399 protein-coding genes, 2 tRNA genes, 1 other RNA gene and 4 pseudogenes (2 of these 406 cut by a window edge) are annotated in these 461,373 nt (G+C 50.2%); 232 read left to right on the top strand and 174 right to left on the bottom strand.

The genetic code is table 11. The features are described 5' to 3' along the window. Together ACJJIF_RS10970 and ACJJIF_RS10965 are read left to right on the top strand one after the other, a co-directional pair. A protein-coding gene (locus ACJJIF_RS10970) for a TonB-dependent receptor plug domain-containing protein (protein WP_444932251.1) crosses the window boundary here: on the top strand, positions 1-1,953 show its 3' portion. Its footprint begins 882 nt before the window's first position; 1,953 of the gene's 2,835 nt are visible here — the last part of the coding sequence; its start codon lies beyond the left edge, outside the window; the stop codon is at positions 1,951-1,953. Positions 1,954-2,703: 750 nt separating this feature from the next. After that, positions 2,704-3,840, top strand: coding sequence for a tetratricopeptide repeat protein (locus ACJJIF_RS10965; protein ID WP_444932250.1), 1,137 nt, complete (start codon positions 2,704-2,706; stop codon positions 3,838-3,840). Positions 3,841-3,929: 89 nt separating this feature from the next. Here the strand turns inward: ACJJIF_RS10965 and ACJJIF_RS10960 are convergent, their stop codons facing one another. Next, complete coding sequence (locus ACJJIF_RS10960) at positions 3,930-6,620, bottom strand: TonB-dependent receptor plug domain-containing protein (protein ID WP_444932249.1); 2,691 nt, start codon at positions 6,618-6,620, stop codon at positions 3,930-3,932. 974 nt (positions 6,621-7,594) lie between these two features. Here ACJJIF_RS10960 and ACJJIF_RS10955 point away from each other — a divergent pair. Both ACJJIF_RS10955 and ACJJIF_RS10950 read left to right on the top strand, forming a co-directional pair. After that, positions 7,595-7,891 (top strand): hypothetical protein, encoded by a 297-nt coding sequence (locus ACJJIF_RS10955; RefSeq protein WP_444932248.1) that lies wholly within the window; start codon positions 7,595-7,597, stop codon positions 7,889-7,891. A gap of 119 nt (positions 7,892-8,010) precedes the next feature. Next, entirely contained in the window at positions 8,011-9,648 is a 1,638-nt protein-coding gene (locus ACJJIF_RS10950) for a tetratricopeptide repeat-containing sulfotransferase family protein (RefSeq protein ID WP_444932247.1), read from the top strand. 307 nt (positions 9,649-9,955) lie between these two features. On the opposite strand, the gene ACJJIF_RS10945 is transcribed toward ACJJIF_RS10950, so the two are convergent. The 4 genes from ACJJIF_RS10945 to ACJJIF_RS10930 all read right to left on the bottom strand — a co-directional run bounded on the left by ACJJIF_RS10945 (position 9,956) and on the right by ACJJIF_RS10930 (position 18,541). After that, a complete protein-coding gene (locus ACJJIF_RS10945) occupies positions 9,956-12,931 on the bottom strand; it encodes a TonB-dependent receptor plug domain-containing protein (RefSeq protein WP_444932246.1) in 2,976 nt (991 codons plus the stop codon). 258 nt (positions 12,932-13,189) lie between these two features. Then, on the bottom strand, positions 13,190-15,934 hold the full coding sequence (locus ACJJIF_RS10940) for a TonB-dependent receptor (RefSeq protein ID WP_444932245.1): 2,745 nt from the start codon (positions 15,932-15,934) through the stop codon (positions 13,190-13,192). A gap of 280 nt (positions 15,935-16,214) precedes the next feature. Then, complete coding sequence (locus ACJJIF_RS10935) at positions 16,215-17,237, bottom strand: FecR family protein (RefSeq protein ID WP_444932244.1); 1,023 nt, start codon at positions 17,235-17,237, stop codon at positions 16,215-16,217. Between the two features lie 776 nt (positions 17,238-18,013). Then, entirely contained in the window at positions 18,014-18,541 is a 528-nt protein-coding gene (locus tag ACJJIF_RS10930; RefSeq protein ID WP_444932243.1) for an RNA polymerase sigma factor, read from the bottom strand. 235 nt (positions 18,542-18,776) lie between these two features. Here ACJJIF_RS10930 and dnaX point away from each other — a divergent pair, with 235 nt between their 5' ends. The 14 genes from dnaX (at position 18,777) to ACJJIF_RS10860 (ending at position 32,389) form a co-directional block, all read left to right on the top strand. Further along, a complete protein-coding gene (gene dnaX / locus ACJJIF_RS10925; RefSeq protein WP_444932242.1) occupies positions 18,777-20,717 on the top strand; it encodes a DNA polymerase III subunit gamma/tau in 1,941 nt (646 codons plus the stop codon). A gap of 57 nt (positions 20,718-20,774) precedes the next feature. After that, on the top strand, positions 20,775-21,119 hold the full coding sequence (locus ACJJIF_RS10920) for a YbaB/EbfC family nucleoid-associated protein (RefSeq protein ID WP_444932241.1): 345 nt from the start codon (positions 20,775-20,777) through the stop codon (positions 21,117-21,119). Positions 21,120-21,149: 30 nt separating this feature from the next. Next, positions 21,150-21,755, top strand: a complete 606-nt coding sequence (gene recR, locus ACJJIF_RS10915) for a recombination mediator RecR (RefSeq protein WP_444932240.1) — start codon at positions 21,150-21,152, stop codon at positions 21,753-21,755. A 9-nt stretch (positions 21,756-21,764) separates the two neighbouring features. Beyond that, positions 21,765-22,895 carry a ribonuclease D gene (gene rnd / locus ACJJIF_RS10910; protein ID WP_444932239.1) on the top strand — a complete coding sequence of 377 codons (1,131 nt, stop codon included), beginning with the start codon at positions 21,765-21,767 and terminating at the stop codon, positions 22,893-22,895. Continuing rightward, a complete protein-coding gene (locus ACJJIF_RS10905; RefSeq protein ID WP_444932238.1) occupies positions 22,892-23,179 on the top strand; it encodes a YcgL domain-containing protein in 288 nt (95 codons plus the stop codon). The genes rnd and ACJJIF_RS10905 overlap by 4 nt, the downstream gene beginning before the upstream one ends. Before the next feature lie 10 nt (positions 23,180-23,189). Beyond that, positions 23,190-23,639 (top strand): YcgN family cysteine cluster protein, encoded by a 450-nt coding sequence (locus ACJJIF_RS10900; RefSeq protein WP_444932237.1) that lies wholly within the window; start codon positions 23,190-23,192, stop codon positions 23,637-23,639. 199 nt (positions 23,640-23,838) lie between these two features. Further along, positions 23,839-24,219 carry a hypothetical protein gene (locus ACJJIF_RS10895; RefSeq protein ID WP_444932236.1) on the top strand — a complete coding sequence of 127 codons (381 nt, stop codon included), beginning with the start codon at positions 23,839-23,841 and terminating at the stop codon, positions 24,217-24,219. A 294-nt stretch (positions 24,220-24,513) separates the two neighbouring features. Beyond that, positions 24,514-24,669: a hypothetical protein gene (locus tag ACJJIF_RS10890; protein WP_444932235.1), complete on the top strand. Its 156-nt coding sequence runs from the start codon at positions 24,514-24,516 to the stop codon at positions 24,667-24,669. Between the two features lie 236 nt (positions 24,670-24,905). Next, complete coding sequence (locus ACJJIF_RS10885) at positions 24,906-25,790, top strand: hypothetical protein (RefSeq protein WP_444932234.1); 885 nt, start codon at positions 24,906-24,908, stop codon at positions 25,788-25,790. 187 nt (positions 25,791-25,977) lie between these two features. Next, positions 25,978-26,862: a hypothetical protein gene (locus tag ACJJIF_RS10880; RefSeq protein WP_444932233.1), complete on the top strand. Its 885-nt coding sequence runs from the start codon at positions 25,978-25,980 to the stop codon at positions 26,860-26,862. A 64-nt stretch (positions 26,863-26,926) separates the two neighbouring features. Then, complete coding sequence (locus tag ACJJIF_RS10875; protein WP_444932232.1) at positions 26,927-28,075, top strand: hypothetical protein; 1,149 nt, start codon at positions 26,927-26,929, stop codon at positions 28,073-28,075. A 1,401-nt stretch (positions 28,076-29,476) separates the two neighbouring features. Continuing rightward, positions 29,477-30,157 carry a YEATS-associated helix-containing protein gene (locus tag ACJJIF_RS10870; protein ID WP_444932231.1) on the top strand — a complete coding sequence of 227 codons (681 nt, stop codon included), beginning with the start codon at positions 29,477-29,479 and terminating at the stop codon, positions 30,155-30,157. 108 nt (positions 30,158-30,265) lie between these two features. After that, a complete protein-coding gene (locus tag ACJJIF_RS10865) occupies positions 30,266-31,111 on the top strand; it encodes an AAA family ATPase (protein WP_444932230.1) in 846 nt (281 codons plus the stop codon). 96 nt (positions 31,112-31,207) lie between these two features. Then, positions 31,208-32,389, top strand: coding sequence for a vWA domain-containing protein (locus tag ACJJIF_RS10860; protein ID WP_444932229.1), 1,182 nt, complete (start codon positions 31,208-31,210; stop codon positions 32,387-32,389). Between the two features lie 24 nt (positions 32,390-32,413). Here the strand turns inward: ACJJIF_RS10860 and ACJJIF_RS10855 are convergent, their stop codons facing one another. Both ACJJIF_RS10855 and ACJJIF_RS10850 read right to left on the bottom strand, forming a co-directional pair. Further along, complete coding sequence (locus ACJJIF_RS10855; RefSeq protein WP_444932343.1) at positions 32,414-33,649, bottom strand: amidase family protein; 1,236 nt, start codon at positions 33,647-33,649, stop codon at positions 32,414-32,416. Positions 33,650-33,670: 21 nt separating this feature from the next. After that, positions 33,671-35,164 (bottom strand): peptide MFS transporter, encoded by a 1,494-nt coding sequence (locus tag ACJJIF_RS10850; RefSeq protein WP_444932228.1) that lies wholly within the window; start codon positions 35,162-35,164, stop codon positions 33,671-33,673. Positions 35,165-35,331: 167 nt separating this feature from the next. Here ACJJIF_RS10850 and hrpA point away from each other — a divergent pair, with 167 nt between their 5' ends. The 7 genes from hrpA to ACJJIF_RS10815 all read left to right on the top strand — a co-directional run bounded on the left by hrpA (position 35,332) and on the right by ACJJIF_RS10815 (position 44,450). Beyond that, complete coding sequence (gene hrpA / locus ACJJIF_RS10845; protein WP_444932227.1) at positions 35,332-39,246, top strand: ATP-dependent RNA helicase HrpA; 3,915 nt, start codon at positions 35,332-35,334, stop codon at positions 39,244-39,246. A gap of 238 nt (positions 39,247-39,484) precedes the next feature. Continuing rightward, positions 39,485-39,784, top strand: coding sequence for an HvfA family oxazolone/thioamide-modified RiPP metallophore (locus ACJJIF_RS10840; RefSeq protein WP_444932226.1), 300 nt, complete (start codon positions 39,485-39,487; stop codon positions 39,782-39,784). An 85-nt stretch (positions 39,785-39,869) separates the two neighbouring features. Continuing rightward, the gene (locus ACJJIF_RS10835; protein WP_444932342.1) at positions 39,870-40,715 is read left to right on the top strand and encodes an HvfB family MNIO-type RiPP peptide maturase; all 846 of its coding nucleotides are present in this window, start codon (positions 39,870-39,872) and stop codon (positions 40,713-40,715) included. Next, positions 40,696-41,466 (top strand): HvfC family RiPP maturation protein, encoded by a 771-nt coding sequence (locus tag ACJJIF_RS10830; protein WP_444932225.1) that lies wholly within the window; start codon positions 40,696-40,698, stop codon positions 41,464-41,466. Before ACJJIF_RS10835 ends, ACJJIF_RS10830 begins: the two co-directional genes overlap by 20 nt. 127 nt (positions 41,467-41,593) lie before the next feature. Next, positions 41,594-42,496 carry an MlaA family lipoprotein gene (locus tag ACJJIF_RS10825; RefSeq protein WP_444932224.1) on the top strand — a complete coding sequence of 301 codons (903 nt, stop codon included), beginning with the start codon at positions 41,594-41,596 and terminating at the stop codon, positions 42,494-42,496. 36 nt (positions 42,497-42,532) lie between these two features. Next, positions 42,533-43,711 (top strand): PP2C family protein-serine/threonine phosphatase, encoded by a 1,179-nt coding sequence (locus ACJJIF_RS10820; RefSeq protein WP_444932223.1) that lies wholly within the window; start codon positions 42,533-42,535, stop codon positions 43,709-43,711. Between the two features lie 220 nt (positions 43,712-43,931). Then, positions 43,932-44,450, top strand: a complete 519-nt coding sequence (locus tag ACJJIF_RS10815) for an STAS domain-containing protein (protein ID WP_444932222.1) — start codon at positions 43,932-43,934, stop codon at positions 44,448-44,450. Positions 44,451-44,486: 36 nt separating this feature from the next. Here the strand turns inward: ACJJIF_RS10815 and ACJJIF_RS10810 are convergent, their stop codons facing one another. Genes ACJJIF_RS10810 through dusA form a run of 3 tightly spaced genes read right to left on the bottom strand, consistent with a single transcriptional unit; the run spans position 44,487 to position 46,945 of the window. Next, positions 44,487-44,945, bottom strand: a complete 459-nt coding sequence (locus ACJJIF_RS10810) for a tellurite resistance TerB family protein (RefSeq protein ID WP_444932221.1) — start codon at positions 44,943-44,945, stop codon at positions 44,487-44,489. Then, the gene (gene tal / locus ACJJIF_RS10805) at positions 44,917-45,921 is read right to left on the bottom strand and encodes a transaldolase (protein ID WP_444932220.1); all 1,005 of its coding nucleotides are present in this window, start codon (positions 45,919-45,921) and stop codon (positions 44,917-44,919) included. Before tal ends, ACJJIF_RS10810 begins: the two co-directional genes overlap by 29 nt. A gap of 46 nt (positions 45,922-45,967) precedes the next feature. After that, entirely contained in the window at positions 45,968-46,945 is a 978-nt protein-coding gene (dusA, locus tag ACJJIF_RS10800) for a tRNA dihydrouridine(20/20a) synthase DusA (RefSeq protein ID WP_444932219.1), read from the bottom strand. Between the two features lie 574 nt (positions 46,946-47,519). Here dusA and ACJJIF_RS10795 point away from each other — a divergent pair. The 12 genes from ACJJIF_RS10795 (at position 47,520) to ACJJIF_RS10740 (ending at position 59,339) form a co-directional block, all read left to right on the top strand. Then, complete coding sequence (locus ACJJIF_RS10795; RefSeq protein WP_444932218.1) at positions 47,520-47,852, top strand: hypothetical protein; 333 nt, start codon at positions 47,520-47,522, stop codon at positions 47,850-47,852. 32 nt (positions 47,853-47,884) lie between these two features. Then, a complete protein-coding gene (locus tag ACJJIF_RS10790; RefSeq protein ID WP_444932217.1) occupies positions 47,885-48,037 on the top strand; it encodes a hypothetical protein in 153 nt (50 codons plus the stop codon). 982 nt (positions 48,038-49,019) lie between these two features. Then, a complete protein-coding gene (locus ACJJIF_RS10785) occupies positions 49,020-49,289 on the top strand; it encodes a hypothetical protein (RefSeq protein ID WP_444932216.1) in 270 nt (89 codons plus the stop codon). A 2,029-nt stretch (positions 49,290-51,318) separates the two neighbouring features. Further along, on the top strand, positions 51,319-52,458 hold the full coding sequence (locus tag ACJJIF_RS10780; RefSeq protein WP_444932215.1) for a hypothetical protein: 1,140 nt from the start codon (positions 51,319-51,321) through the stop codon (positions 52,456-52,458). Between the two features lie 592 nt (positions 52,459-53,050). After that, positions 53,051-54,229 (top strand): group II intron reverse transcriptase/maturase, encoded by a 1,179-nt coding sequence (gene ltrA / locus ACJJIF_RS10775; protein WP_444932214.1) that lies wholly within the window; start codon positions 53,051-53,053, stop codon positions 54,227-54,229. Between the two features lie 238 nt (positions 54,230-54,467). Further along, positions 54,468-54,773, top strand: a complete 306-nt coding sequence (locus tag ACJJIF_RS10770) for a hypothetical protein (RefSeq protein WP_444928834.1) — start codon at positions 54,468-54,470, stop codon at positions 54,771-54,773. 167 nt (positions 54,774-54,940) lie between these two features. Then, positions 54,941-56,305, top strand: a complete 1,365-nt coding sequence (locus ACJJIF_RS10765; RefSeq protein WP_507021839.1) for an IS4 family transposase — start codon at positions 54,941-54,943, stop codon at positions 56,303-56,305. Between the two features lie 126 nt (positions 56,306-56,431). Further along, positions 56,432-57,040 carry a helix-turn-helix transcriptional regulator gene (locus tag ACJJIF_RS10760; protein WP_444932213.1) on the top strand — a complete coding sequence of 203 codons (609 nt, stop codon included), beginning with the start codon at positions 56,432-56,434 and terminating at the stop codon, positions 57,038-57,040. A gap of 429 nt (positions 57,041-57,469) precedes the next feature. Continuing rightward, positions 57,470-57,799 carry a hypothetical protein gene (locus ACJJIF_RS10755; protein WP_444932212.1) on the top strand — a complete coding sequence of 110 codons (330 nt, stop codon included), beginning with the start codon at positions 57,470-57,472 and terminating at the stop codon, positions 57,797-57,799. 113 nt (positions 57,800-57,912) lie between these two features. Continuing rightward, on the top strand, positions 57,913-58,158 hold the full coding sequence (locus tag ACJJIF_RS10750) for a hypothetical protein (RefSeq protein ID WP_444932211.1): 246 nt from the start codon (positions 57,913-57,915) through the stop codon (positions 58,156-58,158). Between the two features lie 311 nt (positions 58,159-58,469). Further along, on the top strand, positions 58,470-58,814 hold the full coding sequence (locus tag ACJJIF_RS10745) for a hypothetical protein (RefSeq protein WP_444932210.1): 345 nt from the start codon (positions 58,470-58,472) through the stop codon (positions 58,812-58,814). Positions 58,815-58,904: 90 nt separating this feature from the next. Next, positions 58,905-59,339, top strand: a complete 435-nt coding sequence (locus ACJJIF_RS10740) for a DUF4274 domain-containing protein (protein WP_444932209.1) — start codon at positions 58,905-58,907, stop codon at positions 59,337-59,339. Between the two features lie 329 nt (positions 59,340-59,668). On the opposite strand, the gene ACJJIF_RS10735 is transcribed toward ACJJIF_RS10740, so the two are convergent. Then, complete coding sequence (locus ACJJIF_RS10735; RefSeq protein WP_444932208.1) at positions 59,669-59,764, bottom strand: hypothetical protein; 96 nt, start codon at positions 59,762-59,764, stop codon at positions 59,669-59,671. A 1,107-nt stretch (positions 59,765-60,871) separates the two neighbouring features. Here ACJJIF_RS10735 and ACJJIF_RS10730 point away from each other — a divergent pair. After that, complete coding sequence (locus tag ACJJIF_RS10730; RefSeq protein WP_444932207.1) at positions 60,872-61,129, top strand: hypothetical protein; 258 nt, start codon at positions 60,872-60,874, stop codon at positions 61,127-61,129. 60 nt (positions 61,130-61,189) lie between these two features. Here ACJJIF_RS10730 and ACJJIF_RS10725 read toward each other — a convergent pair whose 3' ends face one another. Together ACJJIF_RS10725 and ACJJIF_RS10720 are read right to left on the bottom strand one after the other, a co-directional pair. After that, positions 61,190-62,398 (bottom strand): FAD-dependent oxidoreductase, encoded by a 1,209-nt coding sequence (locus ACJJIF_RS10725; RefSeq protein ID WP_444932206.1) that lies wholly within the window; start codon positions 62,396-62,398, stop codon positions 61,190-61,192. Continuing rightward, entirely contained in the window at positions 62,382-63,074 is a 693-nt protein-coding gene (locus ACJJIF_RS10720) for a glycerophosphodiester phosphodiesterase family protein (RefSeq protein WP_444932205.1), read from the bottom strand. Before ACJJIF_RS10720 ends, ACJJIF_RS10725 begins: the two co-directional genes overlap by 17 nt. A gap of 661 nt (positions 63,075-63,735) precedes the next feature. Here ACJJIF_RS10720 and ACJJIF_RS10715 point away from each other — a divergent pair. After that, complete coding sequence (locus ACJJIF_RS10715) at positions 63,736-64,419, top strand: fimbrial biogenesis chaperone (protein WP_444932204.1); 684 nt, start codon at positions 63,736-63,738, stop codon at positions 64,417-64,419. 110 nt (positions 64,420-64,529) lie between these two features. Here the strand turns inward: ACJJIF_RS10715 and ACJJIF_RS10710 are convergent, their stop codons facing one another. The 7 genes from ACJJIF_RS10710 to ACJJIF_RS10680 all read right to left on the bottom strand — a co-directional run bounded on the left by ACJJIF_RS10710 (position 64,530) and on the right by ACJJIF_RS10680 (position 73,774). Next, positions 64,530-65,489, bottom strand: coding sequence for a hypothetical protein (locus ACJJIF_RS10710; RefSeq protein ID WP_444932203.1), 960 nt, complete (start codon positions 65,487-65,489; stop codon positions 64,530-64,532). Continuing rightward, entirely contained in the window at positions 65,482-67,983 is a 2,502-nt protein-coding gene (locus ACJJIF_RS10705; protein ID WP_444932202.1) for a TcfC E-set like domain-containing protein, read from the bottom strand. The genes ACJJIF_RS10710 and ACJJIF_RS10705 overlap by 8 nt, the downstream gene beginning before the upstream one ends. A 43-nt stretch (positions 67,984-68,026) precedes the next feature. Then, on the bottom strand, positions 68,027-68,563 hold the full coding sequence (locus ACJJIF_RS10700) for a hypothetical protein (protein ID WP_444932201.1): 537 nt from the start codon (positions 68,561-68,563) through the stop codon (positions 68,027-68,029). Positions 68,564-68,904: 341 nt separating this feature from the next. Next, the gene (locus ACJJIF_RS10695; RefSeq protein WP_444932200.1) at positions 68,905-69,426 is read right to left on the bottom strand and encodes a hypothetical protein; all 522 of its coding nucleotides are present in this window, start codon (positions 69,424-69,426) and stop codon (positions 68,905-68,907) included. Between the two features lie 352 nt (positions 69,427-69,778). Then, positions 69,779-70,708, bottom strand: a complete 930-nt coding sequence (locus ACJJIF_RS10690; RefSeq protein ID WP_444932199.1) for a hypothetical protein — start codon at positions 70,706-70,708, stop codon at positions 69,779-69,781. Beyond that, positions 70,701-73,217, bottom strand: coding sequence for a TcfC E-set like domain-containing protein (locus ACJJIF_RS10685; RefSeq protein ID WP_444932198.1), 2,517 nt, complete (start codon positions 73,215-73,217; stop codon positions 70,701-70,703). Before ACJJIF_RS10685 ends, ACJJIF_RS10690 begins: the two co-directional genes overlap by 8 nt. Before the next feature lie 35 nt (positions 73,218-73,252). Continuing rightward, complete coding sequence (locus ACJJIF_RS10680; RefSeq protein ID WP_444932197.1) at positions 73,253-73,774, bottom strand: hypothetical protein; 522 nt, start codon at positions 73,772-73,774, stop codon at positions 73,253-73,255. Positions 73,775-74,174: 400 nt separating this feature from the next. Between ACJJIF_RS10680 and ACJJIF_RS10675 the strand changes: the two genes are divergently transcribed. Beyond that, positions 74,175-74,855 (top strand): fimbrial biogenesis chaperone, encoded by a 681-nt coding sequence (locus tag ACJJIF_RS10675; RefSeq protein WP_444932196.1) that lies wholly within the window; start codon positions 74,175-74,177, stop codon positions 74,853-74,855. Positions 74,856-74,911: 56 nt separating this feature from the next. Here the strand turns inward: ACJJIF_RS10675 and ACJJIF_RS10670 are convergent, their stop codons facing one another. Genes ACJJIF_RS10670 through ACJJIF_RS10660 form a run of 3 tightly spaced genes read right to left on the bottom strand, consistent with a single transcriptional unit; the run spans position 74,912 to position 78,952 of the window. Further along, entirely contained in the window at positions 74,912-75,865 is a 954-nt protein-coding gene (locus ACJJIF_RS10670; RefSeq protein WP_444932195.1) for a hypothetical protein, read from the bottom strand. Next, entirely contained in the window at positions 75,852-78,377 is a 2,526-nt protein-coding gene (locus ACJJIF_RS10665) for a TcfC E-set like domain-containing protein (protein ID WP_444932194.1), read from the bottom strand. Before ACJJIF_RS10665 ends, ACJJIF_RS10670 begins: the two co-directional genes overlap by 14 nt. A 38-nt stretch (positions 78,378-78,415) precedes the next feature. Next, positions 78,416-78,952 (bottom strand): hypothetical protein, encoded by a 537-nt coding sequence (locus tag ACJJIF_RS10660; protein WP_444932193.1) that lies wholly within the window; start codon positions 78,950-78,952, stop codon positions 78,416-78,418. Between the two features lie 277 nt (positions 78,953-79,229). On the opposite strand from ACJJIF_RS10660, the gene gltX reads away from it, so the two are divergent. From gltX to ACJJIF_RS10635, 5 genes are all read left to right on the top strand, one after another. Then, the gene (gltX, locus tag ACJJIF_RS10655) at positions 79,230-80,705 is read left to right on the top strand and encodes a glutamate--tRNA ligase (RefSeq protein ID WP_444932192.1); all 1,476 of its coding nucleotides are present in this window, start codon (positions 79,230-79,232) and stop codon (positions 80,703-80,705) included. 162 nt (positions 80,706-80,867) lie between these two features. Then, positions 80,868-80,943 (top strand) — tRNA-Ala (locus ACJJIF_RS10650). A 443-nt stretch (positions 80,944-81,386) separates the two neighbouring features. Then, complete coding sequence (locus ACJJIF_RS10645; RefSeq protein WP_444932191.1) at positions 81,387-81,584, top strand: hypothetical protein; 198 nt, start codon at positions 81,387-81,389, stop codon at positions 81,582-81,584. Positions 81,585-81,622: 38 nt separating this feature from the next. After that, a complete protein-coding gene (locus tag ACJJIF_RS10640) occupies positions 81,623-81,784 on the top strand; it encodes a hypothetical protein (RefSeq protein WP_444932190.1) in 162 nt (53 codons plus the stop codon). Next, positions 81,778-82,074 carry a hypothetical protein gene (locus ACJJIF_RS10635; RefSeq protein WP_444932189.1) on the top strand — a complete coding sequence of 99 codons (297 nt, stop codon included), beginning with the start codon at positions 81,778-81,780 and terminating at the stop codon, positions 82,072-82,074. Before ACJJIF_RS10640 ends, ACJJIF_RS10635 begins: the two co-directional genes overlap by 7 nt. A 79-nt stretch (positions 82,075-82,153) precedes the next feature. Here the strand turns inward: ACJJIF_RS10635 and ACJJIF_RS10630 are convergent. From ACJJIF_RS10630 to ACJJIF_RS10620, 3 genes and pseudogenes are all read right to left on the bottom strand, one after another. Next, a pseudogene (locus tag ACJJIF_RS10630) lies at positions 82,154-82,348 on the bottom strand (IS256 family transposase); the annotation flags it as partial. 51 nt (positions 82,349-82,399) lie between these two features. After that, the gene (locus ACJJIF_RS10625; RefSeq protein WP_444932188.1) at positions 82,400-82,639 is read right to left on the bottom strand and encodes a hypothetical protein; all 240 of its coding nucleotides are present in this window, start codon (positions 82,637-82,639) and stop codon (positions 82,400-82,402) included. Continuing rightward, complete coding sequence (locus tag ACJJIF_RS10620; protein ID WP_444932187.1) at positions 82,632-83,087, bottom strand: hypothetical protein; 456 nt, start codon at positions 83,085-83,087, stop codon at positions 82,632-82,634. Before ACJJIF_RS10620 ends, ACJJIF_RS10625 begins: the two co-directional genes overlap by 8 nt. A 407-nt stretch (positions 83,088-83,494) precedes the next feature. Between ACJJIF_RS10620 and ACJJIF_RS10615 the strand changes: the two genes are divergently transcribed. The 21 genes from ACJJIF_RS10615 (at position 83,495) to ACJJIF_RS10515 (ending at position 115,475) form a co-directional block, all read left to right on the top strand. Then, positions 83,495-84,115 (top strand): Type 1 glutamine amidotransferase-like domain-containing protein, encoded by a 621-nt coding sequence (locus tag ACJJIF_RS10615; RefSeq protein WP_444932186.1) that lies wholly within the window; start codon positions 83,495-83,497, stop codon positions 84,113-84,115. A 1,727-nt stretch (positions 84,116-85,842) separates the two neighbouring features. After that, the gene (locus ACJJIF_RS10610; RefSeq protein ID WP_444932185.1) at positions 85,843-86,634 is read left to right on the top strand and encodes an ABC transporter permease; all 792 of its coding nucleotides are present in this window, start codon (positions 85,843-85,845) and stop codon (positions 86,632-86,634) included. Continuing rightward, complete coding sequence (locus tag ACJJIF_RS10605) at positions 86,631-87,338, top strand: ABC transporter ATP-binding protein (protein ID WP_444932184.1); 708 nt, start codon at positions 86,631-86,633, stop codon at positions 87,336-87,338. Before ACJJIF_RS10610 ends, ACJJIF_RS10605 begins: the two co-directional genes overlap by 4 nt. Before the next feature lie 27 nt (positions 87,339-87,365). After that, a complete protein-coding gene (locus ACJJIF_RS10600) occupies positions 87,366-88,532 on the top strand; it encodes a KpsE/RkpR family capsule polysaccharide export protein (RefSeq protein ID WP_444932183.1) in 1,167 nt (388 codons plus the stop codon). 52 nt (positions 88,533-88,584) lie between these two features. Then, entirely contained in the window at positions 88,585-90,231 is a 1,647-nt protein-coding gene (locus ACJJIF_RS10595) for a polysaccharide biosynthesis/export family protein (protein ID WP_444932182.1), read from the top strand. Positions 90,232-90,532: 301 nt separating this feature from the next. Continuing rightward, complete coding sequence (rfbA, locus tag ACJJIF_RS10590; RefSeq protein WP_444932181.1) at positions 90,533-91,504, top strand: glucose-1-phosphate thymidylyltransferase RfbA; 972 nt, start codon at positions 90,533-90,535, stop codon at positions 91,502-91,504. Between the two features lie 92 nt (positions 91,505-91,596). Continuing rightward, complete coding sequence (gene rfbC / locus ACJJIF_RS10585) at positions 91,597-92,145, top strand: dTDP-4-dehydrorhamnose 3,5-epimerase (RefSeq protein ID WP_444932180.1); 549 nt, start codon at positions 91,597-91,599, stop codon at positions 92,143-92,145. A 128-nt stretch (positions 92,146-92,273) separates the two neighbouring features. After that, positions 92,274-93,149, top strand: coding sequence for a dTDP-4-dehydrorhamnose reductase (gene rfbD, locus ACJJIF_RS10580; protein WP_444932179.1), 876 nt, complete (start codon positions 92,274-92,276; stop codon positions 93,147-93,149). 36 nt (positions 93,150-93,185) lie between these two features. After that, complete coding sequence (gene rfbB / locus ACJJIF_RS10575; RefSeq protein ID WP_444932341.1) at positions 93,186-94,325, top strand: dTDP-glucose 4,6-dehydratase; 1,140 nt, start codon at positions 93,186-93,188, stop codon at positions 94,323-94,325. 117 nt (positions 94,326-94,442) lie between these two features. After that, complete coding sequence (locus ACJJIF_RS10570; RefSeq protein ID WP_444932178.1) at positions 94,443-98,747, top strand: glycosyltransferase; 4,305 nt, start codon at positions 94,443-94,445, stop codon at positions 98,745-98,747. 31 nt (positions 98,748-98,778) lie between these two features. Continuing rightward, positions 98,779-99,780, top strand: coding sequence for a hypothetical protein (locus ACJJIF_RS10565; protein WP_444932177.1), 1,002 nt, complete (start codon positions 98,779-98,781; stop codon positions 99,778-99,780). Between the two features lie 2 nt (positions 99,781-99,782). After that, on the top strand, positions 99,783-100,472 hold the full coding sequence (locus ACJJIF_RS10560; RefSeq protein ID WP_444932176.1) for a sulfotransferase family protein: 690 nt from the start codon (positions 99,783-99,785) through the stop codon (positions 100,470-100,472). Between the two features lie 174 nt (positions 100,473-100,646). Continuing rightward, positions 100,647-101,210: a sulfotransferase gene (locus ACJJIF_RS10555; RefSeq protein WP_444932175.1), complete on the top strand. Its 564-nt coding sequence runs from the start codon at positions 100,647-100,649 to the stop codon at positions 101,208-101,210. 133 nt (positions 101,211-101,343) lie between these two features. Continuing rightward, positions 101,344-102,474 (top strand): glycosyltransferase family 2 protein, encoded by a 1,131-nt coding sequence (locus tag ACJJIF_RS10550; RefSeq protein WP_444932174.1) that lies wholly within the window; start codon positions 101,344-101,346, stop codon positions 102,472-102,474. Positions 102,475-102,573: 99 nt separating this feature from the next. Continuing rightward, positions 102,574-104,832, top strand: coding sequence for a glycosyltransferase family 2 protein (locus ACJJIF_RS10545; RefSeq protein WP_444932173.1), 2,259 nt, complete (start codon positions 102,574-102,576; stop codon positions 104,830-104,832). Positions 104,833-105,049: 217 nt separating this feature from the next. Further along, positions 105,050-106,783, top strand: coding sequence for an SLC13 family permease (locus ACJJIF_RS10540; protein WP_444932172.1), 1,734 nt, complete (start codon positions 105,050-105,052; stop codon positions 106,781-106,783). Positions 106,784-106,788: 5 nt separating this feature from the next. Next, a complete protein-coding gene (locus ACJJIF_RS10535; protein ID WP_444932171.1) occupies positions 106,789-107,709 on the top strand; it encodes a glycosyltransferase family protein in 921 nt (306 codons plus the stop codon). After that, positions 107,700-109,742, top strand: coding sequence for a capsule polysaccharide biogenesis protein (locus ACJJIF_RS10530; RefSeq protein WP_444932170.1), 2,043 nt, complete (start codon positions 107,700-107,702; stop codon positions 109,740-109,742). Before ACJJIF_RS10535 ends, ACJJIF_RS10530 begins: the two co-directional genes overlap by 10 nt. Positions 109,743-109,983: 241 nt before the next feature. Continuing rightward, a complete protein-coding gene (locus ACJJIF_RS10525) occupies positions 109,984-111,042 on the top strand; it encodes a phytanoyl-CoA dioxygenase family protein (protein WP_444932169.1) in 1,059 nt (352 codons plus the stop codon). A gap of 1,223 nt (positions 111,043-112,265) precedes the next feature. Then, complete coding sequence (locus ACJJIF_RS10520) at positions 112,266-113,507, top strand: capsule polysaccharide biogenesis protein (RefSeq protein WP_444932168.1); 1,242 nt, start codon at positions 112,266-112,268, stop codon at positions 113,505-113,507. Between the two features lie 201 nt (positions 113,508-113,708). After that, a complete protein-coding gene (locus ACJJIF_RS10515) occupies positions 113,709-115,475 on the top strand; it encodes a DEAD/DEAH box helicase (protein WP_444932167.1) in 1,767 nt (588 codons plus the stop codon). Positions 115,476-115,567: 92 nt separating this feature from the next. Here ACJJIF_RS10515 and ACJJIF_RS10510 read toward each other — a convergent pair whose 3' ends face one another. Together ACJJIF_RS10510 and ACJJIF_RS10505 are read right to left on the bottom strand one after the other, a co-directional pair. Then, on the bottom strand, positions 115,568-116,107 hold the full coding sequence (locus tag ACJJIF_RS10510; protein ID WP_444932166.1) for a cytochrome b: 540 nt from the start codon (positions 116,105-116,107) through the stop codon (positions 115,568-115,570). Between the two features lie 184 nt (positions 116,108-116,291). After that, positions 116,292-117,239 (bottom strand): LysR family transcriptional regulator, encoded by a 948-nt coding sequence (locus ACJJIF_RS10505; RefSeq protein ID WP_444932165.1) that lies wholly within the window; start codon positions 117,237-117,239, stop codon positions 116,292-116,294. A 172-nt stretch (positions 117,240-117,411) separates the two neighbouring features. Here ACJJIF_RS10505 and metE point away from each other — a divergent pair, with 172 nt between their 5' ends. Beyond that, positions 117,412-119,646: a 5-methyltetrahydropteroyltriglutamate--homocysteine S-methyltransferase gene (metE, locus tag ACJJIF_RS10500; RefSeq protein ID WP_444932164.1), complete on the top strand. Its 2,235-nt coding sequence runs from the start codon at positions 117,412-117,414 to the stop codon at positions 119,644-119,646. 67 nt (positions 119,647-119,713) lie between these two features. Here metE and ACJJIF_RS10495 read toward each other — a convergent pair whose 3' ends face one another. Both ACJJIF_RS10495 and pepQ read right to left on the bottom strand, forming a co-directional pair. Then, positions 119,714-121,765 carry an amidohydrolase family protein gene (locus ACJJIF_RS10495; RefSeq protein ID WP_444932163.1) on the bottom strand — a complete coding sequence of 684 codons (2,052 nt, stop codon included), beginning with the start codon at positions 121,763-121,765 and terminating at the stop codon, positions 119,714-119,716. Between the two features lie 205 nt (positions 121,766-121,970). Beyond that, positions 121,971-123,272 carry a Xaa-Pro dipeptidase gene (gene pepQ / locus ACJJIF_RS10490; protein WP_444932162.1) on the bottom strand — a complete coding sequence of 434 codons (1,302 nt, stop codon included), beginning with the start codon at positions 123,270-123,272 and terminating at the stop codon, positions 121,971-121,973. 83 nt (positions 123,273-123,355) lie between these two features. Here pepQ and purU point away from each other — a divergent pair, with 83 nt between their 5' ends. Both purU and ACJJIF_RS10480 read left to right on the top strand, forming a co-directional pair. Next, positions 123,356-124,195, top strand: a complete 840-nt coding sequence (purU, locus tag ACJJIF_RS10485; RefSeq protein WP_444932161.1) for a formyltetrahydrofolate deformylase — start codon at positions 123,356-123,358, stop codon at positions 124,193-124,195. Between the two features lie 152 nt (positions 124,196-124,347). Then, positions 124,348-124,659, top strand: coding sequence for a hypothetical protein (locus tag ACJJIF_RS10480; protein WP_444932160.1), 312 nt, complete (start codon positions 124,348-124,350; stop codon positions 124,657-124,659). Positions 124,660-124,817: 158 nt separating this feature from the next. Here ACJJIF_RS10480 and ACJJIF_RS10475 read toward each other — a convergent pair whose 3' ends face one another. The 5 genes from ACJJIF_RS10475 to ACJJIF_RS10455 form a co-directional block, all read right to left on the bottom strand. Continuing rightward, positions 124,818-125,231 (bottom strand): hypothetical protein, encoded by a 414-nt coding sequence (locus tag ACJJIF_RS10475; RefSeq protein ID WP_444932159.1) that lies wholly within the window; start codon positions 125,229-125,231, stop codon positions 124,818-124,820. A 20-nt stretch (positions 125,232-125,251) separates the two neighbouring features. Then, positions 125,252-127,420, bottom strand: a complete 2,169-nt coding sequence (locus ACJJIF_RS10470; protein ID WP_444932158.1) for a DUF4303 domain-containing protein — start codon at positions 127,418-127,420, stop codon at positions 125,252-125,254. 60 nt (positions 127,421-127,480) lie between these two features. Continuing rightward, on the bottom strand, positions 127,481-128,575 hold the full coding sequence (locus tag ACJJIF_RS10465; protein ID WP_444932157.1) for a hypothetical protein: 1,095 nt from the start codon (positions 128,573-128,575) through the stop codon (positions 127,481-127,483). Then, positions 128,572-129,297, bottom strand: a complete 726-nt coding sequence (locus ACJJIF_RS10460; RefSeq protein ID WP_444932156.1) for an SIR2 family NAD-dependent protein deacylase — start codon at positions 129,295-129,297, stop codon at positions 128,572-128,574. The genes ACJJIF_RS10465 and ACJJIF_RS10460 overlap by 4 nt, the downstream gene beginning before the upstream one ends. Positions 129,298-129,597: 300 nt before the next feature. Further along, a complete protein-coding gene (locus ACJJIF_RS10455; protein WP_444932340.1) occupies positions 129,598-130,842 on the bottom strand; it encodes an aminomethyl-transferring glycine dehydrogenase in 1,245 nt (414 codons plus the stop codon). Positions 130,843-131,108: 266 nt separating this feature from the next. Here ACJJIF_RS10455 and ACJJIF_RS10450 point away from each other — a divergent pair. After that, positions 131,109-131,273, top strand: a pseudogene (locus ACJJIF_RS10450) (IS30-like element ISVsa7 family transposase); the annotation flags it as partial. 220 nt (positions 131,274-131,493) lie between these two features. Here ACJJIF_RS10450 and ACJJIF_RS10445 read toward each other — a convergent pair. Then, positions 131,494-131,805, bottom strand: coding sequence for a hypothetical protein (locus ACJJIF_RS10445; protein ID WP_444932155.1), 312 nt, complete (start codon positions 131,803-131,805; stop codon positions 131,494-131,496). A gap of 258 nt (positions 131,806-132,063) precedes the next feature. Here ACJJIF_RS10445 and tnpB (ACJJIF_RS10440) point away from each other — a divergent pair, with 258 nt between their 5' ends. Together tnpB (ACJJIF_RS10440) and tnpC (ACJJIF_RS10435) are read left to right on the top strand one after the other, a co-directional pair. Beyond that, complete coding sequence (gene tnpB, locus ACJJIF_RS10440; protein ID WP_444932154.1) at positions 132,064-132,318, top strand: IS66 family insertion sequence element accessory protein TnpB; 255 nt, start codon at positions 132,064-132,066, stop codon at positions 132,316-132,318. Between the two features lie 25 nt (positions 132,319-132,343). Then, the gene (tnpC, locus tag ACJJIF_RS10435; protein WP_444932153.1) at positions 132,344-133,915 is read left to right on the top strand and encodes an IS66 family transposase; all 1,572 of its coding nucleotides are present in this window, start codon (positions 132,344-132,346) and stop codon (positions 133,913-133,915) included. Between the two features lie 362 nt (positions 133,916-134,277). Here the strand turns inward: tnpC (ACJJIF_RS10435) and gcvP are convergent, their stop codons facing one another. Next, positions 134,278-137,169 (bottom strand): aminomethyl-transferring glycine dehydrogenase, encoded by a 2,892-nt coding sequence (gene gcvP, locus ACJJIF_RS10430; RefSeq protein WP_444932152.1) that lies wholly within the window; start codon positions 137,167-137,169, stop codon positions 134,278-134,280. A gap of 1,308 nt (positions 137,170-138,477) precedes the next feature. Here gcvP and ACJJIF_RS10425 point away from each other — a divergent pair. Beyond that, positions 138,478-139,371, top strand: a complete 894-nt coding sequence (locus ACJJIF_RS10425; protein WP_444932151.1) for a WcbI family polysaccharide biosynthesis putative acetyltransferase — start codon at positions 138,478-138,480, stop codon at positions 139,369-139,371. A gap of 682 nt (positions 139,372-140,053) precedes the next feature. On the opposite strand, the gene ACJJIF_RS10420 is transcribed toward ACJJIF_RS10425, so the two are convergent. From ACJJIF_RS10420 to argS, 7 genes are all read right to left on the bottom strand, one after another. Further along, a complete protein-coding gene (locus tag ACJJIF_RS10420; RefSeq protein WP_444932150.1) occupies positions 140,054-140,746 on the bottom strand; it encodes a DUF1266 domain-containing protein in 693 nt (230 codons plus the stop codon). Beyond that, complete coding sequence (locus tag ACJJIF_RS10415; protein ID WP_444932149.1) at positions 140,733-142,691, bottom strand: J domain-containing protein; 1,959 nt, start codon at positions 142,689-142,691, stop codon at positions 140,733-140,735. Before ACJJIF_RS10415 ends, ACJJIF_RS10420 begins: the two co-directional genes overlap by 14 nt. Before the next feature lie 445 nt (positions 142,692-143,136). Continuing rightward, entirely contained in the window at positions 143,137-144,615 is a 1,479-nt protein-coding gene (locus tag ACJJIF_RS10410; protein ID WP_444932148.1) for a nucleoside hydrolase, read from the bottom strand. Positions 144,616-144,794: 179 nt separating this feature from the next. Continuing rightward, complete coding sequence (locus tag ACJJIF_RS10405) at positions 144,795-145,682, bottom strand: dTDP-4-dehydrorhamnose reductase family protein (protein ID WP_444932147.1); 888 nt, start codon at positions 145,680-145,682, stop codon at positions 144,795-144,797. A gap of 168 nt (positions 145,683-145,850) precedes the next feature. Beyond that, positions 145,851-146,555, bottom strand: coding sequence for a DUF1266 domain-containing protein (locus ACJJIF_RS10400; protein WP_444932146.1), 705 nt, complete (start codon positions 146,553-146,555; stop codon positions 145,851-145,853). Next, positions 146,527-148,485 (bottom strand): tetratricopeptide repeat protein, encoded by a 1,959-nt coding sequence (locus ACJJIF_RS10395; RefSeq protein ID WP_444932145.1) that lies wholly within the window; start codon positions 148,483-148,485, stop codon positions 146,527-146,529. Before ACJJIF_RS10395 ends, ACJJIF_RS10400 begins: the two co-directional genes overlap by 29 nt. Before the next feature lie 786 nt (positions 148,486-149,271). Beyond that, entirely contained in the window at positions 149,272-151,008 is a 1,737-nt protein-coding gene (gene argS / locus ACJJIF_RS10390) for an arginine--tRNA ligase (protein WP_444932144.1), read from the bottom strand. 145 nt (positions 151,009-151,153) lie between these two features. Between argS and sbcB the strand changes: the two genes are divergently transcribed. From sbcB to ACJJIF_RS10370, 4 genes are all read left to right on the top strand, one after another. Beyond that, complete coding sequence (gene sbcB, locus ACJJIF_RS10385) at positions 151,154-152,605, top strand: exodeoxyribonuclease I (protein ID WP_444932143.1); 1,452 nt, start codon at positions 151,154-151,156, stop codon at positions 152,603-152,605. A 110-nt stretch (positions 152,606-152,715) separates the two neighbouring features. Continuing rightward, complete coding sequence (locus tag ACJJIF_RS10380) at positions 152,716-153,732, top strand: aspartate carbamoyltransferase (protein ID WP_444932142.1); 1,017 nt, start codon at positions 152,716-152,718, stop codon at positions 153,730-153,732. Positions 153,733-153,924: 192 nt separating this feature from the next. Continuing rightward, entirely contained in the window at positions 153,925-155,328 is a 1,404-nt protein-coding gene (locus tag ACJJIF_RS10375; protein ID WP_444932141.1) for an NfeD family protein, read from the top strand. A 63-nt stretch (positions 155,329-155,391) separates the two neighbouring features. Beyond that, positions 155,392-156,156, top strand: a complete 765-nt coding sequence (locus tag ACJJIF_RS10370; protein WP_444932140.1) for a slipin family protein — start codon at positions 155,392-155,394, stop codon at positions 156,154-156,156. A gap of 61 nt (positions 156,157-156,217) precedes the next feature. On the opposite strand, the gene pgi is transcribed toward ACJJIF_RS10370, so the two are convergent. The 4 genes from pgi to nhaC form a co-directional block, all read right to left on the bottom strand. After that, on the bottom strand, positions 156,218-157,843 hold the full coding sequence (gene pgi / locus ACJJIF_RS10365) for a glucose-6-phosphate isomerase (RefSeq protein ID WP_444932139.1): 1,626 nt from the start codon (positions 157,841-157,843) through the stop codon (positions 156,218-156,220). Positions 157,844-158,170: 327 nt separating this feature from the next. Further along, a complete protein-coding gene (locus tag ACJJIF_RS10360; RefSeq protein ID WP_444932138.1) occupies positions 158,171-158,365 on the bottom strand; it encodes a hypothetical protein in 195 nt (64 codons plus the stop codon). 532 nt (positions 158,366-158,897) lie between these two features. Beyond that, a complete protein-coding gene (locus tag ACJJIF_RS10355; protein ID WP_444932137.1) occupies positions 158,898-159,944 on the bottom strand; it encodes a DUF3549 family protein in 1,047 nt (348 codons plus the stop codon). Between the two features lie 19 nt (positions 159,945-159,963). Beyond that, complete coding sequence (nhaC, locus tag ACJJIF_RS10350; RefSeq protein WP_444932339.1) at positions 159,964-161,430, bottom strand: Na+/H+ antiporter NhaC; 1,467 nt, start codon at positions 161,428-161,430, stop codon at positions 159,964-159,966. Between the two features lie 313 nt (positions 161,431-161,743). Here nhaC and ACJJIF_RS10345 point away from each other — a divergent pair, with 313 nt between their 5' ends. The 7 genes from ACJJIF_RS10345 to ACJJIF_RS10315 all read left to right on the top strand — a co-directional run bounded on the left by ACJJIF_RS10345 (position 161,744) and on the right by ACJJIF_RS10315 (position 171,558). Then, entirely contained in the window at positions 161,744-162,913 is a 1,170-nt protein-coding gene (locus tag ACJJIF_RS10345; RefSeq protein ID WP_444932136.1) for a 1-acyl-sn-glycerol-3-phosphate acyltransferase, read from the top strand. Positions 162,914-163,005: 92 nt separating this feature from the next. Continuing rightward, the gene (gene dinG, locus ACJJIF_RS10340; RefSeq protein WP_444932135.1) at positions 163,006-165,141 is read left to right on the top strand and encodes an ATP-dependent DNA helicase DinG; all 2,136 of its coding nucleotides are present in this window, start codon (positions 163,006-163,008) and stop codon (positions 165,139-165,141) included. Positions 165,142-165,232: 91 nt separating this feature from the next. Further along, on the top strand, positions 165,233-165,556 hold the full coding sequence (locus tag ACJJIF_RS10335; protein WP_444932134.1) for a YqcC family protein: 324 nt from the start codon (positions 165,233-165,235) through the stop codon (positions 165,554-165,556). A gap of 232 nt (positions 165,557-165,788) precedes the next feature. After that, positions 165,789-166,472, top strand: a complete 684-nt coding sequence (locus ACJJIF_RS10330) for an ATP-dependent zinc protease family protein (protein ID WP_444932133.1) — start codon at positions 165,789-165,791, stop codon at positions 166,470-166,472. Between the two features lie 54 nt (positions 166,473-166,526). Then, positions 166,527-168,059, top strand: a complete 1,533-nt coding sequence (locus ACJJIF_RS10325; protein WP_444932132.1) for an inactive transglutaminase family protein — start codon at positions 166,527-166,529, stop codon at positions 168,057-168,059. Positions 168,060-168,067: 8 nt separating this feature from the next. Next, positions 168,068-169,063, top strand: a complete 996-nt coding sequence (locus ACJJIF_RS10320; RefSeq protein WP_444932131.1) for an alpha-L-glutamate ligase-like protein — start codon at positions 168,068-168,070, stop codon at positions 169,061-169,063. Positions 169,064-169,569: 506 nt separating this feature from the next. Next, positions 169,570-171,558, top strand: coding sequence for an ATP-binding protein (locus ACJJIF_RS10315; protein ID WP_444932130.1), 1,989 nt, complete (start codon positions 169,570-169,572; stop codon positions 171,556-171,558). A gap of 53 nt (positions 171,559-171,611) precedes the next feature. Here ACJJIF_RS10315 and ACJJIF_RS10310 read toward each other — a convergent pair whose 3' ends face one another. Beyond that, positions 171,612-172,415: an inositol monophosphatase family protein gene (locus ACJJIF_RS10310; RefSeq protein WP_444932129.1), complete on the bottom strand. Its 804-nt coding sequence runs from the start codon at positions 172,413-172,415 to the stop codon at positions 171,612-171,614. A 135-nt stretch (positions 172,416-172,550) separates the two neighbouring features. Between ACJJIF_RS10310 and trmJ the strand changes: the two genes are divergently transcribed. The 25 genes from trmJ to ACJJIF_RS10185 all read left to right on the top strand — a co-directional run bounded on the left by trmJ (position 172,551) and on the right by ACJJIF_RS10185 (position 199,223). Continuing rightward, positions 172,551-173,342, top strand: a complete 792-nt coding sequence (gene trmJ, locus ACJJIF_RS10305) for a tRNA (cytosine(32)/uridine(32)-2'-O)-methyltransferase TrmJ (protein WP_444932128.1) — start codon at positions 172,551-172,553, stop codon at positions 173,340-173,342. Between the two features lie 105 nt (positions 173,343-173,447). Further along, a complete protein-coding gene (gene iscR / locus ACJJIF_RS10300) occupies positions 173,448-173,924 on the top strand; it encodes a Fe-S cluster assembly transcriptional regulator IscR (RefSeq protein ID WP_444932127.1) in 477 nt (158 codons plus the stop codon). A gap of 66 nt (positions 173,925-173,990) precedes the next feature. Then, a complete protein-coding gene (locus ACJJIF_RS10295) occupies positions 173,991-175,205 on the top strand; it encodes an IscS subfamily cysteine desulfurase (RefSeq protein ID WP_444932338.1) in 1,215 nt (404 codons plus the stop codon). 27 nt (positions 175,206-175,232) lie between these two features. Continuing rightward, positions 175,233-175,655 (top strand): Fe-S cluster assembly scaffold IscU, encoded by a 423-nt coding sequence (gene iscU, locus ACJJIF_RS10290; RefSeq protein ID WP_444932126.1) that lies wholly within the window; start codon positions 175,233-175,235, stop codon positions 175,653-175,655. A 32-nt stretch (positions 175,656-175,687) separates the two neighbouring features. Next, positions 175,688-176,011, top strand: a complete 324-nt coding sequence (gene iscA, locus ACJJIF_RS10285; protein ID WP_444932125.1) for an iron-sulfur cluster assembly protein IscA — start codon at positions 175,688-175,690, stop codon at positions 176,009-176,011. A gap of 143 nt (positions 176,012-176,154) precedes the next feature. Further along, positions 176,155-176,682, top strand: a complete 528-nt coding sequence (gene hscB, locus ACJJIF_RS10280) for a co-chaperone HscB (RefSeq protein WP_444932124.1) — start codon at positions 176,155-176,157, stop codon at positions 176,680-176,682. Between the two features lie 35 nt (positions 176,683-176,717). Further along, on the top strand, positions 176,718-178,589 hold the full coding sequence (gene hscA, locus ACJJIF_RS10275) for a Fe-S protein assembly chaperone HscA (protein ID WP_444932123.1): 1,872 nt from the start codon (positions 176,718-176,720) through the stop codon (positions 178,587-178,589). Between the two features lie 90 nt (positions 178,590-178,679). Beyond that, positions 178,680-179,018, top strand: coding sequence for an ISC system 2Fe-2S type ferredoxin (gene fdx / locus ACJJIF_RS10270; protein WP_108731989.1), 339 nt, complete (start codon positions 178,680-178,682; stop codon positions 179,016-179,018). 24 nt (positions 179,019-179,042) lie between these two features. Then, on the top strand, positions 179,043-179,237 hold the full coding sequence (gene iscX / locus ACJJIF_RS10265; protein ID WP_444932122.1) for a Fe-S cluster assembly protein IscX: 195 nt from the start codon (positions 179,043-179,045) through the stop codon (positions 179,235-179,237). Between the two features lie 291 nt (positions 179,238-179,528). Next, a complete protein-coding gene (gene ndk / locus ACJJIF_RS10260; protein ID WP_108731991.1) occupies positions 179,529-179,957 on the top strand; it encodes a nucleoside-diphosphate kinase in 429 nt (142 codons plus the stop codon). Between the two features lie 63 nt (positions 179,958-180,020). Then, the gene (gene rlmN, locus ACJJIF_RS10255) at positions 180,021-181,139 is read left to right on the top strand and encodes a dual-specificity RNA methyltransferase RlmN (protein ID WP_444932121.1); all 1,119 of its coding nucleotides are present in this window, start codon (positions 180,021-180,023) and stop codon (positions 181,137-181,139) included. Between the two features lie 491 nt (positions 181,140-181,630). Then, the gene (locus tag ACJJIF_RS10250; RefSeq protein WP_444932120.1) at positions 181,631-183,565 is read left to right on the top strand and encodes a cytochrome-c peroxidase; all 1,935 of its coding nucleotides are present in this window, start codon (positions 181,631-181,633) and stop codon (positions 183,563-183,565) included. 616 nt (positions 183,566-184,181) lie between these two features. Next, positions 184,182-184,958, top strand: coding sequence for a type IV pilus biogenesis/stability protein PilW (gene pilW / locus ACJJIF_RS10245; RefSeq protein ID WP_444932119.1), 777 nt, complete (start codon positions 184,182-184,184; stop codon positions 184,956-184,958). Next, positions 184,948-185,919 carry a RodZ domain-containing protein gene (locus ACJJIF_RS10240; RefSeq protein WP_444932118.1) on the top strand — a complete coding sequence of 324 codons (972 nt, stop codon included), beginning with the start codon at positions 184,948-184,950 and terminating at the stop codon, positions 185,917-185,919. Before pilW ends, ACJJIF_RS10240 begins: the two co-directional genes overlap by 11 nt. 99 nt (positions 185,920-186,018) lie before the next feature. Continuing rightward, a complete protein-coding gene (ispG, locus tag ACJJIF_RS10235) occupies positions 186,019-187,131 on the top strand; it encodes a flavodoxin-dependent (E)-4-hydroxy-3-methylbut-2-enyl-diphosphate synthase (RefSeq protein WP_444932117.1) in 1,113 nt (370 codons plus the stop codon). Between the two features lie 57 nt (positions 187,132-187,188). Then, entirely contained in the window at positions 187,189-188,451 is a 1,263-nt protein-coding gene (gene hisS, locus ACJJIF_RS10230; protein ID WP_444932116.1) for a histidine--tRNA ligase, read from the top strand. Positions 188,452-188,521: 70 nt separating this feature from the next. Next, the gene (locus ACJJIF_RS10225; RefSeq protein WP_444932115.1) at positions 188,522-189,229 is read left to right on the top strand and encodes a YfgM family protein; all 708 of its coding nucleotides are present in this window, start codon (positions 188,522-188,524) and stop codon (positions 189,227-189,229) included. Beyond that, entirely contained in the window at positions 189,229-190,392 is a 1,164-nt protein-coding gene (gene bamB / locus ACJJIF_RS10220; RefSeq protein WP_444932114.1) for an outer membrane protein assembly factor BamB, read from the top strand. Before ACJJIF_RS10225 ends, bamB begins: the two co-directional genes overlap by 1 nt. A gap of 144 nt (positions 190,393-190,536) precedes the next feature. Next, a complete protein-coding gene (der, locus tag ACJJIF_RS10215) occupies positions 190,537-191,934 on the top strand; it encodes a ribosome biogenesis GTPase Der (protein ID WP_444932113.1) in 1,398 nt (465 codons plus the stop codon). A 167-nt stretch (positions 191,935-192,101) separates the two neighbouring features. Beyond that, complete coding sequence (locus ACJJIF_RS10210; protein WP_444932112.1) at positions 192,102-193,565, top strand: NAD-dependent succinate-semialdehyde dehydrogenase; 1,464 nt, start codon at positions 192,102-192,104, stop codon at positions 193,563-193,565. A 25-nt stretch (positions 193,566-193,590) separates the two neighbouring features. Next, positions 193,591-194,274, top strand: coding sequence for a tRNA (N6-threonylcarbamoyladenosine(37)-N6)-methyltransferase TrmO (gene tsaA, locus ACJJIF_RS10205; RefSeq protein WP_444932111.1), 684 nt, complete (start codon positions 193,591-193,593; stop codon positions 194,272-194,274). 334 nt (positions 194,275-194,608) lie between these two features. Further along, positions 194,609-195,868 carry a hypothetical protein gene (locus tag ACJJIF_RS10200; protein WP_444932110.1) on the top strand — a complete coding sequence of 420 codons (1,260 nt, stop codon included), beginning with the start codon at positions 194,609-194,611 and terminating at the stop codon, positions 195,866-195,868. A gap of 11 nt (positions 195,869-195,879) precedes the next feature. Beyond that, positions 195,880-196,950: a hypothetical protein gene (locus tag ACJJIF_RS10195; RefSeq protein WP_444932109.1), complete on the top strand. Its 1,071-nt coding sequence runs from the start codon at positions 195,880-195,882 to the stop codon at positions 196,948-196,950. A gap of 92 nt (positions 196,951-197,042) precedes the next feature. After that, a complete protein-coding gene (locus ACJJIF_RS10190) occupies positions 197,043-198,113 on the top strand; it encodes a hypothetical protein (protein WP_444932108.1) in 1,071 nt (356 codons plus the stop codon). A 288-nt stretch (positions 198,114-198,401) separates the two neighbouring features. Then, complete coding sequence (locus tag ACJJIF_RS10185) at positions 198,402-199,223, top strand: MBL fold metallo-hydrolase (RefSeq protein WP_444932107.1); 822 nt, start codon at positions 198,402-198,404, stop codon at positions 199,221-199,223. Between the two features lie 59 nt (positions 199,224-199,282). Here ACJJIF_RS10185 and ACJJIF_RS10180 read toward each other — a convergent pair whose 3' ends face one another. After that, entirely contained in the window at positions 199,283-200,071 is a 789-nt protein-coding gene (locus tag ACJJIF_RS10180) for a class I SAM-dependent methyltransferase (protein WP_444932106.1), read from the bottom strand. Positions 200,072-200,233: 162 nt separating this feature from the next. Here ACJJIF_RS10180 and ACJJIF_RS10175 point away from each other — a divergent pair, with 162 nt between their 5' ends. Beyond that, positions 200,234-200,722, top strand: a complete 489-nt coding sequence (locus ACJJIF_RS10175; RefSeq protein ID WP_444932105.1) for a GFA family protein — start codon at positions 200,234-200,236, stop codon at positions 200,720-200,722. Positions 200,723-200,802: 80 nt separating this feature from the next. Here ACJJIF_RS10175 and ACJJIF_RS10170 read toward each other — a convergent pair whose 3' ends face one another. Both ACJJIF_RS10170 and ACJJIF_RS10165 read right to left on the bottom strand, forming a co-directional pair. Continuing rightward, positions 200,803-202,431, bottom strand: a complete 1,629-nt coding sequence (locus ACJJIF_RS10170) for a di-heme oxidoredictase family protein (RefSeq protein ID WP_444932104.1) — start codon at positions 202,429-202,431, stop codon at positions 200,803-200,805. Positions 202,432-202,630: 199 nt separating this feature from the next. Further along, entirely contained in the window at positions 202,631-203,011 is a 381-nt protein-coding gene (locus tag ACJJIF_RS10165; protein ID WP_444932103.1) for a hypothetical protein, read from the bottom strand. Positions 203,012-203,802: 791 nt separating this feature from the next. Here ACJJIF_RS10165 and ACJJIF_RS10160 point away from each other — a divergent pair. The 11 genes from ACJJIF_RS10160 (at position 203,803) to ACJJIF_RS10110 (ending at position 218,410) form a co-directional block, all read left to right on the top strand. Beyond that, on the top strand, positions 203,803-204,960 hold the full coding sequence (locus tag ACJJIF_RS10160) for an NAD-dependent epimerase/dehydratase family protein (RefSeq protein WP_444932102.1): 1,158 nt from the start codon (positions 203,803-203,805) through the stop codon (positions 204,958-204,960). 90 nt (positions 204,961-205,050) lie between these two features. Beyond that, a complete protein-coding gene (locus ACJJIF_RS10155) occupies positions 205,051-206,079 on the top strand; it encodes a glycosyltransferase family 4 protein (RefSeq protein WP_444932101.1) in 1,029 nt (342 codons plus the stop codon). Positions 206,080-206,177: 98 nt separating this feature from the next. After that, positions 206,178-208,196, top strand: coding sequence for a protein-disulfide reductase DsbD family protein (locus ACJJIF_RS10150; protein WP_444932100.1), 2,019 nt, complete (start codon positions 206,178-206,180; stop codon positions 208,194-208,196). 88 nt (positions 208,197-208,284) lie between these two features. Beyond that, complete coding sequence (locus tag ACJJIF_RS10145) at positions 208,285-208,911, top strand: thioredoxin family protein (RefSeq protein ID WP_444932099.1); 627 nt, start codon at positions 208,285-208,287, stop codon at positions 208,909-208,911. 15 nt (positions 208,912-208,926) lie between these two features. Then, entirely contained in the window at positions 208,927-209,430 is a 504-nt protein-coding gene (locus ACJJIF_RS10140) for a protein disulfide oxidoreductase (protein ID WP_444932098.1), read from the top strand. Between the two features lie 140 nt (positions 209,431-209,570). Continuing rightward, positions 209,571-210,392: an MBL fold metallo-hydrolase gene (locus ACJJIF_RS10135; protein WP_444932097.1), complete on the top strand. Its 822-nt coding sequence runs from the start codon at positions 209,571-209,573 to the stop codon at positions 210,390-210,392. A 107-nt stretch (positions 210,393-210,499) separates the two neighbouring features. Continuing rightward, positions 210,500-210,799, top strand: coding sequence for a hypothetical protein (locus ACJJIF_RS10130; protein ID WP_444932096.1), 300 nt, complete (start codon positions 210,500-210,502; stop codon positions 210,797-210,799). Between the two features lie 264 nt (positions 210,800-211,063). Further along, positions 211,064-211,759: an aspartate/glutamate racemase family protein gene (locus ACJJIF_RS10125; RefSeq protein WP_444932095.1), complete on the top strand. Its 696-nt coding sequence runs from the start codon at positions 211,064-211,066 to the stop codon at positions 211,757-211,759. Positions 211,760-212,272: 513 nt separating this feature from the next. Continuing rightward, a complete protein-coding gene (locus tag ACJJIF_RS10120) occupies positions 212,273-212,533 on the top strand; it encodes a hypothetical protein (RefSeq protein ID WP_444932094.1) in 261 nt (86 codons plus the stop codon). A 21-nt stretch (positions 212,534-212,554) separates the two neighbouring features. Then, the gene (locus tag ACJJIF_RS10115; RefSeq protein WP_444932093.1) at positions 212,555-215,032 is read left to right on the top strand and encodes a TonB-dependent receptor plug domain-containing protein; all 2,478 of its coding nucleotides are present in this window, start codon (positions 212,555-212,557) and stop codon (positions 215,030-215,032) included. A gap of 900 nt (positions 215,033-215,932) precedes the next feature. Then, a complete protein-coding gene (locus tag ACJJIF_RS10110; RefSeq protein ID WP_444932092.1) occupies positions 215,933-218,410 on the top strand; it encodes a TonB-dependent receptor plug domain-containing protein in 2,478 nt (825 codons plus the stop codon). A gap of 113 nt (positions 218,411-218,523) precedes the next feature. Here the strand turns inward: ACJJIF_RS10110 and ACJJIF_RS10105 are convergent, their stop codons facing one another. The 25 genes from ACJJIF_RS10105 to ACJJIF_RS09985 all read right to left on the bottom strand — a co-directional run bounded on the left by ACJJIF_RS10105 (position 218,524) and on the right by ACJJIF_RS09985 (position 242,141). Next, positions 218,524-218,982: a hypothetical protein gene (locus ACJJIF_RS10105; RefSeq protein ID WP_444932091.1), complete on the bottom strand. Its 459-nt coding sequence runs from the start codon at positions 218,980-218,982 to the stop codon at positions 218,524-218,526. Positions 218,983-219,055: 73 nt separating this feature from the next. Continuing rightward, positions 219,056-220,585, bottom strand: a complete 1,530-nt coding sequence (locus ACJJIF_RS10100; protein WP_444932090.1) for an NADH-quinone oxidoreductase subunit N — start codon at positions 220,583-220,585, stop codon at positions 219,056-219,058. Then, positions 220,582-222,180: an NADH-quinone oxidoreductase subunit M gene (gene nuoM, locus ACJJIF_RS10095; RefSeq protein ID WP_444932089.1), complete on the bottom strand. Its 1,599-nt coding sequence runs from the start codon at positions 222,178-222,180 to the stop codon at positions 220,582-220,584. Before nuoM ends, ACJJIF_RS10100 begins: the two co-directional genes overlap by 4 nt. Next, positions 222,177-224,015: an NADH-quinone oxidoreductase subunit L gene (gene nuoL / locus ACJJIF_RS10090; protein WP_444932088.1), complete on the bottom strand. Its 1,839-nt coding sequence runs from the start codon at positions 224,013-224,015 to the stop codon at positions 222,177-222,179. The genes nuoM and nuoL overlap by 4 nt, the downstream gene beginning before the upstream one ends. 1 nt (position 224,016) lies before the next feature. Next, positions 224,017-224,334, bottom strand: coding sequence for an NADH-quinone oxidoreductase subunit NuoK (gene nuoK, locus ACJJIF_RS10085; RefSeq protein ID WP_444932087.1), 318 nt, complete (start codon positions 224,332-224,334; stop codon positions 224,017-224,019). Between the two features lie 4 nt (positions 224,335-224,338). Beyond that, positions 224,339-224,848 (bottom strand): NADH-quinone oxidoreductase subunit J, encoded by a 510-nt coding sequence (gene nuoJ, locus ACJJIF_RS10080; protein WP_444932086.1) that lies wholly within the window; start codon positions 224,846-224,848, stop codon positions 224,339-224,341. A gap of 48 nt (positions 224,849-224,896) precedes the next feature. Next, the gene (nuoI, locus tag ACJJIF_RS10075) at positions 224,897-225,415 is read right to left on the bottom strand and encodes an NADH-quinone oxidoreductase subunit NuoI (protein ID WP_444932085.1); all 519 of its coding nucleotides are present in this window, start codon (positions 225,413-225,415) and stop codon (positions 224,897-224,899) included. Between the two features lie 31 nt (positions 225,416-225,446). Beyond that, positions 225,447-226,403 carry an NADH-quinone oxidoreductase subunit NuoH gene (nuoH, locus tag ACJJIF_RS10070; RefSeq protein WP_444932084.1) on the bottom strand — a complete coding sequence of 319 codons (957 nt, stop codon included), beginning with the start codon at positions 226,401-226,403 and terminating at the stop codon, positions 225,447-225,449. Between the two features lie 2 nt (positions 226,404-226,405). Continuing rightward, complete coding sequence (gene nuoG / locus ACJJIF_RS10065; RefSeq protein ID WP_444932083.1) at positions 226,406-229,249, bottom strand: NADH-quinone oxidoreductase subunit NuoG; 2,844 nt, start codon at positions 229,247-229,249, stop codon at positions 226,406-226,408. A 55-nt stretch (positions 229,250-229,304) separates the two neighbouring features. Continuing rightward, complete coding sequence (gene nuoF, locus ACJJIF_RS10060) at positions 229,305-230,579, bottom strand: NADH-quinone oxidoreductase subunit NuoF (protein ID WP_444932082.1); 1,275 nt, start codon at positions 230,577-230,579, stop codon at positions 229,305-229,307. Then, positions 230,557-231,123, bottom strand: coding sequence for an NADH-quinone oxidoreductase subunit NuoE (gene nuoE / locus ACJJIF_RS10055; RefSeq protein ID WP_444932081.1), 567 nt, complete (start codon positions 231,121-231,123; stop codon positions 230,557-230,559). Before nuoE ends, nuoF begins: the two co-directional genes overlap by 23 nt. Before the next feature lie 147 nt (positions 231,124-231,270). Then, positions 231,271-233,076, bottom strand: coding sequence for an NADH-quinone oxidoreductase subunit C/D (gene nuoC / locus ACJJIF_RS10050; RefSeq protein ID WP_444932080.1), 1,806 nt, complete (start codon positions 233,074-233,076; stop codon positions 231,271-231,273). Between the two features lie 44 nt (positions 233,077-233,120). Beyond that, complete coding sequence (locus ACJJIF_RS10045) at positions 233,121-233,768, bottom strand: NADH-quinone oxidoreductase subunit B (RefSeq protein WP_444932079.1); 648 nt, start codon at positions 233,766-233,768, stop codon at positions 233,121-233,123. 12 nt (positions 233,769-233,780) lie between these two features. Then, positions 233,781-234,200, bottom strand: a complete 420-nt coding sequence (ndhC, locus tag ACJJIF_RS10040; RefSeq protein ID WP_444932078.1) for an NADH-quinone oxidoreductase subunit A — start codon at positions 234,198-234,200, stop codon at positions 233,781-233,783. 278 nt (positions 234,201-234,478) lie between these two features. Beyond that, a complete protein-coding gene (locus tag ACJJIF_RS10035) occupies positions 234,479-234,649 on the bottom strand; it encodes a hypothetical protein (protein ID WP_444932077.1) in 171 nt (56 codons plus the stop codon). A gap of 248 nt (positions 234,650-234,897) precedes the next feature. Continuing rightward, positions 234,898-235,236 (bottom strand): hypothetical protein, encoded by a 339-nt coding sequence (locus tag ACJJIF_RS10030; RefSeq protein ID WP_444932076.1) that lies wholly within the window; start codon positions 235,234-235,236, stop codon positions 234,898-234,900. A 253-nt stretch (positions 235,237-235,489) separates the two neighbouring features. Beyond that, entirely contained in the window at positions 235,490-236,077 is a 588-nt protein-coding gene (locus ACJJIF_RS10025; RefSeq protein ID WP_444932075.1) for a GNAT family N-acetyltransferase, read from the bottom strand. Positions 236,078-236,519: 442 nt separating this feature from the next. After that, entirely contained in the window at positions 236,520-237,044 is a 525-nt protein-coding gene (locus ACJJIF_RS10020) for a DUF6985 domain-containing protein (protein ID WP_444932074.1), read from the bottom strand. Between the two features lie 92 nt (positions 237,045-237,136). Continuing rightward, positions 237,137-237,439, bottom strand: a complete 303-nt coding sequence (locus ACJJIF_RS10015) for a hypothetical protein (protein ID WP_444932073.1) — start codon at positions 237,437-237,439, stop codon at positions 237,137-237,139. 146 nt (positions 237,440-237,585) lie between these two features. After that, entirely contained in the window at positions 237,586-238,374 is a 789-nt protein-coding gene (locus ACJJIF_RS10010; protein WP_444932072.1) for a hypothetical protein, read from the bottom strand. A gap of 42 nt (positions 238,375-238,416) precedes the next feature. Beyond that, positions 238,417-238,860, bottom strand: a complete 444-nt coding sequence (locus tag ACJJIF_RS10005) for a hypothetical protein (RefSeq protein ID WP_444932071.1) — start codon at positions 238,858-238,860, stop codon at positions 238,417-238,419. A 122-nt stretch (positions 238,861-238,982) separates the two neighbouring features. Then, positions 238,983-239,567, bottom strand: coding sequence for an HD domain-containing protein (locus ACJJIF_RS10000; RefSeq protein ID WP_444932070.1), 585 nt, complete (start codon positions 239,565-239,567; stop codon positions 238,983-238,985). A gap of 400 nt (positions 239,568-239,967) precedes the next feature. Next, complete coding sequence (locus ACJJIF_RS09995; RefSeq protein WP_444932069.1) at positions 239,968-240,597, bottom strand: DUF1294 domain-containing protein; 630 nt, start codon at positions 240,595-240,597, stop codon at positions 239,968-239,970. Between the two features lie 194 nt (positions 240,598-240,791). Next, positions 240,792-241,502, bottom strand: coding sequence for a DUF4386 domain-containing protein (locus tag ACJJIF_RS09990; protein WP_444932068.1), 711 nt, complete (start codon positions 241,500-241,502; stop codon positions 240,792-240,794). Positions 241,503-241,844: 342 nt separating this feature from the next. Further along, positions 241,845-242,141, bottom strand: coding sequence for a DUF1889 family protein (locus ACJJIF_RS09985; RefSeq protein WP_444932067.1), 297 nt, complete (start codon positions 242,139-242,141; stop codon positions 241,845-241,847). Between the two features lie 899 nt (positions 242,142-243,040). Between ACJJIF_RS09985 and ACJJIF_RS09980 the strand changes: the two genes are divergently transcribed. Further along, the gene (locus ACJJIF_RS09980; RefSeq protein WP_444932066.1) at positions 243,041-246,115 is read left to right on the top strand and encodes an autotransporter domain-containing protein; all 3,075 of its coding nucleotides are present in this window, start codon (positions 243,041-243,043) and stop codon (positions 246,113-246,115) included. A gap of 340 nt (positions 246,116-246,455) precedes the next feature. Next, positions 246,456-246,620, top strand: coding sequence for a helix-turn-helix domain-containing protein (locus ACJJIF_RS09975; RefSeq protein WP_444932065.1), 165 nt, complete (start codon positions 246,456-246,458; stop codon positions 246,618-246,620). Between the two features lie 98 nt (positions 246,621-246,718). Here the strand turns inward: ACJJIF_RS09975 and ACJJIF_RS09970 are convergent, their stop codons facing one another. Both ACJJIF_RS09970 and ACJJIF_RS09965 read right to left on the bottom strand, forming a co-directional pair. Then, on the bottom strand, positions 246,719-247,363 hold the full coding sequence (locus ACJJIF_RS09970; protein ID WP_444932064.1) for a hypothetical protein: 645 nt from the start codon (positions 247,361-247,363) through the stop codon (positions 246,719-246,721). A 621-nt stretch (positions 247,364-247,984) separates the two neighbouring features. Beyond that, complete coding sequence (locus tag ACJJIF_RS09965) at positions 247,985-248,467, bottom strand: YcxB family protein (RefSeq protein ID WP_444932063.1); 483 nt, start codon at positions 248,465-248,467, stop codon at positions 247,985-247,987. Positions 248,468-249,065: 598 nt separating this feature from the next. On the opposite strand from ACJJIF_RS09965, the gene ACJJIF_RS09960 reads away from it, so the two are divergent. Then, a complete protein-coding gene (locus ACJJIF_RS09960) occupies positions 249,066-249,896 on the top strand; it encodes a transposase (protein WP_444932062.1) in 831 nt (276 codons plus the stop codon). A gap of 215 nt (positions 249,897-250,111) precedes the next feature. Next, positions 250,112-250,285 (top strand): annotated as a pseudogene (locus tag ACJJIF_RS09955) (IS30 family transposase); the annotation flags it as partial. A gap of 48 nt (positions 250,286-250,333) precedes the next feature. Here ACJJIF_RS09955 and ACJJIF_RS09950 read toward each other — a convergent pair. Both ACJJIF_RS09950 and ACJJIF_RS09945 read right to left on the bottom strand, forming a co-directional pair. Further along, a complete protein-coding gene (locus tag ACJJIF_RS09950) occupies positions 250,334-250,882 on the bottom strand; it encodes a hypothetical protein (RefSeq protein WP_444932061.1) in 549 nt (182 codons plus the stop codon). Further along, positions 250,869-251,207, bottom strand: a complete 339-nt coding sequence (locus ACJJIF_RS09945) for a hypothetical protein (RefSeq protein ID WP_444932060.1) — start codon at positions 251,205-251,207, stop codon at positions 250,869-250,871. The genes ACJJIF_RS09950 and ACJJIF_RS09945 overlap by 14 nt, the downstream gene beginning before the upstream one ends. Before the next feature lie 1,273 nt (positions 251,208-252,480). Here ACJJIF_RS09945 and ACJJIF_RS09940 point away from each other — a divergent pair. Then, entirely contained in the window at positions 252,481-253,467 is a 987-nt protein-coding gene (locus ACJJIF_RS09940; RefSeq protein ID WP_444932059.1) for a transposase, read from the top strand. A gap of 289 nt (positions 253,468-253,756) precedes the next feature. On the opposite strand, the gene ACJJIF_RS09935 is transcribed toward ACJJIF_RS09940, so the two are convergent. The 3 genes from ACJJIF_RS09935 to ACJJIF_RS09925 all read right to left on the bottom strand — a co-directional run bounded on the left by ACJJIF_RS09935 (position 253,757) and on the right by ACJJIF_RS09925 (position 255,195). Continuing rightward, complete coding sequence (locus ACJJIF_RS09935; protein WP_444932058.1) at positions 253,757-254,158, bottom strand: hypothetical protein; 402 nt, start codon at positions 254,156-254,158, stop codon at positions 253,757-253,759. A gap of 86 nt (positions 254,159-254,244) precedes the next feature. Further along, positions 254,245-254,646, bottom strand: coding sequence for a hypothetical protein (locus tag ACJJIF_RS09930; protein ID WP_444932057.1), 402 nt, complete (start codon positions 254,644-254,646; stop codon positions 254,245-254,247). A 111-nt stretch (positions 254,647-254,757) separates the two neighbouring features. After that, entirely contained in the window at positions 254,758-255,195 is a 438-nt protein-coding gene (locus ACJJIF_RS09925; RefSeq protein ID WP_444932056.1) for a 5' nucleotidase, NT5C type, read from the bottom strand. An 862-nt stretch (positions 255,196-256,057) separates the two neighbouring features. On the opposite strand from ACJJIF_RS09925, the gene csrA (ACJJIF_RS09920) reads away from it, so the two are divergent. Continuing rightward, on the top strand, positions 256,058-256,246 hold the full coding sequence (gene csrA / locus ACJJIF_RS09920; protein ID WP_444932055.1) for a carbon storage regulator CsrA: 189 nt from the start codon (positions 256,058-256,060) through the stop codon (positions 256,244-256,246). A gap of 93 nt (positions 256,247-256,339) precedes the next feature. Here csrA (ACJJIF_RS09920) and ACJJIF_RS09915 read toward each other — a convergent pair whose 3' ends face one another. The 5 genes from ACJJIF_RS09915 to ACJJIF_RS09895 all read right to left on the bottom strand — a co-directional run bounded on the left by ACJJIF_RS09915 (position 256,340) and on the right by ACJJIF_RS09895 (position 263,856). Next, positions 256,340-256,966 carry a LysE family translocator gene (locus tag ACJJIF_RS09915; protein WP_444932054.1) on the bottom strand — a complete coding sequence of 209 codons (627 nt, stop codon included), beginning with the start codon at positions 256,964-256,966 and terminating at the stop codon, positions 256,340-256,342. Positions 256,967-257,541: 575 nt separating this feature from the next. Continuing rightward, on the bottom strand, positions 257,542-260,316 hold the full coding sequence (locus ACJJIF_RS09910; RefSeq protein ID WP_444932053.1) for a valine--tRNA ligase: 2,775 nt from the start codon (positions 260,314-260,316) through the stop codon (positions 257,542-257,544). A gap of 405 nt (positions 260,317-260,721) precedes the next feature. Further along, complete coding sequence (locus ACJJIF_RS09905) at positions 260,722-261,816, bottom strand: hypothetical protein (RefSeq protein WP_444932052.1); 1,095 nt, start codon at positions 261,814-261,816, stop codon at positions 260,722-260,724. Positions 261,817-261,831: 15 nt separating this feature from the next. After that, positions 261,832-262,263: a DNA polymerase III subunit chi gene (locus tag ACJJIF_RS09900; RefSeq protein WP_444932051.1), complete on the bottom strand. Its 432-nt coding sequence runs from the start codon at positions 262,261-262,263 to the stop codon at positions 261,832-261,834. A 126-nt stretch (positions 262,264-262,389) separates the two neighbouring features. Further along, the gene (locus ACJJIF_RS09895; RefSeq protein WP_444932050.1) at positions 262,390-263,856 is read right to left on the bottom strand and encodes a leucyl aminopeptidase; all 1,467 of its coding nucleotides are present in this window, start codon (positions 263,854-263,856) and stop codon (positions 262,390-262,392) included. A 189-nt stretch (positions 263,857-264,045) separates the two neighbouring features. On the opposite strand from ACJJIF_RS09895, the gene lptF reads away from it, so the two are divergent. Both lptF and lptG read left to right on the top strand, forming a co-directional pair. Continuing rightward, positions 264,046-265,179 (top strand): LPS export ABC transporter permease LptF, encoded by a 1,134-nt coding sequence (gene lptF / locus ACJJIF_RS09890; RefSeq protein ID WP_444932049.1) that lies wholly within the window; start codon positions 264,046-264,048, stop codon positions 265,177-265,179. Continuing rightward, complete coding sequence (lptG, locus tag ACJJIF_RS09885; RefSeq protein ID WP_444932048.1) at positions 265,172-266,233, top strand: LPS export ABC transporter permease LptG; 1,062 nt, start codon at positions 265,172-265,174, stop codon at positions 266,231-266,233. Before lptF ends, lptG begins: the two co-directional genes overlap by 8 nt. Positions 266,234-266,246: 13 nt before the next feature. On the opposite strand, the gene ACJJIF_RS09880 is transcribed toward lptG, so the two are convergent. From ACJJIF_RS09880 to ACJJIF_RS09870, 3 genes are all read right to left on the bottom strand, one after another. Continuing rightward, positions 266,247-266,738, bottom strand: coding sequence for an RDD family protein (locus ACJJIF_RS09880; RefSeq protein WP_444932047.1), 492 nt, complete (start codon positions 266,736-266,738; stop codon positions 266,247-266,249). Between the two features lie 87 nt (positions 266,739-266,825). Continuing rightward, entirely contained in the window at positions 266,826-267,314 is a 489-nt protein-coding gene (locus tag ACJJIF_RS09875; protein ID WP_444932046.1) for a hypothetical protein, read from the bottom strand. Between the two features lie 344 nt (positions 267,315-267,658). After that, complete coding sequence (locus tag ACJJIF_RS09870) at positions 267,659-268,348, bottom strand: class I SAM-dependent methyltransferase (protein WP_444932045.1); 690 nt, start codon at positions 268,346-268,348, stop codon at positions 267,659-267,661. A gap of 83 nt (positions 268,349-268,431) precedes the next feature. Here ACJJIF_RS09870 and ACJJIF_RS09865 point away from each other — a divergent pair, with 83 nt between their 5' ends. From ACJJIF_RS09865 to ACJJIF_RS09845, 5 genes are all read left to right on the top strand, one after another. Continuing rightward, positions 268,432-270,069, top strand: coding sequence for a GMC family oxidoreductase (locus ACJJIF_RS09865; protein WP_444932044.1), 1,638 nt, complete (start codon positions 268,432-268,434; stop codon positions 270,067-270,069). Next, the gene (locus tag ACJJIF_RS09860) at positions 270,066-270,869 is read left to right on the top strand and encodes a putative RNA methyltransferase (RefSeq protein WP_444932043.1); all 804 of its coding nucleotides are present in this window, start codon (positions 270,066-270,068) and stop codon (positions 270,867-270,869) included. The genes ACJJIF_RS09865 and ACJJIF_RS09860 overlap by 4 nt, the downstream gene beginning before the upstream one ends. A 76-nt stretch (positions 270,870-270,945) precedes the next feature. Beyond that, entirely contained in the window at positions 270,946-271,401 is a 456-nt protein-coding gene (tadA, locus tag ACJJIF_RS09855; RefSeq protein ID WP_444932042.1) for a tRNA adenosine(34) deaminase TadA, read from the top strand. Further along, positions 271,388-271,825 (top strand): ion channel, encoded by a 438-nt coding sequence (locus ACJJIF_RS09850; RefSeq protein WP_444932041.1) that lies wholly within the window; start codon positions 271,388-271,390, stop codon positions 271,823-271,825. Before tadA ends, ACJJIF_RS09850 begins: the two co-directional genes overlap by 14 nt. A 44-nt stretch (positions 271,826-271,869) precedes the next feature. Then, positions 271,870-273,066 carry a multidrug effflux MFS transporter gene (locus tag ACJJIF_RS09845; RefSeq protein ID WP_444932040.1) on the top strand — a complete coding sequence of 399 codons (1,197 nt, stop codon included), beginning with the start codon at positions 271,870-271,872 and terminating at the stop codon, positions 273,064-273,066. A gap of 86 nt (positions 273,067-273,152) precedes the next feature. Here the strand turns inward: ACJJIF_RS09845 and ACJJIF_RS09840 are convergent, their stop codons facing one another. Continuing rightward, positions 273,153-273,653: a lactoylglutathione lyase family protein gene (locus tag ACJJIF_RS09840; protein WP_444932039.1), complete on the bottom strand. Its 501-nt coding sequence runs from the start codon at positions 273,651-273,653 to the stop codon at positions 273,153-273,155. Between the two features lie 90 nt (positions 273,654-273,743). Between ACJJIF_RS09840 and ACJJIF_RS09835 the strand changes: the two genes are divergently transcribed. After that, the gene (locus tag ACJJIF_RS09835) at positions 273,744-274,613 is read left to right on the top strand and encodes a LysR family transcriptional regulator (protein WP_444932038.1); all 870 of its coding nucleotides are present in this window, start codon (positions 273,744-273,746) and stop codon (positions 274,611-274,613) included. 53 nt (positions 274,614-274,666) lie between these two features. Here the strand turns inward: ACJJIF_RS09835 and ACJJIF_RS09830 are convergent, their stop codons facing one another. Beyond that, positions 274,667-275,569, bottom strand: coding sequence for a LysR family transcriptional regulator ArgP (locus ACJJIF_RS09830; protein ID WP_444932037.1), 903 nt, complete (start codon positions 275,567-275,569; stop codon positions 274,667-274,669). 130 nt (positions 275,570-275,699) lie between these two features. On the opposite strand from ACJJIF_RS09830, the gene ACJJIF_RS09825 reads away from it, so the two are divergent. After that, complete coding sequence (locus ACJJIF_RS09825; RefSeq protein WP_444932036.1) at positions 275,700-276,320, top strand: LysE/ArgO family amino acid transporter; 621 nt, start codon at positions 275,700-275,702, stop codon at positions 276,318-276,320. A gap of 84 nt (positions 276,321-276,404) precedes the next feature. Here the strand turns inward: ACJJIF_RS09825 and ACJJIF_RS09820 are convergent, their stop codons facing one another. The 4 genes from ACJJIF_RS09820 to ACJJIF_RS09805 all read right to left on the bottom strand — a co-directional run bounded on the left by ACJJIF_RS09820 (position 276,405) and on the right by ACJJIF_RS09805 (position 280,636). Next, the gene (locus ACJJIF_RS09820) at positions 276,405-277,511 is read right to left on the bottom strand and encodes an acyltransferase family protein (RefSeq protein WP_444932035.1); all 1,107 of its coding nucleotides are present in this window, start codon (positions 277,509-277,511) and stop codon (positions 276,405-276,407) included. 170 nt (positions 277,512-277,681) lie between these two features. Beyond that, positions 277,682-278,704, bottom strand: coding sequence for a cytochrome-c peroxidase (locus tag ACJJIF_RS09815; protein WP_444932034.1), 1,023 nt, complete (start codon positions 278,702-278,704; stop codon positions 277,682-277,684). Positions 278,705-279,222: 518 nt separating this feature from the next. Beyond that, entirely contained in the window at positions 279,223-279,825 is a 603-nt protein-coding gene (locus ACJJIF_RS09810; protein ID WP_444932033.1) for a hypothetical protein, read from the bottom strand. Positions 279,826-280,159: 334 nt separating this feature from the next. Next, the gene (locus ACJJIF_RS09805; protein WP_444932032.1) at positions 280,160-280,636 is read right to left on the bottom strand and encodes a LabA-like NYN domain-containing protein; all 477 of its coding nucleotides are present in this window, start codon (positions 280,634-280,636) and stop codon (positions 280,160-280,162) included. Positions 280,637-281,041: 405 nt separating this feature from the next. Here ACJJIF_RS09805 and ACJJIF_RS09800 point away from each other — a divergent pair, with 405 nt between their 5' ends. From ACJJIF_RS09800 to ACJJIF_RS09790, 3 genes are all read left to right on the top strand, one after another. After that, a complete protein-coding gene (locus ACJJIF_RS09800; protein WP_444932031.1) occupies positions 281,042-281,263 on the top strand; it encodes a hypothetical protein in 222 nt (73 codons plus the stop codon). A gap of 79 nt (positions 281,264-281,342) precedes the next feature. Continuing rightward, positions 281,343-281,585 (top strand): hypothetical protein, encoded by a 243-nt coding sequence (locus ACJJIF_RS09795; protein WP_444932030.1) that lies wholly within the window; start codon positions 281,343-281,345, stop codon positions 281,583-281,585. Positions 281,586-282,253: 668 nt separating this feature from the next. Next, positions 282,254-283,444 carry a transposase gene (locus tag ACJJIF_RS09790; protein ID WP_444932029.1) on the top strand — a complete coding sequence of 397 codons (1,191 nt, stop codon included), beginning with the start codon at positions 282,254-282,256 and terminating at the stop codon, positions 283,442-283,444. A 169-nt stretch (positions 283,445-283,613) separates the two neighbouring features. On the opposite strand, the gene ACJJIF_RS09785 is transcribed toward ACJJIF_RS09790, so the two are convergent. Together ACJJIF_RS09785 and ACJJIF_RS09780 are read right to left on the bottom strand one after the other, a co-directional pair. Next, positions 283,614-283,736: a hypothetical protein gene (locus ACJJIF_RS09785; protein WP_444932028.1), complete on the bottom strand. Its 123-nt coding sequence runs from the start codon at positions 283,734-283,736 to the stop codon at positions 283,614-283,616. Between the two features lie 56 nt (positions 283,737-283,792). Next, positions 283,793-284,029 (bottom strand): hypothetical protein, encoded by a 237-nt coding sequence (locus ACJJIF_RS09780; RefSeq protein WP_444932027.1) that lies wholly within the window; start codon positions 284,027-284,029, stop codon positions 283,793-283,795. Positions 284,030-284,769: 740 nt separating this feature from the next. On the opposite strand from ACJJIF_RS09780, the gene ACJJIF_RS09775 reads away from it, so the two are divergent. Then, on the top strand, positions 284,770-286,185 hold the full coding sequence (locus tag ACJJIF_RS09775; RefSeq protein WP_444932026.1) for a sialidase family protein: 1,416 nt from the start codon (positions 284,770-284,772) through the stop codon (positions 286,183-286,185). A 141-nt stretch (positions 286,186-286,326) separates the two neighbouring features. Here the strand turns inward: ACJJIF_RS09775 and ACJJIF_RS09770 are convergent, their stop codons facing one another. The 5 genes from ACJJIF_RS09770 to ACJJIF_RS09750 all read right to left on the bottom strand — a co-directional run bounded on the left by ACJJIF_RS09770 (position 286,327) and on the right by ACJJIF_RS09750 (position 291,456). Continuing rightward, positions 286,327-286,608, bottom strand: a complete 282-nt coding sequence (locus tag ACJJIF_RS09770; RefSeq protein ID WP_444932025.1) for a DUF2442 domain-containing protein — start codon at positions 286,606-286,608, stop codon at positions 286,327-286,329. A gap of 526 nt (positions 286,609-287,134) precedes the next feature. Then, entirely contained in the window at positions 287,135-288,085 is a 951-nt protein-coding gene (locus ACJJIF_RS09765; protein ID WP_444932024.1) for a histone deacetylase family protein, read from the bottom strand. Between the two features lie 78 nt (positions 288,086-288,163). Then, positions 288,164-288,901, bottom strand: a complete 738-nt coding sequence (locus ACJJIF_RS09760; protein ID WP_444932023.1) for a LytR/AlgR family response regulator transcription factor — start codon at positions 288,899-288,901, stop codon at positions 288,164-288,166. Next, positions 288,898-289,644 (bottom strand): sensor histidine kinase, encoded by a 747-nt coding sequence (locus ACJJIF_RS09755; RefSeq protein ID WP_444932022.1) that lies wholly within the window; start codon positions 289,642-289,644, stop codon positions 288,898-288,900. The genes ACJJIF_RS09760 and ACJJIF_RS09755 overlap by 4 nt, the downstream gene beginning before the upstream one ends. 435 nt (positions 289,645-290,079) lie before the next feature. Then, entirely contained in the window at positions 290,080-291,456 is a 1,377-nt protein-coding gene (locus ACJJIF_RS09750; RefSeq protein ID WP_444932021.1) for an amidohydrolase family protein, read from the bottom strand. 551 nt (positions 291,457-292,007) lie between these two features. On the opposite strand from ACJJIF_RS09750, the gene ACJJIF_RS09745 reads away from it, so the two are divergent. Beyond that, positions 292,008-292,688, top strand: a complete 681-nt coding sequence (locus ACJJIF_RS09745) for a DUF7822 domain-containing protein (protein WP_444932020.1) — start codon at positions 292,008-292,010, stop codon at positions 292,686-292,688. Positions 292,689-292,813: 125 nt separating this feature from the next. Here ACJJIF_RS09745 and ACJJIF_RS09740 read toward each other — a convergent pair whose 3' ends face one another. Next, positions 292,814-293,005, bottom strand: a complete 192-nt coding sequence (locus tag ACJJIF_RS09740) for a YhfG family protein (protein WP_444932337.1) — start codon at positions 293,003-293,005, stop codon at positions 292,814-292,816. A 562-nt stretch (positions 293,006-293,567) separates the two neighbouring features. Here ACJJIF_RS09740 and ACJJIF_RS09735 point away from each other — a divergent pair. After that, positions 293,568-294,506, top strand: coding sequence for a hypothetical protein (locus ACJJIF_RS09735; protein ID WP_444932019.1), 939 nt, complete (start codon positions 293,568-293,570; stop codon positions 294,504-294,506). A 345-nt stretch (positions 294,507-294,851) separates the two neighbouring features. Here ACJJIF_RS09735 and ACJJIF_RS09730 read toward each other — a convergent pair whose 3' ends face one another. Both ACJJIF_RS09730 and ACJJIF_RS09725 read right to left on the bottom strand, forming a co-directional pair. Next, a complete protein-coding gene (locus ACJJIF_RS09730; RefSeq protein ID WP_444932018.1) occupies positions 294,852-295,283 on the bottom strand; it encodes a GFA family protein in 432 nt (143 codons plus the stop codon). A gap of 29 nt (positions 295,284-295,312) precedes the next feature. Further along, positions 295,313-295,642, bottom strand: a complete 330-nt coding sequence (locus ACJJIF_RS09725; RefSeq protein WP_444932017.1) for a hypothetical protein — start codon at positions 295,640-295,642, stop codon at positions 295,313-295,315. Between the two features lie 513 nt (positions 295,643-296,155). Here ACJJIF_RS09725 and ACJJIF_RS09720 point away from each other — a divergent pair. From ACJJIF_RS09720 to ACJJIF_RS09695, 6 genes are all read left to right on the top strand, one after another. After that, on the top strand, positions 296,156-296,599 hold the full coding sequence (locus tag ACJJIF_RS09720) for a hypothetical protein (RefSeq protein WP_444932016.1): 444 nt from the start codon (positions 296,156-296,158) through the stop codon (positions 296,597-296,599). Between the two features lie 169 nt (positions 296,600-296,768). Further along, entirely contained in the window at positions 296,769-297,140 is a 372-nt protein-coding gene (locus ACJJIF_RS09715) for a hypothetical protein (protein WP_444932015.1), read from the top strand. Between the two features lie 442 nt (positions 297,141-297,582). Further along, positions 297,583-298,500: an ISAs1 family transposase gene (locus ACJJIF_RS09710; protein WP_444932014.1), complete on the top strand. Its 918-nt coding sequence runs from the start codon at positions 297,583-297,585 to the stop codon at positions 298,498-298,500. A 59-nt stretch (positions 298,501-298,559) separates the two neighbouring features. Further along, positions 298,560-299,129: a hypothetical protein gene (locus tag ACJJIF_RS09705; protein WP_444932013.1), complete on the top strand. Its 570-nt coding sequence runs from the start codon at positions 298,560-298,562 to the stop codon at positions 299,127-299,129. A 550-nt stretch (positions 299,130-299,679) separates the two neighbouring features. Beyond that, the gene (locus ACJJIF_RS09700; protein ID WP_444932012.1) at positions 299,680-299,931 is read left to right on the top strand and encodes a hypothetical protein; all 252 of its coding nucleotides are present in this window, start codon (positions 299,680-299,682) and stop codon (positions 299,929-299,931) included. 114 nt (positions 299,932-300,045) lie between these two features. Beyond that, on the top strand, positions 300,046-300,288 hold the full coding sequence (locus tag ACJJIF_RS09695) for a hypothetical protein (protein ID WP_444932011.1): 243 nt from the start codon (positions 300,046-300,048) through the stop codon (positions 300,286-300,288). Between the two features lie 55 nt (positions 300,289-300,343). Here ACJJIF_RS09695 and ACJJIF_RS09690 read toward each other — a convergent pair whose 3' ends face one another. The 5 genes from ACJJIF_RS09690 to ACJJIF_RS09670 all read right to left on the bottom strand — a co-directional run bounded on the left by ACJJIF_RS09690 (position 300,344) and on the right by ACJJIF_RS09670 (position 302,990). After that, positions 300,344-300,724: a hypothetical protein gene (locus ACJJIF_RS09690; RefSeq protein ID WP_444932010.1), complete on the bottom strand. Its 381-nt coding sequence runs from the start codon at positions 300,722-300,724 to the stop codon at positions 300,344-300,346. Positions 300,725-300,817: 93 nt separating this feature from the next. Continuing rightward, positions 300,818-301,684 (bottom strand): DUF2971 domain-containing protein, encoded by an 867-nt coding sequence (locus tag ACJJIF_RS09685; RefSeq protein ID WP_444932009.1) that lies wholly within the window; start codon positions 301,682-301,684, stop codon positions 300,818-300,820. A 45-nt stretch (positions 301,685-301,729) separates the two neighbouring features. Beyond that, positions 301,730-302,059, bottom strand: coding sequence for a hypothetical protein (locus ACJJIF_RS09680; protein WP_444932008.1), 330 nt, complete (start codon positions 302,057-302,059; stop codon positions 301,730-301,732). Positions 302,060-302,098: 39 nt separating this feature from the next. After that, complete coding sequence (locus ACJJIF_RS09675; RefSeq protein ID WP_444932007.1) at positions 302,099-302,572, bottom strand: hypothetical protein; 474 nt, start codon at positions 302,570-302,572, stop codon at positions 302,099-302,101. 331 nt (positions 302,573-302,903) lie between these two features. Continuing rightward, a tRNA-Leu gene (locus ACJJIF_RS09670) sits at positions 302,904-302,990 on the bottom strand. A gap of 444 nt (positions 302,991-303,434) precedes the next feature. Here ACJJIF_RS09670 and queA point away from each other — a divergent pair. The 4 genes from queA (at position 303,435) to secF (ending at position 308,740) form a co-directional block, all read left to right on the top strand. After that, entirely contained in the window at positions 303,435-304,508 is a 1,074-nt protein-coding gene (gene queA / locus ACJJIF_RS09665) for a tRNA preQ1(34) S-adenosylmethionine ribosyltransferase-isomerase QueA (protein ID WP_444932006.1), read from the top strand. Positions 304,509-304,522: 14 nt separating this feature from the next. Further along, positions 304,523-305,641 (top strand): tRNA guanosine(34) transglycosylase Tgt, encoded by a 1,119-nt coding sequence (tgt, locus tag ACJJIF_RS09660; RefSeq protein ID WP_444932336.1) that lies wholly within the window; start codon positions 304,523-304,525, stop codon positions 305,639-305,641. Positions 305,642-305,858: 217 nt separating this feature from the next. Further along, positions 305,859-307,727, top strand: a complete 1,869-nt coding sequence (gene secD, locus ACJJIF_RS09655; RefSeq protein ID WP_444932005.1) for a protein translocase subunit SecD — start codon at positions 305,859-305,861, stop codon at positions 307,725-307,727. An 11-nt stretch (positions 307,728-307,738) separates the two neighbouring features. After that, positions 307,739-308,740, top strand: a complete 1,002-nt coding sequence (secF, locus tag ACJJIF_RS09650) for a protein translocase subunit SecF (protein WP_444932004.1) — start codon at positions 307,739-307,741, stop codon at positions 308,738-308,740. Positions 308,741-308,859: 119 nt separating this feature from the next. Here the strand turns inward: secF and ACJJIF_RS09645 are convergent, their stop codons facing one another. The 3 genes from ACJJIF_RS09645 to pyrC all read right to left on the bottom strand — a co-directional run bounded on the left by ACJJIF_RS09645 (position 308,860) and on the right by pyrC (position 311,052). Further along, positions 308,860-309,051, bottom strand: coding sequence for a PFL_1563 family small protein (locus tag ACJJIF_RS09645; protein ID WP_444932003.1), 192 nt, complete (start codon positions 309,049-309,051; stop codon positions 308,860-308,862). A gap of 170 nt (positions 309,052-309,221) precedes the next feature. Next, complete coding sequence (rnt, locus tag ACJJIF_RS09640) at positions 309,222-309,893, bottom strand: ribonuclease T (protein WP_444932002.1); 672 nt, start codon at positions 309,891-309,893, stop codon at positions 309,222-309,224. A 127-nt stretch (positions 309,894-310,020) separates the two neighbouring features. Continuing rightward, positions 310,021-311,052 (bottom strand): dihydroorotase, encoded by a 1,032-nt coding sequence (gene pyrC, locus ACJJIF_RS09635; protein ID WP_444932001.1) that lies wholly within the window; start codon positions 311,050-311,052, stop codon positions 310,021-310,023. A gap of 318 nt (positions 311,053-311,370) precedes the next feature. Between pyrC and ACJJIF_RS09630 the strand changes: the two genes are divergently transcribed. The 10 genes from ACJJIF_RS09630 to ACJJIF_RS09585 all read left to right on the top strand — a co-directional run bounded on the left by ACJJIF_RS09630 (position 311,371) and on the right by ACJJIF_RS09585 (position 321,552). Next, the gene (locus tag ACJJIF_RS09630) at positions 311,371-312,591 is read left to right on the top strand and encodes an argininosuccinate synthase (protein WP_444932000.1); all 1,221 of its coding nucleotides are present in this window, start codon (positions 311,371-311,373) and stop codon (positions 312,589-312,591) included. 155 nt (positions 312,592-312,746) lie between these two features. Continuing rightward, positions 312,747-314,201 (top strand): cytochrome-c oxidase, cbb3-type subunit I, encoded by a 1,455-nt coding sequence (gene ccoN / locus ACJJIF_RS09625; protein ID WP_444931999.1) that lies wholly within the window; start codon positions 312,747-312,749, stop codon positions 314,199-314,201. Between the two features lie 11 nt (positions 314,202-314,212). Further along, positions 314,213-314,830 carry a cytochrome-c oxidase, cbb3-type subunit II gene (gene ccoO, locus ACJJIF_RS09620; RefSeq protein ID WP_444931998.1) on the top strand — a complete coding sequence of 206 codons (618 nt, stop codon included), beginning with the start codon at positions 314,213-314,215 and terminating at the stop codon, positions 314,828-314,830. 18 nt (positions 314,831-314,848) lie between these two features. Beyond that, positions 314,849-315,082: a cbb3-type cytochrome oxidase subunit 3 gene (locus ACJJIF_RS09615; RefSeq protein WP_444931997.1), complete on the top strand. Its 234-nt coding sequence runs from the start codon at positions 314,849-314,851 to the stop codon at positions 315,080-315,082. Beyond that, positions 315,082-315,990, top strand: coding sequence for a cytochrome-c oxidase, cbb3-type subunit III (gene ccoP, locus ACJJIF_RS09610; RefSeq protein WP_444931996.1), 909 nt, complete (start codon positions 315,082-315,084; stop codon positions 315,988-315,990). Before ACJJIF_RS09615 ends, ccoP begins: the two co-directional genes overlap by 1 nt. A gap of 139 nt (positions 315,991-316,129) precedes the next feature. Beyond that, on the top strand, positions 316,130-317,548 hold the full coding sequence (gene ccoG / locus ACJJIF_RS09605; RefSeq protein ID WP_444931995.1) for a cytochrome c oxidase accessory protein CcoG: 1,419 nt from the start codon (positions 316,130-316,132) through the stop codon (positions 317,546-317,548). Positions 317,549-317,633: 85 nt separating this feature from the next. After that, on the top strand, positions 317,634-318,158 hold the full coding sequence (locus tag ACJJIF_RS09600) for a FixH family protein (protein WP_444931994.1): 525 nt from the start codon (positions 317,634-317,636) through the stop codon (positions 318,156-318,158). After that, positions 318,155-320,587 (top strand): heavy metal translocating P-type ATPase, encoded by a 2,433-nt coding sequence (locus tag ACJJIF_RS09595; RefSeq protein ID WP_444931993.1) that lies wholly within the window; start codon positions 318,155-318,157, stop codon positions 320,585-320,587. The genes ACJJIF_RS09600 and ACJJIF_RS09595 overlap by 4 nt, the downstream gene beginning before the upstream one ends. Before the next feature lie 32 nt (positions 320,588-320,619). Continuing rightward, the gene (ccoS, locus tag ACJJIF_RS09590) at positions 320,620-320,802 is read left to right on the top strand and encodes a cbb3-type cytochrome oxidase assembly protein CcoS (RefSeq protein WP_444931992.1); all 183 of its coding nucleotides are present in this window, start codon (positions 320,620-320,622) and stop codon (positions 320,800-320,802) included. Further along, the gene (locus ACJJIF_RS09585) at positions 320,803-321,552 is read left to right on the top strand and encodes a sulfite exporter TauE/SafE family protein (RefSeq protein WP_444931991.1); all 750 of its coding nucleotides are present in this window, start codon (positions 320,803-320,805) and stop codon (positions 321,550-321,552) included. Positions 321,553-321,582: 30 nt separating this feature from the next. Here ACJJIF_RS09585 and nadC read toward each other — a convergent pair whose 3' ends face one another. Continuing rightward, a complete protein-coding gene (gene nadC / locus ACJJIF_RS09580) occupies positions 321,583-322,437 on the bottom strand; it encodes a carboxylating nicotinate-nucleotide diphosphorylase (RefSeq protein ID WP_444931990.1) in 855 nt (284 codons plus the stop codon). 429 nt (positions 322,438-322,866) lie between these two features. Here nadC and ACJJIF_RS09575 point away from each other — a divergent pair, with 429 nt between their 5' ends. The 8 genes from ACJJIF_RS09575 (at position 322,867) to ACJJIF_RS09540 (ending at position 333,200) form a co-directional block, all read left to right on the top strand. Continuing rightward, the gene (locus tag ACJJIF_RS09575) at positions 322,867-325,260 is read left to right on the top strand and encodes a DUF1631 family protein (protein WP_444931989.1); all 2,394 of its coding nucleotides are present in this window, start codon (positions 322,867-322,869) and stop codon (positions 325,258-325,260) included. A gap of 186 nt (positions 325,261-325,446) precedes the next feature. Continuing rightward, on the top strand, positions 325,447-326,004 hold the full coding sequence (ampD, locus tag ACJJIF_RS09570; RefSeq protein WP_444931988.1) for a 1,6-anhydro-N-acetylmuramyl-L-alanine amidase AmpD: 558 nt from the start codon (positions 325,447-325,449) through the stop codon (positions 326,002-326,004). Between the two features lie 59 nt (positions 326,005-326,063). Beyond that, positions 326,064-326,939 (top strand): regulatory signaling modulator protein AmpE, encoded by an 876-nt coding sequence (gene ampE, locus ACJJIF_RS09565; RefSeq protein ID WP_444931987.1) that lies wholly within the window; start codon positions 326,064-326,066, stop codon positions 326,937-326,939. A 248-nt stretch (positions 326,940-327,187) separates the two neighbouring features. Beyond that, positions 327,188-328,588: an aldehyde dehydrogenase family protein gene (locus tag ACJJIF_RS09560; RefSeq protein WP_444931986.1), complete on the top strand. Its 1,401-nt coding sequence runs from the start codon at positions 327,188-327,190 to the stop codon at positions 328,586-328,588. A 102-nt stretch (positions 328,589-328,690) separates the two neighbouring features. After that, the gene (locus tag ACJJIF_RS09555) at positions 328,691-329,680 is read left to right on the top strand and encodes a threonine ammonia-lyase (RefSeq protein ID WP_444931985.1); all 990 of its coding nucleotides are present in this window, start codon (positions 328,691-328,693) and stop codon (positions 329,678-329,680) included. A gap of 17 nt (positions 329,681-329,697) precedes the next feature. Beyond that, complete coding sequence (locus ACJJIF_RS09550; protein WP_444931984.1) at positions 329,698-330,270, top strand: YbhB/YbcL family Raf kinase inhibitor-like protein; 573 nt, start codon at positions 329,698-329,700, stop codon at positions 330,268-330,270. Between the two features lie 70 nt (positions 330,271-330,340). Continuing rightward, positions 330,341-331,714 carry an AmpG family muropeptide MFS transporter gene (locus ACJJIF_RS09545; RefSeq protein ID WP_444931983.1) on the top strand — a complete coding sequence of 458 codons (1,374 nt, stop codon included), beginning with the start codon at positions 330,341-330,343 and terminating at the stop codon, positions 331,712-331,714. A 214-nt stretch (positions 331,715-331,928) separates the two neighbouring features. After that, positions 331,929-333,200, top strand: coding sequence for an AmpG family muropeptide MFS transporter (locus tag ACJJIF_RS09540; RefSeq protein WP_444931982.1), 1,272 nt, complete (start codon positions 331,929-331,931; stop codon positions 333,198-333,200). 14 nt (positions 333,201-333,214) lie between these two features. Here ACJJIF_RS09540 and ACJJIF_RS09535 read toward each other — a convergent pair whose 3' ends face one another. Continuing rightward, entirely contained in the window at positions 333,215-333,520 is a 306-nt protein-coding gene (locus ACJJIF_RS09535) for an MGMT family protein (protein WP_444931981.1), read from the bottom strand. A 226-nt stretch (positions 333,521-333,746) separates the two neighbouring features. On the opposite strand from ACJJIF_RS09535, the gene ACJJIF_RS09530 reads away from it, so the two are divergent. Beyond that, positions 333,747-334,778, top strand: coding sequence for a DUF481 domain-containing protein (locus tag ACJJIF_RS09530; protein ID WP_444931980.1), 1,032 nt, complete (start codon positions 333,747-333,749; stop codon positions 334,776-334,778). A gap of 82 nt (positions 334,779-334,860) precedes the next feature. Then, positions 334,861-335,622, top strand: a complete 762-nt coding sequence (locus ACJJIF_RS09525; RefSeq protein WP_444931979.1) for an SDR family oxidoreductase — start codon at positions 334,861-334,863, stop codon at positions 335,620-335,622. 83 nt (positions 335,623-335,705) lie between these two features. On the opposite strand, the gene cfa is transcribed toward ACJJIF_RS09525, so the two are convergent. Further along, complete coding sequence (gene cfa, locus ACJJIF_RS09520) at positions 335,706-336,854, bottom strand: cyclopropane fatty acyl phospholipid synthase (RefSeq protein WP_444931978.1); 1,149 nt, start codon at positions 336,852-336,854, stop codon at positions 335,706-335,708. A 143-nt stretch (positions 336,855-336,997) separates the two neighbouring features. Between cfa and ACJJIF_RS09515 the strand changes: the two genes are divergently transcribed. The 4 genes from ACJJIF_RS09515 to ACJJIF_RS09500 all read left to right on the top strand — a co-directional run bounded on the left by ACJJIF_RS09515 (position 336,998) and on the right by ACJJIF_RS09500 (position 340,337). Continuing rightward, positions 336,998-337,483, top strand: a complete 486-nt coding sequence (locus tag ACJJIF_RS09515) for an FxsA family protein (RefSeq protein ID WP_444931977.1) — start codon at positions 336,998-337,000, stop codon at positions 337,481-337,483. Between the two features lie 215 nt (positions 337,484-337,698). Beyond that, the gene (locus ACJJIF_RS09510; RefSeq protein ID WP_020412315.1) at positions 337,699-337,992 is read left to right on the top strand and encodes a co-chaperone GroES; all 294 of its coding nucleotides are present in this window, start codon (positions 337,699-337,701) and stop codon (positions 337,990-337,992) included. A gap of 48 nt (positions 337,993-338,040) precedes the next feature. Further along, on the top strand, positions 338,041-339,681 hold the full coding sequence (gene groL, locus ACJJIF_RS09505) for a chaperonin GroEL (RefSeq protein WP_444931976.1): 1,641 nt from the start codon (positions 338,041-338,043) through the stop codon (positions 339,679-339,681). Positions 339,682-339,920: 239 nt separating this feature from the next. Continuing rightward, positions 339,921-340,337 (top strand): PaaI family thioesterase, encoded by a 417-nt coding sequence (locus ACJJIF_RS09500; RefSeq protein WP_444931975.1) that lies wholly within the window; start codon positions 339,921-339,923, stop codon positions 340,335-340,337. Positions 340,338-340,478: 141 nt separating this feature from the next. Here the strand turns inward: ACJJIF_RS09500 and ACJJIF_RS09495 are convergent, their stop codons facing one another. After that, positions 340,479-342,041, bottom strand: a complete 1,563-nt coding sequence (locus ACJJIF_RS09495; RefSeq protein ID WP_444931974.1) for a hypothetical protein — start codon at positions 342,039-342,041, stop codon at positions 340,479-340,481. Between the two features lie 777 nt (positions 342,042-342,818). Between ACJJIF_RS09495 and ACJJIF_RS09490 the strand changes: the two genes are divergently transcribed. From ACJJIF_RS09490 to ACJJIF_RS09470, 5 genes are all read left to right on the top strand, one after another. After that, positions 342,819-343,019, top strand: a complete 201-nt coding sequence (locus ACJJIF_RS09490) for a phospholipase A (RefSeq protein WP_444932335.1) — start codon at positions 342,819-342,821, stop codon at positions 343,017-343,019. Positions 343,020-343,236: 217 nt separating this feature from the next. Further along, the gene (locus tag ACJJIF_RS09485; protein WP_444931973.1) at positions 343,237-343,539 is read left to right on the top strand and encodes a PaaI family thioesterase; all 303 of its coding nucleotides are present in this window, start codon (positions 343,237-343,239) and stop codon (positions 343,537-343,539) included. Between the two features lie 122 nt (positions 343,540-343,661). Further along, positions 343,662-344,774 (top strand): serine hydrolase domain-containing protein, encoded by a 1,113-nt coding sequence (locus tag ACJJIF_RS09480; protein WP_444931972.1) that lies wholly within the window; start codon positions 343,662-343,664, stop codon positions 344,772-344,774. 200 nt (positions 344,775-344,974) lie between these two features. Next, on the top strand, positions 344,975-345,748 hold the full coding sequence (locus tag ACJJIF_RS09475) for an SDR family NAD(P)-dependent oxidoreductase (protein WP_444931971.1): 774 nt from the start codon (positions 344,975-344,977) through the stop codon (positions 345,746-345,748). Positions 345,749-345,766: 18 nt separating this feature from the next. Further along, positions 345,767-346,765 carry an AraC family transcriptional regulator gene (locus ACJJIF_RS09470; protein WP_444931970.1) on the top strand — a complete coding sequence of 333 codons (999 nt, stop codon included), beginning with the start codon at positions 345,767-345,769 and terminating at the stop codon, positions 346,763-346,765. A gap of 116 nt (positions 346,766-346,881) precedes the next feature. Here ACJJIF_RS09470 and ACJJIF_RS09465 read toward each other — a convergent pair whose 3' ends face one another. From ACJJIF_RS09465 to ACJJIF_RS09450, 4 genes are all read right to left on the bottom strand, one after another. Next, positions 346,882-347,187 (bottom strand): hypothetical protein, encoded by a 306-nt coding sequence (locus ACJJIF_RS09465; RefSeq protein WP_444931969.1) that lies wholly within the window; start codon positions 347,185-347,187, stop codon positions 346,882-346,884. A gap of 163 nt (positions 347,188-347,350) precedes the next feature. After that, positions 347,351-348,796: a coniferyl aldehyde dehydrogenase gene (locus ACJJIF_RS09460; RefSeq protein WP_444931968.1), complete on the bottom strand. Its 1,446-nt coding sequence runs from the start codon at positions 348,794-348,796 to the stop codon at positions 347,351-347,353. Positions 348,797-349,044: 248 nt separating this feature from the next. Further along, positions 349,045-349,311: a PepSY domain-containing protein gene (locus ACJJIF_RS09455; protein WP_444931967.1), complete on the bottom strand. Its 267-nt coding sequence runs from the start codon at positions 349,309-349,311 to the stop codon at positions 349,045-349,047. A gap of 101 nt (positions 349,312-349,412) precedes the next feature. After that, entirely contained in the window at positions 349,413-349,811 is a 399-nt protein-coding gene (locus tag ACJJIF_RS09450; RefSeq protein ID WP_444931966.1) for a hypothetical protein, read from the bottom strand. 149 nt (positions 349,812-349,960) lie between these two features. On the opposite strand from ACJJIF_RS09450, the gene ACJJIF_RS09445 reads away from it, so the two are divergent. Both ACJJIF_RS09445 and ACJJIF_RS09440 read left to right on the top strand, forming a co-directional pair. Then, entirely contained in the window at positions 349,961-350,992 is a 1,032-nt protein-coding gene (locus ACJJIF_RS09445; protein ID WP_444931965.1) for a Fe(3+) ABC transporter substrate-binding protein, read from the top strand. A 124-nt stretch (positions 350,993-351,116) separates the two neighbouring features. Further along, entirely contained in the window at positions 351,117-352,799 is a 1,683-nt protein-coding gene (locus ACJJIF_RS09440) for an ABC transporter permease (protein ID WP_444931964.1), read from the top strand. Here the strand turns inward: ACJJIF_RS09440 and ACJJIF_RS09435 are convergent. The 8 genes from ACJJIF_RS09435 to ACJJIF_RS09400 all read right to left on the bottom strand — a co-directional run bounded on the left by ACJJIF_RS09435 (position 352,794) and on the right by ACJJIF_RS09400 (position 359,529). Beyond that, positions 352,794-353,840, bottom strand: a complete 1,047-nt coding sequence (locus ACJJIF_RS09435) for an ABC transporter ATP-binding protein (protein WP_444931963.1) — start codon at positions 353,838-353,840, stop codon at positions 352,794-352,796. The genes ACJJIF_RS09440 and ACJJIF_RS09435 overlap by 6 nt on opposite strands. Before the next feature lie 230 nt (positions 353,841-354,070). Further along, positions 354,071-354,568: a DUF5071 domain-containing protein gene (locus ACJJIF_RS09430; RefSeq protein ID WP_444931962.1), complete on the bottom strand. Its 498-nt coding sequence runs from the start codon at positions 354,566-354,568 to the stop codon at positions 354,071-354,073. 180 nt (positions 354,569-354,748) lie between these two features. Further along, on the bottom strand, positions 354,749-355,117 hold the full coding sequence (locus ACJJIF_RS09425; protein WP_444931961.1) for a VOC family protein: 369 nt from the start codon (positions 355,115-355,117) through the stop codon (positions 354,749-354,751). Positions 355,118-355,408: 291 nt separating this feature from the next. Continuing rightward, on the bottom strand, positions 355,409-355,903 hold the full coding sequence (locus ACJJIF_RS09420; RefSeq protein ID WP_444931960.1) for a P-loop nucleotide/nucleoside kinase family protein: 495 nt from the start codon (positions 355,901-355,903) through the stop codon (positions 355,409-355,411). A gap of 95 nt (positions 355,904-355,998) precedes the next feature. After that, a complete protein-coding gene (locus tag ACJJIF_RS09415; RefSeq protein ID WP_444931959.1) occupies positions 355,999-356,592 on the bottom strand; it encodes an HAD family hydrolase in 594 nt (197 codons plus the stop codon). Positions 356,593-357,204: 612 nt separating this feature from the next. After that, positions 357,205-357,696, bottom strand: coding sequence for a hypothetical protein (locus tag ACJJIF_RS09410; RefSeq protein ID WP_444931958.1), 492 nt, complete (start codon positions 357,694-357,696; stop codon positions 357,205-357,207). Positions 357,697-358,030: 334 nt separating this feature from the next. Next, the gene (locus ACJJIF_RS09405; RefSeq protein ID WP_444931957.1) at positions 358,031-358,624 is read right to left on the bottom strand and encodes a DUF6940 family protein; all 594 of its coding nucleotides are present in this window, start codon (positions 358,622-358,624) and stop codon (positions 358,031-358,033) included. A 431-nt stretch (positions 358,625-359,055) separates the two neighbouring features. Next, positions 359,056-359,529 carry a GNAT family N-acetyltransferase gene (locus ACJJIF_RS09400; protein ID WP_444931956.1) on the bottom strand — a complete coding sequence of 158 codons (474 nt, stop codon included), beginning with the start codon at positions 359,527-359,529 and terminating at the stop codon, positions 359,056-359,058. 607 nt (positions 359,530-360,136) lie between these two features. On the opposite strand from ACJJIF_RS09400, the gene ltrA (ACJJIF_RS09395) reads away from it, so the two are divergent. Then, the gene (gene ltrA, locus ACJJIF_RS09395; RefSeq protein WP_444931955.1) at positions 360,137-361,042 is read left to right on the top strand and encodes a group II intron reverse transcriptase/maturase; all 906 of its coding nucleotides are present in this window, start codon (positions 360,137-360,139) and stop codon (positions 361,040-361,042) included. 207 nt (positions 361,043-361,249) lie between these two features. Here the strand turns inward: ltrA (ACJJIF_RS09395) and ACJJIF_RS09390 are convergent, their stop codons facing one another. The 5 genes from ACJJIF_RS09390 to ACJJIF_RS09370 form a co-directional block, all read right to left on the bottom strand. Then, the gene (locus ACJJIF_RS09390) at positions 361,250-361,639 is read right to left on the bottom strand and encodes a hypothetical protein (RefSeq protein WP_444931954.1); all 390 of its coding nucleotides are present in this window, start codon (positions 361,637-361,639) and stop codon (positions 361,250-361,252) included. A gap of 100 nt (positions 361,640-361,739) precedes the next feature. Beyond that, positions 361,740-361,988 (bottom strand): hypothetical protein, encoded by a 249-nt coding sequence (locus ACJJIF_RS09385; RefSeq protein ID WP_444931953.1) that lies wholly within the window; start codon positions 361,986-361,988, stop codon positions 361,740-361,742. A 252-nt stretch (positions 361,989-362,240) separates the two neighbouring features. Then, the gene (locus tag ACJJIF_RS09380; RefSeq protein ID WP_444931952.1) at positions 362,241-362,561 is read right to left on the bottom strand and encodes a hypothetical protein; all 321 of its coding nucleotides are present in this window, start codon (positions 362,559-362,561) and stop codon (positions 362,241-362,243) included. Positions 362,562-362,584: 23 nt separating this feature from the next. Continuing rightward, positions 362,585-364,018, bottom strand: coding sequence for an IS66 family transposase (gene tnpC, locus ACJJIF_RS09375; RefSeq protein WP_444930267.1), 1,434 nt, complete (start codon positions 364,016-364,018; stop codon positions 362,585-362,587). A gap of 350 nt (positions 364,019-364,368) precedes the next feature. Then, positions 364,369-364,737, bottom strand: coding sequence for a hypothetical protein (locus ACJJIF_RS09370; protein ID WP_444931951.1), 369 nt, complete (start codon positions 364,735-364,737; stop codon positions 364,369-364,371). A gap of 672 nt (positions 364,738-365,409) precedes the next feature. Here ACJJIF_RS09370 and ACJJIF_RS09365 point away from each other — a divergent pair. Next, positions 365,410-365,925, top strand: coding sequence for a reverse transcriptase domain-containing protein (locus ACJJIF_RS09365; protein ID WP_444931950.1), 516 nt, complete (start codon positions 365,410-365,412; stop codon positions 365,923-365,925). 190 nt (positions 365,926-366,115) lie between these two features. On the opposite strand, the gene ACJJIF_RS09360 is transcribed toward ACJJIF_RS09365, so the two are convergent. From ACJJIF_RS09360 to ACJJIF_RS09350, 3 genes are all read right to left on the bottom strand, one after another. Next, the gene (locus tag ACJJIF_RS09360) at positions 366,116-366,643 is read right to left on the bottom strand and encodes a hypothetical protein (protein ID WP_444931949.1); all 528 of its coding nucleotides are present in this window, start codon (positions 366,641-366,643) and stop codon (positions 366,116-366,118) included. A gap of 90 nt (positions 366,644-366,733) precedes the next feature. Beyond that, positions 366,734-367,108 carry a hypothetical protein gene (locus tag ACJJIF_RS09355; protein WP_444931948.1) on the bottom strand — a complete coding sequence of 125 codons (375 nt, stop codon included), beginning with the start codon at positions 367,106-367,108 and terminating at the stop codon, positions 366,734-366,736. 20 nt (positions 367,109-367,128) lie between these two features. Further along, complete coding sequence (locus ACJJIF_RS09350; protein ID WP_444931947.1) at positions 367,129-367,569, bottom strand: hypothetical protein; 441 nt, start codon at positions 367,567-367,569, stop codon at positions 367,129-367,131. Positions 367,570-368,204: 635 nt separating this feature from the next. On the opposite strand from ACJJIF_RS09350, the gene ltrA (ACJJIF_RS09345) reads away from it, so the two are divergent. Beyond that, entirely contained in the window at positions 368,205-369,476 is a 1,272-nt protein-coding gene (ltrA, locus tag ACJJIF_RS09345; RefSeq protein ID WP_444931946.1) for a group II intron reverse transcriptase/maturase, read from the top strand. A 72-nt stretch (positions 369,477-369,548) separates the two neighbouring features. On the opposite strand, the gene ACJJIF_RS09340 is transcribed toward ltrA (ACJJIF_RS09345), so the two are convergent. From ACJJIF_RS09340 to ACJJIF_RS09325, 4 genes are all read right to left on the bottom strand, one after another. Then, positions 369,549-369,899, bottom strand: a complete 351-nt coding sequence (locus ACJJIF_RS09340; RefSeq protein WP_444931945.1) for a hypothetical protein — start codon at positions 369,897-369,899, stop codon at positions 369,549-369,551. 108 nt (positions 369,900-370,007) lie between these two features. After that, entirely contained in the window at positions 370,008-370,451 is a 444-nt protein-coding gene (locus tag ACJJIF_RS09335; protein WP_444931944.1) for a hypothetical protein, read from the bottom strand. Positions 370,452-371,170: 719 nt separating this feature from the next. Continuing rightward, the gene (locus ACJJIF_RS09330; RefSeq protein WP_413662489.1) at positions 371,171-371,560 is read right to left on the bottom strand and encodes a DUF6678 family protein; all 390 of its coding nucleotides are present in this window, start codon (positions 371,558-371,560) and stop codon (positions 371,171-371,173) included. Between the two features lie 533 nt (positions 371,561-372,093). Further along, positions 372,094-372,531 carry an energy transducer TonB gene (locus tag ACJJIF_RS09325; protein WP_444931943.1) on the bottom strand — a complete coding sequence of 146 codons (438 nt, stop codon included), beginning with the start codon at positions 372,529-372,531 and terminating at the stop codon, positions 372,094-372,096. 575 nt (positions 372,532-373,106) lie between these two features. Between ACJJIF_RS09325 and ltrA (ACJJIF_RS09320) the strand changes: the two genes are divergently transcribed. After that, entirely contained in the window at positions 373,107-374,378 is a 1,272-nt protein-coding gene (ltrA, locus tag ACJJIF_RS09320; protein ID WP_444931942.1) for a group II intron reverse transcriptase/maturase, read from the top strand. Positions 374,379-374,458: 80 nt separating this feature from the next. On the opposite strand, the gene ACJJIF_RS09315 is transcribed toward ltrA (ACJJIF_RS09320), so the two are convergent. After that, entirely contained in the window at positions 374,459-375,292 is an 834-nt protein-coding gene (locus ACJJIF_RS09315) for a DUF4393 domain-containing protein (protein WP_444931941.1), read from the bottom strand. Positions 375,293-376,377: 1,085 nt separating this feature from the next. Between ACJJIF_RS09315 and ltrA (ACJJIF_RS09310) the strand changes: the two genes are divergently transcribed. Next, positions 376,378-377,649 (top strand): group II intron reverse transcriptase/maturase, encoded by a 1,272-nt coding sequence (gene ltrA, locus ACJJIF_RS09310; RefSeq protein WP_444931380.1) that lies wholly within the window; start codon positions 376,378-376,380, stop codon positions 377,647-377,649. A gap of 80 nt (positions 377,650-377,729) precedes the next feature. Here the strand turns inward: ltrA (ACJJIF_RS09310) and ACJJIF_RS09305 are convergent, their stop codons facing one another. Continuing rightward, complete coding sequence (locus ACJJIF_RS09305; protein ID WP_444931940.1) at positions 377,730-378,185, bottom strand: DMT family transporter; 456 nt, start codon at positions 378,183-378,185, stop codon at positions 377,730-377,732. A 1,025-nt stretch (positions 378,186-379,210) separates the two neighbouring features. On the opposite strand from ACJJIF_RS09305, the gene csrA (ACJJIF_RS09300) reads away from it, so the two are divergent. Further along, a complete protein-coding gene (gene csrA / locus ACJJIF_RS09300) occupies positions 379,211-379,399 on the top strand; it encodes a carbon storage regulator CsrA (protein ID WP_299583554.1) in 189 nt (62 codons plus the stop codon). 137 nt (positions 379,400-379,536) lie between these two features. Here csrA (ACJJIF_RS09300) and ACJJIF_RS09295 read toward each other — a convergent pair whose 3' ends face one another. From ACJJIF_RS09295 to ACJJIF_RS09280, 4 genes are all read right to left on the bottom strand, one after another. Continuing rightward, positions 379,537-379,947 (bottom strand): DUF6746 family protein, encoded by a 411-nt coding sequence (locus ACJJIF_RS09295; RefSeq protein WP_444931939.1) that lies wholly within the window; start codon positions 379,945-379,947, stop codon positions 379,537-379,539. 397 nt (positions 379,948-380,344) lie between these two features. After that, a complete protein-coding gene (gene bioA / locus ACJJIF_RS09290) occupies positions 380,345-381,616 on the bottom strand; it encodes an adenosylmethionine--8-amino-7-oxononanoate transaminase (RefSeq protein WP_444931938.1) in 1,272 nt (423 codons plus the stop codon). Between the two features lie 40 nt (positions 381,617-381,656). Further along, positions 381,657-384,107, bottom strand: a complete 2,451-nt coding sequence (locus ACJJIF_RS09285; RefSeq protein WP_444931937.1) for an ABC transporter permease — start codon at positions 384,105-384,107, stop codon at positions 381,657-381,659. Further along, on the bottom strand, positions 384,107-384,829 hold the full coding sequence (locus ACJJIF_RS09280) for an ABC transporter ATP-binding protein (RefSeq protein WP_444931936.1): 723 nt from the start codon (positions 384,827-384,829) through the stop codon (positions 384,107-384,109). The genes ACJJIF_RS09285 and ACJJIF_RS09280 overlap by 1 nt, the downstream gene beginning before the upstream one ends. Before the next feature lie 46 nt (positions 384,830-384,875). Here ACJJIF_RS09280 and ACJJIF_RS09275 point away from each other — a divergent pair, with 46 nt between their 5' ends. Then, positions 384,876-385,544: an arylesterase gene (locus tag ACJJIF_RS09275; RefSeq protein ID WP_444931935.1), complete on the top strand. Its 669-nt coding sequence runs from the start codon at positions 384,876-384,878 to the stop codon at positions 385,542-385,544. A 106-nt stretch (positions 385,545-385,650) separates the two neighbouring features. Continuing rightward, on the top strand, positions 385,651-386,568 hold the full coding sequence (ttcA, locus tag ACJJIF_RS09270) for a tRNA 2-thiocytidine(32) synthetase TtcA (RefSeq protein WP_444931934.1): 918 nt from the start codon (positions 385,651-385,653) through the stop codon (positions 386,566-386,568). Here the strand turns inward: ttcA and ACJJIF_RS09265 are convergent. After that, positions 386,453-386,980, bottom strand: coding sequence for a hypothetical protein (locus tag ACJJIF_RS09265; RefSeq protein ID WP_444931933.1), 528 nt, complete (start codon positions 386,978-386,980; stop codon positions 386,453-386,455). The genes ttcA and ACJJIF_RS09265 overlap by 116 nt on opposite strands. Before the next feature lie 287 nt (positions 386,981-387,267). Between ACJJIF_RS09265 and putP the strand changes: the two genes are divergently transcribed. The 3 genes from putP to ACJJIF_RS09250 all read left to right on the top strand — a co-directional run bounded on the left by putP (position 387,268) and on the right by ACJJIF_RS09250 (position 389,972). After that, on the top strand, positions 387,268-388,734 hold the full coding sequence (gene putP / locus ACJJIF_RS09260) for a sodium/proline symporter PutP (protein WP_444931932.1): 1,467 nt from the start codon (positions 387,268-387,270) through the stop codon (positions 388,732-388,734). Positions 388,735-388,886: 152 nt separating this feature from the next. Next, positions 388,887-389,399: a macro domain-containing protein gene (locus ACJJIF_RS09255; RefSeq protein ID WP_444931931.1), complete on the top strand. Its 513-nt coding sequence runs from the start codon at positions 388,887-388,889 to the stop codon at positions 389,397-389,399. Positions 389,400-389,507: 108 nt separating this feature from the next. Then, on the top strand, positions 389,508-389,972 hold the full coding sequence (locus ACJJIF_RS09250) for an Mpo1 family 2-hydroxy fatty acid dioxygenase (protein ID WP_444931930.1): 465 nt from the start codon (positions 389,508-389,510) through the stop codon (positions 389,970-389,972). A 49-nt stretch (positions 389,973-390,021) separates the two neighbouring features. Here the strand turns inward: ACJJIF_RS09250 and ACJJIF_RS09245 are convergent, their stop codons facing one another. Beyond that, positions 390,022-390,507 (bottom strand): Lrp/AsnC ligand binding domain-containing protein, encoded by a 486-nt coding sequence (locus ACJJIF_RS09245; RefSeq protein ID WP_444931929.1) that lies wholly within the window; start codon positions 390,505-390,507, stop codon positions 390,022-390,024. 193 nt (positions 390,508-390,700) lie between these two features. On the opposite strand from ACJJIF_RS09245, the gene ald reads away from it, so the two are divergent. After that, complete coding sequence (gene ald, locus ACJJIF_RS09240; RefSeq protein WP_444931928.1) at positions 390,701-391,846, top strand: alanine dehydrogenase; 1,146 nt, start codon at positions 390,701-390,703, stop codon at positions 391,844-391,846. Between the two features lie 329 nt (positions 391,847-392,175). Here the strand turns inward: ald and ACJJIF_RS09235 are convergent, their stop codons facing one another. From ACJJIF_RS09235 to ACJJIF_RS09225, 3 genes are all read right to left on the bottom strand, one after another. Then, positions 392,176-393,528 (bottom strand): substrate-binding domain-containing protein, encoded by a 1,353-nt coding sequence (locus ACJJIF_RS09235; protein WP_444931927.1) that lies wholly within the window; start codon positions 393,526-393,528, stop codon positions 392,176-392,178. Positions 393,529-393,704: 176 nt separating this feature from the next. Beyond that, complete coding sequence (locus ACJJIF_RS09230) at positions 393,705-394,421, bottom strand: 16S rRNA (uracil(1498)-N(3))-methyltransferase (RefSeq protein ID WP_444931926.1); 717 nt, start codon at positions 394,419-394,421, stop codon at positions 393,705-393,707. A 54-nt stretch (positions 394,422-394,475) separates the two neighbouring features. Next, entirely contained in the window at positions 394,476-395,336 is an 861-nt protein-coding gene (locus ACJJIF_RS09225) for a 6-carboxytetrahydropterin synthase (RefSeq protein WP_444931925.1), read from the bottom strand. Positions 395,337-395,470: 134 nt separating this feature from the next. On the opposite strand from ACJJIF_RS09225, the gene ffs reads away from it, so the two are divergent. Together ffs and ACJJIF_RS09215 are read left to right on the top strand one after the other, a co-directional pair. Continuing rightward, an RNA gene (ffs, locus tag ACJJIF_RS09220) (signal recognition particle sRNA small type) lies at positions 395,471-395,568 on the top strand. Between the two features lie 250 nt (positions 395,569-395,818). Further along, complete coding sequence (locus tag ACJJIF_RS09215) at positions 395,819-397,675, top strand: M2 family metallopeptidase (protein WP_444931924.1); 1,857 nt, start codon at positions 395,819-395,821, stop codon at positions 397,673-397,675. A 64-nt stretch (positions 397,676-397,739) separates the two neighbouring features. On the opposite strand, the gene ACJJIF_RS09210 is transcribed toward ACJJIF_RS09215, so the two are convergent. From ACJJIF_RS09210 to purM, 5 genes are all read right to left on the bottom strand, one after another. Beyond that, entirely contained in the window at positions 397,740-398,519 is a 780-nt protein-coding gene (locus ACJJIF_RS09210; RefSeq protein WP_444931923.1) for a type IV pili methyl-accepting chemotaxis transducer N-terminal domain-containing protein, read from the bottom strand. 500 nt (positions 398,520-399,019) lie between these two features. After that, entirely contained in the window at positions 399,020-400,420 is a 1,401-nt protein-coding gene (locus tag ACJJIF_RS09205) for an OmpP1/FadL family transporter (RefSeq protein WP_444931922.1), read from the bottom strand. 244 nt (positions 400,421-400,664) lie between these two features. Beyond that, positions 400,665-401,369: a DUF3108 domain-containing protein gene (locus tag ACJJIF_RS09200; RefSeq protein WP_444931921.1), complete on the bottom strand. Its 705-nt coding sequence runs from the start codon at positions 401,367-401,369 to the stop codon at positions 400,665-400,667. A 101-nt stretch (positions 401,370-401,470) separates the two neighbouring features. Beyond that, on the bottom strand, positions 401,471-402,115 hold the full coding sequence (gene purN / locus ACJJIF_RS09195; protein ID WP_444931920.1) for a phosphoribosylglycinamide formyltransferase: 645 nt from the start codon (positions 402,113-402,115) through the stop codon (positions 401,471-401,473). Beyond that, positions 402,115-403,176: a phosphoribosylformylglycinamidine cyclo-ligase gene (gene purM / locus ACJJIF_RS09190; RefSeq protein ID WP_444931919.1), complete on the bottom strand. Its 1,062-nt coding sequence runs from the start codon at positions 403,174-403,176 to the stop codon at positions 402,115-402,117. The genes purN and purM overlap by 1 nt, the downstream gene beginning before the upstream one ends. Before the next feature lie 278 nt (positions 403,177-403,454). On the opposite strand from purM, the gene ACJJIF_RS09185 reads away from it, so the two are divergent. The 4 genes from ACJJIF_RS09185 to ACJJIF_RS09170 all read left to right on the top strand — a co-directional run bounded on the left by ACJJIF_RS09185 (position 403,455) and on the right by ACJJIF_RS09170 (position 408,430). Next, the gene (locus ACJJIF_RS09185) at positions 403,455-404,552 is read left to right on the top strand and encodes a DUF2066 domain-containing protein (RefSeq protein WP_444931918.1); all 1,098 of its coding nucleotides are present in this window, start codon (positions 403,455-403,457) and stop codon (positions 404,550-404,552) included. Position 404,553: 1 nt separating this feature from the next. Continuing rightward, on the top strand, positions 404,554-405,267 hold the full coding sequence (gene hda / locus ACJJIF_RS09180; protein WP_108732222.1) for a DnaA regulatory inactivator Hda: 714 nt from the start codon (positions 404,554-404,556) through the stop codon (positions 405,265-405,267). Positions 405,268-405,553: 286 nt separating this feature from the next. Next, positions 405,554-406,486: a universal stress protein gene (locus ACJJIF_RS09175; RefSeq protein WP_444931917.1), complete on the top strand. Its 933-nt coding sequence runs from the start codon at positions 405,554-405,556 to the stop codon at positions 406,484-406,486. A gap of 126 nt (positions 406,487-406,612) precedes the next feature. Continuing rightward, on the top strand, positions 406,613-408,430 hold the full coding sequence (locus tag ACJJIF_RS09170; RefSeq protein WP_444931916.1) for a DUF885 domain-containing protein: 1,818 nt from the start codon (positions 406,613-406,615) through the stop codon (positions 408,428-408,430). A 566-nt stretch (positions 408,431-408,996) separates the two neighbouring features. Here ACJJIF_RS09170 and ACJJIF_RS09165 read toward each other — a convergent pair. The 3 genes from ACJJIF_RS09165 to ACJJIF_RS09155 all read right to left on the bottom strand — a co-directional run bounded on the left by ACJJIF_RS09165 (position 408,997) and on the right by ACJJIF_RS09155 (position 414,024). After that, positions 408,997-410,883, bottom strand: a complete 1,887-nt coding sequence (locus ACJJIF_RS09165) for a DUF885 domain-containing protein (protein WP_444931915.1) — start codon at positions 410,881-410,883, stop codon at positions 408,997-408,999. Between the two features lie 447 nt (positions 410,884-411,330). Beyond that, positions 411,331-413,208 (bottom strand): DUF885 domain-containing protein, encoded by a 1,878-nt coding sequence (locus tag ACJJIF_RS09160; RefSeq protein ID WP_444931914.1) that lies wholly within the window; start codon positions 413,206-413,208, stop codon positions 411,331-411,333. 234 nt (positions 413,209-413,442) lie between these two features. After that, positions 413,443-414,024: a superoxide dismutase gene (locus tag ACJJIF_RS09155; protein WP_444931913.1), complete on the bottom strand. Its 582-nt coding sequence runs from the start codon at positions 414,022-414,024 to the stop codon at positions 413,443-413,445. 334 nt (positions 414,025-414,358) lie between these two features. Here ACJJIF_RS09155 and ACJJIF_RS09150 point away from each other — a divergent pair, with 334 nt between their 5' ends. Both ACJJIF_RS09150 and ACJJIF_RS09145 read left to right on the top strand, forming a co-directional pair. After that, positions 414,359-415,117, top strand: coding sequence for a hypothetical protein (locus ACJJIF_RS09150; protein WP_444931912.1), 759 nt, complete (start codon positions 414,359-414,361; stop codon positions 415,115-415,117). A 152-nt stretch (positions 415,118-415,269) separates the two neighbouring features. Beyond that, on the top strand, positions 415,270-416,778 hold the full coding sequence (locus ACJJIF_RS09145) for a fumarate hydratase (RefSeq protein ID WP_444931911.1): 1,509 nt from the start codon (positions 415,270-415,272) through the stop codon (positions 416,776-416,778). Positions 416,779-416,819: 41 nt separating this feature from the next. Here ACJJIF_RS09145 and ACJJIF_RS09140 read toward each other — a convergent pair whose 3' ends face one another. Beyond that, positions 416,820-418,643 carry a DUF885 domain-containing protein gene (locus tag ACJJIF_RS09140; RefSeq protein ID WP_444931910.1) on the bottom strand — a complete coding sequence of 608 codons (1,824 nt, stop codon included), beginning with the start codon at positions 418,641-418,643 and terminating at the stop codon, positions 416,820-416,822. A 208-nt stretch (positions 418,644-418,851) separates the two neighbouring features. Here ACJJIF_RS09140 and ACJJIF_RS09135 point away from each other — a divergent pair, with 208 nt between their 5' ends. The 5 genes from ACJJIF_RS09135 to ACJJIF_RS09115 all read left to right on the top strand — a co-directional run bounded on the left by ACJJIF_RS09135 (position 418,852) and on the right by ACJJIF_RS09115 (position 422,535). Next, a complete protein-coding gene (locus ACJJIF_RS09135) occupies positions 418,852-419,196 on the top strand; it encodes a 4a-hydroxytetrahydrobiopterin dehydratase (protein ID WP_444931909.1) in 345 nt (114 codons plus the stop codon). A 134-nt stretch (positions 419,197-419,330) separates the two neighbouring features. Then, positions 419,331-419,804, top strand: coding sequence for an OsmC family protein (locus ACJJIF_RS09130; protein ID WP_444931908.1), 474 nt, complete (start codon positions 419,331-419,333; stop codon positions 419,802-419,804). Between the two features lie 196 nt (positions 419,805-420,000). Further along, positions 420,001-420,282 carry a GNAT family N-acetyltransferase gene (locus tag ACJJIF_RS09125; RefSeq protein ID WP_444931907.1) on the top strand — a complete coding sequence of 94 codons (282 nt, stop codon included), beginning with the start codon at positions 420,001-420,003 and terminating at the stop codon, positions 420,280-420,282. 102 nt (positions 420,283-420,384) lie between these two features. Then, the gene (locus ACJJIF_RS09120) at positions 420,385-421,143 is read left to right on the top strand and encodes an NUDIX hydrolase (RefSeq protein ID WP_444931906.1); all 759 of its coding nucleotides are present in this window, start codon (positions 420,385-420,387) and stop codon (positions 421,141-421,143) included. Between the two features lie 204 nt (positions 421,144-421,347). After that, the gene (locus tag ACJJIF_RS09115; RefSeq protein WP_444931905.1) at positions 421,348-422,535 is read left to right on the top strand and encodes an alpha/beta hydrolase-fold protein; all 1,188 of its coding nucleotides are present in this window, start codon (positions 421,348-421,350) and stop codon (positions 422,533-422,535) included. A gap of 131 nt (positions 422,536-422,666) precedes the next feature. Here ACJJIF_RS09115 and tnpC (ACJJIF_RS09110) read toward each other — a convergent pair. Further along, positions 422,667-424,111, bottom strand: a pseudogene (gene tnpC, locus ACJJIF_RS09110) (IS66 family transposase). 1,506 nt (positions 424,112-425,617) lie between these two features. On the opposite strand from tnpC (ACJJIF_RS09110), the gene ACJJIF_RS09105 reads away from it, so the two are divergent. Continuing rightward, positions 425,618-427,309 (top strand): DUF885 domain-containing protein, encoded by a 1,692-nt coding sequence (locus ACJJIF_RS09105; RefSeq protein WP_444931904.1) that lies wholly within the window; start codon positions 425,618-425,620, stop codon positions 427,307-427,309. Positions 427,310-427,373: 64 nt separating this feature from the next. Here the strand turns inward: ACJJIF_RS09105 and ACJJIF_RS09100 are convergent, their stop codons facing one another. Next, entirely contained in the window at positions 427,374-428,153 is a 780-nt protein-coding gene (locus ACJJIF_RS09100; protein WP_444931903.1) for a TlyA family RNA methyltransferase, read from the bottom strand. Between the two features lie 278 nt (positions 428,154-428,431). Between ACJJIF_RS09100 and nhaA the strand changes: the two genes are divergently transcribed. The 5 genes from nhaA (at position 428,432) to ACJJIF_RS09075 (ending at position 433,042) form a co-directional block, all read left to right on the top strand. After that, positions 428,432-429,883 (top strand): Na+/H+ antiporter NhaA, encoded by a 1,452-nt coding sequence (nhaA, locus tag ACJJIF_RS09095; RefSeq protein WP_444931902.1) that lies wholly within the window; start codon positions 428,432-428,434, stop codon positions 429,881-429,883. 107 nt (positions 429,884-429,990) lie between these two features. Further along, a complete protein-coding gene (locus ACJJIF_RS09090; protein ID WP_444931901.1) occupies positions 429,991-431,367 on the top strand; it encodes a hypothetical protein in 1,377 nt (458 codons plus the stop codon). A gap of 2 nt (positions 431,368-431,369) precedes the next feature. Then, positions 431,370-431,750: an MmcQ/YjbR family DNA-binding protein gene (locus ACJJIF_RS09085; RefSeq protein ID WP_444931900.1), complete on the top strand. Its 381-nt coding sequence runs from the start codon at positions 431,370-431,372 to the stop codon at positions 431,748-431,750. Between the two features lie 45 nt (positions 431,751-431,795). Then, positions 431,796-432,650, top strand: a complete 855-nt coding sequence (trxA, locus tag ACJJIF_RS09080; protein ID WP_444931899.1) for a thioredoxin — start codon at positions 431,796-431,798, stop codon at positions 432,648-432,650. 68 nt (positions 432,651-432,718) lie between these two features. Continuing rightward, positions 432,719-433,042, top strand: a complete 324-nt coding sequence (locus ACJJIF_RS09075) for a YqfO family protein (protein ID WP_444931898.1) — start codon at positions 432,719-432,721, stop codon at positions 433,040-433,042. A 21-nt stretch (positions 433,043-433,063) separates the two neighbouring features. Here the strand turns inward: ACJJIF_RS09075 and ACJJIF_RS09070 are convergent, their stop codons facing one another. Further along, positions 433,064-433,603 carry a DUF4124 domain-containing protein gene (locus tag ACJJIF_RS09070; protein WP_444931897.1) on the bottom strand — a complete coding sequence of 180 codons (540 nt, stop codon included), beginning with the start codon at positions 433,601-433,603 and terminating at the stop codon, positions 433,064-433,066. A gap of 45 nt (positions 433,604-433,648) precedes the next feature. Further along, on the bottom strand, positions 433,649-434,188 hold the full coding sequence (locus ACJJIF_RS09065) for an NUDIX hydrolase (protein ID WP_444931896.1): 540 nt from the start codon (positions 434,186-434,188) through the stop codon (positions 433,649-433,651). Between the two features lie 69 nt (positions 434,189-434,257). Here ACJJIF_RS09065 and ACJJIF_RS09060 point away from each other — a divergent pair, with 69 nt between their 5' ends. The 4 genes from ACJJIF_RS09060 (at position 434,258) to ACJJIF_RS09045 (ending at position 440,224) form a co-directional block, all read left to right on the top strand. Beyond that, entirely contained in the window at positions 434,258-435,571 is a 1,314-nt protein-coding gene (locus ACJJIF_RS09060) for an efflux RND transporter periplasmic adaptor subunit (RefSeq protein ID WP_444931895.1), read from the top strand. Between the two features lie 12 nt (positions 435,572-435,583). Continuing rightward, positions 435,584-438,757, top strand: a complete 3,174-nt coding sequence (locus tag ACJJIF_RS09055) for an efflux RND transporter permease subunit (RefSeq protein ID WP_444931894.1) — start codon at positions 435,584-435,586, stop codon at positions 438,755-438,757. A gap of 134 nt (positions 438,758-438,891) precedes the next feature. Continuing rightward, complete coding sequence (locus tag ACJJIF_RS09050) at positions 438,892-439,503, top strand: CoA pyrophosphatase (protein WP_444931893.1); 612 nt, start codon at positions 438,892-438,894, stop codon at positions 439,501-439,503. Positions 439,504-439,870: 367 nt separating this feature from the next. Next, complete coding sequence (locus tag ACJJIF_RS09045) at positions 439,871-440,224, top strand: hypothetical protein (protein WP_444931892.1); 354 nt, start codon at positions 439,871-439,873, stop codon at positions 440,222-440,224. Between the two features lie 366 nt (positions 440,225-440,590). Here the strand turns inward: ACJJIF_RS09045 and ACJJIF_RS09040 are convergent, their stop codons facing one another. Next, positions 440,591-441,478 carry a LysR family transcriptional regulator gene (locus ACJJIF_RS09040; protein ID WP_444931891.1) on the bottom strand — a complete coding sequence of 296 codons (888 nt, stop codon included), beginning with the start codon at positions 441,476-441,478 and terminating at the stop codon, positions 440,591-440,593. Between the two features lie 111 nt (positions 441,479-441,589). Here ACJJIF_RS09040 and ACJJIF_RS09035 point away from each other — a divergent pair, with 111 nt between their 5' ends. The 7 genes from ACJJIF_RS09035 to ACJJIF_RS09005 all read left to right on the top strand — a co-directional run bounded on the left by ACJJIF_RS09035 (position 441,590) and on the right by ACJJIF_RS09005 (position 449,268). After that, a complete protein-coding gene (locus tag ACJJIF_RS09035) occupies positions 441,590-441,967 on the top strand; it encodes a Cif family virulence factor (RefSeq protein ID WP_444931890.1) in 378 nt (125 codons plus the stop codon). 11 nt (positions 441,968-441,978) lie between these two features. Continuing rightward, positions 441,979-442,890: an alpha/beta hydrolase gene (locus ACJJIF_RS09030; RefSeq protein WP_444931889.1), complete on the top strand. Its 912-nt coding sequence runs from the start codon at positions 441,979-441,981 to the stop codon at positions 442,888-442,890. 209 nt (positions 442,891-443,099) lie between these two features. Beyond that, a complete protein-coding gene (locus tag ACJJIF_RS09025) occupies positions 443,100-444,917 on the top strand; it encodes an ABCB family ABC transporter ATP-binding protein/permease (RefSeq protein ID WP_444931888.1) in 1,818 nt (605 codons plus the stop codon). Between the two features lie 66 nt (positions 444,918-444,983). Next, positions 444,984-446,705 carry a DUF8614 domain-containing protein gene (locus ACJJIF_RS09020; RefSeq protein WP_444931887.1) on the top strand — a complete coding sequence of 574 codons (1,722 nt, stop codon included), beginning with the start codon at positions 444,984-444,986 and terminating at the stop codon, positions 446,703-446,705. A gap of 732 nt (positions 446,706-447,437) precedes the next feature. Further along, complete coding sequence (locus tag ACJJIF_RS09015; protein WP_444931886.1) at positions 447,438-448,094, top strand: glutathione S-transferase family protein; 657 nt, start codon at positions 447,438-447,440, stop codon at positions 448,092-448,094. A 260-nt stretch (positions 448,095-448,354) separates the two neighbouring features. After that, complete coding sequence (locus ACJJIF_RS09010; protein ID WP_444931885.1) at positions 448,355-448,909, top strand: hypothetical protein; 555 nt, start codon at positions 448,355-448,357, stop codon at positions 448,907-448,909. A gap of 14 nt (positions 448,910-448,923) precedes the next feature. After that, positions 448,924-449,268: a YnfA family protein gene (locus ACJJIF_RS09005; protein ID WP_444931884.1), complete on the top strand. Its 345-nt coding sequence runs from the start codon at positions 448,924-448,926 to the stop codon at positions 449,266-449,268. A gap of 69 nt (positions 449,269-449,337) precedes the next feature. Here the strand turns inward: ACJJIF_RS09005 and ACJJIF_RS09000 are convergent, their stop codons facing one another. Further along, complete coding sequence (locus ACJJIF_RS09000; protein WP_444931883.1) at positions 449,338-450,150, bottom strand: right-handed parallel beta-helix repeat-containing protein; 813 nt, start codon at positions 450,148-450,150, stop codon at positions 449,338-449,340. Between the two features lie 399 nt (positions 450,151-450,549). Here ACJJIF_RS09000 and ACJJIF_RS08995 point away from each other — a divergent pair, with 399 nt between their 5' ends. Beyond that, positions 450,550-451,413: a hypothetical protein gene (locus ACJJIF_RS08995; RefSeq protein WP_444931882.1), complete on the top strand. Its 864-nt coding sequence runs from the start codon at positions 450,550-450,552 to the stop codon at positions 451,411-451,413. Between the two features lie 84 nt (positions 451,414-451,497). Here ACJJIF_RS08995 and ACJJIF_RS08990 read toward each other — a convergent pair whose 3' ends face one another. Further along, positions 451,498-453,552, bottom strand: coding sequence for a TonB-dependent receptor (locus tag ACJJIF_RS08990; RefSeq protein ID WP_444931881.1), 2,055 nt, complete (start codon positions 453,550-453,552; stop codon positions 451,498-451,500). Between the two features lie 199 nt (positions 453,553-453,751). On the opposite strand from ACJJIF_RS08990, the gene ACJJIF_RS08985 reads away from it, so the two are divergent. The 5 genes from ACJJIF_RS08985 (at position 453,752) to tnpC (ACJJIF_RS08965) (ending at position 458,690) form a co-directional block, all read left to right on the top strand. Further along, positions 453,752-454,342 carry a hypothetical protein gene (locus ACJJIF_RS08985; RefSeq protein ID WP_444931880.1) on the top strand — a complete coding sequence of 197 codons (591 nt, stop codon included), beginning with the start codon at positions 453,752-453,754 and terminating at the stop codon, positions 454,340-454,342. A gap of 4 nt (positions 454,343-454,346) precedes the next feature. Further along, positions 454,347-455,981, top strand: a complete 1,635-nt coding sequence (locus tag ACJJIF_RS08980; protein ID WP_444931879.1) for a PepSY-associated TM helix domain-containing protein — start codon at positions 454,347-454,349, stop codon at positions 455,979-455,981. 431 nt (positions 455,982-456,412) lie between these two features. Then, the gene (tnpA, locus tag ACJJIF_RS08975; RefSeq protein WP_444931878.1) at positions 456,413-456,715 is read left to right on the top strand and encodes an IS66 family insertion sequence element accessory protein TnpA; all 303 of its coding nucleotides are present in this window, start codon (positions 456,413-456,415) and stop codon (positions 456,713-456,715) included. Beyond that, positions 456,709-457,065: an IS66 family insertion sequence element accessory protein TnpB gene (gene tnpB / locus ACJJIF_RS08970; RefSeq protein ID WP_444928607.1), complete on the top strand. Its 357-nt coding sequence runs from the start codon at positions 456,709-456,711 to the stop codon at positions 457,063-457,065. The genes tnpA and tnpB (ACJJIF_RS08970) overlap by 7 nt, the downstream gene beginning before the upstream one ends. A gap of 35 nt (positions 457,066-457,100) precedes the next feature. Continuing rightward, entirely contained in the window at positions 457,101-458,690 is a 1,590-nt protein-coding gene (tnpC, locus tag ACJJIF_RS08965; RefSeq protein ID WP_444932334.1) for an IS66 family transposase, read from the top strand. A gap of 52 nt (positions 458,691-458,742) precedes the next feature. Here tnpC (ACJJIF_RS08965) and ACJJIF_RS08960 read toward each other — a convergent pair whose 3' ends face one another. Further along, the gene (locus ACJJIF_RS08960; RefSeq protein ID WP_444931877.1) at positions 458,743-458,958 is read right to left on the bottom strand and encodes a hypothetical protein; all 216 of its coding nucleotides are present in this window, start codon (positions 458,956-458,958) and stop codon (positions 458,743-458,745) included. Positions 458,959-459,018: 60 nt separating this feature from the next. Next, on the bottom strand, positions 459,019-459,402 hold the full coding sequence (locus ACJJIF_RS08955) for a hypothetical protein (protein ID WP_444931876.1): 384 nt from the start codon (positions 459,400-459,402) through the stop codon (positions 459,019-459,021). Positions 459,403-459,761: 359 nt separating this feature from the next. Between ACJJIF_RS08955 and ACJJIF_RS08950 the strand changes: the two genes are divergently transcribed. After that, positions 459,762-460,394, top strand: coding sequence for a hypothetical protein (locus ACJJIF_RS08950; protein WP_444931875.1), 633 nt, complete (start codon positions 459,762-459,764; stop codon positions 460,392-460,394). A gap of 344 nt (positions 460,395-460,738) precedes the next feature. On the opposite strand, the gene ACJJIF_RS08945 is transcribed toward ACJJIF_RS08950, so the two are convergent. Beyond that, a protein-coding gene (locus tag ACJJIF_RS08945) for a hypothetical protein (RefSeq protein ID WP_444931874.1) crosses the window boundary here: on the bottom strand, positions 460,739-461,373 show its 3' portion. 31 nt of this gene lie beyond the right edge of the window; 635 of the gene's 666 nt are visible here — the last part of the coding sequence; its start codon lies off the right edge, out of view; it ends in the stop codon at positions 460,739-460,741.

Here is a 461,373-nt window from a genome sequence, read left to right as displayed (position 1 = left end):
TATGGGTTTAACCGTCAAAACTTCCGACGTTACACTGTGCCAACTGAACGCTATCTGATTAGTTCTAACTTAAACTATCAGATTACTGACTCTTTGGAAGGCTACATCGAGACCACTTTTGCTCGCACCGAAACACAGAGTGAAATTGAGCCATATCCACACAGTAACGAAGACTTATACATTGACGGGATACATATTGATAATCCCTATGTACCTGATGACCTAAGAGCGGCTGCAATTGCAGCAGGTGATGAGTACCTCGAATATTTCCGCCGTACAACTGAGCTGGAGCAGCGCGGCTCTTTTGCTGAGCGTCAAACTTTCCGCGGATTGATTGGCCTGCGTGGTGAGATCAACGATTGGAATTGGGATGCTCACTTTGGTCAGGGGCAAATGCAGGATAGCCAGCGCGGTACAGGTCAGATAAACATTTCTAACTTCCGCAATGCGTTGAATGCAGTAGAAGATAGTGACGGCAATATTGTATGTGCAGATGCAGCAGCGGCAGCAGAAGGTTGTGTACCAATCAACTTGTTTGGTTATGGTTCCATTTCTGAGGATGCTGCAGAGTATGTAACTGCACCTTCAATTCGTGATCAGCGTACCAAGCAAACCTTTGGTGGCATTAATATTAGCGGTGAGCTGCTTGAATTGCCCTCTGGTCCCTTAAGTTTGGCTGCAGGTGTTGAGTATCGTGATGAATACGCAGCAGACTTCCCTGATGCTTTAACCCGTACCGGCCAGAATGCAGGAAATAAGGAAGAGCCTACTGAAGGTAGCTTCAATGCAACTGAGTTGTATGTTGAGATGGAAGCGCCAATACTTTCGGGCCTTACTGGCATTCAAGAGTTGAGTGTTGGTGCTGCATATCGTTATGCAGATTACAATACTGTTGGTGCTACCGATGCTTACACAGCTCGTTTCTCATGGGTTGTTAATGATGATCTGCGGGTTCGTGGTCAGTACGCGCGAGCTGTACGTGCCCCGAATATCAATGAACTTTTTGCGCCAGGTGGTGAGTCCTTTGGTGCAGTAAGTGATCCCTGTAATGGAGTAACCGCAGAGACTACCGGTACTGTTGCAGAAAACTGCCGTGCTATTCCTGCTGTAGCGGCACGAATTGAAGATCAGGGCGTATTTACATTGTCACAGACTGAAATCCAGGGAACCGGTGGTTTCGTTGGTAAAGGTAATGGCAACTTGGAGCCTGAGACTTCTGACAGTTACACTTTAGGTGCGGTGTTTGACCGTGATTTGGGTGTTGGTACCCTGTCGGTTTCTGTCGATTGGTACAATATTGAAATTGAAAATCTAATCGATACTGTTGGCCGCCAGACCTCCGTAGATTACTGTTACAACACTAGCAGCTACCCAAATAATTTCTGTGATTTCGTTGTTCGCGATACTACAGGATCTGCCTACCAACTGGGTGAAATTACAGAAGTAAATTCTGGCTATATCAATGAAGGCTCCCTTGAGACCGAAGGTGTAGATGTTCAGGTTCAGTGGGGTATGGGACTGGGTAGTGGCCAGCTGGACCTCTCTTTGATCTACGGTCATATAATTGATTACACTCAAACTAAATTTGGTGAGCGTGATGAGCTCGTAGGAGAGGTTGGCCTTTCTGAGAACGAGTGGGTTGCGACAATTAACTACTCTATGGATCGACTGATGGTACAGTGGGAAACCTCTTTCATTGGCGATGCAGTACCTGACTTGAGTTATGATCTGTACAATTTTGAAGTTGGCACTTATGTCACACATGACCTGTACGCATCTTATCAGTTCACTGACAGCATCAGTGCAAACCTTGGCATTAATAACGTTCTGGATGAAGAAGCTCCGGTTATTTTGACTGGTATTCCAGGTAATACAACTGGGCATGATACTGCTGCAGCTGTGTATAACGATATTGGCCGTAGTGCATTTGTAGGCGTTCGTATGGAGTTCTAATTCTCCTTACAGAAATCGCTAAAGCGGGCCTTATGGCCCGCTTTTTTATCCCTTAATTTTTAAGGTTGCTCTTACTGGTTTTGACCTTGAGTTTTAGTTTTTCCCTTCGGTTTTAAAGTGTTATCACACTTGTTCTCTCGGTCATATACTATTTGAACCTTGACTCCACTTATAAATATATTTGTAAGTTTAAACTTGTCCGTTGTGGCCAAGCTTAATCAGGAGCCTCTTTAAGCCCGTTGACTGGTGGCTGTCGAGGTTCTGCAGATAAGGCCTACAAGCAATGGCACGTTTACCATGTTCGCCTATCTATTAAGCTATCACTACGGCACACCACTTGTGAAAGCTACTCTTATTTGCCTGTATTACCTGATAGAGCCTCTTAACTGGAAAGTTGCTTTGCTGCTCTTTGATAAAGTTGTACTTTACTTCATTTCTTTCGTAAGAATGTAGTGATCAAGTATTTTTCCCTATATACAACTGTTTGTTTTCACGTCGCAGATAGTTTGTAATGGTCCCTTGCAGTTTCTATGGCCTTAGATATCGAACACCCTAGCTCAGACTAGGGCTGCGCGCCTTTATTGAATTCTGATTTAAAATACTGGCGTATCCCTTTTGTTGTCATACTTCACCTCGCTTGGTAGTTCTATTATCTTAGCGAAGTATCCGGAAGTATTAGGCCGCTACAGTTGAGCTTGATTAGAGGCTCTCTAAATACCATAAGGCTAAAATATTGAGGGGAAAATGACGATGAAGGCCCCACTGGCCCTTGTTCTGGCCCTTTTTGTTGCTAGTTGTGCTCAAATTCCCCTCGAAAAGCCAGAGGTTATCGATGTCAACACCGCCCTCAGTGGACGGGCGATTCTCGATCGGCCGGTTTTACCGGGGGAGCTTCCCGATGAGGATCTGCTGGGGCTTGATGCCGATATTTTGGCCTACCTGGGCAGCACCGCCCCAGGCGAGTCCCCCTCCAAGCGGCTCCAATCTCTGGTGAATGCCTATGGGCGGGGTGATTTCCATATCGAGTACGATCCCAACAGCACCCTGCCGGCAAGTAAGACCTACCAGTTGCAGCGGGGCAACTGCCTGGCATTTACCTTAATGATGGTGGCTATGGCCAGAGAGCTGGGTGTGGAGGCTTATTTCAATGAGGTGGATGTGCCTCCGGTTTGGGGGCAGGATGACCCCGAGACCTTTACGGTCTATCGCCATGTCAATATGGTTGCCGAGTATAAAAACAGGCGGCGAGTGATCGACTTTAATCTGGAGGCCTACGATCCGGCGTATCGGCAGTATGCACTGGATGACACTACTGCTTTTGCGCTCTACTACAGTAATCGCGGTATAGAGTTGATGCGCAGCGGCGAGGAAAAGTTCGCTTTTTTGTATCTGCGCAAAGCGCTACAGCTGCGTCCACAGAGAAGTGATATCTGGTCAAATCTCGGCGCTGTGTACAGTCGTTTTAACCACCTCTATGCCGCCGAGCAAAGTTACCTCAAGGCCTTGCAAATTGAGCGGGACAATCTGGTTGCCATCAGCAATTTAGAGAGGCTTTACCGCGTTTCCGGCAGGGAAGAACTGGCTGATTGGTATGCCGAGCGTGTGCGCTTCCATCGTGCGCGCAACCCCTATTATCTACATCACCAGGCTCTAGAGGCATACAGTGCGGGGGATTACAAAAAAGCAGAGAAGCTCTTGCGTCGCGCACTGAGAGCTAATGACAGCGATCACCGCTTTCACTTTTTACTGGGGCTTACAAGGTACAGGCTTGGCGATCTGATCGCTTCCAAAGCGAGTTTTAAGCAGGCATTTTCACAGGTCAGCAGCTCACAGACCCGTGGGGTTTATAAGCAGAAGCTCGATTTGTTAATTAATGGCCCAGAATAATTGGGGTGTATGGCGTTAAGCAGAAGCTTGTTCCCACAAAAAAGGGGTGCCCATGGGCACCCCTTTTAGGTTGACTGTAAAAGTCAGACTTAGAACTGGTAGCTTACACCAGCCCAAGCGTAGCGGCCTTGGGAGTCATAGCTGCTGTTCACGTCATACCAGCTAGAGGTGTACGACGGTTCGCGATTAGCAATATTGTCGATACCCGCAGTCAGGCGCATATTGTCGTTCACATCCCAACCGGCCTTCAGGTTCAGGTAGGTGTGTGAGGGAACGTGAGCGTAAGGGCTGTCGCCTTCGCTCAAGTATTGTGCGTCTACACCAAAGTCCCAGTTGTCAGCGTACCAGGTAGCGCTGGCCAGGCCGCGCCACTTCACGTACAGGCTGCTATTGGTTCCAACGTAATCCAGGTAGTCTGAGGTGGCGTCGGTTTCGGTATTGTAGATTTCGTACTCAAGCAGGCGGGTAGCCTGTGCAGTCAGGGCCAGTTTACCTGCGTCGAAGTAGAGGTTCTGGGTCAGGTCGATGTCGATACCTTTAGTGCTGATCTCACCGATATTCAGCAGGGAGCCTTCCAGGTAAGAGATCTGACCACTGTCACCACGGTCAACCAGCGAGCAGGCATCATCAATACCTTCACGGTAGCAGTCGTCCAGGATCTGCTGTAGATCGGCGCTATCGATTGCATTGGTGATTTCTACATCGTAGTAATCCACAGTAACGGACAGGTCTTCAACGAAAGACGGGGTCCATACGATGCCAGCAGTAAATGTACGCGCCTCTTCGGCCTCCAGGTCTTCGTTACCACCGATATTGGTAGCGATCTGGGAGCCCGCCTGGGTAAAGGTTGAGCTCACTTCGCTACAGTAAGCACCTTGGCCGTCAGTGTTGGCGCTGCTGGTATCACAGGGGTCCAGCAGGTACTCGTAGCTCTGCGAGGTGCCGCTGTAGAGTTCGTAGATACCCGGTGCGCGGAAAGAGGTTGAGTAGCTGCTACGGAAACGGAAGTTCTCAGTAGGAGCATAAACAATGCCCAGCTTACCTGTGCTTTGGCCACCGAAGGTGTCGAAGTCTGAATAGCGCAGAGCGAGGTCCATAGACAGCTCTTCTGCGTATTTTTCACCGGCAAGAATCGGCAGGTTAAACTCGGTGAACAGCTCAGTTACGGAGTAGTCGCCGGCGGTGGCGTCTTGTTGGTTACCGAAAGTGGCACCGCTCTGGGTTTCTTCACTGGGGTTGAATTCGCCAGATTCTTTGCGATATTCAATGCCAGCAGCAAAGCCTAAGGTGCCGCCTGGAAGTTGAATGGCTTCAATATCGCCAGTTAAGCTTGCGCCAAAGTTAATCAGCTCGTACTCATTGTCTTCGCGATCGGTATAGCTGATGTAGTCGATAACTTCATCGCTCATACCGCCAATGAAGGAAATGTCTTCATCTGCGATGCTGCTGTCACCATCGATAACTTCCTGCAACAAAGTTTTGTTGTAGGAGTTGCCGGTGGAGTTTTCACCTTCGTTACGGCCGTAGCTCAGGAAAGTGTCCCAGCCCCAACCGTTTACTAAGTCACCACGAGCGCCACCCAGTAGGCGGAAGGTTTCTGTCTTCTGCTCGTAGTCACGGGTGCCACCGGAAACCGGGCGCAGGCGGATATCGCTGATACCGTCTAACCACGGAACAATAGGTGCATCGCCTTCACCAGTTGATTCCCACTCCGCGTAAGCGGCTTCATAGGCTTCCAGCTCAGCTTCGTAATCTTCTACAGACTCTTGCCAGGCCTCTTCCAGCTGGTCGGCGATATCATCTGGCACATTATCAGAGGTCAGGTTTAAGCCGTTGCCACTGTACATGGGCTGGGCTGCCAGCTGCTGGTTGGTAGTTTTCAGTGTGTAGGAGCCCTCACCGTAGAGCTCGACTGCATCAGTGACCGAGTAGCTACCGCTAGCCATCAGGCTGGTGCGCTCCATAGCGCCGGAGAGCCACATGTACTGACCAATATCGTATGCAGAGTAGTCAGTTAGGCTTAGGGATTCACCATCGTCAGCAACGCTAAAAGTGCCGTAATCGGTGAGAATAGTGCCGGTGGGGGACATGGAGCTGTACAGCTGTGCCCAGTCGCGGTCGTTATAGGTGATTTCATCACGCTTGCTGTGGCTAATATTGGCAATAAATTTACCGCGATCACTTTCGCCGCCGAAAGTAATGGAGATTTCGCCATTCTCGCCGCCACCCTCTTCGGTAGCGCCAGCGCGCGCATTGATGCGAACCCCTTCAAAGGAGTCTTTCATCACGATGTTGATAACGCCGGCAACCGCATCAGAACCGTATACGGCAGACGCGCCGTCGGTCAGAACTTCAATACGGTCAATCATATCTACAGGGATATTGTTCATATCCACCGCAGAGCTTACGCCGGAGCTTGAGGAAACAAAGCGACGACCATTAACCAAAACCAGGGTACGAGCGGAACCCAGGTTACGCAACTCAACAAAAGACAAGCCGGCGCCGCCGTTGTTGTCGTTGGAGTTGATGCCTGTGGTGCCCATAGATGGCAGCTGGTTAAGCAGTTCGTCAATGGTGCCAACACCGGAGCGTGTAATAGCCTCTGAGTCAACCAGGGTAATTGGGCCGGTAGTGGACAGTGGGTCACGAGCAATACGTGAACCGGTAACAATTACTTCTTCTACCTCTGCGCCTACTTCCGTGGACTCCTGGGCAAAAATGCCGGTGCTGGCGAGGGTGCCAAGAGCAGCGATGGCAATGCTCAGTTTGGTCTTGATCATAGTGGAACCTTCTTATACTTAAGGTGCTTATAGTGCTTTATATGCTATGAGTTAAAAGCTGTCGAAGCTGACTTTAATGCATTAAGTGGAAATATGGAACTATTCTGGTGTTTTTATGACCTATTTACCTATCTACGCCAAGTGAGATTGGGTGAAGTTTTTGGGTCTTATTCGATTTTTTTAGGCTAAATGAACCAAAAAACAATTAAAATAAGCTATATTTTTCAGTTTTCTTGGTTGAATTTAGTGGATAATGTTTTTCGCTGGATTGGGCGTCATAAGTTGGGGTTAAGCTAAATGCAGCTAGATTTAGCGGGTAACCCTCCTGTGAGCTGTAGAAAAGTCTGATTTGGCAGGATTTGACTTGGGGCATTAAAGGGGATCTGCTTTTTATTTCGGCAGTCTTGCGGAGTGGGGGCTGAGTATCTCTATTATCTTCTCCTTATCCGTTGTCATTTAAATTCGTCAATTTCTTGTGGTGAAAATTAACCTCGGACTATTTGGAAGTTTTGCTGTTATTAATTAACTATTTCTAACAGGTTGAGCTGGCAAATAGTTTTTTTTGATGGTTGTGCCTTGACGCTTACCATGATTCCTCCTGTTTCTAGGTTGTCGCGATAGTTTGGGTGTTGTAGTGCTCTGGGGGGCGGTGTGTACCACAGGGTGGTCACATCTAGAGATCTTGGTTGAGTACAATTTATTACAGAGTTTTATTTGTGTAAGTGTTATATGCAGTAGCTTGTAGCCCCCCGGAAAGGGCGTGTTTTAGTTCGTGAAGCTGGTTTAACAACCGCCTTTAGAGGGGACTTATAACGATAGATTTAAAATTGAATAGCGGTGTACTTCTTGAGCTTCTTATTTGACCACTTTGTCATCGATTTATATTGAAGACTGTACATGCACTGAAGGCTATATCGGTATAGAATCGAAGTTCGAGTCGATACCGTAATGGTTTTTAAACAAGGAGAGAAATAATGGGCTTGAAGGCAGCTTTAGTGGGTATTTGTACGGTTATGCTTATTAGCGCCTGCGCTACTAAACCGGCAGTTGATGAAGCGGATGCGAAAAATGATCTAGCCGCCACTTCAAATGGCAGTACGGACTCATCTGAGAGTCGGTTAGTTTGCAAAGTTCGCTCTATTACAGGTTCTCGTTTTAAAGAGAAGACATGTATGACTGTGGAAGAGTGGAAAGGTGTCGCAGAGGCCTCAAAAAATGTCGTGGATTCCGCTCGCCGCAAGGGCGCGCAGGGAAATCCTGGCGAATATTAACGGTGTTTGCGCGGCCCTTCTTTTGATAGAGGGGTCTACTTTCCTTAATTCTTTTCTTTATTTCTTTCTTTCCAATATTCTATATTTCACTTCACCTAAATATAATATTAGTTGTAAAAATGACAAATCGATCAGACCTCCTAAAGGAATTAAGGCGTGCGCATAAAGCATTTGCGTCATCAAATTTATCTGAGGCAGAAAGTATACTGCTGGCAATGCTTGATTTAGGGGTTGAGCGTGAGTTGATCCTTGTGGAAATTTGTCAGTTTTATATTTCCAGTAAACAGGTAGAAAAGACGGCTCGCTACCTGGAGGAGCTTCTGTCAATTAAGCCATCTAATATGGCATGTGTTCTTAATTTGGCTTCTGGGTGCGTGTCTGCGGGGATGAGTGAGAGCGCGGTGGATATGTACCGATATGCCTTGTCTCTCAATGAAAATCAGCCGAATTGCTTGTTTAACCTAGCTTTGCAATTAAGGAAAATTGGTGAATTTGAGGCATCTGCTGAAGCATATAGAAAAGCAATTGAACTTGAAATTGATGGGCAGGAAGAAGTGTACAATAACCTTGCGTTAGTGTACGTGGATATGAATCGTCCGGATTTGGCTGGCAAGTTTTTTGAGAAATCTCTATCTATAGAACCCAATTATATTCCAGCCCTGTTTAATCTTGCGGGGCTTGCTGAGGAGCGAGGAGATAGAGCTTGCTCAAGAAGATTGTATAGAAAGATACTTTCACTGGATTCAAACTATTACCCCGCCCTCAGCAGGTTAGTATACCAAAGTGATATTGAAAGTGAGGATGATCCAATTATAGGTGAGCTAAAAACTGCTTTGTCATCCGGTATAGATTCCCGATTGGAGCGTGAAGAGCTATTATTTTCTCTCGGGAAGGCTCTCGACGACTGCGCTGAGTATGATGCTGCCTTTGAAGCTTATCATAAGGCTAATGAGGTTGGTCGCTTACGGTTTCGTGCATATCGAAAGGATTTGCAGGAAAAGTATACACAGAATCTTATCTCAATTTTTGACCAGGCGTGGGCTGACAATTTGCCGCAAAGAAGCGGGTTTTCTCCTATATTTATTTGTGGAATGCTGCGTTCTGGCTCGACCTTATTGGAGAGGGTGTTGAGTGGTCACTCCCAGGTGACTGCTGGAGGAGAGCTTGATTTTATTCCGCAACAAGTAAAAAAGTTAGGTGGTGCATATTTCTCGCAATTTAAAAGTGGGGAGTCTGGTTTTTTTGAAGCTACAGCTTTAGCTTATGAAAATCATGTTGCTAAGAAATTTGATGTGAAGGGATTTTTTACCGATAAGCGGCCTGATAATTTCTTACATATAGGTTTTATTAAGAGCCTTTTCCCTCAGGCGAAGATTGTGTGGACGAAAAGAAATTTAATGGATAACTGCCTGTCAGTTTACTTTCAGCAGTTGGGGGCGGGGATGAATTATTCTGTTGATCTTGAATGGATAGGGCATTACTACCGGCAGCAAGAATTGTTGATGGAACACTGGAGGCGCCTGCTCCCCGGGTCTGTGTATTGTGTGGATTACGATAAGTTTGTTTGCTCGCCAAAAGATGAGCTTGAGGAGCTATTGAAGTTTATTGGGCTCGACTGGGAAGATTCTTGTCTTAACTTTTCGGCTAAAAAGGGTGTGGTTAAAACTGCGAGTATTTGGCAGGTTAGGAAGCCTCTTTATAAAGCCTCTTCTGGACGTTATAGAAATTATAAGGACCATCTTTTAGGGCTTCAGTAGGTTGGCTTGGCGAAGGTTTTTCTAATTTCCTGCGCCTTCTTTGTCTTTTTGTTGCTCAAGTTTTTAATTGCTTGCCGATATTTTGGGCAAGGTCGTAGTATCAAGTATTTGTGCTTAAGTAGATTGCCTCAATGGGATATTGATTTTCTATACTCACGTGGTCTGCCTAAGCAATAGGGGGAGGATCGTTGCCCCTTAGCGTTCAGGTGTTCACGGTCTTTCACTTGAGGTGATTGGCTAGATATATAAAAAAGGCGCGACATTTTGTCGCGCCTTTTTAGACTTTCAACTTATAAACAAACAGTGTTTAGAAATCGACAGTCAGGCCCAGGAAGGCGTAGCGACCCAGAGCATCATAGATACCAGGGAATGTATTGCCGTTGCCGTAGATACCAGCGCCGGCATCTGAAGTCAGAGGCGGCTCTTTGTCAAAGACATTGTTGATACCACTGCGGATCGTTACGTTATCAGAGGCCACCCAGGCAGCAGACAGATCAAAATAGTTGATTGCATCAAAGTCTGCATTATTTGAGCCCAGGTCAGTGACGCTACCAATGTGGCGCCAGCTACCATTGATATCCACGTTCCAGGGAGTGGACCAGGTTGCGCGCAAGGTGCTGACAAACTCAGGTGTTGGGGTACCACAGGAGCTGTTCCAGTAACCCGCACACTCTTCGGTCGGCTCACCTTCAAATTCCTGCTGGTCCCACTTGGTGAGGTAGGTGGCGATGAAGTTCATATCTACAGCGCCGTAGCTGCCTACATCAAAGCCGTAGTTGGCATTGATATCAAAGCCTTCGGTTTCGAAGTAGCCGATATTTACGTCAGTAGCGGTAATGGATGCATCGCCAATCCACAGGTTGCCGTTGCTGCCACGGCTGATTGCGCCACAGAACAGCTCTTCACCGGTTTCGATACACTTATCGAGGATAGTTTCTGGCTGGATAGAGGCAATTGCGTCTTCAACAGTAATATTGAAGTAGTCAATGCTGAGGGTCAGTCCGTCAACAAACTCTGGAGAATAAACAAAGCCAAATGAGAGAGTGTCAGAATTTTCTGGGGACAATTCAGGGTTGCCGCCACCAATAAAATTGTACTGGCCGGCAGGTGAATCGATCTCATCGCCGTAAGTTAGCGCAGTAATACCGCTATTCATACACTGTTCTAGGGTGTACTCAGGGCCAATTACAGAGCCATCAGCTGCTGTGCGGGAGCCACATGGGTCGAAGTCCATATCGAACAACTGGATGGATTGTGCGCGATATAGTTCACGGATGTTGGCGTGGCGTACAGCAGACTGGAAGCTGGCACGGACTTTGAGGTCGTCAATGGGCTGCCAGTCAGCGGCAACTTTGTAAGTATTGGTCTGCTCATCAGTTGAGTAGTCGGAGTAGCGATAAGCCAACTCCAGGCCCAGGTATTCAGCACCAGGCATACCGCTGAGAATAGGGACATTCATCTCAGCAAAAATGTCTTTAACGTTGAGAGAGCCATCTACAGGTAGGGTTGGGCCGCCCTGGCCGGCACCTTCACCATTCTGGTAGCCCATGTCCGGTGAATAGTTTAGCTTTTCACGGCGGCTCTCAAGACCCATTACAACGGCAATGCCATTTTCGGCAGTTGGAAGCTTCCAGCCGTAGTCAGTCAGGTCACCAGTTACATAACCAGAAAGAATTTCCTGATCGGTAGTACCACGGGCATACAGAGGAAGAACCAGGTAGTCAATAGCTTCTTGGGTTACGCCATCTGCGGAGAAAATATCCCAAGGCACGCAGTTGGGATCGGATCCATCGATCACAGACTGACAAACAGCGTTGCCATCTTCATCTTCTCGAACATCCAGGGCGCGGCGGATATTGGTTACAGACATATCGTTGTAATAGGTCTGTTCGAGGCTTACCTCGGAGTACTGGTAGTAAACGTCGTAGTTCCAGTTGTCGTTGATATCTCCGCGCAAACCAAATACACCACGGAATGTGGTGTGGCGCATATCATCTTGACGAGGGCCGCCTTCAACATTGCGTCGGCCAATGTAAAGGGCACCTTCGTTTTCGGTGATTGCTCCAGTATCGGTATCGGTATTTACGACGTTTAGGTCACTGATATAGTTATCTTCGGTCAGGCCGTAAACGCCACAGAAAGCTTCAAACTGTTCGTCAGAGAGCAGGGGGTTACCACAGTAAAGATCGCTGGTAACAAAGAAGGCACCGGAGGGGGCAATCTGGGCAACGGTACGGTCATCAGCGTACATCAGCTGGGCATAAGCTTCTGCGTGCTCATTGATTTCATAGTGACCAAAAGCACCCATGGTCCAGCGCTCATCCGGGCGCTGGAAGTAATTCAGCGGGCCGTAGTTATAGGGGCGTGAGTAGTCGACCAGCTCGCCGTTATCCCCGAGGCTGTAATCAAAGCCTTCAGTTGTGTCCCCAGAGTTTGCACCAAAGTCAGTAAAGCGACCCCAGGGCACAGTGGAGGAGCCACCGCAGGAGAAATTGTCAGAGCTGCCGGACAGGCTACAGCCACTGTAATCGCGATCGGACTGAAGAACGGCATCGATTTTACGGTAGTTGGCATAGGCTGTAACGTTACCACGGCCATTGTCCAGGTTTGCACCCATGATCAATGAGAAGTCATTGGTGTCACCGTCGGTTACGCTGCCGTCAGCAACATCGTAGCCGCTGTCTTCTACCAGACGCTGCATGCTGCTATTGTCGTTGTTGTGCTGGTAGACGCTCGTCTGAGTTTCAAAGCGTACACCTTCAAAATCATCCTTCATGATGAAGTTGACAACGCCTGCGATTGCGTCGGAACCGTAGGTCGCAGAAGAGCCGCCAGTCAGTACTTCAACTCGCTCAACGAGTGCACCGGGAATTTGGTTCAGGTCAGCACCGGAGCCGCCAGCAAGGGGAGAGCCAGCAGGCATCCTGCGGCCGTCAATAAGTACCAGGGTGCGCTGAGATCCGAGACCGCGAAGGGAAACAGTTGCGGTACCAGTGGAGCCATTGGCTTGCCCGGCGGTTTGGGTCGCGGCAACTTGTGGCAGGTCGTTGATCAGGTCTTCAACACGAACAACACCGGTTGCTTTAAGGTCTTCAGCGCTAACGGAAGTAACAGGGCTTACACTTATGTCATTAGCGCGCTCGATTCTGGAACCGGTTACTACAACTTCTTCAACCATTTCCGCATCTTGTTGTGCAAAAACAGGAGCAGCAGGAACCATAATTGCGGCAGCGGTGAAGCCTAAGGCCCCTTTTACGGCTGCGGACAGGAGGTTCTTTTTCATTGTCAATCCTCTCTTGATCGTTGGATTTATAGTCTTTTGTCACGTGTGACGATTGCTGAAAGTAGCTACCCCCAAGTGGCTACTTTCCTCCCAACACACTTATTAACGATTGGCGGACAGAACCCCTCAAAAGAATCGTGTTTTTTCTGATACTGCGTAATGACAGGTTTGGTCGATTTGTGCGAATTTACTTTTTGCCCCGATAGCTTTTGTGGTGGATACCCGTGAGGGGGCTGTAGGGTGCAGATTGGAGAGGGGTCAGAGCTTTAGAGAAAAGCTTCCGTAAAAGAATCGGCCGGTGAGGTCGTAGGTCTGATAGTCGTAGTTGTTGCTATCCGCCGTTGAAGCGAAGGGCGGCGAGTGGTTTAGCAGGTTGTTTATGCCAAGTGCGAGGCGAAGTCGACTGCTTGGGGTGAAGGCGAGCCGGACATCATGGGATGACCAGCTGCTGATTTTGCGGTATTGATCGGTACCGTTTTGGTTGATAAAAGTCTCTTTGAGGTCGTCAACGTAATGCACGGTATATGCGGCATTCCATAGCCCCCCTTTTAGGTAGGCCCCGGCATTGGCCTTCCACTTAGGGAGCGAGCCCAGTCCACCGCTGGAAGTGTCGGTAAAGGTTCCAATAAGATCTTCTTCGCTTGATTTGGGTGAGCTCTGGTTGAAATAGCGCAGCATTCTGCTGATATTCAGGGCGAATTGGATCTGCTTATTTTCGTTTATCTGGTAGTTGTAGCGGAAAGCGGTATCGTATCCGCGAATTTTTCTACTGCCCTGATTGGTGCGGGAAGCATAAATTTTAATGATATCCCCGTTTTCATCGCGCACGACCAAGTCAGTATACAGATTGTAGTATGCATTTTGGTCCAGTAAGAATTGGGGGTTGGTGCCGATCACCTGGTCTTCATCGATATCGTAAAGATCAAATTTAGCGGTAAAGTTAGGGGCCTCAATGGGCTCCCATGTTGCTCCGAGCGAGACTGTGCGGGATGTTTCCGGCACTAGGTCCGGATTGCCGCTAAACTCGGTTAAATATTGTATCCGTGAACTATCGGATTGACGCTGGCAGCCGGGAAGGCCGCTGGCATTTGAGCTGGTGCAGGGATCGAATAGGAATTCCTGGGTTTGGTAGCCCTGTTGATTCATATCTGTCAGGGTTGGGGCTCTGAATCCCGTGGTATAGCTGCTTCGCACGAGTAGTGAGGGGGTTGGCTTCCACCTCAGGGCTAGCTTTGGATTGTTAGTATCTCCGAAGTCATCGTAGTGGGAGCTTCTAATCGCGCCATCCAGCCACAGTTTATCTGCAATCAGTGGGATGGATACCTCTGCGAAGGCTTCTTTAATCAGTCGAGCCCCCTCTGTAGAGCCAGGTGCGTGCCCGCCAATAAAGGACAGCCCAGCACAGTCGTTGGAGTGAAGGCTCACTTTCTCCCGTCTGAACTCCATGCCCGCTGCCGCCAGAATATCTCCCGCCGCTATTCTTTTGATGATGCCGTCGGTGATAAATGTGAAAGAGTTCATGCGCGAGTCGCTGGTGGTGATACTTTGACCGCGAATAAACTCCAATTGTTCGGCACTGATAGTGCCACTGGGGCCGAGAAGGTTAATTGCTACGCAGGACGTTTCCTTATTGCAGATATCTGGCCCTTTTAGACCTATAGATAGCGCAAGGGGGTCTATAACATTGTTGAGAGTTTCCTTCTTGTGGGTTTTGTGGAGTGAAGCTCCCAACTCCCATTGCCATTCATCCCAAAAGCCTTTTATACCGGTATTGAATCGCCAGGTATTTGTGCGGTTGTCTTGTGTCCTTGGGCCAAGCTCAATGATACGCCTGCGCACATCGTAAATTTCCTGGTCAAAGGGATTGTAAATATTGTCGGCTGAGATTGTCAGGTTCCCGTTGTCAAAGCGAGTGAACACGGGGGTGGGGGCGGAAGTTGATTTCCCGCTGGATCGCACTCCCATAAGCTCAGAGTAAGCTTGAGTGCTTTCGCCGATATCCAGATTGCCGGCTATATATATCGAGTCGCTTTGAGTGGGGGTTACTGCCGAGGTGTAGTGGCTGTAATCAAATTTTTCTTCTGGTGACCAGCTTTGGTACATCCCAGGTGAGAGATTAGTTAATACCTTGCTCCCTTCAAGGGCGATAAACCCATCGGGGATGGCTGATGATCGCTGGTCTGTGCCGCCCAGCGCACGACTATCTGCCGACTGCGAGAGATCGCGGTCTCGACTCATCACTTCCCCTTGGCGGTTTTGAGCCAAGTTGAGCATTATATGGGCTCGATCTCCTCTCCAGCCCCAGGTCAAATGGTGGGACTCACTCTGCCGGTCACCTTGCGAGGCCTGTCCGTAGAAACTTTTTAGCGAGAGCCCCTCAAAGTCGGTTTGTAGGATTATGTTTACAACCCCGGCGATAGCATCGGAGCCGTAAACGGCCGAAGCGCCATCCTTTAGTATCTCCACTCTTTCAACCAGGGCTAAGGGAATGGTGTTTAGGTCTGTTGCCTCCCCATTAAACCCATCGCTAATAATTCGTCTCCCGTTGAGGAGAACAAGGGTGCTGTTGGCCGGGAGGCCGCGCAGTGAGACGGTCGCGGTACCATCGCTCTCCTGGCTAACGGAAGTACTGGTGGAGTTGCCTGAGATGGCGGGTAGGAACTTGAGTAAATCGGCGATGGTTTGTGCGCCGGTCATCTCCAGCTGTTCTCGGGAAAGGCGATCAACTGGCAGATACCCACCGGATTGAAAGTGGCGCAAGTGGCTTCCCGTTAGGCTTTGCCCTGTAACGGTTACCTCTTCAGTCTGTGTGATGCCCGCTGTTTCTTGGGGTGGGGTGTCAGATTGAGCTGTTTCAATAACGGCTACAGAGGATGGCCCCACTTTTTTGAAGGATAGCGGTGTGCCTTTGAGTAGCTGCTCCAGCGCGGGCTCAAATTGCCCCTGAGAGGTGCGCAGTCGTTGTTTATCGACTCGAAATCTCGCAGCTGATGAGGCTCTCACTAGCAGTGAGATTTTGCATTGCTGCCCCAAGGATATCAGTGCTTGAGAGAGATTTCCCTTGGGTATTTCGACTCCTGATTCTGGGCACAGGGCAAAGGTAGCGCCAGGGTAGCTGAGCGCTAGCGCAAGGGATAGGGTTATCCAGTGCCTAAGTATCAATGAGGTGCCCATTGTTAGATATGCCGCATATTAAAATGCGGCAACTTAATAGCTTTTCTTAGTTTTGGGGCGGGCTGATTTTGCTTGGCTAGTATGCAACCGCCGTATCGACGGTTATAACCTAGTTGTGTGCGGGAGACAAGATAGTCAGGTTGGAGTCGCTGTGATCCTCGTGTAAATCGAGAGCGGTAGCGATCGCTTTCAGGGTGTTATCTGGGTCGGAGACCTCAAAGGTTCCAGAGACTAATCTGTTCTCGACTTTAGGTGAGGCGGCAGCGGGAACGCTCAAGTAGCGATTTAGCTCGTTTAAAGCATCCTTAAGCGGGGTCTTCTCAAAGACTAGAAGCCCTCGGGTCCAATCGGTAGCTTCCTCTACTGAGGTTTGGCCGATTGGGCTCAGACCCCGGTCGGATACGCTGACTTTTTCATTCTTAACCAGTTGCACTGACTCTGGCTGTAGACCGGGGGCGCTATCGGCCTCACTAACCGAAACTGTACCTTCGGTCACGGACACCTTTGTGCTCTTGGGGTTGAGTTCAACGTTAAACTCGGTACCCAGAACGCGGATGTTGGCGCTGCCTGCCGCAACAGTAAAGGGGCGAGAGGTCTGTCTTGCCACTTCGAAGAAAGCTTCTCCTCGCACTAACTCTGTGCGGCGCTCATTGCGGTTGTAGATTATCCGCAGCTCGCTATTTGAGTTCAGTTTTACTTCTGAGCCGTCGGGTAGGTTTATAGTTTGTACCTGCCCGCGCTCGGTGGCGTACAGCTGAGGATTAAACTTATCGCCAGTGCCCTGATAACCAACCCAGAGGGCAACTATTGCTCCGCAGGCTGCCAGCCCTCCACCCATAAGCCACTGTGGCAGGGCCCATTGCTTTGGGCTCTTCTCCTCTGTGGGGCGGTTTTGTTGGGCCGGGATGCTCTCTGGGAATAAGGTGTCAACCGGTAGGTGGGATAGAGCGCCCAGGTCACCCCAGAGTTCAGTTATCTCAGCAAAGGCTTGCTGGTTTTCCTCTTGGGCAACCCACTGGCTGAACTGGCGGCGGTCACTAGAGCTGATTGAGTCGGAGCGTAAACGAGCAACCCAGGCGCAAGCCTGATCCAGGCTATCTTCGCTTATTGCTTGCTTGGGGTTGGTCTTCATGGTTGCTCTAGCACCTAGGGTTATAAAAATCTTACTTAGTACTGTGACACTAAAAGTGGCATATTACTCAAAACTTCTCGATTTGTGCGACCTTTACTGCATACGTGGCTAAGTAAAAAAATAATTCCAACGCGTTTTTGCTGTATTGCAGTAAAAAGTTCTGTCACTTGTAGAGTATTTAGGTTTACTCAACGCGACTCTTGAAAGCTGAGACGGCTGAATAGCTGGCCCCCTCAATTAATTTTCCTGAGAGGTGGGTATGAAAACTGGACTTCCTCTTTATTCTTATTGTTCATTCCCTATCCTGTTTCAGGTTATACCAGCCTGCTGTGGGCTACAGTGGTCTAGTTAGCAGAAATTTATACCTGCTTTTTCTTTTTGGTGGGAATATTGTTGCGAAAAGCCGAGTCTGCAGGTATCCGTTTATGGATCGGTACGATTTATTGGTGGGGGCAGTATTACCCTTGGCTTAGGCTCCACCACCCTAAATTCCCCTTAACTGCGCACTGCTCCGTTCTGCCTGGGAGCTTTTGGGTTATTGCGGTGCGGCCTCGCAACCGGCGTCCGAGGATTCCCGATGGACCTCTGGTTCGACTCTGCGGGTGATATCTGCGATCTCGGCTGTCGAGACTTCACTAAAGTCTCTGAGTTTAAACTTGCCCTTTTTTATGGCGTTCCCAGCCGTAGCGGGCCCAGCGGATAGCATCTGCAACCCGAGTTGTTACTACTCCAGAGATTGTGGCTTCAATGAGCGGCTCGTTTTTTAAGTTTGTGGATCAGGGGTCTGGATTGACCTTCTTACGGCAGGCTTTCAAAGCCTGCAAAATATATTTTTCCACACTGCTCACCGAAATATTCATCTCCCGGGCAATCTCGCTATAGGAGAGACCCCGGGTCCTGTGCAGTAGAAAGGCTTGGCGGCACTTGATCGGCAGTTTGTCCATGGTGTCATAGATGGACTGTAGCTGCTGGCGGGCCGCTAGCAGCCTTTCTGGTGACTGGTGGTCTGCGTGATCATCGGTGTAGGGTTCGCCCTCCATGGGAACCTGCTGGCTTACGTACTCTACATGGAGCTTGCCCCGGCGCAGTTGGTCCACGGCCAGGTTATTGGCAATTTGGTAGAGGTAGGCCCGGGGGTTCTCTAGTTCCTTTTCATCGCTGAGCTTTTGCAGGCGCAAATAGGCGTGTTGGGCAATATCCTCGGCATCGTCAGGGCTTTTGACAATGCGGGAGACAAAGCGTACCAAGGCCTGTCCGTGCTCGGTAAACAGCCGTTCGAGAAGCGTCTTCCTGGCCTTATTCATTACTGATCGTGATCCCCATACCCTGCTCGCCGTAGTTATGGACTGATTGTTCTTAGTGCGAGCTGGCGCACAGTTATATCACAAGCACCGGTTTGGCTACGAGAGGGACGATAGAACTTGACTGGTCACGAGCTTCTATTCCCTATGCCTCGCGGTCGATGCCGGTATAATGGCGACCGCGCCACAGGCGCAGCCGATAAGACTTTGTAGAGGTGTGTCGAGCACCGGAGATTGAATGAGTTATCAAGTACTGGCACGGAAGTGGCGACCGAAGCTGTTTCGCGAGATGGTGGGACAGGAGCATGTTCTCCAGGCGTTGATCAACGCGCTGGATAATGGCCGCCTGCATCACGCCTACCTCTTTGCCGGTACCCGTGGCGTGGGCAAGACCACGATCGCGCGAATCCTGGCCAAGTGCTTAAACTGTGAGGAGGGGGTCAGTTCTGAGCCCTGCGGCCAGTGCCATACCTGCAATGAGATTGCCGATGGCCGTTTTGTCGACTTGATCGAAGTGGATGCCGCCTCGCGCACCAAGGTCGAAGACACGCGAGAGCTACTTGAAAATGTGCAGTACGCGCCGACCCGGGGCCGCTTTAAGGTCTACCTGATCGACGAAGTTCATATGCTGTCGAACAGCTCGTTTAACGCGCTGCTAAAAACCCTCGAAGAGCCGCCCCCCCATGTGAAGTTCCTCCTGGCAACCACTGATCCGCAGAAACTGCCGGTAACGGTGTTGTCCCGCTGTCTTCAGTTCAAACTGAAGAATATGAGCCCCGAGCGGGTTGTGGGGCACTTGAAATTTGTATTGGAGCAGGAGCAGGTCCCATTCGAAGAGGGGGCCCTGTGGCATCTCGGCCGCGCCGCAGACGGCAGTATGCGCGATGGGATGAGCCTTACCGACCAGGCTATCGCCTTTGGCGGGGGGCAAATTACTGAAGCGGAAGTGCGCGGCATGCTGGGCAGTATCGACACCGGGCTGGTGTGGAAGTTGCTGCAAGCTCTATCTGAAGAGGATGCCCAGGCTCTATTTGCCACAGTGGCCGAATTGTCCCAGCAGGCTCCAGATTACAGTGCAGCGCTGGCGGAGCTCGCCGATAGCCTGCACCGTATCGCAGTGGCCCAGGTATTGCCGCAGTCTATCGATAACTCCCTCGGTGACGGCGAGCGTTTGAGAGGTTTAGCCGGGCGTATCGCTCCGGAAAACGTGCAGCTGTATTACCAGATGGCTCTGTTGGCCCGCCGCGATTTACCCCTGGCCCCGGACCAGCGCAGTGGCTTTGAAATGGCTCTGCTGCGCATGTTGGCTTTCCGTCCCCAGGGGGTTGCCGATATTCCCCGCTCGCCACTGCCAGCGACGCCCGAATCTGCTCCAGCAGAAGCGGTTCGCGCAGCAGTGCCGCCGCAGGCTCCGGTAGCACCCGCAGTGCCGGAGGCCCGCCCGGTAAAAAAGCCTGAAGCGGCGCAGCCGCCGGTTGTTACAGCGGTTGATGTGGTGCCCCCACAAGTAGAGCGGGGCCTGGGATCACCACAGGATCGGGCTGAGCCGCGCGAGCCGGCGCTGGAGGCCCAGCCAGAGCAAGTGATAAGTTCGCCCCCCGCACAAAAAGTGGTAGAAGCGCCCTCCGAGCGCAAGGACGTTCTGGCCGAGCTGCGCCAGCGAGTTGCACAAGTGGAGTCGGCACCGCCACCACAGCACCCAGTGCAACAAAATGGGGCGACGGCCTCGCGAGAGGCGCCGGTAGAAAACCACCGTCGAGAAGTACCGAAAGCGCGCCTGGAAGCTTTAACCCCCGGCAGCTGGCCGGTGATGTATGGGCAGCTGGGTATCACCGGTATTTTGCACTCCATTGCCCAGCACTTGGAGATGGTGGGAAGGCAGGACAATATCCTCTCGTTCACTCTGGACGAATCCTACAGCAGCCTCTATGACGAAGTTCACCAGCGGCGCCTGGGCGACTCCCTGGCTGATCTTTTCCAGCAGCCGGTGGTAGCGCAGATACAAATAGGGCAGGTGCACGGCAGTACTCCCGCCCGCTTGGTCGCCGCTACCCGCCAGGCGCGACTGCAAGCGGCTGAGGATGCGTTGACCAGCGACCCATTGGTTCAAGAATTACAGGCAGAATTGAGTGCGGAATTGGTGCCGGGCTCCGTAGAATCACTAGTAGTTGAAGATTAATGACAAATAGGGCCCGGGCCACTCCCGGGACCACAGGCACAAGATAAGAGGTTACCTATGAAAGGTTTGGGCGATTTAATGCAGCAGGCCCAGAAGATGCAGGCTGATATGCAGGAAAAAATGCAGAAGATGCAGCAGGATCTGACGGAGCTGCGCATCTGCGGTGAGTCCGGTGCGGGCATGGTCAAGGTGACCATGAACGGTCGCCACGATGTCACCTCTGTGGAAATTGACCCCTCCCTGATGAGCGAAGAGAAGGAAATGCTGGAAGATCTGCTGGCCGCCGCAGTCAATGACGCCGTGCGCCGGGTCGAGGAGAAAACACAGGAACTGCAAAAGCAGGGGATGGGAGACCTGACCTCAGGTATCAATTTACCTGAAGGCTTTAAGTTCCCCTTTTAAGAAGTGGCCATCCACTGGTTTTGAGTTTGTATGTTTAGTCCCCTGATTGAAGAGCTGATCCGCGCGCTTCGCTGCCTGCCCAGTGTGGGCCCCAAGTCCGCGCAGCGCATGGCAATGTACCTGTTGGAGAAAGACCGCGAGGCGGCCGCCCTGCTGGCCCAGAGCCTGGCGCAGGCGGTGGAGCAGGTGGGCCGCTGTGGCCAGTGCCGCACCCTGACCGAAGAGGCCGTGTGTGCGCTGTGCAGCAATAGCCGGCGCGAGCAGGACTCGCTCTGCGTGGTGGAGACACCGGCGGATGTACTGGCTATCGAGCAGGCCGGCAATTACCACGGTCGCTACTTTGTCCTGCATGGACACCTCTCGCCCATCGATGGCATTGGCCCGGGGGACCTGGGAATCGATCTGCTGGAGCGGAGGCTTGCCAGCGAGCCGCTGCGAGAGCTTATTGTCGCCACCAATCCGACGGTAGAGGGCGAGGCCACGGCGCAGTACATTGCCGAGCGAGCCCGCGCCCAGGGCGTGGCAGTGAGCCGGATCGCCCACGGTGTGCCTATCGGCGGAGAGCTGGAATATATCGATGGCGGTACTCTCGCCCACGCCTTTAATAGTCGAACCGCATTTTTCTCCGGCAGTTGAGTGATATCGATGACAGAAATAGATACCACTCCACGCTGGGTCGACAGCTGTGAGCAGCTGGCAGAATTGTGTGCACAGTGGCGCAAGCAAAGTGCGGTGGCCCTGGACACCGAGTTTATGCGTAGCCGTACTTTTTATCCGCAACCGGCCCTGGTTCAAATCGGTGATGGAAGGCACTGCTACCTGATCGACAATTTGGCGATCGAGGATTTACAGCCGCTGCGCGACCTTTTGCTCGATACCGCTGTTACCAAAATTATGCACAGCTGTAGCGAGGACCTGGAAACCCTGGAGCGCTTACTGGGGGTGATTCCCGAGCCCATTTTCGATACTCAAATTGCCGCAGCGCTCTGTGGTATGGGCGCGGGTTTGGGCTATGCGGCGACCGTAAACCAGCTGCTGCATATTGAATTGCCCAAGGGTGAAACCCGCTCGGACTGGCTACAGAGGCCCCTCAGTGATGCGCAGAAAACCTATGCCGCTCTAGATGTGGCCTGGTTGCCGGTGCTCTACGACGTATTGGTGCAAGACCTCAACGGGAAGGGGCGCCTGGCGTGGTTGCAGGAAGACTGCGAATCACTGGTTGTCTCGGCGCGCAACCCGAATCCGCCCGAGGTTTACTATCAAAAAGTGAAAGGCGCCTGGCGCCTGCGCAGTAAACAGCTGGCGGTGTTGCAGGATGTGTGCGCCTGGCGCGAGAAGCAGGCCAGGGTACTGAATATGCCGCGCAACCACTTGTTGAAAGAAAATATCTGTATGGGCATGGCTCAACAGTTGCCCCGGCATAAGGGTGCACTGAGCCAGCTGGGTATGGAGGGCCGGGCCCTGCGCGAGCACGGTGAGGCACTGCTGAAAATTGTTGCCCAGGCCTGCGACAGAGAGGACCCGCCCGCGCGAATGCAGCAGCCGCTCAACCGGCAGCAGGGGGAGATCCTTAAGCAACTGCGGCTTGAAATGGTGTCTATCGCCGAGCGGGCCGGCTTGCCCGCCGAAATTTTAATCCGCAAGAAAGAGCTGGAAGCCTTGGTCCAGGCCCGCCAACCAGAATTGCAGGGCCGGCTCAGAGGGTGGCGGTCCGATGTGGTTGGTCGCCCCTTGCTCGAGGCCTTGAAACAATTGCGTAAAGAGGAAATGAAGTGAAAGTTTTATGCGATATTTATCGCAGTCCGAATAAAGACGAAATGTATCTGTATGTGGATAAGCGCGAGGGTACAGCGCGGGTCCCGGATAATCTACTGGCGCTGTTCGGCAAGCCACAGCATGTCACTACGATGTTGATGACCCCGGATAAAAAGTTGGCCCGGGCAGAGGCGGACAAATTGCTCAAAGAGGTGCGCACCCGTGGCTATTATTTGCAGATGCCGCCGGTAGCCGACTCAGAAATGAGTGAAATCGCACTAAAAAATAGCAAATTACAGCGCTGAGTTGAGCTAAATGGCACACAGGCCTTTTTGGCGGCGAAAAACGCTGGAACAAATGAACCTGTCCGAGTGGGAGCAGCTGTGTGACGGTTGCGGTCGCTGCTGCCTGCACAGCCTGGAGGATGACGATACGGGCGAGGTCTACCTCACTAATGTCGCCTGCCGGCTGTTGGATACCCACTCCTGCCAGTGCAGTCAGTACAGCCAGCGCAAAGCCCATGTCCCCGGATGTATTCAGTTGCGTATAGAGGATATTCCCGAGTTCGATTGGTTGCCGCTCACCTGCGCATATCGCAGTCTCGCGGAGGGGCGCCCCCTTGCGGATTGGCACCCACTGGTATCGGGAGATCCGGAGTCAGTACACCGGGCGGGGATATCGGTGCGTGGACGCGTGGTTAGCGAAGACTCGGTCCACCCGGATGATATGGAAGAGCATATTATTTCGTGGGTTGACCCCGGCTGATCGGAAATGGGAACTGCGGTCTGTGAACGCTTTTGAATATTGCGCATAATCAATAGGATCACTCTTTGTATTGATGGGTAGCTGGTCGTGTTTATTCCCGCAAGGGTATGGGTACGCCAGTGCCGAGGGAGTGATGCGGTAAAAAGCCCAGGTGTATATCCGATTTTGATATCGGAGTGCCAGAAAGTAGAGTGAGAGAATGTCAGAAGATTTCCAATTTGCCTGGATGGTATACGCCGTTTCAACACTGATTATGTTGTTGGCGGGCTGGTGGTTTATGCGCAATTGGCGCTGGAGCTGGGTGCGCCAGACATTGCTGTTAGTGGTTGCGGCAGTGCTGTTGATACCGGCAAAGACCTCTGTGGCGGAGTCGGTAGCGGTGCCGGTATTGCCGCTGTTTGTTTATCAAACTCTGTTTGAAGACGAGGGCGCAGCGCCAGAAGTAATTACCCATCTGATTTTTGCTTCAGGTGGAGCCCTGGCAATTATGCTGGTTTGGGGGTTTATCAGCTTATTGTTAAAGTTCCGCCGGAAAAGACAGCGCCGTTTTAACGAAGATCCCTATTTCGACGAGCAGTAACTCAAGGTATGGCTGGCGTGCCAGAGAGTAGGGTAGCCTAATTTTATTGGTATTCTCATTTGATGAGTAACTTTTCCAAGGCCGCCTAGCTCTCGGACTCTTAACCCTTCTCTATTGAGGCCTCTGGTTTTATCAATACCCGTGGCTTCACTCCACTTATTTTACCTTGTGCTATGGATAGGAGTGGGGGTGCTTCACTGTCATATCCGCTCTCTCTTAATCTCACTGCGCGCTCAAAGTTCAGAGATTAATATTTTGTGAGCCGCCGCCCAAATTTAACCCAAAGGGCTATCCATGGATACTGTTGCCCAAATAAATATTCAAGCCGCAATAGGTAATCTGGCGCTGTTTGCCTTTTACAAATTCGTATATCGTTCTTTTGATCACTGGTGGAGTCTGGTCTTTGCAGTCAATTTTGGGGCCTTAATTCCAGCACTTGATGAGTGTTGAACGAAGCATATGCCCTTCCTGCCTCTGGACTACTCAGTAGGCCCGGAGCCGTTATGGGTATGCCTCAGGAGCCTTACCGATAGTTATTATTGGTCGCTATCCCCCATCATTAAATGGATCAATGGCAGTATAGGTGGTGGCTACTGATAATCCGCTGAAATTGATAATCCATAGTCCTCGATATATTCTTTTGCGCGATCGATAAGGATTTCGGTTGTGCAAGGATGGATTTTCCCATGTTATCTCGCTTATTTGCCTCGCATCAGCGGCCCTTTATCCCTCGTCGTCACGAGCGTGAGACTATTGCTATCGATCTCTCCGGTAGCTGCCTGACTTTTAGTTTGCCGCCCAACTTTTGCCATGACAGCTTTGGCGATTCCAGTCAGGAGCCGCCGCAGCGGGTCAATATTTTTGCTAATCGTAATTACGTTGATGACAGTGGCTATGAAGAGTGGAGACGCGAGGGCGTAGCCAGCCAGACACTAATGAAACGCAGCTGGGAGTTGTTCGGCCCTATTTGGCACGTTCGCCCTATTGGCACTATTGATTTTGTGCTGACTCTGAATCGACATGACGCCTTGCCCAAAGATATGAGCTGTTTTAATCCGCAGCACTTTGAGCGGATTATCATGCGCAACTTGTATTACTGGGGCCCCTGTCGCCCTAACTTTCAGGTACAGAAAGCTCCCCTTAATTGGCAGCTGCGTGAACTGGATGGGGCAACAGCTATCTTTTTTGAAAAGCATCGTATCAATCCGCCAGAAGTATTGGCAGAGAATCCGCATCACGATACCTATTTCTCCAGCCGCTTGTTTATTCCCCTCGGTCAGCATCATTATATAAAACTCAACTTTCGTTATCTGGGCTATGCGCCGGTAAAGCCTTGTCTAGCCGCAATGAATAGCATTCGCGATACGGTATGCGATAGCGTCTCATTGCAGTTTGGTGTTGATGCTCGGTCACAACTATTAAAAGCACGGCAGCAGTGGCCAGAGGCTAGAGCTAGTTATAAGCGCGGAGTTGAAGTCTGGACCTATCCCGAGTGGCAGCGGGGGGGAGAGTTTGGTGGCGACATTATTATCACTAAGCCCGGTAGCTCGCCACCGGCTTGGCAGGAGTAAGCTTTTAAAGGGTACTCAAGTCTAACTTTAATATTGATGCTAGCGAGGAGTTGCTATAGGTGCAGGTAGTATTGCCGATAGGGCTATTTTAGGGGAGGGTGAAAACCTCAATATCAATCACAATGGCTACGTGATACTCTTCTGCATGATCGACAAGGATTTCGATTGAGTAAGGATGGATTTCCCCATGTTATCTCGCTTATTTGCCTCGCGTCAGCGGCCCTTTATCCCTCGTCGTCACGAGCGTGAGACTATTGCTATCGATCTCTCCGGTAGCCGCCTGACTTTTAGTTTGCCGCCCAACTTTTGCCATGACAGCTTTGGCGATTCCAGTCAGGAGCCGCCGCAGCGGGTCAATATTTTTGCTAATCGTAATTACGTTGATGACAGTGGCTATGAAGAGTGGAGACGTGAGGACGTAGCCAGCCAGACACTAATGAAGCGCAGCTGGGAGTTGTTTGGCCCTATTTGGCACGTTCGCCCTATTGGTACTATTGATTTTGTGCTGACTCTGAATCGACATGACGCCTTGCCCAAAAATATGAGTTGTTTTAATCCGCAGCACTTTGAGCAGGTCATTATGCGTTACCTATATTACTGGGGGCCCTGCCATCCCGACGACTATGTGCAGAAAGCTCCCCTTAATTGGCAGCTGCGTGAGCTGGGTGGGGCAACAGCTATCTTTTTTGAAAAGCATGATGATCACCCTTCCCAACGTCTGGAAGAAAACCCATACTACGGTACCTACTTTTCCAGCCGCTTGTTTATTCCCCTCGGTCAGCATCATTATATAAGACTCAACTTTCGTTATCTGGGCTATGCACCGGTAAAGCCTTGTCTAGCCGCAATGAATAGCATTCGCGATACGGTATGCGATAGCGTCTCATTGCAGTTTGGTGTTGATGCTCGGTCACAACTATTAAAGGCGCGGCAGCAGTGGCCAGAGGCTAGAGCTAGTTATAAGCGTGGAGTTGAAGTCTGGACCTATCCCGAGTGGCATCGGGGGGGAGAGTTCGGTAGCGACATTATTATTACTAAGCCCGGTAGTCCGCCGCCGGATTGGCAGGAGTAAAATTTCAAAGGGCACTCAATATTTAACAAACACCATTCAATATTGATATTAGCAAGGAGCAGCTATGAGAGCAGGTAGTACCGCCTGGAAAGCCATTGTGGAGCAGGGCGAAAACCTCAATATCAATCGCAGCGTCTATGTGTTTAAGCAGCACTACCCTATCTGGGATTTACTTAAGCGTGAACACATTGGCAACTACTACAAAACCAGTCTGGTACGAGCTGTTTATAGCTTGGCCGTTACCCCCGGTGGTCGTGACAATAGTGTCCGCGCCCTGAATTTGGATGGCGCGCAGATAAATTACCAGATAGATGGCGATGGTGATGTACTGATTTACGGTTTGAATATCGATAGTACCATTTCAGCGCCTGTCGAAGATCAAGCTACAGGCTTGTACCGTGTGAATCGAAAGGACGACGAATGGAAAACTGATTCATATTGGCAAACCAGCATGGATCATGGCCATCGCTGGAACAGTGCACACTACGCAGCTGTCAGTGGTAAGTTTGGCAGTAAAGAGGAGGCAGGTAGACTGTTAATTACGCATATTGCCAATGCTTACAATGGAGCGCTAAATCCTCACGATTTAACCAGTGATGAAAAACACTATTCACTTTTTTGGCAAAACGGCCAATATCAAACAAAGCATAACGCTAGGGCTCTCACTGCACTGATCCAGCAGGCCCAAGCCAACAATGCCCGTATTCACTGGTTAGTGCATGGCGAGGGTGCAGGTACTTTCGTGCAGGCTCTACAAAACCTGGCTAAGCGGCCCGCTATCAGTGCCTTGGTGGCTGAGGGAAATGAGCTTTCGCATCAGAGTGTATTTTTTTCTAATCCTCGGGGAGGAAATACTCGGGAGGAAGATCTGAAAAAATACTGTGAAGCTGCTGGGATACACTTGGTTGGAGTTAGGACTAATATGTTCGATTTAAGAAATCCCGATGCGTTACAGAATGTGCGAACAGAGGCGATTCTGTTGCTCGGTAAATATGGCGTTGGTGGTGGTGCTACCGCTGCTGGTTGGGACGATTTTCAGCAGGCTCTAGGGCATTGGGAAGCTGCACGAACCACATTGGCAATTATTGGTTTTAGTCTGGCTGGTTATGTTTTGGGGAAAGACGCGCTATCAAAAAATGGTGGTTACGCGCGCAATTTACCAAAAGCAATCAGTAATACTGTGGGCAATGGCAATAAATACTGGGCAGCGTAAGGGTAATTTCCAGAGGAAGACGGAATCCTATAAATAGGAATAACGTGGGTGAAACTATTGGTTCCGATTTAAAAATTCCCACTAGTCCTAATTTTTATCTGCCTGGATGGACAAGTGGCTACTCAGCACAGCAGTGTCATAGCTGTAACAGTAAGGCTATGGGAAACCCTGGATATAAGTGAAACTAAATGGATTGCTTTTGCACGGACTTTCTGCCGTCGTTAATCCGGGGTGTCTCATGTATTGGCCGCTAGGCTATAAAACCTCAAGATAAGAGTTTATAGCCCCATTATATGTGCCCTCATCCTCGATAAGCCGCAACGCCTCCTTACAGGCCGGGCACTCAAACTCGTCGTTGGCTTCAATGCAGCTGCTTTGCAGCCAATCTCGACTAATAAATCCATCGCAGACAGGACATTTCATGCTCCTTTAGTCTCCTATTCCCTTAAGTGTTACTACGCAAATGTGCCAGGAAACTCGCGTTTCCCCACCTCAACCAAACTGCCTCTAATCAATCACAGTGCGCAACGGCCAGCAGCTTGGTCGGCTAGACGCCTGGCACGATAGTTATCGCGGTAAATCTCAATAGGCTGTACTGAGAGGTCTTGCCGTTATACAGCCTAATCTTCCTTATTTCTAGCTATGTCGATTGGTAGCTGCTGGGTAACAGCCTTGAGGATAAGAATTGATAACAAGCCAAGGTATTAACCTGATTCCTGGATTTTTTGCCCTGTTTAAATAAGCCCGGTCCACTCAAACCAAGCAATTGCTGACGCTATTCTGTGATCGACCTATCTGGCAACGAGCTAAGGACTCAGCCACTGCTGCTGCAGTGCTGCCTGTCGCCGCCGATCGTATAGTTTGTTAGTAGCCATCGGTGCCACAGCGGCGCATAACATAGCCTGCCTAGCTTTACTTTCTTGTATTGGCCTGCTAAGCAGGACCTCCCCCCAATTGAGACCTTGAAGCGCAGCGGGCAGGCTAGGCTCTCCGGTTGCTGGGTGATAGTATCTGGCCCGTTTATTTGTCGTATAAGGCGTTGGAGCTCAGCCTGGTTGGGATTCTATTGACTGCGCCTTAAGCCTCTGACAAGGCCATCACTGGCTCTTCGACGCTTATATCCAGGCCAGCTGGTATCAAAGGCGCCAAACTCCTTAACACAGCCAACCTCAACCAATGACAGCTGCTATATCTATTAAACTAGTTCCCGCTGTGGCGCGATGTAAAACAATGTAAAAGCCGTGTCACTTTCCTGTTAGGTGTCCAGCAAAAAAAGCGACGGCTGCCGATAAATAGACACAATCTCGCACCTATAGGACCTTGCTGGAAAGAGTGAAATATTCAGTTCAACACCCACCTGCACGGATTGGTAGTGAGAGCCGAAATGGCTGAGGAATACTGATGCTCGATCACCTGCTTATATTGACCGCAGTAATGCTGGTTTCGGGCATTTTGGGTGGGTTGGTCAATTACTATCAAATGTTGTTTACCGAAGAGGACCCGGCAGGGTTGGCCCGCTGCCTGATTATGGGCTTGTGTGGCGCACTGATGGTGCCGATTTTCCTCAAATTCACCCAGAGTGACCTGCTGATAGAGATCCAGGGTGATCCGTCGAGGCTGTTGATTTTTACCGGTTACTGCCTGCTGGCCGCGATTGCCTCTCGTATGTTCGTATTTAATGCCGCGCGGCGCCAGTTGCGCGATGCCAGTATTGCCCGCGCCCGTGTCGAAAATATGGAGCAGGAACTGCGCACTATGCAGTTGGAAATGATGCCCCTGCTGGAGCATGAAATCGAAGGCGATCCAGAGCAGGGGCCGATGATCGATTTTAACCAGATCCGCAAACTGGATGACAATGCCTTGCAGGTGCTGCACCTGTTAAATACCGGCGAGTGCGTATTTCGCTCTCTGGTCGGCATGGTGCAGGACAGCGGTATGGAAACCAACTCCATCGCCCGCGCTTTAAACGGCTTACTGGTACTGGAAATGGTCGGTAAAATTCACAGCCACCTGGGTATTCGCTGGTATATCACCGGCAAAGGGCGCCAGGTTGTACACCGCCGCAGCACTCAGACAGCCTAGCTCAGGCTGGTCATCTAATTTGAGCGTTCCCGCCTCGCTCCCCGCCGGTTGATCAATTATCATTCGCTAAAAGAGATAGATAGCCTCGACGACAGGATTGGAGCAGTTATGAAGTTTACCGGTACCGAAAGCTATGTAGCGACCGAAGACTTGCAGATGGCGGTGAATGCGGCCGCTACCTTGCAGCGTCCACTATTGATCAAGGGTGAGCCTGGCACCGGTAAAACACTGCTCGCCGAGCAGGTGGCGGAGAGCCTCGGCTTAAAGTTGATCCAGTGGCATATTAAATCCACCACCAAAGCCCAGCAGGGCCTGTATGAGTACGATGCGGTATCTCGCCTGCGGGACTCCCAGCTGGGGGTGGATAAGGTCCACGATATCGGCAACTACATTAAGCGCGGCAAGTTGTGGGAGGCTTTTGCCGCAGAAGAGCGTGTGGTGCTGCTGATCGATGAAATCGATAAGGCGGATATCGAATTCCCCAACGACCTGCTGGTTGAGCTGGATCGTATGGAGTTCTTTGTGTATGAGACCGGCGAAACCATCAAGGCTAAGCAGCGCCCCATCGTTATTATCACCTCCAATAATGAAAAAGAGTTGCCGGATGCCTTTTTGCGCCGCTGCTTTTTCCACTACATCAGCTTCCCCGACCGCGACACCATGCGCAAAATTGTCGATGTGCACTACCCGGAGATCAAAGGGCAGCTGGTGGCTGAGGCAATGGATATCTTCTTCCAGCTGCGCGAGGTTCCGGGCCTGAAGAAAAAGCCCTCCACCTCCGAGCTGATCGATTGGCTCAAATTGTTGATGGCTGATGATATTCCCGAAGAAGTGCTGAAAAACCGTGACAGCAGCAGCGCCATCCCGCCACTCTACGGCGCCCTGCTGAAAAACGAACAGGATGTCCATATGCTGGAGCGCCTGGCGTTTATGGCCCGTCGCGACAATCGCTAAACGGTATTTGCTTATATCACCGGGGCTTGAGGGCCCCGGTAACCCCGGCCCGCTCGATGCGGGTGTTATTTTTCCCTGTGCTGACTGCGAATTATTATGCTGATTGGCTTTTTCCTGAATTTACGCCGCTACAAATTACCGGTAACTATCACCGAGCTGCTGGCCCTGATCGAGGCACTGCAGCAGCGCCTGGTATTTGCCGATCTGGAGGAATTTTACTTCCTCGCCCGTGTCTGCCTGGTCAAGGACGAGAAGCACTTCGATAAATTCGACCGCGCTTTTGCCGCCTATTTTAAGGACTTGGAGACCCTCGACGATATTGTTGAGCAAATGATCCCCGAGGACTGGCTGCGGGCGGAGTTTATGAAGCAACTGAGCGAAGAGGAAAAGGCCCAGGTGCAAAGCCTCGGTGGCTTGGAAAAGCTGCTGGAGGAATTCAAGAAGCGCCTTGAGGAGCAGAAGAAGCGCCACAGCGGTGGCAATCGCTGGATTGGCACCGGCGGCACCAGCCCGTTTGGCAACAGCGGTTATCACCCCGGCGGTATTCGGGTGGGCGGCAAAGGTCGCAATCGCTCGGCGTCGAAAGTGTGGGAGAAGCGCCAGTTTAAAAATCTGGATGACAGCATCGGCCTGGGCACTCGCAATATTCAGGTGGCTCTGCGCAAACTGCGTAAATTTGCCCGCAGCGGCGCCGCCGAAGAGCTGGACCTGGATAACACCATTTCCTCCACCGCGCGCAATGCGGGATTACTGGATATTCAAATGGTGCCGGAGCGGCACAACGCGATTAAGGTGCTGATCTTCTTTGATGTGGGGGGCTCTATGGACCCCTATGTGCGCGTGTGTGAAGAGTTGTTCTCCGCTTGCCGCTCCGAGTTCAAGCACCTCGAATACTTCTATTTTCACAACTTTGTCTACGAACATGTGTGGAAAGACAATCAGCGGCGCTACAGCGAAAATACCCCATTGCTGGAAATACTGCGCACTTACGGCAAGGACTACAAAGTAATTTTTGTCGGCGATGCATCTATGGCACCCTTTGAAATTACCAGTCGCTTCGGCAGTGTCGAGCATATGAATGAAGAGCCCGGCGCGGCCTGGATGGAGCGTGTCACCGATACCTACAGTAACCTGGTCTGGTTAAACCCGGTAGGGGAGGAGTACTGGCAGTATACCCCCAGTATTGGTATGACCCAGCGCTTGGTGGATGGGCATATGTATCCGATGACCCTGGAGGGATTGGATCGGGCCATCGCCTATTTGGTCAAAGGGCGTTAAGCGGCCCTTTGCGCGATGATTTGCTCAGGCTGTACCTCGGGTACTGCCTGTGATGTCTTGCAGATATTGGGTTAATTGTTTTATCAGTGTCAGCAGGGAAAGGTCCCTGTTCGGCGCCATGATCAGAGAGAAGCCCGAGGGTTTCTGCACCTCAGTATCCCTGTCACTGTGACTTTCTCGAATAGAGAACAGTGGCAGGTGGCACTGGGGCGCGCCCCACAGTCCTGCAATAGCGGTTAAGCCCAATAGGCGCTGGCGATGTTTTTGTAGCTTGTCAGCTTCGATAGCGCCGCCTTTCTTCGGTGCGGTCGTAGGCGTCGTTGGTATTAATAGAACGCTGTTATTATCCGGCAGTAAGCGCTCCATCCATTGGCACCAGCGCCGCCGCCTGTTAGCGGCCCACAACACTTCATCATCGCCAATGGAGAGCGCCATAGTAATCCTTGCGGCGATATCCTGTGCAAATACCGGTTGGTATTTTCGCAGCCAGACCCTGTGAGTATTGGTAATGGCGCGGCCCTGTAAAATCCGGAATATATCGGCCAATTCACCCAGTAACTCAGTATCGGGCAAGTGTATGGTTTCGCAGAGAGAAAATTGATCGCTGAGTGTAGGTATCAACTCTTGGATTGCCACTCGAATGGATGGATCTGCCAACTGGTGGATTTCGGGGCAAATAACCAGGCGGGTTACTTTATTTGTGGATAAGTGCTGTGCTGGAATCAGGATTTTTCCGACATCCAACAGAAGTGATGGTGTTTGGCTGAACCAACCGACAGTATCAAAGCAGGGGGCCAAACCGATAACACCGTCGGTTGGGATAAGTGAGTGGCTGGTTCGAATACCGAATAAGCCACAATAGCTCGCGGGGACTCGCACCGATCCGCCGGTGTCGGTACCCAGGGCAATATCGGCCATTCCCGCAGCCACGGCGGCGGCTGAACCCATGGAGGAACCGCCGCAAAAATAACCGGGCAGTCTGGGGTTGTCGGCGCAACCGTAGTGCAAATTACTCCCCTGCATGCTGTAGGCCAGTTCATCGAGGTGAGTAAAGCCTACAAAAGTAGCCCCCGCCTCGAGTAGCTGGCGCAAGCTGGTTGCGGTTTTAGTGGCGGCGGGGTGCGTGTTATACCACTCGGGGTTACCCGCCGTATTTTTCTCGCCTTTTAACTGAAAAAGGTCTTTTACCGCCAGGCGTTTTCCCTTTAGCGGTCCGCTATTGGTTAACTCTAGAAAGTGCGGTCCGTGTTCGCAAAATATGCCCTTTATGGATAGCCCCCTCTATTTGTCATTGCCACTAAAATGTTTGGGCGGGACACCGTCGTGATCGGCGGTGATGCTCAGCTCCTCCTGGGTGGTTTCGCCCACTTTTACGTGAACCTCCTCCGCTCCGTGCATCCAGTCCACCAGTTTCTCGCGAATAAAGTACAGAATAATCCCGGCAATAATTGCCGCCAGGGCGACTCCGCCGAAGGTGGCGAAGGGGCCGGAGACCCCCACCAGTTTTCCTATTTCAGCGGCGCCTTTATTCGCAATACCAATAAAGGCAAACCACAATCCCATCATCAGGGATAAATAGCGCAGGGGGGACAGTTTGGTCACTACCGAGAGCCCGATCGGCGACAGGCAGAGTTCGCCAATGGTATGGAAAATATAGGCGAATACCAGCCACCAAATACTCGCTTTAACCGTCTCGGAATCGCCGATCTGTAGGGCGGCACCGCACATGGATAAAAAACCCACGCCGAGAAAAATCAGCCCCAAACTGAATTTTGCCGGTGAGCTGGGTTCCCGATCTCCCATACCGACCCAGATACTGGCCATAATCGGTGCGAGAATAATAATAAATAGGGGGTTCACCATCTGTAGCCAACTGGCGGGCACCTCCCACCCCAGTACATTCAGGTCGGTTCGATATTTGGCAAATAAGTTCATCGAGCCGGCGGCCTGCTCAAAGCCGGCCCAGAAAATGACAATAAATACCCCCAGTACCAGAATGACCTTGATGCGGTCCCGCTCTTCCAGAGTGAGCGGGCGGTGCTTATCGATTGCCTCGTCTTTCTTGTCTTTTTGTTCCAGGTGCGCGGAAGGCTCTACACCGATTTCCCCCAGGTAGCGCTTGGCCTGGGTCATTTGCAGCAGCAGTCCGGCCAGCATACCGAGACCGGCGACGATAAAGGCCAGCTGATAATCGACCTTTTCCCCAATCCAGCCCACCACCAGGTAGCCGAGGATGGAGCCCAGGTTGATGCCCATATAAAAAATGGTGAAGGCGGTATCCCGGCGGTGGTCGCCCTCTTCATAGAGGTCCCCGACCATGGTGGAGATATTCGGTTTAAAGAAACCGTTGCCGATAATCAGTAGGGCCAGGCCGAGCCATAGCATATAAAGCTGGCTGCCATTGGGCAGCCAGCTGTGGGGAAAGCCCAGGGCGAACTGTCCCAGCATCATCAGGGTGCCGCCAAACATGATACAGCGGCGCTGGCCCCAGCGGTTGTCCGCCATCCAGCCGCCGATAATCGGTGTCAGGTACACCAGCATTGCGTACCAGCCCAGATAGCTGAGGGCCTTGGACTGCAATTCGGTATCGGTGAGCTGCTCCCAGCCGAAGACTGCGGCGGTGGCGGTGGAGGTCAGATAGAAGACAAAAATACCGCGCATGCCGTAGTAGCTGAGGCGCTCCCACATCTCGGTGCCAAACAGCAGGAAGAGTCCCTTGGGGTGGCCAAACAGTTGTCCGGCACTGGCGGGGGGCTTGGGCTTGATCTCTTGCATAGTACCGCTCGCAAGGTATATCCCTGAGATTGTCGCGCCAGCAGTAAAGGCTGCGCTGCTCAGGGGAAGTGCTATTCGCTCCAGTATAGATGAACGCCACAATAAGGTTTGATAGCCCTGCGATGCTCAGGGGGTATAATCCCGCGTTTGCCATTGCTGTACGAATTATGAGTCACACCGAAGCAGAAAAAGTTCTGGGTGCCCTGCAAGCCCGAATCTCCACGGCCATGGGGCGCGATCGCTATGGATTGCGCAGGACGGTCAAAAATGTGCGCCGGCGCCAGAAAGAGGGCAAGCCGGTAGACCGTATGCTGGTTCAGCTGGAGCAGCAGCTCCAAGCGTCTGAGTCCCTGGCGCAAGAGCGCCGGCGCAAATTACCCGAAGTACAGTGGCCGGAGGCGCTGCCGGTGGTGGCGCGGCGGGAGGAAATTGCCGCACAGATCGAGAAAAACCAGGTGGTGGTGATTGCCGGTGAGACCGGTTCGGGTAAAACCACCCAGTTGCCAAAAATCTGTCTGTCCCTGGGGCGGGGTATTTACGGTCAGATCGGCCACACCCAGCCGCGCAGAATTGCCGCGCGCACGGTGGCCAGCCGCATCGCCGAGGAGTTGCAGCAACCCCTGGGGGAATCGGTCGGTTACCAGGTGCGCTTTACCGACCACAGTACCGAGCATACCCATGTCAAACTGATGACAGACGGTATTCTGCTGGCTGAAATTCAGCGCGACCCGCTGTTAAATAAATACGACACGCTGATTATCGATGAGGCCCATGAGCGCAGCCTCAATATTGATTTCCTGCTGGGCTATTTGAAAACCCTCCTGCCCAAGCGCCCAGATCTGAAACTGATTATTACCTCGGCCACTATCGACCTGGAAAAATTTTCCCGGCACTTTGACGATGCGCCGATTATCGAGGTTTCCGGTCGTACCTACCCGGTGGAAGTACACTACCGCCCTGCAGCGGATACGGATGCAGATCTCAACGAGCAGGTTGTCGCCGCCGTGGAGGAGTTGCTGCACGAGGAGAAATCCAGCAGTCGGCGCGGTGGGGATATCCTGGTATTTATGAGCGGCGAGCGGGAGATCCGCGAGTGCGCCAAGGCCCTGCGCGATGCACAGATAGCGCAATTGGAGGTGCTGCCTTTGTATGCGCGCCTGAGCCTGGCGGAGCAGGCCAAAGTTTTTCACGGCCATAAAGGCCGCCGTATTGTCCTCGCCACTAATGTGGCGGAGACCTCTATTACGGTGCCGGGCATTCGCTATGTGATCGACCCGGGCACCGCCCGTGTCAGCCGCTACAGCTACCGCAGCAAAATTCAGCGCCTGCCTATCGAGCCGGTTTCCCAGGCCAGCGCCAACCAGCGCGCCGGCCGCTGCGGTCGTGTCAGCGCCGGTGTCTGCGTGCGCTTGTATGAAGAGCGGGATTTTGCCCAGCGCGCGGAATTTACCGATGCGGAAATCCTGCGCACCAATCTGGCCGCAGTCATTCTGCAAATGTTGCAGCTGCGCATTGGCGATATTCGTGAATTTCCTTTTGTCGATCCACCGGACCCGCGCCTGATCAACGACGGCTATAAGCTGTTGCAGGAGTTACAGGCGGTGGATGGGCAGGGCAGAGTCACCCCATTGGGGCGGGCTCTGTCGAGGCTGCCCCTGGACCCGCGCCTGAGCCGTATGTTGCTGGCGGGGGCGGAGAATGGCAGTGCGCGCGAACTGTTAATTATTGTCGCCGCCCTGGCGGTGCAGGACCCGCGCGAGCGCCCGGCGGAAAAACGCCAGGCCGCCGATGAAAAGCATCGCCAGTGGCAGCATGAGCAATCGGACTTTCTATCCTTTGTTCAGTTGTGGGATGCCTTTGAGGCCCAGCGCCAGGAGCTGAGTCAAAACCAGCTGCGCAAGTGGTGCCAGAAAAACTTCCTGTCCTGGCTGCGTATGCGCGAGTGGCGAGATATCCACCACCAGCTGCGCGTGGCTTGTCGCGATCTCGATGTGAAGGAAAATAAAGAGCCGGCGGAATACCAGGCGATACACCAGGCCATAGTGGTCGGTTTGCTGGGCAATATTGGCGCGCGCGATGAAAACAAAGAGTTTAACGGTTGCCGCAATCGTCGTTTCCATATTTTCCCCGGTTCCGGGCAATTTAAAAAACCTCCCCGCTGGGTGGTGTCCGCCCAGTTGCTGGAGACCAGCCGCCTGTTTGCCCACACGGTCGCCAAGGTGGAGCCCGAGTGGATATTGGCCGCCGCGCAACACCTGGTTAAACGCAATTATTTTGAGCCCCATTTTGATACCCGCTCCGGGCAGGTGATGGCCTTTGAGAAGGTCTCCCTTTACGGCTTGGTGCTGGTGGAAAAACGCCGAATCCCCTACGGCAAACTGGACCCGCAAACTTCGCGGGAAGTGTTTATTCGCCAGGCACTGGTGGAGCAGCGCTATCGCGGCAAGGGGCGCTTTTATAAGCACTACCTCGACCTTTTAAAGTCCCTGGAAGAGCTGGAAGCCAAATCCCGCCGCCGGGATATTCTGGTGGATGACGAAGTGGTATACCGCTTCTTCGATGAGCGTATCCCTGCGGATATCGTCAATCTGGCAGGGTTTGAGCACTGGCGCAAGAAAGCGGAAGCCGGCGATACCCAGCTGCTGTTTATCCCCCGCGATCTATTGATGCAGCAGAGTGCCGATCACGTGGGTGAAGCTCAATTCCCCGATGAGTTGGCAGCGGGCGGTATCGTCTATCCGCTCAGCTACCACTTCGAGCCGGGCAGTGTGGATGATGGCGTCAGCATTCAGGTACCGGTGGCGGCATTGCACCAGGTGCCGGCAGCCCGCCTCTCCTGGTTGGTGCCGGGGATTCTGCGGGATAAATGCATTGCCCTGGTAAAAGCCCTGCCGAAACAGTGGCGCAAGTACTTTGTGCCGGTGCCGGCTGCGGTAGATAAGGCTTTGCCGCGACTGCGCGCGGACAACACACCGCTGTGGCAGTCGCTGGCGCTGGAGTTGAAGCGCCAGACGGCACAACAGTTACCCGATGACATGTGGGAGTCCGCCGAGCGGGCTCTGGAAGATTATTACCGCTTCAATATCCAGGTGATGGATGAGGCCGGCAAACTGCTGGACCAGGACCGCGATCTGGCCCTGTTGCAGGCGCGCTATCGCGACCGGGTGCAGCAGGGACTGGCCAGTGCCGGCGACAGCTTTGAGCGGCAGGGGATCACCCGCTGGGATTTCGGTGATCTTCCGGAAACCCACACCCTCAACCAGGGTGGCCTCAAGGTGCGGGCTTACCCGGCCCTGGTTGAGGAGAAAGACAGTGTCTCTCTGAAGCTACTGGATAACCCCAGCGAGGCCCGCAGGCTCAGTCGAGCCGGTATTTGCCGTTTGGCCCTGTTGCACCTGCCGGAGAAGGTGAAGTACCTGCGCAAAGAGCTGCTGCGCGGCAAGGAGTTGGGGCTTTCCGCCGCCGATCTGGGGCGCCGTGAAGAGGTGGCCGACGATATCCTGATGGCGGCGGTGCGCGAGGTATTCTGGGCTGAAGAGACGTGGCCGCGCACTGAAGCGGAGTTTCTCTCCGCGCTGGAAAATGACGGCGATCTGGTGGGGGTGGCCCAGGAGATTGGCGATCTGCTGGTCAAGGCTCTGGCCCAGCTGGTGCCCCTGCGTAAACAAATCAAGCAGCAGAAAAACCTGGCAGTCGCGATGGCGGTGGGGGATATCCAGCAGCAGCTGGCGGGCCTCTTCTATCGCGGTTGCCTGTTTGACACCCCGCTGGCGTGGTTGCGCCAGTACGGCCGCTACCTGAAGGCGGTTGCACTGCGTTTGGAAAAGGCCGCTCTCGACCCTAACCGCGACCGCAAGTTGCAGGTTGAGTATCAGAAAGCAGCGGAGCCCTATCAGACGCAAGTGGAGAAATATTCGTTCAGAGAAGTCTCCGCAGAGGCTGAATTGCGCGAATTTCGCTGGATGTTGGAGGAATTCCGTGTTTCCTTATTTGCGCAGACCCTAAAAACCCTGATGCCGGTATCGTCCAAGCGTCTGAGTAAGGCGTGGACAGAAATTGATGGGAAGGGTTTGCTCGGCTGATGCTCGCTATGGAGGCGGGGTCACAAAAAAAATTTGATCGACTGTAAGATTTTAAAGGATAAGCCGACAGAAGTACTGAAAGTAGGCCTGGAGCCCAGAATGACCGCTTGATAGCGGTTATTTTGTGGCGGGCTTTATTTGATGAGGGGTTCTTGCTTCGCAGCATTATACTTCTGCGAAGTCGAAAAGAGTCTCTTGTACTTTTTATTGCTAAGGATACCTAATTAGGAGATTACCCATGAGCAACAAGCACCTTTCCCCTGTGGCCGCTGCGGTTGGCGCGGCATTTATTGCATCGGCGGCGATGAATGTCTCTGCCGCCAACAGTGATGCCAACCCCTTTGCGGCAGAGGACCTGAGTTCTGGCTACAACGTGGCATTGGCCAGTCATGATGGCGATGATAAAGAGAAAGAGGGTAAGTGCGGCGAAGGTAAGTGCGGCGAGGGCAAGGAAAAAGAAGGTAAATGCGGCGAAGGTAAGTGCGGCGAAGGCAAGAAAAAAGAAGGTAAGTGCGGCGAAGGTAAGTGCGGCGGGTAATTTTTACCAGAGCCCAAAAGGGAGGGGCGCATTCGTGTTCCTCCCGGTTATTTATTGACTACTGAGAAAAGTGAGACCTAAAGTGTTGCGCAACTTTTCCGTAGACGGTGCAGGATTTGGGCTGCGCCGTTCAATGATGGGGGAGAATCTCGAAACCGGTGCAGTGGATTTCCTCGAAGTCGCGCCGGAAAACTGGATTGGTGTCGGCGGCCGCTATGGGCGCTGGTTTAGGGAATATACCGAGCGTTTTCCCTTTCTGCTGCACGGTTTATCGCTGTCTATCGGCGCACCGGAACCACTCGATATGGAGCTGGTGGGCGCTATTAAAAAATTTATCCAGCAGCACAATATTCGCGGCTACAGTGAGCATTTGAGTTACTGCTCCGATCACGGCCACCTGTACGATTTGTTGCCAATTCCCTTTACCCAGGAAGCGGTGATGTATGTGTCCGAGCGAATTCGCATGGTGCAGGACGCACTGGGGGAGCGCATCGCGATGGAAAATGTGTCCTACTACGCGGCACCGGGCCAGGAAATGAGTGAGTTGGCCTTTTTGACTGCGGTGCTGCAAGAAGCGGACTGTGATTTGCTGCTGGATGTAAACAATATTTATGTCAATTCCATTAATCACCGCTACGCCCCCCTCGAATTTCTCTCCGCACTGCCCACAGAGAGAATCCGCTACGCGCATATTGCCGGGCACTATGATGAGGCGGAGGATTTAAAAGTGGACACGCACGGTGCTGCGGTGATCGATCCGGTGTGGGAGCTACTTGAGCGCGCCTATGAAATTCACGGTGTAGTGCCGACGCTCCTGGAGCGGGATTTTAATATTCCCCCTATTGCCACATTACTCGAAGAAGTCGGGCGTATTAAGACGATTCAGGCCAGCCAGCAGGTGGAAGGAAACTATGCCCTCAATCGCCGATAAGCCGGAAACTTTTAAGCGTGTGCAGCGGGATTTTGCCGCCCACTTGCGCGCGCCCGAGCGGGTTTTGCCACCTGCCGAAATTGAAGATCGGCGTGTCGCTATTTATCGGGATTTGATTTACAACAATATTGAATCCTTTATTGCCAGCGGCTTTCCGGTGTTGCGCAGCCTTTACAGCGATGAAAACTGGCAGCAAATGGTGCGGGATTTTGTCTGCGAGCACACATCCGTCAGCCCCTATTTTTTGCAGATCAGTGAAGAGTTCCTCGCCTATTTGCAAAATGAGCGGGGTGAGCAACCCCAAGACCCGCCGTTTCTGTTGGAGCTTGCGCACTATGAATGGGTGGAACTGGCCCTCGATGTCAGCGATGTGCCGCAGCCGCAGGGACTGCTCACTGAGGGTGATGTTCTGCGGCAGGTTCCCGTTGTCTCCCCGCTGGTATGGAGCCTCAGCTACCGCTACCCGGTGCACCGCTTAGGGCCTGATTTTCAGCCCCAAGAGCCACCGGAGACGGCGACGTTTCTGTTTGTCTACCGGGATCGTGCAGACAGGGTGAATTTTATGGAGGTCAATGCGGTCACTGCCCGCTTGCTGCAGTTGGCTTCGGTGGGCAATTACACCGGCTTACAAATTTTGGAACAAATGGCTCAGGAATTGCCTAATATTAGTCGTGACTCTTTGTTTGGTTTTGGTTCTGATTTGTTAGAAAAGCTGCTAAATAAAGGGATTATTGCCGGTTTTCAGGCCTGATCTGTGCTTGCCTGAAACTCCTTTATCTTTGGCAAATCCCAGCTGCTATGCTGCCGAGGGTAGCTTACGAATTACGAGGGCGTTAGAATCCTTGGTCTCACTAGTTTGATAAAAGAGGAGCAGGGTTGTGCTTGGAAGCAAAACTTTATCGCCCTGGTTAATGGCAACTCTGATCGCTGTTACGCCAGTAGGAGCGTTAGCGCAACAAGATCCGTTTGCGGGCGCAGCTCAAGCCCCGGCAGCGGTAGATAGCAGCGCAGCGGAGAGTGCCAATAGCGATAGTGGGGGCCTGTCTCTCGAAGATGAGTACGGCTTTGATCCCGCCGATGAATTTGGTGGTGCCGAGGGGGAGGATTTATCACTTCGCGACCCCTGGGAAGGTTTTAACCGCGCCATATTCTCCTTTAACGATGGCGCCGATCGCTACGTATTGAAGCCCGCCGCTGTCAGCTATCGCCAAATTACCCCGATTTTCATTCAGCACGGTGTCAGTAATTTTTTCGACAACCTGCGTGAAGTCAGCAATACCTTTAACGATGTATTGCAAGGTAAGTGGGGCCAGGCGGGCAATGACGCCGGCCGCTTCCTGGTAAATTCCACCGTGGGCATTGCCGGTGTTCTGGATGTCGCCCAGCATATAGGCCTGGAGCAGGGGGATGGCGAGGACTTCGGTCAGACCCTGGCCGTTTGGGGAGTGCCGTCCGGCCCCTACCTGGTGCTGCCGTTACTCGGGCCATCCACGGTGCGGGATACCCCGGCCAAAGTCGTGGATTACTACACCAACCCCTTGACCTATGTGGATCACGACGCGACCAAGTATGTTTTTAAGGGGACGGACATTATCCAGAGCCGTGCTAGCCTCCTGCAAGCGGAGTCTCTGCTGCACGGAGATCGCTATGTGCTTTTGCGGGATGCTTACCTACAGCGCCGCGACTATTTGATTGTCGATGGTGAAATGGATGTGCATACCGAGGAAGAGGCCGCAGAGGCCATTGATCAGGGAGCGGTGGAAGAGGCTTCCGATTACTGAGTTGTCACCTAAGGCAGATAAAGTTTAGAGCCTTCTATGGCCGGCCTCAGTAGCCTGGTGCTAACTGACGATGAGCGCTCCCGCAATTTTTTGCGAGGAGCGCTTTCGCGTTTTGGCTTTCAGGTAAGTGTCGCCAGCAACGGCGAAGACGCTATCAGTCAGTTCGCCCCCGGCGCATACCACATTGTATTAATTGATCGCTACCTGCCGGATATGAGCGGACTGGAGGTGCTGCGCCGTATCAAGCGCATAGCGCCAGAGGTGGCTGCGGTGATTATTGCTCCGGAGGCCGCAGCTAATGACGTACTTCAGGCGATGCGCCTCGGCGCCAAGGATTACCTGGTAAAGCCCCTGCGAGAAGCGGCAGCGATTGACCGCATGATCTGCCGAATCAGCGGTGAGGAAAATCTCGCCAAACAGAATCGCGAATATAAAGAGGCGCTTGAGCGTCGCAACAGCGAGCTGCGAGATCATGTGGAATTGTTGCGCCGGGACCAGGAAGCCGGCCGTTTACTGCAGCAACATCTGTTGCCGCGCACGCCCTACCAATACCCCAGCGGTGTAAAAGCGGCCTACCGGCTGGTTCCCTCCCTGTATTTGAGCGGCGACTTTGTCGATTACGGCCTGTTCGGTGAGCGCTTTGTCGCTTTTTATCTGGTCGATGTATCGGGTCACGGCGTATCTTCGGCCCTGGTAACGGCACTGATAAAGCACAGCATTATGCATCGCTTGCGGGAGCGCCCGCTGTTCGCGCAGCTGGACTCCCTCAGTGATGACCTGCTCGATATTCTCAGCCTGGTGAATAACGAGCTGTTATCCACCAAGCTGGGCAAGCACGCCAGCATGTTTGTAGGCGTTGTGGACAGCGGTGCCAGGCAGTTGCACTATGCGGTTGCCGGGCAGATCCCCATGCCGGCCCTGGTGACTGCTGGCGCAACGGACTGGTTGCCGGGTAAAGGGCGCCCCCTGGGCATTTTTGAGCGGGGCAACTGGCAGGTAATGCGCGCCGAACTCCCCCCCAGCTGGCGTCTGGTTGCCTGTTCCGATGGTGTACTCGAATTACTGCAAGGGGATCTTCTCGATAAAGAGGCCCAGCTTTTGCAGGCTATTTCAGAGAGCGGAGGGGCGCTCGAACCGCTCTGTCAGACTCTAAAAATAGATACTTTTGGTGCTCTGCCGGACGATATTACGATTCTGACTTTAGGCTGCGAGTAAAGGTTAAAATTGCAGTCGAAAAAACTCGACTGACAAGTCGAATTTTATGCTTTATCGCACTTGTCAGTCTGCATGGTCAGGAGTAAGCTCCGCCCACTTTATGCACAAAATTGCACGAGGCGCCAAAAACGCTAAACGCGATTGTGTTCTCTACCAGTGAACTTTTGCCATCCGCCTGCACTGATATCAAAAGGTGTACTCGGGTGAGCCAGGGGTTTTTATGCAGTCCGGGCAAATTATGGTTGGGGCCCATCGGGGCATTTATGTCATCAAGTTAGTAGGTGATGTCCGTCTCAACCTCTGTACCTCATTTGATAGCTTTATCGACAATATGTTTGCGCGAGGTGATTTTGCCGGTGTGGCATTTGATCTCGGTGGCGCAGAAGGTGTCGATAGCACGACCCTGGGTCTGATGGCGAAAATCGCTATGCGCGCCCTGGAGCGGGGCTGTGACAAGCCGCTGATCTTCTCGGCGGGCAAAGGTATCCGCCACCTGCTGGATGCGATGGGCTTTGATTCACTGGTTGAAATCAGCGATGCGATTCACGACCTGAGTGTACCCACAACACCGCTGGTGTGTAATAGCCCCGATGAGTGCGCCGCGCGGGAAAAAGTGCTGGAAGCCCACCGGGTGCTGATGAGTATGAACGAGCAAAACGCCGAGACTTTTCGCGATCTGGTGCATACCCTGGAGCGCGAGTGCTCCCCGCTCGCCGAGCCTTCAGTGCAGTATCACTAGCGCCTATTCACTCCCAGTGCCCAGTTCTGACAACCGCTAGCGGCACTGCATATCCCTCGCCTCGGCGCGGGCTTTGGTAAAGAGCCCGTGTGGCAGGTAAATTAACTCTGCCACCCTGCGAATCAGGTGCTCTTCAAACGCCTCGATAACACTATCCGAAAAGGCCACCTGCCACATCTGTAGAATCAGCAGGTACTTGTCTCTCTCACTGAATTGCTCGTTTACCGTCTGGGTAAACTCGAAGAGGGAGGTGGCTTGGTCCCGCTGGGCAATGGCTTCGGCAACGATCTTGCTCGCGCTGGGGAGATCCAGCGCGTAGTGCTGGCACAGGAGTTGTGTGAGCGTATCCCGCTCACACTTATCGAGTTTTTGATCGACGGTGGCAACCTCGACCAAAAGCGCTGCGCTGATCATCCGCACGTCTTTTTCATCCCGTGCCTCTACATCAGCGCTATTGCCGATTTGTTCAAACAGCTTGCGGATTTGTTGCAGCATGGATGTTCTGCTGTCCCTTTACCCGATCCTGTAACAATAGCTCTAAGCGCTCCTGATCCTTCACAAAATTGCGGATGCCATCGGCGAGCTTTTCCGTGGCCATAGCATCGCTATTTAGCTGGAAGCGGAACTCGGCTTCCGCCAGGTCCTGTGCCGGACGGGACAGGGATGCGGAGACCGGGGGCAGGCCGGCGGCGAGAGGCGCTTCACTGTCCTCCAGGGCCTGGAGCAGCTGGGGGCTGATAGTCAGCCGATCGCAGCCCGCCAAAGCCTCGATCTCGCCGGTATTGCGGAAGCTGGCGCCCATCACAATGGTCTTGTAATCCCGCGATTTGTAGTACTCGTAGATATTGCGCACCGAGATTACGCCGGGATCCTCTTGTGCCGAAAACGCCTCGCGATCGCTGTTGGCAATATGCCAATCGAGGATTCGACCGACGAAGGGCGAGATCAGGGTCACTCCGGCCTCGGCACAGGCAATTGCCTGGGCCTGGTTGAACAGCAGGGTCAGATTGCAGTGAATTCCCTCGCGCTCCAGTACCGAGGCGGCGGCAATGCCCTCCCATGTCGAGGCGATCTTGATCAGCACCCGCTCCTTGGCAATACCGGCGCGCTCGTAAAGGGCGATCAGATGGCGCGCGTAGTCGATAGTGGCGCGGGTATCAAATGAGAGGCGCGCGTCAACTTCAGTGGAGACTACCCCGGGCACCAGTTGTAAGATCTCAGTGCCAATATTGACGGCCAGCTTGATGGCGGCCAGGCGCGCAATGTCTTCCGGGTTTGAACCGTTCTGGCGGTCCTCGGCCCACACCAGGGCCTCGGCGATATGATCGTTGTACTGGGGAAGCTGAGCGGCTTTAAATAGCAGGGAGGGGTTGGTCGTTGCATCCTGGGGGCGATAGCGGCGAATCGCTTCAATATCGCCCGTATCGGCCACAACCTGGCTGCGCTGTTTGAGTTGCTCCAACTTATTCATTACTCCTCCCTTAAATACTTTTATCGGTTTGTATAGCCATCGTGTTCTAAGCGGCCCGGGTGATCAGGGCCAGCGCCTGCTCCAGTACTTCGGGACCGGCGCCCGGTTTGTGGGCATTCTCACTCAAGTGGCGGCGAAAGCGCCGTGCCCCGGGCAATCCCTGGAATAAGCCGAGCATATGCCGGGTGATATGGTTCAAGCGCTGTCCGCGCTGCATCTCCCCCTCGATATAGGGCAGCATCTGCTCTACTACCTGGATGGCGTCCGGGCCGGCCTCGCCGTCAAATAACTGGCTGTCTACCTGGGCCAGAATCGTCGGGGTTTGGTAGGCCGCGCGCCCCAGCATAACACCATCCACATGGCTTAAATGTTGCTGGCACTCCTCAATTGAGTTGATACCACCATTAATGACAATTTGCAGCTGGGGGTAGTCTTTTTTCAGCTGGTAGACCATATCGTAATTGAGAGGCGGGATCTCACGGTTTTCCTTGGGGCTCAGTCCCTTCAGCCAGGCTTTGCGCGCGTGCACGATAAAGGTGTCCACACCGGCACTGGCCTGGGTCTCTACAAAGCGGGTCAGGCCGGGATAGTCCTCCATATCGTCGATACCGATACGGTGCTTGACCGTAACCGGGATAGATACCGCTTCGCGCATGGCACTGAGCCCTGCGGCAACCACATCCGGCTCCGCCATCAGGCAGGCGCCGAAACGCCCGGACTGGACCCGGTCACTGGGGCAGCCACAGTTGAGGTTGATTTCGGCGTAGCCCCACTCCTCGGCGATGCGGGCGCATTCCGCCAGTTCGCGGGGGTCACTGCCTCCCAGTTGCAGGGCGACAGGTTGCTCTGCGGCATCGAACTGTAAATGGCGCTGGCGGTCCCCGTGGAGTATTGCTCCGGTCGTCACCATTTCTGAATACAGGCGCGCACGCTTACTCAGCAGGCGCCACAAATAGCGGCAGTGCCGGTCACTCCAATCCAGTAGTGGTGCGGTACAGAAACGGTGGGTACTAAATTCGGACATAAATGGTGGCGCAAAATACTAATAAAAACAGAGTAGCCTGCCATTATATGGGATGCCTGTGTCGATGTGCGGCTTTATTGTGAAACTTAGGCCCCTACTCGGTATAGGTGCTGGAGAAGCCGCTGTATGGACTTGGGTAGCGGAGGTTGAGTCTATTCGGTTGCGTCTGTAACGACTGCTTGTAATGCGGATAGATATTCAGGAGCTATAAGCTGGAGCGGGGTGGTATTGATATCGGCAAGCGCTGGCTTGTGCTTATCGGTTGAAAAGTTGTCGTGATGGAATATCGAATGACTTCGCCTTTATACTCTGGGATAGGCCGATTATCCGGTGGCAGCAGCTTCTTAAGCACTGAGGCTTTGCGTTCTATTGAGTAACGGGGCATTTGCTCCTCTTACCGCCCCCTGTCTTACTTTTTCATTTTAAAGAGGCGACAACTATCCTGACACAGGGGGGGAAGAAGATGGCGTATTGGCGTAAATTTGCATTAGAAATAGTAGTCAAGATAATAGTGGTCATGATGACCACTATATAAATGTTATGTGTTCAGTCGCTCCAATCTAAGAGATTAGTTATGATTCCGTATTTATTTAGGAAAATTGTTTGGAATGGAGGTGGGTATGATTATTACTATTTTTACTTCTCGTCAAGTGGTCATGTATTTTGGGATGTAAGCGACTTGATTGATGAATGTCCACCAATAAATAAAATTGCAAATAACAGAAATCTTCAAGGTGAATATAAATTAGTAAATAATCAAATTGATTTTTCGATAGACTTTTACGGTGAAGAGTCTCGTGTAAAACTATGTCTCTCTTTATACGAGGGAGGCGGCATGGTTGCTGAGGATGAGGTATTAGATGCTGGTGGTTTATTAGCTGGCGAATGGGAGCGATGCGTTAACTGATAAAATATTTATTTTTTGAGGAGGATGATCGTTTGCGGGTGGCGCGCATTGAGTTGAGCCTGCTGGTGAGTGAAGTGGGTACTTACAACTCAGAGGCAGTGATTACGTTGGGTGGTGTCGCCTATACGGTGCGCAAGCGGCTGGCGGATGATGGGGTGGTTTGGCGGGTGTTGGTGGATGGGTAGTCTGAGTGGGGAGGTCAGCACAGGATTTATGGTCACTGTGATTGTTATTTTTTTGAGTTATTCAAACTTACGGGAAAGTGCTTCAAAATCAGTGGGTTGAAAGGGTGGCTGAAATTGGGGATAGTGGTCATGATGATCATTTTTCTAGATGGGTCGGTAGTACTAAGTGATTGCAATCTATTGATTTAGTGGAAGAAGATGGCGTGTTGGCATAAATTTGCATTAGAAATAGTAGTCAAGATAATAGTGGTCATGATGACCATTATATAAATGTTAGGTGGCAATAGGTCATGAGGCGAATAAGTTTTTTATTCTTACTAGGTCTGGCCCTAGCATTGCTATTCGCAGCAATAAGTTTTGTCACGGATGGAGCTGGAGGGATTTGGCACAATGTCAGAGATATTTTTATTGGTCCACCGTTATGGTTGCTACAAAGTGGCTTTCCAGCGTTATCGCCAAAACTAGCGATTAGTCCTGGTAGCCCTTACAGTGGTGCATCGTTTTTTCTGGTATTCTTCGTAGTATTCTGGTGGTTGGTGTGCGTGACAGGCCTATATGCACTCCGGCAACAACCACCTAACAAGCGGTTGTAATCGCCGCGAAAGGCGCGGCTGGGACGGCCTACGCTGTGCTCCGGCCGCCCCTAAACCGAGCGCTGTGTTTTATACACATATTTGAATCCTATTCAAAGTCTCATACAGAGAAATAGCCTAATTTCCCGACTGGAATGAATGAAATTTAACCGTCTATAAGACCAAAAGCGCTTGAGTTTTACGCTAAATCTAGCGCTTTCCCTGGAGTAGAACGCATATTGATTAAACAATCACCAGTATCCCTCTCTACTTAGGTATCTGATCTTGCCTGTAGTAGATAGAGTTGAAGCTCTCAATACTCTTGTAGAGCTTATCAGAGTAGTAATTTTCACTGGTTCACTTGTGTATAAAACTTAGACCGAGCGTTATGCATCAATAAAAACAAAAGTATGAATCAAGTAGAAAAGCAGATTCTTGAAAATATATTCGATGCACTAGATCGGCTATTTGATCGTGAATGCAAGGTGATCGATGTCTCTGTACTACTTTATGCCTCGGAAAAGGCTCTAGCTGATTCAGAGATCGTGCCACTAGTTAGCTACGTGGCTGAATTAGAAAAATTAGTTCGTAGGGGTGAGTCAGAGGATATTCAACGAGAGCACGCTCTAGAAATCACCAACGAATTACGTGTGACACTAAATGAAATGCTACCCATATAGCGTCATGCATAACAAGCCAATTAACTACGCGCCTTCGGCGCCGGACAGCTTGCACTACGCTTCGCTGCGTTCCAGCTGCCGGTTATTGGGGCGTTATTGTGGCGGTCGGCTTCATTGATTTTTCGTGGTAACTGAAGCTTTAGTGCCACTAAATTGCAGCCGGTATTGAGCCCTTTTTACTGGTTGCTATTCAAGCAGTTTCGTTCCTAGGGTATTTGCTCAAGTGTGGTAGAGGTGGGCAGTCTGCTGCAATTTCGTGGAGTGCCAGTAAAATAGGAATTGGTTGGGGAAAGTGCGGTATTCTTTCCTCGTAAATATTGGGCAGCGGCCAGCCAAACTATGGCTGGCAAAGTGCTGGTAGTCGGTCCCGAGCGCGCCAACCATAACCAGGCTAGGCAAGCTCGCCCAACCCCTTCGGGGCTGGGCTGGACAGCCTACGCGTTGCTTCGGCTGCCCTTGCTAGCGGCGTTATTGTGGCGGTCGGTTTTATTGATTTTTCGTGGTAACTGAAGGTTTAGTGCCACTAAATAGCATCCGGTGTTGAGCAATTTTAATGATTGCTATTCAAGCAGTTTCGCTCCTAGAGTGTTCGCTCGGGTGTTGTAAAAAGAGGTAGTTCGGTGCAATTTCGTGGAGTGCCAGTAAGATAGGAATTGGTTGGGGAAAGTGCGGTATTCTTTCCTCGTAAATGTTGGGCAGCGGCCAGCCAAACTATGGCTGGCAAAGTGCTAGTAGTCGGTCCCGAGCGCGCCAACCATAACCAGGCTAGGCAAGCTCGCCCAACCCCTACGGGGCTGGGCTGGACAGCCTACGCGTTGCTTCGGCTGCCCTTGCTAGCGGCGTTATAGGACCAAGGAATTACAGTGCTAAAGCCACTTAATTTACTCTCAGTTCTTATTACCACATCCTTGCTAGTCGCATGTGATGGTGGCTACGAAACAACAGAAGTTAGAACTCCAGAAATGGCTGCTCAAGCAAAAAGCAGTGTAATTACATACCTCGCCAGAAAGAATCTACCTCCAGAAGGGCTAGCTATTTTAAAATCATCAGTGAAACCAGAGCCAAGCTTTAGTTACTTGTATACCGGTAACGATCGCTGCATCGAAATCATAGTTTTATGTTATGGCCAAAACTGTAGTGAAGTTCGATCATACCCGTATGATAGGCATAATGAACAATGTCCCCAATAACAAGCCGCAGCAATCGCTCCCGTTGGTCGCTGGGACAGCCAAAACGCTACGCTAATTTGTCTGCCCTTGTGCGGGGCGTTATGTGTCAGACCTGTTATGACTGATAAGTACGAGAAATATATCAAGGGAATAGATTTTTCCAACATGCCTGATGTAGCGAGACCTACAATGATCGCGCTTGGGCAGTCTCAATATGGAGATAATATTGATCAAGTTTGTCCTCGATGTGAGTCGCCAATCAATGTAGAGCCAAAAAGCACAACGCCTGATGGCAGGCCCTCTGCTTGGTTCATTTCGTGTAAGTGTGGAGCATGTGATGGCGCATTCAGAGGCCTCTGAAGTAAGAGTACATAACGAAGCCAAGCACGATCGCCAGCAAAGCTGGCTGGACCTCCATTTCGGGGCTTCGCCCCTACATTACGGCCCGTGTTGGCGGCGTTATTGTGGCGGTCGATTTTTAGATGTTCTGTAGCTGCTGCAAGCATCAATCTCTATCTGAGCACTTTTTTCTGAGATTTTTCCTGAAATTTGGTACCGCAGTTTCGCTCCAGTGCCATCGTTTTAAGTCAGCAAGCCCTGCAAGCCAGCTACGCCATCATGGAGTGCCAATCAGATAGTTAACCGGTTGGGAAAGTATGGTATTTTTCCCTTTAAATTTATCGGGCAGTGGCCAGCCAAAGTTGGCTGGTAGAGAGCAAATAGGTGGTTCAGTGCGCGCCAGCCATAACCAGGCTAGTCAAGCTCGCCCAACCCCTTCGGGACTGGGCTGGACAGCCTACGCGTTGCTTCGGCTGCCCTTGCTAGCGGCGTTAGCTTCTTCTCAAACAATGGAGTAAAACTTGTCAGGAAATACTGGTGGTGTTTTGTCTTACTGGAACATGAAAGAATTTTCACCAGATGCAAAACCAAACTCTATATCTGAATCCCCTTTATATTCTGATGCACACATCACTGGCGAGCTTAATGATGAGAAAGGGCCATATAAATTTCTAAATATGATCTCAGGAACTAATGGTCCTGGTTCAATAAATGATGCAATTACACTAAGAATGTTCTGGTATATAGATGACCAGAGTTCATACGGTGTAAAAACAGACACATCGAAATATCATGGAGGGTGGGTCACAGACGAGATTGCAGCTCTTGCTTCATTGAAGCTTGGCATACGTGTCAAAGCGGGAGCTGTAACAAGAAGCTATGATGCGTACTCTGATGATGAGTTTGGAAGACCTAGATCGACGAGAGAAAAGAAACCAGAGATCAATATTGGTATTAGAGGTGCTGTATTACCTAGTGTTGTAAAAACAGTGAATATCTCTGAACTCGGAGACTTATATTCTCTTCACTACCTAGATGAAGAGCAATATATTGCTTTGGTAAGAGCATCAAGAATGTATCAAGATGCATTATGGATTGCTGAAAGCGAGCCTGAGTTAGCATGGTTAATGCTTATTTCATCTTTGGAAACGGCAGCTAATCAATGGTCATCTGAACAAGATACACCAGTAGAAAGGCTGAAGGCATCAAAACCCGCCCTAGCAGAAATGCTTTTCGATAGTGGTGGTGATGTGTTGGTAGAGAAAGTAGCTAATGAGATTATTCACTCTTTGGGTGCTACAACTAAATTCATTAAATTTTGCTTGGAGTTCATGCCTGACGAACCAGAGAAGAGGCCGCCAGAGTGGATGAGAGTGAAATGGACAAAAACTGGTTACAGAGAAATTTTAGGTAAGCTATACGGGTATCGCTCATCAGCTTTACACGGTGGTACGCCATTTCCAGCTCCTCTCTGTTCTCCACCAGACTCCATATCAAAAGAAGAATACCCAACTGAAAAAGGAAGTTTAGGACTTGCAGCACATACACTAGGTGCAAGCTGGAAAGCAGAAGACTTACCAATTTCAATGGATACTTTTCATTACTTTGCCAACGGTGTTCTGAATAAATGGTGGTCAAGCCTTCTGAGTTCCAGAAGCTAACAAGAAAATCAAAGGGACGCCTACGGCGCCCCTTATTTAGGCGTTAGTGCGTCAAGCTAAGCTTGATGCTTCTTGCAGGGTGGAAGTCCCTGTCGGGTAAGGCCTAACCAGCCACCCGTATCGAGTGTTGCGCGTAGGGCGGAGCAGAAGGAAAAAAATATACTCATTTTTTTCTCACTGTGAACAAACTATGTGAAGCGTACACAGAGAATTCTATAGGCCATAGGGGTTATCGTGACCCTGAAATGCTGGTATCGCTCCGATAATAAAATGAGCTCCGATTGACGAGATGTGTAACGCCATCGAAGTCCAGGCAAAGCAACCGCATTGGTGAGGTTGTGGCGGATCGGCGGGGTTATCAAGCCGTGGCATGTAGAAAGAGAGGTATTGAGAACTTGAGAGATCCGAGCAGGTTCCTGAAGGAACAGGTAGGGAAGTTAAGCCTAATGGTGAAACCAACGAAGACCACTCGGAAGTCGGATCAGCTCATAGTAGTCCGAGAGCGGGAAAGCCGCTTACATGGCGAAGGGGCTGACAGTAATATCGGTGTGCAACAGAAATATAGTCCGGACAAAGTAGGGCTGGAGACACTATGACAACCGCCTTGCACGCCATCGCATTTAAAGCACAGAGCCACCCCACGCACAGGTTTCAGAATTTATACGGACTGCTAAATTCCAACCTGCTGTATCAAAGCTGGGGCCAGCTCAACAAGCAGGCCCGCCCCGGTATCGATGGAGTAACAACCGAAGTTTACCGGCAAGGTCTGCCGCAAAATATCCAATGCCTACATCAACGGCTGTGTGACAAACGCTACCGCACCCAGGCGATTAAGCGGGTATTGATTCCCAAAGGCAATGGCAAGCAGCGCCCACTGGGGCTGCCTACGGTGGAAGACAAACTGGTGCAGCAGAGCGTAGCGCAGCTACTGCAAAGTATCTGGGAGCAGGATTTTCTGCCCTTTAGCTACGGCTACCGCCCCAGGAAAAGCGCCCACCAAGCCGTACATAGCCTTGGCTTAAACCTGCAATTCAAAGGCTACGGCTACATCGTTGAAGCCGATATTAAAGGCTTCTTCGATCAGCTGGATCACGACTGGTTACTGCGCATGCTAGCCCTTCGTATCGACGACAAAGCCCTGCTGACACTGATTAAACAGTGGCTTAAGGTGCGCGTGCAAACTCCAGATGGTAAGTTTAGTAAAGCGGCAGCAGGCACCCCGCAAGGTGGCGTGATCAGTCCGGTACTGGCGAACATCTATCTGCACTACGTCCTGGATTTGTGGTTCGAGAAGAAGGTTAAGCCGCGTATGCGTGGCAGAGCCATGCTAATCCGGTACGCCGATGATTATGTAGCGGCTTTCCAATTGAAAACGGATGCAGAGCGATTTTACCGGGTACTACCGCAACGGCTGAACAAGTTTGGCCTGCAGTTAGCCCCCGAGAAAACGCACCTGAAGCGCTTTAGCCGCTTCCATCCGGGCCGAAAACGGCAGTTCCAGTTTCTGGGTTTTGAGTTCTACTGGAGCTTGGACGTCAACAAACGTCCCAGGCTCAGGCGCCGGACTGCCGCAAAGAAACAGAAGGGCACAATGGAAGCGCTCTACCACTGGATCAAAGCCAAGCGCAGTGAGCGTCTGAGAGAATGGCTGCCCACACTGAAGCGCAAGCTACAAGGCTTCCAGAACTACTTCGGTCTGCCAGACAACAGTCGAAGCTTGTCCCGTTTGTACAGCTATGTTCTACACAGCATACACAAATGGCTCAATTGACGGAGTCAGCGCAAGAGTTATAACTGGAATAGTCTAAAGGAAATGCTGGGATATTTTGGGCTAAAGCCACCGCGAGTATACAAACGCAGTATACTTGTGGACTGGTATTAGGGTTCGTGCTTTACACGAGCGAATATATTACTGAAGAGCCGGATGCGGTAGTTCCGCACGTCCGGATCTGCGTGGGGGCAGTTAGGGTAACCGGCTGTCCTACCACTACTGCATCTTCTGGTGACTCATGAGCTGGTTTCGAAGACAGGACAGTAAAAAGAACAGTGACTATCTTCTCGAGGGTTTGTTAGCAGGGATGGCAGCCTCTCTTGGAAGTTCATTATTAGTCATAGGAGCTTTGGGTGGCTGGTTAGGGTTTATATCCTTTGTCGCTCTTTGTACTGCTACCTACTGGTGCGCAAAGATATTTATATACAAAAAGAAGCTTTTATCGGGTATAGGAAGAAGCGAATTTTGGTGGCTAGGTTTTTTCGCTGGCGGCATTATCTTCATGGGCTACGGTTTTGCCGCATTGGGAGTGGTAAATGCATAACAAGGCGCTGTTGTCGCAGCCTATGGCTGCTAGGACGGCCCACTGCGTGGTCCGCCCCAAAGCTTGGCGCTAAGTTTTATACACAAGTTTTTCCAGTTTTATTATGTAAATCAATAAGTTACAGTTTGTCCTGGTAAGAATTACAGATTTGATTTGATTGGATTATTATGCAGGACTGGGTCATGGACGAAGTAAAAAATCAGGTTATGGGTGATACACGCTTGAATAAGCGCTTGTCCAATATTCTTAGTAGTTTAAGTTCAGATCCAAAGAGTAGCATTCCCTGTGCAAACAAAACTTGGGCAGAAACGTTTGCGGCTTATCGTTTTATCGAAAATGATAAAGTCAACTTTGACTCTATTATGAGCGGCCATAAATCAGCAACTCTTGAGAGAATCAAGGCGCAGCCCGTTGTTCTTATCCCTCAAGATACCACCTTTCTAAATTTTGCCACTGACTTAGAAAGTAAAGAGATGGGAACACTTAGGCGGAAAGAGACCAATCAGCAACTGTTGCACACCTCCATCGCTATAACGCCATCAAGAGTTAACTTGGGTGTCGTTGAGGGCAGTATGTGGCAGAGAGATAAGGAGTCAAGCGCCAATTCCCGCTATACCAAGTCGATAAAGGATAAGGAGAGTCGACGCTGGCTAGACCATTACGAATCTGCTTGTCAGATACAGGAGCGCTGTCCTGAAAGCACAATTGTGAGTATTGCTGATAGAGAGGGTGATATTCATGAGTGGTTTCAACTGGCTGAAGATCAAAGCGAACAGAGGCGGGCGAGCTATATCGTTCGAGCTAAGGCCAATCGCACTTTAGAGATCGATGGAGAAGAAACGGTTTTGCTTTGGGATCATATGAATGAGCAGAAATCTATTGGTCAATACACGGTAGATATTCCCAAGCGGAATGGAGAACCTGGAAGAAAAGCCAAAGTTAGCGTATCCACTACTGAAATACGATTACTAGGAAAAGGAAAATCTAAAAGACCACTTTCTCTCTATGCTGTACTGGCTAAAGAATTAACCCCACCAGAGGGTGAGAAAGGGATTGAGTGGATGCTGTTGACGGATCTTTCAGTTGAAGACTTTAAGCAGGCGAGGGTTATCATTGAGTGGTATCGAAGCCGGTGGGAAATTGAAACCTATTTTCGAGTGTTAAAAGGTGGATGTCAGATAGAAAGTAATCGTTTTAGAACAGAGCAGCGAATGCTGAACTGCATTGCGATCTATATGATTATTGGATGGCGACTACATTCGATAACTACACGAGCACGAAGACTTCCTGAAGCACCGTGTACGAGTGCCTACTCTGAAAAAGAATGGCGTATGATATGGATGATGCGAGATAAAACTACTCCACCAAATGAACCCCCAAGCATGAGGGATATAACCCGCATGCTGGCAGGTTTAGGAGGTTTTTTGGGGCGTAAAGGGGATGGTGAGCCAGGGGTGAAAACCGTTTGGCAGGGATACACCAAGCTACTTCATTATATTGAGGCAGCAGAAGCTCTAAATGGACTTAAATAATGTGTATAAAACACAGGCTTGGCGTTATGCCTGTCGCATGAATTTCGTACTAATGTCGTAAGAATGACGTAACTAATTAAGGCTGATCCGGTGAAAATTTAAGTTCAATTTTCAGAGGACAGAGAAATGGAAGTGCAAGTAGATACAAACAAGATCATCAGCCTGCGAAAGTCGCGAGCCTGGAGTCAGCAGCAGCTGGCTGAAGTGGCATCGGTTAGCTTAAGAACCATACAGCGAATCGAGAAAAGCGGTAAGGCGTCCCAAGAGTCGGTTAAATCAATTTCTTCTGCATTTTCAATTATCCCAGAAGATATTCTTGTAAATGAATCAGAAAAGTTTGCGGTCGTAAAACGAGTCAAGAATTATATTACTGCAATATTGGCACTTGGGGGCGCATCTCTTCTATACGCCTCTTTCTCCACGGCGTCTCCAATTATGCTCAAAGTAGATGCCAGCTCAAATAATGAACAGCTGGCATCTATTCAGCTTCTTAATGAGGAAGGCGCTGAAAGTGAAATGCGTATAGATAACATGCTAAAAATTGAGCTAAACGCCGAACAAACCCCGGAGAACCAAATCCGGTTAAAAACGAAAGTGTACGAATTCAATGAGTCTACTGGATTTGTGCTTGTGGCTAGCCCGGTTTTACTCACAGAATTTCATCAATCTGCGGATATTAAGTTTACAGCTTCAAGCGGGGTTCCATTTGAGGTCCAGGTAACCCCCCAGAATTAGGTATAACGAAGCGCTGCAGGCCGACCCCTTACTTTGTGCGCCTTTTGTGCGGTTGCTGCGCTCCAAATTTTCGCGCAAAAGGCGCACAAAGTAAGCTGCGGCTGAGTGCGGCGCTAAGTTTTATACACAAGTGAACCAGTGAAAATTACTACTCTGATAAGCTCTACAAGAGTATTGAGAGCTTCAACTCTATCTACTACAGGCAAGATCAGATACCTAAGTAGAGAGGGATACTGGTGATTGTTTAATCAATATGCGCTCTACTCCAGGGAAAGCGCTAGATTTAGCGTAAAACTCAAGCGCTTTTGGTCTTATAGACGGTTAAATTTCATTCATTCCAGTCGGGAAATTAGGCTATTTCTCTGTATGAGACTTTGAATAGGATTCAAATATGTGTATAAAACACAGGTGCGGCGTTATGAGTCATAAATGAAGCAACTAAAACTACTATCTATTAGCGGCTCGGCATGTGCATTATTTTGCGCAGTCGCTTCACTAGTTTTCTACTTCGGTGATTGGAATCGCTTATTGGTCGTTAGTGCTCTCGGGTTGTTCATTGGTTTTCTGGCAGCTCCTGAAATTGACCCCAAAGCTTTTAAAAAGGCGTGGCTAGTTCAGTTGGTTTGTGACGCCATTGCAGGTGTGTTAGCTGGCTTAGCTTTTAGCTTAGCGGCCAATGTTCTCATTTATACTGCAATTATCGGTGGCTTTATCGGCTGGTCAGCTAATCTGTGGGTGAAACATGTTACATTGCCATAAAATAACTCATAACAAACTGCTCAATTATCAGCCAAGGAAACCTTGGCTTGGACAGCCACTGCTGCGCAGCGTCTGTCCATTAGCAGGGCGTTAGCGTTTAAGGTCTCAAAGAAATGGCAAAGTCAAAGAATAGGCTCACAGCTGAACAAAAGCGCGAAAAAGCTAATAGAAAAAAGAGATATAATTGGATTTTCATCAATGGAAAACAAGTCAGGGTCAAACGACCGCCTGTTATAGATGGAATGGATGTGAATGAGTATATCGAGAGAAATGCCGACGAGATTTGGCTACATCAGGAAGGTATGTGGGAAGTTCTCCACGGGCGAAAGAATGATGAAGACTATGAGGATATATTCTAAGAGTTAGATGTCTCGTTAGATTTTGAATTTATTCGCATCGGAGTAGCGATTCACGATGTCGGAAAGATAATTCATACGAATGAGATGACTGGGCCTGGTTCAGAGCATGAGCCCGAAGGCGAGCGCATCCTTCTTGAAAAGGGGGGCAGATGCGGAGCTAGTATGCAACGCAAGCAGAACGATTCTGCACTACTTGGACAGTAAACTTCAGTGAAAAGGGCTAACAATCGCAGGCACGGCGACGCCTTTTCCATTGTAGCTTCGCCTCCATTCCAAAGCCGCGCGTTCTGCGGGAGTTATATTTACTAGTCATGCGCATATTTCTAATAATTACTGTTTTATTGCTCGTAGGTTGTATTGATCATCACAGTGAATCAAGTATTCAGGCTGATAACTTACGAATTGCAGTGCAATCGCTTTATTCTGAAAACGGTGCAATAGGCAAAGAAAAGTGGCCAACTGAAATTTCGGAGTTAAATCCAGCTTCAGTTAGGGCTTCAGATCAGGGCCTCTATGTAGTCTTACAAGAATTTTTTTCATCTGAGAGTGGTATATTTTTGCCGTTGGATGGCATTGAAGTATCTACGGAAGAAGGTAGAGATCCAAGTTATAAACAAATAGGGAAGGGTATCTATAGCTATGTCATTAAAGGGTAAATATAGCGAGTCACTCAAAGCGGGCTGTCGTCCGCGCGGGCCAGCAAAGCTGCGCTTTTCTGGCCCGTTAGCTCAACGTTATATACAATTATGATTAGCGATATCGAGCAAAAATTAATAGATCAGATTCAAGGCGAAGAGAACCTTCAAGAGCTAGTGCGTGTTGTAAAAGCTTCTAGAAATCCATGCTTTCTACAAAGCTACGCAATCAGTTACAACTGGGGTGATGGATTTGATGTTCCAAATGCGATTGTAATTAACGAAGCCTGCGATCTGGGTACAGCACTAACTCTATTTTGGCTGGCAGAAGGAATGTGTTATTTCACCGGCGAAGTGAAAAGAAACGAATATAATAATGATTGGGCAGACTTTTGCGATTTGCTCATAGAAAAATTAACAAGCAATTATTTTGTAATTGGCCCGGTCAGCTTTAAACCCAGTATAAATAGAGTTACTGCGCACAAATACCAAAAATCTGGTGTTCCATCGGTACTTTTTAATGAGGTTCAAGGTGCAGGCATATAACTAGGCGCAGCATGTCGCACCTTCAGTGCTGGACCTCCAAACCGCTACGCGGTTTTCCAGCTCATGTGCGCGGGGTTAGCTCTAAGGACCCCGGACTGTGTTGAGAGGCTAACCCTCCGCCGTAGGGTCTTGCGTTTTCTTCTGTGCTCGGTAGGTACTTTCAATGGCCCGCTGAATATGTAGCTGCCACTCCTTGGGTAGCTGTGTGTAAAGGCGAGCGCTTAAAGGTGGGAAGGGAATCTGCGCAAAGTGGTGCTGGTTCTCGGCCCCATACACCTCCGCCAGGGTGATCCCAATCGCTTCACACCAGGCTGGCAGCAGCTCTGCGGCTATCTTCTGGTTTCCTGTTTCCTGTTTCCTGTTTCCATTTTCGAAATTTGAGATGAAACAAGCCCCAGCTGTCTTGCTAGCTGTGCAACCGTCATCCTCTCCCGTTTCCGTGCGTTGCGCAGGCGCTCGCCTAGTGTTCCGGCCTCAAACATCGAGCCGCGTTATCAGCCCTCCCAAATGAAAATTCGACAATAGAAACTTTGCCGCATTTTACATTGCGAAAATCGAAATATTTCAGCATGAATGTTCACACACTATGAATTCGGTAGTAGCTTTTACTGGGTTGTCGCCAAATGCCAGTGCAGATAACTGGGCTTAGGTGGCATGGGTGCTACTTTAAAGTTTAGAGCGCCATAAGGGATTAGTAGTTTCAAGGAGTTGACGAGCATGCCTGTAAGAATGCAAATGGAGCAATTACAACGAGTCACACGCCTGTGTGCAGCCCTGGAGTGGGTCACGACTTGCCCAGACCTGGACACAAAAGACGCAGTATTGTAGCTGATAGGCGAGGAAGTGAGCGCCACTATCCAGGGGGTGATCTATGCGGTTGAGTCAAAAGGAGGTGGCGGCGCCGAGATGGCTTGAGCACATAAGTGCCTGTGAGGCCCAGGACTCACGCAGGCACTCATCTCTCATGGAGGATCACTAATACGCTGTAAAATATCAGATTTGTGGTCGAGACTGGTACACAAAAAAAATAGAACGAGCTAACCCATTGATTTTAGTTGATTTTTTTTAGTATAGGTCTAATCCAGTAGTGGTGCGGTACAGAAACGGTGGGTACTAAATTCGGACATAAATGGTGGCGCAAAATACTAATAAAAACAGAGTAGCTGCCATTATATGGGATGCCTGTGTCGATGTGCGGCTTTATTGTGAAACTTACGCCCCTACTCGGTATAGGTACCGGAGAAGCCGCTGTATGGACTTGGGTAGCGGAGGCTGAGTCTATTCGGTTGCGCCTGTAACGACTGCTGTAATGCGGATAGATATTCAGGGGCTATAAGCTGGAGCGGGGTGGTATTGATATCGGCAGGCGCTGGCTTGTGCTTATCGGTTGAAAAGTTGTCGTGATGGAATATCGAATGACTTCGCCTTTATACTGAGCCTCTGAGTTTAAAAGTTTCCAGCGTTTTAATTAGCTGCTTATTTTGGGTTTGCAGAGGTGCCTTAACAATACAGACGGATAAAAGGAATTTAGCATGATTAAGTTAATCGGTATGGGTGCTGTGGTATTAGTTTTGGGGGGCTGTACTTCATTGATGGAAGAAACTGTTTCCAAGAGGGCTCCCTTTGATTTGAATTGTGATGCGGACTCAATCACCATTCAGCAACTGGGGGGCAGAACCTATGGGGTTTCTGGCTGTGATAAGCGTGCTACCTACGTGTTGCAAGGGCCCTGTACCGCTCCGGGCAGCCGCTGTTTAGCCGTAATGAATTCCAGTGTGGATGATGATTAATCGCGATCTCTGGGGGGCAGTTTTTCTCACCCTCAGCCTTTCTAGCTTCGGAATAATAATTTAGATATTGCGCTCGCGTTCAGAGGAGCTACTTGCGGTTTTTGAAGCTTGCGTATTGGGTAAAATAGGCGGTTGCGCACACAGGGTGGGTTCAAGTTTGCTGAGTAATTTGCGCGCAGTGGCGCGATAGCTTGTTAACTTTCCACCAGCCACCGCCAGAATTCTCGGTTGTTTATTATTGTCGCTGCAAATAATCGTTTCCCGGGAGCGTGCAAAAGGACTTTTGGCCATCTCGGGAAGTACCCGCAGCCCGGAATAACTCTCACAAATATCTTCCTCGCTGAGTCGCCGTGCCTGAGAAAAATACTTCTGCACTGTCTGTAGGAGGTAGCTCTCCTCCTCTGGGGTAGGGGTGACATCCCGGGGATCAGCAAAATAGGGGCGCTCAGTAGTGCCAACCAGTGTTTTATCTCGCCATGGCATAATAAAAACGGCGCGGCCGTCATCGGCCTCCACATAATAGATTTTATCGCCGAGAGACAGGGGCAATAAAATATGGGTGCCGGCGACTAAATCGAACGGAGGCAGGGCGAGCGGCGGTGTACAGCGAGCATTGGTGTTGGCCACCCAGGGGCCGCTGCAATTGATCAGCGCCCGGGTGCGCAATGTATTGAGCTTGCCGTTAGCGACATAGTCTACGCGGACCCCATCGCCGGTCACCTCTGCGCCGACCAAGCTACCGGGGCAGATAAGCTGCGCCCCGTGGGTAATCGCTGAGGCAACGACATTCCGGGTTAAGGCGGCATCATCGGTCTGTGCATCGTTATAGCGGAAAATCTCCAGCAGGCCCTCCCTCTGCAAACCTGGCAGGCTATCCCACTGGGATGGGGGCACTTTGCGAAAGTAAGAGTCGGTATTGCTCAGCCCAGACAGCAGGCTGTACAGGCTCAGCCCCAGGCGGACTACCCAGGCCGACCTTTTACTGTGCTGGTAGACAGGGATATAAAAGGGGACCATGCGCACAAGTTCAGGCTTGTTCTCCAGCAGCCACTTTCTCTCCCGCAAACACTCGTAGACCAGGCGGAACTGGCCGCTCTCCAGGTAGCGCAAGCCGCCGTGAATAAGTTTGGACGAGCGGGAGGAGGTGGCGGCGGCGATACCCAGCTGTTCGAGTATGACCACTGAATAGTGATTTGAGGCCAGGGCTTCGGCGGCACCGGCTCCCTGTATACCGGCGCCGACCACTAAGACATCAAAATCCGTAGACATCGCTTGCTTCCCGGGAGCGCATCAGCAGCGGTAAATTTCCGGTGAGAATGTGGTGGGCGCCGCGCTTGCGCCAGAGAACCGCCTCTTCTGTGGTGTTAATCTCATAGACAACCCACTGCCAGGGCCCCGGAGGTAGTTCGTCACACTCGACATGGCTGTCGCGAATCAATAGATACTCCGGTGCCGAAGTGACGATATCGGCAGACAGGCAGCGGGAGACACTGTTGATCTCCAGGGCAATCCGGTGCCAGCCTATATTGCGTGCAGCCCGGAGGCTGCGGCAGTCCGTGGAGAGCAGTGCGAAAGACTCATTCTCATTGCGCATCAATTCCATCAGCTTTTTTACCGCCGGTATAAAACCCAGCGGGGCAATATTGGCCGGGGAGATGCCGACAAACCAATCCAGGTGGCGGTGACAGCTGGCCCAGTCTACCAGTTCGATAAAGCGGTTGAGTGACTGGTGGTGCAGCTGCGAGTCCAGTAGAGAGTGGAAGACCTGGGGCTGGTCGCTGTCGGAGATAGGCAGACTGTCCTCGTGAAAGCACCAGGGAGTGCCGTCAGCGCTGAAGCGGATGTCGCACTGAATGGCGCAAGCCCCCAGATTATGGGCCGCCTCAAAAGCGGCAATCGTATTCTCCGGTTGGCGGGTCTTATCGCCGCGATGTGCAATTAGCATGAGAGTCTGGTCCGAAAAACGGGTGTTATTGTCGTCTGGGATTTGGCGCAATTTGGCCTTTGCTCCAGAGATGAGCCGGACTTAAGCGGGAGCCGGGTCATACAGGAAAAATAGACGGTGCCGCCGCTGTTGCAAGGTCTGCGGGGGCGAAATATGCCCCCCCTGTTAGGTTATCGAACTAAAATTAAATCGGATGACCCATTTGTAGTCTGTGCAGAAGTTGTCTCTCTGCGCTGTAAGAGGTAGGGCCCGTCTGTGTGTAGATTAAAGCTGGCTGTAGTATCGCTTGCCTTGATTTGTGCCTCTCTGCTGGTAGAGCCCGTCTCTGCCGCAGGTAGCTCTCAATCTGCAACCGCGCAGATCATGTTAATTTTTCCGCCCAATATCGCCTGGCAGCAGAGAGAGGTAGATAATTCACGGGCACTTTGTTTGCGGAATATGCCGGCTGAACATATTAGTATTTCGCTAACGGCGCCGGGGGTACAGCGCACGATTTCTCTGGACAATAGCCGGTGTCTGTCAGAGCGGCAGCTAAAGGGGTACTCGCGCTTGATAATTAGGGCAGAATAACTATCTTGCTCATGACTACCGGTATCAGATCCCGGTAAAATAGCCCGGCACAGAACCCATGATAAGAACATTTAAGGTCAGCTAGTTTCCAATGAAAAAGCCATTTTTATTACTCGTACTACTACTTGCCCAACCGGTTATGGCTTCGATGTCTGTAGATAAGATTCTCCTGTATTTACAGGATGGTCCCAGCGCGAGGGACGATGTGGTTGTCAGCAACCCAGATGAAGAAACCCTATATGTGCAGACAGAAATATTTCGCGTTGATAACCCCGGGCGGGATAATGAAAAGAGAGTAAGGGTGATTAACCCCGAAGAGTTTAAACTCCTGGTCAGCCCCGCCAAGGCAGTTTTAGCTCCCGGTGAAAGAAAGCGCTTTCGCGTGATGGCGCTGGATCGTGATCTGGAGGAGGAAAAAGTTTACCGGGTCACTTTTAAGCCGGTCGTTGGCGATATACAGACGGAGCAGACTGCGCTAAAAATCCTCGTGGCCTATCAGGCACTGGTGTTTGTACAGCCTGAAGGCGGGGCCTACCAAGTGGATTTGATTGCAGAGGGGGACTCTTACCGCCTCTCAAATAGCGGCAATATTAATGTAGAAGTTGTTGAAGTACGCCACTGTATTAGCGAGGACGAGTGTGAAAAACTCGACACTGCAGGTCGACTCTATGCGGGTACCAGTATCGATGTTGCAGGTAAGCCGCACAGTGGTGAGCTGGAGGTGCTATTGCGCGGCAAGCGGAGCCAGCGGGTTCGCTTTCCGCTCGATGGATAACTTTACTTAGCTCGGGAAGCCTCCGCATAACTCCCTGATGCCTCTGTTGCACAGAGTATCTAAGCATGTGTAGCTAGTTGCGACGGGTTGTTAATCTCTATTGGCGGGGGCTACTGCCCGGTCACGGTGACGGTGAGCACATCTGTATAGTAGGAACTCTTAGCTCCCTCCCAAACCCCTCCGGGAATAGTAACCATAATCCTGGCGTTGTCTATTGCACAGTGGCCAGACAGGCTTTCTGTGAGAGTACCTAGGGCAATCCCATTACTTAATGTTTTTGCCCCGCTTGTTTGGCTCATATCATCGGTAAATGATACGGCATAGGGGAGGTTTTCAACGGGGCTGCTCAACAGGAACATAGAGGCTCTCTGCGCCGTTCGCGCCAGGCTATTGCGGCTAGATAAACTTACCTGATAGCTGCTAAAGCCAATACCTTGAACGCAGAAATCTTCATACCCAGTTATATCCTGCCCGGGGGGAAAGTTAGAGCCATTGATATAAATATTGCCCAGATTGTTAATGGAAATACTGGGCTCCACCTCCAGCGCAATGGTAAAGTCGACGGTGTGTGAGTCTATTGGCGTTGCATTCATATACTGCACAAGCTCCATTTGAAAGCTGCCACGGTAATTTGTCGATAAAATCTCTGTCGAGGAATTGACGCTAATATTAAGTTTGCTGTTTAGGTCACTGAGGCTGCCCGAGAGTTGATCGCTTGTTTTATTGGGGAGCAACGGCGTTGAATAATGGTTCCGATAAGAGAGTGACAGGTCTATATCAAGCGGCTCTCCGCTATCGGAATACAGGCGAAAGTGGCTGCCGGTTGCTGGAGTCACCTTAAGAGTAAAGGGCTGGGCCTGGTTGGCGTTGTTGCTGAGCAAAGTAAAGCTGATATATTTTCTTACGGTTTCATAGCGAATGCTGTGTTCGCCATAGAGATTGCAGGTGCGCAGGTTGCTATCACCGGTGCAGCTGGCGTGGGCAAGAGAGGCTGGTAGTATAACTGGTATTGCAATCTGTACTGTCCAAAATAAAAGGTGTAATAGAGAGGCTTTGTTAGGGTTATTCATCGTGTTTGCTCAGGCTAAAGGCGGGTAGGCAGTAGTCGTCGGATTGTTGAAGTGTGCCCAAGTTGATCCAGTTTGCCCCGGAATCCTCCACTTGTAGATTGATAGTGCAAGTGAGCCATTTAACTTCCAGTTGGGTAGAATCCTGAATATCTATCGGGACCTCCAGTTGAAAAACGCCATATTGATCCGTGCTTACCTGGTAATTGTTAATACTGACTAAAGTGTCTGGCAGCCCATTTCCGTAGGAGGTTAATCGGCCCATAATCACGTATAACGGCTGGATATTGTATGAAGCTTCAGCAATATTGCCGGGGTATAGGGTTATAGCGTGGCTTTTTTCCCGGTACTGAAAAAAGCCGTCATCCAGTGGTCGCAGAGAGACATCATAGCTGTTAAAGGCCGGTAGATTGACCACCGATAGGCCGCCACCCTTCGCGTAACCGTGGCGTGAACCGTTGACAAGTACTTCGAAGGTTTTATTGTCGCTGCCATCGATATCGACAATAATGGCACTTTCCAGTGCTCGCTCCCCACCCCATGCAAATTGTTTCCCCGTAGTCATAAGACTGGTGTTAAAACTGCCCAGATAGTTGCTGACGCGCTGGTTATTCTCATCGCTCAGGCTGATAGCGGTATCAATAAATCCCTGGCGGCCGGACAGGCGAGAGTGGCTCTCCAGGCGATAACCGTGTTTATGGGTTTCCGCACCGAAGGATTGCTCCACTTCCATGGCCCATATATCGCGGTCATGCCAGCGGCTATCAAAAGTAATTCTGTGGGGGTCCCCGTCTGGGGTGTTGCCGTATTCAGACTGGAGGCTGGCGGTGTGTTGCCAGTGATTGCTGCGGTGTCTAAATTGAAACTCAATACTTGAGTAGTCTTCGTGATCGGAGCGGTTATAGGAGAAGGTCAGGTTCCCCAGCCAGTTATCCCCCTTGAGAATTGCGCGTTGAAAGGAAAGAGTGCTGAGCTTATTTCTGCTGTCGTCGAAGCTGCTCGCGCCTGGCAAGGTAAATCTATCTCTCTCACTATATCTGAGCGCAAGGCTTCCGCCCCAGAGTTGCGTTTGCAGGCTAAAGTTCCGCTGTGAAAAGCCGTTGTTTAATATTGAGTAATTTTCATCACTGTAGACAGGGTCGCTGTTATCCAGTTGGACACTAGAGGCGCTTACAGTGAACCAGGAGGTTTCGAGCAGCGCTTCCAGCCGATAGCCTTTGCGCCCCTTGCCGTCGAGCATAAGGTTGGGGGATAGCTCCAACAGTGAGCTAACCCAGCGCCCGCCAAGTTCAAATACCTGCTCGCTCTCAGAGGCAGACACAGACGAGAATAGAGCGATATTATCGGAAATTCTGCGGCCTAAATAGGCCTGCAGGAAACCTTCGTTATGGTAGTCGGGTAAGCCTCGATAGGGCGTTACCTTGGTGGGCATACCCGCTAAAAAGCCCCAGTGCCACTCCCCGGGTGCGGGCAGGTAATAATCCTTAGCGAAGAATTCGATAAATGTGCCGAGAGGTCTGCCGGACTCATCGAATGTGCGAATCTCGATTTCATAGGCCCCGCTGGGCAGGTTTGAGGTATTAAGGACACGGTTTCCGGCATCCAGTAAATCAGTATAGATCAAGCGATTTTCACGATAGACCTCAATGCGCCCCCGCACCGGCATATTCACCTCAATAAGCGCCCCCTGCCGGTGGGACAGGTCGGTGCGGGTTCTGTGGGAGTTGCGAAATTCGAAGCCAAAGAGGGATTTTGCCGGGGTGAAGTAGCCAAAATTACCGCTGGGTTGAAAGAGACCGGCGGAGTAGGTTTTACCGCGAAAATCCCTGGACCAGTGCAGGTTGCTGACTTGATAGCCCTGTTCATCCAGGTAGTGCCACTGGCTGCGCAGGGCGTGCTCGCCGAAACCGATAATCGTATTTCCGTTTAAGGTGGCACTGTAGTTACTGCCATGAGTTTGCGAGTCGACGCCAGACCAGGTGGCGCTGAGATTTTGTATTAGGGAGGCCCCGCTGCTGGAAGCGGGCAAAAAAGGGCTGGCAATGGCCTGCTGCTGCGGCAGTAGCTCAGGGGCAAAGAAGATATCCAGGCGATACAGATCGCTATCGTAGATAACGGCGAAATCTTCAGGCACTAGATAGCCGCAATCTATTTGCGTTAAGTTTTGGCAGACTCGATGTGCATTTTTATCCTGAGGTTTTTGCAGCAGTTGTGCAATCAGTGTGGGGTTTGTTGATTGGGGCAGTAAATCAAATACTGCTGTGGGGCTGTTAAAGGTAATATAGGTTGGGTGTACGGTAATTGGCGTCGTACCAATTTTCTGACCGCCATAGTATAGATCCGCCAAAATGAATTGCGGTTTGCTGAGATCTTCGAAACCCTTGGGGATTCCCGTTTCAATTATCGGGTTGGCTTTTGATTCTGCAATACCCCCTAAAGAAATCACTAACATTGCGCAGAAGGCAAAAACAACCCGGTTGGTTATTTTTGTTGTCATAGGGCGCCTGGTAGGCGACTGGTTTCCAGCCGCCAAATTGAGGTTATTCAGAAGTTACCGTAATTAACAGTGTGTCGGCATAGCCGCTACCGCTCTGAGTGGTCGAATTCTCCCAGTCTGCATTGGCAATAGTAATTTCGAAGCGGGCATTGTCGGAAGAGCAGTCTGAGGCTACCCCATTTAGAGTTTGTCCTGTCATAGCGATGCCCTCGGAAGCTGTGGTAAAGGAGCCGACGAGACTGTTATCAAAACCTACAGTATAGTCTACCGTATTAGTGCCGTTGGTAAGTTCAAATACGGTGTCATTGTTAGTGTCATTACTTTCGAAAGTGATCTCGAAAGTGGAAAAGCCGACCCCGGAAATACAAAAAGGTTCAATTGAGGTGGCGTTTGTTCCCGTTGAGGGGTCGGTAATAGTGACATTGCCCACATTCATCACACTAACGGATTCTGTAAAGTTTAGGGTTATATCCGAGCTGCCTGTGTCGGTGACCTGGGCAAGTATTTCCGGGGATATAATAAAGGCGAAACAGCTTATTGCGCCGCCGAGGAGGGCTCGACGGAAACTCTTAGTGCTCATACAAACTTGTCCTTACTTTGAAAAGGCATCGTTATTTTGGCTGCCTTTTGTGAGTCCATTAAACTTATTTGTTGCCGAATTGCTGCTTGGCCACGCAAGGGTAGTTGTTAAATTTTGCTTGCTTGAGGGTTTAAATGCATAGGTTTTTCCGAAGATATCTTGGGTGTCTTTTTATGGGATTATTTGGAGAGTGTATATGCCAGGAGCAAGACTTATAAGAAGTATAAGTATAGGTGAATTTGTGCTGTTTTCTTCTGTGTGCGATACCTGGAGTGCGATTGAGCGACTGATGGCGATAATTTTTACAGTAGATTAATTACAGCAGATAATGCGGTTGATTTTTATTCTGAGGCCACCGTGATTAACAGCGTGTCATAGTAGGGGCCGGCATTGGTGATAGTTGGGTTGTTCCAGACTAGGTTTGGTATTGTGATCGAAAAGCGCGCATTATTGTTGGTGCAGTCTTGTGCATTAATGGAGTTACCACTTAAGGTGACGGTTGATATTACGGGGGTAAAGCTGCCGGTTAAGCTGTTGGCAAAGGCTACATCGTAGGGAATGCTGATATTGCCGTCTGTTAACATAAATATAGGGTCAGAATTCCCGTCATTGCTTTCGAAAGTAATGCTAAATGTATTGAATCCATCCCCGGAAATACAAAAGGGATCTATGCCCACGGCATCCTGCCCGGGGGTGGGATCCGCTATAACTAGATTGTCAACCTCACTGAGGTTGATGTTGACGATGGTGCTAAATGTCAGTGTAATCTGGCTATTGGCGCTATCAGTCTCGGCTGTGGCGCTGTTGGCGGCGAGAAGTGTGCTGATAAAGAGGAGCGAGGCGCGAAAAATACAACTATCCATAGTACTTCTTCCATATGCCGCACAATACTAAAACATTGGCTTAGAAACTAAGAGGGCATCACTTCCTGGTGTGGAGCCATTTCTGATCGCTTAAATAAATATTAGAGGTTTGCGCGGTTAATAAAATAGGTATTTTGTTTTGGTTTTTTATGTTGAGATATTTTTCTCAGACAATCCCGGTGAGTATTCCCGCTTGCAGGGGGCAAGGGTGGGGCAAAGGTAGGTTAAATGGGGCTTTAAAACCCTGGGCGATTACCCGTGTATTTATCTCTAAGAATCCCGCGCTATTGTACTGAGGGTATCGCAAGGCAGAGAAGCCTGCCTTGCGATAATTGATTACTTGATCGTCGGGTTATTGTGCCGCAACGGTAATCGTCAAAATATCGGTATATTTTGCCTCGCTCGCCGTTCGCCACTCACTGGAAGGCACATTGATGGTGAGGTGCGCGTTATCACTGCCACACTCGGGAGGGGAGGTTAGCTCAAAGTTGGCTGAAATTTTTCCTGAGGCATCTGGAGAACTGCCAGAATAACTTAAAAGATTATCGCTAAATACCACTGAGTAAGCGAGGCTGTCTTCGCTGCCTTTTAAGCGAAAGTCACCACTGCCGCCATTGCTGCTGGATAGACTTATTTGATATTGGCTAAATCCTTTCCCACCGATACAGAAATCTTCACTGGCAGATAGCGCCTGCTCAGCGGTAGTTCCATCTTTAATAAGCGCTATATCACCGAGATTTTGGATGGTGATTTCCGGCTCGACCGAGAGAACAATCGAAAACTCAGTGGTGTAAGAAATTCCTGGGCTGGTGCTGGGTTGAATAACGGTTAAACTAAAATTCCCGGTATAGAGACTGGAACTAAAGACCCGATTTGCATCCAGCTCAATAATAAGGTCTGCATCGGTAACATTTCTGGAGCGACTAAATTCGCCAAGGTACTGGTCTGGCTGCAAGCGGTGAATTTCTTCCCCTATTTTAAGCGAGACCTTTATCTCGATCCTCTCTCCCTCACTGGACTGGAGCTGGAAACTCCCCCCTGCATCCGTAGCGAGTCTCACACCAAATGGGCGCGGGCTGCCGCCATAAGTACTTTGAATGGAGAAAGGGATGTTTTGGCTGCTGGCCACAGGGGCAATTGTGTGGCTGCCCTGGAGGTCACAGACATCAATGGCATTCAGATTGATCAAGCAGGCCGCTTTGCTCGCGGCTGAGCATAAACTGAAGACTAGCGCGATCAGTACCAGGGACAAAGTCTGACCGTGATTGAGAGATTTAAGCATCGAGTTCCCCGCTAGATACACGGGTTTGGCAGTGGGCTTGCTCTTGCTCAATAGTGCCGAGATTGAGCCAATCTTCGCTGGAGGGTTTGAGAGCTAATGTCATTAAGCAGTTACCCCATTTGATCTCCAGGTTGCTTTGCGAATTTCGCTCCAGACTGATATCCAGCTGAAAAATGCCATATTCATCCGTTTTGGTTTTGTTGCCAGCAACAGAGAGTGGTGTGTCTTTGATACCGTGGCCATTGTGGATAAGTCTCCCGGTGGTAACGATAACCGGGGTGATGGCGTAATCTGCAATAACAACATTGCCCGGATACAGCGTGTATTGCTGATTCTTCTCGCGAAAATCGTAGAAGCCGGCTCCCAGGGGCTTTAGCGCAATATCGTAGGTGTTGAAAGCGGGCAGGTTGATCAGTGAACTTTCACCGCCGATAGCGTATCCCTGCCGATTACCATTGACCAGAACTGCAAATTTTTCCTCTTCACTGCCTTCGATATCTATAATCACAGCGCTATTGCGCGAGGTTTCCCCGCCCCATGAAAATTGATTCTGTGTAAATACAAAGCTGGAGCCAAAGCTGGCGAGATAGTTGAGAGAATTACCCGTCTCTCGATCGCTATAGCTTACCGCGCTATTGAGCTGCCCACTGCTTGCAGAGAAGCGGGTACGACTTTCAAGGTATTGCTCATCAGTACTGGATTCGGCACTGAACTGCTGCTCAAATACCGGTGCCCAGAGGTCCAAGTCATTCCACTTGGTTTGTAGCGCTAGTTGGTGGTTGCGACTGTTCGTTGCGCTGTAGTCGCTGCGCAATGAGGCGTTGCTCTGCCAGCGGTGGTTGCGCAGGTAAAAGCGAAAGCCGAGGCTGGTAAAGCCGACACCGTCAGCCTCACTATGACTGAGGGTGGCGTTGCCCAGCCAGCGCCCGCTGGAAAGAAAAGTGCGCTGATACTCTATGGTTGTAAGGTTGTTGGCGCTCCAGTAGTCATACTCTTCCGCAACCTCACTGTCGCTATCGAGGCTGCTCCAGCGCTTATTACTGTGTCGTACAGAAAACTGTCCGCCGAGTAACTGGGTTTGTAAATTGATCGTGCGCTGTTGAAATCCCGATCGCAGAAGCTGTAACTCGTCGGTAGTGTAGGCGTCAGATAGCGCATCATCCATATGTGCCTGGGAGGCACTAATCGTAAAGCGCTTGGCTTTTATAAGCGCCTGCCAGCGATAGCCCCGGCGCCCATCGGAGGAGGCGATATAGCTAGGAGTGAATTCCCAATAGCGGCCTACCCAGCGCCCAGCCAGCTCAGTGACCTGTTGATTATTGCTTAACGCAATAGAAGACGTTATGCCAAGGTTTGGGGATATTCTGCGGGTGACACTGCCCTGCGCCATGGGCTCAGAATAGTACTCTGGTATACTGCTATCACTGTAGAGCTCTACAGGCATACCGATTTGCATATCCCACTGCCATTCCTCTGGGGCCGTTAACTGGGAGTCTTTTACAAAGAACTCCACCGATCGGGAAATTTGCCGACCACTTTGGTCTAGTGTCCGTATTTCGATTTCGTAGGCACCGGACGGCAATGTCGTCGTGTTAACGAGTTTATTGCCCGCTTCCATTAATTCGCTGTGCAGTAACCTGCCGGCACGGTAGATTTCAACTCTGCCGCGCAGAGGCATATTGACTTCAACTGGAGAGGCCTGCTGGTAGTCGATATCTGTGCGGGTGCGCTGTGAGCTGCGGTATTCAAAACCGTAGAAACTATTTTGTGGCCGAAAGTAGCTAAAGCCGGTCTGCGGCTGTATAAGACCGGCAGAGACGGCTCTCCCGCGAAAATCCCTGCTCCAGTATAGGGATGAGAGTTTATTGTCGCTGTTATTGGTTAAGTACCAACTTGAATAAATACCATTTTCCCCTGCACTGACTATCGTATTTCCACTTAAAGCCGCGTTATAGCCATTAAGCGCATCACTGTTTTGGCTGCCGGAAAGGGTTCCACTGAAGTTTTGTACAACCGAGAAGCGACTGCTGGATTGGGGCAGGAATTTTTCTACAGATGCCGCTTCAACAGAAAGTAAATCTGGGGAAAAGAATACATCTACCCGGTAATTCTCTTCATCGTAAATAACAGAGATATCTTTGGGGGTTAGAAATCCACAGCCTTCCTGTGAGTTCATACGGCAAATGGAACCTGCATGCCGCACAAAGGGACGCTTTATTCGCTCTGTTACCAGGGCGTCATCCTTTGTGGCCGGTAAAATAGCGAGCACTTCCTCTAAATTGGCAAACTGGATAGTGTTGATATCAGCGTTAATGGTTACGGCACCTATACGGCGGCTGCCATAATACAGGTCTACCAGTACCGCATGGGGTGCGGCGATATCAGCAAACCCGGCGGGTTCTGCGGTTTCAAGAAAAAGGGCGGCAGCACTGGCCTTGGTTTGCGTAATTAACAGGCAGAGAATAAGTGCCAAGGCTGGCGAGGTGGTTGTACGGGATAACTTTGTCATAGGAAGTGTGGCCGGGAAGCCCGGCCACTATTGAATTACTCGCTGGCAACGGTAATAAGCAGGGTGTCGGTATAGTGGGTGCCGTTGGTTACGGCTTGGTTTTCCCAATCCACATTCGCGATATTGATTTCAAAGCGCGCGTTGTCGTGGTTGTCAGCACAGGTAATAGCGTTGCGGGTATTGCCTGTCAGAGGGGTACCCTCTTCAGCGCCGGTAAAGCTACCCAGCAGGCTGTTATCGAAACCTACGCTGTAAGGTACTTCAACACCCTGGCCATCGTGCAAGGTGAATTTATCGTCGTTGTTACCGTCGTTACTTTCAAAAGTGACACTGTAGGTAGAAAAACCCATGCCGGCGACACAGAAGTTTTCGATACCGCGAAGATCCGCACCCAGTTCTTGATTTTTGATAGCCACATCTTCAACGGATTCAATCTCGATTACAGGCGTGAACTCCAGGCTGATTTTGCTGCTGGCGCTGTCAGTGGCAGCAAAAGAAGTCGCGGATGCTGAAATAATTGCAGCAGAGAGAACCGCTTTGCACAAAACGTTTTTCATTATTTGGTCTCCAATATTGATAGTGACTACGGAGTGCGGAATTGTTTTTTAGGATTGTTGGTCAGTTCCGTAGTGGTGTGGATATTACAAGACGATTTATTTTTTTCACGATGTTTTTTTGCGTATTTGTGCTATTGGCATCTAATGCTAAGCAACTTTTATCTTTCTGACCAAAATATATTTTTTATCTTTTTTATTGTTGGCTTTTGATCCCATTGGTTGCTTTTGTATTAAATATATTGCTTATGCTTATATTTTGGCTGTGAATGTTTTTATATGTTTGGTCTCGTTGTTTGCCTGTGTTTTGTCTTGTGGTGACGGGCAGCTTAATCGTAAGAAAATTTTAGTTAAGCTATTTCTATCGCCCCTGTGGCATGCGTTTTCGAATTGAGATTTTGTAATGAAAAGACTGCTTCTAGGCTTGTTATTTCTCGTGGAGCCGGCATTTGCAGCGATGAGCCTGGATAAAGTTATTGTCTATCTTGATGATAAGCCCAGCTCGCGAGACGATATTGTGGTCGTGAACCCGGATCAACAGAATCTCTATCTCAAGACTGAAGTTTTCCGGGTTGACAACCCGGGTAGAGTGAATGAAAGCCGGGTTCGGGTTCTCAACCCGGATGAGTTCAAGCTTTTGGTCAGCCCAGCAAAAGCCGTGCTTGCGCCGGGGGAAAAGCGTCGTTTCCGTTTGGTTGCCCTGGATAGGGATCTCAAGCAGGAACAAGTTTACCGGGTGACCTTTAAGCCTGTTGTCGGTGAGGTCAAGTCAGACCAGACTGCGTTAAAGATTCTAATTGCCTATCAAGCGCTGGTATTTGTACAGCCGCTCGATGGGCACTACCAGGTAGAACTTATCGAGAAAGAAGGGGTTCACCAGCTGATAAATAGCGGCAATATCAATGTAGAGCTGGTCGAGGTTCAATACTGCCCCACTGAGGGGGAGTGCCAGGCGTTATCACAGGTGGGGCGTCTGTATGCCGGCACCAGTATAAAACTCCCCAAGCGCTACCCCGGGGGCGAACTTAAAGTCTTACTGCGCGGTCAGCAGAGTGAGAGAATACGCCTGCCTATTGACGGCTGATATGGGTATGACTGTCCGCGCGGTGCTATAAAGGCCGTTTATTACGCTTGCCAAAATTATTGGCTGCTGACGGTCACTGTCAGTATATCGGTATAAAAAGGCTCCCCGGCATTCTCCCAGTCAGAGGGGGCAATAGAAATATAAATCCGGGCGTTATCAGAAAGGCAGCTTTCATCTGCGCCCCGACTGAAACTGGCGGGGATATCCCCTAGGCTGTCCGGTGATAGGCCCGACGTCGCGGCCAGGTTGTCAGAGAAGGCAACACTGTAGGGGATTTGCTCGCTGTTTCCCCCCAGGGTATAGGCACTGCTGCCAGCGCCGCCGGTACTGCCATTGGCACTGGATAGGTTGACGGTATAGCCACTAAATCCGATACCGCCAATGCAAAAATCTTCACGGCCCTCAATAGCCTGGCCAAACACTATGCCGCTGTTGCTGAGGTCAATATCGCCGAGGTTGCGGATTGCGATACTGGGCTCCACTTCCAGTACGATATCAAATTGAACCGTTTCGCTGCTGGCGCCCCAGACAAGAAAATAATTATTCAGTGTCATCTCAAAGCTGGCGGAGTAGCGGCTGGAGGAGGGGACCTGGCTGCTGTCGAGCTCGATGATTAAATAGGTATCGGCGTCGTCACTGGTTCCGGCAAAGGTGGTGGACTGAGTGGCTGGGCTGAGTGTTGCGGTACTGCCATTGTTTGCCTGGAAGGCAATATCAATAGCCAGCTGCTCGCCACTGTCTGCAAAAAGAGAAAAAGTAGAACCGGCGAGCGGTGTCACTTCTACATCGTAGCGCAGGCTCCAGCTGCCAAGGCGGCTGCGGGTAGTAAACTGAATTTCTTTCGGCTCTGATTCATAATCTAACGTGTGGGAGGCCTCCAGGCCGCAAACCCGCAAATCGTCATTGCTTGAGCAGTTAACCTGGGCCTGTAACGGCATATTAGTCAGAAGGAGCAGCAGCCCGGCGCCGAGGCCAAAACCGTTGCAGGGGAAATTCTTAATGCTGGACACTGGTTACCTCCGCGCCCTGTTCGACTTGGCAGTTTGCCTCGGACTCTTCTATGGTGCCCAGGTTGAGCCAGCTATCGCCAGAGGACGAGATTTTGGCGGAAGCGGTGCAATTGCCCCAACGGACTTGGGTATGCGCGAAAGCACTTTGCTCACTGCGAAATTCCAACTGGAAAACACCGTAGCGATCGGTTTTGACCGATTGCCCTGCGATCGTAATTTCTGTATCTGCCAGCCCCTGGCCAAAGCTGGTCAGCCGCCCCAGCAGCAGAATTTGCGGCAATATCTGGTAGCTGGCGGAGCCCACATTGCCGGGATACAAGGTGATGGTTTCCGAGGTTTCGCGGTAATCGAAAAAGCCCTGCTCCAGCGGTCTTAGGGACAGGTCGTAACTGTGGAAGGCCGGCAGATTAATCACCGATGCGCTGCCGCCCTTGGCGTAACCTCGGCGGCCGCCATTCACCAAAACCTCGAAGTCTTTCCCCTCACTGCCTTCGATATCCACAATTACGGCGCTCTGTAAGCTCTGCTCGCCGCCCCAGGCGAAGCTATTTGGGGTCGCAATCAAGTTGCTGCTGAAACCACCGAGATAGTTGAGCGCACGCCCCTCGCCACTATCGTAAAGCCCCACCGCTGCATTGACATACCCGTAATGCCCGGCCAGGTGTGTGCGGCTTTCCAGGTAGTGGGCTTCTGAGGATTTCTCTATAGACAGTTGCTGTTCAAATTCTGCGGCCCACAGATCGCGATCGTACCAGTGGCTTTGCAGGGCGAATCGCTCGCCGCCATCGCTAGCGTTTTGCTCACCGCTATCGCTGTAGAGGTGGGCGGTGTGCTGCCAGTGTTTGGAGCGCATGCGGAATTGAATTTCCAGGCGAGTGTATTGTTCGCCATCGGCATCGCTGTGGGATAGCGTAGCGCTGCCGAGCCAGTGCGCACTCTTAAAAATAGGGTGTTGGAACTCCAGGGTTTTTAACCGCTGGGCCCCGTTCAGGGAGCTGCTGCTGTCAATAGCGCCGGGAATCAGGCTCTGGAGTTGGTCCCGCTCGCTGAACCTCAGCGACAGCTGCCCGCCCAACACCGTGGTGCGCAAACTCAAACTGGTTTGCGCGTAGCTGCCAGGTAGCAATGAATAGGCATCACTGTTGAAGGGGCTTGTGTCGGCATCCAGCTGGGTTTTAATCCCGCTGAGGGTGGCGTAGGGCATTTTTAGCAGTGCCTGTAATCGGTAGCCGCTGCGCCCATCATCGGAGGTCACCAAGCTTGGGGATATCTCCAGGTGCTCTCCAATCCAGCGCCCACCCACTTCAAACCACTGTTGCTTTTCGGCGGCGGTAGCGGCAGCAAAAAGGCCGAGTCCCGTGCTTAAGCGGCGCGCGACAGAGGCGCTCACAATCCCTTCGCGATAGTGCTCCGGTAGTGCGCTATCGCTAAAGTTGTGGGTGGGTAGACCCGCCTGGAAGCTCCAGAACCACTCTCCGGGGGCGGGTAGTAACGAATCCTTGGCAAAGAACTCGATATGCCGGCTCAGTATCCGCCCCGCCTCATCGTAAGTGCGCACCTCGATATCGTAGGCGCCATGGGGCAGGGTGGAGGTGTTTAACAGGCGGTTACCGGCCTCCAGCAGTTCGGTGTGGACAAGTCGCTCGTCCCGGTATATTTCAACCCTGCCGCGCACGGGCATATTAATTTCAACCGGCGCGCCCTGTTGGTGGCGGATATCGGTGCGCGTGCGCTGGGAGGTGTGCAGTTCCAGCCCGTAAAAGGCTTCCTGTGGGCGGAAATAGCCAAAGCCTCCCTGGGGCTGCAAGAGTCCAACTGAGTAGGCGCGCCCGCGAAAATCCCGGCTCCAGTACAGATTGTTGATCTGGCTGCGCTGCTCTGTGGCTAGCGACCACTGTGAGTGCAGAGCGCTCTCAGCAAAACTGACAATGGTGTTACCGCTTAGTGCGGCGGTATAGCTATCGGGGCCCCAATCACTTTCAACACCGCTCCAGGAGCCGTTCAGGTTTTGCACCACGGAAAACTGGGAACTCGCTTCGGGTAAATAGGGATCATCGATGGCCGCCTGCTGCGGCAACAGGGTTTGCGAGAAAAAAAGATCGAGCCGGTAGTGCTGCTCATCGTAAATAACAGCAAACTCAGAGGGCATTAAATAGCCACAGCCAATTTGCCGGTTCGAGCGGCATACATAGCGACTGTTTTTTTCCAGGGGCCGTTTGAGCGCGGTGAGAATTCGCTCTCTATCCTGAATATCGGGTAGCAGCTGCAATACTGTAGACGGGGAGTTAAAGCGAATAAAACGCGGATCTACGGTGACTTGCGCAGCGCCGATTTCCCGGCCGCCGTAGTAGAGATCCACTACGAGCTGCTGGGGTTTGGTGAGATCGTCAAACCCTTCAGGAGCAGCGGTTTCCAGTAGGAAAGTGGCTGCGGTTGCGGCAGAGGCATCAATACTGTGGCCCTGCACTAGACACAAGGCCAGTGCAAGGCGCTTCAGGTAACGTCCTGTCATTGTAAATTATAGTTGGCAGGGACGGTTGCCCTTCCCCCTTATTCGGAGGCGACAGTGATCGTCAGGATATCGGAGTAGCTGGTGCCATTTAGCACGCTTGAGGTTTCCCAGTCGCTGTTGGCCACTGTAATTTGGAAGCGGGCATTATCGCTGGAACCGCAGGAGGCAATATTTCGAGATTGGCCCGCCAGCGCATCCCCTGCCACAACCGTGGTAAAAGTGCCTGAGGTGCTGTTATCAAAACCAACGCTGTAGGGGATATGGTTGGTGCCGTCATCGGTCAGGCTAAACTCAGAATCATTATTAGTGTCGTTACTTTCAAAAGTAATGCTGTAGGTGGAGAAGCCCAGACCGCCCACACAGAAGTCTTCAATGCCGACGGCATCAGTACCCAGAGCGGGATCAGCAATGGCGACGTTGTCGACACGGGTGATTTCGATCGAGGGTGTGAAGGACAGAGTGATCTCACTGCTTTCAGAAGCGGTGACACTTTCGGCGATTGAGCCTGCGGAAATGCTGAAAAGCGTGCCCGCTGCAATAGCGGAAAACAGCGTGCGAACTGCGTTTTTTTGCATGGTATTGCCATCCTGAGCGATCAATTTATCGTTCTTGGGAGAGAGCTGCTGGCAGAAACCCCGACAAAATTCCGGGTAATGCGTTAGTCGAGCTATCTCTTGTTTATGGCGGCAATAATACTTTTTTCGTGACATATGTCACGTAATTAAACGGTAAGAAACCGGTTGTGGCGCGCAAATGTTCTTATTGGAGGGAAAACCCCGCCTGTGCCCGGGGCCCGGCCAGCGCTATAATCCTGCGGTTTAACCAGTCCTTCATTTATCAATCAGGTTTATCATGACCGTAAGAACCCGAATAGCACCGTCTCCAACCGGTGATCCCCACGTTGGTACTGCCTATATTGCCCTCTTCAACCAGTGCTTTGCCCGCGCGCAAGGCGGCCAGTTTGTATTGCGCATTGAAGATACCGACCAGCAGCGCAGTACCCCGGAGTCGGAAAAGGCCATTCTCGACAGCCTGCGCTGGCTCGGACTGGACTGGCAGGAAGGGCCGGATGTCGGAGGCCCCCACGGCCCCTACCGCCAGAGTGAGCGCGGCGATATCTACAAAGCGCACTGCGATGAACTGGTACAAAAAGGGCACGCCTTCCACTGCTACCGCACTGCCGAAGAGCTGGACCAGTTGCGTGAAGAGCTGCGCGAAGCCGGGCGCACTTCACTGAAGCCCAGTGACCTGGCGCTGCCGGAAGAGGAAGTCGAGAAGCGCCGCGCTGCCGGAGCGCCCTATGTAGTGCGTATGAACGTGCCCGAGACCGGTACCTGTGTGGTGGAAGACCTGCTGCGCGGCACCATCGAGATTGACTGGGCCCAGGTAGACGCGCAAATTCTGCTCAAGTCTGACGGTATGCCCACCTACCACCTGGCGAATGTGGTGGATGATCACCTGATGGAGATCACCCATGTACTGCGCGGTGAGGAGTGGATCAACTCTGCACCCAAGCACCAGTTGCTGTACGAATACTTCGGCTGGGATATGCCGGTGCTCTGCCACCTGCCGCTGCTGCGCAACCCGGATAAGACCAAGCTGTCCAAGCGCAAAAACCCCACCTCTATCCTCTATTACCAGCGCGCCGGTTTTATGTCGGAAGCCCTGCTGAATTACCTGGGGCGCATGGGTTGGTCTATGCCTGACGAGCGCGAGAAGTTCTCCCTGGAAGAAATGCTGGCGCACTTCGATATCCAGCGCGTTTCTCTCGGCGGCCCGGTATTCGATGTGGAGAAGTTGTCCTGGCTGAACGGCCTGTGGATTCGCGAGCTGGAAAACGAGCAGCTGGCCGACCGTCTCACCGAGTGGATGTTTAATCGCGACAATCTACTCAAGGTTCTTCCCCAGGCGAAAGAGCGCATGGAGACCTTTGGTGACTTTGCCCCGCTGGTCAGTTTCCTCGCCTCCGGCAAGCTGCCCCTGAGCGAAGAGAGCTTCAGCGGCAACAAGCTGCCCCTGGATGACCAGAAGAAGTTGCTCCAGTTTGCCCTGTGGCGCCTGGAAGCCCTGCGCAGCTGGGATAAGGACAGCATCTTCCAAGCGGTGAAGGCCCTGGCCACAGCGATGGAGATCAAGCTGAAAGACTTCAACGCCCCGCTGTTTGTCGCCATCAGTGGCACCACCGCCTCCTTCTCGGTAATGGAAGCTATGGTACTGCTGGGCCCCGATCTCAGCCGCGCGCGCCTGCGTCAGGCAATCGAGGTACTTGGCGGCGCCGGGAAGAAGGTGCTGAAGCGCTGGGAGAAAGAGTACGCCGGACTCGAATAGGTCCGATTCGCGCATAGAGATTCCCCCGGAAGTGACGGCTTCCGGGAGCTGTAGCCAAAGCAGCTAACTAATTGATTAAAAAGTTATTTTTTCTGTTGACAGGCGTCTGAATCTTGCTAAAATGCGCCCCGCTTTCGACGAAAACGTCAAGCAACAAAGTTTGGGGCTATAGCTCAGCTGGGAGAGCGCAACACTGGCAGTGTTGAGGTCAGCGGTTCGATCCCGCTTAGCTCCACCAAATTTCCCTTGTTTTTCAAGGGGTTGTGAAAGAAGAGCAATCGACTTTCACAAGGTGCACATAAACTGCACACAAACCCGTACACAAACTTACGGGTGAAAAAAAGGGCCTTTAAGGCCCTTTTTTTTCGCCTGAAATTTCTCTTCCCCTCTTCTTAGATTCTTCTATTGTTCGCCCCCTATGATTTGTCGGTTTTGCCTCGATGTAATGCTGGTGTGTCGATGAGCTTAGGTGGCGGTGGTGAGTAGGGGTAGCAAGCGCATCATTAACAAACTCCAAGCGCCCTCGATAGAATGATGTGGCAAAATACGTGTCATCAATAAGCCATAAATTGAAGGATCACTTTATGGCTGGACACCCCGACTTGCCCCAGACAGATGCGCGTACTGCTTTACGGCGGTAGAAAATACAACATAAAACTCAGCTTTCACCAAGTCAAAAGTATGAAAGGACATGCTGTTGGACTGAAGTTTGAAGATTCCACTGGCAGCATGGATTCAGCCAAAACCGGCGTTTCGGTCTCTGGTCGAGGGCTTGCAAGAGCAATAGGCCTTAGAGCGGTAGAGATGCTGGGCGATTTACGCGGTGTTGATTTTTTGGCTTTTATCTTCTCACGGACGGGCTTGATGAGAGACAAATAAGGCTAAAGGATGCTCTTTATAGCATTTAAGCAAAGGAGATGCACAAAGCCGTTAAAGATATCTTGCCACACGGCATCAAGGTTGATGTCGAGGGCGGTATAGGTTGGGGAATGAGCCGCTATGAACCTCAAACACTGCCGCAGATGCAGCTCTTTCTCAAAGAGTTGGGCAAAACGATTAGGGAGTCAGCACTATGTTAGTACGATTTTATGAAGACAGAATAGATGAACTTCCCGATGATGTTGCCAAATTTTATCTGTCTCGAATGGGCGTAGAGTTTCTCGCTGAAATGACGGTGCAAGAGATTAACACGCTTATAAGCGGCTCAATGACAGGGAATACGTTAGAGGAGGCCATAGAAGAAGCTAGGCGTGAGATGGTCGAGTTGAGCGAGGAAGAAGACCGTTTAACGGATGAGGCTTTAAAGCGTTATGCAAAAGAAATGACGATTGAGAATATCGGCATGGTTAAGTTCAAAGACATGTTTTGAGCGGATATACCGAATTTGTCGCCAGGTAGGGCGGAGAAAATAATATATTTTGACCGCTTCCATCACTGGTCACCGTGGTTAGGCTGATGTATTTCTCTAGGCGATCTGGAAAGTGGATCGCTAGCTGTGACAGTGTCAGATTCTAATTTTGAGTCGGGTGTATCCAACGTTCAGAGGCTTTTAGTATACCGGCGTAAAGCAGCTTCAGTAAGCTATTCTCATTGCCGAAGCTACCCCTGGTCTTGGTCAGCTTGCGGAACTGTCCGTGTATCGCCCCACATGTGTATCTTTCTAGGCTTGGCCTCGCCTACTGATTAATCTGTTTTCAGCCTGCCAACAGGTCTAGCCCGCTTCTGGGCTGGCCGCCGTTGGCGGAGGTGTTTTGTGCGGGGGCGGTGTGCTCGCGTATGGTGAACCGGTCGGCATCCACGTAGGGCTCCCCGGCGATGATCTGGCCGGGGATATACTCGGCCTCTATCCACTCCAAGATTTTCTCTTTGCCAGGGCGAGAGCCTTTTTCGAATTGCTTTTTAGCCCAGGTGACCCCTTTAACCAGCTTACCCATTGGGCAGCCCTCTCTGACTCGCGAGGAAGTATCTCCGGCCATTTTTATTGAGTGTGCCTGCCTGTTGCAGGGCATCGAAAACGGGTTTAACGGTTCCGTGTCGAAGGTGCATATCGTTGATGATGTTGCGCATTACGGGCTTGTGGCCGAACTCTCCGGCGCTGATACGCTGGGCGAGCTGCTGCTGCTCTTCGCTTAAGTGGGTGGTGTGTTTCAGCTGTTTCTCCACTGTTTCAGGCTGTTGCAACGGTGTTGTGGCGTGTTTCGTAACTGTTGCAGCGGCGTTAAACGCGAGCAGTGCGACCAGCCCCACGATGTCGGTGATGACTGCCTGCGCTAGAAAGCCGATATGCTGAACCTTTTCCGGGTCTGCGTTGAGGGCGCCGGCCAAGCTGCTGAAGGCGCTGTTTGTGCTGGGTGCCTGTTCGATAAATATTTTTGTAATCAATGCCGTAGCAATATAGCTAAGGAAGGGCGCTGACCTTGCAGGGTTGAGGTACCCTCACTATCCGAGAGGTGGCTCTGGCCTGTGGTACATACCAGTCGCCTACGTGCTTAGCTAAGCTCTATATCTACAGTACTGTCCCGAGTCTTATAAGCTTGTAAAGACAGATGAAGCTTTGTATTGATTTTGCGTTAGTTCCATACGCCCCAATCTATCGAAAACTGAGCTATGCACGGTAGGCTTGGCTTTTTTATGGCACGATTTAAGAGTGAGACCAGATGCCAGTAAATGCTGGATGGTTTGAGATACTCTGGTTTGTACAGTGGTATCGAATAAAGCCTAACGGCTTTGAATAAATTATTTCGATATTGAGCTATCAGTCAGGTTGATACTTTAAAGGATTAGAATGTATGAGCAAACTGTTTCTAACCTCATATTTTGCTGAGGTTGCCGAGTTAATCGGGGATTGTGGGGTCGAGCTTAAAGGTAGGAGGGTGGCATTTATTCCCACTGCAAGCCTTCATGAAGAAGTTAATTTCTATGTGGAGGATGCAAAACAGGCATTTGAGCGGTTGGGCGTTGTTGTTGATGAACTGGAGATTTCTACTGCTTCAGCAAATGAAATTAAGGATAAATTGCAAGCTAGTGATTATATTTATGTAACTGGCGGAAATACGTTTTTCCTACTTCAGGAGCTGAAGCGCAGTGGGGCAGATAAATTCCTGCTGGAGCAAATTAAGCAGGGAAAAACTTATATTGGTGAGTCGGCGGGCTCAATAATTCTGTCCGCAGATATTGCCTATATTCAGGAGATGGATACTACGGATTTGGCCAAAGACCTGAAGTCCTATAAGGGATTAAATCTTGTGGACATCTACCCTTTGCCTCACTACGGTAATCAGCCCTTTAAAGAGACTGCCGAACGCACTATTTCCAGGTTTGCAAATGAGATAAACCTCCGCCCCTTCAGTAATAACCAGGTTATCTGTGTAACCGATGGAAGAGTGAAAATTTTGACCTTGGAAGCTTAGCGCTTTGCTGTAATCCATTCTGCCCCCTTTGGGACTCCTATGTGGCCACCCGACTTTATGGGGCTGGCCTTTCATGGAGGGGGTATAAATTGAGAAATCTCTGATTATGAGTATATGGATGACGCTATCTAGATAAAGCCATTGAGCGATTCCTCCCTTCTCTCTTTGGTGATCCACTCAACTTTGTAGACATTTCCGCTCCATCCTTGCTCAGTTATTGATATTTTCTGTTAGGGTTTTACTCAGAGTTAACCTCTCTCTTAAAAGCCTGTTCCAGGAGGTGTCAACTGAGTTACTTCAGGGGGATGAGTTCTATAAATTGTAGCCACTTTCATTTATACAGGTCCTGAACTCTTATGTTTCCTCCTGTTTTTAAAATAGTCTTCTTACTTTAATGATGTTTGTTATTGCGGTGTGCTTTTATATTTATCAGTGAAAATAATTGTCAAACTTCTGTCTGTGCATTCGATGAATTGTTGGGCTGGTCAAGTAAATATTCCTCTAAAGCAGGCAAGTATGAGGGTGTTGGTGTCAATCAAAAGTTGAGTGTCGACAGGATGAGTGTGCGATATCTTCAGGTGTGCAGCCCCTTGCTGGAAAATCTTGAATAAATATAGAAGCTTGGACCTATTTATATATCAGCACAAATTAGTTCATCGGCACCAGATTTGCTGAGATAAAGGTCAAATAATATCCATTAAATAACTGTGGACGCTATTTTTTCTTTCACAGTTTTTCAATAACTTTAGATTATTGATTCTGGAGGCGTATTATGACTCTTTCAAAGTTAGACCGTGCCGTAGTAATTTTAAAAGGAACGTTCGAGACCGGGTGGAGATAGCTGTCAGGTTTGATGGTGCGCCAAACTTATTTGGTTGGGTCAAGAGTAATCTATCATCACATATTGACTCACTAGAAGGTAGATTCGTAAGTCTACAGGGGGGGAGAAGAGAGTGGGGCCTAGAACCCATTGACGTTGATCACTGAGAGTGTGCAATTCGAAGACTTAACTGTATGTAAGTGGTTGAAAAAAATATCTTTTTATAAGGGGCGTCAGGTGGGTGGCATTTTATTGTCGGGCAAAAGAGATGCCGGGAAAATAAAGTTTGGCAGAAAATGACGTTATTGCAGTTGTTGCTATTAAGTCTAGCCAAGAGGTACTCTGGCGTATATAAAGCTTGCTTGTGGGATGAACTACTGCTTAGAATTCAACAGGTTGTACTTTTGTTCTAGGACTTCGGATTCGTTGTGATGGGTCTGTAATTTTTAATGACCCGTACCAATTGTATGGTTGGGGTTTGTTGGGGTGAAAACTTTTACTCTAATCAATAAGTTTTGTTTTTAAATGTGAATGTAAGGCATGGAATGCTAACGGTACTTTTAGGGGAGTATATCTATCAATTTAAAATTATTGGACAATTTTAAATTGTTTAGTGTGATTTCCAAGTCTACTTTGAAGCGATAAGGAGTTTAATTATCTTCAGATTGATGTAATGGCACGTGATTGATTTGACTGAAGAGTTCGATAGGATGCCGTGCTTATTGTTGCAATAGGCGCCACATGGAATCATCTGGGAGAGCGGTGAGCGAAACTTGGTCTAACAAAGTGGGTGTGTTAGATGTCGTTATTTTTTGTGAATAATTTAAGAATTTCCTAGTTTAAATCCCCCAAATTCATCTCTGGTCTAAAATTGATTATTTTATATGTTATAGAAGAGTAGATTGTTATGGAGTCCTCTACCCAAAGGTCTGTCTGGAAAATTCAGCGAGATGTGATTCACGCGTTATTGATGCGTGAAATGAAAACTCGGTTTGGCAAGTGGCGGCTCGGCTATGCCTGGATGCTACTGGAACCAGCGCTCCATATTATTGTGCTTGTAACAATTTTTAGCTTTATAAGAGATGAGGTCTACCCGGGCGTGCCTACCGCCTTGTTTATGCTTGGTGGAATTGCACCTTTTCTTTTCTTTAGCCATTGTGCACAAAAAGGATTAGCGGCGGTGGCCTCAAACCGAGGGCTATTCAACTATCGTCAATTAAGGCCATTTGATGCAGTTCTGTGCCGGGTATTGTTGGAGTTTTTTATTTATCTGACAACAGTTGTTGTTTTGCTGGTGCTGTTTGCATGGTTTGGTATTAGAACCCCATTTAATAATTTTTTACTTTTTGTCATGGTTAATCTAATTTTCTTCTTTTTTTGTTTAGGGCTTAGCCTGGCCCTGTGTGTTTTGGGTGAACGTTTCCCAGAAATAGCCAAATTAGTACCATCTCTTATTCGGCCTTTGTACTTTATGTCAGGTGTATTCTTTTCACTTGAGCAAATTCCTAAGGACTACCACGCCTACCTGGTATGGAACCCGTTATTACATGTGATTGAGTTGAATCGAGAGGCGCTGTTTAGCAATTTTAATGGATATTTCGGCAGTTTGAGTTACCTTGGATTTGCATCTTTGTCAATGCTTTCTTTCGGTTTGCTCTGCTACCGATCCAATTGGCGTGATTTGGTGAGAACCCAGTGATTAGATTAGAGAAGCTAACCAAATCATACCGAACTCCCCATGGTCGAAAAGTACTTTTTCAGAATGTCACTGAAAGTTTTCCAGAAGAAAAAAATATAGGAATTCTAGGGAGGAATGGAGTAGGTAAATCGACACTCCTCCGTATTATGGGGGGAATTGACTATCCTGACTCAGGAAGAGTAGTTACTAATCAGAAGATTTCCTGGCCGCTGGGGTTGGCTGGAGGCTTCCAGGGAAGTATGACTGGGCGAGAAAATGTTGCCTTTGTTTGTGGTATTCATGGAGTTTGGGGGGAGGCACGGCGTAAGATAATTAATAACGTGCAGGACTTTGCTGAGATAGGTGACTATTTTGATGTGCCTGTAAATAGTTACTCTTCAGGCATGCGCTCACGCCTTGGGTTCGGTTTAAGTATTTCCTTTGATTTTGATATTTATTTAGTTGATGAGGTAATGTCAGTCGGTGACGCTCAGTTTAAAAGGAAGTGTGGGGAAGTTATTAACGAAAAGAGAAAGAATTCTTCTTTTATTATAGTGGCGCACTCGATGGCACTTCTTAGGAAAAACTGTGATGTGGGTATCTATTTAGATGCGGGTGAATTGAGAGTGTTTGCTACTGTTGATGAAGCTATTGACCTGTATCAGGGTAAGGAGCCAAATACACAGTCGCAAAAGATAGCCGCTTCTACTGTAATAAATACATAAGAGTTAACTAGGGGTGTTAGTGATAAAATGATTGAAGAGAAATCTCAAAGCCAGCCAAATAAAATCGACCTTATTCAAAAAGGACGTTTGTTTTTTACTCGTATAGTAAGATTTAAAGATGGAGCTCTGTTCGTAATTTTGCCGCTACTGTTTTTGATTGCCTACTATCTGTTTTGGGTTTCTGAGCGCTATGTGAGTACAACGCAACTTATTGTAAAGGATAGTGGATCTTCTCAAGCAGCTTCTCCGGCTTTGGGTTTGTTAATTCCTGGTATTGGGGCAGATAATCAGGACGCCTTTTTGGTAGTAAATTATATACAATCATTAGATATGGCCTTGTATTTGAATGAAAAGTTAAATCTTGCAGAATACTATAAGAGTACTCAGCACGATTATTTTTCACGCTTGGGCCAGGATGCCACTCAAGAAAGTTACTTAAAATATTACCGGAATCATATCAGTGTTGTACATGATGAAGCAACAGGGATTATTACTATAGAAATGCAGGCTTTTGATCCGGCTTTTGCCAAGCTGCTTAGTGAAACCGTGGTTCAAAAATCTGAAGATTTTGTCAATGCAATCAGTAATCAGTTGGCAGACAAGCAGGTGTCGTTTGTAAACGGTGCTGTTGATGTGGCGCAAGTCAATTTGCGAACTACCAAGCAAGAAATTCTTGATTTTCAGAATAGCTATAAGGTTGTGAGCCCTGAAGAATTAACTAAGGGGATTAGTACAATTATTCAAGGGTTGGAGTCTCGCTTGGCAGAGCAGAGGGCTCAGCTTACCGCAGCAAAAACTTACCTTAATGCTAAATCTTCACAAATTGTTTCTATGCAAGCAGACATAGGCGCTCTTGAAAATCAAATTGAGATGGAAAGGATTCGCTTAGTGGGAATCGGAGATAATGAAGGAGAGAAAAAGCTTAACTCTCTAGGAGCAGATTTCCAAAATTTAGAACTTGACTTGCAATTTGCAACCGATGCATATGCAGCATCCCTAAAGGCCTTGGAAGCCGCTCGTATGGAAGCTTCTGGCAGGCTTAAACATTTACTGGTGGTAACAGAGCCATCACTAGCAGAAGAAGCTGAGTATCCACACAAGCTTTACAATCTGGTAAGCCTAGCTATTATTTTACTGATGTTGTACGGGATAGGGAAGATGCTGGTTATGACTATTCGTGATCATCGGATATAAAGCATAAAGTGACTATTTTGGAATCCCACCTATTTCATCGAGGATTTTATTCGTGAGAAGATTGGCACAAATGATCACAAGAAAAATGAAAAATATTGGGCTTGGGCTAGTTGTCTCATTGTCCTGTGTACAAGCTCTAGCTTTAGAAACTCAAATAATTAATGAGACTGAATCTGCGGAGATAAGTCAAAGCAAAATACCAGTTTTTGGCGAGGCTTTATTTCGAGGCGCTTTTAAAGATCAGCCATTTAGTGGGTTTAATCCGGACTACCGAATTACCATCGGGGATCAAATCAATCTACAGCTTTGGGGAGCCTATAGCTTTAGTGCCTCTATACCGGTAGACCCTAAAGGAAATATCTTTGTTCCAGAGGTTGGCCCCGTTCATGTGGCCGGCGTGAAGAATGGCGAGCTCAATGACTTTGTGTTGCGCCATGTAAAGCGTGTTTTTAAAAATAATGTGCAAGCTTACGCCAATCTTGAGGCAAGTCAGCCAGTTAAAGTTTTTGTCACTGGTTATGTGAAAAAACCAGGGCTTTATAACGGATTTAGTTCAGATTCAATTTTGTACTATCTGGATAGTGCTGGTGGTATCGATGAAGAAAGTGGCAGCTTTGTTGATATTAAAGTCATGCGTCAGGGGGATAAATTACAGTCAGTAAATTTATATCACTTTTTGGTTGAAGGAGTTATGCCGGCTCTTCAGTTACGGAATGGCGATGTTGTTGTAGTAGGCGCCAGAAAGGGCTCGGTAACTGTAGAGGGGGATGTACAACAAGCAGCGCAAATGGAATTTCTTGGGCCCTATACACAGCTTGCAGAAATATTACTGATAAGCAAGCCAGACCCACAAGCGAATTTTGCCCGCATAACGCAGGCTATAAATGGTATTCAAGAAGCTAATTATTTACCTCTTGATAAAGCTTTAAAAGAGCGATTATATCCCGGTGCTCAGATCGAATTGGTTAGAGATAATGACGTAAAATCAATTTCTGTCAAAGTTTCAGGCGAACTTAACGGCCCGGCAACCTATATTTTACCCTATGGTTCAACCTTAGATGAGTTATTAGTCCAATTGAGCTTTCGAGATAATGCAGATCAGGAGTCTATCCAGCTGTACAGAAAGAGTGTTGCGGACAAGCAGCGTGCAGCGCTGGAGCGATCACTCGATGCTTTACAAATGGAGGTTTTGACTAGGCAGCCCAATACTGATCTAGAGAAAGCTGCGCAAAAAGATAATGCGATGATGATACAGAATTTTATTGCGCAGGCGCGTAAAGCTGAGCCAAGAGGGCAGGTGGTAATCGCTAATAATTCAAATGCGCCATCAATGTTATTAGAAGATGGCGATGAATTGGTTGTGCCATTGAAATCTTCTACGGTATCTATAGTGGGGGAGGTTATTTTTCCTACATCATTGGTTTACAGCAAGAGGCGTACTCTTGAAGAGTATATTGAATTGGCTGGCGGTTTTGCCAACAACGCCAATCAGAAAGAATTAGTTATCTTACATCTCGATGGAACTATTAATCGTATTGATGGTAGTGATTTTGACAATCATTTGGGTGAGCGTCTAAGGCCCGGTGATGAAATTATGGTAATGCCAAAAATTAGCTCTAGTGAGCTTCAAGTAACAAAAGATATTACAGAAATACTGTATCGCATCGCTGTTGGAACGGCAGCTGTGTTGTCATTCTGAATTCATAGGAGGAGGGATCACACCAGATTGGCTTTCTTTTTGCAGAGTTTTAAAGTAGATGTTTATAGCATTTGATACTTGAAGGTAGTTTTTAGTCGTGAAGTGCTGTAAGGCGTGCGTAATATCAATTTTTAAATATGTATGTAATTATTCGCGCCGAAAATTACGTAATGGATGTGTTGAGGGTTCTATTAGTAGAGTAGAGTGAGCGTCTACAGATAACTCAGGTATCAATAAAGTTCAGACGAAATTGTGAAATGAAGCTAGTCAATCAAGGATTATAGAGTAGGGGGAAGGAACGATGGTTATAAAAGGATCTTCTAATCGAAAAGGGATTGTATTGGCTGGTGGGTCTGGCACGCGTTTGTACCCCTTAACTCGAGGGGTGAGCAAGCAGTTAATGGCTGTGTATGATAAGCCGATGATTTACTACCCCCTAACAACTTTAATGCTGGCTGGAATTAGAGACATTTTAATTATAACAACACCTGAGGAGCAGTCTTTGTATCAGCGGCTGCTTGAAGATGGGGCACAATGGGGGATTAATATCTCCTATGCGGTGCAACCTTCTCCAGATGGTTTAGCGCAAGCTTTTTTGATTGGTCGGGAGCATGTGGGAAATAATAATAGCGCCCTTGTGTTAGGCGATAATATTTTTTATTCACATAATTTTAGTCAAATTTTACAGCAAGCTAATACGAGAGAGAATGGTGCCACTGTATTTGGTTACCATATAGCGGATCCTAGAGCATATGGTGTTGTAGAATTTGATGCTGCTGGCAAAGCAATTAGTTTAGAGGAGAAACCGGAAAATCCTAAATCTAATTATGCTGTGACAGGACTTTATTTTTATGATAAACAGGTCTGTGATATTGCCCGAGGAGTCAAGCCTAGCCCACGGGGTGAGTTAGAAATTACGGATATTAATAAAGTATATTTGGCTCAAGAGCAATTGGATGTTGAACATCTTGGGCGTGGAAGTGCCTGGCTGGATACAGGAACACACGACAACCTTCTTGATGCTGCACATTTTGTCCAAACTATTGAGCGCCGCCAAGGATTAAAAATAGCTTGTCCCGAAGAAGTGGCTTATAGGAAGGGATTTATTAGCGCAGAAGAGCTAGAAGCTCAAATACAGCCGCTTATGAAAAGTGGCTATGGTAAATATCTGATGCAATTACTGGTCGAGAATGGCGAGCTCTCATCACTAGTTGAGCGTAGGTTTGGAACTTTAAAAAATTCTAAGTATGCTTCTGATGCTCTAGCTCTTTAAATTTTAAGTAGAGTGTCGTTTGAGGGTAGATGGCCTACTCTATTCCGAGCAATAGCTATTTATCTTGATAGCTGTAGGGGGGACAAATCCGCATGAAAGTTATTGAAACAGAAATTTCTGATGTGAAAATCATCGAACCCAGAGTCTTTGGCGATGAGCGAGGATTTTTCTTTGAGTCATTCCGGGATGATGTTTTTGTAGATAAATGTATGAATAAAGTCTTTGTGCAGGATAATCACAGCAGGTCGTCCCAGGGTATTTTACGGGGGCTGCACTATCAAACAGAACAAACGCAAGGAAAGCTTGTAAGAGTTATACAAGGAGAGGTTTTTGATGTTGCCGTAGATCTCAGAAAGAGTTCACCAAGTTTTGGGAAGTGGGTCGGTGCTTATCTATCAGCAGAAAATAAACGGCAATTATGGGTTCCTGAGGGATTTGCACACGGATTTTATGTAACTAGCGAGTCGGCTGAGTTTGTATACAAATGCACAGATTATTATGCGCCGAACTATGAACAGTCTATTTTGTGGAATGATCCGGACTTGAATATCACATGGCCAATCGGTGAGGGACAAGAGCCTCAACTTTCACCAAAGGATTGTGATGGTAGGCGTTTTCGGGATGCAATATTTTTCACCTAAACATAAAGTTATAGTAAGAATTTAAAATTATATATTAGCCTTTGTTAGGGTTTTCTAAACTATTATCGAATAATAATATTATTTATACGCTGTGAATCATTATCTATGGGCAGCTGCCTGGGGAATCTATGAAAATTTTGGTTACAGGTAAGAATGGACAGCTTGGTCGAGAACTTCAAAATCTGTGTCCTGTAGAGCATGAACTAATTAGTCTATCTCGTGAGGAATTAGATATCTCAGATAGGCAGATGGTTGAGACAGTAATACAACAATATTGTCCTGAAGTGATCATTAATGCAGCGGCCTATACCGCCGTAGATAAAGCAGAAAAAGAACAAAATTTAGCCTTTTCTGTCAATTTAGATGGGGCATTAAATCTTGCTAAAGTCTGTAAGCAATTTGGTATACGCTTTATTCATATATCCACTGATTTTGTTTTTGATGGACAAAAATCATCACCGTATAGTGAGTTAGACGAAATAGCTCCATTAGGAGTTTATGGAGCTAGTAAAGCTGAAGCGGAAATTGCTATTCAAAAAATATTCCCAGAATCAGTAATTATTCGCACAGCTTGGGTTTATTCAGCTTATGGAAATAATTTTGTTAATACTATGCTTAGACTAATGTCTGATAAAGAGCAGTTAGGTGTAGTTGCTGATCAAGTTGGTACGCCAACCTGGACAGGTACTCTTGCTAAAGTATTATTTGCTTTAGTGAAGAAAGAGGGCGCAAAAGGCATATATCATTGTACCGATCTCGGAGTTGCTAGTTGGTATGATTTTGCAGTAGCTATTTTTGAAGAAGGGAAAATATATGGCCTTATTCCCAGAGATAAAAAATTAACTATTAATGCAATATCTACGGAGGATTATCCAACACCGGCCAAGAGGCCATCATACAGTGTGTTGGATAAAAGTCGATTAACAAAAGAGCTAAATATTGAATTGCAAAATTGGCGCAACATTTTACAGCAAGCATTATCTATTAAAGCTCAGAATCTTTAAGATTATTTGAATAACTTAACTGTGATTGATATTGGCATGAAGATAAAACACTTGCTGGTAACCGGTGGTGCAGGCTTTATTGGAGCTAACTTTGTTCACTACTGGATGAAAAATTATCCGCAAGATACTGTGGTGGTTCTGGATGCACTGACTTATGCTGGAAATCTTACAAATTTGAAGCCAGTGAATGATTTGCAAAATTTTATATTTTGTCAGGGGGATATTTGTGATACGGCACTGGTTGAAAATCTACTAAGAGAGCATAGAGTTGATACGATTGTACATTTTGCAGCTGAAAGCCATGTGGATCGTTCAATCACTGGCCCAGATGCATTTATTCAGACAAATATTGTAGGTACCCATAGTTTGCTTAAAGCGGCAAAAAAAATATGGCTAGACGAAGGTTTGAATAGGGGTAAGCATCGCTTTCACCATGTATCTACCGATGAAGTATATGGCTCCCTTGGAGCAGAAGACCCAGCTTTTTCTGAGACTACACCCTATGCACCTAATAGTCCATATTCTGCAAGTAAAGCAGCGTCTGATCACTTAGTACGAGCTTACCATCACACCTACGGCTTGAAAGTAACAACCAGTAATTGTTCTAACAATTATGGTCCATATCACTTTCCTGAGAAGTTAATCCCTCTTGTAATCATAAATATCTTAAAGAACCAGCCACTGCCCGTATATGGAGATGGAAAACAGATACGCGATTGGCTCTATGTGGAAGATCATGCGCGAGGTATTGATTTAGTGATACGTAAAGGGCAGTTAGGAGAGTGTTATAACATAGGGGGGAGCAATGAGTGGGCCAATATTGATATTGTTAAACTTATTTGTGAACTGGTTGATAAGTCCTTTGTCAATAAACCTGAATTAGCAGCAATGTTTCCCGATGCAGCCAGTGCAATAAATGGTTCTTCTCATAGACTTATAACTTATGTTAATGATCGACCAGGTCATGATCGTAGATATTCAATTGATCCTAGTAAATCATTTTCTGAACTTGGTTATAAACCCTCAGAAAGCTTTAAAACTGGAATTAAAAGAACACTTGATTGGTATCTTAATAATGAAAGTTGGTGGAAGATGGTGTTAGATGGTAGTTATCGAGAGTGGATTGACTCCCAATATGGCCGGGCAGATAAAAATAAAATAGTAGAACATACTTAAATAGTTTGGCAGATTTGTCTTGTGTGATCCTGGATCACATTGACTTTTATTTCTGTGCTAAGTTTTACTTTTTATCGGCTGTTAATTTTAAACATAAGGATTTGTGAGGGATTTCACGTGTTGGCGAGTGTTTTGAAACGTAGCTCTTCTTTAAAGGTTGAAAAAATATTAAATGAAGATTTCTATCGCTCAGCCTATGGCGGAGAGGTAGGTCGTGGAGACCCAAAAAAACATTTCTTAAAAAATTTTAATAGTCTTGATTACGACCCCTGTGCAGAAATTTCTCTAAGCCGGCTAAGTAAAAAACACAAAAAGCTTTCAGTAGAAGAAATATTAAATAGGCTCTGTTCGGATGAGAAGTTTTTTAAGAGCAGCAGAAGTATTAGTTGTGCTGTCTTTAGGCATTTTAAGATTGAAGAGAGTAAATATATAGTTCGCTCATGCGAATTAATATTGGAGGCCTTTGATGAAGAGTATTACTTAGACGTCAATCAGGATGTTGCTAAATCATGGCTCCCTGCACACATCCACTATGTTTTATTTGGGGCTTATGAGGGGCGGGCACCCGTTAGCTGGTTTGATTCTAAGTTTTATCTGGATGAAAACGATGATGTTTTAAATCTAAGCCTTAATCCGTTAGCACATTATCTCGAATTTGGTCAAAACGAAGGGCGCTTCACGAATGCAGAGGAAAAAAGGACTGAGCTTGTCAAGCAAAATAAAAATAGAGTTGTGGACGAGCGAACTTCTGTCGATAAAGACTTCTATCTTGAAGTAAATAAAGATGTAAGGGATCTTAATTTAGACCCCGTTGCTCACTATTACGAGTTTGGTGAGCGTGAAGGCCGTATGCCAAATCAATATTTTGACCCTCATTTTTATCTGTCTGAATATAGTGATGTAAAAAGTTCTGGCATGCCTGCGCTTGATCACTACAGAGAAATTGGGAGGGCGCAAAATCGTAAAACCCTGTGTGAAAATAGAGATTACAGTGAAATACTAAATAATTTTACCTCTAAAAAGCGCACTGAAAAAACAGAAGAAAAGTCTCTGCCGATTTCTTTCGATAAAGATTTTTACTTAGAAAATAACCCAGATGTTAAGGCTGCCGGGGTTGAGCCATATAGTCACTATGTTTCTAATGGTGAGTCTGAAGGGCGAGCTCCTAATGAGTATTTTGATCCTGATTTTTATAAGGCTATTAATGCAGATGTAAGAGCGCATAAAATTTCACCATTTGAGCACTTTTGTAAGTTTGGATATAGTGAAGGAAGATTGGGCTGTGTTCCTGATAGGTCAAAACGCTCTGCTAGAAGTAGTCCACTATTATTTGTAGGTCATGATGGTATTCAAGCGGGATCTGAAATTGTTCTTCTTGAGGTGATTAAATGGTTTTATCTGCATACTGACCGAAAGATAAAAGTATTATTGTTAAGTCCAGGCCCCGTAGCAAATCAATATGCGATGTATGCCGACATATTCGTTCTTCCCAACTATGAGGTTGATAGCAAAGAGGATTTTGAGAGTTTCTTAAAAGAAGAGTTTGAGTTTATATACGCCAATACGGTTGTTACTGGATGTTTTTTCAAGTTGCTTAAGGAGTGCAATATTTCAGTTTCAGGGGATGTTGTTGCACACATCCATGAAATGGAAAAAGTTATCGAGGAAAATATTGACAACTTCTATCAGCTTAAGCCCCGGGTGAAACACTGGATATCGGCATCACCGGCTACAACATCGACTCTAAATAAAAAGTATGAAGTTGATCGCAAATCAATTACCACTGTACCTGCATTTATTAATCCTATATCTGACAATAAACTTTCTAGTAAGAATATAAAAAAACGCATTCGATCTGAGTTAAAAATGTCCCCAACAGCGGTTGTGGTGGCAGGGTGCGGCACTGTTTACTGGAGAAAAGGACCTGATATTTTTTTAAATGTTGCTAGGAAATTGCTTAATATTTCAGGGTTGGAGTGTCAATTTCTTTGGGTGGGTGATGGGCCTGACTTTGAAGAGATTAATAGCTCGCTGTCAGAAGATGAGCGTAAAAATATTAGATTTATTGGCTCTAGAGAAGATGCCAGTCAGGTTCTTGCCGCAGCGGATATATTTTTTCTTTCTTCTAGAGAGGACCCATTCCCTCTTGTTGTAATGGAGGCTGCTCAGCACTCAATACCTACAGTCTGTTTTGCAGAGGCCACAGGTATTGTTGAATTCGTAAAGAGTGACGCGGGTATTTGCGTAAGTAAAGTTGATATTAATAAAGCTAGCTCTGCAATTAAAGTTTTAATAAATGATAGTGATTTGCGAAAAAAATTAGGTTCGAAAGCTAAAGAAAGGGTGTTTAGTGAATATACAGCAGAGAAGCAGTGTCTAAATATATATTCTGCGATTAGAAATAATACTACCTATCTACCTTCAGTTAGTGTAGTGGTGCCATTCTATAATCATGAAAAATTTGTAGTTGAACGAGTTGAGTCAATTATCAATCAATCCGTAAAGGATATTGATATAATTTTTATGGATGATTGCTCAAGCGATAACACAATAAAAGTAGTTGAGAGCTATGCTTCTGATCCGAGAGTTAAAGTACATCAAAATAATATAAATTCAGGATCACCTTTTAAGCAGTGGAAAAAGGGCATGTCATTAGCTTGTAGTGAGCTAATATGGATTGCTGAAGGGGATGACTCTTCTAGTAATAATTTTCTTGAGGTGTTGCTTCCATACTTTGATGATCCAATGATGTGTATTGCTAGTGCGAAGACACAAATAATTAATGAAGCTGGTGATGTTGTCGAAGGAGCTTTAGATCCATATTTAAATAGTGCATACCCTGAAAAGTTTAATCAAAGCTATATTAGTGATGGGTTTAAAGAGGTAAATGAGTCTCTGGGGGCCATGTGTACTTTGGTAAATGCCAGTGGTCTACTTATACGTAAAGCTTCAATTACTGAGCCTATGCTTAATGAAGCTGGTCAGTTTAAAATGTGTGGTGATTGGTATGTTTACCTAAGCACCTTAAAAGAGGGGAAGATATCTTATGATGTTCGCGCTGAAAATTATTTTAGAAGACATTCTTCCTCGGCTGTCCATAAGATTGAGGGCTCAAAGATATACTTTGATGAGCGAATAAAAATAGCGAAATATGTTTTTGAAAACTATAACGTTAGTGTAAATCTCGCAAGAAAGGCTATAAAAACAATTGATGGCGAGTGGGATAGGTTTAAGGGGCGGCATAAAGGAAAAAATAAATCTGATATTTTTGATGTAAATGATCTGCTTAAATATTTCAGGTCGCCTAGTAAAAGTCTACACGTGGCATTTTACGTTCACGGGATGTTGTTCTCAAAGGGGGGGATTGAGAAACTTGCTGCTGATATTTCTAATAGGCTTGTGCAGGATGGTTACAAGGTAACTATTTATTGCAGAACTTGGGATAATGCTAAGCCAGTGTATCCCCTCTTTGAGTCTGTAGAGGTTAAGGGTATTTTTGATGAAACTCAGCAGGGCGATACTATACCCCTAATGAGGAAAGATTTATTGAGCTCCGGGGTTGATGTTTTTATCCCTATGCTGTCAGAGTGGATTTTTGAGCCCGTCATTGCTGCCGCAGAAAGCACAGGAATTCCTGTTATCGCATCAGAGCATAATGATCCGGATAAAATTGTGGAGTTGTGGTGGGATAAAAATAAAAGGATTGAAACTTTTTCTAAGGTTGAACGTATACATTTGATATTGGATCAGTTTTCTAGCTCTATCCCTGATTCGTTAAAACATAAAGTGGAGATTATCCCTAATTTTGTTAAGCCCTTAGGGGATAACTTGGAAAAACCTCAGCGAGAGAAGATTATTATTGCAGTTGGCCGGTTGACGAAACAAAAAAGAATTGATCGGTTAGTAGATGCATTTTCGCTTATAGGGAGTAAGTATCCAGACTGGCAGGTTCATGTTTATGGTGAAGGTGAATTGAGAGGGGAGCTTCAAACTAGAATTTTAAATAAAAAAATTGAGGATCAATTCTTTCTGAAGGGGAGTACTGACAAGATAGATGAAAAATATCTATCAGCCTCAATTTTTGTAATCCCTTCAGAGTTTGAGGCTTTTGGTATTGTTGTAGCTGAAGCTCAGCAGTGCGGCTTGCCATGTATTGGCTACGCAAGCTGCAATGGCCCTAATATGTTAATAGAGCACGGAGTAAACGGATTTATTTCTAATGATAGTTATAAATTAACACAAGTAAAAAATCTATCTCAAGATATAGAACGTTTAATTATTGACTCATCACTAAGGGATGTTTTTGGGCAGAAGGCGAGAGAAAGTGTTGTTAAATATGAGATTGAGAATGTGATAGTGCGATGGAAAGATATTATTAACTCAGTTTCGAGTTCTAAATCATTGGGTCATTCTAGTAATTAATAGTAACGATAAGTTATCGGCGGAATTATATATGAAAGAGTTAATTGTTCATGCAGGCATGCCTAAAAACGGCTCTAGTGCTATACAAGTGATGTTTGCCAAGAATCGTGACAGGTTACTGGAGCTGTCCCTTGATTACTTTGATATAGGTGAGTTCGAGTCAGGAAAATCCGGAGCAATAACTTCGGGTAATGGCGCACTTATTTCTCGATCGCTTTTAGGTGCTAATCATGAAGCCTATTATTCCGATCCCGATAATAAAATTTTTTCGGAGTTAAAGCAGAAAATAATTAATAGCCCCGCTGAAATTGGTATTCTGTCATCTGAATTTTTCACAAATATTTCAGAAAAATCACTCGCCATCCTGAAGAAGTTTTGTGATGAGTTAGGGGTAAGGTTAAAGTACTTTTATTACGTAAGACGGCAGGATCAATTTCTAATGTCTGGCTATATGCAGAGAGTTAAGCGTCATGGGAGTGTGGATTTCCCGGAAGATTTTATCAGGTCAACTTATAAAGGGGTAGGTTTCTTAAATTATTTTTCCTTCACAGCAAGAATTGAGGATGTTTTGGGGGAGGGTAATGTGATAGTTAGAAACTTTAATGTTGGTAGAAAACATGCTAAAGGGCTTGCTGGTGATTTTATTGAGGCGGTTATAGGTAAGGGTGATCATATTGAATTTCGCAATGAAGTTATAAATGTAAGTCCAAGCCCTAAAGAAATTAAGACATTAATTTTACTTAATAAGTTTTCGCCCTCCCATAGGTTTACAGATGAATTGGTGCGCAATAGCGCAAAATATAGTCGGGCCTCGGTTGGGGGGGTTCATACTATTTTAAATCCAGATACATGCAAAGAAGTTTTGGATTATTTTTCAGATCAAAATGATCTTTTCATAGATAAATATTTCCCTAATGGTCATGAGTTTGATCAAGAAATAGTAGGAGATTATGTTGATTTGCGAGATATAAAAATAGAGGTAGAGGATGTACTAGAGATACTGGGCGCACTACTGGTGAAACTGTATAAATAATTATGAATCCAATCCTATTCCTTCATATAAGTAAGACTGCTGGCTCTGCATTAAAGAGTGCTATCTTTAATGCTTTTCCAGAAAGAAAATGCTCCCACTTGATCTTTGAAGATGAAGTTCGGCGAGAAATTTCAGGTGGGCTGCGTAGTAATATTTATGCAGCTCATGTTGGCTTCGATACGGCTAAGCGAATGAACGCTGATGTGGTGACTGTTTTAAGGGAGCCCGTTTCTCGACTTAATTCTCTTTTTAATTTTTGGCACAATCGGGTGCCGAAGAAAGATCCTGCTGGGGTTTTTGAATTGGTTGGATCAATGGAGCCAAGACAATTTTTTCAATCAAAAGATGGAAGAATATTGGTTGGAAGAAATAATTGCCAAACATTTCAACTTGCCCTGTCTCACAATAAATTTGGGCGTGAAAAACTTTCTAGTTTTTCTGATGAAGATATCCTTGACTTGGCGCTAGAAAACTTAAGGAAATGTAAGGTGGTTGGCTTTGTCGAAAGGATGGGTGATTTTGAGAAAAGATTTTTTCAGCATTTTGGTCGGGAAATTAGTGTACCCAAGGAAAATGTATCAAAAAAAACATATAAGAGCTTTGCTTTTGATCATGAGGTAAGGCCACTGTTGTATGAGTCAGTGTACCTTGATATGCAGTTGTACTCATCTGCAGCAAAAGAATTCATTTGATTTTTATTTATAGTTGAGTTGTACCAAGTTCTCGCGTTAGTCTTTAGGTTTTTGTGTCGACCAGTGAGGTGTGACACATTTCGATATTGTGATGTTTGAGCTGAGTTTTTAAGAGTCTCAATAATATTTTTTTATTTCAATGCTCTGCTTGAGCTGGTAATAATTTTAAGCGGTATGAAAGTATTTCAAATTGGATTTAATAAATGTGGTACAACGAGCTTGAGCCACTTCTTCTTAAGGAATGGATATAAGTCAGTTCATTGGGATTATGGCAATCTAGCCCTTAAAATCGAAGAGAATTTTAAGTCTGGGCGACTATTGTTGGAGGGTTACGAGCAGTATAATTTTTATGGTGATATGGAGATGGTTTCCAGCAGGTATATCTATGCATTTGAGAAATATTATAAGCAGCTTGACCATCAATACCCTGGTTCATTTTTCATATTGAACAATCGTCCTATTGAGAGGTGGGTAGAGAGCCGTAAACGGCACGGTAATGGAACGTATCTTGAGCGCTTCAAAAAAATTTATCGATGTAATGAAGAGGAAGTTATTCGGCGCTGGGAGTACGAATGGTACCGGCATCACTCGAACGTTTTAAAATATTTTTATGGTCGAGATAATTTCCTATTATTTAACATTGAGACTGATAGTGGGGAGAAATTAATAGATTTTATTGGTGAGCCTGACCTAAAGGCTTCATATTACCGTCATACAAATAAAACTGAAGATCAATGATGGTAGCATGGAATTTTGTGTTTTTGTTTTTAGGGGGTTTAAGGTGCATGTTGGATTTTAAGTTATAGGTATTTGGGATTTTTCGCTCTTATAATTTTTTGCACCTTTTGTTCCGTGTTTTTGTGGGGGCTGAATGAAGCTTGGTATTGCCGCTATATTTAAAAATGAGCTGGACTATGTCCTTGAGTGGATTGCTTACCATAGATTAATCGGGGTAAATGATTTTTTTGTTGCTGATAATGTTAGTGATGATGGAACTTCCGAACTGTTAGAATCCTTGGATCAGCTTAAGGTGATTAAGAGGGTGTACTTCCCCCGGTGTGGGGATGATGGTCCCCAGATGCCAGCCTATAACCATATCTTAAAAAGATATGGTGGGTCTGTTGATTTGCTATGCTATATCGATGCCGATGAATTTATTGTAAATACAAATGGACTTACTTTGAAGGATAATCTGTCTGAGTTTAAAAAAAATAAAGATGCGGGCGCCATGGCATTAAACTGGAGGAATTTCGGTTCTTCAGGAAATAAGTTTAAGGAAGAGGGTTTGGTGATAGAGAGATTTACACAGGCTTCTTTACTGGATCATGACTTCAATCGTCATATAAAAACAATCTTGAAGCCATCTATGGTTGAGAGGATGCATGTTCATGAGTGTATACTTCGAAGTGGAAATTACTATTCTTCGAATATGAAACCTTCGATTTTCGAGAATGGTTTGGCGTTTGAGCCAAAGACTAAAAATGTTTTATTTGACCGGATTCGAATTAATCACTATGTAGTTAAGTCGCGCCAGGAACATATGGCGAACAAGGAGCGAAAAGGGTCTGGAGCTGGGAGTTTAAAGCGGAGCAAAGGGGCTTCGTATTTTAAAGCTCATGACTTAAATGATGAATTTGATGGGTTATTGATCCCATTTGTGGATGATGTAAAAAGGGGGGTGGATGTCTTAAAAGCTAGCTTGGTTTCTGAAACCCCATATCTAAGCTATGGGCGCTCTCATGTAGATGTCTCATCTGGAAATATTTCTGGGTGGGCCGTTTCTGAGTTTGATGGTCCATTAAAAATACGACTATTAATTAATGATAAGGAGTTTCTTGTGGATGTAAATCGAAGGCGAGAAGATGTTGTACGCAAAGGCATTTCCCGCCATTTAAAATGTGGTTTTAGTTTTGCACCACCGAGCCCTTTATCAGAGCAAGATAAAGTGGAGGTTTTTATCTATGGTACCAACGTGAAAGCGAGTCTTAATTTTAAGTGGTGAGTTGGTTTATATTTGTTAATTGATTGTTCGCGGTAAAGAATATTTTTTGATGTTTTTGGTTCGTGCCAAAGGGGCGGCAATTTTAGTGGGTTATTTACATTGAAATTTATTAAAGGCTTTTTCCAAAATGATATTTTGCCAAAGCTTAAGCCTGAATTCGAATCTGACTCGATAAGGTTGTCAGAGGGTGTTTTCGAATGGTGTTCTAAAGGTGGGAATTCTGGATTTTCAATTATTAATCCGGCTGTTAGTGCTGGTTGGTACATGTTGGAAGTAGACTTGCTTCATGATCAGTCTTGTGTGGATGCAAAGATTGATTTTGATTTTGGTCACGGTTTCAAAGATTATGAAAGTATCTTTATCCCTATAAAGGCGGGCCGGATCTCTAAAAGGTTAATTTGTGTTCCTAGTCGTGTATCTTTAATGCGCTTTAGACTTATTAATTCTAATGGAAATTTTTCTATTCGCAGATTTTTTTTGATTAGGCTTCTTCCTCAATTTGCTTACGATCGGCTAGCCCAGCGTTTGGCCAATATGCACTTCAAATTTCGCAATAAAAGAAAAGCAAGTGTACTCCGGGAGATTCGAGATGAAGCTCGAGAGAAAGGTTGTTCTTGGCGGGAGCTGGCATTAGAGTATTATGCCAATACCTTTATAAAGAAAAGACAGTCGCGTGATTATTTGTCCTGGATTCACATAGTAGAAGCGAAGAAAAAAGATTGTAAGTTTGTTCAGTTAGAAAAATCTGTGAACAAGCCTTTTATCTCTATTGTTGTTCCAACGTATAATACTGATGTTAAATTGCTACGCTCTTGTATTGATTCTGTACTTGCACAGAATTATATTAATTGGGAGTTATGTATAGCGGATGATTTTTCTTCTAACCTAGAGGTTAGGGCCTGCTTACAAGAATACCGAGATAAGGATTCTCGTATTCAAGTGGTGTTTCGGGAGGAGAACGGTCATATATCAGCTGCAAGTAATTCGGCTCTGTTATTGGCTAAAGGCGAATATATAGCATTTCTGGATCATGATGATACTCTGGCGTCACATGCACTTCAACGAATAGCCCTTGCTATTTTAGAAAACCCACAAGCGCAGCTTCTCTATAGCGATGAAGACAAAATCAATGAGCAGGGTGAGCGCTTCGATCCACACTTTAAGCCTGATTGGAATCCAGATCTTCTGTTATCGCAAAATTACATCTGTCATTTAACGGTGTTAAGTAATTCTCTTATTAAAAAAGTTGGAGGTTTTCGCCTTGGGTTAGAGGGAAGCCAGGATCACGATCTATTGTTACGCTGCTTACCGTATTTAGATGCAACTAAAGTGGTGCATATTCCCGAGATACTTTATCATTGGCGGGCCATTGATGGTTCGACAGCGCAAGAAAGCGCAGCCAAAAATTATGCCGCTGTAGCAGGTCTTAGGGCTGTAGGTGATTATATCCAAAGTGAGGAATTGAAAGCTAAAATCTTACCTGGAATAGCTCCAAATAGCTATCGGGTATGTTGGGATGTACCTGAGCCGGCACCTTTGGTGAGTTTACTAATTCCTACCCGCGACGGTTTCGATGTTCTTAAACCCTGTGTAGAAGCTATTCTCGCTAGAACAAGTTATCCAAATTTTGAATTGTTGATTTTGGATAATCAAAGTCGCTGTGAAGAGACATTACGTTTTCTAGACGAAGTGAAAGCCTCTGATTCTCGTGTCTCCGTACATCGTTGGGATCACTCTTTTAACTATTCTGCAATCAATAACTTTGGAGCTGGGTTAGCTAGGGGTGACATAATTGGTTTGATTAACAATGATATCGAGCCTATTAATGAAGATTGGCTGACGGAGATGGTTGGTCAGGTTCAACGGCCGCAAATTGGTTGCGTTGGAGCAAAGCTTTATTATCCAAACGATACTATTCAGCACGGTGGCGTGATTTTGGGAATTGGTGGTGTTGCAGGCCATTCACATAAGTATTTTAGCCGTCATGAATATGGGTATTTTTCACGTTTGCACCTGATACAGAATCTCTCAGCAGTAACAGCAGCCTGCCTGCTAATAAGAAAGGAGGTTTTTGAAGAGGTTGCAGGTCTCGATGCGGAAAATCTTGCCATTGCCTTCAACGATGTTGATTTATGTCTTAGAGTGCGTGAAGCGGGTTATCGTAACATTTGGACCCCGTATGCGGAGCTTTATCATCATGAGTCTGTGTCCCGGGGAGCTGATGATACACTGGCCAAGCGTCGACGAGCGCAGCGGGAAGCCGAGTATATGCGAAGTCGTTGGGGGGAGTTGTTAGACTCTGATCCAGCTTATAATCCCAACTTGACCTTGATTCATGAGGATTTCTCGCTGGCATAGGGAGGGGGCTAGGTAGCTCAAGAGCTACCGGTATAGCTTGTCTACATCAGGTTTTCAGGGCGGCGATCCACTTGGCAAGGTAACCATCCAGTAGTCGCAGTAGTTTGTGCGAGTTTTACGGCATAATTATGTCATATTTGGCATAATCTAGACTTATTACAGGTGCGTATACAAAGATTAGCACCAGGATCGGTAACTTAAGCGGCCCCTCAACCTTATGATTTTTCCCCAACTACTTATTTCCGGTATCTTTGCACTGGTTATCGGATGCCTGATTTTTACTCGCTTCCGCCCATCTCTGGTGTTCGCTTCAGCAGCAGGAGTTTGTTTCCTGGCGGGGCTTGTACCGATGGAATTGGCTTTACAAAAGGGTACCAATCCGGGCTTGGTTACTTTGGTGGTACTTATGCTGGTGTCAGTGGGGTTAGAGAAGGCGCGTTGGCTGCGCTCCATTTCAGAGGGGTTAATTAAAGGCTCCTTGAAAGGTAGCCTTCTGCGTCTAACTTCAGCAACCGCGCTGAGCTCGGCTTTCCTCAATAATACCGCAGTGGTAGCAGCTCTATCATCAAGTATCAAAGGACAGAGACGTTTACCCGCAGCTAAGTTGCTGATGCCTCTTTCCTATGCGGCTATCCTCGGTGGTACTTTAACCTTGATTGGTACCTCTACAAATCTGATTGTCAATAGCTTTGTTTTAGATCGGGGGCTGCCCGGGTTGGAGTTTTTTGCGTTTGTTCCAGTGGGATTAGCTGTGACTTTGGTCGGGTTAGTTGTACTACTTCTGTGTAATCGCCTACTGCCGGAGGGAGAAGTCGCTGAAGAGCCGGTAGCTGAGTATTTGCTTGAGGCAGAAGTGGTGGCAGGCTCGCCTTTACATGGCAATACTGTTGAGCAGAATAGCCTGCGTCAATTGGAGACTTTCTACCTTATTGAGATCGTGCGGGATAATCAAGTGATCAGCCCAGTAGGGCCCTCGGAGGTTATTCGCTGTGGGGATAAACTGATATTTAGTGGTGATGTACGTGATCTTGGGCGTTTACAGGATATTGAAGGGCTGCGTTTATTTGCGCTGGAAGATGAGGAACTGGATCTTAATCTTACCGAAGTGGTGATCACACCTAGCTCTAGTATCCTTGGTCAAACTTTGAAAGGCTGTAGCTTCCGAACGCGCTTTGATGCAGCGGTAGTTGCCATGCGCCGAGGTGGCGATAGACTTTCGGGAAAGCTGGGAGAAATTGAATTGCGTGCGGGAGATGCTTTGCTGCTGGCGGTAGGGCCGGATTTCCGACACCATTTGAATATCGATAAGAATTTCTATGTAATCAGCGGAACAGAAGTTCGGCGTGATCTTTCCCGGCGCGACAACTGGCTACTAGGTTTAGGCTTCTCTGTCGTCGTAGCTGGAGCTGCACTGGGTGCCTTCTCTTTACTGAAAGGCCTGGTGGTATTGCTCGGTGGCATGATTGCTCTGGGGATTGTATCAACTACTGAATTACAGCGACGCTTCCCCTTCCAGATATGGCTAATTATTACCAGTGCATTAATACTAGCAGAAGCTTTTGCTGGTACTGGCTTAGCAGACCTAGTGGCTCAGGGGCTTAGGGGGCTACTGGCCGATTGGGGACCTCTGGCTGGCTTAGTTGGTATCTTTTTACTCACTTTGGCGTTAACAGAACTGATGACCAACAATGCCGCAGCAGCCTTGACCTTTCCTCTTGCCTGGAGCCTGGCTGAGAGTTTTGGGGTAAGCTGGATGCCGTTTGTGATGGCGGTTGCCTATGGCGCTAGTGCAAGCTTTTTAACTCCTTTCGGGTATCAGACTAACCTTATCGTACAAAACCTTGGGGGGTATCATCTGAGAGACTTCCTGAGAGCTGGGTTGCCATTGACTATAGCCTATTCGCTTACTGTCATAGCATTACTGCCTATTGTATTCCCCTTTGAGGCTTGATAGCTTTGGGTCCCGTTGATCGTTGGCTAATCATTGAGGAGGGAAGGAACCCTTCTACAGATTATTTTATTTTACCATTTCTTCAAAAGCTAGGAGTAAGTTGGGAGCGGGCGGGGTTTAATGATTATCCACTGTACGAAAATATAAAGAATACTAAATTTATATTTGTACGTTATATCCCCAGGAAATGGCAGTCGCTTATTGATAAAAATGGTGCGAAAATTCCCGAGGTCTATTTTTTTATAGATGATGACTTGTTTGATTGGCAGGCTTTTTTAACTATGCCAATTAGATATCAAACGAAGATTATAAGGTATAGCTGGTCAAAACAGAGTTGGTTGAAATCAATTGGCGCAAAACTTTTAGTATCAACCCCTTATTTGCAGGGAAAATATACTGATTGGAATCCTGAGTTATTACATGCAAAATCATTAAAAATAGAGCGGGATAATAGTCTCAGTATTTTTTACCATGGCTCGGCCTCACACCTTGATGATATTCGTTGGCTTAAACCTATTGTATCGGAAGTTCTAAAGCAGAATTCAAGGTTAACCTTTGAAGTGATAGGCGGATCGGGCGTAAATCGCCTTTTTAATGATATTCCCAGGGTGCAGGTATTACACCCTATGAAATGGCCTACCTATATATCTCTATTAAAGAAACCCGGTCGTTCAATAGGTTTGGCACCATTGTTGGACAAACCATTTAATCGAGCAAGATCTCATACTAAATTCTTTGATATAACACAGAGTGGCGCTGTAGGTATTTACGCTGCCGGTGATATATATGGGCGAATAGTTCGTCACCTTGAGAATGGTTTGTTGCTGCCGATGAAACCCTCTTTATGGATCGATGGAATTTTGCAACTGGCTGAAGATGAAGCGTTACGGGAGAATTTATTGGTCGAGGCGAAAAAATGTCTGTAGCTGGACACTGTTCTTTAGGGTTGCGTCAATTTAACTTTCTTGAGGTTTTTCTTGGAAGTCGTTGTCAGTATGTGATGTTTCGCCCCTCTAGGCAGATAAAATTTATGTTCGGCTGGGGGCTCAAGCCGACAGCGATAAAAGCAAAAAAAATAGCGGCTAAAGCCGGTGTGCCCTTTGTTTGTATAGAAGATGGTTTTTTGCGATCTTTGGGGTTGGGGGTCAATGGAGCCGTTTCTCACAGTTTGGTGATTGATCGGACAGGAATCTATTATGATGCCTCCAAGTCTAGCGATCTGGAGAATTTAATCATAAAGTCTGATTTTGTCGCAGAGGAATTAGATAGAGCGGAAAAAGGGATTGAGTTGTTGCGGAGTAACCAACTTTGCAAGTATAACCAATCTTTAAAGCGACCTTTAAATTGGTCGAAAAAATCCCTTAAGGTATTAGTTGTTGATCAGACCTTTGGCGATGTTTCTATACGGGCGGGATTAGCTTCGCCAGCACACTTTCAGGATATGCTAGAAAGCGCTATTAAGGAAAATCCAGAAGCTGAAATTTATGTCAAAATTCACCCAGATGTTATAGCTGGCAAGAAATTAGGGTATTTACACGAGCTGGCTTTAAAGCTTAGGTGTAATATTGTCTCTGAAGATATTTCGCCCTGGTCAATTTTTGAAAGTGTAGATAAAGTTTATGTTGTAACTAGCCAGCTGGGGTTTGATGCTTTAATTGCAGGTAAAGAGGTGCACTGTTTTGGCTTGCCATTTTATGCGGGTTGGGGGTTGACCCGAGATAGGCAGAGCTTGGCGCGTAGAAATGTGAGTCGCTCCCTTGCTCAGGTATTTTGCGCAGCCTATTTGCGCTATTGTCAGTATATAAATCCTTATACCGGTCAAAAATGTAAGTTCGAAGATACGGTTGACTTAATTGTAGAGCAAAGGAGGCAGTGGCTTAGGTTTCAGGGGGCGTGGCTTGGAATCGGTTTTTCTCTTTGGAAGAAAAAGTTTATTCCTAATTTTTTAGGTGGGTCAGCAGGGTTAACCTTTGCCGGTAGTGAAGATGCTATTGCTCGCTATCCCCGGGAAACTAATGTTTTTGTCTGGGCAAGTAGAGTTACTGAGAGCTTGTGTAGAACGGTTGAACAGGGGCGAAAAAGACTTTGGAAGGTTGAGGATGGATTCTTGCGCTCCGCTGGTTTGGGGGTAGATCTGGTTGCTCCCAGCTCATTGGTTTTTGATTCTAGAGGTATTTATTTTGATGCCAGCTCTCCGAGTGACCTGGAATATATTTTAAGGGAAACACAATTTAGTAGTGCAATACTAAGGAGGGCTGAAAAATTACATTCAATTTTACTTAAAAAGAGAGTAACTAAATACAATATAGCGGGTCCTATTACTTTGGATATACCTTCTAATAAAAAGGTAATACTGGTTCCGGGACAAGTTGAAAGCGATGCATCAATTAAATTTGGCTCCCCCGTTATAAAAAGTAACTTGTCCCTTTTGCAGCAGGTTCGGGCTGAGAATCCTAATGCGTATATCATCTATAAACCTCATCCAGATGTAGTGGCTGGAGCGCGCTTAGGGAAATTGCCTATTCACGCGCAGCTGACTTATGATTCGCTGCTCCAAGAGGGCGATATCTCATCTGTCTTGGAGCAGGTTGACGAGGTGCACACTATAAGCTCACTTGCCGGTTTTGAGGCTTTGTTGAGAGGCGTGAGAGTCGTGACTTATGGTCTACCTTTTTATGCTGGTTGGGGGTTGACCCACGATATATTGATTGCCAATAGAAAATTGGCAATCAATGATTTCAGTGACTTCAAGAGGCGTAGGACTCGCACCTTGACTTTGCCTCAATTGATAGCGGGTACCTTATTGCTCTATCCGAATTACTCTGACTGTAAAACGGGCGATTTTATTGATGCAGAAACTACGGTTGAATTGTTGGAGCGAAGGCGTGCTGAGCAGGAGAAGAAAGGGGTTTTATTTTCGGTGTTTTGTTGGTATCGAAGAGCATTTCTCCGCTATTAGATTTTAGATTGGCTTTATTGATGTTAAGGGAGGTTGAGATTTTTCTGGCGGTCTTTAATGTTAAGTATACTTTTCAATCCGTATTTGAAGTGTGGTTTGCCGAAGTTTTAAAAGAACTGAAGTATAGAGTATAAAGGCTCTGTGACTCGGTATAGGGTTTGAGGAATTATTCGGAGGTTTTTGTTTGTTTACGTTGCCAATGTGGGTGATGTAAGCATTTTTATTTGTTAAGGAGGCGTTAATGCTTCGCTCTATCTTAAGCTTGACCTGGAAAACCCCCAAGTGGATATTTGAGCTGCTTAGCTGGGGAAAAAGCTTTAAAAATAATCCGATTATAGGTAATTACTGGCTTAATCTTTGTGGGTTACATGTGATTCGTGTGATTGTGGCGCATGCGCTATTCCGGTTTCGCTTGTTCCTGCTTTCGCCCCTGGTGTCTCAGAGATATCGAAGAGAGTTTATTGAGAAAGGTTATATCCTTAAAGAAAATTTTTTGCCAAAAGAGCAGTTTGTTCGCTTACTTAATGAATTAAATCAATTTGAAGGGGCGGTTAGGGAGGTGATAGAGGGGACAACTATCACACAAAGAATTTTCATGGATCATCGCGAAAGAAGAAGGGCTCCAGAATTCGATGATTTAGTTAAAAATAATTTGTTAGACCGCTTAATGCGATTTTGCTCCTCAAAGAATAGACCGCCATTATTTTATATAGAAAACCTATGCAACCACGAGAATGTAGATCCCCGGCCAGATCCGCAGCGAGATCTTCATATGGATACCTTTCATCCATGTGTTAAAGGCTGGCTGTACATGGATGAGACCAGTGATGTTAATGGCGCTTATGTCTATGTTCCTCATTCTCATAGGTTAACGGTGCAGCGATTGAAGTGGGAATACAGGGAGAGTCTGGAGGCTTGTAAAAGAGGCGAGCTTAGATCCCCGGGACGCTATTGGGATGGTTCTTTTCGTGTGCGTGAAGAGGACCTAAAAAAAATGGGGTACCAGCTTAAGAAGTTATCCGTGCCGGCTAATACCCTGGTGATTGGCAACGTATATGGCTTTCATTGTCGTGGAGAAGCTCAGAAAAAGTCTAATCGTATGACGGTATGGATGCAGGCTCGCGACAACCCTTTTAACCCGTTGTTTACCCCCTTTCCAAGAATGACGGCTAGAATATTTGAAAAGGTATGGAGGCAGGCATTAATGCGACTTGATGCTCGAAAATTGAAAAGTGGAGAGCAGAGAGGTTACTACGGCCGCCTGTCGAGGGGTAATCAAGGAAATGGTGTAGATTATTAAAAAATACTTAGGGGCTAAAAAGCGGGGAGGTGGGTTGGCAGTGTATCTCCAGGGTTTCGTTTAGCCTCTTTGTTGATATATCTTTGCTACGAGCTTTTGGTGCTGTCAGTCAAATTGGATCAGTATTTGCTAGAGATATGATATTGATACTATTGTTCCAAAGCTGTGGGGTTTCCATCTTCATAATGCCCACTCATTTTCACTTAAAAATCGATTAGCTCAGATGTTGGCCTTTGCTGGCAGGCTTTATATTTTCTACGGTGAAATCTCTGAGAAAGAATTTCTCGCCTTCTTTTGACCTGAAGGCTTGAGAATCGTACCTGAGGGAGCCCCTGAATCGCTCTGAAGCCTCTGCAAGACGAGGGTTGTTAAGGATTGTAGCTGCTCACGGCGGACTGCGCCTAATTTTATAACGTTCAAGGTCTGCAGATATATTACAGAATTATTCAGAAATATTCTGGTTTATAGTGATTTTCTAATTGGCTTATTGTTGGGGGTAGACCAATCAAATATTTCCTCTTTGGGCGTGAGTAGTAGATTTTGCTATAACCTCTAAGGTTGTAAGGACTAAACGTATATTTTATATTGGGATATTTTTTGATTGTTAACTTGAATTAGTGGGGAGCTTGAGTTTATTTGGAATGCTCACTTGATACGTTCGCCTTATTATTTTAACGCTTCTTGATAAAGGGAACCTCCAAAGTGTGACGGACTCTATAGATATAGATTAGCTTTCCTGAAGTCTCAAAGAATATTTGATGCAGCTTTAGGTGCAATAATGGCTGAATATGATGGCGATCTTTCTAGTTGGCGGTGCTGACATGGTTTTTCTCTTCCTATAAGATAGCGGGCCTAATTTATTGGCGGAGTTTAGAGCCGTAGTAAGACTGAAAAGATCTTATACTCTCCACCATGTCGGTAAAAGTTTAGATAAAAATTACCACTTAAGCCTTGCTCGAAAGTTGTTGTGGTTTGTGTGGATAAAATAAATGGCCGCTAAAGCTGGCTATAGTAGCTGAGGTTTATTCTTGCTGGCACATTTGTATCGTTTAATTGCGATGATTATTTTAGGTGTTTCTGAGAGGTGGGAAATGATATGTGGCACTATATCAGTGGGTCTGGGACACTATAGTGTATTGGAATAGTTGTCATTTGTTGTCCAAATTGTATGCATCTGTAATAGCTGAGCACCAAATAACTGATACTCAGGAGCAGGGCAGATAATGTCTGTGGCTGTCTTTTTACAGGGCCCTCATGGTCCATTCTTTGCAAAACTAGCGAGGAGGCTCTCACAGCAGGGCATAGTTACGCATAAAATTAATTTTAATGGCGGTGATCGTCACTTTTCCTGGGCTAATTTTCAGGTTGATTTTTCTGAAAGTGAAAATGATTGGGCGGATTTTTTCAAAGCGTACCTTGTTGAGCATGCAGTCAAGGTGGTATTTGTTTATGGTGATTGTCGCAGTTATCACTCAAAGGCTCGGGATGTTTGTAAATCTTTAGGAGTTGCCTTTGGTGTTTTTGAAGAGGGGTATTTACGGCCAGACTTTATAACCCTTGAGTGGGGAGGCGTTAATGCTTATTCGAATGTGGACTGGTCTAGGGAAGCAATTGATGAATATCAATCCTGTCGTCGCAAGCTGGCCCCCCCGGTAGGGCAAACTTTTTGGCATCGTGCCATTTACGCTACGCGCTATTACGTGGCTATGCGTTTATGTCGCTCACGGTTTCCATCGTACCATCATCATAGAAATCGGGATTGGAAAGCGGAGACGGGGTGTTGGTTGCTAAGCTTTGTCCGCAAAGGCCTCTATCGGCTAACCGAATGTCACCTTATGCAAAAACTGACAAGTCAATATAGGCGCCGTTTTTTCTTATTTCCTTTGCAGACTCGCGATGACTTTCAGCTGCGCGAGCATTCAGACTTGCTATCAATTGAGAATTCAATTGATAGGGTGCTGAAGTCTTTTGCCAAGAATGCTCCGGCTGACACGGTGATGGTAATAAAACACCACCCAATGGATCGTGGGTTTTGTCACTATCAGCAACTGATTGATAGTTTAGAGGCCCGCTATGGTATTCAAGGTAGAGTTATCTACTGTCACGATCTGCATTTGCCAACCTTGCTTCAGCATGCACTTGGGGTGGTGACTATTAATAGCACCGTCGGTATTTCCGCGCTGTTGCACGAGGTGCCCACGAAATTACTTGGCCGCGCGCTGTATGATATGCCAGGTCTAACCCACCAGGGGCCTCTGGCAAGCTTTTGGTCTAATCCTGAAAAAGTCGACATTTCACTATTTACGCGCTTCCACACTTATCTATATGAACAGACCCAGCTGGATGGAAGTTTCGCTCGGGCGACAAAATCAATGATTGAGGCTGTGGTAAGTCGCATGACAGAAGTTTCCGCTGACACCCCTAGCCCCGGGCTACCCTGGGTAGAGAGAAGGGGCGCTATCTAGCGGTCTTTTGGTGCCACCTTTGAGCATATTCCTGCTTATTGCCCTACTTTGGAGAAGGGCAATTCTTTCATATTGCATCGGGTGGCCACTCTTTGTTTAAAAAATAGGCTGATCTGGATCGTCTAACCTGTTAGACTGCGCGGCCTTTTACCCACCGCTCCGGTCCCGAGATAGGGACTTTGGCTTCAAGTGAATTCCGAAATGACCGATACCCCTAAAGCGGCCGGCTTCGACCAGTTGGGTCTGCCGTCTGAAATCCTCAGTGCCATCGAAAAGCTCGGCTACGAGACTCCCTCCCCGATCCAGGCACAAACTATTCCGTCCCTGCTGGAGGGACGGGATGTGCTAGGCCAGGCCCAAACCGGCACTGGCAAGACTGCGGCCTTTGCGCTGCCACTACTCTCCCAGTTGGACTTGAACGATCGCCGTCCCCAGGCACTGGTGTTGGCACCGACCCGCGAGCTGGCTATTCAGGTGGCTGAAGCCTGCCAGTCTTACGCAGCCAAGTTGAAAGGTTTCCACGTTGCACCTATCTACGGTGGCGCCGATTACCGTGGTCAAATACAGCAGTTAAAGCGCGGTGTACAGCTGGTGGTAGGCACCCCCGGGCGGGTGATGGACCATATGCGTCGCGGCTCCCTGGACCTGTCCAATCTGCGCACCCTAGTGCTGGATGAGGCGGATGAAATGCTGCGCATGGGCTTTATCGATGATGTGCAGTGGGTACTGGAGCAGATTCCTGAAGAGCGCCAGATCGCGCTGTTCTCCGCCACTATGCCGAAAGAGATTGCCCGCATTGCCCGCGAGCATCTGCACGAGCCGGTTGAAGTCAAAATCCGGGTTAAGACCGAGACTGCGGAAACCATTCGCCAGCGCTACTGGCCGGTTGGCGGCCTGCACAAGATGGATGCTCTGACCCGTATTCTGGAAGCAGAGCCGGTAGATGCCACTATTATCTTCGTGCGCACCAAAAACAGCACCGTGGAACTGGCGGATAAGTTGGCTGCCAGAGGCTTTGCCAGCGCGGCCCTGAATGGCGATATGGCACAGAATCTGCGTGAAGCGGTTATCGATAAGCTGAAGAAAGGTAAGCTGGATATCGTTGTGGCCACCGATGTGGCAGCTCGTGGACTGGACGTGAAGCGTATCAGTCACGTGATCAACTACGATATTCCCTACGATACCGAAGCTTATATCCACCGTATTGGCCGTACCGGCCGCGCCGGTCGCGAAGGCGATGCGATTTTGTTTGTGGCGCCCCGTGAGCGCCGTATGCTGCGGGTCATCGAAAAAGCGACTAAGAAGCCGATCGAGAAGCTGGAATTGCCCAGCGCAGATGCGGTCAATAGTGCCCGTATGCAGCGTTTCCGCGAGCGCATCACCGCGACGCTGGAAGGCCAAACCGACCTGGCCCCCTACCGCCAACTGGTTGAAGAATTCCTGGACCAAAATGAGGTAGACCCTCTGGATGTTGCCGCCGCACTGGCTGCAATGGCCCAGGGTGATCAGCCACTGCTGATTCAGGAGAAAGAGCAGAAGCCACGCAAAGAGCGCCGTGAGCGCGACGATGACTTTGACGGCGGTCGCCGCCGCAAAAAGGAGAGCTTCGAGAAAGATCGCAAGCTGCCGCCGCCCGATGAGGGGCTGGATCGTTTCCGTATCGAGATCGGCCGCGAGCAGGGTGTGCGCCCCGGTAGCATTGTTGGCGCTATTGCCAATGAAGTGGATCTGGACAGCTCCTATATCGGCCGCATTGAAATCTACAATGATTTCACCACGGTAGATCTGCCTCAAGGAATGCCGAAAGAGGTGTTCCAACACCTGAAGAAGGTGCGTGTTGCCGGTAAGCCGATGAAGATCACCCGCTTCGATGAAGCGGCGGTCAAGTCGAAAGGGAAGCCCAAGGGTAAGCCTAAGTTCAAGCCCAAAGGCAAGCCCAAAGCCAAACGCGGCAATAACGACGAGTAAGCCGCAGCTGTTGTAGCGGGTTTATTCCGGGAGAGCGCAGCCCTGCGCTCTCCCATTCAATTTCTCTTCTTTTATTTCTTCCCAGTCTTAAATTAGCGTTGTGGCAGCATACGAGTGAGTGTGTTATCGCGAGCGATAAAGTGGTGCCACAGGGCCGCAGCAATATGCAGTCCAACCAGTACGAGTAGGGCGGGCCACAGTACGTCTTTGTGCAAGAAGGCGATCTGCTTACCCAGGTCTGGATTTTTAGCGAACAGATTGGGTACGGCAAACAGACCAAAGAACTCGGTATCGCGCCCAAACAGCTGGCGCATCACAATACCCGATACCGGCATAGCCAGAATCAGCAGATACAGACCGCCATGGGTCAGGCCGGATAGTGCTTTTTGCCACTTATTGCCCTCAAGTTGCGGGCGCTTGTGACGCGCGCGCCAGTAGAGGCGCAGGGCCAGAAGCATCAGGACACCGACACCTAGAGAGAAGTGCAGTTGCATAAACCAACCGCGCATGGGATCGCCGCGCTCGTAAAACTCGTGCAGCTCAACCGCCCCCCATACAGAGAGCAGTAGGATTACAAAAAGCCAGTGCAGTCCTTTACTCACTGAGTTCCAACGTTCAACCGGGTTTGACATAGAGGGTCTCCTACAAAGTCCGGGCTTTTGACCGGGTACAGGCCAATGCCGTATCTATTTATGGGGGCGCGATTTTACCGGTGTCTCCGGCCAGTCCAAACTATTGATTGCTTCACCGTTTACCTGTTCGGATTGATCAATAAATGCACGGGTTATTATTTCCATGCAGGCCTTATCTGCCCAGTTAACTTTTGTAAGGGGCTGTCGCCGCTCTTAGCCCCTGTAAATTGGCAAAGCTGGTCTCTTTCGCGGTTTTAAGGAAGTCTGTGAGATAGGCTTGTTCGAGCATATCTTCCCTGACTGCTGCGTATAGAGTGCTCCAAAGTCCCTCTTTACCCAGCTTGAGCTGGGAGACAAATCCCTTTTGCTGGTACTCGTGCAGCGCCCAGTTGGGCAGGGCGCAAACTCCGCGACCACTGGCTACTAGCTGAACCATCATCATGGTGAGTTCTGCGGTTCGAATACCCGCAGGCTCTATACCGGCGGGGTCGAGGAAGTGCTGGAAGATATCCAGCCGTGCGCGTTCAACCGGATAGGTGATCTGGACCTCGCCGGCCAGTTCTTGCGCTTCCACCCAGCGCCGTTTGCTCTCCTGCAGCAGTGGGTGCTTGCGGCTGATGGCGAGACACACCTCAAAGCTGAACAGAGGTTCGTAGTGCAGACCTTTGAGATCCGGGTCTGGATTGGAGGTGACAACCAAGTCCAGATCCCCGCGCACCAGTGCGGGCAGGGGGGCGAAGTGGAAGCCGCTGCACAGGTCCAGTTCCACTTCGGGCCAGTCGTCCCGGTAGGTATTTAGTGCGGGCATCAGCCACTGATAACAGCTGTGGCACTCGATAGCGATATTGAGCCTACCCGCTTGCCCCGATGCCAGTCGGGACAGGTCCCGCTGCGCTATAGCTACCTGGGGCAGTATGTCGTCGCCCAATTGCAGCAGTCTCAAGCCGGCACTGGTAAATCGCAGCGGCCGGGATTTGCGCACAAAAAGTTCCTGCCCGAGCCGGTCCTCCATCTCGCGAAATAAGTGCGATAGAGCTGACTGGGTCAGGTGAAGGCGCTCCGCAGCGCGTACCAGGCTGCCGGTCTCTCGCAAAAGGCTCAGCGCACGCAAATGGCGCAATTCAATCAACATTAAAATTATTCATGTTGCTTGCAAAAAATATGAAATTGATTGGATAACAGTGTAGGCACACAATCAAGTCAGGACTCTCGCCAATGCGACCGTTACCGAAATCGCAGCTGCGGGATATTTCTCAATGGGGCAACTTTGTTCCCCTCATAGGAAAGAGCTTGGGAAGGCGGCCATGGTGCAAACACATATCCTCGGCTATCCGCGTATCGGAGCCAATCGTGAACTAAAGAAAGCGCAGGAAGCCTATTGGCGCGGTGATATATCCCAGCAACACTTGCTGCAAGTGGGCGCAGAGATACGCTGTGGTAATTGGCAGCTCCAGAGTGAGGCCGGGTTGAATTGTGTGACTGTGGGGGATTTCGCCTGGTACGACCAGGTATTGAACCACTCCCTGCTGTTTGGTGTGGTCGGTCAACGCTTTAAAGAAAGAGCGGCGGACAACAAGCTAGACCAGTATTTCCGCTTGGCCCGTGGCCGCGCGCCATCGGGACAGCCGGTGGCGGCCAGTGCCATGACCAAGTGGTTTGATACCAACTATCACTATCTGGTGCCTGAGTTTTCCAAAGATCAGGCCTTTCCCCTGGATAGTGAGTGGTTACTTGCCGAGGTGCGGGAAGCCCAATCCCTGGGCTACAAAGCCAAACCGGTCGTTATCGGGCCGCTCACTTACTTGTGGCTGGGGCGAGGCGTGGATCGCCCTCTGGAGTTACTGCCAAAACTCCTGCCCTGCTATGGGGAGTTGCTGTCTCAGCTCGCCGGCCTCGGGGTTGATTGGGTACAGTTGGATGAGCCCATACTGGGCCTCGATCTGTCGGGCGAGTGGCGCAGAGCCTTTGATAGCGCCTACCAGCAGATTGCGGCGGCAGCCCCTGAGCTGAATACCCTGTTGGCCACCTACTTCTCCCCTCTGCGCGAGAATCTGGAGCTGGCATTCTCCCTGCCTGTATCCGGTGTTCATATCGACTGTGTGCGCGCACCGGAGGAACTTGAAGCTGCGGCTCAATTGGCCGGTGAAAATAAGGTCTTGTCTGCAGGGGTGATTAATGGGCGCAATGTGTGGCGGGCGGACCTGGATCGCTGGCAGGTTACTTTACAGCCTCTGGCGAAGCGGTTGCGGCAGCGCTTGTGGCTGTCTGCCAGTTGCTCCCTGTTACACAGCCCTGTGGACCTGGAAACAGAGGTTGAGCTGCCCAGCGAGCAAAAACAGAGACTCGCTTACAGTCGCCAGAAACTTCGTGAGTTGGCCCAATTGCAGCAGCGACTCAATACGGATATGCAAATCTCTGCCGCTGGCAGAGAAAGTTGCGAGATTGGGGGCTCCATTGCCGATCAATTGCAGGATACCTGGCGCCAGCAGCGCTTTCGGGATCGCGCTTTGGTACAGGCTGAGCGCTGGCAATTGCCGCTACTACCCACCACTACAATAGGCTCATTCCCACAGACGGACCTTCTGCGCAGTGTGCGCCGCCAGTATCGCAGCAGTGAGATTTCCGCAGTGGATTATTTAGCGCACCTGCGCGCTGAAATTGCCGAAGCCATCCGTCGCCAGGAAATTCTCGGCTTAGATGTACTGGTACACGGTGAGGCCGAGCGCAACGATATGGTGGAGTATTTTGGGGAGCAATTGGATGGCTTTGTACACACCGGCAACGGTTGGGTGCAGAGTTATGGCTCCCGCTGTGTGAAGCCGCCCATTATTTTTGCCGATATTTCCCGCCCTAACGCTATGACGGTAGAGTGGAGCCGCTATGCCCAGAGCCTTACCTGCAAGCCGGTAAAAGGCATGCTCACAGGCCCAGTCACCATTCTCAACTGGTCCTTCCCGAGGGAAGATATCCACCGCAGTGAGAGCTGCCTGCAAATTGCCAAGGCGCTGCGGGAGGAGGTACTGGATCTTGAGGCGGCAGGTATCGGCATTATCCAGATTGATGAGCCGGCCCTGCGCGAGGGGGTTCCCCTGCGGGAGTCTGAGCGCGGGGATTATTTTGCCTGGGCCGTGGGATGTTTCCGCTACACCTGTAGCACTGTGAAAGCGGAAACTCAGATCCACACCCATATGTGTTACAGCAATTTTAATGCAATTATGGATGCCATTGTCTCTCTCGATGCAGATGTGATTACTATTGAATCGGCCCGTTCCGACTTGCGCCTACTCAGTGCATTTGCCGATAAGAGCGGTGGTTACCCCAATGAAATTGGACCGGGTGTTTACGATATTCACTCACCCAATGTGCCAGAGAAGGGCGAATTGGTGGCGCGACTGAAGAAGATTGCCGAGGTGGTGCCGGTTGAGCGACTCTGGGTAAACCCGGACTGCGGCCTTAAAACCCGTAGCTGGGCCGAAGTGGGTTCATCCTTGCTGAATATGGTGGAAGCGGCGCGCACTGTGCGCACTGAATTGCGCTAATTGCTTAACCAATAAAAAGCCGGCAATCATTTTGTTTGCCGGCTTTTTTTGTGTCGGTTATACGGATTTATTCGGATTTGGCCGCTATCGTGCTAGTGCCGTTTAATTCAAATGGCGCCGAAGGGTGGAAAGGTTTGATTCCCAGAGCTGTGTACAGCTCATCCGGGCGATACATATTTTGCCCTTCGAGCACCAGCGCGGTGCGACGCAGTGCGCTGATATCCTCTAGAGGATTTCCCTCCAGTAAAACCAGGTCTGCATTTTTGCCTACCGCGATACTGCCGGTGTACTCGTCGACCCCCATAACCTGTGCCGGTACCAGAGTGGCGGTGCGCAGCACATCAATATTGGGAATACCGGCTTTGACATAGAGCTCCAGCTCGCGCAATAGAGTGAATCCGGGGATACCATCGGAGCCCGCCACCATAGTGACCTTGTGCTCGTGCAGTTTGCGCATCATCGCCAGCAGGGCATCCGCCGAAAGGTCGTAGTCATCCCGATGCTCCGGTTTTACATCCAGCTCGGCGCCGACAAAAGTGCGCTGGATATTGACTGGAAGGTGGTCGGTAATATCGGCAAATTCAGGATCTACCTTGCCTGGCTGGCGCAGTAACATGGAGCTGAATACGGTGGTAGTTGCGTCTACGACGGTGCCTTTTTCGGCCAGTTTATCCAGGAAAGCGGCGACTTCTTTGCTCTCCAGGTCCAGTTCATGGGCGTGTTCCCCGATTTCTGTAAAGCGCAGTTTTTTACGGGTATCTAGCTTGCCCATAAAATTCAGAAATAGCATATTAATATGCTGAATTTCATCAAAGCCCGCATCTACCGCTTCTTCGGCGGTCATAAATGCAGGAATATGGCCGGATAAACGCATACCATTATCGTGGATATGTTTGGCTAAGGGCGCGATCCACTCGGGTTCCATCGAGCTGTAGGTTTTAATTTGCTGGTAGCCGCGCTCCGCATACCACTCGACAATTTCCTTGGCTTCCTCCAGGCTATCTGCGGTCTTGCCCATGCGCATGGCATTTTCACTTTCCCGGTCCATAAACCCTGCACGGAAAAGGTCGCCGCCGATAATTTGCTCGGACTCATACATCCCGGCAATGCGTGAGATGTTTTCATGCGTGTTGCCGATATCGCGCACATTGATAATACCTGCGGCCATATTCAGCACACCATCGGTAGGGGACAGGTGGGCGTGCATATCCCAGAGGCCGGGAATCAGTGTATGGTTGTGGGCATCGATAGTAGTTGCCCCTGTGGTTTTGATCGGCGTTTTACTGATTTTAGCGATCTTCCCCTGTTTAATCAGAACATGCTGTTTTTTCACGAGTTTGCCCGACACCATATCAACCAGATTGACGTTACTGATCAGGATGGGTTGGGTTGATGTGTGGGTATATTTCTTGGCAATGTTTTGCAGGTACTGGTCTGCGGCTGCGACTTGTCGAGTTTTGAGTAGCTCCAAGTGCGATTTATCCCAACCTTTGCGCAGGATGGCGAACCAGCTGCCCTCATCGGAGGCAAATAAATCCCCGTTGTCATCATACCAGGCGAGATCTGGGGTAAAGCCCAGGCCGCTTACGCCGTAAAGGTGGACGGTTTTCTTTTGCTCGCCTTGTTGCAGGGTCACTTTATCAAGCTTATGCAGGCGTGCTTGTCCTTGCGGCAGTAAATCAATATTTTGATCTGCATCGGCAATCAGTGCTTTTACCAATTGCGCCTGTACTGCAAGGGTGCTGTTCTTGGGAATATAAAATTGGACTGCGGAAGTTTTTGCGCTGCCATGTTCATCGGAACCTTTCCAGCGAGCGACACCCTTTTCCAGGGAAAACTCTTCACTGACTGGAGCACCAAACGGGCTGATCCCTTCAATGGATAGTTGCTCGGGCATTGCCGCCTCACCGATAGTGAAGCTCTCCTTGAGGTTCAGGCGGCGGTTATTCCAGCCGAGCTTTAATTCACCAGATACCTTTGTTCCATCCTGGTGAATAATTTCAGAGCCGGCAATGCCCTCTTTATCGTAAAAAATATACTCGATTGATTTTGCATAAGCGCTATTGGCTGCGGCTAGAACTGTGGCTGCGATAAGCGTTGCCAGTGTTTTTTTTCTCATGAATTGTCCCTTTTATTGTTGTAATACCGGTGATGGACTTTGGCTTCTTTTCGGTGAGGGGGCAAGCAGCTTAGGGGCGCAAGCGGCGAGAGGAAAAGCGGGAGCGGTAGGGCGTTCTTTAATGTTTTAACTTTCGGAGTAAGGTAAAGGTATTGCGAGAGCGCTTACTTGTAAGCACTCTCACAATATTGCTTTAGTCTATGAACTAAGGAGTGCGAGAAAGGTTTTCGTTGCCGGTTGCGTGTACGACAATATTGTCTTCAATACGCACGCCGCCGTAGGGGCGGAAGCTGTCGACCTTATCCCAGTTAACCTCGGCAGCGAGTTTTGAGTCTTTCAGCTCTCCCAGTAGGCTATCGATAAAGTAGAGCCCCGGCTCGATGGTAAATACCTGGTTCTCCTCGATAGTTCGGCTGGTACGCAGGAATGGGTACTCGGCCGGTGGGGGTGTGGTGCCGCCATCGGGGCCGCTCTGGTGACCGCCGACATCGTGTACCTGGAGGCCGAGGAAGTGACCGAGGCCGTGGGGCAGGAATGGGCGGGTTAAGCCGGATTCCACGGCGTTCTCGGCTGAGGTTTTGATAATGCCAAATTGGGCCAGCAGCTCTCCCACGTTTAAGTGGCACTGGCGATGTAGTTCCGGGTAAGGCAGGCCAGGTTTGAGGCTGTCTACCAGCTGCAACTGCTTTTCATCCATAGCCGTTACCAGCTCTGCGAACTCGTTATCGGCATAGGCGTAGGTGCGAGTGATATCAGAGCAGTAGCCATTGCAGTCAGCCCCCGCATCGATCAGGAAGCTTTTCAGCTGCGGCTCAGGCAGGCGCTCAGTGGATAGGTGGGTGTAGTGCAGGATTGCGGCGTGTTCATTCAGGGCAATAATATTACCGTAGGGCATACGGTTCTCGCCCTGGCCGGTAGCACCGAGGTAGGCCTGGTTGATTTCAAATTCACTGGCACCACTGCGAAAGGCCTGCTCGGCAGCGCGGTGCCCATTGACCGCGATACGGTTTGCCTCACGCAGGCAGGCGATTTCATAGGGGGTTTTGTACGCGCGGGCCCAGTGCAAGCGGTTGATCAGTAGCTCCGGGTTATTCTCACCCAGCGACCAGCCCTGTAGCCTGTCGCTCTCGCCGATAAAAGCGGCATTCTCTGCTCTCAGGAACGCCTGGGCATCGGCGGGCTTGCTCAGCAGCTCGATATCGTAGAAATCACTCCAGAAAGTCTGCGGTGCCGGAGGTACATAGTGCCAAAAGTCTACAGGGCGGTAGAACAACAGTTTCGGCTTTTGTCCGCGCTGGTAGATTACCCAGCTGTGGGGATTGTCGGTAATGGGGACCAGCGCCTTAAAGTGGGGATTCACCTTAAACGGGTAGTAGTTATCGTCCAGAAACTGCACCCTGGGGGCGCCACTGAAGACGTTGAGGGTATCAAACCCGCTCTGCTCGAGGATTTCGTCGTAGCGGCGGCACAGGGTGGCCATATGATCGGCGTAAAGGTTTTTATCCATGTTCTCCCCGGAATGGATCGCTGAATCGTAAAGTCGGCATAGTGTATAGTCTGGACTCTGGATATTTGGCCTGAAATTTGACCATGGAAAAGAAGATACTGCTGACCGATTGCCCCGATGATAAGGGCCTGATCGCCAAGATTACCAATATTTGCTACAAGCACCAGCTGAACATCATCAAGAACGATGAGTTTGTGGACCGGGCGGAGGGGCGTTTCTTTATGCGCACGGCCCTGGAGGGCATCTTTAACGATACGACTCTTCTGGAAGACCTGGATATGGCACTGCCCCGGGGGGCAGAGCGGTGCCTGGTATCCATTGAGCGCAAGAAGCGCCTGGTACTGATGGTTACCCGCGAGCCTCACTGCCTGGGGGATATCTTGATGAAGTGCTATTCCGGTGCGATGGATGTAGAGATTGCTGCCGTTATTGGCAACCACCCGGACTTGGAGGGGCTGGTTCAGAAGTTCGATATTCCCTTTCACTGGGTGTCAGCGGAAGGATTGGAGCGTGGTATTCACGAGCAGCAGGTGGCTGCCCTGGTGGATGAGTACAACCCGGATTATCTCGTGCTAGCCAAGTATATGAGGGTGCTGACCCCTGATTTTGTCGCCCGCTATAGTGGTCGTATCATTAATATCCACCATTCCTTCCTACCGGCATTTATCGGAGCCAAACCCTATCAACAGGCTTACGAACGCGGGGTGAAGATAATAGGGGCGACTGCTCATTTTGTTACCGATGACCTGGATGAGGGGCCGATTATTGAACAGGATGTGATTCATGTGGATCACGCCTACTCGGCAGAAACCATGGCAGATGCGGGCCGGGATGTGGAGAAGTCGGTTTTAACCCGGGCCCTGCAATTGGTATTACAGGAACGGGTATTTATTCACGGAAATAAAACGGTCGTGTTTAAGTAGTGTCTGGAACCATATTCAAAGTTTATTTGAGTTGGGGGATTGTTTGGGTGGATTATAAAAAATTTAATTATCTTCGGTGGGTAAAGGGGAGTGTGGGGCTGTGTTTGGCGGCCCTTCTGCTTGCCTGCTCTAGCAATAAGCCAATTCCAGGGATGAAGGAATCCTTTATCACTCAAATCGCGCCGAATGGCGCTAAGCGCTTTACCTTTACCCTGGAAAGAGAACATCAGGGTATAGCGCCGCCTGTATCGGGGTTGCCCAGCTCTCAGCGCAGTATGGGGCAGGGCGCCACTGGTATTCGAGGCATTTCAAATAGTCGTGTAGAAGGCTATCTAAACTGGGCTTTGCCGCAGAAAATATTGGAAACGGGTTTTTGTAAGCGCGGTTATTTTGAAATTGAAAGAGTGGTTTCTAAGTATGGGGCCGAGGTGCGCGGTGAGTGCCGCGAAGGGGCTGGGGAGTAGGGGCGTGACTCTGCTGGTTAGAGGCACTAAATAATTTGCCAAAATCATTTCTGAGCAGAAGGCCCCTCAGCAAGGGGCCTTCTGGAATTTATCCACGATATTACAGCTTTGGAGGCGTATAACATTCACACTGCTGTTGCGAAAGTATTGTGGATAGCCTAATAATCGAAGCCATAATCTCTTACATCGATAGACTGGCCGATAAACTTCTCCAGGGTTTTCTTGTTGTCAAGAAACCACTTCAGGCCAATTTCTGTATATTCAGTGGTTTCGAGAATGACATATCTTCGATTTGCTCTAATAAGTTTCGCCTCAAGTGTTATCCAGCCGCTACCTTTAGCTCGAGTCATATAGCAGATAGTGGCTTCAGATATAGCGGGAAAAGCAAAGCTCATTTCTTCCTTGTTTAGGTAGAAGGTTACCGAAGAATCATCAATTATAGCGATCAGATGGTTTGGTGGAGCTGAACTTAATTGTTTCTCCTCTTTCTCTGATAGGGATAAAGTCCATGATTGTTTTTCAGCAAAAGAAATTTTAGCACCCTTGGGCAGAGGAAGAGTTTCTATTCTCATATATTATTGTCCTGCCTAAATCACGATACTAAATTTTTAATTAGGTAATCAGGTGTTACTTCCAGCATGCGCCAGTATTGAACATGTTCATGGTACTTGTGCATATCGTAAGTAGTTAGTCCTTGACTTGGGCTGACTTTAGCTGCCTCAGGGTAGTGAACGCAGTCAAAATCCAGGTGTGCCTTGTTGTAGCTTTCATTGAGGTGCTCCAATAGTGCCTCTTTTGCATGGTGATAAGCCTGGTCATAGTCACTACCCTCGCAAATCACATTATGCTCAGACAGGGATTTGTTGGTTAGTAGCTTGTTTGACACAATCCCAAATACCTGGGCATAAGCTTTCCCTTCACTGGCAAATACACCCACAGGAAATTTTACACTGGCTGGTTTGCTGCCAATAAGCCAGACCTCTTTTACTCCCTCTTTTGTTTGTGCGCTTTTAAATCCAGGCATAAACCCATCGTGCCGATTTTGGAAAAACTCAATTCTCGAAAGTGAGTTTCTGCTAACCTCCATATGTATGATGAAACTCTTTTGGGGGAACTCTTGTTGTAGTATATCCCCAAGTTTTAGAGCGAAGCGGCGGCCAATAGAGGGAAGGAAATCATCTTTTTTAAACTCTGCACCAATGAAATGGCCGTAAAGCTTGTCAATCTCTTCATAGAAGGGTGATTCTTTCAGTAGTGACATCAGGTTAAGTCTGTTTTGGGCGGCCTCAGATTCTGAGCTACCGTTGCGAAAGAAATCTTGCTCCGTGTGCTGCTTAAGATAGATGCCTCCGTCCTCGTCAAAAAAGGAAGGGTTAAATTTTTCAAGAAGAGCATCAAAGTCTGACAGACAAAAAGAAGGTGGTGTTGGGGATTCCTTCTCCTGTTCAGCATGTTGGGTTTGTAATTCATGGTCAATGGAGGATAGTCGATACCCCTCTTCCATTTCTTGCTGTATCTTGTCTGCAACAGATCTGTTATGGATCTTTGCAATATCTTCTATTGGATCGTGGGAAGTATCACCGGCAGTTATCCAGATAACACAGCCTGTTCTTTTAATATACTCAGAAATCTCAGGAAGTAGGGCGATTTCTTTTAACTGTTGTATAAGTGCCTGGTGTATTTTTTCTGAAACCTCCCTGTGGAGGTCGTAAAATTTATCTGAGCAAGGATCAATATTAAGGTACTTGGCGGCGTGCTCCCCAGCCCTGTCTATAGTATTTGATAGCTTCTGCAGGAGCGTTTCTGTCTGTTTAAGCGCAGTCTCACTCTCCGTATGGTAGGGCGAGTCACATGGGCTCCAGCGCAGCTGAGTTCGATTATCCTCCAAACTTAGCTGTGAGTGCTTGTAGTATGCCTGTGCAACATAATCGAGCCCTTTCTCGGAGGTGAGGCTGGGGAACAGGTACGAGGTGCAGTCGCCATTATGATATAAGTAAAGAGAGTAAATATTGTGCTCAGCATAATCAGCAATAAATCGTTTAAAGGCATCTCCAGTTTCCTTTTTGGCGATTTTGGCTAATTCTTCCAGTAGGGTGCTGAGGGTAGTTTGAGTTTTTGTGTCTAGCGAAGAAAAGATGCTGCCATCACCAAGTTGGTAGTACCACTGGGAGACCGCCTCCCCCGAAATCCTCGACATGTATTCAAAATTTTTAATTCGATCTTTATTTACATTGCAATAGGAAATGCCGATGGGCCATGCAGGCGTATCGTTGCTGTCTGTGAATAAACTGTGATACTGCTCGAAAAGGTTGTTGATGTATATTTGTTTTATTTTGTGGCTGACTTCTTTTTGTAATCTATAAAGTTCGCGAGTTTTTTTACGATTTCTTTTGTCCCTTGCTGTGCTCCATATGCGGCTGGAGATTTTTTGGGCGATAGAGGAGGATTTTTTTAAGTTGAGTTGCTCATCATGCTGAAATTCTTCTATGCTCCAGCGCAGTAAATTTTCAAGTTGTATTTGGCTGGCTTCGCAGGTTTGCGCGCGTTTTAGCGCGGCTTCGGAAAGTCCGCTCCTTGTTTGAAAGCGAAGTTTCAAACAGCCTAAGCTATCATCCAGCACTACACCATAAAGATCTTCGTCTCTGTATTTTTTCTGGAGTAGCTTGAGGTTTGTAGATAATTCCTCTTGCACTGTTTCGTTAAGCTCGGCAAGTGCCCAGTCGTAATTCTCTATTGTTTCTTGGTCTTTAGCTTCAGGCATGATGTCTAATTTCTAGTGGGGGTGTATTTTGTTAATGTTGTGGGCGGCTATTTGGCTTACTTATAGGCTCCACCGATTGATTGTGATTTTTCCCTGCTCTCCAAAGGCAATTAAGGCTCTTTCTTCAGGGATATATAGATCGGCAAAAATCCCTTCTTTTTTACAGAGAAGTGCTCCATCTTCAAGGCTCCATATTGTTAGCCCTATGAGTTTTTGTTCTTTGTTGTGTAATCCAGAGAATAGATAAGTGTCACAAAAGAAGATATCGTCGGTGGGACCAGAAATAGACAGTAATAACTCTTCGGATTCTGCATCAAAGATAGCGGCTTTGTTTGCTGGTTCATCAGTAGACTCTCCATCTCCCGCGCCCCATATACAGAGCTTTTGCTCATCAATCCAGCAAAATGGTGAGTCCCAGAAATAATCCCAAATGGCGTAGCTGCGCATATTGGGGCTTTTATCGGTCTCCCAGAGACTGCCATTTAGCCATGCCTTGAGATCATAACTTAAGGCAACACCTACGGGATGCCATATCCAGCCAATCGTTGCGAGACGTGTTTGATTGGGGGATGGCTTGAGAACACCTGACCACTCTTTGAAGATCCAGTCGTCATCTTCATCGCACTCTTCAAGATCTTCATCAAGATCTCTCTGGGTAATGATTTCCCCAGTTTCAAGATCTGTAATGTCGAGGCGATTCCAGTCGGTCGCATGCACGAGCAGGGTTTTATTCTGGTGCTTTAGGAAGCACACCGGCAGTGGTGTTTGCTCGGTATGATAGTCACCAGCTGATAGGGTCAGTATATTGTTGCCATTTTCTGCATCGATGACAGTGCCTTTACATATCGCGGCTTGTTCATAAGATCTGCACTGTCTCCAGGTGACAGCGAAGTATCTAGCATTGTCATTACAGTAGAGGTGAAATTCTGCACTTAAGGGTAGCTCTAGATTGAGCAGGTTTGCAATGATGTTTGATTCACTTGTATTTATATTGGTGCGAATTAATTCGGATTTATCGGTTAGAATAAAGATAGACTGGCCGTCCTCGGGGCAGCTTGTGCTGGCTAAAATTCTCGTTTCTTCTAGTTTTGGGATGTAGAGTTGCTGCTCTTCGAATTTAAACTTCTCTATGCCCGTTTTGTTATTACTTTTCATTCTCTATGCTTTGATTTTGTTTTTTTAATGCGCCATTGCTGGCAAATATTTGGGACCAATTTGCTTGCATGTCCCCTAATAAGTTTGAAGCCAAAAGGTATTCTCTCAATATCCATAGTGACAATAATTTTTTTGGCGTGGTAGCGTGCTTTTTTTAGTAGGGCGGCAGCAGGTTGGACGGTTAATGAGCTTCCTGCAACGAGTACATGGCCGGCTTCGCTCAGGTGTTTCTTGGCGCTATCGATATGAAAAGGCACCTCGTTGAACCAAACGATATGTGGCCGCAATTGGCTGCCCAGTTCACAGAGGTCCCCCAGATGAATGTCTCTCTCTGCAATATCATATATATGATTGGCGTCAGCGGTACTGCGCGCTTTGTTGAGTTCTCCGTGGAGGTGAATAACTTGAGAGGAGCCTGCACGCTCGTGCAGGTTGTCAACATTCTGGGTAATTACCACAACCTCAAAGTCACGTTCTAATTCAGCAATGGCGAGATGGGCGGCATTTGGTTCGGCTAGTGCGGCATTCTTTCTGAGTTGGTTATAGAAGGAGAGTACAAATTGAGGATCGTGTTGCCAGCCACTAGGGCTGGCAACAAGTTCGATCGGAGTTTTTTCCCAAAGTCCATCTGCATCCCGGAAAGTCTTTAAGCCACTTTCAGCACTAATGCCTGCGCCAGTAAAAACAACCACTTTGTTCTGGTTTATCGGCTTTTTTCCCATAAGTTACTAATCGTCCTGATTCTCATGGTAGATAAGTAGAGGGGTAGTCTGGCCACAGTGTATGCAGCGAGAGCGTCGCTATTTTTCATTGAAATTTAATCATGGAAAGGGGTGGGATACGACAACTTTTTCCTGTTAAATCGCCTATTAATTGAGACCTTTGTTCTTGTTCTTGTTCTTTGTTGTTAATTTTTGGCGCAGCGGGCGCTGGGCGCAAGGCGTTGCCCTAACAGGGGATTGTTAAAAATAAAAAAGCGGGCATAAAGCCCGCTTTCATCCTTCCTGTGAGAGTGTCTAATTTTACTCAGCGTAGCTCTCGATCGGAGGACAGGAGCAGATCAGGTTGCGGTCACCGTATACGTTGTCGATACGGTTAGCCGCTGGCCATACCTTGTGCTCTTTTAACCAGGCCGCCGGGCGCGCGGCGATATCGCGGGAGTAGCTGTGGGCCCACTCATCGCTCATTACGTCCTCAAGGGTGTGGGGTGCGTTGTGCAGCGGGTTGTCCTCTGGGGTGTACTTACCGCTGGTTACGTCTTCCACTTCCTGGCGAATTGTTGCCATAGCCTCGATAAAGCGATCCAGCTCATCTTTGGATTCACTTTCGGTAGGCTCGATCATCAGGGTGCCGGCTACCGGGAAGGACATGGTGGGGGAGTGGAAGCCAAAGTCCATCAGGCGCTTGGCGATATCCTCTTCAGTGATGCCGCTGGCTTCCTTGAGTGGGCGCAGGTCAACCAGGCACTCGTGGGCAACAAAGCCATTGGTGCCGGTGTAGAGCAGGGAGTAGTGCTCACCCAGCTTCTTGGCTACGTAGTTGGCGTTCAGGATCGCCATCTCGGTAGCCTGCTTCATACCCTGCTTACCCATCATGCGGATATACATCCAGCTGATCGGCAGGATACTGGCGGAGCCCCAGGGAGCGGCGGAGATGGTGCCGTTATCCAGGTTGGTTTCCGGTACTTCAGTCACCGGGTGGGCCGCCAGGTAGGGCTTCAGGTGTTCGCCAACTGCGATCGGACCCATACCGGGGCCGCCACCACCGTGAGGAATGCAGAAAGTTTTGTGCAGGTTCAGGTGGGAGACGTCACCGCCAAACTGGCCCGGAGCTGCGACACCAATCAGGGCGTTCATGTTGGCACCGTCGATATAAACCTGGCCACCTGCCTGGTGTACCAGATCGCAGACTTCGCGGATACCTTCCTCGAATACCCCGTGGGTGGATGGGTAGGTCACCATCAGCGCAGCAACGCGGTCGCCGTGCTCTTCGATTTTGGCTTTCAGGTCTTCGATATCCACATTGCCTTTATCATCACAGGCAACCACAACCACTTTCATACTCACCATCATGGCGGAAGCCGGGTTAGTGCCGTGGGCAGAGGCGGGGATCAGGCAGATATCGCGTTGGGTCTCGCCCTTCGCTTCGGAGTATCTCTTGATGGATTTTAGGTCTTCGGGTCTGTTGTAAATTGTATAGAAAGCGTTCATTACCGCCAGAAGTACCTGGGGCGTAGAGATATTGGAGTTGGTCTTCTCGTGGCGAATATGCTATTGCGTGCCTGTATCGCCATGCGCAGGGCGTGCTCTCCAAAAGATGCAGCAACGACGGTACGGTACGAGTAACTACGCCAAGTTCAATTGCGCTATGAAAGTGCAGATTGGCCACCAGCTAAAAAAAGCAAGCTCCGAACAAGCTGCCGGACGTATGTGGCTTGAGAAGAATGATAAAACATTCAGCTGTTCAACCATAACCGTCGGGTAAGACGGTTATGGTTGAACAGCTGGCGGCCGTGCCTGCCGAAAAAAGAAACCCTTATCAAGCATTGTGTAAAACTATAACCTTCGACAACGGCTGTGAATGCGCGGGCCATCAGTCGATCGAGTGAAAACTAGATTGCAAGATATATTTTGCTAAGCTCTATCACTCGTGGGAGGGTGGATTGACCGAAAAGGTTAATGGGCTACTGAGGCGTTTCGTATTATTGACCGGTCAAGAAAAAATTGAATTATTGGTGCCTGCTTTAATTTCTAGCAGGTAGGTGTGTGTCGCCCATGTTGGCAATCTAACTTTTGTTATGTTTTGCAGGTAGAGCTGTGCCAGTTCAACATGAGGGAAAGCCCCCAGATTTGTACTTGTATGTTTCTGGAGGCTTATGATTTAGACTTCCTTTTCGAAAATAGATTCTAAAAGAAAGATTATGGGGTGATAGTGCTTATTCCGCAATTCTCATCACCGTTTTCATCGATGAAGGTATAGAGATCTATGTTTAGGTTTGTGCCATTATTTGCAGCATTATTGAAAATTTTATATGAGGCTTGAAAGCTTGCACTTATGCCGTCGTCTAATTTTTTTTTACAGTCTTCAGATATTTCCGAGGTTGTGGAGAATGAGAAGCTAACACTATCTCCCTTCACAGACTTTATAGTTGGGATAGCTTGAATGCTAATTGTTTCAGCTCCCAAATTAGCGCTAGTTAGTACAAGTGTGGCAAGTAATAATTTTTTCATGTTTGGTCCATTTGATGTTTGTCAGTCTATATATACTACTTTGCGGAATTAAGAATTTAAAGCCGTTTCCAAGTTGAACTACCGAAGGTGATTATTTAAAGAGATGTATGGACAATACTTCGGAAACTTTCATGCTATAATTGCCCATAATCATTGTTATGGTCGGTATCTGTCAACATAGTTGCACGATAAATCAGGAATTCTGTCCAACCATCCGGTCGGGATTGAGCGCCACGCTCTTTTCGTGGCGCCAGTCCCGTGTATCCCCACTCCAGCGGTCGGGTCTTGCCGCCTTGGCTTGCTCATACACCCGCTCCCGCTCGGCTGTATTGGGAGCGCAACGGCTTTATCGTATGGTATAAGCGATTGGAGAAACAGAGATTTCAATGGCATTGGAGTGAGCTTTCAAAATACCACAAACGCAATGGCAAAGAGTTAAACCAACTCCTTGATGGCCTCAATATTTGGGAGCAAAAACCTCATCAAGAATTGTACTTTGAGGCTGCTATATAAGTAGAATTGCGCTAAAATAGCCGCTATGAAAAACATTGCGGCTACATCGTTACCTACTGATCCAGAAGCGTTAAGTGCACTTCTGCTTGAGAAAGACCTTCAGCTCGAAAAAAGCCGAAAACACATTCGCTTTCTGGAAGAGCAAATAGCCCTATTGCGCAATAAGCGCTTCGGAAAGAGCAGTGAGAAAAGCTCCCCCGATCAAATGGGGCTATTTAACGAAGCCGAAACTGAGGTAGCGGATAGCCCAGATGAAGAGACAGCTGATGAAGCGGCCACAGAAATCGTTAGCTACAGCCGCAAGAAACCATCCGGACGTAAACCCCTGCCAGCTGACCTGCCCCGCGTACGTATAGAACACGACCTCCCCGAAGAGGAGAAAGTCTGTGGCTGTGGTTGCGCACTCAAAGTTATTGGCGAAGAGGTTAGTGAGCAGCTGGATATTATTCCAGCAAAGATCCAGGTTCTTCAGCATGCCCGCAAAAAATATGCCTGCGGCAACTGTGAAACAGGTATAAAGACTGCGACACTGCCCGCCCAGCCTATCCCCAAAAGCAATGCCAGTCCAAACTTGCTGGCGCACATCGCCATAGCCAAGTATCAAGATGCCATGCCTTTGGCGCACCAACAAAAGAGCTTTCAACGCATCCATGTCGAGCTGCCCAGAAGCACCCTGGCTAACTGGATGATCCGTTGCAGTCATTTGGTGCAGCCTTTGCTCAACCTATTTAACGACAAGCTCTGTGAAGGGCCAGTTATTCAGTGCGATGAAACCCCGCTGCAGGTTCTCAATGAACCGGACAAGCCTGCACACAGTAAGTCTTACATGTGGGTGCAACGCGGCGGCCTGCCAGATCAAAAAGTAATTCTGTTCGACTATTCACCTAGTCGCAGTGGTGAGGTGGCCGGCAGTTTGCTGTCTGGCTTCAGTGGCTATCTACAAACCGACGACTACGCCGGCTATTATGCGCTGGGCCGTGAAAAAGCCATTACCCATCTTGGCTGTTGGGCGCATGCGCGACGAAAATTTGTCGAAGCGCAAAAAGTTGCCAGCGGCAGTAAGAAGAAAGCTAAAGGCTCCAGTAAGCAGAAAATCCCCAGCAAAGCGGATATCGCTCTTAACTACATCGGCCACCTCTACGGTATAGAGCGAAAAGCCCAAGGCTGCACGGCCGACGAGCGCTATCGGCTGCGGCAGACGCAGAGTTTGGAGGTACTGGAAAAGCTACGCAGCTGGCTCGACAAAATCCAGCCGAAGGTACTGCCGAAAAGTATCCTCGGTAAGGCGCTGTCCTATCTCGACAAGAACTGGCAGAAGCTGTGCAGCTACACCGAAGACGGCTGCTTATCCATTGACAATAACGCAGCGGAAAATGCCATCCGCCCCTTCGTAATCGGCAGGAAAAACTGGCTCTTTAGTGCAACGCCTAAAGGCGCCAAGGCCAGTGCCACCCTCTACAGCCTTATCGAAACAGCGAAAGCCAATGGCCTTGAGCCGTACAGCTACCTCGCAAAAGTCTTTGCTGAGCTGCCAAAAGCCCAATCTCTCGAAGAGATTGAAGCGCTACTTCCGTGGAATATTGCACCCGCAGATTAATGAGGGGCTATCAAAGGCCCCTTGGGGTGGCTAGGTGGGGTTTATTGAGCGCTTACGTACATGCGGAGTTAATGACTTGATGAAAATTGACCTCCAGCCTTCCGCCGGGCAAAACACCTACGCTTTAGAAGCTTCATAGCTAGGCATCTCGACACTTGCCGATACTATTGATGAAAAAAAGTTTATAGAAAGAATAGTCCCGTGGGGATTTTTCTATTTGGAGGCTTAGGTGAACTAAGTTACTTGCAAACTATAAAAGGTCAATTTGGGGTAAAGGTAATATCAGTCAATTGAATAATAAGCTAGGTGAAAAAAGCGGGCATAAAGCCCGCTTTTAAATCCACCTGTGAGAGTGTTGGATTTTACTCAGCGTAGCTCTCGATCGGAGGACAGGAGCAGATCAGGTTGCGATCGCCGTATACGTTGTCGATACGGTTGGCGGCCGGCCACACTTTGTGCTCTTTTAACCACGCCGCCGGGCGCGCAGCGATATCGCGGGAGTAGCTGTGAGTCCACTCGCCGCTCATCACGTCCTCAAGGGTGTGAGGGGCGTTGTGCAGTGGGTTGTCTTCAGGGCTGTACTTACCGCTGGTTACATCCTCTACTTCCTGGCGAATTGTGGCCATCGCTTCGATAAAGCGATCCAGCTCACCCTTGGATTCACTCTCGGTGGGCTCGATCATCAGGGTGCCGGCTACCGGGAAAGACATGGTGGGAGAGTGGAAGCCGAAGTCCATCAGGCGCTTGGCGATATCCTCTTCAGTGATGCCGCTGGCCTCCTTGAGGGGGCGCAGATCAATGAGGCACTCGTGGGCGACAAAGCCATTGGTGCCGGTGTAGAGCAGGGAGTAGTGCTCGCCGAGTTTTCTCGCTACGTAGTTGGCGTTCAGAATCGCCATTTCAGTCGCCTGTTTCATACCCTGCTTACCCATCATGCGGATATACATCCAGCTGATCGGCAGGATACTGGCGGAGCCCCAGGGAGCGGCGGAGATGGTGCCGTTATCCAGGTTGGTTTCCGGTACTTCAGTCACCGGGTGGGCCGCCAGGTAGGGCTTCAGGTGTTCGCCAACTGCGATCGGACCCATACCGGGGCCGCCACCACCGTGAGGAATGCAGAAAGTTTTGTGCAGGTTCAGGTGGGAGACGTCACCGCCAAACTGGCCCGGAGCTGCGACACCAATCAGGGCGTTCATGTTGGCGCCGTCGATATAAACCTGGCCACCTGCCTGGTGTACCAGATCGCAGACTTCGCGGATACCTTCCTCGAATACCCCGTGGGTGGATGGGTAGGTCACCATCAGCGCAGCAACGCGGTCGCCGTGCTCTTCGATTTTGGCTTTCAGGTCTTCGATATCCACATTGCCTTTATCATCACAGGCAACCACAACCACTTTCATGCTCACCATCATGGCGGAAGCCGGGTTAGTGCCGTGGGCAGAGGCGGGGATCAGGCAGATATCGCGTTGGGTCTCACCCTTCGCTTCGAAGTACTTCTTGATAGCAACCAGGCCAGCGTACTCGCCCTGGGAGCCGGCGTTGGGCTGTAGACTCACGGCATCGTAACCGGTACAGGCGGCCAGCATCTGTTGCAGCTGGCGGAACATTTCCGCGTAGCCTTCCGCTTGCTCTACCGGTGCGAAGGGGTGCAGTTTGCCGAATTCGGGCCAGGTAACCGGGATCATCTCGGCGGTGGCGTTCAGCTTCATGGTGCAGGAGCCCAGGGGAATCATGGAGTGATTCAGGGCGATATCCTTGGCCTCCAGAGACTTGAGGTAGCGCAGCATCTCGGTCTCGGAGTGGTAGGTGTTGAACACTGGGTGAGTCAGGAATTCAGTATCACGCACCAGAGAGGCGGGGATACCCAGGGCGCCCTTGCTGGCAATTTCGCTGTCCAGGGTGTGCAGGTCGATGCTGTGCTCGGTGCCGGTAAAGGCATTGATCAGATCGGATACATCTTGCAGCGTAGCGGTTTCGCTAAGGCTCACGCCCAGAGCGTCCTCGCCCACTTTGCGCAGGTTGATCTCGGTGGCCAGGGCGCGCTGGTAGATCTCTTCCTGCTTGGCGCCAACGGTGACGGTCAGGGTATCGAACCAGCTGTCGTGGGCCAGGCTGAAGCCTTCCTGTTGCAGAGCGGAAGCGAGGATGTCTGCCAGGCGCTGGATGCGGGCGGCGATGGTTTTCAGGCCTTCGGGGCCGTGGTAAATCGCATAGAACGCGCTCATCACCGCCAGCAGTACCTGGGAGGTACAGATATTGGAGTTGGCTTTCTCGCGGCGAATATGCTGCTCGCGGGTCTGCATGGCCATACGCAGCGCGCGCTTGCCTTTGCTGTCCACGGACACACCGATAATACGGCCCGGTGCGGAGCGCTTGTAAGCTTCGCGGAAGGCGAAGAAGCCCGCGTGGGGGCCACCGTAACCCATGGGGATACCGAAGCGCTGGTTACAGCCGACGACTACGTCCGCACCCATATCACCCGGTGCCCGCAGGGCTACCAGGCTCATCAGGTCGGCGGCCACAGTGACCAGGGCGTTGGCTTCGTGGACCTTGGCAATAATATCGCTCAGGTCGCGTACGCGACCGGTGCTGCCGGGGTACTGCAGCAGTGCGCCGAACAGCTCGGTGGGGATATCTTTTTCCACATCGCCGACAACGATTTCGAAGCCGAAGTGTTCGGCGCGGGTCTTAACTACGGCGATGGTTTGCGGATGGCAGTCCTGGTCCACAAAGTAGACGTTGGACTTGTTGCGCTTGACCTGGCGCTTACACATGGCCATGGCTTCTGCGGCAGCGGTGCCTTCATCCAGCATGGAGGCGTTGGCCAGTTCCATGCCGGTGAGGTCCATAATCATCTGCTGGAAGTTCAGCAGACCTTCCAGGCGGCCCTGGGCGATTTCCGGCTGGTAGGGGGTGTAGGCGGTGTACCAACCCGGGTTTTCCAGCACGTTGCGCAGGATAACATTGGGGGTAATGGTGTCGTGATAGCCCATACCAATAAAGGTGCGGTAGATCTTGTTGCGCGCCGCGATACCTTTTAGCTCCGCGAGGGCCTCGACTTCATTGATCGCATCGGCCAGGTCCAGCTCATCGGTCTTGCGGATGGCTTCGGGTACGGTTTTCTCGATCAGCTCGTCGAGGCTGGCAACTCCGAGGGTTTTCAGCATGGCCTCTACCTGCTTGGCATCGGGGCCAATATGGCGGTGGATAAAGGCGTCGTGTTGTTCCAGCTGCTGCAGCGATGGTTGGGTCATAAACTTCGTTCCTGTAGTCGCAGGGGGTCGTCGCGGTGCGCTCGCGGTTAAAAATAGCACCTGGCCTCGATACCGCTTTTCCTGTGGAAAGCCTCGGGCCTCCGCGTGGCGGATAGGTGAGGGTAACGCTAGGGAAAATCGGTGCTGGCAGCCCCATAGTTGCAATGCGGAATCTGAGGGGGAGCCGGGCCATAGCGGCAGGCGCGCATCTTAGCAATAGGGACGATTAGGGGCAATCGGCGGGTTTTGATCGAGGAAACTGCTAAATTCTGGCGTAAAAAGTGAGTTAAATCCTGTGAAATGGGAGTTGAGGCGATTTTGTTCTATATAGGGCTGAGCCGGGTTGGGCGGGCAGGGTGAGCTTTGGGGGGGAGGGCAGCCCCGATGAGGCGACCAAGTGGTTCTTAATAGTTTCACTCTACCCCTAAAAGGCTTGGGAAACTTTGTGGGTTTAGTGTTGGGGTAGTTTCACTTGGCATCTATCGTTAATTTAAGTTTGGTTGATCCCCTTCAGCAGCCTGGCATGGCTGATATAGGCAATTAAATCCATGCTCGTTGTAACTTAATGGAGTGAGGCTATTTTAAATTGGAGTGATAAGTCTTTAAAAGAGTGTGCAATATCTGATTTATTTTGGTTAACAAATATTTAAAGTTGAACTATTGCTCTTAAAATGAAATGTACTGTAATCTTTACCCGGTGCAATTATTTTCCGAAGTGTGTTGTTGTTTTAAAGACTTTTATAGGGGTGCCAGATTAAATTAGGTTAGTGTCTAATGGGAAGAAGTGGATTGTTGTTTGCAGTCAATGAAAAATACAGGATAGATGCTGAAAAGGCGCAGGAGCTTGATATGAGCAAGCTAACATCTTTATAGATCAAATGAAGAAATTAAAGGAAATTCCTCTGGTTGCCTTAGAGAGGGAGAGCGCAGGGTTATAGCAAGGTTGCGGCGCGTTAAAGTGATTCAAGACTTGACTAAGTTAAGACCTGCTCCAGGTAGCCCTCTACTCCTGAAATTTCCTATTACATAGTTACTGAGCAGCCAAGTGCTTGTAACTACCCTAAAACCTTATATTATGAAATTCGACATGCCTTCGAAGATATGCAGTGGAGCTATACAGGATATCCCCATGACATGAAGGATGATTAATAAGGAGTAATAACGTCTAATTCGGAGGTGAGGATAATTATAAATAGCTAACAATATTTGAATAATAAAAACAAGCCTACATGTTATATGGCCACCTTTCGGGTCGCCACCCTCAATAGAACAAAAATGCCAATTGAATTCATTGTATAGGAGATAAACTTGAAGAGCTTTACTGTATATGGAAACTGCCAAGCCCAACCCCTGGCAAACATATTGCAGGAAAATAAATCATTTTCTGAGGTTTATAGGTACATCCCTATGAAACCGGCGCACACTCTCGGTAGGGATGACTATAAATCTATATTGTCAAAAATAGAGGGTATTGACCTGTTTATTCATCAGCCTGTCGCAGCAGCCGGCAACAGGCCTGAAGAACTATCGAGTGATCACTTGCTGAAAAAATTAAAGCCAAATGCATTGAGCGTTTCTTTTCCTTCGATTTATTTTGATGGCTATTTTCCGCACCTTAAGAGCTTTAAAGGCCTGGTGTCTGAATTAAATTTAGTTCATGATTATTTTATAGCTTATCTCTTTTCCAAGGGGTATAGTGAAAAGCACACTTTCGAAATAATCAATGATGGTAATTTATATACACCAGACAATTCCAATAAATTAGCCTCGGACTCCCTTGAAAATCTCACTGTTCGAGAAGTATCTAAGGGGCTTGATATAAGGATCTCAGAATATGTAGAAGAAAACTTTAGAAAGCAAAAGCTATTCAATCAATTCAATCACCCTAGAAGACCTGTCTTTAAATATGTTGCTGAGGGAATATTAAATAAAATTGAGATGCAGGATACCTGTATTCCTGAGGTGGGGGTGGCAACTCTCGATAGGATTATTACCCCAATATATCAAAGCACCTATAATAATTTAAAGCTTGAATTTCCCGAGGACTTCCAATATTACAGATCAAGAAATCACGAACGCATCCACCAGTATGACATAATTTCAAGCTTGTTTAGCTTTTACAGAACGTTAGATGCTAAAATGATCGAGGGGCACGTTAAAAAAGCAAAACCCTTTATTCCTGAAGCAATTGATGGACTTTAAAGTCACATATAAGAAACTCATCTTGAAGCCCAAAATCAATACTTCGGGTAGTTTTGGGGGGCAGTGGTGGAATCCATGGGTGGAGGCTGAGAGAATAAGGTTTTTCACATCTAATCTAACGCGGCGGCCGCCCATGGAATATGCAATGTAACCACTCACCCCTTGCCGATTTAAACCTAACCCGAAAGGGGCATCTGAAAAGCAAGCAAAGGGTTGTGGCCTTGTTAGCGATGCCCGGCAAGTAAGCCCGCTATATTAGAAGTGGTCCAAGACTTGGCTAAGTTGGGATTTGCTCCTGGTAGCTCTATTCCTGAATTTGCCTATTACATGGTTGTAGGGCAGCCGAGTGCTTATTATTACCCAGAAATGTTGTATTATGGAATTCGTCACACTTTTGAAGATGTGAGATAGCGCTATGCCGGGTGCCCCCACGACATGCAGGATGATTGACTTGAAGTAATTATGTCGAATTGGAAGATGTATTGCCTGTTGTGACAGTATTTGATTTCGATTTTAAATCGAGTGCATCCAACAGTTGAAGATTCTTAGTATACCTACGCAAAGATGTTTCAGTAAGTAATTCTTATTGGTGGTTTGTGCTTGATCTGACAGGGTACACTGCCAGGCGGAGATATCTGTCAGACCAGCTTTAAATAACTATGGTTTGTAGTCTAGATTTGACTTAGGGTGTTTTTGATAAATCTAAATTCCAATCTAGTAAATTCCAGGGGCTGTTAGACTTGCCGGTGAGCCCTCGAATCATTTTCATTGCATCTTTTGCGAAGAACTCGGAAGTATCTTTACGCCAGTACTGCCGACCAGCGATATAGCTTAACCCAAAACTATACCAGCTGTCATAGGAACTCTGAACCCGCAAGGCGACTTGGTGTATTTTTTCCCAGGATTCCTCTTCCGTGAGTACACCCGTAGTAGCACCCCAGCGACAAATAGAGACGTATCGACCATCATCCCAGGCCCCAATTCCACCGACCCTTAAAGTGTGGCGGTAGTTTCTAACTATTTTAAAGTTACTCTGCTGGTCGGTATTGTGGGAGTATGCCTTGATTAAGGCATCAATCGACTTTTCCGATAGGGTGTTAAAATGATCCTGGATCTGCATATAGGAATGGTTGTGCCCTTCATTGGCTAGCCACTCCAGCATGTCAAGGTACTCTTCGCGGGATTCTATCCCCCAGTCTCGTTGCATTATATGTTTAAGGTTGCTGACTACCTTTTCAGTTCTGACGCCTGCCTGATATAGGGTGTCATGCCGCTGGCCGTTCATTTCGGTAAGGATTGAGCTTACCCCTAGGCCCCAGAGTTGAGCGTCTGATAAGTTGTCAGGGTTGTAAGTATGGGCTCTATTGTTGTTCATATTCGCTGCTCTTTGTGTTTTTCATGCTCTCAATGCTGCTGGTATATTCAGCGATTTCTTCTGGGCTTCCATCGGCATTGAGGAATGCTTTTATCGCTAGCTCAGCGCTTTCTATATTTTTGATATTACAGGCAGTTTCAATCCATTCTAGCGCAGCACTTTTGAGCTTGGTGTCATAGGATAGCGCCTGCTCATATGAATCCATTGCCTCATCATAAATGCCCTGCTTGTTTTGGCAGATCCCTAGGCGATGCCAGGCTAGGGCAAAATTAGGTTTCGATCGCAGTACGACCTTGAGATCTTTAGCTGCGGCGCTGTAGTCTTTTGTAGACATTAATAATAATGAGCGAATGGAGTAGCTGTGCCATTCATTACTATCAAGCTTTATAGCGCGGTTAATATTTTCTATTGCTTCATCAATAAGTTGTAAGCAGCGCTGAGCGTTTGCGAGTAACTCAAATGCTTTTGCCGAGTCGGGGTTGTACTTTGTGGCTTTTTTGAGGAGGGTTAAGGCCTTTTCATGCTGGTCTTGGTTAATATAAATTTCGCCTAATTTTAGGAGAGCGTAATAACCATTTCCTCCATTTTCTTCTAAAATCTCAAGGGCCTTGGTGAAGTGGTTCTGAGCTTCTGTAGCTTTGTTGGTGGCCTCATAGGAAAGTCCTAGCAGGTGATGCAGCTCACCGATATGCCCGCTCTCATAGATGCTTTTGTTAATAATTGATAGTATGAATTGAATTGCTTCACTGTATGCCCCAATCTCAATGTAGCTCTCGGCGATTTCAATTTGAGCTTTAGGGTCTTCGGGGCTGTCCGATAATTTTGTTAGGTTTTCTTTGATCAGCAGCTGATTGATTCGAACCAGCTGGATACGAGCTTCCAAGTCGAAGGGGGTTTGAATCGATACTTGCTCATACAGGCATTTTGCTGAAAATAAGTCACCAAACTCCAGGTAGCATGCGGCCAGGCCCTTTAGGGCGATATCATGATCTTCATCTATAGATAATGCTGCTTCATAGCTCTCAAGTGCCTTTTTGAAATCCCTCTGTTTGTAGTGGATGGCGGCTTTGGTTAGATGGCCCTCTATTAGTTTGGGGTACTGTTGTGCTAGTTTATCGCTCTGCTCGCGAGCAGAGAGTAATTCTTGTTGGCTTAAAAAAAGTGATGACAATAGGCGGTATAGTTCTGGGTCTTGAATATCTTTTTTGCTGATTTCAGCAAGTAGTTCGTCGCGCTCTTCGTCTTGTTTGTTGGTGATAATATATTCCAGGTGTTCCCGTTGTGCTAAATAGGTTTCAATTGTGTTTGGATCGGTTGACTCTGGAACATAGATGCCCTTATAGCTTAGCCCCCACTGGGACGTTATCATTCTGTTGAATACGTAGTCGATGAATTTTTCACTGAATGTTTGGCTTAGCCAGGTGTAATTTTCATGCCAGTAAAAAATGCTTTCCAGGTATTCGATGATTTCCTGTGGGATAAATCTATTTTGTCCTATAAAGCTGAATAGCCAGAGAGACATGTGCTGCTTTGTTTCTATATTCCACAGGTCCTCGTGCTCATAGATATTTTGCCATAGGGGTAGCTGTATCCGTTCATTAAAGTTTGAGTAAAGCTTGGCTGTGGCGGCTTGTAGCTTCTCAATAGATTCTTTAATTTGCTCGGTGTCAAATTCTCGGGGCGTATTGGATAGGTTGGGCTGTTTTTTCGCTTGGTGAGGGTTTTTGCTGTTTGTGGTCGCTGTGTCTTTTATTGTGTCAGAGGTGGTGTTCTCAGGTTGGTAGTATTTTGCATCTTTTAATGCTTTCTCAAAAGCGGCCCTTAAGGTTTGAAAACCTTCGGGATCTTCATCGGGCCGATGAACTTTTAATTTTTTGGCGTAGGCGCGTTTGATTGATCTTGTGTCAACTGTTGGGGGTATGCCTATGATTTCCCAGCAATTCATTACCTGCTTCCTTGGATGATTGAAGTTGAATAGTGTAGGACTATGGTTTAGCCGTAGTTTGCGTGAATGAAACCTGTTGCATTTGCCTGTTTGGATGGAACTTCTAAATTGTCGTTGAGAATTCCTATTGAATTCTCTTGTGTCCTTTTTGTTGGGCGGAAATGATGGGGGGTAAGAGTGCCAGAGCCGGGGGTTAAATTAAAGTGATTGAAACACTTCTGAATATGGCGCGAGAGAAAAAGGTTAACTAATTCCCAATCTTATAGTCTGTCTCTGCTTTTCAACTGCATGCAGGGGCGGGTGGGTTATTAGTATATGCTTTATATTTGATGAACTATCGTGCTAAATAGATAGGTGGTTTGCTAATTGATGGAGGGGCTTTTAAAGCGGTTACATAAATTGTAAAAAGCGTTTAAAAGACCCTCTGGCACTAATGCACCAACTGTTAAGGTTGCTTAGCTCGGCACCTAGGTCCCTTCTGCGCGGCATTAAAACGATCGCGCAGACGCTCAATCATCGTTGTACGCGCGGCATCTTGGTTGATCCCCATAACCACATTTATTGCTAAGCCCTCACCATTTTCGGCAAAAGTTGTTTTACCCACAGTGGGGTCGAAGGTGATGGGGTCGTAGGGGGTTGTACTGTCGGCAAGGCCGGCGTTTAACTGGTCGACGGCGATATAGCCCGGTACCAATTCCATCTCCAGAGCCTCAGCTTCCAACAGTACCAGTGCAGCAATAATATCCCACAGGCGAATCACCGCATCCATGGCGAAGTCACCATTGCCCTGGAAATCGCCACCCTCAAATTCACGAATGGCGCTTAAGAGTTGAGAGGTATAGCAGGCTTCCGGGGTTGCGCGGCGCTCTGCCAAAGCTTCGATAGTGCTGCCCTGTACTTTGGCCATATCGGTGGAGTTGTTGGGTACCAAATAGGTTTCGATATTATTTTCGCTCAGAGCGTCAAAGGCCCACTGCGCACTCAGGGGATCAAGCAGGATATTAAATTCCTGGTGAGTGCTGAAGTCACTATCGCAACTAAAACCGGGGTGGGAGAAAATATTTCCGCCCAGATTTCTAGATTTATCGCCAAAGCAGGCCGCTTCATGATTTTCGGTAAACGGCTCATAATTCTCAAAGCCGCCACCCATCATAATAACGCGATCAATTTTTGCCAGTTGCTCTTCACTGGCTTTGCCAAGTAGCCGGGCCAGGGTAGTGAGTTTACCGGTGTTGAAAACCACCGGACGTTTTTCCAGCTTATCCAGAGTTTCCAGGATAATGTCTTCGGCCAGCTCAAAATTAAAGGACACACCATTGTTACCTTGGTAGCGATAGTGGCTCTGCTTTGCGCGCGGGATTAGGTGGTCAGTGCCGTATAAAGTGGAGCCGTTGTCGCGCCAGGGGCCGGGTACGTACTGGCCGTAGAGGTTGATACCCATGGCGTTGCGGCGTTCTAGATTCCAGGTGCCGGTGGAGAAATCAGAGGAATTGGGCAGTTGGTAGTCGTCTCTGCCGACAACTGCCTTAGCGTCATTTACCGGGGAGGCTGAAGCCTTGCCGTTTGCGCCGTAGGCGACTTCTTCCGTGGCAAAATAGGCTCCGCGAATAACCTGGGTATCGTTATTGCCCAGCCACTCGAGAATGTTGTAGACGGTATTGGCACCGTGGGCGACTGTATTAAAAGAGTCCTCAACCACAGCCAATTCTAAAGTGTAACCTGGGTCTTTGGCGATCAGCATCAGTGCGACGGCATCATCAAAGTTATTGAAGTCACCAATCCAGATAATAGGTTGGGCTGCTTCAGTTTTGATAGCCTGGTGTGCTTTCTTGCTGTGGGGGGCGCTATCGGCATGGCAAGAAGCCAGTGTGGTAAGGCCGCCCAGTGCCAGGGCCCCCACAGAGAACCAGTGTTTTAATCTCATTTATCCTTCCCTAAATATTCGAGTGGTTTTCCTCGGCAATCTAATAGTTCCTCCCTGATCTACTCGATTGCCACCCTGTAATATCGTTTTTTTATCGGTTAACGGAATTACACGGGTGATGCCGGAGTTTGGCCGGCGGCGCTACTTCCCTGTAGCGCTCTGTCTGAAAGCGATTCAACTCAGCTTTCAATAAAGGGCTTTAAGTTTCGTAATAGTTGTTGCTCCAGGGGTTCTCGGCCGCTAATGCCCAAATCTGTCAGCTTTGATTTATCCAGCTGGCAATTGTAAGGACGCGGCACAGCAAAGTTGGGTTCGCTATCGGCGCTCAGGTGCTCGGCACTCAGATTGCAGACTTTGGCGATAATATGTGCGAGTTCGTAGCGTGTGCAGGGAGTATCGCCACTCCATTGATAAATGCCTTCAAAATTTATGCCACTACGAACTTTTAACAGGCACTGTTCCAGCACTTCTGCCACTTCTTCCACACTGGTGGGAAAACGAATTGCCCAGTGATCCAGTGTGACCGGTTTTTGTTTACGCAGGGTATCCAGTAGGGCGGTAATGCCGGACTCTTCCAGGTAGGCGACGGGCCCGAACAGCCAGGGCAATCTCAACACCCAGTGATTGCCGTTCTTCAGTACCGCTTCTTCTCCAGCCAATTTACTGCGGCCATAGAAATTAATTGGATTGGGTTTGTCATCAGCCCTGTAGGGCGGGGCGCTGCCATCAAAAACATAGTCGGTGCTGATATACACCAATTGTGTGTCGTTTTCGTTACAGTGCTTCGCTAGAAACTCTGTGCTGCCGACATTGAGTTGCCAGGCGCTATCGGGGTTGTCGGCACAGCGGTCCGGCCAGCGTTCGGCGGCACAGTGGATAACGATATCGGGTTTGACCTGCTGTAAGCAGGTTTTTAGTGCTGCGCTATCGGACAAGTCCAGGCGAATAAGGTTTTCTCCCGCGCGGGAAAAGGCGGTACCGGTTACGGAGAAAGTCGGGTTGCTGCAAAGCTGTTTAAATACGCTGCGGCCCAATAGGCCGGAGGCGCCGGTAATTAGAACTTTCATGAGATATCCTCCTCTCATAGGACCGAGGGCAGAAGTATGCCATTCTCTAGAAATTAATGTCGCCGGATGGCGAGGAAGTCGGCAGGGAAAGCCTGCCGACCTATTTGCTGGAGCGGGTGTCGGATGGGAGCACTCTATTTCTGCTGCATCACTTTACCCTCGAGTAAATCAAGATGCACTCAGGTCTAAATCCCAGGGCAGTGAGTTCCAAGGGCTGTGGGGGCTGCCGGTTAAGCGCTTGATCACTTCGATCGACTCTTTAGCAAAACTCTCAGAGACAGATTTACGCCAGTACTGGCGTCCGGCAATATAGCTCAGGGCAAAGCTATACCAGCTATCGAAAGACTTTTGTGCCCTCTGCGCGATACGATGGATCTTCTCCCAGGCTTCCTCTTCACTGAGCATCCCCAACGAGCAACACCAGCGGCAGACAGAAATACAACGCATATCGTCCCAGCCGCTAATGCCACCGATTTGTAAAGTATGGCGATAGGTTTTTACCAGTATTAAACAGTTCTGGTAATCGGGATCGTGGTTATGGGCTTCAATATAGGCGTCGATTGCTCGCTCAGACAGGCCATCAAAGTGTTTCTGGATCTGCATATAGCTGTGGTTGTGCCCCTCGCTGGTCAGCCACTCTATCATGCTCAAGCAATCTTCACGGGACTCAATTCCCCAGTCGCGCTTCATCATATGAGCGATTAGCTCGCGATCCTTTTCATCGGTACCTAAGTTATGAAAGACATCATGGCGCAGTTCGTTCAGCTCGGCAATCTGGGCATTGAGGCCTAGTCCCCACAACTGGGCTTGCGATAAATTATCCGGATTTAAATGGTATTCTTGATCAGGTGCTAAATTCGTTAACCACTTCACTGCTCATTCTCTCAATAGCTTCTCTGAATGTATTTACTTGCGCGGGATCGGCATCGGCCCTTTCTAAGGCTTCTAAGGCCTGGGTTGCTCTTTCGCGGTTTTTTGTCTTGCAGGCGATTTGCAGCCACAAAATGGCTGAGTCCTCTCTGGCAGTGTTATAGGCGGTGGAATTCTCAAAAGAGTCCATGGCCTCGTCCAGTAAGCCTAACTGTTGTTGACAGTTACCCAGCTTGTGCCAGTTTTTGCAATCGGTGGGAGAGGCTTTAAGCACCCGCTTTAAGTCCGCCGCTGCCTCAGCGTAATTTTCCGCACCTATAAATAATTCGGCGCGTACTGTATAGCAGAGCGTTTCCTCACTATTGAGGGCGATTGCTTGATTAATAGTTTCTAGGGCCTCGTCGGCTTGCTCCAGGCAGCGCTGTGCATCGGCCAGCAGTAGCAGGACTCTTGCAGATCTGGGATTGTAGCGCACGGCTTTCTTGAGCAGCTTGACGGACCAGTCAAACTTCTTGTTACACAGGGCTTGTTCGCCAAGCTTCACCAGCGCTTCATAACCATTTCCGCCACTTTTCACCGAACGGTTATGGGAGAGATTGAATGCATTCTCTGCTGCGTCCACTTCCCCGATAGCTTCGTAGGCAAGTCCAAGCAGGTAGTGAAATTCTCCATCCCGATCGGTTCTGGAGAAAAAACCCTTTGCTGTAAGGGGGAGAAGAAACTGGATTGCTTCATGGTAGGCGCCTATCTCCAAGTAACTTTCGGCGACACGGCGTTGCTCTTGACGGTCCTTTGGGTTTTTGTCAAGGTGCTCGAGGCCCCGCTGGACAATTTGCTGGTTGATACGCACAAGTTGGATACGGGCTTCCATATCAAAAGGGGTTTGCACCAATACCTGGTCGTAGAGATGTTTGCTCGCCAATAAGTCGTGAATTTGTAAGTAGCAGGCGGCGAGGCCCTTGAGGGCGAGAGGGTGATCCTCATCAATAGCTAAGGCTGATTCGTAGGCGTTAAACGCCGCGCTAAAGTGACTCTGCTGATAATAAAGGGCCGCGCTTCGCAGGTGCCCATCAATATTTTCATTAAAGGCGTTATTTAGCTGTTGGCTGTATTGAAGTGCGAGGGATTGGTCCCCTTCATTGAGATGTAAAGTTGAGAGCAGCCGGTAGCGCTCGGGGTCGTCTATGGCTTGCTCCTGTAATGCTGCTAGTACGGTGCCGCGATCACTGTCTTCCGGGTTGTCGAGCAGATTTTCTAGATGCTCGCGCTGGTCTAGGTAGGTCTCAATTGTCTGGATATCGGTGTTTTCTGGAAAGCGAATACCCTCATAGGAAAGACCCCAGCGACAAGTGATGGTACGGTTAAGGATATAGCGCAGAAAGTCTTCTTTGAAGACTCGCTGTAGCCAGGCAAAGTTGTCGTGCCAGGCAAATTTATTGTCCAGGTAATCGATAATCTCACAGGGAATAAAGCGATACTGAGCAATAAATTGCAATAGCCACGGCGTCATATGCTGCCGGACTTCCATGCTCCAGGATTCGTAACTGTCAAAAATAGCCTGCCAATTAGCAAGTTGAATGCGCGCATTGAAATCTGAATAGAGTTCGAAAACCGCTTGCTCCAGCTTGGCGACAGCCTCTTCGCTGTTGCCGCAGTTGAGACCACCTGCGCCCCCCTGAGAGTGGGTGTCAGGCTGTGTTTGGGGGGTGACTTCATCTGAGTTGTACTCAGAGGCTGCCTGGGGCGCGGTGATGTCCTGCTCAGGTTGGTAGTACTTGGCTTCTTCCAAGGCCTCTTCGTAGGCTATTCGGAGCTGCTTAAAACCCTCGGGATCTTCATCTGGGCGGTGTTTTTTTAACTTGGAGGCATAGGCGTGCTTAATAGCTCTCTTATCTACGGTTGGGGATATGCCGATAATTTCCCAGCAAGTCATTCTGTTCCCTCGAATTGGGGTAGGTTTTCAAGTTTGTCGTTTTTTTGACTGAAGTGAGTTTTCTGTAGTTGGCGCTGTGAAAATATTTTATTTATTTGCATTGACCTCCATAAAGTGTGCGGGACAACCCTGGATTTTATTGCTATCTGAGATAAGAAATAGCTGCCCTTGTAGTAATTGGGGAACATTTACTGGCGTCTTATAAAGATTGCGGCTTGCATATGAGTGGGAGAGACTTTATTGCATCCAGTGTGACGGGCTCCTGCTCGTGCAGTGTGTCCAGTAAGGCACTGATGCCGGATTTCCCAAAGTAGGCGATGGGTCCAAATAGCCAGAACACCTTAATACTCAATGGTTCCCGCTTTTGAATACTGCTTCTTCCCCTGCAGGTTTGCTGAGGCCATTAAAATTAATTGGGCGAGGGGTGTTATCGGCGGCACAGTGAATCACAATGCCTGGCCTCACTGTCTGTAAGCAGGCTTTTACGGCTTTGCTGTAGGACAAGCTCATGTCAGTGACATTTTCTTCCGTGCGGGAAAAGGCGGTACCGGTAACTGAAATCTGGATTGTTGGAGAGCTGCTTAAATAGGCTAGGCCCCAACTGGCCGGAGGCGTGGGTAATCAGTATTTTCACGGGTTACTTTCCTTTCTTCAGACTGGAGGAAAACGTGTGGCCTGAATAGGGCAAGAAATGGTGCAGGATGGTTGGGCAGGCCACAACTGAAAGCAGCCTGCCCGGATACAGCCCGTGAAATGTTACAGAGGGCGGCACCGGTCTGGAGCTATTTACATCTGCTCCATCACTTCAATGCCGAGCAGATCGAGGCCAGTTGCGATAGTGCTGGCTACAAGGTTACACAATTGCAGGCGACTATGCTTCTGTTGTTCGCTTACACCCTCTTTCAGTACCGGGCAGGCTTCGTAGAAGCTCATATAGGCGCTGGCCAGCTCGTACAAGTAGGTACAGAGTACGTGCGGGAAGGTGTCCTTGGCCACCTGATCCAGTACTTCGCCAAATTGGCTTAGTTTAATTGCCAGGGCGCGCTCTTGGGGGCTTTCCAGCTGGATATCGCCTTTGAGTTCAGTGGGCTCAATACCCGCTTTGCGGAAAATACTGCGCACGCGGGTGTAGGCGTATTGCAGGTAGGGCGCGGTGTTGCCTTCGAAGCTGAGCATGGATTCCCAGCTGAAGATGTAATCGTTGGTGCGGGTTTTGCTCAGGTCCGCATATTTCACCGCACCGATGCCCACCTTGCGGGCGATTTCCGCACAGGTTTTCTCATCTAGCTCCGGGTTCTTCTCGGCCACCAGCTTCTTGGCCCGCTCCACCGCCTCATCCAGCAGGGCGGCCAGTTTTACCGTGCCGCCGCTGCGGGTCTTAAATGGTTTACCGTCGTCGCCCATCATGGTGCCAAAAGCGCAATGCTCAAGAGAAACCGACTCTGGCAGGAAGCCCGCTTTGCGCGAGGCGACAAAGGCCTGTTGTAGGTGCAGGGATTGGCGAGCATCAACAACATAGAGGATACGGTCGGCACTGAGTTGGTTGGCGCGGTAGCGGATAGCGGCCAGGTCGGTGGTGGCATACAGGTAGCCGCCGCCTTTCTTCTGGATAATCATCGGGCTGGGGTTGCCCTCTTTATCGGCCATCTCTTCCAGAAAGACCACGATTGCCCCCTGGTCCTCCACGGCGATGCCACTATCCAGCAGCTCTTTAACCAGTACCGGCAGATCGTTGTTGTATTGGCTTTCGGCGTAAACGTCTTCCTGCTTAAGGGTGACATTCAGTTTGGAATAGATCTCTTCACAGTGGCTGATGGAGATATCGATAAACTGTTTCCACAGTTTCAGGCACTGCTCGTCGCCACCCTGCAATTTGACAACGTAGCCGCGAGCGCGGTCGGCGAAGCCTTCCTCGTCGTCGAAGCGCACCTTGGCCTCGCGGTAGAACACTTCCAGGTCGGCCAGCGCCACCTCTGCATCGCTGTCTGCCAGTTTATCGGACAGGTGTGCCAGCAACATGCCGAATTGGGTGCCCCAGTCGCCCATATGGTTTTGACGAACGACCTTGTGGCCCTGGAACTCCAGCAGGCGCGCCAGGGCATCGCCGATAATGGTGGTGCGCAGGTGGCCCACGTGCATTTCTTTGGCCAGATTGGGGTGGGAATAGTCGATGACTACGGTCTTCGGCGCTTCGGTGGCAGCAATATTTAGGCGCTTGTCGCCCTGGGCGGCCAATAGCTGCTGGCTCAGCCACTGTTTACTTAAGTGGATATTCAGGAAACCGGGGCCGGCGATCTCGACTTTCTCGATCATCTCGCCCTTGTCCAGCTGCTCCAGAATCTTGCCGGCCAGCTCGCGCGGGTTAGTGCCCAGCCGCTTGGCGGCACCCATAGCGCCGTTGGCCTGGTAGTCGCCAAACCCGGCTTTCTTCGCAGGTGCCACAATGGGGCCGCATTCTTCGGGGATACCGGCGGCGAGCATGGCGGCCTGGAATTTGTCGGAGAGGAGTTGGCGAATATTCATAGGGTGAAGTGCTGTCTTAAATTCGTGGAAACGCCGAATTTTAATGGGCGGTGGCGGCTTTGCAACCAGCGCTGACAAAGGAGTTGCTTCGGAGTGCCCCAAATCTCGACTTAAGTGTCCAGACGGCGGGGTGCTCGGTGGTATCATGCCGGCAAATTATGGAGGTACCGTGAGTTCTAGCACACTTTATTGGCACGATTATGAAACCTGGGGCACAGACCCGGGGGCCGACAAGCCGGCGCAGTTTGCCGGTATCAGAACCGACGAAGAACTGAATGTCGTCGGCGAGCCATTGATGATTTACTGCCGCCCTTCGATGGACTGCCTGCCGCAGCCGATGGCGAGCCTGGTGACGGGCATCAGTCCGCAAAAAGCCCTGGCCAACGGTGTGCCGGAAATAGAGTTTATCCAGCGTATCCTCGCCGAACTGGGCGCACCGGGCACCTGTGGGGTGGGCTATAACAGTTTGCGTTTTGACGACGAGGTAACCCGCTACACCCTGTATCGCAACCTGCTCGATCCCTATGAGCGCGAGTGGCGCTCCGGCAACAGCCGCTGGGATATTATCGATATGGTGCGACTCACCTATGCCCTGCGCCCCGAGGGTATCCAGTGGCCCACTCGTGAGGACGGTGCGCCATCCTTCCGTTTGGAAGAACTCACAGCCGCCAACGGCATCGCCCACGAGGGCGCCCACGATGCGCTGTCGGATGTACACGCCACCATTGATATGGCCAGACTGATCCGCAAACAGCAGCCCAAACTATACGATTACGTGTTTCGCCTGCGCCGCAAGCAGGAGGCGGCCAAGATGATCGATATGCGCGAGCGCCGCCCGCTGTTGCATATTTCCGGTAAGGTCTCCTCGAATCATGGCCACTTAACTTATGTGATGCCGCTGGCCAGCCACCCGGTTAACCGCAATGCGGTTATTGTTGCCAATCTGGCGATGGATCCCGAGCCGCTGCTCAACTTGGATGCGGATACCCTGCGCGAGCGCCTCTACACTTCCCGCGACAAGCTCGGTGAGGGCGAATTGCCGGTGGGCCTGAAGCTGGTGCACTTGAACAAGTGCCCGGTGTTGGCGCCGGCCAATATGCTCGATGGCAAGCGTGCCGCTGAGTTGGGTATCGACCGCGCGGCCTGTGAGGCCAACTGGCGCAAGCTTAAAGATATCGACTTGACCGAGAAACTGCACAACGTATTCCTGGATCGGGAGTTCCCCGCCAGAGACGTAGAGGCCGACCTTTACGGTGGCTTCCTCAGCGATGCTGATCGGGATATCTGCCGCGAGCTGCATCGCAGCCTGGCGGCCCGGGGCCCTGAAGCCCTGGCGGGTGAAGTACCTTTCAGTGACAAGCGTCTGCCCGAACTGCTGTTCCGTATGCGGGCGCGCAATTTCCCCGAGACCCTGTCTGAGGAAGAGCAGCAGCGCTGGCAGATCTGGTGCTTCCAGCGCTTAACCGATGCCGGTGCCGGCGCTTCAATCACCTTGGAAGACTACTTCCGCCAGCTGTCTGAGTTGCGGGTGCAGCACCCGGAGCGCATCTCCTTGATCACCGAACTGGAAAACTGGGGCGATAGCTTACTCGCCTAATATACCCAATCACGCAGCGGCAATTCTTCCGCTGGGCTCTATCGCAGTGCCCGAGTAGAATGCCGCTCGCGAATACCCGGCGCCCATAAGGCGCAACCACTGGAGTAACCATGGACTTTATCGGAGCCAATATTCTGTCCGTCAGCCAATTTGAACGCGCCGACATAGAGCGTGTTTTCGATGTGGCCGACGCCATGACCCCCTATGCGCAGCGCGAAAAGGTAACGCGTGTACTGGAGGGGGCGATTCTCGGCAATATGTTTATGGAGCCGAGCACCCGCACTCGCCTGAGTTTTGGGGCCGCCTTTAACCTGCTGGGCGGCACCGTACGTGAAACGGTAGGTATTACTGCCAGTGCTATGGCCAAGGGGGAATCCCTCTACGACACCGCGCGAGTACTGTCTGGCTATAGCGATGTGATTTGTATGCGCCACCCGAAAGAGGGGTCGGTGGCTGAATTTGCCGAGGCGAGCCGCGTACCGGTAGTTAACGGCGGTGACGGCGCCAATGAGCACCCCACCCAGGCACTGCTGGACCTCTATACCATTCGCAAGGAGCTGGCTGCCCACGGCCGCAGCCTGGATGATTTCCGCATCGCCATGATCGGCGACCTCAAACACGGCCGCACCGTACACTCCCTGTGCAAGCTGCTGTGCTTGTTCGGCAAGGTGCAGATTACCCTGGTCTCCCCGCCAGAGCTGGCGATGCCGGAAGCGATAGTGGAGATGTTGCGCGGAGCGGGTCACGCGGTGACCGTCACCGACCAGCTGGAGTCCTCGATCTCCCATGTGGATATCGTTTACTCCACCCGTATTCAGGAGGAGCGTTTTGCCTCTCAGGAAGAGGCCAACCGCTACCGCGGGCGCTTCCGCCTGAACAAGGCCATTTTTACCCGCCATGCAGAGCCGAATACGGTGATTATGCACCCCTTGCCACGGGATTCCCGCGCGGAGGCCAATGAACTGGATATCGACCTGAATGAACACCCGAGCCTGGCGATTTTCCGCCAGACCGACAATGGTTTATTGGTGCGTATGGCCCTGTTTGCCATGTTGCTCGGTGTTGAAAACCAGGTGGATCAATATTCCCGCGATGTGAACTGGTACAGCCGGCGCAACCGGGTATAAATCCGCTCAACTGGGCGTAAACCCCAGCGGAAATAAACAAACCCCCGACTAATTCTGTTAACCTGATGGAATTAGCCGGGGGTTTTTGTTCCGGTATTTAGGCGGAGCGCCAAAGCAAATCCTTACTGCTCGCGGTGGTGCTCAATACCCAATTATTGGCGTCGCGCCAGATATCGCATCAAGGATAGATGCATGTCGCAGCAGAATTCGCCCGTCCTGTTCTTTCGCAGCCTGGTTGTGCTGGTGCTGCTGTTTAGCTTTTTGGCGTGTAAAGGTGCCGCCCAGGAAGGCGCGTCCCCCCATGTAGCCATACTCAAAATTAATGGCGCTATAGGCCCCGCGACTACGGATTATTTCCAGCGGGCCACGGGGGAGGCGGTGGCGCGGGGAGCGCAGTTGGTGATTCTACACCTGGATACCCCCGGGGGATTGGATGCGGCCTCCCGGGATATTATTCAGCATATTCTCGCCTCCCCCATACCTATTGCCACTTACGTTTACCCTTCCGGTGCCCGCGCTGCCAGTGCGGGAACTTATATTCTCTACGCCAGCCAGATTGCGGCGATGGCGCCTGCTACCACTTTGGGGGCGGCTACGCCGGTGCAGATTGGCGGGCCTCAGGGCACCCCTATGCCGGCAGGCGAGGGGGAGGATAAGCAGGAAAAAGAAGATAGGAGCGACGAGGAGGAGAGGGAAAAGCCTCTTGCCGGCACGGCGATGGAGCGCAAGGTTGTCAATGACTCTGTCGCCTTTATTCGCGGCTTGGCACAGCGCTACGGACGCAATGTGGACTGGGCGGAAAAAGCCGTGCGCGAGGCGGCGACCCTGACCGCCCCGGAAGCATTAAAGATGAATGTGATCGATATTGTTGCCGATAACGATGCCGATCTCTTGCGCCAGCTTGCCGGGCGAAAAGTGTTGCTCGATGCTGGCGATTTTACCATTCCGGAAAATATCGCTGAATTGCCAACTAAAAATTACGAGCCGGATTGGCGTAATGAATTATTGGCCCTGATTACCAATCCCCAGGTGGCCTATATTCTGTTGTTGGTGGGGATTTACGGGCTTATTTTTGAGGGCTATAGCCCCGGTGCTTTTGTGCCTGGGACTGTTGGTGTTATCTGTCTTTTATTGGCGTTTTATGCCCTGCAAGTATTGCCGGTCAATTACGCCGGTCTTGCATTAATCGTAGTTGGCGCACTGCTGATTGTGGCCGAAGCTTTTATGCCGAGTTTCGGTGCCCTGGGAATTGGGGGAATTATTGCACTGGTAATTGGCTCGGTGATGCTTATTGATAGTGATGTGCCGGGAATGCAGGTCTCCAGGCAGCTGATTGGTGCTATTGCCGGTGTGAGCGGTGTCTTTTTACTGCTGCTGTTGACCGCTGTTGGGCGCAGTTTGCGCCAACCAAAAGTTGCCGCCGACCAGACTCTGGTCGGACGCTTCGCGCTGGTGAGTGAGGTTAAGGGCACAGAGATCTTGGTGCATCTCAATGGGGAAATCTGGCAGGCGTCCTGCAAGCAGCCGTTAAAGGTGGGGCAGAGAGTTCGGGTGGTGGCCCAGCGCGGTATGGTATTGCAGGTCGAAGTAGAGTAGGTGCAGCAATAAAGTGGATTGATAGCAGGACTCAATAATTAAGGTGGGAATAGGGAGAGTTTTATGATGCTCAGTTATTTTTTAGGGCTGTTAGTCGTCGCGCTGGTACTGCTGCTGTTGTATGCCGTTCGTATTTTGCGTGAGTACGAGCGCGCCGTTGTATTTTTCCTGGGGCGCTTTCAGACAGTGAAGGGTCCCGGGCTGATTATTATCATTCCCATTATCCAAACTATGGAGCGAGTGGATTTGCGCACTGTGGTTATGGATGTGCCTACTCAGGATGTTATCAGTCGGGACAATGTCTCGGTTAAAGTCAATGCTGTGGTTTACTACCGGGTAATTAATCCCCAGTCCGCGATTATTAATGTGGAGTTTTATCACGAGGCGGTAAGTCAGCTGGCCCAGACTACTTTGCGCTCGGTATTGGGTAAGCATGAACTGGATGAGATGTTATGTGAGCGGGATAAGCTCAATGTGGATATCCAAAAAATTCTCGATGAGCAGACCGATGCCTGGGGCGTGAAAGTGACCAACGTTGAGATTAAACATATCGATCTGGATGAAAGTATGGTGCGGGCTATAGCGCAGCAGGCCGAAGCGGAGCGCGCGCGGCGGGCGAAAGTGATTCATGCAGAGGGGGAGGCGCAGGCAGCTTTAAAACTCACCGAGGCCGCTAACCAGCTATCGAAAAATGCCAACGCAATTACGTTGCGCTACATGCAAACTATGATTGATATTGCCGGTGCAAATAACAGTTCCACCATTGTATTTCCGTTGCCCCTGGATTTGATCGAGCCGATGCTGAAACGGGGCTCTGTATCCAATTAACGATATTTCAGGCAGCAATAACAAAGGCCGCACCCATTGATACGGCCTTTTTTAATTGGATTTAGAGCAGCTTTTTTATCAGGCTGCGGGTTGAGCTGTCCCAGTCATCTTGGGGTACTTTGCCCTCGGCAGCCCCATGGATTTTCGCACTCAGCTGCTTGCCAAGCTCGACGCCCCACTGATCGAAGGGGTTGATGCCCAAAAGACAGCCGCCGACGAAGACCTTGTGCTCGTACAGCGCCAATAGGGAGCCCAGGTGGAAGGGGTCCAACCTTTCCAGAATCAGGGTGTTACTGGAGCGGTTGCCGGGAATGACCTTGTGTGGGGCCAGAGCGTGGGCCTCGCGATGGGTGTGGCCGGCCTCTTCTAGCTCCTGGCGGGCCTCGTGCAAACTCTTGCCCTGTAGCAAAGCCTGGCTCTGGCTAATACAGCAGGCTTGCAGCCAGCGGTGTTGTTCGAGTAATTCGGAGGTCGGCTCCTTGACGGCGATAAAGTCTGCCGGAATCAGGTCTGTTCCCTGGTGTAACAATTGGAGGAAGGAGTGCTGGCCGTTGGTGCCCTCGCTGCCCCAGATAGCACTGCCGCTGGGGTAGCCCAGAGCCTGTCCGTCTTTGTCAACGCCCTTGCCCAGGCTCTCCATATCCAGCTGCTGTAACCAGGCCGGGAATCGGCTCAGGCGTTGAGCGTAGGGCAATATCGCCTGGCTGCTGGTGTTCCAACACTGGCGATACCAGAACTGGGTGAGGGCCATCAATACGGGAAGATTGGCGCTGAATGGTGCCTGAGAAAAATGTTGGTCCATGGCATTGGCGCCTTGCAGCAGCTGTGCAAAAGCATCGTAGCCACAGGCGAGTGCAATCGGTAAGCCGATCGCAGACCAAAGTGAATAGCGGCCGCCGATCCAATCCCACATTGGGAAAATATTCTCAGGGGCAATACCAAAATCCTGGGCAGCGGTAATATTGCTGCTTACGGCGACAAAGTGTTTGGCCAGCTGCGACTCCTCACAGCCGGCAGACAACACCCAGCGGCGTGCGGATAGCGCATTTTCGCGGGTCTCTAAGGTGGAAAAGGACTTGGAGGCAATAACGAACAGGGTTTCTTCCGCATCGATGCCGGCGAGTGTATCACTGAGGTCTGCACCATCGATATTTGCGACAAAGTGCACATTAATAGAGTTTTTATGCCACGGTTTCAGTGCCTCCACCGCCATGCGCGGACCCAGGTCAGAGCCGCCGATCCCAATATTGACGATGTGGCGGATCGGTTTATCGGAGAAGCCGCGCCAGCTGTGGCTGTGCACTGATTCGGTGAACTGTTTCATTTGCTTGCGGCAATCTTTTACCGCGCGCTCCTGCTCAGTCTGTGGCTGCCCTTGGAACCGCAACGCTGTGTGCAGGGCGGGGCGGTGCTCGGTGTTGTTAACACGGGCCCCGCTCAGCAGAGCGCTTATCTGGCGGTTCAGGTCTTGCTCTTCAGCATACTCCAGCAGCAGCTCCAGAGTATCTTCACGCAGGTGATTTTTGCTGTAATCCAAGTAGATACCAGCTGCGCCTGTGCTGAATTTTTCTGCTCGCCGGGGATCTGTGGCAAACAGTTCACGCAGGGACCACTTGTGTTGGTCGAAATGGGACTTTAACCGTGATATGGCCGCTACACGGCTTAAAGCCAGGGTTTCACTAGTCATGGTTTTCGTATTGTTCTCTTCTGAGTATTTTTTAACGCTTGGCTAAGGCGTATACAAATCGAGCTTTCTTTACTTCTAAAAAAGGATCAATGCTAGCGGGGTTCTATTTATTGGACTAGCTCTGCGAGCATAACATTCTATTACCGATTACAGGAGAGGTTTACAGGGGGAAGGGGCTATAGAAGAACAAGTAGGTGCCACTTGTTGAGGCAATATTTTGTGGTGACCCATACTAAATAAAGTTTTGAATAAACGGGTATTTGTCAGCAGTAGTTTGCTCAAAAATTTATTTAGTATGGATCACCACGGGGTTGCCCAAAAAAGATTTTACTTAACCACTTTCATGCAGCGCACTCTGTCGGAAGGCATCCAGCAGTCGGCGTCTGCGGGACAAGCCATGGATAGAGGAATCTGTTCCGCACCGGGAGGGCAGTAGGCTGGAGGCGCCGGAGGGCTACAGCAACCTGCGAGCACCAGTGCACCGATAATTCCAATTAAGTACTTGGCTGGAGTGAAATTCATCCCCTAACTCCTTTCCGTTGATGTTAGCCATTAGCATAGCCAATAAAACGTCACCTGTTGGTCGGCTTTGTAAAATCTGTTCTACAAAGATACCGTCTATTTGAGTGTAATCGGCGTTAGGTTTAAGCGCCCGCCAGTTGCCAAGTTGGGAAAAAAGGTACGCCAATTTGTTGGGGGGATTTTTTTCCTGGCGACTGTTTAAGTAGCGCGGTATCTGGCTTGATTTGTGGGGTAAGGGCTCTTTTTACTTTACCCGCAGGTTAAAAGTGGATGTGGGTTTTCAATTTTTGATGGTTTTATTGAGGCGGTCAATATTAATGATAGCTGCGGGAATTAAGTGATCTGTGTGCGAGATAAATCGGCTGCACGGTTAAAAATTTCCCCGGAAAAAGTTATTCGCGGTGAAACCTGGGTGCCGTTGAATAATTTCACAGTCCCGCTGTGGCCTCAATAGCCCAGTTTGCGGGACTGTCAAAGGTTCCCCGATTTTTAGTGGTGATAAGGCAGCGGTAGGGTTACCGCTGCCGGGGGGTTAGTGAGTCGCTTTGGGGCCGTGTAAAAAATTGCCAAAGGCCACTGCGAGACTTTCTTTCCGTTCGGGGTCACGGAGAGCGCTCAGCAAAGCGATTCGCACCTGCGGAATGAACATTAAGTCAGAGAGCAGTAAGTTAAAAGTCTGCTGGTCAGCGCTATCGGCCAGTTTGCCAACCCACAGTGCGGCCAATTCCGGTTTTACCAAATCTTGATGACAGCGACTGCCAATTGCGGCCAACACTTCTTTATTCTGGCTGCTGTCACTTTCCGCCAAAAGTGACTGGATAAATGCTTGCCGCAACCCGGTGGCTGGAGAGTGAGAGAGGGCCCTGACCGCTGCGGCAACAACCGATATATCCGCTGTGTCTGTTGTCAGTTCTCGCTCGGCGCGCTCAATAATGGCTGAGGCAAGGCGGTGATCGAGCGGTTGGTTTTCCAGGCAGTGGCACAGACTAATAAATACCGGAGCGGCTATCTTGCCAACTTGGCGCAACAGCAGGGCGCTTTCTTTTTCCCAGCGGGCGGCCAAGTCGGCAATCCCCTGGAGGGCAAGATTATCCCAGCGGTGATTTTCCGGGTCGCCAAAGTAGCGCAACACCGACTCGTAATGTTCGCTGGCTTGGCGGCCCAGTAGAACAGCGGTTTGAGAGTGGAATGCCGCCTGCCGCTCCGTTGAGGGGGTAAATAGTAAGCCGCTTTGTTGCAGCAGCTGGTCCAGCTGTGCGGCAGATTCAGACGCGGGGCCCTGCTTGAGTTCCTGTGCCAGGGCGCGCAACAACCCATCGCGGGCTTGCAGTTGCAGTTTGCCCTGCTCGTCCAGGGGGAAGCGCAGGAACCACACGATGGGCTCACCGCCCTCGTTGGGTTGGAGTAGCAGGCCAGTCCAGGCCTGGCGCAAGTAGGGGTGTGGCCAGGAAGCCTGGCCCGCTTCGAATGCCGCCGCAGTGGATTTTGAAACCGACTGCAAGCGCCGGCCCAGATCGAACCAGCGCAATTTAAAGTCAGCCTGCTCGATCAGGGCGCTTAGGGTACCGCTTTCACTCATAGGGGTTTTGTCTATTTCCTTAAGATGCCGTAGCCGCTACAGAAATGGGCTTCTGTTTAAAGTGCAACCAGCCATAGGCGATCGCCAACAGAGGGCAGATAATATTGAATAGGGCAAAAGGCAAATACTCCCAGGTAGCAATACCCAGCGTTGCCGCCATAAAGGCACCACAAGTATTCCAGGGAATCAGCACAGAGGTGATGGTACCGGAATCTTCGAGGGTGCGAGACAAGTTAAGCCCGTGTAGGCCCTTTTCCTTGAAGGCTTCGCGGAACATACGGCCCGGAATAATAATCGCCATGTACTGATCGCCTGCGGCCAGGTTCATTCCAAAGCAGGTGAATACGGTGGCAGTTACCAGGCCGCCCACTGTTTTAACCAGTGACAAAACCCCCTGGACGATGACCTGTAGGAATCCGGCCCGCTCCATAGCGCCGCCGAAGGCCATGGCGGAGGTGATCAGCCATACGGTGTTAAGCATGCTGCTCATGCCGCCTTTGGACAGCAATGCAGCCACGTTCTCGTTGGTGGAAGTGGACTTATAGCCGTCAAACAGGCTGTGCCAGGCTCCCTTCAGGGGGGCCAGTGCACCTTCACCGCCACCGAGGCGACGGGCGGCTTCCGGTTCGAAAATCAGTGCAATGGCACAGCCAACCAGGGAGCCAATGATCAATGTTGGGAAAGCGGGGACTTTGCGCCAAGCCATTGCCAGCAACAAGATCAAAGGCAGCAGGCTAACCAGGGAAATTTTGAACTCACTGCTAAGGGCGGTGAGCAGTGATTCGATATCAGTTGCGGAGGCAGAACTGGCTTCAGAGGTAAAACCCAGGAAAGCGAAAACCGCCAGGGCGATCGCGAAGGCAGGAATCGCCGTGGACATCATATGGCGAATATGCTGAAACAGATCGTTGGACGTTACCGCTGCGGCCACGTTGGTGGTGTCGGAGAGCGGTGACATCTTGTCACCGAAGTAGGCACCGGAAATTACCGCCCCGGCGGTGACTTCAAGGGACAACCCCAGAGCGCCGGCGATACCCATCAGGGCCACACCCAGAGTGCCCGCAGTGGTCCAGCTGGAGCCAATGCTCAGCCCCACTACCGCGCAGATAATACAGCTGGCGGCGTAGAACCACTGCGGTGACAGTATCTGTACACCGAAATAGATCATAGAAGGCACAGTGCCGGCCAGAATCCAGCTACCGATAAGTGCACCTACAGACAGTAGGATCAGGACAGCGCCAAATACCAGGCCAATGCCATGGAGCATCCCTCCTTCCATATCGTTCCAGCTGTGGCCGTTCTTCATGCCCATCAGGGCAACCACACAGGCACACAGCAGCAGTGCTATCTGGTTGGGGCCGTAAGACGAGTCGGCACCGTAGAAATAGACGGAGAGTGACAGTAGGGCGACGAGAATCCCGAGGGGGATCAGCGCGTCCGTTAAGCTGGGAGCGCGCGGCTCTGAGCTGGGGGTGGATTGAGACAAGGTGGACTCCTGCTTGACTGGGTGGCTAGCGCCGTATTCGTTATCGTTGTTTTGCCGTCGGCGGCGGTTAATCGCCTTATTCTCATGGCTTGGGGCAGCGAAGTCCACTTTGTATCATCGCACCGCCGGCCTATTTTAACCTTGACCCGGTCGTCGAAACTGAATTTATCACTGGGGTCAAGCATCTGGTCGGGTCCGGTGCTGGCAGTTGGGCGGCGCTTCCGGTATGTTCTGCGCCCAGTAATCTCGGCTGACCCAGCCGCAAAATAAATAAGTGCGGGCCGCCAAGGGCAGGTCCGACAGGTAGTATTTCATGAGAGCAAGTGAGTTAGACCCCTCTCAATTCGAGGATATGCGCCCCTATCGTGACGATGAAGTGCGCGAGGTTATCAAGCGATTAATTGCCGACCCGGAAATGTCCCACGCGGCAGCACACTTTCTGGTCCCCAAGTTGGCACAGCTGGAGGGCGTCGTCGCCTGGCTGGTGCGGCAATTTCTGCGCTTTGAGCTCCGCAATGTGCACAACGTGCGGGACTTCCAGGAGGTTGTCTCCAAATATATGGAGAAGGTGATTAAGCGCACCACCTCCCGCCTGACCATTTCCGGCCTGGATACCCTGCCCAGAGATCGCGCCTGCCTGTTTGTCAGCAATCACCGCGATATTGCCATGGACCCGGCACTGATGATCCAGGCCATGTTCTGCGAGGGGCACGAGACTTCCCGTATCGCAATCGGTGACAACCTGCTCAGCAAGCAGTTTGCCAGTGACCTGATGAAACTGAACAAGTGCTTCACGGTGGTTCGCAGCTCCGGCAGTCGCCGGGAGAAGCTCGAAGCAGCGACAAAGCTCTCCAATTACATCTATCACTCCATCGTCAATGACAACGAGCATGTGTGGATTGCGCAGCGCTCCGGGCGCGCCAAAGACGGCTTGGATCGCACTAATCCGGCGCTCTGCGCCATGTTCGCTATGACCAAGGACCGGGGTGCCGACTTTGCCGACTTTTGGCGCAAGTTGCATATAGTGCCGGTGTCTATCTCCTACGAATGGGACCCCTGCGATGCGCAGAAGGCCAAGGAGATTTACATTACCGAGCACAAGGATGAATACAAGAAGGGGAAAAACGAAGACCTGGCCTCGATCGGCAAGGGCATTATTGGCTACAAGGGGCGGGTACACACCGCCTATGGCACGCCGATCGAAGCTGATTTTCACGATGTGAACAGTTTGGCTGAGGAGATAGATCGCCAGGTAATCGGCAACTACTCCCTGCACCCCTCGAACATGATTGCCTATGAGATGGTCTACGGGGACACCCCGCAGTTGCCGGTCGGCTTCCCGGCCAAGACCTGGGACCCGGCGGCACACGCGGAGGAGCGGGAGAAGTTTGAAGCGCGCATGGCTCGCGTCGACGAGCGCTGGCGCGACAAGGCGATCCAGGCTTACGCCAATCCGGTGGTATCCCGCCTCGCCTATGAGTGAGTATCGCTGAACCCAAGCGCTGGTGGGGAGGGGCCGCTTAGTGGATAATAGCGCCCCTGCGCCAGCCATTTAGCGAATAGATTTCACTCCCCGTGCTCAACGAAAAACACAAAAGCGCCATACAGGGCGCCTACAGCCAATTCCTGTCCGGCCGAGGCCTGAAAGCCCGCTATGGACAGAAACTGATGGTGGCCGCCATCGCCCGCTCCCTGGGCTCTGTCGCCCAAAATAGTAGTGGGGAGCGCGATATCGGCAAGACCGATGGCGAGCATATCTGTGTGGTTGAGGCGGGCACCGGCACTGGAAAAACCGTTGCCTATCTTCTCGCCACTATTCCCCTGGCCCAAGCCCAAGATAAAACTCTGGTGATCTCCACCGCTACGGTGGCCTTGCAGGAACAAATTATCCACAAGGATCTGCCGGAGGTTGCCCGGCACAGCGGGCTCAACTTCGATTTTTCCCTGGCGAAGGGGCGCGGTCGCTACCTGTGCCTGTCCAAACTGGATCAACTGCTGTCCAGTTTTTCCGCCACGGGCACTGGCCTCACCCTCGGCCTCTACGAAGATGAGTTGCCTCAGGTGGCGGCGGAGAGTGTCGCCCTCTACCAGAAAATGACAGATGACCTGACATCGGGCACCTGGGACGGTGATCGGGATAACTGGCCGGATACGATTGAGGCGGAGGATTGGAGTCGGGTGACCACCGACCACCGCCAGTGTAGTGGCCGCCGCTGTCCCCATGTCACCAATTGCAGCTTTTTCCGCGCGCGCGAGCGCCTGGGCAAAACCCAGGTGATCGTGGCGAACCACGACCTGCTGCTGGCGGATTTGGCCCTGGGAGGCGGTGCGATCCTGCCCCCTCCGGAAGAGACGATCTATGTCCTCGACGAGGCCCACCACCTGCCGGATAAGGCCCTCAATCACTTCTCCCACCACAGTCGTGTCGGCGCCTCTACCGGCTGGTTGGACCAGGCCAATAAAGCCCTGGGGCAAATGCTGGGCGAGATTGGCGATGGCGCCGAGCTCGATCGCTGCGGTGAGCAATTACCGGCGGTGCTCACCTCTGCCAAGCAGGGTTTGGAGCAGATGTGGCCGCTGATTGAGGGGCTGTGTGAGTTTGAGGATGAGCGGGGTAATACCATTCGCCACCGCTTTGAGGATGGGGTGGTTCCCGAGTCCATGTCGCAGCTGGCGGAAAAGTTGCGCGAAGACTTTGACGAGCTGGAAGGCCTGCTCGGCAAGATGTTGCAGACGGCCCAGCGCCTGATGGAGGACGGCCATTCGCCGGTGCCGCTGGCGGATCTGGAGCGCTGGTATCCCCAGTTGGGCAGTTGGTATGGGCGCGCCGAGGCCAACCTTTTGCTGTGGGCGAACTACGCCCGCGCCGATGCCGACGGCGCACTGCCCCAGGCCCGCTGGGTCACTCTGGTGGACTGGGGCGGCTCCACCGACTTCGAAGTGTGCAGTTCGCCGATACTGGCGGGCAAAACCCTGGAGTACAGCCTGTGGCAACGCTGCTATGGGGCGGTACTCACTTCCGCCACACTCACCGCTCTGGGAAAATTTGACCGCCTGAAAATGCGCGCGGGCACACCGGATAATGCCAGCTATCAGGTGGTACCCAGTCCTTTCGATTTCTCCCGCGCAACACTCCAGGTACCCCCGGAGGCGGTGGACGCGGGCAATGCCGAGCAGCATACGGACGCCATTATCGATGCGCTGCCCAATCTGCTCAAAGGCGAGGGCGGCGCCCTGGTACTGTTTTCCTCGCGGCGCCAGATGGAGACAGTTTACGAGGCCCTTCCCGGTACCTGGCGCAAACGGATACTGATGCAGGGACAGCAGTCCCGCCAGCACTTGCTGGACAGCCACCGGGAGATCATCGATGGTGGCGGCAGCAGTGTCCTGTTTGGCCTGGCAAGCTTTGCCGAGGGCCTGGACCTGCCGGGAGACTACTGCCGCCACGTCATTATTGCCAAGCTGCCCTTCGCGGTGCCCGATGATCCGATTGAGGCGGCGCTGGCGGAGTGGATTGAAGCCAAAGGCGGCAATCCGTTTATGCAAATTACAGTGCCAGATGCGGCCGTGAAGCTAGTGCAGGCCTGTGGGCGTCTACTGCGGGCTGAAGGGGATAGCGGCACCGTTACCCTGTTGGACCGCCGGGTGATCACGCGTCGCTATGGTCAGGCAATACTCAACTCGCTGCCCCCTTTTAATCGAAAAATTTAGAGATTCTTTGCTCGTATTTGTGCTGTTGCGCAGATCGAGCGAGGGGCTATTGCGTATTATCGGGGCTATAAACGTGAAGGTTTTATAACTTATGCAACCTATTTACTCTGAAATTGCTGATCAGCTCCTGTTTCTCGAGTCCGAACTGCGCAACCTGCAGGTGTGGCAGGATAACGCACCGCCGGCAGAGGCCCTGGCCAGCACCGAGCCGTTTTGTGTGGATACCCTGACTTTGCCCCAGTGGCTTCAATTTATCTTTCTGCCCCGTATGCAGATCTTGATCGAGAGTGAAATGCCCCTGCCGGGTCAGTGTGGTATCGCGCCGGTTGCCGAGGAGTTCTTCAAGGGGCGGGAGGATGCGGCAGCACTGCTGGCGATTCTTGAAACTATCGACCAGCGTTTGCAGCGGGGATAGCCTGCTCCCGGGCCCAGGGAGCCCGCATTCTTTTTCACTCTGGGCGGCCTGTCACATTGTTGGTGTCGAATCTGGCGACTCGGCGGACATCGCTGTGCAGTGGCTGCGCTCATGGGCTAATATCGACCTTTTGCCTGAGGTGGGGACCAGTTTCTCCGTCGAATAAGCGAACGCCGCGCGTTTGTCGCGGTCCGAATGGCATGGCGAATGGGGCTTGAGGTAATTGGTCGGTATGCAGAGATTTTCCCTTCTGTGGTTCATGTTGACACTGTCGGTGCTCGCCGGTTGCGAGTCACTGATGTATCCGGGACGCGACCGGGTCGCCCAACCGGCGGAAGTTGCACCCGTAGCAGAGCCGGCGCGAGCCGCTGTGCAGTGCCCGGAGCCGGTGGAAGTGATTTGTGCGGAACCGGAAGTGAAGGTTGTCGAGCGGGTTATCGAACGAAGGGTTGAAAAAATAGTCGAAGTGCCCGTTGCCAGAGATAAGCTGGTTTTGGGGGCCGTAGAAAAAGTGGCGATCGAGCCGCCTGGCCTGGTTCTGGAATCTGTGGTCGATACCGGTTCGCCAACCTCTACACTGCAAGTCGGGAAGCTGACGCCTTTTGAACGGGATGGCAAAGATTGGATTCGCTTCCAGATAGCGCAGCCGGGTGCGGAGGCGCCGGTCTCGGTAGAGCTGCCGATCAGCCGCCATGTACGCATTGAGCGTCTCGGTTTTGAGTCCCAGCGCAGACCGGTGGTGGAGCTCAATCTGACCGTCGGGCAGGCAACCCATATGGTCGAGGTTAACCTGGCAGAGGCGGGGGATTTTGATTTGCCGATGCTGCTGGGGCGCAACTTCCTCAAAGACGCCGCTGTTGTCGATGTGAGCCGGCGCAATGTTCAGGGCCTGCCCAAGATAGATGGGGTCAAATAGGCCAGTTATCCAATTGGGTTCTGATCGGAACCTCAGATTTATGGGGAATGGCGAATGTCGCCGCGTGTCCAAGTTTATGTAATTGCGGCATTACTCGCACTGCTGGGAGCAGGCCTGACCGTTTATAAAAATCTCGAGTTGGGCTTTCCGCTACTGCCGGGGGAATATCGCACGGTGTGGACCATTGAGGCCAAAGTGGGCTTCAATGCCGATGGCGGCCCGGTAAAGGCCGCGCTGACTCTCCCGCGCGAACAGCGCAATATGGAAATACTGGGGGAGACCTTCAGCTCCTCCGGATTTGGTTTCTATATCGCCCGTGAGGACGATACATACCGGGCAATTTGGTCGCGGCGCGCGGCTCAGGGCCCCCAATCTCTCTTTTATCAACTGGACGTTTACCAGAGACGCGGTGCTGCGCTGGCGCAGCCCTTGGACCTGAGCACCGAGATACAGAAGCCGTTTCTCGGTGCGCGGGAGCAGGAGGCGGTGCGCCTGGCGATTTACTCCCTGGTGGAGCAGGCCCGCGAGCGCTCGTCCGATGTCGAATCCCTGACGACCCAGCTGCTGTTCGAATTGAATGATGAGGAAAACCAGGATCGCAACCTGGTTTTCCGCTATTACGCCGATCGCTCTTTCGTCGATGTCGCTTTGCTTGTGTTGGCGACGGCGGATATTCCCGCGCACCGTATTCGCGGGCTCTATCTGGAGGACGATCGCCGCCGCCTGTCACCGGAGGACCTGCTCGAGGTGTACGACGGCAAACACTGGATCGTTTTCGAGCCCAATAGTGGTCAGCCCGGCGTGCCGGAAAACTTCTTTATCTGGCAGCGCGGCGGCAAGAGCTTGCTGGACCTTGAGGGCGGACGCAATTCCCAGGTGACTTTTTCGGTGATTGCCAATGATGTCCCCGCCCGCGACGTCTCCATACGCAGCCCTAAAGACGAGAAAGATGCGCTGGTGGATTTCTCGATTTACAGTTTGCCGATCGAACAGCAAAGTATTTTTAAGCTGATTTTGCTGGTGCCGGTGGGAGCCCTGGTGGTGGTATTGTTGCGGGTTTTTGTGGGCCTGCGCACTTCCGGTACCTTTATGCCGGTACTGTTGGCGATCGCCTTTATCGAGACCCAGCTGATTACCGGCCTGGCTATTTTTACTCTGATTTTAACGTTGGGCCTCTGGGTGAGGTTTTATCTCAGCCGGCTCAATTTGCTCTTGGTGTCGAGGATTGCCGCCGTTGTGGTGACGGTGGTGCTACTGATGGGGGCAATCAGTGTGGTCAGCTATAAGCTGGGTATTGAGCAGGCGCTCACGGTAACCTTCTTCCCGATGATTATCCTCGCCTGGACGATCGAGCGCATGTCGATCGTGTGGGAGGAGGATGGCCCCTATGAGGTGATTGTCCAGTCCGGGGGCAGTTTACTGGTGGCGATACTGGCTTGGTGGGTGATGACCAACCACTATATCGAGCACTGGACGTTTAATTTCCCCGAGTTACTGTTGGTGTTACTGGCCTTTATTTTGGTGGTGGGTAACTACACCGGCTATCGGCTCAGTGAGCTGATGCGCTTCCGCCCCCTGGTTCGCTAGGGGACACCATGCTGCAATTTTCGCTTAAACATATTTTTAATAAAGTGCGCGGCGGCATTGTTTCGCCGCTAACCCTGCGCCGTATGGGGGTGCTGGGAATGAATGCGCGCAATATCGACTATATTGCGCGCTACAACGACCGCAAAAAATTCCCCATCGTCGATGACAAGCTCAACACCAAGCGCGCGGCCAAAAAAGCGGCTATTCCCGTGCCCGAATTGATCGAGGCCTTTGAGAGCCCGGCGAGCCGCAGGCGCGTTATGGAAGTGATTGAGCCCCTGTGGCAGTTCGTGATCAAGCCGGCGCGGGGTTCCGGTGGCAAGGGTATCCTGGTGATTGCCGGCCGCAACGGGGATAAGTATAAAAAAATATCCGGGGCTGAAATTGATGCACTGGATATTTTGCGCCACGTGAGCAATATCCACAGCGGCCTCTACAGTCTCGGCGGCAAACCGGACCGGGTTATGGTTGAGGCGCTGGTAGACTTTGATCCGGTCTTCGATCGCTACTCCGTTGAAGGGGTGCCGGATGTGCGGGTTATCGTATTTCGCGGTTATCCGGTAATGGCGATGTTACGCTGTTCCACGCACGCCTCAGACGGCAAGGCCAACTTGCACCAGGGCGCTGTGGGGGTGGGTATTGATCTGGCCACGGGCAAGAGCTGTCACGCGGTAATGCGCGGTCTCAGAGTCGATCGGCATCCGGATACCGAGGTGCCCTTTGATGCGTTAAAGGTTCCCGGGTGGTATGAACTGGTGCGCCTGGCGGCCAGTTGCTACGAGATGACCGGACTGGGTTATCTGGGCTGCGATATTGTCCTGGATCGCGAGCGCGGCCCCCTTTTGCTGGAGGCCAACGCGCGCCCGGGGCTGGCAATTCAGATTGCTAATGGCGTCGGGTTGCGCAAGCGGCTGGGGTTTATCGAGCGCTTCGACGAAGAGATGTTTCAGAAAAATGTCGATGAGCGCGTGGCCTTTTCCATGCGCAAATTTGCCGCAAGTTAATGGGCCCTAGGGTTTAGCCAAAATAGTTGGCGCGGGCACCTCTTTTTAAGTCAGCCCTGGTCCCAGTTTCCTCTCAGTACAGCAGTATCCAGTGTGGATGCATCGTTTTGGTGCATCTGATCGATATTGCGGTTCGCTATGGTTCGTACTTTTATCAAAATCCTTAGATATAAAGGGAAAGGCAATAGAAAATGCCACTGCAAAAGTTGGCATAGCGGTTGCATTAGTATATGTGTGGGGCAAAGGCCCTGCATTTCGGGGGGGTGCTTGGGGTTATGGCAAATCATTAACACTGAGTGACTTCCCGTTTTCTCTCATCATCGCTGATTACGGCCCCGCCTTGCGGGGTCTTTTTTTGCCCGCACTTTGCGCAACGCTCATAATGCTTTAGTTTAGGGTCTCCTGTGGTACTCCTGGGTTTGGGAGCTGTGGGGGCGAGGCTCTCTTTCATGACAAGGATGCATGAGCCAGGTAAATAATACGCAAAGTCCAAAGATGAGCCCTGTGTGTCTGAGTTACTAATTCCCGATCTATCCAGTGCAGTTTTCCAGCTGGCCACCAAAGACGAGCTCCCTTCTCTAGAGGCGCCGGGCCTGGCTCGCCACGCGGATTATTTGCAGGGATTGCTGTCGGGGGCAGATTGCGGTTTGTGGGAGTGGCACCCGGATAGCGGTGTTCAGCGAGCCCAGGGGGAAGTCTGGTTTTTGTTTGCGGAAACGGCTGAACAGGCTTTAAGCGCCCTGTGGACTGGCGATGAGCTGCGCTCGGTACACTCCGATGAGCGCGATCGAATTGTCACTGTGCGGCACCGCCTCGAAAAAAAAGGCGGGCATTTCGAAACCATTTTCCGAGCTTACGATAGTGTCGGCCAGTTGCGCTGGTTGCGACTGTGGGGGCGTGTATTCCCCGCAGATAACGGCGGCGTTGTCGCGCTAGGCGGCTGTACTGACTTCAGTGAAATTGTGGCCCAGCGCTACTTATCCCACCTGCCTGGTGAGCGCCCTCTGCAAACACTGTCCGGGGTCGGGGATGGTTTGTGGGAATGGGATTTGCGCGCGGATGAGATGGTATTGGACGATGCCTGCTGGGGCATTCTCGGTTACGAAGTGAGCCCGATCCGCAGTATTGGCATCTCGGCGGCGGAGCAGTGGAAGGCCCGTATTTTAGTGGAGGACTTTCCCCGGGTTGAGCAGGCCATGCGCGACCACGTGCGCGAGGGGATGCCCCTGGATGTGGAGTTTCGCATCTGGCGTTCGGACAGCAGTGTGGTCTGGGTTCGCTGTCGCGGTAAAGCCCAATTGGATAGTCGCGGTCAGCCCGTACGAGTGCTGGGGGTCTTGCAGGATGTGAGTCGCAGCCGCGAGAGGCTTGCGCAAATGGAGCGGGAGCTGGAGCTACAGCGAGAGGAGAATGCACATCGGGCCGATTTGCTGTTCAGTTTGAGCCACGAATTGCGCACACCGCTCAATGCAATTCTGGGGTACAGCCAAATCGTCGAGCTGGACCAGAGTCTCGATACGGGTCAGCGTCAGCGCCTGGCAGAGATTCGACGCGCCGGGCAGCACTTGCTGCACCTGGTTGGCGATGTGCTGGAGTTGGCCCGTATCGACAGCCGGCGTTTGGGCCCGTCGATGGAGCTAATTCGGCCAGCCGAGCTGGTTGCCGAGTGTAAGCGCCTGTTGGAGCCCCTGGCGGAAACCCGCCGCATCAGTTTGGTTTTTGAGCCCCTCGGTTGGGAGTCCGCCTATATTTGTGCCGATCCGGTGCGCTATAAGCAGGTCGTATTGAACCTGGCGGGCAATGCGGTGAAATACAACCGCGAAAATGGCCGCGTCATCATGAATTTTACCCCCCAGGCCGATGGTTGGTTGAGACTGAATATTTTGGATACCGGCAAGGGGATTGCGCCGGAGAAGCGCAAGGAGGTCTTTGAGCCTTTTAATCGCCTGGGGGAGGAGAAGGGCTATATCGAGGGCACCGGTGTTGGCCTCGCCATTGCCAAGCGCCTGGCGGAAGCGATGGGTGGGCGGATCGATTTTGACAGTCAGGAGGGGCAGGGCTCGGTATTTTGGGTGGAGTTCCCCATGATTGATACGGCGGAGTCCTACCTGTCTTTTGCGGGTGCCGCAGACACGCCGTCAAAGTTACCGGACTGCCATTTGTTGTTAGTGGATAGCCGCCCGGAAGAGGTGGCTCGGGTGGAGAAGCTGTTGCAGGGATCGCCGCAGGTGCAGCTTTCTGTGGCTGCGGATGTTGTCGAAGCCATATTTATGGTGCGCACCCAGATGCCGGATATGGTGCTGTTTCACACTGCGCTGCCGGGGATGTCGGTGGGAGACTTGGTGAAGATCCTCCAGCAGGATCGAGTGGCAGGGGAAATCCATTTAGTGGTTATTGGCGAGGAGGGGGCTGCGGGGGTGAAAACCGCCTTGCCGGATAGGTTTGACCTGCCTCAACTTGCGCGGGTTTTGGTGGAGTGCCTGACGGGGCGTTGAGCGGGGCTTGCCAAGAGCACCCCGGAGTGAATTGCCGGGGTGCCGCTCAGGTCTTAGCGAATGTGACCCATATGTTTGCCCACGATTTGCACCAGGGGCTTAAATACTTTGGGGGTGGCGCAGACCAGGTGGCCGGAGTCTAGGTAGTCTTCACCGCCGCGGAAGTCGCTGATCAGGCCGCCGGCTTCTTTAACCAGCAGTGAGCCCGCAGCGATATCCCAGGTGTTCAGGTACATTTCCCAGAAGCCGTCGAAGCGACCGGCAGCCACGTAGGCCAGATCCAGTGCCGCAGCGCCGGGGCGGCGGATTCCCGCAGTTTGTCCGGCGATATCTTTCAAGGCGGCCAGGTAGGCATCGATGTTATCCAGCGGCAGGCCGTTGAAAGGAATGCCGGTACCGATCAGAGCGCCGCGCATACCCTGGCGGGGGGAAACGCGGATGCGGCGGCCGTTCAGAGCGGCTCCGCGGCCGCGGCTCGCGGTAAATTCTTCGCGTTTAATCGGGTCCAGCACAACTGCGTGCTCGATGCGGCCGCGATAGCGACAGGCGATAGACACGGCGAACTGGGGCACACCGTGGATAAAGTTGGTGGTGCCGTCGAGGGGGTCGATAATCCACTCGTAATCGGGCTCGGCGCCCTCTTGCAGGCCGCTCTCTTCAGCGCGGATGCTGTGCTTGGGGTAGGCCTTGCGCAGGTGATAGATAATCTCCTGTTCGCTGGCCTTATCCACTTCGGTAACGAAATCGTTGCGCGCCTTTTCTTCAAATTTCATCAGGTCGCCGCGCTCCCAGGCCCGTTCGATCAATTCTCCGGCCTTGCGCGCCGCGCGCAGGGCAATATTTAGCATGGGTTCCATAACTATTCCGCACTAAGTGGTTAAAGGGGTTAAAAAGCAGACCGCAGGTTAACTGCGACGGACGCGATTGTAGGGATTCCGATTGGTTTTTGCTACACTCGCGCGCCCCCATGACACCGAATTATAACTTTCAGTATGGCCAAGTCCCCTTTAGACACGACTCCCCTCGCCGCGCTCGACAATGTGCGCGTGGTTTTGGTTAACAGCGCACACCCCGGAAACATTGGTGGTGCGGCGCGCGCGCTCAAGAATATGGGCCTGAGTCAGCTGTATCTGGTCGCGCCCCGAGAGTTTCCCGCAGCCAACGCCGTTTGGCGTGCAGCGGGGGCGGCGGAGCTGCTCGACAGCGCCGTTGTGGTGGATACCCTGGAAGAGGCGGTGGCCGACTGCGGTCTTGTCGTGGCCACCAGCGCCCGCGAGCGCCGTATCCCCTGGCCCCTGCTGACCCCGCGCCAGTGCGGTGAGCGCGCAGTGGCCGAAGCGGTATCGCACCCGGTCGCGCTGGTATTTGGCCGCGAGGACCGAGGTCTTACCAATGAGGAGTTGCAGGCCTGCAACTACCACGTACATATCCCGGCCAACCCGGAGTACAGCTCCCTGAACCTGGCTACGGCGGTGCAGGTGCTCGCCTACGAAGTGCGTATGGCGGCGCTGGAAGCGGAAAAAGGCGAACCGGTGAATTACACCGACTGGGACCGACCACCGGCCAAGGCCGGCGATATGGAGCTGTACTTTGACCACTTGCAGCAGGCGCTGGGCGAGCTGGGCTTTATCGATCCGGATAATCCCCGCCAGACTATGACCCGCTTGCGTCGCCTGTACAGTCGCGTGCGCCCCGACGATATGGAGCTGGGTATCCTGCGCGGTATGTTGACCTCGATCCAGAACTACATTCACCGCTCTGGTGGTAAAGGGCGTCCCGACTAGCTGAGTACCCGACTACCCCGCTAGGTTATATACTTGACTACAGTAGTGGGTTATTCCATACTCGCGCCCCGATCGGAAAGGGCTGTACATCAGTTGGGAGCTGATATGCGTTTGACAACCAAAGGTCGCTATGCGGTGACTGCCATGCTGGACTTGGCGTTACATGCTGATCGTGGACCGATCAGCCTGGCGGACATATCCAAGCGCCAGGGTATATCGCTGTCCTATCTGGAACAGTTGTTCTCCCGGCTGCGTCATTCTGGGCTGGTGTCCAGTGTGCGCGGCCCCGGCGGCGGTTACCGCCTGGCGCGGGACGGTGAAGAAATTTATGTGGCGCAGATCATTGATGCGGTCAATGAATCTGTAGACGCCACCAGCTGCGGCGGCAATGCGGATTGCGCCAACGGCGAACAGTGTCTGACCCACTACCTCTGGTCAGATTTGAGCGATCAGATTCATAGCTTCCTCAGCAGTATCAGCCTGGCCAACCTGGTTTCCCGGGCTGAGGTGCAGGAAGTTGCGCGCCGACAAGATATGCGCGAGGCGCCGGAAGAGAGGGTCGCCGTACTCGGCGGCCTGTGATTGGGGCCCGGGAAAGCGGGCCAGCAGACAGATATTAGAGATTTATTAAGCGGAAACGGTATGACTATGAAGCTTCCCATCTATCTGGACTATTCGGCTACCTGTCCGGTTGACCCCCGCGTCGCTAAAAAAATGGCAGAGCAGCTGACGATGGAAGGCAATTTCGGTAACCCGGCTTCCCGCTCCCACCTGTTTGGCTGGAAAGCGGAAGAAGCGGTGGAAAATGCCCGTCGCCAAGTGGCGGAATTGATCAACGCCGATCCGCGCGAAATTGTCTGGACCAGCGGTGCCACCGAGTCCGACAACCTGGGAATCAAGGGCGCGGCCCATTTCTATCAGGGTCGCGGCAAGCACATCATTACCTCCAAAATTGAGCACAAAGCGGTTTTAGATACCTGCCGCCAGCTGGAGCGCGAGGGCTTTGAGGTGACCTACCTGAACCCCCGCGAAGACGGCATCGTCTACCCGGAGCAGGTTGAGGAAGCCATGCGCGAGGACACCATCCTGGTGAGCCTGATGCATGTGAACAACGAAATCGGGGTGATCAACGATATCGCTGCGATCGGCGAGCTGTGTCGCTCGCGCAAAGTAATTTTCCACGTAGACGCGGCTCAGAGCGCCGGCAAGTTGCCGATCGATCTTCAGGAGATGAAAGTCGACCTGATGTCCTTCTCCGGCCACAAGATTTACGGCCCCAAAGGTATCGGTGCCCTCTATGTGCGCCGCAAGCCCCGCGTGCGCCTGGAAGCCCAGATGCACGGTGGCGGCCACGAGCGCGGCATGCGCTCCGGCACCCTGCCGACTCACCAGATCGTCGGTATGGGCGAAGCCTTCGGTATCGCCAAAGAGGAAATGGCTCAGGAAGCCGAGCGCCTGCGCTCACTGCGCGACCGTTTCTGGGACCAGATCAAAGATATGGAAGAAGTCCATATCAACGGTTCCGCCGAGAAGCGAATTCCGGGCAACCTGAACGTGAGCTTTGCCTTTGTTGAAGGCGAGAGCCTGATCATGTCCCTGCGCGATCTGGCGATTTCCTCCGGTTCCGCCTGTACCTCTGCGAGCCTGGAGCCCAGCTACGTGCTGCGCGCCCTGGGGGTTAACGACGAGCTGGCACACAGCTCACTGCGCTTTAGCTTCGGTCGCTTTACCAGCGAGAGCGATGTAGATACCGCCGCAGCAGAAGTGCGCAAAGCCGTGGAAAAACTGCGTGAACTGTCACCGCTTTGGGATATGTACAAAGACGGCGTAGACCTGAACAAGATTGAATGGGCCGCTCACTAAGCGCGCGCAAGAGTTAGGAGAAAAGTCATGGCCTATAGCGATAAAGTAATTGACCACTACGAACACCCCCGCAATGTCGGACGTATGGACGACAAGGCGGACAATGTTGGCACCGGCATGGTGGGTGCACCCGCCTGTGGTGACGTGATGCGCCTGCAGATTCAGGTCAGTAACGAAGGTGTTATCGAAGACGCCAAGTTCAAAACCTACGGCTGTGGCTCTGCCATTGCCTCCAGCTCCCTCCTGACCGAGTGGGTAAAAGGCAAGACCATCGACGAGGCGGAGCAAATCAAGAACACCGCTATTGCAGAGGAGCTGGCGCTGCCGCCGGTAAAAATCCACTGCTCGGTGCTCGCCGAAGATGCGATTAAAGCCGCAGTGCGCGATATCCGCGAAAAGCGCGGTGAGTCCGCTGACGCTGTAGAGGCCAAGGAATCTACGGCGGGTTAAACTTCCCGCCCAAACATAGCGAAGGTGTTGTTTTGGCTATTAGCATGAGCGAGGCCGCTGAGGCCCACATTCAAGGTCAATTGGCCAAGCGAGGCAAGGGAATCGGCATTCGTGTCGGTGTCAAAACCGCCGGCTGTTCCGGTCTCGCCTACGTGCTGGAGTTTGTCGATTCGTTCGAAGCCGAAGATACGGTATTTGAGCAAAACGGCGTTAAGTTAGTGGTGGACCCCAAGAGTCTGGTTTACCTCGACGGCACCCAGCTGGACTTTGTCAAGGAAGGTCTAAACGAGGGCTTTACCTTCTCAAATCCCAACGTAAAAAATGAGTGTGGCTGCGGCGAGAGCTTTCACGTCTGATTGGCTCTCGCCCCACAAGGCCGGGTGCGCTGCGCATACCGGCCTTTTTATTGGCTCCTCGGGCAGTACCCCTCGCTGTAAGGGCCCAGCGGCGCTCAGCGGCAACGCCCCCGTCGCAGCTGTGTCCCAGTAGGTAAATTCAGATGGCAACCAACCTAAACCACTTCGAAGTTTTTGGTCTGCAACCCGCATTTGCAGTCGATCGCAGTGCCCTGGCAACCCGCTACCGGGAGTTGCAGCGGGAATTCCACCCGGATAAATACGCGTCCCACTCCGAGGGCGAGCAATTACTGGCTATCAAAATGGCCGCGCAGATCAATGAAGCGCACACGGTTTTGCGCGACCCGGTACAGCGCGCCGCCTATTTGCTCAAGCTGGCGGGGGTAGATGTGCCATCCGAGCAGACCAGCAAAGATACCGAATTCCTGATGCAGCAGATGCTGTTGCGCGAGCGCCTGGAAGAAGTGCGGGAGCAGCCCGACCCAGAGGCTGCGCTGGATGAACTCAATGCCGAGACACGGGCGCTGATTGCCAGTGCAGAGCAGCGCTTTACCGAGGCCTACGGCGAGGGTGATCTGGGTGCGGCAGAGGACGCCCTGCGCAAGCTCCAGTTTCTGGCCAAGCTCGACAAGCAAATTGACGAGCTGGAAGAAGACCTTTTCAACGACTAGCTGCTATCGCGCCCCGACTAAAGAAGAGATAACGAATGGCATTACTGCAGATTTCTGAACCGGGCCAGAGCCCAGCTCCCCACCAGCGCAAACATGCGGTGGGTATCGACTTGGGGACCACTAACTCCCTGGTGGCAACTGTGCGCAGTGGATCGGCAGAGGCCATTGCCGATGAGCGCGGGGACGTGATCCTGCCCTCAGCGGTGCACTACGGGGTCGAGGCGATTACTGTGGGTGCCGAAGCCCGCGCCCGCGCCGCCGAAGATCCCTACAACACCATGATTTCTATCAAGCGCCTGATGGGGCGCGGTGTTGCGGATATTAAGAGTTTTGGCGAGCAGTTGCCCTATCGCCTGGCGGAAAGCAGTGGCGGTATGCCGTCGATTGAGACTGCAGCCGGAGCGGTAAACCCGGTACAGGTATCGGCGGAAATCCTGAAAAAGCTGGCCGCGCGCGGCCGCGAAGCGCTCTACGGCAAAGCGGGTGGTGAGCTGGATGGTGCCGTAATCACCGTGCCGGCCTACTTCGATGATGCCCAGCGCCAAGCCACCAAAGATGCCGCCCAGCTGGCGGGCCTGAAAGTCCTGCGCCTGCTCAACGAGCCCACTGCGGCGGCTGTTGCCTACGGCCTGGATAAAGGCGAAGAGGGTGTGATCGCGGTCTATGACCTCGGTGGCGGCACTTTCGATATCTCTATTCTGCGTCTGTCCCGGGGTGTGTTTGAAGTCATGTCTACCGGCGGTGATACCGCTCTCGGTGGCGACGATTTCGATCGCACTATCGCCGCCTGGATCGCCGAGCAGGTGGGATTGGGTACCGATCTCGACGCCGCGACCCAGCGAGTTCTGTTAGACCGCGCCTGTGCTGCGAAAGAAGCCCTGTCCAGTGTCGAGCAGGCCGAAGTGCAATACGGCGACTGGTCCGGTGTGCTCGATCGCGACACTATGGCTTCACTGCTGGACCCCCTGATCGATAAAACCCTGCGCGCCTGTAAGCGCGCCCTGCGCGATGCCGCTATCGGTGCCGATGAGGTGCAGGAAGTGGTGTTGGTGGGCGGCTCCACCCGCACCCTGCGAGTGCGCCAGCGGGTCGAAGACTATTTTGGCCGCGCCCCCCATGCGGAAATTGACCCCGATCAAGTAGTGGCAATCGGTGCGGCGATTCAGGCCGATGTGCTGGTGGGCAATAAGTCCAGCGAAGAGTTGTTGCTGTTGGATGTTATTCCCCTGTCCCTCGGGATTGAAACCATGGGTGGCCTCGCGGAAAAACTGATCGATCGCAACACCACCATTCCCGTGTCCAAAGCCCAGGAGTTCACTACGTTTAAAGATGGCCAGACTGCCATGGCGATCCATGTCGTGCAGGGTGAGCGGGAACTGGTAAGTGACTGCCGCTCACTGGCGCGCTTTGAATTGCGCGGCATACCGCCGATGGTGGCCGGTGCCGCCCATATTCGCGTGACCTTCCAGGTAGATGCCGATGGCCTGCTGTCGGTGACCGCGATGGAAAAGAGCAGTGGTGTCAGCGCCGATATTACGGTTAAACCCTCCTACGGCCTGGAGGACAAGGATATTGCACGTATGTTGCAGGAATCCTATACCCACGCTGCCGAGGATATCGCCCTGCGCGCTTTGCGCGAGGCCCAGGTAGAGGCGGAGAGAACCCTGGAAAGTATGCTGGTGGCCCTGCGTGAGAACGGCGCCCAGCTGCTGGATGAAGGTGAGTTGAATGAGCTTGAGCACGCGATGGAAGCTTTGCGCCTGGCCCATAACGGCGGTGATGCAGAGGAAGTTCGTCGACGTATCGAAGCCTTAAATAAGTTGTCTGAGCCCTTTGCTGCCAAGCGCATGGATGCCTCCATCAAGCGCGCTATGCAGGGGCACAGCTTGGACGAATTTGATAAATAACCATGACCAGGCGCAGACTCTGCGCTGCCGGCGGCCGGGGAGTCGTTACTTTCTCCCCGTCGGATTGAGACCACAGAGGTTCAGTACCCCATGCCGAAGATAGTATTTTTACCCCATCCGGAAATGTGCCCCGAGGGCAAAGTGGTGGAAGCAGAGAGCGGTGTTAGCGTGATCGATGCGGCCCTGGCCAACGATATCGAGATAGAGCACGCCTGTGAAAAGGCCTGTGCCTGCACCACCTGCCACGTCATTGTGCGCGAGGGTTTCGACTCCCTGGAAGAGCCGGACGAGCTTGAAGAGGATCTGCTGGATAAAGCCTGGGGCCTGGAGCCCGAGTCCCGCCTGTCCTGCCAGGCGATTGTCGAGGATGAAGACCTGGTGGTCGAGATCCCCAAGTACACCATTAATCAGGTGTCGGAAAAGCACTGATCTGCACGCTGAGGAAGCCGAATCATGAAGTGGACTGATATTCACGATATTGCCATAGAGTTGAGCGAAGCTCACGAGGATGTGGACCCGCTGACGGTCAACTTCGTCGATCTGCGCAACTGGGTGATGGCACTGCCCGGATTCGATGACGCCCCCGATCGCTGTGGCGAGAAAATCCTTGAAGCGATCCAGGCCGCCTGGATCGAAGAGCAGGAGTAGCGGGTCTCGGGGGCAGTATTGGCAAGAGAGTACAAAAGTCGATCAATACCTCGTATAATCCGCCGGCCGCGAAATGCGGTGATCAAAAATTGAGTACCCCCGGTGGGTATGAAAGGAATATCAGGGAAGAGCAACTGAGTAGGTTGCTCTTTCTTTATGTAGGGAGCCTCTGAACAACTCCGCAACAATCCCGCAACACCTCTGCGAGCCTTTAAGGCCCGCCCTGCGGGACTTAAAGAGTTGTTTAGAGGTTCCTAAGTTAAGTTACAAAAAATCAATTTGGAGATAACCATGGCCCTGGAGCGTACCCTTTCTATCATCAAACCGGACGCAGTAGCCAAGAATGTAATCGGTGAAATCGAGAGCCGTTTTGAGAAAGCTGGCCTGAGCATTGTTGCCATGAAGATGGTTCAACTGTCCCGCGAAAAAGCTGAAGGTTTCTACGCTGAGCACAAAGAGCGTCCTTTCTTCAAAGACCTGGTTGACTTCATGACTTCCGGTCCGGTTGTAGTACAGGTTCTGGAAGGCGAGAACGCTATCCTGGCAAACCGCGACCTGATGGGTGCTACCAACCCGAAAGAAGCGGCTGCTGGCACCATCCGTGCTGACTTCGCTGACAGCATCGACGCCAACGCTGTACACGGTTCCGACTCCGCAGAGTCCGCTGCCCGCGAAGTAAGCTACTTCTTCGCTGACGACGAAATCTGCGCGCGCGCTTAATTCGCGACTCAAATCGCACCGGTCTGTCCGGACCGGTGCAACTCTTCCCCCGAGGTGAAATGAATGACCACAGAAAAAACCAACCTGCTCGGCCTTTCGGTAGAAAAGCTGGCCGCCTTTTTTGAATCATTGGGCGAGAAGCGCTTTCGCGCTGTTCAGGTTTTAAAGTGGATTCACCAAAACGGGGTCGATGATTTCGCTGAGATGACCAATGTCAGCAAGGCCCTGCGCCAAAAACTGGCGGAAGTGGCCGAAGTCCGTGCCCCGGAAGTTTTGAATCAGTGGGATTCCGCCGACGGCACACGCAAATGGCTTATTAAAGTCTCCGGTGGCAACGCTATCGAGACGGTGTATATCCCCGATGGCGATCGCGGCACCCTGTGTGTCTCCTCCCAGGTGGGCTGTTCCCTGGATTGCAGTTTCTGTGCAACCGGCAAGCAGGGTTTTAACCGCGATTTAACTGCGGCAGAAATTATTGGACAGGTGTGGATTGCCTGTAAATCTTTCGGCCAATTGGACCCGAAAGGCCCGCGCAAGGTTACCAACGTGGTGATGATGGGCATGGGTGAGCCATTGCTCAATTTCGACAATGTGGTCGATTCCATGAACCTGATGATGGAAGACAACGCCTACGGTATTTCCAAGCGCCGTGTCACTTTATCGACTTCCGGTGTAGTACCGGCACTGGACCGCCTCGCCGATGTGACCGATGTCAGCCTGGCGATTTCCCTGCACGCGCCCAACGATGAATTGCGCAACGAGTTGGTGCCGATCAATAAAAAATACCCTATTGCGGTGCTGCTGGATTCTGCCAAGCGCTATATTGAGCGCATGCCGGATACGCACCGTAAAATGACTATTGAATACACGCTGATGCGCGAGGTTAATGATCGCCCGGAGCACGCCGAGCAACTGGCTGAGCTGCTGAAAGATATCCCGGTGAAAATTAACCTGATTCCCTTTAACCCGTTTGAGTTATCTGACTATCAACGAGTGAGCAATAATGCACTGCGCCGCTTCCAGCAAATTTTGCTCGATAAGGGTTATACCGTAACCGTGCGCACCACCCGTGGCGATGATATTGATGCGGCCTGTGGCCAATTGGCCGGCAGCGTTAACGACCGCACCCGCCGCTCCGAGCGCTACCGCAATGCAGAGCGCCCCGTTCGTATTGTTAACTAGTCGTCATTGAATAGTTGAAGGGGTTGTCAGATTTGCTGACAACCCTGCAAATTCGACTCCTGCCCCCTTTTTAGTGTCAACGAAATTACTTTATCTAACGTTCTAGCCATCGAGGGAAATTTACCCGGGAAGGGAGTGTTGGATATATGTGTACCGTCCAGTTAAAACCAGTTTGTGCTTTAAGCCTGCATTTTGCCTGCAAGATTTCACCTATAAGTGCAGTGGATATCCGCTTGTGCGACACTTTCAACAGATATTGTGACCCGAGAGCGCTAAAGTAGTCGCGCTTGCAATTCCCCGCTGTTAATCAAAGCGCCGTACTATCCAGTCATTTTTTATTTGATCTGGAGTTGTTGTAGCGGGCTGAGGTTCAGGGGTAATAATAGAAAAAACTGTGAGTGCGCCCGGGTTTATAAATGGGGTAATCATTACTTTATTATTTGCCCTGGGTTGGGGATAAGAAAAATCACTGATGGGACAGTTCAGTAATTATGAACGTTGAAAAAAACCAATTAATGCTATCGCCGGGCAGACTGATCAAGCTGCTGGTTATCGCTTTATTTCTTTTTATGGCGGGCTGTGGGGGCGGTGGCTCCTCCGATAGCGATGACGACTCATCGACGACCACTGAAAGCGGTGGTGGTTCCGGCTCAGATGGTGATTCAGATGATGATTCAGATGATGATTCAGATGATGATTCAGATGATGATTCAGATGATGGTGACTCGGATGTGGCGGGTATTGTCGTTGATGAGCTGATCGCAAACCCCTTTTCGGGCACCAGTATAGGGCTCTCCTGGGAGGACTCCGAAGAGACGTATCGTATTTATCGCGATGGTGAATTGGTCGCGGAAATTACAGATAACTATTATGTGGATGAAGGCCTCTCAGTAAATACCGAATATAGCTATTGGGTCGGTGTTGGGGGCAGTGATAGTGACGCGGACAGTGTTACCGCAAAAACCCTGGTTAATAACAGCAATGATGGTCTCCGCAACGGTACTGATGCGGTAGCGACGGACAAGCGAATTGTTGATTTTGACGAGTGTCAAAATGCCCGTTCAGCGGGAGATGTTGCCGACGACAGTCTCGATAGTTGCTTGCAGGCAGTGCTGGATGAAGTGGGCATGGCTGAGCAGCTCGAAGATATGCGCGCTTTCGTTGCCCGCGTTAGGAGCGAGCAGGACCCGGCAATGGTTGAGCTGGGCATGCGCCTGTTCCACAGCAAGAGCCTCAGTGCCAACGGCGACACATCCTGTTCTTCCTGCCACCACCCGACAATAGGTTGCGCCGGCGATGACCTCTCCATGTCTGTCGGTGTAAATGCCATCGATCCCGATTTGCTGGGCCCCGGTCGCTCCGATGGTGAGAACGAGGTGCCGTTGGTAGCGCGCAATGCTCAGCCTATCTGTAATATGGCGCTCTGGGACAACGGGTTGTTCTGGGATAACCGGGTTCTGTTTACCGAGGATGGTGGTCTCAAAACGGACTCCAGGGATGTAACCAACAATACTGAGGCGGCGGTAGGAACCGGCACCCTGGCGCTGATGATGGCCCAGGCACACTTTCCGGTGACTGACTCTGCTGAGATGGGGGATATCACCGAGTTTGGCTACGATGATACTAGCGATGGTGACGTGACCGATTACCGCGAGGATTATCTTGTTGCAAAACTCAATCAGGAATTCTGGGGGCCCTTATTTACTGACGCTTATGGCGACTCCAGCATCGACTTCAGTAGAATCGCACAGGCGATTGCGGCCTATGAGGCGGTGTATATCTTTATCGATAATCCCTTCTTTGACTATGTCGATGGCGACCTCAGCGCAATCGGTAGCGATGCAAAGCGCGGCGCAATTACCTATCTTACTCCGGGCTCTGGCTGCACCGCTTGCCACACGGGCGCTTTCTTTACCAATCAGGGGCTGAGGGTTGTTAACTACCCACAAATTGGCAAGGGTAAAGAGGACGATGGCGCCGATTGGGGTGGAGCTGTTCTTGGCGGCTTCCGCGTGCCGACGCTGCTCAATGTGGGGATTACTGGTCCCTGGGGGCACGCCGGACAATTTGGTACTTTAGAGAGAAATATCGAACACTACGCCGGTCAAGCGGATTCGGTGTCCAAATACTTTGCCAATAGTGAGATGTGCGATCTGGATCAGTTTGTCGAGGTGGACGATTGCGCGGCGAAAGTTGCGCCCAACGGTTTGGAGTTGACCGAGGCAATACTGGAACTCGATGGCGATGCAGCGCTTCCTATCGATGACGATGAAGTGGAACAGCTGGCCGCATTTCTCGAATCACTCACGGACCCGGATGCGGCCAATGCGAACTCAAATGCAGTCCAGTCCCTGATCCCACCCCGCGATGGCGGCCCCGACGGCATGCAGCTGGATGCGAGAGACCAGGATGGCAACGAGCTGTAAGGTCTTTCGATAATCTCCTCAACCATTTCATCGGTATTCAGAGCCGGTGAAATGGTTATCTCTAGATACTGCCGCTGCTCTAGTGGCAGTCTGTCAAACCGACTAACTTTCGCCACAGCGCCGGATACCCCGCGCGCGAGCCTGCCTGAATCTTATCCCCATAGCCCTGTGATGATTTGCCTGACTTCCAGCGTCATTCATATAGGCTCGATATAGGGCGTGCAAGCCCGTTTGCTATCGGGATGATAAAGGGGGTGATGCGCTCTCCATGGCGGCTGTCCTCTTTTGCTTATTTATGCGGTACTTTGGTGTTAGAGGGTTCGGCGGTAGCGGAAAAAGTCGCTAGTAAATGGATTTGATTGGGTTTTAGGGCTGCAACTGACAGGGCTTTCCGGCAGTATAGAGATTGGGGGCGCGAGCTGGAATGGGAGCAAATTTCCCGTAGAAAATACCGATAGGAACTTACCGCTATCGATAGAGGTCAGTGGTCGGTGCCGGATTTTATTGTGGTCTGCAGATTTGTTTTACCCGGGGCATCGGCACTGATTGGTGTATTACCGGTGCCCGCACAAGCTCGCTGGGCCAATAAGTGAAAAATAAAGATACAGGTGGTGTTGTGTCCGCAAAATTTAAGCGTCTGTCGCTCGTACTGCTGCTCGGTACTCTGCTGGGAGGCTGCGTAACCTCTGGGGGAGTGGAGCGCAAGGAAGTTGATCTGGATAAAGCGTTGGAGACCCATGTGCAACTGGGGCTGCGCTATTTGCGGGACTCGGACAATCGAGAGCAGTCCCGTCGACACTTGAATCGCGCTTTGGAACTGGGCAAAAAGAACCCACTGGCACACCACGGCTTGGCCCTGCTTTACCAGGTGGATGGCGAGCTGGATATTGCCGAGTCCCATTTCAAAAAAGCCCTGCGCTATAGCGATGGCTTTTCTATGGCGCATACGAATTACGGTGTTTTTCTCTATAAGCAAGAGCGCTATAAAGAAGCGCTCAAGCAGTTTGAGTACGCCTCCGAAGACCTCACCTACAACCGCCGCTCTTTCGCCCTGGTTAACTATGGCCGTACGGCCGCGCGCCTGGGGTTTGGGGAAAAGGCAGAGGGAGCCTTTTCCAGGGCTCTGGCGCTGAACCCCAGTTTGCCGCTGGCACTAATCGAGTTGGCCGAGCTGAAATATAACGCCGGCGATTATGCAACATCCAAGGTTTACCTGGATAAATTCAGCGAAAAGAATCGTCAGACCCCTCAGTCACTATGGCTGGGGATTCGCATTGAAAAAGTGTTTGGCAATCGTGACAAGGAGCGCAGTTATGCGCTTGCGTTGAAGAATTTGTACCCGTACTCTGCGGAGACACTGAAATATCAGGAGCTGAGTGGTAATGACGGATAGTAGTCCCGAGTACGGCGATGGCGGTGAGGCCGCATTCAATACGCAAACTTCTAGCGCTTCTGCCGGCAGTCTGTTGCTGGCTGCGCGGGAATCGGCAGGGCTGTCCCGTGCGGAATTGTCGCAGCGCCTCTGTATTATCGATAATACGGTCGAGTGGATTGAAACTGACGATTATGCGCGACAGCCGGAAGCGGTCTACACGCGGGGCTATATCCGCAATATTTGTCGCGAGTTGAATATCCCTACCGAGCCGGTTTTGGCCGCCTACGACAGGGATCGGCCGCAGCCGGTGCAGCGCAATGAATCCCGTCGAGTTATCAAGGCTGAAGCATTCCGGCCCGAGCGTAAACGGGGCTACGGAGCTCTGGCCCTGCTTCCCCTGCTGCTTGCTGGCGGTGTCTTCTGGTGGATGTATGGTGTCCCGGTCAATATGCCCGGTATGCCTCTGAGCGGGGATAGTGCTGAGTTGGTCGCCGCAGCGTCCACTGCTAGCGAAGCCGCCGGCAGCCCGGTTGCCGAGGTCGAGCAACAAGAGATCACCGTGGCGCAGCTGAGTTCGGAGCCATTGACGCCGGCAGCCAGTGTGACGACTGAGGTTGACCCCGAGGCTGTCAGTACTGAAGAGGTCAGTACTGAGGCGCCGGTGGCTGAAGCTGTCGCCACCGCTGTCGCGGAGATTGAGCCCGCAGCTACCGAGACGCCCCAATTGGATCAGCCCCAGCAAGGCGCTCTGCGCCTGCGTTTTGATGAGGACGCCTGGGTTGAAGTGAAAGATGCCGCAGGTGTGGTTTTGCTGGCAGGGGTACAAGCCGCCGGCAGCACCAAGACTCTGGATGGGCCGGCGCCATTTGATCTGATGCTGGGGAACGCCCGTGCAACTCACGTGGTCTATCGCGATGAAATCATCGACACCCAGCCCCTTGGCGACCGCCGTACCCGCCGCCTGACAGTCGGCGACTGAGGTGATCTGCCTCGTTTGGGCGCGAACTCTGTAGGTTTGCGCCCAATCTCTCTATAATCTGCCCCTCGATTTTTATCAGTAATATCACCAGGTCAGCCTATGCAATTTGAATCTCCCATTGTCCGCCGCAAGTCGCGCCAGATCATGGTGGGTGATGTACCGGTCGGAGGGGATGCCCCGATCTCGGTGCAGAGTATGACCAACACCGAAACCTGCGATGTAGAGGCCACTGTCGGCCAGATCCAGCGTCTGGAACAGGCCGGTGCCGATATAGTGCGGGTCTCTGTGCCCAGCATGGATGCCGCAGAGGCGTTTGGGGAAATTAAAAAACAGGTGAATGTCCCGTTGGTCGCAGACATTCACTTCGACTATCGCATCGCCCTGCGGGTCGCAGACCTGGGGGTGGACTGCCTGCGCATCAACCCCGGCAATATCGGCCGTGAGAAGCGGATTCGCGCGGTGGTGGACAAAGCTCGCGATATGAATATCCCGATTCGTATCGGTGTCAATGCGGGCTCCTTGGAAAAAGACCTGCAAAAAAAATACGGTGAACCCACACCGGACGCCCTGGTAGAGTCGGCCCTGCGCCACGTATCGATACTCGACAGCCTGGACTTCCAGGACTTTAAGGTCAGCGTAAAGGCATCGGATATTTTTATGGCCACCGCCGCCTACCGCAAGCTGGCCCAGCAGATTGAGCAGCCGCTGCACCTGGGGATTACCGAAGCTGGTGGCTTGCGCGCCGGTACGGTGAAATCGGCTATCGGCCTCGGCGCTCTATTGCTCGATGGTATCGGTGATACCCTGCGGGTTTCCCTGGCCGCAGACCCGGTGGAAGAGATCAAGGTGGGCTGGGACCTGCTCAAGAGTCTGCGCCTGCGCAACAAAGGGATTAATTTTATCGCCTGTCCCAGCTGCTCGCGCCAGAATTTCGATGTGGTGAAAACCATGAACGAGCTGGAAACGCGCCTGGAAGATGTAACCACACCGCTGGATGTGGCTGTGATTGGATGCATCGTCAACGGCCCTGGCGAGGCGAAAGAAGCCGATATTGGCCTGACCGGCGGTACCCCAAGCCACGCTATTTATGTGGATGGCCAGCCGGACCGCAAATTTAAGAATGAAAACCTGGTCGATGATTTAGAGCGTTTGATTCGCGAGAAGGCCGCCGCCAAGGCCGAGCGCGAAGCCGATATCATCGCCAGGGCATAGCGGGCTCCGGCCCTCTGTGCACCCCCTATTAATTGAGTGAAAAATTAAGGAACAGCGTTGAAACAGCTTCGCGCAATTCGCGGCATGAACGACCTGCTGCCGGAACAGTCCCCGGTCTGGCAGTACGTGGAAGCCACACTGAGTGAACTCTCCAGCCGCTACGGCTATACCGAAATTCGCACGCCCTATCTGGAGGCGACCCAGTTATTTTGCCGCGCGGTGGGCGAGGCTACCGATATTGTCGAAAAGGAGATGTACACCTTCGACGACAAGAGCGGCGACAGCGTAACCCTGCGCCCCGAAGGCACAGCCGGTACCGTGCGCGCGGCTATTCAGAACAACCTGCTGATCCAGCCGCAGCGCCTGTGGTATTTCGGCCCCATGTTCCGCTACGAGCGCCCGCAGAAGGGCCGCCTGCGCCAATTTCACCAGTTTGGTGTCGAGGTGTTTGGTCTCGAAGGGCCGGATATTGATGCGGAAATCCTGATTATGACTGCGCGCCTGTGGCGCCAGCTGGGCATCAGCGAACATGTGACCCTGCAAATTAACTCTCTGGGCAACGCCGAGAGCCGCAGGGAATATCGCGATGCTCTGGTCGCTTATTTGAGTGAGCGCCGCGATCAGCTGGATGAGGACAGCCAGCGCCGCCTGGAGCGCAATCCGCTGCGCATTCTCGACAGCAAAAATGCGCAAACTCAGGAACTGCTGGCCGGTGCGCCCTGTCTACTGGACTTCCTCGATGAGGAATCCGCCGCTCACTTCAACCAATTGAAGGCACTATTGGACGCGGCGGGCGTGAAGTATGAGATCAATTCCAAGTTGGTGCGCGGTCTCGATTACTACGGAAAAACGGTATTTGAGTGGGTGACCGACAGCCTCGGTGCCCAGGGCACCGTGTGTGCCGGTGGCCGCTACGACGGACTGATAGAGCAGATGGGCGGCAAGGCCACCCCGGGCGTCGGTTTTGGCCTGGGTGTTGAGCGCCTGGTATTGATGCTGGAAACCCTGCAAGCGCTGCCGGAGTCCCTGTCGCAACAGGTCGATGCCTATCTGGTTGCCGTGGGTGATGTACAATTAGCCGCCATGACAGCCGCCGAGCAGCTGCGCGACGAGTTGCCCTGGTTGCGCCTACAGCTGCACTGTGGTGGTGGAAGCTTTAAGAGCCAGATGAAAAAAGCGGATAAGAGCGGTGCCGATTACGCACTGATTATCGGCGAAGATGAGGCGGCCAATGGTCAGGTAACCGTGAAGTACCTTCGCGCTGACCAGCCGCAGCAAACGCTGGCACCGAAAGAGCTGGCAGCACTGCTGCAAGGCTGAATTAAATACTGAGGGAGGCGGAGGCCCCCGCCGGGAAAGTTAGTAATCTACAGGAAAGGCAAATTACCCAATGGCTGAGCATCTTACCGAACAAGAACAAATAGAAACGCTGAAGCGCTGGTGGGCGGAAAACGGCAAGGGAATTATGACTGGCGTGGTGCTGGCCCTGGCCGGTTACTTCGGCTATCAGTGGTGGCAGGGGGATCAGCGCACCAAAGCTGAAGCGGCTTCTGACCTGTACCAGACTTTCGTTGAAGCGGTCTCCGCCAACAACAACCAACCGGACAGCAAGCAGATCACGACGGCCAAGAATGTGGCCGAGCAGCTGAAAAATGACTTTGGCAAGCGTATCTACGCCAGCCAAGCCGCACTGCGCCTCGCCGCCATCTCAGCGGAAAGCAATGACCTGGAAGCGGCTCAACAGCAGTTGCAGTGGGTATTGGACAACACCGCTGAAGCCAGTCTGGAGCTGCTGGCCAAACGCCGTCTGGCTGCGGTTTTGGCAGCCCGAGGTGAGCCGGATCAAGGCCTCAAACTGCTTGAGGGCACTGTACCTCCCGCATTTGCGGCGCTTTATTCTGAGACCCGTGGTGATATCCTGAAGCAAAAGGGTGACAATGCCGGTGCGCGTGCCGCGTACGAGCAAGCGCTGACAGAGCTTCTGCCAGAGCAAGCGGGCAGCACCCAGCTTCTGCGCCTAAAGGCGGATAGCCTGGCGGCAACCGAGAGCAGTGACGCTCAGAACCAAACCGAGCCTGTATCTGAGGGAGGCGAGTAATGGGATTTCTGAATCGCGCTGCGGGTCGCACCGCAGCGGTGGCGCTAGCGGTGGCTCTTGCCGCCTGCGCCTCTAATGACGAGAAGGAAGCTGTCGACCCCGTCGAACTGGTGGATATTAACTCTACCGTTGCCCTGCAAGAGGTCTGGTCTGCCGATATCGGTGGCATCGACCAAAAGCGCTACGCAATGTTGCAGCCGAGCCTGATTGATGGCCGTCTGATCGCCGCCAGTAGTGACGGTGAAGTGACAGCCTTTGATCGCAGCTCGGGGGACAAGCTCTGGGAAACAGAGCTGGATGTGGAGTTGAGCGGTGGTGTGGGTACCGGCCTGGGCATGGCGGTGGTCTCTGACTATCGCGGCCGCGCTGTGGCTCTGGACCTCGATAGCGGCGCAGAGCTGTGGACCTACCAGGTTTCCGGTGAAGTCGTCTCCGCCCCGGCCATCGGTGCCGGCGTGGTGGTTCTGCAAACCGTAGATGGCAAGCTGGTCGGTCTCGATGCCAGCAGCGGCGAAGAGCTGTGGAGCCACAATACCAGCCTGCCGGTGCTGACCCTACGCGGTACAGCGGCTCCGGTTATCAGCGGCGGCATGGTGATTGCCGGCCTGGATAACGGCAAACTGCTGGCTCTGGACGCCCGCGACGGCATTCAGCGCTGGGAGCAGCGCGTTGCGATTCCCCAGGGCTCTGCGGAGCTGGAGCGGGTAGTGGATATCGACGGCGCCCCGGTTGTGCGCGGTGACCTGGTGTTTGCGGCCAGTTATCAGGGCCGTGTTGTGGCCCTGTCCAAAGAGAATGGTCGCGGCCTCTGGGCCCGCGATGCCTCCACCCACCACGAAGTGGCGGTGGGCGGTGGCCATGTCTACCTCAGTGATGCCTCTGGCAGTGTCTACGCCTACAATGTGGGCAGCGGCCAGATCGAGTGGAGCAACAACGAGCTGTTGCGCCGTGAATTGAGCGGACCGGCCTTCTTCCAGAATGCCGTCGTTGTCGGAGACCTGGAGGGTTACCTGCATGTGCTGGACCCCAATACCGGACAATTCATTGGCCGCGAGCAGGTGGATGGCGATGCGATTCGTATCCCCATTCTGGTGGATGGCGACCTGATGTTTGTCCTGTCGGATGACGGCAAACTGTCAGCCCTGCGCCTCGCCGGTTCCTGACAACCGCACCCCATTGTTAAGGTGGACAGGTTGTTCGCCTAAGGGTCTTGAGCCCACAAATGGAGCCTGCTTGGCAGGCAAGTTGAAATCGCCCGCCTCGCGCGGGCTTTTGTATTTTTTTATTCGGCTAAAACCAGAATTTGTATGCTGCCAGTAATTGCCCTGGTCGGGCGCCCCAATGTGGGCAAATCCACACTTTTTAATCGGTTGACCAAGACTCGTGACGCCTTGGTGGCCAACTATGCCGGGCTCACCCGCGACCGCAAATACGGCGAGGCGGAGATCGACGGGCGCAAGCTGTTACTGGTCGACACCGGCGGTATTTCCGGTGGCGAAGAGGGCATTGATGCGGCGATGGCCGAGCAATCTATGCAGGCTATCGAAGAGGCGGACTTCGTCCTGTTTCTGGTGGATAGCCGTGCAGGCCTGACACCGGCGGACGAGATGATCGCCGAGCGCCTGCGCACCCGCTCCAAGCCCACCTTTCTGGTGGCCAACAAGGTCGACGGGGTTAACCCGGATATCGCTCTGGCGCCGTTTTACGAGCTGGGTATTGGTGAGCTTTTCCCGACGACCGCCACCCACGGGCGCGGCGTTCGCACCTTGATGCAGCGGGTGATCGAAGATCTGCCCGAGCAGCCGCTTGAAGAGGAAGTCGAAGAGGCGACCGGGATTAAGATCGCCATTGTGGGGCGCCCCAACGTGGGTAAGTCCACTCTGGTAAACCGCCTGCTGGGCGAAGATCGGGTCGTTGTCTACGATCAGCCCGGCACCACCCGCGATAGCGTTTATATCAACTATGAACGCGATGAGAAGCCCTACACCCTGATCGATACTGCCGGTATTCGCCGCCGCAAAAATATTAAGGAGTCGGTGGAGAAGTTCTCTATCGTCAAAACCTTGCAGGCGGTAGAAGACGCTAATGTCGTAGTGCTGGTGATCGATGCCCGCGAGGGTCTGGTGGACCAGGATATGCACCTGATGGGCAGCGTGGTGCAGGCCGGGCGCGCACTGGTCGTAGCCCTGAACAAATGGGATGGTCTGGAAGTCGATCACCGCGACTATGTGAAAGCCGAGCTGGAGCGCCGTCTGCGCTTTGTAGACTTTGCCGATGTACACTTTATTTCTGCGCTGCACGGCACCGGTGTTGGCCACCTGTACGAGTCTATTGAAGGGGCCTACCAGAGTGCCACCGACAAGTTGTCCACCAATCACCTGACCCGCATCCTGCAATGGGCGGTCACTGAGCACCAACCACCGCTGGTGCACGGGCACCGTATCAAGTTGCGCTACGCCCACGCCGGTGGACAAAACCCGCCGGTAATTGTGATTCACGGCAACCAGACCGAACAGGTTCCGGCACACTATGTGCGCTACCTGGAAAAGACTTTCCGCAAGGCGCTGGATCTGCACGGCACCCCGGTAAAAATTGAATTCCGCACCAGTGCCAACCCCTATGCGGACAAGAAGAACAAGCTGAGTGATCGGCAGAAGGCTAAAAAGCGCCGTCTGATGAAGTTTGTTAAGAAGAAGAAAAAATAAGCGGCGGTAACCGACGTTACCCGCAAGCCGGCAAGGGATACTGCCGGCTTGCCAATCACTTCAGCTTCCGAATTCTAAAGCCGCACCCAAAGGGAGCGGTGGGCATTCAATCGTACCAGTGATCCCGCTATCGGCGGGGCCAGGGAAGAAACCACAAGGAGAATACGATGTTGAAGCTGAAGAATTCTGCGTTGTTGCGCAGCCAATCCTATATTAATGGTCAGTGGATTGACGCCGATTCTGGCGCAACCTTCGATGTGTTGGACCCGGCAACTGGCCAGGTCGTAGCCAGTATCGCCAACCTGGGGGCGGATGAGACCCACCGCGCGATTGAAGCGGCGAATCAAGCCTGGCCCGCCTGGCGCGATACGCCGGTAAAGGAGCGGGCCAAAATTCTCAGTTGCTGGTACGATCTGATTCTCGCCAATATTGACGACCTCGCTATCATTTTGACCGCAGAGCAGGGCAAGCCCCTGGCTGAGGCCCGCACTGAAATTATCTACGGCGCTAATTATATCGAGTGGTTTGCGGAGGAGGCCAAGCGGGTTTACGGCGATGTTATCAGCCCCCCCTCCGGCGATAAGCGCCTCCTGGTGATCAAGCAGTCAGTGGGAGTAACTTGCTCGGTAACACCGTGGAATTTCCCCAGCGCCATGATTGCGCGCAAAATGGCCCCGGCCATTGCCGCCGGCTGTCCATTTATCGCCAAGCCCGCCTCGGAAACCCCCCTATCTGCACTGGCACTGGCCGCTCTCGCTGAGGAAGCGGGAATTCCCCCGGGTGTTTTTAATATTGTCGCCGGGGAAAAAGCAGCGGAAATTGGCGCAGAGATGACATCCAACCCCCTGGTGCGAAAATTTACTTTTACCGGTTCCACTGCGGTTGGGAAATTGTTGCAGGCCCAATGTGCAGAGACCATGAAGAAAACCTCAATGGAGCTGGGGGGCAATGCAGCGTTTATTGTTTTTGATGATGCGGATATTGATGAAGCGGTAAAGGGGGCAATTGTTTGCAAATACCGCAACGCCGGGCAAACCTGTGTATGTGCTAATCGTATTTTTGTCCAGGCAGGGGTTTACGATGAATTTGCGCAAAAGTTTTCCGCTGCGGTAGAGCAGCTTGCTATGGGCAGTGGTTTTGATAGCACTATCGATATGGGGCCAATGATTACTGCCAAAGCAGTGAAGAAAACTGAATCCCTGGTGGAGGATGCACTACAAAAAGGCGCGCAAACTCTGGTTGCCGGAGGTCCCAGCAGTTTGGGGGATTGTTTTTATTCCCCGGTGGTTTTAGGGGGGGTGACTGATAAAATGAATCTGTTTAAAGAGGAAATTTTTGGCCCGGTGGCGCCGCTGTATCAGTTTTCCACGGAAGAGGAAGTAATTCAGATGGCCAACGATACGGAATTCGGTTTGGCATCCTATTTTTATTCCCGGGATATTGGTCGTATCTGGCGCGTCGCCGAGGGCCTTGAATACGGCATGCTGGGGATTAATGAGGGAATTATTTCCAATGAAATGGCCCCTTTTGGTGGTATTAAAGAATCCGGACAGGGGCGCGAGGGTTCCAAGTACGGAATCGAAGATTATCTGGAAATAAAATACCTGTGTATCGGCGGTATCAATAAATAGTTTGTACAGAGTGTTTGGATTGTAAATGGTTGTAGAACCTATAGCGCGGGTGCATTCCTGCTTTGGAGAAAAGTTCGGGGTGCCCCGCCAGCCACTTTTGGCCGATGCCAGTCGCGCCAGTATAGAGTTACTGGCGCCACTGAATAGCGCCGATGCGGTTGCCGGCCTGGAACAGCACAGTCATATTTGGGTGGTGTTCCAGTTTCACCAGGCCGCCGGCCAGTGGTCCGCAAAGGTGCGCCCCCCCCGTTTGGGTGGTAATAAAAAGCTGGGGGTATTGGCCACCCGTTCACCTTTTCGCCCCAATAATATTGGCCTTTCAGTGGTTCGCCTATTGGAGGTGCGCACCTCCCCTAAAGTCGAGCTGATAGTTGCCGGGGCAGACCTAGTTGACGGCACCCCGGTGTTGGATATCAAGCCCTATATTCCCTATGCAGATGCATTAACGGACGCGCAAAGCGAATTTGCCGACGCGGCCCCGGTAGTGATGCCCGTCACTATCCCCGAGCGGCTGCTCAGTCAGGCGAAAGCTTACCGCGATGACTGGGGTACCGATCTCCCCCGTTTAATTGAACAGGTGCTCTCCCAGGACCCCAGGCCGGCCTATCAGAAAACAGACCCACAGCGAATTTATGGAATGCAGCTGTGTGACTTTAATTTGCGTTGGCGTTATACCGAGGCGGGTATCGAGGTGGTGGCGCTAGAATAATATTTGTGGATAGAATTAATTGCATGGTCAAAATGTGGGAAATTTTGCAGCTTTAGAGGTGATTAAGGTTCAGATTTTTTCTGGTGAAGATGTTTTTTAGTCATTTTTTTCTTTTCTTTAATAGGGCCGCTTTGGCATCATTTTTCCAGGTCTTTGCGTTTCTGAAAGATGGTTATTTAGTCAGGAAAATATAAGAAAGTTATCTGGATACAACCCTATTGTTACGAGTGTACAGGTTCTAATTCGGCTGGTAGATTAAGCGCCAAATCATCGTTCTGATGCCTCCTATAGCTGGGCCTACAGGAGATATATGTCAACTGATCAGGGCTAGCCAATGAGAATCCCTCCTACTATCAGGTCAGATATACTGGAGCACTTTGAGTGTAATATTGGAGCAAAGCTATTTGCGCAACCGGAGTGCGGCCGTAGAATATTTGCGAGTAATAAATTAGCAGGGATGCTTGAAGGACTTCAGAAAATAAGCCGAATACCCAGTAATGAAGGGTATCACGCACTGACTGTTATTTCGGCTGTGAATAGTTTGAGAGGTAGTGCGGCCCCTTTACACTCTTTCCTCAAGAATGGCAGTGCTACCCGTCGCTGTATCGCGGGCGCGGGGTTTGAGATCGAGTATGAGCTGCATCGTGTTTATGATGGGAGGGCACCTCAGACAGATGTTGGCATTATTGATATTCGTTTCACTCAGGATGAGGCTGACGAAGCTGACAGGGCGGCGCTATGGGATATAGAATGGGTTAGCTTGGAAGGAGATCGTGGGGAGTGGAAGCCAAATGATGAACCTAGTTTATTTTTAAAGACGGGTGGCGAGGTGAGAGGTGATGAAGGCTCACCACTAAAAATAGGTATCAATGGGTATAGTGCGAGATTAGAACATGCTGCAAGCATACTACCCTCTCATATTGCTCGCGGTGATCAAGTAGCCTTGAAGAAATTAAAAAGTAGAGGTTATACGCTTTTTTATGTACCACAAGGGAAGGGTGCTGTTAAAGCGGGGTGGCGGTGTACCAAAAACCTGGGCCGTGCAGCTACAGAGGAAGATATTTTGGCTGCAAGGATACTCGCGGGGCATATGAAAGAAGCCCATGATAAAGGCTTATATGTTGAGTGGATCAGCCATAGAGGTGGTTCCAAAGTCCTGACCAAGGCGATGGAGCAGCTGGAGCTCTGGCATATTAATTTGCAAGGAAAGCAAAAGATATTTCTCAGCGATGCTACTTCCAGCCAATATTTGGCAGACGAGATCCGCAGAAGAATTGGTATGAACACGAGTGATACCAAATGGTTTAACTCCACGCCAGGTGTAGCCCAGTTGATTGGTGGATCGAATTTGGGCTTAACGGATGTTGCTATATCATTGAATGTGCTTGTCAATCATGCGGAACAAGAAGGGCGAAATGATGCTGTTGTCGATGTGGTTCGTCATGCTGCTGGTGTTGTTAAGAAAATTCCCAGTGGCTCCAGTGCACTATTGACAATGCTTTTTGCCAGTATCCCCAGTTTGACAGAAACCTATAATGCGGACAATAGTGTGCCTTTTAAGCAGCTGTTAAAGAAGCTGCCTTTCAGCCGCTAGGGGATAATATTATGAATTTTCTACGCGGTATCTTTCCCCGGCCCCCTAGCTTTCGTCGCTCAAGAAAGTTAGAGAAAGAGTTTTCTGGCTGTGATTTGTATTTTGAAGCCCCTCCGTATTCTGATCCCTTTTCCGACATTCAGGATTGGGAAACCGAGCCGGACTCATTTGATATATTTTCTCCCGATGGTTATCGCCCTATCAAGTATTATGATTTTCATGATACAAATAAATTAATAGAGTTTCCTTTCATTCAGGCTTTGCCCCTGTTTTCGAGTCGTTGGGCATTTAAGGGGGTTCCGATTATTCAAGGTTATGGAGGCTATGTAGGGTTGGGGGTTATCATTAATGCAATAGAGGATTTGCCGGTTAATGAAAGTATGTTTCACGATAAGGTTTTTGTTCGTGAGGTTTATCGGAAATATAATTTAACTAATTTGCAGGATTTAAATAAGGGTTTAAAGAGTGATCCCTTTGATCTTACCCAGTACCGATGGTCGAACTATTTTGGCCCTTTAAACTGTCAGTGGCTTGAGCTGAGTGGAGTGGATTGGCTTTATTTTGAAAGTCAACCACTAGTTAGTGGTATGGATCGTATAAGTTTACACACTGCAATAACAGATAAGCACATCCTTGGTTGTCATTTTTCTTTAGATCGTGCTGGCCTTAATGCGGGCAACGCATTTCGACAAAACCAGCGCACTCCCTGGGATAACTATATCAATTTTATCCAGCGCATAATGGATTCGATCAGGCTAGAGCTGTCACCTGAATTATCTATTCGCCGAGCGGAAGTGCAATCTCAGCCGGAAGCTAATAGCAAACCAATTTTTGGTTGCACTCCCCAGCAGGTTGAGGAAGCTAAACATGTTATGCAAATGTGGAGTGGCAGGGGATATAAAGACAGCCGTAGAGACAAAAATGAAAGCCATCGAGCAACGCCAGAGGAAGTGTCTGCCTTTATCGATAAGCGTATTCAGCCCCGGCCACTGCATAATAGCTATCCTCTGGGGGAGAAGATAGAGGTGGTTCCAAGGTTGCCCCCAGAATTGCTCAAGCGTCCCTTGATGGGGTTGAAATAGATGGTTGCTTAGAGGGTAGGCTATAAAAATGCTAGCTTTCTATTTAAGTCGTTTTTGAATTGGTGATTCTTTAGCGGTCTGAGGGTGATCTTATGAATATTCTTCGCGGTATCTTTCCATGGGCCCCCAGCTTTCGCCGCTCAAGAAAATTAGAGAGAGAAGTTTCTGGCTGTAAGTTGTACTTTGAAGCTCCGCCATATTCCGATCCATTTTCCGATATTCAGGATTGGGAGGCCGAGCCGGATTCATTCGATATGTTTTCTCCGGATGGCTATCAATCCATAAAATATCGTGGTTTTCATAATGTGAATGAGCGAATTGATTTTCCTTCTATTCAGTTTTTGCGTATATTTTCGAGTCGCTGGGCATTTAAGGGTTTTCCAATTGTTCAAGGCTATGGCGGCTACGTAGGTTTAGGGGTCACAATTAATGCGATAAGAGATTTGCCGATTAATGAAAGTGTATTTCACGATAAAACCTTTGTTCGTGAAGTTTACCGAAAATATGATTTGACCAATTTGCAGGATTTCAATGAGGGTTCCAAGAACGATCCTTTCGATCTTACCCAGTACCGATGGCCGAACTATTTTGGTCCTTTAAACTGTCAGTGGCTTGAGCTGAGTGGAGTGGATTGGCTTTATTTTGAGAGTCAGCCACTAGTTAGTGGTATGGATCGTATAAGTTTGCACACCGCAATAACTGATAAGCACATTCTTGGTTGTCATTTTTCTTTAGATCGTGCTGGCCTTAATGCGGGTAACGCATTTCGACAAAATCAGCGCACTCCCTGGGATAACTATATCAATTTTATCCAGCGCATAATGGATTCGATCAGGCTAGAGCTGTCACCTGAATTATCTATTCGCCGAACGGAAATACAATCTCAGCCGGGAGCTAATAGCAAACCAATTTTTGGTTGTACTCCCCAGCAGGTTAAAGAGGCTAAACACGTTATGCAAATGTGGAGTGATAGGGGATATAGAGATAGCCGTAAAAGCAAAAATGAAAGTCATCGCGCAACACCGGAGGAGGTGTCTGCCTTTATCGATAAGCGTATTCAGCCCCGGCCACTGCATAATAGCTATCCTCTGGGAGAGAAGATAGACGTCGTGTCAAGATTGCCGTCAGAGTTGCGTAAACGTCCCCTGATGGGGTTGGAATAGATGGTTGTTTGGGGCTCTTTGGGGAAATTACTCAGCGATAGACTGTCTAGTCATATTTGGTCGTTTTTCTGGGGGCGCCCCTATTCTGACTCTGCTAATTGAAGAGCTATGTAGCTTATATAACGTTTGCGAATAGCCTAGCTGTTGCTCCGGTGAATACTGAATTCAGGACCTCCGCTAAGATATTTCGTATCGGAACGGATATGTCACTCATTTTCATGGGAAATACAATTCCCCAAGATATGGTAATTGCCTAAAAATAGCCCCTGTCTTTCTAAGGGCGCAACTATGCCAGTACGTGAGTCTTTTAATTATCAGGGTTTGGATGCTATCCGCGTCGGTCGAATCGACATGGGGGTTAACACCACCTTTGTTGTTTACCGACTCAATGGAACCTTGATTGACACCGGCCCCAGTAATCAGTGGAAGTATGTAAAGCCATTCGTGCAAAATACGCCGCTAAAGCAATTATTACTTACCCACCACCACGAGGACCACAGCGGTAATGCCGGCGCTATCCAAAGGTTGACCGGAGTGCAGGCGCTGGCGCCTGACCTGACCATTGGCATACTAAAGAAAGGTTTCCGTATTCCCCCTATGCAAAGGTTGTTCTGGGGCGCGGCGGGAAAGGCTGAGGTGGCACCGCTGCCGGCAGAAATTTATATTGGTGATGAAAAAGTGGTGCCCGTATTTAGCCCGGGGCATGCAAAAGATATGACTTGCTATTTGCTGCCTGAGCGCGGTTGGCTATTCAGTGCTGATCTATTTATTGCCAACTATCTAAAGTTCTTACGTATTGATGAGGATGTTCCCACCTTACTAAAAAGTATAAAAGGGGTTTTAGGTCATTCCTTTGACGTTATCCTCTGCCCCCATCGGGGGGTGGTAGAGAATGGTTGGCAGGAGCTGAATAAGAAATATGAGTATCTACTGAACCTCTCTACAGAGGCGCAGGAGTTACATCGACAAGGTCTATCCCTAGAGGAAATCACCCTACGTTTGCTGGGTAAAGAGGGGGTGTTCGGTGTCTTGACGGGATATAATTTTTGTAAGAGAAATTTAATTGCCTCTTGTTTGGAGGTTGATCTGGATGAGATGCCCCGTTTTTGATCCGTCATTGTAGCTTGGGGTTGATTTTGGTTACGGGAATGTTGGCATCTGCTCCCTGACTATTTCTCAGCCTCAATAATAAAGCGCTTAATCCTAACTCCGGCACGTTTTTGCATCAGGGGATGAACCTTCTTGTAGTATTTGTGCATGACTTGATCTGCAAACTGTTCCCGTTCGGGGTGAGATAGATGGCGGAACTGGGGAACCCAGGATAGAAAAAATTCTGTAAGTTTTTCCCAGGTTTTAAAGTTCTCTACGTGGTAAATCTCATCGAGTCTCGGTAAATAAAACCCGGCTTCTTCCGCATATTTTTGCATGTCCTCCAATGTATAGTGATTGTAGGGGTTGTGAAAACTATCAAAATAGGGCTTCCATACGGCTGTATTCTGCTCTTCATAGACGGTATTCCAGAAATTTTCATGGTCAACCTGAAAGCCGCAGATGACTTTTCCATCGTCCTTTAGGTGTTTGTAAAAGCTATTCCAGACAGTCTCCTGATCTGCTACCCAGTGTAAACAGCTAAAAGAAAAAATAATGTCGAATTTAAAATTAAACTGGATTTCGTCAGCACTCATTTGTTTGAAGGATAGGTTGGGTATATTGGCGTAGTTGTTGCTGGCGTAGCGAACCATATCTTCGGTTAGATCGATTCCGATAATTCTGCCATTCGTCATGCGCTCGGCTAAATAGCGGGTTATTTTTCCGTCGCCACAGCCCACATCGAGAATAGTAGTTGCCTGTTGATAATTACAGCGATGTATAGCCTCCATGGCATGGCGCCACTGCATATCCGAGGCATTTACATACTCCTGAGCCTGCCATTTATCGTGTCTGACGGTTTTATCCATTGGTGTGGCGCTCTAGATCTGATTTGCAGAGAGAGAATCAGTTTAGCCGGATACACTTATGATCTCGCGAGCAATCTCAGTTGCGGATAAATATGGCACGGAAATTGGTGTCGTACCCTGCTTATTCGCAGTTGCATGACGGATCAAACTTGGGGAACTACTGTGAAGCTACAAGGATCTTGCCACTGCCTGTCGGTGAAATTTAGCCTGAATTCCGACCAGCCCTACCCGTTTAACCGGTGTTACTGCTCAATATGCCGAAAAACAGCAGGAGGTGGGGGTTTTGCCATTAATCTGGGGGCAGATTTCCATACCCTGAAAGTGCAGGGGGAGGAGTTCTTGAGTTTCTATCAGGCTGAAATTGGGGTGTCGAGCGGGGCTAGGGGAAGTCAGAGTCCCGCACGGCGACATTTTTGTGCAAAGTGCGGCAGTGCCTTGTGGCTCTGGGATCCTCGCTGGCCAGAGTTAGTACATCCCTTTGCTTCTGCGATTGATACCGAGCTGCCAGTACCACCGGTGCGCAGTCATATGATGCTGGATTGTGCGCCAAGTTGGGTGCAGCCAGAGATACGGGAGGGGGATAAAATATTTGCAGGCTACCCGGAGGAGTCTCTGGCCCAGTGGCACCGGCGCAATATTCCCAGGGCTTAGTATTTTTGCTGGGGATAAAGACCTGAAGCGGGGCGAGCCTGGGATCGCTCCGCTTCAGGTTTATGATACGGACTTTGCGTTTACTCTTCCGCGAGATAGAGTACCAAGTTATCCAGGAAGTTGAGCAGATCCGCCTTTTCAGAATTGCTCAGGGTCTCAAACTGTTCTTTGCTGAATACAGCCTCACCACCGTGATAGAGAATCGCCTCGGCCATGGTAGTCGCGCGCCCATCGTGTAGGTAAGGTGGCGTTGAGCCTACGCCCCAGAGGTTTTCGGTCAGAAATACTGAGGCGCCCACATTGCCCTCATCAATTTCCTCGGCCATAGCTGCCCCCATATCGTGACGCTTGAGGTCGCCGTACAGGCGGACTATGGCCCCACCATTTTCCGACTCCTCAAACTGGCCCAGTGTCTGGCCGGATGGCAGCTCTTGGGGGTTATCCATAATCTCGGTGAGCAAGTTGAACTGTAGAGATTTACTGGGTAGGCCGGCTATATCGCCTGCGGGGTAGGTCTCGTCCCGGTAGCTGGCATGTAGTGAGGGCTCATAGAATACCGGTGAGGCAACTTCCATTTCGGGGGAGTGGCAAGAAGCACAACCAATGGAGCTGAATAGCGCCTCGCCATTCTCAATACTGGCAATCTCCGCAGCACTTAGTGGTAAGCCGTAAGTCTCCTGCTCCTCTTCTGTCAGTGAGTCGATTACGCTGTTGAGTTCGATTTTGCTGACAGGGCGGGGCTGCGCTGCGTTATAGATGGTTAACGCGGTAATGTCACCGACACTGAGCTCATTGGTGATCGAATCAAAATCGCTATCTGCATCACCGACCAACTCAGTGGCTTGCATGCCCAGTTCCTGATGTGCGGCGCCGCGTACAAATGCGCGTACAAATCCAGTTAGGCCTTTCCACTCAAAGGGCCTTACTACCAAGTCGGTATCGAGCCCCTCGACGTTATCGTAATTGACCGCCTCACAGGATACGCTGATCTCACCAAAGCTAATCCCCTTGGCTGTCAGTGCCACAGTCGTATTTGTCTCGGAGGCACAGCTCTCACTGATGGCATTATCTCGCAGGCTGTGCAGTTCGGTGGTCATCTCTTCCGCTACCAGCTGCACCGCGCCCATGCCGAACAGGTGCGGTGATTGGCGTTCGATAAAGCCTTTTTGCTTGCGTTCAGGATCTATACGAATCACATTGTCGTTAACACCACCACCGCCATCGGCCACAGGTACGTTGTGACAACTGATGCAGGAATCACCGTTGGGGCCCGTCGTGCGGTGGGGCAGGACCTTAGCCCATGCATTTGCTCCTCTTAGATCGGGCCGTGGAAAGCTGGTAAATCTTTTGCCGTTGCCCACGTTTACACCGACCCCATCGAGGGCGTTGTAATTCATTTCAAATAGTTCATCGCCCTCTTCAAAAGCGTGAATATAGGCTCCCAGGGTATCCATGGATTCGAGATCGGATTGTTCTAAATGTCCACCCAGATGAATTTCTACTGCGCCAGCATGGAGTATCTGCACGGTATCGAAGACTTCGCTAAAGTCGAAAGGTATGGTTTTCTGCTGTCGGTGGTGTTTTCGCGCGTGCTTGGGTACACGGTTTTTATCGTGTTTAGAACCAAAATCGGCAAGTGCCGGTGTGGCATTAAATGTTAAAGCTGATATTGCCATAGTCACAGGCAACAGGTGTTTTTTAAATATCATCAGCGATATCTCCAGGTACTGACATTGTGCGAACGTAAGATGGATTTTTCTAGGAAAGCGCACTCTATGTGGAGATACTCAGCAATGCTTCTTGTAAGCACAGTTCCCCAAAAAACTGATAGTCAGTTGTGCTACAGTCAAACATTGACAGTGTTTTTGTTGGTAACATTTTTATCTCGCAAAGTGCATCCAGTAAGGTTCAAAAGCATCCTTGCAAGTTTCTTATAGGTAGAACTGTGCCTGTTCTGCCACTTATGGCAGGCGTCAAGACTACGGGAGATACGGTGCTGCGATAGGAGGTTTTAAAGCCCAAGTTGCCCGCTCTAAAAACACCTAAGAATGGTCCCGATTGTGTCGATTTTGCCCATAACCTACCGCGCAGGTGTGCGGTACTATTTTTGTTTTCTGGCTGTTTTAGTGCCACTTGTAAATGGGAAGTTCCTCTGAAAATAAAAGTATTTTTGTTTTTGCCTAGAGATGACAGCTTTTCCAGTACCAAGGTAACCTGCCTGTCCCCGCTGCTTGTGACACAGCTTTGAATAAAAAGTGCTATTTTTACCGGAGATTTAAATGTTGGCATGGGGAGTAAAACTCATCGATCTCCATGGTATTTTTCGAATGTGATTTTTGCTTGTCTTTTGGTGACGCCAGGACGAGAGTTGTGAGCTGTTGTGCTCACTGTTGATTTTAGGGGGGTATTCTCTTTGCTTTTCCGTGCAAGCCAAGGGACTGCACCTGTCTTTAGTGGCAGCCTTGGGGTTAGCATTTGGCGACTTTTTCTGACGATTTTTTAGCGCCAGGGAAACGCTGAGGCAGAGTAAAGGATAGGCGGGCTGTTCACAGATAAGTACTTCCCTATGTGAGATTTATCTATTGTTCGTATGCTGGCCAAAAACATTAAAAAGTAGTCAAGGTCGTGTTGGCGCAATTTTCCCTCTGTCGCGCAAGGTTGAAAACTGTTTAAGGGGGGAGATTTCAAACGATCGCCATCGATTGGCTGGCTAAAAGGAAAATTGTCGCATTATTCATTTGAATGGCGTGCTAGAGATCTTTGACGCCATATATTTCAATATGAAGCTAATAAAATAGTTCTAATATTGCGCCTGTAGATAAGGATATTCACAGGTAAGTGGCAACTATAAATTGCGGAAAGGTAGTGGTTGCGAGCTATGGGTGTGTTTGCCTGTAGGGAGTCAATACTTTCAGTGCGATTGCCGGCGTCATAGTTTTTCCATATAAAATCGAATAAATTTTATTATATGTTCCACCGAATGATAGCTAGTAATTTTAGATTTTAATTCAAATTAAAATCAGTTGATTCTTGAATTTACTCAAGGTGGAGCATTGCTTGAAAATAGTATAGGGGGCAGGGTGAGAAAAATATTGGTTTTAGGGGGGGATGGTTTTTGTGGTTGGCCAACTTCTCTCCACCTTTCCGAGGCGGGCTATGAAGTTGTAATTGTGGATAACTTTTCCCGGCGGAAAATCGATATTGAGCTTGAAGTTGATTCATTGACGCCAATTAAGCCTTTGTCAGAGCGGCTTCGGGTGTGGCGCGAAATCTCCGGAAAATCCATCAGGTATATATCCATTAATATTGGACGGGAATTTGAGCGGTTACTGGAGCTGTTCAAGCAGGAAAAACCGGATGTGGTTATACACTTTGCAGAACAGCGCGCTGCGCCTTATTCGATGAAATCTGCCGGACATCGGCGCTATACCCTCGATAATAATTTAAATGCCACCCATGATATCTTAGCGGCGATAGTTGAGAGTAAACGGGATATACATTTGGTTCATCTGGGTACCATGGGAGTATATGGCTATGGTACAGCAGGTCTTGCCCTACCTGAAGGCTATTTAAAAATTCAGGTAGAGAATGCTGGAAAGCTCTCTGAGCAAGAGATACTTTACCCCAGTAATCCAGGCTCTATCTATCATATGACAAAGGCCCAGGATCAGCTGCTATTTGCCTTCTATAACAAAAATGATCAGGTCCGCGTTACTGACTTACATCAAGGCATTGTCTGGGGTACCCAGACCGAGCAAACACAGAGAGATGAATATCTGATCAATCGGTTTGATTACGATGGCGATTACGGCACAGTGCTCAATCGATTCCTTATGCAGGCAGCGATTAATTATCCTCTCACTGTATATGGGACGGGTGGTCAGAAGCGGGCGTTTATTCATATTCAGGATACCTGTCGCTGTATTCAGTTGGCAATTGAAAATCCTCCGGAGTCTGGTGAAAGAGTCAAAATCCTGAATCAGATGACAGAAACGCACAGGGTTGGAGATCTGGCCAAATTAATTGCTAAAAAAACCGGGGTCGGTATTGCCTATCTGGATAATCCCAGGAAAGAATCCGCAGAAAACGATTTACTGGTAAATAATGATCAGCTGCTTGAGATGGGCTTGAGGCCAATAACTCTCAATCACAGCCTTCTCAGCGAGGTTGAGGATATTGCCAAAAAATATTCCTATCGCTGTGATCAAAGTAAAATCCCCTGTATATCTAAGTGGTGATAGGTCTGTAACTAGAGGAACTGATTTTCGGTGTGGTCTAGATTACCTCTAGAAGAACGTTTTTATACCCATAGCTGAAGAGTGCGAAATATGAAAATTTTGATTGCTACGGATACCTATCCGAAGCAACTAAACGGTGTATCCAGGGTGCTGGACAAAACTGAGAGTGAACTCTCGGCGCGGGGACATGAGGTGAAAATTGTTTCCGCTGATGATTTCACTAATTTTCCCTGGCCGGGTTATAAGGAGATCAAAATTGCCGTATTTCCCGCTAGAAAGGCCGCACGGATTATTGAACAGTTCTCGCCGGATGCTATTCATATTATGAGTGAGGGCCCCGTGGGCTGGGCGGTGCGGGGATACTGCATAAGAAATAATTTACGCTTTACTACTTCGTGGCTATCCCGTCTCTCTGAGTATGTTTCAATCCGCTACAAAATACCACTGAAGTGGTTGCATGGTCTATTGCGGCGTTTCCACAATGCTGCGGCACAAACGATGGTGACCACTGCGGGGATGACGGCAGAAGCTCGGACTCTGGGTATTGCTCGTGTTACCCGCTGGCGCAGGGGGGTCGAGCTGGATAAATTTCGCCCAGTTGAAACGACACTTTTTCAGGGGTTAACCCGCCCAATTATGTTAAATGTCGGACGCGTTGCAGTAGAGAAATCGTTGGAAAAATTTTTATCCCTAGACCTGGCGGGAACAAAAGTTATCGTGGGAGATGGCCCTCAGCTCAAAGCGCTAAAAAGAAAGTTTCCCGAGGTGCTATATCTGGGGGTTAAGGAGGGGGAGGAGTTGACCGAGTGCTATAGTGCTGCGGATGTTTTTGTTTTCCCCTCTTTAACTGATACTTTTGGCTTGGTGAACCTCGAATCCCTGGCCTGTGGTTTACCGGTGGCAGCTTACCCGGTAACCGGTCCCAAAGATATTATTGGCGATGCGCCAGTTGGGGCACTGGATAGCAATCTTCAAGTAGCTATTGAAAAAGCACTATTGTTAGATCGGGCGGATTGTGTCGCCCATGCCAGAACCTATTCTTGGGATCTCGCGACTGAAGATTTTATCTCCAATTTAGTGCCGGTCAGTGTTGTGGGGGCTTTACCTGTTGATGGCTAGCGGTGGGGCCCTATAACCTTCACTGGAGTGGATATGTTTACAGGCAGCTAAGGGGTAAAGGGTAACTGAGCGTCAGAGATGATGGAGATGGTATTGCAGTGCAAATAAAGACAATTCTGCTCAATATCTGCTGTGTACTGCTGTTGTTGATCAGCGGACTGTCGCTGGCACAGGAGACGGCATCTGGCGATCATGTCAGGGTGCGCTGGCTGGCACCAGAGACTTTTCGTGAAGGTGCGGTGGAGAGGATCGGTTTCTACTTTGAAGTAGATCCTGGTTGGCATGTGTATTGGCGCAATGCGGGAGATTCCGGTGCGGCTCCCCGATTTGATCTATCTGCCCAGGGTGCGGTGCTCGGCCCCATTGAGTGGCCATTCCCAATACGCTTGCGGGTGGAGCATCTTACCAATCTGGGTTACTCCGCAGATACTGCTTACCTGTTCCAGGTTTACCCGGAAAATAAGGCGCAAGAGATAGCCATACGCGCTGACCTTGAGTGGCTGGTTTGCAAGGTAGATTGTATACCGGGTTTTGCCACCATGAGCCTGACTCGTCCGCTTGCCCAGCAGCTGGCTTGGTCTGCTACAGATCTGCCACTGCGAGATTATTTTGCTAGCCGGCTCCCGCAGGCGGGAGTTGAGAGTCCGTGGCAAGCGCTGTCTGTTTCACCTCAGGGAAGTGATTATCTTAGTTTGCAGCTGAGGGCGAATAGTAGCGGCGTAATCCCTGCTGTTTTCCCTATAAATGGAGAGCTGTTCTCTGCATCTGAACCGGAAGTTCAACACCAGGGTGAAACTTTACTCTACAGGTTCAAGCGTTTGCCCGGTGCCGAGCTTGGTGAAAGCAGTGAGTTTGTTGTTGCAGGCTCCAATCAGTCCTGGAAAATCAGTGCCCCCTTGTTACCTCAAGTGGCGGGCAAGGAAAGCACTGCCCCGGTATGGCTGCTGTTGCTGGCCGCATTTATTGGCGGTGTACTGTTAAATCTGATGCCCTGTGTATTCCCTGTGCTTTCAATCAAGCTATTTGGCTTGATCAATAGTGGAAATAGTCCCGCTGAGCGTTTGCGTGAATCCTTATTGTATAGCGCCGGAATTATGTTGACCTTCCTTGCCCTGGGCTTGGGGTTACTGGTGTTGCGCTGGGGAGGGCTGGCTGTTGGTTGGGGGTTTCAATTGCAGTCTCCCGCTGTGGTTTTGGGGCTAATACTACTTTTTTGGTTAATGGCATTGTCTTTTAGCGGTTTTTTTGAATTTGGACACCGATTAATGGGGCTGGCCAGTTCGAATAGCCGCAGCGCCTTTATCACCGGTGTATTAGCTGTCTTTGTCGCCGCTCCCTGTACCGGTCCATTTATGGGGGTATCCCTCGGTGCAGCAATGGTGATTCCACCGTTTCAGGCTGTGTTAATCTTCTTGTGTCTCGGTTTAGGGCTCGCGGCACCTTTTATCCTGGTATGCGCTAGCCCAGTTCTGCTGCGACGCTTGCCGGCTCCGGGGTTATGGATGGAGAAGCTGCGCCAGTTGCTTGCATTCCCGCTGTATGCCACGGTGATCTGGCTGCTGTGGGTTTTGGGACGCTTGGCTGGAGACTTTGGTTGGCTTGTAGGCTTAAGTCTGCTGCTTACTGCCACACTGGCAATCTGGCTTGCTAAGAACTTCGCCAGTAAGGGGACTGCTGTAGGGTTAACTTGTGTAGTTGCCGCTTTGCTGATTTCTATGCCGGTAATTCGTGTGGAGGATCGTGAACGAATGGAAAAACCGGTGGACAGCTGGCACAGCTATGACAAAGTGCTGTTAACGGAAGCGCTGCAAAGCGGGCGCCCGGTATTTATTGACTATACAGCAGCCTGGTGTGTTACCTGCCAGGTTAATAAAACGCTGGTGCTCGATACGCCAGCTGTACAGGCGTTATTTAAGGAAAATAAAGTACTGTTAGTTCGCGCTGACTGGACCGGCTATGACCCCGAGATCAGCCAGGCACTACAGGAGCTGGGAAGAAACTCGGTCCCGGTGTATGCCTGGTATCCGGCCGGGGCGCAAACACCGGAGTTACTCCCACCACTGTTGCAAGCGTCTTTAATTGCAGCACTGTTTGAGGAGCCCCCGAAGGTACCGTAACCTGAGTTCTGCTGGCCACAGAGAGCTGCGGGGGTATTTTCAAGGGGTTGTATAGTCACTTAATGACCAACAGTGAGGATGATAAATCATGCAAATGCTTTTCAAGTTAAATCGCACCGTATTGAGAAAGGTACTGGTCTTACTTTTATTGTTGCCGAGTGCTGTTTGGGCGGCGGCTGTGCCGGGACAAAAAGCGCCGCCGTTTTCTGCCGTGGATGCGCTAGGGAATACCCATAAGCTTGCCGATTACGCTGGTCAATGGCTGGTTATTGAGTGGTTTAATAAAGATTGCCCCTATGTTAAAAAACATTATGCTAGCGGTAATATGCAGTCCCTACAAAAAAAGTATACCGAACAGAAAGTTAATTGGCTTACAGTAATTTCTTCCGCTAAAGGGAAGCAGGGGTATTTAGAGCCCGCTCAGGCTATTGCTGTTGCGGAGGACCATAACCTCGGTGCCAGTGTGCCACTTTTATTAGATATCCATGGGGTTATGGGCCGTGCCTATGGAGCAAAGACGACACCACATATGTTTATTGTTAATCCCCAGGGGGAGGTCGTATATGCCGGAGCCATTGACGACAATGACTCAGCTAATCCCGCTGTGATCGCAAGCTCATATAACTATGTTTCAGCGGCACTCGATGCTTCATTAAAAGGATTGGCGGTACCTAAGGCCTCGTCCCGTGCCTATGGCTGTAGTGTGAAGTACTAAGAGAGGGCATTTGGAGTGGGAACCGTTCTCTATAGATATCTCATTAAAACGCTGATATTTATCCTATTGGCGGTAATGATGGTTACTGCCGTAGGTTATTTCCAGCAGAGGGAGGTTCCCAAGGATCAGGTGCCCCTATTGGAGGGGCACTCCCTTAATGGGGAGCTTATTGATCTAAAACAAATGTACCCTAAAGGCCCTGTGCTGATTTATTTCTGGGCAACCTGGTGCCCTTACTGTCGTATCGTTTCTCCGGCAGTGACGGAGTTATCCCGGGATCATCAGGTTATTGGAATTGCGATGCAGTCTGGGGGGGAGGCATCGGTTGCCGCATATATGCGGGATCATGACATCAACTTTCCTTCAATAAATGATCCACAGGGCATTTTGAGTGCACAGTGGGGTGTGAAAGTGACGCCAACCTTACTAATAGTCGGCACCGATGGGCAAGTTGCCTGGGTAACTAGCGGTGCTACCTCGAAGTTGGGTTTGCAGTTGCGTTTAAAAATGACGAAGTAACCTGCCAAATTTAAGATTTTTTCGTGACACGATTTTCCTAGCCCAGAGACGCTGGAATTATCTTACGCAGACAGAAGCTGTCCCAGCGGATAAGCATTCTATAATGTTTTAAGGCTCTGTCTCTTGCGCGGGAGAATGGCGTGTCAGTTATTGATTCTTTTGATTATCAAGATCTGGATGCGCAACGAGTAGGGCGTTTTGACTTTGGTATTAATACCACTTTTATTATTTATCGTTTGGGTGACACTATAGTTGATACTGGACCCAGTAACCAGTGGAGGTATGTGAAATGGTTTGTGAAGAACAAGCCATTTAAACAGCTGGTGCTTACCCATCACCATGAGGATCACAGTGGTAATGCCGGAGCGATTTATAAATTGACTGGCATCCAGCCCAGAGCGCCCAAGGCAACGATTGAAATCTTGAAGAGAGGATTTCGCATACCGCCTATCCAGATGCTTATCTGGGGGAAAGCGGGGCGGGCCGAGGCGGCGCCACTGCCCAAAGAGTTGAAGTTTGCCGGTGAAAAAGTCACTGCGATCCCCACGCCTGGGCACGCAAAGGATATGACTTGTTATTTGCTTAATGATAGAGGCTGGGTATTTACCGCTGACTTATATGTCGCTAGCCATTTAAAATTGCTGCGCAAGGATGAAAGTATTCCAACCTTAATGGAAAGTATCAGCAAATTACTTTGTTATGATTTTGATACCATGCTATGCCCTCACCGGGGAGTTGTCGAGAATGGCAAGGCCCGATTGCAGGCTAAGTATGATTATTTGATGAATTTGGCCGTTAAAGCGCGGGAGCTTGAGCGTCAGGGATTGCCACTGAATGAAATCACTTATCGTTTGCTAGGTAGAGAAACTCTGATGAGTTTACTATCGGGATATAATTTCAGTAAGAAGAATCTAATTGCCTCCTGTATGCGTTTTGATCCCTCTCAAACCCCAGGATCTTAAATTCTGGTGAGAGTATTATTTTTTTTGGTGTTTATGATTTGTTTGGGTGATATCTAGGTTCAATTTTTTTATGTTGGGGGTATCTGGGTAATAAGAGGACTTGGTTTATGGCTAAGGAAAAAGCGTTTATACCGGAAGATGTGCTGCCTGATAGTGAGGATTTTGCTGTTATCGATGGTATTCAGGTGCGTAAGGGCTCTATCTTTGCCGCACTCAAAAATATCGACATGTTGGAAAAGGGTACCAATAAGCAGCAGGAGTTAGCACTTGAGCAGCTGGAAACGTTGGCTCCTGCTCTTATCGCGTTAGGACTTCATAAGCACTTCCAGTGTCGCAATAAGACAGTTGAAACACTGCTCTTGCAAGCGGGACAGAATTTGGAGGCCGCTAAAGGGCGTTCTGACTAATTCCGCCCTAGATGAGAAGGTATTAAAAATAGCAGTGCCGCAATTGTGGGCTGTAAGGTCCAGTCTTGCGGTAGAGAGGCTCATACTTTGCGCTGTAGCTTCATAAGCGGACAAGATATTTCCACACAACCGTTTGTTGAGTGTCGCCGCTGTTGATAGGGAGAGGTCTTATGGTGTTACTCCAGAGCCCTTGCAGTGTGGCTTATTTATGTTTAAGAATAGTTTTCTCAATTTTGGCAAAAGTGAGCAAATGAGTTCTAACTTATGAGGAAGGTTGGTCTGCTCGGCGGGATGAGCTGGGAAAGTACGGCAATTTATTATCGGCTTATTAATGAGGGGGTGGCACGGAAGTTGGGGGGGCTGCACTCTGCGGAAATTTTACTGCACAGCGTCGATTTTGAAAAAATTGCCAAATTACAAATGGAAGGGGCCTGGCAACAGGCGGGCAAGTTACTGGTTGAGGCGGCAACGGGTCTAGAGAGGGCCGGTGCTGAGGGCCTGTTATTGTGCACCAATACGATGCACAAAGTTGCTGGGGATATTGTTGATTCAATCGGTGTGCCCTTTTTACATATTGGCGATGCTACCGCTGAGGTGCTTATTGAGCGGGGAATAAAAAGGGTCGGTTTATTGGCTACAGCTTTTACCATGGAGCAAGACTTCTATCGTGGCTATATGCAGGAGAAATACGGTATTGAGGTTTTGATTCCAGAGCCCCGCGATAGGGAGATTGTTCACCGGGTCATCTATGAGGAGCTGTGCCGGGGGGAGGTTCTAAATCCCTCAAAAAAGGAGTTTATACGTATCGCTGATACGCTATCTAAGCGGGGCGCAGAGGGCGTCATTCTTGGGTGTACAGAGATCTGTATGTTGCTTTCACAGGAGGACACCTCTATCCCCTTGATGAACTCGACCGAGATTCATGCGCAGGCGGCGGTTAAGTTTGCGCTCAATTATTGAACAGATAGGCGGGTTTCCCCGGGACTCTTCGGATCAATCGGTTGTGTGATTAGCTGCTCATCATAGGTGCTATAAAATTGATTGGTTCGTTTCTGGGGGTATCGGTGGCGTGACTCTACGACCATTCGGCCGGAAGAACCTCTGTATCACTGCACAATATCTATACAGGCGCCCTGTAGGGCTTTCTGGGGCGATCTAACACCGCTGCTATTGATAGGCGGATCAGTTTTAGCGAAATCTGCCTAACAATTGCTGATGAGGCCGCTTGCAATAGGGAGATATCTCTGCATATTTCTCTATAAGAGTGATATTTATATCGATTTTAGGTGAACTTAATACTTTTGTATTATTTGAAATCCTTAAATAGGTTTGATTTATCCTCACTTAAAGTTATTATTTGTAATATCTTACCTATAAAAATTCTCCATTATTTTTTGTCTCGGTAATTGAATTTTATTTAATCGCTTAATTGAGTGTTATCCATAATTGGCACTATTGTCAGTATGTGGATTTATGTCTACTTCTAATTCTTCATATTCCTTTTTTCTTGTTGCAAATTACTGTTTTTCTGGCATTTTCTCTGCTTGTCATACTTCTTGCAGTGAATGTATTGGTGGTAATCTTCCCCTGCGTGAACAAGCTTTTAAGTGCGTAAAAAAGTTTTTGTTGATCTCCAGAGGTATTGCCTTACATAGCCAACTTATTTTTGCTGTGTCACTTGAGTTGGCTCAAGTGAAGGCTGGTTGGTTCCGCTTGGAAGATAAGAAGAGATAACTAAAACAGGGTATTTTTCCTATGACTGAAAAAAAGAAGCGCTGGCTAGCTGCCTGTAGCGCCCCCTCTCTGTTGGCAGTGACGATTGCCGCAGCAAGTAGTCCCACTATCGCTGAAGATGCACTTCTCGAAGAAGTTATCACTATCGGTACTCGAGTCGAAGGGCGCTCCGCTACAGACTCCTCCGCTCCTATCGATATTGTGACTGGTGAGGAGTTTGTGAATCAGGGAGACGGAGATCTCAACAATTTGCTCCGAAACGTTGTTCCATCCTACAACGTTAATGCAAAACCCATTTCTGATGCGGCTTCAATTGTGCGCCCGGCCAACCTGCGTGGACTGCCACCCGATAGCACACTGGTTCTGGTTAACGGCAAGCGCCGCCACCGCGCTGCCGTTATTTCTTTCCTCGGCAGCGGTGTGTCCGATGGCGCTCAGGGACCGGATATTTCTGCTATTCCGGCAATTGCACTTAAACAGGTCGAGGTCCTGCGCGATGGTGCTGCGGCCCAATACGGTTCTGATGCGATCGCGGGGGTTATCAACTTCCAGCTGAAGGATGCGGCGGAAGGGGGCATGATCGAGGTTAAGCATGCAACCACAGCGGAAGGTGATGGAGATCAGAGCACGATTGCCACCAACTTTGGTTTGCCGTTAACCGATTCCGGCTTTGTGAATGTAAGTCTTGAGTACCGTCAACAGGATTCTACCAGCCGCAGCGTGCAGCGCGATGATGCCGCCCAGTTAATTGCCGATGGCAATACTTATGTCGCCGATCCCGCACAAATCTGGGGGCAGCCAGAAGTTAATGACGACACCAAATTCTTTATTAACAGCGCTATAGAGCTCAGTGATAGCGCGGAGCTCTATGCCTTTGGTAATTACACCAGCCGCGAAACGGATGGAGGCTTTTACTTCCGAAATCCGGAAACCCGCCCCGGTGTTTACGCGCTCGATGATGAGCCCTTAATTGGTGACCTGGATGCCAGCAACGGCATTGATGATTGTGTGGGAATGACCCATGAGGCCGCACAGTCTAGTGATGAGTGTTTCTCTTTTACTGAAATGTTCCCCGGCGGATTCACCCCCCGCTTTGGTGGCGAGCTTGAGGACTACTCTGCGGTCTTTGGTATTCGCGGTGAACTTGCCAACGGTATTGGCTACGATGTGAGCGCCAGTAACGGGCACAACGAAGTAGACTTCCTTATTTACAATACCGTTAACGCCACGCTTGGCCCTGATAGCCCTACCCGATTTAGTCCGGGGGGCTATGTTCAGGATGAAACCAATTTCAATATTGATTTAAGTAAAAGTATTGAAATGTCTGGTATGCCACTGTTTATGGCCGCAGGCTTTGAGTGGCGTGAGGAAGAGTTTGAAGTAAAAATGGGGGATACGGCATCCTGGCAGGTGGGTGACCTGGCAGAGCAGGGATTCCTGATCGGCTCAAACGGATTCTCTGGCTTTGGCCCCGAAGTGGTAGGAACGTTTGATCGGGATAATATTGCGCTTTACTCCGATTTTGAACTCGAAGTGAATGATGCTCTGCGCCTGGGTACCGCCCTGCGTTGGGAGGACTTCTCTGACTTCGGTGATACTTCGAATTACAAGTTGTCAGCCCACTACACCATCAATGACGCTATTGCCCTGCGCTCCACCGTGAGCACCGGTTTCCGCGCACCGACCCCGGGCCAGTCCAATATTACCAATGTCACTACGGCCTATACCAATGGTGCACTGGCTAATCGGGGCACAATTCCTGCTACCAACCCGATTGCGGTACTGAAAGGCGGCAAGCAGTTGCAGCCGGAGGAATCCAAGAGCTTTACGGTTGGTGCCATTATCGCAGCGGGTGATTGGGACATTACTCTGGACTACTTCCAGATCGCGGTAACCGATCGGATTACTCAGTCTGCTAACCAAGAGTTGACGGATGAAGAGCGCGCTCAGTTGGTCGCTGACGGTATCAGTGGTGCTGATTCTCTGGAGTACTTCCGTTTCTACACCAATGACTTCGACACCAAGACCCGAGGTGTCGATCTGGTAGCCACTTATCCGCTGGGTGAGGCAACAGATTTCAATCTGGCCATGAACTGGACCGAAACTGAGGTCACCGACTACAGCACAGAGACCATGGATGAGATGCGTATCCGACAGCTGGAAGAGGGCTTGCCTGAAGTGCGCGGCAATGCCTCTATCACCCATGCGGGGGATAGCTGGCGCGGTCTAGTGCGACTCAACTACTACGGTAGCTACTGGGAAGCACACCTGGATGATTACAGCTTGCCCATTGATGCCGGTGATGAGTGGACCGTGGATATTGAAGCCGCCTATGACTTCAATGACTCCATGACCTTAATTGCTGGTGCGGAAAACGTGTTCAACAACTACCCAGACAAGAACCCCTGGTCTGGAGTTGCTGGTGCTGAGTATCCAGAAACGGCCCCAATGGGATTCAATGGCGCTCTATATTACGTAAGAGCACAGTATGAATTCTAATAACTGCTAGCTGGGCTTCTGAAGTTATAGTTGGCTAACCCGGTATTTTATTCCGGATTAGTCGATTATAGAGTTGCCTGACGATAAATCCCGCTGGAGACGGCGGGATTTTTACTTATCCCAATAGCGAATTTCTAGCCTTTGATAAACTAATGCACTCCTTGTGCTGTATTTACTTTTACTCCTCGCAAGCTCCCTTCATTTTTATAGCTTCGATTGCAGCATATACCGCCTTATAGAGCTTTAAGGGTTGGCTTTCAACCTGTACTCGCTCTTTCTCTGTATCTCCTTAATACAATTTAGGGGAGCGATTTTCGGAAGCTTTGCTTGGGTATCTATATTGCGTAGCTTATTGATTAAGAGTGTGCCCACCGTTAGTGGGCGGGAGCACTCGTCTGCCTTATCTATAAGAGCGATGTCTATAGTTTTTTTAGCTGGAATTAACACATCTGTTCCATATATAATATTCAAATATATTTAATTTCTTGCTTGAGAGTGATACTTAAAATATTTCCACTATAAGGATGAATGCTGGATATTTTTTACAGGTTATTAAATTTTACTTAAGCACTTAATGGGATTTAAAAGCCTATTGGCACTTTTGTCAGTATCTAAGCTTGTGTCTTGCTCTAGTTCTCAATATTTATTTTTTCTTGTTGTAAATCACACTTTTCTAGCATTTTCTTTGGTTGTCACGCTTCTTGCCATGAATGTATTAGTGGTAACCTGCCCCTGCGTGAACAAGCTTTTAAATACGTAAAAACTTTTTTTAATCTCCAGGGGTGCACCTCAAATAGCCGATTTATTTTTACTTTATTGCCCGGGTTAGGGTAAGTGAAGATTGGCTAGTCTCGCCCGGAGGAAGATAAGAAGAGATAACTAAAACAGGATGTTTTTTCTATGTATGAAAAAAAGAAGCGCTGGCTAGCTGCCAGTAGCGCCCCCTCTCTGCTGGCAGTGACGATTGCCGCAGCAAGTAGTCCCGCTATCGCTCAAGACGCAATTCTCGAAGAAGTTATCACTATCGGTACTCGAGTCGAAGGGCGCTCTGCTACAGACTCTTCCGCTCCCATTGATATCATGACAGGCGAAGAGTTCATGAATCAGGGAGATGGAGATCTCAGTAATTTGCTCCGAAACGTTGTTCCATCCTACAACGTTAATACGCAGGCCATTGCCGATGCGGCTGCAATTGTACGCCCCGCCAACCTGCGTGGACTGCCGTCCGATAGCACACTGGTTCTGGTCAATGGCAAGCGCCGTCACCGCGCTGCCGTTATCTCTTTCCTTGGTGCCGGTGTTTCCGATGGGGCCCAAGGGCCGGATATTTCTGCCATTCCGTCGATTGCACTTAAACAGGTCGAGGTCCTGCGCGATGGTGCCGCAGCTCAATACGGCTCTGATGCGATTGCGGGGGTTATCAACTTCCAGCTAAAGGATGACGCGGGAGGTGGCACTGTTGAAGTTAAGCATGCAACCACTGCTGAAGGCGATGGGGATCAGAGCACGGTTGCCACCAATTTTGGTTTGCCGCTAACTGACTCCGGCTTTGTGAATGTAAGTCTTGAGTATCGTCAGCAGGACTCTACCAGCCGCAGTGTGCAGCGCGATGATGCTGCCCAGTTAATTGCCGATGGCAATACTTATGTCGCCGATCCCGCGCAAAACTGGGGTCAGCCAGAAGTTAATGACGATACCAAATTCTTTATCAATAGTGCTATAGAGTTGAGTGATAGTGCGGAGCTCTATGCCTTTGGTAATTATGCCAGCCGCGAAACGGATGGAGGCTTTTTCTTCCGAAATCCGGAAACCCGCTCCGGTGTCTACGCGAGTAATGGCGAGCCCTTGATTGGCGACCTCGATGCCAGCAACGGCATTGATGATTGTGTGGGGATGACCCATGAGGCCGCACAGTCCAGTGATGAGTGTTTCTCTTTCACTGAAGTGTTCCCCGGTGGATTCGCTCCCCGTTTTGGCGGCGAGCTTGAAGACTACTCTGCGGTATTCGGTATTCGTGGTGAACTCGCCAACGGTATTGGCTACGATGTGAGCGCCAGTAACGGGCACAACGAAGTAGACTTCGTTATTTACAACACCCTTAACGCCTCGCTTGGCCCTGATAGCCCCACCCGTTTTAATCCAGGGGGTTACGTTCAGGATGAAACCAATTTCAATATTGATTTAACCAAAAGTATTGAAATGTCTGGCATGCCGCTGTTTATGGCCGCAGGCTTTGAGTGGCGTGAAGAAGAGTTTGAAGTCAAACAGGGTGATACTGCATCCTGGCAGGTGGGCGATCTGGCTGAGCAGGGATTCGCAATTGGTTCAAACGGATTCTCTGGCTTTGGTACGGAAGTGACCGGCACTTTTGATCGGGATAATATTGCGCTTTACTCCGATTTTGAACTCGAAGTGAGCGATGCCTTGCGCTTGGGTACGGCTCTGCGCTGGGAGGACTTCTCTGACTTCGGCGATACTTCCAATTTCAAGTTGTCAGCTCACTACACCATCAATGACGCTATTGCCCTGCGCTCCACCGTGAGTACCGGCTTCCGCGCACCGACCCCGGGTCAGTCCAATATTAGCAATGTCACTACGGCCTATACCAACGGTGCACTGGCTAACCGAGGCACAATTCCTGCTACCAACCCGATTGCGGTACTGAAGGGCGGTGAGCAGTTGCAGCCGGAGGAATCCAAGAGCTTTACGGTTGGTGCCATTATCGCAGCGGGTGATTGGGATATTACTCTGGACTACTTCCAGATCTCGGTAACCGATCGGATCACCCAGTCTGCCGACCAGATGCTGACCGATGAAGAGCGCGCTCAGTTGGTCGCTGATGGTATCAGTGGTGCTGATTCTTTGGAGTACTTCCGTTTCTACACCAATGACTTCGATACCAAGACCCGAGGTGTCGATCTGGTAGCCACTTACCCGCTGGGTGAGGCAACAGACTTCAATCTGGCCATGAACTGGACCAAAACTGAGGTTACCGACTACAGCACAGATACCATGGATGACATGCGTATCCAACAGCTGGAAGGCGGTTTGCCTGAAGTGCGCGGTAATGCCTCTATCACCCACGCGGCAGATAACTGGCGCGGTCTGGTACGACTCAACTACTACGGTGGCTACTGGGAGGCACACCTGGATAATTACAGTCTGCCCATTGATGCTGGTGATGAGTGGACCGTGGATATTGAGGTTGCCTACGACTTGAGTGGCTCTATCAGCTTAATAGCGGGTGCGGAAAACGTCTTCAACAACTATCCAGATAAAAACCCCTGGTCTGGTGTTGCTGGTGCTGAGTATCCTGAAACAGCCCCAATGGGCTACAACGGCGCTCTATACTACGTAAGAGGGCAGTATGAGTTCTAACAACGGCTAGCTAGCGTTGTGAATTTATAGTTGGCTAACCCGGGTAGTTTTATCCTGGATTAGCCGATTATAGAGTTGCCTGAGGATAAATCCCGCTGGAGACAGCGGGATTTTCACATATCCCACAGTGAATTGGTGGCCATTGATAAGGTAATACGCTCCTTGTCCTGTATTTGCTTTAAGTCCTCGAAAACTTCCTTCACCTCCATAGACTCGATGGCACCATATACCGCCTGATAGAGCTCTGAGAAATAGCGGTCGACTTCCCGGCCCATATTATTGATCTCACGGATTGTGGGGGGATCGCTCAATTTGAGGCGCCGAACAAAGTCATTGGCGCTTTCTTCATGGGTGTATTGCAACCATGTCTTCATAACTTTATTTTGAGCGACATCGCTGTAGTTTTGCAGATTTTTTGCCATTCTCTGCTCATGCTCAAGCATATGCTTTAGGAGTAACTGGGTTCGGTAGTCCTCTGATTTTTCTAATAAGGTCTCGTAGGCAGTTGCCATTTCCAGATGGAATCTCTCAGCATCCTGAATGACTTCAAATGCTTGTTTAAAAGTCTTCATATACATACCCTCTGATGGCCAGGTTGTCTCCTGGGCCTTAAAATAATTTTTACATCGGCGTTCAGTCTTTACTTTATAGAGCATTTATCCAGTTAATAAGAATTTGTGGAAAAATTCCGAACAAAACCAGTGCAGCGGAAAGGCTTGCGATTAAAACTTGTCCCGAAGTCGTAATTTGTAAGGTTTCAGTGTGGTTGTTGACGTCAGCGGCATCTCTTTGCACCATCGTAAGGAGCAGGCGGAGGTAGTAGAAAAGCCCCAAAGCACTGCCAATAACAACACCGGCTAGCAGGGGCCACATTTTGCCCTCAACGCCGGCGCTAAATACATAGAACTTTCCAATAAACCCAATGGTTAGCGGAATGCCGGCGAGGGATAAAAGCATCAGGGCGAAACAGCTAGCCAACCAGGGGCTGCGCCAGAGTAGACCTCGATAAAAATCCCGGTGGTAAGTCTCATCGGCGTTACGGGTTTTACCATTGCCCAATTGAGCGGCCTCGGCAGAGTCGGCAATCAGGCCAATAATGGCAAAAGCGCCAAGTGTGGTAATAACGTAGGCGACCATATAATAAATTACCGCCTCAGTGCCAAATGAGCTGTTGCCAATAATAAATGCCACTATGAGGTAGCCGATATGGCCGATTGATGAGTAGGCCAGCAGCCGTTTGACGTCGCTTTGCATTAACGCCAATAAATTCCCGATCAGCATACTGGCGATAGCCGCGATTGATAGTAAGTCAATCAGGATAGGGCTTTGATAGAGGTTTAAGACATTAAAGAATCGCAATAAAAAGGCAATGACTGCTGTTTTTCCCACGGTGGCGATCAATGCGGTTACTGGGGTAGGCGCGCCCTGGAAGACATCGGGTGTCCAGATATGGAATGGAACCAGTGATAGTTTAAAAGCGACAGAAATGACCAGCAGAGTCGTGCCGGTGGCAAAAAGCGCAGACGTTTGGGAAAGATCCTGCATGCGTGTCGCGATGCTGCCAAAATCCACTGCCCCAGATGCGGCGTAAATGAGTGCGATACCAAATAAGCCGAGAGCTGTGGATAGCGCCGATAAAATTAAGTATTTAAAGGCAGATTCCAGGGAATTTAGCTGGTCTTTCTTTGAGGATAGGTTGCCATTCACTATAAAACCCAGTAAGGGATACAGTGCAAGACTGACTAACTCGATACTGAGAAAAAAACTGGCAAAGTGGTTGGAAAATACCAGAGTGGTTGCCCCTAAAATGGACAACAACAGCAGAATGTAAAACTCTTCGGGATAACTATCCGGATTGCGATTGAGGTCGCAGCGAAGTTTTAAGTAGTTGTAGCCCAAAATACTGACCGCGATTGCTGTAACCAGTATCAATAGACAAAAGAAAAGTGCATTGTAGTCGATAGATAAAAGAGCGGTGACCTGAATGGAACCATTATTGGCCGGCAGGCTAGCGCCAACCCAGAAACAGGAAATAATAGTTGCCGTCAAAGTGATGAGGGTTGTGATTAATGCACCTGTGTGATGCCTCCAGAAAGATACTTGGAGGAGTAAAAATACGATGCCGGCACTAATTAGCAACAGCGGCAGTATAGAAAATAGTTCTTGGGCACTCATAGAGATGTACCTGTAGTTGCACCTTTCACCGCAGGAGAGGGTTGCTTGGCTGAAGCCTCCGGGTTTGCTTTCTGAACCACGCTGTTTTCTTGCTTGGAGACCTGGAGTCTTTGTATGGATTGGGCAATAGCGGGCTCGGCGATATCAAAAATGGGCTGGGGCCTAAGCCCAAAGATAACGAGTAATACCGCCAGGGAAAGCAGCGCAGAAACCTCCCTGAGACTCAAATCACTGACAGTTTTCCCCTCAGTAACAGGCTTTAATTTCTCATTGATGCCACCAAAGAAGACACGCTGCATCATCAGGAGCGCATAGAGTGCGGCGCCTATAAGCCCGATGGCTGCGATCACCGTTATCCAGTGATTGGCTTTGAAGCTGCCAACGAGTACCAGGAACTCGGCAATAAAGTTACCCAGCCCAGGCAGCCCCAAAGAGGCGACGGCAAAGAAGAGCGCAATAGCGGATAGTTTTGGTAGTAGAGGCCAGATGCCACCGAGCTGGCTCATATCCCGGGTATGCAGCCGGTGCTGCAATGCCCCTACCAGAGCAAAAAGTGCGGCAGTACTCAGGCCGTGGGCAATCATTTGCATCACAGCACCCTGTAGGGCGATGCTATTTAGTGCGTAGAGCCCCAGAAGAACAAAGCCCATATGGCTCACACTGGAGTAGGCGACCAGCCGCTTCATATCCTTTTGTGCGAAGGCCAGCGATGCACCGTAGACCACACTGATGGCCCCGAGGGTCATTGCCACTGGTGCAAACGCTTGCGAACTCTCCGGGAACAGGGGCAGAGTAAATCGCAGCAAACCATAGGCGCCGGTTTTTAGCAGAATAGCTGCCAGTAGAATACTGCCGGCGGTAGGTGCCTGGGTATGGGCATCGGGCAGCCAGGTGTGGAAGGGCAGTGCTGGTAGTTTGACGATAAAGGCAATAAAAAACCCGAGCATCAACCAGTAAGCTGCGCTCGCAGACAATTGCGCGCCGAGCAACTCAGTGTAGTTGAAGGTCAATTGTCCGCTATTACGGTAGTGAATAAAGGCCAGGGCAACGATAGCAATCAGCATTAACAAGCTGCTTGCCTGAGTAAAAATAAAGAACTTGATCGCGGCGTAGATTCTTCCCTCATAACCCCAAACTGCGATCAGCAGCAGCATGGGAATCAGCATCACCTCCCAGAAGAAAAAGAACAAAAAGAGGTCGATCGCGGTAAAGACACCGACAATACCGGCCAGGGTCCACAGGTAGTTGAAATAAAAAAATCCCCGCCGGAAATTGATATCATTCCAGGTCATTATTAACCCGAAGATACCCATTCCCATAGTCAGTAACAGCATCAAAAAGCTGAGCCCATCAATGGCTAGGTGAAAGCTGATACCGAAGCGGGGTATCCAGGCTAGCATAAGGCTATCCCACCACAGGTTGTCCGCCGCAACAGTGCTGCTGTCTACCTGGGGGAAGTAGCGGACTAACAAGAGGGATGCAATAATCAGGGAAATCAGGCTGATCCAGCGCCCGCCCTCATAGAGATATCTCTCCGCCAGCCAAGCTAATATTCCCCCTGCAAATAGAATAATAATTATTGCCAGTAATGTCATAGAGCCACCAGAAGGGCTAGGAATAAAATTGATCCGGCTACAAAGGTGGCTAAATACCAGCGTATCTGCCCGTTCTGTGATGAACTGAGCGCATTATTTAATTGTGCGCTCAATGAGGCCGTCCCTTTGTAGATACTATCGATAATGTCTTTGCGGTTGAGGGCGGTGATGACCTTGAAGGGTTTTACCAAAACGCGATCGTAGAGCGCATCAAAATGCCATCCACTCAACCAAAATTTCATTATCGGAGAGTGTTGTTCCCCCATTTTTTTCTCGTACAGGAACATTCTCCAGGCGATAAATAGGCCTATTAGTGGCATGGCTATCGCAATAGCCTCAATAAACCAGGAGTGAGGTTTATCGCCCGCAGCGCCAAAGACTCCCTGTAGGGGGGGATATAGCATTCCGCCGAAGAGTGCGAGTACAGCGAGTATCCCCAAGGGGAGAGTCATCGCGGTGTTGTTGGCGTCCTTACAGTGAGAGGAGGCGCTGCCCTCACTGCCGAAGAAGGTGAGAAATAAGACCCGAAAGCTATAAATCCCAGTGACCAGTGCCCCCAGTAGGCCGGCAAGCCAGAGCAGGTTCCCCCCTTGGTGGTACTCATAGGCACTGAGCAAAATAGAGTCTTTGCTGTAGAAACCGGAGGTAAAGGGCAGTGCTGCCAGACAGGCGCAACCGATGGCAAAGCAAATAAAAGTAAAGGGAATTTTGCGGTAGAGCCCTCCCATGGCAAAGATATTTTGCTCGTGATGGACGCTCAGGATGACCGACCCGGCAGATAGAAACAGTAAAGCCTTAAAGAACGCATGGGTCATCAGGTGGAAGACGGCCCCGGACCAGGCGCCGACGCCGAGAGCCAGGAACATATAGCCGATCTGGCTGATGGTCGAATAGGCCAGGACCCGCTTGATATCGCTTTGGGCAATCGCGCTGAAACCGGATATCAACAGGGTTAGGGCGCCGACAATCGCCACCGCCAGCATAGCGGTTTCTGACAGCTGGTAGAGCGGGTGCATACGGGCGATCAAATAGACTCCGGCCGTTACCATGGTGGCTGCGTGGATAAGGGCGCTAACTGGGGTGGGGCCCGCCATCGCATCGGGCAGCCAGGTCTGGAGTGGAATCTGGGCTGATTTACCCACCGCGCCACCCAGTAGTAGCAGCATCGCGATGGTCACCGTTTGAGTATTTACCCCGGGATTTTCCGTTGCGGCAATCAGTTGTGGAATATTCAGCGTTGAGAATTCAAAGAACAGCAGGAATAGGCCGATTGCCATGGCCGTATCGCCGATGCGAGTAACAATAAATGCTTTCTGTGCTGCGGCACCATTTGCGGCATCCTTATACCAAAATCCGATCAGTAAATAACTACACAGGCCCACGCCTTCCCAACCGAGATAGAGGAGTACCAAATTGTCTGCCATCACCAGAATTAACATGGCGCAGACAAATAAATTCAGGTAGGAAAAGTAGCGGCGGAAATCTGGGTCCTCGCGCATATATCCGGCGGAGTATAAGTGGATCAGGAATCCAACTCCGGTAATGATCATAAGCATTACCAGGGTCAGCCAGTCCACATAAAAAGTGAAGCCGAGCTGAAGCTCAGAGACTCGCACCCACTCCCAGGCGGATAGGGTGAGCACCGTGTTTGGATTTCCCAGAAAGGTGGCAAAGGTGAGGCTAAAAACCAAAAGGGCTGAGAGTCCTACACTGCCGACGCCAATCCGGCTGACTAATTTTTGTGATGGCTCCCTCTGTGTCAACAGGGGCAGGCTGGTTAAGATCAGAAAGCCGAGTAGGGGAAGCAGTGGTATCCAGGCTAGAAATCCATTCATATTAACCTCTCAATCCATTGAGTTGGTCAATATCGACCGTATGTTTTCGGTAGTAAAATTGCAATACCAGCGCCAGGGCGATTGCGATTTCCGCAGCGGCCAGGGTGACTACAAAAATAAACATCACCTGTCCATCGGCATTGCCCCAGTGTGACCCCGCAACGACAAATAGCAGTGCTGCGGCATTGGTACAGATTTCTATGCACATCAGCATAAAAATAACATTTCGTCGGATCAGTAATCCGGTTAATCCCAGGCAAAACAGGATGGAGGCCAATAGCACACCCGCTTCCAAACCCGGTGCAGATTCGATAGGCATAGTGTCACTCCGGATGAATGGTTTTTCTGTGCCGAGCCAGATGAAAGGCTCCGACAAGCCCTGCCAGAAGCAGCATTGAGGCGAGTTCGACGGCGAGGACGTAATGGCTAAAAAGAGCAATACCAACCTGTTTGGGGCCGATATAGTGGTAGGTTTGAGCGGAGGAAATTTGCCCGCTGCTAATCAGTAGAAGCAACTGGATAAGCAGTATGGCCGAGAGCAGCGCCGGCCCTATCCAGGTGTGGGGCTGCAACCAAGCTTGTTCCTGTGCAACCGCCGCATCCCCCTGATTGAGCATCATGATGACAAAAATAACCAGTACCATGATCGCGCCGGCATAAATAATAACTTCGAGGGCAGCTGCCAGGGGCGCACCAAACTGGTAGAAGATAACGGCAACAGATAGGAGCGAGGTGACAAGATAAAGTAGTGCGTGAACGGCGTTTTTGTGAAAGATAACCATGGCTGTGGAGACAATGGCAACCGCAGCAGTCAGATAGAAAGTGTAATGCACCGGGACAGCCTCTTTTTTTAGTGATTAGTCAGCGCCTTGGCTAAAGAGTCATAGATTTAAGCTCTTTACATTAATGGGTTCAGCCTCGTTTTGTGCCTCCCCTTTGTCTTTCCCCGCGATAGCCTTGCCGGCGACCTGGTAAAAGCTGTAGTCGTGATATTTACCGGGACCACTGATCAGGAGATCTTCCTTTTCATACACCATATTCTGCCGATCGTACTCGCACATCTCGAAGTCCGGTGTCAGCTGAATGGCATAGGTTGGACAGGCATCTTCACAGAGACCACACATAATGCAGCGGGAGAAGTTGATACGAAAATATTCGGGGCGCCAGCGCCCGTCGGTATCTTCTGTTTTCTGTAGGGAGATGCAATCTGGTGGGCAGGCTACAGCGCAGAGGTTGCAGGCAACGCAGCGCTCATCCCCATTGGGGTCGCGGGTGAGAACAATCCGGCCGCGATACCTCGGCGCCAGGTAGGGTTTCTCATCGGGATACTGCACGGTGACATTTTTGCGAAACAGGTGTTTAAATACCAACCACATGCTGCGAATTTGGCTTGAAATCATTCCTTTGGCCTCGCACGCTTAGGGTAATTTTCTAGGCTTTCCACAGCAGTACGGCTGCGGTCGCCAAGAGGTTAATCAGGGCTAGGGGCAACATCACCTTCCAGCCGAATTTCATTAACTGGTCATAGCGGGGGCGCGGAATGGCCGCCCTCAGAAGAATAAATAAAGCGACCAAAATAGTGGTTTTCAGGCAGAACCATATAAGGGGAGGGAGTAGGGGACCGTGCCAGCCGCCGAGAAATAGTGTGGTGATCAGAGCGGAAATCAGGATTACCGCCAAGTATTCCCCAACAAAAAACATACCAAACTTCATACCGGAATACTCGGTATGAAATCCGGCGGTCAGCTCATGTTCGGCCTCTGGCAGGTCAAACGGAGTTCTGCGGCTCTCGGCGATACCGGCGATAAAGAAGACAAAAAAGCCGAGGAGCTGTGGGATAATAAACCAGCCATCCGCCTGGGCATTGACTATTTCGCGCAGGTTAAAGCTCCCGGACAGCATCACTACGCCCATCAGACTCAAGCCCATAAAGACTTCGTAAGATACTGTTTGTGCGGCCGCTCGCAGCCCACCGAGCAGGGCATATTTATTATTTGAGGCATAGCCTCCAAGGATGACGCTGTAGACGGCGATAGAACTCATAGCCAGTACAAACAGCAAGCCGATATTGAGATCGGTAACCCCGATACTGGGCGACATGGGGACGACTGCAAAGGCGATCAGCATAGTTGCCATCACCACGGTGGGGGCCAGTATAAAGACCGGGATATCGGCAAATTTGGGAGTGAAGTCCTCTTTAAAAAAGAGTTTGATCATATCTGCAACCACTTGCAGGGAGCCAAACTTGCCCACCCGGTTAGGGCCTGGGCGATCCTGCCAGAATCCCAGTAAGCGCCGTTCACCCCATGTCAAAATTGCCGCGAGCAAGACGGTGACTACCAGTACACCGAATATATTGAGCAGTATGATCCAGACATTCGCATTCATGATTAACCCTCCTGCCTGATACTGGAGCTCTCTACCACCGGCAATAGATTGGCACCGCCGGGCAATATGGGGGTGAGGACCTCAAGTCCGGGCAGGCCTGCGGGCACACCCAAGCTGCCCGCAGGCTGGGTATCAGAAATAACCACCTTGCCACGGAAAACCCCGCTGCTGGTATCCAGTGCCACTGTATCGCCCTGCTTGAGTTTGGCACTTTCGGCATCGTCGCGGTTTAAGGTGAAAAAGGGTTTATCGATAATGGTGGAGATTCCCATGGAGCGATTGCTGAGTTCTTCCGAACCAAACAGGCGGTAGATCGGCACTGTCTTCAGGCTGTGCTTGCCCTGGTCTGAATCGCGCTCCGGCACTGTGGCTGGGGACCACTCCGATAGGGGCCGCGCTGGCCGCTGGATAGAGCGGCCACTGGCGCCTCCGCGACGCTCGCCGCCCACCGCTTGCTGAAACTTGAAGATTGACTGATTGGAATTCCACCCCGGAGACCAGATATTGGCTTGTAGCGGCGAGCGGTTCGGATTGTGAACCCCCTCCATACTAAAGCTCATGGGCGCATCGGGGTCCTGGGGTGGGGGAGTTTCAGAGACATGCTCCTCGGCGTGAATAGCCGTGCGGCCACTGTAGCGGGCGGTCTGTCTGGCGACTTTCAGCCCTTCAATACGATAGTTTTCATCCGGTCCCAGCGCCTTGATCACCCCGAGGGAGGGAATGCTGTCCGCCAGGGATTCGGTGATATCCGGGCAGTGGTTCCAGCTGGCGATAGCGTCAATGTTTTCTGAGTGCTCCGTGCAAAAACCGGCGGCATCAGCCAGCCAGCGCCAACTCTCTTGAATAAACCCCGTGCCCTCATAGACGGCGTAGAAGCGCTGCGCCAGCCCGGTGGTATTGACATAGGTGCCCTGGGATTCTGCCGTGGCCGCTGCCGGAAAGATTAAGTCGGCGTGTTTGGCGGTTTTATTCAGTAGGGTATCGAGTAGAACGATATCCTCGACACTGGCAAAAAGGCTATCTAACTCTCGACTCGCGATTCTCAGAGAGAGATCGTTTTCCAAAATCACCAGGGTTTTATTGATGTGGGTTTTATCTTTTTTGAGTTCATTGAGCAGCTGCTCAAGGGAACCGGTTTCCGGCTCAAATAGTTGGGTTATTCCCAAGCTATTGACCTCTTCGCAGCACAGGTAGAGCGCGCTGGATTTGCCATTCTTTTCGGCCAGGGCTGCAGCGATTTGTGCGGCGCTGTGCAGAAGCTGGCTGTCTTTGCTGCTGGTGCCGGAGATAATCACGGGATTTTTAGCCGCAGTGAGTATTGCCGCAATATCTTCTGAGGCCTTCAGGTGTTCCGCACTCAGAGATATCTCTCTGTTGTTCACAGCGAGAATACACTGGGCCACTGCCCGGCCGATCTGGGCGGTGTTCTCGGGTAGGGTATAGATCGCCCTGTCGGTGATATCTGTGATTTGGCTGAGTTCCGCACCGATAAACATAATCGGGCTGGGTTCACCGCCCAGTTGGCGAACGGAGGCATCTTGCCACAGCGGTATTTTGAGTGACTGGGCTTGTTCTTTTTGGCGGCTTCGCGCCGCTTGGCGAACTGCCAGGGAAACCCTTGGCGCGGTGTTGTAGATATTCTCTCCCAGTATCAGGACTGCGTCGGCACACTCTATCTCTGGGAGGGTTGGGCTGTGAATGTTGCTGTCGCTCTGGATGCGGTTTATCAGCTGTAGCAAGCGCATATCCCGCTGATTGAGCCCAGAGAAGAAATTTTGTCGGCCTACAAATTTTAGTAGGGCAAAGTTGTTTTCCAGCGATGCCCTGGGCGAGCCTATACCGATCAGGCGATGCTCGCCCCGGTGCGCCGCCGCGAGTTTTTCCGAGAGTGTAAAAACCCCTTCCTGAGGGGGAATTTCTTTGTGCAGGCGTTCGTCGGCGTCGGCCGTCGAGCTGATGACGGTATCTTCACGGGCGCTGAGTACCTGGGTAATACGGCTCTTGCTATTGACGTATTCATAGCCAAAGCGTCCCCGGTCACAGAGAAAGTAGCCGTTGATATCGTGGTGGTATAAGTTGACTACGCGGCGGAGCAGCGGGTCGCGGTTGTTGCCGGATTCTCTAGCTCCGGGGGCGGTGTTACAGCCCACGGCGCAGTGCTCACACACCGAGGCCGCCGTTTGTAAGTCCCATTTGCGCACAAAATGTTGGCTGAAGGTTCTATCGGTAAATACACCGGTAGGGCACACCTCCACCAGGTTGCCACTAAACCCATTTTCCAGTTTGCCTTCAGTATTTCTGCCAAAAAAGACCTGATGATTGCGCCCTAGGGCCTGCAAGTCTTCACCGCCGGCATAATCGTGATAGAACCTGACACAGCGGTAACAGGTAATACAGCGATTCATTTCGTGATTGATAAAGGGGCCGAGATATTGGTTTCTGTGAGTGCGCTTGCTACCTTGATAGCGGCGCAGGGTATGAGCGGACATCTCGGTCATGTCCTGCAAGTGGCACTCGCCGCCCTCCTCACACACCGGGCAGTCGTGTGGGTGATTGGTCATAAGGTCTTCTATGACGGCACCGCGAAAATCTTTTGCCGCAGCGGTATTGATACTGTAAATGCCGCCATCCTTAATCGGCGTCATACAGCTCATAATCAAGCGACCCCGTTGATCTTCGCTGTCCCTGTACTCGATGAGCGCACATTGACGACAAGCACCGACTGAGCCCATGGCGGGATGCCAGCAGAAATAGGGCACATTCAAGCCCAGGGACAGGCAGGCAGTGAGCAGGTTTTGCTCTCCATCAACCTGGTATTGGCTACCGTCTATTGTGATGGTTGGCATTTGCAATCCATTTTCTTGTTATAGGGACTGTTAGGATCGGGGCCGCTGTATTAATTTAGGTGTAGGGGCAACAGCCGCCCTCAATATGGTCTATAAAATCTTGTTCAAATAGCGTTAAGGCACTCTGTATCGGTTCGGCGGCACCGGGGGCCAGGGCGCAAAAGGTATTCCCCGGGCCAATGCGCTCACACTGCTCTTTGAGGAGTGCCAGGTCTTCCCGGGTCCCCTGTCCAGATTCGATCTTCTCCAGCAATTTAACCGCCCAGGGCAAGCCATCCCGGCAGGGGGTACACCAGCCACAGGACTCCCGCGCAAAAAATCGGGTTAAGTTCAGTACCAGGCCTACCGGACAGGTTTTATCGTCGAGTACCGTAATCGTGCCGGTGCCCATACGGCTGCCGGCTTTGCCGATAACGTCGTAATCCATGGGGAGGTCTAGGTGGTCGGGGCCGAGGAAATCGGTCGATCCACCCCCGGGCAGAATGCCTTTTAATTGCAGGCCATCTTTCATCCCGCCGGCATATTGCTCAATAATTTCGCGAATGGGGGTGCCCATGGGCAGTTCCCAGGCACCGGGATTTTTGACCTTGCCGCTAACACCAAAGATTTTGCTACCGGCATCGTCGCCACGGCCAAGATTTTTATACCACTGCGCGCCGTGGCTAATTAAATGGGGGAGGTTGCACAGGGTCTCAACGTTGTTAACGACGGTGGGTTTGCCCCAAAGCCCGCTCACTTGCGGGAAGGGGGGTTTAGCGCGGGGGATCGCTCGCCTGCCTTCGAGGGCATTGAGGAGTGCGGTCTCCTCACCACAGATATAATTGCCGGCACTGCGGTGCAGGCAAATTTCTAAGCTAAAGCCGCTGTCAAAGATATTCTCCCCGAGCATACGCTGCTGTTTGGCCTCGGCGATTGCCTGCTCCAGCCGGCTGGCGGCCAAATGGTATTCCCCGCGAATAAAAATATAGGCGTGAGAGGCACCAATGGCATAGGCGGTTATGGCCATGCCCTCAAGGAGGAGGTGGGGGTCCCGCTCCATCAACAGGCGGTCTTTAAAGGCGCCGGGCTCCATCTCGTCGGCATTGCAAACCACATATTTCTGCTGTGGAGCGTCATCCCCACGGGGCACAAAGCTCCACTTGAGCCCGGTGTTAAAACCGGCGCCACCGCGCCCGCGCAGGCCGGCATCTTTTACTAAATTGATAATATCGTTCGGCGCCATAGCCACGGCTTTGCGCCATCCCCGATAGCCGTCGTTTTCTACATACTGCTCAATACTGGCGGCAATATTTTCACTGGAAATATTTTTAGTCAGTGGATTTGTCAGCATGGTATTTTTTCTTTTTATCGATTAACTCATCAATACTGTTTTCATCCAGGTGCCGATGCATTTCCTCTCCCAGCATAAGGACCGGTGCCTTGTCGCAGTCACCCAGGCAGGGGGTTTCCAACAAAGTGAAAATGCCATCATCACTGGTTTCACCGGGCTGGATATTCAGACGTGCTGATATTCTTTTTTGTAACTGCTCACAGCCCATAATCCAGCAGCTGGAACTCTTACAGAGGTAAATTACCTCCTTGCCCACGGGCTGGCGGAAGATCAGCTGAAAATAGGTGGCAACGCTTTCGAGCTCGGCGGCGGGGATATCCAGGTAGTTGGAAATTGCCAGAAGACTGTTGTCGGACACCCAGCCTCGATGTTTTTGCACAATGCGCAACGCCTCTAGTCCCACCGAAGTTTTCTCGTGGTAGTGGCTGGCTTCCCGATCAATCTCCTGTTTTTCTTGAGTTGTTAAGGTTGCCTGATTGTCTTCTGAGTCCCTATTGCCTTGCGCCATTACTTCAATCAGTTCCGGTTCTAATAAGCTGGACATAGTTGCCCCCGAGGTAGAGCTTGCGGAGGTGCCGGTGAGGCGCTGCCACTACCGGCTAGTGGGGTAGCTGCAACGCCGCATTGGTTTCCGTGCACTTTTTACTCCGCTGTTGTACGGCCCTGTGCGCGCCGCAATATTTTTTTATAACTATCTATCCACATCCGCCATAACAAAGTCGATGCTGGCAATAATGGCGATCAGGTCAGCAATCAACAGGCCGTTCGACATCAACGGAATCATTTGCAGATGGGGAAATGAGGGGGTGCGAATTCTGGTCCTGTATGAAGTGGTCCCCCCGTCACTGACTATTTGGTAGCTATTGATTCCCTTGGTGGCCTCAATGGGATAACAGACTTCTCCGGCGGGCATAACCGGCCCCCAGCTGTTGTTGACAAAATGCTGTATTAAAGTCTCGATATCCTCCATGGTGCGCCCCTTGCGCGGGGGTGTCGTCAATGGGTGGTCGGACTTGTAGGGCCCCGAGGGCATATTCTCCAAACACTGGCGGATAATTCGCAGGCTCTGCCAGATCTCATCGACCCTAACCCGGCAGCGATCAAAGCAGTCTCCACCATCGTAGCTGGGAATCTCGAACTCGAACTGTTCATAGCCGCTGTAAGGGCGCTTTTTGCGCAAATCCCAGTCCAGGCCGGTGGCGCGAAGTCCGGGCCCGGTGACCCCCCACTCGAAAGCTTCTGCGGTGTTGTACACACCAATGCCCCGGGTGCGGCGCTGTAGCAGTTTGTTCTTGATTACCATCCCGTCGTAGTCGGCTAAGCGTGCGGGCATATAGTCGAGGAACTCCCGCACCATCTTGTCCCACCCCTGGGGCAGATCCTGCGCCACACCGCCGATGCGGAACCATGCCGGGTGCATCCTGCCGCCGGTAATGGCTTCGACAATGCCGAACAGTTTTTCCCGGTCGATAAACATATAGAACACCGGGGACATCTGCCCCACGTCCTGGGCAAAGGTGCCAAAAAATACCAGGTGGCTGGAGATGCGGAAGAACTCGCACATCATTACCCGTATCATCTGTGCGCGCTCGGGAACTTTAATACCGGCGAGCTGCTCCAGTGCCATCACATAGGGCAGGTTGTTCATAACACCGCCGAGGTAATCGATACGGTCGGTGTAGGGAACATAGGTATGCCACGCCTGGCGCTCAGCCATTTTTTCTGCGCCGCGATGGTGATAGCCGATATCCGGCACTGCATCGATAACCTGCTCACCGTCGAGCTGTAGGGCTACGCGGAAGACCCCGTGCACACTGGGGTGGTTGGGGCCGAGGTTGAGAAACATAAACTCCGAATTTTCACTGCCCCTTGCCATGCCCCAATCTTCCGGCCGGAACAACAGGGCCTCCTGCTCTTTGCGTTCCTTCTCTTCCGACAAACTAAAGGGATCGACTTCGGTAGCGCGGGCGTGGTGATCTTTGCGCAGCGGGTGTCCCTTCCAGGTCAGGGGCATTATGATTCGCTGTAGATGGGGGTGGCCGGGAAAGTCGATGCCAAATAGATCCCAGACCTCCCGCTCATACCAATTGGCATTCTCCCAAACACCAGTCACCGTCGGCGCACTCAGATCGCTCTCTGCCAGGGCCACCTTAATGCGAATAAACAAATTGCGGGTGAATGACAGTAATTGATACATCAGGGTGAAATCACTGGCGGGCTGCTTTTCTGCCCCCTCGCCCCGGTTGATCCGCAGCCGCTCATCAATAGCGCTCAGGTCATACAGCATTTCAAAGGGTTGGGGAATCTCTTGCTTGAGATAGCGCAGCAGGGGGATTAAGGCATGCTTTTCAATCCACAGGGTGGGCATATCATCACAGTGTGGCTGCCACCAGAAAGTGTGGAGCTTGTAGCCGCTATCGAGATCTCGAATAAATGACTCCGCCGCTTTCCTGTAGGGCGTTTCCCCGTGGATAGTTTTTGCGATGACAGCGCTCATTGACCATTCCGTTGTTATTTTTTATTCCGTGAGGCTTAAAGAGCCTAAACGCTATCGGGTGTGCGCAGCGTGTTCGCCTTCATCCGCTCCTCCCTGTGGAGATCCCGCTGGCTGGGCTTGGCAACCTTGTGAGCGCCCTGCTCATCCACAACCCAGCTAAAGGCCCGCCGCTCCGCAGCCACAGACTTTTGCAATAGGGTTAATCCCTGCAATAGGGCCTCCGGGCGCGGAGGACAGCCGGGCACATAAACGTCGACGGGAAGAAACTTATCCACGCCCTGAACCACACTGTAGATATCGTACATACCGCCGGAATTTGCGCAGGAGCCCATAGAGATGACCCAGCGGGGCTCAATCATTTGTTCGTACAGCCGTTGTACCACCGGTGCCATTTTAAGAAATACGGTCCCAGAAATAACAATCAGGTCTGCTTGCCTCGGAGTGGCGCGGATTACTTCGGCGCCAAAGCGGGAGATATCGTGGCGACTGGTAAAGGCGGTGGCCATTTCTACATAGCAACAGGAAAGCCCGAAATTAAATGGCCATAGGGAGTTTGATCGGCCCCAGGAAATCAGTTCTTCAAGTTTGGTAAGGAGAATACTTTTTTCTATATCTTCTGTGCTTATTGCTTCAGGGGGATTGCCGCGTTCAGTGGCAATGAGATCTTCGGCTTTGGTCAGCTTCCAGCGCATTATCAATTCTCATTATTGTGATCGGGATTGTTGCCGTTTATCCAAACTTTTTTGCTGTCCGCCCCAGTCAAGTGCCCCCAGGCGCCACAAGTAAATAAGCCCCACCAGCAGTATCAGGATAAATACCGTGGCCTCAATAAATCCGAGCAGGCCGGTTTCATAAAATGCGATGGACCAGCTGAACAGGTAAATGGCCTCTAAGTCGAAAACAATGAATAAGATGGCAACCAGGTAATAGGCGACAGAGAGGCGCAGGCGCGCATTGCCTTGCGAGACGATACCGGATTCATAGGGCTCATCCGTGGCCGGGTCTCTGCGTTTTTGGCCGAGAAAATAGGAGAGGCCGAGCATTAAGGTAATTAGAGCAAATACGGCCAAGCAGTAAACTATCAGCGGCCAAATCTGAGGGGTAAACTGATCTGGATAGTTCAACGGTTCTCTCTCCGTTTTCGTACTAGGCCTGGGCCAAGTTAACCACTGATGCCGCGACAAACTCTACAACACCTCAGTCATTTGTGGGGAGTATTTTTATCTGGCGTGGAAAGGTACTTCTAGTTAGGCTCCCCAGCCTGTTTTGTGTAAATTTGCGCCCTGCTGGCACAAATTTAATGAGTTTGGCTGATCATCCATTGTTTATAAATCCTTGCGGCAGTTAGCGCCAGTGCCTATAAGGAACGTTTATTTATTATAAGGCTTGTTTTTATAGAGGTTTATTCTGTGATTTTTTCTGCCATGTGATTTTTTGTGGCGTATTGCTTACATTGTTGGAATGTTTCGATTTTGGCCCGATAGTTAGCTTTATTTTCTTGGTTAGATTTTGATATTTTTTGATTTTTGGTTCTGTGTTTTAGGTTTTGTTGTGGGTTTTCAGATTGTTTCAATTGGCTCGTTCTATGGAGGGGGCTGAAGAATCTATATGATCTGTAGGTTTTGAAGGGTAGGGTTCTCTTCAAAATATATCTTAAGTTTTCGTGTTGAGTTCTTAATCCTTACTGCTGGGGGAGGAGGCTGCCCTTTTGGGGGTGTTCAAGGCGGTTTGCTGATGATAATAATGTGTAAAACTTAGTAGGTATATTACGGGCAGGCCCCGAGAGACGAGATCTGCCCGTGTAAGCCTCTATTGTGTTGGCTATGGTCTAATGCGGATGGTATAGAATTCGGGATAGTTATCTTCACTACATTCGATAGTCTTTACCTTTACATCTTTGCCTGCTAAAAGAGCCTCTCTTAAAGTCTCAAAAGTTCTAGTCCCGCCTGGGTTTTCTTCAGTATAGAGCTGAGGGAATTGGATATATTCAGTATTACTACAGCCAGTTGCAGCATCTCCTGGATCGTTTAGTTTAAATACCGGGTTGCTAGCCATGCCGGTATCGATTTCAGTAACTTTTGTCCAGTCAGACCAGCCAAGCCCAAATGCCGAGCTTGAAATGGCCAAAGTGGAGCATAACAAAATTAATTTTGTTTTCATTTTTACAGTCCTTGTAATTGATTTTTGCTGAGGTTTAAATATTGCTTATTTATTTGATGGTTTCAAGAATTGTTTGTATGTCAGTGAAATTCTAATATTTACGAAAATGCTTTTTGTTAACGGTTTGAGGGTGGCTTTGAGCGTGCTAGAAGTTTGTGGTGGGTTTTTTGTATTATGATTTTAGGGATTATGCAAGTTGACGGTGGTGTGCTTGTTGCACCTGCTTGACATAAATATTTTTAATCTATAAATTTTAAATCTCAGCCCGCATAATTAAACAGCCGCCCTTATGAGGGATAAGTGGGTGTGGTTCTAATGTGATGCTTTTTACGGCATTAAACCCCTGTTTCTCATAAAAGTTAATGGCCCGGCTATTGTCAGCAAATACGATAAGGCTAAGTTCGCTGTATCCCTCATTACCTGCCTTTTCTTTTGTATGGTGTAGTAGGGATTGCCCAATTCCTAATCCTTGATGGGGCTTGTCAACGCAAATAGCATCCAGGAAATAGCTTCCTTCAACTCTGCTGGAATAAAATTCACGGAACCTCTCTAGCCGATCAGCCGATAAAAAATTTTCCAACTGGTCAGTTATGCAGTGGTAGTGCGCAGGATATGATAGTGCCATTCCGATAATATTTTCATCAAGCTCGGCAACAATAGCACTGCGAAAAGTATGTGGATAAACGTCTTGTTTCAAGCCATTGCAAAGTAGCTGTAAAGCAGAGCAGTCTGGTATTAAATCATGGAAAAGATATTCAACAACACCCTCGGACGCAATATAGTCGAGCTCAGCAATACGCTGACAGTCCGCTTGAGTTCCTTGTTTATAGTTTACATGCATCTTTCATTCCCTGAAAAATATGATTTAAGTGATCTGGTAGGGCTTTAACTGTATTTTATACAGAAAGTATTATTACCCTGCAAGATAACAATGTATATAGGTTTGGATAAGGGGGTGTTTTTAAGTCTGGATATGCCAGATTTTCTCTGTTTTCAAGGCTCTCAAGATATACTCTCTTGAGAGCCTTAAGTATCTCATTATAAGATATTGATGTTTCAATGATATTTTCTGAACCTCTTAAGATATCAGGTTTTAGTAAGGCCTCGAATCTATTGAAACTCTCGCAGATTAATTATATAGAAGCTAAAAGAGTGTTTCTGTCAATGGTGAGTAGGTTGCCCTCTGTTTTTGGTTTTAATAAACAATGGATTTATTCATTTAACTTTTACCCGGAGAATTTAGAGTGGCGAAAAAGTAGTTGAAAGCTGTTCGTTGGTTATACCTAGCGATATACAACATTTTCTAGCTCATCATTTGCGTAAGCATCTGAATTTGTAAGGTGGCCGTCAAATGGCCCAATTTTGTTTACATGCAGTCCTTGCTTAAAAACTATTTGCAGTCCATGCTCACGCTCCCAATCGCAGGAACACTCTAATGAGATATATACCGACTTATCTCCGTGTGGGCGACGTGATACTGTTGCTGTACTGCCAAATTTAATATGCTTCCAAATTTTATCTGGAGTAGCTATTTCAACATACCAGTCATCACCTGGTATAAGTTGTACAAAGATATCTCTGTAGTATCGGTATATATGATCTTGTGCTTCTTTTAATGTTGAGTCATCAATTGATAAGAAATTTTGTATTGCCTCGTGAAAGTCTTCTTTTGCTTTATCGTCCTTATACTCATCTAGGATAAGCTCGAATTGCTCGCCACCAAGTACGTTAACTGCAATTGGTTTGCTCATTAGCCAATTGTTAAATTGATCTTCTTCAACTTCACCCAAAAATGGGATTTCAATCATCGTTAAATTCCTCAAGGAGTATAACGCTCAGCGCAAGGATAAATGGGCTCAGCGTATTAAGGTTAGGCCAATAGGGCCAAATTTGTTTCTGCTTACTGTGAGGTGCGGCTATTAAACAGCCTCCCCACTGTAATGGAGCTTAACCAGATAGTAACAGAAACTACTGTAAACTGGCCTAGTGAATGGAGGAAGAGTTTTTCCCAAAAATCTATTTCCTCAGTTAGCAATGGGTGCCATACATATATAAGTGTCAAATTTCCAGGGAATAGGAATAGTTTGTATCCGGGCATGCCACCGCCCCAGACATTCCAGTTTAGTGCAAATGCAATCAGCCCTATAGCTATAGCTAAACTACCACTATAAAGTGCAATAGCAAGCGCGTTAATTTTATTCATTGTGCCTCACAGTACCAGCAAGTGAGGACGCAGAATGCGCCCTGCTGGTAAGCCTGGCTAAATATCGCATTATTTATGGTAAATCTTTAAAGGTAATCTTGCACCATAAAGTGTATTGTCAGAAATTCAATACCTTTCGAGTCAAGTCATAAAGCCAGGCTTACCTTGTTGATTTTTTGGGTGAAGTTTTTAATTAACTGAGTCCAATCTTTTTCGAGTTCATTGAGTGTTTTCCCTGTAATTTTCTTGGGGGTTTCTCCCGCATAAATTTCTAGATACTTGTCTAATCCGTAATTCTCAATTAAGAACTGAGTAAACGCTCCCTCTTGCAGATATGCCAGCCTTCTTCCTAGACCTGTATTTGCTGAGTGCCTTACGCTTTCTGTTTCTGATAGTGCGATTAATTCTCCGTATTCCGTCGATTTTTCTGCGACAGCACGATACAAGTCGACACCAAAATCAGGGTATTCTGCTGATTCACCAAATCTATGTTGTAAAAAAACAGCTAATCCATCATCAAAAAATCGGTCTTCATAGCCATTTTTTTTATTTTTTCGGTAAGCACTTACAGCGTAAACGTGTGTAAGTTCATGAATGACGGCTAAGCCGTTACCTTCATTACTTTCTTCCGAAAATTCGGAGAGAACTCTTTTTTCAGGGATATGAATTGTGTTCCAATTTTGATAAGGCGTTCGACGTTGTTTCGAGATGTAGACGGTCAACCTTTCTTTAATCGGTGTTCCTGTATAATTGTTCGACTGATTAAGGTAGGCCAATACGACTTTTCTATTGTTAATAACTCTTTCTGCAAGTTGTTCAACTATAGAGATTGGTACGTTTGAATCGTATTCAATGGTAAAATCCCGGGTCTTGTAGCTTTCTGCGATCGTCGGTGTAGAAAGTATGAGGGTCAGTAGCAAGAGCTTCTTGAGCATAAAATCATCCTTGTAAGAGCTGTACCTTACATTGTGGCATACTTAGTCTTTTCGAGCTATTAGGTGCCACCTTTGTTTCAGACCCAGTGCATAGGTTAGGCCTAGGATTAAACATATACCAGAGCTGATAAGCCAGAAAGTTGGTGAGTTATCTGGAAAAGCGGGCATTATAAAGTAAAACCCCAGTGCGCGGACTAAAAGTAGTGCGGAAATAATTGTTAAGCCAAGCCGAATCAAGGGTAGTCTAAGAATTAACCCCGCCCCAGAAAAAGCGTAGGCAGCGCAAAGCAATAAAACGGCAGAAATAATGCTGGTTACAATGGTCGGGTAGGGGTGGCCGCTTTCAGCGAGCTGGGCCATTTGCTCACCAGCACCGAGAAATCGATACCAATCACCGCCAAACACTATACATCCGATATGAACCAAAGCTGCCAAAACTGTAAGCAACCCGGCTACTTGTAAAAAGTTGACTTTCTGATTGTTCATTTTCTCCCCTTGAATAGCCTAATGCCTAAAGCACCGTAGAAAATTTTTCTAAATGGGTGAGACAAATTGTCTCGTATTATTGTGAAACAGAGTGTTTAGTAAAAAGTGAAGTTTTAGGGGGGTTAGGAGGCATTTAGCCAGCCTTGTTCAACGGCATGCTCAAGTTTTGTAGTAAACCACTTGTATATTTCTGGATTTTCATTTTCAATAAACGCATGCATTTTTAATACTTGATCCTTATGAATGTTGTTGTCCTGCCATGCACGACCTTCGCTAGTAATATTGTGTATAAATGGCAGCAGTCGGTCGATTACTTTTAGTAGTTTTGCCTCTTTACTCTCTCCTAATTCCTGTTCCTCCCAGAGCTCGACGAGACTTCCAATTGGATTGCCGGGATTTGAAGCGATTTTGTTTACATTTTTACGTTCCTCAATGTGGGCCTTGCCTCTATTGCTACTGTAAAGAAAAGTATCTCCTGTACCGATTTCACCAATATCGTGAAGCAGTGCCAGCTTGATAAGCTTTGCTACATCATAATCATCTTGCAATAGCTCTGCGAAAGCCCAGCAGGCCATGGCCAAATGCCAGGAGTGCTCTGCTGAGTTTTCAACTCTCTCTCCACCGTTGATGTAGGTTTGTCGGTTCACAGATTTCAAGGCATCTAGCTGAAGCATGAAATCGGATACTGCTGAAATTCTATCGGTCAAGTATTGCCTCCTAACGCTTACGGCGCGGCCGCGAATTCAGGCCCAAAAAGTGTTTAATTGCGATCTTATTTGTTAATGTGACTTGTCCATCATGACATATTTTTATTGATCAGCCAAAAAAGTAGTACTGATAGAAAGAGTAGGGCTGTAAAACTTGCTATGAACCAGGTGCCACCAACAAGCAACCAATTTTCCCAGTGAATTAAACCTTCACAATGTATTTCACACTGCGGGTTGTGCTTCCATGCAATATACATCGCTAAAATAGCTGGAATAGCACTGATTATTGAGAAATATATTAAAGATATTCTCATGTTTTATTGAAACCCTAATGGCTATATATTGGATTCTGAGAACGCTCACACCATACTTCTGTTAGTTGCATGTGACTTTCAGGTTCTCAGGGGATATTGCCAGGAATTTCCCGTAGAACTTGTTTGAAACCCTGTAGCTTGGCGTATAGGAAACGATCACCATTGTAGCTGAAGGTCCAAGCAATAAAGCTAACATTAAGGATTACTGTAAGCCAGAATATAGTGCGGAAAGGTTGCTTTGATGTTTTATGCTTGAAAAGCGCCTGAGCAAATATTGCTCCAGGCCAGCCACCGAGTAATGACAATATATGAAGTGTATTTTCACTCACTCGCCACCTACCTTTTAAGGCCGCCGCTTTGTCTCGGCCATAGACGAGTATTGAGATAAAAGATAAAACACCAATCAGGCATATCATTTCAATTGGATATTCATTTTTATATACGGAATAACCGAGGAGGCTCCCAAAGCCAAGCGCTAGCATTGTATTAGATGTGAAAGGTGATCTGCTCTCTTTTTTGTTTGTGAGCTTCACACCTACTGCGCAGGTTCGTTTTTTTGAATCTTTTGAGGTTGTATATTCAACCTCTTCACCCACCAGAGAAGATGAGAGTCTGAATTTACAGTCAGTAGTGTGGACGAAAATATCTTTTCCATTACTACCCTCAATAAATCCAAATCCTTTAGAGCTATTGTATTCTTTTATTTTTCCTTTCATCAAAGATTTACTCATTAGGGATGAACAGATTTACCTTCATATGAGGTAAATGAATTATAGTTTACTACTTTTTTAATGTCAGTTTCTCTAGCATTAGTAATCCCTGGAAATAGCAAGATATATTTTCATTATAATCTCTGGCCATGTAATACTGTTTTGGCTCTTGTGCCGTAGATGTTAAGTTCTTGAGCTTGCTAAGCATTACTTTTGTGCAAGTCTAGAGTGTCCCTTGAGCAGGATTTAGTGCTAACCCCTCTGATTAACAACCATAGACCAAATGTGATTTCAAAAAAAGCGCCTGGCAGCATGAGGTGTTTCAATATTTGAGGTGGCTCGAGTAGCAAAATATTTGAAAATCCATAAGCCACCATCGACATGTATGTGAAAGCCCCCCAAAGAGTCAGCCATTTCGGTGCGTAATTTGAAACATAAAATAAATACATGAAGATAGTCGCGCCTATACCCATTATAATCAAAAGAACGTCCCACATTGAGCCACTCATGTTAACGAAGATACTGGCTAATGCATGTAGTTGGTCCTCTTGAAATACATTTGAGTACTCTTGGGTTCTTAAAATTGCAATAACCGTTAACGTGGTAATTGTTGCAACAAACCCAAGGAGGCCCTCCCCAAATCTGAAAAGTAGTGCTAGAAAAGCAATATTTTTATTTATCGTTTTTGTGACCAGGTACTGTGCCCAGGATGCCCAAATAACAGCGATAAACATAATAATGTCTATGGTCTGAGTAAATCTGAATTTAACCTCGGTCTCATTAAAAGCCCCAAAATCATATATTCCTTTCTTGAAAAGTAGCGAGTTGAGCATTCCTAAAATAATATAAGTTAAGTATGCTGCACCTAAGTGCTTGGCATATAGCCTAAGTGGTGACCCTGTATTATCCATTAGTAATTATCCTTCGATTGTTACGCGCGACTAGAATTCTAACGTATTAATAATCCACAGTTGAAGTGGGGTAGAGCTTGAGTCACTGAATTCCGAAAATAAGCTGTTAATTAATTTTTTGACGCTGGTTGTTAGGTTGGATCATTTGCCTGCTAATCTTGTCATACTGCCTATAACTTCAGTTTTTATTTCGGTGCAATTATCGGAATATTTTCAGTTGTATCCAATACTAATTTTTAGGTTAAGTTTTGTGCAAATTGGTACCACTCTCCTGCTAAGCGCAGTGTGGGCTGCCTGGCTTTGGATGAATATTTTACTCGCGAAGAAAATTTCAAAAATTTGTTATGAATTTAGTTTCTTCCAAAGCTCTTTTTCTGTTGGTGCCATATTTTTATGCTTGAGTTTAACGCCGCCACCACTTGTAACTGCCTTGGCCCATTTGACAACGTTTTTGATGGTTTTATCCTGCCAATTATTGCTCTTTAGTAAATCCTCTAATGATGCAATGTCAATGGATACTTTATTCTTATGAAGGGTTCTTAATGTAACCTTGATTCTATCTTCATCATTAGGGTGCAATGATGAAGTGTTGCATGTGATAGTTAGATATTCAAATGCTTTGTCAATTAATTGATTCAAGATTCACTTCCTTTTGATGTATAGCGTATAACCTGTATTTTATACACACCTTTTAGCCTTATTCAAAGCTTTATATGGAGAAATAGTCCAGTTCCTCCCGTTAAGCTGTACACAATTTATCCAGTGGTGTTATTTAAAAACCTTAAGCCTCTTGAGCTTTGCGATAAACTTAAAATTTCTTAGAAGTACAAGACTCACTGATTAGATAGCCGCCAGCCCGCCAGACAAGTCTCCAAGAAAATTACCCTCTTCAAGTGCTTTACCTAAAAATTTAATGTAACACTAAATTCAATCTGTGGCGGGTTGGCTTATTCGGTCTCAGCTGGTTTATATGCTGCTTCAATGAGTCTATAGCTCGCTAGGCCAACAGAGAATAGCATTACTCAGGTCGATTCTGGGAGGGCAGGCCTTATTAGCTAAAAAGTATGGGCAATACTGTATGACCTATGTGGATCTTAATTTCATTCGTATCAGGCTCAGAAGGTCCAACTATATCTCGATTCAGCAATGTATTCGTGTAGTGGCCTCCGCACAGTAGCCACAAGCTCCGTTGCCCTTTGCCGGTCCCGAGATAAAATGTCAAAGGGGCTTCCATTCCAACTAAATCATTAGCTGGAGCTGGTTGACTGGGGCGGAATGTATAGGAGGTTTTTCCTATTGCTCGGTTGTATTTTGATACTGTGCGTCTAGATTATTAATGGGCTTTTGCCGGAAGTGTATAAATCACTTATTGGAACTAGGGGGAGTGATTTAGATGTATTGGAGGGAAGATGGGCCGCTTTGAACTGTTGCGTACTGTTGCTTTTGGTAAGGCGTGGATATCTTTCTGGTGGGTATTTTTTTTGATAATAATCACGTCAATATTTTTTTCGAAAGATGCAATATCTGATGAATCTGTTGTGGAAATACAATGTCAGGAGAAGAATGAAGATTGTTATAGCGCTAAGTTAGAAGATGAATGTAACGGGGATGAGGCCTGTATAGCAACGGGAAGGCTTCTTTCTCCCTTTGTCGATCTAACAAGTAGTAGTGCCGGAGAGGAGGCTTTACAGGCAAACCTGCAAAAAACTGAAGAGATCTATCTAAATTCTACACGGAACGAGAGGGCCGAAGCCGCTACAAATTCTCAGCTTCAGGAAATAGTCATTCCAATAAGGAATGTTTGGGTTATTGCTGCGCCTGAATTGAGTGAGAAATTTAATTCCGGCAATTTGCCTGATCCAGGCTCTAATGCGCCTCCGCAGAGCTATCTCAATTTGATCAGTGGCAGTACTAACGATTTCACCAGTATCGTTAGTCCGCTAAAGAATTATTTTGCTACCTTCGATGTTTATGGCAATGCTTATGGTCACCTGCCCAATGTTACTAATCGGGACCCCAGGCCTTTTCAGGTCTCCCAATCGATCTATAGCAACGCCTGGACACCAGCCAACACTGATCTGTTTGCGGTTGAGATTCAACAGTGCACTGTGCCGCCTCCTCCCTACGCTGACGAATCTTGGGAAGACCTATCGGAAAGCCCGGCCTTTCCCAGTGGTCACTCAACTATTGGCAATACGATCGGGATTATCTCAGCGATGACTGCCCCGCAATATTTCAAGGAGCTCGTTTATGCCGGTACACAATTTTCTTATAGCCGAGTCATCTTTGGTGCCCACTATTCTCTAGATGTAATTGGCGGTCGTATTGTCGCCACCTACAATATTGCGAATGCTCTTAACGGTACCTACGATTATGATAATCCCATCACCTTGGCAGGCTTAAAAGCGGCGGGGGTGGACTTACAGGATTATCTCGGGTCGGGAGGTGAGTCCCCTTACGCAGCTGCCTGTGCGGAGGATGTCGGCGCCTGTATTCGAGCGGGCGTTATTCCCAGTGCTGCGGCTTTCGAGCAGGAGCGTGAGGCCTACCGCTACTTACTTACCTTTGGTCTGCCGCCGGTGGGGGCCACAGATTTGCCGTCCATAGTACCTGAGGGCGCGGAGATCTTATTAGCTACGCGGTTCCCTTATCTCTCCAAAGAACAGCGTCGTAGTGTCTTGGCGACTACACAGATACCCTCTTGGTCCGTACTGGATGATGGCAGTGGCTGGGCGCGGCTCGATCTCTTCTCTGCTGCCGATGGCTTTGGCTCCTTCGATAAGGATGTCTCTGTTAGCCTTGATGCAAGCCAAGGTGGTTTTAATGCTTTCGATATCTGGGCCAACAATATTACTGGCACTGGCGGTCTCATTAAGAATGGTAGTGGAACACTGGTTTTGGCTGGCGATAGCAGCTATTCAGGTGGCACTAATATTCAGGCCGGCACACTAGCATTGAGTGGTTCAATCAAAGGGGGGGTTACCGTTGCGGATGGAGCTCAATTTATCAATGGGGGAAGTCTCACCGCAATCGGCTCCAGTAAGGTGGTCTCTGCTGGCAATCTAATTAATGATGGCGTGATTCAGAGCGATGTAATGAACTCTGGATACCTGTCCGGTAACGGCCAGATCAAGGGCGACCTAGTTACTTACGGTACAGTTGCTCCGGGTAACTCTATTGGTCGAATGGATATTGATGGTACCGTGACTTTCAAGGCCGGCTCTGTCTACGAAGTGGATATCGCCGCTGCTGGTCGCAGTGATCTGCTCGCCGTTACTGGGCCGGTTACCCTCAACGACGTTAATCTGTCGGTTTCTGTAAGCAACCCCTCTACTATCGGCTTACAGAGCTATTCGATCTTAACCTCCGATACTGAGATTGATGGCAGTGTAGGCTCGCTGACGGACCCCTTTGCCAGCACTTATCCCTTCATAGATCTTACAGCTTCAGTTGATAGCGGCGTTCTCACCCTGGCTACGGTCCGCAGTGATGTGTCTTTTACTTCTGCGGCTCAAACGCCCAATCAAGTGAATGTTGCTGAAGCGCTTGATAGCCTTGCTCCCGAAGGGGGGTTGATGGATGCGCTCGTCTCTTTAGATCGACCGAGAGCACCTGCTGCATTTGTCGCACTTTCTGGTGAGATCTATGCTTCAGCCCAGACAGTTCTGCAAACTCAATCTATTTTTCTACGCGATGCAATCGGCGGTCGGCAGCGCCAGGTTGGCCTGCCAAGTACCGCTAGCGGTGGGCTCAAGAGTGGCCCGCAAACTGCCCCTTTGTCTGGAATGGAGGCAACGATTTGGATGCAGGGTTATAAGGCCTGGGGCAGTACCGGTTCCAGCTCCAACACAGGCAGGCTCTCGCGCTCCATTGGAGGGGGCACGATTGGCTTTGATGTAAGCCCTCGCGAGGATATTACACTCGGCCTGGCTGGCGGATATAGCCGTTCCAGCTTCGATATTGATTCCAGGCGCTCTACTGGAGACAGCGACAACTACGACCTCGCGGTTTACGCTGTGAGAAAATTACGCCCGGTTAATCTGCGAGGAGCCTTAACGTACACCTGGAGTCATGTTTCGATTGATCGAGATGTTATTGTCCTGAGCTATTCAGGCAGCTTTGAGAACAATTACGATGTTGGTACAGCCCAGGCCTTTGCTGAGATTGGCTATGACCTGGAATTGCAGAATCTATTTGTCGAGCCTTTCGCTAATATTGCCTATGTTAACCGTAGGGCGGACGGATTTACTGAGTACGGTGGTGGAGCTGCACTCCGAGGCATCGGTTATACTCAGGATAATGGTTTTAGTACCCTTGGATTACGGGTTGCCAGTGACCTGCCAATTGGCGATGGACGTTTGAGCGCTGAGGGCCGCCTGGGCTGGTTGCATACTTTCGGTGATCTAACGCCTGAGGCAAAACTAGCCTTTGCCACTGGTAGTAGTTCCTTCTTTGTGGATGGTGCACCCCTCGCGAGGGATAGTGCAGTGGTCAATGCCACTCTAGGGTATAGGCCCAGGGATAACGTTATTCTGGGACTCTCTTATTTTGGTTTACTCGCTGACTCCGCACGCGACAATGCCATAACCGCACAGATCTCAGTAGCTTTCTAGCGCCCCGGTCTACTTTGCTATTGATTGCAGAGAGGTGCTGTGTTGCTGATGCTATCAATAAGAAGGCGATCTATGGGTATTCAACAATTAGTTTGTCGAAAAGATGGGCTTTATTTCGTTACGTGATCGTTGTGTAGGGGTTCCTTATGGATAAGGAGTCGCTATTGTGGACTTGCATGATGGGGGGCGAAGAAACTACCGGCTACCCGATTTAAACTCTAAGATGCTGCTAAGACATACCATTTTCTGTATTCAACTCTGAAGTGCATCAGTTAATTATCTGGAAAAGAGCGGTCAGCTGAAGGTAGTATCAGCGGCTTCTTCTCTGTCAAGAGATTAAGTGAGGGTAAAACATTGCCGGCAGCTGACCAAAGAGCAGCGATACCGGATTTGGGTGCTAAAGAAAAGTGATTGGAGTCAGAGCGCAATTGCCAGGGAGATTGGTATTAACCAGCCTACGATCAGCAGAGAGTTCTCTTGTAATCGAGGCGGAAGAGTGGCGTAGGTAGGCAGGAAATTAATTGCGGATAGGGGGCCGCCCATTGCGGACCCGTTCGATGGGTGGTGTGGGTGCCGGTAGCTAGAAACTACCGGCTACCAGATTTATAGCTTTATCACAAATTTGTCAGACTCTAGCTTCTTTGATACAAGGTTAAAAACTTTGTAGCGAAGTTCATCTGACACTTGAACAAGCAAGCCTAACGTCTGTTTATCGGAGAAATACTCGTACTGGATGATTTTGTTTAATCCAGTATCAAGGCACTCAAGGGTTGTTCCATCCGCAGCGCTGACACAAGCACTTACCCCTTCAGATTTGGGGAGAATCTCCACATAGATGTAGTCGGACGTCGATTCATTTGTTTGATTATCATATGTTGTAAGAACGCGATGTTCAATAATTTGAGAATTATTGTCCGGAAGTAACCATATAGGCTCTTCCCCGATTTGACTTAAGAAAAGCAGGTTTCGAAGGGTTCGACTATATCCCCCAGAGTTTAAAACACCGTCACGCTTTGAATAGACGCGTATATACTGGATTCCTTTGTCTCGAATTGTTTCTACATCTGAAAGCTCAATTATTTCTTTAGTTTCTTTGTCAGGGGTAGCAATTTCTACCGCATTTATCCTTGTGCTTTTCGTTATCTCTTGAAAGATAAAAAAAGCCCCAATTAATGAAGTAGTTAATAATAGTAGAAAGAGTATTGAGTTAACTCTGTTGATTGTTAGAAATATTTTATTATTTTCCATATCTATCCTTGGCTATAACGAGTGTGTAGAAAAACTCAACCCTCCTTTCGTATTGTGCTTCTACATGAAAAATAGCCTACTCATCAGTGAGAGCTAAATCAGAATTCAGGTAGAATCACCATATGTGGTCAATGTTTGATCATACTTGAGGGGCTATAGATGTACATTAGTTTTTCTACAGCTTGAACGCAGGTCGTCCTGCGAGGAGCCAAAGACCCGAAGCAACCTGCTTGTACTTGGTACGCTCAGTATGGGCGTGGACTAATGGGGTGAAAGCCCCCTGTGGGAAGGTCACCATTTAATGAATTCCATTAAATATTAACTGCCAGCGAATGGCAACTGCAACATCGTGAGGTCTTGTGGGGAGGAAGCCGCTAGCAAGAGGAGTCCTATTGAGGCTTAGCCTGGAGGCGAGGTGACCAGGGGCATCGAAGCCATGTGATTTAACGAGTAGAGTAAATGGCGTAGTTGGGTAGTGAAAGTTCACGTTCTTATCTGGGGAGATCTGTTTAGCGTGACCACTGATTCATAAATAGACCCCGCCCGCTAGCCACTATCCTGGGGATAGACAAAAGTGCTGGGACATAGCTATGCCTCAGTCAGTAATGGCCAAGGCAATCTCTAATGTCTACCCTTAATCTTGGTAACTATCTCATTAATTAATTCAGGAGGTAATAACGATTTAGACAAGTACTGCTGCCCCCCAGATTTAGCTACCAAAATAAGCCCTAAATCGGTTTCAATAATACGCACGATATCTGCCCACAACAGAGCTGTTATCGTATAAGGATTCTGCGTCTGGATTCCATCCTTATCTATGGTCAATTTCACTTCACTACCGGCACTTTTCCCAAGCATCTGTCGTGCTAACCACCAAGCTCGCCGATATCGAATGTGAATCAGTTCCAGCACGCCTAATGCAATTAACGTGCAACTTGCGATCTTAGGTTGCTCAGTAAATAACAGTAATCCCGCACCAGAAGATAATAATAATGTAGGAAGAAGATAATTGGGCTTGACATTTTTCCCATAGGGTAGAGATTGATCATAGCATTCGGCAAGGTAATCTCTAGATAAGGTAAATTGAGTATTAAAAGGCTGCATAAAAACAACTTATTGTGTCTGGTAAATTTGTCGTAGCACTACAGTGAGTGTCAGGATGATCCTTTAAGCTAATGTCAAATACGCCACATTTCTCAATAAGGCCTGGACTTAGCCCCACATAACGCCTTTAGCAACGGCAAATTACGGAATTGAAGGCGTAGTAATTTGTCCGCTTGCCTAAATTTGGCACGCCCAGCGTGGGCGTGGACTAATGGGGTGAAAGTCTCGTGCAGGAAGATCACCGTTTAATGGGCGCCATTAAATGCTAACTATCATCGAATGGCAACTGCAATACCGTGAGGTCTGAGCAGATCTAGACACCCACCAAACAGGAAGAGCAGATCTAGACACCCACCAAACAGGAAGTATAAGTCGCCAACCCTATTGACAAAGGGCGGAAACACTAGAAAATACTGGATATTAATCCATACAAATGTATGCCCAGCTGATGACTCTACCTCGAAGCAGTCAGATATCTCTCGATGCAACCCCTTACTACCACTGCGTATCCCGCTGTGTACGGCGAGCATTCCTTTGTGGTCGGGATACTGCTTCTGGGAGAGATTACGGGTATCGGCGCGAATGGATTCAAAATCGTATGCAGCAATTAGCTGAGGTTTTTGCGCTGGATATTGCCGCTTATGCGGTTATGAGTAATCACTACCATCTCGTACTCTACATCGACAAAAAGTCTGCTGATAAGTGGTCTCTTACGGAGATAATTACTCGCTGGGAGAAGCTGTTCCGGGTTCCCTGCCTGGCTCTGCGCTACCTAAAAGGAGATAGCCTCGATCGCTGTGAGCTGGAAAAGCTAACAGAAGTCGCTGCTGTATGGCGGGAGCGCTTAACAGATATCAGTTGGTTTATGCGCTGTTTGAACGAGTCTATCGCCCGGCAGGCCAATGCTGAGGACGGGTGTAGCGGCCGCTTTTGGGAGGGACGATTTAAGTCCCAGGCCTTGCTGGATGAAAAAGCTCTCGCCGCTTGCATGGCCTACGTAGACCTAAACCCCATCCGCGCCAATATTGCGGATACGCCAGAGACCTCTAATTACACCTCTATTCAACTGCGTATTTGCTCTGCAATTTCCGGCGAGCAACCCCAAGGTTTGCTGCCGTTTGTGGGGGATGAGCGCTTAAATATGCCAAAAGGTTTGCCTTTTCAGCTGAGCCACTATTTGGAGTTGGTCGACTGGAGCGGCCGATGTTTAGACCCTAGAAAGCGCGGCGCTATTGCTGAAAATGCCCCTCCCATACTTGAACGCCTGGGTATTTCACCTAGGCACTGGCTCTACCTAAACAGAAATTTTGAAAGCCGCTTTAGAGGTTTGGTAGGATCAGTTGAAGCGGTGCGGAAAGCCTGTAATTTATTAAATAAACGCTGGGCGCAGGGTGTGCGTGATTGCCAGCAGCTTCTCTCCTCTCCCTAATTTCAACAAAATTGACTCGGTTTTAATTCCACCGATCGACCCCCCGTTCGCCTTGTGTGTAAAAAGCTCGGCACGCCCAAAATAGACGAAATACCCAGCACAACCGTTCTTCGCTCCCCTTCCGGTGGGTATAGCCGTCTATTCCTCTGATTTTCTTCCCGTTCCTATGATTCACGGGTGTCCTATTTGTGCCTAGGTGTCCTATTTGTGCCTAGAATACTAATGGCCTACTGCGTCAGTACTTTCCGAAACAAACTGACTTCAAGCTTGTGGACCAAGTAGATGTCGAAGCAGCTGTTGAGCGTTTAAATAATCGTCCGAGAAAGATGTTGGGCTATAGAGCCCTGAAACAAGTCATGGGAGAACATACGGCTGCCGCAGCAGCCTAAAGGATGATGCACTTCAGGGTTGAATGCAGGTTACCAGAAATGCAATATTTATGGTTTCATAATACCATTTAATTCCAAGGCTTTTATCAAGTCAAAAGGTTTGTCACTAAATTTTGACTCATAATATGTTCGCTGCTCTTTTGGTAGATTTAAGTATTTTACCTCAAGTTCAAGCTCTTTCACTGACGGAAAAGATATGATGGATTGTAATTTTTCTGAAGAGCTAGAGTCTAGTTTTAATTCTTTTTTTATATTTTCTATTGTTCCCAGATGAAATGTTAGTTCTAATAGTGCGCTTCGTTCGCATAAAAAATCATTTTTATACTTAATAAATGCGATGGCGGTTAATATATTTTCTCTTGTTGCCTTTAAATCGTTAAGTTTTTTCTTGTTTAGAATGGGTGGGGTTGTTGTGTCTATTAATTCGTTACATTGGCTGACTTGTTCGCTGTATGAATTGGTAGATTTTAATACGTTCCTAGAGGCTAAATTGATAACTTCTTTTGATTCTATGCTTGCTTCAGAGTTGCAAGAAGAAGCGATAAATGTACATAAGAAAAAAAATGCCAGCCTTAAGTAGGGTTTATTTGCAGGCATGTTTCATTCCTTTCCAAAACTGAATGTGATTATGATCATATTTTCCCATTTGGTAATGAATTATCATTAGATCTATTTCTTTCTGTATTGCTCGTTTTTGAATTGCGGGCAGGGATGCCATAGCTTTACTATAAAGCTCCCAGTCTGTTTGGCTGATATTAAGGGCTGCCACTGGAGGTTTGTTCTTAGTGAAAATGCTATTGAAAACTCCGGTAGTAACTGTTGCGGCTAATAAATTGCCAATGTTTTTCTTTTCTTTAATTCGATCTAGTGCGGATTGGCTAGCTTTGTCTAGGTTTAAGCCGGTGATTGTTGTGCAAGACATGATAAATTCCCTTTTTAAATTAAACTGTTTCTATATTACTGTTTCTATAGCTTTAAAAACTTGAGCTAGATCACGGAAGTTAACGCCTAGCGCAACGGCGAAGCGCACAGTGCTGAGTCTGGCAGCCAAAGGTTGTGTATTGCCGCTACTTGGTACGCTCAGTATGGGCGTGAACTAATGGGGTGAAAGCCCCCTGTAGGAAGATCATCGTTTAATGGACTTCATTAAATGCTAACTACTAGCGAATGGTAACTGCAATACCGTGAGGTCTTGTGGGGAGGAAGCCGCTAGCAAAACTACGAGCTGACGGACAGAAACATCATATAAGGCTTAGCCTGGAGGCGAGGTGGCCAAGGACACCGAAGCCATGTGATCTGACGGGTAGGGTAAATGATGCAGTTGTGTAGTAAAAATTCACGTTCTTATCTGGGGAGATCTGTTTAACTTTCCGCTGTGAAGCTGTCAGTGTGGCCGCTGACTCATAAATAGGCCCAACTCGCTAGCCACCATCGCGGGGATAGAAAAAAATGGTGGAACACAGCAGCGCTCCGCTCCGTAATGAGTAGGGTGATTAAATAGAAGTCAGCAGACGGCATAGTAGCCAAATGCCAAGATTAATACCTTGGACAGGATGAAGGCCTGAACCTAAATCCACGAGTTGAAAGACAGGACTAGCCTACTGATATGTTTCCAGTCGGTTAAAGTTGATGTAGCGTACTGTCATGACACTCAACTCAAATGAAGATCTGTTCGAGACTATCGTTGAGTAGAGATTCATTACGGATAGGAACGGCCCATTGCGGACCCGCACGATGGGTGGTGTGGGGGCCGGTAGCTAAAAACTACCGGCTACCCGATTTAGGGCTTTCATTCGAAGTTGTACCTATCTATTCGCTTTTCCTTTACTTCTCTAAAGGGGAAATTATCCTTAAGTAAATTGTCTATCTCTTCATCCTTAGCCCAAGGAGACTCGATAAAGCACCATTCAACATCTTGCCAGCCGCCTTCCGAGGCAACAAACGAAACTCCTATTGACTTAGCAGACTTTAGGTCATATTTATTCGCAGAGCATAGATTTATAAGAGTATTTCGCCGTTCTCCCTTCTCTTTTTGAAGTAAGGGAAGAAAAAGGAAACTGCACTCAATTCTAGGCACTAAAAATCGAATCCTGGACACCCACCAAATAGAAAGTATAAACCGCAATCCCTATTGACAAAAGATTGAAATCCCACAAAATGCTGTATGTTTATACACATAAATACGCGTGTAACCGATGAATCTACCGCGAAGCACCCAGATATCTCTTGATGTAACACCGTACTATCACTGTGTCTCCCGCTGTGTACGGCGTGCATTTCTTTGTGGCAGAGATGCTGAATCTGGAAAAGATTACGAGCATCGGCGCAAATGGATTGAAAGCCATATGCATAAGTTGGCCGAGGTGTTTGCGCTAGATATTGCCGCCTATGCGGTAATGAGTAATCACTACCATATAGTGCTCTATATCGACACAAAATCGGCTAATAAGTGGTCTCTTACAGAGGTAATTACTCGCTGGCAAAAACTTTTCAAAGCTTCCTGCTTGGCTCAGCGCTATCTTCAGGGGGATACCCTCGATCACGCTGAGGAAGACAGGCTAAAAGAGGTCGTTTCCTTATGGCGGGAGCGTCTAATGGATATCAGCTGGTTTATGCGCTGTTTGAACGAGTCTATCGCCCGGCAGGCCAATGCTGAGGACGGGTGTAGCGGCCGCTTTTGGGAGGGCCGGTTCAAGTCTCAGGCTTTACTGGATGAAAGAGCACTCGCCGCCTGTATGGCCTATGTAGACCTTAACCCCATCCGTGCCAATATTGCCAAGACACCTGAAGAGTCTGATTACACTTCGATTCAACAGCGAATTCGTGTGGCAGTCTCAGGTAAGCAGCCCAAAAATCTACACCCGTTTGTCGGCGGTGAGCGTTTGAATATGCCGAAAGGGCTACCTTTCCAGCTGGATCACTATTTGGAGCTAATGGACTGGAGTGGCCGGCATTTAGACCCAAGAAAACGGGGTTGTATTGCCGAAAACATACCTCCTATTCTGGAGCGACTCGGCATTTCACCCAAGCACTGGCTCTATCTCAGCCGGAACTTTGAAAGTCGCTTTAAAGGCTTGGTGGGATCGGTAGAGGTTGTACAAAAAGTTTGTGCTCAACTCGATAAACGCTGGGTACACGGTATAAGCGACTGCCGGCGCCTCCTCTCAGCTACGCCCTGCTAATCTGCCCCGGCCTCAAGTACTCAACAGCACGATTACCGCGCTTTTATCGAAAAACAGCGATCCCAATAGCCTGAAGACCAATTCCCAGCATTTCATCTCCTTTACCTGTAAACCAAAGAGAAAGAGCCGCCAGAGAGGGAGCTAGCTCTATTGCCGGCACCACTCTCCAGTCATTGGCTGTCCTAGATCGCCCCAGGTAGTGGAGTTTTGGGGGTAGAGTGGCGTAGCCATTCTAAAACGGAGCGAAGACGAAAACGTCGGCTGGAGTAGTTTGTTAGGGCGTATGAACTTACCATTGTAAAGCCTCTGGTTTTTCCTTTTGCCTTGTAAGACAAACGTGAAAAGCCACATATGAATTTATACTTCCTTCGTATTTGAATTCTACTTCAGAGATTCTGGCAAATACTTTTACATTTGTAACATCTAATACAGCTTTTTCAATAACTTTAGTGTATTCTGTAATACTTAGTTTAGTAAAATCACAATCTTCATAAGCGGTAAATGCGTTCCCCACTTTAAGTTGAACGTTAATTGCAATGGAATCCGGCTCACTTTGACCATAATAATGAAAGCTATTAACTATTCTACTGTCATAAGATATGTTTTTAACTTCTTGTTTAAAGTGTTTTATAATCGAACTTTCGAGACAGTTAATACTTATGTCTCTTAAACCTATTTCATTTTTTTCCATTTCTTTACCTTTCTATACTCCGATAAATAAAGACCCTAACGCCCTACTCAGCTCCGTTTTGGTCTGGTTTGTTAGGGTACGTGGATTTACCATTGCAACGACTCTGGCTTTACCTTTTTCCTTGTAAGCCAGATTTGAAAATCTATATATGATTTTTCATATTCTTCGTATTTGAATTCTACTTTGGAGATTCTGGCAAATATTTTTACATTTGTAACATCTAATACAGATTTTTCAATAACGTTAGTAGATCCTGCAATGCTTAGCTTAGCAAAATCACAATCTTCATACGCAGTATATGAGTCTCCCACTTTAAGTCGAACGTTAATTACAATGGAGTCCGACTCCCCTTGACCAAAATACTGAAAGCTGTTAATTAATCTCCTGTCATAAGATATATTTTTAATTTCTTCCTTAAAGTATGTTCTAATCGAATTTTCGAGACAGTTAATACTTATGTCTCTTAAACCTATTTCAACCTCTTCCATATCTTTTCCTTTCTATACTTCGATAAACTGAGGCCCTAGCGACCGCAGCAGGCGCAATTATTATTTATAGCCGCAGGCGATGTGAGATAAATTTCGCTCTGATTGTGTTTGTTATGTGTTATCAAGAACATTGCTTAATGCGGCGTTCCAATTAGGGAGTATACCGTGATCGAAATGAATCAATCTACCTTCAAAATGCTCTTGTCCCCTACCACTAGTATGATCATCAATTAGAATATCACCCTTGAGCAAACCTTTGTTGCTGCACATTATTAAATTCTTAGTTAGATCATAGTCAAATTTATCTTCAACCCATATCCGCTTTTCTGTATAGGACTGCGGATTTCTAGTAGATGGGGCAGTAAGAATATATAAATCAATATGAGCTTCAGATCTCAATCTTTCAATTGCCCCATTTATTGGATCTAAATCTTTGAAGAATCCAGGTTTGCTTTGTGGAAACTCTACCTCAGGACTCTTTTCTTTCTCTGATGCTATTCCTGTAGTGTAATCACAGAGAACATCATCCATATCTACGTAAATTATCATTCGTACTCTCTTGCCACATAACAGTGTATCCAAAAGCAGCCGTATTATATCACCAGTCAATATATTCCAAGAGGGAAAAATCCTTCTCGTCAGAAAAAAACATATAAACCAGTATGTTAGCCTACACCGGTGAAATATTACTCTAGTAGATATATTGCGGCTGCATTATATCTCGATATTTCGCTGCTTTTAATCTTCGAAATGGAGATTACGAAAATGTAACAGAATGTATACAAAAGCAGCAAAGTGGAGCTGCTAGGGAGGATCTATTGTTTCTGGGTTCCAAAGCGAAAGGCAGTGAAGAGTACCAGTTTTAACTGCCACTTTTATGCACAGTCGAAATTTTCAAAGCATGAGCAACCAAAAATATAGGCACAAAAATAATCTTATTGGATTTTATTCAGTTTGTTTTAGTGTCAAAGCTGCGTAAAATCGGTGGATATTTATCGGTATTTGGGTTGTCATTGGGCAGCCTTCTGAAAGCCGATGATCAAAGAGATTCGAGAGAGCCAAGAATTTCCTAAAAACCATTCCCTCAAAGGAGAACGGTAGTGTGACATAAGAGTAGGTAAAAGGCGTTGAGCCAAGGTGTGCTAACACCTGGGGCAAGCTAACCAAATTGATAACTAGACTATCAAAATGGCTATAAGGATCATACGCTAGAAACCCGCTCGTCTTCAATAGAGTGGAGTCCATTCAGCAGTTTTGGGCATGTCTCCTGGCTCTGGAAGCGTTGCGTCTGCCTTTTCTACTTCTATGCCTACCATTCTCGCGCTCCAGCTGATACTTCCGTAACAGTTACTTCCAAATCCTTCCATTAAGGGAGGTCTACGTATGGTTTGAGTATTAATAGGAAGCAAATATGTTGATCTTAAAGCGCCGGACGGGTGAAAACTTACGGATTGGAGCGAGCGTCTCAATTACGGTATTGGAAGTTAAGGGTAATCAGGTAAAGATAGGTATACGTGCTCCCAAATCTCTACCCGTTCACCGTGAGGAAATCTATAGACGTTTGCAGAAGGAGGGGGTGTTAGGGGATGGCGTTGGTTGAGATTATGGAGCGCCGCGAAGTAGCGGCGCGCGTTGGCGTGTTCAGTCCGCCGGGTGATAGGGTTAACACCCTCTTAAACAGTTTGTTATGCCACTAGCGATCACTGGTTGCGACTTTGCTTGCTAGCCCAATAAGCAAAACACCCGAGACACCCTCAAGTGCTCGTGAGTAGCGCTGAGAGTTTGGATGACTAAAGACCCAACTACCAACTGATGCATATATGACATTACACAGTGTTGCTAATGCGCTAAACAATAAACCAAGCACCAATAATTGCATTGATGTCGAGCCTGTTGATGTATCAATAAACTGAGGTAGGAACGAAAGGAAAAATAGTGCTACTTTCGGATTCAAGACACTAACAATAACACCTTGTACAAATACATTTTTTTCGCTATCAACACTTTCACTTACCACTATTTGGCTATCCCCACGCCACATAGAGAGCAACGATTGAATACCCAAATAGACCAAGTAAGCGGCACCTAACCATTTTACCACACTAAAAGCCACCGCCGAGCTGAGGATTATCGCAGATAAACCTAAAGACGCTGCTAATGTATGAGCAAAGTAGCCAACACCAAGTCCTATTGCAGCTTTAAAACCAGTTACCAACTTGCCTTTCATCGTGTTTGAAACAATATAAATTACGTCTGGCCCAGGTATCATATTGATAGCAAGACAAGCGACTACAAATAGTAGTAGTGAGTTTAAATCCATTTTCTTTCCTCCATATTTAAAGCCTTGTGGCATAACATTTATATAGTACTTATTCTGACCACTATTATCATGATTACCATCCTGGAATCAATCTAACGGAGAAATGCGTAGAAACCTTGAGAAATCAATAAATCACACACAAGCTTGAACTCTTGTCCCAAATGCAAAAATGAACACTTTGCCCACTATCCCCAATGAATAGATTTTCTCTAACTCATTGTCGTACCTAGAGCTTTCAATCAATCAGGATCTTTACAAAAAATAACAGTCAAACCGATCGAAAATCATACTAATTTCTTATCAGGTGTTTAGGAGGGGTGAAAAATGAAGCTGTGCCTAAAGCGTTTTAGCGTGCTTTAGGTCGTATAACACTTCGGTAAAGCTGATTTTGGAGCTGACAAACCCATAGGCGAAGCAGGTACATTGCGCACATACTCGGATTCTGGAGTTGATAGAAAACCGAAAGGCACTAGTTCAAGAAGGGGTTGGCTGATTTATATCAAAAAAAGAAAAGGGGGCAGCGCCCCCTTTTTTAAATCAGCTCCACTCTTTAACGAAGTGGACTACCAGAACCATTAAAGGTTGCTGATCTCCTCAAGCTGCTGTTGCAGACGCTCGTGAGCACCTTTCATTTCCGCGAGTTTGTCCTTCTCCTTGGCAACAACGGCCTCGGGGGCTTTGTCCACAAACTTGGGATTGTTGAGCTTGCCTTCGACTCGTGCGAGTTCTTTGGACAGTTTATCAATCTCTTTTTGCAGACGGGCGCTTTCGGCTTTAACGTCGATCAGGCCGGCCATGGGTACCAGCAATTCCATATCGCCTACCAGGGCAGTGGCGGAGGCTGGTGCAGCTTCTCCACTTTCCAGCCAGGTGATTTCTTCGAGGCTGGCCAGTTTGATCAGCAGGCTGCGGGCTTGCTCCAGCAGTTCTTGGTCGCGGCTGGAACCGCCACGCAGGATCAGTGGGATTTTCTTCGCGGGGGAAATATTCATTTCACCGCGAATATTGCGCACGCCTTCAATAACCTGCTTCAACCAGGCAACAGCCGCTTCCGCTTCCTCGTCGATCACGCTGTTATCGGCTTCCGGGTACTGCTGCAGCATAATGGTGTCACCGTTGGAGCCGGCCAGGGTTTTTACACGCTGCCAGATTTCTTCGGTGATAAACGGCATCAGCGGGTGGGCCAGACGCAAAATGGTTTCCAGTACGCGGATCAGGGTGCGGCGGGTGCCTTTTTTCACTGCGTCGGAGGCGTTGTCGTCCCACAGTACCGGCTTGGACAGTTCCAGATACCAGCTGCAGTACTCACTCCAGATAAAGTCGTACAGGGCCTGGGAGGCGAGGTCGAAGCGGTAGGTGTCCATGGCTTCGCGCACGGTGATTTCGGTGCGCTGCAGCTGGGAAATAATCCAACGGTCGGCGATGGTCAGTTCAAAATCCGTGCTGCCGTCCTGTCCACAATCGTGCTCTTCGCAGTTTTGCAGTACGTAGCGGGAGGCATTCCAGATCTTGTTACAGAAGTTGCGGAAGCCTTCAATACGGCCCACATCAAACTTGATGTCGCGGCCGGTGGAAGCCAGTGAGTAATAGGTGTAGCGCAGGGCATCGGTACCAAAAGCAGAGAAACCTTCGGGGAAGTCCTTGCGGGTTTGCTTTTCGATCTTCTCGCGCAGGTGAGGTTGCATCAGACCAGAGGTACGCTTCTCTACCAGGGGCTCCAGGTCGATACCGTCGATCAGGTCGATAGGATCGATCACGTTGCCCTTGGATTTGGACATCTTCTGGCCGTGGTTGTCGCGCACCAGGCCGTGCACGTACACGGTGTTAAACGGTACTTCCTTCTTGAAGTAGAGGGTCAGCATCATCATGCGCGCGACCCAGAAGAAAATAATATCGAAGCCGGTGACCAGTACGGAGCTGGGGTGGAAGGCTTTCAGTTCTTCGGTATCTTCTGGCCAGCCCAGGGTGCCGAAGGTCCACAGGCCGGAAGAGAACCAGGTGTCGAGTACGTCGTCGTCCTGGCGCAGGCTGATGTCGGCGCCCAGGTTGTGCTTGTCGCGCACTTCCTCTTCGCTGCGGCCAACATAGACATTGCCGTCGTTGTCGTACCAGGCGGGGATGCGGTGGCCCCACCACAGCTGGCGGGAAATACACCAGTCCTGGATATCGCGCATCCAGGAGAAATACATGTTCTCGTAGTTTTTCGGTACGAACTCAACGCGGCCATCTTCAACGGCGGCGATGGCTTCATCGGCCAGGGGCTGGGTTTTTACGTACCATTGATCGGTGAGCCAGGGCTCAATCACGGCGCCGGAGCGGTCTCCGTGAGGTACCTTGAGGGTGTGGGGTTCTACTTTTTCCAGCAGGCCGAGGGCGTCCAGGTCGTCGACAATCTGGGTGCGCGCGGCAAAGCGCTCCATGCCCCGGTATTTTTCCGGCACTGCGTCGTTCAGGTGGGCGTCGGCATCGAGGATATTGATCATCTCGAGGTTGTGGCGCTGGCCCATTTCGTAGTCATTGAAGTCGTGGGCCGGGGTGATTTTTACACAGCCGGTGCCGAATTCACGGTCGACGTATTCGTCGGCAATAATCGGGATTTCACGATCCGCCAGGGGCAACTTGATGGTCTTGCCGATCAGGTGCTGGTAGCGCTCGTCTTCCGGGTGTACGGCGACGGCTGTATCGCCGAGCATGGTTTCCGGGCGGGTAGTGGCGACCACCAAGTGGCCGGAGCCGTCGGAGAGCGGGTAGCGGAAGTGCCACAGGTGACCCTGCTTTTCTTCGTTTAATACTTCCAGGTCTGAGATCGCGGTGTGGAATTTCGGGTCCCAGTTCACCAGGCGCTTGCCGCGATAAATCAGGCCGTCTTCATACAGTTTGATAAAGACTTCCTGCACCGCTTTGTAGAAGCCGTCGTCCATGGTGAAGCGTTCGCGGGACCAGTCGGGGCTGGCGCCCAGACGGCGCAGCTGGCGGGTAATGGTGCCGCCGGACTCTTCCTTCCACTCCCAGACCTTCTCAATAAACTTGTCGCGGCCCAGGTCGTGGCGGGATACGCCTTCGGCGCCCAACAGGCGCTCTACCACCATCTGGGTGGCGATACCGGCATGGTCGGTGCCCACTTGCCACAGGGTGTTGTCGCCCTGCATGCGGTGGTAGCGAATCAGGGCGTCCATAATGGACTCCTGGAAACCGTGGCCCATATGCAGGCTGCCGGTGACATTCGGCGGCGGGATCATAATGCTGTAGGGCTTGGCTTCTTTGTCCCCGGAAGGCTTGAAGTAGCCGCTCTCCTCCCAGGTTTTGTACCACTGCTGTTCTATGGCGTTGGGCTGGTATGTTTTGTCCATGCGGGTGGGAAACCTTGTATTTTACTGACTGCGTGCACAGCGTCTTGGCTCAGGATAGTCTGGTGCTTGCTCGGGCTGCGCGGAAAAGGCGGGAATTATACCGCCGGGGTCTAATGGGAAAAAGGCGGTATTTGAGCTTAGGAAGCCTCTGAATAACTCCGTAATGCCTCTGCGGGTCTTGAAGGCCGCAGATGTTAGGCGCAGCTCGCCGCGAATGGCCGTAGCCCTTGGCAAGAGCTGCAACGCAGCAGCTGTGGCCTTCAAGGCCCGCCCTTCGGGGCTTGCAGAGCGATTCACACTCCGCGTTACGACTTCTTGAAAGGTCTAGACATTCCTGCGAAGCCGCGCCTTGATTGTGAACCGCTCTGCATGCCAGAGGTATCACGGAGTAATTCAGAGGCTCCCTTAATCCCAAACGCCGAGTTCGTCGACCACCTGCTCTATTTGAGCGCGCAGGCGGCGCTCCAGTTTGGGCAGTTGTTGGGCGACGAGTTGCTCGATCAAATCTTGGCGCTGGCGCTCTTTGGCCGATAGCTCAGGGGCTGCGCTCGGAAGCCCTTTGTGCGGCTGGAGCTGGCTGTTCGCCGTCGCAGTTTTTTCTCCAGCCCCAGGGGCTTCGGTTTTTGGCTGCACAGTGGAGGCGATACCGGTGTCCGTTTTATTGGGCAGCGGGCGCCCGCCGGTGAGGCGAGCGCGAATATGGTCTGGCAGAAAAGGATTTTCTGTCCGGCCCCGGGGTTTTGGCGCTGGCTTTCGATTGGGCTCTGCGCTTGAGCCACTTTCGGCGCGGCTTAACGCGGGCTTTTTCTCCACCGGTATCTCAACCTGCCTCTGCTCGGCTGCGGCTTGGGCTTGTGGCTCAGGCTTTTGCTCGGGCTCTGCGGCTGAGCGGTTTTCTGCGCTGCTGCTTAACGGGGAGCTTTCCTCCGCCGGCACCTCAACCTGTTTCTGTTCCGCTGAGGGTTGCTCCGCTGTGGCTTGGGGGCTTGGTTCAGGTTCCTGCTCGGGCTGTGCGGCCGAATAATTTTCAGTGCTATTTAAAGAGGGGCTGTCCTCTGCCGGCACTTCAACCGCTTCCTGCACCGCTTCGATTTCTGCGAGGGCGAGTGCTTCGTCCTCCTCGGCGGTCAGCTCTTGCAGCGGGCGCAAAAGCGCTAAGTCAGATTCCGCCAGCGACATAGATTGTTGCGCCAGCATCTCTTCTTCGACCGGTGAAAACAAAATCGGCAGATCGATATCCTCCAGCGAGATATCGATATCTTCAAATTCGCTGGTTGCCGGCGTCCCGCTGGGTTTGGCGGTGTCGGCAATGCTGGGAAGTGCCGGCGGCTCAGGGATTACAGGATCGCCCTGCTTGGCCACTTGGCTGAGCACGGGGATATCTTCACTGTTTTCGTCGCTGACAAGCAGGGTGTGCAGCGAATTCAGTTCATCCAGAAATTCGCTGGACTTTTTGTGCTCTTGTCTGCGGTGCTTGTGTTTGTTTTTCTTGCCGGACATGACTCTCGGACGCAGTTAGAGGCTCTGGTTAATCTTGTGGGATTGTAACGGATATCCGCGATCGCGGAAGTGACCAAATCGCAATCGTGACCGTTTTAATGGTTCTGGTTGCTGAATCACAATCTCTGCCAAGCGCTCGAAGCGGCTAAACCACTTGGGAACCTTGGTGCAGAGGTTGATCAGTAGGCCGTGGTGATCGGCGGGATCGTCGCCACTGTTAATTTCTATTTGCGCCTGCTGGTTGTCAGCCTGGGGGGCGTGGGGCAGGAAGCTGTCCTCGCGAAAGCTCCACAGCAGTTGGTCCATCTGTTCCACTCTCTGCGGATTATCCACCGCAATAAGTACCCGCATACCCGCGCGGTAGGCTTTCTCAGCCAGGCGACAGGCAAAAATATCGGCGTGTTCCGGTTGATCGGAGGAGAGGATATAGAAATCAATGCGAGTCATTAGGGGTACTGGTCAAATAATTCCGGCCGTATTGATGCGCTACCGATAAACAGAAGCGGCCCACTGGTGGGCCGCTCGGTGCGCCGGACACCGAGGGTGCCGGCGGCTATTGTGCGCTTTGGCTGCTTATTTGCCCAGTAGATATTCAACCAGTAGGGGCACCGGACGGCCGGTGGCCCCTTTCTGCGCGCCGGACTTCCAGGCACTGCCGGCAATATCCATGTGCGCCCAGTTGTAGTCTTTGGCAAAGCGCGCCAGGAAGCAGGCCGCAGTGACGGAGCCGGCTTCGCGCCCGCCGATGTTCTGGATATCGGCAAAGTTGGAATCCAGGGAGGACTGGTACTCGTCCCACAGCGGCATCTGCCAGGCGCGGTCACCGGTGGTTTCGCCGGCCTGGAGGAGATCCTTGGCCAGTGCTTCGTTGTTGGCGTAGAGACCGGTGGCGTGGTGGCCCAGGGCAATAACGCAGGCACCGGTGAGGGTGGCGATATCGATAACCGCGCTGGGCTTGAACTTGGCGGCGTAGGTGATGGCATCGCACAGCACCAGGCGGCCCTCGGCGTCGGTGTTGAGGATTTCGATGGTTTTGCCGGACATGGAGGTTACAACATCGCCGGGCTTGCTGGCGCGGCCGCTGGGCATATTTTCAGCAGCGGCAACCAGGCCCACGACATTGATAGACGGCTGTAACTCAACCAGGGCGTTCATCACACCGAAAACACTGGCGGCGCCGCCCATATCGTATTTCATCTCGTCCATAGCGAGGCCCGGCTTGATGCTGATGCCGCCGCTATCGAAGGTGATGCCTTTACCGACCAGTACCACCGGCTTTTCGCCGGTCTTGCCACCTTTGTAGTTCATGGCGATCAGTGCGGGCGGCTGGTCGCTGCCTTTGGATACGCTGAGGAATGCACCCATGCCCAGGGATTGCATTTTTTTCTCATCCAGCACGCTGGTGGTGAGTTTTGTGTGCTTTTTAGCCAGGGCCTTAGCCTGGGCGGCCAGGTAGCTGGGGGTGCAGATATTGCCGGGCAGATCGCCCAGTTCGCGGGCAACGTTGCTGCCCAGTGCCTGAGCTGCGCCCACTTCCATACCGCCCTGGATGCCTTTCAGCTGTTTCTTCTCCGGGGCGTGGATGGTGAATTTTGCCAGCGGCAGGGGCTTCGCATCGGTGCGGGACTGGGTGTAGCGGTAGCTTGCCAGGCCGGCGGCCATGGCGATTTGCTGTGCTTTCCAGCGGTTGTCGACACCCTCGACATCCACTTCACACAGGTAGCTGGCGGCATCTTTAAAGTTCTTTACCCCGCTGGCACTGCTGGCTGCCAGCTTGCGGAACTCTGCCTGGCTGAGAGCGCCTTTGCCGGTGCGTACTACCAGTACGCGCTCGCTGGGAACATCGATAAGATTGATCAGCTGGGTGCTGCCGGATTTGGCCCCCAAGTCCCCGCGCTTGAGGATTTTCGCAATCATTCCCCCGGTCAATTTATCCAGGTTTTTTCCACTTTCGCTGAGGTTATTTTTGGCATCTGCTGAAATAATCGAGCAGGCGCTGCGCTGTTTACTGATATCTGCAACCTTGGCGGAGAACTGCATTTTTCGCTTTCCTTAAAATCTGACAATAGATTGCATGCCTCAGAGTCGAGACATAGCAAGAATTTTTAGTGATAATGCGTCGCACAAGTTTAACCCGCCTGCTTATGGATTGCTGTACCCGGTGGGCAACTTACTCATTTTTGATTCAGCTACCATCACACCGCTGTCACCAAGGAATTTGTTCGCCCTGTGATTATTTTTCGCTATCTCTGCCGCGAGCTGCTGTTTGCCACGCTGGCGGTCAGCGCAGTTTTGCTGTTAATTGTGATGAGCGGCCGATTCGTGAAATATCTGGCGGAAGCTGCCGCTGGGGATATTTCCGCGAATATCCTGTTCTCCCTGATGGGGTTCCGCTTGCCGGGATTCCTGGAACTGGTTTTACCGCTGGGCCTGTTTGTGGGGATTCTCCTCGCCTATGGCCGCCTCTATATAGAAAGTGAAATGACCGTTTTACACGCCTGTGGCTTTAGCGACTGGCGTCTATTGGGTTACACCATGATCCCGGCGCTGATGCTGGCGTTGGTGGTGGCCTCTATGAGTCTGTATTTCTCCCCGGCGGGTATGGCGCGCTCTACCAGCTTGCTCACTGCGGAAAAAGCCCGCAACGAGTTTGATCATTTGGTGCCAAAGAAATTTGTCTCCTCCCAAGGGGGCCGCGCGGTTTACTACGCCGATGCGCTGAGTGAGGACAAGTCCACTATGTTGGGGGTGTTCCTGGCGGAGTTGGGCGGCGCAGAAGCGGAAACCGAGGCGGACCAACAGGTAGTTATCCGCGCCCGCGAAGGCGTGCAGGAAATCGATCCGAAGACGGGCCTGCGCTATTTGGTTTTGCGCGACGGGTTTCGCTACGAGGGCGTTCCCGGCGAGCGGGAGTACCGCCAGATGAAGTTCAGCAGTTACTCCGTCATTCTTGAGGTGCCCCGCGAGCGCAGCCGCCAGCGGGACCAGATGGAATCCGCCTCTACCCTGGAGCTGCTCAAGGGCGATGACCCGCAGCAGCGGGCCTATCTCTACTGGCGTTTCAGCCTGCCGATCTTGGTATTGGTGGTCGCCGTGCTGGCGGTGCCGCTCTCCCGCACCAACCCTCGCCAGGGGCGCTTTGCGAAGATGATCCCCGCGATTTTGCTGTATATCACCTACCTGGTGATCTTGCAGGGGGTTCGCGGGGCGATTGAGGACGGCAAGATTTCCAACCCGGCAATGATCTGGCTGGTACACCCGCCGTTCCTGCTGCTCGGCTTGCTGTTGTTAGCGGGCAGAAATTGGCGCAAGGCGCCGCCCAAGCGTTTGCCCGAGGGTGTGAAGGAGTCGTCAGGTGAGTAAGCTTGATCTATATATCGCCCGCACCGTTATCGCTGCTGTGGGCGGTGCACTGATGATTATCCTCGGCCTCACCGTGGTCTTTGCCCTGGTGGATCAGTTGGGAGAGCTGGAGAAGGACTACGGCTTTGTCGACGCCCTCAAATATGTGGGCTGGACCCTGCCGGCGCGTATTTACGAGCAGTTGGGTTTTTCCGCCCTGGTGGGCTGCCTGGTGGGGCTGGGCTCGCTGGCGGGCACCAGTGAGCTGACCATTATGCGGGCTGCGGGCATTTCCATTGGCCGGATTACCTGGTCGGTGATGAAGCCGATTACCCTGTTGATTTTGCTCGGCCTGGGGCTGGCGGAATTTGTTATTCCCAAAACCAATGTGATCGCCGAGAGCGATAAAGCCCGGGCGCTGGGTGAGCTGGAAGCGAGCGGTCTGGAAAGCGGTCTGTGGCTGAAAGACAGCGGTGAGTTTGTTCACTTCAATGCGGCGCTGCCGGATGGTGAACTCTACGGTGTTACCCGCTATCACTTCGGTGCCAATCGGGAGTTGGAGCGGGTAGAGTTTGCCGAGCGCGGCCATTTTGATGGCGAGCGCTGGGAGCTGGAGAATAGCCGCACCACCCTTTTTACCGGTGAGCATACCGAGAGTGAAACCGTATCCACGAGCGAGTGGAAAGCGGAGATTTCGCCGGAGTTGTTTGCCCTGGTGGTGCCGCTGCCGGCGGACCTGTCACCGCGCAACCTGTGGGCCTACGGCAAATTCCTCGATCGCAAGGGCGAGGACTCCAGCCGCTACTGGTTGCAGTTTTGGAAGAAAGTGTTGCAGCCGCTCACCATCGCCAGCCTGGTGATGGTGGCGATCTCCTTTATTTTTGGCCCCCTGCGGGAAGTGACTACCGGGCTGCGCGTATTTATCGGCCTGGTGGTTGGTCTGGTGTTCCAGTTTATCCAGGATATCCTGGGGCCATCCTCCCTGGTATTTGGCTTCCCGCCTTTCCTCGCCGTGCTCTTGCCGATACTGCTGTGCTTCGGTGCCGGCTGGTATCTACTGCAAAGGGCCCGCTAGGGCCCCGCAGGATCTATTTGGATTTCTTGGGCAGTATGCGCACTTGGGATTCGGAGATAAGGTCATGCCAGGTGGCCTTATCGGATCTGGCCCAGGCCGAGAAGAAACCGAGCCCCAGACAGGCAATCGACAGGGGCGCGACTATGGCGCGCAGAACACATTGGCGCCAGGTGAGCTGAACCCCATTGGGGCTCGCCAGCAGCAGGCGCCAGGCGCGCATTCCCACCGTTTGGCCCGCCGCCCGCCAGGACCAGAAGTAATAGCCGGCAATAACCGCCAGCGCGCCCAGCTGGAAGAAGGGTCCGCTGACACAGGGGTTGTAGTCATTTACCTCGGGCTGGCAATTGAGCCCCACCACTGTCGACGCAACCATCATCGCAATAAAGCCGTAAACCACCAATAGGCCCATCAGTATCAGCAGGTCGTAGAGCAGTGCCGCCAGGCGCCGGCCTACCCCGGCAATCGGGAGTTCAGGGAAAGATTTGGGGGGGGTTGAGCTACTCACGGTTATCTCCGCCGGTTTAGGTGGCGGAGATTCTAACAAACCTGTAAACGGGGAAGGAGAGGGGAGGCGCCGGACTTCAGGGACTCGTTAAAACTCCAGTTCAAAAGAGAACTTGAATTTGTCGTCGGACAGGGAGATTCCATAGTCCACCGAGCCACCAATCTTGCCCTCGTGATCGGTGTAGCGGAGCAGGCCAATACGCGCGGCGCGGGAGTTTTGTGTCTTGTAGGTGTCGAGGCCCATGCGCAGGATTTTGGACAGCGCTTTGCCGCCTCTCAGGGGCTTAAACTTGTCCGGGCTGGTGTGCATTTGCAGCCACTGGTAATTCAGGCGCCGCTGCAAATTGCTCATACTGTTGGTACGCAGGTACTCGGCGGCCTGGGTTAGGGCGTCGTTATCCATGGCAAATGCGGAGTCGGGAAAGATCAAGCTGCCGGATTCCAGGTTCAGGGCTTCGCGGGAATCTGGAATAAACAAATCATCGGCAGAGCAGACACAGCACACCGGCAGGAGGGCTAGACCAAGAGTCTTTGGCACTAGCTGATTGACGCTAAATCGAAAACTGCAAAGTAGCATTGCGGTTGCCCCTGGATATCAACTTCTCGTGTCATTGGTCGTATACGGTCGTTGAATTTATTATGGATCATCGCAAACAAAGCATTTTTTCGAACAAATTAGGCGGCTGTTGCCACTCTGCTTACTTGACGGTCGGAAATATTCAGCACCTTCCTTGAAGATCGCATGAAATGGGTACTTTTTCATTTTTGCCCAAGTAGTCGCAAATGTGATTAAGGGACCGCCAATGTTTTTTTATTATTATTTTGATATTTCTGCGCCAAAGCTGATGAAAAAATACTCTTAAATTACTACCGGTTCCAGCGGGCCGGAGCCCGGTTGTCGGGAAGGCGCGCGCAAATACGCTACGCCACTATTTTCCCGCAAATAATCAGTGAGGAGGGGGGGGATAGAGGGTCGGCCTTGGGTTCGTGTATTGCATCTATAGCGAGGCCGCTGTTGTTAAATAACTGCACCCAGCTCTCCAGTGTGCGGAAATACCAGGGCGCGGCCTCGGCAAAGTTCCCCTCAATCCCGTCCCAGGAACCCGGGCGCCAGCCATCCCGGTAGGGCTGTTCCGCACAGGCCCAGTGGGGGTGAAGTGTTTGGACCACAAAGTGTCCACCGTCGAGCAGCAGTTCGCGCGCCCTGCCAAACAGCTGCTCGACGGACTCTTTTCCGATAAGGGAAAAATTACATACGATCAGTGCAAATTGTTGCTCCAACTTTTCGGCGCAGATTTCCTCGTATTGCAGTTGCCGGTAAGAGTCACAGCTACCGGCGCGGGCGCGGGCAATATTGACTAAATCTTTTACGCCATCGACACCGCATACCGGAATACCCTGTTGTGCGAACACTCTGCTGAGCCAGCCCTCACCGCAGCCGATATCCAAAATCGTTGCGGGTTGGTAGGCGATGATGGCGCTGACAATGGCGGCGTCGGTGACCAGTCGGCGGCTGGGGATGGCGGCCTTATCTACTACTTTAGTCCACTCGTGCGCATTCTTATGCCAGCTGGCGAGGACTTGATCATCACTGAATTCGGAATTGGGCATGCTTGGGGGACCTCCAGCCTGTCATTATTCTGTGCTTGAGTGTACCGTCAGCTGACATCCAGCTACAAAGGTGCTGAGGTCCCATGTCCACTCAAATGATTTTTGATTATGTGATCGTAGGTGCTGGCTCCGCCGGTTGTGTTTTGGCAAATCGGCTCAGTGCCGAAGAGCAGCATCGAGTTTGTCTCTTAGAGGCGGGCCCCAAAGATCGGAGCCCCCTGATTTCTATCCCGGTGGGTATCGGCGAGTTGTTACCGGGTACCCGCTATAACCTGCACCACCACACCACGCCACAGCAGCATCTGAACAACCGCAAACTATTTTGGCCGCGAGGCAGAACCCTGGGCGGGAGCAGTGCGATCAATGCCATGATTTATATCCGTGGCAATAGCGACGATTACGATGCTTGGGAAGCTGCGGGCAATCCCGGTTGGGGTTGGCAGGGGCTGCTGCCTTACTTCCTGGTGGCGGAGGGCAATGAGCGCGGCACCGATGCCTATCACAGCGGCTACGGTCCTCTGTCGGTATCGGACCTAAAGTGGACCACCGAAGCGAGCAAGGCTTTTTTACGCGCGACAGAGTCCCTGGGATACCGGCCGAATAATGACTTTAACGGCAGGCAGCAAAATGGGGTGGGCTTTTACCAGGTGACACAGCGGCGCGGGCGGCGCTGTTCTGCGGCAGCGGCTTATCTGCACCCGATTGCCAACCGTTCAAATCTGCGCGTTTGCACCGATAGCCAGGTGGCGCGAATTATTCTCAGTGGAGAAAAGGCCACCGGGGTCGAATTACTCGATGGCACTAAAATTTTGGCGAACAAAGAGGTGATCTTAAGTGCCGGTGCTATTCAGTCGCCACAGTTGCTGCTGCTGTCCGGTATTGGCGACCAGGATCAGCTGCGCAAGCAGGGTCTGGCCTCACAGGCGCACCTTCCGGGGGTGGGTAAAAATTTGCAGGATCACCTGGATATTATCCAAGTGGTGGAGGCCTCGGAGCCGGTCAGTTTTTCCGAAGCGCTATGGCCCAAAGTGCTCACTGCGCTGCGCCTGCCGGAACTGATCCTGTTTAATAAAGGACCTCTGAGCAGTAATGTGGCCGAGGCGGGGGGCTTTGCCAGTTCCAGTTTGGCGGGGAGCAACCCGGATATTCAATTCCACATGACGGCGGTCCCAACCTTTCAGCACGGTTTTAACAAGCGCACCTGCTATGGTTACTCCCTCCACGCCTGTGCCCTGAGGCCCAAGAGTCGCGGCGAGATCACCTTGAATTCCACCGACCCGCGCAAACTGCCGCGAATAGAGCCCAACTATTTGAGCGAGCCCGAGGACCTGCAAGTGATGGTGGAGGCGTTCGAAATGGCACAGGAGATCCTCGCCCAGGAGGAGTTGAGTCGCTATCAGAAAAAGTCACTGCGTCCAGAGCAGAAGTTGAGTGATAGAGAGGCAATCATCCACTATATTCGCCAGCATGCAGAATCCATCTATCACCCGATAGGCACCTGCCGAATGGGTGATGATGAATTAGCTGTCGTGGATAGCGAGCTAAAAGTACGCGGAGTGGATGGACTGAGGGTTGTGGACGCCTCCATAATGCCCACCCTGATCAGTGGCAATACCAATGCGCCTGTGATCGCTATTGCGGAGAAGGCGGCAGATTTGATTTTGCAGCGATCTCCGCACTCGTTTGTAAAAGAGAATAGACACACTCAGGAAGTTGAATGATCTGGCAATGCCCGCTCTGTGCTGCCCCCTTAACCTTAGGTAAAGATTCTTGGCACTGTACTAATCGACATAGTTTTGACCGCGCGCGCGAGGGCTATGTCAATCTGTTGCCTGTTTATCGCAAGCGCCGCAAAGATCCCGGTGATTCCTCCGAGATGTTGCACGCCCGGCGGCGCTTTCTCCACGCCGGTTACTACCGGCCCCTGGTCGATAGCATTGCGGCGCTAATGCCCTACAAGCCCGGCCGCCGCTTGCTGGATATCGGCTGTGGCGAGGGGTATTACCTGCGGGAACTTGAGGCGGCCGGCTGGCATGGCCACGCGCTTTCCGGTATCGATATTTCCAAGTCCGGTGTGCGTATGGCGGCCAAGCGCGATACCAGCGCTCAGTTTGTGGTTGCCAGCAATGTGAATCTGCCTGTGGCCTCGGAGTCCGTGGACAACCTGCTAAAAATCTTTGCTCCGGCGCCAGATCACGAGATGGCGCGGGTGATTAAAGTCGGGGGGCATCTGTTGGATGTATCCCCCGGCCCCGATCATCTGTGGACATTAAAGCAAGCCCTGTATCGGGAACCGCGCAAACACCCCGCCCCCAAAGTGATCGACAAGTTGACGCCGGAAGTCGATTTGCGCTGCTGCTTTCCTTTCGTGCTGAAGGGTCAGCAGGCCATTTCAGATTTTCTCGCGATGACGCCTTTTGCCTGGAAAGGCAATCGGGAAGCGCGGCAGCAGCTGGAAGAGCGCGACAGCCTGGAGCTGGAGGCGGATTTTGTTGTGCGCCGTTTTATAAAACACAGCTAGCGGTCACAGCGGCTAGACAGTAGCGCCTCCTATGTGGCGTTTGACAGAGAGACGATAGAGGTAAAAGGGCAGCTTGATGGCGACTCCCAGAGACTTTGGATTTATGCGGCGAGCCCTGGAGCTTGCCCAACTCGCCGCTGAGCGCGGTGAAGTACCGGTGGGTGCAGTTTTGGTACAGGATGGAAAAATTATCGGCGAGGGCAGCAACCGGCCCATCGGCAATTGTGACCCCAGTGCCCATGCGGAAATTGTCGCCCTGCGGCAAGCGGCGGATAAGCAACAGAATTACCGCCTGCCAAACACCACTTTATATGTGACGATTGAGCCCTGCACCATGTGCTTTGGCGCTCTGGTACACGCGCGGGTAGGGCGCTTGGTGTACGGCGCCACCGAGCCCCGGGCCGGTGTGGTGGAAAGCCAGTTGGAATTGGCCCAGGCCAGCTTTTTTAATCATAAGGTTGCGGTGGAGTCGGGGGTTATGGCGGAAGAGGCGAGTAACTTAGTGCGCGAGTTCTTTCATGATCGACGCTGATTTACTGCTGGCCTTCGCGGTGAATGTGCTGGTTGTCGCCATTGTCGTCCTGATTCACCACGAAGCGCTCAGCGCCCTTGCCCGTATCGGCGGCTGGGTACCGATCAGACACAATCTGGCGATTGTCCTGGGGGTGTTTGGTGCCCTGATTGCCCATGTGGTCGAAATATGGCTATTTGCCTACTGCTATTACTTTATGGTGAATTCGCCCTATTTTGGCACCCTGGTAGGTAACTTTAATGGCAGTCTGCTCGACTGTGCCTACTTCTCCTTTACCACCTATACCTCACTGGGGTTTGGCGATATTGAGCCGCTGGGGCACCTGCGTTTTACCGCCGGACTGGAAGCCCTCACGGGACTGGTAATGATTACCTGGACCGCCTCTTTTATGTTTTTAAAAATGCAGCGCTATTGGGAAGATTAAGGCGGGGCCAGGCCGGAATTGAGAGGGCAAAATAGGGGCTGAGGATGAACTCGGGCTTTATCAAAATGGCACTGGTCCTGGGGCTGCTCAGCTCTGTGGGCCCTATGGCCATCGATATGTACCTGCCCGCGCTGCCGCAAATAACCAAAGCCCTCAATACTTCAACGAGTGTCACACAATATACCCTAATGGTCTATTTTGTCGCCTTTGGGGTATGCCAGCTACTCTATGGTCCTACCTCGGATATCTTTGGCCGCAAACCGCCACTCTATTTTGGCTTATCACTTTTTACCATTGCATCAATTTGTTGTGCTTTAGCGCCAACGATTGAGTGGCTGATCGTTTTTCGGTTTTTTCAGGGGGTCGGTGCGGCTTCAGTGATGTCTATCCCCCGGGCCATTATTCGAGATTCTTACACTGGGATGCAGGCAACCCGCCTTTTAACCACCGTAATGCTGGTATTTTCAATTTCTCCTCTGCTGGCACCACTCATTGGCAGCCTGCTGTTGGTGAATTTTGGCTGGCGCAGTGTGTTTATGGGAATTTCCGTTGCTGCGGCCTTGTGCTTGGTCCTCGCCATAACCAGTCTGCGCGAGAGCCTGAAACCAGAAAATAAAGTTCCCTTTAAGCGAAGCGCCCTGTTGCAATCTTTTACGCTATTGCTGCGCGACCCTATTTATCTCGGGCTGATTGGCATTGGCGGATTTGGCTTTTCCGCGTTCTTTGCTTTCCTTTCGACAGCCTCATTTTTATATATGGGCTATTACGGTTTGCAGCCCACTCAGTTCAGCTTAGCGTTTGCCTTGAATGCTATTGGTTTCTTTCTGCCGAGTCAGTTTGCCGCGAATCTCGGCGCGCGCTTTGGCCCGGTGAGGCTGGTCAAATGGAGTGTGGCCGGTTTTGCCCTGAGTGCGATAACTATGTATACGGTCGTTACGGCGGGCTTCGATCAATTTATATTTCTTATATTAATGCTGTTGTTGTGCAATATGTTTTTGGGGATGTTGCTTCCCATGGTGCTTATCCTATCTCTGGAGCAGCACGGGCCCATTGCGGGAACGGCCTCCTCTCTGGGCGGGGCGATGCAGTTATCGATGGGCGCAATATCAATTGCAATGATCAGTCTAATATTTGACGGTACCCCCGGGCCTCTGGTCAGCGTTATCGCTGTTTGCAGTCTTCTGGCACTGGTAGTATCGATTTTGGTCCTGCGCAATGTACACAGTATTGCGGCGAATTGAGGCGTGCTCTATCGGGTGCCGGCTGGATTTGATCACAACAGTCACCGCCACCCGATAGGAGGATTTTAGGGGAAATTTACGCGGCTCTAGTAGGCGCCGGCGCTGTAGATTAATTCATAGCTATGGCTGTAAATTTCCAAAATGTTACCGAATGGATCTTCCATGTAAATCATGCGGTAAGGCTTTTCACCGGGGTAGTAATAGCGGGGCTCCGGCATGCGTTTTTTGCCTCCAGCGGCAACAATTTTATCCGCCAGCTCTTCCAGGTTGGGATCTTGCACGCAGAAGTGAAAGATACCGGTTTTCCAGTACTCAAAATTATCTTCGGGGTTTTCCTGATTGTTAAACTGGAACAGTTCTACCCCAATCCGGTCTCCGGTGGATAGGTGGGCGATGCGGAAACTGCCCCAGTTGGGACCAAATACGTCGGTACACATTTCACCGATAGCGCTCTTGTCCTCGGTGATATCGGTGGGCTTCATAATCAGGTACCAGCCCAGCACCTCGGTATAAAACTTTACGGCTGCTTCCAGGTCTGGCACTGAAATACCGATATGAGAAAAGGTTCTCGGGTATGCGCTGCTCATGGCAATCTCCTTGGTTGAATACGGCCAAGTTACAACCTATGGCTCATTACGTATAATTATCATTTGTTATCTTTTTGAGTAATTTCTGTAATGATTAATCCAGTGTGGCTGCGGAGCTTTTGCACCCTGGCGGAGGAGGGGCACTTCACCCGCACGGCGGATCGCTTACATATGACACAGTCTGGGGTAAGCCAGCATATTCGCAAGCTAGAGGAGCACCTGGGGGTCGCCCTGTTAATCAGGCAGGGTAAGCACTTCGCGCTCACAGATGCGGGTGGCAGGCTTTACCGGGAGGGGCAGGGGATTATTCAAGCGCTCTCCAACCTGGGGCATATTATTGGCGAGGACCCACCGCATCAGGGCGCGGTAAGGGTCATGTGCCCAGGTAGTGTGGGGCTTAAGCTCTACCCGAAGCTGCTGTCCCAGCAGCAAGTCCACCGGGGGCTGGCGATCAGCTGCCGCTTTGCCCCCAATTTGGATGTGGAGAAGGCGATCGCAGAAAACGACGCTGATATAGGATTAATGACTAGTCCTCCACAAGCGCAGGAGGTTGATAGCAGGCCGATCGCCAGTGAGCAGTTGCTGCTGGTGACACCGGCAGAGGTGGCAAGCCCTGATTGGCAGCAGCTGTTAGCCTTGGGGTATATCGGCCACCCCGACGGTATCCATCACGCGAGTCTATTATTGGGGGCAAACTTCCCGCAATTTCGCAGCCTTAACGATTTCCAGCAAAAAGGCTTTTCTAACCAAATCAGCTTGATTCTGGAGCCTGTTAGCCTGGGATTGGGTTTTACTGTTTTGCCCAGCTATGCGGTAAATGCGTTTCGAGAGCCGAATTTGATCAGGGCACACAGCCTGGAGAAGCCCGTGAGTGAGACACTCTTTTTGGCGCTTCGACGCAGTCAGGTTGTGCCCGCCAGAGTGGAGTTTATTATCCGCGAAATGGAGAAATGGCTTTAATCAGGTGCGCAAAAATCCAGAATTGTAAGATTGACTCGCGGCGGGGCGAATAGCTACTGGTGCAAGGCCTTTTGCGCATGCTCCGTGAGATTGATCGTGATCTGCTTGATTAGCTTCGACTTTAAGTTCCAGACATGCCAGTAAAGGGGGATCTGCAAATAGTGATCCTCTGTGAACTTGATCAGTTTTCCACTTTTGATCAGGCTGGCCACCTGAATGTCCGGCGCCATCCCCCAACCGAGCCCCAGGGTTAAAAAGCTGAGAAAGCTTTTTGACGAGGGAATTTCATGGGAGGGGTACTGGCCGGTCTCCACCCCCCAAAACTGTTTCAGGTAGCGGCTCTGTAATTGATCCTTGTAGCTGAACTCTACGGCTGGAGCGTAGCGAAACTCTTCAACATTAATTGGATCTGAGAAAAACTTCTTCTTAAACGCCTTGGTGCACACCGGGTAATAGGCCATATGACCCAGCAGTACCGACTGGCACCCCTGGAGGTTGCTGGTGGTAGAGCTGATGCAGCCGATAACCTCGCCATTCTTTAATAGCTCATGGGTGGCTTCCTGGTCATCTACTTTTAGGTCCACCAATAGCTGTTGGGATCGAATCAGTGGTGTGATCGCGGTCAGAAACCAGGTATCCAAGCTGTCCACATTCAGTGCGATACGAACCTTATTCTGATTGCTATAGCGGGTCTTGCCCCCCTCGGGATCGATATCCGTGAGCAGCTCCTGCTGTAATAGATGCATTTGTTGGTAGTAGCCCAGCACTTTGAGGCCGGCCTCAGTGGGGCGCAATGGGCTGGAGCGGATCAGCAACGCCTGCCCCACCTGGCTCTCTAGCGCTTTGATTCGCTGGGAAATTGCAGACTGGCTGATATGGAGTAGCGCGGCGGCTTTGTCAAAACTGCGCTCTTCCAGCACAAAGGCAAAGGCCTGGAGTTGCTTGAGGTCTAGCATAAGAATTTCTTATGAGGGATCAGTATAATTAAATTTACTTATTCTAGTTTGCCTCTTAATCTCGCGCCACCATTCAGGCCCGCAGCCCTGCGGGTATTTCCAAATTAGAGAGTGAAACACAGGAGGTATTGTGTTTTCAGGGTTGTTGTTGGCACCGCTCGCAAAAGGTTTTTTGACTACCATCAGCTTGATTATGGCGATTGGAGCGCAGAACGCATTTCTGCTGACGCAGAGTATCCGTCGTCAATATCACTATAGTATCGCGGCATTATGTGTAGTGATGGATATCGCCTTGATTTCTGCCGGTGTGTTCCTGGTTGCACATATTGCACAGGCCGGTGGCGACTGGATGATCTGGCTAACCTGGCTCGGTGCGGCTTTCCTTTTCTCCTATGGCGCTATGGCCTTCCGCTCGGCTTTCTCCAATAAAGGTCTGGGGGAGCAAAAAGAGTGGATGAAGTCCCGCCGCTCAGCTCTGCTCACTGCGGTAGCCTTAACCCTGCTCAACCCCCATGCCTACGTGGATACCATCGTGCTTATCGGCTCGGTGGGGGCTCAGTATGCCGGCCAGGGTTCCTGGTTTTTCGTACTGGGCGCATGCAGTGCCTCCCTGTTGTGGTTCACTCTGCTCTCTGTAGGGGGCAGCATGATGCAGCCTCTATTTAAAAACCCCAGAACCTGGCAGGTGCTCGATGTTCTGGTGGGGATTATGATGTGGACCATTGCGATCAGCTTGCTGTGGACACAGTAGCCATTCGATAACGGCTGCCAGAGATAGCTGTAGATCCGCTCTACAGCTATCTTTTTATCTCATCGCGATTTTTTATTGCCCGCCTTAGCTCTCCCCGAGCATAGCCCCCGATCTACTTGCTCGCTCACTGCGACTACTCAAATAGTGCCCCAATTGCATACAGGGTCTCTCCACCAGCCAGTAAAGAATTGCTGCCAGAGCAAAACTGAGCAGGGTGATAAGCACCAGAAGGGTGGGCAGAGGATAGTTTGCCAACCCTTGCCCCCAAGGTTGGGTTATCGCCCAATTGCCGACAAAGACAACCGCCAGGTGAAACAAGTAAATGGAATAGCTGATAGTCCCCAGCGCAGCCAGATATCGCAGGGGTTTTACTCGGAGCAATACAAAGGCCAGAAAAATTGCCAAAGCGATAAAATGAGATAAAGCGAAGCGCAGTGGGGTTTCACTGATCGATCTACCGATAAAGTGCAGGATGGCAACGAATAACGGAATAGAGAAAGTGGCAAGCAGCCCCCACAACAGGTAGCGGTAACCGCGCCTTGTCTCATAGTAATATCTGATCAGGGCCCCGCAGAACATTACTGCAATCGCAAAGGGGAGGTAACTGGTGGTAGCGGGAAGTTGTAATAGAGGGTTGGGCGATTGCCCCAGCAGTTGCAGGCCGACAAATACCGATAGAGTCCCCCAGCACAGCATAAGCAGGTATCTGGGATTCCCCAGTAGTCGCAAATGAAACATCAGCGCGCAGAGGCAGTAAAAAACCAGTTCTGCGGTGAGGGTCCAATAGAGAGTCTGGACACTTGTAAACCCTATAAGCCCCTGCAACATAGTCGTATTGGCCAGAATCGTCCCTGCAGAGAATGATCGCTCAGCGAGCGCCCATGCCAATCCGATTATTACGGCCAGGGACAGCCAATAGGCGGGGTACAAGCGGAAGAAGCGGCGAATCGCAAAGCTCTTTAGGGAGCGGTTTGATACGAGGAGGCTATGGGGAATGACAAAGCCGGAGATCAAGAAAAAGCAAAGCACCCCAATCCGGCCAAAATCCAGCTGACTGATAAGTTCAGCCAGCCCTGTGCCGTGCTGAGCGATAGAGGGCGTGCGGATAAATACTTCACTACCGTGTTGCCAGACAACTAAGGTTGCAGCCAGCCCCCGCAGTGCATCGAGATTGAGAAGACGTGTGCTCATGTCTGACGACCTATATCCTTGGTCAATTTAATGGTTCCTTCGGTGCTCTGGGGGTGTATTCCCGCTGAGTGGGCGGCCAGGAATCCGCCTGGGCAAGGCTGTAGTTTTAGAGGGGGTAACTCATTATTTTTCGCAGTAAAAGAGTCCCACCCCGAAGGGTGGGAAATCTATTAATGAGCCTGGTGTTCTAAGGCTCCCAGGAAAGTGGCGATCTCACCCACTTGCTGTGTGCTCAATTTCTGACCCAGCTGGTACCAGGCCATATCGTAAATTGCCTGTTCAATAGTTTCCACGCTCCCATCATGAAAGTAGGGGGCACTTCTGCTTACATCACGCAGCATAGGGACCTTGAATACCATCTTATCACTTTCATGACCTGTAACTTTATAGCGACCCAAATCTTCCTGGTGTGGATATTGATTGGCTAAGCCCAGTTTCTGGTACATGTTTCCACCCAGCGTTGCGCCATTGTGACATGCCGTACAACCGGTATTGATAAAGGTTTTCAAGCCTTTTAACTCTTCTTTTGTCAAGGCGTGATCGTCACCTTCCATAAAAACATCAAAGCGATCATTTGTGATCAGTGTGCGTTCAAATGCGGCAATAGCCTGAGCAATATTATCGTAAGAGATCGCATTCTCATTACCAAAAACACGCTTGAAGCTCACTTGATATTCATCAATTTTTGATATTTTTTCCTCAACAGCTTCTGCCGAAGGCATACCCATTTCCACAGGGTTTAGTATTGGACCTTTTGCTTGTTCTTTTAGGTCTTCAGCGCGGCCATCCCAAAATTGAGCTAACTGGAACCCGGAGTTCCATACCGTTGGGGAGTTGCGATCCCCTTGAGTACCGGGCAGTGCGCCCAGTGATGTTGCCTTGTTGTCAACGCCGGAGCCGTTATAGCTACCGACTTGGTGGCAGTCGTTACAGGACTGGCTGTCATTGATTGAAAGCCGTTTGTCCATAAAGAGTGTTTTCCCCAGCTCAACCATGGCAGGAGTGTCCCCCTCACTGCCGGGCATCGTATCTGAGAGAGTGCCAAACATAATTTTTGATTGCTGGCGTAGTTGATTTATATCAACTTCAACTTCTGCCGATATGGAACTAGACAGCAAGCTTGCCGCCGCCATCACACTGCCAATTATTGAAAATTTTAGATTTGTTTTCCCCGAAAACTTCTTTTTGATCACTTTAGTATCTCTCCCATGCCTCAAAAAATAATGCCGGTCCATCTGCCATTTTATCAAAAACTGAATGGCTTCACTATATGATTGGCAGCGCCTATCTGACATCGCAACTTATAAAAATTACTATTAATTTTTGCTTGTGCAAAGCTGTTCACAAAATAAACCTTTGTTGTTCAGTTTGTGCTCGGATAGGGAGTTCTTAACAGCGTATTGTTGGCTAGTTGAAAAATATTGCATGCGTGAATTGATAGTCAGCTTAGGGGCTTGTTGCTGTATGAAGTGCAGTAGAGGCTGATTGTTTAAAAATCGTGAAAGTGTTATTTCACTAAAGAGATATGGGGAAGGACTGGCAGCCTGCTCGCTACCGTTAGTATGCTTAGAGGGCGCTAGTGTGAGGTTAAAAACACTTCTGAAATTTTAACCTCATAGCTGTTGCGTTGCAGTACTTACCAAGGGCTATACCATTTGCACTGAGCTGCAACTAATCTCTGAGAGGTATTGCGGGGTTATTCACAAGTCTCTTAACTGCCAAGAGCCCATCTAACCCCAGACGCAAATACGCCCGTATTAACCGCCCAGTAAGAGCTTGCAAATGAACCAGCTGTCACTCCAAGGGCCACTTTTACCTGGCTAAACTGCCAGCGTTCGCGAAAGCCTAAATATACCAATATCCCCAGGGTGGTGAGCATCATGGGCTCGTAAAAATATCGAATGGGTGCATCAAAAGGGAATAGAAATAAGCCATAGATTAACCTGCCTAATCCAGGCGGCAGTATAACTATCAAACTCAGCATCATGCACAGCATATGTTTTTTAGGGGATTTTCGCTGAAGAAAGCCTGAGAGAAGAAAGAAAACAAAAAGTGGTAATAAAAATAAGTCAACCCAATAGACCAGCTGAAAAATTTTATCTTTTTCCAGGGTGGACTCAAGCGTAGTGGAGAACACCCAGGATGAGGTGCCGATAAACAAGGTAGCTACGATTAGGGACAGCCAGCCTAGATACTTATGCAGAGATGTACTTTGGCCGAGTGCCAGATAAGCTTGGCTGCATATCAATAAAATCCAAAGGAAAGAAATTATCCCGTGGAAATGGTGCATTGTAGATAGGCTTTGATAAGCCATAAAGTAGCTGGGGGAGAACCCTAGTACAATTATTGCAGATAGGCTACAAACCCAAAAGAAAATAGACCTGGAACTCAAACTGTCATCCTTACATAGTGATATCTGAACTTGTTGGGTGAAAATGTTGCTGGCTAAAATTTATCCAAAAGCAATGTGTAACTATCTAAACCTTAGCTGGGGTTAAATAGGGTAGCGTGTATCTATTCTGTCATAGCGATCTTCATGCAATCGATCTCAGGCTGGGATATACCATAGTTACCAGTTAAATCATTTAGGGATGTCAAGCCAGTAAATATCTAAAGTAGGCAGCTTTGGTCTTGATTGCTATTGATAGTTATTTAAGTAACAGCCTGCTTTCAATGGGAAAAAATTCACTCGCTGCATTAATTAGTGCCCCAGCGGTTAAATCCGGCACGCCATATACTTCAACCTTCTTGCCTCTATCTAAGCGGAGTTTGTGGGCTAGAATATCAAAATCACCATCTCCTGAAACTAAAACGATAGTATCTGCCAGATTTGAATATTCCATTGCATCGATAGTTATACCCACGTCCCAGTCGCCCTTGGCGGAGCCATCGGATCTTTGTGTAAAGGGTTTTAATTTTACTTCAAAGCCGATAGATCTTAATATATTTTGAAATTCACTCTGTTTTCTATCGCCACGATCAATGGCGTAAGCCGTAGCTTTTACCACATCTCTTCCGCCGGTAGCTTCCCGCCAAAACTTATTGTAATCAAAGTTTCGTTTGTAGATTTGTCTACAGGTATAGTAAACGTTTTGCACATCAACTAATAAAGCAACCCTTTCCATTTAAAAATCCAGTAGCTTGTTGCATCTAATACTAACAGCAGTGGGCACCATTAGCTGTCACTTGGGCAGATACTTTATGACGCTGGTTTTTCATATTCAAGTGATGACTGTCTGATCAGTCTAGCTCGCCTCTCCGATTGATGCAGATTTTTGGTTAAAATTTGACCAGCCTGAAGGAAGCTCCAGGTATAGCTGGCGTACAGGAGCATCTTTCTCATGCGATGGGCTACTAGATGGCGGCCTCTATGGGGGATTGGATACTACATAGTAGAGAATAAGCGGCCTAAATGGCTTTAATTGTGGGGTCTATCACTCGGTTGTTGTACTGGCGTCAATTTTGGGTTGACAGGGACGGGCCACTGTATTCTATACTGTATGCATATACAGTTACTGTGTGGGGGAAGCATGGGAATCAAAAGCATTATTTTTGACGGGGAGCCTATGCTGATCTGTCGTTACCGGTCGAGCTATAACAATCAGCCAATGTACGCAATCAGCATCCTCAATTATACAAAGTACGTACGCAGCTTTTCGGTTTCCGTAGATATAGATCTGCGCAGCGAGTTGGAGCTAACACTAGCGCAGATGCGAGGGGTTGAGACCAATATGAATTGGGTAGAGCCTTAGTAGAGGCGTGATCTACTATTGCCCTAAATGACTCCTCTTTGCTGGTGGCTGTTTAAAGAAATTTATATGGAGATAAAGCATGGAGAGAAAAACCAACAGATTTGCCATATTTGCTGAGCGTATTCATTTAATGAATGGTGGCGCAAAGAGTTTTAGAGGGTCTGCGCCAACTGGCGAGAAGGCAATGGAGCTTGCGGAAGAGATAGCCAAATCTGAGAAAGCGCAGTTTTATTCTTGGCTACAGATTCTTGATATATCTAGTGGGGAATTTATCGAGTATTCTATAAAGAGCGGTGGAGTGCTGGAAGAAAGGGATTGCTAGAAGTGAATGGTATACGTAAAGCTTGAATTTTAATATTTTGTTCTTTTTCAACCTGAAAGGATTCGGTAAGTTGGCTTTTGGGGCAGTTTAACTGCTCCAGAGTAAAATTTGCTACGTTTGTTGTTCGCTCTTAGGTGTGAGATAGTCTCTTAGCCTGAATAATAAAACTGCTAGGAATAAAGGAAACAAATACCCTGTTACATTGTTGGCAATCATTAGTACGATTTTCGTTTGCCTGAAAAGCTCCATATCACCGATATACTTATGTATATATATTGGGGCGGCAAGGTTAATTATCTGCAACGCGAGTATAAGTATGCTTAGGATTGCCGATATAGTTATAAGTGCAAAATCTTTCTGTAGTAAGATTTTTTTATAATTCACTGTCAATATTATATACAGGGTTGGCGGTATAAGTATAAGTGCAGCGCAAAGAGCCAAGAGAATTACCGAATAAGTCACAGTTGCCATCCGCGTCTAAACCCTTTAGTTATGGGTATTGTAGTAAATAAATTTTAAATTGTGCGCTTGTCTCAGTTTCTTGAGGGGTTATTTAGTCAACACTTCGGACACTTTTGAGGGGCAAATTGGGGGGCGTGGTGCTGGAATCCATGGGCGGAGACTGAGAGAATAAGGTTTACGAAATCTGATTAACGCAGTAACCGCCCATGGAAGACACAATTAAAACAGTTTTTGCCAAAATGTCCAGTGTTGGTAAGCCCCAGCAGAAATTTATGATGACTCTATTGTCGGTACTGATGGTCTTTCGAGGCAAGGCGACCTATCTGAATATGGACAGATTCAGCACCTCAAGTGAGAAGCGTTATCGATGCTGGTCACATAGATGCTTTGACTTCACCCAGTTTAACACCACATTATTTGCCAGTGAACTCCAAGAAAATCGTGAATGTGTCGCCGCTACTGATGCCAGTTTTATCAGTAAATCTGACAAAAAGACTGATGGCCTAGGGTGGTTTTATAACGGCAGCGCTGGAGAATCACAACGCGGCCTTGAGATCTCTACGATTAGTGTCACCGACTTGAAAACAAATACTGCCTATGCCATAGATTCCCAGCAAACGATCGATGAAGAAGGAAAATCGAGGGTTGAACAATATATGAGCCATGCTCTCAAAGTTCTACCGAAGTTGCTTAATCTTGAGATTAAATATCTTGCAGCAGACGAATTTTATAGTAAAAAGGCATTTGTTAACCCAATTCTTCAGGAAGGAATGCATATCGTTGGAAAGTTACGGATTGATGCTAATTTGCAGTGGCTATACGAGGGGGAATACAACGGTCAGGGACGCCCTAAACGGTTTGACGGAAAAGTTGACCTTGAAGATTTATGCCGTTTTAATTTTTCTGGAACTTTTGATGCTAAAGTTAAAGTCTACACGAAGGTGGTGCACGCCAAATTTTTAAAGCGTGCCATACGCGTGGTGCTGCTCAAGCCTATCGATGACGATAAAAAAGGAAGTGCGCTACTGTATTCTACAGATACGAATTTAGATGCAGTGAAATTGGTCTCGTACTACAAATCAAAATTTCAAATAGAGTTCTTATTCAGGGATGCGAAGCAATACACCGGATTAACTCACTGTCAATCCGTACGAAAGAAAGCCATAAACCTTCATGTTAATGCGTCTCTGACAGCGCTGAATTTACTGAAATTTGAAGATCGCAGAGAGATACAGACAGATGCACCTACAGTTATCTCAATCGCCAGCTGGAAGCGCCGCAAGTTCAACCAGCATCTGATGGATAGGGTTTTTAGCAGCTTAGGTCTGGACCGAAGCTGTGAAAAAGTCAGCTACATTTATGATCGCTACAGCGATTACGGGGCAATTGCGGCATAAAAGTGTCCGAAGTGTTGGTCCATAACAGTTCTCTTTAACTATGCGGGCCTATTTTAAGGGCCGTAAAGAATAGGCTGAATAGCATGATTGCTGTGGGCTGAGAGAAGGGGTGAGTCTGAAAATAAAACCGCCCCCACTATGTGAGGGCGGTTTTTTAACAATGAATGAGTTATAGATCTTCGATTTCAACTTGGTAGGGGTGCCCATCTTTCCAGTTGGCATATAAGGCGTTACTGTCAGTATCTTTACTGCTACTTAAACGCTTCTCTACATCTTTACCGCCTAATACCATAGTAAGCTCACCACTATTTAGCAGTTCCCATGCACAAATGCTGGATGCATCGACAGTCAAAAATGTTTTACTGGCTCAACCCGAGATGTTGCAGCTCTAACATCCATGTAGTATTTATTGTCCTTGGCGTTAACTAATTTAAGATAAAAGGCGCCGTTTTTCTTGGAATAAAATTTCTTTTCAAATTCGGCTGCATGGGCTTTTTCTCCGCCGCTTCGGAAAATGTCACCCTTAAGAAAGACATAACCGCAACCCTTACCTTCTTGATTTAGCTTTATAATAACTTTGCTCATGATGATCTCTTTTGACCTATGTATGGTAGAGGTTTGAATAATTACGCAAATGCGCAATGCTATTTTGGTTCGATCGAGTGAGTTGGTGAATAGCACTTATGCTTTGAATAATACGGTATAGGGGGTTTTTTCTATATAGGCAGCATATAGGCTGTGTAAGAGGCGTGTTGTAGGCTTAGATGTACTCTAGGAGTCTTCTGCCTTTAAAAATTATTGAAGCTATAGGGTGTGGAGATTGTTTGTCGGTGACCATAGGTAAGCGTTGATTGAGTGGTAAGGAGGTGGGTAGATTTTCTGTAGGTATATATTTCTCGACTATCCTAAGGGGCGTAACACTTTTCTAATACTATATCGCTTAAGTATTCTACTTGGCGTAATGCAGATAGATTTTATAAAAAATGGACTTTTTCAGGGTTTGATTTCGAGCTTTGTATTGGGTTTATATGTTTGGCGCTAAAAACTACTGTCCTACCGGTGGAGGGAATTGCTTAAATTACTGTTATATGTTTTAAAGAAAGTGGAACCTATGCTGGGTGGGAAAGGTTTTTAGGATTGAAGTAAATCGATGAATAACTCAGTAGAAAGTAGGAGGTGAGCAGTGGTGTTGCCGTAGTGGGTTGGGCAGGCCTCTGTATTGAGATTGAGGGCTTCTTGCATGGGCTCCGATGCATAAATAGTCTATAGAGTTAGACTTCAGTAGAAAAATCAAAAAATCAAAAAATCAATTAAAGAGATTCAAGATGAAAAAAGTTACTGATCGATCATATTTTACACTTTGGATATTTTTTTGTATTTTGTGTAGTCCCGCGCTTTCTAGTGATAAGTCAAAGGAAGATCAAAGCTATCAAATAGAGTCTAATCATTCCGATGATGAGCAGTTCGATGTGTATACCTACTTAGAATGGGATGAGGAAGCTGTTCAGCCGGACTTTTCTGGATATTACGCCCGAATCAAGAAACTTAGTGATGGTCGTCTCGCTTTAGTCTACGAGCGTGCACTGCGTGCAAAGGTGAGATTCAGTTCAGACCTTGGTAAAACCTGGTTTGATGAAATCGATGTTTCAGGTAAAGACGGCTATAGTTATGCAAATCCTGAAATTATTGAGCTAGAGAATGGTTGGTTGGTCTATGGAGCAAATGGTAGACCGACAAATCAAACTTCTACTAACTTGTTACCTTATACGATAAGTGTCAATATTTCCATAGATAGGGGAGTAACATGGAGTAATGATATCCTTGTGTATACCTGTGGAACGACATTCAGTACCGGCTGCTGGGAGCCTAGCTTTCTACAGTTACCTAATGGCGAATTACAGATCTATTTTGCCGACGAGAGTGAATATCTCAACAGTAATGAGCAGCAGATTTCTATGCTGTCTTCACCTAATCATGGACTGACTTGGCTAAACAAAAAAGCTATCAGCTACAGCCAAGGGAGTCGCGATGGAATGCCTGTACCACTATTGCTCAATAATAGTCAGGAGATTGTTGTTGCCATTGAAGATAATGGAATCAATGGCCAATTCAAACCTACCACTGTTAGGACAAGTCTTGAAAATAATTGGAATCAAGGTCCGGTGCTGAAAGGAGATCCTCTCCGAGAGCTTGCGGTTTCTTCTAACCTGTTACCTTATGAAACCTATGCCGGTGCTCCTTATATTGTTCAATTGTCGGGAGGGGAGACCCTGCTCTCGATACAGTCAAATATCGGTCGGAAAACCACTAATAGAAATATACAGGTTTACATTGGTGATGAAGAGGCAAGAAATTTTTCTCGCCCTTCAACGCCCTTCCCAAGTCTTGGAGACGATGAAGAGCTGCTCTGGAATGGCCTGGGAGTATTGGATGACTCAACTGTTATCTCAATAGCCTCTCCTGGTCTGAGAACTTCGGTAGGCCATGTTAAGCGAGTGCGACTTGAGTGGCAGAAAGGCGGTTGCCAGGAACACTTTGAGCCAGGATATTTTATCAAACAATTGTATTCGCAAACTATTGAGTCCTGCGCAAAAGCCTGTGAAGACGAGGGGTGTAGCATGTTTCAAATTGGACGGGAAGATGATGTTTCAGGGAGGCAGGGTTGGTGTAATCTGTATGCCAAGCAGTGTACTAACAATTATGACCCCACTTGGGATACATATACACCACTGGAACTATAGCAGCATCCACAATTCGCTAGATTGATGCTGGACTGTGAAGTTATGCTTCGATTCATATATGTAGCGAATGATACAGTGATATTAGGATTTTTCTAGAGGTCTGGGCATTCACGGTATTTTTGTGGGTGCCCAGGACTACTTTTATATTGAGTTTATGTCATCAATATAAATTTGTTGAAAATTTGGCCAGTCGTAGAGTGCTTCAGGGTTAAAGTCTTGCCCGTCAGGCCACTCAAGGTTGCCACCATCATTGAGTTTAACTTGCTTAAAGTAAGCTGTATCTTTCAGTTTGCTCAACCAGCCTTTGCCGATCACAGGTTCAAAGTTAATTGTTTGTTGTGTGCCATCAACAAAGTTTAGTTCAATGGTATAGTTACCAATAATTTTGTAGTTGTTAATTGACCACTTGTCTAAATCAGACATAATCTATCGTGATTTTATTAATGCTTGAGTGCTGAGGATAATCACTTGTTAAGCTTCCTCACTAACTCTAGACCATACATCATAGAATCCTACTAATTTCATATAGCATGAGATTTCATATTCGAGATCAGGTAACATTTCAAGATTATCTTTACTGCCCATTACCTCTATTCCGTCTCTATGGTCATTGTGAATAGAGTCTACAACGTACCAGATAAATAGGGAAAATTTTTCTGCTTCATTGGTAGTGCCCACTCCCTCTTTTAGTATCTTGTTTATAGTGCTATCTTTGTATGGTTCTACGTAATGGAGCAGTAAATCTTGAATGTGAAAATATCGTATAAATTTAATCATTATCCTGCTTGAGGTCTCAGTGTGGTTTTTGTTTTAATGAGGTGTGGGGCAGCTTAAAAAATGGCTGTTTCAGCGATGTGAGCTTCCCCCACCTTTACTTTTCACTGTTTCATAAGAGGTAAACCTATGGAAGGCAATCCCCCTGTCTCAGTTATTTTTTCTGGTTGGCGCATCACGGGTAGGGGCTATAAGACTTTGGGATGTCAAAAGTCATATATTGGGAAATAGCTTCTATAACCGCATTGGCACTGTTCTTAGAATAACCACCACCACCAAGTATAACAGCGGGGATAGAGCGCTGATTAAGAGCACTTAAGGTTAACTTTTCTCTCTCTACGATATCTTCAATTTCTAAGTGAAGTCCGCCCAGTTCATCGCAGCTTAGGGGGTCGGTACCTGCAACTACAAAGGCTATTTTATAGTCAGAATCTAATTTTTCCAGTGCCTCGCTATATCGATTTAGATATTCCTGGCCTTCTGTACCTGGATTTAGGGGGGCTGAGATATTTACCCGATTCCGTGTATAGTTTGATGCAGGATAAATGCCAGCATTGTATACATCTAAAATCGTTACGTTTTCATTCTCCATAAATGTGTGTGCGTTGCCGTTGCCATGATGAGCATCTGTGTCGATTATTAGTATTTTATCTTCAGGCTTTAGTTGGCCGCTTTTTATCAATTGCTGATAGCAAATCCCAATATCGTTATAGATACAGAACCCTTCCATACTTTGTTGCATAGCGTGATGATATCCGCCGGATAGATTCCAGTAGATCTCACTCTTTTCAAGAGCAGACTCCGCACCAAGGATAGTTCCTGCAACTGCCCAGCGCATAGGGGAGAGAATTTCCTTGTCTAATAGTGAAAAGCTAATCAGCGGGATACCGGGAAGCTCAAGTGCTTGAAGAATTTCATCTTTACTGCGCACTCTAGGTCTCATGCTGCTTGATAGGAATTCATCGATAACCTCCATACTGGCTGGAGATTTAGGCTCTATAAAACTAATCCCTTTATTGTTTTTTAGTTGATGTTGAATCTTCTGAAACTTGGTCCCATCAAATGGGTGTAGATAATTTAGTGGTCCAAGATCTATATTGTAATGTTTGCTGTAGATGACATTCATGGGAATTCCTTTTCAAGTGTATTGAGATTTTTGGATGCCTTAAAGTTTTATTTTGGGTCTGGTGTCGCGTTTAAGCCCCTAGCTACCATGCTCAAATAGTATTTTTAATCTATCGGCCCCGGAGCGGCTAGATATTAAAGTGGTTTTATGCTCATCATCAATAATCACTGCCAACTTTCCATTTAAATAACGCTGAACCTCCAAGACTCTATCCAGATTAATTAGGTAGCTGCGGTGTAGGCGCAGAAATTGATCTGGGTTGAGCTTTTGTTCCAGTTGATCCAGGCCCATTTGTAGAGGTTTGATGCCTTTGCTGGTGTGAGCAATAATTGAGCCCTGTTCAGACTTAATATACGAAATATCACTCAGATCAATAAAGGTCATACGATCATCGCACTTACTTACGAGGCGCTTCAATTCGGTTGAATCACCCTTCACCTGGGTGCTGTTATGGAGAAGTTCAATTCGCTTCTGAGCTTTTTCAATGGCAGCTTTTAAACGTTGTAACGGGAAAGGTTTGAGTAAGTAATCGATGGTATCGTGGTTAAAAGCATCAATAGCAAATTTGGAATATGCGGTTGTAAAAATAATATAGGGTTGGTAGGTTAGAGCGTCTAGTACATCCAGCCCACTAAGATGCGGCATTTCAATGTCCATCAGCAGTAGCTGTGGTTGATGCTCCTCAATCAGACTCAACGCTTCTAGACCAGATTTTGCTTCTGCTACCAACTCAACAGAGCTAATAGTTGCCAGCTGAGCTTTTAACTTATTTCTTGCCGGTGCTTCATCTTCGGCAATAATTACCCTTAAATTCATACAGACATCTCAACTTTAACGTGGGCGCCGCATTGATTGCTCAGAGTAAGTTTACCATTTGGCTGTAGCTCAATACGCTGGCGTAAATTATGAATCCCAGTGCCCTGTGAGTGGCTTAAACTAAGAACGCTTTCCTGAAATCCATGTCCATTATCTACAACTTCAATAATTACCTTGTCATTCTCCAAATAGATACGGCATTGGATATGTAAGTTTTCTATCTTGCGGCAGTGCTTGAAGCAGTTCTCAAAGATTGGCTGTAATAGCAGGGGCGGAATAGAAATATCGCAGGCTCTTGGGTCTGCCACAATATCTACTGTTAAATGATCGCCAAAACGGGTTTTTTCTATTTCTAAATATTTGTTGATCAGTTCAATTTCTTCTTTAATTGTAGTTTTTTCTAGTTCGCCAGTGTCGAGAGAATATCTCAATATGTCCGCCAGCTTGTGTAAAATTTCATCCGCAAGGTGTGGGTCGCTATGAATATAGGAGGAGATAGTATTGAGGCTATTGAACATAAAATGTGGATTAAGCTGGTAGCGCAATGTTTGTAATTTGGCTTTCTGCATGGCGAGCTTTTGCTCAGAGGCTTTATGGCGGTATTCCAGCATGGCGTAAGAGCAGTATAAACAGGTAGCCCACATCAGCCCATTAAAGATAATACCAAGCCCCATATTCAAGCCGCCTTCAACACTGAATGCGAACTCTATAAACCAGCTGACGCACTGGTTTCCAATAGTCATATGGACTACCAGGATCATCCACTCTATTAACAATGAATGATAGCCCCTACGCCTAAGGCGCAATACAATGAGGGCTGTGGACCAGGTCGGCAGCCAATAAAAGAAGACAAACCATATCGGTGCACCAGTGAGAGCACTGCTAACCGAGCTTATATCTCCCGATTCAAAAAAGACAAATACGCAAGCTATATCCAGTAACAGAACGACGACAAATGATTTTGCAAAGAAAGGATGTTTAAGATCTTGTAGTATTGACATAAAATATTGATGAGTAATAGTCATCACAGTTTATTTTAGATTGGTAAATTATATGGGGAATACAAAAGATAAGATAGTTCTAATTCAACCCAGCTTGCGTGTGTATTTCTAACCCAAAGTTGAACATCAGCACTCACAAGTCATAACTTAAATGAGAGCTGATGCTATAAAGTTCTTTTATATGTTGTGACCTTGCTTCTCCGCTGAAGATTCACAGCTAGAACCGATAGGGGGAGTGGCATGACTCCTCTCGATAAGCTGTTTTCTTTCTATAGCTGCACCTGCAAGATAAATTTTTTCTGGGTTTGTAATTGCTTGTATGTTCTTAATCGGGTTTTCATTTAGCAGGATAAAGTTAGCGCGTTTTCCCTGGGAAATTGACCCTATATCCTCACCTGCATTTAGAGTTTGAGCTGCAACCTGTGTCGTAGAGAGTAAAACTTGTTGATTGGATAGACCAGCTTTGCGCAGGGCTAAAATTTCACTGATTAAACCCAGTCCGTGTGGTGAATAGGGGTTGCCAGAGTCAGAGCCTGCGCCAATTTTAATACCGGCTTTAGCAAGCTTTATAACATTATTATATGCTACGGACTTTTTCTGCCACGCTAGTTCTCTAATGGTCGTTGGTGCTTGGACTTCGTTAAATAGGCAGGCCTGCATTTTGGGGTGTATAGGTGCCAAGTCTAATTGACTGATAGATTGATGCTCATGTTCGTCCCCCTGATTATGATATACCGACAGAGTGGGTATATAGGTAACCTTGTTTTGTTGCATAAGCTCTATAAACTCATTGTCCACCGGCTCAAAATTAATACCGTGGGCTAAAGCGGTGGCACCGGCCCTGATTGCTCGCTTTCCATCCTCCAGGGTGGAGACATGAACAAAAAACGGCAGGTTGGCGCTTTGGGAGCGTTTGCCGATCTCTTCGAGTACATCATCTGAAAGCGGGACGACAGTGCCATCAAATGTCTCTATGATGGCTTTGGTTAACTTTGGTCGATAACTTAAATGTGCATCCCAGCTCGCGCTGATCTGCTCGACACTATCAATCTCATGAACCTTCACTCCGAACTGGGTACCGTGACCTTTAGGATTGGTGAAGGCGGGACCGGATGCAAACACTAGTGGAGCAGAATCGTCCAGCTGGCGTATAGACTGCATTATCTCGCTGGACATCAGAAGGTCTGTAACAGCGGTAACACCATAATAGAGATGATTGTTTAAATTGGTTTCTAGCGGTAAGTGCTGATAATTCTTATAAGTTGACCCAGATGCACTCAGATGCACATGTAAATCGATTAAGCCCGGTATCGCATAAGCACCCTGGGCATCGTGGCTAGTCTCGGCAGATAGGGCTGTGTTGGTCATTGGAGTGATTTTGGCTATGCGGTCACCCTGAATGTATATACGGCTTTTCTCACTGAAACCTTCCGCATTGCTGGTCAATATTTGTACATTGTCGATTCTCAAATCGTAGTCATTCTCTTTTGTTTCAAGAGCGAAGCTAGTACTTGAGGCTAATAGTAAACTAGAGACAATAGCTGTAGCTTTCATGTGGGTTTCGTTTCCTATTGAGTTTTGATCTAGCTTATAGCGACAGCAATCTTGGTGTTGTAAAAAAGGATCAATCGACATATTCATAGCTGAACGAACAGTTTAAGCTTGTGAGTGGTGTGCTATTGAGGTGAGTTGCGGCGGCTGCTCCCGGTTTGGCAGGGTGAACCCTGGCCGTGGGAGGCAGTTCAACGCGGTCTCTTTATCGATATAAAGGACGATAGAGCAGTAGTTGCTTGTTGCGGTATAAGCGATGATACCCCGGGCAAATTGCCAGTCGGGTTTTGCGCTCACTTGAGACGATGCCCATAGTGACCCCATATCTCTACCATACAGGCACTTTTCGGACACCCTGGTAGCTACAGTGCCCTGGTAGCTACAGTGGCATTTGAGCGCTGCGAGGAGGAGAGGGTGCTTTATCAACGGTTCTGACAGATGTCCAGAATGGTCGCTTCTAGACTTGCTCTGCCCGAGTAGCTGCCATCTAATAGCTCACTCAGATGGAAAGGGCATGATGCCTATAAATTTGCTCGCTATAGGGAACCTCAAGCATGGCAAACCGCGCTTATCTTTACAGTCTTAATCATCAGCCAAAATCCTATTCAGATCGCCCTGATACGATCTCGGGTTTATCCGAGTGGCCATATAGTGTCCCCTTCACTTATCGCGTGTTAATGTCCGGAAATCCAAAACTATGTACATCGCTCGTCTCAGATGGCTTTGAGGATGATTCGCCCGATAGTAAAACTAGGCTTTATGCGATCAGCAGTGACTTTGAGGCAGGGTTTGCGCGCTTAAAAAAATTTATTGAAGTTCTGCGGGTTATCGGGAAGGAGATTTCTAATCTACAGGATTCAATGCTAAATAAAACACTAGAGTTCCTTGAAGATCATAAGAATCACTACCTGCTACTTGAGACTATCGAACTAGACTGCATGGATGGCAATGAGGAAGTAGTTTTGCGTGGCTATGTTGAAAGCGAAATCAGCGCTTGCCGTGCAGCGGGGGCTGCTATTGATGCACTGCCTGAAGACCCGAAAATATCAGCGGATATTGTCAAAAATGCAGCGGAAAACAACTCGGAGTCCGTTCTGAGCGCATTTTATGGGCTCCAGTTCAATGAGAAATTTGACGATATTAGCAGTGAGCCACCCATAGGTTTATATTGGAGTGATGTTCTTTTTTATGAATTGGAGAATAAAAAGGAATTTGAGGTGGCTCCTGATCATTGAGTAGGGCGGTCTCGGGTCTCCTTGTGCTAGCTTTGGGTCAGTTTAAAGGTTTGTTAGAGAGATGGCCTCGGCATCTGTCCATGCAGCTTCTTTGGCGACATAAAGGGCAATACAGTCGTGATTGCTCATTGTTTTATATACCTCTTTCTTAAGGCTGTGCGATGTTCAGCGCGCTCTTGAGGGCTGTGCCTTGATAGCGGAGTAGCTGATATGACAAAGCCCTTCAGCTTAAGACTGTGATGATAATTGTGCAGTCTTATCTTATCGGCATAAGATTTTTTAAGTCGCGCGGGCTCGAATTCAAGTGCTTTCTTCATTTTATAGGTGTGAAGGTTTAAGGCATAGGCTTTGCGTTTAATCGATTTGCCACTTTCAAAGGCGCCCCATGATTCGATCTGGTAGTGACTGGTTTTCTTAGTACCGTGCCAATAAATAGTAGAAGGGGGATTTTTGGTGATTGAGGACAGTGTTGCCTTGTTGGGCTGAGATGCCTGTTTCCTCGGTGAACTTGGGACGGGTAGGTCTGTCCAACTGAACAAGCGCGGTTAGTACGGACATTTCATAGTTGACCGGAGATAGCCCAAAATAAAATGCTCAAATAGGTGTTATAAGTTGGGGCTGGCTGGCGATATGGTTGAGAATTGACGGATTTCTAGGGCCGTGTTTATCAAGGGGAAAATATGGAAATTTTTAGGGAATAATAGGAACAATAAACTACTATTTTGTTTTTATTCATAATTTTGTTCTGCACTTGATGAAGGTGACACTTGAGGTTGCTATTTTTGTGGATATCCAGAATGGGTAAAAGCGCTATTTAATGAGGTGATAATTATGTTTGCACGGAGGAAGTCTTACGGTTTTTTGTTGGTGATAGCTCTTATGGGGTACTGGGTTTCTCCTCCGGCATGGTCTCATGTGCGCTGGTTTGTACAAAATGATAGCAAGACAGTTGAGTTTGAGTGGAGTTGGATTTATGCACTCGTGCTTTTCGGTGGCTTTTTATATTGTATGGTGAATAGATCTTTACAATCACTTGAGTCTATAGCGGTTCGCAAAGTATCTGATAAAATTCCCTACCTCTGGTCCGACATTGGCCGTCGCAAAGTTTGGCACTTAACATCCGCATTGATCGGGCTAACCTTTATTTTTAATTATTTTTCGGATGTATTGTTAGCGCCCAATCTGGAGTTCTCTCCCGCGCAAAGCTTTGTCAATAAGTTTCAATTAGCAATTGGTATTGCACTAACTTTAGGTATTAGCCTAAGAAGTTCTGGGTATCTAATCTTATCGCTCATGCTCTTGATCGCGGCTAGTTATCCGCTCTCAATCTGGATTGATTATAGTTTTGAATTTTTAGGGCTTGCACTGGCGTTTATTTGGTATAAAAAACCGGATCTTGGACTGTTTGCCTTACGTTGCGGACTAGGCCTTCAGTTAATGACTCTGGCAATTCACAATAAATGGCTCAACCCCCATTTAGGCCTTGAGTTTCTACAGCACTACCATTGGAATTTTATGTCTTACCTGGGATGGCATTCTTTCTCAGATTTGACGTTCGTTTTTTCTGCTGGAATGGCTGAGTTCTGCTTTGGATTGGTTATCTTATTGGGCTGGTCAACACGGTTGGTAACCATTACAGCATTAAGCTTCTTCGTTTTGACTGCATCTATTCTCGGTATTCATGAATTGATAGGCCATCTACCAATACTTGGTGCTGGAATTCTACTAATTGTTTTTGGTGGGGGAGGGTGTAACTTAAGTTATATCAGAAGACCACTGCAACTAGAATCTCAGGTAGTCACTAGGTATGCCAATTAAATAACTAGTGGACTTGGGTGTCTGTAGATTAGGTTTGGCACTGATATGTAAGAGCATATCAGTGCGTATAATTGGAATTGACAACGTGCTACACTAAAGATGGTACGTCGCTAGATCAAGCGTGATCTCTTACATGCTGAATTATTAAAACTAGGCTTGGTCAGAGATATCTTCCCAAATTTTAGAGTACCCCTGCTCCGCCATCAGCAATCTATTTAATACACTACACTAGTTGATGACCGTAGCTGCCGATGCCGGTCGAGAGAAAGCCAGTGTGTATATTTTGGGGTGTTCTTAAATAACCAGTGAGATTTGAGCCTGCATGGAAGAGGCATTGGTTACGCTCTATTTGTAGTCATTGACTAGCTGCCCATTTGATGACTCCTTGAATTGAGGGTGTTCGTCATCAATTTCGTAAAAATCAGATTTTTCGCTGGTGAAAATATGCCCCATAGTTTTCAACCCGGTTGGGCCATCTAGTGATCCTGCAATAATTCCAGTTGCATCGAGATTAAATGGTTCCCAGAATAGGCTTGAGCCACATTGCTGGCAGAAGCCTCTGCGGGCTATCTCTGATGTTTTATACCACGCCAGCCCGTCATCTTTTGTTATCTTAATATTGACCTTGCGGGCCTTTGTATGAGGGCCGAAACTTCCATGTAGCTTTTGACACATACTACAATGACAGTTAACTACGTTGCGTAGTGGCCCTTTAACCTCATATCGCACTGCCCCACACAGGCAGCCACCGGAAGTAACTGAATTCTTGCTATTCATATATTGGGCCTGTAGATGCAAAAGCTTACTTAAATAGGGATTGTTTTGGAGGCAAGGGCTTGACGGGTAATAGACTCGTTTAAGCAGCGCATAAACCAGCTGAGATCCATCAAGCGATTTCGCCATAGGTTGATGATTTCTTTGAGTTTTCTTATCTCGCCGTGATCGAGAGCATCCCCCTGAAGATGGCGTAGGGCCAAGCTGGAGGCTTTGAATATTTTCTGCCAGCGGAGTATGACCTCGGTGTCAGGCCAGTTCAGCGCTTTTTCTTTGTCGATATAAAGTACGGCATGGTAGTGGTTGCTCATTGCTGCATAGGCAGCGATATCAATAGCGGAGACTGAAGCCAGATCATGCATCCTAGATTCAATCCACCTGTGACGATGCTTATAGTTTTTACCAGACTCTGTATCTCTGCCACACAGAAATGCTCTTCGTACGCAGCGGGAGACACAGTGATAACAGGGCGTGGCGTTGAGCACTGCGTGGAAGAGGCATTGGTTGCGCCCTATTTACACAGTATTTGATCCGGTATTTTATGTGGTGTCAATATGGGTGGCGCTTAAAGCTACTATTTTTGTGAGTGTCAGGGATTATCGCTTCCAGGATTACCTTTTATTTGTGAGGGCTGAACTCTGATATTTCATACCATCGTGCAAGTTAGATGGAAATATTCCTACTTTTTACCGCATAATAAAAACAGGAGTATAAGCTATTTGACGCATGCTGTAATAAAATAATAGTATAGCTCAAAGCAAGCCAAACAAATATGAAGCGAGAGGGGAAAGGGATGATTCGCTTTTTATTTCATGGGGGAACAAGAGAGAAAAATTCGAATGGCTCAACTAGAGATATAGGAATAGCGCATAATAGTGCCTTTTATTTTGCGGCAAAAAAATGTTGCTAATGATTACACTGATGGTGAAAAGCGCTCAATAAAAATAACTACCGGCGCCGACATGGTAAAAAAAATAAATGCATGCGCCCCCAACTCTATCCTCTCTCTTGATATTTTTAGCCATGGAACACCTTATTCTCTAAATTTTTCAGTTAATGAAAACGAAAATTGCGGACTAGTGACTGGTTGGGTAGCAAAGCAAGGACTTAGGTTTCACTACTCCTCCTTGGAAGATGGTATCTATAACTTTTCAGCAGATAGTCGATATGTATCTGATATAAACTTCAATGTATTCTGTAATGAAGCCAGAATACAGATTCATGGTTGCAACACTGCTAAAGGCTTTACGCCTGGGAATACTCTCGTAGAAGAATTCTCTGAGCAGATATATATAGCAAACAAAAAAAGTCTTACGTAATAGGCCATACAGAAAAATCAAATCCAAATATCAATGGAGATAACACAACTATAAAGGGGCAAGACTACCGTCATGGAGAAAGGTCCGTTTACCATAATGGTAAATTATTAAGAAAAACCACTCAAAAAGGGCTAATCTTACACTCAGAAATCCAGGGGTTGATAAAGTAATGAAGGCTAAATGGATCGCACTGGGTTGTATGGCTTTTTCTTTAGGAGCTTTGCTTCTTGCGCATCAGCTCAAATCTAAAGAGGCTGTCGTAAGTGCACGCTATGAAAAGCTGGCCTGTGAGAGTTGTTACCACATGACAGTTGTAAAAAGCAGCAGTCCAGATCTTTTGGGGAAGACGATAATACCAATAGCAAGCGATATCGATATCGAGAAGATGATTAATGATATCGTCTTAAAAGATCAAAAATCTTGCTTGAGAGGTAGGCCATATGTATTTAATTACAATATATTTAAAATCAATCCAGGTGGAATAAGATTCAAGGTGATATCTCAAGAGCTTGAAGAGGCTTGTGAATCCATAAGTAAGTAAAATTATGGTTGCCTAGTTATATTCAGAATTCCCTATCGCTCCTTTTGAAAACAATCGACTAGAATTCTAGATGGATATTAAATAAAAATATAAACCGACAGCATAATTGATAAAAGAGTGAAAACCTATAGGGCGCTGGATTTTTGTACGGGTTGATGTGTGTTCGGTCGACGACTGTACCCCGAAGCACAAAGATATCTCTTGATGCAGTACTCCATAATCATGAATGGATTGAGGGTCGTATGTACAAGCTCTCATAGGTCTTTGTGCTGAATATTACCGCCTATGCAGTAATGAGTAATTACTACTATATAGTACTCGGCATTGATATAAAAGCGGCTGCTAAGTGGTCAGGGCTGCCCCATATAAATCGGTGTAAAAACGAACAAAATAGGCCTAGAATAGCCCTCTTTTTTGATTTGTAGAGTGTTTTTTAGACGAAATGGATGGCGTTAGCCTTTTACATCACTTTGACGACATAGACGACCCTCGAGTTGATAGGCACAAGCTGCACGCCCTACCCGATATTTTACTTATCATGTTTTGTGGTGTCATTTGTGGTGCGGAAAGCTGTAGAGATTTTGTTGATTTTGCAGAATCCAAGAAAGACTACCTAAAAAAATTCACGCCTCTAAATAATGGAATACCCTCAAAAAACACTTTTAGCTGGGTTCTTTCAAATTTAGACCCTGAGAAATTTAAGCACTGTTTTCTGCAGTGGATCCAAGGTATTCAGCAAGAACTCGGTAAAGTGATTGCGATCGATGGCAAGTCATTAAGACGCAGCTTCGATCAGGCCAATAAACGATCCCCTATACATATGGTGAGCGCTTTTGCATTCAAGGCTCGACTTGTCCTTGCACAGCAAAAGGTAGAAGAAAAATCGAATGAAATTACGGCCATACCGAAGTTACTGGAGGTTCTTGATCTCAATGGTGCGATTATCACACTTGACGCCATGGGCTGCCAGAAAACGATTACCCAGAAGATTATCGAACGAGGTGGCGACTATGTGATTGCCGTGAAGGGCAACCAGGACAAACTGTATCAGCAAATTGCCGGGAATTTTAATAATTTATTCGATATGCAGCACCACAAGCAGGTCGGTACTGATTGTGTAAAAGAGGTGAACCGAGGCCGAATAGAATCCAGAAAATGCCTCTCTACTAGCAGTGAGGATGACAGTCGCTTTAGGTCAGGAAATTCACCAGAGAATATGGCGATCTTAAGGCATTCGGCCTTAAATCAGTTGCAAACGATAAAGCCCCTTTTTAGGAAAGATATGAGCATTAAAAGACTTCGAAAGAAAGCGGGCTGGGATAGTGAAACTTTAGGCAAAATAATTACAGCCACAATTTAGGCTGGTTTATATGGGGCAGCCCTGGTAACCGAACCTTCTGATAAAGATTGGAATGGACTATGACTTATAAAATCAGCTTTAACCACGAAGATTTCTTGAATCTCAGCATCGATATGATGGAGCTAATGTTCACTGTGGGTGAAAGCATGGGTGGAATGAAAGCTTTTGATAATTACCCTTGGGATAATAAGTCGATCAAGGATGTTTGGGAGGATCATGGTGGTACTTTTATTCATGTTGATGGTTTAGATCAAGTTGAGAAGCCTGATGTTACTACCTGGAATAGGTCGCATTTGGTGCTGTCAACCAAAGCCCAATCAGTTCTTTCTGAAGAGCTTGCTCCGTATGGGGAGTTTCTACCTATAACTTTGGATGGCCAGCCCTACGTGATCTTCAACTGTTTAAATACAGTTTCTGCGGACAAGTCTGTAAGTAGAGCAGATATTCAAAATGATCTGTGGCTGGGGGTTAAAAGTATTGGTTTTAGCGACGAAGAGGTCACTTCAAACTTAATTTTCAAGACTCGATTTGACCGGTGTGCAAATCTCTACTGTGGAGACCGTTTTAGGGATATTGTGGAAGGGGCGGGGCTAAAAGGGTTGAAATTCCTGGAAAATCTGGTTTCATAATTTTAAGGGACTTCTGATCAATCAGGTATTTTTCTAGAATTAAGCTGAATTGCTTAAAAATGCACCTTATTACGCGAAAATGCTTAATTTTCGTGTAATAACCTCCTGATTTTTCACCTAAAGTCTGCAGTAGGCGCATTTTTTTCAAGAAATTTTTCCTTGCGGGTCTTACGGCGCTTATTCCGGCATTCGGCTTCAGCAAAGCTAACTTGGTGCATGACTTGTGTTACTCTATTTTGCTCACTGTCCGCTGTTATTTTACCCTATTTGGGCTGGGGCTTGTTCAGAGCTTCTTTAACTCTAATAACCTAAATTTTTGTTAACAGCCTAAGTTTGATACCGGCACTTCCTCTCAGCCGTGTCCCGCTAATCTACTCCTACCCCAAGCCTCGATGGTACGATTGCTGAACTTTTACCCAAAAAGTAACACTTTCTAAGTCCCGAGTGCCCTGGATTGAATGGCGCTTGAAGCTACTACTTTTATGGGTGTCCAGAATCTCCGGCTCTTGGAGCTTTACGTTTCTTATCTGCTGGCAGTCTGAACTTATCAGTGCTGGATAATCTAAATATTACAACCACTAGTGATATTAATAATTCAGCGGGCCGCGACTTAAAGGAACAAATCGGAAATATTCGCGAATCAGTGGCCAAGGTTCGCCAAACCATAAAAGTAAAAGACGGTGGCAAGGTTTGGTTAGGTAGTGAATCTTTAAATATGCTGAAAGTGCTAGAGGATTTAATAGGCGTAGTGTCTGTCCTGGCCGCCCCCCTGGCGACGCACTCGCACTCAGGGAATGGTTAGAAGCCAACCCAAGAGGCGGCAATTAATGGGCATAAGAGCAGTGCGGATAGTTTGAAATCTCAGCTTGGCGCGGTGCGGGCTTAAGCTGGTTATACACTTAAAAGGAGAGAAATTATGAATAATAGAGTAAATAGGTACGCCATTTTCGCGGAGCGGGTTCACTTGATGAATGGCGGAGCTAAGAGCTTTAGAGGTTCCGCACCTACTGAAGAGGCGGCAATGGAGCTGGCAGAAGAGATAGCGAAATCTAAGAAAGCCGAGTTTTATTCTTGGTTGCAGATTCTTGACATTGTGACTGGAACCTATACCGAGTATTCGATAAAGTGGGGTGGGGTTTTAGAGGTAAGGGTAGTATAAGCCTACCCTTGCCTTGATGGCTGTTGGATATAGTGTAGATTACATTTGGTTTTTACTATACATTCTGCGGTCCTGGTAAGGGGTGGTTTTTTATTAACCCCCATTTCCCATCAGCCTTTTCTGACCCTCTGGCGCCAGCAATAAAGAGGAGCCGTTTAGTCTCCTCTTCAGATGCGCCAATCACTGCACTCAGTACAGATAGGCTTCTCCATTTTTCTTCATATCTTTCATCATTTAGCATCTTTTTTAGCAAGTCGATACGTTTGTTTTCAAGTTTTTTTTGGGGGCCTTCTTTTAGTTTATATAAAATAAAATTTCCAAGAAATGTCAAAAGTGCACTGGTAATTGCCGTGAACAATCCTATTAAGGCAATCCAGAATTTTGAGTCCGAAATAATTTTGTTTGCAATTTCTGATGCAAGTTGTGATTCGTTCATTACTAATGTTCACTTTATAGTGTCATCATAAACAAGGTGTTATGTAAGGTGCGATCTATATGGTTGATAACTGGCTGGTCGCCGTAAAGCTTATTAGCCAGTTAAGTTTGCCGGGGAGAAGCCAAGCTTGTATTCATCCGTACCAATTCTTACATCGAAAATTTTAATATTGCTACGCTTAGACTCAATGATAGAGATGACGCTTTCTCTAGCCAATGAAGGCATTTTTTCAGCTATGTATATGGCCCTAATGCTCGAAGGATCATAATAATGTTTCCCACGATTTAGAGAGGTAAAGCGAACTTCATTCTCTATTATCCAGTTTCGCTCTTTTACATTGAACGCTTTTAGTATTTCTATGAATGCCTCTGTATCACCCTTTAAGCAGCTCTGCATGAAAGACTTTAGATTTACTGTAGGAAGAGATCTATCTTCAGGGTATTTGACAGGAGATGTATTGAGCATTACCGAGTTGCTTGATTGAATTGATTCCTTCAATCTATTGAAGTCGAATTCAATACAATAACCTTTAAAGCCATTCGCATAATGTGCCCACATTTGCAAATTGTTTAGTGGAGAAGGGATTGCATCGTTATCTCTGGCTTTTGATTGTGAGAACACAAAATATTTATTCCTATATAATTTTTGTAATTCCTCAAATTTATCTTTGGCCCATGAGTCGACATATTGAGAAAATGAGATTTCTTTATTTTCATAATTTTCTCTGTGGTAACGGTTAACTTCCGCTTCTGGGGTGGATTCCTTTAGTGGGAAATCAGGAAAGTATTTTTTTAAGAAATTCATCCGTAATTCATGGCTGATACCATCTGTATTGAACCTGGCATAGCCTTCGAAGGGATCATTGAGGCTTGTAAAATCAGCAAACCATATATAATTTTCATGTAAGGCATCAAAGTCTCTTTCGGTTCCGAATCTAAATTTAAACGTTCTAATACTCATTCACTGTACCCTTAAATACATAGTGGTTTTACGGTAGTGGGGAATTCATGGTATTTGTGCATGACTTCCCTGATTTGATCTACGAATAATGTAAGTTTCATGTCTGATCTTTATGTCTTTGTATCCGTATATGAAGTTGACCAAAGGAGTTCCATAGCCAATCAGTATGGTTGCCACTTTCATTCCTGGACTAGGAGCGGATGCAAATATAAGCTCCATTCCTCCAAAGAAAATAAGCCATGTGACGCTGGCAAATGTTAAAATTACAGAGAGATAGTTTTTAACTAGTGTTGCCTTGAAGAATTCTTCTTTTTTAATTAAGTTGAAAAATAATTTTCTCATAGAATAGCGTTTTGCCTTTTTGTTATTTGCCAATTAGGTTAACTAGCTTGCTGGTTGGCCTTCTGGCCTACTCTAAGATTTTGATGGGGAGAGAAAAGCCGTTATCGCCAAATACTTTCCGGCGGAGGGGTTATAAAGTTGGATATCTATTATTATTCTATCGGCAACACGAGCCGTGGTTACAGTGTGATGCTCCCTTGACTGTATATATTTTTCGCTACCCCATAGACAGGTTGCTTCTATCCCCTCTTCATTCATTAAAGAAGTAACTGCGATTTTTTGTCCAAGGTTTGCTCCAGGTATTAATATTTCACACTTGTGCGAAGGGGATTCACCAACCACAATCAGGATACCATTATCACTGTTACTGGCTTCCATAATGCTGAGCTGGTCTGGATCAATTTCTATTAGGTTATCTGCTGTTGGGTAGACTTCATTTCCTTTCATTGCATCCTGACAGCCAGATAAAGCCATCAAGTAGTTACAAACCTTCAAGAACCCCTTAAAAAATCGCATAACCAGCTCCCTCTGATTTTCTTTGATCATTAATTGTGCGACAAAAATGGCCTCCGGTCACTCCTCCCCACGCCTGCCGATTTTGGGCGCTGTTTTGGTTGATGAAATGAGACTAGCGGCCCTGGCCTGAGCTGGTGCGGGGTTTGGGTAAGAATTGGATTTCACACTTTGAAGAGTTGCGAAGAGAGGTGAAAGGATGTTGCACGGCCGGAAGGCTAGGTGGGTGCAAAGTGTCAACGCGATTTTGCGTTGACACCTTGTTGACACTTTGGCGCCAAAACCAACAAATAAGTCTTTTACAAAGTGGCTCGCGCAGAAACAAAAAACCCGCGAAAGCCTACGCTATCGCGGGTTTGAGAGATGGTACCAGAGGCCGGACTCGAACCGGCACGCTTTTAAGGGCGGGGGATTTTGAATCCCCTGTGTCTACCAATTTCACCACTCTGGCACTTTCGCTGTTCGACCTGAAGGTCTGTGCGAAGAGGGCGTGATTATAGCAATGCTTTGGCCAGGGTCAACTAGTGATTTCAATAACTTAGCGCATTTTCTGTCGTCCTAGTTGAGGAGCCTCTGAGAAACTCCGTAATGCCTCTGTGGGTCTTGAGGGCTGCAGATGTTAGGCGCAGCTCGCCGCGAATGGCACAGTCCTTTGCAAGAGCTGCAACGTGGCAGCTGTAGCCCTCAAGGCCCACCCTTTGGGGCTTGCAGAGCAATTCACACTCGGCGTTGCGGCTTCTTGCAAGGTCTAGACATTCCTGCAAAGCCGCGCCTTGATTGTGAACTGCTCTGCATGCCAGAGGTATCACGGAGTTTTTCAGAGGCTCCTTAACAGCTCCTAAAATTTCCTATAACCTTCGCGACCTCTCCATAGTTTCTAGATTTCCAGGATTCCATGCAGCGTCAGGACTTTGACTTTCATCTGCCCGATGAGCTGATCGCCCGCGCGCCCACCGAGGAGCGCCGTGGCAGCCGCCTTTTGTGTCTGGATGGGCCCAGTGGGGCCATCGTACATCGGCAGTTCCCAGATATTCTCGACCAGGTACAGGCCGGTGACCTGATCGTGTTTAACGATACCCGGGTGATCCCGGCGCGCCTGTTCGCGCAGAAGGAGACCGGCGGCAAGCTGGAAATCCTGGTGGAGCGGGTGCTCAACCACACCGATATCTGGGCCCATGTGCGCTCCAGCAAGTCGCCCAAGCCCGGTTCCAGTATCGTCCTCGAAGACGGCACCCGCATTGAGGTGACCGGCAGAAAGGACGCGCTGTTCGAGCTGTCCTTCCCCAAAGAGGAGGGCGTGCTGGCGATTCTGGAGCGCCTCGGCCATATGCCGCTGCCCCCTTATATCGACCGGGACGACGACGCCAGCGATCGCGAGCGCTATCAAACCGTATACGGCCGCAATGCCGGTGCCGTGGCGGCGCCGACGGCGGGGCTGCACTTTGATGATGAGATGATCGGTGCATTGCGGGATAAAGGCGCCGAGGTGGTGTTCGTGACCCTGCATGTGGGCGCCGGCACCTTCCAGCCGGTGCGCGTGGACAATATCTTTGAACACCAGATGCACAGCGAAGTGCTGGATGTCTCCCAGGATGTGGTGGATGCGGTAGCCGCTTGCCGCGCCCGCAATGGCAGCGTGATCGCGGTGGGCACCACCAGTGTGCGCGCGCTGGAGAGTGCGGCGCGCAGTGGCCAGTTGCAGGCCACCGTGGGGGAGACCGATATCTTTATTTACCCGGGCTATGAGTTTCAGGTGGTGGACAAGTTGGTCACCAACTTCCACCTGCCGGAGTCCACCCTGTTGATGCTGGTGAGTGCCTTCGCGGGATACCAGCACACGATGGCCGCCTACCGGGCCGCTGTGGAGGAGCGCTACCGCTTCTTTAGTTACGGCGATGCCATGTTTATTACCCGCGATCCCAATGCCGTAAAAGAAGAAGTCGCACCAGCGAAAGGAGATACCCCGTGAGCCGCGAATGTTTTATGCAGTTTGAAGTGGACACCACCGATGGTAAGGCCCGTCGCGGCCGCCTGCGCTTTCCGCGCGGCGTGGTGGAAACCCCGGCGTTTATGCCGGTGGGCACCTACGGCACTGTAAAAGGCATGTTGCCGAGGGATATCGAGGGGATCGGTGCGCAGATTATTCTGGGCAATACCTTCCACCTGATGCTGCGCCCGGGCACCGAAGTGGTGAAAGCCCACGGCGACCTACACGATTTTACCCAGTGGTCCGGCCCGATCCTCACCGACTCCGGCGGTTTCCAGGTATTTAGCCTGGGGGAACTGCGCAAGATTACCGAAGAGGGGGTGTCCTTCCGCTCGCCTATCGATGGCAGCCCGGTATTTTTGGACCCGGAAGAATCCATGCGTGTGCAGCGGGACCTGGGCTCGGATATCGTAATGATCTTCGACGAGTGTACCCCCTATCCGGCCACTACCGATGAGGCGCGCAAGTCTATGGAGCTGTCCCTGCGCTGGGCGGAGCGCTCCAAGAAGGCCCACGGCGATAGCCCGTCGGCGCTGTTCGGCATTGTGCAGGGCGGTATGTACCCGGAATTGCGCGATGTATCCCTGCGCGGTCTCACTGAGATTGGTTTCGATGGCTATGCCATTGGCGGCCTGTCTGTGGGCGAGCCGAAAGAGGAGATGATCAAGGTCCTGGATCACCTGGCTCATAAAATGCCGGAAGACAAGCCGCGCTACCTGATGGGCGTGGGCAAGCCGGAGGATATTGTCGAGGCGGTGCGTCGCGGTGTGGATATGTTCGACTGCGTTATGCCCACCCGCAATGCGCGCAACGGCCACCTGTTTACCTTCGAGGGGGTGGTGAAAATCCGCAACGCCAGACACCGCCACGATACGGGTCCCCTGGAGGAAGAGTGCGATTGCTACACCTGTGAGAATTTCTCCCGCGCCTACCTGCACCACCTGGATCGCTGCGGTGAAATTCTCGGCGCGCAGCTGAATACGATTCACAATCTGCGCCACTACCAGCGCCTGATGCAAAAGCTGCGCGATGCTATTGCCGCCAATGAGCTGGAGGCTTATGTCGCCGAGTTCTACCAGGGCCTGGGCCGCGAAGTGCCGCCGCTGGAGGCCTGATCGCCGCGCACTTTTATCCTATTTGGGGGGCAGTCGACCGCACGACTGTGCCCCTGTCATTTGTCCGCTCTCCCGATCCCCGTATAATCAGCCCCACTTTTGTCGGCGGCTGTGTACCTTGCAATCCGTTCACTGCGCCCACATATCCAGGCAATTGCCTCGGCAGATTGCCAAGATTTACCGGCCCTCGGGGTCACACTAGAACAATGAGAACAGCATGAATCGCTACCCGATCTGGAAGTACTTTCTGATTCTCGCGGTTGTGGCCTTTGGCCTGACCTATGCCGCGCCCAATCTCTACAAGCCGGACCCTGCCGTGCAGATTTCCGGGCAGTCCAGTGCGCTCACCATCGGCCCAGAGGTCCTGGAGAATGCACAAAAAGCCCTGGATGAAGTCGGCATTGCGCACTTCGGCGGTGAAGTGGGGGATAAGTCTGTACTGATTCGTTTAAATTCCATGGAGGAGCAGTTACCGGCAAAGGAGGCGATTCAAAAAGCCCTTGGAACCTCTGACTATGTTGTCGCCCTGAACCTGGCCTCCACCACGCCCCAGTGGATGAAAGATATCGGCGCTAGCCCGATGAAACTCGGTTTGGACCTGGCCGGTGGTGTGCACTTCCTGATGGAAGTCGATACCAACACCATCGTCAAGAACAACATGGAGAGCTATGAGCAGGAAGTGAAGACCAAGCTGCGCGCAGCCAAGGCCCGTTACCGCAATGTGGAGTTGGTGGAGGACCGGGAGATTATTGCCCGCTTCCGCAACGAGGAATTGCGCAGCCTGGCGATGTCCACCCTGCGCAAGGAATTCCCGCAGCTTCAACTGCGCGAGTCCGGCAGCGGTGAAAACCTGGAGATCCGCGCAACCCTGACCGAGCAGGAAACTAAGCAGCTGGAAGATGATGCCGTCACCCAGAACCTTTCCACCCTGCGCAACCGGGTGAACGAGCTGGGCGTTGCCGAGCCGATCGTACAGCGCCAGGGCCGCAACCGCATCGTAGTGGAGCTGCCCGGTGTGCAGGACACCGCCGAGGCCAAGCGTATTATCGGCAAGACCGCCAACCTGGAATACCGCATGGAAGCCCGCTCCGATGAGCTGGTCTCCAACAAGGAGTACTTCGAGTACCGCGATGAGCGCCAGGCGCAGATGTACGGCGGTGCCTGGTTGGAGCGCCAGATCATTATCAAGGGCGACAGCGTTACCAATGCCCGCGTCGGTTACGACGAGAGCGGCTTCCCTCAAGTAAATATCACTCTCGACGCCCGTGGCGGCGAGATGATGCACCGCGCTACCTGGAAAAATGTCGGTCGCCGTATGGGCACCCTGTTTATCGAGACTCGCTTTGAGCCGGTAACCGAGATCGACGAAAACGGTAACGAAGTAATCGTGCAGAAGCGCACCGAAGAGCGGAAAATTATCAGCCTGGCCACGGTACAGAGTGCCCTGGGCAAGCAGTTCCGCACCACCGGTCTGGACAGCCCGGCCGAGGCGCAGGAACTGGCCCTGTTGCTGCGCGCCGGTGCCTTGGCCGCGCCCATGTACTTTGTCGAAGAGCGCGTGATCGGCCCATCTCTGGGTGCGGATAACATCAAAGTGGGTGTGCAATCCGTACAGATCGGTCTGCTGGCCGTGATTATCTGTATGCTGATTTCCTACCGCGTATTCGGCCTGGCCGCGAACCTGGCGCTGGCGGTGAATATGATTCTGCTGGTGGCGGTGATGTCGCTGCTGGGTGCAACCCTGACCCTGCCCGGTATTGCCGGTATCGTATTGACTGTGGGTATGGCGGTGGATGCCAATGTGCTGATCTTCTCGCGAATACGGGAGGAGCTCAGGAATGGGATGCCTCCCCAGACCGCGATCAGCGCCGGTTTTGACAACGCTTACAGCACCATTGTGGATGCGAATATCACCACCTTAATTGTGGCGGTGATCCTGTATGCCATCGGCTCCGGCCCGGTACAGGGCTTCGCGGTAACCCTGTCGATCGGTATTCTCACCTCCATGTTCAGCGCCATTATGGGTACGCGAGCGATTATTAACTTGTTCTACGGCGGTCGCCGTGTACAGAAGCTCTGGATTTAAGGGGGTCAGTCATGAGTGAGACCAAAGTGGATAACGACAAAATTACCGAGTACATGGGCAAGCGCGTCTACGACTTTATGCGCTGGCGCAAGATCGCCGGGGTTGTCTCGGTGGTGCTGGTACTGGCCTCCATCGCCGCGCTGGCCATGAACGGCCTCAAGTTCGGCCTGGATTTTACCGGCGGTACCCAGGTGGAAGTGGGCTACGAGGTGACACCCGCTATCAGCGATGTGCGCGAGCAGCTGGAAGCGGCGGGCTACGACGGCGCTACGGTGGTGAATTTTGGTTCTGAGAAGGACCTGCTTATCAAGTTGCCCCCTTCGGTGACTGAAGAGGAAACCAAGATCAGCGCTACCAGCCAGGAGACAGTAACCCCCATTGGCGACAAGGTGGTGACACTGTTGAGTGCGGGCAGCGACGGTGAGGTGGAACTGCGTCGGACTGAGATGGTGGGCCCCCAAGTGGGTGCCGAGCTGCGCGACGACGGCGGCCTGGGTATGATGCTGGCCCTGTTTATGGTGATGGTTTACGTCGCCCTGCGCTTCCAGTACAAGTTCTCTTTCGGCGCGGTGGCGGCCCTCGGCCACGATGTGATTATCGTGCTGGGCTTCTTTGCGGTGATGGGGCTGGATTTCGATCTGACCGTACTGGCGGCGGTGCTGGCGGTAATCGGTTACTCCCTGAACGATACCATCGTGGTGTCGGACCGCATCCGCGAGAACTTCCGCAAGGTGCGCAAGGCTGAGGCGGAGGAGATTATCAATATCTCGATCAGCCAGACCCTGGGCCGTACCTTTATGACCTCTTTCACTACCTTGCTGGTGCTGTGGGCACTGCAATTCTTCGGTGGTGAGCTGATCCACAACTTCTCCCTGGCCCTGATTGTGGGTGTGGTTGTGGGTACCTACTCCTCTGTGTACGTGGCTGCCAACGTGCTGATGGGGCTGAAGATCAACAAAGAAGATCTGATGCCGCCGGTGAAAGAGGGAGCGGAACTGGAAGAGATGCCCTGATCTGAGCGATAGCCGGCTGCGCTAGCGCAGCCCTGCTCAAGCGGCCCCGGCCGCGCCTCGCAGTAAAGTTGCGCGGCGCTGTCGGGGTTTTTTTATGGCTGCGGGATTTTTGCCGCGCCTTAGGCTCTGGGTTTTTTACCCAGGGTAATGTGCTTGGGGCCGGAGCTGTGGGTCTGGCCGCTGACGCCTTTGGGTACCTGCTCGATCTCACCGCCGCCGGCGAGGAAGGCCTTTACCTGCTCTTCAATACTTTTGCTGGTTTCGAGGGGAGCAGTCTGTTTGCGGTTGGAAGAGGAGGGTTTTTTGGCCACGATGAATATCCGTTTCTTATTAGTGGGCAGGGCATCTTAGCATTGTCTGCACAAAAAATCACCCAAGTGGCCAGAGTCTGCGCATAGCGGATACTTTGCCGGCAGGTTTCGACGCTCCGTGTCGCCTGCGGATAAATCGGGCTGCGTGGCTCAGCCCGATCGGCAGGGGTTTACTCGAGCTCTTCGATGGGCTCTTCTGTCGCCAGCGGCCAGCCGCCCAGGGCTTTCCACTTGTTGACGATACCGCAGAACAGAGTGGCGGTTTTCTCTGCGTCGTACTCGGCGGAGTGGGCGCAGTTGTTATCGAACTCGATGCCGGCCACTTGGCAGGCTTTGGCCAATACGGTTTGGCCGTAGGCGAGGCCGGCGAGGCTGGCGGTATCGAAACAGGAAAACGGGTGGAAGGGATTGCGTTTGATACCGGTGCGCTCAACCGCCGCATTGACAAAGCCCAGGTCGAAGTGCGCGTTGTGGGCAACCACGATGGCGCGGGTGCAGCTGTGCTTCTTCACGGCGCTGCGAATCTTGCGGAACAGTTCGGGAATGGCAATTTCTTCCGGCCAGGCGTCGCGCTCCGGGGACTCCAGATCGATGCCGATAAAGTCGAGAGCGGATTGCTCGACGTTGGCACCCTCGAACGGCTCCAGGTGGAAGCTGTGGGTCTCCAGGGGGAAGAGGTTGCCGTCGTCATCCATATCCAGGATCACTGCGGAAATCTCCAGCAGTGCGTCGGTGCGGGCGTTAAAGCCGCCGGTTTCCAGGTCGATAACCACAGGCAGAAAGCCTCGGAATCGCTGGGCGAGAGGGCTTTTTGGTCCAGTGGGTTCTTCGGCGGGTGTCACAGTGGTTCCTTGTAAATCTTGTCGTCAAGCCAGCAGCGTGTGGCGCTGCGGGGGCAGGGGTTATTGTCGAATCACGCGCCCGCCGGGGATGCTCCCCGCGCAGGCGCTGTTATTGGGTGTTGGCCGATTACGCCAGCTGCCAGTTTAGGGTTTCACCGGCGGCCAGGGGAATCAGATTTTCACCGCCCATCTCCAGTTTTTCCGGCAGGGTCCAGGGGCTCTTAACCAGGGTGATGGTGTCTTCGTTGCGCGGCAGCTCGTAGAAGTCGGGGCCGAACTCGCTGGCGAAGCCTTCCAGTTTATCCAGTTTGCCCGCGCGCTCGAATACCTCGGCGTAGAGCTCGATGGCGGAGTAGGCGGTGTAGCAGCCGGCACAGCCACAGGAGTGTTCTTTCTTGTGGTCGGCGTGGGGGGCCGAGTCGGTGCCGAGGAAAAATTTCGGGCTGCCGCTGGTGGCCGCTTCGATCAGCGCGTTTTGATGGTAGCCGCGCTTTAGGATCGGCAGGCAATAGTAGTGCGGTTGAATGCCGCCCACCAGCATATGGTTGCGGTTGTACAGCAGGTGGTGCGCGGTGATGGTAGCGGCAACGCCTTCGCGGGCGCCCTGCACAAACTCTACCGCCTGGGCGGTGGTGATATGTTCAAACACCACTTTCAGGGTGGGGAAGTCGTCGACCAGGTGGGACAGGGTCTTTTCGATAAAGGCCTGCTCGCGATCGAAAATATCGATATCGCTGGTGGTGACTTCACCGTGTACCAGTAGCTTCATACCGCAGGCCTGCATTTCTTCCAGGGCTGGGTAGATGTTGGCGATATCGGTCACACCGGAATCGGAGTTGGTGGTCGCGCCCGCTGGGTACAGCTTGGCGGCGATAACCCCGGCTTCGTGGGCCTGGCGAATAACGGCGGCATCGGTCTTGTCGGTGAGGTAGATCACCATCAAGGGTTCAAAGGCGTTGCCGGCGGGAATCTGGGCGCTGATGCGCTCCTTATAAGCCACTGCGCTGGCGGCGTCAGTTACGGGGGGCACCAGGTTGGGCATGACAATGACGCGGCGGAATTGTTTTGCGGCATCGGGCACAGTGCGCCCGAGAGCGGCGCCGTCGCGCAGGTGAATGTGCCAGTCGTCGGGGGCGCGAAGGGTAATTTGCTCCGTCATGGTACTCCGTAAAGCTTCTTAGCGTGGTGACTCATTGTGCGGCGCGAATGCTACCCGAAGCTGTGCAAAATTGCGATGCGGCAAGGGTTAAAAAGTAATCAATTGTGCTTACTAGCGCCTTGGCGCTAGTCGATCGCGAGCTTAGGCGCTACAATCGCGCCCCGACAAAGAGTGTGGGTATTATTGTGCCCGCCATTTACCGATCCTGGGCATATCTCCAAGAATAACTCCCCCAGACTGACACTTGTTTCGCGTAGTGACATTCCACGTCTCCGCGCTTTTGTCGTGGCGACGTTTTTCCGGCAGCAGAGGACAGCAATGAGCAAAATCGAAAAGGTGGTACTGGCATACTCCGGTGGCTTGGATACGTCGGTAATCGTGCGATGGTTGCAAGAGACCTATGGCTGTGAAGTAGTGACCTTCACCGCAGATATCGGCCAGGGTGAAGAGGTGGAACCGGCCCGCGCCAAGGCCGAGGCCCTCGGGGTTAAAGAGATTTATATCGACGATCTGCGCGAAGAGTACGTGCGCGATTTCGTCTTCCCGATGTTCCGCGCCAATGCCATTTATGAAGGCGAGTACCTGCTGGGTACCTCTATTGCGCGCCCGCTGATCGCCAAGCGCCTGATTGAGATTGCCAACGAGACCGGTGCCGATGCCATTTCCCACGGCGCGACCGGCAAAGGCAACGACCAGGTGCGCTTCGAGCTGGGCGCCTACGCGCTGAAGCCGGGCATTCAGGTAATCGCCCCCTGGCGCGAGTGGGACCTGAACTCCCGCGAAAAGCTGATGCAGTACTGCGAGCAGCACAATATTCCGGTGGATTTCTCTTCCGGCAAGAAGAAGTCCCCCTACTCGATGGACGCCAACCTGCTGCATATCTCCTACGAGGGCGGCAACCTCGAAGACCCCTGGGCGGAAGCCGAAGAGGATATGTGGCGCTGGAGCGTGAGCCCCGAGGCGGCTCCAGAAGAGCCCACCTATATTACTTTGGGCTTTGAGAAGGGCGATCCCGTCTCTATCGACGGCGAGCGTCTGAGCCCTGCTACTTTGCTTGAGAAGCTGAACAAATTGGGCGGAGCCAACGGCATCGGTCGTCTGGATATCGTGGAGAACCGCTACGTGGGAATGAAGTCCCGCGGCTGTTACGAAACCCCCGGCGGCACCATTTTGATGAAGGCGCACCGCGCTATTGAGTCCATCACTCTGGACCGCGAAGTGGCGCATATGAAGGACTCTCTGATGCCGCGCTACGCCGAGCTGATTTACAACGGCTACTGGTGGTCTCCGGAGCGCCGCATGCTCCAGGCAGCGATCGATGAATCCCAGGATGTGGTGAACGGTGAAGTTCGCCTGAAACTGTACAAGGGCAGCGTCAGCGCTGTGGGTCGCCGCTCTGCGGACAGCCTCTTCGACGAGCGCATTGCGACCTTCGAAGACGATGCGGGCGCCTACGACCAGAAGGATGCGGAGGGCTTTATCAAGCTTAACGCCCTGCGTCTGCGCATTGCCGCCGGTAAAGGAAGAAAATTGATTTAGTTGATTTAGATCAGCAATCAGCGGACAGGGATACGCTTAAATCCTTATCCGGCCAATAGTAACCACAGCGTCTCACAGGCTGTGGTTACACACCTTCTGTGGTGGGCCAGTCCCGCACAGTGGAACCGAATCTTAAAAGCAACGGAAGTAAAAACATGACGACAACGGTGGCAAAGACCGGCCCTGTGCCGGACTATGACTACAATATCGTGCGCCAGTTCACCATCATGTCCGTGGTCTGGGGCATTTTTGGTATGGGCATGGGCGTATTGATTGCAGCCCAGCTAGCCTGGCCTGAACTCAACGACTTTTGGCAGCCCTTCTCGCACTTCGGGCGCTTGCGTCCCCTGCACACCAACGCGGTAATTTTCGCCTTTGGTGGTAGTGTTCTCTTTGCCACTTCTTTCTATGTGGTACAGCGCACCTGTCAGGTCCGCCTCTGGGGTGGCTGGCTGATCCCCTTCACCTTCTGGGGCTGGCAGGCTGTTATCGTCGCTGCCGCAATTACCCTGCCGATGGGCTTCACCTCCACCAAGGAATACGCTGAGCTAGAGTGGCCCATCGATATCCTGATCACCCTGGTTTGGGTTGCCTACGCGCTGGTGTTCTTCGGCACCATCATGAAGCGTAAGACTTCCCACATCTACGTGGCGAACTGGTTCTTCGGTGCTTACATCGTCACTATTGCCATTCTCCACGTTGTAAACAACCTGGAAATCCCGGTTGGCCCGTTCAAGTCCTACTCCATCTACTCGGGCACTAAGGACGCAATGATCCAGTGGTGGTACGGCCACAACGCGGTAGGCTTCTTCCTGACCGCCGCCTTCCTCGGCATCATGTACTACTTCGTACCCAAGCAAGCTGGCCGTCCGGTTTACTCCTACCAGCTGTCTATCGTTCACTTCTGGGCCCTGATCTCCCTGTACGTATGGGCCGGTGGTCACCACCTGCACTACTCAGCGCTGCCCGACTGGGCGCAGAGCCTGGCGATGGTAATGTCCCTGATCCTGCTGGCACCTTCCTGGGGCGGTATGATCAACGGCATCATGACCCTGTCCGGCGCATGGCATAAGCTGCGCACCGACCCGACCCTGCGCTTCCTGGTGGTATCCCTGTCCTTCTACGGTATGTCTACCTTCGAAGGCCCGATGATGTCCATCAAGACCGTAAACGCCCTGTCTCACAACACCGACTGGACCGTTGGCCACGTACACTCCGGCGCTCTGGGCTGGGTTGCAATGATCTCTATCGGCGCCCTGTATCACCTGGTTCCGGTTCTGTGGAAACGCCGCGAAATGTACAGCTCCAAGCTGATCAACGCGCACTTCTGGCTGGCTACTGTAGGTACCGTTCTGTACATCGCCGCGATGTGGGTCAACGGTATTACCCAGGGTCTGATGTGGCGTGCATTTAACGCCGACGGCACCCTGACTTACAGCTTCGTAGAGAGTGTTGTAGCGAGCCACCCGGGCTATGTTGTCCGCTGGTTGGGCGGTGCCATGTTCCTGGTCGGTATGCTGCTGATGGCTTACAACGTCTACCGCACGATTACCGAGAAGGTAAACGATGCCGAAGCCGATAACACCGTTCGTGCAGTGCCTGCGGCATAGGAGTTTAGATCGTGAAGAATCATGACCTCGTAGAAAAAAACATCGGCTGGATGATCTTTTTCACCGTGATCGCCATCAGTTTCGGCGCTCTGGTTGAGATCGTTCCGCAGTTCTTTACCAAAGATAACTACACGCCGCTGCCGGGGCAGAAGCCGCTGACAGCATTGGAGCTGGAAGGCCGCGATATCTATATTCGCGAGGGCTGCCACGTTTGCCACACCCAGATGATTCGTCCTCTGCGTGCGGAAGTTGAGCGTTACGGCCACTACTCCATGGCACAGGAATCCATCTACGAGCACCCCTTCCTGTGGGGCTCCAAGCGCACCGGTCCCGACCTGGCGCGCGTAGGTGGACGCTACTCTGACGAATGGCAGCGCGCGCACTTGTACAACCCGCGCAGCGTTGTGCCCGAGTCGATCATGCCCGCTTACCCCTGGTTGTTCGACAATGTGGTAACCGGTGAATACACCGCGCGTAAGATGGAAGCGCTGCGCTTTGTCGGTGTGCCCTACACCGATGAGGACATCGCCAACGCTGCTGAGCCTTTCAAAGGTGGCAAGGTGATGGAGATCGATGCGCTGGTGGCTTACTTGCAGCAGCTGGGTACCCTGGTTACCCAAAAACGCTAATAGCGAGGAAGGAAACTCGTGACTATTGAAACTTTGCGGGAAATCGGTCTGGTTCTGGGCTCTATAGCATTTCTGGCGATTTGCTGGTGGGCCTTCTCTCCGAAGCGCAAGAAGCGCTTCGAGGAAGATGCCAATTTGCCGTTTGCCGATGAAGAGCGACAAGCCGACAGGGACAAGTCGGCCGCTCAGCGGGACGAATCCAATTCCGGGGATAAGCCCGGAGCCAATCGAAAACAGGGGCAGGATAAGTAATGAGTACATTCTGGAGTGTGTGGGTAATTGTGCTCACCCTCGCCAATCTGGCGTTGATTACCTGGGTGCTGTTCGCCAACCGAAAAGTGGCGGTGGACGACCAGGCAGAACCGGAAAACAAAACAACGGGCCACGTATACGACGGCATCGAGGAGTACGATAACCCGCTACCCAAGTGGTGGTTCATGCTGTTTATCGCCACCCTGGTGTTCTCTGCGGCATACCTGGTGATCTATCCGGGTCTGGGTAACTTCAAAGGTGTTGGCGGTTGGTCATCTGTCGGCGCTCTGGAAGCTTCCCAGGCTGAGGCCCAGGAGAAGTTCAAGGAGACTTTCGGCAAGTACGTCGATATGCCGATCGATGAAATGGCACAGAGCCCGGAAGCGCTGAAAATGGGTTCGCGCATTTTCGCCAACAACTGTTCTGTGTGTCACGGTGCCGATGCCGGCGGTAACTTCGGCTTCCCGGACCTGACTGACAAAGACTGGCTGTACGGCGGCACTCCGGAGAAAATCCTGGAGACCCTGCACAACGGTCGTCAGGGCATGATGCCCGCTCAGGGTCCGGTGATCGGTGAGGAAGGCGTGAAGAACACTGCCGAGTATGTTCTCTCCCTGAATGGCCTGGAGCACGACACCACTATGGCCGCTGAGGGTCAGAAGGTGTTCAACACCGTGTGTATGGCCTGTCACGGTCTGGATGCCAAGGGCAACCAAATGCTGGGTGCGCCCAACCTGACTGACAATATCTGGCTCTACGGCAGCAGCCGCGACCAGATCCAGCACACTATTCGCGGCGGTCGTACCAATATGATGCCCGCGCAAAAAGACAAGCTGCGCGAAGACAAAATCCGCTTGGTAGCGGCCTATGTCTACAGCCTGTCCCAGCAGGAAGAAGAAAAGCAGTAATTTACTATTGAGGCCCGGCATTTGCTGGGCCTTGTTTTATCAAGGGACTCCGGGCGCTACAGGGACGGAGAAAAAAGCCTCAACATAAGTGGCTACCTGGCCCGCGTACAAGATGTGCCCGTGCGAGAGTGAGGTTTGTGTGAGTGATTTAATTCCAACCCGTGAGGAACAGGAAGGTGATGGCGAAGTTCGCTATCGCATGTTGTATGAGTCGGAAGACAAAGTCTACATCCGACATATCAAGGGTGTTTTCACCCGCGTTCGCAAATATACCGGCCTGCCGCTGCTGCTGGCTTTTTTCTTTCTCCCCTGGATCAATATCGACGGGCGCCAGTCGGTCTTCTTTGATCTTCCCACCCGCCAATTCCATATTTTCTGGACCACGTTCGGGCCCCAGGATGGCTTCCTTTTAGCTTGGCTGCTGATCATTGCCGCCTTCGCGCTGTTTGCGGTCACCACCTTGCTGGGCCGGGTGTGGTGTGGCTTCACCTGTCCGCAGACCGTCTGGACCATGATGTTTATCTGGGCGGAAAGGGTCTGTGAAGGCGATCGCAACAAGCGCATGAAGCTCGACAAGGCGCCCTGGAACCTGGAAAAGGTGCTGCGCAAGGGGGGTACGCACGCCATCTGGCTGCTGATCTCGCTGGCAACCGCGCTGGCCTTTGTGGGGTATTTCTACGGGGTGCGCGATCTGGTAGTGGATCTGGCCACGTTTAACGCCCACCCGCAGGGCGTTTTCTGGGTTGCTTTCTTTACTTTTGCCACCTATATGAACGCGGGCTTCCTGCGCGAGCAGGTGTGTAAATACATGTGCCCCTATGCCCGTTTCCAGTCGGTGATGTACGACGAGGATACGCTGGCGGTCTACTACGATGCCAAGCGGGGTGAGACCCGGGGTCCGCGTAAAAAGAACGTGGATTACAAAGCGGAAGGTATGGGCGACTGTATCGACTGCTACTGGTGCGTGCAGGTGTGCCCGGTGGATATCGATATCCGCGACGGCATGCAGTACGAGTGCATCAACTGCGGTCTCTGTGTCGACGCCTGTAACAGCGTGATGGACAAGATGGGCTATGAGCAGGGCTTGATTCGCTTCACCTCTGAGGACGAGTTGCAGGGCGCTAAGACTCGCTTCCTGCGTCCGCGCCTGTTTGGTTATGCCCTGATTCTGCTTGCCATGACCGGTCTGTTCGCGCAGCAGGTGATGACCCGCAGCCCCATCGAGGCTGAAGTCTCCCGCGATCGCGGCAGCCGTATGTTCCGCGAGTCCCAGGGGCAGGTGCAGAACGTCTACACGGTGAAGATCAACAATATGGATCAGGCGCCCCACGAATTCACCATCAAGGTGGAGGGCAAGCCCGGTTACGACTATTCCGTTCGCAAACCAAAGACGATCTACCTGGTGCCGGGGGAGATGTTCTCCGTTCCTATCCGGGTCGGCGTGCCCAGAGATCAGCTGAAGGACACCAAGCACGATATCGAGATTGTTGTCCAGGCAGTCGACAATCCTGAGCTGACAGATAGGCGCCGAGCGGTGTTTATTGGTCCAAAGCAGTAGACGGGGCGCCAATCCCGTTGCAAAGTACGGGCCCGCCCAGGCGGGCTCGACTTTTGTGTAAAAACGGTAACTTTTTGGTAACGCGATGAATGAACCAACCCCCAAACCCTGGTATCGGGAACCCTGGGCGTGGATGGTACTGGCGCCACTGATTACAGTGGTGGTGGTGTCGACAATCACAGTCTCAATAGCGGTGCGTTTTGCTGACGACAAGGTCAGCGATACCTACTACAAAGACAGCCGCATGTATCACTTCAGCGCCGAGCAGGATCAGCGCGCGCAAGCGCTGGGCTTGGCGGCACTGGTTCAGTTCCAGCGCTCTGAGAATCGGGTGACCGTGGAATTGAACGGCAATCTCGACTACCCCAAAGCCCTGTTGCTCACATTGAGCCACCCGGTAGAGTCCGATCTGGACAAGCATATCGAGCTGTCCCAGATCTCTGTGGGGCGCTATCAGGGCACATTGCCGGAGGGCCTGGCCGACCGCTGGTATCTGCGCCTGATGCCGGAGCTCGATCCGGATGCGCACCAGGACGCCGACTGGCGCCTGAAGGGTGAAATTAACTTCGATCTCGGCGATGCCGTGCCACTGAATGCTGTAACTCAATGACTTCGCCTTCCTCCTCCTGTTATCACTGCGGGCTCCCCGTCCCCACCGGCAGCAATCACTCGGTGGTGATTGAAGGGGTGGCCCGGGAAATGTGTTGTCCCGGCTGTGAAGCGGTAGCCAGCGCTATCGTTTCCGGTGGCCTGGACGGTTTCTATCGCTTTCGCGAGAAAGAGAGTGACAGGCCGGAGGAGGCCCAGCCCCGGGATCGCTGGGCGGCATACGATCTGCCGGAAGTGCAGCAGCAGTTTGTCCACGACTGGGATAATGGCAACAAGATTGCCTCGCTGTTGATTAGCGGTATTACCTGTGCGGCCTGTGTGTGGCTGATAGAAAAACACCTGGGCCAAATGGGCGGGGTTGTGAAAGTCTCTGTCAACGCCAGCACCCAGCGCGCGCAGATCGCCTTTAATCCCGATGAGATTAAACCCAGCGAGCTGTTTGGCGCCCTGGAGCGGATCGGCTACAGACCCGCCCCGGCCACAGCGGCCAATCAGGAAAGTGTGATCCAGAGCGAACACCGCGCCGCCCTGCGCCGCCTGGGGGTCGCCGGGCTCGGCACCATGCAGGTGATGATGTTTGCCATCGCCCTGTACTTTGGCGCAGCCGCCGAAGAGGGCGTCGGCGAGTTCGAGCGCTATTTCCGCTGGGTTTCCCTGCTGGTGGCAACGCCAGTGGTGTTCTACGCCGCGCGCCCATTTTTCAGCGCGGCGCTGCGCAGTCTGCGCGCCCGCCACCTGAGTATGGATGTACCGGTATCCCTGGCAATTGGTATGGCCTATGTCGCCAGCTTTTACGCCACGGTATTCGGCACCGGCGAGGTGTACTTCGAATCTATCTCCATGTTCACCTTCTTCCTGCTGTTGGGACGAACGGTGGAGATGCGTGCCCGCCATCGGGCGGGCTTAGCCAGCGGTGGTCTGGCTCAGTTGCTGCCGATGACGGCGGCCAAATATCAAGGGGACGATCTTGTCCATGTGCCAGTGGCGGCCTTGGCCCCTGGCGATAAAGTGCTGTTGCGCCCGGGAGATACAGTCCCCGCCGACGGGGAGGTGCTGGAGGGCGTGAGCGGTGTGGACGAGTCCCTGCTCAGCGGAGAATCCGCGCTGCAACAGAAAGCTGCGGGCAGTCCGGTTTATGCGGGCAGTGTCAACGGCGACTCCAGCTTGACCATCAAGATCACCGCCGCAGGGCAGGCCACGCGCCTGTCCGCTATCGAGCGCCTGGTGGAGCGGGCGCAATTGGACAAGCCCAACCAGGTGGCTCTGGCCGACCGGGTGGCGGGTATTTTTGTCGGCGTTGTGCTGTTTGCCGCGCTGGCGGCATTTGCCGTCTGGTGGCAAATCGATCCCAGCCGCGCTTTCTGGGTGTCCCTATCTGTTTTAGTGGTGACCTGCCCCTGTGCGCTGTCGCTGGCAACGCCGGCCGCCCTGGCTTCCGCCACGCTGCGCTTGCAGCAGCTGGGACTTCTTGTCGCCGGCGGCAATCTGCTGGAAACACTGCCGCGTATTGGCCGGGTGCTGTTCGACAAGACCGGTACCCTGACGCGCGGCGAGCCGAGAATCCTGCATATTGATTTGCTGCGGGCCAACTGGACTGAGCAGCGGGTTAAGGACGTTGCCGCAGCCCTGGAATCCCAGACCAATCACCCCCTGGCCAGGGCCTTCCGCGCCTGGCGCGGCAATCTCAGCGCCAGCGATCTGCAAGTGCACACTGGTGCCGGCCTGGAGGGGCAGATCGAAGGGGAGTGTTACCGGCTGGGCAAGGCGAGCTTTGTCTCCAGTGAGGCCATTCCTACGCCTGAAGGGGAGGGGCAGTGGCTGTTGCTCGGCGACGCTCGGGGGCCCATTGCCTGGATTGCCCTGGGGGATAAATTGCGCGCTTCGGCAGCGGCGGCGGTTGCGGGGCTGAGAGAGCAGGGGCTCTCCGTCGAGCTGCTCAGCGGCGATCAGTCTGCGGAAGTCGAGCGACTGGCCGGGCGCGCCGGTATCGATAACTACCGCGCCGGCGCCTCGCCGGAGGACAAGCTCAAACATATGAAGCAGCTGCAAAGGGGCGGCGATAAGGTGCTGATGGTCGGGGATGGCATCAATGATGTGCCGGTGCTCTCCGGTGCCGATGCTTCCGTGGCGATGATGTCCGCAGCGGATTTGGCCCAGTCTCGCGCCGATGCCATTTTGCTGAACGGAGATCTCGAAGTGCTGCCTAAAGCGATAGGGCTGGCGCACAAATGCCGCAGCATTGTGCGGCAGAATCTGGCCTGGGCGCTGGGTTACAACGTGATTGCCCTGCCGCTGGCCTTTTGCGGCTTGGTGCCGCCCTGGGCTGCGGCGATCGGTATGTCCCTCAGCTCGCTGATCGTAGTACTCAACGCCCTGCGCCTGTCCCGTGGGCAGGCGCAGGACGAAACCCCTGTGACCGCCGAGGCCTAGGGCCGCGCTCGCAGAAAGAGGAGGTGTAACGAATGGAAAGTCTGTATTTCCTGATACCCATTGCGGTGATTTTGGTTGGCTTTGCGGTAAAGCTCTTTTTTTGGGCCGTGAACAACGGCCAGTACGATGACCTGGAAACGGAGGGTCGCCGTATCTTGTTTGACGATGATATGCAGCAGGACAAACCTGAGGCGGAAGGGACGCGGGAGAAGTAAGTGGGAGAGTGGGGGTTTTTGGCTGCGGCGCTGGCGATCGGCTTTTTGGGTAGCAGCCACTGTATCGGTATGTGTGGGGGAATTTCCGGCGCGCTGGGCATGGCGGTGCCGGGCAAGAAGACCGCCTGGATGCAGCTGGGTTCCTACCAGCTGGGGCGCCTGGGCAGCTATGCACTGATGGGGGCACTGGCCGGTGCTCTGGGGGCGGCAGTATTGCCGGTGCTGACTCCGCTGCGCTTTGCCGCCGGGATTATGTTGATTCTGATGGCGCTGTATATCGGCGGTATCTGGAGCGGTTTGGCCTGGATTGAAAAGGGCGGCAGGTACTTGTGGCGCTACGTGCAGCCACTGTCGGCGAAACTACTGCCGGTGCGCTCTGCGGGCCAGGCCCTGGCCCTGGGTTCCCTGTGGGGCTGGCTGCCCTGCGGTTTGGTCTACAGCGCGCTGACTTTTGCCCTGGCCCAGGGCAGTGCCGAGCGCTCCGCCCTGGCCATGTTCGCATTTGGTTTGGGCACAGTGCCGGCGATGCTGGCCACCGGGGCCGCCGCCGCCCAGGTGCGCGGCATAGTGCAGAAGCCGGGGGTGCGCTACGGTTTTGCCGCCGCAATTTTACTGTTTGGGATCTGGACCCTGTGGGGGGCAATGGGCCACAGCGGCCACGGCGATCACGCCAACCACGGGGCGATGGGCGAGATGCAGGCCCCCGCTGAAGACAAAGAAGAGCAGGGGCACCATCACCACCACCACTGAGCGCAGTGATGGTGGCTGCGTGACTGGGCGCTAGAGATCGATCCGCAGGGACAGGTCGATAGCGCGCAGGTGCTTAGTCAGGCTGCCGGAAGAGATATAGTCCACTTCGAGTTCGGCCAGTTGCGCGATGCGATCCCGGTCGACGCTGCCGGAAATCTCAATTTTGGCCTTGCCCTTGGCCAGTGCCAGGGCCGCCCGGGTGTCTTCGTCATTAAACTCGTCGAGCATAATCACGTCGACATTGACCGCCAGCGCCTGTTGCAGCTCCTCAATATTTTCCACTTCGACCTCGATCAGGGCCTCCGGCTTGATAACGCGGGCCTGGGCAACGGCGTGCTCAATACCGCCGGCGGCAGCGATATGGTTCTCCTTGATCAGGAAGGCGTCGTAAAGTCCGATGCGGTGATTGTGGCAGCCACCGCAGAGCACGGCGTATTTCTGTGCGCTGCGCAGACCGGGAATGGTTTTGCGCGTGTCGAGAATTTTCACCTCGGTGCCCGCAGCTCGCGCGGCGAACTCCGCCGCAGTTGTGGCGGTGCCGGACAGGGTCTGCAAGAAATTCAGCGCGGCGCGCTCGCCGGTGAGGATGGTGCGGGCGTTGCCCTCCAGCTCAAAAATTACCGCGTTGGCAGCGATGCGCTCGCCGTCCTCGAAGTGCCAGGTGAGGGTTAACTCCGGGTCCAGGGCGTGAAAAATCGCCTCCACCCAGGCGCGACCACTCAGCGTGCAATCTTCGCGGGTGATTACCCGGGCCCGGGCCGTGCGCTCCGCTGGGATCAGCTGGGCGGTGATATCGCCACTGCCAATATCTTCCTCCAGGGCGGCTTGCACTGCGCGTTGCAGATCGGTAGTGATATTGGGAATAGCCGTGTCTTGTGGTCGCATTGGAAAACCTCGAAATTAACGCCGGCGCAGTTTACCAAAACCCCCGGGGTTTTGACTGCCCAACTGGGGCACTTGAGGGGTAGCAGCTGGCTCGACCAATGGCTGTGACGGGCATCTCAAATCTGTCGTGCAACGGTGTAAGTTTTCCCAATATCCCGAGTAGAATGGTCGGAGATTGAACTTGGTCAAAGCGCAGGCGCGATTCAGGGGGGTATGAAAGCGTCTTCTGTACGGTCAAATATTGAGTGAAATCAAGAACTTCGGCAGATATTTCGCGCATGATCGCGGCGACATATCAACGGGGTGGCAGTGTGCTGAGCGGGAGATATCAGGCGCCCGATCCGGTTTGCAAGAGCACTTTTCCACCTATTAATTTTTGTTATTGCCACAGCGTTACTCGTCGAACGGCATTCGAAGGACCTCTTGGAAATGAGTGAATCCAGTAAGATAGTTTCCCTATCAGAAAAAAGTGGAGCGCACAGTATTTCTATATCCGGTAAGCCCGCTGTTCTGCCTGCCGCAGTGACTATGCTGAAAGAGAAGTCGGCGGAACAACTGCTAGAGCGGATAAAAACGTTATTCGGCAAAGTTGATGACTCCCTGTTTACCATGGCCGAGCGGGCCCATGGGCAGGAGGAGCAGGATGGCCTCTTTCAGGCGCTGCGCCTGTTGCGAGTGGAGCGCCGCAATATTGCCGAGCAATTTATCAAGAATATCTCCCGCGCTTTTGATATACGCGAGGAGGAAAAGTCAGAGAGCAGTTTCGCCTCCGATAACCTGTCGCTGGTTCACAACGATGACCTGGAGCAGCTGGTTGCCGCCGATACCATGGTGGCCAATGCCAAGCGCGATTTTGCCGAGCCGCTCACCGACCTGTGTATGAGGCTCGACAGGCTCTACTCCGTCAAGGTCTACGAAAAAAACAATCCCCTGGGGCCCGATGCTATCTGCGATGCCTTTGTCGAGGCGGTCCAGGATCTGAATCTGTTTATCCGCGCCCGCCTGATCCTGTTGAAAAAGTTCGAACAGGTGGTGATGTTGCAGCTGCGCGACTTCTATGAATTCTGTAACCAGCTGTTGATAGATCAGGGGGTACTGCCCTCCCTGCGCGAGCAACAGCGCGCGGCCAGGCAGCGCTCTGCCCACGCACCCGCTGGCGTTAGCGCGGGGGGCCAGGCCGGTATTCCGGTGGGCGGCCAGGCGGTGCCGGGCGGCGTTGCGGCGACAGGGCACTTTCCCCCGGGACTGGTACCCGCTGCGACGGGGGTTACCCCCATGCCCGCCGGGGATTTGCTCTCCCATTTGGGCGCACTGCAAAGCGGCAGCCACTATCAGGGCGGTGGTGCCGTACAGCTATTGAATGTGGGCGAACTGCTCCAGCAGCGCCTGGTGGATTCCAACCAGGCGGCCTCGCTGGCAAAAGTCGACAGCGATGTGATCAAGCTGGTGGAGATGCTGTTCTCCTTTATCCTGGAAGATCGCAGTCTCGCCACGCAAATAAAGTCTCTGCTGGGCCGCTTGCAGCTGCCGCTGTTGAAAGTGGCGATCGCGGACAAGTCATTTTTTAGTAAAGGCGGCCACCCGGCGCGCAAACTGCTCAACGAGCTGGCCGATGCCGCCACCGGTTGGCAGGCGGGGGATAACTACGAATCCGATCCCCTGTATCAAGAGATATCGGCTATTGTCGAGCGGGTGCTCAACGAGTTTGACCGGGATATCAATATCTTTGCCGTGCTGCTGGAATCCCTGCGGGAATTTATTATCCGCGAGCGCAAGCGCGCCGAGATGCTGGAGCGCCGCGTTGTCGATGAGGCCGATGGCCGCGCCAAGACCCAGGCCGCACGCGCGCGGGTTGCCGCAGTAATGGATGCCCTGGTGGCGGAGCGGGATCTCCCCCAGGTGGTGCAGGATTGGCTGAATAAAGTCTGGAACAATGTACTGTTTTTGACCTGCGTTAAAGAGGGCACCGAGAGTGACGCCTGGAATCGCGATGTGCGCACGGCGAGGGATCTCGTGTGGAGTGTGCAGGCGCCCATGCCGGATTCCCGCAAGCAGTTATTGAGTTTGCTGCCGGTGTTGCAGGAGCGACTGCGCGAGGGGGTTGAGGCCCTTTCCTATAACGCATTCGAGGCGCGCACCCTGTTCTCCGGTCTCAAAGAGGTCTATCGCGAGCGCTTTGCCCTGGCCCAGCAGTTGGCGGAGCAGCGTGAGCGCGAGGTGGCGGAGCAGGTTGCCCGCGAAGTGCGCGCGGCCCAGACAGTAGAGCCGGCGCCGGCGCCCGTTGTCGCCGAAGTGCCAGTAGCCCCCGCAGTCGAAGGGGAAAGCAGCGCCGAGCCCGCTGGCGTGGCGGCGGTTGCCGAGGTAACTACAGAGACGGCGGTAGAGCCGACCTCCGCCGAACCGCCTGCCGCAGTTGCTGAAACCGCACCGGCGGAGGAAGTGGCAGTGCCGCAGATGGAAGAGCTGGAGCAAGTGGTTGCCGAGGCGGAAGTGGCAGCACCTGAGCAGGACGGCCTGGCGCCCCTCGATGAAAATGATCCCCACTGGCAGATGACTTTCCGCCTGGCGCAGGGCAGTTGGTTCGAGTTAAAACGCTCCGAGGACGAACAGTTCCGCTGTCGTCTGGCGGCGGTAATCCGCGATATCGACCAGTTTATTTTCGTCAATCGCAACGGTGCCAAGGTGGCGGAATTCGCCCGTTTGGAATTGGCCCACGCCCTGCGCTCGGCACAATTGTTGCCGCTGGATGACGGTATGCTGTTCGAGCGGGCACTACAGTCGGTGATTGGCAATGTGCGCAAGAAACGCAGTGAGCAGCGTTAGCCCATCGCGATTGAAGGATCGGACAGGGGGCTGTTTTGGGGTACCCTGTCCGGCGGTTTTTCTGCAAGCGGTGTCGCGATACTGCCCCGATCCGATTGGCATATCGATCAACGCTCCATAAAATGGTAACAGCTGAAGCCTCGGGAGGTACCGGGGCTGTCTATAGGTTGCAGCGGAGATCGCAGATTGAAATATCAAGTGGAGTCCGGTTGGCTGACGGACGCACGCCGGGTTCCCAGTCCCCATTGTAATAGTCGTCCAGAAGCCTGTGCGGTGGATCTGCTGGTGATTCACAGTATCAGCTTGCCGCCGGGACAGTACGGTGGCCCCTATATCGATGCCTTTTTCCTCGGGCAGCTGGATATCGACGCACACCCCTATTTTGCCGAAATTGCCGCACTCCAGGTGTCCGCGCATATTTTGATTGATCGCGACGGCCTGGTGACTCAGTACGTGCCCCTGGACCGGCGCGCCTGGCACGCGGGCAAGTCCGAGTTTAACGGGCGCAGCAACTGCAATGACTTTTCCATCGGCATCGAGCTTGAGGGCCTGGATACCGATGTGTATACCGATGCCCAGTACGCGGCGCTGGCCGAGGTCAGTGCGGCGATCATACGGGCCTACCCCGCCATCAATACGGATAGAATTGCCAGTCACTCGGATATAGCGCCGGGCCGCAAATTGGACCCGGGCCCCGGCTTCGACTGGGAGCACTATTTCAATAAATTGAAAGAAATAACCTGATAACACGCTAACGCCCTGTGGCGGTCGCTGTAGGAATTTACAACAAGCCCGGAATATTTATGACTTTGCTAATTGTCTTGATCGCCGTTGCTCTGGTGCAAATCTGGGGTTCGGGGGCTCCCTTGCACCGAGATGGCTGGTTTAAGCGCTGGAGTGAGCATTTGCAAACCTCCAGCCGCTTAAATGGCAATAGTGGCCTGTTACTTGGCGTGACTATTCTCGTTCCGGTATTGATCTCTGCGATTGTGATGGCGCTGGTGGAGAATACCGCCGGCAGCCTCGGTTATCTGCTGGTGGGGGTGCCGCTGCTGCTCTATTGTCTCGGTCGCGGCAACTTTAACGATATCATCGCGAACTACCTGCGCAATTGGTATAGCGGTGACCTGGACGGTGCCGCCAAAGCGGCGGCGCCGATTCTGCGCGAGTTACACGAGGCGCCCTCCGACGGCACCTGCCTGCATGAACAGGTTTTTCGCGGTGCCGCTTACTGTGCTTTCGAGAGACTCTTCGCCGTATTGTTCTGGTTTATCCTGCTGGGAATTCCCGGGGCGATACTCTTTCGCTTGAGTGCTATGTACGCAGAAAATACCCGGGACTCCTCCGAGGAGACAACGGCGGCGCGCTGGCTGTGGTTGCTGGAGTGGTTGCCGGTCCGGGTGATGGGACTGAGCTTTGCCATTGTGGGCAACTTCGCCGGCTGCTACCGCGCCTGGCGCCGGGTGTTGATGTGTCGCGAGAGCGATACCGACCAGGTGCTTGAGGCCTACCTGGAGGGCGCCCTCGGCGGTATTGATGCCAGCGAGTGCAGCGGCAGCGCCGATCTGTCGCAGCTACAGCGTCAAAGTGGCGCGGAGATCGAGGGGTTGCAGGCGCTGCTATCCAGAGCGCTGCTGCTGTGGATTACCGCTCTGGCACTGGCGGTGCTCTTTATCTGAGCGGCAGCCTGTACAATCGCCCCGGAGTGCCCGATTAAACTCCGGGGGCGATTGTTGAACCTGTCGTCATTTTCAATATTTTCTTTCCTTTCTATCTTGACTTATCTCCCCTATCTGACGAAATTGCGCGCCCATCTGTCGAGCTTCGGTGCTTCGCCGTAGCACTAGAGCAGAGTTAGCCACTGCCTGTGACGACTTATACTCACTGGAGGACCCCGGGTTTGGAAGTTTCGGTATTGGAACCGCATATGTTGTCAGATTTGGCCCGCGCAAATGATAGGGATACCTCTACACAGGTGGCGGGATTGCGGACGTATTTTCGCAGTGGCAGCACGGCGGAAATCAGCTGGCGGCGCAGGCAACTGTCCCAGTTGCGCAAGATGATTGCAGATAATGAGGCACATTTTCTGCGGGCGCTTCACGACGATTTGCGCAAGCCCCACCAAGAGGGCTATCTCACCGAAATCTCCTTTCTCTACAGCGATATCAATCACAGCCTGAAATCCCTGAAAAAGTGGCTGCGCCCGCGCAAGGTCCAATCGCCGCTGCTGGCCCAGCCGGCGAGAAGCTATGTGCAGCCGGAGCCGCTGGGGGTCGTGCTGATTATTGGCGCCTGGAATTATCCGCTGCAATTACTGTTGTCGCCGCTGGTAGCGGCAATTGCCGCCGGCAACTGCGCGGTGGTGAAGCCCTCGGAGTTATCGCCGGCGACCTCCCGCTTAATTGCACAGTTACTGCCCCGTTATCTCGACAGCGACGCCTTTGCCTGTATCGAGGGCGGGGTCGCAGAAACTACGGCGCTACTGGAGCAGCGCTGGGACCATATTATGTACACCGGCGGTAGCCGGGTGGGTAAAATCATTATGGCGGCAGCGGCCAAGCACCTGACCCCGGTGACCCTGGAACTCGGCGGCAAGAGCCCCTGTGTCGTTGCCGACGATGCGGATTTGGCCGTGGCGGCGCGGCGAATTATCTGGGGTAAATTTACCAATGCGGGGCAGACCTGTATCGCCCCGGACTATGTGCTGTGTAGCCGCGAAACCGCCAATCGCCTCACCCCCCTATTGCAGCGGGTACTCTGGGAAATGTTCGGTGAGCACCCGCGAGAATCCGCCGATTATGGGCGCATTATTAACCGCCAGCACACCCTCCGCCTGTCGGATTACCTGGGAGATGGGGAGGTGATATCGGGCGGTGAAGTCGATGTGGATGACTGCTATATGGCGCCGACTCTGATGCGCAACGTCAACCTCTCGGCGGGGGTGATGCAGGAGGAAATTTTTGGTCCGATACTACCCATTATTGAACTCGATGATTTCTCCAACGTGGAGACGTTTATCAACGAGCGCGAAAAACCCCTGGCCCTGTATATATTTACCCGGGACGATGCATTGGCAGACCGCATTCTATCCCGTTGCAGCTCCGGCAATGCCTGCGTTAACGATTGCATGATGTTTATACTGGCCCAGGACCTGCCTTTTGGCGGAGTGGGTGCCAGCGGTATGGGGGCCTATCACGGCGAGCACGGCTTTCGCACCTTCAGCCACTACAAGGCGGTGATGCGGCGCAGAAATATTCTCGATATCAATATACGATATGCACCCTACAGCGACAGGAAAATGAAATTCCTGCGTATGCTCAGCAAATAATCCCCGCATCAATAGGCACACGGTTCTGCTGTGCCTGCTCCGTAGAATACTCGGTGTCAGATCAGCTGGATTATGCCCAACTAGCCGAAAAGGAGACACCGAATGGCGCCCCTGGATCACAGCGAGATACCTACCAGCGAGGATGTATTTAGTGCCGCGCAAAATATTGCGGAACAAATACATCACACCCCGCTGCTGCGCTCTCGACAGCTAAATGAATTGACCGGTGCCAACCTGTGGTTCAAGTGCGAGCACTTGCAGAAGGTGGGCGCGTTTAAAGCGCGGGGCGCCGCCAATGCGCTGTCGCTTCTGCCCGAGGGGATCGAGGAAGTTGCAACCCACTCATCCGGCAACCACGGTGCGGCCCTGGCCTGGGCCGCCGCTCAGCGGGGATTATCTTGCACGGTGGTTATGCCGGAGACTGCACCCAAGGCCAAGCGGGCTGCGGTAGAGGGTTACGGTGCCAAGGTGGTGACTTCGGGCCCCAGTCTGGCCGAGCGCGAATCTACGCTGGCCGCTGTGCTTTTGGAGAGCGGTGCGCACCCAGTTCCGCCCTACGACGATAAACGCATTATTGCCGGGCAGGGCACGGTGGCGATGGAAGTGTTGCAGCAGAGCCGCGAACAGGGTTTTACGCCGGACGTTATGGTGGTGCCGGTGGGCGGCGGCGGTTTGCTCGGCGGTGTGGGGCTGGCCGTGGCGGCACTGGCCCCCGACACCCTGGTGATTGGCGCCGAGCCCGCCGGAGCCGATGACGCCCAGCGCTCACTGCGCGGTGGCGTTCATATCACCACGCAGCAGCCCGATACGATTGCAGATGGCCTGCGCGCCACACTGGGGGATAAAAATTATGCCGTTATTGAGCACACTGTGCGGGATATTGTGACGGTGAGCGAAGCTGGTATCGTCAATGCGATGCAGCTATTGTGGACGCGAACCAAACAGCTGGTAGAGCCGTCGGCGGCGGTGGGCCTCGCTGCAATCATTGAGCACAGCGCGCGCTTCCGCAATAAGAATGTCGTGGTTGTTTTGACCGGTGGAAATATGGACCTGGATAAAGTGGCGCCACTGCTGTCCAGTGAAAAAAAGTAGAAGAGGAAAACTGGGATATGAGTCAATGGTTGAAAAAAAGCGGCCGGGGAGTTGCCGGTTGGATTTGTGCCGCCGCCCTGTCACTGACTGGTGTTAACGCCACTGCTGAGGAACTGACGCTGTCATCCAGCTCACTACAGGCCGGGAAAAAAATGCCCATGGCCCATGTTTACGGCGCTTGTGGCGGTGAGAATCTGTCCCCCCAGTTGAGCTGGAGTGGGGCGCCGGAGGGCACTAAAAGTTTTGCCGTTACCGCTTACGACCCCGACGCACCTACCGGCAGTGGCTGGTGGCACTGGGTGGTATTTAATATTCCGGCGGACACGACCAGCTTACCAGAGGGGGCCGGCGACCTGAAAAACGGCCTGATCCCGGAAGCGGTGCAGGGGCGCAATGATTATGGCAGTCCCGGCTACGGCGGCGCCTGCCCGCCCAAGGGCCACGGGGATCACCGCTATCGTTTTCGTGTCTATGCCCTGAAAGTGGAATCCCTGCCACTGGATGAAGATGCTTCTCCTGCTAAAGTTGGCTTCAATATCAATGCCAATAAATTGGCCGAAGCAGAGCTGCAAGTTGTGTGGGGCCACTGAGTAAATACATCAATCTAATCCCGCTGCACGGTGATCGCTGTTGCAGCGGCTCGGGCTCTGGAGGCCGCGCTTGACCAATTCGCAGAAGCCAATGACATGGGGGCAGGCGCTGGGCGCTTATTTGAAGCCCCGTGTATTCGCCATGTTCTTTCTCGGCTTTTCCGCCGGCCTCCCGCTTCTGCTGGTTTTTTCCACCTTGACCGCCTGGCTGCGGGATTACGGTGTCAGCCGCACGGCCATCGGCTTTTTTGCCTGGGTGGGGATTACCTTTTCCATCAAGGTGCTCTGGGCCCCGATTGTCGATCAGCTGCGCCTGCCGTTCTTTACGGATAAATTGGGCAAGCGCCGGGGCTGGATGCTGGTCTCGCAATTGGGAATAGCGCTTGGCCTGGTGGGAATGGCCAGTGTGAACCCCCAGCTCTCCCTGATGCAGATAGCCCTGCTGGCCCTGTGGGTCGCTTTCTGTTCGGCCTCCCAGGATGTGGCGATTGACGCCTACAAAATTGAGGCTATGGACAATGAGTACCAGGGCGCCATGGCCGCCAATTATGTGTTTGGCTATCGGGTGGCCATGTTGATTGCCGGCGCCGGGTCCCTGTTTATTGCCGATATCTTCAGTTGGTCTGGGGCCTATCTCGCCATGGCCGGATTGATGGGGGTTGGGGTGATTACCACCCTGATTATTGCCGAGCCGGATCACAGCCAAGTCAGCAGGGAGGCCGATGCGCTACAGAGTGAGTGGGCGGAGCGCCTGCTGGGCAAGGGGGAACACAGCCGCCTAAAACGGTGGTTTGTCCGCGCCGTGGCCTGTCCCTTTATCGAATTTTTCCAGCGCAATGGCCGTTTCGCCATCGTTTTACTGGTGTTTATCGGTATCTTTCGTTTAAGTGATATCGCGATGGGGGTGATGGCCAACCCCTTCTATTTGGATCTCGGTTTTACCAAAACAGAGATTGCTGAGATCAGTAAGCTGTTTGGCTTCTTTTGCACCATTATCGGCTCCTTTCTCGGCGGGCTTTTAGTGGTGCGTTACGGCGTTGTGCGCCCGCTGGTACTGGGCTCGGTAATGGTCGCCTGCACTAATCTGCTGTTTGCCCAGCTCGCAGTGATCGGCCCGGATAAGACGTGGCTGGCACTGGTGATCAGCGCGGACAATATCAGCGGCGGGATAGCCAATGCGATACTGATCGCCTTTCTCTCCAGCTTGGCCAATAGGGCCTATACCGCGACTCAGTACGCGCTGTTTAGTTCTCTGATGACCCTGCCGGGTAAATTTATCAGCGGCTTTTCCGGCATAGTGGTGGATGCTCAGGGGTATGCCTATTTCTTTATTTACGCCGCGCTGATGGGGATTCCCGCTATAGTGCTGTCGGTTTATTTCTGGCGGCGCGAACAGCGCGACTGGCCGGGAGAGGCGGTGCAGCCGGGGGCGGGCACTACCTAGGGTTTGCGGGAGCACTTTCCTCTTGGCTGGGGCTCCCCAATCCAATGTCATATCAAAACTCTTCACCGGGCACTTTGCCCGGCTTGTGTCTATGGTGGTTGTAGCGGTGCAACCCACTCCTCCTAGGCTCGCTGTTATAGCTGCTTGTGTGTCTGATAGTTGTTGGGTCGGGTATCACCGGCAAATGATACACAGCGAATAAAAGCGACAAACTATGGCCCACGAAACCATCCGGGAGGCGGTGCTCAATCGGCGTATGCTGATTTGTATCGGCACCGGCTTCTCCTCGGGGATGCCGCTCTTTGTGTTGATACAGCTGGTGCCGGCCTGGCTGCGTACCGAGGGCGTAGACCTGGCCACCATCGGTATCTTTGCACTGCTTGGGCTGCCCTATACGTGGAAATTTATCTGGTCTCCGCTGATGGAGCGCTACGCTTTTCCCGCGCTCGGGCGCCGGCGGGGCTGGATGCTGGTGATGCAGCTGTTGCTGATAGTTTCTATTGGCGCTCTGGGGCTGTTTAAGCCGGAGTTTGATATCGGCACGATAGCCGCGCTCTGTTTTGCCGTCGCTTTTTTTAGTGCCAGTCAGGATATTGTCCTGGACGCTTTCCGCCGGGAGATTTTGCCGGATCAGGAGTTGGGCCTGGGCAACTCTTTTCATGCCAATGCCTATCGGATCTCCGGTCTGGTTCCCGGCTCTCTCAGTTTGATTCTGTCGGATCACCTGGCCTGGGATCAGGTCTTTATTATCACGGCGGCATTTATGTTGATCGCCGTGTTTATGACCTTGCTGGTGGCTGAACCTGAGCACCCCGCCGCTCGGCCCAAATCCCTGCGCGAGGCTATCGCCTTGCCCTTTGTCGAGTTTTTTAATCGCAACGGGGTCAGGCAGGCGCTGCTGGTGCTGGCTTTTATGTTTCTGTACAAACTCGGCGACAGTATGGCCACGGCGCTGGCCACGCCCTATTACCTGGATATGGGTTATTCCAATACCGATATCGGCATAGTGGCAAAAAATGCCGGCTTGTGGCCTGCGGTTATTGGCGGCTTTTTGGGCGGCTTATTGATGGTCAAGATTGGGATTAACAAGTGCCTGTGGATTTTTGGTGTGGTGCAGCTGGTCTCGATTTTCGGATTTATTATTTTATCGGAGGTCAATGGCGAGCTGGTGGGGACACCGGGTTTCGATCCGAGTCTCTGGCTGCTGGCGATAGTGATTGCCTTTGAATATCTCGGGGTGGGCTTGGGCACGGCGGTGTTTATTGCGTTTATTGCCCGCACAACCAGCAAATTGCACACTGCGACCCAGTTCGCCCTGTTTACCGCTCTGACCTCCCTGCCGCGTACCTTTGCCAATGCCTCCACCGGCTATCTGGTGGAGGGGGTGGGCTGGACACATTTTTTTCTGCTGTGTGCGGCGCTGGCGGTGCCGGGAATGATCCTGCTATTTTGGGTCGCGCCCTGGGGAGCAGATGAAGTCGCCTAGTTCTCTGTGCCCGATTACGGTTTCCAGCGGTATCTCCCCATATCGACCCGCCCTTTTAGCAGTGTGATCCCCTCGCTTTCCAGCCTCTCCCGCTGGCGGCTGGCTCCCGGTTCTGGCAGGGAAATACGCCCCTGGGCATTGATCACCCGGTGCCAGGGGAGCTTGGTGCCCTTGGGCAGTTTGCGCAATGTTTGACCCGCCAGTCGCGCAGCTCGTGGGTAGCCGGCCATTTCTGCCAGATCGCCATAGGTGACAACCCGCCCCTCGGGAATGGCTGCGAGGGCCTGGCAGATTCTCTCCAGGGCATTTTGTTTTTCCATCAAAGCTCCAAGTACCGGTAGTATTTGATCGCACTTTTATGCTTTCCGCTCTCACTAATCCGGATTTTTATTCGCTATTTATGGATACTTTACCAGTTTAAAAGGTCATACTCCTGCTGCTACTGAGACCGCGTGCTACATAGTCAGAGTTATGGCATCATGCGGCTTTGCTGTAGTTGCACGACTAGTTGCACCATTCTTACATTTAAATGTCCAAGGTTTCCCTGTGGTTTTACCGATACGACCTCCCAAATTCCTCACTCACACCCTCCTGCTTCTCGCACCTTTGCAGGTTCAGGCCGGTGTGTTGACCCTGGAAAATGGCGATCGCATTCAGGGGGAACTGATTCTTGTAGAAAAGGATCAGGTCACTTGGCAATCGGAGACTTTCGGCGAAGTCCAGGTCGATAAATCCAAAGTGGTATCAATGGATATCGATACCGATATTAAAATTGCCGGTAGAGATGAACCTTGTACCTTAGCGGGTCATCGCCAGGAGCGCTGGGAAGTTTACTGTGCTGAAGGGCGCGGTTGGCTGATTGATTTTCCCGGAATCGAGCGGGCGGAACCCTACACGGCGTTTACCACGAGTCCTGTTTTGCTCCACGGTGATATTACCGCTGGGGGCGTATTCGAGAGCGGTAACCGTGAGCGTGAAGATCTCGATGCCAATATTAATCTGGATATTCGCCATGGGGATTTCCACCACCTGATAGGCTCTATTTATCAGAACCAGGACAGTGAAGAGGACGGCGATCTGGAAAAAATCCAGCTCAACTACGATTTGCGCTGGATATTTTCTGAGAAATGGTTTGCTGTCGCCAACAGTAAACTGGAGCGAGAAGAGGCGCAGAATCTGGACTTGGGCACAACGCTTGGTCTCGGTATGGGTTATCTCTTTTACGATACCAGCAAAACGTCTTTCTCGATGGAAGGCGGCTTGAGCAGCCTGCACGAGAACTTTATCGACGAAGAGTTGAGTGAGGATCAGGACGAGCGCTACGTTGCTGGTCGAATCGCATTAAATTACCGCTACAAGTTTTCCCTCGGTCCGGAAATTTATTTCGATCAGGAAACCCTGCAATCTTTCGACCACAGTAACGACTACGAAGCCAATGCCAAGCTGGGGGTGCGCACACCGCTGGTGGAAGGTGTGCTGATGGAGATCGGCTACGAGTGGCAGTACGACAATACCCCCTCCCTGGAAAGTGAAAAAGAAGATAGCAAAGTCACCGTTGGTGTAGGCTACGAATGGTAGTTTCCCTGCGGGCATGCATTGGGTACGCTTAAGCAGTCATAAACGATAAATCTAAAAAACGAGCGACGACGAGGAGTTCAATATGCAGATCGCTGACAGTATTGTTGCGATTACCGGTGCGGGCCAGGGACTGGGGCGCGCGATGGCCGAGTACCTGGCGGCGAGAGGTGCGCGCCTGGCCCTGATCGATATCAACGAAGAAAGTCTGCAAGACAGCGTGGCTGCCTGTGAAAAGCTCGGTGCAGAGACGCGCAGCTACGGGATCAATGTTGCCGATGAGGAGGCTGTGGATTCCGGCTTTGCAAAAATCGCAGCCGACTTTGGCGGTCTCCAGGTATTGATCAATAACGCCGGTATTATGCGCGATGGCATGTTGCTCAAGTGCAAAGACGGCAAAGTGACCGATCGTATGTCCCTGGCCCAGTGGCAATCGGTGATTGATGTGAATCTCACCGGGGTATTCCTCTGCGGCCGTGCCGCTGCGGGCATTATGGCCGAAAGTGACAAGGGTGGGGTGGTGATCAATATCTCCAGCCTGTCCCGTGCGGGCAATATGGGGCAGACCAACTACTCCGCCAGTAAAGCCGGTGTTGCCGCGATGACGGTAACCTGGGCCCGCGAACTGGCGCGCTACGGCGTGCGTGTTGCGGCGATTGCCCCGGGCTTTATCGGCACCGACATGGTTGCGCAGATGCGCCCGGAGATTCTGGAGAGCCTGGTCAAGCAGGTGCCTTTGCGCAGACTGGGTGAGCAGGATGAGATCGCATCGACCGTTGCGTTTATCCTGGAAAATGATTTTGTCACCGGTCGGGTGATGGATATCGATGGCGGTGCGCGCCTGTAAGCTACAGGCTTAGCGAAGCGTAAAAAAGGGTGAACGCTGTTCACCCTTTTTTTATGCCCGCATTAATTTGAGCCAGAGGGGGCTCAACTCACACGTGTCACGCCGCCGGCGCGGAACTTCGAGTACATCAGTTGCCACAGCTGTAGTGAGCGGGCCCGGAAGGCGCCGGCGTAAGACAATAGGTAGTAGCGCCACATCCTGTAGAAGCGCTGGCCGTAGTGGTCGGCAAAGCGCGGCCAGTGTTCCTCAAAATTTTTGTGCCAGGCCATCAGGGTTCTATCGTAGTCGTAGCCGAAGTTGTGTAGGTCCTCGCACACCAGCAGGTGATCGGCGGCATCCCCCAACTGCCCGATAGAGGGAAGTTCGCCACCGGGAAAAATGTACTTCTCGGTCCACAAGTCGGTGGAAGCACTGCGCTGATTGTTGCCGATGGTGTGCAGCAGCATCAGTCCGTCTTTCTTCAGGCAGCGCTCCGCTGTTTCCATAAAGGTGCGGTAGTTCTTGCGCCCGACATGCTCAAACATTCCCACACTGGCGATGCGGTCGAAGGGTTCCTGGAGTTCGCGGTAATCCTGTAGTGAGACCGTAATGGGCAGCCCCCCATAGCGCTCTGTCACATAGGCCTGCTGTTCGCGGGAAATAGTCACGCCGACGCACTCGACCTGATACTTTTGCGCAGCGTAGCCAATCAGGCTGCCCCAGCCGCAGCCGATATCCAGCAGGCGCATCCCCGGTTTAAGTTCCAGTTTGCGGCAGATCAAGTCCAGTTTGGCTTCCTGGGCCTGATCGAGAGTCTGCGCTTCTTTCCAGTAGCCACAGCTATAGGTGAGGCGACTGTCCAGCATTGTGCTGTAGAACTCATTGCCGAGATCATAGTGTTGCTCGCCAACGTTGAAAGAGCGGTTCTTGCTCTGCAAGTTGATTAAATAGCTGCGCAGGGCGCGCCAGGACTGACGCCAGTTTCGGTAGTCTTGCGGGATTCTAGCACCGAGTAAGCGGTGGAAAAATTGATCGAGATCCTGGGCATCCCAGTCGCCGCGCATATAGCTCTCCCCCAGTCCCAAGCTGTGGCGGGCTATAATCTCATCCTGGGCAGCCTCCCGGTGGAGCTGAAGGTCCCAGGGCCTCTCCCCATTTATTTGAATATCTGCTTTTGCCAAAATATCGCCCAGCAAATGGCGACTGCGGCCGATAGCGGGAACCTCTACCGCATTCTGCTGTTCGCTAGTCATTCAACTCTCCCTTGGTCTCATTATTATTGGGTTGAAGGAGGCGCCCTTGAATAATTTGCCTCCCCGCTCCATTTATTACAGCATATTGAAAAAATGTGATTGTCCCGGCTTTCTGCGAAGCTGGTTAACTAGGAATTCCCCCGATGCGCCCATTACTACTTCTATTTATAGCTCTCCCTGTACTCGAAATGTGGGTATTGATCGCCGTAGGGAGTGAAATTGGCGCCTTACCAACAATCGGCCTGGTTATTTTGACAGCTGTGGCTGGACTGACACTGCTTCGCCGTCAGGGAATCTCTACCCTGCTGCGGGCTCAGGAGAAGATGCGCAGCGGAAATATTCCCGCGAAAGAGATGGTCGAGGGGATATTCCTCGCCGTCGGTGGGGTGCTGTTGCTCACCCCGGGTTTTATTACTGACTTCTTCGGATTTATTTGCCTGATCCCCGGGCTCAGAAACCTGTTGCTCGGTTTTATTCTTCGTCATATCAGTGTGGTGCCCCCTCAGGACTTCACTCAGTCGCCGCAGCAAAAGCGCGGCGATGACATTATCGAGGGGGAGTACTCACGGGATGAAAAGCGCACGGCGGAGGCTAAGCACTCCGTTGAAGACAAGCGTCCCAAGCCCTAATTCGGCTAAAAAGTATACAAAATGCCCGCAGTAAGAATTTGCTGTGCAGTTTTTTTACCTGTTGGTGTTGAAATCCTTATTCCCGCCCTTAGATAGGGTTCAGCTAAGAATTAAGCCCCGCCTCTGGAGAACGGAGAGGGGTGAGGTTACCGGCCCCAAGGGCCAGTACCGCCCATGTTGGAAACCATTAAAACGACTCAATGGAGAACTTATCCATGAAAATTCGTCCTTTACACGACCGCGTCGTAGTACGCCGTAAGGAAGAAGAAGCGATGTCAGCTGGCGGTATCGTGCTGCCAGGCGCTGCCAAAGAAAAGCCGAACCAAGGTGAAGTGGTAGCCGTGGGTGAGGGCAAGCAGCTGGACAATGGCGACGTTCGCGCACTGTCTGTGAAGGTAGGTGACACTGTTGTTTTCGGTCGCTATGCCGACAGCAATACCCTCAAGGTGGAAGGCGAAGAGCTGATCATCATGAGCGAAGGTGATATCTACGGCGTGTTGGAAGGCTAAGACAAGCCTTTAACTTTACTCGCAAAAAGAATTTGAGGAATTAGAATCATGGCAGCTAAAGACGTAATTTTTGGTGATGACGCTCGTCAGAAAATGCTGAAAGGCGTAAACATTCTGGCAGACGCAGTTAAAACTACCCTGGGCCCGAAAGGCCGCAACGTTGTTCTGGACAAGTCCTTCGGCGCTCCTACCGTAACTAAAGACGGTGTTTCCGTAGCGAAAGAAATCGAACTGAAAGACAAGTTCGAAAACATGGGCGCACAGATGGTTAAGGAAGTGGCTTCCAAAGCTTCCGACACCGCTGGTGACGGCACCACCACCGCTACCGTTCTGGCTCAGGCGATCGTAACCGAAGGCCTGAAATCCGTAGCTGCTGGCTTCAACCCGATGGACCTGAAGCGCGGTATCGACAAAGCGGTAACCGCAGCGGTTGACCACATCGCTGGTCTGTCCACGCCTTGCGCCGACACCAAGTCTATCGCTCAGGTAGGTACTATCTCCGCAAACAGCGACGAGAACGTTGGTACTATCATCGCCGAAGCCATGGAAAAAGTGGGTAAAGAAGGCGTTATCACCGTTGAAGAAGGTTCCGGCCTGGAAAACGAGCTGGACGTAGTAGAAGGTATGCAGTTCGATCGCGGCTACCTGTCTCCTTACTTCATCACCAACCAAGAGAACATGACTGCCGAGCTGGACAGCCCGTTCATCCTGCTGGTAGACAAGAAAATCTCCAACATCCGCGACCTGCTGCCGCTGCTGGAGCAAGTAGCTAAAGCTTCCAAGCCGCTGCTGATCATCGCTGAAGACGTAGAAGGCGAAGCGCTGGCAACTCTGGTTGTAAACAGCATGCGCGGCATTGTTAAAGTTGCTGCGGTTAAAGCACCGGGCTTCGGCGATCGTCGCAAGGCTATGCTGCAAGACATCGCTATCCTGACTGGCGGTACTGTAATTTCTGAAGAAGTTGGTCTGGAGCTGGAAGGCACTACTCTGGAGCACCTGGGTACCGCTAAGCGCGTAACCCTGTCGAAAGAAAACACTGTTATCGTTGACGGTGCTGGCGATGTGAAAGACATCGAAGCGCGCGTTGGCCAGATCCGTGCACAGATCGAAGAATCCTCTTCCGACTACGACAAAGAGAAGCTGCAAGAGCGCGTAGCCAAGCTGGCTGGCGGTGTAGCGGTAATCAAAGTTGGCGCCGCGACTGAAGTGGAAATGAAAGAGAAGAAAGCCCGCGTTGAAGACGCCCTGCACGCTACTCGCGCTGCGGTAGAGGAAGGCGTAGTACCTGGCGGTGGTACCGCTCTGGTTCGCGCTACTCAGGCTATCTCTGTAACTGGCGACAACGAAGACCAGAACCACGGCATCGCCGCTGCTCTGCGCGCTATGGAAATGCCGCTGCGTCAAATCGTTTCCAACGCTGGTGACGAAGCTTCCGTAGTTGTTGACAAGATCAAGCAAGGCGAAGGCAACTTCGGTTACAACGCTGCTACTGGTGAGTACGGCGACATGCTGGAAATGGGTATCCTGGACCCGGCTAAAGTAACCCGCTCTGCACTGCAAGCGGCAGCTTCTATCGCTGGTCTGATGATCACCACCGAAGCCATGGTTGCAGAAATCCCGGAAGAAAAGCCGGCTGCTCCTGACATGAGCGGTATGGGTGGCATGGGCGGTATGGGCGGCATGATGTAAGCCGGCCTTAAGCCTATCGAAAAGCCCCGCAATTGCGGGGCTTTTTTTTGCCCTGGGGAAAGTGGTTTACTGGGGGCAGATTTATCCAAGGTGTGAATTGGTGTAGGTGAGAGCACTTAACTGCTGGAACTTGGTGTGATACAGGGCAGCAGCAACATCGAGTGGAGCAGGGCTGGTAAGTGATGGTGAATCTGACTTAAGTTGAAATAACAAATATAGAATGGAATCGGTGCGAAAATATGGATATCTACGAAATGGTTGAGTCGGGGGATCTGCCAGTACCTGAGTGTGCGAAAACTCTGGGATTTGAGTTGATAAGCTATTCACGTGAAAAAATGGAGATGAAAGCCCGATTTTTTGCCAGGGAGTCATTCTTAAACCCTGCGGGAACAATACAGGGTGGGTTTCTATGTGCAATGCTCGACGACGTAATGGGTCCTGCGTTGGTATTTTCCCTGAATATTGGTCAGTTTGCTCCGACACTAGAGCTAAAGACTCAATTTGTTCGCCCAGCTAAAGTGGGGCCAGTTGAGGGTGTTGGCAGAGTTGTATCTAGAGGTGGAACTGTCTGCTTTCTGGAAGGAGAGCTTCTTCAAGAGGGGAAGCTTATTGCGAGGGCAACGGCGACTATTTTGATAAAAGAGAAATTATCGTAATTTCTTGATGGACCCTGTGCTATTTGCGCAGCTGGCAGTCGTCGGAGTGCATCTGAATTACCGCGCTTAAAGGTTAGAAAAATCTGGAATCCCTGAGAAAGATTCCAGATTTTTAGCTGTAAGTGCCGGTCAACTTTGAAATTACTGTAGGATTATTCCAGTATTGCCTGTACCTAATTGGGTTGCGGAAGCGGTTTGGAAGTCATTGAATTGCGTCGTGTCGGCAGTATTCATATCCCCGTTCTGGGTGATAGAAATATTAGATGACATTAGATCCATCTGTAATACCGTCAGCGAATTTTGCGTGCCAGTCTGTACTGCAGTTACGCTGCTGGCGTCTACCAATGTATCTTGCGCTATATCTGCGCTGTTATCCGTGCCTGACTGGGCGATATTAATAAAGCTGTTGCTGATAAGGCCATCCTGTTCAGCATCCGCCATATTATTCGTGCCAACTTGACTGATGGTAATAGTACTGAATGAAACCAAGCCATCTATTTGCGTAATTTGTGCGTTATTGCTGTCTCCAGATTGGCTCACAATAGCGCTGGATGAATCGATCAGGATATTCTGATCGATACTGGCGAAATTCATACTGCCAGCTTGTGTAACCGTGGCCGCTGTTGAAGAAACCTCTTCCTCTTGAACCACTTCAGTATCATTCATATCACCCGTCTGCGAGATAATAATTGAGCTGAGGGAAACCAAATCCGTTTGCTCTACGGTTGCACTATTATCCATGTTGTATTGGTTAATAGCGATAGTGCTGTCGGTAACCTCACTAGTTTGCTCGGCATCGACATCATTATTCATACCGGACTGAACAGTCGTGATGGTACTAAAAGAAACTTCAGTGGTCTGATTTATACTCGCATCATTAGATGAGCCAAGCTGATTGATAACGCTGACTGCTGAAGAAACTATATTGAACTGGTCTATATCTGCGGTGTTGTCATCGCCAAGCTGATTGACGACTATGCTGCTGGAGGAGATCGTAGACACAAGCTGTGCTTGTACATCGTTCATATCACCATCTTGGTTAACGCTGATTAGGCTGGAGTCTATGCTATCGACCTGATCCAGGTCAGCGGTGTTTAATAATCCCACTTGGCTGGAAGTAATAGTGCTGGTCGCAATCTGGTTTTGTTGTCTGGATTCAAAGTTATTATCCTCCCCCGATTGATTCACTATAATGGAGCTATTTTCGATGGTCTCATCCTGCATAGTTTCCGCCGTGTTCAGATCTCCCACTTGAGTCACTAGGGTTTGGCTGAGAGTAACCTCTGTTTCTTGGGTAGAAAGAGCGGCATTTGAGTCGCCGCTCTGGTTTATAGTGATTCCTGAGAACTCTATATCGTCTGACTGAACGGATTCGGCTTCATTCATATCCCCCTGCTGGTTAATCAGTAGGGTACCGTTGTTGGTAATAGCCTCCTGTGCAGAAAGTGCTTCATTATTATCATCAATTTGTATGTGTGTGATCGTGCTGTTGGTAGTGCTGGTTGCCTGTTCAGCCCCTGAGAGATTGCCACTGCCTTCTTGGGTCACAATTATGTAGTTTCCACTAACTGTAGGATCAGACTGGTCAGTTAGGGCCGTGTTTAGGGTGCCCAGCTGGGATATGTCACTGACATTATTGTCTGCGACAGCACCACAGTGTATTGCTGCTAAAATGGCTGCGACCAAAGGCTTGATAACTTTCATTGAAAATTCCTTTTAACTAATGAGTTATTTGGAGGCGCCTTAAATATTCCATTGTGGAAATTTTAAATCTACCATTCCAAGTGCTGATCCAGGTAAAAATGGGGGCAGCAGCGATGGGTTGGTGGCGTGGCTTCCATCTCTAAAGGTTCTCAGGGTGAGATATACTGACGCTAGTTTACAGGTGATAATGAACTGCTGAATATTTAGAGCTATTCTCAAGTCGCTGCGTATAAGCGGGTCAATTACTCTTGGCAAGCATCAACTATAAATGGGCGTGTAGCTATAAGAAGGAAGTTTGGAAAAGCTAGTAAAGAAGTTTGGAGGGAAATTATTGCCCCGTCACTAAATAGAAAACTCTTAATATCCCTTGCCTATCCGGCGGCATTATCATTAGGTAGGCAGGAAAATCTAATAGAGTGCTAGCGGAAATTGGCCGCTATTTCTTACCAGCCTAAAGGCCCCTTGGCCGCAACACTTTAGCGCTCCTTTCACCAAAGTCAGCTTGAGAGGCTGGTCAGTCTATCTAGTAAAAAAAGACTTATTTAATCAGGAGCTTTCTGGGTTGTTCTGTAGTGGGGCTTTTAACGCCCTTCGGAGTAGGCTTGCTATCAGTACGTAATAGATAACTGGGGGGAGAATTTTGTCCTACGTACTAAGAAGTATTTGTCCGGGCTCACACTATTTTCTTCTATTGCTTTAGTCGTACCCTCTCCACAGGCCCATACGGAAAGACTGCTTGATGCCACATTTCTTAGCGGTGCGGAGGAGAGTCCATAAATCCTGCACAAGCGCTGCCTAATAGAATATTACCTCGGGCACTTTGAGTTTGGTGGCTGTTACCGAGATGGCGATCATACATTTGCGCTGATGCTGCGCAACAACCTCCGCTCTGACAGCCACGGTGAAGTAGAGTTGACATGGGGCGAGAGCCGGGTGGATGGTTATATCCGCTATTTCAACGGTTATGGTGAGATATGAATAGTAAAGCCGCTTTCAGAAAAATAGCGATCCCAATGTGGTAATTTTAGCTCTGAATATATAAGTGATAAGTGCAGGCTGTTATTGCTAAGTTAATGTGCTATAAAATTGAGGCAGATATTGTGCAGAGTGGAGGGCTTCGAGCGGGTATCGTTGTTTGGGTTTCTTTAGGGTTTTGTAATAGGTTCTAGAAGAGAGATAAAGTCTGTGAGGGGATATGGATATCTTTGAAATGGTTAAGTCTGGGGACTTACCTGTGCCTGAAGGTGCGAAAACTTTGGGGTTTGAGCTGATAAGCTATTCACGTGAAGCAATGGAGATGAAAGCTCGCTTCTGTGCCGGGGAGTCGTTTTTAAATCCTGCCGGAACAATACAAGGTGGATTTCTATGTGCAATGCTCGATGACGTAATGGGGTCAGCACTTGTTTTTTCTCTGCCTGTCGGTCAGTTTGCTCCAACATTGGAACTGAAGGCGCAATTTATTCGCCCAGCCATGATCGGTTCAGTTGAGGCTATTTAAGATAATTTCCTTGAAATAGTCGTGTCGGGTTTGGTGTTATGGGCGTAAAAAAGATAGTTTTTTAGGCTCTGAGAGATTCAGGTTGCTGAATGTTGACTCTATCTTTTTATAGGGAGGTAAATATGATAAATAAAGTTACTCTATTTTTTGTGCTTCTTGTTGGTTTTATTCCATTTGGCTATTCAGAGTCAAAGGTGGCGTTGGAGGGGCAGTTAGATGGGCACATTCGAGAATATGTTGATAGGGAAAATTTTCAAGGTGTAATCCTTATTGCAAGGGATGATGAGGTCTTTTTTGAAACAGCGTATGGTTATGCAGACACATCTAACAAAAACAGAAATACAACTGACAAGAAATTCTTGATTGGTTCGTTGACAAAATCTATAACTGCGGTTGCGGTCATGAAGTTGGTTGAGCAAAAGAAGCTCAATTTACATGCGCCTATCATAGAGTATATTCCAAATTTAAAGCGTGAGCTTGCAGATGGTCTAACTTTACATCTATTGATGAAGCACCAGTCGGGATTGCCTCAGCATCTGGAACGGTTGGTCAGTTTTGAATATAAAGATGTAACCTCTGATGAAATATTGGCAATAATAAATAAATCTCAGCGGTCTTTTACTCCCGGTTCTCAATATCAATACTCAAACCTAAACTATCACTTGGCGGCTATTGCCATTGAAAATGTCACAGGGAAAAGTTATGCGCAAGCTACTAAAGATTTAATCTTTGCACCGCTAAACATGAACGATACGGGTGTAGAAAGACTGAGCAACACGCCAGGTAATAGAGCAAATGGCTATCGGAAGAATCTCTTTGGAATTGAGCGGGATGAAAATATAGTTTCATATGCACTGGGCTCTGGCGATGTGTACTCAACTGTTGAGGACCTCTATATTTGGCAGCAGTCACTATACGACACAGGTTTCTTATCTAAAGCAAGCAGAGATAAATTGTTTTCTGGGGAGGGTGAATCTTTTGGCAACTATGGCTATGGCTTCAGAATCCAAGAGTATCAGCGCAGTAAGTCAGAGGATGATTATGGAACTCTTATACGTCACGGGGGCTCAATGGATGGGTTTTTGTCAAATTTCCACCGTTATACGGAAGATAATATTACGATTATTGTGCTGGCCAATATTCGCCCCTTCCCAATAAGAGATTTAACTTTTGAGTTAAAGGAAATTGTTTTAGGGGCTAAAGGGTTGGAAAGAAGTCGGGCTCTTAGAGAGTAGTCAGTTCTTACCTAAAGAGCTTCTGAATAATTCCGCAAGGGCCTTGAAGACTACAGATGTTAGGCTCAGGTCACCGTGAGTGGCCGCGATCTACTTATCAATAATGACATGATTGGATAGCCACTTGGCACCATCGGATTCTTGGGTGGCGCCTTCTGATCATATACTGGCCTCAAGATACATACTTGAGAGACAGACTGATGGAAACGGCACTCATTACCGGAGCTTCCGGGGGGATTGGTCTTGAACTGGCCAGAATACACGCGGCTAAAGGCGGTAACTTGGTTTTGGTCGCGCGATCTGAAGGGAAGCTCGTAGCGCTGAAACAGCAGCTGGAGAGGGAGTTTGGTATCCAGGCCATGGTCATTGCTGAAGATCTTTCTGATCCATTGTCCGCGCAGAGAATTTTTGCGCGAACACAAAGCGAGGGCGTGGAGGTGGATATCCTGATCAACAACGCGGGCTTTGGTGGTCACGGTCTCTTCCACCAGCGAAACCTGGAAGCTGAGCAGAGTATGATGCAGGTGAATATGGTTTCCCCCACCAATCTCACCCACCTGTATATCAAAGGTATGGTTGGCCGCAATAGCGGTCGTATCCTCAATATTTCATCCACCGCTTCTTTTATTCCCGGCCCTTTACAGGCGGTTTACTATGCCACTAAAGCCTATGTCACTTCCTTTAGCCAAGCACTGGCCGAGGAATTGAAAGGTACTGGTGTAACCGTAACCGCCTTGTGTCCCGGCGCCGTAGCCACAGGGTTTGTGGCAGCTGGCGATCTTCAGGGGGTGGATATCTGGAAAAATGCCCGTTCAGCGGAGTCCGTTGCCCGTTGCGGTTACCTGGCTATGGAGCGCGGGGACTTGGTCGCCTTTAATGAGATGCGCCTTAAAGTATTTCTCAATTGGATAATGCCGTTGCTGCCCCGTAGAATGGTGCTGAAGTTTTCCCGTCAGACAATGGAAAAGTCTTGATCGCAAGTGGACCTAGTAATGATCAAACGCGCTGCTAAATTTTCGGTACCTCCCAGTTGGAAGTTGATATTGCACGATATGAATATCGATTCAGCCCTGGCTCTAGCTTATGCGGGGCTGCCTGCGGATTTATTGCGGCGAGACTCTGTGACACTTACACCGGTGGAGTACTTCCGCTTTTGGTGTGGTATTGATCGGGCTTCAACGGATAGACCGCTACCGCTGCTCTTGGCAGAGCACCTTACCGCTGAGTCTTTTGATCCGCCGGTATTTGCGAGCTTGTGCAGTGCCAACCTAAATCAGGCATTACTGCGCATACAGCAGTACAAGCCCTTGATTGGCCCAATGGAATTACATTTGGATATTACCGAAGAGTATACAAAGCTCAATTTAGAGTGCTATGGCAGTGATGGAAATATCCCCGCCGCTCTGGGTTTGAGTGAGTTAATCTTTTATATCCGTTTAGCGCGGTTGGGAACCCGGGAAAAAATCCAGCCGCTGGAATTGGCGTTACCACAGTTACCGGAAGATCAAGCGCCTTATGGGGAGTTTTTGGGTTGCTCACTGAAACAGTCGGATCGGGTAAGAATTTGTTTCGCGGCGCAAGATGCCCAAAAACCCTTCCTGACTGCCAATGCATCTATGTGGGATTTTTTTGAAGGTCAATTGAGCCAGCAGCTAAAAGACCTGAAGAGCGAAGCCACCATGGGAGAGCGGGTCGGCTCTGTGTTGATGGAGTTATTGCCAGCTGGCGAGAGTTCAATCGACGCTGTCTCTGAGCGTCTGGCGATCAGTAAGAGAACCTTGCAGCGCAAACTGGGCGAGGAGGAGCAGACCTTTCAAACGGTGTTGCAGGGGGTGAGATCAAATTTAGCCGATCACTACCTGGCCAAGTCGAGCCTTCACCTGGGGGAGATTTCCTTTCTGCTGGGTTTTAAGGAGCCCAACTCCTTTATTCGGGCCTACCGGGGTTGGAAAGGAATGACACCGCTACAATACCGGGACTCCATTCACTAAGGAGTCCTTAAACGATGTGCGGCGGTTTTAAATTAATCGGCTTTCCCCGTAACGCTTTGCGGATAAAACGGGTTGCCATAGTAAGGGGTAAATATCCCCTGCGAATCAATTTTCGCTTAATTGGCTGGCCAGTCAGCAATAATAATCCCATTATCGGGATTGACCTCTAATGCCCTTAGCTCTCCGCCATAGATTGCCCGGACTTTCCAGCGCCCGCCGACAAACTCGATCTCGGTGATAGGATTAAATCCCAGACCGTGCAGTATTGCTTTAATCGTAGATAAATCTAGGGCGATGACCGAGGGCTCTGCACCATAGACGTCGGGGCTGTCGTAGATGGGAGCGGGTGCATTGGGGTTGAGACCGGGGGGGATGGGGTTGGTAAGGTTGCCAACTAAAGCTATGGCGGTAAGAAAAATCATCTACGGCTCCCAACTGCTAACAAGCCATAGTGATAGTTTGGACCAGGGATTATCGCAGCGCCAGTGCAGCGCAGTAATTTTGGCTTGATCAGGGAGCTGCTGTAGCGGTGCATAGTCCGGTAACAGAGGTTACCGGACTGCTATGATGTGGGGGCTTAGGAAATTAGCGGGTGAGCTTTAGCATAAAATTGATAACACGCTCTGCGACTTTGCCATAAGGGGGACGCAGTAATTTCAGTAGATCAATGGGCCCCTGGTAAAAAATGGGGCGCAGTTTAGAAAACGTCAGAAATCCCTCGTAACCGTGGTAATGGCCCATACCACTTTCACCTACACCGCCAAATGGAATATCGTGCTGGCCAACGTGCAGCACACAATTATTTACGGAGACGCCCCCAGACATCACTTTATCGATATACAAATCTTGTAGGGTTTTATCGTGGGTATAGGGATAAATGGCCAGCGGCCTCGGCCGGGCATTAATATATTCGATAACCTCGTCCGGTTTGGAGTAGGTGATAATCGGTAATAGGGGGCCAAAAATTTCCCGTTGCATTGCCAGCATATCACTATCCACATTGATAAGGATATGCGGGGGGAATTTACGCTGTTTATTCTCCCTGTCCAGTTTGCCCGCACTCAAATCGATCGCTTTGGCGCCTTTGGCCTTGGCATCATCCAGCGTTGCCCAGAGCCGTTGATAAGCGTTGTCATCGATAATAGAGGTGTAATCCTGGTTGTTGAAATTGGGGTAACGCTTTTGCACACAGAGTTTGGCCTGCTCGATAAACGTTTCAAGGTGCTCTTCCGGTAAAAAGAGATAATCCACATTGACACAGATCTGCCCGGCGTTGACTAATTTCCAGCAAATCAGTTGCTCGGCTGCTTTTTGGATGGGGTAATCCGGCGCGACAATGGCCGGCGATTTTCCGCCGAGCTCCAGGGTGACGGGCGTTAGGTTTTCTGCGGCGGAGCGCATTACTGCGCGACCGGTATTACTGGAGCCGGTAAAGATCAGGTGGTCAAACTTAAGGCTGGAAAACAGCGGGCCTATTTCATCGGTATCGGCAATAAAAACAAGTTTTTCCTCGGGGAAATACTGCTGGCTAATGCTCCTGAGTAATTTGGCCAGGTGCTTGGAATTGGTGGACATCTTGACCATCGCCTGGTTGCCCGCAGCGAAAATACTGGTCAGCGGTGAGAAGCTTAAGTTTACCGGGAAGTTCCACGGTACTATGACGCCAATTATCCCCAGGGGCTGTGGGATAACCCGATTCTTGGACAGCGGGTAGGACTTAAAATCTGTATGTCGACGGCTGGGCTTCATCCATTTCTTTAGGCGCTTGATAGTCTCTTTAATTCCGGAGAGGGCCGGGTAAATATCATAGAGCAGTATTTCTTCCCGGGCGCGACTGCCGTAGTCGTTAATGATTGCCTGGATAATGGCTTCCTGCTGATCGCGCAGGAGCTGTGCAAGGGTTTTAAGATCCTGGATACGCTGTGGGTAGTTGGGGGCTGGGTTGGCCAGGTAGGCGCGGCGTTGATTGTCGTAATAGCTTTGCAGTACGGCTTTGTCTGCATCCTGCCGAGTCAGGGTTTGTGTTGTCATTTTATTATCCTGTGGCGTTGACCCCAGCAAGACTAAACGAAATTGCTGCGGAGTGGTTGACCAATCCCGTCAGGGACTTATCCAATTCGGTAAATCCCTTTGATGTCTGGAGAGCAAATTTTATCCGGGGGATGGTCGAGTTTGTTTTGCCAGGGCATTTATGGCGCAGATTACATCAATATATGAGAAGTGAATCGATTTTGGGGTCGGCTGTATCCACCGGCCGGACTGGGAGGGAGCTGCAAGCGTCAATCGCTATCGGGCTTTTCCGATAAAATCTCGGCAGAGTTTGGGTCTACCAGCAGCTGGTACTTCTGGCCCGTCTTGAAGGCTGCTACCTTCCACTTGCCCTTGTCCAGATCCACCTCAACGATTGGGGTATAGCCCCGCTGTTCCAATTTGGTTAACACGGTGGAGAGGGCCATAGCGCCGGGTGGGGGCTTTTCATCGGCGAGTGCGCAGGGTGCTGCTGTGGCGGCGATAATGGCCAGCAACAGCTTGCGAATAGGTTGCATGGTGCAATTACCTCGCTGTTCTGTGAAACAAATCCCCCTTTAGTCGGGTGCTCTGATGCCTATCTATTTATCGCTATCTCAGTGGGGGGGTACAGAGTTTGTTACTCGGGGCTAGCGCTGTCCTGGCTAAGACGTTTTTGGATAGCCTCACACCAGGCCATTCCTCCGGGTTGTAAACCCTCGGTGTTTGCGCCGCTGAGTTGGCTGATAGCCGAGAACCACTCCCCGCTGCCGGTAGCGGGCATTCCGGAGGGGTACAGCTCGGCCATAGCTCGGCTGTGTTGCGCAAGGATCTGCTGCTGAACTTGGGTAAACCACTGGGGGGTGCAGATGATCGCAGTGTCGACCTCCCCCAAGTTGTCGGGAGGGGCGATAGGCTCTTTCATTGCACGGGTGGCCGCCGCATCGGCGGGAGGGGGTGCAGGTGCCTTGGAATCTCTGGGACCCTCGCAACCACAGAGGGCGAGAAGCAGTACTATTGAAGGGCCAAAGCGATACATAGGGCCTCTAATCTGTATGAGTTTCAAGTCCAAGCATAGGAGGAAATTCGCGACTCTGCTCTGGCGTTGGAGTCATATGTATTTTTATTGACATTGCGATTAAATCAAATGAGAATACTTCTCGTTTAAAATGAGGGTGATCAACGATAATGTCTACCAGAGCTCTATTACAAAAAGTGCTGACTGTGGCCGGTCTGCTGGGTACTGTGGGTGCCAATGCGGCCGAGCAGGTCAATATTTACTCCTACCGACAGCCTTTCCTGATAGAGCCAATCTTGAAGGAGTTCACCGAGACAACCGGCATTGAGGCCAAGGTGGTCTACGCCAGTAAAGGCTTGAACGAGCGCTTGCAGAGGGAAGGGCGCAACAGCCCCGCCGACCTGGTGCTGACCTCCAATACCAGCAGCCTGATGGACCTGCTGAACAAGCAGCTGACACAACCGGTAAACAGTGAGATTCTGCAAGACAATATCCCGGCGCAATTTCGCGATAAGGACGGCAACTGGTTTGGTCTGACAACCCGTGCGCGCTTGATTTACGCCTCTAAAGATCGGGTCAAGCCCGGTGAAATTACCCGCTACGAAGATCTGGTGGACCCCAAATGGAAGGGCCGAATCTGTACTCGCAGTGGTAAGCATCCCTACACCCTGTCCCTGATCGCCTCAATGATCACTCATCACGGTGAAGCGGAGACCAAAGAGTGGTTGCAAGGCGTAAAAGCGAACTTGGCGCGTAAGCCCCAGGGCAATGATCGCGCCCAAGTAAAAGCTATCAGCGAGGGTGTCTGTGACCTCTCCCTGGGTAACAGCTACTACTTCGGCAAAATGATTACCAATACCGAGCAGCCGGAGCAGGTGGATTGGGCTAAATCAGTAAACCTGGTCTTCCCCAACCAGCAGGATCGCGGGACCCATATGTTTATTTCCGGCGCGGCGCTGACCAAGCACGCTCCCAACCGCGACAACGCCGTTAAGCTGCTGGAATTCCTCAGTGGTGCCGAGGCGCAATACACATACGCCGAGAAAAACTTTGAGTTCCCGGTACGCCCTGGCACCGCCCGCTCTGCGTTGATTAAAAAATACATGGGTGAGTTTAAAGAGGATGACCTGGGCCTCACGGAAATCGGCTCGCAAGTTCCGGCGGCTTCCCGTCTGGTGGATGAAGTGCGCTTTGATTTTTAAAATGGTTAACTAGAGGGAATCGCTGCCCGGTATAGCGGTAGCCGCTTTTCTACAGCCTTATTCGAGCGGCCCTGTCGAGAGACCTGGGCCGTTCTTTTATAATGAGCTTTTGATTTCTGTACTCATGCTAAACCGAGCGAATTTCTCAGCTTCCCGCTGGCTGCTACTGGTAGCCACGATTTCCCTACTGGTAGCCCTGCCAGTGCTGTCCATTTTCTGGTTGGCATTTTTCCCAGAAGAAAATATCTGGCCGCACCTGCTGGATACGGTGCTGTTTCACTATGTGTCTGCCACATTGATTTTGGCCGCAGGTGTGGGCTTGGCCACTCTGATAGCTGGGGTGGGCAGTGCCTGGTTGGTGAGCATGTGTCAGTTTCCCGGGCGTCGTTTTTTTGAGTGGGCCCTGTTACTGCCGTTTGCTGTACCCGCCTACGTGATTGCTTACGTCTATACGGATCTGCTGGAGTACGCGGGCCCGCTACAAAAGTCTCTGCGCACCTGGTTTGGTTGGCAGACGGCCAGGGATTACTGGTTTCCGGAGATCCGCAGTATGGGCGGGGCTATTGCCATGCTGTCACTGGTACTCTTCCCCTACGTCTATATGCTCGCGCGCGCGGCCTTTCTTGAACAGTGCGGCAGCATACGCGCCGCCAGTCGATCTTTGGGCTGCTCGCCCTGGCAGAGCTTTTTGCGGGTATCTTTGCCGATGGCGCGCCCGGCGATTGCTGTGGGCCTGTCCCTGGTGCTGATGGAAACCCTGAATGACTTCGGGACCGTCGATTTCTTTGCCGTGCGCACCTTAAGTGTCGGAATCTACGATACCTGGCTGAGTCGGGGTAATTTAGGGGGCGCGGCACAAATTGCCTGTAGCACTCTGATTTTTGTTGTTCTGTTAATTGCGCTGGAGCGCATTGGGCGAGCGCGGCAAAAGCACTTTGTGCAGTCGCCAGATTCTCAGCGTGAACGCTACTTGTTGCGCGGCTGGCGGGCTACTATAGCACTGCTGTTTTGCGCATTGCTATTCGTCGGTGGCTTCCTTATTCCCTTACTGGTTCTGGGGGGATATGCGCTCAGTAACTTTTCCAGCTATTGGAGTGAAGATTTCTTGCAGATCGCCAGTAATAGTTTGTTGCTGTCTACAGCTGCGGCACTGGTCTCGGTATTGCTGGGTTTATTGCTGGCCTACGGTAAGCGGCTGCAACCGCAAAAGCCTGTGCAGCTGTTAGTGGGCTTTTCCAAGCTGGGTTATGCCATGCCCGGGGCGGTAATGGCGATTGGCGTCCTGATTCCCCTGGCTGCTTTTGATAATGCCGTCGACCACTTTTTACGCGAGCACTTCGATATCTCCGTGGGGCTCCTGCTAAGCGGTAGTATTTTTGCCATTATTTTTGCCTACACCGTGCGCTTCCTGGCGGTATCTACAGGAGCAATTGAGTCCAGCCTGGAGAAGGTCACCCCGTCTATGGATAGGGCTGCCCGCTCACTAGGGCGCAATAGCTGGCAAACCCTATGGGCTGTGCATTTTCCCCTGGTGCGCACCGGCCTGCTGACCGGTGGTTTGGTGGTCTTTGTGGACTGCATGAAAGAACTACCGGCTACTTTACTGCTGCGCCCCTTCGGTTTTGACACTCTGGCAACCTATGTTTACCAGTTTGCTTCCGATGAGATGCTGGAGCGCTCGGCCCTGGGAGCATTATTAATTGTGCTGGTGGGGTTAATTCCGGTGATTGTGTTGAGCCGTTCCATTGGCTGGCGCAGAGGAGCGGAGCGGAGCGCACAGCAGCGCCCCAATCCAGCTAACTTATAATCCAGCTTGGTCAAATACCAGTGCGGAGGAGAGGTGCAGGGGAAGTTGATCACCCGGTGCCGCTTGAATATCGCTATTCAAGACGGCCTCGATCGTTTCTCCTTCGGCCAGTTGAAAGCGATAGTTTACGTGATGGCCGAGAAAACTCTTTTCCACAACCCGGGCCATAACGGCATTGGGGTGTTCGCCTGCGGAAATATCCTCACTGCGCACAAATAATTGGAGTTTATCGCCCGCTGTGCATGCAGTTGTCGGCAGCGTCACCTCACCAAGAGGGGTGCTGACGAGGCTGTTACCGACGACAGTGCCGGCAAGGATATTGCCCTCACTGATAATCCTGGCAACTGCCAAATTATTTGGCTTCTGGTAAGTGTCCTGAGGGCTATCCCACTGCTGTAGCCGCCCCTGACTGAGAACTCCTAGCTTATCGCCGGCAATAAAGGCCTCGTTGCGGTCGTGGGTAACAATAATTGCGGGGATGTTTTCCTCGCGCAGTATGCGGCGGACCTCAGCAGCGAGACTGCGGCGCAGCTCGGTATCCAGGTTGGAGAAGGGTTCATCCAGCAACAATAACTTGGGGCGCGGTGCCAGCGCTCGTGCCAGAGCGACACGCTGCTGCTGCCCGCCGGACAGCTGGTGGGGGTATTGTTGCCCGAAGCCTTGCAGGCGCACCAATTGAAGTAGCGAATGAGTGCGGGACTCCCGCTCACTTTTCGGTAGCGACTGGAGACCGAAGGCAATATTCTGCGCAACTGTAAGGTGTGGGAAGAGGGCATAATCCTGAAAGACCACGCCAATTTTGCGCCGTTCTGCTGGAACCTGTGTGTCAGTGGCAGAAATTACTTGCCCGGACAGCTGAATACTGCCCGCAGTGACCGGCTGAAAACCGGCAATGGCGTGTAGCAGTGTTGTCTTACCACAACCGCTGGGGCCCAATAAACAGGCAATTTCTCCGGCCTGTAAGGCGAAGGAAACGGATTCGATAACAACCTGATCACCGTAGCGGCATTGCAGATTATTGACACAGAGTATGGATTGCACAGATTTTCCAGTAGTTTGCGTTCTCAGCACGTCAGACAGCTTGTGGAAGTAAAATTGAAGGCGACGACGGAGGCTAGAGTTAAAATGGTTTTTAACAAAATGTCTAGTGTTAGTCAGTGCTGGTAGTAATTTATGCCCCAAAGGCTTCCAGCGCTGATACAACCCCTACCGTTAAAAAACTGTGCTTTCGGTGACACAAACACTTCTCTACACCAGCTTTGTTAGCCTGCTTATAGCTTGTGTTCACTTAAAGGGACGTTGTAGTAGATCGCTTTTTCGGCAGCTTCAAAGGTTTCTTTAATCCATAGGTTATATACAAATAAGTTTCTTTTGGCTAATTGTGCTATCTCTGGAGTGGAAATGAGCTCTCTCTCCGTTAGAATGCGAATCGACTCGATATCACACTCTTCTGAGCCGGTTTGAGCAGCCCATTTTTTTAAGTATTCAACACACTCATGTAAGGTTTCCTGATCGTACCCGGATATGATTTGGGTAATAAGGGTATGCCTCCAGTCAAGATCAGCGGTTTCTGCTGTTTGTAAAACGCTGCGGAGCTCAAGCTTTCCAAGCTCCCTAAAATACTCATAAATTGAGCCGGCAATCGGCCAGTTGGGGTCACAGGTCCAAGAGAGCAGTTCGTGTATGTATTCAGAATTCTCGGGGTAACCAATAGCAATTATGTCGTCAACTGATTGCTGATCGCATTTATCTGATATTCTCAAAGTCATGGAGTGGGTTTCCTTTAGTAAACTATTCTAATCTTAATGCTCTAATAAATAGCCAGAGAGCCTCTGATGGCGCCACAGGGCGAGTCTTGAAGGTTCGCAGAGATATTGCGGGGGCATTCAGAGGTTCCTTAGTACAGCAAAGTACCGGGAATCCAGTAGAGACCGTACCAAGAGTGATGCTTAAGGGGCTTTTGCTGGGGTGAACTCTCTAAGCTGAATGTGATTCCCCTCGGGATCAGCGATATTACAAAGCTTAAAAACTGGATTTGACCATTCACCTTCCAGCGTGCTACCCCCTAACGCCACTACCCGATTTTTTGTATCTTCAAGGCTGTCTACGCTCATAAATACTTTGACCGTATTAAAATTGCGTTCAGGAAGCTCAATAGGTGGGGTATGCACAACAATATTGAATCCATCGCCCCCCAGGCTAACCAGTTCATCAGTTTCGTGTAATACGGATAATTCAAATAGTTTCAGGTAGAACCTGGATAGAGATTGTATATTCCTTGCGTATATGATTGCGCCAAATTTAGCTGGTCCGTTCATGCTTTTCCTTTTGTTATTTTTCTGAAAATCCCGTTCTTAAAAAATATCTCTGGGTATCTTTGTGTGTCGTATTTTATTTTTTGAGCTCAGAAACTGATACCGGGAAAGTTTCGAGTATACCAATTTTTAGCTTTCCAAGTGAACCCTTTAAACAACTTCGTGATACTTCTGAAAGCTCCGCAGGGTGGGGCTTGCAGAGGGGGAAATTGATCGGGGCTATTGGGGAAGCCTTATTAGTCCTTATTTTCATGCCTTAAAATAAGACGGTAGTACTACCAGTCTTCGCTTTTGTTAGGTGTCGCGCACAATTGTTATCGTGTTAAAGCCTTCATCCGGAGTGGGTGCGACAAAAAATTTTGTAACTGCAGCAAACATTTCCCTGGTATCAGTTGCCGCTCTCTCAGGCCTCTCGGCAGCTCTTTTGGTAATTTGTCTAAGGCATATATCATTGGGTGTGTCGAGATATATAAGTTTGTGTGGCGCACTAATTTCCGCGTAAATTGTTCGAAGCCAGTTTCGCTGTGAAACAGTGTTCGCAGGGAAGTCCATTACAACATTGGTTCCGGCTGCCAAAATGGATTGAACCAGTTTTTTGATTTGAGGCTTAAGTTGGTTTGAGTATTTGATGTAGTCGTTCAGTGATCTAATCTTGTTAGGGTAAAGAGACTCAAGCCACTCGTCTTCGGAAAGCAAAATTGCACTTCCACCATGAGTGATTTCTCCTGCTTTTGTGGATTTTCCTGCGCCCATCTTCCCGCAGAAAAATACTAGTTCTCCCTTGCTCATTTTTATCTCTGTTTGTGAAGCCTATTGTAGATGAATGTGGCGCAGCTCTATGCTGTGAGAGCTATTGCTATATCTGTATTATGTTGTATCCGGTTTTATTGAGTGGAGAGTTGCTCCAAAGTGGATATCAGGCTCACTACTTCTGAAAATCCTTTGGCAAGATATGCTTTTATCCCGATTTTTTGGGCCGCAATTACATTGCTCTCATTATCATCAATGAATACTGTGTTTTCAGGGCGCACTTTCAGTTCACTCAATGCGTGAAGATAAATTGAGGGGTCGGGCTTTGCTATGCCCACTGTATGTGAAGCGATGATTTTCTCGAATACATTATATGCGCCAAACTCACCGATAATTCTGGGCCAGTGTATCTCATTAGTATTTGATAGCGCTGCTACACGATACTTTAAGGAAAGCTCTTTTAGGAGTTCAATAGCTCCTGGGTAGAAGCCTTTTGGCCAATTCCTAAAGTGCTCGATAATTTCATTCGGTGTTTCGGCAATGCGATACTCTTTTTTGAAAATCTCGGCAAATTGATGCTTTGAGATGCGGCCAAGCTCGAACTCCTTTGCTGTGGTAGATGTAAGCCATGCAGAGGCATTCATCTCTAAATTTGGTAGCGGTGTCCCCTCTAGCTCTATGACGACTCCACCCAGATCAAATAGGTATAGTTCGATGTTTTCGTTCATGTTTTAATGTGGGCTTCTAATATTTAGTGCGTTTGTGTCAGAAAAAAAGGTTTTGATGCCGGGTGCCTTTACTTGCTGCAGGCGGGATTTGCTCGTGTGTAGCTAAAAAATAGTATTTCTGACAATAAGAGACCAAATACACTTGCAATAGCGAGAATACGGTTAATTTAAAAGTCTAATACTTTAGCTATTGGTACTATATCCTATGCTGACAATGAAGAATATAGGATGAGTATTGTCAGGTGTCATGTTTTTGGTGAAATCGAGGTCAAAGCTGGTGGGGTAGAGGTGCGGACAGAGCTAATGCTTGTCTGTTTTCTAAGGTCTTGTAGCTTTGCTTGACTGCTCAATAAGAGTTAGGTCTTTTTGAAATTTAGCTATATCCAATAGAGGTTTCCTTTGATATAAGTATCAGTCCTGGCGAGCTGGCAAGGCTCGACTTTATCTTGTTGTTCCATTTCGTTTCCATAAGCGCAATGCATGCAGGTGAGTAATGCAGCACTAAATAGTGCGCTACGAAAGGTATTCATAATTCTTGCTTTTATCGGGAAGTCTTCGTAATTATATGTTGGGCGTGCTGGAATGGCGGCACGCCCATTTGTTTTTTAGGCTTTACACAGATTGATCCAAGCTGTCATTCCAGATCTTGGCGCCTTGTTCGTGGCTATCAACCCCGTCAAAGAAACCATTGATACAAGCATTTAGGTCAAAGTCTTCGCAGTCTTCCCAGAGTAGTATTTTAGGCTTATGCACTCTAAACTTTTCACTGCCACTTGCGGGGCTGTAGGGGACACCGATAATAGCTTTTGATTGCGGCGAACAATAAGAGCGAATCTCTATTATCAGTGCATCATACCTTTTTTCTTCTAATGGAATACGCGCATCAAAAACAAAGGCGGCATCCTTTGCATTGCGCTCATTTTCTTCGAGCCACTTTTGTCCTATTTCAACCGATTCTTCAAGTTCTTCAGACATAATACGACTAAACGAACTCTTGCCATCTTGATCTGTGTACGAAAATATGGGTATTAAGGTTTCCCCTCCAGAAACAGACCAAATAGCGTGCGCGGCGGTATTGCCAGCCAATTTGTGTGCTTGTATCATTTTTAATCTCTATACTTGTAGCTCTAATACCTTTGGTAGAGGCAAATTGTAATGCTGAATAAAAGCTGCCCCTAGGGGGGGAGATTTTTCTTTCGGAGTGTACTCATATACAGGCTACATGGCATTGACCGCGTTCTCAATTTGCCGTTTGCGAAGCAATTTGTATTTAGATAATACTTCGTTGAGTTGACTCTGCTTTACAAAAATGGAATTGAAGGTAGTAGTGCTTTGAAAAGCCATTTAAATAATATTTCTTTGTGCAGAAATTTATTGGGGGGAGGTGACTGTCCATTATTGCGAGCTCACACAATGGGGATGAGTCGGTAGATAGAAGCTACCGGTTTCTCGATTTAGGTAGCTCCTTGTACTCTACATGATGATAATATTTAGGCCTGGAATCAAAGCGAATATGTAACCATGCAACTCCTTGACCCGCCGTACTTAACCAAACTGGCTTGTCAGATGCTAATTCACTACCGATGCGGCCAACAGTACTCCATAATGCATGTTGCTGGTGAAAAGGAGCTGTATTTGTAAATGATGCGAGATGACAATAGTTGGCGTCAACTTTTATACATGTAGGTGCAACAAGATGAGCGTCTTTTCCTAGGCTCTGGAAGGAAACTACAGGCTCAGAAGCATCTCTGATATATGAGTTAAATGGCGCAGGGTCGGCATCGCGAATTATTGTAGGTGCATTGAGTACGACAAACTCAAATTTGTTGTTAAGTAAATTTTTTGTATACCCTGGTGTTTCCCATCTATATGCATCAAGTGTAAGTAGTCTAAGTGATGAAATAAAAAACTCTCGAAACTCTTTATTTCCCCGGAGAAGTTTAAGTGCTTCACCGATAGATATAACTCCATCATTCCCGTTGACTGTAAAATGGTATCCGTTACTGATGTCGGATTTTATTAAATTCCACATAATATCTCTTCCTAATAGCTATGCTTTAGGCGGGTAAAGCTTATTTTGGTCGTCCCAGCTGCGGATCAGCGGTTAAATATACTTGAAAGGCGTGGATGGCGAATTAGTAAGGTACATTTGTGCTGCATACAACGCAACGATTTTTATTTCTTGAACATGTGTTGCAAATTGCCCATGCATTATTTCTGTAATGCCTATTGCGTCCTCTACTTTTACCATCCCAGATGTGTCCACACTCTGGACACTCTCCAAAAGAGCGTACTAATCCCTTATTTTCACAGCGACTAGAGCAGTATAATGGTTTAGATTTGATGGTCATTGTATTTTCGATTGGTACACCCACGGCCGCTACAAACGCCCCGCGCTTTTTGCGGGGCTGGTAGAAGGCGTAATGTAATAGGCGTCATTGCGCCTACATTAGTTGTGTTTAATCAAAGCTTTGTATCTAGCTTCATTTCCAGTAGAGAACTCTTAAAGCCAAATTTTTCATATGCTCGAATAGCGGAATTATTCTCGGCATAGACGTCGAGATAGAAGTCAGAAATTCCTTGAGATTGGCCCCAGCGAACTAGATCTTGCAGAATCACTTTATTCAACCCAAGCCCTCGATATTCCTCTGCCACGTACATGAAGCCAAGATATCCATGGTACTCATGCTCTAAGGCCGGCTTTGAATGGCGTACTTGGATATATCCTGTGGCTACAATAACGCCAGAAATTTCCCCGACTATTAGCCTGCTGGACTGATCAAAAATTAGTTTTTCAATATTGTAGTAATAAGCACTTTCTTTTTTCAGGGACGCATTAAGTGGACGCTCAGCGTCAATTAATTTTTGTTCCAGCTTCATGAGGGTGTCATAGTCTTCAATCCGTGCGGTCCTCACGACCAATCCATCTAAATTCATCAATACTCCATATAGCTGCATTCAGCGATTTGTCCGCTGGTAATGTCTCGGTACGTCCAATAGGGGCACGATCCTCCTGTAGAAAGATCACCGTTTAATGGAATCATTAAAAGCTAACTACTAGCAAATAGCAACTGTAAGACTGTGAGGTCTTGTTAGGAGGAAGCCACTAGTTAAGTTATGAGCTGACAAACAGAAAGCTGCTATAAGGCTTAGTCTGGAGGCGAGGTGGCTAAGGATTCCGAAGTCATGTGATCTAGCGGGTAGAGTAAATGATGCAGTTGTGTAGTGAAAGTTCACGTTCTTATCTGGGGAGATCTGTTCAACCTGCTGCTGTAAAGCTGTCAGCGTGGCCGCTGGCTCATAAGTAGGCCCAGCCCGCTAGCCACCATCGCGGGGGTAAACAAAATTGGTGGAACACAGCAGCGCCTCGGCCAGTAATGGCCAAGGTGATCGAACAGAAGTCAGTCGACGGCATAGTAGCCTAATGCCAAGATTAATACCTTGGATACGGTGAAGGCCTGAACCCAAACTCCACGAGTTAAAAGACAGGGCTAGCCTACCGATGTGTTGCCAGCCGGATATAAAATTGACGTAGCGCACTACCATGACACTCAATTCAAATGAAAATCTGCTTGAAATCATCCTCAGCAAAGAAAATCTTAATGCTGCATGGAAACACGTGCGAAGCAACAAAGGTGCCGCAGGCATTGACGGGATTACTGTCGATAATTTTGTGCAGCACTTCAAGGCAGTTGGCGACGACCTCATCGAGACTATTCGACAGGGTCATTACCAGCCGCTTCCCGTCAGGCGCGTCTACATTCGCAAGCCAGATGGTGGCCAGCGTGGGCTCGGGATACCTGCGATCTTTGATCGTGTTATTCAGCAGGCTATCGCCCAAATCATCGGCCCCAGTTTCGATAAAACCTTTTCGGAGTTCAGCTATGGATTCCGCCCAAAGCGATCACAGCATCATGCGGTGAAAAAGCTACAGAAGTATATCGAAGGCGGGAAGCGAATAGCCGTAGATGTCGATTTATCTAAGTTCTTCGACCGGGTCAACCATGACTTCCTCATGAGTTTACTTGGCCAAAGAATCAGCGATAAGCGTTTACTCAAGTTGATCGCAAGTTACTTGCGTGCAGGAAGTGTAGAAGATGGATGCTGGAAAGCCTGTCATGAGGGGGTGCCACAAGGGGGCCCTTTATCGCCGCTGCTCTCCAACATTGTACTCGACCTGCTCGATAAAGAGCTGGAAAAACGCCGACATGATTTTGTTCGCTATGCGGATGATTTTGTGATTGTTGTTGCTTCTAAGCGCGCGGGTGAACGGGTTATGGCGAGTATTAAACGCTTTGTTGAGCGCAAGCTTAAGCTCAAAGTTAACGATACTAAAAGCCAAGTAGTTCCTGTCAGCCGCTGTAAGTTTTTGGGATTCTCTTTTCTCGGTGCAAGGCTCGTCTGGCATGATAAGTCCCTGCTCCAACTTACTACGCATGGGTGTGAGTGAATCACTGGCTGTCACTTGTGGATCGTCCGGTAAGAGTTACTGGCGAAATGCAAAGACCGAAGGTATTCATATTGCACTCAACAATGAGTTTTTCCAAAAGATGGGCTTGATTTCGTTACGTGACCGTTGGGTAGAGATTCATTACGGATAGGGAACCGCCCATTGCGGACCCGCACGATGGGTGGTGTGGGGGGCGGTAGCTAGAAACTACCGGCTACCTGATTTAAATTTTTTGTATAGGTAGTAGCAGGTAACTGCTGAAACTATACCTGGCACAATGTAATACAAACCAACTATTGAGAACATTAACCATTTACCCGACAGCATAGATATAACCAGGCCACCACCCACGGCCCCAGCAATAACCACAATTGGCAATGAAAATAGTCGGCTCTTGATTAAGGCAATACCCAGTAGGTAGGCAACTATCACGATGGTTGGCGTCATTACCATAAACAATATTGGCACCCATAAAAATACGGAGCTTAAATTGTAATAATGAGTAACAACGCCATCAGGAGTAATCGTTTTTCCATAGCCTGAAAAAAAAGCCATTACAACGGTGCTCACAATCGCTGAAACTAGCACCGATTTCAAGAGAGCTCTGTGATTAATGTGAATATGGCTCATAGAAATTTAACGCTTTTAGCAGCGGACCAAAAAGCCATAGGCTTTTTGTGTCCGTTACCTAAACTTATTAAATGTTGGTGCGATAAACTTTTTTGTAATATTCATATGAGATTAAACCTGCCGCCAAAACATACAAAAACACTAAGTCGCCCCAGTAAAGTGAGCCCAATATTACCAGTGACCATAAATATGCCAATACATATTTAAAGTTTTGGTGCGCCATTGTTGTTTTTAAGATTGCACCAAAGGCAACTAAGTTTAAAACAAACGAGCCTACCAAGCCCTGAAATATATAAACAGACTGCGGCTCTTGCATGAATGACTTTATATAGTCTGACAATGTAATGCACTCAGGCCTTGCTGTGAAAATTAGCACATACCCTGCGCCTAATGGATATAGGGAATTTATAAGGTATAGGCTTGCGTAGATAATCCTTTCTTTCATAAGACATTTAACGTTGCTGACAGGGGCAGCCGGAGCGTTTGCGTGCGAGGCACGCAGCGTAGGATCTCCAGTCCAGACCTGAAGGGGATGGACGAGCCTGCTTGGTTTTGTTAAATAGTTGGCCTACAAACATGTCCCAGCCTGCTCTATTGTAGATTCAGTAACTACCCCTTTAGAGTCCGCCTTGAATGTGATGATATAGTGCCATTTACTACAGACGATACTATTAGCCTCACCAGAGTCAACAATCGTTAATGTATTTTCAGAAGGGTTAAAAATAGGCTCAAACGCTTTATATTTTACCATTAGATAACCAATTTCCGGCCTATTTGACTTGACATATTCTATTTCTGTCTTCCAGTACTCAACTCTTCTTGGCCCTTCATTACCAAGCTCACAAGAGCAAAGAAAAACCATCATTAACAGGATGTATAAATATTTCATGTAACTACTCACCCCCTACCGATTTAAATACGGCCCGAAAGCGCCATCTGAATTGCAATCAAAGGGTTGTAGCCTTTGTTAGCCATAGTTTGTAAATAGCTCGAAATGCGACAATAGGCCTGTGCATAGTGTGCTGCTCGAAAACAACCAGATACTTTTTGCTTAACCTTTGACATGCGCAGGTCTCTTTCCGCACGATTGTTGGTAAAGGAGACGTGGCTCTCTTTGGCAAACAATAAAACCGCCATTTCGTAATTTTTCAAGCGTTCCCATAGATTATGCGCATCGGTCTTCGCCATTTTGCCGCGCTGGCCTTTGGGTTTAACTGGAATCTCGGGTAATTCCTGCTCACCTCTAGCAATAACTTCCCGATACTGCTGTTGCAGAACAGCGTATTCCTTTTTAATCAGTTTTTTGCGTTTTCTCACCGAGACTGTTTTGCAGGTGGCTTGCAGTAAGCGTTTCATATCATTCGCCCACTCATACCCATTGGCATCAACGATAAAGGTCAATTCACGCAACAAATGCGAGCCACACAGGCCATGCCCACAGTGGGTATAAGACAAATACGAGGCCCAGCAGTCATGAATAATGACGCCCCCATAGCGTGGTATGATATCAATGTGTTCAATTGCTTCCTTACCGCGACTTCGGTGTAAAAACTTGAGGGTAATATCGCCGGAGGCATACACATGAATCCAATGATTCTTTTGCTCGACCCTCAGGGAGGTTTCATCTACGTTAAGCGAGGGATTTTGCAATAATTCCTCAAGAGCTGATTGCTCCCAGTCCGCCAGGGCTTCATGTAGTCGCAGGATAAATTTCAACAGAGTAGCTTCTGAGATCACTTGCCCGATCATGGCTTTAACCGCCTTCTGCACCCGATTTAAGGCGATCATTTGACAGACCAACAGGTTGATCGCGTAGGCTTTCAGGCCATTGCCGTATTGCAATGGTCCCGCCATATCGGCAGGGAACTCGCCTTTCACGGTATGGGTGCAAGTGGGGCAGGCTTTTACTTCGGCATCGACATGCTCGACTACTTTTTCAAAGTGAATATCAATACGAGTGCGTCGTTCATGACTTAAGCACGGGACGCTTGTTAGGTCTTCGCCGCAGTCACTGCAGTAGCGGACTTCGCTGATGGAGGTAGTTTCTGTGATGCGATGGTTGTCAGCGGCCTGAACGGCTTCTGTTTTCCCTTTCCCCTTACTGCCTTTATGGGGCAATGCGGATTCATCTTTGTCCGTTTGGGAGGATGGCTTGCTGGAGTTTTTATTCGTCTTGGCCGTTTTTTTCTCCAGAAAAATGGCGAGTATCAACTCTAGCAGAGTAAACACGCTTTGCAGCAGCAGACGACTTTCCTGGCTTAACAACTTCTCGGCACACTGGCGCTGGAACTCGGCTTTTAGGCGATCCATTTCCTCGCGCACAGAAGTTTTGTTAATGTTGGCCATAACCGAAAAGTGAACCCGTTATCTCGAAGGTGTAGGATATCACAAATTTTGGCGTGTCTCAGATCGTTGCGGATAACAATAAAGCGAGTTTGCTTAGAGCATTTGTCTCAGCTTTTCTGTTTCTTTGCTTTAGGGGTTGGGAGGGAGGACCTTCTAGAAGGCTCAGTATTGCTATGTAAGGCTGTTTATTTCTTTGCTTTAAAAAAATTTGATAGTTTTTTTGGTAAGGTGGCAGTTAGGGGTGAGTAGTTACTATTTCATAAGCTATTTAACGCCCTTATAACGGGCAGCCTAGCGCGAAGCGCGCTTTAGGCTGTCCAGCCACGCAGTGGCGTTCGTTGATAAGCTTGTTATGTTTCATACTCGGTAGTGACCTTTTTAAAAAACAGCTTATTGTAAACAAAGATTGCGATTCCATACACAATAAAGCCAACCCCGATAATAAATGACAGATTATCTAAGCCTTTTTGGTAGCCAAAATACGAAAAAACAAGACCCATAAATATGAAGAATAGAGGGCCAAACATAGTAGCCTTTGGTTGCGACTCATAAGCTCTCTTATTATTTTCAATGAGGCTATTAAGCATCGACACATCTGATTCGTGGGTATCTTTACAGGCAAGACCAAACCCCAGATCCGTACAGCAATCTTTACAGATGGCACGCTGGCAGTGTTTGCATATTCCGATTGCATCAGCCTCATGGTTAAAACATTTCACAATACTCTCCTGAGAACATAACGCCCCGCACAAGGGCAGACAAATTAGCGTAGCGTTTTGGCTGTCCCAGCGACCAACGGGAGCGATTGCTGCGGCTTGGTACGCCCAGCATGGGCGTGAACTAATGGGGTGAAAGTCCCCTGTAGGAGGATCACCGTTTAATGGTCTCCATTAAATGCTAACTACTAGCAAATGGCAACTGCAAGACCGTGAGGTCTTGTGGGGAGGAAGCCGCTAGCAAAGCTACGAGCTGACGAACAGAAACATCATATAAGGCTTAGCCTGGAGGCGAGGTAGCCAAGGATACCGAAGCCATGTGGTCTAACGGGTAGAGTAAATGATGCAGTTGTGTAGTGAAAGTTCACGTTCTTATCTGGGGAGATCTGTTCAACCTGCTGCTGTAAAGCTGTCAGCGTGGCCGCTGACTCATAAGTAGGCCCAGCCCGCTAGCCACCATCGCGGGGGTAACCAAAATTGGTGGAACACAGCAGCGCCTCGGCCAGTAATGGCCAAGGTGATTGAACAGAAGTCAGCCGACGGCATAGTAGCCTAATGTCAAGATTAATACCTTGGATACGGTGAAGGCCTGAATCCAAAATCCACGAGTTAAAAGACAGGGCTAGCCTACCGATGTGTTGCCAGCCGGATATAAAATTGACGTAGCGCACTGCCATGACACTCAACTCAAATGAAAATCTGCTTGAAACCATCCTCAGCAAAGAAAATCTTAATGCTGCATGGAAACACGTGCGAAGCAACAAAGGTGCCGCAGGCATTGATGGGATTACTGTCGATAATTTTGTGAAGCACTTCAAGGCAGTTGGCGACGACCTCATCGAGACTATTCGACAGGGTCATTACCAGCCGCTTCCCGTCAGGCGCGTCTACATTCGCAAGCCAGATGGTGGCCAGCGTGGTCTCGGGATACCTACGATCTTTGATCGTGTTATTCAGCAGGCTATCGCCCAAATCATCGGCCCCAGTTTCGATAAAACCTTTTCGGAGTTCAGCTATGGATTCCACCTAAAGCGATCACAGCATCATGCGGTGAAAAAGCTACAGAAGTATATCGAAGGCGGGAAGCGAATAGCCGTAGATGTCGATTTATCTAAGTTCTTAGACCGGGTCAACCATGACTTCCTCATGAGTTTACTTGGCCACAACAGTCACTTGTGGATCGTCCGGTAAGAGTTACTGGCGAAATGCAAAGACTGAAGGTATTCATATTGCACTCAACAATGAGCTTTTCCAAAAGATGGGCTTGATTTCGTTACGTGACCGCTGGGTAGAGATTCATTACGGATAGGGAACCGCCCATTGCGGACCCGCACGATGGGTGGTGTGGGGGCCGGTAGCTAGAAACTACCGGCTACCCGATTTAACTGTTTGTACATTGAGCCTCAAACTCCGACTTTTTGGTAGCGACCAGCTTTAAGCTCGATAATAAGTTAAATACTCCAATGCCCGCACCAGCAAGAAACCATGGCGTAAGTGCTGGTATTGAAGCTACTTGTTTAATAATAACCCACGATTCAGAAATGAGATCGAAGTAGTTGACCTCATGAAGACTTGGGACCTCGGCTTCTGGGTTTATTGAATAAGCAGCAAAAGCAAGAAATGCATACACAAATATAACTCCCATCAATGCCGAAGGAACTCCAAATATGCCAAGACCTGGCCATTTCCATTGTGCTCGAAATTTGTGGATCGTTGAAATTAGCACCAAAACTAAACCCAAAACTAGCGCAAAGGATGCTTGAGCCGATGAATTATCAACTACGCGTGTTGCGAATAGCACCATCATCGCAATGTGATAGACAAACATAAGCTTAAAATCTAAAGACACATTCTGAGGGCTATTGTCTTCATTTTTCTGATTAATCTTTTTCCGAATTGAGTCAAACATCCATGATTGGCCTTATACAGTTAACGCCCGCAACACGGGACAATTTGTAGTGACGAAGGAACGAAAAATTGTTCAGTGTGCTTGCGTTGGTTATGCATTTGACCACCTCACGTACCAAGGATATTGTTTGCCTTCAAAGGGATTACTGGACTCTAGTTGCTCATCCTTAGAAAATAAGATTGTGTCCGAGCCGGCATCTCTAGCAATCTCAAAATTACGCACATTACCATTTACAACCGCAACAGCATAAGTTGTGAATGCGTTGAGAATACTACCTTCCCCTAGTAGATGTGTCTCCATCTCTGTCATGCTACTAAAGTTTAAGATCTTACTATCAGGTACGTGGGCTGTGTGCTCAAAAAGCCAAAAATCTCCCAGAGATTGGGCACTACAAAAATCGGCAACTTCCTCTTCAGTTAAAGAACCCTCGGTTAAGGCCGAAATATCGTGATAAAGATTGCTCATGATTTAAAATGCATAACACCTCAAGAAGGGGCGCCGGTTACGGCGTCCCGCTTACTTGAATTGTTATGTGCTTTGAATTTAAATTTAATCTCAGTGAATAGCAAAACCGCCCATAAGACACCGCTTAAAAATAAGTTAATATCATTAGTTAAGGCGTCAATTGATGATTGAATGAAGGGGCCATCTATGTATGTAATTACCATTGATGCTGGAATTAAAACTAGATAACCAAGCCTAGCCCACCCCTTATAAAATAGTAGGGCTATATTGCAAACGAGACCAAACAAAACAATACCAAGGCCAAATGAGTCAAACAGTGTCCACTCTTCATCTAGTTGCCTGTCAAGCTGGTCGAGTAAAATAGGGTTTAGATCAGAAGGGGCTACAAAAGCAGCTGCTATAGCTACAACTACCCAAATTAGGCTTACCCATACCAGCTTTTGGAAATTGGAATTATTCATTTACTTTCCAGCTCCTACGCACATAACGCCGCAATCACGCGTTTATCGCGTGCATTGCTTTGGTACGCCCAGCATGGGCGTGAACTAATGGGGTGAAAGTCCCCTGTAGGAGGATCACCGTTTAATGGTCTCCATTAAATGCTAACTACTAGCAAATGGCAACTGCAAGACCGTGAGGTCTTGTGGGGAGGAAGCCGCTAGCAAAGCTACGAGCTGACGAACAGAAACATCATATAAGGCTTAGCCTGGAGGCGAGGTAGCCAAGGATACCGAAGCCATGTGGTCTAACGGGTAGAGTAAATGATGCAGTTGTGTAGTGAAAGTTCACGTTCTTATCTGGGGAGATCTGTTCAACCTGCTGCTGTAAAACTGTCAGCGTGGCCGCTGACTCATAAGTAGGCCCAGCCCGCTAGCCACCATCGCGGGGGTAAACAAAATTGGGGGGACACAGCGGCGCCTCGGCCAGTAATGGCCAAGGTGATTGAACAGAAGTCAGCCGACGGCATAGTAGCCTAATGCCAAGATTAATACCTTGGATACGGTGAAGGCCTGAACCCAAAATCCACGAGTTAAAAGACAGGGCTAGCCTACCGATGTGTTGCCAGCCAGATATAAAATTGACGTAGCGCACTGCCATGACACTCAACTCAAATGAAAATCTGCTTGAAACCATCCTCAGCAAAGAAAATCTTAATGCTGCATGGAAACACGTACGAAGCAACAAAGGTGCCGCAGGCATTGACGGGATTACTGTCGATAATTTTGTGAAGCACTTCAAGGCAGTTGGCGACGACCTCATCGAGACTATTCGACAGGGTCATTACCAGCCGCTTTCCGTTAGGCGCGTCTACATTCGCAAGCCAGATGGTGGCCAGCGTGGTCTCGGGATACCTACGATCTTTGATCGTGTTATTCAGCAGGCTATCGCCCAAATCATCGGTCCCAGTTTCGATAAAACCTTTTCGGAGTTCAGCTATGGATTCCGCCCAAAGCGATCACAGCATCATGCGGTGAAAAAGCTACAGAAGTATATCGAAGGCGGGAAGCGAATAGCCGTAGATGTCGATTTATCTAAGTTCTTCGACCGGGTCAACCATGACTTCCTCATGAGTTTACTTGGCCAAAGAATCAGCGACAAGCGTTTACTCAAGTTGATCGCAAGTTACTTGCGTGCAGGAAGTGTAGAAGATGGATGCTGGAAAGCCTGTCATGAGGGGGTGCCACAAGGGGGCCCTTTATCGCCGCTGCTCTCCAACATTGTACTCGACCTGCTCGATAAAGAGCTGGAAAAACGCCGACATGATTTTGTTCGCTATGCGGATGATTTTGTGATTGTTGTTGCTTCTAAGCGCGCGGGTGAACGGGTTATGGCGAGTATTAAACGCTTTGTTGAGCGCAAGCTTAAGCTCAAAGTTAACGATGCTAAAAGCCAAGTAGTCCCCGTTAGCTGGTGTAAGTTTCTGGGGTTTTCTTTTCGTGGAGCAAAGCTTGTCTGGCATGATAAGTCGCTGCGCCAATTTAAATATCGGGTCTGTCAGATTACAGGGCGATCCCGTGGTATTTCTATGGAAAAGAAATTGAAAGAACTTACCGTGTTCCTCCGTGGTTGGATCAATTATTTTGGTATAGCACAAGGCTATCAAAAATGTATCGATCTTGACTGCTGGATACGGCGAAGATTGAGAATGAGCTACTGGAAAAACTGGCGTAAAGTGAGAACGAAAGCCCGAAACTTACTACGCATGGGTGTGAGTGAATCACTGGCTGTCACTTGTGGATCGTCCGGTAAGAGTTACTGGCGAAATGCAAAGACCGAAGGTATTCATATTGCACTCAACAATGAGCTCTTCCAAAAGATGGGCTTGATTTCGTTACGTGACCGCTGGGTAGAGATTCATTACGGATAGGGAACCGCCCATTGCGGACCCGCACGATGGGTGGTGTGGGGGCCGGTAGCTAGAAACTACCGGCTACCCGATTTAAGGTTTTTTCTGCCATAGCGGAGATAACTTAGCTCCCCAGTGGTCTACAGCAACAAGCTGTTCATTTTTATCAAAATAGAACACTATTTGATTTTGAAGCCTGATCTGGGTATCGTAATTTCTATTCATAGACTTCGAGTCTTCAAAATTGATGTCAGGTAGATCACTTTTTAATATAGCGACTACTGATTCCTTGGTGCTGTTTTGGCTAATAAACTTCCCTAGAATGCGGACATCGGCGCTCAATTTAGGTACTGTTTCTATCGTATAACTTTTATTAATAAACCAATAAATCAAGTATACATTCAGAACAACGGATAGCACCAAGACTGTAGCAAGAGTTTTCATTTCGTATTTCTTTCCGTCTGCATATGTCTTAACGCCGTAATCACCGGGCACGCAAAGCGAAGCTTTGGGTGTCCGAATGGAGTGCCCAGCGGGCACGGAATGTGTGCATTACCTTATTAAGCGATTTATATACGGTTCTAAAGGAAACACACATTTTTCACCATAGCTATCATATACATCTAGCACACCTTGCTCGAAGCGAATGAATCGACCGCCCTGTAGATAATAACCCAATATATGACGATACGGATTATCTTCGGGTTGATCTTTATTTTCAGAGGCCCAATACAAAAATGATCTAGATATTCGATTCAAGGTTTGATCATTCTGAGACGCCAGAAACTCTTCAGCACTTGTATCGAGAACTGGCTCTTCTCTTCTGTACCACTGTCCAAGCATCAGATGTTTGATTATGCCGAACGAAAACCCCTTACAATATGGAACCATTTCTTCAAATGAATGTGCCAGAAATGGATATATATCCGACATTTTCTTATCGGATAGAACCTCCACTTGGTTCTTTATATAACGGAGACTTACTTCAGTGCTCACTTCTTCACTCGCTTAACGCCTTGCCTGTGTTTTATACACATATTTGAATCCTATTCAAAGTCTCATACAGAGGAATAGCCTAATTTCCCGACTGGAATGGATGAAATTTAACCGTCTATAAGACCAAAAGCGCTTGAGTTTTACGCTAAATCTAGCGCTTTCCCTGGAGTAGAGCGCATATTGGTTAAACAATCACCAGTATCCCTCTCTACTTAGGTATCTGATCTTGCCTGTAGTAGATAGAGTTGAAGCTCTCAATACTCTTGTAGAGCTTGTCAGAGTAGTAATTTTCACTGGTTCACTTGTGTATAAAACTTAGCGCCTTGCTTAGCGGCAGCCGAAACACAGTGCAGGCTGTCCGGTGGAGACCACGTCTTTTGTGGCCGGAACGTACTACAGCAACTGGTTATGTGTACCCGCCGAACCGTCTAATTCAAGCTTTAAATCCATAGTTCACCTCCATTTTTGAGATCCTTTAACTTCCCTAATATTTCTTCAGCATGATTACGATCTCTGCATGGAATCATAACCTTTCCTTTACCTTTTTTCCGATTCCATATCATTGGATTACCAGATTTAGATTCAAGAATCTCAAATTCTCCGGCTGACCTGGGGATTTGATATTTTGACAAAGCTCAGTCCCTTCTTAAAACACATAACGCCCGCAACACCGGGCCGTTTTGAGCGCAGCGGAAAACGGGTCCGAGTGCTTGCGTTTGTTATACGAAAACTGGTTGCTGGTCTGCATATCCCCATACCCTGTAACACCCATTTTCTAAGGAGTATGGGATATTGTACTTTTTCAGAACAGTTGCTATAAAGCCACTGAAGTCAGTAATTCTATCACTCAAAAGGTTGCCCCTTCGCTCTCTTTTGAATGGGTCAATATCCATCCACTCGATACAGCTAGATTGACCGTAGCGAACCCATTCCCAATCAAGCAGCGAAAACCCAGGCATTGCCTCTAAGTCTCGTAGATATTTAAGCCTTACTTGAGGTTCGAAATCACTGTTACTTGTAATGGCATTAGCGAGTTCTCGCCACTTTGTTTTGTTCATATACGAAACAAGGTGCCGCTCTTCAATAAATTTTAGTGTTTCTTCGTTCATTGCCTACGTATAACGCCGCTAGCAAGGGCAGCCGAAGCAACGCGTAGGCTGTCCAGCCCAGCCCCGAAGGGGTTGGGCGAGCTTGCCTAGCCTGGTTATGGTTGGCGCGCTCGGGACCGACTACCAGCACTTTGCCAGCCATAGTTTGGCTGGCCGCTGCCCAATATTTACGAGGAAAGAATACCGCACTTTCCCCAACCAATTCCTATTTTACTGGCACTCCACGAAATTGCAGCAGACTGCCCACCTCTACCACACTTGAGTAAATACCCTAGGAACGAAACTGCTTGAATAGCAACCAGTAAAAAGGGCTCAATATCGGCTGCAATTTAGTAGCACTAAAGCTTCAGTTACTACGAAAAATCAATAAAATCGACCGCCACAATAACGCCGCCAGCAGAGGCAGCTTACCTTGTGCGCGTTTTGCACAAAAATGGGAGCGCAGCGACCTGCGCAAAAAGTGCACAAGGTAAGCTGTCCCGCAGAGGGCCCAAAGGCCCGGAGCATCCTGCCTGGCTTTGTTAAATTTCGGACTAACTGGAGATCCAAAACTCAATTAGAGCTTTGGTTTTATTATCTGGGGTCAGAGAGCCAGGCTTGTATACCCATTTATTTACGGCACTTAGTGCAGCTTGATTGAATCCAGATTCGGGACTCGCATCTATTACTTTTGATGAAATCACCTTTCCTTGATCAGAGACTGTTACTTCCATTAGAACCCACCCTTCCACACCACGGCTGAGAAGGTCCTTAGGGTAGTATGGATTGACTTTAATTAACGGCTTATGAGTAATTTGTTGATTCGGAGCCGCAATAGGCGCAGGAATAATAGGATTGGACTTGCAACCAGCCAAAACCATAACAAATAGGAAAAATACTAAATATCTCATTACAACTCCTAGAAATTTAACGCCGCAAGCAAAGGCGCACGAAGTGCGTCCAGCCAGCTTGCTGGCGATTTTGCCTTGCATTGGTACGCCCAGCATGGGCGTGAACTAATGGGGTGAAAGTCCCCTGTAGGAGGATCACCGTTTAATGGTCTCCATTAAATGCTAACTACTAGCAAATGGCAACTGCAAGACCGTGAGGTCTTGTGGGGAGGAAGCCGCTAGCAAAGCTACAAGCTGACGAACAGAAACATCATATAAGGCTTAGCCTGGAGGCGAGGTAGCCAAGGATACCGAAGCCATGTGGTCTAACGGGTAGAGTAAATGATGCAGTTGTGTAGTGAAAGTTCACGTTCTTATCTGGGGAGATCTGTTCAACCTGCTGCTGTAAAGCTGTCAGCGTGGCCGCTGACTCATAAGTAGGCCCAGCCCGCTAGCCACCATCGCGGGGGTAAACAAAATTGGGGGAACACAGCAGCGCCTCGGCCAGTAATGGCCAAGGTGATTGAACAGAAGTCAGCCGACGGCATAGTAGCCTAATGCCAAGATTAATACCTTGGATACGGTGAAGGCCTGAACCCAAAATCCACGAGTTAAAAGACAGGGCTAGCCTACCGATGTGTTGCCAGCCGGATATAAAATTGACGTAGCGCACTGCCATGACACTCAACTCAAATGAAAATCTGCTTGAAACCATCCTCAGCAAAGAAAATCTTAATGCTGCATGGAAACACGTGCGAAGCAACAAAGGTGCCGCAGGCATTGACGGGATTACTGTCGATAATTTTGTGCCGCACTTCAAGGCAGTTGGCGACGACCTCATCGAGACTATTCGACAGGGTCATTACCAGCCGCTTCCCGTCAGGCGCGTCTACATTCGCAAGCCAGATGGTGGCCAGCGTGGTCTCGGGATACCTACGATCTTTGATCGTGTTATTCAGCAGGCTATCGCCCAAATTATCGGTCCCAGTTTCGATAAAACCTTTTCGGAGTTCAGCTATGGATTCCGCCCAAAGCGATCACAGCATCATGCGGTGAAAAAGCTACAGAAGTATATCGAAGGCGGGAAGCGAATAGCCGTAGATGTCGATTTATCTAAGTTCTTCGACCGGGTCAACCATGACTTCCTCATGAGTTTACTTGGCCAAAGAATCAGCGATAAGCGTTTACTCAAGTTGATCGCAAGTTACTTGCGTGCAGGAAGTGTAGAAGATGGATGCTGGAAAGCCTGTCATGAGGGGGTGCCACAAGGGGGCCCTTTATCGCCGCTGCTCTCCAATATTGTACTCGACCTGCTCGATAAAGAGCTGGAAAAACGCCGACATGATTTTGTTCGCTATGCGGATGATTTTGTGATTGTTGTTGCTTCTAAGCGCGCGGGTGAACGGGTTATGGCAAGTATTAAACGCTTTGTTGAGCGCAAGCTTAAGCTCAAAGTTAACGATACTAAAAGCCAAGTAGTTCCTGTCAGCCGCTGTAAGTTTTTGGGGTTCTCTTTTCGCGGTGCAAGGCTCGTCTGGCATGACAAGTCCCTGCTCCAATTTAAATACCGCATCCGCCAGATTACAGGGCGATCCCGTGGTATTTCTATGGAAAAGAAACTGAAAGAACTTACCGTGTTCCTCCGTGGTTGGATCAATTATTTTGGTATAGCGCAAGGCTATCAAAAATGTATCGATCTTGACTGCTGGATACGGCGAAGATTGAGAATGAGCTACTGGAAAAACTGGCGTAAAGTGAGAACGAAAGTCCGAAACTTACTACGCATGGGTGTGAGTGAATCACTGGCTGTCACTTGTGGATCGTCCGGTAAGAGTTACTGGCGAAATGCAAAGACCGAAGGTATTCACATTGCGCTCAACAATGAGTTTTTCCAAAAGAAGGGCCTGATTTCGTTACGTGACCGCTGGGTAGATATCCATTACGGATAGGGAACCGCCCATTGCGGACCCGCACGATGGGTGGTGTGGGGGCCGGTAGCTAGAAACTACCGGCTACCCGATTTAGAGTGCTACCGCACACCGCTTCGGTGATCACGTACGCAAGTATCTATAAATTGACGCCCTAAGCCAGTAACCCTTACTGCTGTGCGGATAATGGCGGACTTTCTCCCTGCCTCGTTATCGATAGATTGGGAAATTGCGTTAACGATAGGGTGTTCTTCTAAATTTTTATAGGCACCTTCAGCGAGCAATTCATAGTTGTCGGGTATCTCAATCAAGCCAAGCCTACACAGGTTGTCGAAATAGTTTGGAATCTTGGTGAAATCAGGAACCCCAATTCTATTGCCAACAAGGCTAAAGTTTTTAAGCTGATCTCGGCCGCCACTGTTGTCTTCACGATTATTGCGTATTGTTATTATCGGCTCCTGACTTATATTTATGAATGCTGTTAGTAATTTTGCTTCATGCGAGGAAAGCTGTTTAATAATTTCAACAAAACTTGGATGTGCGTTTTCAGTAGTTTTACTATTCATTGAAGATGCTAATAAGTTTGCGTATAGCTCCTTCAGTTCTTCAATAGAACCCGTATATCGTAATGATTCTAACGCAGGACCTGCAACGTGAGGGGGTGGTGTCACGACATTTTCTTTGGGGACATTCTGTAACTTCTCAGTTACTTTATTATCAACAAAATCTTTGATTTGGTCGTACCCCCAAACTAGAGCGGAAACGGGGGCCAGAGCCATATTAACCGTTTTAGCTACCGTTCCCAAAGTTTTCCCAAGTTCTCGGGCTGCGGGCTGTATGGCATCTTCATAAATTGGAACAGCTTTGGCTAAACCAGTAACAGCATTAATGGTCGCTTCTACATTTCCTTCGGTTTTTGATTCTTCTTCTGACAATAGTCACTCCTCGATTATTTTTTTGCACTCTAACGCCGCTAGCAAGGGCAGCCGAAGCAACGCGTAGGCTGTCCAGCCCAGCCCCGAAGGGGTTGGGCGAGCTTGACTAGCCTGGTTATGGCTGGCGCGCACTGAACCACCTATTTGCTCTCTACCAGCCAACTTTGGCTGGCCACTGCCCGATAAATTTAAAGGGAAAAATACCATACTTTCCCAACCGGTTAACTATCTGATTGGCACTCCATGATGGCGTAGCTGGCTTGCAGGGCTTGCTGACTTAAAACGATGGCACTGGAGCGAAACTGCGGTACCAAATTTCAGGAAAACTCTCAGAAAAAAGTGCTCAGATAGAGATTGATGCTTGCAGCAGCTATAGAACATCTAAAAATCGACCGCCACAATAACGCCCAGCGCAGGCGCAGCCAGCGCGGAGCGCATTTTGTGTTAATGTTTGAGCGACAGCGAGTAACGCAAAAGGTGCGTAGCGTTGGCTGTCGCTCTGCCGCTGCTTGGTACGCCCAGCATGGGCGTGAACTAATGGGGTGAAAGTCCCCTGTAGGAGGATCACCGTTTAATGGTCTCCATTAAATGCTAACTACTAGCAAATGGCAACGGCAAGACCGTGAGGTCTTGTGGGGAGGAAGCCGCTAGCAAAGCTACGAGCTGACGAACAGAAACATCATATAAGGCTTAGCCTGGAGGCGAGGTAGCCAAGGATACCGAAGCCATGTGGTCTAACGGGTAGAGTAAATGATGCAGTTGTGTAGTGAAAGTTCACGTTCTTATCTGGGGAGATCTGTTCAACCTGCTGCTGTAAAGCTGCCAGCGTGGCCGCTGACTCATAAGTAGGCCCAGCCCGCTAGCCACCATCGCGGGGGTAAACAAAATTGGTGGAACACAGCAGCGCCTCGGCCAGTAATGGCCAAGGTGATTGAACAGAAGTCAGCCGACGGCATAGTAGCCTAATGCCAAGATTAATACCTTGGATACGGTGAAGGCCTGAACCCAAAATCCACGAGTTAAAAGACAGGGCTAGCCTACCGATGTGTTGCCAGCCGGATATAAAATTGACGTAGCGCACTGCCATGACACTCAACTCAAATGAAAATCTGCTTGAAATCATCCTCAGCAAAGAAAATCTTAATGCTGCATGGAAACACGTGCGAAGCAACAAAGGTGCCGCAGGCATTGACGGGATTACTGTCGATAATTTTGTGAAGCACTTCAAGGCAGTTGGCGACGACCTCATCGAGACTATTCGACAGGGTCATTACCAGCCGCTTCCCGTCAGGCGCGTCTACATTCGCAAGCCAGATGGTGGCCAGCGTGGGCTCGGGATACCTACGATCTTTGATCGTGTTATTCAGCAGGCTATCGCCCAAATCATCGGCCCCAGTTTCGATAAAACCTTTTCGGAGTTCAGCTATGGATTCCGCCCAAAGCGATCACAGCATCATGCGGTGAAAAAGCTACAGAAGTATATCGAAGGCGGGAAGCGAATAGCCGTAGATGTCGATTTATCTAAGTTCTTCGACCGGGTCAACCATGACTTCCTCATGAGTTTACTTGGCCAAAGAATCAGCGATAAGCGTTTACTCAAGTTGATCGCAAGTTACTTGCGTGCAGGAAGTGTAGAAGATGGATGCTGGAAAGCCTGTCATGAGGGGGTGCCACAAGGGGGCCCTTTATCGCCGCTGCTCTCCAACATTGTACTCGACCTGCTCGATAAAGAGCTGGAAAAACGCCGACATGATTTTGTTCGCTATGCGGATGATTTTGTGATTGTTGTTGCTTCTAAGCGCGCGGGTGAACGGGTTATGGCGAGTATTAAACGCTTTGTTGAGCGCAAGCTTAAGCTCAAAGTTAACGATGCCAAAAGCCAAGTAGTTCCTGTCAGCCGCTGTAAGTTTTTGGGGTTCTCTTTTCGCGGTGCAAGGCTCGTCTGGCATGACAAGTCCCTGCTCCAATTTAAATACCGCATCCGCCAGATTACAGGGCGATCCCGTGGTATTTCTATGGAAAAGAAACTGAAAGAACTTACCGTGTTCCTCCGTGGTTGGATCAATTATTTTGGTATAGCGCAAGGCTATCAAAAATGTATCGATCTTGACTGCTGGATACGGCGAAGATTGAGAATGAGCTACTGGAAAAACTGGCGTAAAGTGAGAACGAAAGTCCGAAACTTACTACGCATGGGTGTGAGTGAATCACTGGCTGTCACTTGTGGATCGTCCGGTAAGAGTTACTGGCGAAATGCAAAGACCGAAGGTATTCACATTGCGCTCAACAATGAGTTTTTCCAAAAGATGGGCTTGATTTCGTTACGTGACCGCTGGGTAGAGATTCATTACGGATAGGGAACCGCCCATTGCGGACCCGCACGATGGGTGGTGTGGGGGCCGGTAGCTAGAAACTACCGGCTACCCGATTTAAGTGCCTACCGCCGTGCCACCAATAGTACGCCCACCACGATGAGAAGCGCACCAAATACCCTAGAAATTGACAACTCAATCTTTGGGTACCCTAACCACCCATTATGATCGAGAACAAGTGATGCTATTACTTGTCCGCAAACAATAGAGATGGCCAATACCAAAGCTCCCAGCTTTGGAGCGAGAAATACCGACATTGCGATATTAAAAGCTCCAAAAACACCACCGAGCCAAGCCCACCAAGGTACAGCAGAAATTGACGCTCTCGTAAACCAAGTTTCACTTTGAAAAAGTGAGATTGTGCCGAGTATTACTGTTCCTACTAAAAATGAGATAAATGCTGCTTGAATCGGGGTATTAAGAGCCACACGAAGCTGTGAATTTACACCCGCTTGTGATGCAAGAGAGCCTCCGACAACCAGAGCAAAAACCAGCAAGCTATACGTACTTAAATTATTCAACTTTCAATGCTCTTTACTACTGATTGCACTTAACAGCTATATAGTAATCATTCTGACCACTATTATCCTGATTATTATCTCAGAATCAATTTCTACACCAAAGCCTAAATTTTTATTTAAAACCATAGACTTAAAGCATCCTGATACGACCGTGCAAACTGGAAAAACGATCACTTTGACTACTATCCCGATTTTAACGCTAGTCCGTAACCCATTGATTTCATGATTGTTTTTGGGTTTATCTTCTTGTTCTCCAATATCACGGTCAATATGATCGTAAATCCCTAAGCTAGCACTCGCTAACTTTTACAGGCTGGTATTAGTTGGGGAGTGGTTAAGGTATCCAGGGTGCCTCTGAATCACTCTGAATCACTCTGTAATATCTCTGCGGATCTTGAAGGCTAAAGATGTTAGGCGCAGTTCGCTGCGAATGGACGTAGACCTTTGCAAGCGTTGAAATTCAGCAGATGTGGTCTGCAAGGATTGATCTGAGGGGCTTCCATAACGGTTCATGCACCGTGTTGAGATTTCTTCTAAGGTCTAGTCATTCCTGTGAAGCTGCGCTCTTATTGAAACCACTCTGTAAGTAGAGGCATCACTGGGTTGTTCAGAGGTTCCTAAATCTCGCAGTAATATCCTAAAAGTCTGCAAGTTACTTTGATCTATGGAGAGATCTTTTCTGTAGATATATGGAGTACGTATTAAGTCGAAGCATTGAAGTAAGAATAAGTAAAAGGCGCTGACCCAAGGTGCTGGAACACCTGGGGCCAGCTAACCAAATTGATAGAGAAAGTATCAAGATGGCTATATGCATAGTACGCTAGAAACCCGCTCGTCTTCAATAAAGTGGAGCACAATCAGCGGCTTGGAGAGATTCCCCAAGCCCTGGGGGCGTTGCGTCTGCCTTTTCTTTTTCTATGCCTACCGTTCTCGCGCACCACCTCGTAGTTACTCAAAACATTTCTATTCAAGCTTTCCCATTGTGGAAGGTCTATCCATGGTTTGAGTATCAATAGGAAACAAATATGTTGATCTTAAAACGCCGCACAGGTGAAAACTTACGCATTGGAGCGAATGTCTCAATCACAGTATTGGAAGTTAAGGGGAATCAGGTAAAGGTGGGGATACTTGCTCCCAAATCCCTGCCCGTACACCGCGAGGAGATTTATAGGCGGATCAAAAGGGAAGGAAATATGGGCAGTGGAAATCGTTGAGGATCTGATCAGGATTGTGGCGGGTAGCTATGAGCGGGTGGTGTTGCTATGAAAGCGCTAACTACTGATAGTTAGCGCTTTCAGTCGAGTCAAACTCTGCGAATAGAGCCACAGGTTAAGCTCGGGAGTGATCTGTATTAGTGATGCTTGAATCCAGCTTCAAACTTTTCTGCTAATTTAAAGTAGTGATTCAGATCCTTGCGGGTTTTTTCTGGGCGGTTGTTTTCGGAGTTAATGTGGATGTTCTCCACAACAACGGCGATGTCTTTTGCCAGCTGCTTCCTTTCACCCTTCAGGTTCTCAGAGAAATACTCAACACTTTTTTCGAGTCTGTAGGTGATGACATGAATCTCGTGAAGTTCAGCAGGGTTAAGCTTTTTCTTGCCCTTAATTTCTTCTGTTGTTTCAACAAAAATCTTTCTCGCATCCTTCAAGGAAGTAACTTTCGCTACTTTAAAGTGCTGGATGGGCTTTTCTCCGGCAGCAGGGCTAGCTTGAGCAGTGGCAGCAAAAGAAACAGCAAAAAGTAATGCAATTAAAGTTCTCATTTTTCCTCTCTAACGCCCAAACTTTAAGGGTTGGTAAGGCATTGATCGGGCGAGGTGAATGCCTAACATCTCTCAGTGGTCATTTTGACTGCTATCGCAAATGAGGATAACTATCATTAACATTTATGATACAGGAATTTTTAGGTGCTCAAAACACTTCTCGAAAAAATTGCGATCAAGTTGATCGAAATTTGCAAGGATTAAGAAAATGGAATCTGAGAGAGGCGCGTGCGGGAGGGGCAAACGGAGGTCTTTAGCCTGGAAGCGGCGACCCCCGTGTTAAGAAAAGTAATCAGGTAACCCACTATTTTCTGTAGCAATACCGCTGGTTTTTACAGAAAGAGCTGATTTTTCCGGGATTATTGCGACCGGCTTCACAAATTAATTGGTACTGACGCTATTGGATCTCTCCTAGAACATTGACCATTGCCGAAGTTAATTGGCTAAGGTCTTCTCCAGAAATGACATAGGGCGGCATGGCGTAGACCAGTTTGCCAAACGGGCGCAGCCACACACCGCGTTCGATTAAGGCCTCCTGCACCTTGGCCATATTGACCGGCTCGCACATCTCTACCACGCCAATGGCGCCGAGCGTACGGACATCGGCAACGCCCTCGGCGGATTTCAGTGGGGCCAGTTGCTCGCTCATCTGCTGCTCAATAGCCGTTACCCGCTCCTGCCAGGGGCCACTGAGTAGCAGTTGGATACTGGCATCGGCGACGGCGCAGGCGAGGGGGTTACCCATAAATGTGGGGCCGTGCATAAAGACACCGGCCTCTCCCCGGCAAATACCCTCGGCCACTCTATCTGTACAGAGGGCGGCGGCGAGGGTCATGGTGCCGCCGGTGAGGGCCTTGCCCAGAGTGAGAATATCCGGGGTGATATCGGCGTGTTCACAGGCAAACAGTTTGCCGCTGCGGCCAAAGCCGGTGGCAATTTCATCGGCGATAAGCAGCAGCTCGTGTTCGTCACAGAGTTCACGTACGCGGCGTAAATAATCGGCGGAATAAAAACGCATACCGCCGGCGCCCTGGACGATCGGCTCTAAAATAATCGCGGCCAGTTGATCGCGGTTCGCTTCTACTTGCCGGCGCAGCTCGGCGATATCGCCGTCACTACAGCTGTGGCCAAACGGCACCTGGGGGGCGGGGGCAAACAGGTGTTGGCTCAGCTGTCCGGCAAACAGGTGGTGCATGCCGGTGACGGGATCACAGGTGGCCATGGCGCCGAAAGTGTCGCCGTGGTAGCCGTTGCGCAGGGCGAGCAGTTGGCTCTTTTGCGCTTTGCCCTGGGAGTGCCAGTATTGGAGCGCCATCTTGATAGCCACTTCCACCGACACTGAACCGGAGTCGGCGAGAAATACCCGGTTGAGGCCCGGCGGGGTGATTTCTACCAGCTTCTTGCACAGCTCGATTGCGGGTTCGTGGGTGAGGCCCCCGAACATCACGTGGGACATCTTGTCCATCTGCTCGCGCATGGCCCGGTTTAACTCGGGCACATTGTAGCCGTGCAGGGCGCTCCACCAGGAGGACATGCCGTCGATTAGGCCGCGCCCGTCCTTCAGGTAGAGCCGCACTCCCTCGGCCCGCGCCACCGGGTACACCGGCGGCGGGTCGATCAGGGAGGAGTAGGGATGCCAAATATGTTTGCGATCGAAATCCAGGTCCATAAACACTACATCTTTATTCTTGTGAGCGGGCAAGTGCCGGCTAGGCCAGTTCCCGCAGTACTCTGAGCGGGGGCTGGCTGACGGAACGGTAACAGGCCAGGGTACCGGCGCTGCCAACTAATATGGCGCCGGTGAGGGGGCCCACCAGCCAGAGCATCGGGTGCAATACCACCGGCAGTTTAAATACCCAGTAGGACAGTACTGCCAGGGTAGCTTCGGCGCCAATGGCGGCGAGCAGGCCGGCGGTCAAGCCGAGCAGGCCAAATTCCAGTACCAGGCTGCGCAGCAGCAGGCGCCTGCGGCCTCCCAGTGTGCGGATAATTGCCGCCTCCTGCAATCGCTCGGCGATACTGGCACGCACCCCAGCAATCAGTACCAGGACCCCGGCTACCAGCATCAGTACCATGACCGATTCGATGGCAAAGGAAACCTGGTTAATGGTGTCGCGGATACGCTGGATGATTTTATCCAGCTCTATCACACTGACGCTGGGGAAGGCGCGCACCAGGTCGTTGACCAGTAGCTTGTCCTGCGCTGGCAGGTAAAAACTGGTGATATAGGTGGCGGGAAAATCATCGATACTGCCCGGTGCGAAGATCATATAGAAATTCGGGCGCATGCTGTTCCAGTCCAGCGAGCGGAAGCTGGCTACCGGGGCTTCCACTTCCAGTCCGCCGATTGAGAAGCGCAACTGGTCCCCCAGGGACAAATCCAGCTGTGCTGCCAGCTCGACTTCTACCGACACGCCTTCGCTGGTCTTGTCCCACCATTCGCCCTCCAGGATGCGGTTATCCGGGGCCAGGGTGTCGGTGTAGCTCAGGTTGAGCTCCCGGCGAACGCCACCGGGGCGATCCTTTATCTCTTTAACCGAGACGCCGTTAATCGCCACCAGGCGGCCGCGCACCATGGGGTAAAACTCGGTGCTGCTCACCTCGCCCTGCGCCAGCATATTTTCCATCGCGGGTACATCGTGGGGGGCGATATTCAGGAGGAAGTGGTTGGGGGCCTTTTCCGGTAGTTGCATGTGCCACTCATCCACCAGGGCGGTGCGGGCAAATACCAGGGACAACATGGCCAGCAGGCCGGTGCCAAAAGCGGCGATCAGCAGGGTATTGAAGGCGGCGCGGCGTTGCAGGCTACCTAAAGCGATGCGCCAAGCGCCCCCCAGGGCGGCCAGCTTACTGCGCACCAGACCTCGGTTGGCCAGGGCGCTGCCGGCCACCAGTAGGACCATGCCGGCAAACAGGGCGAGGGTCATAAGCAGGTTGCCGGAGAGCCACCAGATCAGCAGCAGCATGGCGCTGGGGCCGAGAATCAGTCCCAGCCACTCGCGTCTGTCCGGGTTGCTCCAGTCGTGGCGCAGGGTCTGCATCGGGTCGGTGCGGGCCAGGCGGAACAGCGGCGGCAGGGCGAAGCCCAGGGCGCAGGCGAGGCCGGTGGCGAGCCCGATCAGCAGCGGACTCCAGCTGGTGGCGGGGGGCTGTACCGGAAAGAAGCCGGCCATCAGGTGGACCGCTTGGACCTGAATAAAGGTGCCCAGTGCCAGTCCGATGGTGGTGGCAATCAGTGTCAGGGCGGCCAGTTGCCCCAGGTAGATCGCGAGGATTTTATTGCGCCCGGCACCGAGGCTTTTCATTACGGCTACGTAGGCGCCGTGGCGCAATCCGTAGCGCCGCGCCGCTAGGCCGACGGCGACACTGGCGAGCAGCACTGCCAGGCTGGCGGCGAGAAACAGGAAGGATTCAGCCCTGTCCAGGGCCGAGGCGACGCGGGGCTGACCACTGCGCAGGTCCAGTATCCGCTGGTGCTCGGTCAGCTGGGGCTTGAGCCAGTCGAAGTAGTCCTTCAGGGCCTGATCATCACCGGCAAACAGGTAGCGATAGCGCACCCGGCTGCCGGGCTGGATCACACCGGCGGCGGGCAGGTCGGCGGTATTGGCCAACAGCCGCGCGCCCATATCAAACAGACTGGTACCCCGGTCGGGCTCCCGCTCCAGCAGGGCCGATACGGTTAGCTGGGTGTCGCCAAGGGCGATAGCGTCGCCCAGTTGGAGGCCCATCAATGGCAAAAGGCGGGATTCCACCCAGGCTTCCCCCGGGGGCGGTCCCTGTAGAGCCACTTTGTTGGGGCCCTCTGGCGATTTGCGAATTTCCAGTTGTCCCACCAGCGGGTAGCTTTTGTCCACCGCCTTTACCGAGACAAACTGGAACTGGTCGTTGGCGGAGATCATGGAGGAAAACTGGATTATGCGGCCCTGCTCCAAGCCCTTGTTGGCGGCTTCTTCCAGCCAGGCGGCATCCACGGGCTTGCTGCTGCGCAGCACTCGCTCTGCGGCCAGGAAGGTGAGGGATTGCTGCTCCATGGCGCGAGTGAGGCGGTCGGTGAAGTGGGCGATAGCGGTGACACAGGTCACCGCCAGAATCAGGGCCGAGGCAATCAGTGCCAGTTCGCCACCGCGCCAGTCTCTGAACAGCAGTCTGAGTGGCAGCATCAGGCGGATACCTCCGACAGGTTGTCCCCGCCGATAAGGGGGCTATAGGTATCTACGGCGCCCGCCGACATATGCAGGTGGGAGGCACAGCGTTCCGCCAGTCGCTGTTCGTGGGTCACCAGTACCAAGGTGGTATCGGACTCCTCGTTGAGCTTAAACAGCAGGTCGATAATTTTGGCGCCATTGCCAGCGTCGAGACTGCCGGTGGGCTCATCGGCAAAGAGGATGGCCTCTGTGCTGCTAAAGCTGGCGAAGGCCCGGGCGATAGCGACTCGCTGTTGCTCGCCGCCGGACAACTGGCGCGGGTAGTGATGCAGTCGCTGCTCCAGGCCCACTCGGGCGAGGAACTCCTGCGCCCGCTTGGCGGCGCCCCGCTCGCCGCGCAGTTCGCTCGGCAGCATTACATTTTCCCGGGCGGTGAGGCCGGGCAGCAGCTGGAAGGTCTGGAACACAAAGCCCACGCAGCGGGCGCGCACCGCTGCGCGCTGCTCCTCATCCATAGCGGTAATCTCGTCTCCCGCCAGCCAGATTTTGCCTTCGGTGGGTTTATCCAATCCCGCCAGCAGGCCGAGCAGAGTGGATTTGCCGGAGCCGGAGGCCCCTGTCACGGCGAGGCTTTCGCCACGGGCGACTTCGAGGGAGATATTGTTTAATAGGGTCAGTGGTCCCTCGCTGGTGGAGACCTTGTGATAGAGGTTTTCTGCCGTGAGAATGGCGGACATACTGTATTCCCTTATGCGGATACGCGAGATTTTTGGAGAGTATGACATGACAACCGCCTTTTTTCGGCAGTTCCTGACTCGGTTCGGCTTGGTGTTGATGCTGTCGATCCCCAATCTGGCACTGAGTGCCGAGAGGGCCGGCACGCTGCTGGTATTGGGTGACAGCATCAGTGCAGCCTACGGTATGGACGAGGAGTTGGGCTGGGTCAACCTGTTGCGGGCGCGCCTGGAGAAACAGGGGCACCCGGTGAAGGTGGTGAATGCCAGTATCAGTGGTGAGACCTCGGCGGGTGGTTTGACCCGCCTGCCGCGCCTGATGGAGGCGCACAAGCCCCAGTGGCTGATTGTCGAGCTGGGTGGCAACGATGGTCTGCGAGGCTATCCACCGCAGAATTTGCAGCGCAATTTGCAGCAGATGGTCAAGCTGGCCAAAGACTCCGGAGCCGAGGTCCTGCTGCTGGGGATGCGTATCCCACCCAACTACGGCCGCGCCTATACTGAAGCTTTTGCCGCCGTCTTTCCCAGGGTGGCCGAGGCGGAGGATATCGGTTTGGTCCCCTTCCTGCTGGAGACGGTGGCGCTAGAGCGGGGCGCCATGCAATCCGATGGTATCCACCCCTCCGCCCAGGCCCAGCCGGCCCTGCTGGAGCATGTCTGGCCCTGTGTGAAGTCCCTGTTGGGGGAGAAGGCGGCTGGTGAGTCGTGTACTCCGTGATCGAAATGCGTACAATCGCGCCCCCAGGAACAGGAAAGCCTGTCTATCGTTTTTAAGCTGCGATTGTGCGCCCGGCCACTGGTCGCGAATGAGTTAGAGAGACACCATGCCCGATTTGGAAAACCGCCGCGAGCGGCTCGAGTTTAATAAGCTGCAAAAGCGTCTGCGCCGCCATGTGGGCCGCGCTATCGCCGACTTCAATATGATTGAAGAGGGCGACAAGATTATGGTCTGTTTGTCCGGCGGTAAGGATTCCTACGCCATGCTGGACGTTCTGCTGAATTTGCAGAGGACGGCGCCGGTTAATTTTGAGCTGGTGGCGGTCAATATGGATCAGAAACAGCCGGGCTTCCCCGAGCATATTCTGCCGGAATACTTGCAGTCCCTGGGCGTGCCCCACCATATTGTCGAGAAGGATACCTACTCGGTGGTGAAGGAGGTGGTGCCTGAGGGCAAGACCACCTGTGGGCTCTGTTCCCGCCTGCGCCGGGGTACCCTGTATGGCTTTGCCGAGGAAATCGGTGCCACCAAGGTGGCTCTGGGCCACCACAAGGACGATATCGTCGAGACCCTGTTCCTGAATATGTTCTACGGTGGGCGCCTCAAGGCGATGCCGCCCAAGCTGCGCGCCGATGACGGCCGCAATATTGTGATTCGCCCGCTGGCTTATTGCAGCGAGGACGATATCGCCCAGTACGCCGAGTACAAACAGTTCCCGATCATTCCCTGCAACCTGTGCGGCAGCCAGGAAAACCTACAGCGCCAGGCGATCAAGCAGATGGTGCGGGAGTGGGACAAAAAATTCCCCGGCCGCAGCGAAAATATTTTCGCCGCGATTACCCGGGTGTCTCCGTCACAGTTGGCGGACAGGGATCTCTACGATTTTGAGAGCTTGGAATTGGACCGCTCTACGCCGTCGGCTGTCGAGCGTCCTGACCATTCAATCCAGCGCCAGGTGAACTCTTGGGAGCCGGAGGAGGCTCAGGAATCCGCGCCCCAGTATATTGAGGCGCTGAATCTGTAGGGTCGGCACCGCTGACCAGCTGCGCGTAGCTGCATTCAAAATCCCGGGTACTGGCGCTGGGCCCATGGTGAAAGTGCTGGTGCCACAGGCGCGCCATATTGGCCACGTCTGAGGTTTCCTCGTCTAGGATCTTGTGTACGCCAGCGGACCTGTAAATCAGCCAGGCAATGGCGGTGGCATAGCGCAGGTTGGTGGTCAGCTCGCTGTGGGGGTGGTCGAGAAAGTCCCGCTGGCTCGCCAGCCCTCGCACCTTGGAGGCGAGGGCCGGGTGATCGATCAGGTATTGGTCCCAGATTTCCCGGTGGGTGTGCGGTTGGATTTGGTAAATACCCAGTCCGTGGCGCCGCCCCTGTTTGAGGTGGAAGCCCAATTGCGACTCCTGGGCGGCGGTGCCCAGAAGAAGATTTTCCATGCTCTGGCTCCAGGCTCTCAAGTGCTTGAGGGTTGGACGGATAACCTGGAGTCGGAGCTCATTCAGACAAATGCCCATAGTGTTGTCTTTTTTCTGTAGGTGTGCTCAACATATATGTAGTTTGCTGATTGAGTCGGCGCCACCTAATAAGTAGATTTACGCGCAATAAACATAACAATTTCCACATGGCGCCCATCCCGCAGCTCGCTGTGTCGAAAATTTGAGCAGCAAGGTACAGGTCATTACCGTGCCAAGTGCCATTCCATTTTGATCAGAAGGAACCCCCTATGTCCGCCGAGTGGCTGATCGCCCTTACCTTTATTGCCTATCTGGCTTTGATTGTTGTTATTGGTGTTTACGCTTATATGCGCACCAAGAATGCCAGCGACTATTTCCTCGGCGGCCGCTCTCTGCCGCCGGCGGTGGCGGCGCTGTCCGCCGGTGCATCGGATATGAGTGGCTGGCTACTGCTGGGATTGCCCGGCGCGGCCTATGCAGCAGGGCTCTCCGCCGGCTGGATCGCGATTGGTCTGCTCTCCGGTATCGTTTTGAGCTGGGTGACGATGGGGCGGCGTCTGCGGATTTATACCTATGAGTTGGATGATTCACTGACAGTACCGGCCTACCTGGATCGGCGCTTTAAAATGGGGCACCCCTACCTGCGTACAGTCTGCGCAATATTCATCCTGTTGTTTTTCCTTTTTTATGTGGCCTCGGGTCTGATTGCCGGCGGCAAGTTGTTTGAAACAGTCTTTGGCTGGGACTACCGCTGGGCGGTGATTATCGGTGCGATTGCGGTAATTTCTTACACTCTGTTTGGCGGGTTTTTGGCGGTGTCCTGGACCGATGTGTTCCAGGGATTGCTGATGAGTGCGGCGCTGATTGCGGTGCCTTTAGTAGTTATTTCCGACCAGGGTGGATTTTCTAGCAGCTGGAGTCGCCTGCAAGCCGAGATGCCCCAGCTGACCCACTGGATGAGCGATAACAGCGGGCAAACCCTGAGCCTGGTGGCGATCCTCAGCTCCCTCGCCTGGGGGTTGGGCTACTTTGGCCAGCCGCATATTTTGGCGCGATTTATGGCGGTGCGCAGTCCCAAGGATATTCCCGCAGCGGCGACGGTTGCCGCAGTGTGGTCTCTGTTCGGCTTTTTGGGCGCTATGGCGGTGGGCCTGTTTGCGCACCTGGAAATCCAGCAGAGCCTGCCGGACGGTGAAACGGTGTTTATGGAAATGGTACAGGTACTGTTCCACCCGGTGGTTGCCGGTGTTCTGCTGGCGGCAATTCTGTCCGCCATTATGAGTACGGCGGACTCCCAGCTGTTGGTGTCCTCGGCGGCGCTGGCGGAAGATATTTACCACGTGTGGTTCGGCCGCGAGACCAGCCCCGAGGCCATGGTAAAAGTGGGGCGCTGGGCGGTGGTAGCCCTGTCGCTGGTCGCCGTGTGGATTGCGATGGACCCGGAATCCCAGGTTCTGGAGGTGGTGAGCTACGCCTGGGCGGGCCTGGGGGCCGCCTTCGGACCGGCACTGCTGATCAGTTTGTACTGGTCTCGCATGACCGGCAGTGGCGCTATTGCCGGGGTTATCGTTGGCGGCGTTACCGTGGTGGTGTGGGAGCAGCTCTCCGGGGGGATTTTCGATGTTTATGAGTTGCTGCCGGGTTTTGTTTTCTCTTCAGCTGCTATCGTGTTAGTTAGCGCGCTGACGAAGTGCCCGGAAGTCGTTGCCTCACAGCACCGCAAGCTGCTTGGTTGAGGGGGCAGGGCAGGTCTTGAACCCGAGCTGCGCGCTCGGGTCGAGGCGCACCAGCCGCGCTGGGGACGCACCTCTGGCAAAGGTGCGACTGTTGTGAAGTGAAATGGATTTCCATCCGCAGCAAATATTCAAATAGCGGTTGGAGATGCTGGGTGATCATAGTTCATCTGGGTGATATCACTCGATTGCACGTCGATGTAATCGTCAATGCTGCCAACAGCCGTCTCCTCGGAGGCGGCGGTGTCGATGGGGCCATACACCGCGCGGCGGGCCCCAAGCTACAGAGGGCTTGCCGCAGTTTGGGCGGCTGCCCGGTTGGCGATGTGCGCGCGACAAGCGCTTATTCCATTCCCGTAAAACGTATCTACCACACGGTTGGGCCGGTTTGGCGCGGTGGCAATTTGGGCGAGCCCGAATTGCTGTCCTGCTGCTACCGCCAATGTCTGGCGCTGGCTCGGCGTGAAAATATGCATTCAATCGCATTTCCGGCGATTAGCTGCGGTGTTTACGATTATCCACCAGAGCGCGCGGTAGAAGTTGCCGTCGAGCAGGTACAGCAGTTTCAGGAAAAGGAGGGCGCACCTGAGCAGGTGATTTTTTGCTGCTTTGATAAACCGATGGCAGACCTCTATCTGTCCCAACTCTACGCCTACGTTAGGCGCTAAAAGCCACGCTTTACCGGTCTAGTGATGCTTTCAGCCATTGATTGATATCTATGGGTTGGGGATTATTAGTGTTCTGACAATAACAATATAAGAAAAGAGGAGATTGTCATGCGCAGTGCCCAGCAGTGGTTTGCCGAGTATGGTGAGAGTCATCAGAATCCGATTAACAAATCCATTCACTGGATTGCCGTCCCAGTTATTTACGCCACTGTGGCCGGGCTCCTGTGGGCAATTCCCCAGCCGGAGTTTATGGGGGCGATCCCCTGGTTGAATTGGGCGGTAGTGGTCACTATCCCGATTCTCCTGTTTTATTTTGTGATGTCGTTTCCCATCGCCCTGGGAATGACGGGGCTAACGATTCTGTGTTTGTGGGCCTGGTCGGTATTGGAGCGCCTGGGGGTGCCCATCTGGCAGACGGCACTGGCGCTGTTTATCGTTATGTGGATATTCCAATTTATCGGCCATCATATCGAAGGCAAAAAGCCCTCTTTCTTTAAAGATTTACAATTTTTGCTGATTGGGCCGGCCTGGGTGATTGGGTTTATTTACCGGAAGCTGGGTATTCAATACTGATTACTCCCTGGTATCGATGAGTGGCTGTGGCCACTCATCGCTTGGCCCGCTAGCGGTTGTAGTGAACCGGTACTTCCAATGTCTCTTTAACCTCTTCCATCACCACATAGCTGGTGCACTCTTGTACTTCCGGCAGTGTCAAAAGGGTCTCGCCGTAGAATTTGCGGTAGGCGCTCATATCGGCCACCCGGGCTTTGATTAAGTAATCAAAATTTCCCGATACCAGGTAGCACTCCTGCACTTCAGGCAGGGCGGCGACCGCATTGCGAAACTCCTCAAAGGCGTCCTGAGCGGAGCGGTTCAGTCGGATTTGCACAAAGACCACCAGGGCCGCATCGAGGAACTCCGGGTTAATCAAGGCGGTATAACCCTGAATAACATTGTCATTTTCCAGGCGTTTGACCCGCTCGACACAGGGGGTCGCAGTCAATCCTACTTGCCTGGCCAGCTCCGCATAGCTGGTGCGCCCGTTCTTTTGCAGAACGCGCAATATATTCCGGTCGATGGTACTGAGCTCTCCCGCGCGCTTGCGCATAACGGCTGTCTCCAATGTAGTCGATACGCTTAAAAAGTAGACATATCTGGGGTTTTATTAGTGGATTCCACTAGTTTTATCCAAATTCTAGTAAATATCCACTTATTAGCTGTTCCTATAATGGTGAAAACATAGAAATTAGGTGCTTCTATTTTTAGAGAAGTGCCAAGCGCAGAGAGCGAGGAGAAACAAAATGTTGATTGGCGTCCCTAAAGAGATTAAGAACCACGAGTATCGTATTGGCCTGACGCCGTCGAGTGTTCGCGAACTGATTGGCCACGGTCATGAAGTGATCGTACAGAAGGATGGCGGTGCCGCTATCGGTTTCCCCGATGAGATGTATATTCAAGCCGGCGCTAAAATTATCGATACTCCGGAAGAAATTTTTGCCACTGCCGATATGATCGTCAAGGTAAAAGAGCCCCAGCCCCACGAGTGCGAAATGCTGCGCCCTGGACAGCTCCTGTACACCTATCTGCACCTGGCACCAGACCCCAAACAAACTGAGCTGCTGGTGAAATCCGGCGCTACCTGCATCGCCTATGAAACCGTGACCGACCGCTTCGGCGGCCTGCCTCTGTTGGCGCCTATGTCCGAAGTGGCCGGCCGTATGTCGGTACAGTGCGGTGCCCACCACCTGGAGAAAGCCCAGGGCGGTCTCGGTGTACTGCTCGGCGGTGTTCCCGGTGTTGCCCCGGCTAAAGTCCTGATTATCGGCGGCGGTGTTGTGGGTACTAACGCAGCGAAGATGGCCCTGGGTATGGGCGCTGACGTGACTATCCTCGATCGCTCCCTGCCGCGCCTGCGCCAGCTGGACGATATCTTCGGCGGTGCGGTTCGCACTGAATACTCCACCAACGATGCGATCGAAAAGCACGCACTGGAAGCGGACCTGGTTGTAGGCGCGGTCCTGATTCCAGGTGCTGCGGCTCCCAAACTGCTGACCCGCGATATTATCAGCCGCATGAAGAAAGGCGCTGTTATTGTTGACGTGGCCATTGACCAGGGCGGTTGTTTTGAGACCTCCAAGGCAACCACTCACCAAGAGCCCACCTACGTGGTTGACGGTGTTGTTCACTACTGTGTTGCCAATATGCCCGGCGGTGTTGCGCGCACCTCCACTATGGCCCTGAACAACGCCACCCTGCCTTACGCTGTGGCTCTGGCCAATAAAGGCGCCAAGCAGGCTCTGCTGGACGATGCCAACCTGCTGGAAGGCCTGAACGTTCACGCGGGCATGGTGACCTACCAAGCCGTAGCCGATGTGCTGGGTTACGAGTTTGTAGATCCCAAGCTGGCTCTGCAAAAAGAAGCCGTAGCGAAAGACGCTGTAGCCTGATCCCCCTGTGGCCGCCACTAGGCGGCCGCACTGTACATAAGCGCTAGCGCGCTTGTTGGTGCAACGCTTCCCCCGGAGCGCTTTTTGCGCTCCTCTCTGTGAGACCTGGTGGCACTAGCCACTATATTGATAGCCGCGTATTTACGCGGCTTTTTTATGCGTGTTATTTATGCAGATTTTGACAGCCCCGCAGAGAGATTGCGGAATTACTCAGAGGCTCTTTATGTCTTGCAAAAGGACTGATGTAAAAACTTGGGGGGAGAACAGAGAAGAAAAAAGCGGGGAGGGACTTCCTTGTCACCTCTTTGGGGAAGGTTTCACCGCAGCGGTTAAATAATCCAGATTTCCACCCGGCGATTTTTAATTTTTGAACTTGAGCCGTTGGAGGCTACCGGCAGATAGGCGCCGAATCCTTGTACCGGAACCGTATTGATCTGCTGGTCCCTGAGGGCTGAACGAACCGTAGTGGCGCGCAGTTTGGATAAAATAATGGAGCGGCTTGCACTGACTTTTTCATCGCCAAAACCAATCAATAACAGGCGTTTTTGTTTGTTTTCCGCTTTTTGCATAAACCGCACAAGCCGCTGAATATCCTGTTGTGCCTTATTGTCCAGTGAGGCGCTCCCCTCGGAAAAGCGGAAATTGATACTCAGGCGCTGGGCATTTTCCGTTAATTTAAGGTACTCCTCGGGCCCCTCGCGGTTGGCAGCCGGTTTTACCCCAATCGGTGTCTGCGCCACGAAGCCAGTGGCTTTGACTTGTTCCTGGCCCTGTTCACTCTGTACAAATTGGAGAAATTCCGCCGCCGCAGGTTTTGCCCTATAGGCGGAGGAGTACAAAAACAAACGGCGCGATAGCGGGTAATCCTCCGTGGCAATGGTCAGGTGGCCCGGGGACTGGGGCTGGGTGTTGTTATCGGCTACGGCGAGCGCCTTGGACTGGCGAATAGAGGCCAGGCCGACAAAGCCAATACTGTTGGGCTGCGCCGATACCCGATCCGATAATTGCTCACTGGATTCAAAGCGCGCGGCATCGGTGCTGAGGGCGCGCGTGTTGCCCAGGACGAGACTTTGAAATGTGTCCCAGGTACCGGATTGGTCGTCCCTGGCCAGCACCTTAATCGGGGCCTTTCGCCCACCGACCGCAGACCAGTCGGTGATTTCGCCGGCAAAAATCGCCGCAATTTGTTGCAGGGTTAGTTGGTTAACCGGGTTGTGGGGGTGAACAATAATCGCCAGGCCATCGATGGCAATTACGTGCTCCGCCCCGTGTCTGCGCAGATCGCCGAGGCGATTGAGGGCCGCATTTTCTGCCGCTCTGATTGGCCGGGAGGCCATGGCGATATCGGCCTGGGCTTGCTCCAGGCCTTTAAAACCAGTGCTTGAGCCGTGTGCGGCGATATCGATATAGACTTTCTCGCCGTTGACATCGGCCCGCACGCGGACTTCATTTTCACGATCGAGAGCAATCGTTTCCAGGTTGCTGGCGCCTCTTGAGCGCAGGTAGTTACTGATCAGATTGGGGGCCAATTTTGCACCCACTGTATTTGATCCGTGTAGGGTAAAGAGCAGGCCCGAGGTGCCTGGGGGGAAGCTGGTTTGGGTTGCCGAAGTTGCCGCTGACAGTGTTATTCCGAGAAGGAAGAGAACGGTTTGCTTTGTCCGGCTTAAGAATATGCGCATAGTCACTCGACCGTGGAAGGTAAAACGAGGGCGCAAAATATGACTTAATTATGACAAATTGATGAAATATTAATTATTTAACGGGCCCTGAGCAATCCCGCAGTATTTTTGCGGGCCGCTCTACAGAGTTGCTAACCGTTGCCGCGCAGCCCAGGGGCCCCTAGCCGTGAAGAAGTTTAAGAGGCGGGGAACAATCGGCTGATCAACACGGGCAGCGCCGTTTCTACACGCAAAATACGCGGCCCCAGGTGGACCGATTGAAAGCCAACCTCCTGGAGTTTCTCAACCTCATAATTGATAAACCCCCCTTCGGGACCAATGGCTAAAGTGGTGGGCTGTTTTATATCCACCGGGCAAGCGCTACCCCCTACCGGGTGGGCTACCAGTTTGCGGGACTCGGCGCAGAGTTCGGGAAGCTCGTCTTCGACAAAGGGTTTAAAGCGTTTGCGCAGTAAGATCTCCGGCATTTGTGTGTCGACAGCCTGCTCAAGCCCGAGCAGGCACTGCTCGAAGAGTTTGTCCTCCTGCAGCCAGGGTGTCTGCCAGTAAGACTTCTCGACCCGATAGCTATTGACCAATATCAGCTTTTTGACGCCGAGAGCGGTCAGGTGCTGGATAACCCGCTTGAGCATTTTAGGGCGGGGCAGGGCTAGTATCAGGGTGAGCGGCAGCGCCTGTGGGGGATCTATGGCGAATGTCACCTCAAGCTCAACACTGTGCGCATTGAGCGCAATAATCTCACCACTGCCTATTTGCCCGTTGAGCAGCCCGACACGTAGGCGCTGTCCCGGCTCAGCTTTGTGAACCTGGGCGATATGCTCCAGCTGGCGGCCGCCCAGCTGGACACGGTTGGGGCTAATAAAGTCGTGCTCTTGTAAAACAATCAGGTTCAACGTCTGGCGCCTTGGTACTTCAGTTTATCTTGAGGGCGGTTTGCGCGGCTCGGCTTAATGGGTTTTGGCCGAGGCAATTGCGCCTTTGCCAATGCCCTCGTAGGCCCGCACGGTAATCGCTATCCCCGGCTCCTCTGCCGCCAGGGCGTTGGCGATATATTGGGCCAGTTGCTCCACGGTGGTGTCGCAGTCAAGAATTTCGCAGGCCTTGGCCGGAATGGACAGGGTGAAGTCCCCCTGTTGTGCGCGGTAGGCGAAGTGGTGGGTCTTTTCACCGCGATCATCCTGCGTGGTTGAAACCAGATCCTCGCGAGTGCCCAGGTAAATGTCTTCCCAGCGCTCAGCCCAGTATTTTTCCCGCGCCTTATTGCGCTGGCCATCGGTCATCACCTGAATGCGCGATCGGTGTCCGTGGGCGATACGCTGGCAATTGCCCAGGTGTTTTTTCAAGCCGTGGCTGTAGTGGTAGAAGGCGTCTTCAATATGTTCACAGTGGAAGTTGAGTTTGAGCTTTTCCACGCTGTCGGGGAAGTGGCTGGCCAGCTGCTGAACACACCAGACGGCGACGCTGTCCGCCGTAATTGTCTCAGCGTCTACCAGGGCAAAGGCCTGCTCCGGCCCCGAGACGCTGATAGAAGCGCCACTTTGCAGCTGCCAAGTCAGGTTTACCTGGGTTTCTTTGTGCTCCAAGGTCAGTTGGGGGGAGCGGGTCGGTACCAACAGGCGGTGGTCGACCTGGTCATCGAGCCAGTGTCTCAGGGTCTTTTTCACGATGCCAAAATCGCAAACCATCCCCTGCTCATCCAGGGCGCCATCGAGGGCGGCATCTGCCAGCCAGGTCTCGCCTACGATGCCTCGCTTAGGGTCGAGGTAGCTGAAGTCAACGTTGGTTAAATTATCGACAAACAAGTGCATGAGTAACTCTTTGCAGGGGGTGAGATAGTAGTCGTTTATTATAACCTGTTAATAGGGCTGGATATTATCGCTTTATACCTCTATAATCGCGCCCTCTTCGGATGCACAGACACCGAAGATCGTTGTGGTGGCCCTTCCGGTCCCCTCGCAATGAACAGCTGTGAACCCCGCCAGGCCCGGAAGGGAGCAACGGTAGCAGTAGTATCATGTGCCGAGGGTGTTGCTGGTTGGGTCGCCTCCAATCTCCCCCCTTTTTTCTAAAGAATTCCCTCTAAAAAAATCCTGGCCGAGCGCGTCTCTATTCGCCTGTCTCGCAGTTTTCAATCTATTCTTTGCCAAATTTTTTTCCGCAAAGGCGATATAAAAGGGGATTTTGTGTCGATCTGGCGGCATCTGTCGCCTTGCCGTCGCTGATCGGGCGGGGCTTATGCTATAAACGGCGTCAACTATAAGCAGATCTAACAAGGATTCTTGAGGAGAAAATGAAAAAAATTGCTCTCTCGATAGCAGTTGCTGTTGCCCTGTCGGCCTGTGACAGCGGACAGCAGGCTGCAAAGCCAGCCGCTGCAACTCAGCCAGCCGCAGAAGGTTCAGCCGCTCAAAAGCTGACCGCCAAAGATGCTCAGGCTTTCCTTAAGGGGGCCCAGCAGCGTTTGGAAAAAATGGGGCAGGAGGCGAGCCATGCAGCTTGGCTTGCTTCTACTTATATCAATATTGATTCCCAATACGTGGAAGCTTTGGCGTCAGAGCGATATACCACTTTGGCGGTAGAGCTGGCTTCAGAGGCCGCCAAGTTTAACGACCTGGATCTGGACCCGGATACCCGCCGCCAACTGACCATGTTGAAGCAGGGGCTGGTATTCCCGGCACCGAAAGATCCGGCGCTAACGTCCGAGCTGGCGCAAATCGGCTCAAAGATGCAGGGCATGTACGGCGCAGGCAAATACTGCCGTGAAGATGCCGGTGAGGAAAAGTGCTACACCCTGACCGAGATGGGCCAGGTGATGGCGACTAGCCGCGACCCGGAGCTGCTCAAAGAGTTGTGGGCTGGTTGGCGCGAAGTTTCCCCGCCGATGAAGCCTCTGTATGAGCGCCAAGTGGAGATTGGTAATGCGGGTACCAAAGAGCTGGGTTACGACAACCTGAGTGTGTTCTGGCGCTCCAAATACGATATGACCCCGGATGCCTTTGCGGCGGATATGGATACCCAGTGGGGCAAAGTGAAGCCGCTGTACGAGGCTTTGCACTGCCATGTACGCGCCAAGCTGAATGAGCACTACGGCGATGATGTCGCGCCGGCGCAGGGTAAGATTCCCGCGCACTTGCTGGGCAATATGTGGGCGCAGGAGTGGGGCAACGTCTATGACCTGGTCAAAGACGACGATATGCAGGCTCCCTACGATCTGACTCAGCTGGTTGTCGATTCCGGCATGAGTGAAAAAGATATGGTTAAAGTGGGGGAGAAGTTCTTCACCTCTTTGGGCTTTAAGCCCCTGCCGGAAACTTTCTGGGAGCGCTCCCAGTTCACCCAGCCGCGCGATCGCGACGTGGTTTGTCATGCCAGCGCCTGGAATATGGATGGCCAGGACGATCTCCGCATCAAGATGTGTATCAATAAGACGGGCGAAGATCTGGTTACCATTCACCACGAGTTGGGCCACAACTTCTACCAGCGCATCTACAAAGATCAGCCGTTCCTTTATAAAGAGGGCGCCAATGATGGCTTCCACGAAGCTGTTGGCGACACCATTGCGCTTTCCATTACGCCTAAGTACCTGAAGGAAATCGGCCTGATGGATGAGGTGCCGGATGAGAGTAAAGATATCGGCTACCTGATGCAGCAGGCGCTGGATAAAATTGCCTTCCTGCCGTTTGGTTTGCTGGTAGACAAGTGGCGCTGGCAGGTATTCAACGGTGAGGTGCAGCCGGAGGATTACAACAAGGCCTGGTGGAAGCTGCGTGAAGATTACCAGGGTATTGCCGCTCCGGTAGAGCGCTCAGAAGCGAACTTCGACCCGGGTGCCAAATACCATATTCCTGGCAATACCCCCTACGCTCGCTACTTCCTCGCGCGTATCCAGCAGTTCCAATTCCACCGCGCACTGTGTGAAGCGGCCGGTGAAACCGGACCGCTGCACCGCTGCTCCATCTACAAAAATGATGAAGCCGGTAAGAAGCTGCGCGCGATGCTGGCGATGGGTGCGAGCAAGCCGTGGCCGGATGCGATGGAAGCGCTCACGGGTCAGCGCGACCTGGATGCCTCAGCTATTATCGATTACTTCCAGCCGCTAATGGCGTACCTGGAAGAGCAAAACCAAGGCCGCCAGTGCGGTTGGTAAGCTGAAGGGTTTCGGCGTTAGTTTTATCGCCGATAGAAAAAAAGGGGGCGTGAGCCCCCTTTTTTTATTGCGGTTTCTTCGCGTTCAATAACTCGGCGTACTGCCCGGTAATGATATTCATATTGCGCAGCATCAGGTCGGTTGTGCCGGTGATCACCTGGATCTGGCGCTTTTCCGATATCTTCATATTTCCCTCAAATCCCCGACTGGCGTAACTCAAGTGATCTTTTGCCTTGTGCAGGTTGCTATTAATTTGCGGGGTATTGAGTGGGCTTTCCAATAGTTGATTTAGGCGGCTGGAGTACTCACTCAGGTCTTCATGTAGTGCCGTCTCGGCAGCTTCAGGGGATACGCCCCAAAGTGTGGCGGCGTAGTTTTTGGCAATTCTCTGCGAAAGCATACGTTGGCGGCCGGCGATATTGATAAGTTCGGCACTGTTGTGGTTGGCGAGTTGTTGGAGTTGCACAACGTAAGTGTGAGCCGCAGAGAGGAGGGAGTTGCTGCGTTTAAATAACTCGCTGGCGCTTTCTTTGCTGACCGGCTGCCTGGTGATCAACTCAAATGCGTTCCACTCCCTCTGTACTTTAATCAGCTGCGCTTTAATTTTTTGGGCACCGGTAAATTTACTGAGTTTTTCATGGTTTTTCTTGAAATCGAGAATCGACCTGGCGAACACTTTTTGGTGGCGTTCTGCATCTGGTTGAACGCCCTGCAAGATATAAGCTTGAGTGATGCGCTGCGACAGCATTCGCTGTCGGCCAGCGGTATTAATAGCGTCCCCCATGGAGAAAGCCGCTACATCCAGGCTTAAAATTAACAAGATAAATACTGCTGATAACTTCATGATTTTACTCTTGTAGTTTGACTTGCTTCTCAATTTAAATGGGTTTTGTGTTCGCTGTGTCTATGTCAGCCCCTGTTCAAGTGGGGCGATAGTACTGCTTGTTAGCGTAGCCTTACCCCTCTCTGTCCGAGCTGGGTTATTGGGAGCTGTATTGCAGATTGGCAAGGTGTTGGAATACATCTTGGAAACACGGGGGCGCAAGTTTACCAGAGCTACCCGCCATATAATGAGACTTTGACCAATATTGATTGTCTAGGGGGGCTCCGAATAATTCGGGACTGTGGGATTTGTTAGTAAGTCCGCACTATGTTGTTGGGCGTTGCGGTTTTGCTCTTTGGTTTTTTTAAGGGGAAATTTTGCCTGTGAAAGTGCGCTTTGATTGTGTGGTGGTATTAAAGGGGTACTTTGATTTATCGCAAGGTGGCGGGATATACCTTGGCTGGAAATAAAAAAAGGCCCTACCGGAGGTAGAGCCTTTTTCTTACTCGGGACAGGGAGGCTTAGAACTTGTAGTTTAGAGCCAAGCTGAACAGGTAAGCTTCGGTTTTGGTGGTGCCACCATCGTAATAAGTTACCAGCTGAGGAATGCTGTAGCTTGCTTCCTGGATCGTTTCATCGTCGCCCCAGATATAGGCGAAGGCAGCATCTACAGTGAGCTGCTCGCTCAATGAGTAAGTGCCGCCAACGGTCAGCCACTGGCGATCGGTGTCGGGAATGGACAGTGTGCGCCAGGTAATTGGCAGGTCCTCGCCTACCAGTGCCGAGACGGTTTCGGTCTCATGGTCGTTTAAACCGTCGCGGGCGGCGCCTTGGTCGTAGGCGTAGCCAAAGCGGAAGGTCCAGTCGTTATTGCGGTAGTATTCACCGGCAACGCTGAAACGGGAGCCGCTCTGGAAGTTTTCTTCTTTCAGTAGCAGAGGGTTGTAACCATCGCCGGCAGACGGGATATAGGCTTCCAGGCTCTCGAAGCGGTCCCAGTTAGTCCACATGTAGCCCAGCGCGAGGCCCCAGTTATTGTTAAAGCGGTGGTAAAAGCCCAGCTCCAGGGTGTCTGGCAGGTTCAGGGTCAGTTCGCCGGAGGTGTCGTCGAACGGGCTGTACGGACTTGGAGCAATATCAGAGTTTACTTCGCCTTTGATTTCGGGGTCGTACTTGGCGTGGTAAGAGATGCCCGCACGGGTATTGTCACTGATGCGCCAGATGCCGCCGATGGTCCAGCTCAGGTCCCAGGCATCCCCTTGTACATTCAGCAGGGTGGCGCCGGCGGGGTTAAATCCGATAACGGATTCTACGGTTTCACCGATCACGAAGTTGTCGGGGAAGCTGGTGCTCAGCTCTGCGTCGACATAGAAAATATTGGCAGCGATACCAACGCTGAATTGATCGTTAAAATCATAAGCGATAGACGGCTGAATGTTGACCGTCATCAGGGAGGTCTGGTTGGCGATTGTGCTTGCCGAGAAGGTGTCGGGGAAATCAGTTTCCAGACCGAAATCGGTGTACATGGCCAGGCCCCAGGACCACTCATCGTTGATGGGGGCTGCCAGGTAGGCATTGGGGATGACTGCGCTAGTGGCAAAGTCCTTGGCATCGCCTTGGGTTTCAACTGCCAGGTAGCCAATTCCAGGGTCGACATAGTAGGTGGTGTCACCTTCTACATCGATCTCGGGATCAACATAAGTCGCACCAAGAGAAATGGTGTAGGTATCGAACAGTGCCGAACCGGCTGGGTTACGCGCGAGAATTGCAGCGTTGTCGCCGATAGTATTTTCGGCAGCAAAAGCACGGCCGAGGCCAGAAGTGCTGGTTTCCTGCAAGTAGAAACCTGCAGCCATAGCGCCTTGGGAAACGGAGCTGATCGCCGCGGCTAGAACTGCGTGTCGCAGGTAATTTTTATTCATGAGAACCCATCTCTAAGTCTGCTGATTACTGAGAGCCATAAGCAGGTTGGTAGCAACCCCGCCATAGCAGGAAGGTCTTTAGATTTATATAAGTACCTTCCATTTCCGTAACAAATCCCTTCCTGAAAAGTCTAGCAATACAAAATTGCCTGAGTGAGGGAGAGGTGTGACTTTATAAAGACAATGGGAGCAAAAAGCTATCTAAGTCGGCGGATTTTTTTCCGCCAAGCGAAAATGTGGCCATTTATTGGCTAGGGGTGACTTTTTTACCGTTGATGGATAAATTTGTCAGGTTTATTTGATATTTTTTGCCATTTTCTTCTCTCTGAATAAGTTTCACCAGGGTGTAGTTCCACTGTGGAGCGATCCACACAGTTGTCTCTTTTCCTGAGTTTTTGCTCCTCATACGAGCGACCTTGATTGTCTCGACGGGACCCAGCGGAGTTTTCAGCGTTTCAGTGCCGATTTGATTAAATTTGTAGTTGCGAATTTTTTTACCGTCGGCAACCTGGTATTGCAGGTCTGTTTTTCCGGCAGCAATATCCAGTGCTAGTTGAACTTGATAGCTGACCTTGTCGAGAACATTCGGCGGTACGTCTTTAAGGTCTTGTTCGGGGTTGTGAACATTGAGGACCAAGCCCTTTGCCGGTTCGAAGTTGAGCACCGTGGTGCGGTTGCGACCGAGGCCTTTGCGGTGGTACTCGTAGTGTCTGGGGCTGATGTGGCCGTTCTCGCTGGTAAAGCGCGAGTATTCGGTGATGCTGGCAAATAAGGCGCTGCTATCGAAATCCAGGCGCCAGTTACCATCCTGCCCGGAGAGCTCGCGAGTGGCGGTAATGCTGATCCCATTAAAACGGGCGGCGTAGGTGGCTTTGAAAGGTTCCAGCTCAGCGGCAATTGCCTGGCCGGTGACGAAAAAAACAAATAGAAAAGTAGCAAGAAGGCGCACTGTGATATCCCACAAAAAACTCAACCTTCCTGAATACTAGCTGGCGAGGTGTGCAAAGTACATTGAAGAACTTTTACCCCGCCAGCTACCAGAGAGCGGTTCTATGCGGAAATTTGCACCCCGTGTTGGGGAAGTAATTCACCGTCGAGCCGAACCCGGTCATCGGCCATTTGCAGGCGCTGCTGTGCGAACCAGGTTACCGCCATTGGGTAAATAATGTGCTCCTGAACCTGTACCCGCTGTGCCAGCAGTTCGGGGCTGTCCCCTTCCTCTATAGGGACAATGGCCTGGACGATGGGTGGGCCACCGTCGAGTTCCTCGGTGACAAAGTGCACGGTGACACCGTGCTCTTTATCCCCAGCCTCCAGTGCCCGCTTGTGGGTATGCAGCCCCTGGTATTTGGGCAGTAGGGAGGGGTGGATATTGATCAGGCGGCCGCTGTAGTGGCGCACAAATTCAGGGGTCAAAATACGCATAAACCCAGCCAGTACAACCAGGTCCGGTTTGTACTGGTCGATCTCTTCGATCAGAGCCTGGTCGAAAACCTCTCTGCTGGAGAAATTGCGGTGATCCACCACTGAGGCGGGAACACCCGCCTGCTGTGCGCGGGTCAACCCGTAGGCATCCGCCTTGTTACTGATAACCGCGCTCACCGAAAAGGGCGCATCCGCCTGTGCAGCGGCATCCAGCAGGGCTTGCAGGTTGCTGCCACTGCCGGAGATCAATACGGCAACTCTACAAGACATTACAGCCCCGCCAGCTCTACAGCTTCTGCCCCGGCTTGGGCATCTTCGATAGTGCCGACCACAAAGGCGTCTTCGCCCAGCTGCTTGAGTGTCGACAGGGCTTGTTCGGATTGTGCAGCGGGTACGCAAATCACCATGCCGACACCGCAGTTAAAGGTGCGGTACATTTCGCGGCTATCAATATTGCCCGCGTCGCGCAGCCAGTTGAATACCGGCGGCATTGTCCAGCTGCTGACATCGATACGGGCGCTGCAACCTTCGGGCAGTACGCGCGGCAGATTTTCCAGCAGACCGCCACCGGTGATGTGGCTGAGTGCGTTCACCTGGCAGGTTTTCATGAGTTGCAGGAGGTTCTTCACGTAGATGCGGGTCGGGGCCATCAGTGCTTTGGCCAGGGTTTCGCCGCCGATGTCCTGCTGGAGATCGGCGCCGCTCACTTCGAGAACCTTGCGGATCAGGGAGTAGCCGTTGGAGTGGGGGCCGCTGGAGGCCAGGCCGATCAGTACATCGCCGGCTTTAACCTTGCTGCCGTCAATGATTTCGGATTTCTCTACGACACCGGTGCAGAAGCCTGCCAGATCGTAGTCGTCACCTTCGTACATGCCGGGCATTTCAGCGGTCTCACCGCCGACCAGGGCACAGCCTGACAGTTCACAGCCTTTGCCAATGCCGGTAACCACTTCTGCCGCTATGTCGACATTCAGTTTGCCAGTTGCGTAGTAGTCGAGGAAGAAGAGGGGTTCGGCACCGGCGACGATGAGGTCGTTCACGCACATGGCAACCAGGTCGATGCCAATGCTGTCGTGAATACCCAGGTCCATCGCCAGGCGCAACTTGGTGCCCACGCCATCGGTACCTGAAACCAATACCGGCTCTTTATAGCCACTTGGAAGTTCGCACAGGGCGCCGAATCCGCCCAGTCCACCCATAACCTCGGGGCGGGATGTGCGTTTGGCGACATTTTTGATGCGCTCTACCAGTGCATTACCTGCATCGATGTCGACACCGGCATCTTTATAAGAAAGGGATGTTTGCGTAGATTGCGGCTTGGAATCGCTCATGATTCTTCCTGCGGTGGGTATTCGAAGGGCGCGTATTCTATCCGGGTCTTGTCTTGGTAGCCACGCCCAGACGGCATCTCAAAGGGGGATTTCGGCATTTTCTCGCCATTTGAGCTGTGAAATCACCCCGATAGTGAGAACTCGGGGCTGAGAGAAATGCCTGACGCTGATACAATAGCTGCAATTTTTAGTCCGCCCCAAAATCTGGCGCCTTGCACATCGACAATAATTTCTGCAAGCTCAGGGGGTGGAAAATAAGAGGTTTGGAGATAAGTCCTATGCACAAACTGCTCCGGCAGGGATTGGTGTTGCAGTTGCTGGCTCTGATCGTCAGTGTTCTCGCCCTACCGGTCCAGGCTCGAGTCATCTCGGATTTGTACGAAGTTGTCGAGGCTGTGCCGAGTCGCGGAGCCACGGATCGTACAGCAGCCGGAAGTCGCGGCCTTGAACGGGTATTCGTGCGTGTTACAGGAGATGCTGCTATCGGCAGCAACCCCAATGTGCAGGCAGTTCTGAAGAGTGCACAGCAGTTTGTCCAGGGGTATCGCTATACCCGCGAGGACAACCAGCTCTACCTTCACCTTTCCTTTGATCCCCAAGCCATCTCCCGGCAAGTCAATCAATTGAGCTTGCCAATGTGGCCCAATAATCGCCCCGGCACCCTGGTGTGGCTGGCGGTCGATACCCTGCAAGAGGGGCGCAGCGCACTCAGTGAGGAAGTGACTCCTGAGCTGTTCTCTGTTCTCGAGGCTATGGCCATTGAGCGCGGTGTACCCCTGGATTTCCCGGTTATGGATCTCAACGATCAGCGCAATATGCCCCTCGGCGCCCTCTGGGCCCAGGATGAGCAGGCCGCTGAGCGCGCGGGTTTCCGCTACAGTCCCGATGCCACCTTAATGGGGCGGGTACTTCAGGCCTCAGGCCATCGCTGGCAGGCGGATTGGCTGTTGATTCACGGTGGCCGCAGCTATGCGTTCGATACCACCGGCGGCTCCCTGGAAGAGGTCAGCCTGCGCGGGGTCAATCAATTAGCCAATATCCTTGCCCAGCGCTATGCAGTACTCCCTAATGGGCAGGGCAATCAACTGGATGCGGTGATTGTTGAGCTGTCTGGCATCGACAGTTTTGCCGACTATGCGAAAGCCTCGGGTTACTTACAGGGGCTGGCCCAGGTGACCAGCGCCAATCTACTCTCTGTTGAGGGGGACCGTATGCGCTTGGCACTGGTCACCTCAGTGGGGTTGAACAATTTGCGCGACACCCTGGCTCTAAATCATAAGTTGCGGGCACAAGCGGACGGAGACGCCATCAATCTAAATGGATACCGTTCACCTCTGGGCAGCGCAGAGAATCCGTTGCGCTATCACTGGGATTGAGATGAGTATTCCGCAACAATTGCCGCTGGGGGTATCCCTGCGGGATGACGCCACATTTGATAACTTCTACCTGTCGGATTCCGATCCAAATAGGCAGGTGGTCGCCTTGCTACAGTCTTTTGCGAGTGGTGAGAACCCGGAGTCTGTGATCTATATCTGGGGGGAGGCCGGCAGTGGTATTAGCCACCTGCTTCAGTCCGCCTGTCAGTGCGCAGAGGCCAATGGTCGCTCTTTCCACTATCTCCCGCTCGCAGATCTGATGGCCATGGATCCCGCCGTGATTCTCGATGGCCTCGAGCGACTGGACCTTGTGTGTATTGACGATGTGCATTTGCTGGAGGGGCAGCCCGAGTGGCAGACCGCCATTTTCCACCTCTATAACCGGGTTAAGGACGGTGGCAGGCAGCTGTTGATGGGGGCCCGCAAGTCCCCTCGCGGTATGGATATTGCCCTGGCAGATTTGCAGTCCCGCCTACACTGGTCCCTGGTGTTCCAGCTCAAAACCCTCAATGACAGCGATAAGGTTGCCGCCCTGCGCCGTCGCAGCCGCCTGCGCGGTTTTGATCTGCCGGAAGATGTGGCCCAATACATTCTGCATCGCGCACCGAGGGATACGCGGGCGCTTTTCCTGTGTCTGGAGGAGTTGGATCGGGCGTCGCTAATGGCCAAGCGCAAGATTACCATTCCCTTTGTTAAGCAGGTATTGGATATCTGATCCCCGCGTCGACTCTGGCCGGTTTGCGCCGGCGTTCCGAGTCCAGGGGGCTCAGCTATTCTGTGCCCCTTGAATTTTCCTGTATCCCGACGGGTTAGTTGCCACTCACACTGCCCCGGCACAGCGTATTCTCTCCCTCCGCCGTACTGATCCTATTTCTTTGTGAAATCTACTCTGCCAACGATACCAATTTAAGGGGCCTTCGAATGATTCCTTAATAGCGGTAGGGTTTGCGAGGAAGTTTTGCCTCTGTCGTTTACAAATAGTTATGGCTGAGGGCAGCGTTATGCCAAGTATTCATAAAATCCTGTATATCAGCCATGGGGCAGAGGATGAAAGCAGCGGGCTGATGCAGGCTTTTGCGCTGGCGCGCAATCATCAGGCAGAGATTAAAGTGTTGCTGGTGTGCCCCAAAGTACCGGAGGGGTTTGAGGATTTCGGCCAGTTTTGTGTGAATGCGATGCTTGAGCGGGTCAGAGGAGAAATTGAGTCGGCTCGCGCTTATATGGCGATCCCTGTAGCGAAGAGCAACTTGGAGATTGAATCGGACTGTGGCGTTCGCCCTGCAGAGCGGGTGATTCGCCGGGTCTTGGTCGAGGGCTGTGACTTGGTGATCAAGAACGTTGAGGGGCGCAGTCAGCTTAAGGGCTTTAGGGCAATGGATATGGATCTACTGCGAAAGTGTCCCTGTCCGGTATGGCTGTGTCGTCCAATCGAGCGACCGCACAGCAAGATACAGGTGGCTGTGGCGATTGATCCCGAGTGCGAGGAGGGCCGTACTTACGATTTGGCGATTCGGCTGTTGCGCTGGTCGCGAGTGCTCGCCGATAGTTGCAGTGGGGTCTTGAGCGTTATTTCCTGCTGGGATTTCGATATCGATGAATACTTGCGCCGCCATTTTACCTTGAGCGCTTCGGAGGAGGCGCTGGATGAGGCCGCAGAATGGGCGCGAGCTCAGCACCGCTCCAAGCTCGATGTGCTGATGCGTGCGTCTGGAATTGAGGGGGAGATACACATTCGCCACGCGGTTGCCCATCCGGATAATTTTATTCCACTGCTGATCGATGAAGAGCGGGTTGACCTGCTGGTTATGGGTACCGTTGCACGGGCGGGGATACCCGGTTTCATTATGGGGAATACGGCTGAGAATATCTTGCAGAAAGTCAGCTGTTCCCTATTGGCCCTGAAACCCAGCGACTTTGTGTCACCGATAAAATAGTTGTGAACTATAGGTCTATTTCAGTTCGGCTTCTGTGCTGATCGGTTTATCTAAATTCTTAATCGTGGGCGTTGAGGCAACCCTTACGGTGGGACAAAATTGGTCTAAGGAATTTGGAGAAAAACAATGATTAAGACAGTTGCCAAAGGGGTTGGTGGTTTATTTCTTGTGGGGGTTTTAGCGGCTTCTACTTTTTTAATTAATGCTATTTATTTTAAGCCTTGGTCTATAGACGTATTTTTTGAGCGGGTTTTTATCAAAATTGGCAGCAGTAGCCCTGAAATGCTGTCACAAATTAGGATTTTGGAGCAGTTTGGAATCGATGGACACAACGCGCATCTCGACGATTTATCCCAGGAGCAGCAGCTGCGTGTTATTGAAATAATGAAAAGTGAGCTGGCGGTATTGCGCAGCTATGATCGAGCTAGCCTGGAGGGGCAGCAGGCCATCTCCTATGATGTACTCGAGCACCTGCTCAGTGTAAAAGCAGAGGTGGAGCGCTGGCGGCACCACGATTACCCGCTCAACCAAATGTCGGGAGAGCAGAGTAGGCTGCCGGAATTTCTTGCTGAAGTTCACCAGATTAACAACGTAAAAGAGGCCGATTACTATTTGTCCCGCCTCGAGGAGGTCGGCCGCAAGTTTGACCAGCTGTTGGATGGCCTGAAGATAAGGGAAGAGAAAAATATTCTGCCGCCTCGGTTTGTTATTGATCGAGTTTTAAAAGAAATGCAGGGCTTTATCGCCGTTCCGGTAGCGGAAAATATACTGTATACCTCGTTGCTGGAGCGACTTGATCGTATTGAAAACCTGGATGAGCAGGCGCAAAAGCGTATTCTGAGTCAGGGTGAGGTATTAATTGGCACAGAGGTCTATGCCGCCTATCAGAGACTCATTGACTATTTTAATACGCTTCAGTTGAAAGCTGTGGGAAATAATGGGGTTTGGGCTCTGCCGGATGGCGATGCTTACTATGCCTATCAAGTGCGCAACTACACCAGTACAGATATTGCACCGGCCGAGCTTCACCGTATTGGTTTGGAAGAAGTTGCGAGGATTGAGGCGGAAATGAATAAAATTTTCGCAGCGCTCGGCAGAACCAGCGGCCCTATTAGCGAGCGATTTTCTACATTAAATAATGATCCTCAATTTCTTTACGAGGATTCGGATTTGGGGCGGGAGGAGATTATTGCCGATTACCAGGCGATGATTAATGAGATTGATGCGGGCCTAGGTGATTACTTTGACGTAAAGCCGAAGATGGGTGTTGAGGTGCGTCGAGTGCCTGAGTTTAAGGAGCAGGGCTCTGCGGGCGCCTATTACAACCCTCCGGCTATGGATGGGTCTCGTCCCGGTGTATTTTACGCAAATTTACGTGACGTTGATGAGACTAAGAAGTTTGCTATGCGTACCTTGGCCTACCATGAAGCGGTGCCTGGCCATCACTTCCAATTGGCAATAGCGCAAGAGCTAAAAGGCGTGCCGACCTTCCGCAAAATGGGCTTGTTTAATGCTTACTCGGAAGGCTGGGCACTGTACTCCGAGAAACTTGCGAAAGAAGCCGGTTTCCAGGAAGACCCCTATGATGATTTGGGGCGCTTACAGGCGGAGATGTTCCGGGCAGTGCGGTTGGTTGTGGATACTGGAATGCACTATAAGCGCTGGAGTCGCGAGCAAGCGATTGAGTATATGCTGGAAAAGACCGGTATGGCTGAGTCCGAAGTCATCACCGAGATCGAGCGATATATGGTTTGGCCCGGTCAGGCACTGGCCTACAAAACCGGTATGCTGAAGATTCTTGAGTTGCGTGAACGCGCTAAAGAAGCGCTTGGTAGCCAGTTTGATATCCGCCAGTTCCACAATGTAGTTCTCACCAATGGCGCTTTGCCATTGGCAGTGTTGGAGCAGCAGGTAGATCAGTGGATAGCAATCAACAAGAGTTAGGATTCACTTTTGCAGAGCATTCGGCTATAGGACCGTCAAAAGAGTAACTTAAAAATTTGAGCATCTTTACCGCTAGAAAGGGTGAAGGTGCTCAGATCATGTGATTTTAGTTAAGAGTAGTACTTGTAAGGGGTTGGTAAGTACCGAAGTCAAAAGCTATTACGGTAGATGATGGGTTCTCTAGAGTTAAATTTCTAAAAGGAAGAACTCCCGAAACAACGGATGAGGAAGCTAAAGATGCATTTGCCTTATTGTCCGAGTATAGGGATGGTGGAATATACGTAGCCCACTATTCAGGACACACCAACTGAGCACAGTATTGCTAAGCCATGCGATACCTAAGAGATAAGATCATTCTACATACTGGCAGAGGTTTGCAGTACAAGAGCGAGTGCTGTTAGTGGGGTTTTCAAGCTTGAGCTATAGGGTTCTAAAGGTGCAGGTAAACCAAGTATATCGCTTGTCCTCGTGTATATTTGGCCCTCGAATTATTAGGTGTTCGCTAATAGATTAAACAAAAAAGGCCACGGATAGTGGCCTTTTTTAATTCTGTTTTAACCTTTTAGTTATACTTTTGGAGTTCTGGTGTTTGCTATCCACTCGTCAATAATTTCTTCCAGGGCATCCAGCGGTACCGGGCCATTGGCGAGCACGGTATTGTGGAATTGGCGAATGTCAAATTGATCTCCGAGTTCTGTTTTGGCCTTTTCGCGCAACTCCAAAATTTTCAACATGCCAATTTTGTAAGCGGTTGCCTGGCCGGGCATGACGATATAGCGCTCGATCGCTTTAATAGCGTCCCCTTCAGGGTTTGGGGTATTTTCCATAAGGTATTGTATGGCTTGCTCGCGGGTCCACTTCTTGGCGTGAATCCCGGTATCTACAACGAGGCGAGCGGCTCGCCACAGCTCCATAGCCAGGCGGCCAAAATCTGAGTAGGGGTCTTGGTAGAGCCCCATTTCTTTCGGCACCATTTCAGAGTAAAGGCCCCAGCCCTCGGTATAGGCGGTATAGAGTCCATATTGACGGAATTTGGGGATGCCCTCTAGTTCCTGGGTAATTGACAGCTGCATATGGTGGCCGGGAATGCCTTCGTGGTAGGCCAGTGCTTCCATTTGATAGCTGGGCATGTCGTCCATATTGTAGAGATTGGCGTAGTAGATGCCTGGACGTGAGCCATCGGGAGCCGGTTGTAGGTAAAAAGCCTTACCGGCAGATTTTTCCCGGAAGGGCTCAACTGCACGCACATCGAGGTCCGCTTTGGGCTTGACGATAAACAGCTCGTCGAGCCTTCCTTTCATGGTGTCGATAATTGCGCTGGCTTCTTCCAGATATTGGGCCTTGCCCTCTTCAGTGGTTGGGTAGTAGAACTGTTTGTCGGTACGCATAAATTCGAAAAAGTCATTTAACTTACCTTCGAATTTCACTTTGCGCATAATTTCACGCATTTCATTGTGAATGCGTGTTACTTCTTCGAGGCCAACTCTGTGAATTTCATCGGCCGTCATATCTGTAGAGGTGAAAAGACTGAGGCGAAATTTATAAAAGTCATCGCCATCTGCCAGTTTCCAGGCGCCATCATCGGTATTGGCTTTCTTCTCCAGTTCTCGCAGGTAACGGATTAGTGCGCTGTAGGCGGGGCCGGTATTTTCTGTTAGTGCTTTTTGGGCTTTATCTATCAGGGATTGCTTCTGTACTCTGCTGATGTCCAGCGCTTCTACCTTGGTTTTAAAGTCGGCAAAAAGCGGGCTGTCAGTTTTTCTATCAAACGGGGCGCCGCTAATTAAGTTTTGTGCGTCGCTAATCACATAGGGAAAAACAAATTTGGGGGTAATAGTGCCAGCCTTGGCGCTTTCTTCTAGCACTCCCTGCAACTGGGAAAAGTACTCGGGGATAGCATTTAAGCGGGCTATATACGCTTCGGCATCTCCTGTATCGTCAATACGATGCTGGCTAATCAGTGTGGATGCCGCTCCGCTGTGGATGGCAAACATTTGATTAATCGGGTAGTTGTGGTTTCGCCACTGATAGGCTGCTATCTCTTGTTGCAGGCTGCGCTTGGCTAGGCGCAGGCTCAGTTTGGTGGGCCTATCCAGAATGGAGGGATCAATTTTATTGAGTTCGGCTAGTTGGCGCTGATTAATCTCATGGGTTTCTTGTGCAAATTCTGGCGATAAATTATTCCACTTTCCGTAGTCCTCTTTGATACCCAAAAAAGTTTTAAACTCAGGACTGCGGTCGAGACGCTCTTGGAAGAAATCCTCGAACAACTGGTTGACCTTTTTGCTCGCCTCACTCGTTTTTTTGCTGAGCTTGGCTGGGGGTGCCTGCTTGCTTGAACTTATTCCTTGGGAGGTAGATATTTGAGCGCCTGCACTGTTGGTACTTTCGTCGCAGCCAGTGATAATAAATGTACTTATTGCCGCCGCAATCAGAGTTGTTTTTAACTTCATGAATACAATCCTTGCGTTCAAAGAGTAGCTCTTGCTTTTTTATCACTATTTTTGCCATCGATGGGCTTTTTTTTTGTGAATGCGCTCAATGATTGAGATATTCAGTTGAAAAGTCTGCTGGGGCTGAGAACTGCGCCTCCTTTTGGGTGAAGAGATGCCGGGAGTGTACTGTTTTGGTGCCACGGTGTGACTGTTGTGGGTTTTAGCACTGGCTGGCAATAGGGTGTTATGCCAGAGAAAAAAGTAGAACTTTAGTATTAATTATACGGACGGATTGTGCTTGTCCAATAAAAAACCCGGAATCTTATGGTTAGATTCCGGGTTTTTTACAGCGTTGCTTGTCGAGATCGACAAATTCAGCAGGCCTGCTTGTCGGTGCGGCATTTTAGCGCAGACAGCCTGCGGACAGACGGGTACGCCGTTGTTACCCGTCTGCTATCTCTACAATTACGCTTGAGCCTTTACCTTGGCTATCCACTCATTGACCAGCTCTTCCAATACATCCAGAGGAACCGGACCACTGGCGAGAATGGTGTCGTGGAAGCCGCGCACGTCAAACTGATCTCCCAGCTCCGCTTTGGCTTTTTCGCGCAACTCGACAATTTTCAGCATACCGATTTTGTAAGCGGTCGCCTGGCCGGGCATGACGATATAGCGCTCGATCGCTTTAATCACATCGCCTTTCGGGTTCGGGGTGTTCTCTACGAGGTAGTCGATCGCCTGTTCGCGAGTCCATTTCTTGGCGTGAAGGCCGGTGTCTACCACCAGGCGGCCCGCGCGCCACAGTTCCATCGCCAGACGGCCGAAGTCAGAGTAGGGGTCTTCATAGAAGCCCAGCTCTTTGGGGACCAGCTCGGAGTAGAGGCCCCAGCCTTCGGTATAGGCGGTGTAGCCGCCGTATTTGCGGAACTTGGGAATATCCTGCAATTCCTGGGCGATAGAGAGCTGCATATGGTGGCCGGGGATACCTTCGTGGTAGGCCAGTGCTTCCATCTGGTAAGACGGCATATCGCTCATATTGTACAGGTTGGCGTAGTAGATGCCGGGGCGCGAGCCATCGGGGGCGGGGCGCTGGTAGAAGGCTTTACCGGCGGACTTTTCGCGGAAGGCCTCTACCGCTCGCACGTCGAGGTCGGCTTTGGGTTTGGTGATAAACAGCTCATCCAGGCGCCCCTTCATGGTATCGATAATGGCGGTGGCCTTTTTCAGGTACTCCGCTTTACCTTCCTCAGTGGTGGGGTAATAGAACTGCTTGTCGGTGCGCATGAATTCGAAGAATTCCTGCAAGTTACCTTCGAATTTCACCTTGCGCATAATTTCGCGCATTTCATCGTGAATACGGGCAACTTCCTTGAGACCGGTTTGGTGGATCTCATCGGCGGTCATATCCGTAGTGGTGTAAACACCAAGACGGAATTTATAGAAGTCTTCGCCGTCTGCCAGCTTCCAGGCGCCGTCGTCGGTAGTGGCTTTTTTCTCAAGCTCTTGCAGGTAGCTGATTAATTTTTCGTAAGCGGGGCCGGCGCTTTCAGTCAGGGCCTGGCTGGCTTTATCGATCAGTGATTTCTTTTGATCTTCACTGATTTCCAGCTTTTCTACTTTGTCTTTAAAGTCTGCAAACAGCGGGCTGTCTTTGTCACCGTTAAACGGTGCACCGGTGATCAGGTTGCGGGAATCGCTGATAACGTAAGGGAATACGAACTTAGGTACGATTGTGCCGACTGCAGCATTGGCTTTCAGTTGTTCTTCCAGTTGGGAGAAATACTTGGGCATGCCATTCAAGCGGGAGATGTAGGCCTCGGCATCGCTGATATCATCAATGCGGTGCTGGCTGATCAGCAGAGTGGCGGCGCTGGTATGGGTGGCGTACATCTGGTTGACAGGGTAGCCGTGGTTGCGCCACTTGTAGCCGTCAATATCCTGTTGCCAGTTGCGTTTTGCCAGGCGCAGGCTCAGGCGGGTTGCATCATCCAGAGTGGAAGGATCAATTTTATTCAGTTCCGCCAGTTGGCGCTTGTCGAGCTCCAGAGTCTCTTTAACAAACTCTGGGGAGAGGTTATCCCACTTATCGTAGTCTTCTTTTTTACCCAGGAAAGTTTTGGTCTCGGGGCTGCGGGCGAGGTGTTCCTGGAAGAAGTCCTCGAACATCTGGTTAACGCGCTTGACTGCGGCTGGGTCTACTTTGCCCGCGACCTCTTGAGTCGCGCTGCTCTCCATGGCTTTAGTGGTTGCACTTTGCTCGGCGGCATTCGGGGTGCTGCGGTCACAGCCGCTGATTACCAGCGCGCTTATGGCCGCTGCGATCAGGGTTGGTTTCAACTTCATGAGCATATTCCCAGTGTTCGGTTTTTTGTTGCTAGTTTGTACCACTTAAGTGGCATTCTTTAGGTTGACTGCCTATAAAAGCTCGCAATTTGTGCGGGTTCTGTCGTGCAGGTCGGCAGCTATTGTGCTTACTGGAGTGGCGTTTGGCCAGTGGTAGGGCATTTTTGTTGGCTAGGCGGACTGGAGGTATAAAAAAAGCGGGCACAGGGCCCGCTTTTTTTGGTGGTTTCGCGATTAAGCGAAGTTCTGGTTTACAAACTCCCAGTTCACCAGGGACCAGAAAGCTTCCATGTACTTCGGACGCAGATTGCGGTAATCGATGTAGTAGGCGTGTTCCCACACGTCGCAAGTCAGCAGCGGAGTCACACCTTCTTCGGTCAGCGGGGTCGCAGCGTTAGAGGTATTTACGATAGCGACTGAGCCGTCAGCATTTTTTACCAGCCAGGTCCAGCCGGAACCAAAGTTGTTCACAGCACTGGTGGTGAATGCTTCTTTGAACTGTTCGAAGCTGCCGAAGGCCATATTGATCGCATCGGCGATCGCGCCAGTGGCTTCACCGCCACCGTTGGGGCTCAGGCAGTGCCAGTAGAAAGTGTGGTTCCACACCTGGGCTGCATTGTTGAATACGCCACCGGAAGAGGATTTGATAATCTCTTCCAGGGACTTGTTGGCATCGGCGGAGCCTTCTAGCAGGCCGTTCAGCTTGTCTACGTAGGTTTTGTGGTGCTTGCCGTAGTGGTACTCCAAAGTCTCTTCGGAGATGTGCGGTGCCAGGGCATTCTTAGCGTAGGGGAGTTCAGGCAGTTCGAAAGCCATGGGTTTTCCTTCCTTTGTCTGAGGGTTATTGGTGAGGGCATTCTACACGCGCCGCATCTCAGAATTAAGCCGGCGCGATGGATTAGGGGAAGTTGGGACGATTTCCTCAAACACAAGGGGGCGGGAGCTTTTACTGACAAGTCTGTTCGTCTGCCGTCTATTATTACCAGCGACCGCTTACTTTTTCGTCAATTTTTGGTATAACTGCCGCAGAATTCGACGAATCTGAATAGATTCTAGTGTCATAGATCTCTGAACAATACGGTACCGGAAAGAGTCACTTAGCGCTGGCGGGTACCGGACATATCAGCACAGTTACCGGGTGTATCGAACCATGCAACGCAAAGAGCCCACATTGGGCGGCAGCGCCGCTCTTGAGCCATCACTGGATCTGACTAGCAGTGAAGGCAAAAATGAATCACCAGAGCCCCAGGTGATCGTGGAGGAGCGCCGGGGTGGTTTCTCGTTCCTGGGCCTGTGTGCCCTGATTATGGCCATGGCTGGTCTGGGCGCCTCGGGCTTTCTATACCAGCAGTGGCAGGACAGTCGCACCTTGTTAAGTCAAGCTGAGGCCCGTATTGCCGATGCCGAAAGCCGCATCGCCGAGCTGGAAAAGCGCTTTAATCTCTCCGATGAGGAGTCCACGGCATCGGTTGAAGTCTTGAATGCCAAGGCCAAGGAAAATTCCTCAGAGATTCGCAAATTGTGGGGGGTTGCCTACGATACCAACCGCAAGAGCATCGCCACGAACAAAACGGCAGTTGCAGCCAACAAAAAGCAAGTTGCCGCGCTCAGCGCCAAGCTCAGTGGTCTCGAGGGTAGCGTAAAGAAAATTGCCTCTGTTGAGGCGTCGCTGGCGGAGCTGCGCGAGGGCAATACGGACTCCCAGCGTGAGATGACAGACAAGCTGGCGCGCCTGGAGCGCCAGTTGGCTTCAGTGCGCAGTGATCTGACCTTGCGCGTTGGCGCCAATGAAGAGGCGGTAGAGTCTATCGATGCTTACCGCCGCTCCGTTAACAAGGACCTGGTGCAGCTGCGCGATGCGATCCGCTCCCTGCAATCCGGTAGCGATTCCACCGCTTCCTCCCTGTAAATTTCCAGGTTGAGACAAAAAAGGCGGACCTAGTGTCCGCCTTTTTTATGCCGTTCTTCCCGCTGCCTGACTGGTTTTCTGGCAATCTCTGGGTCAATAACCCTACATTTCGTGTAGAATCGCCGGCCTTGAGACGTTAATCGGAGTTGGCTATGACCACTATCCGCCAGGATGATCTGATCGGCAGTGTGGCCGATGCGCTGCAATTTATCTCTTACTACCACCCACAGGACTTCATTCAGGCCCTGAACAAGGCTTATGAGAAAGAGGTCAACCCGGCGGCCAAAGACGCCATGGCCCAGATCCTGATCAACTCGCGCATGTGTGCCGAGGGCCATCGCCCAATCTGTCAGGATACCGGCATTGTGACCGTGAAGTTGAAAGTGGGCATGAATGTGCGCTGGGAAGCGGACATGAGCGTTACCGATATGGTTAACGAAGGGGTTCGTCGCGCCTATCAAAATGCCAGCAATGTGCTGCGCGCTTCTATCCTCGAAGATCCGGATGGTGCCCGTAAGAATACTGGGGACAATACCCCGGCAGTGATCCACTATGAAATCGTTCCCGGTGATACTGTGGAAGTGTATGTGGCGGCGAAAGGCGGCGGCAGTGAAGCCAAAACCAAGTTTGCCATGTTGAACCCGTCTGACTCTGTAGTTGAGTGGGTATTGAAGATGGTACCGCAGATGGGTGCCGGCTGGTGCCCGCCGGGTATGTTGGGTATTGGTATTGGCGGTACCGCTGAAAAAGCGATGCTACTGGCCAAGGAGTCCCTGCTCGATCCTATCGATATTCAGGAGTTACAGGAGCGCGGGGCCTCTAATCGCGCCGAAGAGCTGCGCCTGGAGCTCTACGATTCCGTCAACAAACTGGGCATCGGTGCCCAGGGCCTGGGTGGCCTGACGACGGTATTGGATGTGAAGGTCAAGGATTACCCGACCCACGCCGCCAACAAGGCTGTGGCAATTATCCCCAACTGCGCGGCGACCCGTCACACCCACTTTACCCTGGATGGTTCTGGCCCCGCGCGCCAGACGCCCCCGAAGCTGGAAGACTGGCCGGAAATCACCCGCGAAGCGGGCAGCAATACCCGCCGTGTCAACCTGAATACCGTGACTGCGGAAGATATTCAGAGCTGGCAGCCCGGTGAGACCCTGCTGCTGAACGGTAAGATGCTGACCGGCCGCGATGCGGCGCACAAGAAAATGGTCGATATCCTCGCTCAAGGTGAGAAACTGCCTGTGGATCTTACCGGCCGCTTTATCTACTACGTGGGCCCGGTAGATCCGGTGCGCGACGAGGTGGTTGGCCCCGCTGGCCCCACGACCGCCACGCGTATGGATAAATTTACCCGCACCATGCTGGAAGAGACCGGTCTGGCCGGCATGATCGGTAAAGCGGAGCGCGGCCCCATAGCGATTGAGGCGATCCGCGATAATAAAGCGGTATACCTGATGGCGGTAGGTGGCGCTGCCTACCTAGTGGCCCAGGCAATTAAGGCCTCTGAAGTTGTCGCCTTCCCCGAGCTGGGAATGGAAGCCATCTACGAGTTTGAAGTAGAGGATATGCCGGTAACTGTGGCTGTAGACAGCCAGGGTGAATCAGTGCACACCACTGGCCCGCTGATCTGGAAAGCCAAGATTGCCGAGGGTGAGGTGTAACGACTTCACCGCTTAAATAAAGGCCCCAACCGGGGCCTTTTTTATTGGAATTTATTGTCTTGTTTGGCCAAGTCCGCCAGCATCAGTTGCCGAATCATCGGGATAGGCGCACTGCCATAGCTCAGAAACATCTCGTGGAATCCTTTCAGGTTAAAGTTGTTGCCCATTGCCTTTTTGAGTTCTTCGCGCAGAGCCAAAATATCGCTAAAGCCGGCAAAATAGCTGGTGAGTTGTACCTGGCTTAAGGTGGCCCTGCGCCATTTACCCTCCGCTTCCGCCTGTTGCTGAAAGGCGTCCTCGACCATCAGTTTCATCGCCTGTGCTTGATCGATACCCTTTACCTGTACCTCATAATCCAAAATGGTGTTAGTGATGGTGCGCAAGTTCCACTTGTAGTACATCAGCCACAGCTCGGGGGAGAAGTTGCCGTAACCTGCATCCAGCATCATGCGCTCCGCATAGACAGCCCAGCCTTCGATCATCGCGGTATTGCCGAGAATAGCTTTCAGGATACTGGGGGACTGGTTGGCGTATACCAGCTGAGTGTAGTGCCCGGGAATTGCTTCGTGAATATTGAGTATTTGCAGGATGTAGTCGTTGTACTCCCGCAGTAGACTCTCGGCCCGTTGATCGGAGTAGGTCTCTATGGGCATCACGTTATAATAGGTGTCGGCATTTTTATGGTAGGGGCCCGGAGCATTGATTGAGGCTACCGCAAAGCCCTGCATATAAGCGGGTGTTGTGCGCACTACCAGTGGTTTCTCCTTATCCAGAGTCAACAAATTTTTTTCGCTAACGAATGCCGCTAACTCTGGAATTTGTTGCTCCACTTTTTTCTTGAAAGTTTCTTTACTGGCGTGGTGTTGGGAAAGCTTATTCAGTAACTTTCTAATTTTTTCCAGGGATTCGCGGGGCGGGGAATTAGACGGAAAGTATTTTGGCCAGAGCTGATCGGCAAGTCTGGTCATTTTATCGTGGGTTAATTGCTTTTCTATGATGGCACGCTGGTATAGTTTAGCTGCGCTCATTCCAATATTGATATCAAACTGGAATTTCTCTTCATAGAGTTTTTCTCCGATACGAAAATCATGGAAATTTCCAGATTTAGTCAATTTCTTTTGCAGGTTCTGTAGGAAGTCGATATAGCCTTGTATCGCTGAGCGAGAATCGTGCAGTCGCTGTAGAAAAAGTTTCTTTGCATCCGCAGGCATCTGACTTGCTTTAACCGTTTTTTCCAGTTCTTCACCAAATACTTCCAATGAGCCCCTGCTTTGTTGAATTGCCAGTTCAAGCTGCGGTGCTGCTGGCCGAGAGATTGCCGCCTTGGCGGCCTGGTAGTATTCGGGCACTTGCCCCATACGGGCACTAAATGTGTGAAGTCGTTGTGACAGGGGAGCGTAGTTGGTGTTGAGGATTAAGGCAAAGGCGTCGGAAACATTATAAAGAGAGGGGTCCCATTGATAGGCCATAAAGTCTGTATATTGCCACTGTAATCGTCGCAGAAAGTTTTCAATCAAGGCGAGATTGCTGCGCGAATTAATACTGAGCTGGTTTTTGTCTAAAGCGGCAAACTTGTATTGGTAGGATTGGGCAAACTCCATTAAGTGCTGGCGATAACCTTTATCCGGCACCTGGAGCTTCTCAGCCACGTCGTAATAGCCCTCACTGATCGCCCAGGAGGGGAATAAATTCCACAGGTCATTTATAAATCGTTGGCAGAGTTGCTCAAATGTCCGGTTGGCTTCGGAGTGCATTGCCTCCGGGGCAGCCTCTCCCTGCGGAGGAGGACTTTGCCTGTCTGCCCCCTGGCGCTCACAGGCGCCCAGCACAATCAGAAGTACTAGTAGATTGAAATATACTTTCATGACAATCCTTACATTTATGCGCTGGCATTTACTGGGAGATCTAATGGTTATAGATCGTCCAATATTTTTAGCATGTCGTTTCATTTTGTGATGACAAAACCGGATAAAATACGTTTTTGGGTCCTGTACTTGTCTCAGTGGAGGCTGCCGGGTAGAGTGAGGCCGGCCCAATTGAGCCGATAATAAACAAGGTTTTGAGGACCCATTCATGACCGAACTAGCTCAACAACAATGTGAAGCCTGTCGTGCCGATGCACCGCTGGTGAGTGATGATGAACTGCCAGGACTGCTGCGCCAGATCCCTGACTGGACACCGATAGCCCGTGACGGAATTATGCAGCTGGAGCGTGTGTTCAAGTTTCGCAACTTCAAGCAGGCTCTGGCATTTACTAACCGTGTCGGTGCTATTGCTGAAGAGGTGGGACACCACCCGGCACTGCTGACAGAGTGGGGCAAGGTGACCGTTACCTGGTGGAGTCACGAGGCCAAGGGCCTGCACAAGAATGACTTTATTATGGCTGCCCGTACTGATGAACAGGTAGACGCCGCCTAGAGTGTGGCGCCTGTATCTGGCTTCCAAGGGGTAGCCCTTGGAAGTCATTCTCACCAGTCCCCATTGGGCTAGTGAGTTCCCAGTTTAACCCCAGCTATCCAAGGTGGAGAGTGTGGTGCAAAAGGAGATGAGTATTGTCTGAGTATATGTCAACGGTGGTCTGGAAGCGCGGCGAGCAGATTTTCACCGATAATCAATACAGTCGCGCTCACACCTGGCAGTTTGATGGTGGAGCATCTATCCCCGCCTCGTCCTCCCCCCATGTTGTCCCCATTCCCTATTCCGCAGTTGAAAATGTAGACCCTGAAGAGGCCTTCGTAGCGGCTCTATCCAGTTGTCACATGTTGTTTTTTCTATCGATCGCCGCCAAACGCGGATTTGTGGTTGATGAATACTGCGATGAAGCGATAGGCGTTATGGGGGCCGATAGGGAGGGACGAATTGCTATGACCCAAGTTACTTTGCGCCCTTTAATTCGTTTTTCTGGTGAAAAGCAACCCAGTCTTGAACAACTAGAAAAAATACATCACCTCTCCCATAAGCAGTGCTTTATTGCAAATTCTGTAAAAACTGAAGTCGTGACAGAGATTCGAGAATCTCCAGTTTAAGTATTTTTCTGTAGTGAATAGCTTGTCGCCAGGTGCTAAGTAAGCTTGGCGGCACTATTCATTGGTTTATTTTCGGCAAGATATGTACACAATTATTGAGAGAGTAGCTCCTACTGAGGATTTCCTCCGGCTGTGAGAGATAACAGGTCTGCCCCCCAGAAGTCGTGAAGCAGCAGAAAAAGGCCTTCCAAATAGCTTGTACGGTGTTCATATAAAAAGATACTCGGAAACTATTGCTATGGGGCGGGTAGTGGGGGATGGCGCGCTTAATTTTGAGATAGTGGATGTAGCTGTCGACCCTAAATTTCAGGGTATTGGCCTCGGGCACCAAGTAATGGAGCACATTATGGCTTACCTGGATCGGGAAGCGCTCCCTTCAGCATATATTACGTTGATGGCAGATGTTCCTGAATTTTATAGGAAATTTGGATTTGAATTGAGCCGTCCACACACTGAAGGGATGCATCTTATAAAATAATGGCACAGAGCTATTATTGTGGATTCGAAGTTGGTTTTATATCGATGAACAAATGACTGATTCAGTGTTGTCTATATCGTTTATAGTATTGAAATCATTTAGGTGTTGAATAGGTTGCTTGTGTTTCATCATACAGTTGATTCCTTTAATTGCGTTACTTTGGATCTCGAGAATTTTTCTGGTACGGAAGATCAGTTCTTGGTTGAACTGGTAGCCATTATAGAAGTATCCAGAGTTAACAGCCGAAAGTTGATCTGGGTAACTCTCCGAGATGCACTTACCCGGTTTATCCCGATATGCCTAAAGCATGGCTTTACATTCCACAGCTGCCGGGATTCTTCTACAAGGCTGGTTCTTAAGCTTCAGGAAGATGCATATGTTCCCTTCTACCCAACCCATACGGTGGGAGTTGGGGGCTTTGTGCTCTGTGATGGACAGTTGCTCTGTGTGCAGGGTCACAGTGCATCATCGAGTCCTAAATTACCCGGAGGCACAGTCGATCTGGGTGAAAAGATAGCCGATGCGGTGATTCGTGAGGTTTATGAGGAGACGGGGGTGTCCTGTGAGTTTTCCTCTGTGCTGGGGTTTTCCACCCGCTTTCCTACAGCTTTAGGCTATACGGATATCTATTTCGTTTGTGAATTAACCGCTCTGAATCGGGATATCTCAATAACAGATACTGAAGAGATTAAGCATGCATTCTGGATGGATATCGACCAGTATCTCAATGGAGGACAGGTTTCAGCATTTAATCGCCATATCGCTGAAATGTCCATGCAAAGGCTTGGTTTAACCCAGGTCAGCCAGGATTCTTACAAGGATCTCTTCGCAAAGCAGGAAATATTTTGGACTAATGCCTAAAAGGTCCAAATGATTGGTTGAGTATATATCGTAGTTTAACCACTTACTTTTGAGGCAGGGGGAAAGACTAGACTGTATTCTAAACACATTGTGAATTCTTCATTCTCATTGAGTCCAGAACGCGGCGTATGCTTTTCTTTCTCTTATGATTATTAAATTATTAGTGGGTTAAATGGTTGACTGGTGGAAAGATGGAGTGTTCCTATGAAAGGCAAATTTATAGCAATTTTAATTGCCGCAGTTTGGAGTTTGACTGCTCAATCCAATGAGTTAACTATTGGTGAGCGCAAGGTTATTGTCTCGCAAAGTCTTGAAGAGAAAAGGGAGTACTGGATTTCTCTTCCCACATCCTTCAAAGAAGGTGGGTATAAAGATTATCCGGTTCTTTATTTACTTGATGCAGATTTTAATAGTTTCTTTCATGTCTTCACAGGTATGGTTCGGCAGCTGAGTTCTGATGCCACTCCAGTAATTCCTGAAATGATTATTGTAGGTATCGTAAGTCAAGAACGTGTAAGAGATAGTTCACCTACTAGATCGCTAACTGAATATGGTGGACGTAAAAATCAGGCGCTATCCAACACAGGGGGCGCTGATCAATTTCTTGAGTTTTTAAGAGAAGAGCTTATCCCAGAGATAAACGAGGAATATCCGACATCTGGGTATCAAATTCTTGCAGGTTACTCATTTACAGGTCTACCTGTTATCCATAGCTTATATTCATCTCCTGAAGATTTTAATGCGTATATCGCTATTGATCCAAGTATGTGGTGGGATGAGCAGGTTATGTTAAAGCGGTATTCTGAATTCCTACAAGGTAAATCAACTGAAAAGCGCAGGCTGTTTATCTCTACTTCAGAGAGAGTGGAAGGTGTATATCCTGATGAAAACTATGTTGCAGAATTTATCAGGCTGCTAAATGAGAAGCCCAAGAAAGGGCTATACGTAGATTCAGTAACATATGGGACAGAAGAAAATCATCATACAATGCCCGTTATTAGCTTTTATAGAGGGCTTCGATCAATTTTTGATGGTTATATGATCGATGATCAAGCTAGATTTCGCCCCGCAGTGAATGTTAAAAATCACTTCGAACAGTTTTCAAGAAAGCTCGGAGGAAGGTTCATGTTGAGGGAAGATGTTATTAGTTTCTTTGGCTATGATCGTCTCTATAATGATCAGTTTGGCATAGATGTTGATAAGGCAATAGAATTTTTCGAATTGAATACACAGTTTTATCCAGGTTCATATAAGACCTGGGATAGCTTGGCTGAAGCTTATATGGTAAAGGGGAAGAAAGAGCTTGCTATAGATTGCTATAGAAAATCATTGTTAATTAATCCTGATAATGAAACAGCAAGAAATAGAATGGCTCAACTTGAGGTTGATTAGATTTATTTTCAGTAGTTATGCTTAACCTGGTGATCTGAAGTGCTGCCGTTGCCCTAAAGTCAGATCCCCAAGCTATTTGATGCTGTATTTGTCTGATTTTTATTGAGCTTGACTAGTTATCTAAAATGTAACTATTCAGCACTAATTTCAAAAGCTTTGAATTTTTTCAGTAAAAATCCAGGCCACTCTCCATTAAATAGTTGTGTTAATGCTTCTCTAGGGGCAATGTCATTTTTCTGACAGGTCAAAAGGCAAGAGCGGATAAGACAGAAGGCTCTTGCGCCTTCTTCAGAGCGAAAGCAACCCGAAATCTTTTGCTGTACCTTAGTCATTCGAAGATCTCGCTCCCCCTGATTATTAGTGAACGGTACTTCAGCACGCTCCATAAAACGGAGTACATCTTCCTCATAGTCACGAAGCCGTTCCAGTAGATTACGAGATTTACTGCGCTTAAGTCGCCCCTGGCGAGGTGACGTTGTATCCGGCACTGGTGCCGGGCATTCGGTGCTTCCACGGCCGAGGATTTTTCGATAACGGGTTCTCCAGCGCTTGGCTTGCTCTTCCGGTAGGAAACCACCAGCAAGCTCAACAGCATCGTGTAGCTCCAGCAGTAGATTGCGCATGTTACCAGCCCAACGTTGCCCATCTTCCTCATGCGCATAGGTTAGTTCACGCAAGTGGTGGGCGTTGCACAACGCATGAGTGCAAGCAAAAGTGTAATAAGGCTTCCAATGGTCATGCACCAGTGTGCCGTTAAACTCGGGCAGCACACCTATCGCATTCATAGCTTCAGTCCCGCGCTTCGGCGATAAACCAAATAAAGTACACTTCTGAGCCGAAAGGACATGTAACCAGTGGCGCTTTCCATCCATGTTGAGGCTGGTTTCATCAGCATGTACTACAGATTCGGTTTTGAGCCATTTTCTAGCAAGATTTTCAAAGGGAACTAGGCGTTCACAGGTAGCTAGATTGAAATTGACCAAGCTTCCGGCACTGAGCGGAATACCATATTGCTCGGCAAACATCGATTGTATTCGCTCATAAGGCAGCAACTGGAACATTGAAAGGTAAACGGCATGTGCCTTAACCGAGCTGCCATATTGCGCTGGTCGAGTTACGCCCGCAGGGAACTCAGCTACATAGCGTTGACCATGTTCATTCTCCAGAATTTGAGCACGATACTCGGTGACATGGCGTTGGATTTGGAGGTTAATAACTTGGCGACGCTCGTACCCTACGTCCTTCCAATTGCCGCGTGGTAAAGTGCGGCGATTTAGTTTAAGAGTCTCAATATCGTCCGGGTTATCGATCGGCATTAGGGTGATGCCTTTACGCCCAGATTGGCCGCCAGCTTTGCGCTTGCCTGCAGTTTTTTCTCTCTTTTGCGGTTTTGATCTTGTGATGGCGGTATGCTGCTATTTTTACTATTCATACCATTTTTAGCCATCAGTAGCCTGATGACGACCAACAAAATGGATATCACTGCACGTATTGATGGCGTAACCTGTTGATCTTCTTTCAACAGATTTTCTGCATCAGTAATAGCTATGTTGATATCAACTTTTCCCAATGTCATTGACTACTAGACAAGAGGCTTAAGGATTACTCTATTATCTCATAAATATATTTTGTTGGGAGTTGTGTATTTTAGTGCTGAATAGTTACGCTTATACAAGCTCCCTTTGTACTTTTGATAACTCAGTTATCAGTAGTTTTTTACTGCTGGTTTCTGTGCATTTTCCTGCAACCTCAAGAGTTCGGCTTTGCTTTAGGGCAATTATACTGCTGATATAGATGTGACTATCTCGAAATTTCTTTTCATCAATCCCCATATGGGGGTGGCGTTCTGATTCCACCTTGCTAAGCCGAGTTCAAATACCCGCTTCTTAATCACCTTCAACTTGGTACCAATTTAAGCCGAGAAGTTTTCTGGTTTCCTTTATTCTCGTGCTGCCAGCAAAACCTAGGTTGTGGAAACCTCGAGCAACAGAGTAAATCAGCTATTCTTCCGGCCCGGGGGACGCCATTTAACCCCTTGATTCTTGCAGCGTGCTTTAGGTGTTTCACTATGAAAGTGGGTGACAAATTGCATGGTATCCAGGTGTCACTTGGCGCGTGCTTTTCTGAAATCGTAGCGGGACAGGTTTCGCCGTATTCTGGGTACAGTACACCCTTGCTTTCATACTCAATAGTTACATCTACTCGGTGGGTAGCCACCTGTAAATTAGCGCTGGTTGCTCCCTACAGTGACTGAATTTCCAGCAGTTGCGCATAGTACCCACTTACGTCTGCGAGTTTCTCTATCGCTCTATAAGGTTGAAGGGGCATAAGTCCAAGCTAATCTACGAAGAACCATATTTTTGTGGCTTTAGATAGTCTATGAGTAACTTGATCCTCTCTTTATTTTTCTTTATCCAACAGTTAAATCATATGTAGGCCTTCTGGTTTTGTTTTATGGTTTTCTGCTTGGAGGCTTCTCAGGGGGGTAAATTTTTTCTGAAGTTGATTTGTGATGAATGAGTGGATTGTTTGGGCTGAATTTGCAGTATTTTTGGCCTAGATGATCCCTCAGATAAAATTAGAGTATTTTCGGGGGGTTAAGTGCCAGTTTGTTTTTGTATTTTCCTAGTTATAAAGTGTGAATTTTATATGGCTTGGAAAATAGTGTTTCACTTCTTTGTTTGTGCTGGGCATTATTGTGGAGTAAGAGTGTGGAAGGGTTGTAAAATGTATAAGGTATGCTTAGTTTCCTCGATGTTAAGTTGCTGGAGGTTGCTGTTTTTTTATTAGGTGGATGTGCATCATTTTTTGATAATCTGGAGGGTGACTAAGTTTTGCGTGAGGGCGCAAATAGTTTCTTTTGGGATGGTCTACTTTTTCTAGGCTTTACTTAAAGATCCAGATTTGTGGGGGTATGTCTACTATGGGGTTTGATTTATAGGCCTAGTGAGTGGCTCTTGGGTTTGGTTGGTGTTAGGGAGTGTGAGCTGGTTGAAACCGGCTTGGGAAGAGGGGTAGTTTTTTGACGCTTAATAAGTGTTGTTGTTTTATTTGTGTGAAATGAATAGCTAAAGGTGATTCTATGAAAAGCTTGAGATGTGTCTTGGTTATTTTATGTTTTGTTGTTAGCTTTCCGGTTAATGCAAATGATTCAAGTTTTGATGTCTTTGTACAGGACTCATATGCTGAATTGCTTAGGCGAGATCCGTGGTGGGTTTTGATTCGTCAGGTGCATGATGAGGTGGGGCTTTCCGCACCGGGGATTACCCCGATTTCATTGCCGTATAAGCTTAAAACACTTTCCATGTATGAAGATGCTTTGAATAAATTAAAGTTATTTGATAGGCGTGCATTGAGTGAGGCTCAGAAGCTGGATTATGATTATTATCGCTGGGTTTTAAAGAGTTATATCGCGATTGAAAGTCATTTGCAGTTCACGGTTAATGCATATACAGCTTTTAGTGTAACAAACATATTTTATTATTTGCCTCTTGACAATTCTTCTGATGTTGAAAATTACCTAGCTCAGGTGGATTATCTGTCTTCTTATTATTTTTCAATCTCGAGCTGGATTTCTTTTAGGGAAAGATTGGGTGTGGTTGATGATAAGGAATTAATTTTGGGGGTGGCAGACTTACTTCAATACTGGGGTGAAAATCCTGAGCAAGATTTGGCTTACCTGCTTTTGGAGGCTGGAATAAATGGGATGGAAGTTTCAGATGATCAGCGCAAGGAATGGTTGCTGCGGTGCAAATATAGTTTGGAAAATCAGGTGGCATTTGCGCGAGCGGTGGTTTCTACTAAACTTTTGGCGCTGCTGGATCAGGCTCCTGATAATCCTGGGTTTGCTCAATATCCAGGGGGTAGTGAATACTATAATGATTTGTTGAGCCGGTATGTCAGTATTCCGCAAAATGCCTTTGAGGCACATCAGATTGGTGTGAGCGCCTTAAAAAAAATTCATAAAGAAATGTATTCTGAGTTTGAGTTACTCGGTTATGACACTTCTTATGATTTGTCTACGCTATATGCTATGGCTCGTAGCGATGCGCCTCAGGTGGCTAAGGAAGATGTTATTGCGGTATTTAAAGTTCTTTTGGATGAGGCCGTTGAGAAAAGTGTCAACTTGTTTCCTGATATTCAGTATTCTCCAGTGAGTTTTGTGGAAGGTTATGGTTGGTCGTATTTCCCTGCTAATAGAAATGCAAGTGCTCATTTTACAGTAGATACTTCTGAGGATACCAACTTGTTAGAGCTTCCAGGAGTTGTTTATCATGAAGGAGCGCCTGGTCATCATACCCAGTTTTCACTGACAGGTAATTTAGACCTCCCTCTTTTTCGTAGTGTTACCGATATTGCAGGATTTCAAGAAGGGTGGGGTTTGTATGCAGAACGCTTAGCTTTTGAGCAGGGCTGGTATGATAATAATCGGTATGGTAATTTAGGTCGATTGCAATTAGAGGCACTCAGAGCGGCCCGAGTAGTAGTCGATACTGGAATTAATGTAAAAGGATGGACTGTAGCAGAAGCCGAAGAATACCTCTCTAATGTCACAGGGGTGACAGACCGAGATGTCTCTCTGGAAATAGGACGTTTTCTTTATACCCCTGCTCAAACAAGCTCATATTACTTAGGCTTTGAGCGACTTCTTCAGTTGCGTCAGAGAGAGCAGAGTGAAACAAACTTTGATCTCAAAGCGTTTCACGGGAAGGTTTTACAAAATGGTGTAATTCCTCTCACTCTTCTGTCTGAGCAGTTCAGCGATTCGCAATAGCTTCTATGGAGTTATTTGCAGTTTGAGAGGCCTTTGTTAAGGGCCTCTCATCTGGTTATTTTTCTTAGTGTTTGCTGCTTAGTAGCTCTTTAGCGGGGCTTGCCCAGAGTAAAAACTCCCGATTGCCATCGCCGCCTTTGATTGGGCTGTCAATATACTCTTTCACTTCAAGTCCCAAGTCTTCACATAAGGCAGTAATGCGCGCGCGCACCTCTGGGTAGTATTTGGCATCTCGCACCAAGCCGCCCTTGCCGATGCCTTCCGGGCCGACTTCAAATTGCGGTTTAACCAGGCTCAAGAGCTGCCCCGAAGGTTTAAGCAAGGCGGGTAACTGCGGCAGAATGAGCGCTTGGGAAATAAACGAGACATCCATAACGATAGCATCGAAACCGGCATCTCCGTGTGGGGCAATTTGCGCGGCCTCCAGATGGCGCGCATTAACCCCTTCAAAAAGGTACATACGGGGATCGTCCAGTAACTTCTGTGCCAACTGGTCTCTCCCGACGTCCACTCCCACTACCGATGCGGCTCCGCGCTGCAGCAGGCAGTCACTAAATCCGCCGGTGGAGCAACCCACATCCAGTGCGTGCCAGCCGGAGGGATTTAGTCCTGTTTGGTCGAGGATTGCGGCCAGCTTTAGGCCGGCTCGGGAAACATACTGGTCTTCCGGCAGGGGGGTGACTTCCAGGGCGCAATCTTCCGGAATACTCTGCCCAGCCTTCCGTGCGGGCTGGAGGGCGCCGCCATCGGATACCATGACTCTTCCGGCATCAATCAGTTTTTTGGCATGGGTACGGGAGTTTGCCAGTTTTTTCTGTACAAGCAGTTGATCCAATCGGGTCATGTTTTGCGCTGCAATCCTGTTCATATGGTTAAGAATACAGTGCCCATGCTAACCTCTGGCTCCAATCGGTAGAAGTGCGGTTCCACAAATTGTGGGACTAATCTTTAAGAAGCTTCGGAACAATTCCGGGATGCCCCTGAAGCCCCGCAGAGAGGGCTTCGAAGCGCGGCTGCTGTATTCAGAACTGGCAGAGGGCTGTGCACTTGCGCTGAGCGGTAAGGCTTATAGAGGTATTGTGAAATTGTTCAGGGGCTCCTTAGTTAGGAGAGTGTCGGCTGATGGCAAAAAGCGTTCTGGATAGATTCAAAATTCGCAAGGGAAAAGTCTTTGAGGCGCCACTTGAGGGCGCGTTTGGGCGTCTGGTGACCCCCTTTGAAGAATTTATCCACCGCCAAAGCAGCAGTGGTATTTTGCTGATGCTATCCGCGCTGGCAGCGTTAATTATTGCCAACTCCCCCTTGCAGGAGGCGTACAAGCACCTGTTGCATATGCCCATTAGTCTCAGTGCCGGTAACTGGGAGTTTTCCCTTTCCGTACACCACTGGATCAATGACGGCCTGATGGCAATCTTTTTCTTTCTGGTGGGGTTGGAATTAAAGCGTGAATTTATGGTGGGGGAGCTGTCCGATTTACGCCAGGCAGTTCTGCCGGTAATGGCGGCCATCGGCGGTATGGTGGTGCCTGCACTGATTTATGCCTCTTTCAACGCGGGGGGCGGAGCAGAGCACGGCTGGGGGATTCCCATGGCCACGGATATTGCATTTGCGGTCGGCTGTATCGCCCTTTTGGGGAATCGAGTGCCTCGCGCGGTAGTAACTTTTCTGGTGGCGTTAGCGATTGTCGATGATTTGGGCGCAATCCTGGTGATTGCGATCTGGTATACCGAACAGGTAAATATCATTGCGCTGATCGCGGCCGGTTGCCTGGTCGGCATTATGTGGCTGCTCAAAGCAGCGGGGGTTCGCCGCTCTCCAGCCTATGTGTTTGTCGGTGTACTGCTCTGGTATGAGCTCTATCTGGCGGGTGTTCACGCGACGATTGCCGGGGTGATTACGGCAATGGCACTGCCGGCCAGACCCAAATATGATCCGGTGGCCTTCAGTACCTTTGTGAAGGATATTATCCGCAGCTTTGACCGCTGCTTCCGTCCGGGAGACAAGATTATTGCCAACGATGCGCTGCGCGCCCGTGTGATGGCCCTGGGCAAAGGTGTCAACCTGGCGCAGTCGCCGTTGCAGCGGATGGAAACCCGCCTGCATACGCCGGTGGGTTTTTTGGTGATTCCTATTTTTGCCCTCGCCAATGCGGGTATTCCGTTTGACAGTTTTACCAGCTCCTCCGCAATCATAAATCCGGTCACCCTCGGGGTGATAGCCGGTTTGGTTGTCGGCAAGTTGGTGGGTATCGTCGGGGCGACCTGGATCGGTTGGAAGCTGGGTTGGGGCAAGCTGCCCAAGTCGGCCAACTTCCAACATATTGTCGGTGTGGCACTCCTCGGCGGGATTGGCTTCACTATGTCGATCTTTATTGCCGAGCTGGCCTTTAACTCCGAGTATGAACTGCTGATCCAGGCGAAAGCCGGTATCCTGTTGGCATCGGTTATTGCCGGGGTGGCGGGGTTTTTGGTATTGCGTAAAGCGCCGGTGGCGGATGAGTTTGACCCTCACGGGGAGAGCGATAGCCCCAGGGATGGGGAAGATAGTGAACAGCAGCCCAGCCGTCAGGGTTGAGCTGTTTTGGTGTTTTTGTACCACTTGGCTCCGCCGCCCTGCCGGGGTCTGCTCCCTGTCATATCCCGCCACTCCTCTGATTAATGTAGGTGAGAGAAATAAAAACCATGTATTTGAAAACATTGGCACAGGCGCTACCCGTGCTGGCCATTTCCCTGTTACTCGGGGCCTGTGAGGGCCAAACTGCGGCGAGTCAGAAAGCCGTGAACGCACTGGATGCCGTTGATCAATCGGCCACAACCGAGCCCAAATCCGCTAGTGGAGATAATGCGATGGATAGTTTGGCCCAAGCTTATGTCCTTCTTGTACTCGAATTGGGGAACCACGACAGCAGCTATGTCGATGCCTATTATGGACCGGCACAATTGCGCAAAACTGCCGCCGAGAGTACGGCGAGCGCGGCGGATATTGCCCGGCGCGGTGAGTCCTTACTGGCTGAGCTGCCGGCAGTGGTGGGTGGCGACGGGGCGATAGACAACCTGCGCATGCACTATCTGAAGACCCAGTTGTTGGCTCTGGTATTTCACGCCCGCAGTCTGGCGGGAGAGAGTCCGAGAAATTTTGCCAGGGAGGCGCGGGCACTCTATGACACGGAGCCTCCGCAGCGGGATCTGCAAAGCTTTGAGCCAATGCTACAGGCGCTGGAAGCGCTGTTGCCGGGGGAGCAGCCCTTGGGAGAGAGGGTAGCCAGCTTCCGCCAAGCTTATGAGATTCCCGCCGACCGGCTCCAGGCTGTCTTCGATGCCGCGATAAAAGAGTGCCGCGCGCGCACCAAGCAGTATATTTCTCTGCCAGAGGATGAGAACTTTGTGCTGGAGTATGTCAGTGACAAGCCGTGGAGTGGTTACAACTGGTACAAGGGCGGTGCTCACAGCCTGATACAGGTAAACAGCGGTTTGCCGATTACGATCGATCGAGCTATTGATCTGGGCTGTCACGAGGGATACCCGGGGCATCACACCTATAACGCCCTGCTGGAGCAAGCGCTGGTACAGGAGCGGGGCTGGGCAGAGTACAGCGTTTATCCACTGTTTAGCCCCCAATCACTGATTGCAGAGGGGAGTGCAAACTACGGGATTGAATTGGCGTTCCCCGGTGAGGAGAAAACCCGTTTTGAGCAGGCGGTTCTCTATCCGCTGGCAGGTCTGGACCCTCAGACGGCAGGAAAATATGAACAGGTAATGACCCTGGTGGATAAGTTGGGTTTTGCCGGCAATGAAATTGCCCGCCAATATATCGATGGTGAGATTGACGCGACACAGGTGCCGGCACTCTTTGAGAAATATACCCTGATGAGCCCTGCTAAGGCGGCGCAGCGCAAAGATTTTGTCGATGCCTATGGCGCCTATGTCATTAATTACAATTGGGGTAAAAAACTGGTTGCCGACTACGTGGAGCGGGACAGCCAAGATAATGCTGAGCGCTGGCAGCGCTTCACCCGCCTATTGTCCTCCCCGCGCCTGCCTTCATCCCTGGATTGGTAGCTATGCAAAAAGACGCTTTGAGAAAGTATCTGCTCGCGCGGCCGGAAGCTATTGAGGATTTTCCCTTTGCTGCGGATGTGGCAGTGTTTAAGGTAAAAGGACGCATGTTTGCTACTTTAAGCTGTTACCGGGGCGTGGATGCCAGTAATCTCAAGTGCGATCCAGATGAAGCCCAGGCTTTAAGGGATATCTTTTCCGGTGTTATCCCGGGTTACCATATGAACAAGAAACACTGGAATACCGTGTTGTTGGATGGCACAGTGCCCGACTATGAGATTGAGCGCATGGTAGATCACTCGTATGGTTTGGTGGTTAAGGGCCTTCGCAAGGTTGAGCGGGAGTCCCTGGAACTGGCCTATGGTGCAGAGGTACTCTACCGCTAGCGGTGCCGAAGAATAGAGACATCCAGATTTAATCTAGGAGAAGATGTGAGCGAATTTATTGTTGATGTAACGGCAGAAAATGCCCAGCAAATGCTGATTGAAGAGTCTATGCAGCGCCCGGTTGTAGTGGACTTTTGGGCCGATTGGTGTGAACCCTGCAAGCAGCTGATGCCGGTACTGGAAAAACTGGCCAACGAGTATAACGGTCAGTTTTTATTGGCCAAGGTCAATGCGGATACTGAGCAAATGCTGGCGGGCCAGCTGGGGGTGCGCAGCTTACCTACCGTGATGGTTTTAAAAGAAGGGCAGCCGGTAGATGGCTTTGCCGGGGTACAGCCGGAGTCGCAAATTCGCGAGATGCTGGATAAGTACCTGCCGAAACCCTGGGATATAAAGTTACAGCAGGCGCAGGCGCTAATTGGTGAAGGCAAAGTCGCCGAGTCCCTGCCGCTACTGCGACAAGCCTATAGCGAATCGTCTGAACGCATCGATATCGCCAAACAACTGGCTGCTATTTTGCTCGATCAAAACCGGGCTCAGGAAGCGGAGACTGTGCTCAGTAAAATTCTGCTGGCGGATCAGGACGCGGAATACCAGCAGCTGATGGCTCAGTTGGAACTCAAACAGCAGGCAGCGGAAACTCCAGAAATCCAGGCGCTGCAAAAAGCTCTGCAAGAGAATCCCGCAGATAGTGATGCGGCCTATCAGTTGGCGGTGCAGTACAGCCAGGCCAATCGCCACGAGGAAGCCCTGCAATTATTGCTGGATATTTTGCGTAAAGATATGGGTTTTGCCGATGGTGCAGCCAAACAGACTTTCCTGGATATTGTAAAGAGCCTGGGTGCTGGCGATCCTATCGCCACCCAGTATCAGCGCAAACTGATGACCATGATGTTTTAGTTGGCATCGGCAAATAAAGGGGCCCTTGTGGCCTCTTTATTTTTTGCGGGAGTAGAGGAGGGCTATTGATGTATAAACTCTGTGTTTATATTCCCGAGACCCATCTGGACGCGGTAAAGCAGGCGCTTTTTGCGGCGGGTGCCGGTCGCATCGGTGATTATGACAGCTGTTGCTGGCAGGTATTGGGCACTGGGCAATTCAGGCCGCTGGAGGGGAGTCAGCCATTTATTGGTGCATCGGGCCAGGTAGAGACGGTTGCGGAGTATCGGGTGGAGATGGTCTGTGCCGATGAGCGGGTGGATGCCGCCCTCGATGCACTGCGGACAGCGCACCCCTATGAAGAGCCGGCATTTGACCTCTGGCGATTGGATGAGCGCTGCGCTGCCGGCTGATACTATTCTTTGCCGTACTTCTTAGAGATTGTCGAGCACCTTTTGCCGCTCGCGGCTTTTTTGCTCAATCGTTCGTGCATCTTCCATTAATTCTGAAAGGTTGGAGTGATGGCTGGGCATCGCCCTTTCTGAGTTGCTGCTGCCCCGTTCGCTCGAACCGGGTTTTAAGCTGAAGGGATCGTTGGCGCTGACGCTGTTTAGGGGTTTGACACGGTGAATGCGCACGTGTGAAGCCAGTCCCTCCGGCACCGTATCGGAGAAGTGCCAGTTGCCATCCCTGTCTTTCCAGGTAAAAACTTCTGAAGTTTGTTTGCTTGCATCCCCCTGGGGCATAAGCTCGCTGGAAGTTGTCAGCGCCTCAATTTGGGTGGCTGACTCCCGGGTGGTTTGCCGCACGCTTTGCAGGGCCTGTGCGCCGCTTGCGTGAATCGCTGAAATATCTGCTGCTGGTGGCAACCAGTCGGAGGGTGACATTATCGGTTTACCATCCGGGCCCGGTAAAATCATCGGCAGCACAATGCCTACCAGTATTAAGGCACCGAGCATTGGAAAGTATTTCATGCAAACGTCCTTTTAATGCAGGGTCAGTGATTAATTAAAATTGGCTTACAGCTTGCGATTAATTACTCCGCGGTGCAGTTGATACTGGCCGGTGCGGGTATCCTCGAAATAGTGCTCCAAAGTGCGCTGCATAATGGGGAAAGCGATCTCTCCCCAGGGAATTTCATCCTCGCGAAATAGCTCAACTTCAAGGGATTCCGGTCCGGGCCCGAAATTCATATCGGTGAGCTCGCCCCGGTACATGATATAGACCTGATTGATATGGGGGATATCGTAGATAGAGTAGAGCTCATCGACGCGAATACTGGCCCGGGCTTCCTCCCAGGATTCCCGCAGGGCCCCCTCTTCACTGGTCTCGCCATTTTCCATAAACCCGGCGGGCAGGGTCCAAAGCCCCAGGCGCGGTTGTATGGCGCGCTTGCACAGCATCACCTTATCGCCGATATAGGGCACGGCCCCGACAATCACCCGGGGGTTGATATAGTAAATGGCGCCGCAGCGGCCACAGGTATGGCGGGGGCGGTCATCACCCTTGGGGATGGAAAGTGTGACGGCGCTACTGCCGCATTGGCTGCAAAATTTCATGGCGTCAGTATACCCATGCAAAGTTGGAGCGCCAGCTTCCCGACCGGTTGACGCCTATAGTTGTTAATGATGTTGAAGTACAAAGGCGGTGTCTACCCTGTGATGGCGCGTTTCTTACTGTTCGGGTTAGCGCTCTTCGCCCTCGGTGCCTGTGGTGGTAAAGGTAGTGAGCAAAAGGTGCGGCCTCCACCACCAGTAGAAGTACTGGTTGTCAGAGAGGAGCCGGTGATTCCCCGCTATGAATTTGTCGGTCGGGTTGAGGCTACCGATGAGTATCAAGTTCGCCCGCGAGTACAAGGGTATATCCAGAGCCGCAATTTTAAAGAGGGGGAAACTGTCCAGCAGGGGCAGTTACTGTTTGAGATTGATGCGCGCCCGTTTGCGGCGGAGCTGGCCAATCAACGCGCCACCCTGGAGCAATCCCAAGCCTCCCTGAGAGTGGCCGAGCGCAACTTTCACCGCGGCCGCCGCCTGGTGGAGACCGGGGCGATCAGCCAGGTACAGATGGATGAGCTGCAAGGGAAGTTCGAAGAAGCGGAATCCCAGGTAGATGCCAACCGCGCCAAAGTACAAAGCGCCGAGCTGGACCTTTCCTACACTAAAGTCTACGCGCCACTCAGCGGGCGGATTGGGCGCACCGACTTTACCGTGGGCTCTCTGGTGGGGCCAAATTCCGAGCCCCTGGCCACGATTGTAAAAATGGACCCCATCTATGTGTTGTTCGAGGTGCCAGAGGAACAGCTCTATGCGGTGCAAGTGGATTCCCTGCGGCGGCAGCGGGAGGGCTTGAGCCCAACACGCCTGGATGTGCGTATTGAACTGCCCGATGGCAATGACTATCCGTACCGGGGTGAGATCGTATTTATCGACAACCAGATCGACCCCAATACCGGGTCGGTTGCGGTGCGCACCCTGTTCCCCAACCCCGCTCAATTGTTAGTACAGGGGCAGTTTGCCCGGGTGTCGATCCGGGCCTACACCGGCAGTGATGCCCTGAGACCCCTGGTGCCCCAGTCGGCGGTTATGGAGGATATGCAGGGGCGTTACGTCTTTGTCCTGGGTAACAATTATATTGCTGAGAAGCGCTACCTGACGCTGGGGCAGAGGGAAGGGGAGCTGTGGGCTGTAGACCGAGGGCTCGCCGTCGGTGAGTCTGTAATCGTCAATGGATTGCAGAGAGTTGTGGCTGGAAAGCCGGTTACCCCGCAAAACACACCGAGAGACCCTTACAAGGTTGCTGCGCCACCGGCCCCGCCGGCCGAGCCCGAAGCTGCTCCCAGCGCAAAACCTGACTCTGCAAATATGCCCGGCGAGGGAGGCCTGCCGGCAGTCGATAAGGGGGTAAACCCGGCACCTGGGGAGAGCGACGATGACTACAAATAGCTGTCGCTACCCATGATCAGTGCCTTTTGCATTCGGCGGCCGCGCTTCGCCTTTGTTATTTCCATACTGATTACCCTCGCGGGCATACTCTCTCTGCCGCAATTACCGGTGGCGCAGTTCCCCGAAATCACTCCCGCGACCATCAATGTCACCGCCACCTATGCCGGTGCCAGCGCTGAGGTAGTGCGCGATAGTGTGGCGGTACCGATTGAGTCGCAAGTTAATGGTGTGGAGGGGATGGACTACATGTCCTCCACCAGTGGCAACGATGGTTCCTACAGTCTGACTGTGACGTTTAAGCCCGGCTACGACGACGATATTGCCCAGGTGAACGTGCAAAACCGGGTGGAGCAGGCCACGCCGCAATTACCTGAGGATGTTACCCGGGATGGTGTGGTGGTTTCCAAGCAGAGTACCACGCTGCTGTTGGTGGTGAATGTATTTTCCCCGGAAGAAAAGTTTGATGAATTATTTTTGGCAAATTACGCCGAAATTTATTTAAAGGATGAATTGGCGCGGGTAGCGGGGGTGAGCAATGTTGTTATTTTTGGCTCGCGCAATTACGCCATGCGCCTCTGGCTCGACCCCAATCGTATGGCCTCGCTGGATGTCACCGCCCAGGATGTGATTGCCGCTGTAGAGGCGCAGAATGTGCAGGTTGCCGCCGGCCAAATTGGGGCACCGCCGATCCGTAAAGATCAGCAGTTCCAATACAATATTCTGGTGCAGGGGCGCCTGGCCTCTCCCGGTGAGTTTGAGGATATCACCATCCGCGCCAAAGCCGATGGCGCCATGGTAAAAGTCAAGGATGTGGCGCGGGTGGAGTTGGGCAGTGAATCCTACTCTTCCTATGGGCAGTTGGATAATCAGGCTTCGGCAGTGATCGGGGTGTACCAGTTGCCAGAAGCCAATGCGATCGAGGTGGCCGAGGGGATTAAGGCCAAGGTTGCGGAGTTATCCCAGCGTTTTCCCGCAGGCTTAAACGCGGAAATTCTCTACGACACCACCCTATTTGTTGAATCCTCCATAAAAGAGGTGGTGGAAACCCTGATCGTAGCCCTGGTACTGGTGATTCTCGTGGTTTTCCTGTTTTTGCAGGATTGGCGTTCCACACTGGTACCGGCTATTGCGATTCCGGTATCCCTGATTGGCACCTTTGCCCTAATGCTGGCATTCGGAATGACGATCAATACGATTACGCTATTTGCCCTGATTCTGGCAATCGGCATAGTGGTGGACGATGCGATTATTGTGGTGGAAAACACTCAGCGCTTAATGGCGGAGGGTCTCTCGGCCAGAGAGGCGGCGCTGGAATCAATGCGTGAAGTCACCGGCCCGGTGATTGCCACCACTCTGGTGTTATTTGCCGTTTTTGTACCGGTGATGTTGATGCCGGGCATTACCGGAAAAATGTATCAGCAATTTGCGATCACCATTTCTATGGCGGTAGCTATTTCCTCCCTAAATGCACTCACCTTGAGTCCGGCCCTGTGCGCCAGCTTATTGAAACCCGGCAAAGATGGCGAGGTGGCGGGAATTAAGGAAAGCGGTATTTTTGCTTTCTTTAATAAGTCCCTACATATTGCCACGGGCTTTTACGTCGGGCTCGTCAGGGCTTGCATTAAAATACCAATTATCGGTGTTGCCTCAATTATTGTGATTTTATTGCTGTGTTTTTTACTCTTCAGCCGAATCCCCTCCGGTTTTATTCCCGATGAAGATCAGGGCACGTTTATGCTGCACGTGCAGCTGCCAGATGGTTCCTCCCTGGAGAGAACCGGTCCGGTCGTAAACCAGGTAACCGATATTCTGCGGGAGGAGCCGGGTATGGCCCACGTGGTAGGTGTGCCCGGTTACAACTTACTTACCAGCAGTGTCTCCTCCAATACGGCGATGATGTTTGCCGTGCTCAAACCCTGGGATGAGCGCACGAGTAAAGCAGATAGCCAGTTTGCCATTATGGAGCGGGTACAGAAAAAATTATTCGCGATTCCCAATGCACAGGTTATGCCGTTTGTGATTCCACCGCTTCCGGGGATCGGTACCGTCGGTGGTTTTGAATATGTACTTGAGGATTTACAGGGGCGCAGTACGGTTGAGTTGTCCCAGGTTTTATTTGACCTGTTGGGCAACGCCAACCAGCGCAGCGAAATCGCTCAGGCTTTTACCAGTTTTCAGGCGGCTACACCGCAGCTGGAATTAGAGGTGGATAAAGAGAAATCACATGTGTTGGGGGTGCCGCTTCCGGATGTCTATTTAACCCTGCAAACCTTTCTGGGTGGCTACTACATCAATGACTTTAATCTGTATGGAAAGGTATTTCGGGTTATCGCCCAGGCAGATGCACAGTTTCGCGACAACGAGGAAAACCTGTCGGGGTTTTACGTCCGCGCCAATAGTGGCGGCCTGGTACCGCTGACCGCTGTCTCAACCATTACCCCCGTGGTCGCCCCGCAAACCATAACCCGCTACAACCTGTATAACAGTGTGACGATTAATGGATCACCGGCACCGGGTTATTCCAGCGGCCAGGCGATGGACGCGATGGAGGACTTGGCGTCAGATCTGCCAGAGGGCTACGGGTATGAGTGGACTGGTATCAGTTTGCAGGAGGTGACGGCGGGTAATCTGGCCCCAATTCTGTTCTCTTTGGCCATTGTATTTGTCTACTTGTTTTTGGTGGCCCAGTATGAGAGCTGGACTATTCCCTTTGCGGTAATGCTGTGTGTTCCCATTGCGATTGGCGGTGCAATGTTTACGGTATTTATTGCCGGGTCCATCAATAACCTCTATACACAGATTGGTCTGGTACTGCTGATTGGTATGGCGGCAAAAAGTGCGATACTGATCGTAGAGTTTGCCTGTGTGGAGCGCGACAAGGGCAAATCGATAGCGGCTGCGGCCCTATCGGCGACCCGCCTGCGCTTCCGCGCGGTTCTGATGACGGCGATGTCGTTTATTTTGGGGGTAATACCGCTGCTGGTCGCCACTGGCGCCGGGGCGGTGAGTCGGGTCTCTCTCGGCCTGGTGGTCTTCGGTGGCATGTTGGCTGCGAGTATATTCGCCACTTTGCTGGTGCCGGTGTATTACGCTCTGGTGCAAACGGTACGGGAAAAGCTCAAAGGGGGCTATACCCCCAAAAATGAGCCGGGAGAGGCTGCGAAGGGTAGGGCTGAAGCCTCCTGACCCAGCTCGCAGATTGGATAGTAAGGTGGCAGAGCACAAATGGAGATTGTGGCATATCACTCAGTGTCAGCACTGAAAATCGGTATGATAAAAGTTAAGGGGTCCCCGCAGTGATCGGGGCAGGGCACGGATTTATGCTAGAAATTATTGAACACAAGATCATAGAACAAATAGAAGACTTGCAGGCGAGGGTGCCGGTTGGCCCCGATCTACAGGGGCATGCAGCGGTATTGATTGCCTTGACCGAGGAGCCCGACCCCCAGGTAATTCTCACCAAGCGCTCTGCTAATCTCTCCACGCACTCTGGCGAGGTCTCCCTCCCCGGAGGACGCTGGGATGCCACTGACCCCTCGCTTCAATACACCGCCCTGCGCGAAGCCGAAGAAGAGGTCAATCTGCCTATGGATGATGTGCGTATTCTCGGCCCCCTGTGGCCACGCACTACACGCTGGCAGGTACATGTTACTCCCTGGGTGGGAATAATCTCACCGGATATGCAGTTGTCCCCCAATCCCGGGGAACTGGATGCGGTATTTCGAGTCCCCCTGTCATTTTTTCTCGCGGACCCACGCATTCGCACTGATCGGATTATTATTGATAATCAGGCGATTTATCTACCGGCTTATCTGTATGAAAATTATGAAATTTGGGGCTTTACCGCAGGCGTCTTAACTGAATTCCTGGTGAGAATATTAGGTGCCTCTATTGGGCGTCGCGATGATGTGCCGCTGCGCGCATTAAATTAGTTTTAATTTATATAAGTTGAGTTTTATTTATTAAGTATTCCCTCCTTAATGTTTCTGTTTTGTCGGGGTTTGCAATTAACGCGTAGCCTCGTAGAGTGCTCCCCGTCTTTTAAACCTTTTTAATATTGAGGGTAAACTGCTCCAAAAGCCGGGATATCACCGGCTTTTCTGTGTTAATCGTTTGGGTTTTTTTAACGGGGGAATAGAATACTTCTCCGTGCCCGGTGGTCGCCAAAAGCTTTTGTTGTTTGGTGACTATTTCACGATTTTAAATGATGGCAGGATTTATTTGTGGGGTAAGTCCTGCTTATATAGAAAGGTTCTTATATTCTTAACCTCCCTATTGTATTCGTATTGGATTACTTAAATGAGAGCTCTATCTTTTTTCTGTGTGTTGTTGGGAATGGGATTAGTCCAGGCTTGTGCAGTGTCCACAGTACCGCCGAAGTATCAGGGTCAATGGGCGGTGACTCAGGAATCCTGTAACAACGCTGCGCCGGCAGCTTCTATGATTTTGGCGAGTGACCGAGTTCAATTTAAAGAGTCGTCAGGCCAGTTAATGGCCGCCAGCCAGAGTGATAACAATCTTCACCTGGTGTTCAATATGCAGGGTGAGGGAGAGGTCTGGAAGTCAGAGGAAGTTTACTCCCTGGCTTCTGGTGGAGATGTATTGGTACGCTATACCCAAGACTCCACCTTCCAGTATTTTCGCTGCAACTGATCGCCAGTGAATATTGCTATTTTTTCCACTAAAAATAGCTGAAAAAGACTGTAGTGTTTTCCACTTTGCAAGCGGGTAAACCGCTACCTAAAGTTTGGCAAGGTAGGGTGCATGTCGGGGCTGAAATCTGCGTTCAGCCCCTAAAAGCGACTGGCTCCTGCTGTATGGGTTATTTGGGCTCCCCAGTTAAAATTAATTTTGCCAAAGAGTGACTTCGGTACAGTTTTAGCCGCTCTCCATTAATGCACCTTTTCCCTATTCCTCTTCTTTGCGCGGAATCGCCCAGTATTATCATTTGATGCCATATCACCACTGGCATCAGCCTGGAATCAAGGCGCCTCTGCAAGATTTACAGAGGCTTATTGATTATTTTTGCGCGCTAAAAGCCTGTAACTGGGCCTTAATCGCCTTGATAAAGGTTTGCACCTTTGCCGGCGGCCTTTGGGAAAATAGATGCATATAGTGAATGGGGGCTGCGGCGATAGGGGTTATCGGACAAAGGGTGCCTTTGCCGACCATTTTCCGGGTAATGATATCCGGTAGCCGGGCAATGCCTATGCCGGCCTCAACCAACTGTACTATGTCGTGTAGGGAGTTACAGCGCACTTTGGGCGTAGCTCTTATTAAAACCTCGTTGCCTAACTCATATTTTAGCGGCGTACCCTGCCAGTCATTGGCAATATGTGGCCAGTTTTGCAGTTCGGAGAGGTCCGGGGGAATACCGCACTGTTTTTCAATCAGCTGTGGGCTTGCATAGAGGCTTTCCTCCAGCAATCCGAGCTTTGAGACTTTAGCCGATTGCAGCTCAAGGTTGCCCACGCGAATGGCCAGGTCTACCTGGGACTCAATCAGATCCATGGGGGAATCATTGGCCAATAGCCTGACTTTCAATTGTGGGTGCTGTTCGGCCAGTTTGATAATTGCTGGGACAATCAGCGGTTCACACAGTGCGTGGGGAGCCGTTACAGATAATGAGCCCGCCAATTTATCGCTGTTATGCCTGAGGCTTGCCAGTGCTGAGTTATAAATATCTTTAATTTCCCGGCAGTGGGCATAAAACTCCGCACCTGCCTCGGTGAGAGATAGGGAGCGGGTGCTGCGGTAAAGCAAGCGCGTGCCAATATCTGACTCCAATCGGGTAATGGTTTGACTGACTGCCGACTTGGTGCGCTCCAGGCGGTCTGCTGCCAGGGTGAAACTACGGGCCTCTACCACCGCTAGGAATACCTGCATATCTTCCAGGCTCGGTTTCATCGTTCAATTTTCCTAAACACTAATATTAACCAATGGGTATTTATCACAACCGGTGCCATGGTGCAATCTATGGGCATAAGGTCGTTACCTATAGCAGAAGAGGATTTTGAAGTGAGCGATATCTTGATTGAAAAAACAAAAGCTGCCAGTGAACAGTGGAAGTTTTACTTCAACAGTGGCAATGCCGCCGGGTGCGCATCCATGTATGAAGCGCAGGCCCAGATGACCGCTAAACCGTTTGGTGTATTTGAAGGTCGCGAGAGTATACAGACGTTCTGGCAAAATCTGATCGATCAAGGTTTCGCCGATGTGACCTATATTGGCGCAAAAATTGAGGTTGTGGATGAAATCTCCACCGTGCTGTCGAGCCAGTGGAAAATGAATCATGCACAAGGTGTGATCACCCGTGAGCTGTGGGTCCTACAGGAGGACGGTACTATGCTATTACGTGATGATCAATTCGAAGCAGTCAACCCGAACGACAAGTAAGGACACTAGCTGTGAACGAGTTTTGGTATAGCTTTAACCGCGAGAAAACTGACCAACAATATAACCCTACACTGTGGACGCGGCGCCTGCCGACGGATCTTTTGTTGCCGTCTCACGCTGAATTTACTGGGAGTCGCAGCGAGGCTTATCGCAAAGCGGTTAAGGCGGGCTTGCATACGGCCAGTTTTGGCGAGGGTGACTTATCCGGCTCGATGGATGTTTTCAGGCCGAATGACGTCTCGGAAAATGCCCCGATCGTAATATATATCCACGGGGGCTGGTGGCAGTGGTTTTCGAAAGAGCAGTTTTCTTTTCTGGCTGAACCTTTTAACAAAAAGGGTTTTGCGGTCTATATGCCGGGCTACCGTATGGCTCCAGACTGGGAAAACGACACCCCAATGGAGTCTATTGTCACACAGATGCAGTGGGCGGTGGCGAGTGTACTGAAAGAGGCTGAGGCAAAAGAGGCCCCGTCGGTATATCTGCTCGGACACTCGGCAGGCGGCCAGTTGGCTGCACTATTGCACCAGACTGACTGGAGTCAATTTGGCGTATCTGCATCGGCACAGAGCAAGTTGAAAGGGGTGTTTTCCCTCGCCGGGCTCTTTGATATTCGCCCACTGGTGAATAGTTTTGTCAATGATGCCATTAATATGTCGATGGAGTCCGCTGAAAAAGTCAGTCCCCAGCTATTGGAGTCTGGTGTTGATACAACGGCGTGTCCCCTCCATTTAATTGTGCCAGAATTTGATACTCCTGAATTCTTTCGGCAGACCAAAGAGTATCAAGAGAAAATGCTGAAAATGGATAAGCCCTGTCATTTCAGGCTGGCGAATAATCGGGATCACCTCGACCTGATAGAAAGGCTGGTAGATGACAGCGATGAAGTTTTGACTTATATGCTTGAGCATATGCAAGCCTAGCGGCGGCTTGTTATTTTTTATCCCGATAGGTCCACACTGACGCTTTTGTTGTTTGATGACTAAAACACTGGCATCGACAACAGGCTCAGTGTGATGACCTGCCCGCAGGGGTGATAGGGTGTTTTAGCATGGTGCTTAAGAGGCCGGCGTTTATATAACTTCTATTGGCGAATTATAATAAGCGTTTAGTTTCTCCGCCTGGATAGATTATGCCGAGACCCAAGTCCACGGTTGCACTGGATGAAGTGCACTGGGGTGCCCTGAAAACCCTTTTTCCCTACCTGTTAGAATTTCGCCGCGCGGTGGTTTTGGCGATTCTTTGTCTGATCGGCGCCAAGGTTGCCGGTGTTACCCTGCCATTTTTACTCAAACATATCGTCGATGATCTGGACAGCGCCGGGGGAATCGCTCAGGTGGTGGCAGTGCCTTTGGGACTGCTTTTGGCCTATGGGGCCGTCCGCTTTTCCAGCACCCTGTTTGGAGAGCTGCGCGATACCATTTTTGGCCGTGTGACCGAGCGAGCCCAGCGCAGGATCGGCCTGGAAGTGTTCCAGCATTTGCACAAGCTGGATTTGGACTTCCACCTGAATCGCCGTACCGGTGGTCTCTCCCGGGATATTGAGCGGGGCAACAGCGGTATTGGATTCCTGATGCGCTTTATGGTGTTCAATATCGTCCCCACCCTGGTGGAAATTGCCATGGTGGCGGGGCTGCTCTGGTGGAACTACAGCGGATTATTCGCGCTGCTCGTATTGCTTGCGGTTATTGTTTATATCGGCTTTTCTATCGTGGCCACGGAGTGGCGCACGCGCTTTGTCAGGGAGCTGAACGAGGCCGAATCCCAGGCCAGTAGTCGCTCTGTCGATAGCCTGCTCAACTATGAAACCGTCAAGTATTTTGCCAATGAGCGACACGAATCCAGTCACTATGACCGGGAGCTGGCCAGCTGGGAAACGGCGCGGCGCAAGAATAGATTGTCCCTATTTGGCCTCAATATCGGTCAGGCCCTGATTATTGCCAGCGCCATGTGTGCGGCAATGGTGCTCGCTGCCGTCGGTGTCAGCCAGGGAACTATGACCATCGGCGATTTTGTGCTGGTGAACGCCTTTATGATGCAGATCTTTATACCGCTGAATTTCCTCGGTTTTGTCTACCGGGAGATGAAAGGGGCCCTGGCAAATATCGAAAAAATGTTCTCGCTGCTGAAGATAAAGCCCGCCGTTGAAGACCTGCCCCAGGCTCCCTCTCTGGCGATGGCGGAAGGGCGCATTGAGTTTGACCGTGTCCAGTTTGGCTACAAGGGCAACCGGGAAATACTCAAAGGGATTAGCTTTGCTGTGGAACCGCGTCAAAAGATCGCAATTGTCGGTGCCAGCGGCGCGGGCAAGTCCACCCTGTTTAAGCTGCTGTTTCGTTTCTATGACGTTAATAGCGGCTCAATTTCTATTGATGGGCAGGATATTCGCAGCGTTTCCCAGGAGTCGTTGCGCAGAGCGGTTGGCGTAGTACCTCAGGATGCGGTGTTGTTTAACCAGTCGATCCGGGAAAATGTGCGCTATGGTCGCGTGGACGCCTCCGATGCAGAAGTGGATGAGGCGATTAGGCACGCCCAGTTGGCAAATTTTATCCAACAGCTGCCGGAGGGGGCCGATACCCTGGTGGGCGAGCGCGGGCTCAAATTGTCCGGCGGTGAAAAGCAGCGGGTAGCTATTGCGCGGGCCCTACTTAAAAAGCCTCCAATTATGATTTTTGATGAGGCCACCTCATCTCTGGACAGCCACTCGGAGCAGGGCATAGTGACCTCTCTACAGGAGATTGCACGGGAGCAGACCACACTGGTGATTGCACATCGCCTCTCCACGATTGTCGATGCGGACCGGATTCTAGTTCTGGACCAGGGGGAGGTTGTCGAGCAGGGTGCCCATAGTGAATTGATACGCGCTGGCGGACACTACGCAGCCCTGTGGCGTATACAACAACAGGAACGTGGAACTGAGGCGCAAACGGCAGAGCTACCCGCATCCTAACGGTTGATAAATCCCCGCAGCCAGACTAATGTGGCGCCGATACAAAAAATTGATAGGCAGAGCGATATGACCATTCCCTTTCAGGCTACCAAGATAGCGGCAGCAGTGTTGGCACTGGCCCTTGTTGGCGCTTGTTCCAAAAAAGAGCAGCAGAGCGATGAGGTTGCCAAGGCGGAGGCTGAGGCCCAGATTGTCGAATCCAAGACAGTACCTGTACCCGAAGGCCAAAAGGTAGAGGATGCGGATAAGCGTTTTGATATCTATGTACCGGTTGAACTCACCGCAGACCTGGGTGATCTGACCGAAAACCAGCGCAAAATGATCGGTTTGTTAATCGATGCCAGCCAGATTATGGACCGCCTCTTCTGGTTGCAGTCCTATGGTCCGGCAGAGGATTTACTGCCCGATATTGAAGATAACCGCGCGCGCAAGTTTGCCGAAATCAATTACGGCCCCTGGGATCGCCTGGACGATAATAAACCGTTTATTACCGGTTATAGCGACAAGCCCCTCGGCGCCAATTTCTACCCGGCAGATATGACTCGCGAAGAGTTTGAAAGCTGGGATCAAGCGGGCAAAGACGGCCTCTACTCCCTGGTGCGTCGCAATAGCGCCGGCAAATTGGAGCTGATCCCATACAGCCAAGCTTATAATACAGACCTCAATAAGGCCGCAAGCATTCTGCGCCAGGCCGCAGGCCTGGCTGAGAGCAAAGAATTTGCCCAGTACCTCACCATGCGTGCCGACGCCCTGCTCTCCGATAATTTCCGCCCCAGCGATATGGCCTGGATGGATATGAAGGAGAATGATATCGACGTGGTTATTGGTCCTATTGAAAATTACGAGGACCAACTGTTCGCCTACCGCACCGCTTACGAGTCCTATGTTCTATTGAAGGACAAGGAGTGGAGTAAAAAGCTGGCCAAGTTTGCCGCCCTGTTGCCCGAGCTGCAAAAGGGCTTGCCGGTTGAAGAGAAATACAAGTCTGAAGAGCCCGGTACCGATTCAGACCTGAACGCCTACGATGTGCTCTTCTATGCGGGCCACAGCAATGCGGGCTCCAAGACCATTGCGATTAACCTCCCCAATGATGAGGAGGTACAGCTGGCCAAGGGCACCCGTCGCCTTCAGCTTAAAAATGCCATGCAGGCCAAGTTTGACAAGATCCTGGTGCCGATCAGCGATGTATTGATCGCTGAAGATCAGCGCAAGAACATCACTTTCCCGGCGTTCTTTGCCAATACCATGTTCCACGAAGTGGCCCATGGCCTGGGTATTAAAAAGACGCTAGAGGGGGGAAACAACGTGCGTCAGGCCCTGAAGGAAACCTCTTCTGCACTGGAAGAGGGCAAGGCCGATATCCTCGGTTTGTACATGGTTACCCGCCTGCATGAAAAAGGCGAGCTGGAAGAAGGCCAGCTGATGGATAACTACGTGACCTTCCTGGCCGGTATTTTCCGCAGTGTGCGCTTTGGTGCCGCCAGCGCCCACGGTAAAGCCAATATGATGCGCTTTAACTACTTCAAGGAGCAGGGCGCATTCACTCGCGATACCAAGACCGGTCAATACAGCGTTGACTTTGATAAGATGCAGCAGGCGATGACCAACCTGTCCCGTCTGATTATTACCATCCAAGGGGATGGCGATTACAACAAGGCCAAGTCCCTGCTGGAAACTAAAGGCGTTATTGGCCCTGAATTACAGGCTGACCTGGATCGTTTGGCTGAGGCCAGCATCCCGGTTGATGTTACCTTTATTCAGGGTAAAGAAGTGTTGGGTATAAAGTAATTCTCTAGCGCTTTAATTAGTAAAAAACCCGGCCATGGCCGGGTTTTTTTATGTCGGGTTTATAATTAGTTTTGCTGTGTTAGTCACTGTTGTTACGGATTCTTTTCCAGCTAATCCCTTCGCATTAATAATGCGAGCCCCTCTGGGTATTTTTTCTTATTGCGGAATAGCTAATCCTGTCCAAGCTAGAGGGAGAATAAATGCCCCGCACCTCGGTTAAGCGAGCTTGCTTTAAAGTGAATAGGGTGCTGTTATTATTCTGAAAAATTTAAATGGCAATATTGTTAGCTGAAATGCCTCTTTGGGTGGTGCTCCTTATAATTTGAACGATACACTCGATACCGATTGTAGTGGTACGAATATTGGGTTTCTAACGGCTTTGTCAGTGGGGGCTGCCTGTTTGCAATAGCTGCCAGTCTCTCTAGGCTGGTTGATTAATATTTTTGCAGTGATTTTGGTTCCGCTATTTTGATCCGGTTAATTTTTACTAAATAGTTGGCGCTTGCTGTTTTGAACTGCTTGATTTGTAGGGTCGATCAGCAACAATTTAAAAAGCAGGCTGCATATCGTTTAATTATGAAGAGTCTGTTTCAGGGGATGTGAAGTTGATCAAAAATAATCACTGACTTTCCGGTTGGTCCTTTAATGTGGTTTGCGATGTTGTTATAACGTAATGATTTCGGCGCGCTTGAAATAGCTTGTCAATAAAATTTCAATAACAATGGATTGACTATGTCTCGTGTTTTGCACTCGGGTACTAAAAACGCTTCCACCTGGGCCTTTAGAGCCTGGTTGGCCCTGCGTGAGCAGGAAATTGAGTTTGATGAAGTGGTTGTGGATATTCGCCAGCCACAGCGGGTGCAGAACTTACAGCGTATTGGTGAATTATCCCCCGCGAGAACTGTGCCTATTTTACAAGACGGGGATACCATTATCTTTGACTCCCTGGCGATTATGGAGTACGCCAATGATATTGGCTCCGCTGAACTTTTACCCAGAGAACCGTTGTTGCGGGCCAGATCCAGAGCCCTGCTCAGTTGGCAGCACTCGGGTTTGTCGGGGTTGTGCCCGCGCCTGTCTTTTGAGAGTGCGTTTTACCCGGATAAGCGCTCAATGACTCCAGAAGAGGAGATGGACGCGGAGCGCCTGTTTGCCGCCTGGGAGGGAGAGCTTGAGCAAAATGGTGGCCCCTACCTGATGGGGGACCTCTCCCTGGCGGATTTGGCTTTTGTACCAACGGTGATCAGAATCTATTCCCACAGCCCCCATTTGCAGCCCTGGCCACAGACCCGACAATGGATAGAGAGACTGTTGGCGCGCGCGAGTATCAAAGAGTGGATGTTGGAGGCCTCCCGCTTACCCCCGGTACTATTGCCCGATTATCACTAGAGTGCAGTTTCTTTACTTTTATGTGCCGGAAGCCGTCAACCGCTATCGGACAGTCTAGCCCCGATTTGTTTTCTGAATATCTCTGGCGCAAATCATCGAGGAAAAGACGCAGGCTGCGTATTTTTTATAAAGATAAAGTTTCAAGCGCAATTGCCGGCCGAAGATAATCTCAATGAGGTCTAAACTGTGCAGGGTTAAGCGAAGCGCCAGTGCGTGTAAGGCGAGAAAATTAGCAAATATTCAGGATAATAGTTAGGTCAATGAAAAGATTATTCTTTAGTTTATTTTTTCTGTTGAGTAGTGGTGCGCAAGCCTCATGTTATTTGGAAGAGTATGAGCGCTTTATCAATACCCAGAGTTTGGTGATGCTTGAGGCTCTGGTAAAACTCTTTGAGGCGGACAAAGAGAAGTTTAACGAGGTTAAACCGTTTGTGAAGTTAGAGGTTCGCAGCAATAAGTTAAAGGTTTATATCGCAAAAAAGCTCAGTGAGGAAAAATCCTCTATCCTTAACCTGGAGGGGCCGATCGCAAACTATGTTCCCAGTGTGTCAGTGCAAATTATGCCGGATGGCTCTATTCGGGATAAGGTCGATCTGGCAATGTCTGACGATGTTTTTTATCGGGCAGAGAAGGCCGCTATGGCGCCAATGCAAAGCCTGTATCTTTACTATGAAGGGATGAGTAAAGCGGAGAAACAGCGTTTTTCCCGCGCAAGAAATTCCCTCGGCGGCCATATGCAGAAGATTGAGCAATTCTCCTATATGAAGCGTGCATTTACGATGCGTCTTGAAAATGTATGCCCTGCAAGCAGTTGAGCATATAATTTTTTATGCTGCCATTTGAAATAAAAACAATCGCGTTGTTCCTGCTCACGGCGTTGGCTGAAATAGTCGGCTGCTATATGGCTTACCTGTGGTTAAAGCAGGATAAAAGTATCTGGTTGCTGCTGCCGGGCGCTATTAGCTTGGCCATATTCGCCGGGTTGCTGACATTGCACCCGGCCCCGGCGGGGCGGGTATATGCCGCTTATGGTGGGATTTATATTTTTTCCTCAATTATCTGGCTGTGGCTGGTAAATGGCGTTAAACCTACCGTTTGGGACCTGAGCGGTGCGGGAGTGGCGATGCTGGGGATGGCCATTATTATGTTTGCTCCAGAGCAGAGAATCGCCTAGGGTTTTGCAGGCAAGATTTTTACAAAAGGGCCCAGAAGACTAGTGGTGGGCCCTATACTCGATACCGGTCTATTCGATGCAGGACTCATTAGAGGTGTTGAAGTCATTTGCAAACCAGGTAGTTCCTACACATGGGGATGAGCTGTCATCAAACATGTCGCGTATAATATTGGATTGAGCTTGATTTCCAAGAATAATATTTCCTACGGGCCCGGTATCATCTACTAAAATACCGTATTCTCCATTGCTTGAGGCGGTATTCTGTATAACACTGGTATAATTTGCGTTTATAAGGATTATTCCTACGATGTCGTTGTTGTCCGCGATACTTTGGGAGATACGGGTGTAGTCTCCAAAAATGGCAATTCCAGCAGCTAGATTACCGCTCGCATCGACTGAAAAAAAGCTATTCTCATCTCCGCTAATATAGATGCCGGTGTCTTGGTTGTCGGTATGGCTGGAGCTGTTGAAAAAATTATTATCACTGCTAACGGACACGCCTAGAGCACCATTCTCTGATGTGGTGACCCCCACTATAGTGTGGAAACCCGTGCCCTCAACGGATATGCCGGCGGTGTCACAAGCTCTGATAGTTCCACTGGATGGTTGGCTATTACTTAATCCCGCGAAAGATCCATCCAATAAGATTCCAATAGCTGATCCATCACAGGAAAGCGTAAATCCATTCAGGTCAAGACTGCCGGTTGGCCCGGTGACGGTAATGGCCGGGGAGGCTGCGCAATTTATGATGTCGGCATCCAGCACCTCGGCAGTCGTGATAGTATCTCCGCAGCTTACCGCTGAGACGATACTGGCAAAACCGACCAAGCCGCAGCCTGTTGTGGCCATCAGTATCGATTTAATATGCAATGCTTTTTTCATTGGTGCGTCCCGCCGTGTTTAGTGGTTGGCTGGCCTATGCAAATATTTCGAAGTGTGGTCTCTATTTTGCCGTTCGCAATAGGAATTTTTTCCTATGTTTTCCGTAGGCTTATTTGTTTCGGGCTTTGAGAAACTTTCTTCTTAGATTTTCTGCACTATCTTCCTATTGTTGGGGCGGCTCCCCGGAATAATACTCAGGAGGCGTTGTAAATTTGGATCTTTGCAGGGTTAAAGTTTACGCGTGTGGGTGTTGACACTAGGGAATTTAAGTGCGGCTCAATCATGGATGGCTTTCTACCAAACTGATTGGATAAGGTGCAAATTGGTTTTTCAGTATAAAAAGCCGGGTTTAGAGACGTTCTATATTTGAGGGCGGTAGATATGAAAAGGTGTGCCCCGTTGGCGGCAGGGGTTCTGCTTGCTGTTGCAAGTTATGGGATTCTTGCTTCTGACAATACTGCGATTCAGAGTCAAGTCGGAATAGGGAATAGTGTGACCGTGGATCAAAGTGATCCAACGGTGACGTTCAATTTTGTCAATCAATTCCAAGATGGAGATGACAATACACAATTCGCCTCGCAAATAAACAGTAATACCTCGAGTACAATTGTTCAGGGGCAAGTGGGCAATTTAAATGACTCCACCGTTGCTCAGAATGGGTCCGATACGGTGACCGCTAATATCGCCCAGACTGGGGATAGTAATATTAGTGTGGTTAATCAGACACTGTCTAATGCCGATGTGGTGGCAATTAGGCAGTTCAATACGTTTAACTTTGCCACAGTTAATCAATCTAATAGCACTTCTGGCAATATTACTATCACTCAGACCGGCGACTCCAATACTGGGACTGTTGTGCAAATTGGTAGTTCTGCCAGTGCCGCAGGCACTGTGCAGCAGGGCAATTCAAACACGGCTACGGTGAACCAGTCTTTTTCTACTAGCAGTACTTCCTCATTGAACCAATTAGGTGATAGCAATTGGGCTGATGTTATGCAGGTGGACAGCAATGCGAGTACCATCAGCCAGCAGAGTAACTCAAATAATATTGTCCATTCGCAGTCTGGCAGTTTCAATCAGGCGAATACCACACAGATTGGTTTAAATAATGTGGGGGTAACAATTCAAAGCGGGGCCTTTGGCTCTGCTACTTCATTTCAGCAGGGTGATGCAAATTCATTTACGCTCAGTCAGGTTAATGATTTCCAGACTGCCAATATTTCCCAGAATGGGGATAGTAATATGGTGCTTATTGCACAGTAGCGTTGTATGAAAGCAGAAAACCACCCTCTGAGTGAGGCTGACTCACTCAGAGGGTGGGCTTATAGCGATCGCTAGCGGGGCAAATTAGAAGCGGTAAGTCGCGGAGATACCGACATTGCGCGGGTCGATAATCGATGCGTAACCGTCTGGGTAGCGGCTGCCGACCGGCTCAACTGTCAGGTAGGCTTCCTCGTTCAGGGCATTGTTAATATAAGCAGAGATGCTCCAATCTTCGACTTCATAGTTAACATTGAGGCGCGCGATGGTGTAATCGCCGGCCACTCTCTCGTCGGTATTGCTGAAGTCGCCGTAGTACTCTCCTACATAGTTGGCAGAGACGCCCAGACTCAGTGCATCATTAATCCAGTATTTTGTGCCTAAATTTGCGGTGATATTCGGCGCTGAGTTGAGTTCATTGCCATCGGCATCTTCGTAATCAACACCCGCATCGGTGATGTCAGTTTCCAGCAGGCCCAGGCCGGCGCGCAACTCCCATTGAGGGGTTAGCATCGCAATAGCTTCGAGCTCTACACCGTAAGTCTCGACTTCATCCATATTGACGATAGTGCGGGAAGAGCTGAGCGCCTGATAGCCGGAGTAGTCGTTGAAGAACAGGTTACCGTTAAGGCTGACAGTGCCATTTGCCAGGCTGCTGCGCACGGCCAGCTCGTAGGTGTTAACGGTTTCTTCATCGTAGTAATAGTAATCGCCCGCGCTAAAGTTGAGAGCACCACCGGCGGAGTTGTAGCCTTTGCGCGCGCTGGCAGCAACGGTAGTGTCTTCGCTCAGATCGTATTGCAGGGCGATCTTCGGTAGGGTGATAGTTTCATCAATATCCAAGCCCGCGATCAGGTAGCCATTGTTGAAGTTGAAGTTGCGGTCTTGTTGTTCGTTTTCAACACGCAAACCGCTGATTAAGTTCAGCCTATCGCTTAGTGCGTAGGTCACTTCACCGTAAATAGCGGTAGAGGTGCTCTCGTCATCGCCAAAATAGGTAACGCTGTTGGAGCTGTTAAAGTCCTGCTCTCGCTCAAAATGCGCGAGGCCGATAAAGCCGTGCAGGGTGTCACTGGTGAGACCGAAATTGAGCTTCGCATCAATAGTGCTGTTCTGCTCATCCATGCGAACGTACTGCTCGCTGCTGGCTTCTTCTTCATAGGCGTCAAAGCCCCACTGGTAGTCCATATAGGCTGCCAGGACTTCGATAGAGATATCATCGCTGATTTGGTAATCCACTTTAACACTGGTTGTGGTGGATTCGGTGTCCATGTCGCGGTAGAAATAAGTCTCGTAGTCGTCAACACCGGTTAGGGTGTAGTACATACGCCCGGTGTTTCCCTCTTCGCTGTTAGTGGACACGGTAAACAGTGTCTTCAGCTTTTCAGTGGGGGTCCACAGCAGTTTGCCTTTCAGGCGCTGGGTTTCCAGGGTATTCAGGTCGAAGTCAGCGGGATTGCCCTCATACTCTTGGGCATTGCTGATGGTGTCGCCGGTAAGCTGTTGGGCGGTCAGGCGGAAGGCGAGGGTGTCTTCAACAATCGGGCCGGAAATCATACCGGAAGTGTCGATATAGCCGTCCTGGTTGCGATAACCCACACGGGCGGCACCTTCCCAGTCGAAGCTGGGGTCCTTGGTTTTGATATATACAGAGCCGGCAATACTGTTGCGCCCATTGCTGGTGGACTGGGGGCCGCGGAATACTTCAATTTGCTCCAGATCCCAAATACCGCTGTCGCCAGTGAGATCCGCAACAAACGGCTCGGCAACGCCATCAATAAGCGTGGAGACTCGGGTTTTGGCGCCGCCGGAAAAAGAGTTAAAACCGGTGGCCGAACCGTTGCCGGAAACACCGCGAATATCCGGTGTGGCGCCAGATAGCACTACCACGTTGGAGATATTCGACACCGCATCAGTAATGCTCAGGTGCTGCATGCTGTTCAAGGTTTCTTCGGTAATTACAGATACGGAAGAAGTGGTTTCCTTGAGGGATCGCTCTGTCTTCTCGCCGATAACAAGGATGTTTTCCATTGCCTGCGGTGCATACTCATTCCCTTTCTCTTCTGCGGCGATAGCGTTCGCCCCAATTGAAGCAAGGAGGGTAAGTGAAACGGCGTTGCTGAGCAGGTGGCGTTTATACATGACGTAATCCCTAGCAAGATAAAGAAGTCAGAGCGACGAGGAAAATCGGCAGGGAATATAATGCTAATAATTCTTATTTGCAAATGCGGGCTTCTCGCAATAAAATTCCACTACTCTGTCGCCGGGCAATGGCTTGGGCTTGGTAATCAGGCTATCACCGTATGGGGCAGTACCTCTAATTCTTAAGTGAAAACTTGCAATGTATTCCTCAGTTTTAGTCGGACTCGGGCTACTTAGTTGTATTCTTGCCTCGTCTGTTTTTTATTTGGGCTGCCCTAATCAGCAGTGGCGCGAGCAGAGACCCCTCCAGTTTTACCCCGCTCTCTCCGCCAGTCTCGTACTTCTTGTCATCTCCTGGACACTTTTCCGTCAAACTTTTTCAGCAATGTCCTCCGCCTTTACACTTCTTTGCTTATTGATGTTGGCGCTGGGGTTATTGCCTTTTACTGGGGTGCTCGATAAGCCTGGAAAAGTATTAGCCGGGAAAAAGAAGCGGATTCAAAAGGGGTTGCAAGGCTATAAACCACAGTGGTGGGTAAAAAGCCTATGTGCAGTATTTTTGGGGTTGCCAATAGCGGTTGCTATTGCCAGCTTGCTGGCCGTATGGGCCCCCGGCGATGCAGCGGTCGACGACAGAAGTCAGTTTACGATGTGGCTGATCAGCCCAATTTGGCTCACTGCGGTGAGTTTGGTCTATCTGTTTACCAGTGCCCGGCGCATGCTGTCCCTCTATCTGGGGCTGAATGTGTTGCTATTTACCCTGCTGTGGATTGCGAGATTCGGAGGTTGAGATTATGCGCGTTGAATTGATTAAAACTTATAAGAGTGTGCATACCTGGACCGGTATTATCGCAGGTCTGTTTCTCTATATCGCCTTTGTTGCCGGTGCCCTGACCATGTTTAAGGGGCCACTTAACCAGTGGGCCCTGCAACCTGAGACCACTTTGCCAACGATTCCTGTAGAAAAGTATGACCATCTAATTTCTGAAGTTTTGCAGGCGCACCCGGAAGCGGCAAAACAAATGACGGTGCAGCTGCCGTTAGCAGGTCTGCAAGCGGCACCGGTGAGCTGGGAAATAGAGGATGAGCAGACCCATGAGCACACGCTGTGGTATGCCAGCTTCGATAAGCAGGGCGCGTTGATTACTCAGAGTTTTACGGTTTCTGCGATTGGGGAATTTGTTGACCACCTGCATCGCACCGCAGGTATCCCCGGTGGTGAAGGTCACGATGCTTTTGGTACCTATGTACTGGGTGCAGTTGCAGCCCTGTATTTTGTGGCATTGATTTCAGGTCTGATCGTCTTCTTACCCTCCTGGTTCAAGGATTTACTGGTACTGAGAAAGGGCAAGAATCGCAAGCGTTACTGGCTCGATTTTCACAATGTACTGGGAATTACCTCGCTGCCATTTCATCTGGTGATCGCTTTTACTGCATTCGTATTTGCCTTCCACGACCCACTTTACGATGCCCTGCGCGTGACCGCCTATGGGGACTCGCCAATGTTCACCCGGCCTGCGCCACAGGAGGTGAAGCACTTCTCTGAGCTGGTGCCGGTTGCCGAATTGGAGACGGTGATCCAGCAGCGCGAGCCCAAATTCCAGATGGCGGAAATCCTCTATATAGGCCTGGATACGCGCTCCCCGCGTATGCGGGTGGGGGGAATAATGCACGGTGAAGTGGTGCGCGGCGCTGAGTATGCCTATGTGCTCGGCAATCCCTACCTGAGAGAGCTTCCCTACAGCAGTATTCTGCCCGGTAGCTTCAATGGATACAGTGGTACGGTAATAAGTATTTTCTCCCTGCATTTTGGTAGCTTTGGTGGCGATGCGGTGCGCTGGATGTATTTTGTACTGGGAATTATGGGGGCACTGATCTTCTTTAGCGGTAACCTCTTGTGGATTGAAAGCCGGCGTAAAAAGCGCCGGGGCCAGGGGGCCTTGCCCGTGCAAACAACCTCATCCCGGGTTATGGCGAGGTTGACCGTGGGGGTTGGCCTGGGAACTCTCCTGGGGATAGCCGTGAGTATGCTGGCTGTGAAGTGGCTGCCTCATGGACAGGTGGATATTGAGTTTTGGCAGAAGGCCGCTTATTACACCGGTTTTCTTTTGGCTGTGGCCTGGGCGTTTACCCACCGCCCAATGGCTGCCGCACGACAACTTATGATTTTCTGTACAACTGCAATTTTCCTGATTCCAATCAGCTCGCTGATAAGAGGTGAGTTACTGGGAGCGGCAACCCCGGTATGGGCCGTTGATTTTGTTGCCCTGCTGATTGGGGCATGCTTTGTGTTACTCCTGGCGCGCCTGCAAAAACGGCAATCCAAGATCGAGCCGGATAGTGTTTGGTTTGAGCCTTTAGAGAAGCCAGTGGTAGGCAGTGATATTTCGAACGCTCTACCCAATACCCGTCCGCAGGCATCGGCTTAATAGGGCAGGGGGCTGAAATAATTCAGCAATATCTCGGTGCGGCTGACAGAGTGCTTACACTTTGCCAAGCCGCGCCTTGCTGGAGGTCTGGCTTTCCCCTCCAATCAGTGCTGCTGTCTTATTTCAAAGGTTGTAATAGTTACAGTTACCCTTTGTTGGCAGCGATATCATCTATAGCGCCCCTATCGCTAAGCGGTGGGAATAATTTAACCCAACCGACACCGGTCAAATTTATCCTCTACTTCATCCCAGACTTTATCGTGATGATGGTAAGCCTCATAGGGAACAATAATTTTAGTGTTTTCATCCCAAAGTTGGAGGTGTTCGCTGTCAATAAATCCAATTGTAGGGTAAGCGCTCAATAAAGCCCACCTAAAAATCCAAGTGCCCATCCGCTACGATCCTGGTTTTTAAACGATCAGGAGATCTACATGACAGAGCAAAGTAAATCAGACTTCTGGATGATGCATGTCACTAAGTGGAAGGATAGCGGGCTTTCACAGACAGCCTACTGCCGGGAGCATCAGCTCAGACTCAGTACCTTTACTTATTGGCGCGGCAAGGAGGCCAAGAAGACCCCGAAATTGATTCCGCTATCAGTATCACCGAGATCTACTGATGAAACTGTAGTTGTGACTCTTCCTGGAAATGCAAAGATACATCTCCGTGAATCCACACTCGAACGGACACTGCCAATGGTTTTACACCTACTTCGAGAGCAACCTGAATGTTGAGGCCAAGACAGTCTGCGGAGATCTATCTTTATGCCGAACCTGTGGATATGCGCAAATCTATTGATGGTCTGGCGGCGATAGTGGAAGCAGAGATGGAGCTATCACCAATGCAAGATGCTATCTTTGTCTTCTGTAATCGCGGTCGAGACAAGATTAAGCTTTTGTATTGGGAGCGCAATGGGTTTATCGTTTGGTATAAACGATTGGAGAAACAGCGATTTCAGTGGCAATGGAGTGATATTTCAAAATACCACATACGTAATGGCAAGGATTTAAACCAGCTCCTTGATGGACTTAATATCTGGGAGCAGGAACCCCACCAAATCTTGCACCTTAACTCTGTTATATAGCTGTTCATCACGGTAAAATAGCAGCCATGGAAAACATGGACGCGAAACTATTACCCACCGATCCAGAAGCGTTAAAAACGCTTCTGCTTGAGCAATCTAAGAAAATTTTTGAGCAGGATTCCAGGCTTAAAGAAAATCACAAGCATATCCGCTTTCTCGAAGAGCAAATTGCTTTGCTTCGCAATCAGCGCTTCGGCAAAAGCAGTGAGAAAAGCTCGCCAGACCAGATTGGCCTGTTCAATGAAGCCGAGTCTGAGGCGACAGATAGCCTGTGTGAAGAAGAGGGTGAAGGCGAAGCTACTGAGGCAGTAATAGAGTCTGCTAGTTACACTCGAAGAAAATCATCCGGGCGCAAACCTCTACCTGCTGACCTTCCCCGTGTACGTATAGAGCATGATCTTCCTAAAAAAGAAAAAATCTGTGATTGCGGCTGTGCACTTAAAGCTATTGGTGAAGAAGTCAGTGAACAGCTGGATATTATCCCGGCAAAGATCCAAGTTCTACAGCATGTCCGTAAGAAATATGCTTGTGGCAACTGTGAAGTAGGTGTAAAGACTGCGGCATTGCCTGCTCAACCTATCCCAAAAAGCAATGCCAGCCCTAACTTGCTGGCATATATCACCACAGCCAAGTACCAGGATGCCATGCCTCTGGCGCGTCTGGAAAAAGGTTTTCAGCGTATTCAAGTTGAATTGCCCAGAAGCACTCTGGCTAATTGGATGATACGTTGCAGTCACCTAGTGCAGCCACTCCTTAACCTTTTTAATGACAAGCTAAGAGAAGGGCCAGTCATCCAGTGTGATGAAACTCCTCTACAGGTATTAAACGAGCCAGAAAAGTCCGCACAAAGTAAATCCTATATGTGGATACGGCGAGGGGGGCTCCCAGATCAAAAAGTGATCCTGTTTGACTATTCACCCAGTCGCAGTGGCGCTATTGCTAGCGATTTACTTTCTGGCTATAGAGGTTATCTACAAACAGATGATTATTCTGGCTATTATGCAGTTGCCACAGAGGAGCAAATTACTCACCTTGGCTGCTGGGCACATGCACGCCGGAAATTTGTAGAAGCGCAAGTGACAACCAAAGCTAAGAGTAAGAATAAAAAATCCGGCAAAAGTAAACCCAGTAGAGCTGACATTGCAATCAACTACATTACCCATTTATACAATATTGAACGAAAAGGAAAAGAGCTGAGCGCTGAAGAAAGGTATCAACTGAGACAAAAAGAGAGTCTACCTGTGCTGGACAAGCTGCATGCCTGGCTCGAAAAAACACGTCCCAAGGTAATCCCGAAAAGCACTCTTGGAAAAGCGCTGAACTATTTGCATAAAAACTGGCGCAAGCTACAGATCTACACTGCCAGCGGTAATTTAAAGATCGACAACAATGCAGCGGAGAACGCCATCCGCCCCTTCGTTGTTGGCCGGAAAAACTGGCTCTTCAGTGCAACCCCAAGAGGCGCCCATGCCAGCGCCGCCCTATACAGCCTGATCGAAACCGCTAAAGGCAATGACCTCGAACCTTACGCCTATCTCTGCAAAGTATTTAGTGAACTGCCCAAGGCCCAATCTCTTGAAGATATTGAAGTGTTACTACCCTGGAATATCAAACAGGCAGATTAGTAGGGGGGTATCACACCCCCTACTAATCTGCCAGGTGGGGTTTATTGAGCGCTTACATTGTAGGGCGATAGTATTTGCCATTATGTTCCCACTCGCCCTGATCTAAGTTTACGCACAGTTCGGCTAAAAATTCAGTGCATAGCTGCTCTTTCTTGCTATTGGATAGTTCAGTATTTTTCAGACAGCGATTAAAGTTTTGCATAATGAATAAGCGAAAGTGTTCCGCCAATTCTTCAAATGTATCATCTTTATCTAATTCTAACTTCACCTTCATCTTTTCCTATATTGTTGCGCGACATCACTACTGCCGTTGTTTGGACTGTGCTTCCTAATACCTTCTGTAGCACTCCCATTCACTTGGGTCGATAGAGTTGTTATCTTCAAAGCTTTCGCACTCTACTAATATCTTATTGTCATCTGGATCGATAATCATTCCAGAATAACCACCCGGAGTCATTGCTATCACCTTAAATTTAACCCCTTTATCCATAATTTTTTTGCAGTAACTAAGAAAGCCAGTTTTTAGTTCGTAGCTAAAATAACAATAGTTTTCCTGCGGGAAATCTCTCTTGATCTGCGGCCGTATTCTAACTTTGTCATAGCCGGCAATGTTTAGTTTGAAGCCGTAATCATCCTCGAAAAATCCCATTTTATTTTCATAAAAATCTTTGGAGGCGTCTATATTCCTGGTGGGGATGTAGGTGATAAACATGGAGGTCATCCTTTCTCTTTGCGGCGTTTTATCGGGGGGTGTATTTTGTGGTGTTTTTATTCACATTTTTATAGTCCTCTTTCTAGCTAGGCGAATAGGCTGTTCTATTGGGTTCTTGTGGGGTAGACGATATCACTATAGCTTTGTAGGCAGCGTTCCATACCACTTGGCCTTCTTGATAGATAAAGCTATCGAGGCCCTGCTGGGTGTGGATATTAGGTTTGCTTTCCTGTAGAGGGGGTTACCCTCCCAGAGGCAGTCAGCTTGCTTGCCGCTTGAAGATTTACCAAGGTGTTATCGTGGGTGTCTAGAACTGTTCAACCCTTTGGCGCGAGCGCCTGACCGATATCAGCTGGTTTATGCGCTGCTTGAGCGAGTCCATCGCCCGCCAGGCCAATGCCGAGGACAACTGCACCGGTCGTTTCTGGGAAGGGCGTTTCAAGTCTCAGGCCTTGCTGGATGAAAGAGCCCTTGCCGCCTGCCTCGCTTACGTGGACCTCAACCCTATCCGTGCCGGTATCGCTAAAACTCCAGAAGAATCCGATTACACTTCGATCCAGCAACGCATACACACAGCCATCTCAGGCCAGCAGCCCAAAAGCCTACTGCCACTGGTGGGCGGGGAGCGCCAGGATATGCCTAAAGGCTTACCTTTTCAGCTGGATCACTATTTAGAGCTGGTAGACTGGAGTGGCCGGCAGCTGCACCCTAAAAAGCGTGGCGTTATTTCTGAAAACATCCCACCTATTTTAAATCGGCTGGGTATTTCGCCAAAACACTGGCTCTATCTAAACAGCAATTTTGAAAGCCGCTTTAAACGCTTGGTGGCTCGGCGGAAGCGGTACGCCAGGTCTGTGCGCAGCAAAATAAACGCTGGGTACACGGGCTGCGCGATTGCCAACGCTTTCTTAGTCCCCCCCCCTGCTAAATTACAGAAATCCGCTTATCAGCTGCTCCTAGATTCCATCGCTCCCGACTCTACTCTCCCCTAATTCCCTACGGGCTCCCCAAAAGATCTTTTAATGCCAAATTGTCATCTATTTTGAGAAAGATATACCGGCTACCAAGTAGTGGCGCAAAAATTCTTTTCTAGCTTCCGGCTCTTCATTCTTTGGATGTCCAGGATTTTTGCGACGAATGCAGCAGATTGAGAAGCTGGACGCCGCCACCAAGCGGCAGGTGATTCAGGTGATCGATACGTTTATCGAGAATGCCAAGCTGAAGAAGCAGGCTTGATAGACCATAACGACAAAGCCCCGGCAGATCGCTCTGCCGAGGCCTTGCCGCTTTCCATTCTGATCATTGTGAAGGGCCTTCTGAAGGCATTCACAACTTTTTAATTGGGGGGCGCTCCCGGTTTTTCCCAGCTAGATAATAAGCTCCTGTACCCTTCATTGATTGAGTCCAATATCTTAATATTCTCACCGGTCAAAGTTATCTGACTCTCAACTGTTTTGTAGCGGCTAACAACTTGGCATTTTACTTTTGGTAAGCTCTTTCCATCCGTGCCAGGAGGCGCTGTGCAACTCGACACCCAGTTCGATAAAAAATCACCGCCTTCTATCGGTGAAGCCTTAAAGTATTGCCAAACAATTGGATACCCAGCTTTCGGATAAACCCTATAAAGCTTCACCTGATCATCAAATTCAATAATTCGATCATCAAACAAGCCTGTTCCATTCCAAGCACTTAAAGCTCCTGGGTTAACTTGATTACTAAAACCAGAAATTAGAACAATAAGTTTGTCAGATAAACCACCGCGCGATTGTGGAGCAACCCCCAGATCAACAATTGGAACTTCTATGAGCGCTCCATCATCAACATCAAGCCCTTCCTTGGGAGCAATCGATGACGGAAAGCCAGGTAAGATATATTTCTGAGGGATTGATAATTTTGTACGACCAAATTTCAATTCCATATCATCATTACTTGTTTCGGCTCCTGACTGATTACAACCGAGTAAAGAAAAAG

This window comes from Microbulbifer regidiadema (SeqCode), from assembly GCF_052467605.1.
The sequence above is the reverse complement of the archived record's forward strand: the minus strand, read 5'-3'. Positions and strand labels throughout refer to the sequence as shown.

What these genes read in the sequence shown, in the direction of transcription:
- gltX (WP_444932192.1), top strand. Translation starts at nt 79,230, where the DNA reads ATGACCGTAAGAACCCGAATAGCACCGTCTCCAACCGGTGATCCCCAC.
- ACJJIF_RS09100 (WP_444931903.1), bottom strand. Translation starts at nt 428,153, where the DNA reads ATGACCCGATTGGATCAACTGCTTGTACAGAAAAAACTGGCAAACTCC.
- ACJJIF_RS10810 (WP_444932221.1), bottom strand. Translation starts at nt 44,945, where the DNA reads ATGCTGCAACAAATCCGCAAGCTGTTTGAACAAATCGGCAATAGCGCT.
- ttcA (WP_444931934.1), top strand. Translation starts at nt 385,651, where the DNA reads ATGCCCGATTTGGAAAACCGCCGCGAGCGGCTCGAGTTTAATAAGCTG.
- rfbC (WP_444932180.1), top strand. Translation starts at nt 91,597, where the DNA reads ATGAAAGTTATTGAAACAGAAATTTCTGATGTGAAAATCATCGAACCC.
- ACJJIF_RS09845 (WP_444932040.1), top strand. Translation starts at nt 271,870, where the DNA reads ATGAACTCGGGCTTTATCAAAATGGCACTGGTCCTGGGGCTGCTCAGC.
- ACJJIF_RS10025 (WP_444932075.1), bottom strand. Translation starts at nt 236,077, where the DNA reads ATGCATGTAAACTATAAACAAGGAACTCAAGCGGACTGTCAGCGTATT.
- ACJJIF_RS10760 (WP_444932213.1), top strand. Translation starts at nt 56,432, where the DNA reads ATGGAAGTGCAAGTAGATACAAACAAGATCATCAGCCTGCGAAAGTCG.
- ACJJIF_RS10015 (WP_444932073.1), bottom strand. Translation starts at nt 237,439, where the DNA reads ATGAATAAAATTAACGCGCTTGCTATTGCACTTTATAGTGGTAGTTTA.
- ACJJIF_RS10475 (WP_444932159.1), bottom strand. Translation starts at nt 125,231, where the DNA reads ATGAGAATAGAAACTCTTCCTCTGCCCAAGGGTGCTAAAATTTCTTTT.
- ACJJIF_RS09805 (WP_444932032.1), bottom strand. Translation starts at nt 280,636, where the DNA reads ATGGAAAGGGTTGCTTTATTAGTTGATGTGCAAAACGTTTACTATACC.
- ACJJIF_RS10465 (WP_444932157.1), bottom strand. Translation starts at nt 128,575, where the DNA reads ATGAAAAGTAATAACAAAACGGGCATAGAGAAGTTTAAATTCGAAGAG.
- nuoM (WP_444932089.1), bottom strand. Translation starts at nt 222,180, where the DNA reads ATGACATTACTGGCAATAATTATTATTCTATTTGCAGGGGGAATATTA.
- ACJJIF_RS09430 (WP_444931962.1), bottom strand. Translation starts at nt 354,568, where the DNA reads ATGACTTTGAGAATATCAGATAAATGCGATCAGCAATCAGTTGACGAC.
- ACJJIF_RS10310 (WP_444932129.1), bottom strand. Translation starts at nt 172,415, where the DNA reads ATGGAACCCATGCTAAATATTGCCCTGCGCGCGGCGCGCAAGGCCGGA.
- nuoH (WP_444932084.1), bottom strand. Translation starts at nt 226,403, where the DNA reads ATGAATGCGAATGTCTGGATCATACTGCTCAATATATTCGGTGTACTG.
- ACJJIF_RS09280 (WP_444931936.1), bottom strand. Translation starts at nt 384,829, where the DNA reads ATGTCCGCCATTCTCACGGCAGAAAACCTCTATCACAAGGTCTCCACC.
- ACJJIF_RS09060 (WP_444931895.1), top strand. Translation starts at nt 434,258, where the DNA reads ATGTTGAAGTACAAAGGCGGTGTCTACCCTGTGATGGCGCGTTTCTTA.
- putP (WP_444931932.1), top strand. Translation starts at nt 387,268, where the DNA reads ATGTCCGCCGAGTGGCTGATCGCCCTTACCTTTATTGCCTATCTGGCT.
- ACJJIF_RS10180 (WP_444932106.1), bottom strand. Translation starts at nt 200,071, where the DNA reads ATGGATAAAACCGTCAGACACGATAAATGGCAGGCTCAGGAGTATGTA.
- ACJJIF_RS10165 (WP_444932103.1), bottom strand. Translation starts at nt 203,011, where the DNA reads ATGCCAACATTTAAATCTCCGGTAAAAATAGCACTTTTTATTCAAAGC.
- ACJJIF_RS09750 (WP_444932021.1), bottom strand. Translation starts at nt 291,456, where the DNA reads ATGAAAGCTACAGCTATTGTCTCTAGTTTACTATTAGCCTCAAGTACT.
- ACJJIF_RS10565 (WP_444932177.1), top strand. Translation starts at nt 98,779, where the DNA reads ATGAAAGAGTTAATTGTTCATGCAGGCATGCCTAAAAACGGCTCTAGT.
- purU (WP_444932161.1), top strand. Translation starts at nt 123,356, where the DNA reads ATGGAAAAGAAGATACTGCTGACCGATTGCCCCGATGATAAGGGCCTG.
- ltrA (WP_444931946.1), top strand. Translation starts at nt 368,205, where the DNA reads ATGACACTCAACTCAAATGAAAATCTGCTTGAAACCATCCTCAGCAAA.
- ACJJIF_RS09460 (WP_444931968.1), bottom strand. Translation starts at nt 348,796, where the DNA reads ATGACAACACAAACCCTGACTCGGCAGGATGCAGACAAAGCCGTACTG.
- ACJJIF_RS09865 (WP_444932044.1), top strand. Translation starts at nt 268,432, where the DNA reads ATGTCCACTCAAATGATTTTTGATTATGTGATCGTAGGTGCTGGCTCC.
- ACJJIF_RS10510 (WP_444932166.1), bottom strand. Translation starts at nt 116,107, where the DNA reads ATGTCAAACCCGGTTGAACGTTGGAACTCAGTGAGTAAAGGACTGCAC.
- ACJJIF_RS10395 (WP_444932145.1), bottom strand. Translation starts at nt 148,485, where the DNA reads ATGACTTGCTGGGAAATTATCGGCATATCCCCAACCGTAGATAAGAGA.
- ACJJIF_RS09165 (WP_444931915.1), bottom strand. Translation starts at nt 410,883, where the DNA reads ATGAAGTTAAAAACAACTCTGATTGCGGCGGCAATAAGTACATTTATT.
- ACJJIF_RS10840 (WP_444932226.1), top strand. Translation starts at nt 39,485, where the DNA reads ATGAGCAACAAGCACCTTTCCCCTGTGGCCGCTGCGGTTGGCGCGGCA.
- ACJJIF_RS09895 (WP_444932050.1), bottom strand. Translation starts at nt 263,856, where the DNA reads ATGCAGTTCTCCGCCAAGGTTGCAGATATCAGTAAACAGCGCAGCGCC.
- ACJJIF_RS10815 (WP_444932222.1), top strand. Translation starts at nt 43,932, where the DNA reads ATGCAGTCCGGGCAAATTATGGTTGGGGCCCATCGGGGCATTTATGTC.
- nadC (WP_444931990.1), bottom strand. Translation starts at nt 322,437, where the DNA reads ATGCGACCACAAGACACGGCTATTCCCAATATCACTACCGATCTGCAA.
- dnaX (WP_444932242.1), top strand. Translation starts at nt 18,777, where the DNA reads ATGAGTTATCAAGTACTGGCACGGAAGTGGCGACCGAAGCTGTTTCGC.
- tnpC (WP_444932334.1), top strand. Translation starts at nt 457,101, where the DNA reads ATGGACGCGAAACTATTACCCACCGATCCAGAAGCGTTAAAAACGCTT.
- ACJJIF_RS09575 (WP_444931989.1), top strand. Translation starts at nt 322,867, where the DNA reads ATGAGTGAATCCAGTAAGATAGTTTCCCTATCAGAAAAAAGTGGAGCG.
- ACJJIF_RS09145 (WP_444931911.1), top strand. Translation starts at nt 415,270, where the DNA reads ATGACCACTATCCGCCAGGATGATCTGATCGGCAGTGTGGCCGATGCG.
- ACJJIF_RS10020 (WP_444932074.1), bottom strand. Translation starts at nt 237,044, where the DNA reads ATGATTGAAATCCCATTTTTGGGTGAAGTTGAAGAAGATCAATTTAAC.
- ACJJIF_RS10200 (WP_444932110.1), top strand. Translation starts at nt 194,609, where the DNA reads ATGAGAATCCCTCCTACTATCAGGTCAGATATACTGGAGCACTTTGAG.
- csrA (WP_299583554.1), top strand. Translation starts at nt 379,211, where the DNA reads ATGTTGATCTTAAAACGCCGCACAGGTGAAAACTTACGCATTGGAGCG.
- ACJJIF_RS10765 (WP_507021839.1), top strand. Translation starts at nt 54,941, where the DNA reads ATGCAGGACTGGGTCATGGACGAAGTAAAAAATCAGGTTATGGGTGAT.
- ACJJIF_RS09875 (WP_444932046.1), bottom strand. Translation starts at nt 267,314, where the DNA reads ATGCTACTTTGCAGTTTTCGATTTAGCGTCAATCAGCTAGTGCCAAAG.
- ACJJIF_RS10820 (WP_444932223.1), top strand. Translation starts at nt 42,533, where the DNA reads ATGGCCGGCCTCAGTAGCCTGGTGCTAACTGACGATGAGCGCTCCCGC.
- ACJJIF_RS09695 (WP_444932011.1), top strand. Translation starts at nt 300,046, where the DNA reads ATGAATAATAGAGTAAATAGGTACGCCATTTTCGCGGAGCGGGTTCAC.
- ACJJIF_RS09965 (WP_444932063.1), bottom strand. Translation starts at nt 248,467, where the DNA reads ATGCAGCCTTTTAATACTCAATTTACCTTATCTAGAGATTACCTTGCC.
- ndk (WP_108731991.1), top strand. Translation starts at nt 179,529, where the DNA reads ATGGCCCTGGAGCGTACCCTTTCTATCATCAAACCGGACGCAGTAGCC.
- ACJJIF_RS09630 (WP_444932000.1), top strand. Translation starts at nt 311,371, where the DNA reads ATGAGCAAAATCGAAAAGGTGGTACTGGCATACTCCGGTGGCTTGGAT.
- ACJJIF_RS09560 (WP_444931986.1), top strand. Translation starts at nt 327,188, where the DNA reads ATGTTGTCAGATTTGGCCCGCGCAAATGATAGGGATACCTCTACACAG.
- ACJJIF_RS09365 (WP_444931950.1), top strand. Translation starts at nt 365,410, where the DNA reads ATGACACTCAACTCAAATGAAAATCTGCTTGAAACCATCCTCAGCAAA.
- ACJJIF_RS09535 (WP_444931981.1), bottom strand. Translation starts at nt 333,520, where the DNA reads ATGGAAAAACAAAATGCCCTGGAGAGAATCTGCCAGGCCCTCGCAGCC.
- ACJJIF_RS09005 (WP_444931884.1), top strand. Translation starts at nt 448,924, where the DNA reads ATGCTGCCATTTGAAATAAAAACAATCGCGTTGTTCCTGCTCACGGCG.
- rnd (WP_444932239.1), top strand. Translation starts at nt 21,765, where the DNA reads ATGACAGAAATAGATACCACTCCACGCTGGGTCGACAGCTGTGAGCAG.
- ACJJIF_RS09725 (WP_444932017.1), bottom strand. Translation starts at nt 295,642, where the DNA reads ATGCATGATCTGGCTTCAGTCTCCGCTATTGATATCGCTGCCTATGCA.
- ACJJIF_RS10610 (WP_444932185.1), top strand. Translation starts at nt 85,843, where the DNA reads ATGGAGTCCTCTACCCAAAGGTCTGTCTGGAAAATTCAGCGAGATGTG.
- ACJJIF_RS10375 (WP_444932141.1), top strand. Translation starts at nt 153,925, where the DNA reads ATGTCGCAGCAGAATTCGCCCGTCCTGTTCTTTCGCAGCCTGGTTGTG.
- ACJJIF_RS09210 (WP_444931923.1), bottom strand. Translation starts at nt 398,519, where the DNA reads ATGAAGTTATCAGCAGTATTTATCTTGTTAATTTTAAGCCTGGATGTA.
- ACJJIF_RS10750 (WP_444932211.1), top strand. Translation starts at nt 57,913, where the DNA reads ATGGCAAAGTCAAAGAATAGGCTCACAGCTGAACAAAAGCGCGAAAAA.
- ACJJIF_RS10115 (WP_444932093.1), top strand. Translation starts at nt 212,555, where the DNA reads ATGACTGAAAAAAAGAAGCGCTGGCTAGCTGCCTGTAGCGCCCCCTCT.
- ACJJIF_RS09235 (WP_444931927.1), bottom strand. Translation starts at nt 393,528, where the DNA reads ATGCGCATATTCTTAAGCCGGACAAAGCAAACCGTTCTCTTCCTTCTC.
- ACJJIF_RS10660 (WP_444932193.1), bottom strand. Translation starts at nt 78,952, where the DNA reads ATGCAAAAAAACGCAGTTCGCACGCTGTTTTCCGCTATTGCAGCGGGC.
- purN (WP_444931920.1), bottom strand. Translation starts at nt 402,115, where the DNA reads ATGTCTTGTAGAGTTGCCGTATTGATCTCCGGCAGTGGCAGCAACCTG.
- ACJJIF_RS10005 (WP_444932071.1), bottom strand. Translation starts at nt 238,860, where the DNA reads ATGAACAATCAGAAAGTCAACTTTTTACAAGTAGCCGGGTTGCTTACA.
- ACJJIF_RS09450 (WP_444931966.1), bottom strand. Translation starts at nt 349,811, where the DNA reads ATGTATCGCTTTGGCCCTTCAATAGTACTGCTTCTCGCCCTCTGTGGT.
- ACJJIF_RS10100 (WP_444932090.1), bottom strand. Translation starts at nt 220,585, where the DNA reads ATGAGTGCCCAAGAACTATTTTCTATACTGCCGCTGTTGCTAATTAGT.
- ACJJIF_RS09410 (WP_444931958.1), bottom strand. Translation starts at nt 357,696, where the DNA reads ATGATACAAGCACACAAATTGGCTGGCAATACCGCCGCGCACGCTATT.
- ACJJIF_RS10405 (WP_444932147.1), bottom strand. Translation starts at nt 145,682, where the DNA reads ATGAAAGTTCTAATTACCGGCGCCTCCGGCCTATTGGGCCGCAGCGTA.
- ACJJIF_RS10685 (WP_444932198.1), bottom strand. Translation starts at nt 73,217, where the DNA reads ATGACAAAGTTATCCCGTACAACCACCTCGCCAGCCTTGGCACTTATT.
- ACJJIF_RS10355 (WP_444932137.1), bottom strand. Translation starts at nt 159,944, where the DNA reads ATGAGTGAAAGCGGTACCCTAAGCGCCCTGATCGAGCAGGCTGACTTT.
- ACJJIF_RS09330 (WP_413662489.1), bottom strand. Translation starts at nt 371,560, where the DNA reads ATGAACGAAGAAACACTAAAATTTATTGAAGAGCGGCACCTTGTTTCG.
- ACJJIF_RS09385 (WP_444931953.1), bottom strand. Translation starts at nt 361,988, where the DNA reads ATGCAAGAGCCGCAGTCTGTTTATATATTTCAGGGCTTGGTAGGCTCG.
- queA (WP_444932006.1), top strand. Translation starts at nt 303,435, where the DNA reads ATGCAGCGTCAGGACTTTGACTTTCATCTGCCCGATGAGCTGATCGCC.
- ACJJIF_RS10865 (WP_444932230.1), top strand. Translation starts at nt 30,266, where the DNA reads ATGAAGTTTACCGGTACCGAAAGCTATGTAGCGACCGAAGACTTGCAG.
- ACJJIF_RS09745 (WP_444932020.1), top strand. Translation starts at nt 292,008, where the DNA reads ATGGCAAACCGCGCTTATCTTTACAGTCTTAATCATCAGCCAAAATCC.
- ACJJIF_RS10735 (WP_444932208.1), bottom strand. Translation starts at nt 59,764, where the DNA reads ATGACGGTTGCACAGCTAGCAAGACAGCTGGGGCTTGTTTCATCTCAA.
- ACJJIF_RS09340 (WP_444931945.1), bottom strand. Translation starts at nt 369,899, where the DNA reads ATGAAAACTCTTGCTACAGTCTTGGTGCTATCCGTTGTTCTGAATGTA.
- ACJJIF_RS10335 (WP_444932134.1), top strand. Translation starts at nt 165,233, where the DNA reads ATGCAACCTATTTACTCTGAAATTGCTGATCAGCTCCTGTTTCTCGAG.
- ACJJIF_RS09295 (WP_444931939.1), bottom strand. Translation starts at nt 379,947, where the DNA reads ATGAGAACTTTAATTGCATTACTTTTTGCTGTTTCTTTTGCTGCCACT.
- ACJJIF_RS09510 (WP_020412315.1), top strand. Translation starts at nt 337,699, where the DNA reads ATGAAAATTCGTCCTTTACACGACCGCGTCGTAGTACGCCGTAAGGAA.
- ACJJIF_RS09050 (WP_444931893.1), top strand. Translation starts at nt 438,892, where the DNA reads ATGCTAGAAATTATTGAACACAAGATCATAGAACAAATAGAAGACTTG.
- ACJJIF_RS09765 (WP_444932024.1), bottom strand. Translation starts at nt 288,085, where the DNA reads ATGAATGTCATCTACAGCAAACATTACAATATAGATCTTGGACCACTA.
- ACJJIF_RS09915 (WP_444932054.1), bottom strand. Translation starts at nt 256,966, where the DNA reads ATGGATTTAAACTCACTACTACTATTTGTAGTCGCTTGTCTTGCTATC.
- fdx (WP_108731989.1), top strand. Translation starts at nt 178,680, where the DNA reads ATGCCGAAGATAGTATTTTTACCCCATCCGGAAATGTGCCCCGAGGGC.
- hrpA (WP_444932227.1), top strand. Translation starts at nt 35,332, where the DNA reads ATGAGTCACACCGAAGCAGAAAAAGTTCTGGGTGCCCTGCAAGCCCGA.
- ACJJIF_RS10445 (WP_444932155.1), bottom strand. Translation starts at nt 131,805, where the DNA reads ATGAAAAAATTATTACTTGCCACACTTGTACTAACTAGCGCTAATTTG.
- ACJJIF_RS10770 (WP_444928834.1), top strand. Translation starts at nt 54,468, where the DNA reads ATGAGCTGGTTTCGAAGACAGGACAGTAAAAAGAACAGTGACTATCTT.
- ACJJIF_RS10635 (WP_444932189.1), top strand. Translation starts at nt 81,778, where the DNA reads ATGTTAGTACGATTTTATGAAGACAGAATAGATGAACTTCCCGATGAT.
- ACJJIF_RS10210 (WP_444932112.1), top strand. Translation starts at nt 192,102, where the DNA reads ATGTTGAAGCTGAAGAATTCTGCGTTGTTGCGCAGCCAATCCTATATT.
- ACJJIF_RS10885 (WP_444932234.1), top strand. Translation starts at nt 24,906, where the DNA reads ATGTTATCTCGCTTATTTGCCTCGCATCAGCGGCCCTTTATCCCTCGT.
- ACJJIF_RS10935 (WP_444932244.1), bottom strand. Translation starts at nt 17,237, where the DNA reads ATGAAGACCAACCCCAAGCAAGCAATAAGCGAAGATAGCCTGGATCAG.
- ACJJIF_RS09265 (WP_444931933.1), bottom strand. Translation starts at nt 386,980, where the DNA reads ATGGAAAATCTTCTTCTGGGCACCGCCGCCCAGGAGTCGCAATTGGGC.
- ACJJIF_RS10920 (WP_444932241.1), top strand. Translation starts at nt 20,775, where the DNA reads ATGAAAGGTTTGGGCGATTTAATGCAGCAGGCCCAGAAGATGCAGGCT.
- ACJJIF_RS10870 (WP_444932231.1), top strand. Translation starts at nt 29,477, where the DNA reads ATGCTCGATCACCTGCTTATATTGACCGCAGTAATGCTGGTTTCGGGC.
- ACJJIF_RS10320 (WP_444932131.1), top strand. Translation starts at nt 168,068, where the DNA reads ATGCTGCAATTTTCGCTTAAACATATTTTTAATAAAGTGCGCGGCGGC.
- tnpA (WP_444931878.1), top strand. Translation starts at nt 456,413, where the DNA reads ATGACAGAGCAAAGTAAATCAGACTTCTGGATGATGCATGTCACTAAG.
- ACJJIF_RS09555 (WP_444931985.1), top strand. Translation starts at nt 328,691, where the DNA reads ATGGCGCCCCTGGATCACAGCGAGATACCTACCAGCGAGGATGTATTT.
- ACJJIF_RS10370 (WP_444932140.1), top strand. Translation starts at nt 155,392, where the DNA reads ATGATGCTCAGTTATTTTTTAGGGCTGTTAGTCGTCGCGCTGGTACTG.
- ACJJIF_RS09910 (WP_444932053.1), bottom strand. Translation starts at nt 260,316, where the DNA reads ATGGACAAAACATACCAGCCCAACGCCATAGAACAGCAGTGGTACAAA.
- ACJJIF_RS09465 (WP_444931969.1), bottom strand. Translation starts at nt 347,187, where the DNA reads ATGATTTTTCTTACCGCCATAGCTTTAGTTGGCAACCTTACCAACCCC.
- ACJJIF_RS10330 (WP_444932133.1), top strand. Translation starts at nt 165,789, where the DNA reads ATGCAGAGATTTTCCCTTCTGTGGTTCATGTTGACACTGTCGGTGCTC.
- ACJJIF_RS09485 (WP_444931973.1), top strand. Translation starts at nt 343,237, where the DNA reads ATGGATATCTTTGAAATGGTTAAGTCTGGGGACTTACCTGTGCCTGAA.
- ACJJIF_RS10745 (WP_444932210.1), top strand. Translation starts at nt 58,470, where the DNA reads ATGCGCATATTTCTAATAATTACTGTTTTATTGCTCGTAGGTTGTATT.
- ACJJIF_RS10295 (WP_444932338.1), top strand. Translation starts at nt 173,991, where the DNA reads ATGAAGCTTCCCATCTATCTGGACTATTCGGCTACCTGTCCGGTTGAC.
- ACJJIF_RS09525 (WP_444931979.1), top strand. Translation starts at nt 334,861, where the DNA reads ATGCAGATCGCTGACAGTATTGTTGCGATTACCGGTGCGGGCCAGGGA.
- ACJJIF_RS09870 (WP_444932045.1), bottom strand. Translation starts at nt 268,348, where the DNA reads ATGCCCAATTCCGAATTCAGTGATGATCAAGTCCTCGCCAGCTGGCAT.
- ACJJIF_RS09155 (WP_444931913.1), bottom strand. Translation starts at nt 414,024, where the DNA reads ATGGCTTTCGAACTGCCTGAACTCCCCTACGCTAAGAATGCCCTGGCA.
- ACJJIF_RS09735 (WP_444932019.1), top strand. Translation starts at nt 293,568, where the DNA reads ATGGGGTACTGGGTTTCTCCTCCGGCATGGTCTCATGTGCGCTGGTTT.
- ACJJIF_RS10550 (WP_444932174.1), top strand. Translation starts at nt 101,344, where the DNA reads ATGAAGCTTGGTATTGCCGCTATATTTAAAAATGAGCTGGACTATGTC.
- ACJJIF_RS10195 (WP_444932109.1), top strand. Translation starts at nt 195,880, where the DNA reads ATGAATTTTCTACGCGGTATCTTTCCCCGGCCCCCTAGCTTTCGTCGC.
- secF (WP_444932004.1), top strand. Translation starts at nt 307,739, where the DNA reads ATGAGTGAGACCAAAGTGGATAACGACAAAATTACCGAGTACATGGGC.
- ampE (WP_444931987.1), top strand. Translation starts at nt 326,064, where the DNA reads ATGACTTTGCTAATTGTCTTGATCGCCGTTGCTCTGGTGCAAATCTGG.
- ACJJIF_RS09070 (WP_444931897.1), bottom strand. Translation starts at nt 433,603, where the DNA reads ATGAAATACTTTCCAATGCTCGGTGCCTTAATACTGGTAGGCATTGTG.
- ACJJIF_RS10955 (WP_444932248.1), top strand. Translation starts at nt 7,595, where the DNA reads ATGGGCTTGAAGGCAGCTTTAGTGGGTATTTGTACGGTTATGCTTATT.
- ACJJIF_RS09730 (WP_444932018.1), bottom strand. Translation starts at nt 295,283, where the DNA reads ATGAATAGCAAGAATTCAGTTACTTCCGGTGGCTGCCTGTGTGGGGCA.
- der (WP_444932113.1), top strand. Translation starts at nt 190,537, where the DNA reads ATGCTGCCAGTAATTGCCCTGGTCGGGCGCCCCAATGTGGGCAAATCC.
- ACJJIF_RS09515 (WP_444931977.1), top strand. Translation starts at nt 336,998, where the DNA reads ATGCGCCCATTACTACTTCTATTTATAGCTCTCCCTGTACTCGAAATG.
- groL (WP_444931976.1), top strand. Translation starts at nt 338,041, where the DNA reads ATGGCAGCTAAAGACGTAATTTTTGGTGATGACGCTCGTCAGAAAATG.
- ACJJIF_RS09550 (WP_444931984.1), top strand. Translation starts at nt 329,698, where the DNA reads ATGAGTCAATGGTTGAAAAAAAGCGGCCGGGGAGTTGCCGGTTGGATT.
- ACJJIF_RS08985 (WP_444931880.1), top strand. Translation starts at nt 453,752, where the DNA reads ATGTATTCCTCAGTTTTAGTCGGACTCGGGCTACTTAGTTGTATTCTT.
- rfbD (WP_444932179.1), top strand. Translation starts at nt 92,274, where the DNA reads ATGAAAATTTTGGTTACAGGTAAGAATGGACAGCTTGGTCGAGAACTT.
- ACJJIF_RS09785 (WP_444932028.1), bottom strand. Translation starts at nt 283,736, where the DNA reads ATGGTATTAGGCGGTAAAGATGTAGAGAAGCGTTTAAGTAGCAGTAAA.
- metE (WP_444932164.1), top strand. Translation starts at nt 117,412, where the DNA reads ATGGTGCAAACACATATCCTCGGCTATCCGCGTATCGGAGCCAATCGT.
- nuoI (WP_444932085.1), bottom strand. Translation starts at nt 225,415, where the DNA reads ATGATTTCAAGCCAAATTCGCAGCATGTGGTTGGTATTTAAACACCTG.
- ACJJIF_RS09935 (WP_444932058.1), bottom strand. Translation starts at nt 254,158, where the DNA reads ATGGAAAAAAATGAAATAGGTTTAAGAGACATAAGTATTAACTGTCTC.
- ACJJIF_RS09905 (WP_444932052.1), bottom strand. Translation starts at nt 261,816, where the DNA reads ATGTCCGGCAAGAAAAACAAACACAAGCACCGCAGACAAGAGCACAAA.
- ACJJIF_RS10010 (WP_444932072.1), bottom strand. Translation starts at nt 238,374, where the DNA reads ATGCTCAAGAAGCTCTTGCTACTGACCCTCATACTTTCTACACCGACG.
- ACJJIF_RS09705 (WP_444932013.1), top strand. Translation starts at nt 298,560, where the DNA reads ATGACTTATAAAATCAGCTTTAACCACGAAGATTTCTTGAATCTCAGC.
- ACJJIF_RS09540 (WP_444931982.1), top strand. Translation starts at nt 331,929, where the DNA reads ATGGCCCACGAAACCATCCGGGAGGCGGTGCTCAATCGGCGTATGCTG.
- ACJJIF_RS09945 (WP_444932060.1), bottom strand. Translation starts at nt 251,207, where the DNA reads ATGTCTTGCACAACAATCACCGGCTTAAACCTAGACAAAGCTAGCCAA.
- ACJJIF_RS10560 (WP_444932176.1), top strand. Translation starts at nt 99,783, where the DNA reads ATGAATCCAATCCTATTCCTTCATATAAGTAAGACTGCTGGCTCTGCA.
- ACJJIF_RS10470 (WP_444932158.1), bottom strand. Translation starts at nt 127,420, where the DNA reads ATGCCTGAAGCTAAAGACCAAGAAACAATAGAGAATTACGACTGGGCA.
- pyrC (WP_444932001.1), bottom strand. Translation starts at nt 311,052, where the DNA reads ATGACGGAGCAAATTACCCTTCGCGCCCCCGACGACTGGCACATTCAC.
- ACJJIF_RS09405 (WP_444931957.1), bottom strand. Translation starts at nt 358,624, where the DNA reads ATGTGGAATTTAATAAAATCCGACATCAGTAACGGATACCATTTTACA.
- tsaA (WP_444932111.1), top strand. Translation starts at nt 193,591, where the DNA reads ATGGTTGTAGAACCTATAGCGCGGGTGCATTCCTGCTTTGGAGAAAAG.
- ACJJIF_RS09970 (WP_444932064.1), bottom strand. Translation starts at nt 247,363, where the DNA reads ATGGAAAATAATAAAATATTTCTAACAATCAACAGAGTTAACTCAATA.
- ACJJIF_RS08950 (WP_444931875.1), top strand. Translation starts at nt 459,762, where the DNA reads ATGCGCTGCTTGAGCGAGTCCATCGCCCGCCAGGCCAATGCCGAGGAC.
- ACJJIF_RS09360 (WP_444931949.1), bottom strand. Translation starts at nt 366,643, where the DNA reads ATGTTTGACTCAATTCGGAAAAAGATTAATCAGAAAAATGAAGACAAT.
- ACJJIF_RS09445 (WP_444931965.1), top strand. Translation starts at nt 349,961, where the DNA reads ATGTCTACCAGAGCTCTATTACAAAAAGTGCTGACTGTGGCCGGTCTG.
- ACJJIF_RS09760 (WP_444932023.1), bottom strand. Translation starts at nt 288,901, where the DNA reads ATGAATTTAAGGGTAATTATTGCCGAAGATGAAGCACCGGCAAGAAAT.
- ACJJIF_RS10505 (WP_444932165.1), bottom strand. Translation starts at nt 117,239, where the DNA reads ATGTTGATTGAATTGCGCCATTTGCGTGCGCTGAGCCTTTTGCGAGAG.
- ACJJIF_RS10860 (WP_444932229.1), top strand. Translation starts at nt 31,208, where the DNA reads ATGCTGATTGGCTTTTTCCTGAATTTACGCCGCTACAAATTACCGGTA.
- iscR (WP_444932127.1), top strand. Translation starts at nt 173,448, where the DNA reads ATGCGTTTGACAACCAAAGGTCGCTATGCGGTGACTGCCATGCTGGAC.
- ACJJIF_RS10615 (WP_444932186.1), top strand. Translation starts at nt 83,495, where the DNA reads ATGAGCAAACTGTTTCTAACCTCATATTTTGCTGAGGTTGCCGAGTTA.
- ACJJIF_RS10900 (WP_444932237.1), top strand. Translation starts at nt 23,190, where the DNA reads ATGGCACACAGGCCTTTTTGGCGGCGAAAAACGCTGGAACAAATGAAC.
- ACJJIF_RS10945 (WP_444932246.1), bottom strand. Translation starts at nt 12,931, where the DNA reads ATGAAAAAGAACCTCCTGTCCGCAGCCGTAAAAGGGGCCTTAGGCTTC.
- ACJJIF_RS09400 (WP_444931956.1), bottom strand. Translation starts at nt 359,529, where the DNA reads ATGAATTTAGATGGATTGGTCGTGAGGACCGCACGGATTGAAGACTAT.
- ACJJIF_RS10960 (WP_444932249.1), bottom strand. Translation starts at nt 6,620, where the DNA reads ATGATCAAGACCAAACTGAGCATTGCCATCGCTGCTCTTGGCACCCTC.
- ACJJIF_RS09015 (WP_444931886.1), top strand. Translation starts at nt 447,438, where the DNA reads ATGTCTCGTGTTTTGCACTCGGGTACTAAAAACGCTTCCACCTGGGCC.
- ACJJIF_RS10705 (WP_444932202.1), bottom strand. Translation starts at nt 67,983, where the DNA reads ATGACAACAAAAATAACCAACCGGGTTGTTTTTGCCTTCTGCGCAATG.
- ACJJIF_RS09820 (WP_444932035.1), bottom strand. Translation starts at nt 277,511, where the DNA reads ATGAGCACACGTCTTCTCAATCTCGATGCACTGCGGGGGCTGGCTGCA.
- ACJJIF_RS09900 (WP_444932051.1), bottom strand. Translation starts at nt 262,263, where the DNA reads ATGACTCGCATTGATTTCTATATCCTCTCCTCCGATCAACCGGAACAC.
- tadA (WP_444932042.1), top strand. Translation starts at nt 270,946, where the DNA reads ATGGCGACTCCCAGAGACTTTGGATTTATGCGGCGAGCCCTGGAGCTT.
- ACJJIF_RS09105 (WP_444931904.1), top strand. Translation starts at nt 425,618, where the DNA reads ATGAAAAGCTTGAGATGTGTCTTGGTTATTTTATGTTTTGTTGTTAGC.
- ACJJIF_RS09810 (WP_444932033.1), bottom strand. Translation starts at nt 279,825, where the DNA reads ATGGCTTATCAAAGCCTATCTACAATGCACCATTTCCACGGGATAATT.
- ACJJIF_RS10850 (WP_444932228.1), bottom strand. Translation starts at nt 35,164, where the DNA reads ATGCAAGAGATCAAGCCCAAGCCCCCCGCCAGTGCCGGACAACTGTTT.
- argS (WP_444932144.1), bottom strand. Translation starts at nt 151,008, where the DNA reads ATGAATATTCGCCAACTCCTCTCCGACAAATTCCAGGCCGCCATGCTC.
- ACJJIF_RS09690 (WP_444932010.1), bottom strand. Translation starts at nt 300,724, where the DNA reads ATGAACGAATCACAACTTGCATCAGAAATTGCAAACAAAATTATTTCG.
- ACJJIF_RS09140 (WP_444931910.1), bottom strand. Translation starts at nt 418,643, where the DNA reads ATGAAAGTATATTTCAATCTACTAGTACTTCTGATTGTGCTGGGCGCC.
- ACJJIF_RS10155 (WP_444932101.1), top strand. Translation starts at nt 205,051, where the DNA reads ATGAAAATTTTGATTGCTACGGATACCTATCCGAAGCAACTAAACGGT.
- ccoS (WP_444931992.1), top strand. Translation starts at nt 320,620, where the DNA reads ATGGAAAGTCTGTATTTCCTGATACCCATTGCGGTGATTTTGGTTGGC.
- ACJJIF_RS10530 (WP_444932170.1), top strand. Translation starts at nt 107,700, where the DNA reads ATGTCTGTAGCTGGACACTGTTCTTTAGGGTTGCGTCAATTTAACTTT.
- ACJJIF_RS09420 (WP_444931960.1), bottom strand. Translation starts at nt 355,903, where the DNA reads ATGAGCAAGGGAGAACTAGTATTTTTCTGCGGGAAGATGGGCGCAGGA.
- ACJJIF_RS10895 (WP_444932236.1), top strand. Translation starts at nt 23,839, where the DNA reads ATGTCAGAAGATTTCCAATTTGCCTGGATGGTATACGCCGTTTCAACA.
- ACJJIF_RS10415 (WP_444932149.1), bottom strand. Translation starts at nt 142,691, where the DNA reads ATGAATTGCTGGGAAATCATAGGCATACCCCCAACAGTTGACACAAGA.
- ACJJIF_RS09990 (WP_444932068.1), bottom strand. Translation starts at nt 241,502, where the DNA reads ATGGATAATACAGGGTCACCACTTAGGCTATATGCCAAGCACTTAGGT.
- ACJJIF_RS10875 (WP_444932232.1), top strand. Translation starts at nt 26,927, where the DNA reads ATGAGAGCAGGTAGTACCGCCTGGAAAGCCATTGTGGAGCAGGGCGAA.
- ACJJIF_RS09355 (WP_444931948.1), bottom strand. Translation starts at nt 367,108, where the DNA reads ATGAGCAATCTTTATCACGATATTTCGGCCTTAACCGAGGGTTCTTTA.
- ACJJIF_RS09770 (WP_444932025.1), bottom strand. Translation starts at nt 286,608, where the DNA reads ATGTCTGATTTAGACAAGTGGTCAATTAACAACTACAAAATTATTGGT.
- ACJJIF_RS10225 (WP_444932115.1), top strand. Translation starts at nt 188,522, where the DNA reads ATGGCTGAGCATCTTACCGAACAAGAACAAATAGAAACGCTGAAGCGC.
- ACJJIF_RS09150 (WP_444931912.1), top strand. Translation starts at nt 414,359, where the DNA reads ATGCAACGCAAAGAGCCCACATTGGGCGGCAGCGCCGCTCTTGAGCCA.
- ACJJIF_RS10795 (WP_444932218.1), top strand. Translation starts at nt 47,520, where the DNA reads ATGATTCCGTATTTATTTAGGAAAATTGTTTGGAATGGAGGTGGGTAT.
- ACJJIF_RS10755 (WP_444932212.1), top strand. Translation starts at nt 57,470, where the DNA reads ATGAAGCAACTAAAACTACTATCTATTAGCGGCTCGGCATGTGCATTA.
- ACJJIF_RS09415 (WP_444931959.1), bottom strand. Translation starts at nt 356,592, where the DNA reads ATGAACGAAAACATCGAACTATACCTATTTGATCTGGGTGGAGTCGTC.
- ACJJIF_RS09710 (WP_444932014.1), top strand. Translation starts at nt 297,583, where the DNA reads ATGGATGGCGTTAGCCTTTTACATCACTTTGACGACATAGACGACCCT.
- ACJJIF_RS09675 (WP_444932007.1), bottom strand. Translation starts at nt 302,572, where the DNA reads ATGATCAAAGAAAATCAGAGGGAGCTGGTTATGCGATTTTTTAAGGGG.
- ACJJIF_RS09775 (WP_444932026.1), top strand. Translation starts at nt 284,770, where the DNA reads ATGAAAAAAGTTACTGATCGATCATATTTTACACTTTGGATATTTTTT.
- ACJJIF_RS09860 (WP_444932043.1), top strand. Translation starts at nt 270,066, where the DNA reads ATGATCTGGCAATGCCCGCTCTGTGCTGCCCCCTTAACCTTAGGTAAA.
- ACJJIF_RS09500 (WP_444931975.1), top strand. Translation starts at nt 339,921, where the DNA reads ATGGATATCTACGAAATGGTTGAGTCGGGGGATCTGCCAGTACCTGAG.
- hscA (WP_444932123.1), top strand. Translation starts at nt 176,718, where the DNA reads ATGGCATTACTGCAGATTTCTGAACCGGGCCAGAGCCCAGCTCCCCAC.
- ACJJIF_RS10125 (WP_444932095.1), top strand. Translation starts at nt 211,064, where the DNA reads ATGAGGAAGGTTGGTCTGCTCGGCGGGATGAGCTGGGAAAGTACGGCA.
- ACJJIF_RS10420 (WP_444932150.1), bottom strand. Translation starts at nt 140,746, where the DNA reads ATGAACAACAATAGAGCCCATACTTACAACCCTGACAACTTATCAGAC.
- ACJJIF_RS10950 (WP_444932247.1), top strand. Translation starts at nt 8,011, where the DNA reads ATGACAAATCGATCAGACCTCCTAAAGGAATTAAGGCGTGCGCATAAA.
- dusA (WP_444932219.1), bottom strand. Translation starts at nt 46,945, where the DNA reads ATGTCCGAATTTAGTACCCACCGTTTCTGTACCGCACCACTACTGGAT.
- ACJJIF_RS10360 (WP_444932138.1), bottom strand. Translation starts at nt 158,365, where the DNA reads ATGAATTTCACTCCAGCCAAGTACTTAATTGGAATTATCGGTGCACTG.
- ACJJIF_RS10170 (WP_444932104.1), bottom strand. Translation starts at nt 202,431, where the DNA reads ATGATATTTAAAAAACACCTGTTGCCTGTGACTATGGCAATATCAGCT.
- pepQ (WP_444932162.1), bottom strand. Translation starts at nt 123,272, where the DNA reads ATGGATAAAAACCTTTACGCCGATCATATGGCCACCCTGTGCCGCCGC.
- ACJJIF_RS10540 (WP_444932172.1), top strand. Translation starts at nt 105,050, where the DNA reads ATGATTTTTCCCCAACTACTTATTTCCGGTATCTTTGCACTGGTTATC.
- ACJJIF_RS10690 (WP_444932199.1), bottom strand. Translation starts at nt 70,708, where the DNA reads ATGCTTAAATCTCTCAATCACGGTCAGACTTTGTCCCTGGTACTGATC.
- ACJJIF_RS09010 (WP_444931885.1), top strand. Translation starts at nt 448,355, where the DNA reads ATGAAAAGATTATTCTTTAGTTTATTTTTTCTGTTGAGTAGTGGTGCG.
- ACJJIF_RS10145 (WP_444932099.1), top strand. Translation starts at nt 208,285, where the DNA reads ATGCAAATGCTTTTCAAGTTAAATCGCACCGTATTGAGAAAGGTACTG.
- ACJJIF_RS09800 (WP_444932031.1), top strand. Translation starts at nt 281,042, where the DNA reads ATGGGAATCAAAAGCATTATTTTTGACGGGGAGCCTATGCTGATCTGT.
- csrA (WP_444932055.1), top strand. Translation starts at nt 256,058, where the DNA reads ATGTTGATCTTAAAGCGCCGGACGGGTGAAAACTTACGGATTGGAGCG.
- ACJJIF_RS09225 (WP_444931925.1), bottom strand. Translation starts at nt 395,336, where the DNA reads ATGCACTTGTTTGTCGATAATTTAACCAACGTTGACTTCAGCTACCTC.
- ACJJIF_RS09185 (WP_444931918.1), top strand. Translation starts at nt 403,455, where the DNA reads ATGCACAAACTGCTCCGGCAGGGATTGGTGTTGCAGTTGCTGGCTCTG.
- rfbB (WP_444932341.1), top strand. Translation starts at nt 93,186, where the DNA reads ATGAAGATAAAACACTTGCTGGTAACCGGTGGTGCAGGCTTTATTGGA.
- ACJJIF_RS10105 (WP_444932091.1), bottom strand. Translation starts at nt 218,982, where the DNA reads ATGAAGACTTTTAAACAAGCATTTGAAGTCATTCAGGATGCTGAGAGA.
- ACJJIF_RS09495 (WP_444931974.1), bottom strand. Translation starts at nt 342,041, where the DNA reads ATGAAAGTTATCAAGCCTTTGGTCGCAGCCATTTTAGCAGCAATACAC.
- ACJJIF_RS09075 (WP_444931898.1), top strand. Translation starts at nt 432,719, where the DNA reads ATGTATAAACTCTGTGTTTATATTCCCGAGACCCATCTGGACGCGGTA.
- ACJJIF_RS10345 (WP_444932136.1), top strand. Translation starts at nt 161,744, where the DNA reads ATGAGAGCAAGTGAGTTAGACCCCTCTCAATTCGAGGATATGCGCCCC.
- ltrA (WP_444931955.1), top strand. Translation starts at nt 360,137, where the DNA reads ATGACACTCAATTCAAATGAAAATCTGCTTGAAATCATCCTCAGCAAA.
- ACJJIF_RS09040 (WP_444931891.1), bottom strand. Translation starts at nt 441,478, where the DNA reads ATGAAACCGAGCCTGGAAGATATGCAGGTATTCCTAGCGGTGGTAGAG.
- ccoP (WP_444931996.1), top strand. Translation starts at nt 315,082, where the DNA reads ATGAGTACATTCTGGAGTGTGTGGGTAATTGTGCTCACCCTCGCCAAT.
- ACJJIF_RS09940 (WP_444932059.1), top strand. Translation starts at nt 252,481, where the DNA reads ATGAATCTACCGCGAAGCACCCAGATATCTCTTGATGTAACACCGTAC.
- ispG (WP_444932117.1), top strand. Translation starts at nt 186,019, where the DNA reads ATGCAATTTGAATCTCCCATTGTCCGCCGCAAGTCGCGCCAGATCATG.
- ACJJIF_RS09170 (WP_444931916.1), top strand. Translation starts at nt 406,613, where the DNA reads ATGATTAAGACAGTTGCCAAAGGGGTTGGTGGTTTATTTCTTGTGGGG.
- ACJJIF_RS10495 (WP_444932163.1), bottom strand. Translation starts at nt 121,765, where the DNA reads ATGAGAAAAAAAACACTGGCAACGCTTATCGCAGCCACAGTTCTAGCC.
- ACJJIF_RS10785 (WP_444932216.1), top strand. Translation starts at nt 49,020, where the DNA reads ATGAATCAAGTAGAAAAGCAGATTCTTGAAAATATATTCGATGCACTA.
- ACJJIF_RS09325 (WP_444931943.1), bottom strand. Translation starts at nt 372,531, where the DNA reads ATGCAAGGCAAAATCGCCAGCAAGCTGGCTGGACGCACTTCGTGCGCC.
- nuoF (WP_444932082.1), bottom strand. Translation starts at nt 230,579, where the DNA reads ATGCTGACAAATCCACTGACTAAAAATATTTCCAGTGAAAATATTGCC.
- ACJJIF_RS10965 (WP_444932250.1), top strand. Translation starts at nt 2,704, where the DNA reads ATGAAGGCCCCACTGGCCCTTGTTCTGGCCCTTTTTGTTGCTAGTTGT.
- ACJJIF_RS08955 (WP_444931876.1), bottom strand. Translation starts at nt 459,402, where the DNA reads ATGTTTATCACCTACATCCCCACCAGGAATATAGACGCCTCCAAAGAT.
- ald (WP_444931928.1), top strand. Translation starts at nt 390,701, where the DNA reads ATGTTGATTGGCGTCCCTAAAGAGATTAAGAACCACGAGTATCGTATT.
- ACJJIF_RS09250 (WP_444931930.1), top strand. Translation starts at nt 389,508, where the DNA reads ATGCGCAGTGCCCAGCAGTGGTTTGCCGAGTATGGTGAGAGTCATCAG.
- ACJJIF_RS10515 (WP_444932167.1), top strand. Translation starts at nt 113,709, where the DNA reads ATGACCGATACCCCTAAAGCGGCCGGCTTCGACCAGTTGGGTCTGCCG.
- ACJJIF_RS10720 (WP_444932205.1), bottom strand. Translation starts at nt 63,074, where the DNA reads ATGCTAATTGCACATCGCGGCGATAAGACCCGCCAACCGGAGAATACG.
- ACJJIF_RS09715 (WP_444932015.1), top strand. Translation starts at nt 296,769, where the DNA reads ATGAAGGCTAAATGGATCGCACTGGGTTGTATGGCTTTTTCTTTAGGA.
- ACJJIF_RS10640 (WP_444932190.1), top strand. Translation starts at nt 81,623, where the DNA reads ATGCACAAAGCCGTTAAAGATATCTTGCCACACGGCATCAAGGTTGAT.
- ACJJIF_RS09215 (WP_444931924.1), top strand. Translation starts at nt 395,819, where the DNA reads ATGAAAAAAATTGCTCTCTCGATAGCAGTTGCTGTTGCCCTGTCGGCC.
- ACJJIF_RS09285 (WP_444931937.1), bottom strand. Translation starts at nt 384,107, where the DNA reads ATGCTGCCACTCAGACTGCTGTTCAGAGACTGGCGCGGTGGCGAACTG.
- ACJJIF_RS09960 (WP_444932062.1), top strand. Translation starts at nt 249,066, where the DNA reads ATGCAGCAATTAGCTGAGGTTTTTGCGCTGGATATTGCCGCTTATGCG.
- ACJJIF_RS09755 (WP_444932022.1), bottom strand. Translation starts at nt 289,644, where the DNA reads ATGACTATTGGAAACCAGTGCGTCAGCTGGTTTATAGAGTTCGCATTC.
- ACJJIF_RS10480 (WP_444932160.1), top strand. Translation starts at nt 124,348, where the DNA reads ATGAAGGAATCCTTTATCACTCAAATCGCGCCGAATGGCGCTAAGCGC.
- ACJJIF_RS10520 (WP_444932168.1), top strand. Translation starts at nt 112,266, where the DNA reads ATGTCTGTGGCTGTCTTTTTACAGGGCCCTCATGGTCCATTCTTTGCA.
- ACJJIF_RS09055 (WP_444931894.1), top strand. Translation starts at nt 435,584, where the DNA reads ATGATCAGTGCCTTTTGCATTCGGCGGCCGCGCTTCGCCTTTGTTATT.
- ACJJIF_RS09275 (WP_444931935.1), top strand. Translation starts at nt 384,876, where the DNA reads ATGACAACCGCCTTTTTTCGGCAGTTCCTGACTCGGTTCGGCTTGGTG.
- nuoL (WP_444932088.1), bottom strand. Translation starts at nt 224,015, where the DNA reads ATGAATGGATTTCTAGCCTGGATACCACTGCTTCCCCTACTCGGCTTT.
- ACJJIF_RS10460 (WP_444932156.1), bottom strand. Translation starts at nt 129,297, where the DNA reads ATGGGAAAAAAGCCGATAAACCAGAACAAAGTGGTTGTTTTTACTGGC.
- trmJ (WP_444932128.1), top strand. Translation starts at nt 172,551, where the DNA reads ATGGCCAAGTCCCCTTTAGACACGACTCCCCTCGCCGCGCTCGACAAT.
- nuoG (WP_444932083.1), bottom strand. Translation starts at nt 229,249, where the DNA reads ATGCCAACCATCACAATAGACGGTAGCCAATACCAGGTTGATGGAGAG.
- bamB (WP_444932114.1), top strand. Translation starts at nt 189,229, where the DNA reads ATGGGATTTCTGAATCGCGCTGCGGGTCGCACCGCAGCGGTGGCGCTA.
- ACJJIF_RS10725 (WP_444932206.1), bottom strand. Translation starts at nt 62,398, where the DNA reads ATGTCTACGGATTTTGATGTCTTAGTGGTCGGCGCCGGTATACAGGGA.
- tnpC (WP_444932153.1), top strand. Translation starts at nt 132,344, where the DNA reads ATGAAAAACATTGCGGCTACATCGTTACCTACTGATCCAGAAGCGTTA.
- hscB (WP_444932124.1), top strand. Translation starts at nt 176,155, where the DNA reads ATGGCAACCAACCTAAACCACTTCGAAGTTTTTGGTCTGCAACCCGCA.
- ACJJIF_RS09025 (WP_444931888.1), top strand. Translation starts at nt 443,100, where the DNA reads ATGCCGAGACCCAAGTCCACGGTTGCACTGGATGAAGTGCACTGGGGT.
- ACJJIF_RS10525 (WP_444932169.1), top strand. Translation starts at nt 109,984, where the DNA reads ATGCTTCGCTCTATCTTAAGCTTGACCTGGAAAACCCCCAAGTGGATA.
- cfa (WP_444931978.1), bottom strand. Translation starts at nt 336,854, where the DNA reads ATGACTAGCGAACAGCAGAATGCGGTAGAGGTTCCCGCTATCGGCCGC.
- ACJJIF_RS09925 (WP_444932056.1), bottom strand. Translation starts at nt 255,195, where the DNA reads ATGATAATTTACGTAGATATGGATGATGTTCTCTGTGATTACACTACA.
- ACJJIF_RS10730 (WP_444932207.1), top strand. Translation starts at nt 60,872, where the DNA reads ATGATTAAGTTAATCGGTATGGGTGCTGTGGTATTAGTTTTGGGGGGC.
- nhaA (WP_444931902.1), top strand. Translation starts at nt 428,432, where the DNA reads ATGGCAAAAAGCGTTCTGGATAGATTCAAAATTCGCAAGGGAAAAGTC.
- ACJJIF_RS08980 (WP_444931879.1), top strand. Translation starts at nt 454,347, where the DNA reads ATGCGCGTTGAATTGATTAAAACTTATAAGAGTGTGCATACCTGGACC.
- ACJJIF_RS09830 (WP_444932037.1), bottom strand. Translation starts at nt 275,569, where the DNA reads ATGCTAGACCTCAAGCAACTCCAGGCCTTTGCCTTTGTGCTGGAAGAG.
- ACJJIF_RS09115 (WP_444931905.1), top strand. Translation starts at nt 421,348, where the DNA reads ATGAAAGGCAAATTTATAGCAATTTTAATTGCCGCAGTTTGGAGTTTG.
- ACJJIF_RS10675 (WP_444932196.1), top strand. Translation starts at nt 74,175, where the DNA reads ATGAAAAGACTGCTTCTAGGCTTGTTATTTCTCGTGGAGCCGGCATTT.
- ACJJIF_RS09090 (WP_444931901.1), top strand. Translation starts at nt 429,991, where the DNA reads ATGTATTTGAAAACATTGGCACAGGCGCTACCCGTGCTGGCCATTTCC.
- ACJJIF_RS09175 (WP_444931917.1), top strand. Translation starts at nt 405,554, where the DNA reads ATGCCAAGTATTCATAAAATCCTGTATATCAGCCATGGGGCAGAGGAT.
- ACJJIF_RS10710 (WP_444932203.1), bottom strand. Translation starts at nt 65,489, where the DNA reads ATGAATAACCCTAACAAAGCCTCTCTATTACACCTTTTATTTTGGACA.
- ACJJIF_RS09685 (WP_444932009.1), bottom strand. Translation starts at nt 301,684, where the DNA reads ATGAGTATTAGAACGTTTAAATTTAGATTCGGAACCGAAAGAGACTTT.
- ACJJIF_RS10110 (WP_444932092.1), top strand. Translation starts at nt 215,933, where the DNA reads ATGTATGAAAAAAAGAAGCGCTGGCTAGCTGCCAGTAGCGCCCCCTCT.
- ACJJIF_RS10665 (WP_444932194.1), bottom strand. Translation starts at nt 78,377, where the DNA reads ATGACAGGACGTTACCTGAAGCGCCTTGCACTGGCCTTGTGTCTAGTG.
- nuoE (WP_444932081.1), bottom strand. Translation starts at nt 231,123, where the DNA reads ATGTCCAGCTTATTAGAACCGGAACTGATTGAAGTAATGGCGCAAGGC.
- ACJJIF_RS09930 (WP_444932057.1), bottom strand. Translation starts at nt 254,646, where the DNA reads ATGGAAGAGGTTGAAATAGGTTTAAGAGACATAAGTATTAACTGTCTC.
- ACJJIF_RS09065 (WP_444931896.1), bottom strand. Translation starts at nt 434,188, where the DNA reads ATGAAATTTTGCAGCCAATGCGGCAGTAGCGCCGTCACACTTTCCATC.
- ACJJIF_RS10240 (WP_444932118.1), top strand. Translation starts at nt 184,948, where the DNA reads ATGACGGATAGTAGTCCCGAGTACGGCGATGGCGGTGAGGCCGCATTC.
- ACJJIF_RS10880 (WP_444932233.1), top strand. Translation starts at nt 25,978, where the DNA reads ATGTTATCTCGCTTATTTGCCTCGCGTCAGCGGCCCTTTATCCCTCGT.
- rfbA (WP_444932181.1), top strand. Translation starts at nt 90,533, where the DNA reads ATGGTTATAAAAGGATCTTCTAATCGAAAAGGGATTGTATTGGCTGGT.
- ACJJIF_RS10625 (WP_444932188.1), bottom strand. Translation starts at nt 82,639, where the DNA reads ATGGGTAAGCTGGTTAAAGGGGTCACCTGGGCTAAAAAGCAATTCGAA.
- ACJJIF_RS09790 (WP_444932029.1), top strand. Translation starts at nt 282,254, where the DNA reads ATGGAAGACACAATTAAAACAGTTTTTGCCAAAATGTCCAGTGTTGGT.
- ACJJIF_RS09600 (WP_444931994.1), top strand. Translation starts at nt 317,634, where the DNA reads ATGAATGAACCAACCCCCAAACCCTGGTATCGGGAACCCTGGGCGTGG.
- ACJJIF_RS10695 (WP_444932200.1), bottom strand. Translation starts at nt 69,426, where the DNA reads ATGGATAGTTGTATTTTTCGCGCCTCGCTCCTCTTTATCAGCACACTT.
- ACJJIF_RS09475 (WP_444931971.1), top strand. Translation starts at nt 344,975, where the DNA reads ATGGAAACGGCACTCATTACCGGAGCTTCCGGGGGGATTGGTCTTGAA.
- ltrA (WP_444931380.1), top strand. Translation starts at nt 376,378, where the DNA reads ATGACACTCAACTCAAATGAAAATCTGCTTGAAATCATCCTCAGCAAA.
- sbcB (WP_444932143.1), top strand. Translation starts at nt 151,154, where the DNA reads ATGCCGGCAAATTATGGAGGTACCGTGAGTTCTAGCACACTTTATTGG.
- ACJJIF_RS10740 (WP_444932209.1), top strand. Translation starts at nt 58,905, where the DNA reads ATGATTAGCGATATCGAGCAAAAATTAATAGATCAGATTCAAGGCGAA.
- ACJJIF_RS10045 (WP_444932079.1), bottom strand. Translation starts at nt 233,768, where the DNA reads ATGCGCTGGAAGCTGACCAAAGCCGAAGATCTCATTGCCACTGAACGC.
- ACJJIF_RS09850 (WP_444932041.1), top strand. Translation starts at nt 271,388, where the DNA reads ATGATCGACGCTGATTTACTGCTGGCCTTCGCGGTGAATGTGCTGGTT.
- ACJJIF_RS10185 (WP_444932107.1), top strand. Translation starts at nt 198,402, where the DNA reads ATGCCAGTACGTGAGTCTTTTAATTATCAGGGTTTGGATGCTATCCGC.
- hda (WP_108732222.1), top strand. Translation starts at nt 404,554, where the DNA reads ATGAGTATTCCGCAACAATTGCCGCTGGGGGTATCCCTGCGGGATGAC.
- ACJJIF_RS09135 (WP_444931909.1), top strand. Translation starts at nt 418,852, where the DNA reads ATGACCGAACTAGCTCAACAACAATGTGAAGCCTGTCGTGCCGATGCA.
- ACJJIF_RS09350 (WP_444931947.1), bottom strand. Translation starts at nt 367,569, where the DNA reads ATGAATAATTCCAATTTCCAAAAGCTGGTATGGGTAAGCCTAATTTGG.
- ACJJIF_RS10325 (WP_444932132.1), top strand. Translation starts at nt 166,527, where the DNA reads ATGTCGCCGCGTGTCCAAGTTTATGTAATTGCGGCATTACTCGCACTG.
- ACJJIF_RS09085 (WP_444931900.1), top strand. Translation starts at nt 431,370, where the DNA reads ATGCAAAAAGACGCTTTGAGAAAGTATCTGCTCGCGCGGCCGGAAGCT.
- ACJJIF_RS10410 (WP_444932148.1), bottom strand. Translation starts at nt 144,615, where the DNA reads ATGAGATTAAAACACTGGTTCTCTGTGGGGGCCCTGGCACTGGGCGGC.
- ACJJIF_RS09795 (WP_444932030.1), top strand. Translation starts at nt 281,343, where the DNA reads ATGGAGAGAAAAACCAACAGATTTGCCATATTTGCTGAGCGTATTCAT.
- ACJJIF_RS10600 (WP_444932183.1), top strand. Translation starts at nt 87,366, where the DNA reads ATGATTGAAGAGAAATCTCAAAGCCAGCCAAATAAAATCGACCTTATT.
- ACJJIF_RS09000 (WP_444931883.1), bottom strand. Translation starts at nt 450,150, where the DNA reads ATGAAAAAAGCATTGCATATTAAATCGATACTGATGGCCACAACAGGC.
- ACJJIF_RS09440 (WP_444931964.1), top strand. Translation starts at nt 351,117, where the DNA reads ATGCTAAACCGAGCGAATTTCTCAGCTTCCCGCTGGCTGCTACTGGTA.
- ACJJIF_RS09780 (WP_444932027.1), bottom strand. Translation starts at nt 284,029, where the DNA reads ATGAGCAAAGTTATTATAAAGCTAAATCAAGAAGGTAAGGGTTGCGGT.
- purM (WP_444931919.1), bottom strand. Translation starts at nt 403,176, where the DNA reads ATGAGCGATTCCAAGCCGCAATCTACGCAAACATCCCTTTCTTATAAA.
- ACJJIF_RS09205 (WP_444931922.1), bottom strand. Translation starts at nt 400,420, where the DNA reads ATGAATAAAAATTACCTGCGACACGCAGTTCTAGCCGCGGCGATCAGC.
- ACJJIF_RS09480 (WP_444931972.1), top strand. Translation starts at nt 343,662, where the DNA reads ATGATAAATAAAGTTACTCTATTTTTTGTGCTTCTTGTTGGTTTTATT.
- ACJJIF_RS10680 (WP_444932197.1), bottom strand. Translation starts at nt 73,774, where the DNA reads ATGAAAAACGTTTTGTGCAAAGCGGTTCTCTCTGCTGCAATTATTTCA.
- tal (WP_444932220.1), bottom strand. Translation starts at nt 45,921, where the DNA reads ATGAATAAGTTGGAGCAACTCAAACAGCGCAGCCAGGTTGTGGCCGAT.
- ACJJIF_RS09840 (WP_444932039.1), bottom strand. Translation starts at nt 273,653, where the DNA reads ATGAGCAGCGCATACCCGAGAACCTTTTCTCATATCGGTATTTCAGTG.
- ACJJIF_RS10830 (WP_444932225.1), top strand. Translation starts at nt 40,696, where the DNA reads ATGCCCTCAATCGCCGATAAGCCGGAAACTTTTAAGCGTGTGCAGCGG.
- ACJJIF_RS08990 (WP_444931881.1), bottom strand. Translation starts at nt 453,552, where the DNA reads ATGTATAAACGCCACCTGCTCAGCAACGCCGTTTCACTTACCCTCCTT.
- ACJJIF_RS10380 (WP_444932142.1), top strand. Translation starts at nt 152,716, where the DNA reads ATGGACTTTATCGGAGCCAATATTCTGTCCGTCAGCCAATTTGAACGC.
- ACJJIF_RS10700 (WP_444932201.1), bottom strand. Translation starts at nt 68,563, where the DNA reads ATGAGCACTAAGAGTTTCCGTCGAGCCCTCCTCGGCGGCGCAATAAGC.
- ACJJIF_RS09425 (WP_444931961.1), bottom strand. Translation starts at nt 355,117, where the DNA reads ATGAACGGACCAGCTAAATTTGGCGCAATCATATACGCAAGGAATATA.
- ACJJIF_RS09380 (WP_444931952.1), bottom strand. Translation starts at nt 362,561, where the DNA reads ATGAAATATTTATACATCCTGTTAATGATGGTTTTTCTTTGCTCTTGT.
- iscU (WP_444932126.1), top strand. Translation starts at nt 175,233, where the DNA reads ATGGCCTATAGCGATAAAGTAATTGACCACTACGAACACCCCCGCAAT.
- ACJJIF_RS10030 (WP_444932076.1), bottom strand. Translation starts at nt 235,236, where the DNA reads ATGAAAACAAAATTAATTTTGTTATGCTCCACTTTGGCCATTTCAAGC.
- rlmN (WP_444932121.1), top strand. Translation starts at nt 180,021, where the DNA reads ATGACCACAGAAAAAACCAACCTGCTCGGCCTTTCGGTAGAAAAGCTG.
- recR (WP_444932240.1), top strand. Translation starts at nt 21,150, where the DNA reads ATGTTTAGTCCCCTGATTGAAGAGCTGATCCGCGCGCTTCGCTGCCTG.
- tgt (WP_444932336.1), top strand. Translation starts at nt 304,523, where the DNA reads ATGCAGTTTGAAGTGGACACCACCGATGGTAAGGCCCGTCGCGGCCGC.
- ACJJIF_RS10190 (WP_444932108.1), top strand. Translation starts at nt 197,043, where the DNA reads ATGAATATTCTTCGCGGTATCTTTCCATGGGCCCCCAGCTTTCGCCGC.
- gcvP (WP_444932152.1), bottom strand. Translation starts at nt 137,169, where the DNA reads ATGACCCAACCATCGCTGCAGCAGCTGGAACAACACGACGCCTTTATC.
- tnpC (WP_444930267.1), bottom strand. Translation starts at nt 364,018, where the DNA reads ATGGCCAACATTAACAAAACTTCTGTGCGCGAGGAAATGGATCGCCTA.
- bioA (WP_444931938.1), bottom strand. Translation starts at nt 381,616, where the DNA reads ATGGACCTGGATTTCGATCGCAAACATATTTGGCATCCCTACTCCTCC.
- ACJJIF_RS09020 (WP_444931887.1), top strand. Translation starts at nt 444,984, where the DNA reads ATGACCATTCCCTTTCAGGCTACCAAGATAGCGGCAGCAGTGTTGGCA.
- ACJJIF_RS10250 (WP_444932120.1), top strand. Translation starts at nt 181,631, where the DNA reads ATGAACGTTGAAAAAAACCAATTAATGCTATCGCCGGGCAGACTGATC.
- tnpB (WP_444928607.1), top strand. Translation starts at nt 456,709, where the DNA reads ATGTTGAGGCCAAGACAGTCTGCGGAGATCTATCTTTATGCCGAACCT.
- ACJJIF_RS09045 (WP_444931892.1), top strand. Translation starts at nt 439,871, where the DNA reads ATGAGAGCTCTATCTTTTTTCTGTGTGTTGTTGGGAATGGGATTAGTC.
- ACJJIF_RS10120 (WP_444932094.1), top strand. Translation starts at nt 212,273, where the DNA reads ATGTCTACTTCTAATTCTTCATATTCCTTTTTTCTTGTTGCAAATTAC.
- secD (WP_444932005.1), top strand. Translation starts at nt 305,859, where the DNA reads ATGAATCGCTACCCGATCTGGAAGTACTTTCTGATTCTCGCGGTTGTG.
- ACJJIF_RS10715 (WP_444932204.1), top strand. Translation starts at nt 63,736, where the DNA reads ATGAAAAAGCCATTTTTATTACTCGTACTACTACTTGCCCAACCGGTT.
- ACJJIF_RS10890 (WP_444932235.1), top strand. Translation starts at nt 24,514, where the DNA reads ATGGATACTGTTGCCCAAATAAATATTCAAGCCGCAATAGGTAATCTG.
- ACJJIF_RS09455 (WP_444931967.1), bottom strand. Translation starts at nt 349,311, where the DNA reads ATGCAACCTATTCGCAAGCTGTTGCTGGCCATTATCGCCGCCACAGCA.
- ACJJIF_RS10930 (WP_444932243.1), bottom strand. Translation starts at nt 18,541, where the DNA reads ATGAATAAGGCCAGGAAGACGCTTCTCGAACGGCTGTTTACCGAGCAC.
- ACJJIF_RS09740 (WP_444932337.1), bottom strand. Translation starts at nt 293,005, where the DNA reads ATGAAGAAAGCACTTGAATTCGAGCCCGCGCGACTTAAAAAATCTTAT.
- ACJJIF_RS09470 (WP_444931970.1), top strand. Translation starts at nt 345,767, where the DNA reads ATGATCAAACGCGCTGCTAAATTTTCGGTACCTCCCAGTTGGAAGTTG.
- nuoK (WP_444932087.1), bottom strand. Translation starts at nt 224,334, where the DNA reads ATGCCTATCGAATCTGCACCGGGTTTGGAAGCGGGTGTGCTATTGGCC.
- ccoN (WP_444931999.1), top strand. Translation starts at nt 312,747, where the DNA reads ATGACGACAACGGTGGCAAAGACCGGCCCTGTGCCGGACTATGACTAC.
- ltrA (WP_444931942.1), top strand. Translation starts at nt 373,107, where the DNA reads ATGACACTCAACTCAAATGAAAATCTGCTTGAAACCATCCTCAGCAAA.
- ACJJIF_RS09160 (WP_444931914.1), bottom strand. Translation starts at nt 413,208, where the DNA reads ATGAAGTTGAAACCAACCCTGATCGCAGCGGCCATAAGCGCGCTGGTA.
- ACJJIF_RS09950 (WP_444932061.1), bottom strand. Translation starts at nt 250,882, where the DNA reads ATGCCTGCAAATAAACCCTACTTAAGGCTGGCATTTTTTTTCTTATGT.
- ACJJIF_RS09595 (WP_444931993.1), top strand. Translation starts at nt 318,155, where the DNA reads ATGACTTCGCCTTCCTCCTCCTGTTATCACTGCGGGCTCCCCGTCCCC.
- iscX (WP_444932122.1), top strand. Translation starts at nt 179,043, where the DNA reads ATGAAGTGGACTGATATTCACGATATTGCCATAGAGTTGAGCGAAGCT.
- ACJJIF_RS10555 (WP_444932175.1), top strand. Translation starts at nt 100,647, where the DNA reads ATGAAAGTATTTCAAATTGGATTTAATAAATGTGGTACAACGAGCTTG.
- nuoC (WP_444932080.1), bottom strand. Translation starts at nt 233,076, where the DNA reads ATGAGCGCTGTCATCGCAAAAACTATCCACGGGGAAACGCCCTACAGG.
- pgi (WP_444932139.1), bottom strand. Translation starts at nt 157,843, where the DNA reads ATGACTAGTGAAACCCTGGCTTTAAGCCGTGTAGCGGCCATATCACGG.
- ACJJIF_RS10645 (WP_444932191.1), top strand. Translation starts at nt 81,387, where the DNA reads ATGAAAGGACATGCTGTTGGACTGAAGTTTGAAGATTCCACTGGCAGC.
- ACJJIF_RS10130 (WP_444932096.1), top strand. Translation starts at nt 210,500, where the DNA reads ATGGCTAAGGAAAAAGCGTTTATACCGGAAGATGTGCTGCCTGATAGT.
- ACJJIF_RS09995 (WP_444932069.1), bottom strand. Translation starts at nt 240,597, where the DNA reads ATGAAAGGAAAAATAAAAGAATACAATAGCTCTAAAGGATTTGGATTT.
- ltrA (WP_444932214.1), top strand. Translation starts at nt 53,051, where the DNA reads ATGACAACCGCCTTGCACGCCATCGCATTTAAAGCACAGAGCCACCCC.
- ACJJIF_RS09245 (WP_444931929.1), bottom strand. Translation starts at nt 390,507, where the DNA reads ATGCGCAAGCGCGCGGGAGAGCTCAGTACCATCGACCGGAATATATTG.
- ACJJIF_RS09835 (WP_444932038.1), top strand. Translation starts at nt 273,744, where the DNA reads ATGATTAATCCAGTGTGGCTGCGGAGCTTTTGCACCCTGGCGGAGGAG.